Annotated in this window: 414 protein-coding genes, 4 tRNA genes, 6 pseudogenes and 2 riboswitches (1 of these 426 only partly in view); of the genes and pseudogenes, 204 read left to right on the top strand and 220 right to left on the bottom strand. The window is 71.5% G+C overall.

Annotated features, from left to right (window positions below):
- Positions 1–137, top strand: the end of a protein-coding gene (locus tag ACMCNK_RS12605) for a GNAT family N-acetyltransferase (RefSeq protein ID WP_412736587.1). The gene continues 310 nt to the left of window position 1, outside the view; the window shows 137 of its 447 coding nt (coding positions 311–447); the start codon falls outside the window, past its left edge; its stop codon occupies positions 135–137.
- A gap of 95 nt (positions 138–232) precedes the next feature.
- Here the strand turns inward: ACMCNK_RS12605 and ACMCNK_RS12600 are convergent, their stop codons facing one another.
- Complete coding sequence (locus ACMCNK_RS12600) at positions 233–718, bottom strand: glutathione peroxidase (protein WP_412736586.1); 486 nt, start codon at positions 716–718, stop codon at positions 233–235.
- A 271-nt stretch (positions 719–989) separates the two neighbouring features.
- Between ACMCNK_RS12600 and ACMCNK_RS12595 the strand changes: the two genes are divergently transcribed.
- Complete coding sequence (locus tag ACMCNK_RS12595; RefSeq protein ID WP_412736585.1) at positions 990–3,173, top strand: hypothetical protein; 2,184 nt, start codon at positions 990–992, stop codon at positions 3,171–3,173.
- A gap of 186 nt (positions 3,174–3,359) precedes the next feature.
- On the opposite strand, the gene ACMCNK_RS12590 is transcribed toward ACMCNK_RS12595, so the two are convergent.
- Both ACMCNK_RS12590 and ACMCNK_RS12585 read right to left on the bottom strand, forming a co-directional pair.
- A complete protein-coding gene (locus tag ACMCNK_RS12590) occupies positions 3,360–4,013 on the bottom strand; it encodes a nucleotidyltransferase domain-containing protein (RefSeq protein ID WP_412736584.1) in 654 nt (217 codons plus the stop codon).
- 176 nt (positions 4,014–4,189) lie between these two features.
- Complete coding sequence (locus tag ACMCNK_RS12585; RefSeq protein ID WP_412736583.1) at positions 4,190–4,372, bottom strand: hypothetical protein; 183 nt, start codon at positions 4,370–4,372, stop codon at positions 4,190–4,192.
- A 411-nt stretch (positions 4,373–4,783) separates the two neighbouring features.
- Between ACMCNK_RS12585 and ACMCNK_RS12580 the strand changes: the two genes are divergently transcribed.
- Positions 4,784–5,425: a GNAT family N-acetyltransferase gene (locus tag ACMCNK_RS12580; protein ID WP_412736582.1), complete on the top strand. Its 642-nt coding sequence runs from the start codon at positions 4,784–4,786 to the stop codon at positions 5,423–5,425.
- A 403-nt stretch (positions 5,426–5,828) separates the two neighbouring features.
- On the opposite strand, the gene ACMCNK_RS12575 is transcribed toward ACMCNK_RS12580, so the two are convergent.
- Positions 5,829–6,119 (bottom strand): DUF1330 domain-containing protein, encoded by a 291-nt coding sequence (locus tag ACMCNK_RS12575; protein ID WP_412736581.1) that lies wholly within the window; start codon positions 6,117–6,119, stop codon positions 5,829–5,831.
- A gap of 826 nt (positions 6,120–6,945) precedes the next feature.
- On the opposite strand from ACMCNK_RS12575, the gene ACMCNK_RS12570 reads away from it, so the two are divergent.
- From ACMCNK_RS12570 to ACMCNK_RS12560, 3 genes and pseudogenes are all read left to right on the top strand, one after another.
- Positions 6,946–7,368: a VanZ family protein gene (locus ACMCNK_RS12570; RefSeq protein ID WP_412736580.1), complete on the top strand. Its 423-nt coding sequence runs from the start codon at positions 6,946–6,948 to the stop codon at positions 7,366–7,368.
- A gap of 131 nt (positions 7,369–7,499) precedes the next feature.
- Positions 7,500–8,120 carry a hypothetical protein gene (locus ACMCNK_RS12565; RefSeq protein ID WP_412736579.1) on the top strand — a complete coding sequence of 207 codons (621 nt, stop codon included), beginning with the start codon at positions 7,500–7,502 and terminating at the stop codon, positions 8,118–8,120.
- 257 nt (positions 8,121–8,377) lie between these two features.
- Positions 8,378–8,652: pseudogene (locus ACMCNK_RS12560) on the top strand (tyrosine-type recombinase/integrase); the annotation flags it as partial.
- A gap of 68 nt (positions 8,653–8,720) precedes the next feature.
- Here the strand turns inward: ACMCNK_RS12560 and ACMCNK_RS12555 are convergent.
- The 7 genes from ACMCNK_RS12555 to ACMCNK_RS12525 form a co-directional block, all read right to left on the bottom strand.
- Positions 8,721–8,795: transfer RNA gene (locus ACMCNK_RS12555), tRNA-Val, on the bottom strand.
- Between the two features lie 17 nt (positions 8,796–8,812).
- A tRNA-Cys gene (locus ACMCNK_RS12550) sits at positions 8,813–8,883 on the bottom strand.
- Between the two features lie 37 nt (positions 8,884–8,920).
- Positions 8,921–8,993 (bottom strand) — tRNA-Gly (locus ACMCNK_RS12545).
- A 492-nt stretch (positions 8,994–9,485) separates the two neighbouring features.
- Positions 9,486–10,220: an FAD:protein FMN transferase gene (locus ACMCNK_RS12540; RefSeq protein WP_412740831.1), complete on the bottom strand. Its 735-nt coding sequence runs from the start codon at positions 10,218–10,220 to the stop codon at positions 9,486–9,488.
- 31 nt (positions 10,221–10,251) lie between these two features.
- Positions 10,252–10,755, bottom strand: a complete 504-nt coding sequence (locus ACMCNK_RS12535) for an FMN-binding protein (RefSeq protein ID WP_412736578.1) — start codon at positions 10,753–10,755, stop codon at positions 10,252–10,254.
- A 56-nt stretch (positions 10,756–10,811) separates the two neighbouring features.
- Positions 10,812–12,371: a ferric reductase-like transmembrane domain-containing protein gene (locus ACMCNK_RS12530; protein ID WP_412736577.1), complete on the bottom strand. Its 1,560-nt coding sequence runs from the start codon at positions 12,369–12,371 to the stop codon at positions 10,812–10,814.
- Between the two features lie 129 nt (positions 12,372–12,500).
- Positions 12,501–13,496 (bottom strand): phosphatidylinositol-specific phospholipase C, encoded by a 996-nt coding sequence (locus ACMCNK_RS12525; RefSeq protein WP_412736576.1) that lies wholly within the window; start codon positions 13,494–13,496, stop codon positions 12,501–12,503.
- 158 nt (positions 13,497–13,654) lie between these two features.
- Here ACMCNK_RS12525 and cbiE point away from each other — a divergent pair, with 158 nt between their 5' ends.
- Genes cbiE through ACMCNK_RS12510 form a run of 3 tightly spaced genes read left to right on the top strand, consistent with a single transcriptional unit; the run spans position 13,655 to position 16,442 of the window.
- A complete protein-coding gene (gene cbiE, locus ACMCNK_RS12520; RefSeq protein ID WP_412736575.1) occupies positions 13,655–14,869 on the top strand; it encodes a precorrin-6y C5,15-methyltransferase (decarboxylating) subunit CbiE in 1,215 nt (404 codons plus the stop codon).
- Positions 14,866–15,609, top strand: a complete 744-nt coding sequence (cobM, locus tag ACMCNK_RS12515) for a precorrin-4 C(11)-methyltransferase (protein WP_412740830.1) — start codon at positions 14,866–14,868, stop codon at positions 15,607–15,609. The genes cbiE and cobM overlap by 4 nt, the downstream gene beginning before the upstream one ends.
- Positions 15,597–16,442: a cobalt-precorrin-6A reductase gene (locus ACMCNK_RS12510; protein ID WP_412736574.1), complete on the top strand. Its 846-nt coding sequence runs from the start codon at positions 15,597–15,599 to the stop codon at positions 16,440–16,442. The genes cobM and ACMCNK_RS12510 overlap by 13 nt, the downstream gene beginning before the upstream one ends.
- Here ACMCNK_RS12510 and ACMCNK_RS12505 read toward each other — a convergent pair.
- From ACMCNK_RS12505 to ACMCNK_RS12495, 3 genes are read right to left on the bottom strand one after another with little or no spacing between them, the layout of a single operon-like run.
- The gene (locus tag ACMCNK_RS12505) at positions 16,420–17,961 is read right to left on the bottom strand and encodes a precorrin-2 C(20)-methyltransferase (protein ID WP_412736573.1); all 1,542 of its coding nucleotides are present in this window, start codon (positions 17,959–17,961) and stop codon (positions 16,420–16,422) included. The genes ACMCNK_RS12510 and ACMCNK_RS12505 overlap by 23 nt on opposite strands.
- Positions 17,958–18,578 (bottom strand): precorrin-8X methylmutase, encoded by a 621-nt coding sequence (locus tag ACMCNK_RS12500; RefSeq protein WP_412740829.1) that lies wholly within the window; start codon positions 18,576–18,578, stop codon positions 17,958–17,960. The genes ACMCNK_RS12505 and ACMCNK_RS12500 overlap by 4 nt, the downstream gene beginning before the upstream one ends.
- Positions 18,575–19,939, bottom strand: a complete 1,365-nt coding sequence (locus ACMCNK_RS12495) for a precorrin-3B synthase (protein ID WP_412736572.1) — start codon at positions 19,937–19,939, stop codon at positions 18,575–18,577. The genes ACMCNK_RS12500 and ACMCNK_RS12495 overlap by 4 nt, the downstream gene beginning before the upstream one ends.
- 128 nt (positions 19,940–20,067) lie before the next feature.
- A riboswitch (cobalamin riboswitch) is annotated at positions 20,068–20,139 on the top strand.
- A 49-nt stretch (positions 20,140–20,188) separates the two neighbouring features.
- On the opposite strand from ACMCNK_RS12495, the gene cobN reads away from it, so the two are divergent.
- Positions 20,189–23,812, top strand: a complete 3,624-nt coding sequence (gene cobN, locus ACMCNK_RS12490; protein WP_412736571.1) for a cobaltochelatase subunit CobN — start codon at positions 20,189–20,191, stop codon at positions 23,810–23,812.
- 18 nt (positions 23,813–23,830) lie between these two features.
- On the opposite strand, the gene ACMCNK_RS12485 is transcribed toward cobN, so the two are convergent.
- Positions 23,831–24,898, bottom strand: a complete 1,068-nt coding sequence (locus tag ACMCNK_RS12485; RefSeq protein ID WP_412736570.1) for an ArsR/SmtB family transcription factor — start codon at positions 24,896–24,898, stop codon at positions 23,831–23,833.
- A gap of 287 nt (positions 24,899–25,185) precedes the next feature.
- On the opposite strand from ACMCNK_RS12485, the gene ACMCNK_RS12480 reads away from it, so the two are divergent.
- Entirely contained in the window at positions 25,186–25,581 is a 396-nt protein-coding gene (locus tag ACMCNK_RS12480; protein ID WP_412736569.1) for an RICIN domain-containing protein, read from the top strand.
- A gap of 74 nt (positions 25,582–25,655) precedes the next feature.
- Here ACMCNK_RS12480 and cobF read toward each other — a convergent pair whose 3' ends face one another.
- Both cobF and dinB read right to left on the bottom strand, forming a co-directional pair.
- Positions 25,656–26,414, bottom strand: a complete 759-nt coding sequence (gene cobF, locus ACMCNK_RS12475; protein ID WP_412736568.1) for a precorrin-6A synthase (deacetylating) — start codon at positions 26,412–26,414, stop codon at positions 25,656–25,658.
- A 30-nt stretch (positions 26,415–26,444) separates the two neighbouring features.
- Positions 26,445–27,635: a DNA polymerase IV gene (dinB, locus tag ACMCNK_RS12470; protein WP_412736567.1), complete on the bottom strand. Its 1,191-nt coding sequence runs from the start codon at positions 27,633–27,635 to the stop codon at positions 26,445–26,447.
- Between the two features lie 163 nt (positions 27,636–27,798).
- Here dinB and ACMCNK_RS12465 point away from each other — a divergent pair, with 163 nt between their 5' ends.
- Entirely contained in the window at positions 27,799–28,989 is a 1,191-nt protein-coding gene (locus tag ACMCNK_RS12465) for a carbohydrate-binding protein (protein WP_412736566.1), read from the top strand.
- A 111-nt stretch (positions 28,990–29,100) separates the two neighbouring features.
- On the top strand, positions 29,101–29,532 hold the full coding sequence (locus ACMCNK_RS12460; protein WP_412736565.1) for an Hsp20/alpha crystallin family protein: 432 nt from the start codon (positions 29,101–29,103) through the stop codon (positions 29,530–29,532).
- 66 nt (positions 29,533–29,598) lie between these two features.
- Here ACMCNK_RS12460 and ACMCNK_RS12455 read toward each other — a convergent pair whose 3' ends face one another.
- The 6 genes from ACMCNK_RS12455 to ACMCNK_RS12430 all read right to left on the bottom strand — a co-directional run bounded on the left by ACMCNK_RS12455 (position 29,599) and on the right by ACMCNK_RS12430 (position 37,937).
- On the bottom strand, positions 29,599–30,651 hold the full coding sequence (locus ACMCNK_RS12455; protein WP_412736564.1) for an ABC transporter ATP-binding protein: 1,053 nt from the start codon (positions 30,649–30,651) through the stop codon (positions 29,599–29,601).
- A gap of 11 nt (positions 30,652–30,662) precedes the next feature.
- Positions 30,663–31,751 carry an ABC transporter ATP-binding protein gene (locus ACMCNK_RS12450; protein WP_412736563.1) on the bottom strand — a complete coding sequence of 363 codons (1,089 nt, stop codon included), beginning with the start codon at positions 31,749–31,751 and terminating at the stop codon, positions 30,663–30,665.
- A gap of 49 nt (positions 31,752–31,800) precedes the next feature.
- On the bottom strand, positions 31,801–32,778 hold the full coding sequence (locus tag ACMCNK_RS12445; protein ID WP_412736562.1) for an ABC transporter permease: 978 nt from the start codon (positions 32,776–32,778) through the stop codon (positions 31,801–31,803).
- A gap of 162 nt (positions 32,779–32,940) precedes the next feature.
- Positions 32,941–34,689, bottom strand: coding sequence for an ABC transporter substrate-binding protein (locus tag ACMCNK_RS12440; RefSeq protein WP_412736561.1), 1,749 nt, complete (start codon positions 34,687–34,689; stop codon positions 32,941–32,943).
- 31 nt (positions 34,690–34,720) lie between these two features.
- Complete coding sequence (locus ACMCNK_RS12435) at positions 34,721–35,743, bottom strand: ABC transporter permease (RefSeq protein WP_412740828.1); 1,023 nt, start codon at positions 35,741–35,743, stop codon at positions 34,721–34,723.
- A gap of 1,288 nt (positions 35,744–37,031) precedes the next feature.
- On the bottom strand, positions 37,032–37,937 hold the full coding sequence (locus ACMCNK_RS12430) for an LLM class flavin-dependent oxidoreductase (RefSeq protein WP_412736560.1): 906 nt from the start codon (positions 37,935–37,937) through the stop codon (positions 37,032–37,034).
- A gap of 27 nt (positions 37,938–37,964) precedes the next feature.
- Between ACMCNK_RS12430 and ACMCNK_RS12425 the strand changes: the two genes are divergently transcribed.
- Positions 37,965–38,687 (top strand): dienelactone hydrolase family protein, encoded by a 723-nt coding sequence (locus ACMCNK_RS12425; RefSeq protein ID WP_412736559.1) that lies wholly within the window; start codon positions 37,965–37,967, stop codon positions 38,685–38,687.
- 193 nt (positions 38,688–38,880) lie between these two features.
- On the opposite strand, the gene ACMCNK_RS12420 is transcribed toward ACMCNK_RS12425, so the two are convergent.
- The 5 genes from ACMCNK_RS12420 to ACMCNK_RS12400 form a co-directional block, all read right to left on the bottom strand.
- Positions 38,881–39,696, bottom strand: coding sequence for a hypothetical protein (locus ACMCNK_RS12420; RefSeq protein ID WP_412736558.1), 816 nt, complete (start codon positions 39,694–39,696; stop codon positions 38,881–38,883).
- Between the two features lie 105 nt (positions 39,697–39,801).
- On the bottom strand, positions 39,802–40,848 hold the full coding sequence (locus tag ACMCNK_RS12415) for a LacI family DNA-binding transcriptional regulator (protein WP_412736557.1): 1,047 nt from the start codon (positions 40,846–40,848) through the stop codon (positions 39,802–39,804).
- Positions 40,849–40,863: 15 nt separating this feature from the next.
- Positions 40,864–43,671, bottom strand: coding sequence for a putative bifunctional diguanylate cyclase/phosphodiesterase (locus ACMCNK_RS12410; protein WP_412736556.1), 2,808 nt, complete (start codon positions 43,669–43,671; stop codon positions 40,864–40,866).
- Positions 43,672–43,799: 128 nt separating this feature from the next.
- Positions 43,800–44,228: a PPOX class F420-dependent oxidoreductase gene (locus tag ACMCNK_RS12405; protein WP_412736555.1), complete on the bottom strand. Its 429-nt coding sequence runs from the start codon at positions 44,226–44,228 to the stop codon at positions 43,800–43,802.
- 64 nt (positions 44,229–44,292) lie between these two features.
- Entirely contained in the window at positions 44,293–48,558 is a 4,266-nt protein-coding gene (locus ACMCNK_RS12400) for a GH92 family glycosyl hydrolase (protein ID WP_412740827.1), read from the bottom strand.
- A gap of 336 nt (positions 48,559–48,894) precedes the next feature.
- Here ACMCNK_RS12400 and ACMCNK_RS12395 point away from each other — a divergent pair, with 336 nt between their 5' ends.
- Positions 48,895–50,475: a diguanylate cyclase gene (locus ACMCNK_RS12395; protein ID WP_412736554.1), complete on the top strand. Its 1,581-nt coding sequence runs from the start codon at positions 48,895–48,897 to the stop codon at positions 50,473–50,475.
- Here ACMCNK_RS12395 and ACMCNK_RS12390 read toward each other — a convergent pair.
- The 6 genes from ACMCNK_RS12390 to ACMCNK_RS12365 all read right to left on the bottom strand — a co-directional run bounded on the left by ACMCNK_RS12390 (position 50,472) and on the right by ACMCNK_RS12365 (position 56,132).
- On the bottom strand, positions 50,472–51,446 hold the full coding sequence (locus ACMCNK_RS12390; protein ID WP_412736553.1) for a DNA polymerase domain-containing protein: 975 nt from the start codon (positions 51,444–51,446) through the stop codon (positions 50,472–50,474). The genes ACMCNK_RS12395 and ACMCNK_RS12390 overlap by 4 nt on opposite strands.
- A 36-nt stretch (positions 51,447–51,482) precedes the next feature.
- The gene (locus ACMCNK_RS12385; protein ID WP_412736552.1) at positions 51,483–51,842 is read right to left on the bottom strand and encodes a hypothetical protein; all 360 of its coding nucleotides are present in this window, start codon (positions 51,840–51,842) and stop codon (positions 51,483–51,485) included.
- A gap of 54 nt (positions 51,843–51,896) precedes the next feature.
- Positions 51,897–52,799, bottom strand: coding sequence for a carbohydrate ABC transporter permease (locus ACMCNK_RS12380; protein WP_412736551.1), 903 nt, complete (start codon positions 52,797–52,799; stop codon positions 51,897–51,899).
- The gene (locus tag ACMCNK_RS12375; RefSeq protein WP_412740826.1) at positions 52,796–53,680 is read right to left on the bottom strand and encodes a carbohydrate ABC transporter permease; all 885 of its coding nucleotides are present in this window, start codon (positions 53,678–53,680) and stop codon (positions 52,796–52,798) included. The genes ACMCNK_RS12380 and ACMCNK_RS12375 overlap by 4 nt, the downstream gene beginning before the upstream one ends.
- A 73-nt stretch (positions 53,681–53,753) precedes the next feature.
- Positions 53,754–55,019 carry an ABC transporter substrate-binding protein gene (locus ACMCNK_RS12370; RefSeq protein WP_412736550.1) on the bottom strand — a complete coding sequence of 422 codons (1,266 nt, stop codon included), beginning with the start codon at positions 55,017–55,019 and terminating at the stop codon, positions 53,754–53,756.
- Positions 55,020–55,160: 141 nt separating this feature from the next.
- A complete protein-coding gene (locus ACMCNK_RS12365) occupies positions 55,161–56,132 on the bottom strand; it encodes a LacI family DNA-binding transcriptional regulator (protein ID WP_412736549.1) in 972 nt (323 codons plus the stop codon).
- Between the two features lie 314 nt (positions 56,133–56,446).
- Between ACMCNK_RS12365 and ACMCNK_RS12360 the strand changes: the two genes are divergently transcribed.
- The 3 genes from ACMCNK_RS12360 to ACMCNK_RS12350 all read left to right on the top strand — a co-directional run bounded on the left by ACMCNK_RS12360 (position 56,447) and on the right by ACMCNK_RS12350 (position 58,903).
- On the top strand, positions 56,447–57,547 hold the full coding sequence (locus ACMCNK_RS12360) for an acyltransferase family protein (protein WP_412736548.1): 1,101 nt from the start codon (positions 56,447–56,449) through the stop codon (positions 57,545–57,547).
- 218 nt (positions 57,548–57,765) lie between these two features.
- Positions 57,766–58,278, top strand: a complete 513-nt coding sequence (locus tag ACMCNK_RS12355) for a hypothetical protein (RefSeq protein ID WP_412736547.1) — start codon at positions 57,766–57,768, stop codon at positions 58,276–58,278.
- Between the two features lie 67 nt (positions 58,279–58,345).
- Positions 58,346–58,903 carry a dihydrofolate reductase family protein gene (locus tag ACMCNK_RS12350; protein WP_412736546.1) on the top strand — a complete coding sequence of 186 codons (558 nt, stop codon included), beginning with the start codon at positions 58,346–58,348 and terminating at the stop codon, positions 58,901–58,903.
- A gap of 61 nt (positions 58,904–58,964) precedes the next feature.
- On the opposite strand, the gene rnhA is transcribed toward ACMCNK_RS12350, so the two are convergent.
- Complete coding sequence (gene rnhA, locus ACMCNK_RS12345) at positions 58,965–59,429, bottom strand: ribonuclease HI (RefSeq protein WP_412736545.1); 465 nt, start codon at positions 59,427–59,429, stop codon at positions 58,965–58,967.
- Between the two features lie 137 nt (positions 59,430–59,566).
- Here rnhA and ACMCNK_RS12340 point away from each other — a divergent pair, with 137 nt between their 5' ends.
- The 15 genes from ACMCNK_RS12340 to ACMCNK_RS12270 all read left to right on the top strand — a co-directional run bounded on the left by ACMCNK_RS12340 (position 59,567) and on the right by ACMCNK_RS12270 (position 77,150).
- Positions 59,567–60,487, top strand: coding sequence for an ABC transporter ATP-binding protein (locus tag ACMCNK_RS12340; RefSeq protein WP_412736544.1), 921 nt, complete (start codon positions 59,567–59,569; stop codon positions 60,485–60,487).
- Positions 60,484–61,242 (top strand): ABC transporter permease, encoded by a 759-nt coding sequence (locus ACMCNK_RS12335; RefSeq protein ID WP_412736543.1) that lies wholly within the window; start codon positions 60,484–60,486, stop codon positions 61,240–61,242. Before ACMCNK_RS12340 ends, ACMCNK_RS12335 begins: the two co-directional genes overlap by 4 nt.
- Positions 61,243–61,337: 95 nt before the next feature.
- Positions 61,338–62,186 carry an ABC transporter ATP-binding protein gene (locus ACMCNK_RS12330; protein WP_412736542.1) on the top strand — a complete coding sequence of 283 codons (849 nt, stop codon included), beginning with the start codon at positions 61,338–61,340 and terminating at the stop codon, positions 62,184–62,186.
- Complete coding sequence (locus ACMCNK_RS12325; RefSeq protein WP_412736541.1) at positions 62,183–63,004, top strand: ABC transporter permease; 822 nt, start codon at positions 62,183–62,185, stop codon at positions 63,002–63,004. Before ACMCNK_RS12330 ends, ACMCNK_RS12325 begins: the two co-directional genes overlap by 4 nt.
- Complete coding sequence (locus ACMCNK_RS12320) at positions 62,962–64,149, top strand: sensor histidine kinase (protein ID WP_412736540.1); 1,188 nt, start codon at positions 62,962–62,964, stop codon at positions 64,147–64,149. The genes ACMCNK_RS12325 and ACMCNK_RS12320 overlap by 43 nt, the downstream gene beginning before the upstream one ends.
- On the top strand, positions 64,146–64,763 hold the full coding sequence (locus tag ACMCNK_RS12315) for a response regulator (protein WP_412736539.1): 618 nt from the start codon (positions 64,146–64,148) through the stop codon (positions 64,761–64,763). The genes ACMCNK_RS12320 and ACMCNK_RS12315 overlap by 4 nt, the downstream gene beginning before the upstream one ends.
- Positions 64,764–65,370: 607 nt before the next feature.
- Complete coding sequence (locus tag ACMCNK_RS12310) at positions 65,371–66,762, top strand: sugar transferase (RefSeq protein ID WP_412736538.1); 1,392 nt, start codon at positions 65,371–65,373, stop codon at positions 66,760–66,762.
- 80 nt (positions 66,763–66,842) lie between these two features.
- Entirely contained in the window at positions 66,843–67,772 is a 930-nt protein-coding gene (locus ACMCNK_RS12305) for a phosphatase PAP2 family protein (RefSeq protein WP_412736537.1), read from the top strand.
- Complete coding sequence (locus ACMCNK_RS12300; protein ID WP_412736536.1) at positions 67,769–68,737, top strand: glycosyltransferase; 969 nt, start codon at positions 67,769–67,771, stop codon at positions 68,735–68,737. The genes ACMCNK_RS12305 and ACMCNK_RS12300 overlap by 4 nt, the downstream gene beginning before the upstream one ends.
- 50 nt (positions 68,738–68,787) lie before the next feature.
- Positions 68,788–70,692, top strand: a complete 1,905-nt coding sequence (locus ACMCNK_RS12295) for a hypothetical protein (protein WP_412740825.1) — start codon at positions 68,788–68,790, stop codon at positions 70,690–70,692.
- Between the two features lie 101 nt (positions 70,693–70,793).
- Complete coding sequence (locus ACMCNK_RS12290) at positions 70,794–72,422, top strand: lipopolysaccharide biosynthesis protein (RefSeq protein WP_412736535.1); 1,629 nt, start codon at positions 70,794–70,796, stop codon at positions 72,420–72,422.
- Positions 72,415–73,338, top strand: a complete 924-nt coding sequence (locus tag ACMCNK_RS12285; protein WP_412736534.1) for a glycosyltransferase family 2 protein — start codon at positions 72,415–72,417, stop codon at positions 73,336–73,338. Before ACMCNK_RS12290 ends, ACMCNK_RS12285 begins: the two co-directional genes overlap by 8 nt.
- Complete coding sequence (locus ACMCNK_RS12280) at positions 73,331–74,701, top strand: O-antigen ligase family protein (protein ID WP_412736533.1); 1,371 nt, start codon at positions 73,331–73,333, stop codon at positions 74,699–74,701. Before ACMCNK_RS12285 ends, ACMCNK_RS12280 begins: the two co-directional genes overlap by 8 nt.
- On the top strand, positions 74,698–76,266 hold the full coding sequence (locus ACMCNK_RS12275) for a lipopolysaccharide biosynthesis protein (protein ID WP_412736532.1): 1,569 nt from the start codon (positions 74,698–74,700) through the stop codon (positions 76,264–76,266). Before ACMCNK_RS12280 ends, ACMCNK_RS12275 begins: the two co-directional genes overlap by 4 nt.
- On the top strand, positions 76,263–77,150 hold the full coding sequence (locus tag ACMCNK_RS12270; RefSeq protein ID WP_412736531.1) for a sulfotransferase: 888 nt from the start codon (positions 76,263–76,265) through the stop codon (positions 77,148–77,150). The genes ACMCNK_RS12275 and ACMCNK_RS12270 overlap by 4 nt, the downstream gene beginning before the upstream one ends.
- A gap of 23 nt (positions 77,151–77,173) precedes the next feature.
- On the opposite strand, the gene ACMCNK_RS12265 is transcribed toward ACMCNK_RS12270, so the two are convergent.
- The 9 genes from ACMCNK_RS12265 to ACMCNK_RS12225 form a co-directional block, all read right to left on the bottom strand.
- A complete protein-coding gene (locus ACMCNK_RS12265; protein ID WP_412736530.1) occupies positions 77,174–77,425 on the bottom strand; it encodes a helix-turn-helix transcriptional regulator in 252 nt (83 codons plus the stop codon).
- The gene (locus ACMCNK_RS12260; protein WP_412736529.1) at positions 77,425–77,943 is read right to left on the bottom strand and encodes a hypothetical protein; all 519 of its coding nucleotides are present in this window, start codon (positions 77,941–77,943) and stop codon (positions 77,425–77,427) included. The genes ACMCNK_RS12265 and ACMCNK_RS12260 overlap by 1 nt, the downstream gene beginning before the upstream one ends.
- 31 nt (positions 77,944–77,974) lie before the next feature.
- Positions 77,975–79,696, bottom strand: a complete 1,722-nt coding sequence (locus ACMCNK_RS12255; protein ID WP_412736528.1) for a hypothetical protein — start codon at positions 79,694–79,696, stop codon at positions 77,975–77,977.
- 203 nt (positions 79,697–79,899) lie between these two features.
- Complete coding sequence (locus ACMCNK_RS12250; RefSeq protein ID WP_412736527.1) at positions 79,900–80,304, bottom strand: nuclear transport factor 2 family protein; 405 nt, start codon at positions 80,302–80,304, stop codon at positions 79,900–79,902.
- Between the two features lie 10 nt (positions 80,305–80,314).
- On the bottom strand, positions 80,315–81,202 hold the full coding sequence (locus ACMCNK_RS12245; RefSeq protein WP_412736526.1) for a family 16 glycosylhydrolase: 888 nt from the start codon (positions 81,200–81,202) through the stop codon (positions 80,315–80,317).
- Between the two features lie 109 nt (positions 81,203–81,311).
- Positions 81,312–81,839, bottom strand: coding sequence for a hypothetical protein (locus ACMCNK_RS12240; RefSeq protein ID WP_412736525.1), 528 nt, complete (start codon positions 81,837–81,839; stop codon positions 81,312–81,314).
- A gap of 66 nt (positions 81,840–81,905) precedes the next feature.
- Positions 81,906–83,870 carry an ABC transporter ATP-binding protein gene (locus tag ACMCNK_RS12235; RefSeq protein ID WP_412736524.1) on the bottom strand — a complete coding sequence of 655 codons (1,965 nt, stop codon included), beginning with the start codon at positions 83,868–83,870 and terminating at the stop codon, positions 81,906–81,908.
- 52 nt (positions 83,871–83,922) lie between these two features.
- Positions 83,923–85,659, bottom strand: a complete 1,737-nt coding sequence (locus tag ACMCNK_RS12230; RefSeq protein ID WP_412736523.1) for an ABC transporter ATP-binding protein — start codon at positions 85,657–85,659, stop codon at positions 83,923–83,925.
- Between the two features lies 1 nt (position 85,660).
- Positions 85,661–86,317, bottom strand: coding sequence for a TetR/AcrR family transcriptional regulator (locus tag ACMCNK_RS12225; protein ID WP_412736522.1), 657 nt, complete (start codon positions 86,315–86,317; stop codon positions 85,661–85,663).
- Positions 86,318–86,573: 256 nt separating this feature from the next.
- Between ACMCNK_RS12225 and ACMCNK_RS12220 the strand changes: the two genes are divergently transcribed.
- The 3 genes from ACMCNK_RS12220 to ACMCNK_RS12210 all read left to right on the top strand — a co-directional run bounded on the left by ACMCNK_RS12220 (position 86,574) and on the right by ACMCNK_RS12210 (position 91,267).
- Entirely contained in the window at positions 86,574–88,274 is a 1,701-nt protein-coding gene (locus ACMCNK_RS12220) for a sulfatase-like hydrolase/transferase (RefSeq protein ID WP_412736521.1), read from the top strand.
- 92 nt (positions 88,275–88,366) lie between these two features.
- Positions 88,367–89,431, top strand: a complete 1,065-nt coding sequence (locus ACMCNK_RS12215; RefSeq protein ID WP_412736520.1) for a LacI family DNA-binding transcriptional regulator — start codon at positions 88,367–88,369, stop codon at positions 89,429–89,431.
- Between the two features lie 129 nt (positions 89,432–89,560).
- Entirely contained in the window at positions 89,561–91,267 is a 1,707-nt protein-coding gene (locus tag ACMCNK_RS12210; protein WP_412736519.1) for a glycoside hydrolase family 13 protein, read from the top strand.
- A gap of 181 nt (positions 91,268–91,448) precedes the next feature.
- Here ACMCNK_RS12210 and ACMCNK_RS12205 read toward each other — a convergent pair whose 3' ends face one another.
- Entirely contained in the window at positions 91,449–93,098 is a 1,650-nt protein-coding gene (locus tag ACMCNK_RS12205) for a beta-1,3-glucanase family protein (protein ID WP_412736518.1), read from the bottom strand.
- A 370-nt stretch (positions 93,099–93,468) separates the two neighbouring features.
- On the opposite strand from ACMCNK_RS12205, the gene ACMCNK_RS12200 reads away from it, so the two are divergent.
- The 3 genes from ACMCNK_RS12200 (at position 93,469) to ACMCNK_RS12190 (ending at position 97,928) form a co-directional block, all read left to right on the top strand.
- Positions 93,469–94,650, top strand: coding sequence for an NAD(+)/NADH kinase (locus ACMCNK_RS12200; protein WP_412736517.1), 1,182 nt, complete (start codon positions 93,469–93,471; stop codon positions 94,648–94,650).
- Between the two features lie 159 nt (positions 94,651–94,809).
- Positions 94,810–96,468 carry an FAD-dependent oxidoreductase gene (locus ACMCNK_RS12195; protein WP_412736516.1) on the top strand — a complete coding sequence of 553 codons (1,659 nt, stop codon included), beginning with the start codon at positions 94,810–94,812 and terminating at the stop codon, positions 96,466–96,468.
- On the top strand, positions 96,465–97,928 hold the full coding sequence (locus tag ACMCNK_RS12190) for an ATP-binding protein (protein WP_412736515.1): 1,464 nt from the start codon (positions 96,465–96,467) through the stop codon (positions 97,926–97,928). Before ACMCNK_RS12195 ends, ACMCNK_RS12190 begins: the two co-directional genes overlap by 4 nt.
- 6 nt (positions 97,929–97,934) lie before the next feature.
- Here ACMCNK_RS12190 and ACMCNK_RS12185 read toward each other — a convergent pair whose 3' ends face one another.
- The 8 genes from ACMCNK_RS12185 to ACMCNK_RS12150 form a co-directional block, all read right to left on the bottom strand.
- Positions 97,935–98,435 carry a mycothiol transferase gene (locus tag ACMCNK_RS12185; protein WP_412736514.1) on the bottom strand — a complete coding sequence of 167 codons (501 nt, stop codon included), beginning with the start codon at positions 98,433–98,435 and terminating at the stop codon, positions 97,935–97,937.
- 53 nt (positions 98,436–98,488) lie between these two features.
- Complete coding sequence (locus ACMCNK_RS12180; protein WP_412736513.1) at positions 98,489–99,820, bottom strand: MFS transporter; 1,332 nt, start codon at positions 99,818–99,820, stop codon at positions 98,489–98,491.
- A 99-nt stretch (positions 99,821–99,919) separates the two neighbouring features.
- Entirely contained in the window at positions 99,920–101,641 is a 1,722-nt protein-coding gene (locus ACMCNK_RS12175) for a methyl-accepting chemotaxis protein (RefSeq protein WP_412736512.1), read from the bottom strand.
- Positions 101,642–101,756: 115 nt separating this feature from the next.
- Positions 101,757–103,484: a methyl-accepting chemotaxis protein gene (locus ACMCNK_RS12170; RefSeq protein WP_412736511.1), complete on the bottom strand. Its 1,728-nt coding sequence runs from the start codon at positions 103,482–103,484 to the stop codon at positions 101,757–101,759.
- Between the two features lie 109 nt (positions 103,485–103,593).
- Positions 103,594–105,417, bottom strand: a complete 1,824-nt coding sequence (locus tag ACMCNK_RS12165; RefSeq protein ID WP_412736510.1) for a S9 family peptidase — start codon at positions 105,415–105,417, stop codon at positions 103,594–103,596.
- 17 nt (positions 105,418–105,434) lie between these two features.
- Positions 105,435–107,204, bottom strand: a complete 1,770-nt coding sequence (locus ACMCNK_RS12160; protein ID WP_412736509.1) for an N-acetylglutaminylglutamine amidotransferase — start codon at positions 107,202–107,204, stop codon at positions 105,435–105,437.
- A gap of 10 nt (positions 107,205–107,214) precedes the next feature.
- On the bottom strand, positions 107,215–109,800 hold the full coding sequence (locus tag ACMCNK_RS12155) for a glutamate--cysteine ligase (protein WP_412736508.1): 2,586 nt from the start codon (positions 109,798–109,800) through the stop codon (positions 107,215–107,217).
- A gap of 213 nt (positions 109,801–110,013) precedes the next feature.
- Complete coding sequence (locus tag ACMCNK_RS12150; RefSeq protein WP_412736507.1) at positions 110,014–111,120, bottom strand: LCP family protein; 1,107 nt, start codon at positions 111,118–111,120, stop codon at positions 110,014–110,016.
- A 299-nt stretch (positions 111,121–111,419) separates the two neighbouring features.
- Here ACMCNK_RS12150 and ACMCNK_RS12145 point away from each other — a divergent pair, with 299 nt between their 5' ends.
- From ACMCNK_RS12145 to ACMCNK_RS12120, 6 genes are all read left to right on the top strand, one after another.
- Positions 111,420–113,150, top strand: a complete 1,731-nt coding sequence (locus ACMCNK_RS12145) for a sugar transferase (protein ID WP_412736506.1) — start codon at positions 111,420–111,422, stop codon at positions 113,148–113,150.
- Positions 113,151–113,337: 187 nt separating this feature from the next.
- Positions 113,338–114,471, top strand: coding sequence for a glycosyltransferase (locus ACMCNK_RS12140; RefSeq protein WP_412736505.1), 1,134 nt, complete (start codon positions 113,338–113,340; stop codon positions 114,469–114,471).
- A gap of 27 nt (positions 114,472–114,498) precedes the next feature.
- A complete protein-coding gene (locus tag ACMCNK_RS12135; protein WP_412736504.1) occupies positions 114,499–115,599 on the top strand; it encodes a glycosyltransferase in 1,101 nt (366 codons plus the stop codon).
- Between the two features lies 1 nt (position 115,600).
- The gene (locus ACMCNK_RS12130; protein WP_412736503.1) at positions 115,601–116,767 is read left to right on the top strand and encodes a glycosyltransferase family 4 protein; all 1,167 of its coding nucleotides are present in this window, start codon (positions 115,601–115,603) and stop codon (positions 116,765–116,767) included.
- Positions 116,767–118,386 carry an O-antigen ligase family protein gene (locus ACMCNK_RS12125; RefSeq protein ID WP_412736502.1) on the top strand — a complete coding sequence of 540 codons (1,620 nt, stop codon included), beginning with the start codon at positions 116,767–116,769 and terminating at the stop codon, positions 118,384–118,386. The genes ACMCNK_RS12130 and ACMCNK_RS12125 overlap by 1 nt, the downstream gene beginning before the upstream one ends.
- Complete coding sequence (locus ACMCNK_RS12120) at positions 118,383–119,618, top strand: hypothetical protein (protein ID WP_412736501.1); 1,236 nt, start codon at positions 118,383–118,385, stop codon at positions 119,616–119,618. The genes ACMCNK_RS12125 and ACMCNK_RS12120 overlap by 4 nt, the downstream gene beginning before the upstream one ends.
- A 7-nt stretch (positions 119,619–119,625) precedes the next feature.
- Here the strand turns inward: ACMCNK_RS12120 and ACMCNK_RS12115 are convergent, their stop codons facing one another.
- Both ACMCNK_RS12115 and ACMCNK_RS12110 read right to left on the bottom strand, forming a co-directional pair.
- Positions 119,626–121,044 (bottom strand): glycosyl hydrolase family 28-related protein, encoded by a 1,419-nt coding sequence (locus ACMCNK_RS12115; RefSeq protein ID WP_412736500.1) that lies wholly within the window; start codon positions 121,042–121,044, stop codon positions 119,626–119,628.
- 80 nt (positions 121,045–121,124) lie between these two features.
- Entirely contained in the window at positions 121,125–122,105 is a 981-nt protein-coding gene (locus ACMCNK_RS12110) for a hypothetical protein (protein ID WP_412736499.1), read from the bottom strand.
- Positions 122,106–122,351: 246 nt separating this feature from the next.
- On the opposite strand from ACMCNK_RS12110, the gene ACMCNK_RS12105 reads away from it, so the two are divergent.
- Positions 122,352–123,575 carry a mannosyltransferase family protein gene (locus ACMCNK_RS12105; RefSeq protein WP_412736498.1) on the top strand — a complete coding sequence of 408 codons (1,224 nt, stop codon included), beginning with the start codon at positions 122,352–122,354 and terminating at the stop codon, positions 123,573–123,575.
- Here the strand turns inward: ACMCNK_RS12105 and yidC are convergent.
- The 3 genes from yidC to ACMCNK_RS12090 form a co-directional block, all read right to left on the bottom strand.
- Positions 123,541–124,371 (bottom strand): membrane protein insertase YidC, encoded by an 831-nt coding sequence (gene yidC, locus ACMCNK_RS12100; RefSeq protein WP_412736497.1) that lies wholly within the window; start codon positions 124,369–124,371, stop codon positions 123,541–123,543. The two genes, ACMCNK_RS12105 and yidC, sit on opposite strands and share 35 nt — an antisense overlap.
- A gap of 144 nt (positions 124,372–124,515) precedes the next feature.
- Positions 124,516–124,815, bottom strand: a complete 300-nt coding sequence (locus tag ACMCNK_RS12095) for a DUF6412 domain-containing protein (RefSeq protein WP_412736496.1) — start codon at positions 124,813–124,815, stop codon at positions 124,516–124,518.
- Positions 124,816–124,965: 150 nt separating this feature from the next.
- On the bottom strand, positions 124,966–125,223 hold the full coding sequence (locus ACMCNK_RS12090) for a hypothetical protein (RefSeq protein ID WP_412736495.1): 258 nt from the start codon (positions 125,221–125,223) through the stop codon (positions 124,966–124,968).
- A gap of 352 nt (positions 125,224–125,575) precedes the next feature.
- Here ACMCNK_RS12090 and ACMCNK_RS12085 point away from each other — a divergent pair, with 352 nt between their 5' ends.
- Positions 125,576–127,363, top strand: coding sequence for a prolyl oligopeptidase family serine peptidase (locus ACMCNK_RS12085; protein WP_412736494.1), 1,788 nt, complete (start codon positions 125,576–125,578; stop codon positions 127,361–127,363).
- On the opposite strand, the gene ACMCNK_RS12080 is transcribed toward ACMCNK_RS12085, so the two are convergent.
- The 3 genes from ACMCNK_RS12080 to ACMCNK_RS12070 form a co-directional block, all read right to left on the bottom strand.
- Positions 127,332–128,606: a helix-turn-helix domain-containing protein gene (locus ACMCNK_RS12080; RefSeq protein ID WP_412736493.1), complete on the bottom strand. Its 1,275-nt coding sequence runs from the start codon at positions 128,604–128,606 to the stop codon at positions 127,332–127,334. The genes ACMCNK_RS12085 and ACMCNK_RS12080 overlap by 32 nt on opposite strands.
- A 154-nt stretch (positions 128,607–128,760) precedes the next feature.
- Positions 128,761–129,735 carry an aminoglycoside phosphotransferase gene (locus tag ACMCNK_RS12075; RefSeq protein ID WP_412736492.1) on the bottom strand — a complete coding sequence of 325 codons (975 nt, stop codon included), beginning with the start codon at positions 129,733–129,735 and terminating at the stop codon, positions 128,761–128,763.
- 12 nt (positions 129,736–129,747) lie between these two features.
- Positions 129,748–130,116, bottom strand: coding sequence for a MerR family transcriptional regulator (locus tag ACMCNK_RS12070; protein WP_412736491.1), 369 nt, complete (start codon positions 130,114–130,116; stop codon positions 129,748–129,750).
- 123 nt (positions 130,117–130,239) lie between these two features.
- Between ACMCNK_RS12070 and ACMCNK_RS12065 the strand changes: the two genes are divergently transcribed.
- Positions 130,240–131,313 carry an alkene reductase gene (locus ACMCNK_RS12065; protein WP_412736490.1) on the top strand — a complete coding sequence of 358 codons (1,074 nt, stop codon included), beginning with the start codon at positions 130,240–130,242 and terminating at the stop codon, positions 131,311–131,313.
- 349 nt (positions 131,314–131,662) lie between these two features.
- On the top strand, positions 131,663–132,775 hold the full coding sequence (locus ACMCNK_RS12060; protein WP_412736489.1) for a glycoside hydrolase family 26 protein: 1,113 nt from the start codon (positions 131,663–131,665) through the stop codon (positions 132,773–132,775).
- Positions 132,776–132,813: 38 nt separating this feature from the next.
- Here the strand turns inward: ACMCNK_RS12060 and ACMCNK_RS12055 are convergent, their stop codons facing one another.
- The 6 genes from ACMCNK_RS12055 to ACMCNK_RS12030 form a co-directional block, all read right to left on the bottom strand.
- The gene (locus tag ACMCNK_RS12055) at positions 132,814–135,798 is read right to left on the bottom strand and encodes a discoidin domain-containing protein (RefSeq protein ID WP_412736488.1); all 2,985 of its coding nucleotides are present in this window, start codon (positions 135,796–135,798) and stop codon (positions 132,814–132,816) included.
- 44 nt (positions 135,799–135,842) lie between these two features.
- A complete protein-coding gene (locus ACMCNK_RS12050) occupies positions 135,843–137,435 on the bottom strand; it encodes a glycoside hydrolase family 13 protein (protein ID WP_412736487.1) in 1,593 nt (530 codons plus the stop codon).
- 33 nt (positions 137,436–137,468) lie between these two features.
- Positions 137,469–138,341 carry a carbohydrate ABC transporter permease gene (locus ACMCNK_RS12045; RefSeq protein ID WP_412736486.1) on the bottom strand — a complete coding sequence of 291 codons (873 nt, stop codon included), beginning with the start codon at positions 138,339–138,341 and terminating at the stop codon, positions 137,469–137,471.
- The gene (locus ACMCNK_RS12040; protein WP_412736485.1) at positions 138,338–139,237 is read right to left on the bottom strand and encodes a carbohydrate ABC transporter permease; all 900 of its coding nucleotides are present in this window, start codon (positions 139,235–139,237) and stop codon (positions 138,338–138,340) included. Before ACMCNK_RS12040 ends, ACMCNK_RS12045 begins: the two co-directional genes overlap by 4 nt.
- Positions 139,234–140,583: an extracellular solute-binding protein gene (locus tag ACMCNK_RS12035; RefSeq protein ID WP_412736484.1), complete on the bottom strand. Its 1,350-nt coding sequence runs from the start codon at positions 140,581–140,583 to the stop codon at positions 139,234–139,236. Before ACMCNK_RS12035 ends, ACMCNK_RS12040 begins: the two co-directional genes overlap by 4 nt.
- 213 nt (positions 140,584–140,796) lie before the next feature.
- Positions 140,797–141,813 (bottom strand): LacI family DNA-binding transcriptional regulator, encoded by a 1,017-nt coding sequence (locus ACMCNK_RS12030; protein ID WP_412736483.1) that lies wholly within the window; start codon positions 141,811–141,813, stop codon positions 140,797–140,799.
- Between the two features lie 200 nt (positions 141,814–142,013).
- Between ACMCNK_RS12030 and ACMCNK_RS12025 the strand changes: the two genes are divergently transcribed.
- The 6 genes from ACMCNK_RS12025 (at position 142,014) to ACMCNK_RS12000 (ending at position 147,058) form a co-directional block, all read left to right on the top strand.
- Positions 142,014–142,517 carry a methyl-accepting chemotaxis protein gene (locus tag ACMCNK_RS12025; RefSeq protein ID WP_412736482.1) on the top strand — a complete coding sequence of 168 codons (504 nt, stop codon included), beginning with the start codon at positions 142,014–142,016 and terminating at the stop codon, positions 142,515–142,517.
- Positions 142,518–142,653: 136 nt separating this feature from the next.
- A complete protein-coding gene (locus tag ACMCNK_RS12020) occupies positions 142,654–143,022 on the top strand; it encodes a YchJ family protein (protein WP_412740824.1) in 369 nt (122 codons plus the stop codon).
- Between the two features lie 46 nt (positions 143,023–143,068).
- Positions 143,069–143,941, top strand: coding sequence for a tryptophan 2,3-dioxygenase (locus ACMCNK_RS12015; protein ID WP_412736481.1), 873 nt, complete (start codon positions 143,069–143,071; stop codon positions 143,939–143,941).
- Entirely contained in the window at positions 143,938–145,167 is a 1,230-nt protein-coding gene (gene kynU, locus ACMCNK_RS12010; protein ID WP_412736480.1) for a kynureninase, read from the top strand. The genes ACMCNK_RS12015 and kynU overlap by 4 nt, the downstream gene beginning before the upstream one ends.
- The gene (locus ACMCNK_RS12005; RefSeq protein ID WP_412736479.1) at positions 145,164–146,216 is read left to right on the top strand and encodes an amidohydrolase; all 1,053 of its coding nucleotides are present in this window, start codon (positions 145,164–145,166) and stop codon (positions 146,214–146,216) included. The genes kynU and ACMCNK_RS12005 overlap by 4 nt, the downstream gene beginning before the upstream one ends.
- Positions 146,213–147,058, top strand: a complete 846-nt coding sequence (locus ACMCNK_RS12000) for an SDR family oxidoreductase (RefSeq protein WP_412736478.1) — start codon at positions 146,213–146,215, stop codon at positions 147,056–147,058. The genes ACMCNK_RS12005 and ACMCNK_RS12000 overlap by 4 nt, the downstream gene beginning before the upstream one ends.
- Before the next feature lie 12 nt (positions 147,059–147,070).
- Here the strand turns inward: ACMCNK_RS12000 and ACMCNK_RS11995 are convergent, their stop codons facing one another.
- The 5 genes from ACMCNK_RS11995 to ACMCNK_RS11975 form a co-directional block, all read right to left on the bottom strand.
- Positions 147,071–148,093 carry a Gfo/Idh/MocA family oxidoreductase gene (locus tag ACMCNK_RS11995; protein WP_412736477.1) on the bottom strand — a complete coding sequence of 341 codons (1,023 nt, stop codon included), beginning with the start codon at positions 148,091–148,093 and terminating at the stop codon, positions 147,071–147,073.
- Positions 148,090–149,313, bottom strand: a complete 1,224-nt coding sequence (locus ACMCNK_RS11990; protein WP_412736476.1) for a glycosyltransferase — start codon at positions 149,311–149,313, stop codon at positions 148,090–148,092. Before ACMCNK_RS11990 ends, ACMCNK_RS11995 begins: the two co-directional genes overlap by 4 nt.
- 215 nt (positions 149,314–149,528) lie before the next feature.
- The gene (locus ACMCNK_RS11985; RefSeq protein WP_412736475.1) at positions 149,529–149,900 is read right to left on the bottom strand and encodes a VOC family protein; all 372 of its coding nucleotides are present in this window, start codon (positions 149,898–149,900) and stop codon (positions 149,529–149,531) included.
- Positions 149,901–149,988: 88 nt separating this feature from the next.
- On the bottom strand, positions 149,989–152,331 hold the full coding sequence (locus ACMCNK_RS11980) for an ATP-binding protein (RefSeq protein ID WP_412736474.1): 2,343 nt from the start codon (positions 152,329–152,331) through the stop codon (positions 149,989–149,991).
- Positions 152,332–152,417: 86 nt separating this feature from the next.
- On the bottom strand, positions 152,418–152,624 hold the full coding sequence (locus ACMCNK_RS11975) for a DUF5999 family protein (RefSeq protein ID WP_412736473.1): 207 nt from the start codon (positions 152,622–152,624) through the stop codon (positions 152,418–152,420).
- A gap of 217 nt (positions 152,625–152,841) precedes the next feature.
- On the opposite strand from ACMCNK_RS11975, the gene ACMCNK_RS11970 reads away from it, so the two are divergent.
- Positions 152,842–153,141, top strand: coding sequence for a sigma factor-like helix-turn-helix DNA-binding protein (locus ACMCNK_RS11970; protein ID WP_412736472.1), 300 nt, complete (start codon positions 152,842–152,844; stop codon positions 153,139–153,141).
- A gap of 92 nt (positions 153,142–153,233) precedes the next feature.
- Here the strand turns inward: ACMCNK_RS11970 and ACMCNK_RS11965 are convergent, their stop codons facing one another.
- On the bottom strand, positions 153,234–155,372 hold the full coding sequence (locus tag ACMCNK_RS11965) for a peptidoglycan recognition protein (RefSeq protein ID WP_412736471.1): 2,139 nt from the start codon (positions 155,370–155,372) through the stop codon (positions 153,234–153,236).
- A gap of 235 nt (positions 155,373–155,607) precedes the next feature.
- Between ACMCNK_RS11965 and ACMCNK_RS11960 the strand changes: the two genes are divergently transcribed.
- The 8 genes from ACMCNK_RS11960 (at position 155,608) to ACMCNK_RS11925 (ending at position 164,263) form a co-directional block, all read left to right on the top strand.
- On the top strand, positions 155,608–157,872 hold the full coding sequence (locus ACMCNK_RS11960; RefSeq protein ID WP_412736470.1) for a putative bifunctional diguanylate cyclase/phosphodiesterase: 2,265 nt from the start codon (positions 155,608–155,610) through the stop codon (positions 157,870–157,872).
- Positions 157,873–157,952: 80 nt separating this feature from the next.
- A complete protein-coding gene (locus ACMCNK_RS11955; RefSeq protein ID WP_412736469.1) occupies positions 157,953–158,543 on the top strand; it encodes a hypothetical protein in 591 nt (196 codons plus the stop codon).
- A gap of 19 nt (positions 158,544–158,562) precedes the next feature.
- Positions 158,563–159,462, top strand: coding sequence for a GlxA family transcriptional regulator (locus ACMCNK_RS11950; protein ID WP_412736468.1), 900 nt, complete (start codon positions 158,563–158,565; stop codon positions 159,460–159,462).
- Positions 159,463–159,585: 123 nt separating this feature from the next.
- Positions 159,586–160,926 carry an FAD-dependent oxidoreductase gene (locus ACMCNK_RS11945; RefSeq protein ID WP_412736467.1) on the top strand — a complete coding sequence of 447 codons (1,341 nt, stop codon included), beginning with the start codon at positions 159,586–159,588 and terminating at the stop codon, positions 160,924–160,926.
- Between the two features lie 139 nt (positions 160,927–161,065).
- On the top strand, positions 161,066–162,016 hold the full coding sequence (locus ACMCNK_RS11940; RefSeq protein WP_412736466.1) for a hypothetical protein: 951 nt from the start codon (positions 161,066–161,068) through the stop codon (positions 162,014–162,016).
- Complete coding sequence (locus tag ACMCNK_RS11935) at positions 162,013–162,459, top strand: ABA4-like family protein (RefSeq protein WP_412736465.1); 447 nt, start codon at positions 162,013–162,015, stop codon at positions 162,457–162,459. Before ACMCNK_RS11940 ends, ACMCNK_RS11935 begins: the two co-directional genes overlap by 4 nt.
- A gap of 5 nt (positions 162,460–162,464) precedes the next feature.
- The gene (locus ACMCNK_RS11930; RefSeq protein WP_412736464.1) at positions 162,465–163,637 is read left to right on the top strand and encodes a sensor histidine kinase; all 1,173 of its coding nucleotides are present in this window, start codon (positions 162,465–162,467) and stop codon (positions 163,635–163,637) included.
- A complete protein-coding gene (locus tag ACMCNK_RS11925; RefSeq protein ID WP_412736463.1) occupies positions 163,634–164,263 on the top strand; it encodes a response regulator transcription factor in 630 nt (209 codons plus the stop codon). The genes ACMCNK_RS11930 and ACMCNK_RS11925 overlap by 4 nt, the downstream gene beginning before the upstream one ends.
- A 125-nt stretch (positions 164,264–164,388) precedes the next feature.
- On the opposite strand, the gene ACMCNK_RS11920 is transcribed toward ACMCNK_RS11925, so the two are convergent.
- Positions 164,389–165,018, bottom strand: coding sequence for a LysE family translocator (locus ACMCNK_RS11920; RefSeq protein WP_412736462.1), 630 nt, complete (start codon positions 165,016–165,018; stop codon positions 164,389–164,391).
- Between the two features lie 560 nt (positions 165,019–165,578).
- Here ACMCNK_RS11920 and ACMCNK_RS11915 point away from each other — a divergent pair.
- The 4 genes from ACMCNK_RS11915 to ACMCNK_RS11900 all read left to right on the top strand — a co-directional run bounded on the left by ACMCNK_RS11915 (position 165,579) and on the right by ACMCNK_RS11900 (position 170,204).
- On the top strand, positions 165,579–166,163 hold the full coding sequence (locus tag ACMCNK_RS11915) for a winged helix-turn-helix domain-containing protein (protein WP_412736461.1): 585 nt from the start codon (positions 165,579–165,581) through the stop codon (positions 166,161–166,163).
- Between the two features lie 82 nt (positions 166,164–166,245).
- Entirely contained in the window at positions 166,246–167,661 is a 1,416-nt protein-coding gene (locus ACMCNK_RS11910) for an FAD/NAD(P)-binding protein (protein ID WP_412736460.1), read from the top strand.
- 208 nt (positions 167,662–167,869) lie between these two features.
- Complete coding sequence (locus ACMCNK_RS11905; protein ID WP_412736459.1) at positions 167,870–168,910, top strand: S1 family peptidase; 1,041 nt, start codon at positions 167,870–167,872, stop codon at positions 168,908–168,910.
- 100 nt (positions 168,911–169,010) lie between these two features.
- Positions 169,011–170,204, top strand: coding sequence for a cytochrome P450 (locus ACMCNK_RS11900; RefSeq protein WP_412736458.1), 1,194 nt, complete (start codon positions 169,011–169,013; stop codon positions 170,202–170,204).
- Here the strand turns inward: ACMCNK_RS11900 and ACMCNK_RS11895 are convergent.
- Positions 170,190–170,537, bottom strand: a complete 348-nt coding sequence (locus ACMCNK_RS11895) for a hypothetical protein (RefSeq protein WP_412736457.1) — start codon at positions 170,535–170,537, stop codon at positions 170,190–170,192. The genes ACMCNK_RS11900 and ACMCNK_RS11895 overlap by 15 nt on opposite strands.
- A 336-nt stretch (positions 170,538–170,873) precedes the next feature.
- On the opposite strand from ACMCNK_RS11895, the gene ACMCNK_RS11890 reads away from it, so the two are divergent.
- Positions 170,874–171,581, top strand: a complete 708-nt coding sequence (locus ACMCNK_RS11890) for a serine hydrolase (protein WP_412736456.1) — start codon at positions 170,874–170,876, stop codon at positions 171,579–171,581.
- Here ACMCNK_RS11890 and ACMCNK_RS11885 read toward each other — a convergent pair.
- Both ACMCNK_RS11885 and ACMCNK_RS11880 read right to left on the bottom strand, forming a co-directional pair.
- Positions 171,571–172,170 (bottom strand): DedA family protein, encoded by a 600-nt coding sequence (locus ACMCNK_RS11885; RefSeq protein ID WP_412736455.1) that lies wholly within the window; start codon positions 172,168–172,170, stop codon positions 171,571–171,573. The genes ACMCNK_RS11890 and ACMCNK_RS11885 overlap by 11 nt on opposite strands.
- Positions 172,167–172,943, bottom strand: coding sequence for an MBL fold metallo-hydrolase (locus ACMCNK_RS11880; RefSeq protein WP_412736454.1), 777 nt, complete (start codon positions 172,941–172,943; stop codon positions 172,167–172,169). Before ACMCNK_RS11880 ends, ACMCNK_RS11885 begins: the two co-directional genes overlap by 4 nt.
- Before the next feature lie 84 nt (positions 172,944–173,027).
- Here ACMCNK_RS11880 and ACMCNK_RS11875 point away from each other — a divergent pair, with 84 nt between their 5' ends.
- From ACMCNK_RS11875 to ACMCNK_RS11865, 3 genes are read left to right on the top strand one after another with little or no spacing between them, the layout of a single operon-like run.
- Complete coding sequence (locus ACMCNK_RS11875) at positions 173,028–173,978, top strand: diacylglycerol/lipid kinase family protein (protein WP_412736453.1); 951 nt, start codon at positions 173,028–173,030, stop codon at positions 173,976–173,978.
- On the top strand, positions 173,975–174,991 hold the full coding sequence (locus tag ACMCNK_RS11870; protein ID WP_412736452.1) for a YihY/virulence factor BrkB family protein: 1,017 nt from the start codon (positions 173,975–173,977) through the stop codon (positions 174,989–174,991). The genes ACMCNK_RS11875 and ACMCNK_RS11870 overlap by 4 nt, the downstream gene beginning before the upstream one ends.
- Positions 174,992–175,030: 39 nt before the next feature.
- Positions 175,031–176,530 (top strand): phosphatase PAP2 family protein, encoded by a 1,500-nt coding sequence (locus ACMCNK_RS11865; RefSeq protein ID WP_412736451.1) that lies wholly within the window; start codon positions 175,031–175,033, stop codon positions 176,528–176,530.
- A 6-nt stretch (positions 176,531–176,536) separates the two neighbouring features.
- Here ACMCNK_RS11865 and ACMCNK_RS11860 read toward each other — a convergent pair whose 3' ends face one another.
- Both ACMCNK_RS11860 and ACMCNK_RS11855 read right to left on the bottom strand, forming a co-directional pair.
- The gene (locus tag ACMCNK_RS11860) at positions 176,537–178,129 is read right to left on the bottom strand and encodes a diguanylate cyclase (RefSeq protein ID WP_412736450.1); all 1,593 of its coding nucleotides are present in this window, start codon (positions 178,127–178,129) and stop codon (positions 176,537–176,539) included.
- 99 nt (positions 178,130–178,228) lie between these two features.
- A complete protein-coding gene (locus ACMCNK_RS11855) occupies positions 178,229–180,199 on the bottom strand; it encodes a hypothetical protein (protein ID WP_412736449.1) in 1,971 nt (656 codons plus the stop codon).
- 96 nt (positions 180,200–180,295) lie between these two features.
- On the opposite strand from ACMCNK_RS11855, the gene ACMCNK_RS11850 reads away from it, so the two are divergent.
- Complete coding sequence (locus ACMCNK_RS11850) at positions 180,296–181,282, top strand: hypothetical protein (protein ID WP_412736448.1); 987 nt, start codon at positions 180,296–180,298, stop codon at positions 181,280–181,282.
- A gap of 30 nt (positions 181,283–181,312) precedes the next feature.
- Here ACMCNK_RS11850 and ACMCNK_RS11845 read toward each other — a convergent pair whose 3' ends face one another.
- Positions 181,313–181,768 (bottom strand): RrF2 family transcriptional regulator, encoded by a 456-nt coding sequence (locus tag ACMCNK_RS11845; RefSeq protein WP_412736447.1) that lies wholly within the window; start codon positions 181,766–181,768, stop codon positions 181,313–181,315.
- Positions 181,769–182,166: 398 nt separating this feature from the next.
- Complete coding sequence (locus ACMCNK_RS11840; RefSeq protein ID WP_130508327.1) at positions 182,167–182,598, bottom strand: SsgA family sporulation/cell division regulator; 432 nt, start codon at positions 182,596–182,598, stop codon at positions 182,167–182,169.
- Positions 182,599–182,942: 344 nt separating this feature from the next.
- Between ACMCNK_RS11840 and ACMCNK_RS11835 the strand changes: the two genes are divergently transcribed.
- Together ACMCNK_RS11835 and ACMCNK_RS11830 are read left to right on the top strand one after the other, a co-directional pair.
- On the top strand, positions 182,943–183,374 hold the full coding sequence (locus ACMCNK_RS11835; RefSeq protein ID WP_412736446.1) for a TIGR02611 family protein: 432 nt from the start codon (positions 182,943–182,945) through the stop codon (positions 183,372–183,374).
- A gap of 59 nt (positions 183,375–183,433) precedes the next feature.
- Positions 183,434–183,508: transfer RNA gene (locus ACMCNK_RS11830), tRNA-Val, on the top strand.
- Between the two features lie 185 nt (positions 183,509–183,693).
- On the opposite strand, the pseudogene ACMCNK_RS11825 reads toward ACMCNK_RS11830, so the two are convergent.
- Positions 183,694–183,870: pseudogene (locus tag ACMCNK_RS11825) on the bottom strand (hypothetical protein); the annotation flags it as partial.
- Positions 183,867–185,441: a diguanylate cyclase domain-containing protein gene (locus tag ACMCNK_RS11820; RefSeq protein ID WP_412736445.1), complete on the bottom strand. Its 1,575-nt coding sequence runs from the start codon at positions 185,439–185,441 to the stop codon at positions 183,867–183,869. The pseudogene ACMCNK_RS11825 and the gene ACMCNK_RS11820, both read right to left, overlap by 4 nt.
- 140 nt (positions 185,442–185,581) lie before the next feature.
- Here ACMCNK_RS11820 and ACMCNK_RS11815 point away from each other — a divergent pair, with 140 nt between their 5' ends.
- Positions 185,582–186,340 carry a hypothetical protein gene (locus ACMCNK_RS11815; RefSeq protein ID WP_412736444.1) on the top strand — a complete coding sequence of 253 codons (759 nt, stop codon included), beginning with the start codon at positions 185,582–185,584 and terminating at the stop codon, positions 186,338–186,340.
- Positions 186,341–186,369: 29 nt separating this feature from the next.
- Here the strand turns inward: ACMCNK_RS11815 and ACMCNK_RS11810 are convergent, their stop codons facing one another.
- Entirely contained in the window at positions 186,370–188,157 is a 1,788-nt protein-coding gene (locus ACMCNK_RS11810) for a hypothetical protein (protein WP_412736443.1), read from the bottom strand.
- A gap of 146 nt (positions 188,158–188,303) precedes the next feature.
- Between ACMCNK_RS11810 and ACMCNK_RS11805 the strand changes: the two genes are divergently transcribed.
- Positions 188,304–188,795, top strand: a complete 492-nt coding sequence (locus ACMCNK_RS11805; RefSeq protein WP_412736442.1) for a hypothetical protein — start codon at positions 188,304–188,306, stop codon at positions 188,793–188,795.
- 37 nt (positions 188,796–188,832) lie between these two features.
- Here the strand turns inward: ACMCNK_RS11805 and ACMCNK_RS11800 are convergent, their stop codons facing one another.
- Positions 188,833–189,039, bottom strand: coding sequence for a hypothetical protein (locus tag ACMCNK_RS11800; protein WP_412736441.1), 207 nt, complete (start codon positions 189,037–189,039; stop codon positions 188,833–188,835).
- Positions 189,040–189,199: 160 nt separating this feature from the next.
- Here ACMCNK_RS11800 and ACMCNK_RS11795 point away from each other — a divergent pair, with 160 nt between their 5' ends.
- The 4 genes from ACMCNK_RS11795 (at position 189,200) to ACMCNK_RS11780 (ending at position 192,392) form a co-directional block, all read left to right on the top strand.
- A complete protein-coding gene (locus tag ACMCNK_RS11795) occupies positions 189,200–190,027 on the top strand; it encodes a polysaccharide deacetylase family protein (protein WP_412736440.1) in 828 nt (275 codons plus the stop codon).
- Between the two features lie 103 nt (positions 190,028–190,130).
- Entirely contained in the window at positions 190,131–190,382 is a 252-nt protein-coding gene (locus tag ACMCNK_RS11790) for a hypothetical protein (RefSeq protein WP_412736439.1), read from the top strand.
- 17 nt (positions 190,383–190,399) lie between these two features.
- A complete protein-coding gene (locus tag ACMCNK_RS11785) occupies positions 190,400–191,542 on the top strand; it encodes an SPFH domain-containing protein (RefSeq protein ID WP_412736438.1) in 1,143 nt (380 codons plus the stop codon).
- Positions 191,543–191,630: 88 nt separating this feature from the next.
- Entirely contained in the window at positions 191,631–192,392 is a 762-nt protein-coding gene (locus ACMCNK_RS11780) for a M23 family metallopeptidase (RefSeq protein WP_412736437.1), read from the top strand.
- A gap of 202 nt (positions 192,393–192,594) precedes the next feature.
- Here ACMCNK_RS11780 and ACMCNK_RS11775 read toward each other — a convergent pair whose 3' ends face one another.
- From ACMCNK_RS11775 to ACMCNK_RS11755, 5 genes are all read right to left on the bottom strand, one after another.
- Entirely contained in the window at positions 192,595–193,032 is a 438-nt protein-coding gene (locus ACMCNK_RS11775) for a nitroreductase family deazaflavin-dependent oxidoreductase (protein WP_412736436.1), read from the bottom strand.
- A 159-nt stretch (positions 193,033–193,191) separates the two neighbouring features.
- Positions 193,192–195,396, bottom strand: a complete 2,205-nt coding sequence (locus ACMCNK_RS11770; RefSeq protein ID WP_412736435.1) for an MMPL family transporter — start codon at positions 195,394–195,396, stop codon at positions 193,192–193,194.
- A gap of 72 nt (positions 195,397–195,468) precedes the next feature.
- On the bottom strand, positions 195,469–196,086 hold the full coding sequence (locus tag ACMCNK_RS11765) for a TetR/AcrR family transcriptional regulator (protein WP_412736434.1): 618 nt from the start codon (positions 196,084–196,086) through the stop codon (positions 195,469–195,471).
- A 152-nt stretch (positions 196,087–196,238) separates the two neighbouring features.
- Positions 196,239–198,020 (bottom strand): sulfite exporter TauE/SafE family protein, encoded by a 1,782-nt coding sequence (locus ACMCNK_RS11760; protein WP_412736433.1) that lies wholly within the window; start codon positions 198,018–198,020, stop codon positions 196,239–196,241.
- Positions 198,017–199,339, bottom strand: coding sequence for a tetratricopeptide repeat protein (locus ACMCNK_RS11755; protein WP_412736432.1), 1,323 nt, complete (start codon positions 199,337–199,339; stop codon positions 198,017–198,019). The genes ACMCNK_RS11760 and ACMCNK_RS11755 overlap by 4 nt, the downstream gene beginning before the upstream one ends.
- Before the next feature lie 170 nt (positions 199,340–199,509).
- Here ACMCNK_RS11755 and ACMCNK_RS11750 point away from each other — a divergent pair, with 170 nt between their 5' ends.
- Positions 199,510–200,913, top strand: a complete 1,404-nt coding sequence (locus tag ACMCNK_RS11750; RefSeq protein ID WP_412736431.1) for a DUF4331 domain-containing protein — start codon at positions 199,510–199,512, stop codon at positions 200,911–200,913.
- A 211-nt stretch (positions 200,914–201,124) separates the two neighbouring features.
- Positions 201,125–201,676, top strand: coding sequence for a hypothetical protein (locus ACMCNK_RS11745; protein ID WP_412736430.1), 552 nt, complete (start codon positions 201,125–201,127; stop codon positions 201,674–201,676).
- Positions 201,677–201,726: 50 nt separating this feature from the next.
- Here the strand turns inward: ACMCNK_RS11745 and ACMCNK_RS11740 are convergent, their stop codons facing one another.
- The 3 genes and pseudogenes from ACMCNK_RS11740 to ACMCNK_RS11730 all read right to left on the bottom strand — a co-directional run.
- Positions 201,727–202,074, bottom strand: coding sequence for a helix-turn-helix domain-containing protein (locus ACMCNK_RS11740; RefSeq protein WP_412736429.1), 348 nt, complete (start codon positions 202,072–202,074; stop codon positions 201,727–201,729).
- A 3-nt stretch (positions 202,075–202,077) separates the two neighbouring features.
- Entirely contained in the window at positions 202,078–202,602 is a 525-nt protein-coding gene (locus tag ACMCNK_RS11735; protein WP_412736428.1) for a DUF6879 family protein, read from the bottom strand.
- 1,069 nt (positions 202,603–203,671) lie between these two features.
- Positions 203,672–203,882 (bottom strand): annotated as a pseudogene (locus ACMCNK_RS11730) (YncE family protein); the annotation flags it as partial.
- 227 nt (positions 203,883–204,109) lie between these two features.
- Here ACMCNK_RS11730 and ACMCNK_RS11725 point away from each other — a divergent pair.
- From ACMCNK_RS11725 to ACMCNK_RS11715, 3 genes are all read left to right on the top strand, one after another.
- Positions 204,110–205,300: a PucR family transcriptional regulator gene (locus ACMCNK_RS11725; protein WP_412736427.1), complete on the top strand. Its 1,191-nt coding sequence runs from the start codon at positions 204,110–204,112 to the stop codon at positions 205,298–205,300.
- A gap of 122 nt (positions 205,301–205,422) precedes the next feature.
- Positions 205,423–206,073 carry a DUF6230 family protein gene (locus ACMCNK_RS11720; protein WP_412736426.1) on the top strand — a complete coding sequence of 217 codons (651 nt, stop codon included), beginning with the start codon at positions 205,423–205,425 and terminating at the stop codon, positions 206,071–206,073.
- A gap of 38 nt (positions 206,074–206,111) precedes the next feature.
- Complete coding sequence (locus ACMCNK_RS11715; RefSeq protein WP_412736425.1) at positions 206,112–206,846, top strand: hypothetical protein; 735 nt, start codon at positions 206,112–206,114, stop codon at positions 206,844–206,846.
- Between the two features lie 5 nt (positions 206,847–206,851).
- Here the strand turns inward: ACMCNK_RS11715 and ACMCNK_RS11710 are convergent, their stop codons facing one another.
- Positions 206,852–207,562, bottom strand: coding sequence for a TetR/AcrR family transcriptional regulator (locus tag ACMCNK_RS11710; RefSeq protein ID WP_412736424.1), 711 nt, complete (start codon positions 207,560–207,562; stop codon positions 206,852–206,854).
- A 33-nt stretch (positions 207,563–207,595) separates the two neighbouring features.
- Here ACMCNK_RS11710 and ACMCNK_RS11705 point away from each other — a divergent pair, with 33 nt between their 5' ends.
- Both ACMCNK_RS11705 and ACMCNK_RS11700 read left to right on the top strand, forming a co-directional pair.
- Positions 207,596–208,534 carry a ribose-phosphate diphosphokinase gene (locus ACMCNK_RS11705; RefSeq protein ID WP_412736423.1) on the top strand — a complete coding sequence of 313 codons (939 nt, stop codon included), beginning with the start codon at positions 207,596–207,598 and terminating at the stop codon, positions 208,532–208,534.
- A gap of 165 nt (positions 208,535–208,699) precedes the next feature.
- Complete coding sequence (locus ACMCNK_RS11700) at positions 208,700–210,817, top strand: protein kinase domain-containing protein (RefSeq protein WP_412736422.1); 2,118 nt, start codon at positions 208,700–208,702, stop codon at positions 210,815–210,817.
- 19 nt (positions 210,818–210,836) lie between these two features.
- On the opposite strand, the gene ACMCNK_RS11695 is transcribed toward ACMCNK_RS11700, so the two are convergent.
- Positions 210,837–211,283 (bottom strand): PLD nuclease N-terminal domain-containing protein, encoded by a 447-nt coding sequence (locus ACMCNK_RS11695; RefSeq protein WP_412736421.1) that lies wholly within the window; start codon positions 211,281–211,283, stop codon positions 210,837–210,839.
- A 120-nt stretch (positions 211,284–211,403) separates the two neighbouring features.
- Positions 211,404–212,204, bottom strand: coding sequence for an SGNH/GDSL hydrolase family protein (locus ACMCNK_RS11690; protein ID WP_412736420.1), 801 nt, complete (start codon positions 212,202–212,204; stop codon positions 211,404–211,406).
- Between the two features lie 240 nt (positions 212,205–212,444).
- On the opposite strand from ACMCNK_RS11690, the gene ACMCNK_RS11685 reads away from it, so the two are divergent.
- Entirely contained in the window at positions 212,445–212,852 is a 408-nt protein-coding gene (locus tag ACMCNK_RS11685; RefSeq protein WP_412736419.1) for a hypothetical protein, read from the top strand.
- A gap of 20 nt (positions 212,853–212,872) precedes the next feature.
- Here the strand turns inward: ACMCNK_RS11685 and ACMCNK_RS11680 are convergent, their stop codons facing one another.
- Together ACMCNK_RS11680 and ACMCNK_RS11675 are read right to left on the bottom strand one after the other, a co-directional pair.
- On the bottom strand, positions 212,873–213,586 hold the full coding sequence (locus ACMCNK_RS11680) for a hypothetical protein (protein WP_412736418.1): 714 nt from the start codon (positions 213,584–213,586) through the stop codon (positions 212,873–212,875).
- Positions 213,583–214,107, bottom strand: a complete 525-nt coding sequence (locus ACMCNK_RS11675) for a SigE family RNA polymerase sigma factor (RefSeq protein WP_412736417.1) — start codon at positions 214,105–214,107, stop codon at positions 213,583–213,585. The genes ACMCNK_RS11680 and ACMCNK_RS11675 overlap by 4 nt, the downstream gene beginning before the upstream one ends.
- A 139-nt stretch (positions 214,108–214,246) precedes the next feature.
- Between ACMCNK_RS11675 and ACMCNK_RS11670 the strand changes: the two genes are divergently transcribed.
- On the top strand, positions 214,247–214,900 hold the full coding sequence (locus ACMCNK_RS11670) for a hypothetical protein (RefSeq protein WP_412736416.1): 654 nt from the start codon (positions 214,247–214,249) through the stop codon (positions 214,898–214,900).
- Here ACMCNK_RS11670 and ACMCNK_RS11665 read toward each other — a convergent pair.
- Together ACMCNK_RS11665 and ACMCNK_RS11660 are read right to left on the bottom strand one after the other, a co-directional pair.
- Positions 214,897–215,736, bottom strand: coding sequence for a patatin-like phospholipase family protein (locus ACMCNK_RS11665; RefSeq protein ID WP_412736415.1), 840 nt, complete (start codon positions 215,734–215,736; stop codon positions 214,897–214,899). The genes ACMCNK_RS11670 and ACMCNK_RS11665 overlap by 4 nt on opposite strands.
- 98 nt (positions 215,737–215,834) lie before the next feature.
- A complete protein-coding gene (locus ACMCNK_RS11660; protein WP_412736414.1) occupies positions 215,835–216,986 on the bottom strand; it encodes a glycoside hydrolase family 26 protein in 1,152 nt (383 codons plus the stop codon).
- A gap of 333 nt (positions 216,987–217,319) precedes the next feature.
- On the opposite strand from ACMCNK_RS11660, the gene ACMCNK_RS11655 reads away from it, so the two are divergent.
- The 3 genes from ACMCNK_RS11655 to ACMCNK_RS11645 all read left to right on the top strand — a co-directional run bounded on the left by ACMCNK_RS11655 (position 217,320) and on the right by ACMCNK_RS11645 (position 220,567).
- Entirely contained in the window at positions 217,320–218,528 is a 1,209-nt protein-coding gene (locus ACMCNK_RS11655) for a beta-1,3-glucanase family protein (RefSeq protein ID WP_412736413.1), read from the top strand.
- A gap of 166 nt (positions 218,529–218,694) precedes the next feature.
- On the top strand, positions 218,695–219,138 hold the full coding sequence (locus tag ACMCNK_RS11650; RefSeq protein ID WP_412736412.1) for a DUF6220 domain-containing protein: 444 nt from the start codon (positions 218,695–218,697) through the stop codon (positions 219,136–219,138).
- Positions 219,139–219,145: 7 nt separating this feature from the next.
- The gene (locus ACMCNK_RS11645) at positions 219,146–220,567 is read left to right on the top strand and encodes a multicopper oxidase family protein (protein WP_412736411.1); all 1,422 of its coding nucleotides are present in this window, start codon (positions 219,146–219,148) and stop codon (positions 220,565–220,567) included.
- 41 nt (positions 220,568–220,608) lie between these two features.
- Here ACMCNK_RS11645 and ACMCNK_RS11640 read toward each other — a convergent pair whose 3' ends face one another.
- The 8 genes from ACMCNK_RS11640 to ACMCNK_RS11605 all read right to left on the bottom strand — a co-directional run bounded on the left by ACMCNK_RS11640 (position 220,609) and on the right by ACMCNK_RS11605 (position 230,966).
- Entirely contained in the window at positions 220,609–221,784 is a 1,176-nt protein-coding gene (locus ACMCNK_RS11640; RefSeq protein WP_412736410.1) for a DUF5925 domain-containing protein, read from the bottom strand.
- A 74-nt stretch (positions 221,785–221,858) separates the two neighbouring features.
- Positions 221,859–221,984: a hypothetical protein gene (locus ACMCNK_RS11635; RefSeq protein WP_412736409.1), complete on the bottom strand. Its 126-nt coding sequence runs from the start codon at positions 221,982–221,984 to the stop codon at positions 221,859–221,861.
- A 25-nt stretch (positions 221,985–222,009) separates the two neighbouring features.
- Positions 222,010–222,450, bottom strand: coding sequence for a nitroreductase family deazaflavin-dependent oxidoreductase (locus ACMCNK_RS11630; protein ID WP_412736408.1), 441 nt, complete (start codon positions 222,448–222,450; stop codon positions 222,010–222,012).
- Between the two features lie 119 nt (positions 222,451–222,569).
- On the bottom strand, positions 222,570–223,751 hold the full coding sequence (locus ACMCNK_RS11625) for a VWA domain-containing protein (RefSeq protein ID WP_412736407.1): 1,182 nt from the start codon (positions 223,749–223,751) through the stop codon (positions 222,570–222,572).
- Entirely contained in the window at positions 223,748–225,934 is a 2,187-nt protein-coding gene (locus ACMCNK_RS11620) for a DUF5682 family protein (protein ID WP_412736406.1), read from the bottom strand. The genes ACMCNK_RS11625 and ACMCNK_RS11620 overlap by 4 nt, the downstream gene beginning before the upstream one ends.
- On the bottom strand, positions 225,927–226,988 hold the full coding sequence (locus tag ACMCNK_RS11615) for an ATP-binding protein (protein WP_412736405.1): 1,062 nt from the start codon (positions 226,986–226,988) through the stop codon (positions 225,927–225,929). The genes ACMCNK_RS11620 and ACMCNK_RS11615 overlap by 8 nt, the downstream gene beginning before the upstream one ends.
- Entirely contained in the window at positions 226,985–230,053 is a 3,069-nt protein-coding gene (locus tag ACMCNK_RS11610; protein WP_412736404.1) for a DUF5691 domain-containing protein, read from the bottom strand. Before ACMCNK_RS11610 ends, ACMCNK_RS11615 begins: the two co-directional genes overlap by 4 nt.
- Positions 230,043–230,966: an EamA family transporter gene (locus ACMCNK_RS11605; RefSeq protein WP_412736403.1), complete on the bottom strand. Its 924-nt coding sequence runs from the start codon at positions 230,964–230,966 to the stop codon at positions 230,043–230,045. The genes ACMCNK_RS11610 and ACMCNK_RS11605 overlap by 11 nt, the downstream gene beginning before the upstream one ends.
- Before the next feature lie 94 nt (positions 230,967–231,060).
- Between ACMCNK_RS11605 and ACMCNK_RS11600 the strand changes: the two genes are divergently transcribed.
- A complete protein-coding gene (locus ACMCNK_RS11600) occupies positions 231,061–231,555 on the top strand; it encodes a MarR family winged helix-turn-helix transcriptional regulator (protein WP_412736402.1) in 495 nt (164 codons plus the stop codon).
- Here the strand turns inward: ACMCNK_RS11600 and ACMCNK_RS11595 are convergent.
- Positions 231,543–232,553 (bottom strand): glutathione S-transferase family protein, encoded by a 1,011-nt coding sequence (locus ACMCNK_RS11595; protein ID WP_412736401.1) that lies wholly within the window; start codon positions 232,551–232,553, stop codon positions 231,543–231,545. The genes ACMCNK_RS11600 and ACMCNK_RS11595 overlap by 13 nt on opposite strands.
- An 88-nt stretch (positions 232,554–232,641) precedes the next feature.
- Between ACMCNK_RS11595 and ACMCNK_RS11590 the strand changes: the two genes are divergently transcribed.
- Complete coding sequence (locus ACMCNK_RS11590; RefSeq protein WP_412736400.1) at positions 232,642–233,436, top strand: AfsR/SARP family transcriptional regulator; 795 nt, start codon at positions 232,642–232,644, stop codon at positions 233,434–233,436.
- Between the two features lie 3 nt (positions 233,437–233,439).
- On the opposite strand, the gene ACMCNK_RS11585 is transcribed toward ACMCNK_RS11590, so the two are convergent.
- The 6 genes from ACMCNK_RS11585 to ACMCNK_RS11560 form a co-directional block, all read right to left on the bottom strand.
- The gene (locus ACMCNK_RS11585) at positions 233,440–234,984 is read right to left on the bottom strand and encodes a ricin-type beta-trefoil lectin domain protein (RefSeq protein WP_412736399.1); all 1,545 of its coding nucleotides are present in this window, start codon (positions 234,982–234,984) and stop codon (positions 233,440–233,442) included.
- Positions 234,981–235,667 (bottom strand): PilW family protein, encoded by a 687-nt coding sequence (locus ACMCNK_RS11580; protein ID WP_412736398.1) that lies wholly within the window; start codon positions 235,665–235,667, stop codon positions 234,981–234,983. Before ACMCNK_RS11580 ends, ACMCNK_RS11585 begins: the two co-directional genes overlap by 4 nt.
- Positions 235,664–237,406, bottom strand: a complete 1,743-nt coding sequence (locus tag ACMCNK_RS11575) for a putative Ig domain-containing protein (protein WP_412736397.1) — start codon at positions 237,404–237,406, stop codon at positions 235,664–235,666. The genes ACMCNK_RS11580 and ACMCNK_RS11575 overlap by 4 nt, the downstream gene beginning before the upstream one ends.
- Positions 237,407–237,526: 120 nt before the next feature.
- Positions 237,527–237,901 carry a VOC family protein gene (locus tag ACMCNK_RS11570; protein WP_412736396.1) on the bottom strand — a complete coding sequence of 125 codons (375 nt, stop codon included), beginning with the start codon at positions 237,899–237,901 and terminating at the stop codon, positions 237,527–237,529.
- Positions 237,902–237,930: 29 nt separating this feature from the next.
- Positions 237,931–239,271 (bottom strand): MFS transporter, encoded by a 1,341-nt coding sequence (locus ACMCNK_RS11565; protein WP_412740823.1) that lies wholly within the window; start codon positions 239,269–239,271, stop codon positions 237,931–237,933.
- 1 nt (position 239,272) lies between these two features.
- Positions 239,273–239,878, bottom strand: a complete 606-nt coding sequence (locus ACMCNK_RS11560) for a winged helix-turn-helix domain-containing protein (RefSeq protein WP_412736395.1) — start codon at positions 239,876–239,878, stop codon at positions 239,273–239,275.
- Between the two features lie 110 nt (positions 239,879–239,988).
- Between ACMCNK_RS11560 and ACMCNK_RS11555 the strand changes: the two genes are divergently transcribed.
- The 3 genes from ACMCNK_RS11555 to ACMCNK_RS11545 are packed head-to-tail and all read left to right on the top strand — an operon-like array spanning position 239,989 to position 242,589.
- Positions 239,989–240,678 carry a response regulator transcription factor gene (locus ACMCNK_RS11555; RefSeq protein ID WP_412736394.1) on the top strand — a complete coding sequence of 230 codons (690 nt, stop codon included), beginning with the start codon at positions 239,989–239,991 and terminating at the stop codon, positions 240,676–240,678.
- Complete coding sequence (locus ACMCNK_RS11550; RefSeq protein ID WP_412736393.1) at positions 240,671–242,017, top strand: ATP-binding protein; 1,347 nt, start codon at positions 240,671–240,673, stop codon at positions 242,015–242,017. Before ACMCNK_RS11555 ends, ACMCNK_RS11550 begins: the two co-directional genes overlap by 8 nt.
- 35 nt (positions 242,018–242,052) lie before the next feature.
- Positions 242,053–242,589 carry a hypothetical protein gene (locus tag ACMCNK_RS11545; protein WP_412736392.1) on the top strand — a complete coding sequence of 179 codons (537 nt, stop codon included), beginning with the start codon at positions 242,053–242,055 and terminating at the stop codon, positions 242,587–242,589.
- Positions 242,590–242,603: 14 nt separating this feature from the next.
- Here the strand turns inward: ACMCNK_RS11545 and ACMCNK_RS11540 are convergent, their stop codons facing one another.
- Both ACMCNK_RS11540 and ACMCNK_RS11535 read right to left on the bottom strand, forming a co-directional pair.
- Positions 242,604–243,374, bottom strand: a complete 771-nt coding sequence (locus tag ACMCNK_RS11540) for a DUF5995 family protein (RefSeq protein ID WP_412736391.1) — start codon at positions 243,372–243,374, stop codon at positions 242,604–242,606.
- Between the two features lie 159 nt (positions 243,375–243,533).
- Positions 243,534–246,359, bottom strand: a complete 2,826-nt coding sequence (locus ACMCNK_RS11535) for a helix-turn-helix transcriptional regulator (RefSeq protein ID WP_412736390.1) — start codon at positions 246,357–246,359, stop codon at positions 243,534–243,536.
- A 178-nt stretch (positions 246,360–246,537) separates the two neighbouring features.
- Here ACMCNK_RS11535 and ACMCNK_RS11530 point away from each other — a divergent pair, with 178 nt between their 5' ends.
- The 3 genes from ACMCNK_RS11530 to ACMCNK_RS11520 all read left to right on the top strand — a co-directional run bounded on the left by ACMCNK_RS11530 (position 246,538) and on the right by ACMCNK_RS11520 (position 251,904).
- Entirely contained in the window at positions 246,538–247,143 is a 606-nt protein-coding gene (locus ACMCNK_RS11530) for an adenylate/guanylate cyclase domain-containing protein (RefSeq protein WP_412736389.1), read from the top strand.
- A gap of 152 nt (positions 247,144–247,295) precedes the next feature.
- Positions 247,296–249,353 carry a DNA gyrase/topoisomerase IV subunit B gene (locus ACMCNK_RS11525; RefSeq protein ID WP_412736388.1) on the top strand — a complete coding sequence of 686 codons (2,058 nt, stop codon included), beginning with the start codon at positions 247,296–247,298 and terminating at the stop codon, positions 249,351–249,353.
- 28 nt (positions 249,354–249,381) lie between these two features.
- Positions 249,382–251,904 (top strand): DNA topoisomerase (ATP-hydrolyzing) subunit A, encoded by a 2,523-nt coding sequence (locus ACMCNK_RS11520; RefSeq protein ID WP_412736387.1) that lies wholly within the window; start codon positions 249,382–249,384, stop codon positions 251,902–251,904.
- Between the two features lie 97 nt (positions 251,905–252,001).
- Here the strand turns inward: ACMCNK_RS11520 and melC2 are convergent, their stop codons facing one another.
- Both melC2 and ACMCNK_RS11510 read right to left on the bottom strand, forming a co-directional pair.
- On the bottom strand, positions 252,002–252,820 hold the full coding sequence (melC2, locus tag ACMCNK_RS11515) for a tyrosinase MelC2 (protein WP_412736386.1): 819 nt from the start codon (positions 252,818–252,820) through the stop codon (positions 252,002–252,004).
- A 42-nt stretch (positions 252,821–252,862) separates the two neighbouring features.
- Complete coding sequence (locus ACMCNK_RS11510) at positions 252,863–253,297, bottom strand: tyrosinase family oxidase copper chaperone (protein ID WP_412736385.1); 435 nt, start codon at positions 253,295–253,297, stop codon at positions 252,863–252,865.
- Positions 253,298–253,821: 524 nt separating this feature from the next.
- Here ACMCNK_RS11510 and ACMCNK_RS11505 point away from each other — a divergent pair.
- Positions 253,822–255,372: a methyl-accepting chemotaxis protein gene (locus tag ACMCNK_RS11505; protein ID WP_412736384.1), complete on the top strand. Its 1,551-nt coding sequence runs from the start codon at positions 253,822–253,824 to the stop codon at positions 255,370–255,372.
- On the opposite strand, the gene ACMCNK_RS11500 is transcribed toward ACMCNK_RS11505, so the two are convergent.
- The gene (locus tag ACMCNK_RS11500) at positions 255,366–256,196 is read right to left on the bottom strand and encodes a class I SAM-dependent methyltransferase (protein ID WP_412736383.1); all 831 of its coding nucleotides are present in this window, start codon (positions 256,194–256,196) and stop codon (positions 255,366–255,368) included. The genes ACMCNK_RS11505 and ACMCNK_RS11500 overlap by 7 nt on opposite strands.
- Before the next feature lie 126 nt (positions 256,197–256,322).
- Between ACMCNK_RS11500 and ACMCNK_RS11495 the strand changes: the two genes are divergently transcribed.
- The gene (locus ACMCNK_RS11495; protein ID WP_412736382.1) at positions 256,323–257,543 is read left to right on the top strand and encodes an ROK family protein; all 1,221 of its coding nucleotides are present in this window, start codon (positions 256,323–256,325) and stop codon (positions 257,541–257,543) included.
- Positions 257,544–257,576: 33 nt separating this feature from the next.
- Here the strand turns inward: ACMCNK_RS11495 and ACMCNK_RS11490 are convergent, their stop codons facing one another.
- The 8 genes from ACMCNK_RS11490 to ACMCNK_RS11455 all read right to left on the bottom strand — a co-directional run bounded on the left by ACMCNK_RS11490 (position 257,577) and on the right by ACMCNK_RS11455 (position 267,183).
- Positions 257,577–258,977 carry a GH1 family beta-glucosidase gene (locus ACMCNK_RS11490; protein ID WP_412736381.1) on the bottom strand — a complete coding sequence of 467 codons (1,401 nt, stop codon included), beginning with the start codon at positions 258,975–258,977 and terminating at the stop codon, positions 257,577–257,579.
- 64 nt (positions 258,978–259,041) lie between these two features.
- A complete protein-coding gene (locus tag ACMCNK_RS11485) occupies positions 259,042–260,037 on the bottom strand; it encodes an ABC transporter ATP-binding protein (RefSeq protein ID WP_412736380.1) in 996 nt (331 codons plus the stop codon).
- Positions 260,034–261,074 (bottom strand): ABC transporter permease, encoded by a 1,041-nt coding sequence (locus ACMCNK_RS11480; RefSeq protein WP_412736379.1) that lies wholly within the window; start codon positions 261,072–261,074, stop codon positions 260,034–260,036. The genes ACMCNK_RS11485 and ACMCNK_RS11480 overlap by 4 nt, the downstream gene beginning before the upstream one ends.
- Before the next feature lie 2 nt (positions 261,075–261,076).
- A complete protein-coding gene (locus ACMCNK_RS11475; protein ID WP_412736378.1) occupies positions 261,077–262,057 on the bottom strand; it encodes an ABC transporter permease in 981 nt (326 codons plus the stop codon).
- Positions 262,054–263,142, bottom strand: a complete 1,089-nt coding sequence (locus ACMCNK_RS11470; RefSeq protein ID WP_412736377.1) for an ABC transporter ATP-binding protein — start codon at positions 263,140–263,142, stop codon at positions 262,054–262,056. The genes ACMCNK_RS11475 and ACMCNK_RS11470 overlap by 4 nt, the downstream gene beginning before the upstream one ends.
- Before the next feature lie 136 nt (positions 263,143–263,278).
- Positions 263,279–264,961, bottom strand: a complete 1,683-nt coding sequence (locus ACMCNK_RS11465) for an ABC transporter substrate-binding protein (protein WP_412736376.1) — start codon at positions 264,959–264,961, stop codon at positions 263,279–263,281.
- A gap of 155 nt (positions 264,962–265,116) precedes the next feature.
- The gene (locus tag ACMCNK_RS11460) at positions 265,117–266,136 is read right to left on the bottom strand and encodes a LacI family DNA-binding transcriptional regulator (RefSeq protein WP_412736375.1); all 1,020 of its coding nucleotides are present in this window, start codon (positions 266,134–266,136) and stop codon (positions 265,117–265,119) included.
- Between the two features lie 207 nt (positions 266,137–266,343).
- A complete protein-coding gene (locus ACMCNK_RS11455) occupies positions 266,344–267,183 on the bottom strand; it encodes an NAD-dependent protein deacetylase (protein ID WP_412736374.1) in 840 nt (279 codons plus the stop codon).
- 111 nt (positions 267,184–267,294) lie between these two features.
- Here ACMCNK_RS11455 and ACMCNK_RS11450 point away from each other — a divergent pair, with 111 nt between their 5' ends.
- From ACMCNK_RS11450 to ACMCNK_RS11440, 3 genes are all read left to right on the top strand, one after another.
- The gene (locus tag ACMCNK_RS11450; protein WP_412736373.1) at positions 267,295–267,870 is read left to right on the top strand and encodes a hypothetical protein; all 576 of its coding nucleotides are present in this window, start codon (positions 267,295–267,297) and stop codon (positions 267,868–267,870) included.
- A gap of 185 nt (positions 267,871–268,055) precedes the next feature.
- Positions 268,056–268,808: a hypothetical protein gene (locus tag ACMCNK_RS11445; RefSeq protein WP_412736372.1), complete on the top strand. Its 753-nt coding sequence runs from the start codon at positions 268,056–268,058 to the stop codon at positions 268,806–268,808.
- 144 nt (positions 268,809–268,952) lie between these two features.
- The gene (locus tag ACMCNK_RS11440) at positions 268,953–269,993 is read left to right on the top strand and encodes an App1 family protein (RefSeq protein WP_412736371.1); all 1,041 of its coding nucleotides are present in this window, start codon (positions 268,953–268,955) and stop codon (positions 269,991–269,993) included.
- Between the two features lie 3 nt (positions 269,994–269,996).
- Here ACMCNK_RS11440 and ACMCNK_RS11435 read toward each other — a convergent pair whose 3' ends face one another.
- Positions 269,997–270,191 carry a hypothetical protein gene (locus ACMCNK_RS11435; protein ID WP_412736370.1) on the bottom strand — a complete coding sequence of 65 codons (195 nt, stop codon included), beginning with the start codon at positions 270,189–270,191 and terminating at the stop codon, positions 269,997–269,999.
- Between the two features lie 17 nt (positions 270,192–270,208).
- Here ACMCNK_RS11435 and ACMCNK_RS11430 point away from each other — a divergent pair, with 17 nt between their 5' ends.
- The 3 genes from ACMCNK_RS11430 to ACMCNK_RS11420 all read left to right on the top strand — a co-directional run bounded on the left by ACMCNK_RS11430 (position 270,209) and on the right by ACMCNK_RS11420 (position 274,516).
- A complete protein-coding gene (locus ACMCNK_RS11430) occupies positions 270,209–270,859 on the top strand; it encodes a hypothetical protein (protein WP_412736369.1) in 651 nt (216 codons plus the stop codon).
- Between the two features lie 223 nt (positions 270,860–271,082).
- Positions 271,083–271,931, top strand: coding sequence for a sigma-70 family RNA polymerase sigma factor (locus tag ACMCNK_RS11425; RefSeq protein WP_412736368.1), 849 nt, complete (start codon positions 271,083–271,085; stop codon positions 271,929–271,931).
- Positions 271,932–272,155: 224 nt separating this feature from the next.
- A complete protein-coding gene (locus ACMCNK_RS11420) occupies positions 272,156–274,516 on the top strand; it encodes a HelD family protein (protein ID WP_412736367.1) in 2,361 nt (786 codons plus the stop codon).
- Positions 274,517–274,581: 65 nt separating this feature from the next.
- Here ACMCNK_RS11420 and ACMCNK_RS11415 read toward each other — a convergent pair whose 3' ends face one another.
- The 3 genes from ACMCNK_RS11415 to ACMCNK_RS11405 all read right to left on the bottom strand — a co-directional run bounded on the left by ACMCNK_RS11415 (position 274,582) and on the right by ACMCNK_RS11405 (position 277,644).
- Positions 274,582–275,496 (bottom strand): sigma-70 family RNA polymerase sigma factor, encoded by a 915-nt coding sequence (locus tag ACMCNK_RS11415; RefSeq protein ID WP_412736366.1) that lies wholly within the window; start codon positions 275,494–275,496, stop codon positions 274,582–274,584.
- 430 nt (positions 275,497–275,926) lie between these two features.
- Positions 275,927–277,222 (bottom strand): D-alanyl-D-alanine carboxypeptidase family protein, encoded by a 1,296-nt coding sequence (locus ACMCNK_RS11410; protein WP_412736365.1) that lies wholly within the window; start codon positions 277,220–277,222, stop codon positions 275,927–275,929.
- The gene (locus tag ACMCNK_RS11405) at positions 277,213–277,644 is read right to left on the bottom strand and encodes a hypothetical protein (RefSeq protein ID WP_412736364.1); all 432 of its coding nucleotides are present in this window, start codon (positions 277,642–277,644) and stop codon (positions 277,213–277,215) included. The genes ACMCNK_RS11410 and ACMCNK_RS11405 overlap by 10 nt, the downstream gene beginning before the upstream one ends.
- A 231-nt stretch (positions 277,645–277,875) precedes the next feature.
- Here ACMCNK_RS11405 and ACMCNK_RS11400 point away from each other — a divergent pair, with 231 nt between their 5' ends.
- From ACMCNK_RS11400 to fgd, 3 genes are all read left to right on the top strand, one after another.
- A complete protein-coding gene (locus ACMCNK_RS11400) occupies positions 277,876–278,235 on the top strand; it encodes a histone-like nucleoid-structuring protein Lsr2 (protein WP_412736363.1) in 360 nt (119 codons plus the stop codon).
- A 277-nt stretch (positions 278,236–278,512) separates the two neighbouring features.
- Positions 278,513–280,423 (top strand): sigma-70 family RNA polymerase sigma factor, encoded by a 1,911-nt coding sequence (locus tag ACMCNK_RS11395; protein WP_412736362.1) that lies wholly within the window; start codon positions 278,513–278,515, stop codon positions 280,421–280,423.
- 9 nt (positions 280,424–280,432) lie between these two features.
- On the top strand, positions 280,433–281,437 hold the full coding sequence (gene fgd / locus ACMCNK_RS11390; RefSeq protein WP_412736361.1) for a glucose-6-phosphate dehydrogenase (coenzyme-F420): 1,005 nt from the start codon (positions 280,433–280,435) through the stop codon (positions 281,435–281,437).
- Positions 281,438–281,450: 13 nt separating this feature from the next.
- On the opposite strand, the gene ACMCNK_RS11385 is transcribed toward fgd, so the two are convergent.
- Positions 281,451–282,518, bottom strand: a complete 1,068-nt coding sequence (locus ACMCNK_RS11385; RefSeq protein WP_412736360.1) for a glycosyltransferase family 2 protein — start codon at positions 282,516–282,518, stop codon at positions 281,451–281,453.
- 212 nt (positions 282,519–282,730) lie between these two features.
- Here ACMCNK_RS11385 and ACMCNK_RS11380 point away from each other — a divergent pair, with 212 nt between their 5' ends.
- The 3 genes from ACMCNK_RS11380 to ACMCNK_RS11370 all read left to right on the top strand — a co-directional run bounded on the left by ACMCNK_RS11380 (position 282,731) and on the right by ACMCNK_RS11370 (position 284,700).
- Entirely contained in the window at positions 282,731–283,600 is an 870-nt protein-coding gene (locus tag ACMCNK_RS11380; RefSeq protein ID WP_412736359.1) for an LLM class F420-dependent oxidoreductase, read from the top strand.
- Positions 283,597–284,256 (top strand): HAD family hydrolase, encoded by a 660-nt coding sequence (locus ACMCNK_RS11375; protein ID WP_412736358.1) that lies wholly within the window; start codon positions 283,597–283,599, stop codon positions 284,254–284,256. Before ACMCNK_RS11380 ends, ACMCNK_RS11375 begins: the two co-directional genes overlap by 4 nt.
- Positions 284,257–284,442: 186 nt before the next feature.
- Complete coding sequence (locus ACMCNK_RS11370; protein WP_412736357.1) at positions 284,443–284,700, top strand: hypothetical protein; 258 nt, start codon at positions 284,443–284,445, stop codon at positions 284,698–284,700.
- 76 nt (positions 284,701–284,776) lie between these two features.
- On the opposite strand, the gene ACMCNK_RS11365 is transcribed toward ACMCNK_RS11370, so the two are convergent.
- Entirely contained in the window at positions 284,777–286,039 is a 1,263-nt protein-coding gene (locus ACMCNK_RS11365; RefSeq protein WP_412736356.1) for a PQQ-dependent sugar dehydrogenase, read from the bottom strand.
- A gap of 19 nt (positions 286,040–286,058) precedes the next feature.
- On the opposite strand from ACMCNK_RS11365, the gene ggt reads away from it, so the two are divergent.
- The gene (gene ggt / locus ACMCNK_RS11360; RefSeq protein ID WP_412736355.1) at positions 286,059–287,894 is read left to right on the top strand and encodes a gamma-glutamyltransferase; all 1,836 of its coding nucleotides are present in this window, start codon (positions 286,059–286,061) and stop codon (positions 287,892–287,894) included.
- A 40-nt stretch (positions 287,895–287,934) separates the two neighbouring features.
- Here the strand turns inward: ggt and ACMCNK_RS11355 are convergent, their stop codons facing one another.
- The 6 genes from ACMCNK_RS11355 to ACMCNK_RS11330 all read right to left on the bottom strand — a co-directional run bounded on the left by ACMCNK_RS11355 (position 287,935) and on the right by ACMCNK_RS11330 (position 294,779).
- Positions 287,935–288,591: a hypothetical protein gene (locus tag ACMCNK_RS11355; protein WP_412736354.1), complete on the bottom strand. Its 657-nt coding sequence runs from the start codon at positions 288,589–288,591 to the stop codon at positions 287,935–287,937.
- On the bottom strand, positions 288,588–289,994 hold the full coding sequence (locus ACMCNK_RS11350) for a selenium-binding protein SBP56-related protein (protein ID WP_412736353.1): 1,407 nt from the start codon (positions 289,992–289,994) through the stop codon (positions 288,588–288,590). The genes ACMCNK_RS11355 and ACMCNK_RS11350 overlap by 4 nt, the downstream gene beginning before the upstream one ends.
- A 60-nt stretch (positions 289,995–290,054) precedes the next feature.
- Positions 290,055–292,121 carry an ATP-binding protein gene (locus tag ACMCNK_RS11345; protein ID WP_412736352.1) on the bottom strand — a complete coding sequence of 689 codons (2,067 nt, stop codon included), beginning with the start codon at positions 292,119–292,121 and terminating at the stop codon, positions 290,055–290,057.
- A 93-nt stretch (positions 292,122–292,214) separates the two neighbouring features.
- Complete coding sequence (trmB, locus tag ACMCNK_RS11340) at positions 292,215–292,934, bottom strand: tRNA (guanosine(46)-N7)-methyltransferase TrmB (protein ID WP_412736351.1); 720 nt, start codon at positions 292,932–292,934, stop codon at positions 292,215–292,217.
- Between the two features lie 57 nt (positions 292,935–292,991).
- On the bottom strand, positions 292,992–293,984 hold the full coding sequence (locus tag ACMCNK_RS11335) for a hypothetical protein (RefSeq protein ID WP_412736350.1): 993 nt from the start codon (positions 293,982–293,984) through the stop codon (positions 292,992–292,994).
- A 189-nt stretch (positions 293,985–294,173) separates the two neighbouring features.
- Entirely contained in the window at positions 294,174–294,779 is a 606-nt protein-coding gene (locus tag ACMCNK_RS11330) for a hypothetical protein (protein ID WP_412740822.1), read from the bottom strand.
- 272 nt (positions 294,780–295,051) lie between these two features.
- On the opposite strand from ACMCNK_RS11330, the gene ACMCNK_RS11325 reads away from it, so the two are divergent.
- Positions 295,052–295,564 carry an NUDIX hydrolase gene (locus ACMCNK_RS11325; RefSeq protein ID WP_412736349.1) on the top strand — a complete coding sequence of 171 codons (513 nt, stop codon included), beginning with the start codon at positions 295,052–295,054 and terminating at the stop codon, positions 295,562–295,564.
- 99 nt (positions 295,565–295,663) lie between these two features.
- A complete protein-coding gene (locus ACMCNK_RS11320; RefSeq protein WP_412736348.1) occupies positions 295,664–296,575 on the top strand; it encodes a hypothetical protein in 912 nt (303 codons plus the stop codon).
- 212 nt (positions 296,576–296,787) lie between these two features.
- On the opposite strand, the gene ACMCNK_RS11315 is transcribed toward ACMCNK_RS11320, so the two are convergent.
- Positions 296,788–297,693, bottom strand: coding sequence for a methyltransferase domain-containing protein (locus tag ACMCNK_RS11315; RefSeq protein ID WP_412736347.1), 906 nt, complete (start codon positions 297,691–297,693; stop codon positions 296,788–296,790).
- A gap of 69 nt (positions 297,694–297,762) precedes the next feature.
- Here ACMCNK_RS11315 and ACMCNK_RS11310 point away from each other — a divergent pair, with 69 nt between their 5' ends.
- The 3 genes and pseudogenes from ACMCNK_RS11310 to ACMCNK_RS11300 all read left to right on the top strand — a co-directional run bounded on the left by ACMCNK_RS11310 (position 297,763) and on the right by ACMCNK_RS11300 (position 300,216).
- On the top strand, positions 297,763–299,376 hold the full coding sequence (locus tag ACMCNK_RS11310; protein WP_412736346.1) for a GGDEF domain-containing protein: 1,614 nt from the start codon (positions 297,763–297,765) through the stop codon (positions 299,374–299,376).
- Positions 299,377–299,476: 100 nt separating this feature from the next.
- Positions 299,477–299,677, top strand: a pseudogene (locus ACMCNK_RS11305) (tyrosine-protein phosphatase); the annotation flags it as partial.
- A 47-nt stretch (positions 299,678–299,724) separates the two neighbouring features.
- Positions 299,725–300,216 (top strand): tyrosine-protein phosphatase, encoded by a 492-nt coding sequence (locus tag ACMCNK_RS11300; protein ID WP_412736345.1) that lies wholly within the window; start codon positions 299,725–299,727, stop codon positions 300,214–300,216.
- Between the two features lie 14 nt (positions 300,217–300,230).
- Here ACMCNK_RS11300 and ACMCNK_RS11295 read toward each other — a convergent pair whose 3' ends face one another.
- Positions 300,231–301,064 (bottom strand): GNAT family N-acetyltransferase, encoded by an 834-nt coding sequence (locus ACMCNK_RS11295; protein WP_412736344.1) that lies wholly within the window; start codon positions 301,062–301,064, stop codon positions 300,231–300,233.
- 21 nt (positions 301,065–301,085) lie between these two features.
- Positions 301,086–302,033 (bottom strand): S66 peptidase family protein, encoded by a 948-nt coding sequence (locus ACMCNK_RS11290; protein WP_412740821.1) that lies wholly within the window; start codon positions 302,031–302,033, stop codon positions 301,086–301,088.
- 229 nt (positions 302,034–302,262) lie between these two features.
- Between ACMCNK_RS11290 and ACMCNK_RS11285 the strand changes: the two genes are divergently transcribed.
- Positions 302,263–302,580, top strand: coding sequence for a PadR family transcriptional regulator (locus tag ACMCNK_RS11285; protein WP_412736343.1), 318 nt, complete (start codon positions 302,263–302,265; stop codon positions 302,578–302,580).
- Complete coding sequence (locus tag ACMCNK_RS11280; RefSeq protein ID WP_412736342.1) at positions 302,577–303,686, top strand: hypothetical protein; 1,110 nt, start codon at positions 302,577–302,579, stop codon at positions 303,684–303,686. Before ACMCNK_RS11285 ends, ACMCNK_RS11280 begins: the two co-directional genes overlap by 4 nt.
- Here ACMCNK_RS11280 and ACMCNK_RS11275 read toward each other — a convergent pair.
- From ACMCNK_RS11275 to ACMCNK_RS11265, 3 genes are read right to left on the bottom strand one after another with little or no spacing between them, the layout of a single operon-like run.
- Entirely contained in the window at positions 303,664–304,233 is a 570-nt protein-coding gene (locus ACMCNK_RS11275) for an AAA family ATPase (protein WP_412736341.1), read from the bottom strand. The two genes, ACMCNK_RS11280 and ACMCNK_RS11275, sit on opposite strands and share 23 nt — an antisense overlap.
- Before the next feature lie 27 nt (positions 304,234–304,260).
- Positions 304,261–304,923, bottom strand: coding sequence for a response regulator (locus ACMCNK_RS11270; RefSeq protein ID WP_412736340.1), 663 nt, complete (start codon positions 304,921–304,923; stop codon positions 304,261–304,263).
- Positions 304,898–306,058: a sensor histidine kinase gene (locus ACMCNK_RS11265; RefSeq protein ID WP_412736339.1), complete on the bottom strand. Its 1,161-nt coding sequence runs from the start codon at positions 306,056–306,058 to the stop codon at positions 304,898–304,900. The genes ACMCNK_RS11270 and ACMCNK_RS11265 overlap by 26 nt, the downstream gene beginning before the upstream one ends.
- Before the next feature lie 175 nt (positions 306,059–306,233).
- Between ACMCNK_RS11265 and ACMCNK_RS11260 the strand changes: the two genes are divergently transcribed.
- The 4 genes from ACMCNK_RS11260 to ACMCNK_RS11245 all read left to right on the top strand — a co-directional run bounded on the left by ACMCNK_RS11260 (position 306,234) and on the right by ACMCNK_RS11245 (position 309,067).
- Complete coding sequence (locus tag ACMCNK_RS11260) at positions 306,234–306,872, top strand: DUF4386 domain-containing protein (protein ID WP_412736338.1); 639 nt, start codon at positions 306,234–306,236, stop codon at positions 306,870–306,872.
- Between the two features lie 102 nt (positions 306,873–306,974).
- On the top strand, positions 306,975–307,520 hold the full coding sequence (locus ACMCNK_RS11255) for a hypothetical protein (protein WP_412736337.1): 546 nt from the start codon (positions 306,975–306,977) through the stop codon (positions 307,518–307,520).
- A 96-nt stretch (positions 307,521–307,616) separates the two neighbouring features.
- Complete coding sequence (locus tag ACMCNK_RS11250; RefSeq protein ID WP_412736336.1) at positions 307,617–308,243, top strand: GrpB family protein; 627 nt, start codon at positions 307,617–307,619, stop codon at positions 308,241–308,243.
- Positions 308,244–308,296: 53 nt separating this feature from the next.
- Positions 308,297–309,067 (top strand): alpha/beta hydrolase, encoded by a 771-nt coding sequence (locus ACMCNK_RS11245; RefSeq protein ID WP_412736335.1) that lies wholly within the window; start codon positions 308,297–308,299, stop codon positions 309,065–309,067.
- Positions 309,068–309,069: 2 nt separating this feature from the next.
- Here the strand turns inward: ACMCNK_RS11245 and ACMCNK_RS11240 are convergent, their stop codons facing one another.
- The 4 genes from ACMCNK_RS11240 to ACMCNK_RS11225 all read right to left on the bottom strand — a co-directional run bounded on the left by ACMCNK_RS11240 (position 309,070) and on the right by ACMCNK_RS11225 (position 315,841).
- Entirely contained in the window at positions 309,070–310,608 is a 1,539-nt protein-coding gene (locus ACMCNK_RS11240) for a GAF domain-containing protein (RefSeq protein ID WP_412736334.1), read from the bottom strand.
- Between the two features lie 88 nt (positions 310,609–310,696).
- Positions 310,697–311,602: a proteasome assembly chaperone family protein gene (locus ACMCNK_RS11235; RefSeq protein ID WP_412736333.1), complete on the bottom strand. Its 906-nt coding sequence runs from the start codon at positions 311,600–311,602 to the stop codon at positions 310,697–310,699.
- A gap of 154 nt (positions 311,603–311,756) precedes the next feature.
- The gene (locus tag ACMCNK_RS11230; protein WP_412736332.1) at positions 311,757–313,358 is read right to left on the bottom strand and encodes a methyl-accepting chemotaxis protein; all 1,602 of its coding nucleotides are present in this window, start codon (positions 313,356–313,358) and stop codon (positions 311,757–311,759) included.
- Positions 313,359–313,483: 125 nt separating this feature from the next.
- Entirely contained in the window at positions 313,484–315,841 is a 2,358-nt protein-coding gene (locus ACMCNK_RS11225; RefSeq protein WP_412736331.1) for a putative bifunctional diguanylate cyclase/phosphodiesterase, read from the bottom strand.
- 166 nt (positions 315,842–316,007) lie between these two features.
- Between ACMCNK_RS11225 and ACMCNK_RS11220 the strand changes: the two genes are divergently transcribed.
- The 11 genes and pseudogenes from ACMCNK_RS11220 to ACMCNK_RS11170 form a co-directional block, all read left to right on the top strand.
- Positions 316,008–316,736, top strand: a complete 729-nt coding sequence (locus ACMCNK_RS11220; RefSeq protein WP_412736330.1) for an EcsC family protein — start codon at positions 316,008–316,010, stop codon at positions 316,734–316,736.
- A gap of 59 nt (positions 316,737–316,795) precedes the next feature.
- The gene (locus ACMCNK_RS11215; RefSeq protein ID WP_412736329.1) at positions 316,796–317,395 is read left to right on the top strand and encodes a hypothetical protein; all 600 of its coding nucleotides are present in this window, start codon (positions 316,796–316,798) and stop codon (positions 317,393–317,395) included.
- Between the two features lie 57 nt (positions 317,396–317,452).
- Positions 317,453–319,012 carry a Na+/H+ antiporter gene (locus tag ACMCNK_RS11210; RefSeq protein ID WP_412736328.1) on the top strand — a complete coding sequence of 520 codons (1,560 nt, stop codon included), beginning with the start codon at positions 317,453–317,455 and terminating at the stop codon, positions 319,010–319,012.
- Complete coding sequence (locus tag ACMCNK_RS11205; RefSeq protein ID WP_412736327.1) at positions 319,009–319,272, top strand: UBP-type zinc finger domain-containing protein; 264 nt, start codon at positions 319,009–319,011, stop codon at positions 319,270–319,272. The genes ACMCNK_RS11210 and ACMCNK_RS11205 overlap by 4 nt, the downstream gene beginning before the upstream one ends.
- A 70-nt stretch (positions 319,273–319,342) precedes the next feature.
- Positions 319,343–321,454 carry a glycogen debranching protein GlgX gene (glgX, locus tag ACMCNK_RS11200; RefSeq protein ID WP_412736326.1) on the top strand — a complete coding sequence of 704 codons (2,112 nt, stop codon included), beginning with the start codon at positions 319,343–319,345 and terminating at the stop codon, positions 321,452–321,454.
- 1 nt (position 321,455) lies between these two features.
- The gene (gene treY / locus ACMCNK_RS11195) at positions 321,456–323,720 is read left to right on the top strand and encodes a malto-oligosyltrehalose synthase (RefSeq protein WP_412736325.1); all 2,265 of its coding nucleotides are present in this window, start codon (positions 321,456–321,458) and stop codon (positions 323,718–323,720) included.
- Complete coding sequence (gene treZ, locus ACMCNK_RS11190) at positions 323,717–325,453, top strand: malto-oligosyltrehalose trehalohydrolase (RefSeq protein ID WP_412736324.1); 1,737 nt, start codon at positions 323,717–323,719, stop codon at positions 325,451–325,453. The genes treY and treZ overlap by 4 nt, the downstream gene beginning before the upstream one ends.
- Positions 325,454–325,571: 118 nt before the next feature.
- The gene (locus ACMCNK_RS11185) at positions 325,572–326,729 is read left to right on the top strand and encodes a transporter substrate-binding domain-containing protein (protein ID WP_412736323.1); all 1,158 of its coding nucleotides are present in this window, start codon (positions 325,572–325,574) and stop codon (positions 326,727–326,729) included.
- A gap of 2 nt (positions 326,730–326,731) precedes the next feature.
- A complete protein-coding gene (locus ACMCNK_RS11180; protein WP_412736322.1) occupies positions 326,732–327,739 on the top strand; it encodes a hypothetical protein in 1,008 nt (335 codons plus the stop codon).
- A 117-nt stretch (positions 327,740–327,856) separates the two neighbouring features.
- The gene (locus ACMCNK_RS11175; protein ID WP_412736321.1) at positions 327,857–328,579 is read left to right on the top strand and encodes a PP2C family protein-serine/threonine phosphatase; all 723 of its coding nucleotides are present in this window, start codon (positions 327,857–327,859) and stop codon (positions 328,577–328,579) included.
- Positions 328,580–328,687: 108 nt separating this feature from the next.
- Positions 328,688–329,347: pseudogene (locus tag ACMCNK_RS11170) on the top strand (SGNH/GDSL hydrolase family protein); the annotation flags it as partial.
- Between the two features lie 36 nt (positions 329,348–329,383).
- Here the strand turns inward: ACMCNK_RS11170 and hrpB are convergent.
- On the bottom strand, positions 329,384–331,900 hold the full coding sequence (gene hrpB / locus ACMCNK_RS11165) for an ATP-dependent helicase HrpB (RefSeq protein ID WP_412740820.1): 2,517 nt from the start codon (positions 331,898–331,900) through the stop codon (positions 329,384–329,386).
- Between the two features lie 161 nt (positions 331,901–332,061).
- Between hrpB and uraD the strand changes: the two genes are divergently transcribed.
- From uraD to ACMCNK_RS11125, 8 genes are all read left to right on the top strand, one after another.
- Positions 332,062–332,568 (top strand): 2-oxo-4-hydroxy-4-carboxy-5-ureidoimidazoline decarboxylase, encoded by a 507-nt coding sequence (gene uraD, locus ACMCNK_RS11160; RefSeq protein ID WP_412736320.1) that lies wholly within the window; start codon positions 332,062–332,064, stop codon positions 332,566–332,568.
- The gene (gene uraH / locus ACMCNK_RS11155; RefSeq protein ID WP_412736319.1) at positions 332,555–332,917 is read left to right on the top strand and encodes a hydroxyisourate hydrolase; all 363 of its coding nucleotides are present in this window, start codon (positions 332,555–332,557) and stop codon (positions 332,915–332,917) included. The genes uraD and uraH overlap by 14 nt, the downstream gene beginning before the upstream one ends.
- 3 nt (positions 332,918–332,920) lie before the next feature.
- On the top strand, positions 332,921–333,778 hold the full coding sequence (gene pucL, locus ACMCNK_RS11150) for a factor-independent urate hydroxylase (protein WP_412736318.1): 858 nt from the start codon (positions 332,921–332,923) through the stop codon (positions 333,776–333,778).
- A 95-nt stretch (positions 333,779–333,873) separates the two neighbouring features.
- Complete coding sequence (gene aceB / locus ACMCNK_RS11145; protein WP_412736317.1) at positions 333,874–335,421, top strand: malate synthase A; 1,548 nt, start codon at positions 333,874–333,876, stop codon at positions 335,419–335,421.
- Positions 335,421–336,566, top strand: coding sequence for a DUF6986 family protein (locus tag ACMCNK_RS11140; protein ID WP_412736316.1), 1,146 nt, complete (start codon positions 335,421–335,423; stop codon positions 336,564–336,566). The genes aceB and ACMCNK_RS11140 overlap by 1 nt, the downstream gene beginning before the upstream one ends.
- 24 nt (positions 336,567–336,590) lie before the next feature.
- A complete protein-coding gene (allB, locus tag ACMCNK_RS11135; RefSeq protein ID WP_412736315.1) occupies positions 336,591–337,904 on the top strand; it encodes an allantoinase AllB in 1,314 nt (437 codons plus the stop codon).
- Positions 337,901–338,929, top strand: a complete 1,029-nt coding sequence (gene alc / locus ACMCNK_RS11130) for an allantoicase (protein WP_412736314.1) — start codon at positions 337,901–337,903, stop codon at positions 338,927–338,929. The genes allB and alc overlap by 4 nt, the downstream gene beginning before the upstream one ends.
- 44 nt (positions 338,930–338,973) lie before the next feature.
- Entirely contained in the window at positions 338,974–340,161 is a 1,188-nt protein-coding gene (locus ACMCNK_RS11125) for a phosphotransferase family protein (protein WP_412740819.1), read from the top strand.
- Positions 340,162–340,183: 22 nt separating this feature from the next.
- Here ACMCNK_RS11125 and ACMCNK_RS11120 read toward each other — a convergent pair whose 3' ends face one another.
- From ACMCNK_RS11120 to ACMCNK_RS11110, 3 genes are read right to left on the bottom strand one after another with little or no spacing between them, the layout of a single operon-like run.
- Positions 340,184–341,137 carry an NAD-dependent epimerase/dehydratase family protein gene (locus ACMCNK_RS11120; protein WP_412736313.1) on the bottom strand — a complete coding sequence of 318 codons (954 nt, stop codon included), beginning with the start codon at positions 341,135–341,137 and terminating at the stop codon, positions 340,184–340,186.
- Positions 341,138–341,176: 39 nt separating this feature from the next.
- Positions 341,177–341,911: a PIG-L deacetylase family protein gene (locus ACMCNK_RS11115; RefSeq protein ID WP_412736312.1), complete on the bottom strand. Its 735-nt coding sequence runs from the start codon at positions 341,909–341,911 to the stop codon at positions 341,177–341,179.
- Positions 341,912–341,925: 14 nt separating this feature from the next.
- Positions 341,926–342,888, bottom strand: a complete 963-nt coding sequence (locus ACMCNK_RS11110; RefSeq protein ID WP_412736311.1) for a pirin family protein — start codon at positions 342,886–342,888, stop codon at positions 341,926–341,928.
- A 229-nt stretch (positions 342,889–343,117) separates the two neighbouring features.
- Here ACMCNK_RS11110 and ACMCNK_RS11105 point away from each other — a divergent pair, with 229 nt between their 5' ends.
- The 3 genes from ACMCNK_RS11105 (at position 343,118) to ACMCNK_RS11095 (ending at position 345,732) form a co-directional block, all read left to right on the top strand.
- Positions 343,118–343,516, top strand: a complete 399-nt coding sequence (locus ACMCNK_RS11105; protein ID WP_412736310.1) for a response regulator — start codon at positions 343,118–343,120, stop codon at positions 343,514–343,516.
- Between the two features lie 127 nt (positions 343,517–343,643).
- A complete protein-coding gene (locus ACMCNK_RS11100; RefSeq protein ID WP_412736309.1) occupies positions 343,644–344,486 on the top strand; it encodes a hypothetical protein in 843 nt (280 codons plus the stop codon).
- Positions 344,487–344,598: 112 nt separating this feature from the next.
- Positions 344,599–345,732 (top strand): IS701 family transposase, encoded by a 1,134-nt coding sequence (locus tag ACMCNK_RS11095; protein WP_412740818.1) that lies wholly within the window; start codon positions 344,599–344,601, stop codon positions 345,730–345,732.
- Positions 345,733–346,081: 349 nt separating this feature from the next.
- Here the strand turns inward: ACMCNK_RS11095 and ACMCNK_RS11090 are convergent, their stop codons facing one another.
- Entirely contained in the window at positions 346,082–346,294 is a 213-nt protein-coding gene (locus ACMCNK_RS11090; RefSeq protein ID WP_412736308.1) for a DUF397 domain-containing protein, read from the bottom strand.
- The gene (locus ACMCNK_RS11085) at positions 346,291–347,151 is read right to left on the bottom strand and encodes a helix-turn-helix domain-containing protein (RefSeq protein WP_412736307.1); all 861 of its coding nucleotides are present in this window, start codon (positions 347,149–347,151) and stop codon (positions 346,291–346,293) included. Before ACMCNK_RS11085 ends, ACMCNK_RS11090 begins: the two co-directional genes overlap by 4 nt.
- An 874-nt stretch (positions 347,152–348,025) precedes the next feature.
- On the opposite strand from ACMCNK_RS11085, the gene ACMCNK_RS11080 reads away from it, so the two are divergent.
- From ACMCNK_RS11080 to ACMCNK_RS11070, 3 genes are read left to right on the top strand one after another with little or no spacing between them, the layout of a single operon-like run.
- Positions 348,026–348,496 carry a glycine-rich domain-containing protein gene (locus tag ACMCNK_RS11080; RefSeq protein WP_412736306.1) on the top strand — a complete coding sequence of 157 codons (471 nt, stop codon included), beginning with the start codon at positions 348,026–348,028 and terminating at the stop codon, positions 348,494–348,496.
- 54 nt (positions 348,497–348,550) lie between these two features.
- Positions 348,551–349,345, top strand: coding sequence for a hypothetical protein (locus tag ACMCNK_RS11075; protein WP_412736305.1), 795 nt, complete (start codon positions 348,551–348,553; stop codon positions 349,343–349,345).
- Between the two features lie 58 nt (positions 349,346–349,403).
- The gene (locus tag ACMCNK_RS11070; RefSeq protein ID WP_412736304.1) at positions 349,404–349,934 is read left to right on the top strand and encodes a hypothetical protein; all 531 of its coding nucleotides are present in this window, start codon (positions 349,404–349,406) and stop codon (positions 349,932–349,934) included.
- 53 nt (positions 349,935–349,987) lie between these two features.
- Here ACMCNK_RS11070 and ACMCNK_RS11065 read toward each other — a convergent pair whose 3' ends face one another.
- From ACMCNK_RS11065 to ACMCNK_RS11025, 9 genes are all read right to left on the bottom strand, one after another.
- A complete protein-coding gene (locus tag ACMCNK_RS11065) occupies positions 349,988–350,719 on the bottom strand; it encodes a hypothetical protein (protein WP_412736303.1) in 732 nt (243 codons plus the stop codon).
- A gap of 49 nt (positions 350,720–350,768) precedes the next feature.
- Positions 350,769–351,239, bottom strand: coding sequence for a hypothetical protein (locus ACMCNK_RS11060; RefSeq protein WP_412736302.1), 471 nt, complete (start codon positions 351,237–351,239; stop codon positions 350,769–350,771).
- The gene (locus ACMCNK_RS11055; RefSeq protein ID WP_412736301.1) at positions 351,236–351,883 is read right to left on the bottom strand and encodes a transcription elongation protein SprT; all 648 of its coding nucleotides are present in this window, start codon (positions 351,881–351,883) and stop codon (positions 351,236–351,238) included. Before ACMCNK_RS11055 ends, ACMCNK_RS11060 begins: the two co-directional genes overlap by 4 nt.
- Before the next feature lie 382 nt (positions 351,884–352,265).
- Entirely contained in the window at positions 352,266–353,021 is a 756-nt protein-coding gene (locus tag ACMCNK_RS11050; protein ID WP_412736300.1) for a hypothetical protein, read from the bottom strand.
- Positions 353,022–353,309: 288 nt separating this feature from the next.
- Positions 353,310–353,627, bottom strand: a complete 318-nt coding sequence (locus ACMCNK_RS11045; protein ID WP_412736299.1) for a hypothetical protein — start codon at positions 353,625–353,627, stop codon at positions 353,310–353,312.
- On the bottom strand, positions 353,627–353,974 hold the full coding sequence (locus ACMCNK_RS11040) for a hypothetical protein (RefSeq protein ID WP_412736298.1): 348 nt from the start codon (positions 353,972–353,974) through the stop codon (positions 353,627–353,629). The genes ACMCNK_RS11045 and ACMCNK_RS11040 overlap by 1 nt, the downstream gene beginning before the upstream one ends.
- Positions 353,975–354,006: 32 nt before the next feature.
- Positions 354,007–355,836 carry a DNA polymerase gene (locus tag ACMCNK_RS11035; RefSeq protein ID WP_412736297.1) on the bottom strand — a complete coding sequence of 610 codons (1,830 nt, stop codon included), beginning with the start codon at positions 355,834–355,836 and terminating at the stop codon, positions 354,007–354,009.
- A gap of 71 nt (positions 355,837–355,907) precedes the next feature.
- Positions 355,908–356,171 (bottom strand): hypothetical protein, encoded by a 264-nt coding sequence (locus tag ACMCNK_RS11030; RefSeq protein ID WP_412736296.1) that lies wholly within the window; start codon positions 356,169–356,171, stop codon positions 355,908–355,910.
- A gap of 9 nt (positions 356,172–356,180) precedes the next feature.
- The gene (locus tag ACMCNK_RS11025) at positions 356,181–358,382 is read right to left on the bottom strand and encodes a phage/plasmid primase, P4 family (RefSeq protein WP_412736295.1); all 2,202 of its coding nucleotides are present in this window, start codon (positions 358,380–358,382) and stop codon (positions 356,181–356,183) included.
- An 831-nt stretch (positions 358,383–359,213) separates the two neighbouring features.
- Between ACMCNK_RS11025 and ACMCNK_RS11020 the strand changes: the two genes are divergently transcribed.
- Positions 359,214–360,050 (top strand): IS5 family transposase, encoded by an 837-nt coding sequence (locus ACMCNK_RS11020; protein WP_412736294.1) that lies wholly within the window; start codon positions 359,214–359,216, stop codon positions 360,048–360,050.
- A 71-nt stretch (positions 360,051–360,121) separates the two neighbouring features.
- Here ACMCNK_RS11020 and ACMCNK_RS11015 read toward each other — a convergent pair whose 3' ends face one another.
- From ACMCNK_RS11015 to ACMCNK_RS10900, 24 genes are all read right to left on the bottom strand, one after another.
- Positions 360,122–360,562 (bottom strand): hypothetical protein, encoded by a 441-nt coding sequence (locus tag ACMCNK_RS11015; protein WP_412736293.1) that lies wholly within the window; start codon positions 360,560–360,562, stop codon positions 360,122–360,124.
- Positions 360,563–360,661: 99 nt separating this feature from the next.
- Positions 360,662–361,336 (bottom strand): hypothetical protein, encoded by a 675-nt coding sequence (locus tag ACMCNK_RS11010; RefSeq protein WP_412736292.1) that lies wholly within the window; start codon positions 361,334–361,336, stop codon positions 360,662–360,664.
- A gap of 128 nt (positions 361,337–361,464) precedes the next feature.
- Positions 361,465–361,833: a hypothetical protein gene (locus tag ACMCNK_RS11005; protein WP_412736291.1), complete on the bottom strand. Its 369-nt coding sequence runs from the start codon at positions 361,831–361,833 to the stop codon at positions 361,465–361,467.
- Positions 361,830–362,636, bottom strand: coding sequence for a hypothetical protein (locus ACMCNK_RS11000; protein WP_412736290.1), 807 nt, complete (start codon positions 362,634–362,636; stop codon positions 361,830–361,832). The genes ACMCNK_RS11005 and ACMCNK_RS11000 overlap by 4 nt, the downstream gene beginning before the upstream one ends.
- Before the next feature lie 214 nt (positions 362,637–362,850).
- The gene (locus ACMCNK_RS10995) at positions 362,851–363,498 is read right to left on the bottom strand and encodes a hypothetical protein (protein WP_412736289.1); all 648 of its coding nucleotides are present in this window, start codon (positions 363,496–363,498) and stop codon (positions 362,851–362,853) included.
- A 150-nt stretch (positions 363,499–363,648) separates the two neighbouring features.
- A complete protein-coding gene (locus ACMCNK_RS10990) occupies positions 363,649–364,227 on the bottom strand; it encodes a hypothetical protein (protein ID WP_412736288.1) in 579 nt (192 codons plus the stop codon).
- Positions 364,228–364,357: 130 nt separating this feature from the next.
- Positions 364,358–364,687 (bottom strand): hypothetical protein, encoded by a 330-nt coding sequence (locus ACMCNK_RS10985; RefSeq protein ID WP_412736287.1) that lies wholly within the window; start codon positions 364,685–364,687, stop codon positions 364,358–364,360.
- A gap of 11 nt (positions 364,688–364,698) precedes the next feature.
- Positions 364,699–364,968: a hypothetical protein gene (locus tag ACMCNK_RS10980; RefSeq protein ID WP_412736286.1), complete on the bottom strand. Its 270-nt coding sequence runs from the start codon at positions 364,966–364,968 to the stop codon at positions 364,699–364,701.
- A gap of 7 nt (positions 364,969–364,975) precedes the next feature.
- Complete coding sequence (locus ACMCNK_RS10975; protein ID WP_412736285.1) at positions 364,976–365,812, bottom strand: peptidoglycan-binding domain-containing protein; 837 nt, start codon at positions 365,810–365,812, stop codon at positions 364,976–364,978.
- A 69-nt stretch (positions 365,813–365,881) separates the two neighbouring features.
- Positions 365,882–367,774 carry an alkaline phosphatase D family protein gene (locus ACMCNK_RS10970; RefSeq protein ID WP_412736284.1) on the bottom strand — a complete coding sequence of 631 codons (1,893 nt, stop codon included), beginning with the start codon at positions 367,772–367,774 and terminating at the stop codon, positions 365,882–365,884.
- Positions 367,774–368,463, bottom strand: coding sequence for a hypothetical protein (locus ACMCNK_RS10965; protein WP_412736283.1), 690 nt, complete (start codon positions 368,461–368,463; stop codon positions 367,774–367,776). The genes ACMCNK_RS10970 and ACMCNK_RS10965 overlap by 1 nt, the downstream gene beginning before the upstream one ends.
- 9 nt (positions 368,464–368,472) lie before the next feature.
- A complete protein-coding gene (locus tag ACMCNK_RS10960) occupies positions 368,473–369,372 on the bottom strand; it encodes a hypothetical protein (protein ID WP_412736282.1) in 900 nt (299 codons plus the stop codon).
- Positions 369,373–370,545 carry a siphovirus ReqiPepy6 Gp37-like family protein gene (locus ACMCNK_RS10955; protein WP_412736281.1) on the bottom strand — a complete coding sequence of 391 codons (1,173 nt, stop codon included), beginning with the start codon at positions 370,543–370,545 and terminating at the stop codon, positions 369,373–369,375.
- 3 nt (positions 370,546–370,548) lie between these two features.
- Positions 370,549–371,478, bottom strand: a complete 930-nt coding sequence (locus ACMCNK_RS10950) for a hypothetical protein (RefSeq protein WP_412736280.1) — start codon at positions 371,476–371,478, stop codon at positions 370,549–370,551.
- Positions 371,478–374,438, bottom strand: a complete 2,961-nt coding sequence (locus ACMCNK_RS10945) for a hypothetical protein (protein WP_412736279.1) — start codon at positions 374,436–374,438, stop codon at positions 371,478–371,480. The genes ACMCNK_RS10950 and ACMCNK_RS10945 overlap by 1 nt, the downstream gene beginning before the upstream one ends.
- The gene (locus ACMCNK_RS10940; protein WP_412736278.1) at positions 374,431–374,802 is read right to left on the bottom strand and encodes a hypothetical protein; all 372 of its coding nucleotides are present in this window, start codon (positions 374,800–374,802) and stop codon (positions 374,431–374,433) included. Before ACMCNK_RS10940 ends, ACMCNK_RS10945 begins: the two co-directional genes overlap by 8 nt.
- The gene (locus ACMCNK_RS10935) at positions 374,799–375,074 is read right to left on the bottom strand and encodes a hypothetical protein (RefSeq protein WP_412736277.1); all 276 of its coding nucleotides are present in this window, start codon (positions 375,072–375,074) and stop codon (positions 374,799–374,801) included. The genes ACMCNK_RS10940 and ACMCNK_RS10935 overlap by 4 nt, the downstream gene beginning before the upstream one ends.
- A gap of 113 nt (positions 375,075–375,187) precedes the next feature.
- Positions 375,188–375,736, bottom strand: a complete 549-nt coding sequence (locus tag ACMCNK_RS10930; protein ID WP_412736276.1) for a hypothetical protein — start codon at positions 375,734–375,736, stop codon at positions 375,188–375,190.
- A gap of 11 nt (positions 375,737–375,747) precedes the next feature.
- Positions 375,748–376,128 carry a hypothetical protein gene (locus tag ACMCNK_RS10925; RefSeq protein WP_412736275.1) on the bottom strand — a complete coding sequence of 127 codons (381 nt, stop codon included), beginning with the start codon at positions 376,126–376,128 and terminating at the stop codon, positions 375,748–375,750.
- A gap of 2 nt (positions 376,129–376,130) precedes the next feature.
- Positions 376,131–376,469, bottom strand: a complete 339-nt coding sequence (locus ACMCNK_RS10920; RefSeq protein WP_412736274.1) for a hypothetical protein — start codon at positions 376,467–376,469, stop codon at positions 376,131–376,133.
- Complete coding sequence (locus tag ACMCNK_RS10915; RefSeq protein ID WP_412736273.1) at positions 376,466–376,738, bottom strand: hypothetical protein; 273 nt, start codon at positions 376,736–376,738, stop codon at positions 376,466–376,468. Before ACMCNK_RS10915 ends, ACMCNK_RS10920 begins: the two co-directional genes overlap by 4 nt.
- Positions 376,735–377,166 (bottom strand): hypothetical protein, encoded by a 432-nt coding sequence (locus tag ACMCNK_RS10910; RefSeq protein ID WP_412736272.1) that lies wholly within the window; start codon positions 377,164–377,166, stop codon positions 376,735–376,737. The genes ACMCNK_RS10915 and ACMCNK_RS10910 overlap by 4 nt, the downstream gene beginning before the upstream one ends.
- A 13-nt stretch (positions 377,167–377,179) precedes the next feature.
- A complete protein-coding gene (locus tag ACMCNK_RS10905) occupies positions 377,180–378,100 on the bottom strand; it encodes a P22 phage major capsid protein family protein (protein WP_412736271.1) in 921 nt (306 codons plus the stop codon).
- A gap of 30 nt (positions 378,101–378,130) precedes the next feature.
- Positions 378,131–378,652 (bottom strand): hypothetical protein, encoded by a 522-nt coding sequence (locus ACMCNK_RS10900; protein WP_412736270.1) that lies wholly within the window; start codon positions 378,650–378,652, stop codon positions 378,131–378,133.
- Between the two features lie 146 nt (positions 378,653–378,798).
- Here ACMCNK_RS10900 and ACMCNK_RS10895 point away from each other — a divergent pair, with 146 nt between their 5' ends.
- The 3 genes from ACMCNK_RS10895 (at position 378,799) to ACMCNK_RS10885 (ending at position 380,505) form a co-directional block, all read left to right on the top strand.
- Entirely contained in the window at positions 378,799–379,131 is a 333-nt protein-coding gene (locus ACMCNK_RS10895) for a PadR family transcriptional regulator (RefSeq protein ID WP_412736269.1), read from the top strand.
- Complete coding sequence (locus ACMCNK_RS10890; protein WP_412736268.1) at positions 379,128–379,751, top strand: hypothetical protein; 624 nt, start codon at positions 379,128–379,130, stop codon at positions 379,749–379,751. Before ACMCNK_RS10895 ends, ACMCNK_RS10890 begins: the two co-directional genes overlap by 4 nt.
- Positions 379,752–379,866: 115 nt before the next feature.
- Positions 379,867–380,505 (top strand): hypothetical protein, encoded by a 639-nt coding sequence (locus ACMCNK_RS10885; RefSeq protein ID WP_412736267.1) that lies wholly within the window; start codon positions 379,867–379,869, stop codon positions 380,503–380,505.
- Between the two features lie 276 nt (positions 380,506–380,781).
- Here the strand turns inward: ACMCNK_RS10885 and ACMCNK_RS10880 are convergent, their stop codons facing one another.
- The 3 genes from ACMCNK_RS10880 to ACMCNK_RS10870 are packed head-to-tail and all read right to left on the bottom strand — an operon-like array spanning position 380,782 to position 385,432.
- Positions 380,782–381,117: a hypothetical protein gene (locus ACMCNK_RS10880; RefSeq protein ID WP_412736266.1), complete on the bottom strand. Its 336-nt coding sequence runs from the start codon at positions 381,115–381,117 to the stop codon at positions 380,782–380,784.
- Positions 381,118–381,155: 38 nt separating this feature from the next.
- Positions 381,156–384,035 (bottom strand): ADP-ribosyltransferase, encoded by a 2,880-nt coding sequence (locus ACMCNK_RS10875; RefSeq protein WP_412736265.1) that lies wholly within the window; start codon positions 384,033–384,035, stop codon positions 381,156–381,158.
- A 2-nt stretch (positions 384,036–384,037) separates the two neighbouring features.
- Positions 384,038–385,432 carry a phage portal protein gene (locus tag ACMCNK_RS10870; protein ID WP_412736264.1) on the bottom strand — a complete coding sequence of 465 codons (1,395 nt, stop codon included), beginning with the start codon at positions 385,430–385,432 and terminating at the stop codon, positions 384,038–384,040.
- Between the two features lie 236 nt (positions 385,433–385,668).
- Here ACMCNK_RS10870 and ACMCNK_RS10865 point away from each other — a divergent pair, with 236 nt between their 5' ends.
- Positions 385,669–386,016 (top strand): STAS domain-containing protein, encoded by a 348-nt coding sequence (locus tag ACMCNK_RS10865; RefSeq protein WP_412736263.1) that lies wholly within the window; start codon positions 385,669–385,671, stop codon positions 386,014–386,016.
- A 25-nt stretch (positions 386,017–386,041) separates the two neighbouring features.
- Here the strand turns inward: ACMCNK_RS10865 and ACMCNK_RS10860 are convergent, their stop codons facing one another.
- Both ACMCNK_RS10860 and ACMCNK_RS10855 read right to left on the bottom strand, forming a co-directional pair.
- Positions 386,042–387,754 carry a terminase gene (locus tag ACMCNK_RS10860; RefSeq protein ID WP_412736262.1) on the bottom strand — a complete coding sequence of 571 codons (1,713 nt, stop codon included), beginning with the start codon at positions 387,752–387,754 and terminating at the stop codon, positions 386,042–386,044.
- Positions 387,751–388,191: a hypothetical protein gene (locus ACMCNK_RS10855; protein ID WP_412736261.1), complete on the bottom strand. Its 441-nt coding sequence runs from the start codon at positions 388,189–388,191 to the stop codon at positions 387,751–387,753. The genes ACMCNK_RS10860 and ACMCNK_RS10855 overlap by 4 nt, the downstream gene beginning before the upstream one ends.
- Before the next feature lie 49 nt (positions 388,192–388,240).
- Here ACMCNK_RS10855 and ACMCNK_RS10850 point away from each other — a divergent pair, with 49 nt between their 5' ends.
- Together ACMCNK_RS10850 and ACMCNK_RS10845 are read left to right on the top strand one after the other, a co-directional pair.
- Positions 388,241–388,495, top strand: a complete 255-nt coding sequence (locus tag ACMCNK_RS10850) for a hypothetical protein (protein ID WP_412736260.1) — start codon at positions 388,241–388,243, stop codon at positions 388,493–388,495.
- A 98-nt stretch (positions 388,496–388,593) separates the two neighbouring features.
- On the top strand, positions 388,594–388,902 hold the full coding sequence (locus ACMCNK_RS10845; RefSeq protein WP_412736259.1) for a hypothetical protein: 309 nt from the start codon (positions 388,594–388,596) through the stop codon (positions 388,900–388,902).
- A gap of 128 nt (positions 388,903–389,030) precedes the next feature.
- On the opposite strand, the gene ACMCNK_RS10840 is transcribed toward ACMCNK_RS10845, so the two are convergent.
- The 5 genes and pseudogenes from ACMCNK_RS10840 to ACMCNK_RS10820 form a co-directional block, all read right to left on the bottom strand.
- Positions 389,031–389,327 (bottom strand): HNH endonuclease signature motif containing protein, encoded by a 297-nt coding sequence (locus ACMCNK_RS10840; protein WP_412736258.1) that lies wholly within the window; start codon positions 389,325–389,327, stop codon positions 389,031–389,033.
- A 534-nt stretch (positions 389,328–389,861) separates the two neighbouring features.
- On the bottom strand, positions 389,862–390,110 hold the full coding sequence (locus ACMCNK_RS10835; RefSeq protein ID WP_412736257.1) for a hypothetical protein: 249 nt from the start codon (positions 390,108–390,110) through the stop codon (positions 389,862–389,864).
- Positions 390,107–390,448, bottom strand: a complete 342-nt coding sequence (locus tag ACMCNK_RS10830) for a hypothetical protein (RefSeq protein ID WP_412736256.1) — start codon at positions 390,446–390,448, stop codon at positions 390,107–390,109. The genes ACMCNK_RS10835 and ACMCNK_RS10830 overlap by 4 nt, the downstream gene beginning before the upstream one ends.
- Positions 390,449–390,662: 214 nt before the next feature.
- Positions 390,663–392,396, bottom strand: a complete 1,734-nt coding sequence (locus ACMCNK_RS10825; RefSeq protein WP_412736255.1) for a recombinase family protein — start codon at positions 392,394–392,396, stop codon at positions 390,663–390,665.
- A gap of 41 nt (positions 392,397–392,437) precedes the next feature.
- Positions 392,438–392,668, bottom strand: a pseudogene (locus tag ACMCNK_RS10820) (pirin family protein); the annotation flags it as partial.
- A gap of 179 nt (positions 392,669–392,847) precedes the next feature.
- Between ACMCNK_RS10820 and ACMCNK_RS10815 the strand changes: the two are divergent.
- The 6 genes from ACMCNK_RS10815 (at position 392,848) to ACMCNK_RS10790 (ending at position 395,568) form a co-directional block, all read left to right on the top strand.
- Positions 392,848–393,087 carry a hypothetical protein gene (locus tag ACMCNK_RS10815; RefSeq protein ID WP_412736254.1) on the top strand — a complete coding sequence of 80 codons (240 nt, stop codon included), beginning with the start codon at positions 392,848–392,850 and terminating at the stop codon, positions 393,085–393,087.
- A complete protein-coding gene (locus ACMCNK_RS10810) occupies positions 393,065–393,580 on the top strand; it encodes a DUF6879 family protein (protein ID WP_412736253.1) in 516 nt (171 codons plus the stop codon). The genes ACMCNK_RS10815 and ACMCNK_RS10810 overlap by 23 nt, the downstream gene beginning before the upstream one ends.
- 7 nt (positions 393,581–393,587) lie before the next feature.
- A complete protein-coding gene (locus tag ACMCNK_RS10805; protein ID WP_412736252.1) occupies positions 393,588–394,442 on the top strand; it encodes a helix-turn-helix domain-containing protein in 855 nt (284 codons plus the stop codon).
- A 160-nt stretch (positions 394,443–394,602) separates the two neighbouring features.
- Entirely contained in the window at positions 394,603–394,779 is a 177-nt protein-coding gene (locus ACMCNK_RS10800) for a hypothetical protein (protein ID WP_412736251.1), read from the top strand.
- Positions 394,757–395,269 (top strand): DUF6879 family protein, encoded by a 513-nt coding sequence (locus ACMCNK_RS10795; RefSeq protein ID WP_412736250.1) that lies wholly within the window; start codon positions 394,757–394,759, stop codon positions 395,267–395,269. Before ACMCNK_RS10800 ends, ACMCNK_RS10795 begins: the two co-directional genes overlap by 23 nt.
- Positions 395,221–395,568: a helix-turn-helix domain-containing protein gene (locus ACMCNK_RS10790; RefSeq protein WP_412736249.1), complete on the top strand. Its 348-nt coding sequence runs from the start codon at positions 395,221–395,223 to the stop codon at positions 395,566–395,568. The genes ACMCNK_RS10795 and ACMCNK_RS10790 overlap by 49 nt, the downstream gene beginning before the upstream one ends.
- Before the next feature lie 549 nt (positions 395,569–396,117).
- Here the strand turns inward: ACMCNK_RS10790 and ACMCNK_RS10785 are convergent.
- Together ACMCNK_RS10785 and ACMCNK_RS10780 are read right to left on the bottom strand one after the other, a co-directional pair.
- Entirely contained in the window at positions 396,118–396,582 is a 465-nt protein-coding gene (locus ACMCNK_RS10785; RefSeq protein WP_412736248.1) for a MarR family winged helix-turn-helix transcriptional regulator, read from the bottom strand.
- A 39-nt stretch (positions 396,583–396,621) separates the two neighbouring features.
- Positions 396,622–397,092: a TIGR00725 family protein gene (locus ACMCNK_RS10780; RefSeq protein ID WP_412736247.1), complete on the bottom strand. Its 471-nt coding sequence runs from the start codon at positions 397,090–397,092 to the stop codon at positions 396,622–396,624.
- 165 nt (positions 397,093–397,257) lie between these two features.
- Between ACMCNK_RS10780 and ACMCNK_RS10775 the strand changes: the two genes are divergently transcribed.
- The gene (locus ACMCNK_RS10775) at positions 397,258–398,856 is read left to right on the top strand and encodes a diguanylate cyclase (protein WP_412736246.1); all 1,599 of its coding nucleotides are present in this window, start codon (positions 397,258–397,260) and stop codon (positions 398,854–398,856) included.
- A gap of 9 nt (positions 398,857–398,865) precedes the next feature.
- On the opposite strand, the gene ACMCNK_RS10770 is transcribed toward ACMCNK_RS10775, so the two are convergent.
- The 4 genes from ACMCNK_RS10770 to ACMCNK_RS10755 all read right to left on the bottom strand — a co-directional run bounded on the left by ACMCNK_RS10770 (position 398,866) and on the right by ACMCNK_RS10755 (position 402,845).
- Positions 398,866–399,480, bottom strand: a complete 615-nt coding sequence (locus tag ACMCNK_RS10770) for a Clp protease N-terminal domain-containing protein (protein WP_412736245.1) — start codon at positions 399,478–399,480, stop codon at positions 398,866–398,868.
- Positions 399,481–399,483: 3 nt separating this feature from the next.
- Positions 399,484–399,720, bottom strand: a complete 237-nt coding sequence (locus ACMCNK_RS10765; RefSeq protein ID WP_412736244.1) for a helix-turn-helix domain-containing protein — start codon at positions 399,718–399,720, stop codon at positions 399,484–399,486.
- 126 nt (positions 399,721–399,846) lie between these two features.
- Positions 399,847–400,629 (bottom strand): VOC family protein, encoded by a 783-nt coding sequence (locus ACMCNK_RS10760; protein ID WP_412736243.1) that lies wholly within the window; start codon positions 400,627–400,629, stop codon positions 399,847–399,849.
- Positions 400,630–400,877: 248 nt separating this feature from the next.
- The gene (locus tag ACMCNK_RS10755) at positions 400,878–402,845 is read right to left on the bottom strand and encodes a SpoIIE family protein phosphatase (protein ID WP_412736242.1); all 1,968 of its coding nucleotides are present in this window, start codon (positions 402,843–402,845) and stop codon (positions 400,878–400,880) included.
- A 189-nt stretch (positions 402,846–403,034) separates the two neighbouring features.
- Between ACMCNK_RS10755 and ACMCNK_RS10750 the strand changes: the two genes are divergently transcribed.
- Both ACMCNK_RS10750 and ACMCNK_RS10745 read left to right on the top strand, forming a co-directional pair.
- Entirely contained in the window at positions 403,035–404,891 is a 1,857-nt protein-coding gene (locus ACMCNK_RS10750) for a cellulose binding domain-containing protein (protein WP_412736241.1), read from the top strand.
- 109 nt (positions 404,892–405,000) lie between these two features.
- The gene (locus ACMCNK_RS10745) at positions 405,001–406,635 is read left to right on the top strand and encodes a mechanosensitive ion channel family protein (RefSeq protein WP_412736240.1); all 1,635 of its coding nucleotides are present in this window, start codon (positions 405,001–405,003) and stop codon (positions 406,633–406,635) included.
- A gap of 93 nt (positions 406,636–406,728) precedes the next feature.
- On the opposite strand, the gene ACMCNK_RS10740 is transcribed toward ACMCNK_RS10745, so the two are convergent.
- On the bottom strand, positions 406,729–407,085 hold the full coding sequence (locus tag ACMCNK_RS10740; RefSeq protein ID WP_412736239.1) for a DUF6401 family natural product biosynthesis protein: 357 nt from the start codon (positions 407,083–407,085) through the stop codon (positions 406,729–406,731).
- A 73-nt stretch (positions 407,086–407,158) separates the two neighbouring features.
- Positions 407,159–407,359, bottom strand: a complete 201-nt coding sequence (locus ACMCNK_RS10735; RefSeq protein WP_412736238.1) for a hypothetical protein — start codon at positions 407,357–407,359, stop codon at positions 407,159–407,161.
- A gap of 67 nt (positions 407,360–407,426) precedes the next feature.
- Between ACMCNK_RS10735 and ACMCNK_RS10730 the strand changes: the two genes are divergently transcribed.
- Both ACMCNK_RS10730 and ACMCNK_RS10725 read left to right on the top strand, forming a co-directional pair.
- A complete protein-coding gene (locus ACMCNK_RS10730) occupies positions 407,427–408,209 on the top strand; it encodes a hypothetical protein (protein ID WP_412736237.1) in 783 nt (260 codons plus the stop codon).
- Positions 408,210–408,311: 102 nt separating this feature from the next.
- Complete coding sequence (locus ACMCNK_RS10725; protein ID WP_412736236.1) at positions 408,312–409,496, top strand: glycosyltransferase; 1,185 nt, start codon at positions 408,312–408,314, stop codon at positions 409,494–409,496.
- 19 nt (positions 409,497–409,515) lie between these two features.
- On the opposite strand, the gene ACMCNK_RS10720 is transcribed toward ACMCNK_RS10725, so the two are convergent.
- On the bottom strand, positions 409,516–410,019 hold the full coding sequence (locus tag ACMCNK_RS10720) for a hypothetical protein (protein WP_412736235.1): 504 nt from the start codon (positions 410,017–410,019) through the stop codon (positions 409,516–409,518).
- Between the two features lie 409 nt (positions 410,020–410,428).
- Positions 410,429–410,590, top strand: a riboswitch (cyclic di-AMP (ydaO/yuaA leader).
- 9 nt (positions 410,591–410,599) lie between these two features.
- Here ACMCNK_RS10720 and ACMCNK_RS10715 point away from each other — a divergent pair.
- Positions 410,600–411,196: a C40 family peptidase gene (locus ACMCNK_RS10715; protein ID WP_412736234.1), complete on the top strand. Its 597-nt coding sequence runs from the start codon at positions 410,600–410,602 to the stop codon at positions 411,194–411,196.
- 59 nt (positions 411,197–411,255) lie between these two features.
- Here the strand turns inward: ACMCNK_RS10715 and ACMCNK_RS10710 are convergent, their stop codons facing one another.
- Positions 411,256–411,384: a hypothetical protein gene (locus ACMCNK_RS10710; protein WP_412736233.1), complete on the bottom strand. Its 129-nt coding sequence runs from the start codon at positions 411,382–411,384 to the stop codon at positions 411,256–411,258.
- A 146-nt stretch (positions 411,385–411,530) separates the two neighbouring features.
- Between ACMCNK_RS10710 and ACMCNK_RS10705 the strand changes: the two genes are divergently transcribed.
- From ACMCNK_RS10705 to ACMCNK_RS10675, 7 genes are all read left to right on the top strand, one after another.
- Positions 411,531–413,150, top strand: a complete 1,620-nt coding sequence (locus tag ACMCNK_RS10705; protein ID WP_412736232.1) for a glycoside hydrolase family 3 protein — start codon at positions 411,531–411,533, stop codon at positions 413,148–413,150.
- Positions 413,151–413,306: 156 nt separating this feature from the next.
- Positions 413,307–413,633: a hypothetical protein gene (locus ACMCNK_RS10700; protein WP_412736231.1), complete on the top strand. Its 327-nt coding sequence runs from the start codon at positions 413,307–413,309 to the stop codon at positions 413,631–413,633.
- A 147-nt stretch (positions 413,634–413,780) separates the two neighbouring features.
- On the top strand, positions 413,781–415,067 hold the full coding sequence (locus tag ACMCNK_RS10695) for a mechanosensitive ion channel family protein (protein ID WP_412736230.1): 1,287 nt from the start codon (positions 413,781–413,783) through the stop codon (positions 415,065–415,067).
- A gap of 101 nt (positions 415,068–415,168) precedes the next feature.
- The gene (locus tag ACMCNK_RS10690) at positions 415,169–415,603 is read left to right on the top strand and encodes a phage holin family protein (RefSeq protein WP_412736229.1); all 435 of its coding nucleotides are present in this window, start codon (positions 415,169–415,171) and stop codon (positions 415,601–415,603) included.
- Complete coding sequence (locus tag ACMCNK_RS10685) at positions 415,600–416,004, top strand: DUF3618 domain-containing protein (RefSeq protein WP_412736228.1); 405 nt, start codon at positions 415,600–415,602, stop codon at positions 416,002–416,004. Before ACMCNK_RS10690 ends, ACMCNK_RS10685 begins: the two co-directional genes overlap by 4 nt.
- Positions 416,001–416,273, top strand: coding sequence for a DUF4235 domain-containing protein (locus ACMCNK_RS10680; protein ID WP_412736227.1), 273 nt, complete (start codon positions 416,001–416,003; stop codon positions 416,271–416,273). The genes ACMCNK_RS10685 and ACMCNK_RS10680 overlap by 4 nt, the downstream gene beginning before the upstream one ends.
- A gap of 234 nt (positions 416,274–416,507) precedes the next feature.
- On the top strand, positions 416,508–416,711 hold the full coding sequence (locus ACMCNK_RS10675) for a cold-shock protein (RefSeq protein WP_011905669.1): 204 nt from the start codon (positions 416,508–416,510) through the stop codon (positions 416,709–416,711).
- A 146-nt stretch (positions 416,712–416,857) separates the two neighbouring features.
- Here ACMCNK_RS10675 and ACMCNK_RS10670 read toward each other — a convergent pair whose 3' ends face one another.
- Positions 416,858–417,058 (bottom strand): hypothetical protein, encoded by a 201-nt coding sequence (locus tag ACMCNK_RS10670; protein ID WP_412736226.1) that lies wholly within the window; start codon positions 417,056–417,058, stop codon positions 416,858–416,860.
- 7 nt (positions 417,059–417,065) lie between these two features.
- Complete coding sequence (locus tag ACMCNK_RS10665; protein ID WP_412736225.1) at positions 417,066–418,043, bottom strand: aldo/keto reductase; 978 nt, start codon at positions 418,041–418,043, stop codon at positions 417,066–417,068.
- Between the two features lie 70 nt (positions 418,044–418,113).
- Here ACMCNK_RS10665 and ACMCNK_RS10660 point away from each other — a divergent pair, with 70 nt between their 5' ends.
- Together ACMCNK_RS10660 and ACMCNK_RS10655 are read left to right on the top strand one after the other, a co-directional pair.
- Positions 418,114–418,902: a trans-aconitate 2-methyltransferase gene (locus ACMCNK_RS10660; protein WP_412736224.1), complete on the top strand. Its 789-nt coding sequence runs from the start codon at positions 418,114–418,116 to the stop codon at positions 418,900–418,902.
- Positions 418,899–419,918 (top strand): adenosine deaminase, encoded by a 1,020-nt coding sequence (locus tag ACMCNK_RS10655; protein WP_412736223.1) that lies wholly within the window; start codon positions 418,899–418,901, stop codon positions 419,916–419,918. Before ACMCNK_RS10660 ends, ACMCNK_RS10655 begins: the two co-directional genes overlap by 4 nt.
- 51 nt (positions 419,919–419,969) lie before the next feature.
- Here ACMCNK_RS10655 and ACMCNK_RS10650 read toward each other — a convergent pair whose 3' ends face one another.
- The 4 genes from ACMCNK_RS10650 to ACMCNK_RS10635 form a co-directional block, all read right to left on the bottom strand.
- Positions 419,970–420,173: a hypothetical protein gene (locus tag ACMCNK_RS10650; protein ID WP_412736222.1), complete on the bottom strand. Its 204-nt coding sequence runs from the start codon at positions 420,171–420,173 to the stop codon at positions 419,970–419,972.
- A gap of 26 nt (positions 420,174–420,199) precedes the next feature.
- Positions 420,200–422,392: an RICIN domain-containing protein gene (locus ACMCNK_RS10645; RefSeq protein WP_412736221.1), complete on the bottom strand. Its 2,193-nt coding sequence runs from the start codon at positions 422,390–422,392 to the stop codon at positions 420,200–420,202.
- 228 nt (positions 422,393–422,620) lie between these two features.
- Complete coding sequence (locus tag ACMCNK_RS10640; protein ID WP_412740817.1) at positions 422,621–424,030, bottom strand: ATP-binding protein; 1,410 nt, start codon at positions 424,028–424,030, stop codon at positions 422,621–422,623.
- An 8-nt stretch (positions 424,031–424,038) separates the two neighbouring features.
- Positions 424,039–424,728: a response regulator transcription factor gene (locus ACMCNK_RS10635; RefSeq protein WP_130508168.1), complete on the bottom strand. Its 690-nt coding sequence runs from the start codon at positions 424,726–424,728 to the stop codon at positions 424,039–424,041.
- Between the two features lie 264 nt (positions 424,729–424,992).
- On the opposite strand from ACMCNK_RS10635, the gene thrS reads away from it, so the two are divergent.
- Together thrS and ACMCNK_RS10625 are read left to right on the top strand one after the other, a co-directional pair.
- Complete coding sequence (gene thrS, locus ACMCNK_RS10630) at positions 424,993–426,999, top strand: threonine--tRNA ligase (RefSeq protein WP_412736220.1); 2,007 nt, start codon at positions 424,993–424,995, stop codon at positions 426,997–426,999.
- A 105-nt stretch (positions 427,000–427,104) separates the two neighbouring features.
- Positions 427,105–427,584, top strand: a complete 480-nt coding sequence (locus ACMCNK_RS10625) for an HIT family protein (protein WP_412740816.1) — start codon at positions 427,105–427,107, stop codon at positions 427,582–427,584.
- Between the two features lie 17 nt (positions 427,585–427,601).
- Here the strand turns inward: ACMCNK_RS10625 and ACMCNK_RS10620 are convergent, their stop codons facing one another.
- A complete protein-coding gene (locus tag ACMCNK_RS10620; protein ID WP_412736219.1) occupies positions 427,602–429,764 on the bottom strand; it encodes an elongation factor G-like protein EF-G2 in 2,163 nt (720 codons plus the stop codon).
- A gap of 172 nt (positions 429,765–429,936) precedes the next feature.
- Between ACMCNK_RS10620 and pgsA the strand changes: the two genes are divergently transcribed.
- The 9 genes from pgsA to ACMCNK_RS10575 all read left to right on the top strand — a co-directional run bounded on the left by pgsA (position 429,937) and on the right by ACMCNK_RS10575 (position 436,245).
- Positions 429,937–430,554 carry a phosphatidylinositol phosphate synthase gene (pgsA, locus tag ACMCNK_RS10615; protein WP_412740815.1) on the top strand — a complete coding sequence of 206 codons (618 nt, stop codon included), beginning with the start codon at positions 429,937–429,939 and terminating at the stop codon, positions 430,552–430,554.
- On the top strand, positions 430,551–431,465 hold the full coding sequence (locus ACMCNK_RS10610; protein WP_412736218.1) for a phosphatidylinositol mannoside acyltransferase: 915 nt from the start codon (positions 430,551–430,553) through the stop codon (positions 431,463–431,465). The genes pgsA and ACMCNK_RS10610 overlap by 4 nt, the downstream gene beginning before the upstream one ends.
- Before the next feature lie 10 nt (positions 431,466–431,475).
- Positions 431,476–432,630, top strand: a complete 1,155-nt coding sequence (locus tag ACMCNK_RS10605; RefSeq protein ID WP_412736217.1) for a glycosyltransferase family 4 protein — start codon at positions 431,476–431,478, stop codon at positions 432,628–432,630.
- Between the two features lie 25 nt (positions 432,631–432,655).
- Positions 432,656–433,177 carry a hypothetical protein gene (locus ACMCNK_RS10600; protein ID WP_412736216.1) on the top strand — a complete coding sequence of 174 codons (522 nt, stop codon included), beginning with the start codon at positions 432,656–432,658 and terminating at the stop codon, positions 433,175–433,177.
- Positions 433,178–433,299: 122 nt separating this feature from the next.
- The gene (gene pdxS / locus ACMCNK_RS10595; protein ID WP_412736215.1) at positions 433,300–434,205 is read left to right on the top strand and encodes a pyridoxal 5'-phosphate synthase lyase subunit PdxS; all 906 of its coding nucleotides are present in this window, start codon (positions 433,300–433,302) and stop codon (positions 434,203–434,205) included.
- 75 nt (positions 434,206–434,280) lie between these two features.
- Positions 434,281–434,886 carry a pyridoxal 5'-phosphate synthase glutaminase subunit PdxT gene (gene pdxT, locus ACMCNK_RS10590; protein ID WP_412736214.1) on the top strand — a complete coding sequence of 202 codons (606 nt, stop codon included), beginning with the start codon at positions 434,281–434,283 and terminating at the stop codon, positions 434,884–434,886.
- A 15-nt stretch (positions 434,887–434,901) separates the two neighbouring features.
- A complete protein-coding gene (locus ACMCNK_RS10585) occupies positions 434,902–435,654 on the top strand; it encodes a YebC/PmpR family DNA-binding transcriptional regulator (RefSeq protein ID WP_412736213.1) in 753 nt (250 codons plus the stop codon).
- A gap of 67 nt (positions 435,655–435,721) precedes the next feature.
- On the top strand, positions 435,722–435,988 hold the full coding sequence (locus ACMCNK_RS10580; RefSeq protein ID WP_412736212.1) for a type II toxin-antitoxin system Phd/YefM family antitoxin: 267 nt from the start codon (positions 435,722–435,724) through the stop codon (positions 435,986–435,988).
- On the top strand, positions 435,985–436,245 hold the full coding sequence (locus ACMCNK_RS10575) for a Txe/YoeB family addiction module toxin (RefSeq protein ID WP_412736211.1): 261 nt from the start codon (positions 435,985–435,987) through the stop codon (positions 436,243–436,245). Before ACMCNK_RS10580 ends, ACMCNK_RS10575 begins: the two co-directional genes overlap by 4 nt.
- An 83-nt stretch (positions 436,246–436,328) precedes the next feature.
- Here the strand turns inward: ACMCNK_RS10575 and ACMCNK_RS10570 are convergent, their stop codons facing one another.
- Positions 436,329–436,934 (bottom strand): hypothetical protein, encoded by a 606-nt coding sequence (locus tag ACMCNK_RS10570; protein ID WP_412736210.1) that lies wholly within the window; start codon positions 436,932–436,934, stop codon positions 436,329–436,331.
- Positions 436,935–437,077: 143 nt separating this feature from the next.
- Here ACMCNK_RS10570 and ruvC point away from each other — a divergent pair, with 143 nt between their 5' ends.
- From ruvC to ACMCNK_RS10530, 8 genes are all read left to right on the top strand, one after another.
- The gene (ruvC, locus tag ACMCNK_RS10565; protein ID WP_412736209.1) at positions 437,078–437,611 is read left to right on the top strand and encodes a crossover junction endodeoxyribonuclease RuvC; all 534 of its coding nucleotides are present in this window, start codon (positions 437,078–437,080) and stop codon (positions 437,609–437,611) included.
- The gene (gene ruvA, locus ACMCNK_RS10560; RefSeq protein ID WP_412736208.1) at positions 437,608–438,210 is read left to right on the top strand and encodes a Holliday junction branch migration protein RuvA; all 603 of its coding nucleotides are present in this window, start codon (positions 437,608–437,610) and stop codon (positions 438,208–438,210) included. The genes ruvC and ruvA overlap by 4 nt, the downstream gene beginning before the upstream one ends.
- Entirely contained in the window at positions 438,207–439,259 is a 1,053-nt protein-coding gene (gene ruvB, locus ACMCNK_RS10555; protein ID WP_412736207.1) for a Holliday junction branch migration DNA helicase RuvB, read from the top strand. The genes ruvA and ruvB overlap by 4 nt, the downstream gene beginning before the upstream one ends.
- A gap of 152 nt (positions 439,260–439,411) precedes the next feature.
- Positions 439,412–439,822: a preprotein translocase subunit YajC gene (gene yajC, locus ACMCNK_RS10550; RefSeq protein ID WP_412736206.1), complete on the top strand. Its 411-nt coding sequence runs from the start codon at positions 439,412–439,414 to the stop codon at positions 439,820–439,822.
- 191 nt (positions 439,823–440,013) lie between these two features.
- On the top strand, positions 440,014–441,945 hold the full coding sequence (secD, locus tag ACMCNK_RS10545; protein WP_412740814.1) for a protein translocase subunit SecD: 1,932 nt from the start codon (positions 440,014–440,016) through the stop codon (positions 441,943–441,945).
- 1 nt (position 441,946) lies between these two features.
- On the top strand, positions 441,947–443,122 hold the full coding sequence (gene secF, locus ACMCNK_RS10540) for a protein translocase subunit SecF (protein WP_412736205.1): 1,176 nt from the start codon (positions 441,947–441,949) through the stop codon (positions 443,120–443,122).
- 128 nt (positions 443,123–443,250) lie between these two features.
- The gene (locus ACMCNK_RS10535; RefSeq protein ID WP_412740813.1) at positions 443,251–443,772 is read left to right on the top strand and encodes an adenine phosphoribosyltransferase; all 522 of its coding nucleotides are present in this window, start codon (positions 443,251–443,253) and stop codon (positions 443,770–443,772) included.
- Positions 443,773–444,225: 453 nt separating this feature from the next.
- The gene (locus ACMCNK_RS10530; protein ID WP_412736204.1) at positions 444,226–446,877 is read left to right on the top strand and encodes a RelA/SpoT family protein; all 2,652 of its coding nucleotides are present in this window, start codon (positions 444,226–444,228) and stop codon (positions 446,875–446,877) included.
- A 54-nt stretch (positions 446,878–446,931) separates the two neighbouring features.
- On the opposite strand, the gene ACMCNK_RS10525 is transcribed toward ACMCNK_RS10530, so the two are convergent.
- Both ACMCNK_RS10525 and ACMCNK_RS10520 read right to left on the bottom strand, forming a co-directional pair.
- The gene (locus ACMCNK_RS10525; protein WP_412740812.1) at positions 446,932–447,705 is read right to left on the bottom strand and encodes a peptidylprolyl isomerase; all 774 of its coding nucleotides are present in this window, start codon (positions 447,703–447,705) and stop codon (positions 446,932–446,934) included.
- 94 nt (positions 447,706–447,799) lie between these two features.
- Positions 447,800–448,678 carry a peptidylprolyl isomerase gene (locus ACMCNK_RS10520; protein ID WP_412736203.1) on the bottom strand — a complete coding sequence of 293 codons (879 nt, stop codon included), beginning with the start codon at positions 448,676–448,678 and terminating at the stop codon, positions 447,800–447,802.
- A 245-nt stretch (positions 448,679–448,923) separates the two neighbouring features.
- Here ACMCNK_RS10520 and ACMCNK_RS10515 point away from each other — a divergent pair, with 245 nt between their 5' ends.
- From ACMCNK_RS10515 to ACMCNK_RS10505, 3 genes are all read left to right on the top strand, one after another.
- Positions 448,924–449,622 (top strand): MBL fold metallo-hydrolase, encoded by a 699-nt coding sequence (locus ACMCNK_RS10515; protein WP_412736202.1) that lies wholly within the window; start codon positions 448,924–448,926, stop codon positions 449,620–449,622.
- Between the two features lie 19 nt (positions 449,623–449,641).
- Complete coding sequence (gene hisS / locus ACMCNK_RS10510; protein WP_412736201.1) at positions 449,642–450,964, top strand: histidine--tRNA ligase; 1,323 nt, start codon at positions 449,642–449,644, stop codon at positions 450,962–450,964.
- 104 nt (positions 450,965–451,068) lie between these two features.
- The gene (locus ACMCNK_RS10505; RefSeq protein WP_412736200.1) at positions 451,069–452,118 is read left to right on the top strand and encodes an Acg family FMN-binding oxidoreductase; all 1,050 of its coding nucleotides are present in this window, start codon (positions 451,069–451,071) and stop codon (positions 452,116–452,118) included.
- On the opposite strand, the gene ACMCNK_RS10500 is transcribed toward ACMCNK_RS10505, so the two are convergent.
- Positions 452,119–452,661, bottom strand: a complete 543-nt coding sequence (locus ACMCNK_RS10500; protein WP_412736199.1) for a PaaI family thioesterase — start codon at positions 452,659–452,661, stop codon at positions 452,119–452,121.
- A 55-nt stretch (positions 452,662–452,716) separates the two neighbouring features.
- Between ACMCNK_RS10500 and ACMCNK_RS10495 the strand changes: the two genes are divergently transcribed.
- Together ACMCNK_RS10495 and ACMCNK_RS10490 are read left to right on the top strand one after the other, a co-directional pair.
- A complete protein-coding gene (locus tag ACMCNK_RS10495) occupies positions 452,717–453,202 on the top strand; it encodes a winged helix-turn-helix transcriptional regulator (protein WP_412736198.1) in 486 nt (161 codons plus the stop codon).
- Positions 453,203–453,408: 206 nt separating this feature from the next.
- Complete coding sequence (locus tag ACMCNK_RS10490; protein WP_412736197.1) at positions 453,409–455,871, top strand: cyanophycin synthetase family protein; 2,463 nt, start codon at positions 453,409–453,411, stop codon at positions 455,869–455,871.
- The last annotated feature ends 376 nt before the right edge of the window (positions 455,872–456,247 follow it).

Genomic DNA, 456,247 nt, shown 5'->3' with positions numbered 1-456,247 from the left:
CGGTGGAGGAGGTGTGCCGCGAGATGGGTGTTGTGTCGGTGGGTCTGAACGTATTCGGGTTCAACACGGGAGCGCGCAGCCTGTATGAGCAGATGGGCTTCGAGGTCACCTCGCTCCGGATGCGCAAGCGGCTGTAGCGGCAGCGGTCTCGTCGCCGTGCAGGATGCCCGGCATCGACGTCCGGACCGCCGCAGAGCTCACGTCGGCGACGGTACGTCGTTCGGATTGAGTGTCAGAGGGGCAGTGCCGCCTCGATCGCGGAGACCACCGACTCGTCCTCGGGCTCCGTGCGCGGGCCGAAGCGCACGACCGTGCCGTCCGGGCCGACGAGGAACTTCTCGAAGTTCCAGCGGATGTCGCCGGTGTAGCCCTCCGCGTCGGGAACGTTCACCAGCTGGGCGTAAAGCGGGTGCCGGTCCTCACCGTTCACCGCGATCTTCTCGGTCAGGGGGAAGCTGACCCCGTAGGTGGTTGAGCAGAACTCGGTGATCTCCTCGGCCGTGCCCGGTTCCTGTCCGCCGAACTGGTTGCACGGCACGCCGAGCACCGTGAACCCTCGGCCGGCGTAGCGCTGCTGCAGGCGCTCGAGGCCGTGGTACTGCGGGGTGAGACCGCATTGGGACGCCACGTTCACGACCAGGGTGGCGACGCCGGGCTGCGGCCCGAGCTTCGCGGAGGGGTCGGTGCCACCAGGGATCGTCACGTCGAAGATCGTCATGACGGCCATGATAGTCACGCTCTGCTGGACACCGATCGGTCCCTGTACGGCGTCGTCCGGCTGATCGATTGCCGGCGCCCGGCACCGCCGGGAAGAGCCGGAAACTGCCAGCTCACGTGGAATATTGCGCAGGTGGTGAGGATGGTTCCGGGACGCACTGCGGGCGCTGTTTCGATGAGGTCGTCCAGAACATCCATTTCGTTGGGTTTTCCAGGAAAGCCCGGGTCTCTACCAGAGGTCCGGGAGGCGGTGAGGGTCCGGTCCCACATCGGTGTCGGTGATTGTCTGTAACTACGCTGCCACGGTGGGATGCGTGCGGTTCCGCCACATCGTCGAGCATTTTCGCGGAGGCGCGCCGCAACGGTCCACATTGGCCTGTCGGATGGACGATGCACAGAGGTGTGAGATGCACGAATCAACAATGGGGGCGGCCGGCGACGGCGCTGCGGGGGAGGCCGGGCGCACGCGGCGTGGCAGCCTGGGGCGTGGACAGCCGTGGTTGATGGCGGCGGTGCGGCGAAACCCGTCCCGGCTGCGCCGACGCTTGGCCTCTGCCGCCGGCTCTGCCGCCGTTCTCGCTGCTCTCGGCGTCGGTATGCCCGGGGCGGCGGCAGCTGCCGGCAGCGGCGGAATACCGCCGGTGGCACCTCGGGTCGGCAGCAACTGGCAGGGTCTTGGCTACAACCAGGACCCCCTCCACGTGGGTGGCCTCACGTGGTCAGACGACAGCGACGCATTCGATCTCCTGCAGAAACGGGTCACGTATATCCGTCCCGGGATGGTGCGGATCATGGTGAACCGCTTCTGGTTCGACCCCGAGGGGACCGAGGATCACCAGCCGGTCCAGTACAACTGGGACACCAAGGAAATGACGGACGTCCACAAGATCCTCGACATGTATCGGGACCTGAAGGTGCCGGTACAGGTCGGCATCTGGGGCACCACGCAGTCGCCGGCCAAGGAGGACGGCCAGGACACGGGCCAGGTGTACACCAGCGACGCGTTCGCCGACGCCCAGGCGGCGCTGATGAAGCATCTGATCATCGGCAAGAAGTTCACGAACATCACCCGCTACAGCGGGATCAACGAGCCCAACGGATACTCGAAGACCAAGCATTACAGCTTCGACGACTGGCAGACCGCGACCCGGAATCTGCTGGATCGCCTCCCTGACGACGACGCCGACCCCTATCACCTCAAGAGCCGCGTCGTCGGTCCCGACATGGCGGGCGCCGGCATGTCGGCCTACGAGGGTGACCTGGGCCTTCAGTCGGTGACTCCCGACAACTCGCGCACCGCACAGTGGCTGACGTGGAAGTTTCCGGCAGACCTGAAATCCTTCACCGCCAGGTTCTACGTCAATCGCATCGGGGTCACTGACTGGTCCTTCTGGAGCTCCGCCGACGGCAACACCTGGAATCGGGTCGGCACCAACTCACCCCTGCCCAAGACGACGTCGATCGACAACACCCAGTACCCCGTGACCACGAAAGGCACCTTCCCTGCCGACTCCCAGCAGCGCTACATCAAGCTGGTGATGCCGGCCCGCCCCGCGGGAGACACCATCGAGCGGGCGATCGCGAGCTTCGAGGCAACCCCGGCTGCAGACGGCGCCGCCACGTTCGTGGATCCCATGAACGACCTCGCCAAGGTCTCCGGGTCCTCGACCGGCTGGACGCCTCCGCGGGGCAAGGACAACTTCTGGTTGAAGTCGATGCAGACCAACCCGATCCTGGTGTCCGGGTCCGACGTGCACTTCTACGATTACGAGGTGGGTCTCAAGGACGACCCCACCCTCGACCCCAGCTACGCGGAGCGCACTGTCAAGACCGCGGTGGACCAGGCCCACGCACTGCACCCGGGCGCTCCGGTGATCTTCAGCGAGACCGGCGATCAGAAGCCGGACGTCGGCCAGGGCCAGGACCCGTTCGTCTTCGCCACCGAATACGACCAGGGCATCCGGATGGCGGACCTTGCCGTGCAGGAGACCCGGGCCGGTCTTGACGGCGCCGCCGCGTGGTGCCTCGACGGCTACGACAACGACACCAAGTGCGGCATGTGGGACCACCGTGACAACGACAACGACTACAAACTCAGGCCGTGGTTCTACACCTGGAGCCTGCTGTGCCGCTACCTGCCGGCCCACTCGATCATGTACGCCCCCGCCCCGCAGGACAACGGCACCACGCGTGAACTCGACGCCAAACTGCCCAACGGGGGTTGGACGTTCGTGCTGGTCAACCGCGACAAGACCAACTCGGCCCAGTTCACCGTGACGGAGCCGACCGGGCACCTTCAGATGAACAAGTACGTGTACAGCCCCACCTCGCAGAAGGTGGATGCCAACGGTTTCCCGTCGACGGTTGGCAGCCCGATGGACGTGTCCGCTGACTCGGGCTTCAAGGTCACCGTTCCGGCGAACAGCGTAGTCATGTTCACGTCGATGGCGCCGTAGTAGTTCCACACCAAGAGTCACCCTCCGAGGTGGGCAGGTCGTGCGCGGTCCTGCCCACCCGGGGGCGAAGTGGCACCAGCCGGCGCAGCGATCACCGTCGTGGACGAGCGCCTGGCGGACCGTGCCGCGGATCAGGCTGACGCCCATCTGGTCGACCCGCCTCGACGCGGTCAGACAAGCCTGGACTCAGACGCGATAGCCGTCGAACAGCGGGCCGCCGACGGGGGTCAGCACCTGTCTCGCGAGAGGTTCTGGGTCGTCACGGGCGGCTAACCACCGGGTGGCGAAGTCCGGGTCGTACTCGCGCAGTTCCCGAAGCAGCCACTTGCCGCCGCTGATCCAGCGTCCGGCGAATGCCAACGCCGCCCGGGCGGTTTCGGTCCACAGCGCCGATGCAATGACGCTCCGCTCTCCCGGGTCGACGACGTGTGCGTAGTCGTCGAGTAGGTCGGTCAGGCCGTACCGGAATCGATCGCGCTCCGCGTCGGTCAGCGGTGGCCCCTGCGCCAGCACACGTGCGCACTGCGCCTGCAGATCGCCAGGGTCGCCCAGCAGCGGGACGCCCTGTGCCAGCATCCGATGCGTACTGGGCTTGCGTTCGGCCAGCTCCCTCGCCAGGAACTCGGCCAGGCGGTCCGGGGTGTGCACGAACAGCTCCACGGGCCAACCGCGAAAGCGCAGGCTCTCCCGGTAGCCGGGGCCGTCATCGTTCAGGACCACGATGTCGAGGTCCGAGCCTGCGGTGCGGTGCGGCCCGAGGACGCTGCCCGCGAGGATCGCCCAGGTGGCACTCGGGAAGCGGTCGGCGACGAGATCACCGGCGGTCGTCAGCGGATCCATAGCACCATGTTCCCGGCAACGGACCGGATTGGAAGCCCGGACAGTGAAGCCCGACATCAGACAACGCAGGTTGCCGGTCGGTTGTCGGGTCGGTCGTGTCAGAGCGCGAACGGAAACCGGTTCGCCAGCGCGGTCGCGACCATGGCAATCGGCACCGACATCGCCACTGCCCACACTCAGGTCCGCACGTGCACGGGTACGGCCACGGCGATGACGACGGCCGTGACGACCTCGACCACGGCCCGGGCGGGCCGGAGCGGGAACTGGTCCGGCAGCCGCCGGTCACCGACCACCAGAGTTGGACGGCCGCAGCACCAGTCCGGCGAAGGCGCCCAATACGACACCGGGAACGGCGCCACGGCGCGGCGAGCACCACCGGATGAGCGCCGCAGATGCTGGGGCGGCCGTTACCGAGGCGGCTGCCCACGCCACGGCGACAATGCTGGTCGGGAAGGCGAAGAACAGCGATGGCACAAGTACTGGATCCTCTCGCTGCCGTCCGCTCCGCCGACGAGCCCGGTCGCGGTGCGGATCAGGTAGACGTCACGGCGGGCCCTGCCGTGTCGGCGATTGAACCAGTGTTCTCCACGACCCACCACTCGGCGGACTGGAACATGTGTGCTATTGCTCGGGTTTCGCGGGCGGCAGGCCGTCGATTGGCCGGATGTGACGGCGACGGTTCATGGCTACTGCGAAAGTACTTCGCCAGTGGCGGTGTACTGGACCTGATAACTTCTGGTCGCCCTAGAGTCGCCTGCAGGGGGAGCGGCATGCTTGTCGATCTCTGGCCGCAGTTCGGTCTTACCGTAGTCACGCCACGCCTGGAGCTGCATCTGCCCCGTGAGGACGAGCTCGCCGTGCTTGCCGACGTTGCCGGACGGGGCGTGCATCCGCCCAGCGAGCGACCGTTTCTGACGCCGTGGACGGAGGGCAGCTCCGCCGACCGTGCCCGGTTCGTGCTGCAGGGATATTGGCACCAGCTGGCCACCTGGGACGTAACAGCTTGGGCGCTGGGCATGGGAGTCTTCCTCGCCGGCGAGCCGATAGGGATGATCAACCTTCGTGCTCGCGACTTTCCGGTGGTCCGGCAGGTCACGACGTGGTCTTGGCTCGGCATGCAGCACCAAGGTGTCGGCTACGGCACCGAAGCCAGGCTAGGACTACTTACCCTCGCTTTCGATCACCTCGGGGCCGCTGCCGCGCTCACCGAGGTCTTCCAAGACAACCACGCCTCGCAGGCCGTCTCCCGCAAACTCGGATACCAGCATGACGGCATCTCCGTCGACGCGCGCGACGGAGAAGCCGTCGTCTCCGATCGGCTGCGCCTAACGGCTCAAGGATGGCGTCAGCAGGTCCGACCCGCAGTGACGGTCAACGGCATGGACCCGTGCCGAGTCGCGTTCGGCATTTGACCAGGCGGCCACCCCATCATCGTCCCGATGGGGCCTCGGAGGGCGTGACGGGAGGAAACCATCGGATGGAGGTGGCCCGCGCGACGTCGCGCCAATACTGTCACGAGATGGATGAGCAGCCGACACGCGTCGACGGGACCTCCGGGGAGCTGTGCGTGGTCTTGTCCTCGGGTGGCGCGTTCGTGTTGTCCGTGCGGTTGCGTGACGACGGTCTAGCGGAGGACTCGGAGAGCCCGACCGGCGTTTGTGGTCCACGGGCCCGTGAGCTCCTGGACACACGTCCGGGCCGCGCAACGCCACGAACGCGCCGTATCCGCAGCGAACGACAACGACGACGCTGGGGCCAAGCATCCACCCGGGTAGCTGCCTGACCCCAACACCTCAAACGCTCTTGGTCACGTCACTAGCTTGTGCCGCGCACGGCCAGCACGACGCCGTTGGTGGCGGCGTGCCGGTCCTTCGAAATCTGCTGGTACTCCGCAGAGTTCGCCCAGGCAATGAGGGCGTCCCGGTCTGGGAACGCCACGACGACGACCTTGTCGCCGTCCCACTGCCCCTCGACGATCTCGGGCTGCTCGTCGGCGACCAGCAGCCGGCCGCCGTACTGCTGAAGCACCGGCATGAATGCCGCGACGTAACGGCCGTAGCCGTCGCGGTCGTGGATGGAGAGCTGGGCGATCGCATATACCGTCACCCGACGCATGTTACTGGCCAGTATCGATGTGGGCGGTAGTCATGTCGCGAGTCACATCGGACCTGGTGGGACCTCTGGCCGACGCAAGTTCCAGGTTCCACGCGTACGAGATCAGCCACCGCGGGCGGGACCGCGTGCCAACCAACACCCGCATCGTTCGTGGTCACAGCACGGGACGTGATCCGTCGATGTCACGGAGCCGCCGACGCCCCTTACGGCCGGAGCCGATCCAGTTGCGGATCGAAGCAGACCAACCCAGAAAGCGCCGCGGGCACCCACAGTCACCGCTCACCGCGGCCTGCCCGCCAAGCGTGGGCAGGATCGCGTCGGGGCGCTTATGGGGGCTTCCGCGCTGGCGCCACCCACGGCCGTCCGGGCGGCGCAAAGCTGGCAGAGCACCGCTTCGTCCCGTACAAATGATCATGAAGGGTTTGATGAGGCGCAGGAATGTTCCATGGGAGTCCGTGGACATCCAGTCGTAGTGCTCCTCGATTGTCACTCGGCCGGCCCAGTGGGGGTCTGCCGCCCGGACGCAAAGTCGGTGGCTTTGCGCAGTGACCAAAAGGCGTGGTGAATCTCAGGCGGCACATCGACAGGAGTGATGTAACTCCGGCCGAGGGGTCCAGCGCAGGTGGCATCAGGCTACCTAACCTGACTCATTGATCATGTCTCCTACCCTGGCCGGGCTCCTATGCAACGACGTTCGGAGGTCCGCCCAGTGTCACTTTTCCAGTCCTACCCCCTGTTCTGGCCGGGAGTTGCGTTCTCCGCGTTGCTCGGACTGCTGTGCGGCAAACCGTTGGCCACGCGACTGGGAAGTAATAGGTTGATCGCGTTCCTGCTGGTTCTCTCCATCGGCGGTATCGTCAGCCTCACGCTCCTGCCCAACCCGGCCAACGATCTGGTCGGGATTCATCCACAATGGCAATGTGTTGCGGATCGGTGGACGCCGGGATTCACCGGTGAAGCCGGGCAGAACGTACTGTTGTTTGTGCCTCTCGGTTTCACGGCCGCCCAGCTCCCGTCACGGAAAGCAATCGCCGTGGTGGCGGCACCCTTCCTCGTCGAGGGCATCCAATTCGCGCTGCCATGGCTGCTGCGTTCGTGCGACTCCGAGGATCTGGTCAACAACCTCACCGGGCTGGCTGTCGGATTCATCGTCGGCTTGGCGATCAAACTGCCCTTGTCGAGACTGATCCAGCGGTTCCGGTCACGGTTCTTGGCCTCGGATGACGCGCCCGTTCGATAGCTCCCGGACACGGTTTCCTTCGATCCCGACCGGCGAAGGCTTCCACCGCCGTCGACAGGCGTCCATCTCCGTCGCGGGTGATTGTCACCCAGTTAGTCACCCAGCAGCACCCGGCGAACCATGCTGATGTGGTGGACACTCCCGAACTGAAGCTCGTCACCGACGACGACCTGGCTGCTGCATCGTGGATCAAACCCCGCCTGATGGGCGAGTTCGGCGCCGTGACACGTGAGGTTCCGCAGGGTTACGCCGCCTACGCACGCGTATGCCATCCAGCCGACGACGAATCCGGCAGCCCGACCGCCTGGTCACAGGTCGCCGCCGTGACCGGACGGCAGGCGCACCCCACCATGCAGTGGCACGCCCTCGTCGGTTCCCCGCACCGGTATGCCGCCGCCAAATACCTGTGGCCCGGTAACGATCCCGAGTGCGGCAATCTGCCGCCTCAACTTCTCGGACCGCTCTGCAACCTGCTCACCCACCACACCACCACTCCGGACACCTGCTACTTCGGCCTGTGGGAGGGCCACGGCTGGACCCCCTCCACAGCCGTCGCGAACCTGCACCACTACGGCCGGGACTACATCCTGTTCACCGGCCCACTGCACGCCGCGCTGCAACTCGGGCACCGACCGCTACCCGACTGGTTCGTACCGCAGTCCCCGAACCTGTTGTGGCCTGCCGACCGCGCCTGGTACGTCGCCAGCGAGATCGACTTCGACTCCACCCTCGTCGGCGGACAACCGACCTGATCGAAGGAATCCTGGAACACCCCGCACTCGACGCATGGCAGGTCAATCCCAACGACTCCTTGGCCGCCGACGCTGACAAGCTGAATCCGCTCCCATAGGTACGGGCGCCGCTGAACCCTCGCTTGTAAGTTCTGAGCGGCCGTCCGTCAGAGTGCGTCTGTGGCCGTGGCCTCGGAAGGTCGTCCACTGCCGGACCTCGTTGATCGCCGCCGTTCGGGGTAGTTGCTGTCAGCGTTGCTGTCACTCGCGACAGCCTGGGCGCGGCCCTCGACGCCGCCAACGTCCGGCGCGCCTTCCGTGTCACCAAGGCGGCTGGGTTCAACCCCCCGACTGGACGCCGCGCGAGCCGCGGCACAGCTTCGTGTCGCTGCTGTCCGAGAGCGGAGTCTCGATCAACGACATCGCCGACCTGTGCGGCCACTCCGGCACCCGGGTGACCGAGGCCGTCTACCGCCACCAACTCCGCCCGGTCCTGCTGACCGGCGCCGCCGCCATGGACAAGATCTTCGCCCTCGATGCGGGTCCACGGTGATAGTCACTCAGTTAGTCACCCAGGCATGAAAAGAGGCCATGTTCATCGATTGAACATGGCCTCTGAGCTGGTGGGCGATACTGGGATCGAACCAGTGACCTCTTCCGTGTCAAGGAAGCGCGCTCCCGCTGCGCCAATCGCCCTCGGTCATACCTCGCCGAGGTGGAGACGGGATTTGAACCCGTGTACACGGCTTTGCAGGCCGTTGCCTCGCCTCTCGGCCACTCCACCGAGTGGGCCCCGCACGTTACCTGTGGAAGCCTCTCCGAGCGGACGACGGGACTCGAACCCGCGACCCTCACCTTGGCAAGGTGATGCGCTACCAACTGCGCTACGTCCGCTTGTCGCTCCGGTGGTGTTCCCCGGTGACGGATAGGAACTTTAGCCGGTTCCCCCGGGGGTTGCCAAACCGGGGTCCCCCGGCGCGTCGCACTGCCGTCTCCCGGAGCCGTGACCTGGGGCGGGGTGCGGAGGGGTGTCGGACGGCGGCATGGAGATCCGACCGCTCAGCGCCGAGCAGCGGGCAGATGAAATGGCCGAGGCAGGTGCAAGCCTGCAGTCCAGATCCGAGATCCGAGACCGGACGACAGGACCGAAACCTGTGCACCGCGCACGAACTACCCGGTCCGCGGTCGGCTTGATCGCCCACGGGGGAGGGGGAGACGCCACCGCGTTCGCCATGCGGCAGAACGTGGCCCGGCGTGGTGCACGACGTGGCTGGAGTGGCGTAAGAGCCTCGCGCACCCATCCGCACGGCGGCGCGGCCCGGTCCGCGCGCTTCTGAGGCCGTGGCGCCGATCCGAGCACGGTTCCCGCGACCTGTTCGCGGAATTCTAGGTGAGGTCGACGGCGGGAAGGCCGGCCGTGCGGAACGCCCGGCCGTCGTCGGTCACCGCGGCGGACTCGTAGCCGTCGGCCGCGAGCTTGGCGAGCCAGGCGACGCCGGGTTCACCCATGGCGAGCGCGGCGGTCGCGTACGCGTCGGCCAGCGCCAGATCAGCGCCGGTGACGGTCACCGAGCGCAGGCCCTGCGCGGCTTGCCGGGTACGCGGGTTGAAGACGTGCGCGCCCCGCTCGTACGTGCCGGAGGTGGCCACCGCGCCGTCCGTGAGCTCCAGCACCCAGCTCAGCTTGTCGGCCTGCCAGGGGTGGCGCACGCCGACCCGCCAGGGTGTGCCGTCGGTCTTGTGGCCGCGCATCCGGATGTCGCCGCCCGCGTTGAGGCAGTGGTTGGCGCTGCCGGCTGCGGCCAGCCGCCTCGAGGCCACCTCGATCGACCAGCCTTTGACGTAGCCGGACGGGTCGAGCGGCCCGGCGGCGTACGCGTCGAACCAGCCGTCGGTCTCGCGCCACAGGTCGGCGCAGGCGGACAGCACGTGCCGCAAATCGGGCGAGGCGTCATCCGCGGAGATCTCGCCGCGGCGTAGCCGCATGACCTCGCTGTCGTCGGAGTACGTGGTGAACCGGCGGTCGACCTCGTGCAGCCAGTTGCACACGTCGCCGATCAGCGTGGTGAGCCGTTCGGCGGGCAGCGGGTCGGCCAGCTCGATGCTGACCACGGTGCCCATGACGTGTTCGACGTGCCGCACCCCTGGGACCCTACGCGCCGGCCTGGTCGAGCGCGGCCTGCAGGGATTCCACGTACGACTTGCTGGTGAATGTGGCGCCGGAGACGGCGTCGATCTCGGCGCTCTGGGCCTTGAGGGTTTCCTTCTTGAGCTGCGGCACCGCGGCCGGGTTGATGGTGGCGCTCTGGCCGGTGGTGGGGAACGTGGCGCCGATCGCGGCGATCTTGCCGTCGGTGACCTTGATGCTCACCTGCACGGTCCCGTACGGGTTGCGGACCGCCTTGCCCTTGAACGTGCCGTCGGTGAGGCCGCTGCCACCGCCCGCGGTGCCCGATTGGTCATCCTTGGCGGGTTCTTTCTTCTTCTTGCCCGAGGACGCCGACGGTTCGGGGTCGCCGGTGCCCAGGTCGTTGTTGGCGACATCGACGGCGGGGGGCGCGGCGGTCACTACGGGTGCGGACACGCTGAGCCGTACGCCGATGATCAGGGCGGCGCCGGCCAGGGTGCCTACGGCTGCTGCGGTACTACGTCGCATCGTGTGTCTCCGTCGGAACTCGAAGGGGTCGAGGTCAGAACTCGAAGGGGTCGAGGTCAGAACTCGAAGGGGTCGAGGTGCATCTGGCTGTCGGGTACGTCGAGCTGGCGCAGGGTGTTGACAGCCGCGCCGACGAGGCCGGGCGGGCCGCACAGGTACACGTCCCGGCGGTTGACGTCGGGGACGAGGCCGATCATCCCTTCGGGGGTGAAGAGGCGGCGGGGGCCGGCGTCGGCGCGGGAGCCGACGATGTAGCGGACCCAGGCGTCGCGCCGCTCGGCCAGGTCCTCCAGTTCGGCCCGGAACACCAGCTCGTCGGGGCGGCTGGCGCGGTAGATGACGATCGTGTCCGGCGGCATGTCCTCCAGCAAGGCCCGGATCGGGGCGATGCCGCTGCCACCGGCGATGAGCAGGGCGCGCCGCCGGGTGCGGTGCTGGGCGGTGAACGTACCGAACGGGCCCTCGGCCCAGACCGGGGTGCCGGGCTGCAGTTCGGCGAGCTGCGCGGTGTGGCCGCCGACCGCGGTGACGGTCAGGCGCAGCCAGTCGGAGTTCGGGGCCGCCGACAGGGAGAACGGGTGCGACTGCCACCAGCCGTTGCGGGTCAGGAAGCGCCAGCGCATGAACTGCCCCGCCTGGGCGGGCAGCCGGTCGAGGTTCTTGCCGTCGATGTAGATCGAGAAGGTGTTCCGGCCCTCGGCGACCACCTCGGCCACCGCGAACCGGTGCCGCGAGTTGAGCCACACCGGCTCGACGAGGCGGCCCCAGAACAGGGCGGCGATCACCAGCGCGCCGAGGCCGGGCCAGAAGACCTGCGCGTAGCGGCCGCTGAGGTCGGCGCCGGTGGCGACCTGGTGGCCGTAGCCGAGCAGCAGGACCAGGTACGCGGCGAGGTGGGTGAGGTGCCACAGCTCGTACGGCAGCTTGGCGCGGGCGGCCCGGATCGAGATCAGGCTGATCACCACGAGGATGACCGTGGCGACCACGGCGCTGAGCATGTCGGGCAGCGTCTTGACGATGTCGAACGCCTGCTGCACCACGCCGGCCTGCGCGGTCTTGGCGTACCCGAAGACGATGAACACGATGTGTACGAGGACCGCGACCACCAGTGACGTGCCCAGCCAGCGGTGCCAGCGCAGCAGGTCCCGGGCGCCGACCCAGTCCTCCAGCCAGGACACCCGGCTCATCATGAGCAGCTGGACGAACAGCAGGTAGCCGCCGATCAGGCCGGTGACCCGGCCGACCGCGAGCATGAGGGTGGCGGTGTCGTTGACCGTGCCGGGCTGGGTGTCGAACACCCACAGCGCGATGCTGGTGCCCAGGCCGGCGAAGAACAGGATGATCGTGAGGAGCCGGTTGCCGGTGACGGCCTCGGCGGGGGGCCGGTCGTCCACCGGTACGGCCGGGCCCTCGCCGGAGCCGCGCCAGCCGCCGGGGTCGGCGGGCGCCTCGACGATGATGTCGCCGCGGGCGTGGTCGGGCCGCGGCTGGGACCGGGTCCGGGTCAGGAACCGCGCGGTCGTCACCGGCTCGGGGCGACGGCTGCGCTGGTCCTCGAAGGTCTGGAACGTCTCCGGCCCCTGTCGGCCGGCGACGTCGCCGTACGCCCGCGCCATCGCTTTCACCCGCTCGCCAGTCGTCTCCGGCGTCCACCACCCCCCGGTGGCCGACGTGACGACCGGAGGCCGTCGGGGTTTGGTACGCAGCGAGCGGCGGGAACGCTCAACGCGGGCCCGGAAAATCCCTTAGTCGAACGAGATGATCTTCTCGATGAGGCCGCCGCCCGGGAAGTCCATCAGGACCATCCCAGTGCGGTGCGTGACGTGTCCCTGGTTCAGGTAGTCGAGCAGGAACGGGTTGACCCCCTGCTGCCACAGCGCCCCGCCGGCAACCCACTGGGGCTGCACGAACGTGCTCGCGCCGCTGGCGAAATTCACGTACATCTTGCCGGGGTCCCCGGCGTCCGTGGTGTCCAGGAACCGCCGCACCTGGTCACGCTTCGTGGCGATGGCGCCGATGTTGGGGACGTTGTAGTTGTCCTGCACGTACGTCGAGGTTCCGTTCCAGTCGGCGAACTGGACGAGCCCGTAATGCTCGATCGGGCCGCCGAACGCGCCGTGCAGCACCGCGAGGACGACCTTGCCGCGGATCGCGCCCAGCACCGGGGTGGGCGCGTTGCTGCCGCGCTGGATCGACGGCTGCCAGAACAGCGCGGGCCGTTTCGCGGCGTACAGGTCGAAGATGTCCGGAAAGCTCATCTGGCCGGGAACGTCCGTGCACGAGCCCACCTCGCCGGTGCATTCCTGTTTGAGCCGCATGACCATGGTCTCGGACGGGTGCGCCGACAGGAACGCGGCGAGCTTGTCCAGCACGTCGTCGAAGTTCGCGTTCTGATACACCGCGCCGTGGTGGATCGTGAACGTGTTGCCGCCGTTCACCCGGGCCCGGATGTCGATCACCCGGATGCCGGCGGCGAGCTGCGCGGCCAGCGTGGCGCCGCTGTCGCCGAAGTCCTCCTGGGTCTGGGTCGGCCCGCCGCCGTGGATCGCCATCGTGTCGTGGGTGCCGGGGATCGACATCGCGGCCAGGCTGGTCGTGTCCGGTACGGCCCGCATCCAGTCCGGCAGGTGTGCGGTGCTCAGCGTCCGGTAGGACGCATCGGTCGCGACCGCGGCCAGTGCGGGCCGGGGCGCTGCGAGCAGCGTCGTGATCAGGGTGAGGATCGCGAAGACGCGCTTCATGCATGGAAAGATATCGATCTGACGGTACGGCGGGAAGATGCTCATCGGGGTCCAGTTTCGAACGATGTCCCCGATCGTCTCCCGGACCCGCGACCCGCGCGGGCGCTTCTCGAGCCCTGCAGACCGGTTCACGACCGGCGGGCGATAGCGTCAATCCCGTGACCACCGACCCGCACCCGCTGACCGTCGTCGGGATCGGCGCGGACGGGTGGGACGGGCTCACCGGCCCGGCCCGGGCCGCCCTGACCGCCGCGGAGGCGGTGCTGGGCAGCGACCGGCAGCTCGCGATGCTGCCCGCGACCGTGGCCGCGCGGCGGGTGCCGTGGCCCTCCCCGCTGCTGCCCGCGCTGCCCGGCCTGCTCGCCGACCACCGCGGACGGACACTGTGCGTGCTCGCCAGCGGAGACCCGATGTGGCACGGCATCGGTGCCACGCTCGTCCGGCACGCCGGCGCGGACGCCGTGCGGGTCCTGCCGCATCCGTCTTCGGCCTCGCTCGCCGCCGCCCGCCTCGGCTGGCCGCTCGCCGACACCGACGTGCTCAGCCTCGTGACCGCACCGGTCGAGGAGCTGCACCCGCTGGTGCACCCCGGGCGCCGGATCCTTGTGCTCGGCCGCGACGGCACCACCGCGGCCCAGGTGGCCGCGCTGCTCACCGCCCGCGGGTACGGCGACAGCCCGCTCACCGTGCTGTCCCAGCTCGGGGGCCCCGCCGAGCACGCCCTCACGGGCGCCGCCGGGACGTGGTCCCACCTGGACACCGACCCGCTCACCGTGATCGCGGTCGAGTGCCGCGGCGCGGGCCGTCCCGTACCGTGTGTGCCCGGCCTGCCCGACGAGGCGTACGACACCGACGGCCAGCTCACCAAGCGCGAGGTCCGCGCGGTCACCCTCGCCGTCCTCGGCCCGCAACCCGGCGAGCTGCTCTGGGACGTCGGCGCGGGCTCGGGCAGCATCGGCATCGAATGGATGCGTACGCATCGCGCCTGCCGGGCCGTCGCGGTGGAGTCGTCCGCCGAGCGCGCCGCGCGCATCCGCGCCAACGCCGCCGCCCTCGGGACCCCCGCGCTGCGCGTGGTGCACGGCCGTGCCCCGGACGCGCTGGCCGACCTGTCCGCCCCCGACGCGGTGTTCATCGGCGGCGGCCTGACCCGCGACGGGGTGCTCGACACCTGCCTGGCCGCGCTGCGCGCCGGGGGACGCCTGGTGGCCAACGCGGTCACGGTGGAATCCGAGGCAGTGCTCGCCGCCTGGTACGCCCGGCTCGGCGGCGAGCTGACCCGGGTCGCGGTCAGCCGCGGCGCACCGGTCGGCGGGTTCACGGGATGGAGGACGATGATGCCGGTGACGATCTGGTCGGTGACGAAGCCGTGACGGTGCACTTCATCGGCGCCGGACCCGGCGCCGCGGACCTCATCACCGTGCGCGGGCAACGGCTCATCGCCACCTCACCGGTCTGCCTGTACGCGGGCAGCCTCGTCCCCGCCGAGCTGCTGGACTCGTGCCCGCCCGGGGCAAGCCTGGTCGACACCGCGCGGCTGACCCTCGACGAGATCGTGGCGCTGATGGTCGACGCGCACGCCGCCGGACACGACGTGGCCCGGCTGCACTCCGGTGACCCGTCGGTGTTCAGCGCGGTCGCCGAGCAGATGCGCCGGCTCGACGCGGCCGGGGTGCCGTACGACGTGACGCCCGGGGTGCCCGCGTTCGCCGCGGCGGCCGCGTCGCTGGGACGGGAGTTCACCGTGCCCGGCGTCGCGCAGACGGTCATCCTCACCCGTACCGCCGAGCGGGCTACGGCCATGCCGCCCGGCGAGGACCTGTCCACGCTGGGCGCCAGCCGCGCCACGATGGTGCTGCACCTGGCCGTGCAGCGGATCGACGCCGTGGTCGCGGAGCTGACCGGCAGTTACGGCGCGGACTGCCCGGTGGCGGTCGTGGCCCGGGCCAGCCGTCCCGACGAGCTGATCGTGCGCGGGACGCTCGCGGACATCGCGGGGCGGGTGGCCGAGGCGGGCATCCGGCGTACCGCGGTGATCGTGGTCGGGGCAGCGCTGACCGCGTCGCAGTTCCCGGACAGCCACCTGTACTCCGCGGACCGATGCCGGGTGTGACCGGCCTGCGGGTACTGATCCTCGGCGGGACCACGGAGGGCCGGGCGCTGGCCGCCGCCTGCGCGGACCTGCCCGGACTGCACGTCACCAGTTCCCTCGCGGGGCGCACCAGCGCGCCGCTGCACGTCGCGGGGCGGGTGCGTGTCGGGGGATTCGGCGGGGTCGACGGGCTGACCGCGTACCTGCGGTCGGAGCGGGTCGGTGCGCTGGTCGACGCGACGCACCCGTTCGCCGCGACCATGTCCGCGCACGCCGCGACGGCCGCCGCCCGGGCCGGGGTGCCGCTGCTCGTGCTGCGCCGTCCGGGCTTCGCGTCCCGGCCCGGCGACGACTGGCACCGGGTGCCGACCGTGGCCGCCGCCGCGGACCTTCTGCCCACGCTGGGTGAACAGGTGTTCCTGACCACCGGGCGGCAGAGCATCGCCGCGTTCGCGGGGGTCACCGGCTGCTGGTTCCTGTCCCGGTCCGTGGAGCCGCCGGAGCCGCCCGTCCCGGCCCGCCTGCGGGTCGTGCTGGACCGGGGGCCGTTCACGGTGGCCGGTGAACGGGCGCTGCTCGCCGCGCACCGCATCGACGTCCTGGTCACCAAGGACAGCGGCGGGGCGGCGCCCAAACTGGACGCCGCCCGCCACCGCGGCATCCCCGTCGTGATGATCGACCGGCCCGGGGCGGCGACGCCGGCCGGGGCCGGAATCGGCGCGAGCACCGACCCGGCCGCGTCGCCGATCGCCGCCGGGCCGGTCCGGGATGCGTCGGTGGCCGGCTCCACCGCGGAGATCGTGGATTCGATCCCCGCGGCGCTCGGGTGGCTCAGCGCCCGCGCAGCCCGCTGACCTCCGTGGTGGGCGCGGCCTCCGGGTAGTGCCGGGGGGTGAAGACCAGCCAGCTGCCGTCGGGACGCATCGAGGCGCGGGTCTGCGACGAGCCGACGATGAGCAGGCAGCGCATGTCGATCGTGGCCGGGTCCAGTTCCGCGAGCGTGGTCACCCGTACGGTCTCGGTGGGACCGCCCACGTCGCGGCCCACCACCACGGGGGTGTCCGCGGCCCGGTGTTCCAGCAGCAGGTCGCGGGCGCGGACCAGTTGCTCGCGGCGGCTGCGCGACGCCGGGTTGTACAGCGCGATCACCAGGTCGGTGCTCGCCGCCGCGGCCAGCCGGGCAGCGATGACCTGCCACGGCTTGAGCCGGTCGGACAAGGACACGATGCAGAAGTCGTGGCCCAGCGGCGCGCCGACCCGGCTCGCCACGGCCTGCGCCGCGGTCAGGCCCGGCACGACCCGCACCGGTACGTCCTTCCACTGCGGATCCTCGCTGACCTCCAGCACCGCGGTCGCCATCGCGAACACGCCCGGGTCACCTGAGGACACCACGGCCACCCGGCGGCCCCGCTTGGCCAGGTCCAGCGCGAACGCGGCCCGTTCCGCCTCGACCCGGTTGTCGGAAGGGTGCCGGCGTTGCCGCGGGTTCGGCACCACCCGGTCCAGGTACGGGCCGTACCCGATGAGGTCGTCCGCCTCGGCGAGGGCGGCCTGGGCCTCCGGGGTGAGCCAGTCCCGGCCGCCCGGTCCGAGCCCCACCACGGTCACCGACCCCGCCGCGCCCGGGAGGTGTACGGCGTCCGGCAATGGGGCGGCCGCGCCCGGGGTGGGCAGCAACGCCAGCGAGAAGTACGGCACGGTCGCGGGGTCGATCTCGGCGAACCGCCCGGTCCGCTCCCGATCCGTGGTGGCCCGTTCCACGTACCACGCGTCGTCGAGCCGCCCCGCCTGCTGCAGCGCCGCGCGCACGCCCGGGAACGTCCGTCCCAGCTTCATCACAGCGGCCGGACCGCCCTCGGCCAGGCGGGCCGCCAGCTCGTCGGGTTCCAGGGTGCCCGGCAGGACGGTGAGGATCTCGTCGCGTTCCACGAGCGGGCGGCCCAGGGCGGCCGACGCGGCACTCACCGACGTCACACCGGGCACCACCTCGGTGTGGTACCGGTGCGCCAGCCGCTTGTGCATGTGCATGTACGAGCCGTAGAAGAACGGGTCCCCCTCGGACAGCACCACCACGTCGCGGCCCGCGTCCAGGTGGGCGGCGAGCCGCCGCGCCGCGTCCGCGTAGAACTCGTCGATCGCGCCCTGGTAACCGCCGGGATGGTCGGTGGTCTCCGTGGTGACCGGGTAGATCAGCGGCTCCTCGACCTGCTCCGGCCGCAGGTACGGCGCGGCGATGGCGCGGGCGTTGCTGCGCCCGTGCCGCGCCGCGTGGTACGCCACCACGTCGGCCGCCCCGATCAGCCGCGCCGCCTTGACCGTGACCAGTTCCGGGTCGCCGGGACCGAGGCCGACGCCGTACAGCCGCCCGCTCACTCTTCCTCCGATGCCAGGGCGTTGACCGCCGCCGCCGTGATCGCGCTGCCGCCGCGGCGCCCCCGTACGATCAGATACTCCAGGTCGGAGGCGGCCAGCGCCTCCTTCGACTCGGCGGCGCCGATGAACCCGACCGGAATGCCGAGCACCGCCGCCGGGCGCGGCGCCCCCGCCCCGACCATCTCCAGCAGCCGGAACAGCGCAGTCGGCGCGTTGCCGATCGCCACCACGGCCCCGCCCAGCCGGTCACCCCACAGGTCCAGGGCCGCCGCGCTGCGGGTGTTGCCGATCGCCGCGGCCAGGCCGGGCACGGCCGGGTCACGCAGCGTGCAGATCACCTCGTTGTCCGCGGGCAGCCGCCGCCGGGTCACCCCCGACGCCACCATCTCGGCGTCGCACAGGATCGGCGCGCCGTCCCGCAGCGCCTTGCGGGCCGCGGTGACCACGCCGGGGCTGTACCCGATGTCGTCCACCAAGTCGACCATCCCGCACGCGTGGATCATGCGGACCGCCACCCGCGCCACGTCGCCGGGCAGCCGGGCCAGGTCGGCCTCGGCACGGATCGTGGCGAACGACCGGCGGTAGATCTCCGCGCCGTCGCGTACGTACTCCATCAGCTCCTCCTCGCGGCAGCGACCAGGTCGGCCACCCCGTCCACCCCGGCCCGGCCCGATCCGGACGGGGACCGGACCGCATAGTCGCGGCCGGTCGCCTCGACCCGTACGTGCGGCCCGGCCGGGCTGCCACAGCCGCGGGCGCAGCCCACCCAGTGCACCGGCAGGCCCGCGGCCGGGGCGCTCACGGTGACCGACCGGGTCGCGTCCGCCCGCACGTCGGCCAGGGATTTCGCGCAGCCGGGCCGCCCGGCACAGGCCGTCACCCCGGCCCACCGCGCGCCCTGCTCGACCTCCAGGCCCGCCCCGGCCAGCGCTCGCCGCCACCCGGACGCCTCGGCCGCGGCCAGCCCGGGCACGACAACCCCGCGCCAGGGCGTCACGACCAGCGTCGCGGCCCGTTCCAGCACTGTCATCTGTACGGCGTCCCACCGCCCGAGCGGTACCACCGCCGCGACGCTGACCAGCCCGTCCGGGATTTCGACGGTCCCCACGGGAGGCACGATCTCGGGCCGGTCCAGTGCCACCGGCGCGTGCAACGTCACGCCTAGCGCGGCCGCGGTACGCGCGGCCAGCAGCCCGGCCCCGTCCACAAGCTCCCCAACCCGCCACGCCGGCCCGGCCCCACGCTGGGCTTCGCGTTCGGCGAGGAACGCGTGGGCGGCAGCCAGCAGAGCGGGCACGATTTCCTCGGCCGGTACTCGCAGCCCGGCGTCCACGCCCGCGAACAGGATCGCCACCGTCCCGCCCCGCGGATCTACTGTCCCGCGCCGCGGATCGACCGTCCTGCCGCGCGGATCGGCTGCCCTGCGCGGGGCGTCAACGGGCGCGTTCGGCACGTCAGTCGTCCCGCCCGAGGGGTGCGCGGGCGCGTCCGGCAGGTCGGTTGCGGCGTCCAGGGGGTACGCCGCCACGTCGGCGGCGAACGCCACGTCGCCGCGCCCGCTGTCCAGGGCGAACAGGAAGCGCCCCGGCAGCCCGGCGAGCGCCGCGTCGGCACACAGTGCCCGGTCCAGTTCGCCCACCAGTTCTGCCACGTCCAGGACCCCGCCGGGCAGCGGGGACGCGGCGATGTTGCGTACCAGTTCGTGGGTGCGTGAGGGCAGCAGGCCCGCCGCCGCGAGCCGCCCGGCCAGCCGCTCGGCCGCGACGCCGTTGAGTGCGCGAAGCTGCACGTTGGCCCGCGAGGTCAGTTCCAGATGTCCGTCGCCCCACTCGTGTGCGACCGTACGCAGCACCTGCAGCTGGGCGCCGGTGAGCCGCCCACCGGGTAGCCGCACCCGCGCCAGCGGCCCGTCGGCCGCGGCGTGCAGCCGCAACGCTCCGGGGCAGGCGTCGGCGTCGACGCGACGTGGGGAGGGCACGGCCCGGATACTACGGGCGTACCGCGACCCTGCCGCATCACCCGTCGTTGTTGTCGGACACGGCACGCCGCCTTGACGCGGTTGGTGCGGCTTGCGCAGAGTGGGGGTCCACGTGCGGCGACGCCGCGGAGGAAGCCGGTGCAAATCCGGCGCGGTCCCGCCACTGTCACCGGGCGCAGCTGCCCGGGAGCCAGAAACTCCGGTCGCCGTGAACCTTCGACCCGGGGCGCGGACCCCGAGGGGAGAGCCGTGTTTCTGCTGCTGTCGACGTCCGACACCGACCTGCTCAGCGCCCGTGCCAGCCGGGCCGCGTACCGGCTGGCCAACCCGGCCCGTACGGATGTTTCCGACCTGCCCGCGCTGCTCGACGGCGTCGACCTCGTGGTCGTCCGGATCCTGGGTGGCCGCCGGGCCTGGGAGCAGGGGCTGGACGCGCTGCTCGCCGGGCCCGTACCCGTGGTGGTGCTCGGCGGGGAGCAGGCCCCCGACGCGGAGCTGATGCAGCTCTCCACTGTGCCCGCGGGCACGGCCGCGCAGGCGCACGCCTACCTCGCGCACGGAGGACCGGCGAACCTGTCCGCCCTGCACGATTTCCTGTCCGACACGATCCTGCTCACCGGCCACGGTTTCGCCCCGGCCGAACCCGCCCCGGACTGGGGCGTCCTGGACCGTGCCCCCGGCTCCAGCTCCAGCCCGGACCCGGGCCTGGCCTCCAGCGACGGCCTGGCATCCAGCGACGGGCCGACGATTGCGGTGCTCTATTACCGGGCGCACCACATGGCCGGCAACACCGCGTTCGTCGAGGCGCTGTGCCGGGCGGTCGAGGACAAAGGCGGGCGCCCGCTGCCGATCTTCACCTCGTCGCTGCGGACCGCGCCGCCCGACCTGCTGGCCGAGCTGCGCCGGGCGGACGCGCTGGTGGTGACCGTGCTCGCCGCGGGCGGCACCCGGCCCGCAACCGCCTCGGCGGGCGGCGACGACGAGGCGTGGGACGTCGGCGTGCTCGCCGAGCTGGACGTACCGATCCTGCAGGGGTTGTGCCTGACCAGCGGGCGCGCGGCGTGGGAGGACAGCGACGACGGGCTGTCGCCGTTGGACGCGGCGACGCAGGTGGCGATCCCGGAGTTCGACGGGCGCATCATCACGGTGCCGTTCTCGTTCAAGGAGATCGACCCGGACGGGCTGTCGGTGTACGTGGCCGATCCCGAACGCGCCGCCCGTGTCGCCGGGATCGCGGTGGCGCACGCCCGGCTGCGCCACATCCCGGCCGCGCAGCGCCGCGTCGCGGTGATGCTGTCGGCGTACCCGACGAAGCACTCGCGGATCGGCAACGCGGTCGGTCTGGACACCCCCGCCTCCACGGTCCGGCTGCTCGCGGCGCTGAAGGAGCGCGGCTACCAGGTGGGTTCGTTCACCGACTACGACGGTGACGGGCTGATCCACGCGCTGATCGCCGCGGGCGGCCAGGACCCGGACTGGCTCACCGAGGAGCAGCTGCAGGGCAACCCGGTACGGATCAGCGGCGATCGGTACGCCGCCTGGTTCGCCGGCCTGCCCGAGGGCTTGCGCGACGCGGTGACCCACCAGTGGGGCCCGCCCCCCGGCGACCTGTACGTCGACGGCAACGACATCGTGCTGGCGGCGCTGCGCGATGCGAACGTGGTGGTGATGGTGCAGCCGCCGCGGGGTTTCGGCGCCAATCCGGTCGCCATCTACCACGACCCGGACCTGCCGCCGAGCCACCACTACCTGGCCGCGTACCGATGGCTGGCCGACGACTTCGGCGCGCACGCGGTGGTGCATGTCGGCAAGCACGGCAACCTGGAGTGGCTGCCCGGAAAGAACGTCGGCATGTCCGCGTCGGACGGCACCGACGCGGCGCTGGGTGACCTGCCGCTGATCTACCCGTTCCTGGTGAACGACCCGGGGGAGGGCACCCAGGCGAAGCGGCGCGCCCACGCTACCCTGATCGACCACCTGATCCCGCCGATGGCCCGCGCCGAGTCGTACGGCGACATCGCCCGCCTCGAACAGCTGCTGGACGAGCACGCCACGATCGCCACGCTGGACCCGGCGAAGCTGCCCGCGATCCGCGCGCAGATCTGGACGCTGATCCAGGCGGCCCGGATGGACCACGACCTGGGGCTGGCGCACCGGCCCGGCGACGAGGAGTTCGACGACTTCCTGCTACACGTGGACGGGTGGCTGTGCGAGGTGAAGGACGCGCAGATCCGCGACGGCCTGCACGTGCTGGGCGAGGCGCCGACCGGCGAGGCGCGGGTCAACCTGGTGCTGGCGATGCTGCGGGCCCGGCAGATGTGGGCCGGACAGGTCGCCGCGCTGCCCGGCCTGCGGGAAGCACTCGGCCTCACCGAGCCTGGAACGGCGGCCGCCGGGACTCATCGCGCCGATGTCGATGCGGTCGAGGCGACCGCGCGTGAGCTGGTCACCGCGATGGAGACGCGCGGCTGGGCGGCCGACGCCGTGGCCGAGGTCGTGCAAGCGGTCCTCGGCCGGGCGGACGACGCGGTGACCGCGGTCCTCGCGTTCGCCGCCACCGAGGTCGTGCCCCGGCTGGCTCGCACCACCGACGAACTCGACCACGTGCTGCACGCCCTGGACGGCGGCTACGTGCCGGCCGGCCCCAGCGGGTCTCCGCTGCGCGGACTGATCAACGTGCTGCCCACCGGCCGGAACTTCTACTCCGTCGACCCCAAGGCCATCCCCAGCGCCCTGGCCTGGGAGACCGGCCAGGCCATGGCGGACTCGCTGCTGGCGCGCTACCGCGCGGACACCGGCGACTGGCCGCGGTCCGTCGGCCTGTCGGTCTGGGGCACCAGCGCCATGCGTACGGCCGGGGACGACATCGCCGAAGTCCTCGCGCTGATGGGTGTGCGGCCGGTCTGGGATCAGGCCTCGCGCCGGGTCACCGGCATCGCGCCGATCGACCTGGCCGAACTGGGCCGCCCCCGCGTCGACGTGACCGTACGCATCTCCGGCTTCTTCCGCGACGCGTTCCCGCACGTGGTGGCCATGCTGGACGACGCGGTCCGGCTGGTCGCGGGCCTGGACGAGCCCGTCGACCAGAATTACGTACGCGCCCACGCGGTCACCGACGAGGCCGCGCACGGCGACTGGCGGCGGGCCACCACGCGCATCTTCGGCTCGCGTCCCGGCGCGTACGGTGCGGGTATCCTGCCGCTGATCGACAGCCGTAACTGGCGCGGCGACGCCGACCTGGCCGAGGTCTACGCGGTGTGGGGTGGTTTCGCGTACGGCCGGGACCTGGACGGGGTGCCCGCCCGCCCGGACATGGAGAACGCGTACCGGCGCATCGAGGTGGCCGCGAAGAACGTGGACACCCGCGAGCACGACATCGCCGACTCCGACGACTACTTCCAGTACCACGGCGGGATGATCGCCACGGTACGGGCGCTGACCGGCAAGGCGCCCGCCGCGTACATCGGTGACTCCACCAACCCGGACGCGGCCCGCACCCGCAGCCTCACCGAGGAGACCGCCCGGGTGTTCCGCGCCCGGGTGGTGAACCCGCGGTGGATCGCCGCGATGCGCCGGCACGGCTACAAGGGCGCTTTCGAGCTGGCGGCGACGGTCGACTACCTGTTCGGCTACGACGCCACCGCGGGCGTGGTGGCCGACTGGATGTACGAGCAGCTCGCCGCCACGTACGTGCTGGACCCGGAGAACCAGAAGTTCATGACCGAGTCCAACCCGTGGGCGCTGCACGGCATCACGGAGCGCCTGCTGGAGGCGGCCGAACGCAAGATGTGGGCGGAGCCGGAGCCGGACACCCTGGCCGCACTGCAGCAGGTGTACCTGGAATCCGAGGGCGACCTGGAAGGCGACGACTGACCGCGGAGGCGTTCGCCCTCAGGAGCATGCCAGGAGCCGGCGCCCGAGCTCGGTGGCCTCATGCACGAGGTGAACGCCATGGCGATGCGACACCACGAGTCCACTGTCACGCATGACCGCGAGGTGGTGGCTCACGGACGCGGGGGAGACGGCGGCGCTCCTGCAGAGCTGGGCGGAGGTCACGCCGCTCACCGACTTCTCCAGGATCGTCGCGCGAGTGCGCCCGAGCAGTTTGCCGAGGGTCAGTCGTCTGCTGTCGCGGCCCGGCGAATCCAGCGATGTCCGCCCGGGTAGGCGCTCGATCGGAACGACGAGGGTCGGTGGGAGTTCCGGGTCGGCCATGGTGACCGGCATGCGCCAGCAGAAGAACGACGGGACGATCTCCAGTCCGCGGCCGTCCAGGTGGAGCTCCTGGTCGACCGGATAATCGGCTTCCAGGATCGGGGGATTCCACCTGATCGAGGGCCCGAGCGTGGCGAGCGCGCGCTCGACGCCACCGAGAAGCATGGCTTTCGCGATGCCGTCCCGGTATTCCTGGAGCAGCCCGGCGACGGTGGGCCAGACCGGGCCGAGCAGCGAACTCTGGTACAGGTGGACCGCGCCGGCCACCGCGTTCTCCACGTGGCGGTCCTCGGTCGCGAACCGGCCGAGCCAGGGCGGTGTCGACTTCATCCGGTCCATTGTCGACAGTTCGGCCAGCCGCCGGGACCGGCCGGTCGACAGGATTGCATCGATCAGGGAATCGGTTGACTCGTCGGCGGTGGTGGGGGTCAGGTAGTCCGGAAAGTATTTGAAATGCGGAAAGAGGTCGGAGAGCAGGTGGATGGCCACGCGGTTGCGGCCTTCGCGCGCCCATCGCCTGGCCCGCTGCCGCCAGCCGTCGAAGACCAGAGCGCCGTCCGTGCACTGCAGCAGCTGCACACTTCCCGACAGCTCCCAGGCGATTCGTGGTTCCGGTGCGAACCTGACGCGCGTCAGGTCGTCGGGCGAGAAGTGGATCTGCAACACGTCTGCGTCATTCCCCCGCCGCTCGCACGAATCGAGGCTGCTCGATTGTAGCCCGTGGCGCGTGTCGCGCGTGGGCACCCTATCGAGGGACGTTGACGGTCGTAGCGCGGAGCAGGCTGCACGTCAAGAACTTCGACCCACGCCGAAAAGGACACGGCCGGCTCGTGCGCGCCGTAGCTTCGGTGCGAGGGTTACATCGCTTCCGGTCCATAGGGGACGGTGTGATCCACTCCATCGGGCCGATGCGAAAGCGAACCGAAATGAGCGGGAGCGTCTACGGCAACGGGCGCCTGCCTGTCCGCCGCTCCCTCGTCTCACCAGGGGGATTGATGAAGCGCAGGGCAAGGTGGTTGGCACTACTCGCGATGGCAACCGTTCTCGGTGCTCTCGGCCTGGCCGCTCCGGCCCAGGCGGCGGGCCCGTACTGGTGGCGGGATGTCTCGACGCAACGCTGCCTGGACAGCAATACGGGGGGCAACGTCTACACGCTCGGGTGCAACGGCGGCAACTTCCAGAATTGGACCTGGACCGGTAGCTCGTCGTCCGTGGAGCACAAGAATGTGGCGACGGGCCTGTGCCTGGACAGCAACACGGACGGCAAGGTCTACACGTTGCGGTGCAACGGCGGCAACTTCCAGCATTGGCGGCGCGACGGTCAGCGCTGGATTAACGTGTCCACGGGCCTGTGCCTGGACAGCAACACGGACGGCAAGGTCTACACCTTGCGGTGCAACGGCGGCAACTTCCAGAACTGGGAGTGAGTGCCGACGAGGCGAGGGCCGCACGATTCGCGTGATCGTGCGGCCCCTCCGCGTGGCGTCTGTGACGAAACCCGTCAGGTGTCGCGGCGGCGCAGCAGGTACGTGTCCATGATCCAGCCGTGTTTCTCCCGGGCCGCGGTGCGGACCCGGATGATCTCGTCGGCGACCTCGGCGAGCGGCCCGGACACGAGCAGTTCGTCCGGGGTCCCCACGTACGCTCCCCAGTAGATGTCCACCTCAGCGTCCCGGTACGCCTCGAAGGCGTGCTGGGCGTCGAGCATCACCACCAGGTCGTTCACCGCGGGCGGCCAGCCCTCGCCGAGCCGCCGCCCGGTGGTGACCTGGAACGGCTGCCCGACCCGGTTCAGCCCGACCCGGTGCTTGGCGGCCAGCGCGGAGACGCTGCTGATCCCGGGGACCACGTCGTACTCGAACGTGGTGTCGCCGCGGGCCAGGATCTCCTGCAGGATCGCGATGGTGGAGTCGTACAGCGAGGGGTCGCCCCACACCAGGAACGCTCCGGTCTCGCCGTCGCGCAGGTGGTCGGCGATCAGCGCTTCGGTGATTTCCGAGCGCCGGTGTCGCCAGTCCGCGATGGTGCCCGGGTAGTCGGCGGGGGTGCGGTCGCGGTCGGGGTCGCGCCCTTCGGCGACGCGCCGCCCCGGCCGCCCGTACGCCTGCAGCATCCGCCGGCGCAGCTCGATCATGCTGTCTTTGGCCTCGCCCTTGTCGAGCAGGAAGAACACGTCGGTCCGGCCGATCGCCTTCGCCGCTTGCAGGGTCAGATGATCCGGGTCGCCCGCGCCGATCCCGATGACGTAGATCTTCCGCACCTGCGCAAGTCTGCCGCATGCGGGGCGCGCCTAGTCCGGCAGGATCGGCACCGCGGGGCCGAGGTCGCGGCCGAGCACGGCGGCGCGGGTGACCGCGGTGCTGCCGAAGCGGTCCCGGACGGCGTCGAGCGCGGCGTCGAGACCGTGGTCGTCCGGCTGGTCGAACGGCAGCTCCAGCTGCACGGCGCCGTCGGTGTCGAGGTTGCCGACCGCGATGCCGACCAGGGTGAGGCCGCGTTCGTCGATGAGCGGGCGGGCCTGGGCCAGCAGCGCTCGCGCGGTCTGCAGCACGACCCGGGTGTGCAGCGTGGCGGTGAGCAGGCTGCGTGAGCGGGTGGCCCGGGTGTAGTCCGCGAAGCGCAGCCGCAGCGTGACCGTCCGGCCGGCCCGGTGGGCCGCCCGCATCCGCCGGGTCACACGGTCGACGAGCGCCGCGAGGGTGGCTTCCACTTCGGAGAACGGGCGGGGCCGGCTGCCCAGCGCGGATTGGGCGCCGATGGAGCCGCGGCGGTGGCCGGTGCGGACACGGCGCGGGTCGTGGTTGTGGGCGAGCGCGTGCAGGTGGCGCCCGGCGTGCGCGCCGAGCATCGTGACCAGGGCGGCCTCGCCGATGCGGGCGACGTGGCCGACCGTGTGGATGTGGCGTTCGCGCAGCTTGGCGGCGGTCACCGGGCCGACGCCCCACAGCCGTTCGACCGGCAGCGGGTGCAGGAAGGTCAGCTCCTGACCGGGCGCAACGACAAGGAGCCCGTCGGGTTTGCCGACGCCGCTGGCGACCTTGGCGAGGAACTTGGTGCGGGCCACGCCGACCGTGATGGGCAGGCCGACCCGGGCGCGGACGTCCTCGCGCAGCCGGGTGGCGATCTCGGTGGGGGTGCCGCGGATCCGCAGCAGGCCGCCGACCTCCAGGAACGCCTCGTCGATGCTGATCCCCTCGACGATCGGGGTGGTGTCCCGGAACACCGCGAAGACGTCCTTGCTGGCCTGCGAATAGGCCCGCATGCGTGGCGGCACGACGATCGCGTGGGGGCACAGTGCCCGTGCCTGCGTCAGCCCCATGGGCGTGCGCACCCCGAACGCCTTGGCCTCGTAGCTGGCAGCCAGCACGACGCCCGCGCCCACGAGGACGGGCCTTCCGCGCAGGCCGGGGTCGTCGCGTTGCTCGACCGAGGCGTAGAACGAGTCGAGGTCGGCGTGCAGGATCGTCGCCGTGTCAGACACCCCGACATCTTCGCACACCTGTTCGAATGACGGCGCCCGGTCCCGGGTTTAAGCTCATCGGCATCCGCGAATTTGTAAATGTTGTTAACAACATTGCATCCCCCGCCTCGCGGCCACGACCGTCATCCCCGCGGTCGGAGATTCCCGTCTGAGGAGCCGCATCATGCGCAATCCCAGAACAGCCGTCGCCGCCTCCCTCGCTGCCCTGTTCGCCGGTGCCGGCGCCGCGGCGTTCACGGCCGGCGGCACCGCCAAGGCCGCCACCACGTACGCCGTCGCGCCGTACGTGGACCTGTCCGCCAACAGTGCCGACATGCTGGACAAGGCGATCGCCCAGGGCGGCGTGACCAGCTACACCGCGGCGTTCGTCATCGGCGCCGGATGCACGCCCATCTGGGGTGACACGCTGGGCATCGACAACTCCACCGTGAACCCGCGGATCGCCCGCGCCGAGGCGGCCGGCGCCAGGACCATCATCTCGTTCGGCGGTGCGGGTGGCATCGAGCTCGGCCAGTCCTGCACGGACCAGACCGCGCTCACGGCGGCCTACCAGAGCGTGATCTCCAAGTACAAGGTGGACCACATCGACTTCGACATCGAGGGGGCGGCCATCGCCGACCCGGTCTCGGTGGACCGCCGATTCAAGGCGATCAAGGCGTTGGAGGCGGCCAACCCCGGGCTCAACGTCTCGGTCACCATTCCGGTCCTGGAGAGCGGGCCGGTGGACAGCGGCAAGACGTTCCTGGCCAACGCTGCCGCCAACGGCGTGCGCCTGGACATCGTCAACGCGATGGTCATGGACTACGGCCACCCGGTCGCGGACATGGCCGCCGCCGCGAAGACCGCCGCCGCGGGCACGCTCAGCGCGGCGCGCGGGGCCGGCCTGAGCGTCACGTACGCCAACATCGGGCTGACCCCGATGATCGGCAACAACGACAGCGCCGGTGAGGTCGTGACGCAGGCGAACGCGCAGGACATCGTCTCGTGGGCCCGCGCCAACGGAATCGGCCGCCTGGCGTTCTGGTCGGTCGGGCGCGACCAGCCCTGCGCCGGTGGCGGCGTGTCGCCGAACTGTTCCGGGCTCGGCGGCGCCGCGCTCGACTTCACCAAGATCTTCACGGGTGGCGCGGGTGGCGGCGGCACCACGCCGCCGACCACCGCCCCGACGACCGCGCCCACCACGGCCCCGACCACGACGCCGCCGGGCACCGGCACCACGTGGGTGGCGGGCCACTGGTATGCCGTCGGCGACACGGTGACCTACGACGGCGTGGGCTACCGGTGCCTTCAGGCGCACACGTCGCAGGTCGGCTGGGAGCCGCCGATCGTCCCGGCCTTGTGGCAGCGGATCTGAACGCAGTGGCGCAGGTCACAGCGCGGTCCGGAAGATGGTCGGGGTCAGTCCCGTTGCAAAACTTGAGCGCGTCACGCTCAACCTTGGGATTGCATAGCTGGAGGATCGACCATGTTGCTGCGCACCGACGTTTTCCGTGACTTCGACCGGCTCACCGCCCGGGTCCTCGACACCGCCCAGCGCGGCACCGGCGCCCAGCTGGACGCGTACCGCGACGGCGACGCATTCGTCATCGCGATCGACCTGCCCGGGGTCGACCCCGCGGGCATCGAGGCGACCGTCGACCGCCGGGTGCTGACCGTACGGGCCGAGCGCAAGTCCACCGCCCCCGAGGGCGCCAAGGTCATCGTGCGGGAGCGGCCGACCGGCGTGATCACCCGCCAGGTGGTCCTGGCCGATTCGCTGGACGCCGACCGGCTCGAGGCCCGCTACGCCGACGGCGTGCTGACGCTGCGGGTCCCGGTCAAGGAGCAGGCCAAGCCGCGCCGCATCGAGATCGTGGCGGGCCGCGAGAGGGCCGACGACGAGCTGACCACCGCCTGATCCGGCAACCGAAACGGGCCGCACACCCACTGGGTGTGCGGCCTGTTGCCGTGTCCGGGGATGCGGTCAGACCGCCTCGGCGATGATCGACTCGGCCGGCGGCTCCGCGAAGTGGCAGGCCACCCGCTGTGCCGGGGCCTTCTCGTCCAGCGGCGGGGTCACCTGGGCGCAGATGTCCTGCGCCTTCCAGCAGCGGGTCCGGAACCGGCAGCCCGACGGCGGGTCTACCGGGCTCGGCGGGTCGCCCGCGAGCCGGATGCGGTGCTTCGGCGGAACCCCCCGCACCACGGCGATGTCCGGCACCGCCGACAGCAGGGCCTGGGTGTACGGGTGCTGCGGCGCCCCGTACAGCGAGTCGCGCGGGCCCTCCTCGGCCACCTTGCCGAGGTACATCACCGCGATCCGGTCGCAGAAGTGCCGGACCACGCCGAGGTCGTGCGCGATGAAGACGAACGCGATGCCGAACTCCTTGCGCAGGTTCTCCAGCAGGTTCATGACCTGGGCCTGAATGGAGACGTCCAGCGCGCTGACCGGCTCGTCCGCCACGATGATCTTCGGCCGGGCGGCCAGGGCCCGGGCGATCCCGATGCGCTGGCGCTGACCACCGGAGAACTCGTGCGGGTACCGGTTGTAGTGCTCCGGGTTGAGGCCGACGACCTCCAGCAGTTCCTGGACCCGGGGCAACTCGCCCTTCTTCGACACCATGCCGTGGGTGCGCAACGCGGTGCCGACGATGGCGCCGACGGTGTGCCGCGGGTTCAGCGACGAGTACGGGTCCTGGAAGATCAGCTGGATCTCCCGCCGGTACGGCCGCAGCCTGCGCTCCGACATGTGCGCGATGTCGTGGCCCTGGTACAGGATCCGGCCACCGGTGGGCTCCAGCAGCCGGGTGATCAGGCGCGCGGTGGTGGACTTGCCGCAGCCCGACTCGCCGACGAGACCGACGGTCTCACCGGCGTTGACCGTGAGGTCCACACCGTCCACGGCCTTCACCCACTTGGTGCCGCGGGAGAGCATGCCGTCGCCCTTGGCCTTGAAGTGCATGGCGACATTGTCGAGCTGAAGCAGGGGGGCGCCGTCCACCTTGGGGACGCGCGATTCGGAGGTCGCAGCGGTCATCGTCGTGGTCCTTACGGCAGCCGGGGCAGAACTTCGTTGGCGAACACCTGGTCGGGATCGCGCAGGTGACAGCGCGCGGCGCGACCCTGGTCGGCGGTCCGCGCCACCAGGTCGGGCCGGGTGGTGAAGCACAGGTCGCCGGCCACCCGGTTGCGGTATTCGCAGCGCGGGTGGAACGCACAGCCGCTCGGCACCGCGAGCAGGCTCGGCGGGGAGCCGGGGATCGGGTGCAGCGGCGTGGGCTCGCCGGTCAGCGCGGGGATGCTCTCCAGCAGACCCCACGTGTACGGGTGCAACGGGCTGCCGAGGATCTTGTCGACCGGCCCGTGCTCGATGGCGGCACCGGCGTACATGACCATGATGTCGTCCGCGATCTCGGCGACCACGCCCAGGTCGTGGGTGATGAAGACGACCGCGGAGCCGAAGTCGCGCTGCAGGTCCGCGATGAGGTCCAGGATCTGCGCCTGCACGGTCACGTCGAGGGCCGTCGTGGGCTCGTCCGCGATCAGCAGCTTCGGGTCGTTGACCAGTGCCATCGCGATCATCGCGCGCTGGCGCATACCGCCGGAGAACTCGTGCGGGTAGTTGTCGACGCGCCGCTTCGGGTTCGGGATGCCGACGCGGCCGAGCATGTCGATCGCCCGCTGCTTGGCCTTGCCCTTGCTCACGCTGTGGTGCGCCCGGTAGGCCTCCATGATCTGGTCGCCCACGGTGAAGTACGGGTGCAGCGAGGACTGCGGGTCCTGGAAGATCATCGCGGCCTGGGCGCCGCGGTGCTGCTTGAGCTCCTTCTCGCTCATGCCGACGATCTCCTTGCCGCCGACCTTGATCGAGCCGGAGATGCGCGCGGTGCGGCGGTCGTGCAGGCCCATCACGGCCATGCTGGAGACGCTCTTGCCCGAGCCGGACTCGCCGACGATGGCGAGGGTGCGGCGCAGCGGCAGCGAGTAGCTGAGCCCCTGCACGGCCTTGACCAGCCCGTCGGCCGTGGGGAACTGCACCTGAAGGTCCTTGACCTCGAGGTACGGCTCCTCGTTCTCCGCCCGGGTGCGGGGAACCCGGGGCGACGTCTGCGGGGCCCGGATGGTCTGGTCGCTCATGCTGCCGCCTTCGTGCTGCGGGGTTCGGGGATGGACGGGAGGGCCGGGATCATCCGAGCCGCACCCGCGGGTCGAGGACCGTGTACGCGATGTCCACGACGAGGTTCATGACCACCAGTACCACGGCGCCGAACAGGATGCCGCCCATGATCACGGGGAGGTCGTACACGTTGAAGGCGCGCAGGGTGACCAGGCCGATGCCCGGCAGGCCGAAGATGCTCTCCGTGAAGATCGCGCCGGTGAGCTGGAAGGCGAGGTCGATACCGAAGATCGTGGCGACCGGGGTCAGGGCGGCGCGCAGGCCGTGCCGGTAGACGACCCGGTTGCGGCCGATGCCCTTGGACTTGGCCGTGCGGACGAAGTCCTGGTCCAGCGATTCGATCATCGACGCCCGGGAGTACCTGGTGTACGAGGCGGCGTTGGTGATGCCGACGCACAGCCATGCCGCCACCAGACCGCTCGCCCAGGTGAGCGGATTCTCCAGGAAGGGGTGATAGCCCGATTGCGGCAGGAACGTCGCATACAGGGCCACCAGCAGGGCGAAGACGAAGTACGGGAACGACGCGATGACCAATGTGGTGCCGACCGTGAACCGGTCCAACGGTGTCCCGCGGACCTGGGCGGCGATCGTGCCGCTCAGGATGCCGAAGAAGAGATAGACGACGGCGCCGCCGATGACGATGGAGACCGTGACCGGCAGGGCCTGGGCCAGCATCTTCGTGACCGGCTGGCCGAGGGTGTACGAGTAGCCGAGGCAGGGCGCGGAGCAGTGCCGCGTGACGCCGCCGGTGGTGTACTCCCGGCCGACCACCAGACCCTTCAGGTACGAGGTGATCTGCTCGACCGGCGGCTTGTCGAGGTCGAGGCTCTTCTCGATGTCCGACAGGCGCTCGGGCGTGCACTTGGGGCCGCAGATGACACCGGCGGGATCCGTCGGCGCGAAGAAGAACAGCGCGAAGCTGGCCACCACCGTCACGATCACGACGGAGATCGCGCTCAGGACGCGTCGAAGGATGTACAGCAGCACCGCTAGCTCCTCTTTGGTCACGGCGCCGGGTTCGTGTCCCGGGGAAGATCACCGCATGCGGGCCGGTCGGCCGTGGTGCGGCAGGGGGTGTGGTTCGGGTCCGGGGTGGTCCGGTCCGCCTCGCCGGCGGGCCGGACCACCCCGGGTACTGCTATCCGAGCGTCAGCTCTTCAGGAACATCGACGCGAGCAGCGGCATGCCCATGGTCGGGTCGCCGGCGGTGGTGCCGACGTTCGAGCCCTTGAGGATGGCCATCTTGTCGTAGTACCGGGGGATCGCGACGTACATCCCCATGATCTTCTTGTCCAGCTCGGTCCACTTCGGGGTGGCCTGGTCAGCCGGCAGGTTGGCGACGTCCGTGATCTCCTTGTCCAGCGCCGGGTCGTTCAGCATGCCCCAGCTCTGGCCGTCGGTGACGCTGTGCGACTGGAACAGCACCGGGAACCAGGAACCACCGGACGGCCAGTCGGAGCACCAGCCGGCCGGGCTCTGGCCCAGGTTGACCGGGGCGTTGTAGTCGCCGGTCTTGGTGCGCAGGTCGGCGGTGGCCACACCGATCGGCTTGGCCTTGAAGCCGGCCTTGGTCAGCGCGTCGGCGCGGATCTGGCTGGTCTGCTGCGAGATCGGCTTGGTGTTGTCGTAGTACCAGCTGACCTCGAAGCCCAGCTTGCCGGCGGCCTGCAGCATCGCCTTCGCGCCGGCCGGGTCGCCGGTGCCGCGACCGGTCAGGTCGGGCAGGGGCTCGTACTTCTCGTAGCCGGGAACCGACGGCGGCAGGATCGTGCTGGCCGGCTCGGCGACGTAGTCGTTGAGACCCGCGGCCTTCCAGATCTGGTCGCTCGGGTACGCCTTGGCGATCGCCTTGCGGACCTCCAGCGGGATCTTGCGGGTGTCCATCTGGACCACGATGGTGCAGGGGCTCTCACCCTGGACCAGCTGCTCCTTCTTGGCGCCGTTGAGCTGCGGGATCAACGTGGCGTCGAGGACGTCGTAGTTGATCGTGTTGGCGTCCTTGGGGTTGTTGCTGTTGAGCACCGCGGTCTGCGCCTTGACCGACTCCGCGCCCCACGCGAAGTCGTAGCCGTCCAGGTACTGGTGCCGGGCCGGGTCCGTGTTCGCGTCCCAATTCGGGTTCTTCACCAGGTTCAGCGAGGTGCCCGCGACGTAGGACTTGAACATGTACGGGCCGGTGGCCAGCGGGTGGTTCTTGTACTCCTGCTTGGTGTCCTTCGCCTTCGGGATCGGCGTGAACATCGGGAAGGTCATGAAGAACGGCAGGTCCGAGAACGGCTTCGCCAGGTGGATGATCAGGGTGTCCGTGCCCTTGGTCTCCACACCGGAGTAGTTGTCGCCGCTCTTGTACGGGCCCTTGTACTTGTCGCCGTCCTTGAAGTAGGTCAGCTGGTACGTCGGGCCGTTGGCGTAGACGTCGTGCGCGAACGAGCGCTTGACCGCGTACGCGAGGTCCTCGACCTTGATCGGGGTGCCGTCCTCGTACTTGATGCCCGGCTGCATCTTGAACGTCCACGTCAGCTTGTCCGACGAGGCCGTGCCGAGGTCCGTGAGGTCCGGCACGAGGGTCGGCTTGCCGTTGCGGATGTCGAACTGCGTCGGGGTACGGAACAGCAGCTTGCCGATCTCGTTCGAGTCGACGTAGTAGATGTCCGTCGGGTCGAAGGTGTTCGGGGTGCTCTGCGCCACGACCTGCAGGGTGCCGCCCTTGTGCGCGCCGGGGACCTCGGGAGCGGGGCCCTTGGCACTCGGGTCGAACGCGTTCTCCTGCTTCGTGATCTTGCCGGTGTCCGCGTTGTTGCCGGAGCCGTTGTTGTTCGAAGACGGGCTGCTGCAGCCGGTCAGGCCGAGGGCCACGGCAGCTGTTGCCGCGACGGCCACGTTAAGTCGCCTTGCCATTTCTCCTCTTCTCATACTGGGCGTCACCACGTCACCGTCGGGTGCGGGGATCGAATGCGTCACGGATGGAGTCACCGAGCAGGCTCAGTGCCAGGACCAGGATGGTGATGGCCAGGACCGGGATCCACAGGTACAGCGGATCGGCCCGGTAGAAGTTCTGCGCCGAGGAGATGGTCAGACCCCAGGACGGCGTGGGCTCGGTGAGACCGACGCCGAGGAAGGTCAGACCCGCCTCGGTGACGATGTAGCCCGGCAGGGCGAGCGAGACCGAGATGACGATCGGTGCCACCAGGTTCGGCAGCAGTTCCTTGAACAGCACCTTGCTGGTCGGCACGCCGAGCACCTTGGCCGCGGCGATGAACTCACGCTCCCGCAGCGATAGCACCTCGCCGCGGATCAGACGGGCCAGGCTGGCCCAGCCGAAGAAGGAGAGCACGATGATCAGCGACCAGAACCGCACGGTCGCGACGTCCTCGGCGGCCGCGTTCTCGGCGCTGCCGACGAAGATCGCCAGCAGCGCGGCGGGAACCGCGATCGCGAACAGCAGGTACGGCAGGCTCAGGACGAAGTCGATGACCCAGGAGAGGATCCGGTCGATCCAGCCGCCGAGGAAGCCGGCCATCAGGCCGATGACGACGCCGATGACCGTGGTGATGATCGTGACCGTGGTGGCGACCAGCAGCGACGGGCGGGCGCCGTACACGAACCGGGCGAACAGATCGCGGCCCACGCGCGGCTCGACGCCGAACCAGTGCTCACTGGTCGGGCCGATGGTCGGAAAGCCGTACTGATCGATCAGGTCGAAGTGGTACGTCGTCGGGTCCTGGCCTTCGATCTTGGCCAGGAGCGGGGCGAAGACCGCGATCAAGACGAAGAAGACGAAGATGCCGGCGCAGATCACGGCGACCTTGTCCTTGCGCAGACGCGCAAGGGCGATCGCGGTCGGGGACTTGCCCCGGGTCTTGACCGTCTTCTCCGTCGCGGCGGCTACCGCGGACGTGGGCCCCGAGCCGGACGGCATGCCGGTCCTCGTGAGATCGGCTTCCTCAATCATCGGTTCCACGCGTTTGTCACCTCCATGGGAACACGACACCTCCACGTGCGTCGTGCGTGAGAGGTATTCGGACGCTGCGCTTGGAAGGTAGTCGGCAACTGGGCCTTAGGAAATGAGTTGACGCATCGAATGAATAACAGCTCTGGTGCGAAGGCCCATGATCGCCGTCACAAGTCCGCCCCACCCATATCGATCAAACACCAAGGACCTGCAAGAAGGCGGACTTTTCGCCTGCCCGTTATGTCGGGTAGGCGTCCCTCATCATCACGTGGTGTAACGGCCATAGTGCCCACAGTACTTTGATCGGATTTGCCAACCCCGAGGTCAAGTGTTTCGCGCGGGTTTCGTGACAGGGTCGAGATCACCGGAAGCAAAGCGGTCATAAGCATGATCAACGGGAAGATCTCCGGCGCGTGACCTGTCGTGTCGTCGGAACCGAGTGTCCGCAGCCGGCCCTGCGGGCACCCTCCGGTGGCTCCCGGCCGGCCGTCGCCGACGCCTTCCGGCGGCCTCCGAGCCTTCACGCGAGCGCTCGGGAACGGGTGGGCGTGGTCGTGTCGATGGCGGGAATCGCGCCCTTGTGTGCACGGCCGTCAATGTAGCCATGGGGCGCATGTCGCCACCGCGATCCCGGGATGCCGCGACGGGGAAAGGGGCCCGAGGGCGGACGGGGTGCCGCGGTGCAATCGTCGGCGTCAATTCCGCCGGGAGCGCGCGTTTGCGCGCAGCGCGGGGCGGCGTCCACCGGGGTGGTGGTCCTCCCGGCCGGCGTGGCCCGGCGCGGCAGGCCTGACGGAGCGACGAGGTCGCGAACGGTACACCACGGCGGGGCGGTGCGTCCCGTCCCGGAGCGGGTCGGATGACTTCCCGGGCGGGCGGGTCCGGCTGAGCGGCCGCGGACCCAATTCGTCCCGGGCGCCCGGCGGCTTCGTCCGCGGCCCGCCCGGCGGCTTGGTCCCCGCCCGCCCGGGCGGCTTCGTCCCCGCCCGTCCGGCGGCTTGGTCCCCGGCCTGCCTGGTGGGTGAACCCGTCCGGTCGGGATCGCTGCGGCGCGGTGATGGCCGCTTTGGCGCGTCGCAGTCGCCACCCGGCGGGCTATTCGGACAATTCATCGGGAATGCGTAAGTAACGGCCTGCAGTCGCGCGGAATTGGCCGGCGCGGGCCCGGTTCGCGCTCAATCCGCGCGGATTTCTCGCGCAATTCGGTTGATCGGTGCCTCGGGCGATTTTCCGGACCTGCTTCGCGGTCCGGAAGAACCGCCTCCGGAACCGGGAATTCGGTCGCGAGTCAGCTATCCGGCGCGAGCTCGGTGATGATCTCCGTGGCACGCTCGGCGGCCATCCGGGTGTCCGCATCCGGCGAGCCGATCAACGGATCCCAGTTCAGGTCGTAGAACAGCTCGGTGACCCCGGCCTGCTCGTACCGCTGAGCGCCCGCGCGGATCTGCGCGAAGTCACCCGACAGGGGGACGTCGTCGTCGCGGCGGCCGGCGCGGACGACCCCGCGCACCACGATGCGTACGGCGCCGGGATCGCGGCCCGCCTCCTCGGCGGCGCGCCGGACCAGCCGGGCCGCGCGGGCGATGTCCGGCAGCGTGGCGCTGCTGCTGCTGACCCAGCCGTCGGCGATCCGGCCCGCCCGGCGCAGCGCCGCGTCCGCGGTGCCCCCGAGCAGGATCGGCGGCCCGCCCGGCTGCACCGGCCGGGGTTCCATCACGCTCGGTGGCACCGTGTAGCAGTCGCCGTCGAACCGGCTGACCTCGTCGTTCCACAGCGCGCGCAGGACCCGGACGTACTCCGAGGTGCGTTTGCCCCGCGGGTTCGGGTTCGAGCCGGTCGCCGTGAACTCCGGCTCGGACCAGCCGGTCCCCAGCCCCAGATCGCACCGACCGCGGGAGAGCACGTCCAGCGTCGCGGCCTGCTTCGCCAGGTACGCCGGCGAGACGTACGGCAGGTTGATCACCGCCACGCCGAGGCGGATCCGGTCCGTGCGGGCCGCCGCGTACGTGAGGGTCAGCAGCGGATCCAGCACGCTGCGGTACACCGGATCGAGATCCTGGCCCGTTCTCACCAGCAACCGCTGGAACGTCCACAGCCCGTGGTAGCCCAGCTCCTCCGCCCGCATCGCGAAACCCGCCACGGACACCGGATCGGCCCACGCCCCGGAAACCGGGCAGCCGAAGCTGATCAGCATGGGGTCACCGTACTAGGGTGATCGCCAATGAGATTCGTCGATCTGAGCGAGGCGAGCGCGGCCCACGGTGGTTCGCCGACGCTGCGCGCGTACCTGGCCACCCCTGCCGGTGACGGACCGTGGCCGGGCCTGCTGGTGGTGCACGAGTCGTTCGGGCTCACCGACGTCGTGATGCGCCACGCCGACCGGCTGGCCGCCGCCGGCTACCTCGCCCTCGCGGTCGACCTGTACAGCGCCGGGGGCATGCGGCGCTGCCTGGTCTCCACAGTGCTTGCCGCGCGGCGCGGCCAGGGCCGGGCGTTCACCGACCTGGAGACCGGCCGGGCCTGGCTCGCCGCCAGCCCGCAGTGCACCGGCCGGGTCGGCGTGATCGGCTTCTGCCTCGGCGGCGGGTTCGCGCTGCTCCTGGCCGGGACCGGCCGCTACGACGCCGCCGCGGTGAACTACGGCGAGCTGCCCCGCGACCTCGACGGCACCGTGGCCGGCGCCTGCCCGCTCGTGGGCAGCTACGCCGGTCGCGACTGGCTGCCCGGCTCCGCCCCGAAACTGTCCGCCGCGCTGACTCGCGCCGGGGTGCCGCACGACGTCAAGGAGTACCCGGCGGCCGGGCACTCGTTCCTCAACGACGCCGCGACCGGGCCGAAGATCCTGTGGCCGCTCATGCGGGTGGCCCACATCGGCCCCGAGCCCGAGGCCGCCGCCGACGCCTGGCAACGCATCGAATCGTTCTTCGGCGACCACCTGCATTGACCCAGGATCCGCCGGCCGCCCGCCCCGTCATCGGTGGCGCGGGCTCGTTCCGATTGCCGGGCGGCGCGCGGTCGTCCTGATCGCCGGGTGGCGCGCGGTCGTCCTGATCGCCGGGTGGCGCGCGGACGTCCTGATCGCCGGGTGGCGCGCGGTCTCGTCCCGATCGCCGGGCGGCCGGGCGCGGTCGCTGAGGTCAGGCCGGCGCCGGCGCATACGTACGGACCGGCAGGCGCTGGGTCGCACCCCGGCCCGTGCTGACCAGGAAACCGAGCGGCGCCGCGATCCGCCGTACGTCCGCGATGTGCAGCGAACCGTGCCGCTCGACCGTCAGCATCGGCGCCGGGCCGGTGCCGGGGTCGTGGAAGGACACGACCGTCACGGACATCGGCTGATGACGCGGGTACGCGGCAACCGCCGCCTCCTCGTCGCGGTGCGCGACCACGGTCAGGTCCGGCACGTGGCCGAGGTCCGTCTCCAACTCGGCCGCGCGCCAGTGCGCGGGCTCCTCCGCCGTGCCCGTGGCGTGGTGGGAACGGTTCGCCGAGGTGACGTACAGGTGGTCGCGGCCCAGTGCGGCGGTGGCCTGGGCGAACAGCGCATTGGACGGGCACGCGGTGCCCGGCGTGATCACCTGGGTGGTGCGCACGTCGTCGTCCATCCGGGTCAGATGTTCCGGCAGGTGCGGCGCGGCGGGCCCGCGCAAGCCGATCGGTCCCGTCCGGGCCAGCGCCACCAGCAGCGCCGCCAGGCGCGGCACGTCGAGCCGCCGGCCGACCTCGGCCCAGTCGAAGAGGCCGGGGATGCCGTCGGCGGCAGCCGTGACACTGCCGATCTGCCCGGCCGGGCGGCCCTTGGCGAGGTTGACCCGGCGGACCGCCGTCGCGGACGGTTCGGCGACGATGGCGTAGATGTTGCCGAACGCGGTGGCGACCACCCGCCCGTCGTGCAGCGCCCGCGCCGCGAGGGCGACGTCGGCGGGGCTATCGATGGTCAGGAAACCGGCGGACATGCAGCCGTTTGTACCGGCACGACGCGCCGTGACCGGTCGGCGTGTCGGATTTGCGATCGGTCCCCCGCCCGTGCGGGTGACACCGCACCCCCTCCGGGGGAAACCTCACGTGGATTCACGGACGACGAGGGTGGGCCGGAACGTCACCGAGCGGGGGAGCCGGCCCGGGGCGGTGATCTCCGCCAGCAACATCGCGGCCATCTCGGCGGCCATCTCCTCGACCGGCTGGCGGACCGTGGTCAGCAGCGGCCGGCAGTCCCGTGCCGCGCTGCTGTCGTCGAAGCCGACCACGGCGACGTCGCCGGGGACCCGGCGACCGAGGTCCTGCAGTGCGCGCAGCGCCCCCTCGCTCATCAGATCGCTGGCGACGAAGAGGCCGTCCACCGCGGGATGGCGTTGCAGCAGGTCCCGGGTGATCTCCTCCGCTCGGGCCCGGGTGAAGTCACCCTCCGCGTACGGCACGTCGGGCACACCCTGGCTCGCCAGGTACGACCGGAACCCGTCGAAGCGTTCCTTGCCGGCAGGCGAATCCAGCGGCCCGGTGATCGTGGCGAGCCGGCGGCAACCACGACCGAGCAGGTGGTCGGCGGCGAGCCGGGCGCCGAGCCGCTGGTCCACGTCGACGTAGCTGACCGCGATCTGCTGGGCGGGCGGCGCCGACAGCACGGCCGGTACGCCCAGGTCGAGCACATGCCGGGGCAGCGGGTCCCGTTCGTGGCTGGTGATCAGCAGCACCCCGTCGACGTGCCCCTGGCGCAGGTAGCGCAGGACGTGGTGATGCCCCGAGGAATCCGTCGGGACGATCACCAGGTGGATGTCGTGCGGGCGCAACGCGCCCGTGGCCCCGGCGGTGACGCGGCCGAAGTACGGGTCGGTGAAGACCCGGTTGAGAAAGGACGAGTCGTGGGGACGTTCCGGCTCGGAGATGACCAGGGCGACGGAGTTGGTCCGGCGGGTCACGAGCGTACGGGCGGCACCGTTGGGCACGTAGCCGGTCTCGGCGACGGCGCGCTGCACGATCTCGCGGATCTTCGCGTTGACCGTGGGTACCCCGTTGATGACGCGGGACACCGTTGCCCGGGACACTCCTGCGGCCTCGGCGACCTGGTCCATTGTGGGGTATTGCCCGCCGCGCGGGGGCCGCGTGCTCATGGCGTCCGTTATAGCTCAGGCAGGGGCCTGCGCTCCCGTCGCCCGCGGCGCCGCGGCGCCCTCCATCAGCAGCCGTCGCGCCTGCTCGGCCGGTACGGGGTGGGAGAAGTAGAAGCCCTGCGCTTCGGTGCAGCCCATCTCCCGCAGCGCGGCGAGCTGGCCGTACTCCTCGACGCCCTCGGCGACCGTGGACATCCCCAGGCTCTCGCCCAACTGCACGATCGTCTCGGCCAGCGCCGCATCGTCGGCCTGCTCGCCCAGACGCTCCACGAAGGACCGATCGATCTTCAGCGTGTCGACCGGGAAACGCCGCAGGTAGGCGAGCGACGAGTAGCCGGTGCCGAAGTCGTCGATCGCGAGGCGTACGCCGAGCGCCTTGAGCCGGACCAGCTGGGCCAGGTTCTCCTCGGTGTCGGTCATCAGGACGCTCTCGGTCATCTCCAGGCAGAGCCGGTCCGCGGGCAGACCGGACCGGGCGAGCTGCTCGGCGATCTCCGCGGCCAGGTCGGTGCGGTCGAACTGGCGTACCGACACGTTGATCGCCATCGTGACCGGGTCGCCGCCCTCGGCGGACCAGGCGGTGGCCTGCCGGCACGCCTCGGCCAACACCCAGCGGCCCACCTGCGCGATCAGTCCCGTGGCTTCGGCCATCGGGATGAAGTCCATCGGCTCGATCAGGCCGCGGGTGGGGTGCTGCCAGCGCAGCAGTGCCTCGAAGCCGACCACCCGGTTGTTCGCGAGGTCGATCGTGGGCTGGTAGTGCAGCAGCAGTTCGTCGCGTTCGAGTGCCAGCCGCAGGTCGGCCTCCAGCTCCAGGCGCTGGATCAGGCCGGTCAGCATCTCCGGGTGGTAGCTGGCGAGGCCGCTGCCCGAGGACTTGGCCCGGTACATCGCGAGGTCGGCGTTGCGCATGAGCTGCTCGGCCTCGGCCGCGTCGGCGGAGAGCCGCCGCTGCACCCCGGGGTCGGCCTCGCCCGCGGAAACGGCTGCGGCGAGCCCGATGCTCGCCCGTACATGCAGGTCGCGGCCGTCGAAGTGGAACGGCTCGTGCAGGCCCGCGAGGATGCGCCGGCCGACCCGCTCCGCGTCCGGGGAGCCCAGCGGGGCCTGCACCAGCACCGCGAACTCGTCCCCGCCGAAACGCGCCACCAGGTCGCCGGGGCGTACGCAGTCGCGCAGGCGGTCGGCCACCCCGACCAGCAGCCGGTCGCCCGCGAGGTGCCCCAGGCTGTCGTTGACCTCCTTGAACCCGTCCAGGTCCAGGTACAGCACGGTCACGTCGGTGCCGGGCTCCCGCTGCCGCAACGCGGTCGCGACGTGCTCGTGGAACAGCGTGCGGTTGGCCAACTGCGTCAGCGCGTCGTGGTACGCCGCGTGCACGAGCTGCTCCTGCAACTGTTTGCGCACGGTGACGTCGCGGGTGTTCAGCACGAGACCGCCGACGTTCGGGTCGTCGAGCAGGTTGGTCACGGTCATCTCGGCGTCGCGGGGACGGCCGTCGCGGTGCGGGACGGTGAGCTCGACGACGACGCTGCCGTCCGGGCTTTCCAGCGCGGTGGCCAGCGCCGCGGACAGCCGCTGCGCGGACTCCGGGTCCAGCACCGAGGTCAGGATCCGGCCGGTCAGCTGCCGGGGGCGGTAGCCGAACACCCGCTGCATCGACTCGCTCTGATACAGCACCCGGGCCTGCGGGTCGACCACGGTCACCACGTCGGAGCCGTACTGCACGAGGGCGTGGACGCGCTGCTCACTGGCGGACAACTCGGCGGTCTGCTCCGCGACGCGGGATTCCAGGTTGCGGGTGAGGTTGCGGTTCTCGGTCAGCGCGAGCAGTTGGCGGCCCACGATGAGCAGGGTCAGCGCGGACCGGGTGTACGTGATGAACCGGCTGCCGTAGCCGAAGTTGCTGGACCACCAGATGGAGGCCGCCATCCCGGCCAGCACGGCCACGTACGGCACCAGGACACCGAACGGGCGCCGGGCGTCGTCCGGCTCGGTCTGCGGGGCCTCGGCGGCGGGGGCCGGGCCGCACGCCGCGAGCAGGATCAGTGCGAAGCCGGTGAACCAGCCGATGTCGGTGATCCCGCCGGAGACGTACCCGCCGATCAGGTTGAGATACGCGTACCCGACGTCGGAGGCCGCGAACGCGCCGATGCCGGCGCCGAACAGGGCGAGCTGGGCCGACATGCCGCCGCGGCGGCGCAGCGCGAGCATGTACACGACGATGGTGATGATCACGACGTCCGCGAGCGGGTACGTCAGGCTGATGACGAGCGCCAGGCCGCCGTTCCCGCCCGAATGCAGCATCGGCTCGACCACGAGCAGCCCGGCGATGAGCGCCAGCGACGCGGCCACCATGACGCCGTCGAGCAGGCTACGGGCGCGATTCACCAGTGTCTGCGCGGAGGTGGGCAGCACCAGCAGACCCACGGGGGTGAACACCACCATGCCCAGGTAGCCGATGTCGGCCACGGACGGGAACGGCAACGCCTCGCCGCCGAACGTCGCCAGGTAGACCCAGCAAACCTGGCCGAGGCCCCAGGACAGCACCCCGAGCCCGGCCAGCGCCCAGCCGAGCCGGGTCCGGCCCGTGAACGACCAGGCCCGGACGAGCACCGCAGTGGCCGCGGCGAACGCCGCCACCGCCAGACCGACGTTCGAGATCGTCGCGGAAGCCCCCGCACCGAACAGGTCCGTCCCGAGAATGCCGGCGAACAGCGCCACCACGCCGGCCACCAGCACGCCCAGACGCGCCCAGCCGCGCCGGACGGCGCGGTGGTCGAGCGCTCCGGCGGGCGCCGACGGTTCGGTCTCGGCTGCCATCAGTTCGCTCCGGCTCCAGGGCAACGCCCTGCGGGTCGGGTGGCCATGCCGCAGTCATCGGGTCCGAGCAGCGTGACCTTGAGGTAAACCCGCAGCTCAGAAGTGTGGCGCCGGGTGCAATCGGGTTGCTAGGGGAACACCCAGCCGTACAGGCGCTCGACGTGCAGGCGCAGGACGAGCCGGCCGTCGGCCAGCATCGCCCGCCGGTAGTCGTCCCAGTCGGGGTGTTCCTTGCCCGCGATCCGCCGGTACACGTCGATCAGCTCCTCGACCGTCGCGTCGTGCGCGTCGGCCGCGGGCGGCGACATCTCGGCGGTGGCTTCGGCCACCGCGTACCCGGCACCGCCGGGCGCGGTGACCTTCAGGCTCGCGCGCGGGTCACGGCGCAGATTCTTGACCTTGGCCAGTTCGGTACGGGTGGAGATGCGCACCACCCGCGCCGCGGCGTCAACGGTGTAGTTGACATCGGAAAGCTGGGGCCGCCCGTCCCGCTTGATCGTGACGAGGGTTCCGAGGTCGGCGCCCGTGACCAGATCCCACAGTTGTTGATCGGACATGAGATCAGCTTATGCAAACGCGCCGCGGTCCGGTGGGGCCGCGGCGCGTTCCGTACCGCCGGGATCAGAACGTGGCGCACTGACCCCGGCGCGGCCCGGACACGGTGTTGCCCAGGCCGTTGTCGACCGGCGCGGGCTGGTTGCCCGTGCAGGTCAGCGCTCCGCCGATGGTGTTGCCGGAGACCAGGCTCGCCCCGCGGTTGCGCAGCAGCGACACCGGTCCCGAGACCGTGGAGTCCTCGATGGACACTGCGGCGGCACCGGTCGCGGTGACCGTGCCGGTCACCGTGGTGTGCTGCAGCGACACCGCACCGGCATCCGTGGCGGTCACCGCACCGCGCAGGTTCGTGTCCGTGGCATGCAGGGCGGCGCCGCCGCTGACGCTCACCACGCCGGTGACGGTCGCCCCGCGCAGACACGTGGTGCCCGAACGCACCGACAACGCGCCGACCACCCGGTCCGCGATCGTGGTGGAGCACACCGGCGCGGGATGCCCGAGCAACTCCACCTCGGCCAGGGTCGTGCTCGCCTGCCCGGTGTTGCCGGTCACCTCCAGCCGGTAGTAGCGGTACGTGCCGGGATTCGCGATCCGGAACGGCCGGGTCTGCAACCGCCAGTCGAAACTCTGGCCGCTGCGCTCGTCGATCGTGGTCCACCGCGTTCCGTCGTACGAGCCGCGCAGCCGCCAGCCGGTCGGGTCGCCCGCGACCGCGCCCGAGGTCAGCGTGTAGAACTCGGCCCGCTCCCCGGACCCGGTGAACTGGTACTGCCAGCTCGGGGTGGCCGAAGGGAAGACGGCACGGGTGGCGGTGGTGTCGTCGACCAGCGCCGGGTCCGATGCGGTGCCGCGGCCCGGCGCGGCCAGGTCGCGCAGCGGGTCCGGTGCCGCGGTGCCCGTGGTCAGCGACGGCGGTGCGGCGTCGGCCCCGGTGCCCCAGCCCGACGGGCTGGCACCCATGGTGAAGTCCAGCGTCGCCCCGGCGGCCAGCAGCGCGTGCGGCAGCGACGTCGACGTGTACGGCTTGCCGTTGACCTCCAGCGACTGCACGTACACGTTGCGGGCACTGTTGCCGGGCGCGTTGATCACGATCTGCTTGCCGTTCTCCAGGTGCACGGTCGCCTTGGTGAACAGCGGGGAGCCGATCGCGTACGCGGGGCTGCCCATCTGCAACGGGTAGAAGCCGAGCGCGCTGAACACGTACCACGCGCTCATCTCGCCGTTGTCCTCGTCGCCCGGGTAGCCCTGGCCGATCTCGCTGCCCAGGTACAGCCGGGACAGCGCCTCCCGGGCCAGCGCCTGCGTCTTCGCGGGCTGACCGGCGTAGTCGTACATGTAGATGATGTGGTGTGACGGCTGGTTGCTGTGGCCGTACTGGCCCAGCCGCACGTCGCGGGCCTCCAGCATTTCGTGGATCGTGCCGCCGTACGAGCCGGGGAACCCGGCGGTCTCCGGGGTCGCGAAGAACTCGTCCAGCTTCTTGGCGAGCGCGTCGCGGCCGCCGTACAGGTTGGCCAGGCCCTGGCCGTCGTGCGGCACGTGGAACGCCATGTTCCAGCCGTCGGTCTCGGTGTAGTCGTAGCCCCACACCCGCGGGTCGTACCGGTCGGGCGGCAGGCGCCACGTGCCGCCGGAATCGCGGCCCTGGAAGAACTTCACCGACGGGTCGAACATGGTGACGTAGTTCTGGGCCCGGTTGCGGAAGTACTCGGCCTGCTCGGCGTACTCGGATGCCTTGGGGCCGCCGCGCTTGGCCAGCTCGTCAGCCATCCCGGCGATGCCGAAATCGTTGATGTAGCCGTCCATGGCCCACGACATGGCCTCGCCGGTCGCGTCGCTGGGGGTGTACCCCTTGAAGATCGACGAGGCCAGGCCCTTGCGGCCGACATTGGCGTTCGGCGGGGTGACGGTCGCGTTCTTCACCGCAGCCCGGTACGCGGTCTCCGCGTCGAACCCCACGCCCTTGCGGAACGCGTCCGCGAACGCCACGTCGGAGCTGGTGCCGACCATCAGGTTGGCGTAGCCGGGCGCGGACCACCGGGAGATCCAGCCGCCGTCGCGGTACTGCTGCAGGAACCCGTCGACCAGCTCACCGGCCTCGCCCGGCGTGAGCAGCGAATACGCGGGCCACGCGGTCCGGTACGTGTCCCAGAAGCCGTTGTTCACGAACACCTTGCCGTCCTTGACCGGGGCGCCGGTCTCGGTGGGCGTGCTCGCCGGGGTGGTGGTCGACGACTGCACCGCGTGCCGGTACACCGGTGCGGCGGCGGTGCCGGTGTTCTCGTACGCCGAGTTCGGGTAGAGGAAGAGCCGGTACAGGTTCGAGTACAGCGTGACGAGCTGGTCCTCGGAGGCGCCCTCGACCTCGACCGTGTGCATCCGGGTGTCCCACTGCCGCTGCGCCGCGTCGCGCACCGACTCCAGCGTCGCGTCCGCGGCGAGCTCCAGCTCCAGGTTGTGCCGGGCCTGCGCCACGCTGATCAGCGACGTGGCGATCCGCAGCGTGACGGTCCTGTCGGACGACGTGTCGAACGCCAGATACCCGGTCGACGGGCGGTTGCCGCTCGCGAGGGAACCGCTCGCGGCCACGGGACGGTCGGCCACGGCGTACATGAACATCCGGGTCCAGCCGGCGGACAGGCCGCCGCTGTTGACGTCGGACCAGCCGGAGACGGCCCGGTTCGCGGCGTCGATGCTCAGGCCCGCGTTGCCGTTGACGTTGTCCAGGAGGAGATTGCCGCGGTTGCCCGTGAACGTGAACCGCATCAGCGCCGCGTGGTCGGCCGGGGCGATCTCGGTCTTCATGCCGTTGTCGAACGTGACGCCGTAGTAGTACGGGCGGGCGGTCTCGTTCTCGTGGCCGAACGCCAGGGCCCGGCCGGTCCGGCTCGCGTCCGGCACCCCGGCGGCGGGCGACGGCATCACCTGGAACGTCTGCCGGTCACCCATCCACGGGCTGGGCTGGTGGCTCGCGGAGAACGCCTGGATGGTCGGCCGGTTCGCGGCGTTGTTGTCGCGGTGGTACTCGTACAGCCAGCTCGTCGTGCCCGCGTCGGTGACCGGGGTCCAGAAGTTGAACCCGTGCGGCACCGCGGTCGCGGGGAAGTTGTTGCCCCGCGAGTAGTCGCCGGAGGACTGGGTGCCGCGCCGGGTGTCCGCGTAGTCGGACAGGTGTGCCCGCGGTCCGGCCGCCGGCACGTCGCGCAGCGCGATGTCGTCGAACCAGGCCCGGAAGCTGGTCGGCCCGGCCGGCTTGTCGTAGCCGACCAGGATGCGGTCGACCGTCTTGCCCGCCGCGACCGCGCCGATCCGGGAGGTGCGCTGGTTCCACTGCTGCGTGTACAGGGTCTTCGAGGCGCCCTGGGCGGCCGGGCTGAGCCCGACGCCGTGCTGGTCGGCCGCCTTCAGCTCGGACAGGTACGTGCCGTCGGTGAACGCCAGGTCCACCGCCGTGTACGTGGCCGGGTTGCTCAGGTCGTCGGAGTTGAACTCGGGAAACACGAGGTACGACAGCTCGGTGTCGGCCGTCACGGCCACGTTCACGTCGAACACCTTGTTGTACGCGTACGCGCGCCCGCCGGTCAGATGACGGCCGCCGATCTGGAACGCGTTGCGGCCCGTGAACCCCACGTTCGCCTTCGCTGTGGGGGAGGAGGCCGGACCGGAGCCGACCCGGCTCTGCATGTCGCTCGCGGGCGGCGTGCCCGTCTCGTCGGTGGCGATCTGCCAGTCGGCGAGCTGGGTGAGATTCCCGGACGGATGCCCGGTGATGCTGAGCCGGTACATCGCGAAGGAGCCGGGGCCCGACACGTCGTACATGTGGGTCTGGAACCGCTGGTCGAAGCTCTGGCCGGTGCGGGTGTCCACGGTGGTCCAGGTGGTGCCGTCGGCGGAGCCCTCCAGCGTCCAGTCGCGCGGGTCGCGCTCGGGGGCGTCGTTGGCGGAGGTCAGCGCGTACCGCACGACGCGGGCGGGGGCGTCCAGGGTGTAGCGGGCCCAGCTCGTGGGCGAGTCCACCAGCCATTTGGTCGCCGGGTCGGCGTCGTTGAGGTTGGTGCCGTTCTCGTCCGGGTTCGGCTCGGCGTTGACCGCGACCGCGGTGACGTGCTCGCGCAGGCTGCCCGGCAGACCCACCTGGACGGTGCCGTCGACGCCGCTGCTGCGCGGCCGGCCGTCCGGGCCGGTCTCGACCGTGTCGTGCCAGGCGGGCGCCGGCTCGCCGGGCTCGAACGAGGACGCGAACGCCCCCGTTCCGCCCTCGGCCGGATCGGCCGGTGCCGCGGCGGCACCGCCGCCGGTGGCCACGGCGGCCGCCGCGGCGACGAGCGACATGCCGAGCAGTGCGGCGCCCCATCGTGGCCGGTGCATGCCGCCTCCTTCGCGTGGTGGACTGCGAACCCTCCGCGAGACATGCTGACGTTCACGTCCGTCGATGCGCAAGGCTTTCCGGGTACGCGATTGACATCGATGTCAGGCGGAGGCCGGCACGTCCGCTCACGCGGCCTGGTGTCACCAGGTGGCGGGTCGTGGACCCGGCCGGCGAAGCGTAGCCCACCGCGGATCTCCAGCACCTCCGCCTGGGCGAGGGGAGGCGCCCAGGATGTGCCGTGGAATCGTTAATCGGATGGTCCGCGGAGCCGATCGGCACGGTGACGGCGGGGGGATCTGGTGGACGACGGTGTCATGAGCGCGGAGGAACTGTCGGCTGCGCTGCTGGCACTGGAGGACCAGGTCGTCACGCACATCGAGGACTGCTATGCCGCGGCGGTCGAGCTGGAACGGCTGGCCGGACCGCTGGGCGACGAGGGTCTGCTCGCCCGCGCACAGCTCTGCGCGGCCGTCATGCGGCTGCGGACCGGTGACATCGCCACCGCCACCCGGCAGATCTTCGCCATCCACGAGTGGGCCGCCGAGCACGGGGACCGCCGGCTGCAGGCCCGTACGCATGCGGCCTGCGCGCACGCCCACCGGCTGGCGGGTGATTCCGCCAAGCGGCTGGAGCTCGCCCTCGGTGCCGTGGAACTGCTGGACGAGACCGCCACCGACTTCATGCAGGTGCTGCACCGCCTGGGACTGGCCGAGGCGCTGGCCCTCAACGGCACGATGGAGGTTGCCCGGCCTCGGTTCCGCCAGGCCGAGCAGCTCGGCCGGGAACTGGATCAGTGGCGGCTGCTCACCGTCGTGCTCAACAACTGGGCGTACATCGAGTTCACCACCGGCGATCTGGAACGCGCCGAGGAGGTGGCCAACCGGCTGCTGGCCCACGCGGCCGCGCACGGACTGAACCTGGACCCGGCCGCCCTGGACACGATCGGGGCGATCCAGATCGCGAACGGCCAGTATTCCGAGGCCGAGCAGACCATGCGGCTGTGCATCGAGCGATGGGAGGCCGGGGAGAGCGACAACGCCGACGACATGGCCGAGTACCAGCTCACCCTGGCCAGGGCGCTGCGCGGGATGGGCCGGCCGGACCGCGCCCAGGCCGCCCTGGACTCCTCCCGCGCGCTGTGCGCTGAGCGGGGGCTGCCCGAGGTCATGGTCCGGGTGCACCAGGAGCAGGCCGAGCTGTACGCCGTCCGTGGTGATCACGCCGCGGCGTTCGCCGAGCACAAGGCGTCCTTCGCCGCCCACGAGAACCTGCGCATGCAGGAACGGCAGGCGCAGGCGCAGACCCGGCAGGTCCTGTTCGAGACCGCCGAGGCCCGCCAGGAGGCCGAACGGTTCCGGCAGCAGGCGCGTCACGACCCCCTGACCGGGCTGCGCAACCGCCGGTACGTCGACGAGGAACTGCCCGATCTGATCGCCGCCGACCCGGACGTGGCCGTCGCGATCGCCGATGTCGATCACTTCAAGCGGATCAACGACACGCTGTCGCACGAGACCGGCGACCGGGTGCTCGTGCGGATCGCCCGGCTGCTGGAATCCGGACTGGCCGCGATCGCCCCGCACGGGTTCGTGGCCCGCATCGGCGGCGAGGAGTTCCTGCTGGTCCTGCCCGCGACGCCGGTCCCGGCGGCGGCCGAGCAGCTCGACGTGATCCGGCACGCCGTCGGCGAGTACGACTGGCGGGACATCACCGGGGACCTGCCCGTCACGATCAGCATCGGCGTCGCCGGGGTGGGCGAAAGCGTCCCGCCCAGCCAGTCGGCGGCGTTGGCCGCGGCCGACCGCAACCTCTACGCCGCCAAGCACGCCGGGCGCAACCGCGTCGTCGCGGGAACGTCCGCGCCGTTCGCCGAAGTCCCCTAACGCGGTTCTTTCTCGTCGTCGCGCGCCTTGGCGGCGCGGGCACGGCGTTTGCCTTCGTGCATCGCGGCCACCCGGGCGATCGGGATCGTGTGTCCCTCCTCGACCAGGCCGGGATCCAGCGGCTGCGGAGCCGGCATCGCGTCCGCCCACGGGTCGCGGTCGCCGAGCAACCCGGGCACGGTGTGCACGGTGAAGTCGGCCGGGCGTACGTCGTCGAGATCGTCCCACCCGACCGGGAACGACACCGGAACCCCCGGCCGCGCCCGCGGACTGTACGCCGCGACGACCGTCGCGCCGCCCGCCCGGGTCGAGTCCAGGAACACCTTGCCGTGCCGGTCCTCGCGGATGAACGCGGTCGTGGCCAGTGCCGGGTCGAGCCGTTCCGCGCGTACCCCCACGGCGCGGGTCGCCGCCGCCACATCCTCGGGGCGCGCGTCCGGGGTCAGCGGCACGAACACGTGCACACCCTTGGCGCCGCTGGTCTTCACCGCGCTCGCCAGCCCTGCGTCGGACAGTACCTGACGGACGAGCTTCGCCGCACCCACGGCCAGGGTGAATCCGCCGTCGTCCGGCGGGTCGAGGTCCATGATGAGGTGCGTGGGATGGTGCTCGCCGGCGAGCGCGAGCGTCGGGTGGTACTCCACGGCCCGCTGGTTGCCGAACCACAGCAGCGTGCGGCGGTCGTTGCACAGCGCGTACTGGACCTCGCGGTGGGACGCCTCCGCCCACACCGGCACCCGGGCCACCCAGTCCGGGGTGTATTTGGGCAGATTCTTCTGCATGAACCGGTCCTGGCCGCGCAGCACCCGGACGACCGACAGCGGCCGGTCGCGCAGCACCGGCAGGATGCGATCCCGTACGGCGTCGAGATAGTCGACCAGGTCCCTTTTGACCGCTCCGGCGCCCGGGAAGAGTTCTTGGTCCAGGTTCGTCAGGGGTACGCCGTCGCGTTCCTCACCGCCCGTACTCATGCCGCCCATCCTGCCCGACCGCGCCCGTGCCCGCGGTCAGCTCGCGCGGGCGATGAGCAGTGCGGGCAGCACCATGGCGAGGGTCAGCACGACGTACGCGCCGCCCAGCCAGACCCGGCCGTAGCGGGTCGCGATGACCGCGGCGACGAACGGCAGCAGCACCACCAGCACGGCGGCCAGCGTGAACGCCCCGTCCGGGGAGGTGCCGGGGGCGCCGGTGAACCCCCAGCCGAGTGACAGCGACACCGAGACCAGCCACACCAGGGTCACGAGCGTCACCCGCAGCGTGACCGTGGTACGCCGCTGCGCCTCCCGTTCGTCCTGCCGGACCTCGTGCGCGGTCCGGGCCGCCACGTCGGTGCGCCGGATCAGCGGCGGCAGGGCTTCGGGGGTCATGGCAGGGACTCTAAGCGCCGGGCGGGATTTCCGCCCGGTGAGTGTGAGCGGGACTCAGCTCTTGACGGAGCCCGCCATCAGACCGCCGATGAACCAGCGGCCGAGCAGCACGTACACGACGAGGGTGGGCAGTGACGTGATCAGCGCGCCCGCCATCGACGCCGCGTAGTCCGGTGACTGGGCGCCGGCCAGTGCGTTCAGCGCGATCGTGATCGGGCCGTTGCGGGTGTTCGACAGGAAGATCGCGAAGAGGTAGTCGTTCCACGCCGACGTGAACTGCCAGATGATCGTCACCACGAAGCCGGGGATCGAGATCGGCAGGATCAGCGACCAGAACGTCCGCAGCAGCCCCGCGCCGTCCACCCGGCCCGCCTCGATCAGCTCCTCCGGCACGGTCGTCGCGTAGTAGTTCCGGAAGATCAGCGTGCAGATCGGGATGCCGTAGATGCAGTGCACGAACACCAGGGTCGGGATGCCCGGCGGGATGCCGATCGTCGTCACGATCTCCCGCAGCGGGATCATCACGGCCTGATACGGGATGAACATCCCGAACAGGATCAGCGTGAACACCACGTCCGCCCCGGGGAAGCGCCACCGGGACAGCACGAACCCGTTCGCGGCGCCGATCAGCGAGGAGATCACCGCGACCGGCACGGCCAGTTCGAACGTACGGATGAACGACGGCTGCAACGCGGTCCACGCCTTAGACCACGACGCCACGGTCCAGTGCTGGGGAAGCGTCCACTGCCCGGTGACCCCGATCTCGGAGCCCGACTTGAAGCTCGTCACGATCAGCACGTACGCGGGCATGAGCACGACGAGCAGGAAGAAGACCACGAGCAGGTACTTCACGGTGCGCCCGGCAACCATGCCGGGTGTGACCGACCGCTTCGCGACCGGCGGTGCGGCGACCGGCTCGACCGACGAACGGGCAGCCGGAACGCGGGTGGCGGTCATGAGGCTTTCTCCGTGCGGTTGGTCCAGATCAGATACGGGACGATGACCACCGCGACCAGCAGCAGCAGGATGATCGAGATGGCGGCCGCCTTGGCGTAGTCGCTGGTCAGCAGCGCCTGCCAGACGTAGACCGCGGGCACCTCGGTGAGCCACTGCGCCCCGGACACGCTCATGATCAGGTCGAACATCTTCATCGACATGTGTCCCACGATGATCAGCGCGGACAGCGCGACCGGGGTGAGCTGCGGGAAGATGACGTTGCGGTACAGCCGGTACGTGCTCGCCCCGTCCATCGCGGCTGCCTCGCGCAGCTCCTGGGGGATGCCGCGGAAGCCGGCCAGGAACAACGCCATCACATAGCCGGAGAGCTGCCAGATCGCGGGCATCGCCATGGCGGCCATGCCCCAGTCCGGGTTCGTCCACCACGTGTTCTGCAGGAACTGAAGGTGCAGGGCGCCGAAGACGGCGTTGAGGCCGCCCGCGTCGTCGCCCGTGCCGGGGTTCATCAGCCAGCGCCACACCACCCCGGAGGCGATGAACGACACCGCCATCGGGAACAGGTAGACCGTACGGAAGAAGCCCTCGCCGCGGACGCCGCGCTCCAGCAGGAACGCCCAGAGCAGGCCCATCAGCATCGTGCCGGCCATGAACACGACCGTGAAGATGAGCAGGTTCTTCAGCGAGTGCAGGAACCGGTCGTTGATGTCGTCGGTGAACAGGGTGACGTAGTTGTCGAGCCCGACGAAACCCTTGGAGCCGCGGGCGTTGTGCTCGTCGGAGACGGAGACCTTCGTGGTCCAGGCGATGAGCCCGTACACGAAGACGGCGAGCAGGATCAGTGACGGGGAGAGCAGCAGCAGGCCCGGTCCCCAGTGCCGCATTCGGCGCATCGGGCTCCTCAGGTGTGGCTCGGAATGACGACGGCGGGGCGCCCCCCGCCCCGCCGTCGCGCTTTCACTTTCCGGCGAACTGCTTCGCCGCGGTGGCGAGCGCCTTCTGCAGCGCCGCCGCATCGTGGTTGGTGGAGAACGCGCCGAGCGCCGAGTTGGCCGCCCCCTGCCAGCCCTGCGAGCAGGCCGATCCGTGGGCGCACGAGGGCACCGGGGTGGCGGCCTTCCAGTCGGCCATGGCGGCCTGCTGGTACTTCGGGTAGTCGGCCGGGTTGGCGTCCGTACGGGCCGGGATGGAGCCCTTCTTGGTGTTGAACGCCTTCTGCCCGTCGGCGCTGCCGACCGTCTTCAGCCAGCACTTGGTGCCGTCGGGGTTCTTCGCCCCCTTGGGCAGCACGAACGAGTCGGCCAGCCACTGGAAGGTGGCGCCGTTGCCGGGGAACGTGAACCAGCCGTAGTCCTTGAAGCCCTTGGCGTCGAGGTCCGCGGCCTCCCAGTCACCCATGAGCTGGTAGCCGGCCTTGCCGTCCATGACGAGCTTCTCGGCGTCGGTCCAGTCCAGGGCGTCGCGGTCGGTGTTCGAGTATGTGAGCAGGTGCTGGAAGTCGCCGATCGCTTTCGTGACGGCCGGGTCGTTCCAGTCCGTTTTGCCCTGCCACAGTCCGGTGAACTTGTCCGCGCCGAGGTCGGTGATCAGCACGGATTCGAACAGCATGAGCTGCGTCCAGTCCTTGCCGACCGCCAGTGGCGCTTTGACGCCCTTGGCCTTGAGCTTGTCGAGGTCGGCAAGGAACTCGGTCATGTCCTTGGGGTCGGCGGTGATGCCGGCTCCGGAGAGCACCTTCTTGTTGCTCCACACAACGTTGGCGCGGTGGATGTTCGCCGGCACCGAGTAGATCTTGCCGTCGACGGTGAGGTTGCCGATGAGGCCGGCCGGGAACGCCTGCTTCAGGCCCCACGCGTCGTAGTCGGCGCTGATGTCCTCGATCTGGCCCGCGTTGATGTAGTCGAGCAGTTCGGCGCCCGCGTGCGCCTGGAACGTGTCCGGCGGGTCGCCCTGCTGCAGACGGGATGCGAGCACCTGCTTGGCGTTCGCGCCGGCGCCGCCGGCGATCGCGCCGTTCTGGAAGGTCTGGCCCGCGCAGGCGGTGCCGAAGACGCCGACGAGGCCGTCCAGCCCCGCCTTCTCGCCGCCGTCCGCCCACCATGTGAACACTTCGACATTTTTGGAACCGGTGCCGCCGCTGCTGTCGCTGCCGCTGCACGCGGATGCCGTGAGCAGGGCGGCGACGCCCACAACGGCCACGGCGGCCCGTCGCGTAAAGCCCATGGTCCTCCCCAATCCTTGACATCGTTGTCACAGACAACGGCGAATACGCTGCTCCTCCGCCTGGTGGGTGTCAATCGTGGGTCGGTGCTTGTAGCCGTGTTGTAATGTGAGCGGTCTTGTTCGACTCGGGTTGCGAGTGTGTCAGCTCGGGCGGCGTTCACCCGAGCCGCGGGCGACCACGGACGTCGGGATGACGATCGTGCGCGCCGGGCCCTCGTGGCCGCTGATCCGCTCGTGCGCCAGCCGTGCCGCCGCCCGCCCCAGCGCCATGGCGTCGTGCGCCACCACGGTCGCGCCGATCACGTCGGCGAGGTCGAAGTCGTCGAAGCCGATCAGGGCCGGCGGGTCCGGACGCCCTCGCAGGGCCCGCAGCGCCCCCGTGGTCAGCCGGTTGTTCGTGGTGAACACCGCGGTCGGTGCCGGGTCCGTGGCCAGCAGCTCGCCGACCGTGCGCTCGGCGTTACGTACGTCGTGCACATCCGTACGCAGGTACGGCCGCCACTCGTCGCTGCCCGCCGCGCCCATCGCCTGCACGAAACCGTCGATGCGTTCCCGCTGCGGCGCCATCCGGGCCAGGTCGGCGACCAGCGCGATCCGCCGGTGTCCACCGGCGAGCAGGTGCTGTGCGGCCGAACGGGCACCGCCGTGGTTGTCGATGACCACGGCGTCGGCGGCCAGGCCGTCCGGGGGCCGGTCCAGGAAGACGAACGGCACGCCCCGGTTGCCTTCGATCGTCAGGTAGTCGTGGCCGGTGCCACTGGGCACGATGAGCAGCGCCCGCACCCGGCGTTCCAGGAACGCGTCGATGAGTTCCCGCTCCCGCTCGGCGTCCTCGTCGTTGTTGGCGGTCACCAGCTGGAGCCCGTGTTGCCGCAGCTCACGTTCGATTCCGCTGGCGACCGCGGAGTAGAACGGGTTGGTCAGGTCGCCGCTGATCAGGCCGACGAGCGCGGACGTGGCGCCGCGGCGCAACTCGCGGGCGATGCCATTGAGGCGGTAGCCGAGTTCGTCGGCCGCGTCACGGACCCGGCGGCCGGTGGCCTCGGCGACGTTCGGCTCAGCGTTGAGCGCCCGGGAGGCGGTCTTCAGGCTCACCCCCGCGAGGGCGGCCACCTGGGTCAGGGTCGGCCGTCGAACGGCCGGCCCGTCAGCGGGCCCGGATGCGGACATGGCGCTCCGTACTGTGCGGCGGTCGCGACTGGTGCGGCGGTCGCGGCGGTGGAGGCCGCAAGTATGGCATCGACGGTTGCCCGCGGGTCGGGGTCGGCGCATCGACCGGCGCGCCCCGGCGCCGGGGGGCCATGCCCGTGCGCCGGAACGGTGGCCGGATCTGCCCATTCGGGGAATCCGCGTGGCTTGCGTCAAACACTACGTTTTGTAATTGCCGCAGACCGCGGTCACGCACAGTATGACCTGATGGAGGCAAGGTGGCGGCACGTAAGAGGGCGAGCCGGGACAGATACTTCGACACTCTCCGTGCAGTTGCGATCATCCGGGTTGTTTTGTTCCACGCCTTCCCTTTTGCGACGCTTGAGCTGATCTTCCCGTCGATGGGCGTCATGTTCGCCCTGGGCGGTTCGCTCATGGTCAAGTCGCTGGACCGTAGCGTCTCCCGCACACTGCGTAACCGTCTGCGTCGGCTGTTGCCAGCACTCTGGGTGATGGCCCTCATCCTCGTGCCGATCATGATCCACCACGGCTGGCCGGACCGCCCGTCCTGGCCGCGCATGCTGCTGTGGGTGTTCCCCATCGCCGACCCGCCCGCCAGCGAGTACGGCTACGCCGCCGCCGGTGTGCTGTGGTACCTGGTCACCTACCTCTGGCTGGTGCTGCTCTCGCCAGTCCTGCTCAAGATGTACCGCAAGATGAAGATCCCCACCGTGCTGCTGCCGCTGCTGCTGCTGATGGCGCTCACGACGCACCCGCAGGTGTTCGGCGCCTCGGCCGGCTGGGTGCTGCAGAACATCCTCGGCTTCGCGTCCTGCTGGGTGCTCGGCATGGCGCACCGCGAAGGCGACCTGGCCAAGCTGCCCGTCCCCGCCGTGCTCGGCGTCGCGGTGGTCTGCGTCGCCGGATCTCTGGCGTGGGCGTACACCCACCCCGGCGACGAAGGCATGAACCTGGTCGGCATCCCCGTGGCGTACGCCATCTACTCCATCGGCTTCGTCCTGGCGCTGATGCGCTGGGCGCCGCGGATGGACTGGCTGGCCCGGTCCCGGCCGCTCGACGGCTTCGTGTCCATGGTGAACAACCGGGCCGTCACCATCTATCTGTGGCACAACGTCGCCATCACGATCGCGGTCGCGCTGTTCGACCCGCTCAAGCTCTGGGAGATCCCCACCCAGGGCCTGGAGTACGCGGCGGACTTCTCGATCGCCCTGGTGCTGCTCGCCGTCGCGGTCCTGTCGCTCGGCTGGGTCGAGGACCTGGCCGCCCGGCGGCGCCCGCGCATCACGCCGTTCGTCAAGCGCAAGCGCCGGCCGCAGCCGGAGACGCCCGCGGCGGCACCGGAACCGATCGCGGCCTGAGGCCTTCGCCGAAGCCCTCGTCCGGGCGGCGCCCGAGGGCGTCGGGTGCCGCTCGGGCGAGTCCGGCGCCGCTTCGACAGTGGATCCACCAGGGACCGGGTGGCGTCCGAAGTGATTCGGACGCCACCCGGTCTCGTCGCATCCACCGCGGTACGTCGATCGGGGTACGTCAAACGGGCCATAGCTTGCGGTCTATCCCATTGGCAAGAATCTGACTCATGACCGCCCCGGGAAACTCCACCCTGCTCTTGTCGCTGCTGGCCGCGTTCATCGCGTGCACCGGGTACGCGGCGGGGCGCCTGCACCAGTGGTACAGGACGGGGCTGGACCGCGACGAGGCGTTCCGCGACGGGTACGACACCGCCACCCGCAGCGTGTTCGGGCTGGCCGCACGGATCATCGCGCCGCGCCGGGGTGACCGGGCCGCGATCCGTGCGTCGGCCGCGGTGATCGTCGGTTCGAACGCCGTCGTGGAGGGCTCGGCGGAACCCCTGCCGGCCGCCGAGCCCTCGGGCCGCCATCAGGTGCCGGACGAACTCGTGCAGGGGCCGACGTACCGGCTGCCGGCCGACCGGGTCGCCCGCGCCAAGGTGAACGGCGCCGCGGGCGTCAAGGTCAACGGTGCAGTGGTGAACGGCGCGGTGGTCCACGGGGCCGGAGCCGTCGTGCAGGACGAGGTCGCGGCGCGGCCCACGACCCGGATCACCGTTCCGAAACCACGGTCGTCCTGATCCGTCCGCCCCCGTTTCGTCGGAACCGTCTGCTAGACCGGTTCTGCAGGGAGAGGGGGTGGGCCGCGTGGCCACGGTGATCGGTGGCATGACGATGTCACTCGACGGCTTCGTCGCCGACGAGCACGGCGACTCCGGCGCGCTGTATCAGGACCTGGCGGCGTTGCACGGCACGGACTACCTGGACGCGATGATCGCCGAGACGGGCGCGGTCGTCATGGGCCGCCGCTCGTTCGAGATGCCTGACGACCCGGACTCGATCGCGGACGCCTACGAGTTCCAGGTGCCGCTGTTCATCGTGACCACCCATCCGCCGGCCCGGCATCCGCGCGAGAACGACCGCCTGACGTTCACGTTCGTCACCGACGGGCCGGAGTCCGCGGTGCGCCGGGCGAAGGCCGCCGCGGGCGACCGCGCGGTGCAGATCGTGGGCGGGGCGCGACTCGGCGAGCAACTGCTGGTAGCGGGTCTGGTCGACGAGATCCGGGTGGACGTGATGCCGGTGTTCCTCGGCGCGGGCACCCGCCTGTTCGACGACCCGAGGCTGGCCGGCGTCACCCTGGAGCGCATCGAGGTGACCGAGATCGGCCCACGTACCAGCCTGCGTTTCCGGGTGCTGCGCTGACCGGATCGCTCAGATCCGGGACGGCGCAGACGCGGGACCGGCGCATGCCCCCGGCACGGCCTCAGCCCGCGGCGGCCAGCGCCTCCTGCAGGCCCCGGGCGGCCAGCCGGTCCGCGCGCTCGTTCTCCGGGTGACCGTTGTGGCCCTTCACCCAGTGCCACTGCACGTCGTGGCGCTGCACCGCCGCGTCCAGCCGCTGCCACAGGTCCACGTTCTTGACCGGCTGCCGGGCCGAGGTCAGCCAGCCGTTCGCCCGCCACCGCGGCAGCCATTTCGTGATGCCGTCGCGGACGTAGATGCTGTCGGTGTACATCCGCACGGTCAGCGGCGCCCGGGTCAGGCTCTCCAGCGCCCGGATCGGCGCCATCAGCTCCATCCGGTTGTTCGTGGTCGGTGTGGCCTCGCCGCCGCACAGATCCTTCTCGGCGGTGCCGTAGCGCAGGACGGCGCCCCACCCGCCCGGGCCCGGATTCGGGACGCATGCCCCATCGGTGTAGATCTCCACGGCGGCACTCTGGTCGGTCACCTGCGCACCCTACCGACGGGCGCCGCGCGGGCGACACCAGCGTGCGAGGGGCGTCACCGGCGTCGGCGGTGACCGGGGCCACACCGGGGCGCTCGGTATCGTTGCCCCGGCGAAACCGACGGAACTGATGGGCTGACATGGGCGACGAAGACGCCGTATCGGTGCGGGATCTGGTGATCCGCTACGGCACCCGCACCGCGGTAGACGGTGTGTCGCTGACCGTTCCGCGCGGCGCGGTCCTGGCGCTGCTCGGCAACAACGGCGCGGGCAAGACCAGCCTGCTGCAGGTGTGCGAGGGCTTCCGCAGCCCGGACGCGGGCACCGTCCGGGTGCTCGGCCTCGACCCGGTCGCCGACCACGACGCGCTCATGCCACGGATCGGCATCATGCTGCAGTCCGGCGGGATGTACCCGTGGGCCACCGCGGCGGAGATCCTCCAGCAGTTCGCGTCGTTCGCCGCGCGGCCACTGGACACCGGCATGCTGCTGGACCGGCTCGGCCTGCGCCGCTCCGCGCGCACGACGTTCCGCCGGCTGTCCGGCGGCGAACAGCAGCGCCTGGCCCTCGCGGTGGCGCTGGTGGGGCGGCCCGAGCTGGTATTCCTGGACGAGCCGACCGCGGGCATGGACACCGAGGCCCGGCACACCACCTGGGCCCTGGTCGAGCAGCTGCGCGCCGACGGCGTCACGGTCCTGCTCACCACGCACCTGCTCGACGAGGCCGAGCGGCTCGCCGACCACGTCGTGATCATGCGTTCCGGGGTGGTCGCGGCCACCGGCACCCCGGCCGAGCTCACCGCCGCCGCCGGCATCGACCTGCTGCAGATCCGCGCGGATCCCGGCCTGCCGGCCGGCGACCTGGCCGCCCGGCTCACCGGCGTCACGGTCACCGAGCAGTCACCGGGCGAGTACGCGGTTGCGGGCCCGCTGCACACCGACGCGATCGCGGACGTGCTGACCTGGTTCGCGGCGCAGGGCGCGCGGGTCACCGGCGTCGACACCCGGCGGCGCACCCTCGAAGACGTGTACCTCGATCTCACTGCCGGGGCGAGCCGATGAACGGAACCTTCACCCCCGCGCCGGGCCGCGCCCCGATGCGCGCCGTGCTGTCCCGCCAGATCCGTACGGAACTGCTGCTCACCGCGCGCCGGGGTGAGGCCGTCGTGCTGGCGATGGGTGTGCCGCTGCTGGTGCTGCTCGGTGCGACCCTGACCCGAGCCACCAATGTGCCCGGCGCCGATCGCCCCGGCTTCGTGGTGCCCGGGGTGCTGGCCCTGACGGTGCTGTCGACCGCGTTCACCGGGCAGGCCATCACCACGGGGTACGAGCGCAGCTACGGCGTACTGAAAAGGCTCGGGGCCTCGCCGCTCACCAAGCCCGGCCTGCTCGCCGCGAAGACCGCCGCGGTGTGGTGCCTGGTCGCGGTGCAGCTGCTCGTACTGGCGGTGGTGGGCGTCGCGGTCGGGTGGCGACCGCACCTCGGCCAGGTGCTGCCCGCGCTGGGGGTCACCGCCCTGGCCACCGCGGCGTACTGCGGGCTGGCGCTGCTGCTGGCGAGCCTGCTGCGGGCCGAGACCGTGACCGCCGCGGCCACGCTGATCTACGTGCTGATGCTGGCCGCGGGCGGCATCATGTTCGCCGCGCCGGACCTCGGCACGGCCGGTTACTTCCTGCTCCCGCTGGCCGCGCACGCCGCCGCGCTGCGGGCCGCCCTGACCGACGGCGCGCCGGTGGACGGCGGGATCTGGCTGAGCCTCGCGCTGTGGGCGGCGGTGTCCCTGTTCGCCGCCGCCCGCCGGTTCCGCTGGGAATGAGCCGCTGGGAGTAGCCGGGAACGGTTGTCCACCGGTCGGTGGACACCTGGTGACCGTCACGCGGTCGTCCCGCGGGCGGTCGCCGCGCCGCGACGATGGTCCCCATGACAGCCATCGAGGTGCGGGGCCTCCGCAAGTCCTACGGCGCGCACGCCGCCGTCGCCGGTATCGACCTGTCCGTCGCGACCGGCGAAGTGTTCGCGCTGCTCGGCCCGAACGGGGCCGGCAAGACCACCACCGTGGAGATCCTGGAGGGACACCGGCGCCGCAACGGCGGATCCGTCCGGGTGCTCGGCGCGGACCCGGGTGACGCGGGTCGCGCGTGGCGGGCCCGGATCGGGATCGTCGCCCAGAACGCCGCCGACTCCGGCGACCTGACCGTCGAGGAGGCCGTGCGGCATCTCGCCGGGATGTACCCGCGCCCGCGGCCCGTCGCCGAGGTCATCGACCTGGTCGGGCTGGCGGAGCACCGGCGCCAACGGGTGGGCACGCTCTCCGGCGGTCAGCGCCGTCGCGTGGACGTCGCCCTCGGCATCGTGGGCCGTCCCGAGCTGGTCTTCCTGGACGAGCCGACGACCGGGTTCGATCCGGCGGCGCGGCGCCAGTTCTGGCAGCTCATCCGTACCCTGTCCGCGGAGGGCGCCACGATCCTGCTGACCACGCACTACCTGGACGAGGCCGAGGCGCTCGCGGACCGGCTGGTCGTCGTCGCCCGCGGCACGGTCGTCGCCGAGGGCACCCCGGCCACGCTGGGCGGGCGGGCCACCGCCGAGGCCACGGTCACCTGGCGTGACGCCACGGGGACCCGTACGGAGCGGACCGCCGACCCGGACGGGCTGCTGCGCCGGCTCGCCGCCGCGGCGGACGCCGACCTGAGCACCCTGACCGTGACCCGGCCCACCCTCGAGGACACGTACCTTGCGCTGATCGGAGAGAACCGTTGACCGCCACCGCCCCTGCGCTGCCCTCGCCCCTGCGGATCGGACTGGCCCGCGGCGGCGTGGAGCTGCGCCAGTTCACCCGCGACAAGACCGCGGTGATCTTCACGTTCTCGTTCCCCGCCATGCTGCTGGTGCTGTTCGGCGTCATCTTCGGCGGCCAGTACGACCGGCCGGGCATCAGCGCCGCGCAGGTCTTCTCCGCCAGCATGATCGCGTACGGGATCGTGTCGACCGCGTTCATCACGATGGGCGTCGGCATCGCCACCGACCGTGAGGACGGCACGCTGCAGCGGTTGCGGGGCACCCCCGCTACGGCGACCTCGTACTTCGTCGGCAAGGTTCTGCTGGTCGCCGCGCTGTCGCTGGGTGAGGCGGCCGTGTTGCTCGCGGCCGGGGTGCTGGTGTTCGACCTGCCGCTGCCGCGCGACGCGGGCCACTGGTTCACGTTCGCCTGGCTGTTCGCACTCTCGGTGCTGGCGTGCGCACTGCTCGGCATCGCGGCCAGCGCGCTGGTGCGGCACGCGCGCAGCGCAGGTGCCATCCTCAACGCGCCGGTGGTGGCGTTGCAGTTCATCTCCGGCATCTTCATCCACCCCATCACCCAGCTGCCGTCGTGGATGGTGACCCTCTCCTCGGTCTTCCCGGTGAAATGGATGGGCCAGGGCTTCCGCTCGGTGTTCCTGCCGGACTCGATGCGCAGCCTGGAGGCGGCGGGGGCATGGGAACCCGGCCGGACCGCCCTGATCCTCGGCGCGTGGTGTGTGATCGGATTGCTGCTGTGCCTGGGCTCCTTCCGCTGGACGAACCGCCGCGACCGATGACCGGCGCGGGGCCCGGCGTGTGGCAGCGGCTGTTCCCGCTCTGGGACACCTGCTTCGCGGTGGTCGCCGTGGCGGTGGTCGTCGCGATCACCGCCGGCGACCTGCCCGGGCCCCGCCGGCTCACGGCGATCGCGGCGATCACGGCCGGATCGATTCTGTACGTGGCGTGGGGCCGCACGCTGATCCGGGGCGACCGCGCGGGGCGGCCCGCGCTCGTGTTCGTGCTCGCCGAGGCGGCGCTGTTCGCGGTGGCGGTGGCGGCCGACCCGACCGCGACGTACCTGCTGTTCGTGATCAACCCGCTGATCTTCCTCGCCGTGGGGGTCCGCCCGGCGGTCCCGGTCGCCGTCGCGGTCAACCTCGTTCCGTCCGTGGTGGCCCTGCTCGAACGCGGTCCGGCCGCGGCGGTCCACGAGGCGCCGTTCGGGTTGATGGCGCTGGCGTTCGCGGTGCTGGTCGGCCTGTGGGGCAGCCGGGTGATCGAGCAGAGCAAGGAACGGGCGGAACTGATCGCCGAGCTGGAGCTCAGCCGGGCCGAGGTGGCCCGGCTGTCGCACACCGCGGGCGTGGCCGCCGAACGGGCCCGGCTGGCCGGGGACATCCACGACACCCTGGCGCAGGGGTTCACCAGCATCATCACGCTGCTGCAGGCGGCCGACCCGGAGCTGGCCGACGAGCGGCTGGCCCTGGCGGTGCGGACCGCGCGGGAGAACCTTGCCGAGTCCCGGGCCATGGTGGCGGCGCTGACCCCGGCCGCGCTCGCCGAGTCGTCCCTGCCCGAGGCGGTCGGCCGGCAGGTGGCCCGGTTCACGCAGGAGTCCGGCATCCCGGCGACCTGCCGCACCTCGGGCGAACCCCGGGCGCTGCCGACCGCCGTGGAGGTCGTGCTGCTGCGCGCCGCCCAGGAGGCACTGACCAATGTGCGCCGCCACGCCGGGGCGCGGGAGGCTGCGGTGCTGCTCGCGTACTCCGAGTCGGCGGTGCGGCTGGTGGTGCGTGACGACGGCGCCGGGTTCGTGCCCGGCGGTACGGCCGGGTACGGCCTGGCCGGGATGCAGGCCCGCGCCGGGCAGGTCGACGGCACCCTGGTGGTGCACAGCAACCCGGACACGGGCACGACGATCGAGCTGGAGGTGCCGGGATGATCCGGATCGTGCTGGTGGATGATCACCCGGTCGTCCGGCACGGGCTGCGCGGCATGCTCGACGCGGAACCGGACCTGACCGTGGCCGGCGAGGCGTCGTCGGCGGACGATGCGGTGGCGCTGGCCGCTGCACAGCGGCCCGACATCGTCCTCATGGACCTGCGGATGCCCGGCGGCGACGGGGTGGAGGCCACCCAGCGGATCCTCGCCGAGCTCCCGCAGACCCGGGTGATGGTGCTGACCACATACGACTCCGACCGCGACATCCTGCGCGCCATCGAGGCCGGCGCCTGCGGGTACCTGCTCAAGGACGCCTCGCCCGCGGAGCTGGCCGACGCCGTACGGGCGGCCGCCCGCGGGGAGACCGTGCTGGCGCCGCAGGTCGCCTCCACGCTGGTGCGACAGGTACGCCGGCCCGCGCCGCCCGCCCTGTCGGCGCGCGAGACCGAGGTGCTGCGGCTCGTCGCCCGGGGGCTGACCAACGGTGACATCGGGCGTGCACTGTTCATCTCGGAGGCGACCGTGAAGACCCACCTGCTGCGGATCTTCAACAAGCTGGACGTGGCCGACCGTACCGCCGCGGTGACCACCGCGATGGGTCACGACCTGCTCTGACCTCGTTCGTGGACGTCGATGCCGGTCATCGACGATCGGCAGTGCCTGAGCCCTTGTGGTGGGTGTCTTTTGTGCTACGGTGCGGTGGCCCGATTCACATCGCCGGGCAAATCGTCACCACCAAGCAAATCGTAACCGCCAATGCATCAGTCCGGTGCGGATGGTGAGGATGCGCTTCCGCCTTCCGCGGGGGTCGATGCCCTTGCTATTTTGTCCGGCGTGGACGCGAGTCCATCTGCAATGCCACGGACACGACTCGGGGATCGGTGTCCGCGCATTGTGCCTGCCGTTTGTCGAATTCGCGATCGAGAGGTCGGGTTCCCACCTGGAAACAGTCCGGCGTCACCGCTTCTGACCTGCGCTGTTGCGGGAAAGGGTGAGGACGCCTCGGTGCCGTGCACGTAAGTGCCGAGTGGGCGTGGGGTCTCACTGGAGGCAAGGCGTCGTGACCACGACGGATACCGCGGCGGACAACGCCGCGTCAGCATCATTTACCGCTACATCGTCTTTTGCAGCACCGGCAACGTCGCCGGCTCCGGCGACACATTTCGGCACCACCGGAAGGGATCTCGGTGCTGCCGCGGGCCGTGGGCACGCCGACCGCTGGGTGTGGGAGGCGCGCTACGTCCGTTACCTGCTGGCCGTCGACGCGGCCGCGGCGCTGACGGCCACGCTGGCCGCGTTCGTGCTGCGTTTCCAGGGCGCCAAGTACGCGAACTGGTACCTCGCGCTGTCCGTGTTCATCCCGCTGGTGTGGGTCGCGATCCTCGCGCTGACCCGCGCGTACGAGCGGCGGCTGCTGTTCGTCGGCACCGAGGAGTATCAGCGGGTGCTGCGTTCCGCCGGGCGGCTCACGGCCGGGTCGGCGCTCGCCGCGTACGTGGCGCACGCGGGAGTCGCCCGCGGGTATCTGCTCATCGTGCTGGTGCTGACCACGGCCGGCTCGCTGCTCGGCCGGTTCGGCCTGCGCCGGGCACTGCACCGGGCCCGCCGCCGCGGCACGTGCCTGCACCGCGTGCTGGCGCTCGGGCACGCCGGTGCGGTGGCCCGGCTGACCGAGCAACTGCACCGCGGCCACCGCCACGGGTTGCAGGTCGTCGGCGCGTGCGTGCCCGCCGACCAGCTCGCCTCGGCGGCCGGCGCCGTGCCGGTGCCGGTCTACGGCGCGCTGGATGCCGCGGCGAACTGCGCCGCAGCGGCCGGTGCGGACACCGTGATGGTGTTGTCCTGCCCCGAACTGGACGGCGCCATGCTACGCCGCCTCGCCTGGGAGCTGGAACGCGACGACATCGACCTGATCGTCTCGTCCTCCCTGGTGGACACGTCCGGGGACCGGATCACGGTGCGCCCGGTGGACGGGCTGCCGATGATGCACATCGAGCACGCGCGGCTCGGCGGCGGGCGACGGCTGGTCAAGTCGATGTTCGACCTGACGCTGGCCGCCGTGTTGCTGCTGCTGGCCGCGCCGGTGTTCCTGGCGGTCGCGCTGGTGGTGCGGCTGGACACCGGCGGTCCGGTGCTCTTCCGGCAGACCCGGGTGGGGCGCGGCGGTGAGCCGTTCCGCATGTACAAGTTCCGGACGATGCACGTCGACGCCGAGCACGCGCTGGACGACGTGCGGGCGCACAACGAGTTCCCCGACGTGCTGTTCAAGATGCGCCGGGACCCGCGGGTGACCCGTTCCGGCCGGGTGCTGCGCCGTTGGTCGCTCGACGAGCTGCCCCAGTTGTTCAACGTCCTGCTGGGCGACATGTCGCTGGTCGGGCCGCGCCCGCCGCTGCCCGACGAGGTCGAGCGGTACCCACAGGACATGCATCGGCGGCTGATGGTCAAGCCCGGCATGACCGGGCTGTGGCAGGTGAGCGGGCGCTCGGATCTCTCGTGGGAGGACTCCATCCGGCTCGACCTGCGGTACGTGGAGAACTGGTCGCTCACGGTCGACCTGGTGATCCTGCTGCGCACCGCGATAGCGGTCCGGCGTGGCGCGGGGGCGTACTGAGGCGCCCGATCAACCCGGCGCGGGGGAAGGCGGCCGGGCGCCGCTCGGGAACGGCAGGAGTGCGGTCGGGACGCCGCAGGATGGGGACGGTTCGTTTGGGCACGATGTACTTCGCCGCCGCGCTGGCGGTGCTGGCACCCGTGGTTGCGGGACCGGCGCTGGCGTACGGGCCGGGTCGCCGCTGGCCGCACACCCGGCTCGCGTGCCGGGCACGTGCCGGGCTGGCCGCGCTGGTGACCACGATCGGGCGTCCGGCCACGGCGGCGGCGTTCCTGCTCGCCTGGGCCGCCGCGGTGGTGGCGGTCTTCTGGCCGCTGGGTGAGCTGGCGCACCGGCTGGAGTCCACCGTGGACGTGCCCTTGCACGCCTGGGTGAGCACCCGTCTCGACCCGTCCTTCGCGCGGCTGAACTGGGCGTACACGGCGTTGGGGGACCGGGCCCCGCTGAAGGTGGTGACGGTCGCCGGTGCGGTGGTCTTCGCGGTGCTGTGGGGGCGGCGGTTCTGGATTCCGCTGGTGGCGATCCTCGCCCAGTTCCCGCTGGAGCAGTACGTGCAGACCGTGCTCGCGGGGATGGTGGACCGCGGGCACCCGCCGACCGGGCTGGGCACGTACCCGTCGGGTGGGGTGGCCCGGATCATGATGACGTTCGGGGCGCTGGCGCTGTTCGCGGTACTGACGTTCCGGCTGGGCCGCCGTGCCCGGATCGGTCTGGGTACCGCCGTGCTGGTGCTCGCGGTCGTGGAGGGCTATACCCGGATCTACCTGCAGAAGCACTGGCTCACCGACGTGGTGGCCGGTGTCCTGTTCGGACCGGCGCTGTTCCTGGGCTGGGCGGTGGCGGTGCTCGTCCTCGCCGGTCTGGTTCCCGGCCCGTTGCCGCCCGGCGATCCTGGCGACGGCCTCACCGCGCGGGCCGACGGGCCTGACGCGGTCCGCCCTGCACCGGTTGACGAGCCTGTCGACGCCGGGCCGGTGGCCGCGGTGGGCGGGCGGGAGGCGGCGTCGTGACGACCCTGCTGGTCGCGTCCACCGGCGGCCACCTCGCCGAGCTGCACGACCTGAGGCCGCGCCTCGGCGTCGGCGAGCACCGGTGGGTGACCTTCGACAGCCCGCAGAGCCGGTCCCTGCTGGCCGGTGAGGACGTCGTGCACGTGCCGCCGGCCACCAGCCGGGACGTACTCGGCGCCGCCCGCAACCTGGCCGTGGCCCGGCGACTGCTGCGCACCGGGCGCTACGACCGGGTGATCAGCACCGGGGCCAGTGTGGCGGTGTCGTTCTTCGTGCCCGCCCGCGCGGCCGGGATCGAATGCACGTACATCGAGAGCGCCACCCGCACCCGCGGGCCGTCGCTGACCGGCCGGCTGGCCGCCCGGCTGCCCGGGGTGCGGTTGTACACCCAGTGCCCGGGCTGGGCCGACGGTACGTGGCGCTACGGCGGGTCCATCTTCGACGCGTTCACCTCCGAGCCGCTGCCGGCGCCGCCGCCCGTACGCAAGGTCGTGGTCACGCTGGGCACACACGCCCGCTTCACGTTCCCGCGGCTGTTGCGGCGGCTGGTCCGGATCCTGCCGCCGGAGCTGGACGTGCTGTGGCAGGTCGGCGCGACCGTGGTGGACGACATGCCCGCCGGGGCCCGCGCGCACGTACCGATCGCCGAGCTGCAGCGGGCGATGCGCGAGGCCGACGTGGTGATCGCGCATGCCGGGGTCGGCTCCGCGCTGGCCGCGATGCAGGCCGGCCGCCGCGCCGTGTACGTGCCGCGGCGCCGCGCCCACGGCGAGCACATCGACGACCATCAGGCCGACATGGCCGCGGAACTCGCCGCCCGTAACCTCGTCGTCGCCCGCGAGGCCGACGAGATCGCTCTCGACGACCTGCGGTCCGCCGCCGCCTGGTCGGTCCGCGCCGGACCGGTCCCCGTCCCGTTCCGGTTCTCCACGTACGTCCCGTCCCACCCCTCGTACTCCGAATAGGAGGGCTTGTGTCCCTGCTCCGTCGACAGATCCTGGCGGGCGTCGTGGCGATGAGTACGGTCGCGCTCAGCGCCGTCCCCGCCCACGCCGTCGTCGTGCCACCGAACGTCACCTCCACCCTCGTCACCGCGAACCCCGCGGACACCACCCCGCACGTGCAGAACGGCAGCGTGCGGGCGTTCGCCCAGATCGGCAACACCGTGTACGCGGGCGGCTCGTTCACCGGCGCGAAGAACGCCGGGGCGAGCGGCTGGTCCGCGGCCAGCTACCTCATCGCGTACGACGCCGCGACCGGCGCGCTCAAGACCGGCTTCCGGCCCACCTTCGACAACGCGGTGCAGACGCTCGCGGTCAGCCCCGACGGCAAGCTGATCGTGGGCGGCAACTTCGGCACGGTCAACGGCGCGGCCCACAAGAACCTCGTCGAACTGGACCCCGGCACCGGGGCGACCGTGAGCAAGTGGGCCGGCCGTGCCGACGGCGGCGTGGTGCGCCGCGCGGTCGTGCACGGCAACAGCCTCTACGTCGCGGGCGCGTTCCACTGGGTCAACGGCACCCAGCACTCGCTGCTCGCCCGGCTGAACGCCACCACGGGCGCGATCGACTCGTCGTTCCAGATCGACGCGAGCGTCGCCCGCGCCTCCTCCGAGCTGGTGTGGGCGCTGGCGGTGTCGCCGGACGGCAAGACCGTCGTCGCGTCCGGCAACTTCAAGAAGGTCAACACGCTGTCCCGCGAGCAGGTCGTGATGATCGACGTGTCCGGCACCCCGAAGGTGGCGGATTGGAGCACCCAGCGGTTCGCCCCGAACTGCCAGATCGACTCGTTCCCGTTCTACGCCCGGGACGTCGACTTCTCCGACGACGGCAGCTACTTCGTCATCGGCGCGGACGGCGGCCTCGGCGGGGACGCTTTCTGCGACACGATCAGCCGCTGGGAGACCTCGGCGCGCGGCAGCAACCTCGACGCCACCTGGGTCGACCGGACGGGCCACGACTCGGTCACCTCGCTGGAGGCGGCCGACAACGTGGTTTACGTCGGCGGCCACTTCCGCTGGCTGAACAACGCCAACGGTGACGACGACGCCGGGGACGGTGCCGTCGACCGGTACGGCTTCGGCGCCCTCGACCCGGGCAACGGCCTGCCGATGTCCTGGAACCCGGGCCGCTCCCCGGGCAGCCACCTGCCCAGCGGCGGCACCGCGTGGGGCCCGATCGTGTGGGAGATCTGGAAGGGTCCGTCCGGCGTGTTCATCGGGCAGGACTCCGACGGGGTGGGCAACGAGTACCACGGCCGGCAGGCGTTCTTCCCGACCGCGGGCGGGCGTACGGTTGCGCCGGTCGACGCGCCGCAGGCCGCCTCCGGGTTCCTGTACCTGGGCGCGGGCAACGGCAAGCTGACCAAGGTGCCGTACGGTCCGGGCGGGCTCGGCGCGGCCACGATGAGCAACCAGCCGAACCTCACGTCGGCCAAGGCCGCGTTCGCGGTGTCGAACAAGCTGTGGTGGGCCAAGAAGGACACCCGGGCGGACAGCGGCAGCCTGCTGGAGATCTCCATGTTCACCGGCGGGAACGCCGGTGCCCCGTGGGTCAGCAGCGGCTTCAACTCCTGGTTCGCCGCCGGTTCCATGACCGGCGCGTTCTTCCTGCGGGGCCGCATGTACTACACGAGCTCCAGCGGCAACGCGCTGTACTACCGCTACCTGGAGCCGGACGGGTCGATCGTGGGCTGCACCCAGTTCACGCTGCCCACCTCGGGCATCGACTGGCGTACCGTGCGCGGTCTCACCTGGGTCAATGGCAAGATCGTCTACGGCTCGACGGACGGCTCGCTGCGGACCGCCGCGTTCGACCCGGCCGCGGCCACCGCGGTCAACGGCGCGTCCGCGACCGTCGTGGCCCGCGCGAAGTCCGGGGCGACCTGGTCCAACCCCACCCTGTTCTTCGCCACCTCGTAGGCGCGGAACCGCACCACATCGCCCCGGCCGCACGCCGGTGCCGCACCGCCGCGGCACCGGCGTACCGGCCGGGGCCTGGCCACACGTTGCGGGGAGTTCCCATGGATGTGACTGATGCCGTCGCGGGCGGCCGGCAGCGCGTCGTCGGCTTCGCCGACGTCGTGCGGATCCCGGTACGCCGGTGGCGGACCGTGGCGGCGACCACGGCTGCCGTCGTGCTGGTCACGCTCGGCTACCTGCTGTTCTTCCCCGCCACCTACCGCGCGACCACGGTGGTCGTCCTGCGCCCCGTGGTGACCGACCCGTTCACGCTGCCCGCGGGCGGCGCCGACCGGGCCATCAACATGACCGCCGAGAACGGCATCGCGCTGGGCAACGAGGTCGTCGACGCCACCGCGCAGACGCTGGGACGGGACGCCGACGACGTCCGCGACGCGCTGTCGGTCGAGGTGCCCACCGGCGGCCAGGTGCTGCGCTTCGAGTACGCAGGCGACACCGAGCCGCAGGCGATCACCGGGGCGAACGCCGCCGCCCAGACGTACCTGAAGGTGCGCGAGGCCATCTACCAGCAGCAGCGCGCCGCCCTGCTGCTCTCCTACGACAGCACGATCAAGCAGGTCACCAGCCAGCGCAAGGCCGCGCAGAAGGAACTGCCCGACGACGGTACGACCGCGCCCGGCCCCGCGTCGCCCCGCGTGCAGGCGATGCTGGACCAGGTCAGCAAGCTCAACGACCAGCTCGCCCAGCTCGCCAACGCGCGTGCCAAGGTCTCCTCGGCGGACCTGAGCCCCGGCGCGATCACGGCCGCCGCGCGCACCCCCGTTCCGTCCAGCCACGACCACGCCCCGCTGTACCTGCTCGCGGCGCTGGTCGGCGGCGTGCTGGTCGGCGTGCTCGTCGCGCATTCCCGGGAGGCGCTGGACCGCCGGGTCCGCTCCGTGGAGCAGGCGGCCGATCTGGTCGGGGTGCCTGCGCTCGGCACGGTCCGCGGCGGCGGTGACGGGGGCGCGGCCGCCGACGCCCGGTACGTCTCCCTCGCCGTACTGAAATGGCTCGGCCGCCACCCGGACCGGCCGCTGATCGTGCTGTCCAGCCGCGACGACGAGGGCCGCACCGCGGTCACCGGCAACCTCGCGGTCGCGCTCGCCGAGGCCGGCCAGGACGTGCACCTGGCCGCGCCGGCCGAGAGTGAGACGGAACTCAAGGAGATCCTGTACGCGGCCCAGCGGCGCACCCCGCCCCGGCCGCGCCTGCTGCCCGTGGCCGACCCCCCGCGGCTCAACGGCGTGGCGCAGCCCGGCGTCGGCGCGGCGCTGCCGATGCGGCCCGGGTTCGCCCGGCCCACCGGTCCGGGCCTGCAGACCGCGGGTGACCCCGACGCCACCATGGTCATGGAGGCCGCGGTGTCGCGCCCGAGCGCCACGCCGCTGCTGGCGTCGCGTCCCGACCGGCCGGCCGACGAACGGGCGGCTCTCGCGGTGCTGATCGGCGGCGGTGTGGTGCGGCTGCGCCCCCTCGGCGACCTGCCGGAACGCGGCGTCGTCGTGGTCGACGCGCCGCCGTCGGACACCGACGAGCGCGGCGTGCGCGACGCGCAGTCCGGGGTGGCCCTGCTCGTGGTCGCCCGCGACCGCACCCGCAACGTCGAGCTGACCCGGCTCGTGGACCGGCTGCGGTCGGCCGGCGCCCAGGCGGTCGGCTTCGTCCTCACCGGGGGCCGGCGTGGGTGACAGCGCGCTCCCGTACCCGTCGGTCAGCGTCGTCGTCGCTACCCGGGACCGCCCCGGCCTGCTGGAACGGGCCGTCGCCGCGATCCTCGGCCAGGTGTATCCGGGCCCGGTCGAGTGCATCGTGGTCTACGACCACGTGCCGGTCCGCGAGCTGGACGTGGCCGTCGGCCCGTACCGGAGTCTCAAGGTCGTCTCCAACGGGCGTCGGCAGGGCCTGCCGGGTGGCCGCAACAGCGGGGTGGACGCGGCCACCGGCGAGTTGCTGGCGTTCTGCGACGACGACGACATCTGGCTGCCCGCCAAGCTGAGCCGCCAGGTGGCGCTGCTCGCCGACCCGGCCGTCGGCGCGGTGAGCTGCGGGCTGCGGCTGCGCGGCCCCGGTATCGACAAGGAACGGGTGCTGACCAGCGACCGGGTCACCCTCGACGACCTGATCGCCGACCGGGTCATGGAGGTGCACTCCAGCACGATGCTGGTGCGCCGTTCGGCGTGGGCGGCCGCGGGGGAGGTGGACGAGCAGATCCCCGGCGGCTACAGCGAGGACTACGAGTGGCTGCTGCGGCTCGCCGCGCACACCCCGATCGCGATCTGCCGCCAGCCGCTGGTGGTGGTCGACTGGCACGGTGGATCGTTCTACTTCGGACGGTGGGCCACGATCGTCGAGGCCCAGCGCTACCTGCTGCGCCAGCACCCGGAATTGTTGCGCAGCCGCACCGGGACGGCCCGCATCCGCGGTCAGATCGCGTTCGCGCTGGCCTCCGGGAACCGGCGGCTGGAAGCGATCCGGGAGCTGTGCGCGGTATTGCGGCTCAACTGGCGGGAGAAGCGGGTACTGGTCACCGTGCCCGTGATCCTCGGGCTGGTCACCGGCGAGCGGGTGCTGCGGATGGCGCAGAGGCGGGGCCGCGGTGTCTGACACCGCCGTGCGGGTCCGGCGGCTGCGATGGCCCGTACGGGCGGTCGCCGCGGTCCGGGCCCGGGCGGTCGCGCCGGTCGAGCCGGGGATCCGCGACCGCGGCGCGTGGGCGGTCCGCACCGTACGGCTGCCGGTGTGGCCGCTGACCCTGATGTTCGGCTTCATGCCGTTGTGGTGGGCGCTCGGCGCTTTCCAGCTCGCCTGGCCGTGCTTCGGGGTGCTGCTGTTCGTGCTGCTGGCCACGCGCGGGCGGATCCGCCTGCCGGCCGGCACCACGGTGTGGCTGGCGTTCCTGGGCATCGTGGCGCTCAGCGCGGTACGGCTGCACCGGCTCGGCGGGCTCGGCACGTTCGGGCTGCGCCTCGGCCTGTTCTGCACCGCGTTCCTCGTCGGCCTGTACGTGTACAACCTGGCCCGGGACCGGGTCCCGTGGGCCCGTGTCGCCGCGCCGCTGTGCGCGTACTGGGTGGGGATGGTGGCGCTGGGGTGGCTGGGGGTGCTCGTCCCGAAATTCGGCATGCCCAGCCCGGTCGAACTCGCCTTGCCGCGCGGGCTGGCCGCCCAGCGGTTCCTGCAGGACCTCACGCACCTGGACAGCACGGAGTTCAACCCGGCCAGCGCCAACCCGATCTACCGGCCGGCGGCGCCGTACCCGTACACCAACAACTGGGGGACCGGGTACGCGTTCCTCGTGCCGTTCGTGCTGGCGTACCTGACCGCGGTACGGCACGGCCCGCTGCGCGTGATCCTGCTGGTGTCGCTGCCCCTGTCGCTGGTGCCCGCGTTCCTGACCCTGAACCGGGGCATGTTCATCGGCCTCGGCGCGGGCGTGCTGTACCTGCTGGGCCGCGAGATCGCCCGCGGCCGGGTGCGGCTGCTGGTGCCGGTCGCGGTGCTCCTGCTGGTGGGGTGGCTGGTCACGCTGATCATCCCGGTGGTGGACATGATCCAGAGCCGGACCTCCACCACGGACACCAACCTGGACCGCTTCGACCTGTACGTGCAGACCTGGGCCGCGGTCCTGCACTCCCCGCTGCTCGGGTACGGCCAGCCCGCCTCGGTCGACACCACGCACGCCGCGGAGCCGCTCGGCACCCAGGGCATGATCTGGCAACTGCTGTACAGCCACGGCATCCCCGCCACGCTCTGCTTCTATCTGCTGCTGTTCGTGGTGGCGCGGCGGCTGGCCGCGGCGGTGACCGCGACCGGGCTGTGGCTCAGCGCGCTGCCCGTGATCGCGGCGGTGGTCACCCCGTTCTACGGCTACGTCGACCCGAACCTGTCTGTGCTGTGCGCCGGGATCGGGCTGGGCCTGGCCGCGGTGGACGGTGCGGTCAACCGGGAGCCGGGGGTGCCGCGGTGACCGCGGTCGCCACCCCGGCCGGTGCCTGGACCGAGTCGGAGGTGCGGCGCAGTACCCGCAACGGGGCCGTCGGGCTGCTCGGGGCGGCCGTCAACGGCGCCTGCGGCTTCGTGCTGACCGCGGTCGTCGCCCGGGTACTGGGTGCGGCCGACTCGGGGGCGCTGTTCAGCGTCATCGCTCTGGTCACCATCCTCGGGCCGCTGTGCTGCCTGGGCGCGGACACCGGTCTGATGTGGGCGCTGCCGCGGCGTACCGGGGGACCGGGTGGCGACGCCGCCCGGCTGTTGCCGCTGGCCGTGGTGCCCACGCTGGGGCTGGCCACCGTGGTCGCGGTCGCCGGATGGGTGGCTGCGCCCGCGGTCGGCGCCGCCCTGCTCGGCTCCGGCGATCCGGCGCCGGTACGGCTCGCGTTCGCCGGGGTGCCCGTGTTCGCCGCCGCGACCGTCCTGCTCGCCGCGGTCCGGGCCACCCGTCCCGTCACCGCGTACGTGGGGGTGCAGCTCGTCGGCGTGCCGATGGCCCGTCCGTTGCTGATCGGCGCGGCGGTCGCGGCCGGCGGGTCGGTGACGGCCGCGTTCGCCGGGTGGCTGCTGCCGCTGGCCGCCGCCGCGGTGGCGGCCGCGCTGCTGGTGGCGGGCCCGCTCGGGCTGACCCGGGGTGCCCGGCTGCGGCCCACCGCGGCGGACCGGCGCTGGTTCTGGTCGTTCGCGCTGCCCCGGGCCGCGTCCACCGCGATCGACGCGGGCAGCATGTGGTTCGGGGTGCTGCTCACCGCGGCGCTGGCCGGTCCCGCGCAGGCCGGCGTGTTCGGCGCGGTCGGCCGGTACGTGCTGGCCGGCCTGCTCGTCATGCAGGGCCTGCGGGTGGCGATCGCCCCGCAGCTGTCCCGGCTGCTCGGCGCGGGACAGCGGGCGCAGGCCGCCGCGGTGCACCGCCGCATCACCGGCGTCGTGGTGCTGCTGTCCTGGCCCGCGTACCTGCTGCTGGCGGTGTTCGCGCCCGCGTTCCTGGCGCTGTTCGGCGCGCCGTTCGCGGCCGGGGCCGCGCCGATGGTGGTGCTGTCGCTGGCCATGCTGGTCAACGTCGGCGTCGGCACGGTGCAGACCGTGCTGCTGATGAGCGGCAACAGCCGCGGCCACCTGACCGCGACCGCGACCGGGCTGACCCTCAACCTGCTGGGTTGCGTGCTGCTCGTCCCCCGCCACGGTGCGCTCGGCGCGGCCCTCGCGTGGTCGGCCGGGATCGTCGTGGAGAACGTCATCGCCGCCGTGCTCGCCCGGCGCGCGCTGGGCGAGCCGCTGGCCGGACGTGCCCTCGCCGGTACCGGGACGGCCGTGGTTGTGGCGTCCGGTGCCGCAGCGACCGTCGGTGTCGCGGTCGCCGGCCGCGGGCCGGGCGGGCTGGCGGTCGCGCTGGGCGTCCTCGCCGCGGGTGCGCTCGCGCTGCTCGCCAGCGTCCGCGTACGGGCGCTGCTGCGCTCCGTGGTCATCCTGCTGCGCCCCGCCCGCGGCGCGGTCCCCACCGAATCGCCGGATCGTCCGTCCACACCGGAGGTTGTCCCATGACCGTCAAGGACCGCATCAAGCAGGTCGCGCCCCGGCACGCCCGGGAGGGGGTACGCGGCCTGCTGGTCCGCTACGGCGAGCGGACCAGCGACCGGCGCCCCCTGCCGGACTTCCTCATCATCGGCACCAAACGCGGTGGCACCACGTCGCTGTGGCGTTACCTGCTGCGCCATCCGCTCGTGCCGCGGCTGTTCCCCGCCTGGAACACCAAGACCTCGCACTACTTCGAGCAGAACTGGGCCCGCGGCGAGGCGTGGTACCGCTCGCACTTCCCGACCCAGCGGCAGCGCGACGCCCTGGAGCGCCGGCACGGCGCCGCGTGCCGGGTCGGCGAGGCCGCACCGCTGTACATGTTCCACCCGCTGGCGGCCGAGCGCGTCCACACGCTGATGCCGGGGGCCCGCATCATCGTGCTGCTGCGCGACCCGGTGCAGCGGGCGTACTCCCATTGGAAGGAGCGGCGCACCGAAGGCACCGAACCGCTGGACTTCGCGGCGGCACTCGCGGCCGAGGCGCAGCGCACGGCGGGGGAGCGGGATCGGCTGATCGCGGAGCCGGATTATCACAGTACGGCGTACGACTGGTACTCGTACCGGGCGCGGGGGCGGTATCTGGAACACCTGGAGCCGTGGCTGCGCCACTTCGACCGCCGCCAACTGCTGTTCGTGCCGAGCGAGACGCTGTACTCCGAGCCCGCCGCCACGTACGGGCGGGTGCTCGACTTCCTCCGGCTGCCCCCGCACGAGCTGTCCTCGTACGACGTGTTCAACGACCGGCCCAGCCGGGGCATGGACGAGCAGGTACGGGCGGAGCTGAGCGCGTACTACCGGCCGTACAACGCGGCGCTGGCGGCCCGGCTGGGCATGTCCTTCGACTGGTCCTGACCCGCTTGGCCCCGGTGGCGATGTCACGGGGAGGCTGCCGCTCCCCACAACTCTTCGACCGTGGTCCCCAGTGCCCGCGCGACCCGGATCGCCAGGTACACCGAGGGCGCGTAGTCGCCCGTCTCCATCGCGATGATCGTCTGGCGGCTGACCTCGACCGTCGCGCAGAGATCCTGCTGGGTCAGCCCCGCAGCCCGGCGTGCGGCGCGGACCAGGGCTCCGGGCATCGGCGCGTCACCGGTCGCCCGTACCGGCCCGCCGGCGGCGGCCCGCATCAGTCGGCGTCCGGGAGCGCCATGGCCTCTCGCCGCCGGCGCCGGCGCGTCTGGATCGCCAGAACGGCAACGGCGAGCACGCCCCCGACGAGTGCGCCCACACCGGCGCCGCGGATCAGGTCGCCATCCGTGCTGTACGGCTTGAGCGCCCCGGCCATGAACACCGGGTACGGCAGGCCGTAGAGCGTGGTCACCACGATCCGCTTCAACGGCCAGCTCCGCGCCGCGGTGTCGACGCGTCGCCGGCTGACGTAGGTCAGGCACAGCAACATCGGCAGGTACAGCGCCACGAGGACGACCGTCAGCGGCACGACGGCCTGGCGCCCGCCGACCCAGACCATCACGGCGCCAGCCCACGGCACGGCCATCCATTGCAGGCCGGCCGCGGTCGCGATGCCCTCGTACCAGTGCAGGCGCTCGCGCTCGTCGCCGTACATGTCGCCGTCGAAGTCGAGGGCCCAGCGGGCGATGCGGCCGGTGATGCTTCTGCGCCCCGGGGGCGCGGTCATCGTCGTCATGGCAACATCATCAAGTAAAGTTCTATTGACGTCAAGTCGGCTTAACATCCCGGGGTTCTGCGAGGTCGAGTGGCGGGCCGCCTGCCGATCCGCGCGCTCGCCGCGCCGACGCGGGATCGGCGCCCGGGCGCGCCGCTGCACCCGGGCCGAGTCGTGCCGCCAGGACGTGCAGCAGGGCGGGATGCAGCCGCGGATTCCATCCGGCTCCGCCGCCCGACAGCTCGTACGTCCGCAGCCACAACTCGACGAGATACGCGTCCACGACCAGCCGCCGGTGTGCCGCGCCGAGTCCCAGGGCGGCCCCATGGCGGTGCAGCATCGCATCGGCCGCCGCCGCGCACTGCGCGGCCGGGAGCGCCCGAAGCGACAGCGCGGTCTGGAACGCCTGATGAGCCAGGTCGAACCCGACCGGTACGCCGGATCCGCGGTTCTCCCAGTCCCACACGTACAGCCGGTCGCGGTGCCGGGCCATGTTCCACGGCACCCAGTCGCCGTGCCAGTCCCCGAACTCGCAGGTCAGTTCGCCGTCGCGGGCCTCGATCGCGTCGATCGCATCGCCGATGGCCATTGCGGGCGGGGTTGACGGGAGGCCGGCGGCGGTCGGCGTCGCCGAGCCGGTTGCCGCTGCGTCGCCCGTTGCGGCGGCCTTGCCTGTCGCGGCTGCCTCGCCGGCTGCCGAGTCGGGCCGCCGACGGGGGCCCCTGGGCGCCGGTGACCAAGCCGCGTCGTCCGCTGCTGGGCCTTCGGGCGCTGCCGGGCCTTCGGGCGCTGCCGGGCCTTCGGGCACTGCCGAGACGCAGGCCGGGACCGCGGCCGCCCGGCGGCGCCAGTCGTCCAGCAGAGGCGAACCGCGCAGCGGCCGAGGTGCCGCCGCCGGGCCGCCGCGGCGGGCGACTGCGAGCATCGCGGCGAGCCGCGGTTCGTCCGGCCGGCGCACGCGGCGAACCCGGCGCGGCATCGGCGCCACGACCGCGACCTCCCGCTCGCGCCACCGGGTATGCAACACCAGCTCCGGCACCGCGGGCAGGTCCCCGCCGGGTCCGGGCAGGTCGGCCAGGGTCGCCGCCTCGGCGCGGACCATCGCCCGCGTGCCGTCGTTCCAGCCGAGCTTCGCGTACCCGCGCGGACGCCCGGCATCGTCGAACAATTGCAGGGTCGGCTTGTGGTGCGGGTCGGGCGGCCGAACCCCGATCGCGGCGTGCAGCCGCGGCACCCCCAGCAGGCCGGCCAGGTGCGCGCAGAGCAGCACCTCGGCCGGATCCACCCCGTCCGGCACATGTACGGACAGCGCCGGCGCTCCGGTCAGCCGCAGCGCCCCGGCCCACGCGAGCAGCCCGATCGCGGCCCGGCCCGCGCGCACCTTCGGCGGCCGCAACGCGTTGTACGCCAGCACGGACGACCCGGTCACCCGCCGCCCGGCCAGCGGCAGCAGGAACCGAGCCCGCTCCAGCGACGGCACCATCGCGTACGTGAGGGCGGCGCCAGGGGCGGCGCCAGGGTCGGCGCCGAGGCTCAGCCGCAGCCGCGGGTCGCCGAAGACCGCCCGGGTGACCCAGCCGATCCCGTCGGTGCGCCGCCGAGGGTCATCCCGGTCGCGGAACAGGCCGGACGGGGTGTCGTCCCCGCGGGCAGGCGCGATGGAACCGCCCGAGAGGTCGGCCGCTGCAGGGCCGACGAGCGGGTCCGACGGCGGGCGCTGCCCGGGAACATCGACGTGGCCGGGAACATCGACGTGGCTGGAATGCTGCCGCACGCGGACACAATAGCGGTCCTTCGATGCGCGGCTCAGCGACGCGGGCGGGGCGTCCGAGCACCCCGCCCGCAGCAGGCGGCGCCTCGCCGATGACATGAGTGGATCAGAGCCGTAGCAGGCTCAGAGCTGGCCCAGCAGGCGGCGCCTTGCCGATGACACGGATGGATCAGAGCCGTAGGGCTGAGCGCCGGCCCTGCCGGCCGTCACCCGGCGGGCGGGGCGAAGTAGTCGCGCAGCGAGGCGATCCGGCCGTCGCGCAGCCGGAAGATCTGCACGAGTGACATGGTGGTGCGCCGTCCGCCGGGCGCGATGAATCCCGTGTCGATCTCCGCGATGAAGACGTCCGGGTCCGTGGTGTCGTGCAGCACGTACCGGGAGCGTTCGATGTCGACCGTGCGTTGGTATTGCGGGTCGTCGTGATAGGCAGCGATCCCTGTGCGAATGGCCTCGCGGCCTTCGAGGCGGCCGGGCAGGCGGTGGCCGGGCGGCACCAGCGGCGCCTCGAACAGTCCGTCCTCGGTGAACATCTCCGCCACCGCGTCGGCGTTGCGGCTGATGGCGCCGGCGTACACGTACCGTTCGTAGAGCTCTCTATGTTTCAGGGTCACTCTCTCCAGCCTACCGAGGCGACGCCTGATACACGCGCACGTAGTCGACGACGAAGTCCGCGGGGAACGCGGTCTGCGCGTCCGGCTCGCCGAGCCAGCCACCGATCTGCAGGTTGAGCCGGATGTTGTAGGGCTTGTGGAACACCTCGTCGAACCACGGCGTGGTGCCCCGGTCGCGGGTCCACACCAGGGTGCCGTCGACGTACCAGCGCAGCGACGTGGCGTCCCACTCCGTCGCGTACGTGTGGAAGCCGTCGCCCGGGTGGCCGCCGCCGGGCAACGCGACGCGGCTGTCCTGTTTGACCGGCGCATAGTCGTGGAAGATCGCTGCGGTGGACCGGTCGGACCAGGCGGCCCCGCCGGGCAGTTCGGTCACGTCGATCTCGCCGTGGCCGCTGTCGTCCGGGCGTAGCCAGAACGCGGGCCACACCCCGGTGGAGGTGTGCGGCTGATTGGGCGACTTGGCGCGGATCTCGAACCGGCCGTACGTCCACGACGCCTTGCCGATCGTGTCCAGGTACGCCTGGCTGTAGCGGCGGGTCTGCCGCCCGCACGGGACGGTCTCGCGCAGCGCGCGCAGCACGAGCGTGCCGCCGGTGACGAAGGCGTTGCGCGGGTTGTCGACGTTGCAGCCCGCGTCGACGTCGCGGCCCTCGCGGGCACGTACGTGCCACCGGCGACGGTCGATGGCGGTGCCGTCGAACTCGTCGGACCAGACGAGGCGCCAGCCGGCCGGGGCGGCGGCGCTTGGCGGGGCAGCGACCGGCGGGGGTGCCGGGTCCTCGCGGATCGGCAGGATGGTGATGGCGAGCGCGGCGGCGACGGCGAGCGCCGCGGCGCCGCCGGCGATCACGGGCACCAGGCGACGGGCGGGCGGGCGCACCCTGGGCAGACGCAACGGTCCCAACCTTCGGGGGAGGTGGTCGATCGGGGCCGAGCGTAGCGAAGCGTCGACAGTCCACGTCGACCGCCGCCGATGCGGCCGTCGGCTGCCGTGCGGGTATGAGTCAGGCGGAGGCGGGCCTGTCGCGACGGGCCTGCCGGCGGGCGCCCGCGGCGGCGCTGGCCGCCTGCCGCTTACGGGCGGCCTGACCGGCCCCCGGGGACGCCCGCTTGGCCGGCGCCGCCCGCTTCGCGGCCTTGGGGCCGGTCGCCCCCCGCCGCTGGGCCACGGTCGGCGGCGCCATGTTGCGGGCCTCCCGGGCGGCGGCCAGGCGTTCACTGCGCAGCTGCTGCGCGCTGCGCCGGGCGGCGACCGCGAGCTGCCGGCTGACGCGGGACAGCGCGTCCTCGAAGACCTCCGCCTTCTCGGCGTTGCGCGTGTTCTTCGGCCGCGCCTTGCCCCGGCCCCCGTACTCCGAGACACGGGCGCTGGCCTGGCGGCGGTACAGGCCCACGTACTTGTCCCGGGCGCGGCGGATCCGCAGGTGCAGGTCCACCAGGGTGTCCTCGTCGGCCGCAACGATCTGCTCGCGCTCGGTCTCACGCACCAGCCCCAACTCGGCGTCGGTCAGGGAGTTCAGAAGCGCCTTCATATCGCAAACCCTACGACGCGACACGCCGTGTTTCGCCGGTTTGCCGATGATCAACTGGACGCCCGCTCAGTCCACCTCGACCGCCGCCTCCGCGAACTGGGCCGAGTACAGCCGGGCGTACGCCCCGTCCGCGGCGATCAGCTCGTCGTGCGTGCCGTGCTCGACGATCGCGCCGTTCTCCATGACGAGGATGACGTCCGCGTCGCGGATCGTGGAGAGCCGGTGCGCGATGACGAAGCTGGTCCGCCCGGCCCGCAGCGAGTTCATCGCCCGCTGGATCAGCACCTCCGTCCGCGTGTCGACCGAGCTGGTCGCCTCATCGAGGATGAGGATGCTCGGTTCGGCCAGGAACGCCCGGGCGATCGTGAGGAGCTGCTTCTGCCCGGCGCTGACGTTGGAGCCCTCGTCGTCGATCACGGTGTCGTAGCCGTCGGGCAGCATGCGTACGAAGCCGTCCACGTGCGCCGCCTCGGCCGCCGCGACGATCTTCTCGGTGGTCGGGTGGTCCGCGCCGTACGCGATGTTCTCCGCGATCGTGCCGCCGAACAGCCAGGTGTCCTGCAGCACCATGCCCATGTTCTCCCGTAGTTCCGGGCGAGGCACGGCGGCGATGTCCACCCCGTCCAGGGTGATCCGCCCGCCGGTCACGTCGTAGAAGCGCATGAGCAGGTTCACCAGCGTGGTCTTGCCCGCTCCGGTGGGGCCCACGATCGCCACGGTCTGCCCCGGCTCGACGGCCAGCGACAGGTGGTCGATCAGCGGCTTGTCCGGCAGGTACCGGAACGACACGTCCTCGAACGCGATCCGCCCGCGCACCGGCCGGGGCAGCGCCGAGCCGACCGGCTCGGGGCTCTGCTCCTCCGCGTCGAGCAACTGGAACACCCGCTCCGCGGAGGCCACCCCGGACTGCACCAGGTTGGCCATGCTCGCCACCTGGGTCAGCGGCTGGCTGAACTGCCGCGAGTACTGGATGAACGCCTGCACGTCGCCCAGCGACAGCGAACCCGACGCCACCCGCAGGCCGCCCACCACGGCGACCAGTACGTAGTTGAGGTTGCCGATGAACATCATGGCCGGCTGGATCAGGCCCGAGATGAACTGGGCGCGGAAGCTCGACGCGTACAGTTTCTCGTTGTGCTGCCGGAACGTGGCGGCGGCCTCGGCCTGGCGGCCGAACACCTGCACCAGCGAGTGCCCGGAGAACATCTCCTCGATGTGTCCGTTGAGCCGGCCGGTCGTGCCCCACTGCGCCACGAACTGCGGCTGCGCCCGCTTGCCGATCCTCGTGGTGATCAGAATCGACACCGGTACGGTCAGCACCGCGATGAGCGCCAGCAGCGGCGAGATCCAGAGCATCATGGCGAGCACGCCGACGATCATCAGCAGCGCCGTGATGAGCTGGGCGAACGTCTGCTGCAGGGTCTGGGCGATGTTGTCGGTGTCGTTGGTGGCCCGGCTGAGCACCTCGCCGCGCGCCTGCTTGTCGAAGTAGGACAGCGGCAGCCGCGACAGTTTGGCCTCCACCTCGGCGCGCAGCCGGAACACGGTGGCCTGGACCACCCGGGCGGTCAGCCGGCCCTGCAGCACCCCGAAGATCCAGGCGCACGCGTACACGACGAACACCCAGGCGAGCAGGTGGGCGAGCCGGTTGAAGTCGATGCCCTGGCCGGGCACGACGTCCATGGACGCGAGCATGTCCGCCTGGTTGGCATGGCCCTCGGCCCGCAGCCCGGCGACCGCCTCGGCCTTGGTCATCCCGGCGGGCAGCCGCTTGCCGACCACCCCGGAGAAGATCAGGTCCGTGCCGTGCCCGAGCAGCCGCGGCCCGAGTACGGACAGGAACACGCTGCCCGCCCCGAGCAACAGCACGAGCGCGACGAGCAGTCGGTGCGGCCGCATCAGCCCGAGTAGCCGTTTCGTGGAGCCCCGGAAGTCTTCCAGCTTTTCCGGCGGCATCTGCCCGGCCATCATCCGCGCCGCAGGCCCACCCACTGGCGGCCCAGCCTGGGCCCGCCTCACCGGCGCCGTCATGCTGCACCCCCTGGCATGCCCTCGCGGCCCTCGCTCCGCTCGGTGCACTCGGTCATGCTGCAGCCTCCTGCTCCGTGAGCTGGGAAAGAACGATCTCCCGGTACGTCGGGTTGGTGTCCATCAGTTCGGCGTGGGTGCCCGTACCCACCACGACCCCGTCGTCGAGCACGACGATCCGGTCCGCGTCGCGGATCGTGCTGACCCGCTGGGCCACGATCACCACGGTGGCGTCCGCCGTACGGTCGGCGAGCGCCGCCCGCAGCGCCGCGTCCGTGGCGTAGTCGAGCGCGGAGAACGAGTCGTCGAACAGGTAGATCTCCGGCCGGTGCACCAGCACCCGGGCGATGGCCAGGCGCTGGCGCTGGCCGCCGGAGACGTTCGTGCCGCCCTGCGCGATCTTCGCGTTGAGCCCGCCGTCCATGCGTTCCACGAACTCGCGGGCCTGCGCCACGTCCAGCGCCTCCCACAACTGTTCGTCCGTGGCGTCCGGGTTGCCGTAGCGCAGGTTGGACGCGACCGTCCCGGTGAACAGGTACGGCTTCTGCGGCACCAGGCCGACCGTGCGCGACAGCAGCGCGGTGTCGAGTTCGCGGGCGTCGACGCCGCCGACCAGCACCTCCCCGCCGGTGACGTCGAACAGCCGCGGAACGAGGTTGAGCAGGGTGGTCTTGCCGCTGCCGGTACTGCCGATGATCGCGGTGACCTCGCCGGGGCGGGCCGCCACGTCCACCCCGCACAGCACCGGCGCCTCGGCGCCCGGGTACCGGAACTCGACGTTTTTCAGCTCCAACTGGCCGTGGCTGCGCAGCGCCCGGACCGGGTTCGCGGCCGGCCGGACGCTGGACTCGGTGCTCAGCACCTCCACGATCCGGTCGGCGCACACCTCGGCCCGCGGAATCATGATGAACATGAACGTGGCCATCATGATCGCCATGAGGATCTGCATGAGGTAGCTGAGGAACGCGGTGAGCGCGCCGACCTGCATCTCGCCGGAGTCGATGCGGTGCCCGCCGAACCACAGCACGGCCACACTGGACAGGTTCACCACGAGCATGACGGTCGGGAACATCATGGCCATCAGCCGCCCGGCCCGCAGCGACACGTCCATCAGTTCCTCGCTGGCCTCGCCGTACCGATCCTGTTCGTGCTCGTCGCGGACGAAGGCCCGGATGACCCGGATGCCCGTGATCTGCTCGCGCATCACCCGGTTGACCTTGTCGATGCGCACCTGCATGGACCGGAACAGCGGCCGCATCCGGGAGATGATCAGACCGACCAGGATGACCAGGACCGGCACGATGACCAGGATCAGAGCGGACAACGGTACGTCCTGGTGCAGCGCGAGCACGATGCCGCCGACGCACATGATGGGCGCCGAGACCAGCAGCGTGAACGTCATCAGCACCAGCATCTGTACCTGCTGGACGTCGTTGGTGGTCCGGGTGATCAGCGACGGCGCGCCGAACTGGCCGACCTCGCGGGCCGAGAAGTCCTGCACCCGGCCGAAGATGGCGGCCCGGACGTCGCGGCCGACCGCCATCGCGGTCTGTGCACCGTAGTAGACCGCGACGATCTGCGCGGCGATCTGGATCAGCGTGATGCCGAGCATCGTCGCGCCGACCCGGATCACATGGTCGGTGTCTCCCGGGACGACGCCGTTGTCGATGATGTCGGCGTTGAGTGTGGGCAGGTAGAGCGTCGCCAGCGTCTGCAGGAACTGGAACAGCACGATGAGCGTGATGGCTCTGCGGTACGGGCGCAGATGCGCCCGCATGAGTTTGATCAGCACCTCACGGCACCTTCGGGGTCTCGGTCTGGGTCGGACAGGTGTGGTTCTCAGGGACGGTCAACAGCCCGTCGAGCAGCAGCGACACCGTCTCGGCGCCGTCGAAGTTCTCGGGGTCGCCGTACGGCCCGTACGTGTTGGCGCCGCAGAACAGCAGCAGCAGCCGGGCGACGTCGGCGGGGGAGCGGCGCAGCTTTGCGGCGTCCGGGGCGATGACCGCGGTGAGCGCGGTGAGCTGCCGTTCCCGGGAGTCCGCCATGGCGTGGCGGGCCTGTGCGGCGCTCGATGCGATGTCGGCGCCCGTGGTGAGTCCGCGGGCCCCGGCCATGAGGTGGGCGTTGCCCGCGAAGCGCTGATGGATCAGGTTCGCTGCCGTGGTGAGGCGTTGCCGCAGCCCGGCGTGCGGGTCGATGGCGGCCAGCGCGTCCAGGGTCGGCTGCGGGTCGAGGGCCTGCATGAGCGCGGCCACGACCAGTGACTGCTTGTCGGGGAAGACCCCGAAGATGGTGCCCTCGGCGACGCCCGCCGCCTGGGCGATCTGGCGCGTACTGATCTCCAGCCCGCACCGGTGCAGCAGCGGCACGGTCGCCGCCACCAGCGCGGCGCGCCGTTCCTCGGCCGCCAGCGCGGGAACGCGGCGGCGGCGTTGCTGGGCTGTCACCCGGCCGATCCTAATGAGCGAGCACTCACTCAGCCACTGACATTTGTCACGCCCGCCCGGCCCAGGGGTCCGATCCACCGGTGCCGGGTCACCCGATCGGACCGGGTGCCCTCCTTCCGGGGGTACCCACCGACGGCCCGTGCATGATCGAGTCAATCCGGTCCGGCATGTCACGCCGCGCCGGTGAACCGACGCGGCGGCACGGACGTGTCACTAAGTGCTGTCGCTGCTCCGCCAAGTATCGAAGGAATCCCCGGTGTCGCTTCTTACCCGCTTGCGCCCGCCATCGCCCGCGGACACCCCCGCCACCGACGCCGACAAGGCGCCACGTACCTGGCGGCTCGTGCTGGGCCGGATCGTGACGGTCCTGGCCGCCGTCCTGATCTTCGCGGCGCTGCTCCTGCCGAACCAGCCCTTTTCGATCACCCCGACGGCGTTCCTGCGGGTGCCGGTGGAGGCGCTGGTCGCAGTCGCCCTGCTGCTGGTGCTGCCGGGCCGCGCGCGCAGCATCGTGGCGCTGACACTCGGTGCCCTGCTCGGCCTGCTGACCCTCATCAAGGCGCTCGACCTGGGCTTCTGGTCGTTCCTGAACCGGCAGTTCGACCTGGTCGCCGACTGGGGTCTGCTCGACGACGGCCTCGGTGTGCTGGAGGACTCGATCGGGAAGGGCGGGGCGCGCGCCGTCGCCGCCCTCGTGCTCGTGCTCGCGGTCGCCGTCGTGTCGCTGCTGGCGCTGGCGACGCTGCGGCTGTCCCGCGTCATCGTCCGGCACCGCCGGGTCAGCACCCGTGCCGGGATCGCGGTCACGGCGGCCTGGGTGGTCTGCGCGACGCTGGGCGCCCAGGTCGTGCCCGGGCTGCCGGTGGCGTCGCGCAGCGAGGCCGAGTTCGTCCGCGACCGGGCGCTGCTGGTCCGCCAGGGTGTGGAGAACCAGCGGGCGTTCGAGCGGGCGGTCGAGGTGGACTCGTTCGCCAAGACGCCGGCCAACCAGCTGCTCACCGGCCTGGCGGGCAAGGACGTCGTGGTGTCGTTCATCGAGAGCTACGGCCGGTCCGCGATCGAGGACCCGGCGCTTTCCGCGTACGTGAACCCGGTGCTGGACGAGGGCACCAAGCAGCTGACCGCGGCCGGGTTCACCACCCGCAGCGCGTGGCTGACCTCGCCGACCTACGGCGGGTACAGCTGGCTGGCCCACTCGACGTTCCAGTCCGGGCTGTCCATCGACAACCAGATGCGGTACCTCAGCCTGGTGTCCAGCGACCGGTTCACCCTGACCGGGGCGTTCAAGCGCGCGGGCTGGGACACGGTCGGCATCGAGCCGGACAACACGTACGCGTGGCCCGAGGGCGACTTCTACGGCTACCGGCGCATCTGGGACGCCCGGAACCTGGGCTACCAGGGCCCGCACTTCAGCTGGTCGCGGATGCCGGACCAGTACACGCTCGCGGCGTTCCAGCGCAACGAGTACGGCCGCAAGGGGCGCGGCCCGATGCTGGCCGAGGTCACCCTGACCTCCAGCCACACCCCGTGGGCCCCGATCCCGCAGATGATCGACTGGGACGCGGTCGGCAACGGCTCCGTCTACACCGCGCAGGCCGCCGCCGGTAAGTCCCCCGACCAGGTGTGGAAGGACCCGGCCCAGGTGCGCACGGAGTACGCGAAGTCCGTGGCCTACTCGGTCTCGGCGCTGACCTCGTGGGCGCAGAAGTACGGCGACGACAACCTGGTGCTGGTGTTCCTCGGCGACCACCAGGCCGCCCCGATCGTCAGTGGCGAGCACGCCAGCCACGACGTACCGATCACGATCGTGGCCAAGGACCCGAAGGTGCTGGACCGGATCTCGGGCTGGGGCTGGCAGGACGGGCTGAAGCCGGGCCCGCAGGCGCCGGTGTGGCCGATGGACGCGTTCCGGGACCGTTTCCTGACCACGTTCGGCCCGCAGGGGGAGTCGCACTGATCCTGCCCGGCGTGCCGGGCTGATCCCGCACGGTGGCCGCGTCGTGACCGCGGTATCGTGATCGCCCACCTATATCAGCGGGATCGGGGCGCATGGCTTCGAAAAGGGTCGGTGCCGAGCCGGGCAGCCGCCGCAAGCCGACGTCGGGTGACGTGGCCGCGGCGGCCGGGGTCTCCCGTTCGGCGGTGTCGTTCGCGTTCAACAACCCGCAGCGCATCTCGGCCGCGACGCGGGACCGGATCATGGCGGTCGCCCAGGAGCTCGGGTACACGCCGAACACGCTGGCCCGGATGTTGCAGTCCGGGGCCACCCAGTCGCTGGGGGTGCTGCTGCCGCAGCGGCTGGCCCGGATCCTGGAGAACCCGTACTACGCCCGGTTCCTGATGGGTGCCGGGCAGGTGTGCGACCAGGAGGGCTACACGCTGCTGCTGACCCCGCCGCTGCAGGATTCGGTGCTCAAGGCGATTCCGTACGCGGCGGTCGACGGCTTCATCGTCTGCGGGCTGGAGACCGACCGGGGTGAGGTCGCCGAGTTGCAGCGGCGCAACATCCCGTTCGTGCTGATCGACAGCGACGGGCAGTCCGGCGCGCCCAGCGTGGACGTGGACGACCAGGGCGGTGCGCGGGACGTCACCCGGCACCTGCTGGAGCTGGGCCACCGCCGGATCGCGGTGGTGTCGATCGGGGCGGGCGGCCCGGAGCCGGGCGAGCACTGGGGCCCGCTGGCCCGCCGCCTGGACGGCATCGCCGAGGCGCTGGCCGAGGTCGGCATGACGTGGGCGGACGTGCCGCTGGCCGAGGTGCCGGTGACCCGTACGGACGGGTATCAGGTGACCCGCAAGCTGATGGCCGAGCACCGGCCCACCGCGATCCTGGCGCTGTCGGACGTGCTGGCGTACGGCGCGGTGGACGCGCTGCACGAGCTCGGTATCGACGTGCCGGGCGAGGTGTCCGTGACCGGTTTCGACGATCTCGCGGAGTCTGCCTGGTTCCGTCCCCGGCTGACCACGGTCCGGCAGCCGATCGTGACCAAGGGCCGTACGGCCGCCGACTTCCTGATCTCCGCGATCCGCGGGGAGGATCAGCATCCACACCAGGTGCTCGGCACGTCACTGGTGGTACGGGACTCGACCTCCCCACCGGTGGCGCGGCAGTAATTCCTCGCATGAGCATCTTCCGTCGTGGCTAACTCGTGAAGTAAAACGTGTTAGTCACGTGCTACCGTGGCCCGTCTCACGTACCTCAAACCGTCCCTTCGCCGGTGCCTGACCTCGCAGTGAGGACCCATGACCGATCAACTGACCGTCGCCACCGCGGACGAGAACACCGCCGGTGCGGCCGGCCCCGCGCCCTGGTGGCGCGACGCCGTCATCTACCAGATCTACCCGCGCAGCTTCGCCGACTCCGACGGCGACGGCATCGGCGACCTGCCGGGCATCCGCAGCCGCCTGCCGTACCTGCAGGAGCTGGGCATCGACGCGGTGTGGCTCTCCCCGTTCTACGCCTCGCCGCAGGCCGACGCGGGCTACGACGTGTCCGACTACCGGACCGTCGACCCGATGTTCGGCACGCTCGACGACGCCCGCGCCCTGATCACGGACGCGCACGCGCTCGGCTTGCGGGTGATCGTCGACCTGGTGCCGAACCACTCCTCCGACCAGCACGAGTGGTTCCGCCGCGCCATCGCCGAAGGCCCCGGCTCGCCCGCCCGCGACCGCTACCACTTCCGCCCCGGCAAGGGCGCCGACGGCGAAGAGCCGCCCAACGACTGGCAGTCGCTGTTCGGCGGTCCGGCGTGGACCCGCACCACCGACCCGGACGGCACGCCGGGGGACTGGTACCTGCACCTGTTCGCCCCCGAGCAGCCCGACTTCAACTGGGAGCACCCCGCGGTCGCGGACGAGTTCCGTACGATCCTGCGGTTCTGGCTCGACCTGGGCGCGGACGGCTTCCGCATCGACGTGGCGCACGGCCTGGTCAAGGCCGCCGGCCTGCCGGACGCGGGCGACGCCAGCGAACTGCACCTGCTCGACGTCGCCGCCAGCCCCTGCTTCGACCAGGACGGCGTGCACGAGATCTACCGCAGCTGGCGGCAGATCCTCGACGAGTATCCCGGCGAGCGCATCGCGGTGGCCGAAGCCTGGGCCCCCACGCTGGAGCGGCTGTCCAAGTACGTGCGCCCGGACGAGCTGCACCAGTCGTTCAACTTCAGCTACCTCGGTGCCGCCTGGACCGTCGAGAAGCAGCGCACCATCATCGACGAGTCCCTGGTCGCGATGCGCTCGGTCGGTGCGCCGCCGACCTGGACACTGTCCAACCACGACGTCGTCCGGCACGCCACCCGGCTGATGGGCACGATCTCCGGCGACGCCGCCGGGCGGCGACCCACCGCCGCCGACCCGGTCGCCGGGCTGCGCCGCGCTCGCGCGGCGACGCTGCTGATGCTCGCGCTGCCCGGCTCCGCGTACCTGTACCAGGGCGAGGAACTCGGCCTGCCTGAGGTCATCGACCTGCCGCCGGAGGTGCGCCAGGACCCGGCGTTCCACCGCGCCACCGGCCAGGACGGCTACCGCGACGGCTGCCGCGTGCCGCTGCCGTGGTCCGGCGACACCGCCCCGTACGGGTTCGGCCCCGACGGCGGCCCCAGCTGGCTGCCGCAGCCGGACGACTGGGCGCAGCTCAGCGTCGCCGCGCAGGACGGGGTTCCGGAGTCCACGCTGGAGATGTACCGCTCCGCGCTGCTCATGCGCCGGGCCCACCCGGCACTCGGCGCGCCGGACAACCTCACCTGGTGCGAGGGCCCCGACGGCCTGCTCGTCTTCGAGCGCACCGCGGCCGAGGGCCCCACGTTCCGGTGCACGGTCAACCTGACCGACGCGCCGATCGCCCTCGCCAAGCCGGGGCAGGCGCTGCTCGCCAGCGGCCCGGTGGACGACGAGGCGGACGAGATCCTCATCCCCGCGGACACCACGGTGTGGTGGTCCGTGGCCTGACCGCGGGGACCCGCCCGTCCACGGACGGGCCGGCTGCGCCGCGCGCCCCGCTGGGGCGCCGGCGCAGCCCCGGCGCGCCGACGCCCACGCCTCCCCGGTGGACGTCGGCGCACCCGGACCGGTTCGCTGCACGCCGCAGGCCCCCGGCATGGTTGCGCCGGGGGCCTGCGGCGTTGCCGGATCAGAACGGGGTCATGGTGATCGTCGCGGTACGCGGGTCACCGTCGTGCACCAGCGACTCCTGGTTCTGCACGTCGTCGAACGCGAACGCGTACGCCTTGCCGTCGATCATGTTCTGGTGGATCACCTTGGCGTACGTGTTGGGGTCCTCACCGCGGTAGAAGTCCTTCGCGGCGCCGCTCGGCTGGTTGTCGAGCGTGCCCAGCGTGCCCCGGGTCAGCGCGGCGCACAGCGTCCGGGCGATCGGGCCGACGACCTGGTCGTTCGGCGCCCCCAGCGCCCCGTCGCAGCCCCACACGTTCGCGGTGCTGGGCTTCGGGAACGACGCGACCACCCGGCCGGTGCCGTCGGTGAAGTTCAGGACGTTGCCCGAGGTGCGGCCGAAGAACTTCGTGTCCGGCCGGTCGCCGAACGGCGCCACGGTGAGGGTCCGGGTCGTGTACGCGTTCCACGCCTGGTCGATCGCCTGGTCCAGGTACTTCGGGTCCATCAGGCCCGCGTCGGCGGCCTTGCCGGGCGCCAGTACCCGCAGCACCGTGCCGTCGGCGCCCTTGACGACGCTCTTGGCGAAGTCCGGGTCGGACTTGACCGCGTCGATGACCTTGTCGCGGCCGTCGGCCTTCAGCTCACCGGTCTTGGTCACCGCGCCGTTGCCGCCCTGGACGCTGACGATGTGCGGCACCGCGAACATGTCGACCTGCGAGCTGTTCAGGAACAGGCCGCCGTTGTCCAGCGTGAACTCGCTCCAGTCGAACAGGATGTTGCGGTTGGGGTCGCCGCCGGCCCACGGCGCGGGCTGTACCAGGCCGCCCGAGGTGAGTTTGAAGTCCAGCTTCTTGCCGAACGAGAAGTACAACCGGCCGGACAGCCCCTTCGGCACCTTGATCGTGGTGCTGGCGCCGTCCTTCGGCCCGGGGATCGACACGTCCGGCGCGGGTTCGGGCTCCGCGCCCGCCCCGGGCCACGCCGTGAACGTGCCACCGGCGTTGACGTAGCCGAGCTTGCCGCTCTTCAGGTCGGTGCCGAGGACGTACAGGAACGTGTCGTCCCCGCGCCCGGTCTTGTTGTTGACCTTCAGCGGCAGCAGGTTTCCCGCCGGGGGAGGCGGGGTGTTGTCGCCGCTGCTCGGCGTGCTGGCCGGGGACGACGGCGGATCCCCCTGGGGCGTGGCCGTGGTGACCGTCGGCTGCACGGTCGGCTTGGTCGTCACGGGGGTGACCGGTGCGCTGGTGGCCGCGGAAGTGGCGGGCGTGCTGCCCGTGCCGCTGCACGGCAGGCCGTTGAGGCGGCAGTTCGTGGGCAGACCGCCGGAGCCGATGAAACCGAACGTGACCTTGTGGTCGACGGCGACGGTGGCGTTCCAGGGGCGGCTGGTGAACGTGCGGTGGCTGCCGCTGGCCTTCAGGCCGGCCTCCCAGAAGCTGCCGATCGTGGCGCCCTTGGGCAGGTCGAATTCGACCTTCCACGAGGTCATCTTCTTGGCGCCGGTGTTGTCGACGGTGACCTCGGCCTGCCAGCCGTTGCCCCACTCGGCGACCGTGCGCAGCGTCGCGGTGGGGGCGGCGGCGGAGGCCGGCAGCGCGATCCAGGCGGTGCCGGCCGCGGCCACGGCTGCGGCGACGGACAGAATCAGGGTTCGCTTGCGGCGCATTGCGGTGAAGCCTCCGAGGGACGGGGTAACAGGACTCGTCGATTATCGGGACTCCGGAAGCCGTCGCGGTTATTTCCGTCGATCATTAAAGTTCTTCTAACGTCGGCGGTCACCCACTGTTGCCCGCCGATCGCGAGCCGCGCGACCGGCGGTCGATAACACATTTCCCACAACGATTCGGGTACGCGTGCCGACCCGCCGGACTGCGGGGAGCGCGCTCTCCCGAATCGGGCGGCGTCAATTGCCGACCTGTCGGCAATGAGCCGACCTTTTTGCGTTTCCCGGCCACTGCGGGCCGGTCGTGCTCGCCGTTGTCTCACCGGCGTGCAAGGCTGAACGGCGGGAACGAGCCTCCGGAGAGGTGACGGCGATGGGCATGGTCGAGGTCGTCGGGCTGGTGCTGCATCCGCGGCGCGACTGCGGTGCCGCGATCGACGCGATCGTCGGGTGGGCCGCCGCCCGCAACGTAACCGTGCTGGGGCTGCACGACGAGATCACCCGGATCGACTGCTCCGCGGTCGCGGTCTCCGCGGACGAGCTCGTCGAGCGCGCCGGGCTGCTGGTCAGCCTCGGCGGCGACGGCACCATGCTGCGCACGATGCGGCTGGTCGAGGGCCGCAAGACGCCGGTGCTCGGGGTCAACGTGGGGCGCTTGGGCTTCCTCGCCGAGGTCGACCTGCCCGACCTGGCCACCGCGCTGTCCGCCATCGACGAGCAGCGGTACACGGTGGAGCCACGCGCCGCGGTGCGCACCGTGCTGCCCGACGGCACCGAGGTGTCCGCGTTCAACGACATTGCCCTGGTCCGGGTGCCCGGCGACGGCCTCGCCGCGATCGGCATCACGGTCGAGGGCAGCACATTTGTCAACTACGCGGCGGACGCGGTCATCGTCGCCACCCCCACCGGCTCCACGGCGTACAGCTTCTCGGCCGGTGGGCCGATCGTCTCACCCAACGTGACCGGGCTGCTGGTCAGTGCCGCGGCGGCGCACTCGTCGTTCAACCGCTCGCTGATGCTGGCCGAGGGCGAGCACCTGGCGCTCGACGTGCTGCCGACCAGCGGCCGCGTGGCGATCGAGGTGGACGGCATCGTGGCCGGTCACGCGACCGGCGGCGACCGGCTGACCATCGTGCAGGCGCCGGGCGCGGCCCAGGTCATCCGGTTCGGCCGCACCACCTTCTACGAGCGGGCCCGGCGCAAACTGCGCGTCGAGGGCAGCGCGCAGGTCGGGCCCGGCAACGCCACCGACGCCACGGTCGTCGACAGCTTCGAGCACTCCCGGTACGAAGTGCTGCTCGGCGGCGAGGTCGCTGGGGTGCTGCACTACCGGCGTTCCGGAGGCCGGGTCGAGCTGACGCACACCGAGGTGGACCAGGCGTTCGAGGGGCGCGGGCTGGCCGGGCGGCTCGCCGCGGCGGCGCTGGACGACGCCCGCGCCCGCGCCACCCCGGTCGTCGTCACCTGCCCGTTCATCACCGGGTACGTGCAACGCCACCCCGAGTTCCGCGACCTGCTGGCCGCGGACCCCCAGACGCGGGAGGCCACAGCATGATCGAGTGCACCGAGCGCAGCGAGGGCCGCGAGAGCATGCCGGGAGGCACAGCATGATCGAGTGCACCGAGCGCAGCGAGGGCCGCGAGAGCATGCCCGGAGGCACAGCATGACCGTCCGTGACACGCTGACAACACCGCAGGGTTAGGGCGGGCCGAGCATGGGCCAGCCCGCGATCCTCACGGTCGACGACGACCCGTCCGTCTCCCGGGCCATCGCCCGTGACCTGCGCCGCCGGTACGGCGCGGAGTACCGCATTCTGCGCGCCTCGTCAGCGGCCGACGCCCTGGACGCCCTCAAGGACCTCAAGCTGCGTGGCGGCCGGGTGGCCGTGATGCTGGCGGACTACCGGATGCCGCAGCAGAACGGCATCGAGTTCCTCGAACACGCCATGGACCTGTTCCCGCACGCGCGCCGGGCGTTGCTCACCGCGTACGCGGACACCGACGCGGCGATCCAGGCGATCAACGTGGTCGACGTCGACCACTACCTGCTCAAGCCGTGGGACCCGCCCGAGGAGAAGCTGTACCCGGTGATCGACTCCCTGCTGGAGGCGTGGCAGGTCACGGGCGACCGGGAGGTGGCCGACATCCGGGTCGTCGGGCACCGGTGGAGCGAGCCGTCGTACCAGATCCGCGACTTCCTCGCGCGCAACCTCGTGCCGTACCGATGGCTGGGGGCGGACGAGCCGGAGGCGCGCCGCCTGCTGGAGGCGGCCGGGGTGGGCCCGGAGGCCGTCCCGCTGGTGGTCACGGCCGACGGCCGGGCCCTGGTCCGGCCCGGCACGGCGGAAGTGGCCGAGGCCGCCGGGTTGTCCACCGCGCCGAACCGCGACTTCTACGACCTGATCATCGTGGGCGGCGGCCCGGCCGGGCTGGGCGCCGCGGTGTACGGGGCCTCCGAAGGCCTGCGGACTCTGCTGGTCGAGCGGCAGGCGGTCGGCGGCCAGGCCGGGCAGAGCTCCCGCATCGAGAACTACCTGGGTTTCCCGGACGGCATCTCGGGCGCCCAGCTCACCGACCGGGCCCGGCGGCAGGCGGGGAAGTTCGCGGCCGAGGTGCTCAACACGCGCGAGGTCGTGGGGCTGCGCCCCGACGGTTCCGCGCGCACGCTCACGTTCGCCGACGGCGCCGAGGTGTCCGCGCACGCGATCGTGCTGGCCACCGGCGTCGCCTACCGGCCGCTGGCGGCGGACGGGGTCGCGCAGCTCACCGGCGCGGGGGTGTACTACGGGTCGGCGTCCACCGAGGGCCCGTCCTGCTCCGGCTCCGACGTCTACATCGTGGGCGGGGCGAACTCCGCCGGGCAGGCCGCGCTGTTCTTCTCCCGGTACGCACGCACGGTCACCCTGCTGGTGCGCGGCGACTCGCTGGAGTCGTCGATGTCGTACTACCTGATCCAGCAGCTCGACCGCGTCGCCAACGTGCGGGTCCGCACCCGCTGCGAGGTGGTCTCCGCGCTGGGGGAGGGGCACCTGGAGGCGATCACCATCTGCGACGGCAAGAACGGCGAGCAGACGACCGTGGAGTGCGGGTCGCTGTTCATCTTCATCGGCGCCGAGCCGCGTACGGACTGGCTCGGCGAGGTCGTCGCCCGCGACGAGCGCGGTTTCGTCTACACCGGGCCGGATCTGCTGACGAGCGGGCATCGCCCACCGGGATGGGACCGCGACCGCGATCCGTTCTACCTGGAGTGCAGCGTGCCCGGCATCTTCGCCGCGGGCGACGTGCGGGCCAACTCGGTCAAACGGGTGGCCTCGGCGGTCGGCGAGGGCGCGATGGCGGTCACCCTGGTCCACCGGTATCTGGAGGCGCAATGACCACGTCGGAGGCGGTGCGGCTGGAGCCTTGCGAACCGGGGCTGCTGCGCCCGGACGACCTGCGGACCCTGTTCCTGTTCGAGAAGCTGTCCGCGGAGCAGCTCGCCTGGATCGCTGAGCACGGCTGCACGATGCGCGTACCGGCCGGTGGGCTCGTGGTGCGTGAGGGCGACCCGGCGGAGCAGTTCTTCGTGCTGCTCAGCGGCACGATCTCGCTCACCCGCCGGGTCGGCGACGACGACGTGGAGACCACCCGCACCGAGCAGCGCGGCGTCTACATGGGAGCCACTCAGGCGTACCTGCGGGACGACGGGGTTCCGCGCACGTACCAGGCGTCGATGCGCGCGCTCGACGACTCCGAGTTCTTCGTGATGCCCGCGGCCGACTTCGGCCGGATGATGCGCGACTGGTTCCCCATGGCGATCCACCTGCTGGAGGGCCTCGCCCTGGGCATGCGGGAACGCCAGGCCGTGGTCAGCGAGCGGCAGCGGCTCGCGGCGCTCGGCGCGCTGTCGGCCGGGCTCATGCACGAGCTCAACAACCCGGCCGCGGCGGCGTCGCGGGCCACCAGCGCGCTGCGCCAGCGGGTCGCCGGGATGCGGCACAAGCTGGGCATGCTGGCCGCGGGACAGGTCCCGCCCGCCCAGCTCGACGCGCTCGTCGAGCTGCAGGAGGACGTCATCGAGCGGGCCGCCAAGGCGCCCGACCTGACCGCGCTGCAGGCCGCGGACCGCGAGGACGAACTGGGCGACTGGATGGAGGAGCGCACCATCACCGGGGCCTGGGATCTGGCGCCGGTCTTCGCTCAGGGCGGGCTCGACATCGACTGCCTCACCGAGATCGAGCGCAAGGTCGACCCGGGCCTGCTGGATCAGGCGGTGCACTGGATCGGGTACGCGCTGGAGACCGAGCAGTTGATGAGCGACATCGAGGACGCCACCGGCCGGGTGTCGTCGCTGGTGTCCGCGGCCAAGCAGTACTCCCAGCTCGACCGGGCCGCACACCAGTGGATCGACGTGCACGCCGGGATCGACAGCACCCTGGTCATGCTGACCCACAAGATCGGCGACGGGGTCACGGTCGTCAAGCATTACGACCGCAGCCTGCCGCAGGTCCCCGCCCACCCCGCGGAGCTGAACCAGGTGTGGACCAACCTCATCGACAACGCGGTCCAGGCGATGGACGGGGCCGGCACGCTCACCATCACTACGTACGCCGATCTTGATCACGTGGTGGTCTCGGTGGGCGACACCGGCCCCGGCGTGCCGCCGGAGCTGCACAAACGCGTGTTCGAGCCGTTCTTCACCACCAAGGGCGTGGGGCAGGGCACCGGGCTCGGCCTCGACATCTCGTACCGGATCGTGGTCAACGGCCACGGCGGCGACATCCGCCTGGAGTCGCAGCCGGGCGACACCCGGTTCCTGGTCCGGCTGCCCGTGACCGAGCCCCCCTCGTCCTGACCTCGGTCAGAGCAGGCCCCGCACGTACGCGGCCTGGCCGGCGTGCTGGACGTCGTCGTCGATCACGCTGACCAGCCGCACCCCCAGCGTGACCGGCGGGTCCCAGCGCCGGTCCACGACCCGGTCCAGGTCGCCGGGTTCCAGCCCGGCGAGGTAGTCCCTGGTCCGCTCGTGGACGGCGGTGTAGTAGTCGATCAGCGCCTGCCCGTTCTCCGGCCGCACGGCCGCGACGTCGGCGGCGGTGTGCCCGTACCCGGTGTCGTCCGGGTCGGGCTTGCGCCCGAACCGGGCCGCCCAGTTCCCGGTCACGTAGACCTGCTCGGCGCCGAGCAGGTCGGCCACGTGGCCGTCCTGCACGCGGGTGAGGTGCCAGACCAGCCAGCCGACCGGGTTCGCGCCCGCGGCCGGGGCCCAGCACAGTTGGTCGGGGGTGAGGTCCTCGACCGCGGCCCGGACCAGGTCGGGCAGCCGTCCCAGGGCCTCGTTGAGTACGTCGCTGACGTTCACGGTGCACGCTCCTTCGGGTCGCCGGTTCCGGCGTCCCTTGCAGATTGTCCCCGTCAGCCCTTGCCGGTGCGCGCGAGACCGAACCAGCCACGTTCGGCCAGCACGTCGCGCATGGGGCGGACGATCACCCCCTGCTCGGCGGCGAGCCGCTGACGGGCCAGCCGCCGGGTCCGCAGAATCCCCAGCACCCCGAGCCCGCCGACCACGTACTGCACCGACATGGCCAGTTTGAAATCGTCGATGCCGTAGGTGGCCCGGCCGCCCGTACGGGCGTCCAGGAGCAGGCCGACCAACATGATGGTGATCAGCGACGCCACGAACCCGCCCACATTGACGATGCCCGTCGCGGTGCCGAGCCGGTTCGGCGGATTGAACGTACGGGCGAACTCGAAGCCGATCATCGAGCCGGGGCCGCCGAGTCCCAGCGCCAGCACCAGCACCACGAGCAGCGGCAGCGGTGCCCGGCCCGGCCATGCCAGCACGAGCGCCCAGGCGACCGCGTTGGCGCCGACCACCCCGAGCACCAGCCAGGAGCGACGCAGCGGGTACCGCTGGACCAGCACACCGATCACCGGCGCGGCGGCCATTCCGGTCAGCACGAACACCGTGAGCAGGGCACTCGCCTGCCCCCGGGACAGGCCTTCGCCGGCCACCAGGAACGGGTAGCCCCACATGAGGGCGAAGACCGTACCCGTGAACTGGGTACTGAAATGGCTCCACAGGCCGAGCCGGGTACCGGGGTGCCGCCACGCGCCCACCAGGTCCGCGCCCAGCTGCCGCGGGGTCATCGCCGCGCCCGAGCTGACCCGCCGCTGCGGAGTGTCGTGCAGTGCCGCCAGTGCGACCAGCCCCACGAACACCCCGGTGGCCGCCGCCGACCCGAACGCCGTGCCCCAGCCACGCCCCGCCAGCAGGGCCGCCAGGGGCACCGCGCTGAGCACCTGCCCGGCCTGGCCCATCAGCCCGGTGAGCTGGGTCAGGACCGGCACCCGGCGGGTCGGGAACCATTGGGCCACGAGGCGCAGCACGCTGATGAATGTCATCGCGTCGCCCGCGCCGACCAGGACCCGGGCCACCACCGCGCCGGCGATGTCGTGAGTGCCCGCCATCAGCGCCTGGCCCGCCGCCATGAGCAGCGCGCCGGTGACCACGAGCCGCAGCGACCCGAACCGGTCCAGCAGCAGCCCCACGGGCACCTGCAGGGCGGCGTACACGAGGAGCTGAAGCACGGCGAACGAGGCCAGCGCGCCCGCCCCGATGTGGAAGCGGGTCTGCGCATCGAGCCCGGCCACACCCAGCGACGTCCGGTGCAGCACCGCCACGATGTACGCGGACAGGCCGACCGCCCACACGGCCCAGGCCCGGGCCTCGGGTCGCAGAGCCACGGTCACGCCTTCCCGTCGTACGGGCAGTCTTCGCGTCAAGCCTGCTCGCTGGTCGCCGGGCTCACAACGAGTCAGCTCACAGAACCGTGGTGTGACACGTCACGCCGGGTGCTCGCCGCTGAGACTTTCGATCTGCTGGATGGCGTCGTCGACGTCGCCGCTGAGCTGTTCCACCAGTTCCCGCTGCCGTGCGGCGAGGTCGTGGACCTGGCCGGTGGTGCCGGTGATGTCGGTGACGGAGCCGGCCATGGTGCGGATGGTGGTGGACATGGCGCGCATGTCGCGTTCGAGTTCGCCGACGATGGTGGTGATTTCGTCGGTGGATTGGGCGGTGGTGGTGGCGAGGTTCTTGACTTCGCCGGCGACGACGGCGAAGCCTCGTCCGGCTTCGCCGGCGCGGGCGGCTTCGATGGTGGCGTTGAGGGCGAGCAGGTTGGTCTGTGCGGCGACTCCGGTGATCATTTCGGCGATCCCGGCGACGCGGCGCAGGCTGTCGCTCAGCGCATCGACGGCCTGTTCGGCCTGGCCTGCATGTTCGACCAGGTTCTGGCTGGCGACGTGGGCGGCGTCGATGCGGCCGTCGATGTCGCGGGTGGCGGTACGTACGTCGTCGACGTGATCGACCACTCCGGTGAGCCGGTCGACCACCGCACCCGAGGTCCGGTCGACCGTTTCCCGCGCCTGGCGGCGGGACTCCTGCTCGATGCGTTCCTGCTCGGCGTACGTTTCGCGCAGTTGCTGTTCGCGCTGGGCCTGCTCGGTGTGCAGCGCCGCATCCTGGGTGGCGAGGGTCTCCAGCATGGTGTCGATCGCCGCGGCCAGGCCACCGATGTCGCCGCCTCCGCGGTAATCGATGCGCAGGCTACGGTCGCCGGAGGCGATGACCGCTTCGGTGGTCTGGCGTAGAGGGCGTACTTGTTGGCGTACGGCGCGGCGCGACAGGATCCGTACGGCACCGAGCAGGAGCAGGGTGCCGATCGCGGTCACCACGAAGATCTGGTTGGCGGTCCGGCCGGCCACGTCGTGCAGCGGACGGTCACGCACGGACCGCAGAACCACCTGGCCGCCGTTGACCGTGGGCACCACGGCGTCCACGGCCACGTGTTCCCCGTCGAGCGTGGCGGTGCTGACCGCGATCTTGCCGAGTCGGCTGGCCAGCGAGGACCGCTCGTTCGCGCCGGTGTGCCGTTGCGCCACCCGGGCCAGCGGAAGATCCACTTCGGCGCCGAGCTTGGTCAGCGCCGCCTGGTCGAGCGCCTTGAGATAGATCAGCCCGCCCTTTGCCGGCGGGTCCCCGCTGCTCGGGTACGCGGCGAAGCCGCAGAACAGGTAGGCGTAGCCCGTACCGGCGACGACGCCGCACACCGCGTCGCCCGCCTTGGCCTGGGGGTTGAACAGCTTGCGCAGCAGGGCCGGATCGCGCAGCTCGGCGGGGGCCTCGGTGAACTTGGTTTCGTCCGCGCCGGTCGCCAGCCCGCCCACCCGGGGCTTGCCGTCGAGCCCGACGCCGAGGATCCCGTCGACCACGCCGGTGCTGCGCAGGTAGTCCGGGTCGAACGTGTCCAGGAAGCCTGCTTCGTCGTTCGTGGCGACCTGCTCGGCGGAGTCGTCCCACACCGAGTTGGTCGCGCCGAACGTGCTCAGCAGCGCCACCTGTCCGTCGAGCGCGATCCGTAGCCGCTGCGCGTCGCGGGCGAGCTGGTTCGCCTCCAGCTCCTCGAACGGGCCGGTGGCGACCGCGCGCAGAGCCAGGAAAACCGCGATCAACACCAGCAGGCCCGCCCCGGCGGGACGGGCCCAGCGCAAAATCCGTTGAGGCACGTCATGTTCTATCGGTCGCTGCGGACGCTTCGTTGAACGGCGGATCCCGCTCGGCTCCGTGACGGCTACCACCCCGTGGTGCTCGCCGGGCACCGCGCCGACGAGTGCCGGCGCGTTACGGCGTGACATCGGGGTCTGTGGTCGGGTGTTCCCCGGCGAGGCTTTCGATCTGCTGGATGGCGTTGTCGACGTCGCCGCTGAGCTGTTCCACCAGTTCCCGTTGCCGTGCGGCGAGGTCGTGGACCTGGCCGGTGGTGCCGGTGATGTCGGTGACGGAGCCGGCCATGGTGCGGATGGTGGTGGACATGGCGCGCATGTCGCGTTCGAGTTCGCCGACGATGGTGGTGATTTCGTCGGTGGATTGGGCGGTGGTGGTGGCGAGGTTCTTGACTTCGCCGGCGACGACGGCGAAGCCTCGTCCGGCTTCGCCGGCGCGGGCGGCTTCGATGGTGGCGTTGAGGGCGAGCAGGTTGGTCTGTGCGGCGACTCCGGTGATCATTTCGGCGATCCCGGCGACCCGGCGCAGGCTGTCGCTCAGCGCATCGACGGCCTGTTCGGCGTTGTCGGCGTGGGCCACCAGGTCCTGGCTGGCGGCGTGGGCGGCGTCGATGCGGGCGTCGATGTCGCGGGTGGCGGTACGCACGTCGTCGACGTGGTCCACGACCCCGGCGAGCCGGTCGACGACCGCACCGGAGGTCCGGTCGACCGTGTCGCGGGCCTGGCGGCGGGACTCCTCCTGGACGCGTTCCTGCTCGGCGTACGTCTTCCGCAGTTGCTGTTCGCGTTGGGTCTGCTCGGCGTGCAGCGCGGTGTCCTGCGCGGCGAGGGATTCGAGCATGGTGTCGATGGCGGCGGCCAGGGCGCCGATGTCGTCGCCGCCGGAGTGTCCGATCCGCAGGGTGCGGTCGCCGGAGGCGATGACCGCTTCGGTGGTCTGGCGTAGTGGGCGTACCCGTTGGCGTACGGCGCGGCGCGACAGGATCCGGACCGCGCCGAGCAGCAGCAGGGTGCCGACCGCGGTCACCACGAAGATCTGGTTGGCGGTCCGGCCGGCGATCTGGTGCAGCGGCCGGTCACGAACGGAACGCAGGACCACCTGGCCGCCGTCGGCGGTCGGTACGACGGCGTCCACGGCGACGTGTTCCCCGTCCAGCGTGGCGGTGCTGACCGCGATCTTGCCGACGCGGCTGGCGAGCACCGACCGTTCGGCCGCGCCGGTGTGCCGCTGGGGCACCCGGGCCAGCGGAAGATCCACTTCGGCGCCGAGCTTGGTCAGCGCCGCCTGGTCGAGCGCCTTGAGGTAGATCAGCCCGCCCGTGGCCGGGGGTTCCCCGCTGCTCCGGTACGCGGCGAAGCCGCAGTACAGGTAGATTTGTCCAGCTCCGAGGAGCATGCCGCAGTCGGCGGCCCCGGCCTTCGCCTTGGGGTCGAACAGCCGCCGCAGCAGCGCCGGATCGCGCAGCTCGGCGGGGGCGCCGGCGAGTCCCGTGACGGTCTTGGCGCCGACCAGCAGACCCACCCGCGGGGTGCCGTCGAGCCCGACACCGAGAACCCCGTCGACCACGCCGGTCCCGCGCAGGTACTCCGGTTCGAAGCTGTCCCGGAAGCCCTTGTCGTCGCCGGCGGCGACCTGGTCCGCGGGGTCGTCCCACACCGAGTTGGTGGCGCCGAACGTGTTCAGCAGCGCCACCTGCCCGTCGAGGGCGATCCGTAGCCGCTGCGCGTCGCGGGCGAGCTGGTTCGCCTCTAGCTCCTCGAACGGGCCGGTCGCGATCGCCCGCAGGGCGAGAAAGACGGCCAGCAACACGAGCACGCCCGCCACCACGGGCCGGGCGAAGCGCACGAGTCGAAAGGTCACACAATTTGATCGGCAGCCGCGCACGCCTTGCTGAATGGTCTGACCCTTCCGGCGCGGGGTGACGGTCGCCACCACGCCTCCGCGCTGAAGACAGTCAGACGGCCGTGGTCATCGACGGGCCGGATCCGGACAGGTGACGAGTCAGCCAGTCGACCGTGACCCGCAGGTACTCCGCGCGGGTGTGGCGGTGCAGCAGGTCGTGTCCCTCGCCGGGGAACAGCACGTACCGGTGCGGCACCCCGCGGGCGGCGAGCGCGGCGACGACCTGCTCCGACTCGATCACGGGGACGTTGCTGTCGTTCGCCCCGTGCACCACCAGCAGCGGTGCGCGTAGCCGGTCGATCCGGGTGATCGGGGACAGGTCGCGCAGCAGCTCCGCGTCGGCGATCGGGTCGCCGTACTTGGTGACCGCGGCGGCGGCGATCCACGGCTCGGTGTGCGCGTAGAACGTGGCGAAGTTGGCCATCCCGCACACGTCGACGCCGACCGCGAACAGCTCCGGGTACGTGGTCAGCGCGGCCAGCGTCAGGTAGCCGCCGTACGAGCGGCCCGCGCAGCCCACCCGCGCCGGGTCCGCGATGCCCGCCGAGGTCAGGTACGCCACGCAGGCGGCCACATCGGCGATCGCGGCGTACCGCAGCGCCCCGTTGTCGGCGTCGACGAAGCGCCGGCCGAAGCCGGAGGAGCCGCGCACGTTCGGGGCGAGGACCGCGATGCCGTGGTCCGCCAGCGACTGGAACAGCGGGTTGTGGCCGGGGCGTTCCTGAGCCTCGGGGCCGCCGTGCAGCCACACCACGGCCGGGTGGGGGCCGTCGCCCGGGGGCCGTACCAGCCACCCGGTGATCTCCAGGCCGTCGTGCGACCGGAACGCGTGCAGCACGGGCCGTGCCGCGCCGGTCGCGGCCGCCTGGACCGACACGGGCCGCAACACCCCGTCGAGCCCGGCCGCGTCCGGCGCAAGCGCATACGCCCAGACGCCGTGCGGCTGCCCCGGCCCCTCCACGGTGAACGCGAGTGTGCGGCCGTCCGCGCTCCACATCAGACCACCGGCCACGGTGCCGGGCAGGGGCTCTACGACGCGGCGTGCGCCGTGGGCGAGGTCGATCAGCGCGAGTTCCGACTCCCCGCCCCGGACGTTCCACAACACCGCACCGGTACGGCCGTCCACGGTCACCGCGAACGACTCCACCTCCCCGCGTCCGGCGCCGGCCACCACGGCGGCTTTGCCGTCCCCGCCTGCCCGGACGAGCACGGCGAACTCCCCGGCGTCGCTGACCGCGTACACGGTGTGCCCGTCGGGGCCGAAACAGCCCTGCTCGCCGTCGGTCACGTACCGTTCCAGGCCGCTGCGCAAGTCGCGCACGACGAGCCGCCGCGCCCCGCGCGGGCCGCGGCGCAGCAGCGCCCGGCCGTGGTCCGGGCTGACGTCGAGCAGCGCGATCAGCTCGCCCTCCGCCACGACCTGGCGGCGCCCGGTGCCGGCGTCGACGAGCACCGCGCGGCTCAGGTTCTCCGTGACCGCCAGCATCGGGCCGCCGGGCAGCCAGCGCAGGTTGTCCGCGGTGTCCACGCCGAAGCCTGCCACCTGGTGCAGCGCCGAGCCGTCCGGGCGCACCAGCCAGATCTCGTGCCGGGGCGCCCCGCCGGGACTGAGCCGGCAGGCGAGCCAGCCGCCGCAGGTGGACCAGTGCACCGCGGCGACCGGTTCGCCTCCCGTGTCGACCGGAAACGCCTGGTCGCCGCCGGCCGGCCGCACCCAGACCTGGGGAGCACCGCCGCGGTCCGACACGTACGCGGCGTGCCGGCCGTCCGGCGACAGTGCCGGCGACCAGGAGCCGGCCGCCTCCGTCGCCGGGGAGTCCGGCGTGGTCCACCCGGCGGGCGGGGCGGCGAGGTCGGTCCCGAGCTGACCGGTCACGTGCGTGCGTCCATCCGTCATATCCCCTTGTCCTGCAGCCACATCTCGAGCAGCCCGAGCTGCCACAACTGGTTGGCCCCGAGCGTGGTGCGCGCGGTGTTCGGGTCGGCGAGAAGCGCGTCGACGTGCCCGGCGCGGAACAGTCCCCGGGACCGGGCCTCGGGCGCGTGCAGCGCGTCGCGTACCCGTTCCAGGATCGGTCCTTGCAGGTGCCGGATGGCCGGAACCGGAAAGTAGCCCTTGGGCCGGTCGATCACCTCGTCGGGCACGAGGCCGCGGGCGGCGTCCTTGAGCACGCCCTTGCCGCCCTGGGCCAGTTTGAGCTCCGGGGGGCACGCCGCAGCCAGTTCCACCAGCTCGTGGTCCAGGAACGGCACACGCGCCTCCAGCCCCCACGCCATCGTCATGTTGTCGACCCGCTTGACCGGGTCGTCGACCAGCATCACCTGCGAGTCCAGCCGCAACGCGGCATCCACCGTGGTGACCGCACCGGGGCGGGCGAAATGGGCCGCCACGAACTCGCGGCTCACGTCGGAGCCGGCCAGCCACTCCGGGGACAGCTGTCGGGCCAGTTCCGCGTGCGGCCGGTCGAAGAACTCCCGCGCGTACGCGTCGACGGCGCAGCCGCGCGACACCGGCAGCAGCGGCGGATACCAGCTGTACCCGGCGAAGATTTCGTCCGCGCCCTGACCCGACTGCACCACCTTGACCTGCGCGGACACGTCCTCACTGAGCAGGTTGAACGCGATGCAGTCGTGGCTGACCATCGGCTCGCTCATCGCCGCGACGGTGCGCTGCACCGCGGGCAGGAAGCGCCGCCGGTCGATGCGGATCTGCATGTGCTCGGTGCCGAACTTGCGGGCGACCAGGTCGGAGTACGCGAATTCGTCCCCGCTCTCCCCGCCCACGGCCTCGAAACCGATGCTGAATGTGGCCAGCCCGTGCTGCCCCTGCTCGGCCAGGAGCGCCACGATGTAGCTGGAGTCCAGGCCGCCGGAGAGCAGCACCCCGACCGGCACATCGGCGACCATCCGCCGCTGCACCGCGGTCCGCAGCGCATCGTGCACCTGCGCGGCCCATTCCGCGCGGTCCAGCCGGATCCGCTCGAACGCGGGCTGCCAGTACACCCGCTGCTCGGTGCTGCCGTCGGCGCGGATGATCCGGATCGTGGCGGGCGGCAGCTTGCGGACGCCGGTCAGGATCGTGCGCGGTGCCGGGACGACGGAATGGAACGTCATGTAGTGATGCAGTGCCAGCTTGTCCAATGTGGTGTCCACGTCGCCGGCGGCGAGCAGTGCGGGCAGCGTGGAGGCGAAGCGCAGCCGCCCCGGCGTCTCGGCCAGGTACAACGGCTTGATGCCCAGCCGGTCGCGGGCCAGCGTCACCGTTCCGGTGTCGTGCTCGACAATCGCGAACGCGAACATGCCGAGCAGGTGCCGGACGCAGTCGGCACCCCACCGGTGGTACGCCTTGAGGATCACCTCGGTGTCCGAGGTGGAGAAGAAGTGGTAGCCGTCGCCGCGTAGCCGGCGGCGCAGCTCCCGGTAGTTGTAAATGCAGCCGTTGAAGACCAGGGTGAGGCCGAGCTGTTCGTCGGTCATCGGCTGGGCACCGGTCTCGGACAGGTCGATGATCTTCAGGCGGCGGTGGCCGAACGCGACCGGTCCCCGCTGCCACACGCCCTCGCCGTCCGGGCCCCGGGACGCCAGGGCCGGCAGCATCCGGCGGACGGTGGCATCGTCCGCCGCGTGGCCGTCGAAGCGCAGTTCGCCGCCGATTCCACACATGTGTCTCCTCCTATCGCTGCAGCAGCCAGGTGTCCTTGGAGCCACCGCCGCGCGACGAGTTGACGATCATGCTGTCGGCGGGGGCGACCCGGGTCAGGGCGGCGGGCGCCACGACGGACTCGACGCCGGTGAACACAAATGCCCGCAGGTCGACATGGCGCGGCGCGAGCCCTTGCCCGTCGAACACGGGATGCGTGGACAGTTGCACGACCTCCTGCGCCACCCAGCGGTGCGGGGCCGCCAGGATCTGCCGGCGCACCGCGACGAGGTCCTCGGGGCCGGCGTGCGGGCCGATGACGATGCGGTCGCCGCCGTACCCGTCGACCGGCTTGCACACCAGCTCGGGCAGGCGCCGCAGCACCTCGGACCGTTGTTCCTCGATACCGCACAGGTACGTCGGCACGTCCCTCAGCAGCGGCCGCTCACTCAGGTAGTACTCGATGAGTTTCGGCACGTACGCGTACACGGCCTTGTCGTCGCCGATGCCGTTTCCGAGCGCGTTGGCCAGCACGACCGTGTTTCCGTGCACGGCGGCCATCAGGCCGGGGCCCAGCGGCATGCCGTCCGCGCCGGGGGAGTGGACCAGGCTGTCCTCGCCCATCCGCAGATAGATCACGTCGACGCGGTGGCGGTGGCCGTCCGCCAGGCGATGGACGATGCCGTCGTCGACGAGCAGGTCGGTGCCGCGCACCACCGGCACGCCCATCTCCTCGGCGAGCATCCGGTGCTCGAACCATGCCGAGTCCGCCGGTCCCTGACTGAGCAGCACCACCGCCGGGTCGTCGCCCGCGGCCGGGCTCGCGGCGTCGCGGAGCGCCCGCAACAGCAGTTTCGGTACGCCGTCCGGCGCGGCCAGGCCGGTGGGGCGGGGCAGCTCCGGAAGCACGGCGTCGGTGAGCCGCCGGTTCTGCATGGCGTAGGCGATGCCGGAGGGCACCCGCAGGTTGTCCTCCAGCACGCGCCAGGTGCCGACGGCGTCGCGTACCAGGTCGACGCCGGCCACGGTGGCGCGCACGCCGGGCCGGTGGACCAGGGCGCCGCTGGGGCGCAGCTCGGGGGAGCCGGTGATCACCCACGCGGGGACGACGCCGTCGGCGACCACGGCACGGTCGCCGTACACGTCGTCGACGAACGCGTTCAGCGCCCGGACCCGTTGCACCAGCCCGGCCCGCAGCCGTGTCCAGTCGCCCGCCGCCACGACCCGGGGCACCAGGTCGAACGGGAACAGGCGGGTTGCGGCCTCACCGGCCACACTGAACGTGACGCCCCGGGCGCGCTGCTCGTCGTCCTTGGCGTCCTCGCGGCGGCGCAGCCCCACCGGTCCGAGCGCGGACAGTGTGGCGAAGATGCCCTGATATCCCGGTGCCACGTCGCCGCGCGGGAACGCCTCATCGCCGATCGCCGCGTACGGGGTGAGCCCCGCGGGCAAGCTCTGCCCGCGCGGCCCGATCCCGGTGGCGCCACCGCGGGTGTCGGCGATCAGCAGATCGACCACATCGGACAGACGGCCGCGGCGGGCCATGGCGCGCCGTTGCCGCGCCGCGGAGCTGCCGCGGCTGAGCGTGGCGGCGGACAGGTCGAGGACCTGTTCCCAGTCGCCCAGTTCTTCCAGCCACGGGCGCAGGTCGGCGACGAGCCGTTGCACGGCGACGGCCGCGGGCACCGGGGCGGGGGAGCGGGGCAGGTCGAGCAAAGTGCCCTCCAGCCCGGAGCGGGCCGCCCGCCACATCGCGGCCCGGTGCAGCGGCGCCCGGATCCGGCCCGAGGGCTCCCCGGCCCGGTACTCGTGTCGCGCCCGCAGCACCAGCGCCCGGAACAGCCCGGCGAGCAACACCACGGTGTCGACGTCCGGGCTGGAGTCGGTGACCCGCAACTCGACGGTTGGCAGGTGGGCGGACGGGCGTACATCGAAATAGACCATCTTGGGGTCGGTGATCGTCCCTGACGTGATCAGGTCGGCGACCAGCGCGTCGTGCTCCGCAGCTGATGCCACACCGCCGCTGTCGCCGGCCGTGGGCCAGCGCATCCAGATCAGCGATCGGGTGCTCGCGTATCCGGAGTCCTCCAGCATCCAGTACGGCGAGCTGGCCGACAACGCCAGCAGCACCGGCAGCGCCGGGGTGACCAGTTGCGCCACGGCGACCGCCTCGTCGCGATCGGGGACTCCGACGTGCACCTGCGCACCGCAGATGAGTTGTTCCCGGACGAGGAGCTGATAGTCGTCGAGCATCCGGCGATATCGCGAGGTCGGGGTCACCGGCGGGCTGTCGAGATCGACCAGGGGTACGGTGCCCGCCGCCACCAGTCCCAGGCCCTGGGCCGTGGCGACGCCGATGGCCCGGCGGCGCAGCGCCACGATGCCCGTGCGCAGGTCGTCGAGCGTGCGCGCGATCGGGGTGTTCGTCTCGACGACCGAGCGGTGCAGCTCGGCGGAGTAGTGGTCCTGGTCGAGCCGGGCCAGCACCTCGGGCGCGCGGGGCACCAGTTCGCGGGTGCGCAGGTCGACGACGTGCAGTTCCTCCTCGACGCCGAGGGTGAGGTCCGCACGGGCAGGGTCGGGGGCGCCGCCTGTGGTGACGCTCAGAGACTCCGTCATACGTTCCCCGCCTTCGTCGTCCGGCCCGCGCAGCCGCTCCTACCGGGAGCGTGGCTACCTCGTATGCCGAACATGTGACGTGCCCATTTCCGCCGTGCTCCAAGCTCGCCGATCGCGGCGGCAGGGGCGTTGACGGACGAATGCGCCGGCCCGGGAAAGCACAACGCCGGCCGGGGAACGAATCCCCGGCCGGCGTTGCTGCTGGCTGGTGTCCTACTTGGAGGTGCCCAGGCGGGTGATCGCCTCCGTGTCGTCCTTGCGGACCGCGGCGAACAGCTCCTTGGCCTTGGCCTTGTCCGGCAGGACGACGCTCTGGGTGCCGATCATGCCGGTGCCCTTGGTGGGGCTGGTGTAGAAGTTGAGGTTCTCACTGCGCAGGTGACGCAGCTGGGTGGCCATGTCGATCAGGTTGAGGTCCTTGTCGACGCTCACGGTGTTCGTCGTGGCCTTGAGGAAGTCGTTGAGCTTGGTCGGGCTCGACAGCATGCCGCCGGACGAGGCCTTGTTGAGGATGGCCTTGATGACCTGCTGCTGGTGGCGGATGCGGGCGAAGTCGCCGTCCTTGAACGAGTACCGCTCGCGGGCGTAGTCCAGTGCGGCGGCGCCGTCCAGCGTCTGCGGGCCCTTCTCGAAGTGCCGCTCGTGGTTGGCGTTCAGCGAGTGGGTGGAGGTGAACGTCGCTTCCACGTCGACGTTGATGCCGCCGAGGGCGTCCACGATCTCCTTGAATCCGGCGAAGTCCACGAGCGCAACGTGGTCGATCCGCACCCCGGTGTAACCCTCGACGGTCTGCACCATCAACGGAACGCCACCCCAGGCGAACGATGCGTTGATCTTCGAGTCGACGCCGCCGTGCTGGCCGTTCGCCGCCCGGGGGATGAACGTCCAGGTGTCACGCGGGATGGAGATGAGCTGCGCGGCCGACTTGTCCTTGTTCAGGTGCAGGACGATGATCGTGTCGCTGCGCGAGCCTCCGTTGTTCTCCGGGTCGCGCGAGTCGCTGCCCAGCAGCAGGAAGTTCTGCGCGCCCCCGGCCGCCGCCTCCTTCTGCGGGCGGCTGGACTCGGGCACCTGGTCGAACGCGTTGACCCGCTGGACGTTTCCTTCCACGTTGTGCAGATAGATGCCCGCCGACATCAGACCGACGCCGAGCAGAATCAGCGGCACGAGGATGAGGCTGAGGATGAGCTTCGCGCGGCGGCTCATGCGCTTCTTGGTTTTGGGCGCGACGTGCTTGCCCGGGGGGATCTCCTCGAAGTCGCCGAGTGGTCCCATCACCTGGGTGGCGTCGCGGTCATGAAGCTGCTGTCCGGTGCGCATGGCGGCGATGGTATCGATGCACGCAAGCGTGCGTCGCCCCGTCGTCTGTATTGTCTGAGTTCGAGAGATGAGGTGTGATCAATCGCACTCGGATCGATACCAGTGGCAATTGCCAGGCTGGTAGCCGGATGCCCGAATTGACCGCCTCGACAAATCTGCTGATGAGGACGAAACCCACCTGCATCCGGCATGGATCCGCAAGTCGGGTCGCCGGTCACGCTCTGGCGCGGATTGACAGCGACCTTTATCATTCGGCCTCGATTGCGGCAGAGAGTCGCGTCGTGGCACGGGGACAAGTGATGGCACAGACGGATTCCAGGCTTCCCGATCCCGCACAGGGACGGGCGTCGGTTGGTCCGCTGTCTCGCGCGTCGAACGGCGGGCCGCAGCCGCGGCCGGACGGACAGTTCGACTGGTGGGCACCGGGCGACCTCGACGAACCCATTCAGGCGCCGCGCAAAGGCCCGGAGACCCGCAAAGGCGCCGGTCACCGCAAGGGCGCCGAGCAGCGCAAGAGCGCCGACCAGCGGGGCCTGCCGCGGCAGCGCACCAGCCCGGAGGCCGGCGCGAGCGCGGAGCCGCGCGAAAGCGCGGGGCCGAGACGCGCGGAGGAGCCGCCAACCGAGCGGATCCTCATCGAGGGCAGCTCCCGCTCGACCGTGGTCCTGCCGTACATCCCGTCCGAGGCCGCGGCCCGCACCCGCCCGCTGCGGGCCTGGATGCTCGCGCTGCCGATCGACCTGGTCGCGCTGCTCGCCCCCATCACGTGGAGCCAGCAGTACTGGAAGGCGTCGACCGCGATGGCCTTCGTGGCGGTCGGCGCGTTCGCCGTCGGCGGGCTGTACCGGGCGCGCCGGCACCTCAGCGTGCTCGACGAGCTCCCCGCGGTGTATTTCCGGTTCCTGGCCGCCACCGCGGCCGTGGCGATCGCGGTGGCCAGCCGGCACGACTCGTTCAACTACATCGAGGGCTTCCTGCGGCTGGCCGCGGTCTCCGCGGCGCTGCTGCTCCCGGCCCGTGCGGTCAGCCGCATGGCCGTGGTGATCGCCCGCCGCCGGCGCTGGGTGGAGCACGGCGCCATCATCGTGGGCGGCGGCCCGGTGGCCATCGAGCTGGCCCGGCTGCTGCGCCGCTACCCCCAGTACGGCCTGCGCTTCGTCGGATTCGTCGACGTCCCGTCCACGGCGCACACCAAGCGGGAGAGTTCGCCGCTGGTCGGTCACCTGGAGGACCTGGAGGATCTGGTCCGCTACACGGACACCGAAGTGGTGATCATCGCGGACATCGACTGCTCGGAGAATCGCCTGCTGCGCGCCGTGCGGGCGCCCGGACTGGCCGAGACCGACCTGTGGATGGTGCCGCGGCTGCGGGAGTTCCCCGGCACGGTCGGCACGCCCGACCACATCGGCGCCATCCCGGTGGCCCCGCTGCGCCAGCCCACGCTCTCCGGTCCGAAGTGGGCGGTCAAGCGCAGTTCCGACGTGATCTTCGCGTCGATCGCGCTGCTGTTGCTCTCCCCGGTCCTGCTGTGCTGCGCGATCGGCACGTACTTCGAGGGCGGCAAGGGCATCATCTTCCGCCAGCAGCGGATCGGCCGCTACGGCAAGCCGTTCGACGTCATGAAGTTCCGGTCGATGCGCCCGGCCGACGACAACGAGTCGCAGACCAACTGGAACATCGGGCACGACCCCCGGGTCGGTCCCTTCGGCAAGTTCATGCGGCGCACCTCGCTGGACGAGCTGCCCCAGCTGTGGAACATCCTGCGTGGTGACATGACCGTGGTCGGCCCGCGTCCGGAACGCCCGTACTTCGTCGACCGCTTCTCGGTCGACTACCCGGAGTACGCGATGCGTCACCGGGTGCCGGTCGGCCTGACCGGGCTGGCCCAGGTCAGCGGTCTGCGGGGGGACACCCCGATCTCCGACCGTGCCCGGTTCGACAACTACTACATCGAGAACTGGTCGCTCTGGCTCGACGTCAAGGTCATCCTGCGCACGGTGGGCGAAGTGTTCCGCGGTGGCGGCCGCTGACGGTTTCCGCCGCGTACCGGCAATTGCGCTGGGTGACTGCAGAACCACCGGAATGTGACCGGGTTGACAGCATCGACGTAAACCGCCTTAATTGTCACTCCATCGAGCGAGCGGACGGCACACTCGCGCGACAGATACGGGGAAAGATGCGATCCGAACAGCCATGCCGTGAGACGAGTGGTACGGCGTGACCCAGCTCGACTCGGCGACCGCACCACTCCCACGGCTTCCGCTGCTGGCAGACCGTTCGGTGGCCCTGGTACACGAGTGGTTCGGCGCCACCGGCGGCTCCGAGGCCGTCTTCCTGGCCATCGCCGACCTGATGCCCCACGCGCAGCGTCTGGTCCTGTGGGCCGACGAAGGAGTGCCCACCGACCAGCTGCGGCTGAGCCAGTCGTGGATGTCGCGTACGCCGCTCAAGCGCAGCAAGGCCCTCGCGTTGCCCGCCATGCCCCTGGTCTGGCGCACGCTGAGCAAAGAGACATTCGACGTGGTCGTCTCGTCGAGTCACGCGTTCGCGCACACCGTGAAGCTGGGCGATCCTGACCGCACCCGGCACCTCAGCTACATCCACTCGCCCGCGCGCTACGTGTGGAGCCCCGACTTCGACGGCCGCGGCTCGCACCCCGCGCTCAAGGTGCCGCGCAAGATGCTGCAGCGGGCCGACATCAAGCTGAGCCGGCACGTGCACGCGTACGCGGCGAACTCGATCGAGGTGCAGGGCCGGATCAAGCGGTTCTGGAACCGCGACGCGGTGGTCATCAACCCGCCGGTCGACACGTACTACTTCGCGGACGCGCCGCAGGCCGACCAGTACCAGTCGCGCGACTACCTGCTCGGCATCGGGCGCTGGATCCCGTACAAGAACTTCGATCTGATGATCGAGATCGCGGACGCGGCGGGCCTGCCCCTGGTGATCGCCGGGTCCGGGCCCGAGGAGGACCGGCTGCGGCGCCTCGCCGCCGGCAAGCGGGTGCCCATCCACTTCGAGGTACGGCCGGAACGCGACCGGCTCCGCCAGCTCTACTGGGGTGCCCGCGCGCTGCTGTTCCCCGCCCACGAGGACTTCGGCATCATCCCGGTCGAGGCGCAGGCCTGCGGCACTCCCGTGATCGGCCTGCGTCGCGGCGGTCTACTGGAGACGGTCGTGGACGGCGAGACCGGCTTCCTGCTCGACACCCGCGACCCCGGCCAGTACGCGGCCGCGGTCCACCGGCTCGGGGAGCTGTCGGCGCACCACATCCGGCGGCACGCGGGCGGCTTCTCGGCCGACCGGTTCGCCGACCGGATGGCACGATGGATCGACCATGCGGCCCGCTGACCGGCCCCGCACGGGCGGAGGAGCGCGGTGAGCACCACGATCGTCGACTGCAGCGGCGTCGGCGCGGGTGGCATCACCCGCGTCCTGACCGAGCTGGTCCGGTACTGGCCGTCCGGTGCGCCGCTGCGGATCGTCGCGGCGCCCGCGGGCTGGACGGCCCCGCAGGACCGCTCCGCCGAGGTGACCGTGGTCAGCTCGCAGGACCACGGCCGCGTCGGCACGATCGCCGCGGCCACCGAGGCGCTGCGCCGGGCCACCGGCCGTGGCGCGGAGGACGCCCGGGTGCTGTCCCTGAGCCCGTCGCTGGCCATCCGCGGCAGCCGGCTGCCGGTCACCACGATGGTCCACGACCTGGCGTTCAAGCTGTGGCCGCACGACCTGTCGGCGTCGGTGAAGCAGTACCGGCGGCTCAGCTACGGCACCGCGATCGGGCGCTCCGAACGGCTCATCTGCGTGAGCGCACGCACCCGGCACGACCTGCTCGGCATCTACAACGTGCCGTACGCGCGCACGTCGGTGTGGCACCCGGGCAGCGACCTGAGCGAGGCGCCGGGCGCGCTGCCCGTGCCGCTGTCCGAGATCCGGTACGCCGGAGGCCGCTACCTGGTGGTCGCCGGGCACGCGGCACACAAGGGCGTCGAGCTCGCGATCGAGGCGGTCGCCCAGCTCGACTCGTACCACCTCGTGGTCCTGACGGGCGGGCACCCGGCCGAGGAGTTCCGGCGCGCGGCGGCGCAGTCCGCGGCGGCGCCGCGAGTGCTGTTCCTGGACCGCCTCGACGACGCCGAGTACGCGGCCACCGTCGCCGGCGCGGCCGCGTTCCTCATGCCGAGTCACTTCGAGGGGTACGGGCTGCCCGCGGCCGAGGCGCTGCGGTTGGGCACCCCCACGGTCATCTCACCGGACCCGGCGCTGCTGGAGGCCACCGGCGGGGCGGCCGTGCGGATGGACAGCTGGACCGGTGACGCGATGGTGCGTGCGCTGCGCCAGGTGGAGAGCGGGCACCTCCCGACGGCCACGGCCGAGCTGGGCGGACGCTCGTGGCGGGCGGCGACCGAGCACCTGGTCGCGCTGCTGGCCGCAGAACCGGCCGCGGCAGATGCTGCCGCGGCGCGTGGGGGAGGCTGACGTGCGGATCGCCATGGTGCATTCGTCCTTTGCCATCCGGGGCGGCGCCGAGCAGTACGTCCGTGACCTGACCCGTGCGTTGTCGGCGCGCGGGCACGACGTGCGGATCTTCAGCCGCGACTCCGAGCAGGCCGAATCCGCCGATCAGGCCGTCGGCCGGCGCATGAGTGAGCGGATCGGCGCCCGCTCCGGCGCGCTGCGCAAGGTGTTCACGCATCTCGGCGACGTGGCCGACCCGACCGGCCTGGGCCTGTCGGACATCCAGGGTTTCGCGCCCGACATGGTGCACGTGCACAACTGGCAGGGCCTGGGCGTGCTGCCGCTGGCCCGGCTGGCCCGCGCGTACCCGATCTGTCACACAGTGCACGACTACGCAATCGCGGACCCGAACAACGCGCTGGGCAACCGCGGCCGCTCGGCCGCCCTGGACACCGCGCTGCAACTGCGGTCGGCCTGGCTGGTCAGCCAGTTGCGCCGGGTCACGCTGCTGTGGCCGGCCGCGCGTACCCGGGAGATCGTGGAACGGCATGTGCCCGCCGCCGGGCGGCTGCCCGGCCGGGTGGTGCCGCTGGCGGTGCCCGAGGACGGCCCGCGGCCGGTCTGGCGCCGCGGCCACACCGACACGTTCCTGTTCCTCGGCGCGCTCAGCCCGCACAAGGGCGTCGACATGCTGCTCGACGCGTGGCGCCTGGCCGGTGTCCGCGGCCGGCTGCTGGTGGCCGGCGACGGCGCACTGCGCGACCGGCTCGCCGCCGAAGCCCGCGACGTGCCCGGGATCAAGCCACTCGGGTTCCTGGACGCCGCCGGCAAGGAGGCCGCGTTCCAGGAGGCCGGCTGGCTGGTCTTCCCGAGCCAGTGGGCGGAGAACTTCCCGATCTCCTGCGTGGAGGCGTTGCGCGCGGGCCGGCCCATCGTGGCGAGCACGGTCGCCCGGCCGCCGATGGCCTCGGACGCCGCACTGCTCACGTTCGAGGGCCGTGACCAGCTCGTCGCGGCGCTGCGCCGGGCCGCCAGCATGACCGCGCCGGAGTACGACCGGATGGCCGCCGCCGCCGCGGCCGACGGGGAGGCCCTGAACTGGGACCGGCACGTCGACGCGATCGTCGACACGTACGAGGCGGTGCGGGCGGACCGCCGTTCGGTCGCCGGGCCGCAGGCCCGGCCCTGATGGCGGACGACGGCAATCTCGGGCTGCTGCGGTCGGAACGTCTGCGACCGTGGTGGGTCAGCCGTACCCGGGGAGCGCGGATCGCGCTGCTGTGGGGCGGCGCGGCCCTGCTCGCTGGTGCCGAGGTGGTCAGCCTGGCTGCAGGGTTGCACCCGGCCCTGCCGTTTGTGGTGGCCTTCCTGCTGTTCGTGGCACTCCGGCCGTTCCCCGGCGCGGTGTTCGCGGCGACGGTGTTCTTCGCTCCGCTCGGGTTGTGGCTGCTCGGCGTGCAACGGCTGGTCGGCGACGCCTTCGGTGGCCATGACTACGTGCTCAGCCTGTCCGCGTCGGTGGTCTGCTGCACCCTGCTGCTGGTGACGCTGATCCGCCGGCGGCCCACCCAGCGGCAGCTCACGGTCGCGGTGGTCGCCGCCGCCATCTTCGCGATCTGGATACCCATCGGCGTGGCCCACCACGGCGTCTCGCAGACCCTGGTCGGGGTCCGGCTCATGGTGCTTCCGGTCGTCATGCTCGTGGTGGTACTCGGGCTCAGCGTGCGCGAGCTGCACCTCCTGATCAGCGTCACCGCCTGGCTGGTGATCGCAAACGCGGTCGCCGCGGTGGCCGAGTACATCATCGGTCCGACCCGCCTGCTCGCGTACGGCTTCGAGCCGGACCGGGCGATCCGCTACATCGGTTCCACGTTCCGGGCGCCCGGTCTCACCGAGGTCAACGCTGCACTGGGCCTGCTCTGCGGCGCGTACCTGCTCGGTTACGCCGCCCTGTGGCTGGTCCGTGACCTGCGGCCGAACCGGCTGCTGTGGCATGTCGCCGGCGGGGCCGCCGCGGTCGGGCTGGTGCTGAGCACCAGCCGTACGGGTGCGCTGCTGCTGGTCGGCGGCATGGTCGTGGCCATCGTCCTGAACCGTGGCGGCGGCCCAGCAGCACGTAAGCGGGCGCGCTGGATCGGCGTGGCCGTGGTGGCGGTGGTGCTGGGTGGCTTCGCGGCGCTGGGTGTGACCGGCTCGACCAGTACGTTCGAGCGGTTCACGATCTGGGGCCGCCTGCTGCGTTCGGGCGCACCCTGGTACGGCAACGGGATGGGCTCCGTGGGCGCCGCCACGAACTCGCGCGCCTCCAGCTCGGCGCAGGTTTTCGTGGACAACTACTTCGTGAGCGTTTCCCTGCAGCTCGGCATCCCGGTGCTGGTGACGGTGCTGGCGCTGGTGTGCTGGGGGCTCTACCGGCTGTCCCGTGGCTCGTCGCGGCACCCGGAGTACGCCGTCCACCTGGCCGTGCTTGCGGGCCTGGCCAGCGGCTGCGTGATGATCGAGGTCTGGGAGTACGCGACCGCGATGCTCTGTCTCGTCACGTTCGTCGCGTTCGCCGTGCGTGCCGGTTCGCTGTCCGGACCGCCGGAGACCGGGCCGGACGGCGACGAACCGGGCTCGGAGGTTCTGGCCGAGACCGTGCGCCTGCAACCCGGGGCGGCAGCCGAGACCGTGCGCCTGCAGCTCGACCTGTCCGGCGAGACCGTGGTGATGAACCGGCCGGGCATCGACGACACCGTCATCTTGAACAAACCCGGCCCGTTCCCGGACCGGGACACGCGGAAGCACCCGGAGCGATACCGCCGATGAACACCCTCCTCCGCGCCGCGGGCAAACTTCAAGGCTCGCAGCTGTCGGTGCAAGCGCTGAGCCGCCTGGCCAGCGTCGGCCTGTTCCTGTTGGCGTCGTGGGCGGACGGTACGCGGTTGCCGCTGGTCGCCTTGCAGGGCGCGTTGCTGGCGCTCCCGTTCGCGCTGATGGAGTCGTTGATCGGCAGGCCCATCTCGGCGGGACTGCTACCGGCGAACTGGGACATGGAGTCGTGGGCCCGCCGTACCGCGGCGGTCAGCATCCTGCCGGTGGCGGTGGTCGGCTGCGTGTCGGCGGCGGTGGCGTTGCCCGGTGCGAGCTGGCCGGACCGTCTGCTGATGCTCACTCCGGTCCTGCTGCAGCTGCCGTTGGAGGCCGCGTTCTGGGCGAAGGCGCGGACGGAGAGCACCAGCCGGGCCAACCTGATCCCCCAGGTGGTGGCGATCGGCACGCTCGTGTGTGGCGCCGCGTTCGCCGTTGCCGGGCTGCGGGTGGACGTCGCCGCGGTGCCCGGCCAAGTGGCCGTGCTGGCGTGGCTGCTGCTGCGCCGCGCGCCGTTGGCGCCGGGCACGATCCGACCCGGCTACCGGGCCGGGTTCCGGGTGGGCGCCGCGTACTTCGTCACCGCGTCGGTGGACCTCACGTACTCCGTGGCGCTGCCGTCGGTCGCCGGGGCCCTGGCCGGACCGACCGCGGTGATCGTGCTGCGCGCGATGGAGCTGGCGTTCGGGCCGTTCCACGTGACGCTGTCGGCCACCACCCGCGACGACGTCGTCATGGGCCGCAAGGCCCGCTGGATCAACCCCACACGCGTGCTCACCGTGGGCGGCTGGGCGGTGGTGTCGGTCATCGTCATGTTCAGCCCCTGGGTACGCGGGCTGCTCGCGGCGGATCTGCGGGCGCTGGGACTCGTCGCGCTGGCCGCGTTCTGTGCCTACAAGGGCCTGCTGATGTTCTCCACGTGGCTGTCCATCCGGCACATGATCTGGGCCACGCCCGGCCGGTACCTGGTGTCCGGCGTGGGTTCGCGGGTGATCGCCCTGGCCGGCCTGGCGGTCTCGGTGGCCTGGGTGGACCGGGTGCCGGAGTTGTTCGTGCAGCTGCTGATCTGTGAGGCGCTCGTGGTGGCCTGGTTCGCCTACCGGATCGCCCGCACGCCTCATACGCCCGACCCGGCGGCCGCCCCGAAGGATGTCGTGGCCGAGAGTGGCGACCTGGTGGCGCAGGGGTAAGGCGGCGTTATTCGGCCGCCAGGACCCGGACCACGCCGTTCGGGAACTGGGCGCACAGCTGCGTGTTGCCACCCACGGTACGGGCGAAGACGCGCACCGAATCCGGGCCGGGTGCCCCCGGAACGTCCTGTGAGCGAAGTTCGAAGGCGGGGCTCACCACGTAGTTCTTTCCCGCGTCCGCCACGCCCTCGACGACGTCGACCCGGCTGGTCGGGTGCGGTGAGCCGATCCAGCCCGCGCCGCTGCCGTCGACGTACCGGCCGTTGATGTGCACGCCGGGCTGGGTGAGCTGGGCGCGGATGCTGGACTGGCCCGAGTCGGCGCCGAAGTCGATGGCCGCGGTGGCACAGTTGGAGATCTTCGTGTCGATGACGCAGCCGCTCGGCTCGTTCGCGGCGGGGCCGGGCACGAACTGCACCCCGATCTCGCGCCGATGGCCGGTGTGGTTGGCGCCGAGCACGAACCCGCCGACCCAGCGGCAGCCGTGGCGGAAGATCCGTACGCCGACCCCGCCGTTGATGTCGGCGTAGCAGTTCACACAACCGATGGACAGCGCCGCCAGGTGGAACGCGACGGCCTGGCGGATGCCCCAGCCGTGGCAGTTGATCATCTGGGAGCCGTGGCTCTGCCCGGCCATCCGGAAGCCGACACCGCTGTTCTCGAACGACACGCAGTTGACGAACATCGAGTCGTGTGGGCCGTTGAAGTTGAGGCCGTCGCCCTCGTTGTCGTGCGAACGGACCGCGGTCAGCCGGGCTTCCATCTGGTGTGACGGGCTGGGCAGCGCCGCCGACGCGCTCCACTCGCTGTAGAGGCCGTCCTGCCGGCAGTTGAAGATGATGACCTCGGACAGCTCGTATCCGTAGCCGTAGACCCGGATCCCGTACCCGCCGTCGGGGTTCTCGTCCTTGTTCCCGTCGAGGGTGAGGTCGCGCACGCTGAAGTGCCCGATACCGGCGTTTTTGTCGGTGCCGGTGAGCTCGCTGAACCGGTCCGACTCCAGGATCGCCTTGTTCGCGCCCTTGTGCAGCTTGAGCGTCGTGGTGTCGCCGCCGGCGCCGCGCAGGTGCACCCTCGAATACAGCCGCAGCCCGCGGGTCAGGTAGACGCCCGGCGGCAGGTAGACGACACCGCCGGTGTCCTTGACCGCGTCGATGGCGCGCTGCAGGGCTTCGGTGTCGTCGGTCCGGCCGTCGCCGGTCGCGCCCAGCTTGCGGACGTCCGACGTCGCCTCGCCCGTGGGTGGCGAGCCGGTGCCGGCGTAGTAGCCCGTGGTGGCGCCGGTGACGCCCGCGCCGAGCAGCAGGGCGCCGCCGCCGGTGAGCATGGCGCGCCGGGACGGCGAAGCGGGAACGGCGCCGGTGGGACGGCGCCGACGATCCCACCACCGGCGTCCGGCGTCGATGGCGGTGGTCAGCAGCGTCACGCCAGGAAGGCTAGCCGAACCGGCGACTGCCGTCTGGTTGACCCGATGCCGACCGGTTTCTGGATCGTTCACCCACCCGGTCAGCTGTGCCGCTGCCAGAGGTCGCGTAGCGGCTCCCACTTGCCGCCGAAGTCCTCCTCGCAGTACGACTCGACGACCTCGATCGCCAGCGGGGCGTCGTCACGCTCCCAGGACATGCCGCACACCGAACGGCCGTCGCCGGCCCGGAATGCGTACTCGATCACCTTGCCCGGCGCGCCCGTGACGCCGCCGTTGATCCGGGCGGGGTCGTGCACGCCCGGGGCGATCGCGTCGGAGTTGATGTTCATCTGCTGGCGGTACAGGCGGGAGGCGTTCTTGGCATCGGCGTTCTTGTAGACCACGAACTGCACACCGACAGAGCCGTACTTGCAGGTGACGTGGCGGGTCTCGTCGTTGCCGAGGGGAGGGGCGCCCTTGTCCGTGTTCGCCATGCAGGCGCCGAGTGTCGAGTTCAGCCACGGCTGGGCGAGCCCGGCCAGCTCGTTGTTGAGCTTCGTCTTGTTCACCGACGCGAGCTGGGCGTCGTAGAGCCCGGTCGCGGCGGGCGGCGCCGGATCCGGGTCCTTGTCCTTCTTAACGCCGCCCCCGGTGGCGGCACCGAGGAAGTAGCCGCCTGCGCCGGCGGCCAGCACGGCGACCGTGAGGCCCGCGATCCACGGGAGCAGCGGACTGCGCTGCTTGCGCGGCGTCGGCGTGATGCGCGGCTGATTCTGCGCCATCGGCTCGCTCGGGTACGGCGATGCGGGCGCGTCCCAGCCGGCCCCCGACTGGGGCTGTGTCGACCATGCCGCGCCGGACTGCGGCTGCACGGGTGGCACGTCCCACTGCTGCGGCTGCCCGCTCGACCAACCGCCCTGAGCGGGCGGCCCGGACACGGTGGGGCTCCATTGCTGGTGCATGCCGGAGTTGGCGGCCCAACCCGTCGGTGGCGCGCTCTCCGGTGCCGGCTGGATGCCGTCGGGTGCGGGCCACGCGTCCTGACTGTGGTGCAGCGCGCTGGGGGTCGACTCTTCACTCACGACGCGCACGGTAGCAGTATGAAGCGGTGCGTATCAGCCCGGAATCGCGACAGTTAGTACCGTCTCACTGGCGCTGACCCGCCTGATCCGGACGACTCCGGGCGCGAATGCCCCGCCACGGGACCAATCGACATCCTTGGTTCCTTGGGGCGGCAAAGGCACGTTCCCGTACGGGTCGTATCAAGGTCATTCGGCCGCGTGCGGGGAGGTGATCATGGTTGCTACTTGGCGGTATAGTCCCAGCCCGTGACGCTGGTGAATACCTGTGACGATGAATTGACCGCGGTGGCGGAGCCCGAGCCGGCGCAGACCGCGGACCGCCCCTGGCGCCGCTCCGCCCGGGTTGCGTTGATCAGCTGGATCGCGGCCACCGTCACGTACGCGATCATCACCGTCTACGCCTGGCGCGCGAGCACCGCCCCCACGCCCGACCTGCACCACGTCTTCGGCATGTGGAAGTGGAACGACGTCAACTTCTACGTCGAGATCGCCGAGTACGGATACGGCCGGAACGCGGACACCCCGGCCTTCTACCCGCTGTATCCCATGCTGATCTGGACCGTCGACAAGCTCACACCCGGTGACCTTCTCGTCGCCGGTGCCGTGACCTCCTCGATCTGCGCGTACCTCTGCATGCTCCTGCTGCACCGCTTCGTGGACATGGAGTTCGGTGCCAAGGTCGCCTCCCGGACCGTGATCTACTTCGCGGCTTTCCCGATGGCGTTCTTCCTGTACAACGCGTACAACGAGTCGCTGTTCATCCTGCTCAGCATCGGCGCCCTGTACGCCTGCCGGCGCGGCCACTGGTGGCTGGCCGGTTCGCTGGCCGGGCTGGCCGGCGCGACCCGGCTGTTCGGGCTGCTGCTGGGCGTGCCGCTCGCGTACGAATACCTGCGGCAGATCGGCTGGCGGCCCCGCCGGATCAGGTGGAACGCGCTCAGCCTGCTCCTGGTCCCGGTCGGCCTGGCCGCCTATGCCGTCTACTGCCAGGTGGCGATGGGCAACTGGCGGGCATTCGTGGATGCGCAGTCGACGTGGAAGCGCGCCTACGGCTTTCCCGGGCAGTCGCTGCTCGAAGCGATCTGGCTGGTCATCCGGCAGGGCCCACGCAGCGGCGAGTTCATCCCGAACGAGTACTACCTGATCACCCTGTTCGAGGCCGCCGTCGTGCTCGGCGCCCTGATTCTGCTGGTGCTCGGCTTCGTCGGCCCGTGGAAGTTGCGGCGCGACCAGTACTTCCTGCTCGTCGCCACGGCGGTGCCGCTGCTGCTGGTCTCCATGACGATGGTGGGCGACCAGCGCTGGCTGCAATCGGCGCCGCGCTACGCCATGGAATGGGTGGTCGCGTTCATCGTCCTGGCGCGGATCGGCGGCAACGCGTTCGTCGACCGCATCTATCTGATGCTGGGGTTCTCGCTGCAGACGCTGATGCTCGTCACCCTCGTGCTGCAGGCGCACTGGGTCGCTTGACCGGCGCAGGTCCCGGCGGCGGGTACCGGCGCAGGATCCACACCTGCTGGCCATAGGCGAACAGGTTCTGCGTCAACCAGTACAGAACGACGCCGATGGGAAAGAACGCGCCGGACACGAGCAGCGACAACGGGATGGCGAACAGCGTCAGCCGCTGCATCGTCCGCGCCTGCGGGTCCGGGGACCATCCCGTCTTGCGGATCATCTGCCGGCTGGTGAGGAAACTCGTGGCCGCCATCGCCGCGATCAGGATCGCCGCCACGATCGTGACGGTGCCGCCGTGGCCGCCGAACGTCGCGGCGATCGGTGCCCCGAACAGCCGTGCGTTCGCCGCGCTGTCGAACTGCGCCAGAGTCCAGCCGTACAGTGTGCGGGCGCTCTCGCTGGTGACGGTCGGCCTGAGGTGACGCAACACGTGCAGCAACCCGAGCAGGATCGGTGCCTGCAGCAGCATCGGCAGGATACTCATCAGCGGGTTGACCTGCTCAGACCGGTAGAGCTTCTGGAGTTCCTGGTGCAGGGTCTGCCGGTCTCCCTTGTGCTTGTCCTGCAACGCCTTGACCTTGGGTTGCAGCAGTTGCACCGCGCGTTGCGTCCGGACCTGCCTGATCACGATCGGGATCAGTGCGGTGCGGACGGTCAGTACCAGGAAGACGATGCCGAGCACCCAGGACCAGCTCGTCTGCCACCCGAACGCGTCACCGAGCACCGTGTCCCAGGCGGCATGCCAGAACAGCAGGACCGCGGAGATCGCCGAATAGACCATCGCCATCAACGGGCTGAACAACGTACTCATGGCGCCACCACCCGGGCGGCAGCGGATCCGGACAGGACAATGGACACGGGCATGACGAACCCCTCGAAGGACGGCCAAGCGGCTGGATGAGGACAGGAACGGTCACCAGCGGCCGCGACGAGCGGTAGGAAAAGGAGAAGACGCTCAGGCGGCCGCGAGCGGCCCGGTGGGCCCTCTCGGCCGGGTGCGTCCTGCGGCGTCGGGATCGCGATGGCGCGGCACACCGGCACGGCCCGCCCACTCCCGCAACGCGCGGTGGAGGATCCTCGGGTCGGCCGCGGTGGCACGCCGGCTCAGCACCATATTGGCGGCGAAAACCGCGATCAGCAGCACACCGGCGACCGCGCCCGTGCCGACGAGCAGTCCGGTGCCGACGAGCAGATCGGTCGGGCCGGCGTCGGTCAGCACGCTGACCAACTGCCAGAACACCTGCCACCAGATCACGCCGTTACCGTACCCTCCGGGCGCAAAGTCCACACGGGTTCAGAAGCCCGCGAGGACGGCGGTGGCATGACTGGCTGCGCCACGCGGCCACAGCACCCGGTGCCACGACGGGATTCAACCGTTCCAGCCCGCCGCGCCGGTGTCCGACGGTCATGACCGTCGAGATCCGGCGCCGGTGCCCCTCGCCCACGACAAGAAGCGGTCGTAGAGGGCGGCAGGCTGATCGCGCCGGTGCAGGTCGGTCAGCGCGTCGTACATCTGGGCCGCAAGGTAGATCGTCAACGCCGATGGCGAGTATTTGTACTCCGTGAGCAGGTGAGTCTTGGCCGGCCGGCACGGCCATGGGTAGCCGCACTGCCGGCAGCGCCACGTCGGACGGCCGGGGGTGTGGCGCGGTGCGGCGCTCATCGCGTGCCCCGGCCGCCCTGCGCTCCATCTGAATGTATCGGGCATTCCAATGACACCCCGCATACCGGACACCACCGCTGCTTGGCCTTGAACATGAGCAGGCCGCCCAGAAACCCGATCACCATTGCGGCCAAGACTGATACGGCCAAAGTCATGATCACCTTTCCTTTCGTGCGGGATCCGCGCGATTTTGGGGGTGCGGTGCCGGATTCCATTGAGCCGGTGGGGTAGGCGCATCACCAGGTGATGGGCGCGGACACTGGCGATGTCCGCATGGGTTGAGCTGGGATAGACATGGACGGTCGGCAGGTGGTCGGGTTTCGTACGTGATCCGAAGGATGCGGGGGCACACGTGATCGACGACGGCGCAGCGGACGTCGCACCGACGGCTGCTCAGGTGGCCGGTCACCGGGTCTCGTACGACTGGCTGACCGGGCATCGCGGGGGTCTGTACTGGGTGGAAGCCTCGCCGTTGACCGGGCAGGACGCCGTGGTGCGGTGGACCCCGGAAATCTCCGAATGCCAGGTGACCGGGCCCGCGGGGGTGAGCGTGGGCAGCAGTCTGCACGCGTATGGCGGGATGCCGTACGCGGTGCTGCCGTCGGGCGACGTCGTGGTGGTGGACAACGAGTCCGGACAGCTCGCCGGTCGGGACGTCCGCACACGCGGCACCGCACATGTGTACGGGGACCTAGTCTGGTCCGACGAAGGTCTGCTGAGTATCCGCGAGGGAACACGCGGCGATGAGATCGTGGCGGTGGAGGTTTCGTCGGGCAAGGTTCGTGTCCTGCTGAGCACCGATGGCCTCCTCGCCACGCCACGTCCGGCGCCGGGTCGACTGGCGTGGGTGCGGTGGGGTCCCGGGGTGATGCCGTGGGACTCCAGCGAGGTGTGGGTGGCGGATCGCGGGCCGGCCGCCGGTTCGCTGGCGAACCCGGTCCGGGTGGCCGGTGGGCGCGATGAATCTGCCTTCCAGCCGCGATGGGGTTTCGATGGCTGGTTGTATTTCATGTCGGACCGGACGGGATGGTGGAACCTCTACCGGTGGCGTGACGGTCACACGGAGGCGGTGGCGCCGATGGCGGCCGAATGCGCGACCGCTCCGTGGGAGTCGGGATACGCCAACTACGTCCTGCTGAACGGCGGGCGGATCGTGATGACCGTCCAGCGAGGGCCGGAGCAGAGCCTGGCGGTGGTGTCGGGTACGCGGACGACGTTGCTTGCTTCGCCGTACACATCGATCAAGCCGTTTCTCGCGCGGGTTGGCAGCCGGATCGCGGTGATCGGGGCGTCGTCGACCCGCCAGCAGGAGATCGCGGTGATCTCGCCGGACGGCTCGGGCCGGGTCGATGTCATCCGGCGTGGCCGGGAGCAGCCACTCGGCCGGCTGCCGGCGCCGGAGCTGATGAGGGTGCCGTCCGGGGACGGCGAAGTGATTGCCGTGTACCACCCACCGGCGACCGGTGGCCGTCCGACGCCGATGATCGTCAGACCGCATCCGGGTCCGACCTATCACGTCGCCTTGAGGTTGGACGGGGAGGTGCAGTTCTTCACCAACCGTGGGTTCGCCGTCGTGGATGTCGACTACCGGGGTAGCACCGGCTACGGCCGGGAATTCAGGAAGTCGCTGGACGGGCAGTGGGGCCGATTCGATGTCGATGACTGCCGCAACGTCGCCCGGCACCTGATATCGGCCGGGCTTGCCGCCCCGGGTGCGGTCTTCATCTCGGGCGCCAGCGCGGGCGGTTACACGGCTTTGCGAGCGGTCGGCGAGGAAGAACCGTTCGCACTGGCGGTGGCTCGATCGGCGATCGTGGACCCGCATCGGTGGGCGACCACAGCACCCCGATTTCAGCGCCCGCACGCGGTGATCCTGGCCGGTGACGATTCCGGCGTGCGTGCGGACCGGGTACGGCGGCCGGTGCTGCTCGTGCACGGCGTCGCGGATGAGGTCGCACCGATCGACGACGTGATGGCGTTGGCGGAGGCGCTACAGAATCGGGGGATGCTTGCCGGGCTGCTGCCGCTCGACGGTGTCGGGCACTATCTGTCGCGGTCGGCGTTGGCGACGGCATTGGACGCCGAGCTTGCCGCGTATCTGAACGTGCTCAAGAGGGCGGGCTTGTCATTGCCGGGTTGACGAGCACGGGCAGCCGCGTGTGAGCGTATTCGACGACGTCTCGCACCTCGGGCTGGTCCGAATAGGGCTGCAGTTCCGCCAGCATGAGCACGATCCGGTGTGCGCTGCGGAACGAACTGATGGCGGTGGCATGGTCTATTGCCTGACGGGCCATGGCACACGCGTGATCGACCTGCCGGCTGCGGGCGAGTGACGCCGTGCTCAGCGCCGAATCGATCGCCTTGCGGCGGATGCGATGCGGCTCCAGGGCGGCGACCGCCTGCGCCGCTTCGCGCTGGGCCGGTGCATGAAGGCCGAGATCGAAGAAGCAGTGTGCCCTTTCGTCGCCAAGGTCAGCTTCGCCGAAATAGGCAATCCAGGATGGTTCCTCGGAGCGCCGACTCCGAGCGAGATCCCTCTCGGCCAGCAGCAACGCCGCCGCGCACGCGACCCTTTCGCCACGCCGCGCATGGGCGCGCGCCAGCACGGTGCGGCAGGCGGCCCGAATGGCCGGTGTGGCGGCTGTCCCGATACCGCGCAGGGATGCTCTGGCGAGGCGGGCAGCTTGCTCGGGGTCACCGCAGTGCAGTGCGAGGTGGCCGAGGCTGACCGCGATGAGGTAGCCGCCGTACAGGCGATCGCCCGCTCCGGTGGCGATCTCCAGTGCACGCAGGTAGCGCTGTTGCGCCATACCGTCGTTGCCCAGGTCGACGGCCTCGTATCCGGCAAGTTCCAGGTATCCGACCGCTACTTGCGGCGCACAGCGGGTCAACGCTTCCAGGCTCTCGGCGAGAGTCCTTGCCAGCCCTGGGTACGTGAGTCCTGCTCCGTGTCTGTGGTCCGCTTCGCGGAGTACCCTCAACTGGTCGGCAGCGGCGTGCTGATCAGCGGCGTCTGAACGCCGGACCGGTGCGGTCGACAGCAGCCAGTCCAGCACGGGCCGATCCGTCGCCTCCGATCGGAAGCCGGACGCCGCCCCGCCCACGTCACGCGCTGGCCGGAGGACACGTTCGCGCTGCAGCATCGGCAGCAGGCGGTGAAGTCGCCCGTTGGCGCCCAATGTCGCGTCGCATTGCTCGACGAGGTCGTCGGAGGGCGTACGCTCGGCGGCCTCGACCCGACGGATCAGGTCCTTGTGTACGAAGAGGGCCTTGCCGAGATCGGCCTGGGACATGCCTGCTCCGAGGCGGAGCCTACGGATTTCAGCCCCCAGGAAATGCAGCACCGAACGGGTCGGCTGGAGATCCTTCGGGGTCTGGCCCATCTGTCACCACCATTCGGGAGCGCCGTACACGACCGACAACAGTCCATTGTCGGCGCGGCGCGGGTGCGGGTCGCACGGCACCGTCGTCCAAGCATGAGGACAATCCCGATGTCCGCATGCGCGCGGCTCTACTCGGCGGCGGACAGGCGCTGCACTATTGTCTTCTGGTTCCTCCGAGGCGGGACTCGAGCCATCGCAGGGTGTAGAGGGATTGTTCCCGTTGCATCCGGCGCAGCCCCGGTAGGCCGGGGAGCTCGGGTAGGTGCCCTTCCCTCCAGGCTCGGCCGGACAGCCCAGCAAGCGCCACGTTGACGTCCTCCGCCGGTGTGTCCTGCCAAGATGACTGCTGTAGCAGGTGCTCGGGGTCGAGTCCGCACGCGGCCAGGTCGGGAGCAAGCCGGACGAGGTCCATCCAGCCCGGTGCGGTCCACAGATGTGTCCAGTCCACAATCCGGAACTCCCCGTCGGGTTGCCGGATGACGTTGTCCCGCCGCAGATCCCCATGGTGCAGGGCGGATCCGACGGCGAGGACGTCGAGCCATCGACTCTCCAGCTCGGCGAGCCGCGGGATAGCAACATCCACCGGCAACGGCCGCCCGCGCACATGCTCCACGGCTATCCGGCTGAGCTCAGAGTCTGCGCTGCGGTTCAGCGCCTGCCAGCAGCCGAGCAGAGGAAGAAACGCCTCCGCATACGGTGACGTGCCAGCGATGGGGCTTGGATCCATCAACTCACGCATGCGCTGCACCACCGCGAGGATCTTCGGTTGGTCGGCCGCTTCCCACCTCGTCACGGGGGCGCCGTCGACGACTTCGTAGGCCGCCACCCGCCATTGCTCCACGGAGGTGGAACCGACCAGCCGGGGGCCCAATTCGTCTGCCACCACGGCCAGAGCCACACCGGCTTCCACGGCCTCACCGAGACCTTGGCCCACTGGAGCGGCCTTGGCGAATAACCGGCTCCCGTCAGTGCCGATCACGACCGATGCCACTGACGGCGTGAACCCTGCTTCAGCGGGGTATTCGGCGACGACAGAACTGCCGAGCAATTCCTCCACCGCGAACCGAACGCTGTCCGGCGTGTCCGCCAGGCGCGGTCGCCGGATCCCGTACTCGTCATTCAGGGTCACTGTCGCGACGCCTCAGTCTGCGGCGAGCCGGGCGCGGTGTTGGCGGTTGATGTCGATGAGCTGGTCGAGGGCGTCGCGGGCCCGGGTGAGTTCCTCGATGTGTGCGGTGATCCGGTCCCGTTCGTCGGTCAGCCGCTCCCACGCGTCGTCGGCGTTCTGCGCGCTGGGGGAGTCGACGCAGGGCAGCAGTTCGGCGATCGTCTTGCTGGACAGCCCCGCGGAGTACAGGCGCTGCAGGAAGCGGACCCGGGCGATCTCGTTGTCGGTGTACTGGCGCTGGCCACCCGTGCTCCGGGTGCTGGTGAGCAGCCCCTGCTCCTCGTAGTAGCGCAGCGAGCGCACGCTCACCCCGGCCTGGGCGGCGAGATCGCCGATCCGCATGGTGCCTCCCGATGTGATCCGCCCCGCAAAGCTTGCATCTGACGTCAGTGTCAGGTCCTAGCGTAGCGGCACGCCCGGTCGGCGGGCGTGACCCCCCGTGAGGCTCCCGGAAGGCAGTACGCGATGACGACCCTGTTCGACCGCTTCCAGCTCGGCCAGTTGGTCCTGCCCAACCGCGTGGTGATGGCTCCGTTGACCCGGGTCCGTGCCGCGGCGGGCGGGCTGGCGACGCCGTCGATGGCGACCTACTACGCCCAGCGCGCCACCGCGGGGCTGATCGTGACCGAAGGGGTGCAGCCGAGCCTTGTCGGGCAGTCGAACCCCGGCACCCCGGGCCTGCACACCGACGAGCAGGTCAAGTCGTGGCTGCAGGTCACCGACGCGGTGCACGCCAACGGCGGGCGCATCTTCGCCCAGATCATGCACGGTGGGCGGGTGTCGCACCCGGAGACGAGCGGGATGCAGCCGGTCGGCCCGTCGGCGGTGCCGTTCGAGGGGGAGATCTTCACCCCGAACGGGCGCCGGCCGGCGCCGGTGCCGCGGGCCCTGGACACCGCGGAGGTGCCCGAGCACGCACAGTCCTACGCCGATGCCGCGGTACGCGCGATCGACGCGGGCTTCGACGGGGTGGAGTTGCATGGCGCGAACGGCTACCTGATCTCCCAGTTCCTGTCGAGCGCTGCCAACCAGCGCACCGACCGGTACGGCGGCTCGCTCACCAACCGGATCCGCTTCGCGGTCGAGGCGGTGGCTGCGACCGCCGAGGCGGTGGGTGCGCACCGTACGGGGATCCGGCTCTCGCCCGGCGCGGGCATCTGGGGCGCTGCGGAGACGGACGTGGCCGAGATGTACGCGGCCCTGCTCGCGCAGCTCGCGCCGCTGGAACTGGCGTACGTGCACCTGGAGGTGACCACGGCCGACGACGTGCTGGTCGGGCTGCGGCACGCCTGGCCCGGCACGCTCATCGTCAACCCGGCGTTCCCGATGGGCCCGAAGAAGGCGGACCGGGCGGCCGCCGACCGCTGGCTGGGCCTGGGGGCGGATCTGATCAGCTTCGGTCGCGCGTTCATCGCCAATCCAGACCTCGTCGAGCGCCTGCGGCAGGGCCTCCCGATCGCGGAGGACGACCAGGCGACCTGGTATGCGGGTGGTGACCAGGGGTACATCACCTATCCCACATACCGGTACGCCGGCTGACCCTGCCGTCAGGTCTGCCCGTCCGGCGCGATGAGGTGACGTCCGGCCGGGTGTGGGTGCCAAGCACACACCCGGCCGGGCCGATCATCCACGCGGACCCGGCCGTCTCGGCGGGGCAGCGGCGGCGGGCAGGGGAACGCGGAGCCGCCGCAGCCCGGGTCATCCGGTCAGCAGGCACGAGACACGGCAATCAGACCGAATGCCGCATTGCCGACCTAGGCACGATGACGGATTTCAGAGAAACACGAGTATTGCGCAAAATGTCGTAGGCAAATGGTCGCCCACGACATATTTATGCTTTTCAGCCGGGTAGCCTCGCCCGCGGAAACGACCGCATGCGAGGAGAACCATGACCGCCCCATCGTCCGGCAGCCCCCGGCTACCGCGCCGCGGGCTGCTCACCCTGGCCGCGCTGGCGACCCTCCCGGCGGCCTGCTCGACCGCCCGGCGCGGGGCCGAGGCCGCGCCGCCGCGCGCGACCCCGAGCACCGGCGCGACCACGAGCGGCGCCCCGAGCGCGAGCGTCGGCCCCGCCACCGCGACGGCGCGCCCGTCGGCGTCCGCGTCGGCCACCCCGGAAGGGTCCGCGTCGCCGAGCGCGGGGGCCACCACGGCACACTCGTCGCTCGGCGGCCCGGTGCCGTTCGAGGCGGGCAAGGTGAAACTGGGCGCGTACATGAGCCTCAGCGGCAAGTCGCTGTCGCAGAGCATCGCGCTGCGCCGCGGCCAGCTCGGCCGCGAGCAGCGCATCGTGCACGTCTTCTACGGCTTCGGCGAACGGCTGGAACGGCCCTCGATCGGTGACAGCACCCTGCTGGTGTCGTGGCACGGGGTGCCGTACTCGCGGATCAACGGCGGCGGGTCCGACAAGCTGATCAAATCTGCGGCGCGGGACCTGGCCCGGCACGGGCACCCGGTGATGTTGCGCTGGGGCTGGGAGATGAACGGCGACTGGTTCGAGTGGGGCGGCGCGAACAACGGGCAGGACACGGCCGGCTACATCCGGGCGTGGCGGCGGATGCACGACATCTTCCGCGCCGAGGGCGCCGACAACGTCGCCTGGGTGTGGAGCCCGAACTGGAATTCCGGCCCCAACACCTCGTGGAACAAGATGCAGCGCTATTACCCCGGCGACGCGTACGTCGACTGGGTCGGCGTTTCCGGCTACAACTTCTTCAAGGAGTCCCCGCGGACCCTGTTCAAGCCGGTGGTCAGCGCGTACGGGGGCAAGAAGCCGATCATCGTCACGGAGACCGCGGCGGTCGACTTCGGCGGGCGCAGCAAGGCCGACTGGATCGCCGACCTGTCCGCGTACGTGAAGTCGACGCCGCAGATCGGCGGCCTGGTGTGGTTCGACACCGACACCCAGGAGGACGTGCCGCACAACTTCCGGATCGACACGAGCGCCACCACGCTCGCCGCGTACAAGGCGATGGCCCGTAGCGCCCGCTTCGCCGGCTAGGGGACGGGCCCGCGCGTGCACGCGCGGGCCCGTCGTACTCAATTGCGGTGGATGGTGAACGTGGTCGTCGGGTTCTCGATGTCGCGGTAGTTGTTCGACAGGTGCAGGCCGTTGAACGTCACCTCGCCGACGGCCGGGCCCTGGCCCGCCTCGGGCATCGGATTGGCCCAGATCCCGAAGCCGGACTTGGCATCGTACGCATCACCGCTGCGCTGTGCGCCGGAGATCGTGACGTTGGTGAAGACCGTGTCCTTGATCGGGAACTGCGGCTGACCGCCGACGTAGTTGGTCTGGAACATGATGCCCGAGTACGTCGGGTCGACGATGTCCACATTGCTCACCCGGATGCCCTGGAACACCTTCGACGCGGAGAACACCCAGATTCCGGGGAAGGTCTGCGCCCCCCAGAAATGCCCACCGGCACGGACGACCGTGATGTTGTCGAAGACGGTCGGCGGGTCGGCGCCGAAACCGTTCATCGGGATCCCGAAGTCCAGCGAGCTGATCGTGATGCCGGAGTAGACCAGCGTGTCCGCGATGTAGATGTTGCGGAACGTGTTGTGGTACCCGCCGTACACCGCGACCCCGGCGGCGCGCCAGGTCAGGGTGGCGGTCAGGTTCTCGTACACGTTGCCGGTCTCGTCGGAACCGCCCGCGTCGATCGCCGAGAACAGCGCGAAACTGTCGTCGCCGGTGGCCCGGGCGTCGTCGTTGACCACGTGGTTGTCCGTGCTGCCGTTGGTCATGTTGATGCCGTCGGCGAACGTGTCCCGGATACGGGAGTTGCTGATGGTCATCCGGTCGGTGTTGGCACCCCAGTACAGGCACACCACGTGCTCGGCCCAGATGTTGTCGATCGTGATGTCCGCGATGTTGCTGAAGTCGAACACCTTCCCGGGGCCGTCCCGCCGGATCGTGTAGTTGCCGAAGAACGCGAAGTTCTTGAACGCCGAGCCGCCCGCCCCGCTCTGCGCGGAGAAACCGGCGTCGGTCTCGGTCTGGTCGGCGGGGGTGAAGAACCGGGTGTACCAGGGGCCCGCGCCGACGACCTGGATCGCCCGGCCGTACACCTGGAACTTGCCCGTGGTTTTGTAGTCGCCCGGCGGGAGGTAAACCCCGCTCTTGGCGGTGTCCATCCGGGCCGTGTCCAGAGCCGCCTGCACGGCCTGCTGGTCGAAGCCCGCGGGCACGACGTACTTCGCCGGGTCGGGGTTCGCGATCGGGGTGACCTGCTCGGTGTTGACGAAGTCGATCGCGATCGGGCCCGGGTTCGCGCCGTCCTTCTGCAGGCGGATCGTGCTGCCCGCGGCCACCGTGCCGGTCAGCATGACGTTCGCCTCGTCGTAGATGTGCCGGGCGCCGGTGCCCGAGTTCTGCGGGTTGGCCTCGTCGCCGTACAGCCACGCGTACTTGGAGGTGAGCGGCAGGGTGCGGTTCAGGGTCCCGTCGACGTACACGTCGATCGCGCTCGTTGTGCCGTCGGGGATGGAGAACCGGGCGACCAGTGTGTTCGTCTTCGCCTTGGTGGTCCACTGGACGTACGCGCCGGTCTGGTTCAGCGTGACGGCCCGCCGCCCGGATGCCTCACCGGCGAGGTCCCCGATGGTGCGGTTCGGGCCCACCACCTGCGCGCCGCCGCCAACCTGGCCGTCCTCGGCCTCGTACGAGTCGTACGGCATGTTTGCGCCGCGCCCCACGAGCAGCGGCGTCTCGGTGGTGTTGTTGGCCTTGCGGTCCGGCAGCTCGCCGGGGTCGTCCGCGATCACGGTACGCACGGTGTACCGGCCGGTGGCGGCCGTCCACGTACCCAGGGCGATCGGCGGTGCCGAGGCGCCGGGTGCGAGCGTGCCGGTGTACGAGCCGGTCAGGGTGCGTACCGTGGTCGAGCCGTTGAGGATCGTGACCGTGACGTCGTGCGCGCCGGACGTGGTGGCGATGTTCCCGGCGTTGCGCAGGGCCACCGCGAACGTGACCGGGTCGCCCGCGGCCGGGTTGGCCGGCGACCAGGTGGCGGCCCCGACCAGGTCGGAGGTCTCCGGTTCCGGTACCGGGGTGCCGATGACCTGGAACTCCGCGACCTGGCCGCTGGGCGCCCCGGTGTTGGCGGTGAAGCTGAGGCGTACGTCCGCGACGGTCGCGCTGACCGCGACGGTGACCGTGTTGCCGGAGGCCGGGTCGAACCGGTAGGTCGCGGAGTTCACCAGCGTGGTGAACGCGGAAGCGCCCTGCGCCCGCCCCAGGACCGAGAACGTCTGGGTACGCGCCGCCCAGATCGGGTCCGGGTTCAGCTTCACCACGACGGCCTTCGTGACCGCATCGGCGCCCAGCTTCACGGTCAGGTTCGCCGGGTACGCGCTGCCCTCCCAGTACGTCGCCACGTTGCCGTCGTTCGCGTTGGTGGCCGCGAACGAGTACACCGTGGACGACGCGTCGATCGGTTTGCCGGTGGCGAGGTCGGTGCCCGTGGGTGGCGGATCGGTGGGCGGCGGGGATCCCGGGCCGTACACCTCCAGCTCGGCGAGCTGGGCCGCGGGCCAGCCGGTGTTGGCGGTGAACGTCAGCCGCAGATAGCGGGTGCTGGTCGCGGGCAGGTCCACGGTCACCGCGTTGTCGGTGCCCGGGTCGAACGTGTACCCGGTGCTCGCCTTGACCGGCGTGAACGACGAGCCGTCGGTGCTGCCCTGGATGGTCAGCGTCTGGGTGCGCGTGGCCCAGGCGGCGGCGGGTGGCAGCCGCAGAACTGCCTGGTCGACCGCGACCGTGGCGCCGAGGTCGACCTGCAGCCATTGAGGGAACGCGTTGTTCGTGCTTTCCCAGTACGTGTCCGTCTTGCCGTCCCCGGCGTTGCCGGGCTGGTACACGTCGGTGCTGCTGCTTGCGGTGAATGCCTTTCCGACCGCGAGGTCGGGCCCGGCGGCCTGGGCCGGGGCGGTGTGGGCGAACGCCGTCAATGACGCCGCGGTGAGAACGCTGATGAGGGCAGCCAGCGTGCGGCGGCGGTACGGAGCGGTGCGGATGGCCATGGGGATCCCTTCGTGAGGTGGCCGAGCCGGGGGTGGTGGATGGGTCATCGGTGTTGCAGGCGCAGCCACACCGCGGTGTCCGGGGGGACGAGGTCACCGTCGAGGGGGCTGCTGGCCAGCAGGCGGGTGTCGTGGTCCGGCAACGCGACCGGCGCCGCGGACAGGTTCAGGACGCAGGCGAAGCCCGGTCCGCGGGTGAACGCGAGGACGCCGGGCGCTGCGGGCAGCCAGTCCAGCGCCGGGGTGTGCAGGCCGGGTTCGCCGCGGCGTACCCGGAGCGCCGCGCGGTACAGCTCCAGCATCGAGCTGGGGTCGCCGCGCTGGGCCGCGACCGTGAGGCCCTTCCACTCCGGCGGCTGGGGCAGCCACGGCGGCTCGGCCGCACTGTCGGGGGAGAACCCGAACGGCGGTTCGTCGCCGTGCCACGGCAGCGGCACCCGGCAGCCGTCGCGGCCGTGACCCGAACGGGCCCACATCGGGTCTTGGCGCAGGCCGGGCGGGATGCTTTCGTGCTCCCACAGGCCGAGTTCCTCGCCCTGGTAGACGTACGCCGCGCCGGGCAGCGACAGCGACAGCAGCGTGGCGGCGCGGGCGCGGCGGGTGCCCAGTTCCAGGTCGACCGGTACGCCCTCGCGTTTGGCGGCGAAGCTGAACGTGGTGTCCGCCCGGCCGTACCGGGTGGGGTGGCGGGTGACGTCGTGGTTGGACAGCACCCAGGTGGCGGGGGCGCCGACCGCGGCGTGGACGTGCAGGGTCCGGTCGATGCATTCACGCAGCAGGCCGGGGTCCCAGGCGCAGCCGAGGAAGTCGAAGTTGAACGCGGCGTGCAGCTCGTCCGGGCGCAGGTAGTTCGCGAACCGTTCCGGGTCGGGCAGCCACACCTCGCCGATCAGGGCGCGGCCGGGATACTCGTCGGCCACCCGCCGCCAGGCGCGGTATATGTCGTGCACGCCGTCCCGGTCGTGGTACGGGTGCGGGGCGCCGTCGGCCACCTCGGGCAGCGCCGGGTCCTTGAGCAGCAGCGCGGCCGAGTCGATCCGGATGCCGTCGACGCCGCGGTCGAACCAGAACCGCAGGATGCTCTCGAACTCGGCGCGTACGTCCGGGTGGTCCCAGTTGAGATCGGGCTGTTCGGGGGTGAACAGGTGCAGGTACCAGTCGCCCGGGGTGCCGTCCGGGTTGGTGGTGCGGGTCCACGCGGGGCCGCCGAACTCGCTGCGCCAACCGGTCGGGGCAGTGTCGCCGCCGGGGCGGAACCAGAAGTAGTCGCGTTCCGGGGCGTCCGGCGACGCCAGCGCCGCCGCGAACCACGGGTGTGCGCGGGACACGTGGTTCGGCACGATGTCCACGATCATCCGCAGGCCGGCCGCGTGCGCCTCGCGGATCAGCGATTCGGCGCCGGCCAGGGTGCCGAAGACCGGGTCGATGTCGCGGAAGTCCGCGACGTCGTAGCCGGCGTCGGCCATCGGGGACGGGTACCACGGACTCATCCAGATCGCGTCGACGCCGAGGTCCGCGAGGTGGCCCAGGCGGTGCCGGATGCCGTCGAGGTCGCCGATTCCGTCGCCGTCGCCGTCGGCGAAACTGCGCGGATAGATCTGGTAGATCACCGCGTCGCGCCACCATGGGGTAGCCACGTTCACCTGCTTTCTCCAGGTTGGAGGGTCGGATCAGCCCTTGAGCGAGCCCGCGGAGAGCCCGCCGACGATGCTGCGTTGAAAGATCAGGAAGACGACGATCATCGGTACGCTCGCGATCACCATTCCGGCCAGGAACTGTGTGGGCGGCACCTGGCTGGTGCCGGCGAGCCGGCTCAACGCGACGCTCAGGGTCTGCGAGCCGGGGTCCTGCAGGACGAGAAGCGGCCAGAGGAAGTCCTTCCAGATACCGATGATCGCGAAGATCGAGACCACCCCGAGGACCGGCCGCGACAGCGGCAGCACCACCGACCACAGCACGCGCAGCCGTCCGGCCCCGTCGATCGCGGCGGCGTCCAGCAGGTCGTCCGGGATCTGGTCGAAGAACCGTTTGAGCACGTAGATGTTGAACGCGTTCGCGGCGGCCGGCAGCCACAGCGCCCACGGGGTGTTGAGCAGGTTGACGTGCACCAGCGGGACGTTCGTGACGGTCAGGTACGCCGGTACGAGCAGCGCCGCGGCGGGCAGCATGAGGCTGGCCAGCATGGCGCCGAGGATCACCTTGCCGAACGCCGGGCGCAGCTTGGACAGCGCGTACGCGGCGGCCACCGCGACCGTGAGCTGCACCAGCCAGCCGCCGAGCGCGTAGCCCACTGTGTTGAGGAAGTACCGGCCGATCTGCATCGTGCTCCACGCGGTCACGTACGTGTCCGGGTGCACGGTGTGCGGCACCAGCGTGGGCGGGTGCTGGGCGAACTCCTGGGGCGACTTGAGCGCGCTGCTCGCCATCCAGAACAGCGGGAACAGGAAGACCAGGCAGAACAAGCCCAGCGTCAGGCCGAGCACGACGACGTACGCGGCGCGGTGCCGGTGCAGGTCGGCCGCCGAGATCAGGGTCCGGTTCACGCTTCGCCCCGATCCGCGGTCAGCCGCAGGTACAGTGCGGAGAACGCGCCCAGCACCACGAACAGCAGCACGCTCATCGCTGCGGCCAGACCGAAGTCGTTGTTGACCGTGAACGCGTACCGGTAGATCAGCACCATCACGGTGATGGTGTCCGGGCTGGACGTGCCGGTGAGCTGGAACGGCTCGATGAACACCTGCATCGTGGCGATGACCTGCAGCAGCAGCAGGACCAGCAGGACGAACCGCAGCTGCGGGATGGTGACGTGGCGCAGCCGCCGCCAGACGCTTGCGCCGTCCAGTTCGGCCGCCTCGTACAGTTCGCCGGGAATTCCCTGCAGGGCGGCCAGATACATGAGCGTGGCGCCGCCCATGTTCGCCCAGGTCGAGACCAGGACCAGCGAGATCATCGCGGTACGCGGGGACTGGGTCCACTGTGACCCGGGCAGGCCCACGCCGTGCAGGATCGTGTTGAACAGTCCGTCGCCGGGATCGTAGAAGTAGCGCCACAGCAGCACACTGACGATCGGCGGCAGCATCACGGGCAGGTAGACCAGCACCCGGAACAGCCCGCGCAGGTGACGGAACTCGTTGATTCCGACGGCGACCGCGAACGGCACCGCGTACCCGAGGACCAGCGCCAGGCCGGTGAACAGCGCGGTGTTGCGCCACGCCGTCCAGAACAGCGGGTCGTCGAACAGGGCCCGGTAGTTGTCCAGGCCCACCCACCACGGGTCGGTGACGAAGTTGACCTGCTGGAAGCTCAGGAGGATCCCGCGCACCAGCGGATACCAGGAGAACAGGGCGAAGCAGGCGATGCCTGCGGCGAGGAACGCGTACGCCAGCAGGTTGTCCGCGACCGTTCGGCGCAGGCGTGCCGCGCTTGTGCGCACCGTCACCGGACCCCGGCCAGGATGGAGTTGACCTGCTTCTCGGCGTCGCTGAGCAACTGGTCGACGTTCGCGTCGCGGTCGGTGAGCACCTTCTGCATGGCGACGTCGAGCACCGCGTAGATCTGCTGGGCGTTCGGCGGTTCCAGTTTGACCGGGACGCGGCCCATCGACGCGACGAATGGCGCGTAGTTGGCCTGCGGCACGTTCGCGTACTGCTTGTCTGCGGCGGCCTGGGTGGCCGCGGCGGCGCCGGTGTAGATGGCGGGTTCGGGCAGGCCGACGGGCTGGCCGGTCTCGTTCGCCCACTTGTTCTCGGCGGCGATGCGCTCGGGTGAGGTGAACCAGAACGTCAGCCACTTGAGGCCGGCACGGATCTTCTCGGGGCTCAGCCCGGCCTTGAACATGTATCCTTCGCCGCCGCCGAGCGTGCCCTGGCCGTCCGGGATCGGCCCCAGGCCGTAGCGGGCGTAGTCGCCCTTGTACTGGTTGACGATCGTGGGGATGTTGTCCGCGGTGGCCAGGTACATGCCGAGCTTGCCGGAGCCCATCATCTGCAGCAGGTCGGCCCATTCGAGCAGCTGCCGCGAGCCCATCGAGTCGTCGGTCCAGCGCATGTCCTTGAGCTGCTGCAGGACCTGCCGCCCGGCCGCGTCGTGGAACGCCGCCTTCCAGGTGCCGCCGTCGTCGACCGCGATCGCGCCGCCGAGCGAGTACAACTCCGTGGTGAAGTGCCAGCCGCCGGTGTTGCTCTTGCTGTAGTCGCCGTATCCGGTGTAGCCGGGGCCGAGCGTGGCGATCTTCTTGGCGGCGGTGCGCAGGTCGGCCCAGGTTGCGGGCGGGGTGTTCGGGTCCAGCCCGGCCTTGGTGAACAGGTCGCGGTTGTAGAGCAGGCCCATCGAGTAGTTCTTGTACGGCAGGCCGTACGTGCCGCCCTTGCCGTCCTGGAAGACCCGCAGTACCTCGGGCTTGATCTGGCCGGTGACCGCGTAGTCCTTGAGGTACTTGCTGATGTCGGAGACCTGGTGTTTGGCGATCAGCCCGGCCGGGTCGGTGAAGTAGACGTAGAAGACGTCCTCCAGCTGGCCGCCCGCGAGCTTGGCGGGGAACGTCTGCGGGTCCATCTTGCCCTCGTGGGCCTCGATCCGGATTTCCGGGTTGGCCTTCTCGAACTCCGCGACGTTGGCCAGGAACCGGTCGTGACCGGCCTTCTCGGTGGCCGGGGGAAGGCCGTTGATCACCAGCGTGACCTTGCCGTCCTTCGGCACGTCGTCGGCGCCGCAGGCTGCGGCCGAGACGGTGAGACCGGCCGCGAGCAGGAGCCCGAGCGCGGTGCGCAGCGTGAACGTGGACATATGACATCGCCCTTTCGCAGGGGGTGGGTAGTGCGCGTCGGGGGATCGGGGACGGGGGCCCGCATGTTTCGTGGCGATGACGATACAAAGTCGAACAGGTGGCCGCAAGAACTGAATCAGAAGAAGAAAAAACACGACCGATGTCAGAGGCATGAACGGTCGAAGGGCGAGCCGGATCGGCTCGCCCTTCGACCGTGCTGAATGTTGCGGCGGTCAGCCCGCCGCGCGCGCCGGGGCCGGGCCGGTGGAGCCGCGCACCACCAGTTCCGGCTCGAACAGCAGCTCGTCCGTACTGGCCGCGGCACCCTCGATCTGGTGCACGAGGACGTCCACCGCGGCCTGGCCCATCAGCTCGATCGGCTGACGCACCGTGGTCAGCGGCGGATCCGTGCAGGTCATCAGCGCGCTGTCGTCGAAACCGACGACGGACACGTCGCCCGGCACGCCCAGGCCCAGCCGCCGGGCCGCCCGGATGGAACCGAGCGCCAGCACGTCACTGGCGCAGATCATGCCGGTCACCCCGCGCTGGATCAGCCGGGTCGCCGCCAGCCGGGCACTCTCCATCGAGAACGTCGTGCGTTCCACCAGGACCTCGCGGTCCGCGTCGGACCAGCCCGCCACGGCCGCCGCCGCGGCGAGCTTGCGGCGCGACGGCACATGATCCTCCGGGCCGGTCACCAGGCCGATCCGGTCGTGGCCGAGCGAGCGCAGGTGACCGTACGCCTGCTCCACCGCGACCGCGTCGTCCGTGGAGATGTGCGGGAAGCCCAGGCCGGGGACGCCCGCGTTCACCATCACCACCGGCATCCGGCGTTCCCGCAACTGCCCGTAGTGGCCGTGCTCGGCCGTGGCCAGCGCGTACGAGCCGCCGGCGAAGACCACCCCGGACACCTGGTGGTCGAGCAGCATCTCGATGTAGTCGCGTTCCGGCACGCCGCCGATGGTGCGCGCGCACAGTGCGGGGGTGAAGCCGCGCTGGGCGAGCGAGGCGGTCACCACCTCGGCGAGCGCGGGGAAGATCGGGTTCTGCAGCTCCGGCAGGACGAGGCCGACGAGCCGGCCGCGTTCGCCACGCAGCTTCGTCGGCCGCTCGTAGCCGAGGACGTCGAGCGCGGTCAGCACGGACGTCCGGGTCGCCGCGGAGACCCCGCTGCGGCCGTTCAGGACCCGGCTGACGGTCGCCTCGCTGACGCCCGCCTTCTTCGCCACCTCGGCAAGACGCTTCGTCATACCGGCAATCGTACGTCGGATTCTTGCAAGTCTTGCAGCAAGTCCGGTCGGCTTCCTGCTCGCCGTTGCAGCCATCGCCGGCAGGACGGGACCGCTCCCGTACGAGGTGGAGGAAGGCACCACGAATCGGGCCAAAACGGTGCGGTTGCCCCGGTGAGGGTGCGATGTTGGGACGAGGGGGAAGGGATGGGCGTGAAGCGATGACCGACTGGGACACCACTGCCACCGACGAACAGCCCGACGAGGGCACCTACGACTACGGCGAACGCCGTGGCGACTCGGTGCAGCGGCTCGCCGACGTCAGCAACACCATGGCGACCGCCACGAGGCAGGCCGTCAAAGCGGCCGAGATGGCCGTAGCCGTGATTCAGCGGCTCGACGCGAGCAGCACCGAGATCGGCAAGGTCGTGCAATTGATCGCCACGATCGCCAAGCAGACCAACCTGCTCGCCCTCAACGCCACGATCGAGGCGGCGCGGGCCGGTGAAGCGGGCCGCGGCTTCGCGGTCGTCGCCAGCGAGGTCAAGGACCTGGCCAACGAGACCGCCACCGCCACCAACGAGATCGGCGGGCAGGTCGGCGGAATCCGCGCGGACACTCAGAACGCCGTCTCGGCGATCGAGGAGATGCAGCACCTCATCGCCGAACTGGACCGCTGCCAGCAGATCATCAGCGGCATCGTCGCCGAGCAACAGGCCGCCTGAGGCCCAGCGGCGCCGAGACCGGCCCGGTACCGGCCGACGGGTCCGGGCGATGCGCGAGGATGGGGGCATGGCCCGACGCACCGCGCCCCCGTCCGCCGACGCCGGTCCCTGTCCGTGCGGGCGCGGCCTCCCGTACGTGGAATGCTGCGGACCAGCCCACCGCGGGCAGCCACCGGCCAGCGCCGAGGCCCTGATGCGCGCACGGTACAGCGCCTATGCGCGCGAGGACGACGCGTACGTGCTCGCGTCGTGGCACCCCGACTCGCGGCCCTCCGAACTCGCGCCCGACGCGGGTCTGACCTGGGTGCGCCTGGACGTGCTCGGGTCGAGCGGCGGCGGTCTGTTCGACGCCGAGGGGACGGTCGAGTTCCGTGCCCACTACCTCGACCAGGGCCAGCCCGGCGAGCTGTACGAGCGCAGCCGTTTCGTGCGCCACGACGGCCGGTGGGTGTACTGGGGGCCCGTCCTGGAACACGGCGGTCTCGCGCACATCTGGCCCGTGTGATGTGCTGAGCTCTGGCGAAGATCCACAGCACGACAAGGAGCCGTCAATGTCGACGCGCCACGAGCGACCTCTCGAGGACGGGATCGTCCGCGACTTCAAGGTCAACCTCTCCTACGGCAAGTACCTGCACCTGGATCAGATCCTCTCGGCGCAGCACCCGGTCAGCACCCCCGAGCACCACGACGAGCTGCTGTTCATCCTCCAGCACCAGACCTCCGAGCTGTGGCTCAAACTGATCCTGCACGAGCTGCGCGAAGTGCAGCGCCGGCTCGCCGCCGACGAGCTGCGCCCCGCCCTCAAGGGCCTGGCCCGGGTCAAACACATCCAGCACTGCCTCACCGAACAGTGGTCCGTGCTGGCCACCCTCACCCCCAGCGAGTACGCCGAATTCCGCAGCTTCCTGGGCACCTCGTCGGGCTTCCAGTCGTACCAGTACCGGGCGATCGAGTTCACGCTCGGCAACAAGGACCGCCACATGCTGTCGGTCTTCACCGACGACCCCGGCGCCCATGCCATGCTCACCGAGGCGCTGGAACGCCCCACGGTGTACGACGAGTTCCTGCGCCTGCTCGCCCGCCGCGGCCACGACGTGCCCACCGCGATCCTGGAACGCGACGTCACCGAGGGGTACCGCTTCCACCCCGAGCTGGTGCCCGTGTTCGTGAACATCTACGAGCATTCCGGGCAGCACTGGGAGGCGTACGAGGCGTGTGAGGAGTTCGTCGACCTGGAGGAGAACTTCCAGTACTGGCGGTTCCGGCACCTCAAGACCGTCGAACGCACCATCGGCTACAAGCGCGGCACCGGCGGCTCCAGCGGGGTCACGTTCCTGCGCAAGGCGCTCGACCTGACGTTCTTCCCCGAGTTGTACGCGGTGCGTACCGAAATCGGCGCGGCCCCCGGGAACGAAGCCCGATGACCGACGACCTGCTCGCCCGCGCCGAAGCGCTCGACGCGGCGGACCCCCTGGCCCACCTGCGCGCCCGGTTCGTCACCCCCGACGGCCACGACGTCATCTCGTACCTCGACGGCAACTCGCTCGGACGCCCGCTGGAGGCGACCGCCCGCCTGATGGACTCGTTCGTCCGCGAGCAGTGGGCCGGGCGGCTCATTCGCGGCTGGACCGACGGCTGGCTGGAGTGGCCCCGGGTGCTCGGCGACCGGCTCGGCACCGTTGCCCTCGGCGCCGGCGCCGGACAGGTGGTCATCGGCGACTCCACCACGGTGCTGCTGTACAAGCTGGCCCGCGCCGCGGTCGACGCCCAGCCCGGCCGCCGCCGGGTCGTGCTGGACACGGACAACTTCCCCACCGACCGGTACGTGCTGGAAGGCATCGCCGCCGAACGGGGCCTCGAACTGGACTGGATCGAGACCGACCCGGCCACCGGCATCCAACCCGAACAGGTCGCCGCCGCGGTCGGCGACGACACCGCGCTGGTGCTGTTCAGCCACGTCGCGTACCGGTCCGGGTGGCTCGCGGACGCCGCCGAGATCAACCGGATCGCGCACGCCGCCGGAGCGCTGACCCTGTGGGACCTCAGCCACTCCGCCGGCAGCGTTGGAGTCGAACTGGACGCCTGGCACTGCGACCTCGCCGTCGGGTGCACGTACAAATATCTCAACGGCGGGCCCGGCGCGCCCGCCTTCGCCTACCTGCGCCGCGACCTGCAGGACCGGCTGCGCCAGCCGATCTGGGGCTGGATGGGCCACCGCGCCTCCTTCCACATGGGCCACGGCTTCGAGCCCGCCCTCGGCGTCCAGGCCCTGCTCAGCGGCACCCCGCCGATCCTCGCGATGGTGCCCCTGCACGCCAACCTCGACCTGCTCGCCGAGGCCGGGATCGCCGCGGTCCGCGCCAAGTCGGTGCTGCTCACCGGGTACGTGCTGGAGCTGGCCGACCGCTGGCTCGCGCCGTTGGGCGTCGAGGTGGTCAGCCCGCGCGAGGCGCACCGGCGCGGCGGGCACGTCACGTTGCGCCGCGCCGGGTTCGAGCAGTTGCTGGACGGGCTGTGGGGGCACGGGGTCATCCCGGACTACCGTCGCCCCGACGGCATCCGAATCGGGCCGGCGCCGCTGAGCACCAGCTTCACCGAGGTGCATCGCGGTCTGTCGGTGCTGCGCGTCCTGCTCGACCAGCAGCGATGAGCCCCCCGGCGGACGAGTGGCTGCTGGCCGACGAGCTGTGGTGGGACGGGCAGTTGCGCCGTGGGGAGGGACTGCGGCTGCGCGACGGGGTGCCGGTCGCGGCGGGCCGGGTCCCTGCCACCGGGGCCGCGGTCCGGCGGCTGCCCGGCACCCTGCTGCCGGGGCTGTGGGACGCACACGTCCACTCCGCCCTGGTCGATCTCGGCACCGTCCGCGCGGGCGGGATCTCGGCGGTATGGGACCTGGGCGGCGTACCGGCGTCGGTCGCCGCGCTCGCGGCCCGGGCCGCGCGGCCCGGCTCCGGCCTGCCGCGGATCCGCCACGCCGGGCCGTTCCTGACCGCGCCGGGCGGGTACCCCAGCGACCGTTCGTGGGCGCCGCCGGGCTGCTGCCGGGAAGTCCGATCGCCCGACGACGCGGCCGACGCGGTCGCCGAGGCGTACGCGGGCGGAGCCACGCTCATCAAGGTCACCGTCCACGCCGGTGGGCCGATGCTGCCCCCGGCGACCCTGGCAGCGGTCGTCGCCGCGGCCGGCGGGCTCGGCCTGCCGGTCGTCGCGCACGCGGAAGGGCCCGGCACGGTGGCCGCCGCGTACGAGGCCGGGGCGGGGTTGCTCGCCCACACGCCGTGGACGGAACCGCTCGACGCCGGGCTGGCACGCGACTGCGGACAGCGGATGACGTGGATCAGCACCCTCGACATTCACGGGTACGGCGTACCCGACCCGGCCCAGGACACCGCGATCGGTAACCTGCGCGCCTTCCTGGACCACGGCGGCACCGTCCGGTACGGCACCGACCTGGGCAACGGCCCGCTGCCGCCCGGGATCAACCGGCGCGAGATCCGGGCGCTGCAGCAGGCCGGGATGAGCCCGGACGACATCCTGAGCGCGATGACCGGCCCCGCCCCGGGCATCGCGGCCGAGCCGTGCTGGATCCCGGGCGGGCTGAGCCTCGAATCCGGGGTCTTCGCCGACGCGCTGGCCACCGCCCGGGTGGTCGGCCCCGACATCCGGCCGCGCGACGCAGGGCGGAGCATCGACTCATGACCCTCGCCGTCACCGGCGCCACCGGCCGCCTCGGCGGTCGTGTGGCGCGCCGGCTCGCCGCTGCCGCGTACCCGCTGCGGCTGCTGGTCCGTGATCCGGGCCGGGCGCCCCGGCTGCCCGGCGCCGAGGCCGCGGTGGCCGACTACGGCGACCCGGCCGCCCTGCGCGAGGCCCTGGCCGGTGCGGGCACCGTGTTCATGGTGTCCGCGGCCGAGTCTCCCGACCGGGTGGACCGGCACCGGGCGTTCATCGACGCGGCCGCCGCGGCGGGCGTGCGCCACCTCGTCTACACCTCGTTCGTGGGTGCATCGCCCGACGCCACGTTCACGCTGGCCCGCGACCACGCGGCCACCGAGGAGCACCTGCGGGCGAGCGGCCTGACGTTCACGATCCTGCGCGACAACCTGTACGCCGACTTCCTGCCGCTGATGGTCGGCGAGGACGGGGTGATCCGTGGCCCGGGCGGGGACGGGCGCGCGGCCGTCGTCGCCCAGGACGACATCGCCGACGCCTCCGTCGCCGTGCTGCGCGACCCGGCCACGCACGGCGGAGCGACGTACGACCTGACCGGTCCAGAGGCGCTGAGTTTCGCGGAGATGGCGGCGACGATGAGCGCGGAGAGCGGCAACCCGGTCCGGTACGAGTCGGAAACGCTCGCGCAGGCGTACGCGTCGCGGGCCCGCTACGGCGCTCCGGAGTGGCAGGTGCAGGCGTGGGTCAGCACGTACACCGCGGTGGCCGCGGGTGAGCTGGCGGCGGTCAGCCCGGCGGTGCCCCGGCTGACCGGGCGCCCGGCCACGCCGTTCGCGGAGGTGCTGCGCGGCGCCCGCCCGCAGCGGTGATCTTCTCGGGGTTCAGAGCGGCACGGTCCGGCCGCCGGTCGCCGCGGCCCGGGCCGCGTCCAGCACCTCCATGGCGCGCACCGCGTCCCACGGATCCACCGGCACCGGGGCGTCGCCGCGTACCGCCGCCGCGAACGCCGGGTAGAACGAGTCCCACCGGCCGCGCTCGCTGGGCACGGGCGCCCCGGTGGCGCCCCGGTACAGCCGGCCCCAGGCGGGTTCCGGCTCCACGCCCCAGCGCTCCCCGAGCCCGGCGGGGGAGCGGCCGGCCTTGAGAGCCGCCTCCTGCCCGTCGAGGTCGTCCACCACGTACGCGCCGAGGCTGCCGCTGACCCGCAGGCGTGGCCCCGGCGCGCCCTGCCGCCAGCTGCCCCACAGGTGCGACTCGACCCCGCGCGCATGGTGCAGAGCGACGAACACGTCGTCGTCGAGCCCCCCGTCGCCGCGCATCTCCGCGTGGACCCGGGTGGCCGGGCCGAACACCAGCAGCGCCTGATCGACCAGGTGGGAGCCGAAGTCCAACAGGGTGCCGCCCCCGGCCGCGGGCGGCTGCCGCTGCGGTGCCCACCGTTCGAAACGGGACTCGAACCGGCGTACCTCACCGAGGGTTCCGTCGGCGACCAGGCGTCGCAGGGTCAGCAGGTCGGAATCCCACCGCCGGTTCTGGTACACCGTCAGCGGCACACCGGTGTCGCGGGCGGCGGTCGCGATCTCGCGGGCGGTCGCGGCGTCCAGCGTGAACGGTTTGTCCACGACCACGGCCAGTCCGAGCCCGATCGCCTCCTTGGCCAGCCGCTCGTGGGTGGCCGCGGGCGTCGAGATCGACACCGCGTGGGCGCCGGCCGCGGCGAGCTCGGCGAGCGAGGCGAACGCCACTGCCCCCGGATGGTCCTCGCGCAGGCACGCCTGCCGCTGCGGCGAGGTGGTCACCGCGCCCAGGAACCGTACGCCCTCGGCGGAGGCGATCAGCGGGGCGTGGAAGGTCCGCCCGCCCAACCCGTAGCCGACCAGCCCGAGGCGCACCTCGGCCGTCACGTCGGCGCGCCGAACGGCCCGGTGACGCGGCTGCGCCCGGGCCCCAGCGGTGCCGGGCGGCGCAGCGCCCGGCCGGTCACTCCGGGTCGCCGGGCCGCCAGCGTGCGGGCGTGCTGGAGTGTGGACAGCAGCGCGAGTGCGGCCTCGGCGCCCTGATGGCGATCCGGGCCGTCCACGGTCAGCGCGTCGTAGCCGCCGCCGGTGAGCGGGTCGTACATGACCGCGCCGGCGTCGTTGTCGCCGAGGAACCACGCCACGGCCTGGAACAGCGCCGCGTCCCAGCGGTCGTCGCCGGTCACCGCGGCGGCGGTGGCGCACGCGTCTGCGGTGGCGGCCACTTCCGCCGGCCGTTGGACACCGGGGGCCGGGTGGTCCTCGGCCGTGGCCCCTCGCCCGGTGACGCCGCGACCCGCCTCGGCCGGCCCCGGGTCGTTGGGCGGGCACAGGTCGTCGGCCGGGCGCAGGCCGTTCGCCGGGACCGGGGACAGGTGACCGTCGCGGTCCTGGACCCGGCACAGCCAGGCGAGCATGCGCAGGCCCTCGGTGAGCAGGCACTCGTCGCCGAGCAGATCGCCCGCCGCGACCACCACCTCGGCCAGGGCCGGGTTGGCGTACGTCAGCTCGGGCTCCGGCCACGCCCACCCGGGGTCGCCGCCGGGCAGGCCCACCACGGTCGCCGCGTCGGCGAGCAGATCCGCCGCCGCCGCGGCCCGCGGGTCCGCGCGCAGCACCTCGGCGGCGCCCAGCCCGGCGAACGCCATAGCCCGTGGGCTCGGCGAACGCAGATGTGCCCCCAGCCGGAACGCCTCCGACGCCGCGCGGCTGATCCATGGCACCGTGCTGCGGGCCGCCGCACTGCCCAGGCCCCACATCGCGTGACCCCACGGCTCGCCGGTGGACGGCTCGTCCAGCCAGCGCCGGTCGTAGCCGAGCCGGGCGTGGAACGCGCCGTCGAGGTCCTGAGCGTGCACGAGGCAGGCCAGATACCGCTCGGCGAGCGCGACGACCTGTGTGGCCGGACGGGGCTCGCGGCTCGCCACGAGCAGGCCGCGGGCCGCGTCCTGCACCCGGTAACCGTGCTCGCGGCTGGCGATGGCGGTGCGGGCGAACCCGAGCAGGCCGGTGTCGTCGGTGAGCCGGGCGACGTGCCCCCAGGCGGGGGCGGGCGCGTCGGAGAGCCGGAGGGGCGGCGGCACGAGCCACAGGGTCTGCGCGGGCATGACCGGCCCCTCCTGCTCGGCGGCTGCCTCCCCGCAGCACGGACACGGCGCGCGGTCGAACGCGCGACAACGAACACGGCGACGGTAACAAGAAGCGCGCGCCTTCCGGCTCGTTCGCCCAAACCGGTCGCCGGCCGCCGGTGCACGCTGCGCCGACCCGGTCCGGCCGCGTCGGCCCAGTCCTGGCCGGGCCGACCCGGTCCTGCCGCGGTGGTTCAGCCCTGGGGGCGCGCGCACAGGTCGAACGGGTGGCCGCCCGGGTCGAGCAGGACCCGCCACCGCTGCGGCTCCGGCTGTGTGTCCGGCTTGCTCGCGCCCAGCGCCAGCGCCTGCTCCTGCGCCTTGTCCAGGTCGTCGACGTAGAAGTCGAGGTGGTAGCGCTTGGGGGCGGTCTCGTCCGGCCAGCCGGGCGCCGTGTAGCCGGGCACGCGGCCCCACCCGATGCTCGTCGTGCCGTCGCTGATCATCGCGTAGTCGTCCGCGCTGTGCACCACCTCCCAACCGAGAAGCTGCGCGTAGAACGAGGCCAGCGCCGCCGGGTCCGCGGCGTCGAGGTTGATCATGGCCAGGGTGGCGAATCCGGACATGCGGAGGGCCCTCTCAGAAACGGGCGACGCGGATCGTCGCCGACCCCGCCGATCCTGCCCCTCGGGTCCGACAACTTCGCGCGGATCGTCAGGACCCTGCGGGAGGCTGCTGCTGTGCCGCCAGCCACCCGGCCACCTGGGCGCGCGAGGTGAACCCGAGCTTGCTGAGGATGTTCTCCACGTGGCCCTCAGCGGTGCGCTGTGCGACCACCAGCCGCGCGGCGATCTCCCGGTTGGTCAGTCCCTCGGCGATCAGTGCGGCGACCTCGCGTTCGCGGCGGGTGAGCCCGAAGTCGGCCCCCGCCGGGGCCTCGGTACGCGGCGCCGGCACCCGGCCCGGCTGCTGCTCCATAGCCACCGAGACCGCTTCCGGCGCGCTGAGTTCGGCCCCGCGGCGAAGCGCCGCCTCGAAGGCATGCGCGCCCATGCGGGCACGTACCTCGGCGACGCACCCGTCGTGGAAGTCGCGCAAGCTGCGGAACGAGGACAGGGAGGCGTGCATCGCCCGCCACAGCCGGACGGACGCGCCGAGCAGCTGCGCAGCCCGGGGGTCCCGGCCTTCGCTGCCCGCGATCCACGCCAGTGACTCCAACGCCAGGCCGACCGTGAACTGCTCGCCCTCGACCAGCCGTTGCACCTCCAGGCTCTCCTTGGCCGCCGCGGTCGCACCGGCGGTGTCCCCGGCGCGCCACCGCAGCACACTCAGAGCCCACAGCGCGAACGAGCGCCACCACACCTCCCCGCTGGCGACCCCCATGTCGCGGCAGGCGACGAGCTCCGGGTAGCCGTCCGACGGGGTCCCGGTGAGGCCGCGGGTCAGCCCCAGTACGGCCAGTGTCCACATCTGCCCGCTGCGCGCGTCCAGCTCGCGGAACAGCCCGAGTGCCCGTTCGAACAGCGGCAGCGCACCGGCGTGGTCGCCGGAGAACAGCGCGATGTTGCCGTCCACCAGCGGCAGGTATGCCAGCTCCACCGAGCGCGGCAACTGTTTGGCCAGCTCCTGGGCCTCGGCCAGCAGCGCTCGGGCGCGCGCCCGGTCGTCCTGCACCGTGGCGATCCACGCGGCGACGCGCAGCGCCTTGACCCGGGTCCAGTGCTGCGGGGCGGGCATGGCCAGGGCGCGGTCGAGCCAGTGCCGCCCCTCGGACAGGAAACCGCGGACGAACCAGTGGTTCTCCAGATCCGCGGCCAGACGCAGCGCCCGCTCCGGCGGCCCCGCGGTCACCGCGTACTCCAGCGCCACGCGCAGGTTGGCCTTCTCCTGATGCAGGCGCAACATCAGCGCCGCCTGGTCGGGGCTCGCCCAGTGCCGGTCACTGTACGTGGCCAGTTCGGCGAACCACCGGCAGTGCCGTTCCGCCATGGCCTGCTCGCCCGACTCGGTGAGCCGCTGCGCGCCGTACTCGCGGACCACCTCGAGCATCCGGTAGCGAGCCTGCCGGCCGTCCCCGCTGCGGGTGAGCACGGACTTGTCCACGAGTGACGCGACCAGGTCCAGGATGGACTCCGGGGGCAGCGTGTCGTCCACGCAGACGTGCTCGACCGCGTCCAGCTCCAGGCCGCCGGAGAAGACCGACACCCGCGACCAGAGGGCCTGCTCGGCGGGGGTGCAGAGGTCCCAGCTCCAGTCGATGAGCGCGCGCAGGGTCTGCTGGCGTGGCGGCGCGTCCCGGGTCCCCGCGGTGAGCAGCCGAAAACGGTCCGTGAGACGGTCCAGGAGTTGGTCGAGGGAGAGGACCCGCAGCCGGGCCGCGGCCAGCTCGATGGCCAACGGTACGCCTTCCAGCGCCTGACACAGCCGGGCCACCGTGGCGCAGTTGCCGTCCGTGACCGTGAATCCCGGGTCGGCCGCGGTGGCGCGCTCGACCAGCAGGCCGGCCGACTCGTACCGGTCGAGCTCGGCCGGGTTGCAGGTGTCCCCGTCGGGTACGGACAGTGGCTGCACGGTCAGGGTGGCCTCCCCGGCCAGCCGCAGCGCGTGCCGGCTCGTCGCCAGTACGCGCAGTTCCGGGCAGCTCCGCAGCAGGGCCTCGGCCAGCTCCGCGCAGGCCGCCACGAGTTGCTCGCAGTTGTCCAGAATCAGCAGCACCCGCTGGTCGGCCAGGAACTCCGCGAGGTCCGGGGTGCCCGGGCTGACGGCCTGCTCACGGATCCCGAGCGCTTCGGCGACGGCCACCGCCAGCAGTTCGGGGTCGCGCAGCTCGGCCAGCTCCACCAGCCACACCCCGTCCGGGAAGGCCCGGCGCATCTCCGCGCCGACCCGCAGCGCCAGCCGGGTCTTGCCGACCCCGCCCGCGCCGGTGAGCGTGACCAGGCGGCTGCTCGACAGCATGCGGCGGACCTGCGTCACCTCCGCGCGGCGGCCCACGAAGCTGGTCACCTCGGCGGGCAGATTGCCCAGGGAACCGCGCGGGGTCGTGGCGGTGCTCATAGGAGCACCGTAGTGGCTGCGCCGGGTCGCGGCGGAGCGCGGATCGCCGGGCCGCCGCCGGTTGCGGCGCGACCGGCGGGAACGGCTCAGGCGAGCATCGCGGCCATCCGGCGTACGGCCGGGCGGTGCGGGGCGACGGCGGTGCCGTCCGGCAGGATCTCACCCGTGTCATCGAAGATCACCACTCCGTTACACAGCAGGCTCCACCCCTGCTCAGGGTGAGTGGCCACTGCCTTCGCGGCGTGATGGTCGGGGTCCGCCGCGCGGGGGCAGGTCGGCGCGTGCTCACACATGTCAGTCCCTCCTGCCTGCAACCATGCCGCGTCTGCGGGCGAACTGCCACGGGTGAACTACCTACCCGGTACCCAGATTCCGGTGACGTTGAGTTCCGACGATGCGAATACGGGTAGTGATCCGGGTACTTTCCCGGTGGCCTCGCAAACAGGGCGGCCGGACGATGGACCGCACCGGCCCGGTGGGCCGGAAAGGTCACGAGAGCGAGGTATGCCCATGGGCCGCCACGCCGCCGACCGGACGGCGTACGACCCGGAGCATCCCCGGTTCGCCCGGCGCGGCGCATCCGGGCCGGAGCATCCCGGTACGACCGTGCTGCGGGCGATGGACGAGCTGTCGGCCGCCCACCGCGACATGCTGGTCGAGCTGTTCTATCGCGGCGACACGTTGGAGGCGGCCGCGGCCGTGCGCGGAGTGTCGGTGGAGACGGTCAAGTCCCGGCTGTACTACGCACTGCGGGCGTTGCGCGCCGTCCTCGACCGCCACGTCGCCGCGGACCAGCCCCGTGTCTCGTGAAGCGCAGCGCCTGCGCCCGGCTCTGCACCGCCGGCGCCGCCCGAGCCCGGCCCGGCGCCGCCGCTTGAGCCCGGCCGCCTCGTGGCGCCGGCTCAGCGCAGCAGGACCAGGCCGTCCAGGGTCACGCCCGGGCGCCGGGCCGTGCCCTCGACCACGACCCGCACGGTGTGGGTCGCCGTGGCGGGCCACGAGCGGGCCCATACCGCCATCCGGTCGCGGGCCGACGGGGAGCGCAGGTCCACGATGCCGGAGTAGCGGCCGTCCACATAGATCCTGACCCGGCCCGACGTCGGGGTCCGGCTTGCCGCCAGCGACGCGGACATGCCCGTGAACGTCCAGGTCAGGCTGGACCCGGCGGCGATGCTACGCAAGGCGCTGCCGCCGAGGTAGCCGCTGCCCGTGACGGTCGTCCAGCGCCCGGCCCGTACCGCGGTGCGCTCGGTCAGCAGCAGCGGCGTACGGGTGACCGACGCCGTATTGGTGTTGCCCGCACGGTCCGCCGCCCGCACCGACCAGGTCGTCGGCCGTCCCGGCGCCGCGGCGCTCGCCCACGCGTGCGCGGTGGTGCCCAGGCTGACGACGCCGGGCCTGGTCAACGTGACCGAGCGCAGGCCACCGGCGTCGGCCGCGGTCCAGCGCAGCCAGATCGGGACCGAGCCGGCCAGCGACCCGCCGCGCAGCCACACCGCCGGGGCCGCCACGTACGACGGTGCAGTGCGGTCCACGATCAGCACCCGGGTCTGGCTCACGGCCCGGCCCGAGAGGTGGTAGGCGCGGACCGTGACGACGTGCCGGCCCGGGTTCAGGTTGAGCAGCGTGGTGCGCCACGCGCGGGGTGCGGAGGCGACCACGACGCCGTCGACGATGATGTCGAACCGGTTGATCAGGGCGGTGGGGGTCGTAGTGGTCCACAGTGGCCGGACCGGGCCCCGGGCGTAGTACGCGGTGCCGACCTGGGTGGCCCCGGTCATCCGGGCCATGGTGAAGTCGGCCGGGGCGGCGGCAGCGATGCCGCGGATCGGGGTCAGCTGCTTGTACAGGGTGTCGCCGGGGCACGCGGTCTTGGCCGTGTCCCGGTGCCCGGAGACGCGGGTCAGCGGGACGCGGGTGCCGGCCGGCCAGCGGTCGCTGCCGGAGGACACCAGCACGGTGCGTTCCGTCGCCAGGTGGCCGTACATGCCGAGCTTGTACGCCGCGACCTGGGCGATCACCCGGCTCACCGTCGTGGAGACGGCCTGGTCGGTGTAGTCGCCGATCACGGCGATGGCCGCGCTGTGCGAGTTGAACCCGAGCGTGTGCGCTCCGAGCACCGGCTTGTCCACACCGCCGGCGCGGCCCTCGAACAGCGTGCCGCACTTGTCGACGAGGAAGTTGTAGCCGATGTCGTTCCAGCCGTTGCTGCGCACGTGGTAGGCCTGGATGCCGCGGACGATCCGCGCCGAGTCGGCGCACGAGTAGTCGTTGCTGGTCGCGGTGTGGTGCACGAACACCACCTGCACGTCGGTCGTGTACTCCGGTGGGTTCACGACCATGGCCTCGTCCGCGCCCCAGCCGGCCCGGGTGATCAGGGTCGGTTCGGGCAGCGGCGGCACGGCTGCGGCGGCCGCCCGGGCGGTGCCCGCCGCGTCGGCGGTCACGGCCTCGGCAGCGGCGGCGCGGGCGGTGCCCGCGGCGGCGGAGGCAGCGCCTGCCGGCCGGTCGGCGTCGGGGTTGATCAGGTCGAGGCGCAGCCCGGCGGGCAGTGGCCGGCTCCCGCCGTCCGACACGACGCGGGCCTCGACCCCGTCGGAGTCGCCCACCCAGACCGGATCGGTGCTGCCCCGCCCTCCGGCGTCGGCACTGCCGGGTTCGGCCGGGCTGGACCCGTCCGCGTCGAGGGTGCGCCACCCGCTCCACCGGCCGTCGGCCACGGCTCGGGTACGGACCTGCACGGTGCCGGCCAGCGGCGTGTGCGGGTCCGCCCAGGTCGCCCCGAGCAGGCTGAACGGCCGGGTGCCGCGCGGCGTGACCGCGGTCGCCGCCTCGGAGCGGGCGGTGCCGGGTGCGCTGAACCCGGCCCCGGCGGGCGCCACGGGCGCCGGCAGGTCCAGGGTCTGCAGCTCAGGTGCCGCGGCGGGGGCCGCGTACGCGGGCAGGGTGAGGGTGGCGGTCGCCGCCACGGTGCTGGTGACGGCCGCCGCCACGCCGGTCACGGCGGCGACGATCCGGTTGCTGGTCCGAGCCACGTCCACGGATCTCCTGTCGGCAGGTACCGATTCAGGATGAAGTGAGAGACGGTCATGTGTGACCGGGTGCGGTGAGCTGGCCCATGATCACCGCCCGATGGGGGAGCGTTTTCCCGAATTCCCCCCGCGGCCGCAAATTGTGTAATAACGGCCGCCTGCCCGCCGATGTAGGGGCGTGCTTTCTCTGTCAGTGCGCCCTGAGCAGACCAGCAGCGTGCCCCCACCCGGCGGACCCCGACCGGTGGTGACGCGCCGTTCCGCCGTGGTGGCGTGGGCGTTCATCGCCGCGGGTGCGGGCGTGCTGGCGATGCTCGCCGTGGGGCCGCCGGCACTGCGCGCGCCGCTCACGCTGGTCGGCGTCGCGGGGGCCATCTGGGCACTGACGTACGGGCTGCGCCGCAACGCCGCCCCCGAGCAGCGCGGCCCCTGGCGCCTCCTGCTGATCTCCGCGCTGCTGACCGTGGCGGCCATGGTGCTGCGCGCCGTGGTGCCGGGCGCGGCCGCCACACCGCCGGGGCCCATGGTGCTGCTGCCGGACGCGTTCGTGCTCCCCGCGTACCTGATCATGGGGTACGGGTTCGCCGGCATGCTGCGCCGCCGCCGCGCCGCCGAGGACGACCCGGCCCGGGTCGACGCGCTGCTCGTCGGGCTGGCCAGCGCGTTCATGACCTGGACGTACGTGATCTCCCCGCAGCTCGGCGAAGCGGACGTCAACGTCCTGCGGCTGGCGAACTCGTTCTTCCCCGTCATCGATGTGGTCCTGCTCGTGCTCGTGGCCCAGCTCGCGCTGGCCGGCGGCGCCCGCCAGCCCTCCCTGTGGCTGCTGCTCGGCAGTTCGACCGCCATGTTCGTCGGGGACTTCGTCTTCACGCTGCGCGACGGCCTGCTCGTCCACGTCTCCCAGCACACCGTGGACACCCTGTTCGTCGCGGTGTTCCTGCTGGTCGGGGCGTCGGCGCTGCACCCGTCGATGCGGACGCTGACCCAGCCGCAGCAGATCATCCCCCAGGACCTGAGCAAGGTCCGTACGGTCCTGATCGCGCTCGTGGTCGTCGTGCCCACCGTGATCACCACGCTGGAGCCGTCGCGGTCCATACTCGACGGGGCTGTCCGGTCCGGGCTCTGCGCGCTGCTCATCGTCGGTGTGCTGGCCCGCGTCGTACGGGCCAACAACTCCCAGGCCCGCGCCGAGCGCTCCATCCGCCGCCGCGCCACCCACGACGCGCTGACCGACCTGCCCAACCGGGAACTGCTCGCCGAGACCATCGCCGAGTGGGGCGACCGGGCCGTCGCCGGGCAGCAGGAGATCAGCCTGCTGTTCATCGACCTGGACCGCTTCAAGATGGTCAACGACCACTGGGGACACCAGATCGGCGACGAACTGCTCTGCGCGGTCGCCGGCCGGCTGGGCACCCAGGTCCGCGAGAACGACCTGGTGTGCCGCATCGGCGGCGACGAGTTCGTCATCGCGCTGGCCACCCCTTCGCACTCCCGGTACGCGGAGTCGCTCGCCGAGCGGGTGCTCGGCGAGTTCGCGCGCCCGTTCCGGCTCAGTGTCGGCGACGTGGTCATCTCCGCGTCCATCGGCGTGGCCAAGTCGCTGGGTGGCGCGCACGCGCTGGAACTCATCCGCGACGCGGACACCGCGATGTACAAGGCCAAGGGCTCCGGGCGCAACGCGGTCGCGCTGTTCGACACGTCGCTGCGCGACGAGGTTCGCGACCGGATGAACCTGGAGCAGGCGCTGCGCGGTGCGCTGGAACGCGGCGAGCTGTCGGTGCACTTCCAGCCCATCGTGGACCTGGGCACCGGCGAACTGGAGGGATTCGAGGCGCTGATGCGGTGGCGCCACCCCGAGCTGGGCGCGGTCTCCCCGATGCACTTCATCCCGATCGCGGAGGAGACCGGCCTCATCGTCGAGAGCGGGGCCTGGCTGCTGCGCGAATCGGCCACGCAGCTCGCGCGGTGGATCGCCGAGCGCCCCGGTGAAGCACGCGCCCTGCACGTTTCCGTGAACGTCTCCGTACGCCAGTTGCGCGACGGCGCGCTCGTCGACGTCGTCCGCGATGTGCTGGCCGAGACCGGTCTGCCGGCGCAGGCGCTCTGGCTGGAGATCACCGAGTCCGGCGTCATGGAGGACCTGGACACCGCGCTGGCCACGCTGCACGCGTTGCGGGCGCTCGGCGTCGTGCTGTGCATCGACGACTTCGGCACCGGCTACTCGTCGCTGAGCTACCTCAACCGGTTGCCCGTCGGCATCGTCAAGCTGGACCGCTCGTTCGTCTCCCAGGTCGGGGAGAGCGGCGCCAATGAGCCCATCGTCCGCGCGGTGCTCGCGATGACCGACGCGATGAACCTGCGGGTGGTCGCGGAGGGTGTCGAGACCGAGGTGCAGCGGGACTGGCTGCGCGCGCAGGGCTGCGACCTGGCGCAGGGCTGGTTCTACGGTGCCGCGAAGCTGCCCACCGAACTGGACGACTGGATCCGCCCGACCGCCACGGTCTGAGGCCCGCCTGCGCTGAACTCGCGGTCACGATCTCAACGCAGGTGACGACCCGGCACCCGGGCCATCGCTACGGTTGTCGGGTGGCTGAGATCCCGTGGTGGGGGTTGCCCCTCATCGCCGCCGTGTTCGCCCTGGTCGGGGCGGGTGTGACGCTGCTCGTGACCGCCCGTGACCACCGGCTGCGCACGCGTTCGCGCAAGTCGCGCCGGTGGTATGCCGAGCGCAAGGATGCGTACGTCGCGCTGATGGCGGCGTACGAGCGGGTGGTGCACCGGCTGCGGGCCGGCTTCACCGCGGGGATCACACAGCCGGACCCGGACCGCTATTTCGACGAGGTCGGCCCGGCGCTCATGCAGGTCCGGCTGATCGCCTCGCCCTCCACGCGCGGCGCGGCCCTGGCCGTACATCTGGTGCTGGAACAGTTGCACAACCGGAGCCCGGCACCCGGCACCGAGACCGACCGGCCGTTCCTGGAACTGCTCGGACACGTCCCGCTGCTCATGCACGAGTTCGAGGTGGCGGTGCGGGAGGAGCTGGGCATCGACGCCGGCCCGCCGGTGGCCGAACCGTTCGCCGCCCCCGTCCCGGGCGGGCTGCGGGGTCTGCTGTGGCGGCCGTGGCGCCCGCCCGCCCCCGAGAAGCCCGAGACCGCGAGCCGGCCCGGCGGCTGACGCGCATGGGGACCGGAACGTGAGCCGGGTGGTGTTCGTCCTGGCGCCGCGGGTGCACCTGCTCGATCTGGCCGGTCCCGCGCAGGTGTTCGGCACGGCCGCCGACCTCGGCCACCGGTACGACCTGGCGTACGTCGCCGACACCCCGCACGTGGCCAGCGCGCAGGGGCTCACCCTGAACGCCGCACTGGACTGGCCCGCGTTGACCCGGGACGACCTGGTGGTCGTGCCGGGCTGGCGCGCGGCGACACTGGCCCGTTCCGGCCGAATGGGCAGCGCGACCCTGGCCCGGATCGCGGCGCACCACGCGGCCGGCGGCGTGGTCGCGGGCGTGTGCGTGGGCGCCGACGCGCTGGGCCGGGCCGGGCTGCTCGACGGGCGGCGCTGCACCACCCACCACGATGTGCGCGACGAACTGGCCCGGCGGTTCCCGCGCGCGCAGGTGGTGCGTGACGTCCCGTACGTCGAGGACGGCCGGGTGGTCACCTCGGCGGGCGTCACCGGCGGCATCGACCTGGCGCTGCACCTGGTCGCCGTCCGGCACGGCCCGGCCGCCGCCGCGCGGGTGGCCGGGCATCTGGTGGCGTACGCCCGGCACACCGGGCAGGCCGGCGCGACGCTGCGGCACCGGGCGCACCTCAGTGACCCGGTGCACCGGGTGCAGGATCGGATCGACGCCGAGTTCACCCGTACCCTGACGCTGGCCGAGCTGGCCGCCACGGCCGGGGTCAGCGAGCGCACCCTGACCCGGCTGTTCACCGCGGCGATCGGGCAGACCCCGCTGCGCTACCAGCAGCTTCTGCGCGTGGAACGCGCCGAGCACCTGATCTCGCAGGGGGCCACCGTGGAGTCCGCCGCCCGTACGGTCGGCTTCAGCGACGCCCGCATGCTGCGCCGCCTGCGCGGCCGCGGCCTCTGAGCGCGGCGACCGGCCCGCCGATCTCCATCAGCCGAGCGTATCGGCATGGTCACTCCCTGACGGATATCGGACTGACGTATTCGGTGCTGCGCTCATAGGCTGCCCGCAACATCAGGGGGCGACATGCACGCAGCCATCATCGGGTCGGGGCCGACCGGACTGTTCACCGCCATGGCGCTGGCCCGGCGGGGGCATCGGGCGACGATCGTGGACCGCGACGCCGGGCCCGCCGCGGACGGCTCGTGGGAGCGCCGCGGGGTCATGCAGTTCCACCATCCCCACGGGCTGCGCCAGCAGGTCGTCCAGGCGCTGGAGGCGGAGCTCCCCGAGGTCCGCGATGCGCTGCTCGCGGCGGGTGCGCGGCTGACGGTCCTGCCGCCCGAGGGCGGGCGTCCCGGGATGGTGATCGGCATGCAGTGCCGCCGGTCGACGTTCGAGCGGGTGCTGCGCGCCGCGGCGGTCGCCGAGCCGGGCGTCACGCTGGTGCCCGCCCACGCCGGCGAGGTGCTGCGCGACCGCGGACGGGCGGGCGGGGTCCGGGCGGACGGGCGCGAGCTCGCCGCCGACCTGGTCGTCAACGCCACGGGGCGCAGCGGGCGGTTCGCGGACGACCTGCGCGCGCCGGGCACGGGAGCCGACTGCGGCCTCGCGTACGTGTCCCGGCAGTACGAGCTGTTGCCCGGGGCCGAGCCCGGCCCGGTGAACGGCCCGATCGGCCTGATGATCCGGTTCCGCGGCTACCTGGCCGGGGTGTTCCTGCACGACAACCGCACGGTCTCCGTGCTGATCGCGCGGCCCAGCACGGATCGGGCGCTGGCGCGGCTGCGGGACACCGCCGCGTTCGACGTCGCGGTCCAGGTCATTCCCGGTCTGGACGCGTGGACGTCGGCCGAGCGCACCCGGCCGATCACCCCGGTGCTGCCCGGCGGGCGCCTGCACAACACGTACCGTGGTCAGCTCGACCTGGACGGGCGGGTGGGGCTGCCGGGCCTGCTGCACCTGGGCGACGCGGTCTGCACCACGAACCCGACCGCGGGGCGCGGCATGGCCACCAGCCTCATGCAGGCCCAACAGGTGGTGCAGCTGATCACCGAGCATGGCACGGACGTCGAGGCGGCGACCGTCCACTTCGACGCGTGGTGCACCGCCCGGATCCGGCCGTGGTTCCTCGACCACCTGTCGGTGGACGCGGACGAGATGCGGATGTGGGCGGGCGAGGACATCGACCTGAGCCGGCCGCTGGGTTCCGGGCACATCGTCGCGGCCGCCCAGGCGGATCCGCAGCTCATGAGCGTTGTCGGGCCGTACCTGGGTATGCAGGCGCTGCCGTCGTCGCTGGCCGAGGCGGAGCCGCGGGCCCGGGAGATCTATGCCGGCGGGTGGCGGCCGCTCGTGCCGCCGGGCCCGACGCGCGACGACCTGGTGGAGCTGATCACCCCGCTGGCCGCCACACCGGCACGCTGAGGGCCGTCCGGGCTCGACGCGCTGCGGCAGCGCCCGGTTTCGTCTCCTACCGCGGTAGGAGAGCCGGCTCCGACCAGTGGTCGCGGATACGGCTGCGGGGCGGACGAAACGGCTCGGCGCAGCCGCGAGCATCGATGGCATGACATCTCTCGCATGGCGCCGGGCCACCCGCGCGCACCGGCCCCTGGTGGTCTTCGCCGGGCTCATGGGGATCGCCGCGGTGGTCGCCGTGATCGGCATCGTGGCGGACCCGCGGGTGCTCACGGGCGTACCGATCTGGCTCAAGCCGTTCAAGTTCGCGGTGTCGTTCGGGGCGTACAGCCTCACCCTGGCGTGGATGCTGTCCCTGCTGCCGCGTCGCAGCCGCCTCGCCGAACGCGCCGCCACCGTGATCGTGGCCATGGCGGCGATCGAGATGGTCGTCATCATCGGCCAGGTCGTCCGCGGCCAGACCAGCCACTACAACCAGACGACGCCGCTCAACGCGGCGTTGTGGCAGGCCATGGGTACGGCGATCATGGTCCTGTTCGCCGCCCAGTTCGTGGTCACCGTGGTGCTGGCCCGCCGCCCGCTGGGCGACCGCGTGGCCACGTACGGGATCCGCCTCGGCCTCGGCCTGTCGTTGCTGGGCCTGGCCGCCGCGATTCCGATGGTGCTGCCGTCCGCGGCGCCGGGCACGCCCGGCATCGCCGGTGCGCACAGCGTCGGCGTGCCCGATGGCGGTCCGGGGCTGCCGCTGGTGGGCTGGAGCACGGTCGGCGGCGACCTGCGTATCGGCCACTTCGTGGGGTTGCACGCGTTGCAGGTCATGCCGCTGCTGGCGCTGCTGCTCGGCCGGTTCGCGAGCCGTCTGGATTCGGCCGTGCGAGCTCGGCTGATGCTCGTCGCCGGTGCCGCGTACGGTGCCCTGACCGTCCTGCTGACCTGGCAGGCGCTGCGCGGCCAGCCGTTGTTGCGCCCGGACGCGCTGACCGTGGCGGCGTTCGGCGTCCTGGCGGTGATGACCGTGGCCGCCGCGACGGGCGTCGTCCGGGCGGGCAGCGCGGCACGCGCTGCCGCGCCGCGTGCACACCTGGGAGGTACGGCATGACCGGTTCGCTGTTCACGCTGACGTTCGCGGTCGCGGCGCCGTTCTGGGCGCTGATGATTCTGGCGCCGCGGTGGTCGTGGACCGCGCGGGTGATCGGCTCGCCGCTGATCGTGCTGCCGGTCGTGGTCATCTACGCGGTGCTGGTACTGCCCGCGCTCGGCACCGTGCTACCCGCGGTCGCCTCGCCCACCCTGGATTCGGTACGGGATCTGCTCGGCACCGACCGCGGTGCGGCGGCGGCCTGGGCCCACATGATCGGATTCGACCTGTTCGTCGGCCGGTGGGCCTGGCTGGATGCCCGGGAACGGGGCATCCCCGCACTCGTGGTGTCGTCCGTGCTGGTGCTGACGATCCTGCTGGGCCCGCTGGGCCTGGGGACGTACCTGGTGGTGCGGGCCCGGTGGCCGCGGCCCGCGGCGACTGCTGCGCGACGCCTAGGCTGATCGCCGTGGGATGGGTGAGCCGGCTGTTCGACGAGCGCGACACGCGCGTGCGCATCCTGCTGCTCGACCTCAGCGGGCTGTTGTACCTGGTCTTCGGCCCGCACGCCGGGCCGGAGCCGACCCCGCTGCAGTGGCTGCTCGCGGTGATCGCGTTCGCCGCGGCGCTGCTGCTGCACCGCCGCCCGGTGGCGAATCTGCTGGTGCAGACCGCCCTGCTGCTGGTGGCGTCGCGGGTGATCGAGGACGTGACGATCAATCAGGTCGGCGCGAGCTGGGCGCTGCTCGAGGTCACGATGGCCGCGCGTGCCACCTGGATGATCGGGGCGGGGGCCGCGCTGCTGGTTGCCGTGTCTGCGACCGGGCTCGCCGGCGCGCCGCTGTCCGCGGTGCCGCCGTGGGCGCTGCGGCTGGTCGTCGCGGTGGGCATGCCGGTCCTGTTCGGCCTGGTGATCCGGACCAGCCGGGAGCTGGCCCGGCAGGCCGAGCAACGCGCCGCCGAGCAGCAGCGGCGTCACGAGTCCGACCAACGGGCCGCGCGTGCGGCGGAACGCGGCGCGATCGCCCGCGAGCTGCACGACGTGGTGGCCCACCACGTGGCCTCGATGGTGCTGCGGGTCGGCGTCGCCCGGCACGTGCTGCCCGACCCGGACCCGCGGGTGGCGGAGGTCTTCGACGACGTGCACCGTACGGGGACGGCGGCGCTGGCGGACCTGCGCGGACTGGTCGCGGTGCTGCGCGACCCGGACGCCGCCGGCACCGACGCGGCACTGACCGCGATCGAACCGGCGGCGTTGCCGGCAGCGCTGCAGGCGGCGGTGGACACGGCGGCCCGCGCGGGACTGACCGTGGACGCCGAGATCGACCCGGCCGTGGGCGCGGTCGACGCCGTACGCGGGCTGGCGGTGCTGCGGCTCACCCAGGAGGCACTGACCAACGTGGCCAAGCATGCGGGTGCGTCCGCCCACGCCCGGTTGCGGGTCGCGGTGCGTGACGGTGACCTGGAGTGGGAGGTGCGCGACGACGGTGGCGGCACGCCACCGGCCGCGGTGCCGTCCGGGGGGCACGGCCTGACCGGGATGCGGGAACGGGTCGAGGTGCTCGGCGGGCGGCTGAGTGCCGGGCCGGCCGAGGGTGGCTGGCGCGTGCACACCACGCTGCCGGCCGCGGGTCCGGCGTGATCCGCGTCCTGCTGGTCGACGACCAGCCGCTGATCCGGGCGGGTCTGCGGATGCTCTGCGATGCGGAGGACGACCTCGGGGTGGTCGGGGAGGCGGACAACGGCCGCGACGCGATCGCGCTCGCGAGCCGGCTCGCTCCGGACGTGGTCGTGATGGACCTGCGGATGCCCGGGGTCGACGGCATCACCGCCACCGCCCGGATCCTCGCCGAGCGGCCGGGGGCGCGGATTCTCGTGCTCACCACGTTCGGCGACGACGACCATCTCTACCCGGCCCTGACCGCCGGGGCGTGCGGGTTCCTGCTCAAGGACGCTCCGCCGGCCGAGCTGCTCGACGGGATCCGCCGGGCGGCGGCCGGGGGCAGTCCGTTCAGCCAGCCGGTGCTGCAGCGGCTGGTGCGGCGGGCCGTGGACGCCCGGGTGGAGCAGCCGCGCCCGGCGCCCGGGCTGACCGGCCGGGAACGCGAGGTGCTGGATCTGGTGGCCGAGGGCCTGTCCAACGTCGAGATCGCGGACCGTCTGCACATCGGCGTGACGACGGTGAAGACCCACATCACGAGCCTGATGACCAAGACGGAGAGCCCGAACCGGGTCCGATTGGCGCTGTTCGGCCGCGGTGTCTCGTGAGCACTGATGCACGCGGGTGTGCAGAAGGCCGGGACCCCGTGGCGGCGGGATCCCGGCCCTGCTGCGTACAAGCTATCGCGTGGGGACCAGCCGCGTGGGCGGTTTCCGGTGGATGCGCCGATGTCTCAGGGGTGCGCGGGCGCCCGCTCGGTGGCGAGGCGTACCGCGAGGCCGCCCAGCACCGTGCTCATGAACCAGCGCTGCGCCCGCAGCCAGCCCGGCCGGCGGGCGAGGAAGACCGCGATGGTCCCGGCCGCCGACACGATGAGCAGGTTCACGGTGAGGCTCACGACGATCTGTACGCCGCCGAGCAGGAACCCCTGCAGCACGACGGAACCGTGCGCCGGGTGCACGAACTGCGGGATGAGCGAGAGGTAGAGGATCGCCGCCTTGGGGTTGAGCAGGTTGGTCAGCAGCCCCATGGTGAACAGCCGCCGCGGTGAGTCGACCGGCAGCTCCCGGGTCTCGAACACCGAGGCACCACGCAGGCTCTGCACCGCCAGCCACCCGAGGTAAGCGGCCCCGGCCAGCTTGACCGCGGCGTACGCCTCCGGGACGTGCACGAAGATCACCGCGAGGCCGAGGTTCGCCGCGGTCAGGTAGACCAGGAACCCGATCGCGACGCCGCCCAGGGAGATGATTCCGGCCCGCCGTCCCTGGGTGATGCTGCGCGACACCAGGTACATCATGTTCGGTCCGGGGGTGAGCACCATTCCGAGCGCGACGGCTGCGACCCCGAGCAGCGAAGTGACCATGCGTTCCAGCGTGGCCGCTCGGGAGCTGCCGGGGGAGTGCCAATGTGGGACCGGTGGCTTGATCTCATATCCTAGTAAACCTATGGGATACAGTTGACATGGCGGCGGGGTGTCGGCGACAGTGATGGTCATGTCGTTCGTTGGCCCGGCTCCGGTCCCATCTCCGGCAGCCGTGTCAGCGTCCCGGCTTTCGCGAGGTCCTTTGTGGTCTGAGGAAATGCATTCCCAGTGCCCTGCGTCACCCATTCCGGTGACAGTGCGGGCTATTTCCGATGCCGAATTCCCGCATGCTGGATTATCTTTGACCTCCCAAGCCGCCCTGACAACGATGAACGGTATGCGGCTGCACGAGCGTCAACTCACGGCCCGCCTCGCCATCGACCTGCTGCGATGCGCAAGCGCGCGGTGTTGCTCCGGTCGCTGAACTCCCGGTGACCTCACCCCGGTCGAGCCATCCTCTCCACCGCAATGCGCCCCGTAACCCTATCCCGCACATGGGATAAGAATTTGTTGCCGTCGTCGAGATCCGGCCGGCGGCCAGAGCACCCGGAGGAAAGACCATGTCCGTTCTCGCAGTCGCCGATCTCCACGGCTCCGCCCGGCCCGTGCCCTCGCGCGGGCGACTCGGGCGGCGGCGACCAGCCCGGCTCCGGCCGTTGCCGGACAGCGCCGGGTCCGTCACGGTCACCGTCACCATCGGAGTCGGGGGCTCGCCCGAGGGGGAGCGGGTTCTGGCGGCCCTGCATGATCTCGTCGCGGCGGCCGGGCCGCGCGCCGATGTCGTCGTGGACGCCGCGGAGCCGGTTCCCGTGGCGCCGGTCGGTCTCCCGACGCGCCCACGGTCCGGCGTCCTGCGGCTCGACCCCCGACCGCGGGCGGTGAGCCGGGACGGCGCGCCGCTGGAGCTGAGCCGGCTGGAGTACGACCTGCTGCTGTTCTTCGCCCGCAACCCGCAGCAGGTGTTCAGCCGCAGCCAGTTGCTCGCGCAGGTCTGGGGGCACACGCACACCACGGCGCGCACCGTGGACGTGCACGTCAGCCGCCTGCGTACGAAGCTTGGCGACGCCGACCTGATCACCACGGTGTACGGCGTGGGGTACCGCCTGGCCGACGAGGCGCGGGTGCAGGTGATCGCGGCCGAGTGAGCCGCGCGCCTCTGGCGTCACCAACCCGCATTCCCTATCGTATTACTAGGGAATGGCGAGTTCGGTGGACATGGGAGGCGCAATGGGGCGGCGGACCGTGGTCGTGATCGGTGGCGGGTGTGCCGGCGTGCTGGCCGCACGCGAGGTGCTGCGCTCGGGTGACGACAACGTGGTGCTCAGCGAGCCGGGGGAGCTGGGCGGCGGGATCGCGTACGGCGCGGCGCAGCCGTGGCACCTGCTCAACTCGCGAGCCGGAGCGATGAGCGCCGACCCCGACGACCCGGACCACTTCGTCGGCTGGGCGCGCCGCCGCGGCCTCGACGCCGACCCCGACGCGTTCCTGGGCCGCCGCGAGTACGGCCGCTACCTGCGCGACGCGCTCGACGCGGCGGTCGCTGCCCACCCCGGCCGGCTCGCCGTGCGGCGGGCCCCCGTGCGGTCGCTGTATCCCGGCAGCACCGGCGTGGCCGTCTGCCTCGCCGACGGCGCGATCGTGTTCGCCGACCATGTCGTGCTCGCCGTCGGTGGCCCCGCCGGAACCCGCCCGCCGGGCCTGCCCGTGCGGCTCGCGGCCCATCCGGCGTACGTGTCCGATCCGTGGCGCCGCGGCGCGCTGGCGGCGATCCCCCGCGGGGCGCCGGTCCTGCTCATCGGCACCGGGCTGACCGCGGTCGACGTGGCGCTGACCCTCACCGCCGACGGCGGCGACCGGCCGCTGGTCGCCGTGAGCCGCCGCGGGCAGCTCCCGCTCAACCACACCGCGCACGCCACCCCGCCCGCCGTTCCGGCCCTTGCCGGGTGCCGCACGCTGCGCGACGTGGTACGGGCCGTGCGCGCCTGCGCCGGGCAGGCGGGGGAGTGGCGGGCCGTGGTGGACGGCGTGCGCCCACATCTGGATCGCTTGTGGTCCGCCCTCACCCCCGGCGAGCAGGACGCGTTCCTGCGCCATCTGGCCCGGCCGTGGGAATGCCACCGGCACCGGATGCCGCCGCCCGTCGCCGAACGGATCGCCGCCCTGCGCGCGGCCGGTGCCCTGGAGATCCGGGCCGGCGGCCTCGACGGCCTGGCCCCGGCCCCTGGCGGCGCCCTCGACGCGAGCCTGATTGCCACGCCCGCGGAGCTGATGCCCACGCCCGCGCGCGCGGCCCCGGCGCCTGGCGGCGGCATCATGGCCGGCGCGGATGTGCGGGTGCGCCGGTTCGCGGCCGTCGTCAACTGTGCCGGGCCCGGCCGGCTGCCCGCTGCCGCGGGCCCGCTGGTCGGGGCGCTGCTCAGGGCGGGCTTCGCCCGGGTCGGGCCGCACGGGCTGGGACTGGACGTCGACGCGGCCGGCCGGGTCGTGGCCCGCGACGGTACGGTGCATCCGCGGCTGTGGCTGCTCGGCCCGCTGCGTCGCGGCGCGCAGTGGGAGACGACCGCGGTGCCCGAGATCCGCGCCCAGGCGCGTGCGCTGGCGAGGGACCTGGCGGTCGCCGCGGCCCTGCCGGAGGCGGCCTGACCTGCGCGACGGCATCCCGAACGAGTGATAGCCCGGCGTTATGACGCGACGTCTGCGCAGGTCACGGCCGGTTTGGCGGGTGTCGAGGCAGGATTGCCGCAGGGTGCGGCGGTATTGATCTCGACATCGAGATGTCTCGATACTGCGGGCAGGGCGCCACCATCCCCGAAAACCGGCGCCACTCTCTCACCCCCCTGGGAGGAAAGCCATGCGTATCCCCACCAAGCCGGGCCGGCCGATCGTCGGCCTGGCCGTCGCCGCACTCGTGGGCGGCGCGCTGATCGCGCCGTCGCCGGCTTCGGCCGCTCCGCCCGCCACCGACCCGTCCTTCGCGGTGTCCGCGCTCGCCGGCACCCTCGACGCGCGGTTCGGCGAGCGCGCCGCCGGATCCTACGTGGACGAGGACGGTGCACTGGTCGTCGACGTCACCGACGCCGCCACGGCCGCACAGGTCCGGGCGTCCGGCGCGACCCCCCGGTACGTCCGCCACAGCGGCGCCACCCTGGCGGCGGCCGGCGCCACCCTGCGGTCGACGCTCACCACCCCCGGCACCGCGTACGCGGTCGACCCGGTCGGCAACCAGATCGTGGTCAGTGCCGACGCCACGGTCACCGGCGCCCGGCTCGCCGCGGTCCGGGCGATCGTCGCGAAGCTCGGCGACCGGGCCCGCCTGGAACGGCTGCCCGGCACGCTGAGCACCACCGTCGCGGGCGGCGACGCCATCTACACCGGCGGGGCCCGCTGCTCGCTCGGCTTCAACGTCCGCAGCGGAAGCACGTACTACTTCCTCACCGCCGGGCACTGCACCAACATCGGCGCGACCTGGACGGACGGCTCGACCACGCTGGGCACCCGGGCTGGCACCAGCTTCCCCGGCAACGACTACGGCATCGTCGCGTACACCAACGGCAACGTCGCCCACCCCGGGGCGGTCGGCTCGCAGGACATCACGTCGGCCGGCACCCCGGCGGTGGGCTCGACCGTGTACCGCCGGGGCAGCACCACCGGCATCCACTCCGGCCAGGTCACCGCGCTCAACGCCACGGTGAACTACTCGCAGGGCACCGTCACCGGTCTCATCCGTACGACGGTGTGCGCCGAGCCGGGAGACAGCGGCGGCTCCCTGTACGCCGGCACCACCGCCCTGGGCCTCACCTCGGGCGGCAGCGGCAACTGCTCCTCCGGCGGCACCACGTTCTTCCAGCCGGTCGTCGAGCCGCTGAGCGCGTACGGGGTGAGCGTCTACTGATCCGCAGAGGGGGTCCCGCCAAGCGGCGGGACCCCCTCTGCGCGTGTACCGTGCACCAGCAACCACAGTCGACGGAACCCGCCGGACAAGGAGCCGCCGCATGACCGCCGAGACCCCGGTCGAGTCGACCCGCAAGGTGGCCCGCGGCGGGCCGCCCCCCGGCTGCCCGGCGCACGCCGGCGCCGACGCGGTCTGGCAGGTGCAGGACTTCGTGACCGCGCGGGCGCTGCTGCGCAGCACCGACACCCGGCAGGCCGGGTTCAACATCGAGAACGCCCGCAAGCTGGAAGGCCGGATGCGCCTGCCGGTGCTGTACCGCGACGGCGCCGAGCACCGGGAGCACCGCCGCCAGACCGCGAAGTACTTCACCCCCAAGCGGGTGGACACCGCGTACCGGGGGCTGATGGAACGGCTGGCCGAGCAGCAGTGCGACGAGTTGCGCCGCCGCGGTGAGGTGGACCTGTCGCAGTTGTCGTTCCGCCTGGCCGTGGCAGTGGCGGCCGAGGTCATCGGGCTCACCGAGGGCGGCGCGGGGATGGCCGGGCGGCTGGAGCGGTTCTTCGCCGAGCAGGGCGGCACACCGGGCTGGCGCAATCCCGGCGCCGTGCTGCATCAGGTGCGCGGCAACGTCAACCTCGGCCTGTTCTACTGGCTCGACGTACGTCCCTCGATCGTGGCTCGGCGCGCCGCGGGCCGCGACGACCTGATCTCCCACCTGCTCGGCGAGGGGTGCTCCGCGAGCGAGATCCTCGGCGAGTGCGTCACGTTCGCCGCCGCCGGGATGGTGACGACCCGCGAGTTCATCACGCTCGCCGCGTGGCACCTGCTCACCGACGAGGACCTGCGCCGGGCGTACGCCGAGGGCGACGAGCCGCAGCGGGTGGGCATCCTGCACGAGATCCTGCGCCTGGAGCCGGTGGTCAGCGACCTGTACCGGACCACCACGGCCGAACTGGAGCTGCCCAGCGCGCACGGGCCGGTGACCATCCCGGCGGGGGTCCGGGTGGACATCGGGGTGGCCGCCGCGAACCTCGACGCCGCCGCGGTCGGCCCGCAGCCCGGCGCGATCTGCCCCGGCCGCCCGCTGCCCGACGGGGTGGGCAACGCGGGGCTGGCGTTCGGCGACGGCCCGCACCGCTGCCCCGGCGCGTACATCGCGATCCAGGAGACCGACACGTTCCTGGTCCGGCTGTTCGCCCTGCCGGGGCTGCGGATGGTACGGCCGCCCACGGTCCGTATCCGGCCCGAGATCGCGTCGTACGAGCTGGTCGGCCTGCGCCTACAGGTCGGCTGACCGGGCCGGGCGGCCGTTGCTGGCGACCAGGCGGCGCGCGTCCTCGGCGGCGGCCCGGGCGTCCGCCGCGGCGAGCGCCGCGTTCGCGATCACGGCCTTTGTCGCGCCGATCGCCTTCTCCGCGTCGGTGACCACTTCCCCCATTCGTTCGATCAGTGCCTCGCTGCGCTCCGCGAGCAGGGTGAGCCGGCTCATCAGCAGCTCACTCTGCCCGAGCAGGCCGAGCACGCGGACGGGCACGGTCGCGAGGGACGCGGCCGACTCGATCACCTGTCCGGCTGCGGCGCGGGCGAGGTCGGCAAGGACGCCGGGCGTCGGGAGGGCGAGGGCCATGGGCTCATTGTGCGCGTACCTAGAGTGATGCTGTCCGTGCCGACGGTCGAAAGTTTGGGCCGATTTTCCCGCCGCGGCCGTTAGGGCAGGCCAGGAGGGCTGTGGACACGGCAATATGCAGGGGTGCGACGTATCTGGGTTTCCGCTGTGGCGGCGGTGGTAATTCTCGGAGGTGCCGGTTTGATCGGCCTCGGCATGCGGCAGGGTGGTGTGGGAAAAGTCTTGCCGGTTGCCGGCACTTTCGGTGATACGCCGGTCACTCCAAGTTCAGAGCCCGAGGCCACTCCGGCCGGTCCGAGCCCCGAGGAGCTGGCCCGGCAGGAGCACGCGCGCCGGGTGAAGGCGCTCACCGTGGCCCTGACGAAGTACGCCGCGACCGTGCCTGAGTTCTCCGTCGCGGTGCTCGACCGCAGGACCGGCCAGCGGTACGCGTTCCGCGGCAGCGAGCGGTACGAGACCGCGAGCGTGGTGAAGGTGCAGGTTCTGGCGTGCCTGCTGCTCACCGCGCAGGACGCCGACCGTGCGCTCACCGCCAGCGAACTGTCCCTGGCCAAGCGGATGATCCGGGCCAGCGACAACGACGCCACCACCGCGCTGTTCAACCACCTGGGCCAGGCCGGCGCGATCGGCGCCTGCAACAAGCGGCTCGGGCTCACGCAGACCAGGGTGAGCGGCTCCTGGGGCCTGACCCGGACCACGGTCGACGACCAGGTCAAGCTGCTGGGCAAGCTGGTCGACAAGAAGGGCCCGCTGGACGCCCGCTCGCGCAAGCTCGCGTTCGACCTGATGAGCACGGTCCAGCCGGACCAGGACTGGGGCGTGCCGGTCGTGGCCCGGGCCGGCGAGATCCCGACCGTGAAGAACGGCTGGCTGCCCCGATCGACCGAGGGCAACCGGTGGATCATCAACACGGTCGGCCGGGTCACGGACGCCGACACCGACGTCTCCGTCGCGGTGCTGTCCCACGGGCACGGCAGCATGCCCGCGGGCATCAAGGTGGTCGAGAAGATCGCCAAACTGACCCGGCTGCACCTCAGGTACTAGGAGCGTCCGCGCTCGAGGCATCCGTGGGGTCCCGGGCGGCCCGGCGCCGGTTGACCAGGCTCACCGTCTGGGAGACCAGCAGCACCAGGAAGATCGCGGCGAGCAGTCCCTGCCACGGCTCCGGGAAGATCGAGCCGCCCGCCACGCCGATCCCCGCGTACAGCACGGCCCACAGCAGGCAGGCCGGGGCGTTCGCCACCACGAACGTGCGCCAGCTCAGCCCCAGCACGGCCGCCGCCAGCAGCACCGGCACCCGGCCGCCGGGGACCAGCCGGGACACCAGCAGGACCGGCACCTGACTGCGTTGCAGGCGGTCCTTCACCGGGGACAGCCGGTCCTGGTCGCGCAGCCAGCGCAGCCGCCGGGCCAGCTGCTCGCCGCCGGCCCGGCACATCGCATACATGACCAGGTCGCCCGCGTACGCCCCGGCCGCGCCCACCGCGACCACCAGGACGACCGTGAGCGGGTGGGTGTGCATCGCCAGCACCGCCGCTCCGCTGACCGCCGCTCCGGTGGGCACCACGGGCACGATCGCACCGAACGACACGACCAGGAACAGCCAGCTCAGGGTGGACAGGGTGCCGATCACGCGCCCGGGCCGATCGTCAGCGTCTCGCCGTGGGCCAGGACCCGGACCCGGGTGTCCGGGCATTTGTGCGCCGCGTGCCGGGCGAACGCGTCGCCAGGCTCGTGGAACATGTGCTTGCGGACCCGGCTCAGCCCGACCGGCCAGAACGTGCCGTAGTGCACCGGCACCGCCCACGCCGCCTGGACCAGCCGCAGCGCGTCCGCGCCCGTCGAGGCGTTCAGATGCTTGTGCGGGTCGAGCGTGGGGCCCCAGCCGCCGACCGGGACCAGCGCCAGATCCAGCGGCCCGAACGCGGTCATCCCGTCGAACAGCGTCGTGTCGCCCGCGTACCAGGTGCGGGCGGCGCCCTCGACGACGAAACCCAGCGCGATCGCCCGGTGCCGCGACCAGGGCGCCCGGCCGCCGTCGTGGGCGGCCCGGACCGCGCGGACGGTCACCCCGCGCACCGTGGTCTGCTCGCCGGGCAGCAGCTCGATGCAACGGTTCGCGTACCGGCTGCCCAGGCCGCGGGCGATCAGTTCGGTGGCGCCGCGCGGCAGCACCAGCAGCGGATCGCCGGGCACCGCGCGCAGCGACGGCAGATGGAAGTGATCCGCGTGCAGGTGCGACAGCAGCACCGCGTCGGGGGCGTGCGCCAGCCGCGGCGTCGGCCCGGTCAGCCGGCGCAGGTGGGCCAGCCGGTCGGTCAGCACCGGGTCGGTGAGCAGCGCGACCCCCGAGTCGGTCAGCCACATCGTGCTGTGGCCCCACCAGGTGACGCTCGTAGCACCCACGAGGACACCGTACGTGACAGGACGCCCGGACGTCCCGCACCGTCCGAGTCGCCCGGATGATCGTCCTGCTGCAGACTGACTGACATGGTGGGCCCCCGATCCGCTGTCGTCGTCAACCCGGTGAAGGTCCCGGACCTGGACCTGCTGCGCCGTACGGTCGGTGCCGTGCTGGCCCGCGCGGGCTGGCCGGAGCCGGAATGGTTCGAGACCACCCGCGACGACCCGGGCTTCGGCCCGGCCACCAAGGCGGTCGAGAACGGCGCCGACGTGGTGTTCGTGTGCGGCGGCGACGGCACGGTCACTGCGTGCGTGACCGCGCTCGCGGGCACCGACGTGGCGCTGGCCGTGCTGCCCGCCGGTACGGGCAACCTGCTCGCCGCCAACCTGGGGCTGGACTCCGACGCGGCCGCCGCCGTGGAGGTGGCGGTGCAGGGCGCCCGGCGCCGCATCGACGTCGGGGTCGTCGGCGACCGGTGCTTCGTGGTGATGGCCGGGATGGGGTTCGACGCCCAGATGCTGCAGGGCACGTCCGAGGCGGCCAAGAAGCGGGTCGGGTGGCTCGCGTACGTGGGCGGGGCGGTCAAGCACCTGCGGGACCGGCCGATGCCCCTGCTGGTCTCCCTGGACGGGGGACCGCCGATGCGGCGGCGCTCCCGTACGGTCATCGTGGGCAACGTGGGCCGCCTGCAGGGCGGGGTCAAACTGCTCAGCGCCGCGGACCCGGCCGACGGGCGCCTCGACGTGGCCATCCTCAGCCCGGACACGCTGCTGCACTGGGCCGCCCTCGCGTGGGGCGTGGTCCGCGGACAGCCGCGGGTGCCGTCGATGGAGACGTACTCGGCGCGGCGGGTCGAGATCCGCAGCGGGCGCCCGCAGCCGCGCCAGCTCGACGGGGATCTCATCGCCCCCGGAACGGGCATGTCGATCTCGGTACGGCACAAGGCCCTGCTCCTGTGCGTCCCGCAGCCCGCCGGCGACCCCGACCTCGCATACGGCGCCGACGCCGTGCGCGGGGACGGCGAGGGCGGCCGGTGAGCTCGGCGGAGCCGGTCCCCGAAACCAGGACGATGCCGGGCGACGAGCTGTCGGCCGACGACGCGTTCCTCGCCCTGCGCCGCTACGGCCGCTGGCCGCTCGTGCGCGACGCGTTCATCCGGTTCCGGTACGGCGACGGCTTCAGCCACGCCCGCGCGTTCGCATTGCAGCTCTGCCTGGCCGTCGTGCCGTTCCTCATCGCACTGTCCGGACTGGCCTCGGATCTCGGCGCCGAGGAGGGCGGGCAGGTCGTCGCGGACACCGTTCTGGCGCTCACCCCGGGCGCCAGCGAGCCGCTCGTACGCGACCTGCTCGGCGACGACGACCGCATCGCGCACGCCGGCGAGCTCGCCCTGGTGCTCGGCCTGCTCACCGGCCTGGTCGCGCTCACCACGGCGATGGCCCAGGTGGAACGCGGCGCCAACCGCATCTACGGTGTGGAACGCGACCGGCCCGTGCTCGCCAAGTACGCCCGCGCGGCGGTCCTGGCGCTGGTGGCCGGCCTGCCCGCGCTCACCGGGTTCCTGCTCCTGGTGGCCGGACGCGCCGCGGGCGACTCGTTGAGCGATCACTTCGGGTGGACCGGCGCCGCGCGGCTGGCCTGGACGATCGGGCGCTGGCCGGTCAGTCTCGGGCTCATCGTGCTCGCCGTCGGCCTGCTGTTCCGCCACACGCCGCGCCGCAGCCAGCCGGCGCTGTCCTGGCTGCTGTTCGGCGCGACCGTCACCACGGTCCTGTGGTGGGTGGCCAGCCTGCTGCTTGCCGGCTACGTCCGGGTCAGCGGCGGCTTCGGCGCCACGTACGGCCCGCTCACCGCGATCATGGGGCTGCTGCTGTGGGCCAACCTCACCGGTGTGACGTTCTTCCTGGGGCTCGCGTTCGCGGCCCAGCTGGAGGCGCGCCGGGTCGGGGTGCGCCGCCCGGCGCAGGACGACAAGTGGGAGCCGGCCGACGAGACGCCGCGGGTGCCGGCTCCCCGCGACGGCGGTGTACGCGACGACGCGACCGGGTAGAACCGGGCTCACCACCGAACCGGAAAGCGAGCCCCGACCGTGACCCAGCACGACACCCGCCAGCCCCGGCCCGCCGACGGGCAGGACCGCGTCCGCGGGCGGGCGGGGTGGGCGCCACTGGGACTGTTCGCCGAGCGCAGCGTGCTGGGCCTGCTCGCGGTGGTCGCGATAGGGCTGGGGTTCGGCACGGTGCTGCTGCTCGTACGCTTCCACTGGGCACCGCTGCAACGCCTCGACCACGGGGTCGCCGAAGGACTCAACCATCTCGTCGCCCCACACTCCGACCTGGTGTCCGCGCTGACACAGGTGTCCGGCTTCGGTGGCCGCCCGTTCATGCTGTGGCTGGTCGTGCTGGCGGTGCTCGTGCTGCTCATCCGCCGCCGGCCCCGGCTCGCGATCTACCTCGTGGTGGCGAGCACCGGCGCGTTGCTGCTCGACCCGTCACTCAAGACACTCGTCGGCCGGGTGCGCCCCATCGTGGACGTACCGGTCGCCGCCGCGCCGGGCAACAGTTTCCCGAGCGGGCACGCGCTCGGCTCCATGGTGGTGTACGGCGCCCTGCTGCTCGTCTTCCTGCCCGCGGTGCGCCGCGGTGGGCGCCCGTTCCTGGCCGCCGGGGCCGCGCTGATCGTGGTCTCGATCGGGGTCAGCCGGGCGGCGCTGGGCGTGCACTACCTGTCCGACGTGGTGGCGGGTTGGCTGCTCGGCGCGGCGTGGCTGGGCGTCACCGCGTACGCGTTCCGGGTGTGGCGGCGCGAGACGGGACGCGCGGTGGAGCCGCTGGAGGAGGGTCTGGAACCGGAAGCCGCCCCGCAGTTGCGCCCGGCGCCCGCGGAACGGCAGGTGCTCCCGCATCCCTGGGCCGGGGCCGCGGAGATCGTCGTCGGCTGGGTGCTGACGTTCGGGCTGGCGTACGCGCTCGGGTACGCCGTCACCCACCTGACCGCCGGTACTCCGGTGGCGTCGTTCGACGACGGCGTGCCCCGATGGTTGCAGTCCTTCCGTACGCCGGGCCTCGACCACCTCAGCCACCTGTGGAGCAAGGCCGGTGACACGCATGCCATCCTCGCGATCAGCCTGGTGTTCTGCGCGCTCGCGATGGCGTTGTGGCGGCAGTGGCGGCTGGTGCTGTTCCTCGCGCTCACCATGGCCGGTGAACTGACCCTTTTCCTGGGCACCGCGGCGGCCGTGGACCGCCCCCGGCCGCCGGTCGCCCAGCTCGACGGCCCCATGCCCACCTCGTCGTTCCCGTCCGGGCACATCGCCGCGACGCTGTGCCTGTGGACGGCGATCGCCCTGGTCGCGGTGCCCCGGATCCGGCAGTGGTGGCGCTGGGTCATCGTGGTCCTGGCCGTGATCATGCCGGCGGGGGTGGCGCTGTCCCGGATGTACCGCGGCGAGCATCACCCCACCGACGTGGTCGGGGCGATCATGCTCACGGCGGGCTGGCTCGGCGTCCTGATGTGGGCGGTCCGGCCGAACGCCGACCTGCGCACCGCCACCCAGGCCGCACGCGACGCGGAGCAGCGCCGCGGGTGAACCACGTCAGTCCGCGACCGCCACCACCCGGTCGCGGCCGCCCCGCTTGGCCGCGTACAGCCGGCGGTCCGCCTGGGACAGCAGGCCCGAGGGGGTGCCGACGCCGTCGAGCGTGGTGACCACCCCGATGCTCGTGGTCACCGGGACCGTACCGGTGATCGGTTCCCAGGCGTGCGCCCGGATGCGCAGCCGCAGCCGCTCGCACCGCTCGGCCGCCTCGGTCTCGCCCACCCCCGGGAAGACGAGCAGGAACTCCTCGCCGCCCATCCGGGCGGCCATGGCCGGGCCGTCCGCGGCCTCCTGCAGCAGCTTCGCCACGTGCTGCAGCACGGTGTCACCGGTGTTGTGGGACAGCGTGTCGTTGATCCGCTTGAAATGGTCCAGGTCCACCAGCGCCAGCGACACCGGGGTACGCCGGCTCGCCGCCTCCCGCAGCAGCTCGGGCAGGCGCTCGTTGACGTACCGTCGGTTGTGCAGGCCGGTGAGCGGGTCGCGGTGCGCCATCTCCCGGAAATGCTCCGTGGCCCGGCGCGCCTCGGCCGCCTCGAACACCGCCTGCAGCGCCCGGGCCCGCGCCTCCCGCTGGGCGGAGTGCAGGGCGGTCGCCTCCGCATGGAACGCGCGGTGCTCCTCGTACGCCTCCGCGTGGCGGCCGGTCGCCGCGTACAGCGCCGCCTGCTCCTCGCGGACCTGCGCGCGCACCGCGGCCAGTTCCCGCTCGTCGCACATCCGCAGCGCGGCGTCCAGCGCCTCCTGCGCCGCGCCGTACCGGCCGGCCCGGCGGCGAGCCTCGGCGAGCGTCAGGCGGCACATGGCGATCGCGTCGCCCTCGTTGCCCAGCACCGTGGACTGCTCGGTGTCGAGCACGGCGTGCAGCGTCGACTCGACCGCCGCGTACCGGCCGCCCATGATCTCCACCCGGGCGATCGTATCCAGCTCGTTCGCGCTGAACTGCCGCGAGCCCCGGGACTGCACCTCACGCATGTGGTCGATCAGGTCCCGGGCGGCCGGTTCGTCCTCGTTCTCGTACGCGGTGTACGCCATGTTGTTGAGGATGAACAGCGTCAGCTCGTCGTCGCGGATCGCGGTGGAGATGTCCAGCGCCTCGCGGAAGCGGCGGTCGGCCTCGGCGCTGGATCCGCTCTCGTCCAGCGCGACCGCCAGCGACTGCAGGTGCCGGGCGCGGATGGCCGGGGGCACCTGTTCGTCGAGGTGCGCGACGCACTGCACGGCGTGGGTCAGCGCACCCGACACGTCGCCGACCTGCCGGTAGAAGATGGCCAGCTCGCGGTGCGCCCGGGCGAGCAGGTACTCGCTGCGGTTCTCCCGTGCCCAGGCGAGGATCTGGTGCACCGCCCGGCCGCCCTCGGCGGAGCGGCCCTCCCGCAACATCACCGAGATGCGCAGCAGCCGGGCCCGCTGGACCAGCTCCTGCGCGCCGAGCGCCTCGGCCCGCCGTTCCACCTCGGCGGCCGGGCCGGGCAGCGCCCGGAACTGCGACCCCGGCAGGCTCTCCAACTCGGCCACGAGCGCGGCGAGCGTGGCACGCTCGTCGTCGGCCAGCACTGGGCTGGCCGGCACCGCCGCTTCCGTGGTCACCGTGAGCGCCTCCGTCGTGGGTTGGTCAGGTTCACGATCGGTGCGAGGCGGTGGTTGTTGAGGTCCCGGTCGGGTGCAGTTCAGTTGCACAGGTCCGGCTCAGCGGCGCTGTGTGCAGACCTGTGGCGAGGCGGCGACGTGGTCGACCGTGTAGACCACTGCCACGGTGAAGCAGTAGTTCTCGCGCTCGTTCAGGCCGTACACGACGTAGTTGGTGGTGCCGGCCGGAAGCTGCTGGAACGCGCGCTGCTCCTGGCCGGTGCGCCCGCCCGAGATCAGCACCGGGCCCTCGGCGCCGGCCGGATACCCCCACTGCAGGGACACGCTGTCCCGATTGTCCCGTAGCCGGACGTTCTCCGGTGCGCCACCGGGCGCGGACGGCGCCGCCGGGGACGCGGTGGCGGCCGGGGTCGCCGCGGCCGGGCCGGCGGCGCTGCCTGCGGGGGCGTCGCGGGCAGCGCGCGGCAGCGCGGCGGCCACCACGACGCCGGCGACGGCGATCCCGGCCACCAGCACGGCGGCCAGCGCCATCCACCGCCGGGAGCGGGCCGGTCCGGGCCGCGCGATGGGTACGGGCAGCCGCCGGTCCGCGACCAGGCTGGTGCCGGGCCCGGTGACCGTGGTGGCCCCGGCCGTGGCGTGGGGTGGTGGCGGGATGCGCACCGGCTCCGGATGAGGCGGCGGGTACACCACGGCCGGTCGCCAGCCCGCCGGCGCGGGCCGTCCACCCGGCCCTGCGCCGGGGTCCGGGAAGGCTTCTGTGGCGGGTGGGGTGCTGGGGTCCGCAAAGGGGCCCGCGGTGGGCGAGGCGCCGGGGCCCGGGAAGGGGCCCGCGGCGGGTGAGGCGCCGGGGCCCGGGAAGGGGCCCGCTCCCGGCGCGGCAGCGGGCGCCGGGGAGGCAGGTGGCAGCGGGACGAATCGGGGCGGGTCGGCGGGTGGCGGGGCGACGGTGGGCGGTCGCGGGGCGAATGCGGTCGGCGGCTGGTCAGGCACGGGCGGCACGAAGCGGGGCGGGTCAGCCGGGGGCGAGGCGACCGTGGGCCGACGGAACCGTGGCGGATCGAACGAGGTTAGCTCAGACAATGCGGGTGGGGTCGTCGCGGCGGCCTCCGGGGGGCCGGGCGGGCGGTCGCTGCTCCGGCCCGGCCAGGACGGCGCCGGCAGGTCAGTGAGGGTGTGGCGCCCGGCGGGACCGTCCGGCGGCGACAGTGCGGTCACTGCGGGGACGGTGCCGGGCACGGTCGCCACGCCGGGGGATGGGCCACCGGGAACGACCCCCGGCCCGTCCAGGAGCGGTCCACCCGGGCGCTGCGGGAACCGCGCCGGGTCGGGTGGCCCGGCCAGCAGGGGGCCGCTGGGGCCGACGGACTGGGCGACCCGGCCGCACTGGTGGCCGCCCGGCCTGTGGGTGAGCGCGCCGACCTGCCGGGCCAGCGGGTGATCGGCGGGCAGGTGGCGGGCGCACAGCTCGCGGGCCAGGCCGAGATGGTCCTGGGCCGCCGCCGCCAGGCCGCAGTCGCGTTCCATCGCGGAGAGGCGGGCGAGCATCTTGATGCCGGCCGGGGCGGTGTCGCCGTGCTCGGCCCGATGCCGGGTCCACGCGTCCGCCAGCCGCGACCGGGCGGCGGTGCACTGCCCGGCGGAGTGCTCGGCGGTCGCGAGGTCGGCCTGGGCGGCCAGCACCCGCGACGAGTCGGGCCCGTCCAGTGTGATCAGTGCACCCACGAGGTCGTGGTAGAGCTGGACCGCCCGGCCGTGGTTGCCGGTCCGCTGCAGCACCGCGGCGTGGGTGGCCGCGGCGGCGATCGTCCGCTCGTCGTGCGGGCCGTGCAGGCGTTCCTCGGCGGCGTGCGCGAAGCCGGCCCAGACCCGGGCGGTGTGCGGGTCGCCGAGGGCGATGAGGATGCGTGCGAGCAGCGCGGCGGCGATCGCGAGGTCGGCGGTGGCGCGCCGCGGGTCGGCGTCGGTCGGGTCGAGCACGTCCGCGAGCACGGCCCGCGCGCCGACAAGATCCCCAGCGGACGTCAGGGACTGCGCGTGCGCGGTGAGTTCGGCCAGCGGTGGGGGCACGTGCCTCATAGTGTCTGCTCGGCGACCCACGGTACAAGACCCGTGGCGCGCCGACCCGAGCCGTCATGCGCAACCTGTGCGGGGTAGAACTCGGATATGACCACCGACGACCGTGCCGCTGAGGTCAAGCGTGAGGTGCTCGTACGCCACCTCGAGGCGTGGGCCCCGGCCGCACTGCACCGGGCCCGCCGAGCCATGTACGTACACGGCTACGCGGATGCCGACGACGGCCTGTCGGCCGTAGCGGCGCTGCGCGTCTTCGCCGAGCTGTCCGATCTGGTACGCGGCCGGGAGCTGACCATGCTGGCGGTCGGCGACGACACCGCCGCCACGGCCCGGCGCCTCGCCACGGTCCAGCAGGAGGCCGGCGGCGCGGCCGGGCTGGCCGTGCACACCGTGGACGGTGGTACGGACGAGCGGCTCGGTGTCGCGCTCGCGGCGGCCGGGGCGGCCCGCGTACCCCTGCTGGGTTTTCTTGATGCGACCGCCGCGACGGCCCCTCCGGCGCTGGCCACCGTGGCCGCCCTGGCCACGGCCAAGCCGGCGGAGGTGCTGCTCGCGCCCGGCGCGCTTGCCGGGCTGGACGCGGACGCGGCCGTCCGTGTGTTCGGTGCCGCGCCGGGCGGCGGGTCGGTGGTGGACGCCTACCGTGAGGCGCTGCGGGGTGCGGGGTTTCCGCTGGTCACCGCGGTGGAGCTGGTCCCGAACGGCGACGAGGGGGAGTTGCTGATCTTCGCGACGGCTGCGGGCAAGAGCCTGGAGGCTTTCAAGGAGACGCTGTGGGCGGTCGACGAGTACGCGGGGGTGCGCTACCGCGACCCCGGCGACCCGGAGCGGCATCTCATCGACATTTCGCTCACGCCGCACCCGGGGCCGCTGCGGCGGGAGCTGCTGCGCCACCTGAGTGAGGCCGGTCCGGCGACCGTGACCGAGCTGCGGACGTTCGCGCTGACCGAGACGGTGTACCGGGCCGCCGACGCGACCCGTGTGCTGCACACGATGCTGGCGGCCGAGGAGGTGACCCGCCGGCCCGAGCACGGCCGGCTCGGCGGGGACGTGGTGATCACCGCGGTCGGCGGGTAGCCCGCGGCAGCGACCACACCCGACGGTGGGTCAGCGTGGCTGCCAGGCGTCCGGGCGGGTGGTCAGCTTTCGCACGTGGGCGGGCATCCGTCCGCTGATCAGCTCGGCGAGGCTGACCTCGTCGACCACCTCGCGGACCGCCGAACGGACCGCGATCCAGAGGCTGGGCAGGTTCTCGGCGGCCCCCGAGTAGGTGGTCTCCTCTGGACGAAGGCCGCGGACACCGGCGAGCGGCCCGTCGACGGCGCGCAGGACCTGCCCGATGGTCACGTCACGCGGGGCCTGCGACAGCGTGTACCCGCCCTCGGCGCCGCGCTGGGCCCGGACCACCCCGGCGCGGCGCAGGTCGGCCAGCACCGCCTCCAGGAACTTGCGGGGCATGTCCTGGTCCTGCGCGATGGCCTGCGCGGACATCAGGTTGGGGTAGGACTGTGCCAGGCTGAGCGCGGCTCGGACCGCGTAGTCGCCACGAGCGGAGATCTGCACGCCCCCATCATGCCGGGTCGGTTCGGGCGGCTTGCACATACCCCATGAATCTGTGGGAATTACGGTGGGCCGGCCTCCGCTCGCGACCGGGCACGGCCACCGCGACGATGGGCCGGTTGTTGGCGGAGCCATCTTCGTGGCGTTCCCGGGTCGTTCGAATTGCACCGGGGGCGTCGGCGCAATCGGGTCGACTGACGATTGGGCTAAAAGCGACATTATGGGCATTGAGGGCGCCTCGTCCGCGGCGGGAAAGAACGGGACGTGGAAGTGTCGTATGTATTATTTGTCCGGTTTCGTGTTCCCTGGCGGAGATTGGGCGATGCCAAATCCTCCCGTATGAAAAAGCGACCCGTGCGGACCGGCAGAGTCCGCACGGGTCGCCCCGGAAATGCGTGTCGCTATCGGCCGGCCAGCAGCCGGTTGACCGCCGTGTCCACGTCCAGGTGTTCGGACTCGCGACCCCGCGGCACGACCACGTAGGTGCGCCGAAGGAAGCGGACGAGGACGCTGCGGGGTACCTCGAACAACGCGTTGCCGTCAGGTGACGACAGCGCGAGGGCGACGAAGTCGCCGCGCGGCGTGGCCCACGGCCACACCCGGACGTCGCCGATCCCGGCGGGCTCGTCGAGCCCGGTGACGAGCAGTTCGCGCGCAAAGGACCAGCTCACGGCTTCCCCACCGGCTGATTCTGCGTGGAACAACACGTGCACGGCGTACGGGTCGGCTGGGTCGTACCGCAGACTGGCGCGCACGGGCAGTGCCGTGGCATCTGGCGCTACGAGCCGTAGCGATGTTTCGACCTCGACGGTCGTTGGACGAATGGTACTCATGGACGAACTCCCCCCGGCACCGCTGCGGGGTCGGTGAACCCCGCTTTCCCATACTCAGGTGATCCCTGTCGTTACGCTCCGCCATACGCTGATCTCACCCAGTAGTGGGAAGACGGTTCCGAAAACCCCTTCGGGCAGGACGTAAAGCGATATCTTGTCCTGTTCTGCCCAAGTACCCGGCTCCGCCCGGCGTCGGGTGGGTCCAGCAGTTGACTTACTCCGGTAACGTCCATTCCTCCCGGGTAGTGACGGGGCACCGGAACACTGGGGGATGAATTGACCAGCAAACCCGGCAGCACGCCGCCGACGGGTCCCGCCGCCGAGCCCGCCCGAAAGTGATCACGATGCCCGGAACCGACCGCGTGAGCGAGGCCCCGCGTACGGACGAGGGTCACGGCCCCGCCGGTCTTCTGCACCGCATCCGGGCCAATCCCAGCGGGCGCGTGGCACTCAAGGTCGGCATCGGAACGGCCGGCGGGCTGGTGTTGGCGATCGGGGTCGCGATGATCCCGCTCCCCGGCCCCGGGTGGGCGATCGTGATCCTCGGCCTGGCGATCCTGGCGCTGGAGTTCGCCTGGGCCAGGCACGCGCTCGAGTTCACGAAGCGGCACGTGCAGTCCTGGACGCACTGGGTCGGCCGCCAGTCGTTGCCGCTGCGCCTGCTCATCGGCCTCGTGGGCCTGCTGTTCGTCGCGGCGGTCGTCTGGGAGTCCGTACGGCTCAGTTTCGGCGTCGACCTGGCCGCCCTGGCGTGGGGCTGGCTCGGCGGTTCGTGACGCGCCGACCCCTGGTTCGCGCCCATGGGCGGGGGTCCGGTACAGTCTGATCGCGTTGCGGGCGATTAGCTCAGCGGGAGAGCGCTCCGTTCACACCGGAGAGGTCACTGGTTCGATCCCAGTATCGCCCACCACCACGTAACAGCAGTTCACAGCAGCGACGGCACCCTTGATCAAGGGTGCCGTCAGCATTTCCGGCGACGACGGATCCTCGGAAGTCAGCGAGCGCGTCCCGCACCGTTTCGTGCGGCCCCGCCGATCCGTGGATGTAGAGGTTCAGCGCCGTGGACGCCTGCTCGTGACCCATGACCTCCCTGACGTCGTTGAGGGGCACGTTGCGCGACACGAGCCAGGTCGCGTACGAGTGGCGGAGATCGTGAAACCGCAGCCCGTTGCTCGCCACCCCGGCGACGTGGGCGATGGCGACTCTCGGTAGTGGACGGTGGCGGGTCGGGGTGGTGCCGACACTCCAGCACGAGATGCGCCTCTGCGTCATCCGTGGGGCGAACCCGCACGCGGGGCCGGCTCATATGACTGTCGGGCAGCTGCCGGCCACGCCGGTTCCGGGCGTGGCGCGGCTTCGGCTTCGCCGTACCGGCGTGCGACGCCCTTGCCCGCGGCCTTGGCGGCGTACAAGGCGTGGTCGGCCTCCCGCAGCAGCCGGTCGACGTCGTGGCCGGGCCCACGCGCGGTGGTGATCCCGATGCTGACACCCACCTGCACCTGGGCGCCCGCGATCGGCACCGGCGCGACGATGCGGGCGAGCAGCCGGGCGGCGATCGCCTCGGCTTCGGCCGGATCGTCCAGGCCGGGCAGCACGACGGCGAACTCGTCGCCGCCGAGGCGGGCGGAGGTGTCGTGGCCGCGCAGTCCGCCGCGCAGGCGCTGGCCCACCGCGACCAGAACGGCGTCGCCCGCGGCGTGCCCGAAGCCGTCGTTGATCGGCTTGAACCCGTCCAGATCGAGCAGCAGCACCCCGGTGTGCACATCCGGGCCCGCCGCGGCGAGCGCCTCGACGGCGCCCGTGTGAAACGCGGTCCGGTTCGGCAGCAGGGTCAGCGGGTCGTGGTGCGCGGCATGGCGCAGCCGCTCCTGCTGCTCGTCGAGGTTGCGCAGCAGCCGCTTGATCGTGAGCAGGCCGAGGAATTGGCGCACCAGGGCCAGCACGGTACCGCTGACCAGCGCCCAGAACAGCACCGGGCTGAGCGCGCCGGTGCGCAGGTACATTCCGCTGACGGCGCAGATGGCGAGCGCCACGGGCACGTACGGCAGGACGAGCCAGAAACCGGCCAGCGCCCGCCGCCCGGAGACGTCCGCCGCGCCTACGCTGCTGCGGCTGGACAGGAAGATGAGCAACCCGGCGATGAGGTACAGCGCGCCGTCACCCGTGGCGTACCAGGGCTTTCCCGCGGTCGCGTTGTGGGTGCTGAGCACCGCCGCCAAGGCGAAGAGAGCCATCGCGGCAGCGAGCAGATGCAGCGCGCGCCCTTGCTGACTGGCGCGGGTACCCGACATCAGGGTAAGGGCCAACGCGGCCGAGATGATCTCGGGCAGCATGATCACGACGAAGGTCGTCTGGGTCCCCGGGGGCAGCGTGGCCGTGGCGGGCGCGATGACGAACTGCCAGGCCAGGGCGAACAGGGAACTGGTGACGATGGCGACGTCGATCGCGTGGGTGATTCCCGCCCTCGCGCTGTGCGTCCGCGGGGCGATCAGGGCGATGCCGACCAGGGTCACCACGCCGCCGATCACCGAGAGCAGGTCGGCAGGACTGGGCTTGCCTGGCTCGAGGCCGAGCACGGCGTACCCGGTGTACAGGATGTACGAGGTTCCGACCAGGCAGGACGCGGCGATGCCCAGCGCCCATCCGGCTCGTTCCCGTCCGATGTGGGCGCGGGCCTGCCGGAGGAAGCCGGCCGGTGCGCAGAGCACGCCAACCGTGATCGGCACGTCCGCGATCACGAGGCCCAGGCGGGTGGAGAGCAGCGGCAGAATCAACTGGAGCGCGACCCCCGCCAGCAGTACGGCGCGGACCGGGGTCATGATCCGACTCCGCAGCTCGTGCACGTCTCCTCCTGGCGCCCTTCTTCCTGTCCATCGACGCCGGACCGCGGGAGCTGAGCGGACTCGGTGTGATCCTTCCTGACGATCAGCCGCGGCGGGGGCGACCCAGCGGCCGCCGAGCTGTCTGCGACATAATCCGGCCCATGCGGGGAAGAACGAAGTTGATCGGGCTCGGCGCGGTCGTGGCGGTGGGCCTCGCGGCCGTGGGCGCGTGGCGGTACGAGGAGCACGTCCAGCGCCAGCCGGACTGGCAGATCCACCACACGGCGGTGCCCGATGCGGCGAAGAAGGTCGACGACGTGCTTGCCCAGTTCGAGCGCGACCACCTCTTCAAGGCCGGCGACTACCTGCACTCGGCCGGCCAGCACCCCGACGTCCAGGTCCTCTCGGTCACCGGGCAGACCCACTGGCAGACCGGCGTGACCCTGGTACTGAAGGTGACGGGTCACGGTGCGGTGCGCGGCTTCGACGACGTGGTGCTCCGGCAGAATGACGTGCCGATCTGCTTTCGCCTGCAGATGGGCCCGGAGAACGACAGCCGCGACGACGACATCGACTGCCCGGCGGGGGCGCCGCTGCCGGTTCCCCCGGACCCGTCGCTGCAGGGCGTGGACGAGCGCCTCCAGCGCGCGCTGAAACCCGTCGGCCCGAACGAGGCCGCCGTCCGCGCCGCGGTGGCCCGACTGAACCTCGACCCGGCCATCCATCAGGATTTCGCCGTTCAGGACGGCATCGTCGGGGTGGCGCTACGCGCCAGTCAGTACGACTGCGTCGTCGCTCGCGTCGCTGCCCGGGGCGACGTGACGCTCTGGCGGCCGTCGCACACCCAGCTGGCCCCGGGCGAGCTGGACTGCTCGGCCGGCCTGGCATTGAGCAGCGAGTTCAACACCTCCCCCCACTGAGACTCTGCCGGTCTCACGACGGGACGCTGTCACGGCTCGAGGTGGAACACCATCACGCCGGGCCGTTCCTCGCGGGTGACGCCGAGGCCGGCCAGGGGTTTGCTGAAGGCGTCCGTGGCGACCTGCTGGTCGCCGTGACCCCGGCGCAGCGCCACGACCGTACGGATCCCCCGCGCACGCAGATACGTCACGCTGGCGGCGTCCGGGAAGGATGCGGCCTTGGCGCGAAGCTCGTCGAGGCTCGGCGGGATCATGCCGCTGGAGCCGTTCGCAATGGTGGGGAAACCGTCGGTGGACCACAGCATGGCCAGCTCGTCGTCGAGCTTGTTCGCGGGCAGCACCAGCAGCGGCTGCGGCAGCGCGCGCATCGCCACCGGCGGCTGCGGCACCTTGACGAAGTTGGCGTTCTGTACGCCTTCGAGCAGCACCAGAGCCGTGGGGACGAGCAGGGCCACGCACAGTACGGGCCGCAGGGCGCGCCCGGATCCGCCGGCCAGCTTCGCCTGCGCCCGCTCGGCCAGCGCGGTGACCATGCCGGCGGCCAGCAACGCCAGCAGCAGCGTGACCCAGAGGACGAGCCGCCCCGGGGTCCGGATCGCGTTCCAGCCGGGCAGGAAATGGTGCAGCACCTGGTACGGGTAGTTCGCGGGCGCCCGCATGCCCATGCCCAGCCAGGCGAACCCGGCGACGGCCACCACGATCAGCACCCGGTGGCGCCGGGACCAGACCGACCACAGCAGGCCCGCCAGGGCCAGCCCGGCCAGGAAGAAACCGGGCAGATTCCAGGACTCGTTGCCGCCCTGGGTCGCCATCGCATCGCGCAGCGCCCCGTTGCCGCGGCCCCACAGCCACTCGAACGACGGCGCCGTGAGGAACTGCCGGTAGTCCCCGGAGTACGAGGTGACCTCGGCGAGGGTCCGCGCGCTGTCCGGGTAGGCCCGGTTGACCGCAAGGTAGGGGAGGGCCATGAGCACGGTCACGGCCAGGAAGATCACCACGCCGGCCAGATCAGACCAGAACAGCCTCCGGCCGAACGGCGGCCGCCGCCACAGCCAGAACGCCAGCGCCGCGGCGGTGAGCGTGCCCAGCACGTACCCGAATGGCAGGCCGAGGCCGAAGCCGAGGGTGACCTGCCATGCGGCGACCAGCCAGCCGGCCAGTGCCCAGCCGGGCCGGGCCAGTTCGGGGCGGTAGCCGTGCCGCAGTGCGTAGCCGTGTCCGCGCGCCAGCATGGCGAGCGCCAGGGCGATACCACCGATGGACAGGATGTTGAGGTGCGACAGGTGCCCGTAGCGCCACGGCGCGTACGCGAAACCCGCGCCGGCCGTCAGGGCGCCGAGCCGGTTCGCGCCGAGCTGGCGGGCCAGCACGTACGCCCCGAACGAGGCGAACGCGAACACCAGCACGAACAGGATGTTGTAGCGCAGCACCGCAGCCCCGAAACCGGAGCCGATCAACCCGGCCGGCAGATAGCCCAGCAGCGAGTCCGACCACGCCAGCGGCAGCGTCTCACCGAAGTGGGCGTTCGTCTGCCACAGACTGCCAGGGTCGTGCTGGACCGCCCACCCGTTCCACGCGACCTGCCACGCCTGCAGACTGGGATCCCAGTAGTCGGAGGCGAATGTCCCCGACAGGTCGGTCACCAGCGGCCACGTCATGCCCACCGCGAGGGCCAGCGAACCCACCGCCGCGAGCAGCCACTCGTGCCGCAGCCAGCGGGCCGGGCCCCGGTGCCGCGGTGCGGAGATCGCGGGCGCCTCAGCGTCCTGCGCCGCCGCGCGATACCGCGTGTCCTGGACGTCCGCCCGGTTTCCCAATTTCCTGATCTCCCCGTTTCGTACGGTCCCGGATGACGCGGTCGCCGGCCGGGACGGCCACGAGATCATAAGGGGATGCGTCGATGGGAGGACAGCTCCGGCCGTCCAGGCCGGCCCTGTCTCCCGAGCGGGTCGCGCTGGCCGGCTTGTCGTACCGGCGGTCGCCAGCGATCATCGATCGTCACTATGCTGTCGCGATGCTCGATGCCTCGCCCGCCTCCGCCACGACCCCGGCGACCCGGCGCACCGTGTCCGTGTCTGCGCCGCTGCTCCTGACCGTCGTATTGGTGGCCGCCCTGGCCGGCGCAGCGGCGGCCTACCTTGTCATGAGTGCGCGAGGTGTGCCCGACATCGTGCACGGGACGATCAGCGGGGTTGCGGAAGACCCGCACGGGAACATCACCGCGATCGCGTTCCGCTTTGACGATCATGACTATGTCCTGCCGGGCGAGGGCGAAAGCCTGCCCGTGATGGCGAACGTCAGCTGGACCGACGCGTCCGGCCAGAACCACGCGGGTGATCGCCCGGCCTGCCTCACCGGTGCCTCGAACGGTCGCCGGATGGAACTCGGTGTCGTGGACCTCCACGGAAAGGGGGTCTGGCCCACGCAGGTCGTGGTGTGGGTCCACTGCCTTTGACGAGCTCGGCAGTGTCCGATTGAAGCGCTTCCGAGCGCTATTGCGGTCCCCACGGTAGGTGGCTGTTCGGCGGGGGTGGGATGGGCGGCGGCGTGATCCTTGGATCCGAGGAATGCGGCGGCTGCTCCCGGCGGCTCACGGCCACCCGGCGCAGGAACACTCTCCCCACCACCACGACGACGGTGACCACGATCAGAAAACAGAGCCCTCGGCCCAGCAGGGCGCCGAGCGTCAGATGCTTCATCCTGGGACCACCACCCCGTAGATCGAGAACGAGGTGATGGAGCGTACCCGATCCCGTCCGGCCTGTCTGGCCTGCAACGTTGCGAGCGTGGTGACAGCCCGCGTCTAGCTTGTTACTGCGCAAATGCGACGACTTGCGACCGGTCGCTAGCGTGTGCACGGTGTCCTTCGCCAGCCGTCGATATCGTCGACTCACGGCCCTCGTCGTAGCGATCGCCATGGCGGCGACCGCGGGATGCAGCTCGCCGGGCCCCCCGGCCGCGCCGCCCAAGGCCGGCCGCGGCGCCCATGAGGCGCCGGTCACGCCCGGTCCATCGCAGGGCGCCGGACACGTCGCGGCAGCCCCGTTCGCGGGCAAACTGCCGGCGTTCGGGCCGCCGCCGCAGGCCCACCCGATCACGGTTCCGGCCGGGCCCGTCGCGCCGATCTACAAGAGACTGCCGGTCGACCAGCCGGTGGTGTTCCTGACCATGGACGACGGCCAGACCCAGCTGCCGCAGGCTCGCGAGCTCATGCAGGCGGCGCACATACCGTTCACGATGTTCCTCATCGCCCCGATCGCGGCCGGAAATCCGCAGTTCTTCAAGGATCTGCAGGCGACCGGAGGGGTGATCGAGGATCACACGCTGACCCACCCCAGCCTGCGCGGCAAGTCGTACGAGTTCCAGCGCCGCGAGATCTGCGGGGCGAAGACGAGCCTGCAGCACACGTTCGGCACGACGATGAGATTCTTCCGGCCGCCGTTCGGCAACTACGACCACAACACGCTGCGGGCCGTCCACGACTGTGGCCTGCAGGCGGCGTTCTACTGGTCGGAAACGGTCAACAACGGCAAGGTCTACTACCAAACCCCGGTGCACAAGATCCAGGCCGGCGACATCATCCTGATGCACTTCCGGCCCGCATTCGTCCAGGATGTCACCGCCGCATTGCGGGCCATCCATGACGCAGGCCTCACGCCGGCCCTGCTGGAGAACTATCTGACATAGCGACGCCGGCGCGACAGGGGCAAGCCGTGCGACGGGAGCCGCGTCCCGGACAGTGGAGCAGGGCCGGGCGGTGCGGGTCGCCGGGCAGGTGCACAATCCAGGCGTGACGAGTGAATCGCTGGTGGGCAGGACCGGCTCCGTGGTCACCGCGATCCGCGGCGGCGTCCGGCCCGGCGAGGTGCGCATCGTAGTGGCGGGCATCGCTCACTATTACCTCGCGTACGCCGCGACGGCCCTGCCCGCCGGCACCGACGTACTCGTCATCAACAACCGTGGCGCGCGCCAGGTCGACGTCGAGCCATGGCCCACTGTGCCGCTGGGCGATTGCCCGGGCGGCGTCGTAGAAGGGCAGTAACAGTGTTCGGTTATCGGGTGCCCGCCCCCAACGAGGCGCTTCTGATCAGCGGTCGGAAGCAGCGGGGTGCGGACGCGTTGCCGTTCAAGATCGTCACCGGGCACGGCGTCTTCGTCGTGCCGATCTTCTCCCGGGCCAGCCGGCTCACCCTCGCCATGCAGGAGGCGGAGGTGATGGAGGACTGCTACACCAAGCAGGGGATCACCCTCTCGGTGCACGCCGTGATCGCGTTCAAGGTCGGGGACGACCACGAGTCGATCGCGGCGGCGGCTCGCCGGTTCCAGGGCGACCAGACCCAGATGCCGACGCTGGTGGGCCGCATCTTCAGCGGCCATCTGCGCAGCATCATCGGCAGCATGACGGTCGAGGCCATCATCCGCGAGCAGCAGACCCTGGCCGACGCGATCGTCGACGCCAGCAAGACCGAGATGGCCCGGATCGGCCTCGGCGTCGACTCGCTGCAGATCAGCAGCATCGACGACAAGGGGGTCGGCTACATCCGGGCGCTCGCCGCGCCGCATCAGGCCCGGGTCGACCAGGAGGCCAAGGTCGCGCAGGCCGACGCCGACCGGCAGAGCGCGATGGCCCAGCAGGAGAGCGTGCGCCATCAGGCCGAGTACGCCCGGCAGACGGCGATCGCCAAGGCCGAGTACCAGGCGCAGATCGACGAGGCCCAGCAGACCGCCGCCCAGGCCGGCCCGCTGGCCGCGGCCCGCGCCCAGCAGGACGTCATCGCCGAGCGGGCCGTCGTCGCGCAGAAGAACGCCGAGCTGCGCCAGGCCGAGCTGATCGCCGAGGTGGTACGTCCCGCCGAGGCCGAGGCCGAGCGGATCCGTGCCCTGGCCCGCGCGGAGGCCGACGCCACCAAGCTGTCCGCAGAGGCGGCCGCCGCCCAGGACCGGATCGCCCTGGACCAGGCGATCATCCAGCAGCTTCCGGAGATGCTGCGGGCCGCGGCGCAGGGTCTGCAGGGTGCGAACGTCACCGTGCTCGACGGTGCGGAGGGCCTCAACTCCGTGGTGGCCTCGCTGGCCGCGCAGGGGGCGGCGGTGCTGGAGACGATCCGTACGGGTATGCGGGCGTCTGTGGCCGAGCCGGCGGGCGCCGAGATCACCCCACTGCACGGCAAGGCCGCTGCGCCGGTCGCCCCGACCGCCTGACCGCGGTGTCCCCGGCCTGGCAGGGGGCCGGGGACACCATCCCCGTGCGGGTGCGCGCTATCTTGGTCGCCACCAGCGGGGAGGATTCGTGTTGCGGTCGAAGATCGGACGTTTCGTACTCATCGGCATGAGCGTCGTCGCGCTCGGCGCGTGTGGTGAACCGGCGGCGCGCAGCGCCGACGCCCCCACGTTCGTGACGCCCAGCGCCACGCCCACGATCTCGACCGAGGGTGCCGCGCCGTCCTCGCCGGCACCGGCGCCGCCGTCCGCCTCGGGCGCCCCGGCGGGCAGCGCGACCCCGACGACCTCGGCGACCCCGGAGGCGAAGGCGGCCACGCACGCGTTCCCCGTGGTCGGCAAGGCCTCGTACGCGCACGTGCACCACGACTACCCGGCGACCGACATCATCACCGCGTGCGGCAACAAGGTGGTCGCGGCGTCCAGCGGCACCATCGCGTACGTCGTACGCAAGGACACCTGGAATGCGAAGGTGAACGCGGGCGCCACCCGCGGCGGTCTGTCCGTGGGCATCGTCGGCGACGACGGGGTGCGCTACTACGGCTCACACTTCTCCGCGATCGACCCGGCGATTCAGGTCGGGGCGCACGTCAGCACCGGTCAGACGCTGGGCCGCATCGGCGAGACCGGCGACGCGAGCGCCTGCCACCTGCATTTCGGCATCTCCCCGCCGTGTGCCCGGGGCAGCGACTGGTGGACCCAGCGGGGAACGATCTGGCCCTGGCCCTACCTCGACTCGTGGCGCAAGGGCGGCAACAAGTCGCCGGTTGCCGAGATCTCGGCGTGGAAGGCGAAGAACGGCTGCCCGACCAAGCCCCGCGTCGACCCGTAGGCGGTACGGCGGTCGCCGTGCGGACCCTCGCGAGGTCTGCACGGCGACCGGTCACTCAGGACGCGGGCGGCTCACCGGAGCAGGCGGTGTTCCTCCTCCCGCCGGACGTGCATGCTGATCTGCCGCGCCGTTCGATGCGCGGGCGGGGCCGACGCGTGCGGTGTGCGTGCGGGACTGCGGGAGCCGGTCCGGGCTTCGGCGTTCAGCGGGACGCGATGCGGAAGACCGGGAAACCGGGGGCCGCGGCGGCGATGTCGGCGTCCGGGGAGTCCGCCTTCAGCCCGTCGAAGAAGGTGCCTGCCTCCCACGCCCATTTCCGCAGGTAGACGCGGATCAGAGGTGCCTTCTCCGCGTCGGCGATCTCCACCGGGGTGAACGGCTGGACGCGGCGCCCGAGGCGGAGCTCGCCCTCACCGGCGGCGCGCAGGTTGCGTACCCATTGGGTGTGGCCTCGGGGCGCGAGCAGGTACTGATCGCCCTCGTGCGTGAAGAGGTTGACCACCGTGGTCCGGGTTTCGCCGCTCTTGCGGCCGCGGACCGCCAGGACGCGGCTGCCGAGCAGGCTGATCCCGTGGGCGGCGAGCCACTTGACGGCCTCGTTGAAGGCGTTGGCGCTGCGTTCGGGTGCCAGGTACCGCATGTCTCCTCCTCCATGTGAAGAGCAGTGCTCTCGTCTGGAATCAGTGAACACGGGAGCGCCGTTCTCTGTCAAGAGCAGTGCTCTCTAAATGCTTGTCGCCTGCTCCGGAAACGCGTCCGGGGGTCGCCGCAGTCGCGGCGACCCCCGGAGTGAGCCGTGTCAGCGCAGCGCGGGCTCACCGGCCTCGACGGGCTGCGCGGCGGCTGCGTCGTCGAGCTGCTGCAGCAGCTTCTCGCCCTCGACGTCGACGTTGGGCAGGGCCCGGTCCAGCCATCCGGGCAGCCACCAGGCCGCGCGGCCGAGCAGCGCCATGACCGCCGGGACGAGGATCATGCGGACCACGATGGCGTCGAACAGTACGGCGATGCCGAGCCCGAAGCCGATCGACTTGATGATCGCCTCGTCGCCGAGCATGAAGCCGAAGAACACGCTCATCATGATCAGGGCGGCGGCCGTGACGACCCGTGCCCCGTGGCCGAAGCCGTTGATCACGGCGGCCTTCGGTGCGGTCCCGTGGACGTGCTCCTCCCGCATCCGGGTCACCAGGAAGACCTGGTAGTCCATGGCGAGGCCGAACACGATCCCGATCAGGAAGATCGGCAGGAAGCTGATGATCGGCCCGGTGTGGTCCACGCCGAGCAGGTCCGACAGCCAGCCCCACTGGAACACCGCGACCACCGCGCCGAATGTGGCGGCGACGCTGAGCAGGAACCCGAGCGTGGCCTTCAGTGGCACCAGCAGCGACCGGAACACCAGCGTGAGCAGGACGAACGCCAGGCCGATCACGAGCGCGAGATACGGCGGCAACGCATCCGCGAGCTTGGTGGAGATGTCCAGGTTGATCGCGGTGGTGCCGGTGACACCGAGGTACGCCCCGGCCACCGTCCCGTCGAGGCGCCGGATCGCGTGCACCAGGTCCTCGGTGGACGCGGCGTCGGGCCCGGCGGTGGGGATGACGGTGAGAATCGCGGTGTTCCCGGCCGGGTTGGGCACCGGCGGGGTCACCACGGCCACGTCGTGCAGGCCGCGGATCCGCCCAGCGACCTGATCGGCGGCGTCCTTGACGGACCCGGCCGGGGTCTCCACCACGACCATCAGGGGAGCGTTGAAGCCGGGGCCGAACCCGCCCGCGAGCAGGTCGTACGCCTTGCGCTGGGTACTGTCCGGCGCGGCCGTGCCGTCACTGGGCATGCCCAGCCGCAGCTGCATGGCGGGGATCGCGACGACGCCCAGGCCGATCACGGCGGCGAGCAGCGCGACCACCGGCCGCCGGACGATCGCCGTCACCCAGCGCACGCCGAGGGTCGGCTTGACGCTGTCGCCCTCCGGGTCGTGCTCCTTGAGGCCGGGGATGTGCCCGGCGGTGATCCGCCGCCCCGCGAACGCCAGCAGCGCGGGCAGCAGCGTCAGCGCGATGAGTACCGAGACGGCGACCGTGCCCGCCGCCGCGAGCCCCATCTGAGTGAGGAACGGGATGCCGACCACGGACAGCCCGGCCAGGGCGATCACGACCGTCAGACCGGCGAAGACGACCGCGGACCCGGCCGTGCCGACCGCCCGGGCGACGGCCTCCTGCGGGTCGCGCCCGACCGCGAGTTCGTGGCGGTAGCGGGACACGATGAACAGGGCGTAGTCGATCGCGACTGCCAGGCCGAGCATCATCGCCAGCGTCGAGGTGTTGCCGGACAGGTCGAAGAAGTGGGTGGACACCGAGATGGCGCCGACCCCGATGCCGATCCCGATGATGCCGGTGAGCAGCGGCAGACCGGCCGCCACCAGCGAACCGAACGTGACCACCAGGACGATCGCGGCGACCACGAGACCGATAACCTCGGAGGCGCTGCCGCCCGGCTGGTTCTGCACCGCGTCACCGCCGGTCTCGACGGTCAGCCCCGCGGAGCGGGCGCTCTCGACCGTGGCCTTGAGGGCGTCGCGGGCCGCGGTGGTCAGCTCCGGTGCCTGCACGGTGTACGTGGCCTGGGCGTACCCGACGGTCCCCGTCGGGCTGACCGCCCGGCTCTGGAACGGATCGGTCACCGAGGCCACCTGCGGCGCGGTACGCAACGCGGAGACCGCACGCTCCACGGCGGCCTTGGGCCCGGGTTCGGCGAGCGTGTGACCGGCCGGGGCGGCGAATACGATCCGTGCGGTTGCGCCGCCCGCCCCGGCCTGCGGGAACCGGTCGTGCAGCACGTCGATGGCCTTCTGGGCCGGGGTGCCGGGGATGCTGAACGCGTCCGACGTCGGCTTCGCCAGGGTGGCCGCGCCGATGAGTGTCGCGGCGAGCACCGCCAGCCACGCCACCGAGACCAGCCAGCGCTGTCGGTACGAGAACCGGCCCAGCCGGTACAGCAGGGAAGCCATCAGGATCTCCTGTTCACGAGCACGGGTAACCGTCCGTGCACCCGGCGGGCGAACGGCGTATCGGGGTGGGGGTCAGGCGCGCGGCGTGGCGGCACCCACGGGCAGCCCGGCGCGCAGGTGCGCCAGGCAATCACGGATCAGGTCGGGCAGCGGCCGGTCGGTCGTACCGCCGACCCACAGGTCGATGGACGTGCTGATCGCGGCGCACACGGCGCCGGCCAGCAGCCGAGGGACGGGATCGGTGTCGAGGTCGGTGCCGGTCCGTTCGGCGAAGACCGCGGCCATCCGGATCGCGGCGTCCTGGAACACGACGAGGTTCTGCGCCAGCATCGCGGGGTTGCGGCGGATCTCCTCGGCCAGCACGGCGAAGCTGTCGCGGTCGCCGACGATCTCGGTGACCCCCTGCGGCAGCACCTGGCTGAGGCCGTCCCACACCGGCTCGTCCGCGGGGCGTTCACGCAGCTTGTCGAGCAGTGCGAGGTGGCGCAGCACCAGCTCGCCGAGGATCGCCTCCTCGCGGCTGCCGAAGTAGTTGCGGAACGTACGGGGAGACACGTCGGCCGCCGCGGCGATCGCCTCCGGCGTGACGGCGCCCAGCCCGTGCGTGAGCATCAGGGACCACGCCGCGTGGCTCAGCGCTGCGCGCGTCGCCGCCTTCTTGCGTTCGCGCAACCCGGCCGGTGAAGTCATGTCCCCACCATCGGCGAATCTTGCCGCGCTGGCAAGTTTTCCGCCCCGGCAAGAGAGTGGCGTTGTTCATACCGGCGTGCCGGAGTGCTCAGCCCCATGAATTTCAGACCGGCGGGTGGAGTTCTCGCCTGCTCCGAATCCCGACAACCAGCTCAGCCCGTGAAGAGGCCGATCGCGGCGACGGCGGCCATCCCGATGCCGACCGCGAGGATGATCGTGGCGGTGGCGGCGGGCATCCGGCGCAGCAGCCGTCCGTTCCACCCGAAGGCGCGGGCCCGGTGCAGGCGCTCGCCCCACCTGGCCAGCGCGAACCCGATGCCGGTCAGGGTCGCGGCCAGGCCGACGCCGTATGCCAGCACGACCAGCACCCCATACCAGGCGCGGCCGAGGGCGGCGGCGCCGAGCAGCACCACCACCGCCGACGGGCTGGGCGAAAGGCCGCCGGCAAAACCCATCACGAGCAGCGTACGTACGTGCAACGGCTCATCAGGCGCAGGCACGTGATGGGTGTGGGTCCGGCCCCCGTGGGAGTGCACGAGTGCGCTGACCGCGCCGTGGCTGTGCGGACGTTCGTGCCCCACCGCGGAATGTTCGCGCACATGCCCCGCGGCCACGAGCTCCCTGTCCTGCTCGTGACCGTGGCCGTGTACCGGCTCGTGCTCGTGGTCGTGGCTGTGTACCGGCTCGTCGTGGTCGTGGTCCGATCCGTGGTCGTGGCTGTAAACCGACTCGTGATCGTGGCTGTGGCTGTGGCCCGACTCGTGGCTGCGACCGTGGCTGTGGTTGTGGGCCGGGTCGTGGCTGTGGCCGTGGCTGTGGCCGTGGCTGTGGAGCGGGGCATGGTTGTGGCCGTCGGCCTGGGTGGGCACGGAGACCGCGATAGACCCTGTGGCGGCGTTCCGGCGGCGGGCGCGGTGCAGCATCTGGGCGCCGACCACGGCGACCACGGCCCCGCTGACCAGGCGCAGCCAGGCGTACATGGTGTCGGGGGCGAACTGCAGCGACGTCGCCAGCACGATGCCGAGCGTGAGCACCCCGACGGTGTGGGTGGCGGCCACGGAGAGCGCGACCGTCACCGCGTGCATCAGCCGCCCCCGCGCGCCGACGAGGTACGCCGCCATGATCGTCTTGCCGTGCCCGGGGGCGACCGCGTGGGCACCACCGAGGACGATCGCGATGATGAAGCCGAGGATCCCCACTCCGACCGTGAGCTGCGGCCGCCCGATCAGATCGGTGAACCACGAGGTGAACCGGTCGATGCCCCGGGCCTGCGCACCCGGGTCCCCGGTCGCCGTGAACGGTGCGGGCGGCGCCGCCGGTCCACCGGGCCGTACGGTCAGCGTCGCGGCCCGGACGTCGGCGGTGGGCGCCCCCGGCGGGTACGCGGTGAGCCGGGCGCTGACGCTGTCCGCCGGAACGTCCGAACCGGCCAGCGTGACCCGGTCGCCGACCGCGGTGACTTCGCGCCAGCCGATCCGGTCGGCGAACAGGGCTGCCCGGTACGCGATCGCCGTCTCCCCGGTGATCCGCGCGTCGGCGTGCAGCACGCACTGCAGACGCAGGGTGGTCAGGCCGCCGGCGCCGGGCGGGAAGCTGAGTCCGGCGGGTTCGGCCCGCATCGCCCGGGGCCGCCCGTCGATCGTGAGCGTCGACGCCGCGGCGGCCGCGGCACAGGTGCGGGCGGCGTACCCGTCGCGTTCGGCGGGGGAGTCGGTGCCGTCTCCGTCGGTGTCGATGTCCTCGTGCTGCGCCTGATACGTGGGCAGCTCGGCGAGGTCGAGCACGTAGTCCACGTCGACCCCGGCCACGCTCACCCGCAGGCCCGCGTACTGATTGGTGGTGAAGTTGCCCAGCGGATGCGCCTGCGCCGGGGCCGGGCACAGCAGCGCTCCGGCGAGGCCGAACGCGGCGAGGCAGAGCAGGCGGCGGATCATGCGCGACCTCCGAGGGTGGCAAGGGCGTGCCGCGCCGCCGGGCCGTACCGCGGCGAGAAGTACGGGTTGATCGCCAGCGCTTGCCGCAGATCGGCGCGGGCACCGGCCCGGTCCTTCAGGGCCAGCCGGATCATCCCCCGGTAGTAGTGGGCCTTCGCGTCGCGCGTGCCGAGCCGCAGCCCCCGGTTCGCGTGGGTGAGCGCCTCGCGGTCGTGCCCGGCGGCGTGCAGCGCCCATGCGTACGCGGTTTCGACGCTGACGCTGGGCCGGGCCGCGAGCAGCGCCCGCCCCTTGTCGACCGCGGTGGCCGCCGGGCCGCGATCGGCGTAGAAGAGGACGAGGTCGATGTCCGTGGCCGCCGGGGTCACACCGGGCAGCCGGGCGCCGATCCGTACGAGGCCGTCCGTGCGGGCGGCCGCCGTCGGGTCCCCGGCGGCGGTGAGCACATCGCACAGCGTGACGAGATGGTCCACGGTGGGCAGGACGGCGGTCGCGGCCCGCAGGTCGGTCACGGCACCGGCCAGGTCCCCGCGGGCGGCGGCGACCTTGGCCCGGTCGGCGAGCAGCGCCGGCTGTCCCGGTGAACGGGCCAGCCCCTCGGCGAAGCGTGCGGCGGCGGTGTTGAGGTCGCCCGCGTTGAACGCGAGCTCGCCGAGGTGCAGCAACGCGAACGTGGTGTCCCCGGGGCTGCCGGCGACGTCCAGGGCCTGCTGCATGAGCCGGGTCGCGCCGACGGTGTCGCCGCGCAGCTCGAACAGGTACGACGCCCGCGCGTACGAGCCGGTGTCGGGGCGCAGGTCCAGCATCCGCTGCACCGCGGCGGTGGCCTCGGGGTACCGGCCGAGTTCGACGTACGCGTCGGTGAGCACGCCGTACGCGTCGGCGGAGTACGGGTCGGCTGCCGTGGCGCCGAGGGCGTAGCGCAGCGCGCCGCGGAAGTCGTGCTCGGCCGCGGCCAGCGCGCCGAGGCCGGTCAGCGCGGCGGCATTGCCGGTGGGACGTACGCGCAGCGACCGGCGCAGGGCGGCCGCGGCGGCGGGATAGTGCGCGGGGTCGTACGAGATCCGGGCGAGCTGCACGTGGGCCATGCCCAGTTGCGCCCAGGCCTGCCAGTCGCCGGGCACCTGATCGAGGTGGGCGGTGGTCCGCGCGACGTACGCGTCGAGTTCGCGGGTAGCGGACCCGGGTGCGGCGGCCGCGTCGGCGGCCCGGCTCGGTGGGCGCCGGACCGCCGGATCGAACGCCACGCCCGCGGTGATCAACGTCGCCACGGCCGCGGCGCCGACCAGCGCCAAACGCACGATCCATCGTCCACGCATGGCGCAGGGTCCTCTCCGCCGGGCCGTCTACCCGAACACACGCGACGTTTCATGCCTATTCGACTCAAATACGCATAAATTCGCCCAAACAGGTTTATACAGTAACTATCAACTCACTGCGGCGGCGGAGTACGCGCCGTCGGTCCTAAACACAAAAACCCAGGAGAACGATGAAACTCGTCGTGCCCAACGGCCGTCGCAGCCTCATGGCCGCGGCTGCCATCGGCCTGTCGGCGGTGTGCGTGGCAGCGCTCGCACCCGCCCAGAGCGTTGCGTCCTCGCACCGTGAGGCGCCACTGATCGCGGGGATGCCCGCCCTCGACAACACCGACCTGTACGCGTTCGTCAGCCCGGACGCGCCCAACACGGTCACGATGGTGGCGAACTGGCAGCCGTTCGAGGAGCCCAACGGCGGCCCGAACTTCTATCCGTTCGCGGAATACACCGCGCATGACATCAACATCGACAACAACGGCGACGCCAAGCCGGACATCATCTACCGCTGGACGTTCACCACCACGTACCAGAACACCAACACGTTCCTCTACAACACGGGCCCGGTCCACTCGCTGACCGACCCCAACCTGAACCTGCGGCAGTACTACAAGCTGCAGCGCATCACGAAGTCCGGCACCACGACGCTGCTGTCCAAGGCGCCGGTCGCCCCGTCGTTCGTGGGTGCCGCGTCCATGCCCGACTACGCCGCACTGTCCAACGCGGCCATCACCCCGTACGCCGGTGGTGGGAAGTCCTTCGCCGGCCAGGCGGACGACCCGTTCTTCCTCGACCTGCGGGTCTTCGACCTGCTCTACGGCGGCAACCTGTCCGAGGTGGGCCAGGACACGCTCAAGGGCTACAACGTCAACACGATCGCGCTGCAGGTGCCCAAGTCTGACCTGGCACTCAAGGGCAACCCGACGCGCAACCCGGTCGTCGGCATCTGGACCACCACGTCGCGCGCCGGCATCAGCATGAAGACCGGAAAGCCCTACGGCAAGTACCAGCAGGTGTCGCGGCTGGGCATGCCGTTGGTCAACGAGGTCGTCATCCCGGTCGGCCACAAGAACGAGTTCAACGCCACGACGCCGGACAAGGACGCCAAGTTCCTCAAGTACGTCCAGCAGCCCGAGGTGCCCAAGCTGATCCAGGCGATCTACGGCATCCAGGCCCCCGCCGAGCCGCGCAAGGACCTTGTCGAAGTCTTCCTGACCGGCGTGTGCAAGGCCTGCGGCCCGGTCGCCGCGGACCTCAACTCGCAACTGCTCAACAAGGACGTCGTCGCGAAGAAGTTCGCCGGCAGTGAGCAACTGCGACTCAACATGGCTGTTCCGCCCGCGGCCAGCCCCAACCGCCTCGGCGTGATCGGCGGCGACCTCGCCGGCTTCCCGAACGGGCGCCGGCTCGCCGACGACGTCGTCGACGTCACCGTACGGGCCGCCGAAGGTGTGCTGCTGCCGAACCACGCGCCCGCGGTGGACACGCTGGGCGACGCGGTGGACGCGAACGACCACCCGTTCCGCACGGTGTTCCCGTACGTGGCACTGCCGAACACGGTCGCGGTCAACCAGTCCTGACCGCCTGAAGGGCAAGGCTGCCCCCGTCGGTGGATCGCGCCGACGGGAGCAGCGCCGCTCTTACGCTCCCGACCGGCCCGTCCCGTACGGGACCTTCGGCCTGCCCGGTGGTGCCCTTGTGCATCTCCGCGCCCCCGTGCGCCCGCCGAACGTGCTGGGTGAAAGGCCGACACGAAGGCGAGTGAGCAGGACCAAAAGAGGGAGCAGGAAAATGATCAAGTCGCGGAAGATCGCGAGCATGCTGATGGCTCTTGTCGGAGCCGGAATGGTCGCGGCGGGCCCGGTGATGATCTACGAAGGCACGCACGGCCAGAGCATGATCAAGAGTGAGCTGAAGGCTCAGGAGATCGCGTTCCCGACCGACAAGGCCCAGCTCCCTGACGCCCTCAAGAAGTACGCCGGCCAGCACGTCACCACCGGCGGGCAGGCGAAGGCGTACGCCGACCTGATCGCCACGCACGTGGCCAAGGCCACCGGTGGCAAGACATACTCCGAGGTCTCCGAGGAATGGATCGCCGGCGGCCGCAAGGACGAGCAGCTCGGCCAGTTGCGTCAGACCGCGTTCATGGGCGAGACGCTGCGCGGCTCCCTGATGAGCGCCTACCAGGCGCAGCAGGTCACCGTGCTGGTCATCGGGCTGGGCTCGCTGTTCATCGCGCTCGGCGCCGTGCTCGGCGTGACCGCGTTCAGCATGCGCACCCGCAAGATCGTGGTGCCGGCCTCGCCCGAGGCACTGGCCCGCGAACCCGAGCGCGTCGGCTGACCCGACACACCTCCGCGAGGGCCGTCCCGACAGGGGCGGCCCTCGTCGCGTCACGGCGCGGAATGGTGCGGGCCCAGGGCATCGAGTTCGGTCATGATGAGGTCGCGCGCCGCGGAACCGTATACCGCCGAGCCCGCAAGCGCGGCGAACGCGCGTAGGTAAAGGTCGATCTCGCGCGGTTGGGTGACCGTGATTTCGGCGGACACCGCTTCGACATGTACCAACCGCTCGTCGAATTCGGAAGGCGACTGCTTGCCATACTCGATCTTTGACACTTTCGAACTCTGCCAACCGGCCAGGGCAGCGAGGCGCCGGCCGGTCAGCCCGGCATCGTGCCGGATGTCGCGAAGGCGCTTTCCGAGCGCTTCACGTGCGTGGTGAACGGTGGTGGTCGGCAACGGCTATCGGTCGCCGAGTGCATAGTCAGCGTGTGGAATGGCCCGGGCCCACAGGTCATTCCGTACGCGAACACAACTTTCGAGAATCATCGGGTCTTGCGTCTCCGCACCGCCAGAGAACGCACCGTCAGGGGTGAACAGGGTGAAGACCACCCGATCGCGATCGAACAGCCAGAAGTCGTCCGCCGGGATGGCCGCGCCGTTCAGAAGCGGGCGCGGCAGCCAACGAATATCCTCGCCGGCCTCGATATTTAGTGCGGCAACGGTCAAGCCCCATCGCGTGTAGTTCACGTGTGGCACGGAAACGATGCGGACCCGTTCGATTGTTCTGCCGGACTTGGTCGCTTCGCTGACCAGTTCCAGCCAAGGTAGATGCCAGGCATAGTCGTCCGGCTCGCCGGACAGGAACCGCCGGAACGGCTCCGACTCCTCGGGTGTGTCATACGAGTCGTTGACCTCCAGATGGAATGCGGAGCGTTCGAAGTTGCGGAAAAGCTGCTCGAACTCATGGCCTTGCAGCAGGCGCACCCTGGTGGTCCTTTCGTCGCTGTCCGACTTCGATGCACCCCTCATGGGCAGGAACGGCCAACTGTTCGCTGATTCCCAGGTCAGTCACCTCAGCTCCCGTCAGCGTGTACGTGGCGCACTCGCCGTTATCGCCCCGCCAGCGGCGACCGGTGGCCTGCAACGGTGCCGCAAGTTCAGTGCCAGGCAGCAGGTGGCGAAGGAGCGTCTCCGGTATCTCCACGACGGTTGCCGGTTGGTCGGGGACCTTCCATCCCTGAACCAGGTAGGTGCTGCGATCGGTGGCGTAGAGGGTGGGGGAGTCACCGCCTTGAGTCTCCTTGCCGAGAAACCTCACTCCCATCTGTGCTCCTCTCGGGAGGAAGGTTGCCGTGATTTGCTCGGTGCGGTATCAGCATCGGATGCTAATCCTTGGTACGTCAAGCTCACGGCACCGAGCAAATAGGAGCAAACATCTGGCCCTGAATCGCGGCCCGCCCTTACGGTCGGCCTGACCACTTTGCAATGTTCATGGGAGCGGTATGACTTTGGTGATCGCTGTCGCAGCCGCGCTCGTTGTCGGGCTCGCGTCCGGCCTGTTCGCCTTCAAGATCAAACAACGATGGTGCGACATCTGCGGCGAGACGTTGCAGTGTCCGAGCCATGGGTGCGGTGTTGAACCACCTCGGGCGAGCCGTTGACCGTCCAGTCGCAGCACGTTCCGTCCCGACCTTCCTGGTGCTGCCGCCTGTGCGCCCTCCCGTGGCCATGTCCAGAAGCCAGGGCGAACCTGTCGGCGGAGTTCTGCGCGTCTCCGAGTTTGCTCCGGATCTACCTGGCAGCGAACTACTGCGTCGCCTCGGAGGATCTTCAGTCTGCGGGATCCGCGCCGTCGGCAGCTCTCTATCAACGGTTCTGGGCTGGCCGTGATCACATCTCGCGTCGCGCGGTTCCGGGGATCTCGAGCGTCTTCCAGCCTGCCCCCGCCTCGGCGGGCGGGATCGCCCTTCCCGCCCGCCGAGGCTTTCCCATCGCTGGCGCTCGCGTCGGCATCGCGGCGCCGGGTCCGTGGCCCGATCCCGGACGGCTTCGGTCAGGCGGCGGGCGAGGTCCAGTCCAGGGCAACATGACCGATCCGCACGCGTTGCGGATGGTCGCCGACCGCGACACTGGCCACCCGCTCGCCGGTCGCGAAGCTAATCGCGCTGGCCCGGTCCGCGCCGGATTCGGAGATCACGCAGTCCCGCCCGCTCCCCGCTGACCGTGGCCCAATAGGGCTTGCCCGCGCTCACCACCGGCCCGGGCCGCCATCGCGGCGGTGAGCCGTCGGCGCCTGCGGTGAACATTCGTGGCAGCTCCTGAATGGACACGGTTTCGACGTTCCCCTGAACGGCACTCGGTGTTACCTTCCGGTAACGAGAAGGAAACAACGGATCGGTGCCCGTCCATAGGCTCCGGGCGCCAATGCCCGGACCTGCCGTTGTGCGCGGGCCACAACGGCGCCCCTGCGGAAAGCGGGATCGCGATGGCCATGAGAGAGCGGGACGCGTCGATCCGTACGCTGCTGGACGACCTCGTCGCGGACGGCCGCATCCTGGACGAGATGGTCGAGGTGGCCCGGTCCCGTTCCCCGGAGGTGGCCCGGCTGCCGCACCTGGAAAGCCGCCGGCACATCCAGACCCTGCTGTCCACCGCGGTCGGTGCGCTGGACCGGCTGGGTGAGCTGGGCGACCGTGACTTCACCCAGGCCGCCCGGCTCGGGGCCGAGCGCGCGGCGCAGGGCGTGCCGATCGGCGCCCTGCTGTACGGCGTGCAGGCCTGCCGGTCCCGTGCCCTGGAGATCGTGGTGAGCCACGGCCGCGCGGCGGGCATCCCCGACGAGGCGCTGCTGGAGGCCGTCCTCGACGTGGACCGGTACGCGGCCACGCTGGAACGGCACGTCATCGAGGGGTACCGGGCGGCCGAACGGCGACTGGGCCGGGGGCACCGGGAGGCGCGTTCGCGGATGCTGCGCCGGCTGCTGCTCGGCGAGCACGGCGGGGTGCCACCGCACGAACTCGCCCGCTTCGGGCTGCGCGCGGACGGCCGGTACCACTGTGTCCTCGCCGAACTCGGCGATGTGACCCGGGTCAGCCCGGTCGAGCAGTCGCTGTCCGCCCTTGGCGCGGTCGTCGGCACGGTGGACGGCCGCCTGGCCGCGCTGGCCCCACGCCTGCCCCCGGCCGAGGCGCTCGGCCGTACGGTGCCGGCGGTGGCCGCGCCCGCCCGCCGTCTCACGGAGATCCGCGCGGTGTACGGCCTGTGCCTGACCGCCCTGCGCACGGCGATCCGGTCCGGCCTGGCCGGGCTGCACGACGTGGTGGACCTGGCCGCGCAGACCGCCCTGACGGCGCAGCCGTTACTGGCCGAGCTGCTTCGCGATTCTCTGCTGGGCGCGCTGCGGCCGGGCGACGACTTCCACCGCGAACTGGTCACGACCGCGCTCGGCTATCTGGACCACGGCCTGCGGCTGGATCAGACCGCGGCGGCGCTGCACGTGCACCCGAACACGGTGCGCTACCGGCTGCGGCGGCTGCATGAGATCACCGGCATCCCGGCGCTGGGCGGGGAGCCGGGGGAGCGGCCGGACGTGCTGGAAACCACCCGTCTGTGGTGGGCGCTGCGGACCTGGCTGACATCGACGAGCGCACCGAGCCCGGCGCGGTTGGGGCTGTCGCGGTGACCCGACCCTACTGCCGAGTAAATAGATGCTTGACGATGACTCTCGGGGCGGTCTAGCGTGCCGCGCTATGAGACGTAAATCATTTTCCCGATCCATTCACGAGTGACGGAGGTCGATTCCGTATGACGCCAATGGATCAGGCGCCGGGCGAGGGGTACACCCGCTGGCGCCGCTTCGCCGCGCTTCTCGGCCTCAGCACCGCCGCTTCGGCGATCCTCCTGACCGTGGTCGCCAACGGGGCGGTCGCGGCGGGCTTCACCGTCTCCGGTCAGCAGTTCAAGGTGAGCGCCGACGAACTCCAGGCCACCGGCTTCATTCAGTACGGCACGGTCGACGCGCGTGTCGAGCCGGGCGGCGACAACCAGGTCCCGGAACCCGTGGCCGTGTCCGCCATGAAAACCGCCACGCTGAAGAACCTCTGCCAGTCCGTGATCACCGACCTCGGTGACTTCGGTTCCGTCTCGCTGAAGATTCGCGCGGGCACGGGCGGGGATCCGGTCACCGCCCGGGACATGGTCGTGGACATGAGCCAGCTGGACGGCGACGCGAGCTTCACCAACATCGAGATCGGCCGTGACGCGTCCACTCTGGACAAAGGGCCGACCAACGACCCGGCCGAGCAGGCCCAGCGGCGTCAGGGCATGTTCAGCCAGCAGGCCGACAACGTCACCATCACCAACCTCAAGCAGGTCGCGTGGGCCACGTCCGCGGGCCAGTTCAACCTGCGTCACCTCTCGCTGCGCCTGCACTGGGGCAAAGACGAGTGCTTCTGAACCCGGATACTTCCTTTCCCCGAACGAAGGAGTTCGAGATGGGCCGTCCCCCCACGTCCACTCTGCGCCGTGGCGCGGTGATCGCCGCGGCGACGCTACTGGCCGGCGCCGGCCTGACGGCGGTGACCGCGGGGCCGGCCTGGGCCGCCGCCGGCACCACGGTCACGCCGGCCGGTCATGCCTTCACCGCCGCGCTCGCGACCGGGACCACGGTCACGTTCACGGTCGGCACGACGACCTCCACCTGCAACCAGTCCGGCAGTTCCGGGACGGTGCCCGCCGAACCGGCCAACAGCAACGCGGCCGGGCCGGTCGTGAACACGCTGGCCCCGGCGTCCTTCTCGAACAACGGCGGCGCGTGCCCCACCAACGTCCCGTTCACCACCGCCCGGACGACCTCCAACTCGACCAACGGCGACTGGACGATCTCGCTGCAGTACGACCCGGCCGGTTCGGTGGGGACCATGACGATCCCGCAGGCCGGCTCCATCACCCAGATCTCCGGGCTCGCCTCCTGCACCGCCACGGTCGCGCCGGACGGGCCGGTCTCGATCAGCGGTGCCTGGATCCCGGGCACCGACACCAGCCCGCCGGTCCTGGACCTGTCGGCCGGTGTCACGCTGCCGGTCAAGGTGACCGGTGGCCTGGCGTGCCCGACGGGCGCGCTCAGCGCGACGCTGAAGGCCCGCTACGCGGTGACCGACACCACGGACCCGGCCCAGCAGATCACCGTCTCGGCCGGGCCTGCTGAACCGCCTCCGGCCGCGCGCTGACCGGGTCAGACCCGATCGGCGACGGGCTCGGCGGCCACCCGCGCGGCGGCCGCCGGGCCCAGGAACGGCACCAGCACCAGGTACGTCAGGTCGGGCAACTGGTCCGGCAGCTCGTCGGCGCGGCCGGTGGCGACACAGTCGTAGATGATGCCGTAGACGCCCGCGATCGCCGCCTCGATCACGCCGCTGGGCACCTGCGGACTGCCGGCCCGCCGCGGCGCATCGGCGAAGTAGGTCACGTACGAGGACAGCAGCACCCGGCGGCGCGCACGGGCCTGAGCGCCCGCGGCGAGCACCTCGACGACCGCCAGCGCGGCGAACGCCGGCTCGGCCGCCAGGAGGCGCAGCACGGTGTCCAGCCCGCGGTGGATGCGGCGAGGCCATGCGGCGGGCTGCGCGTACGCCGAGGCGGCCGCGTCCTGCAGCAGCTCGACGCCCAGCTCGAACGTGGCCAGGAAGCACGCCTCCTTGTCCACGAAATGCTCGTAGAACGCCCGGGTCGACACGCCCGCGGCAGCGCACACGTCGCTGAGCGGCGCGGCGGCGTAGCCGCGTTCGGCCACGGTGCGTGCCATCGCGTCGATCAGCCGGTCGCGCTGCGTACGGGCGACGAACTCACGGGGCAGATCGTGCCGTCCGCGGGGCAGCCGCCGCTCCGGCGCGGTCGCCGAGCGGGAGCCGGGGATGCGCGGGCGCTCCCGCGTCACGTCGGACACGAGGCCAGCCTAATGGTGATCTAGGGTGGCTGCGTGCGTGACATCGCGGTGTTCTCCGGCAGTGCCCATCCTGAGCTGGCGGCTCAGATCTGCGAGCAGTTGGGGGTGCCGCTGCTCCCGACCGTGACCTCCCGGTTCGCCAACGACTGCATAGAGGTGCAGTTGCAGGGCAACTGCCGGGAGCGCGACGTCTTCCTCATCCAGCCGCTGGTGCCGCCGGTGCAGGAGAATCTGGTCGAGCTGCTGTTCATGCTGGACGCGGCGCGAGGAGCTTCGGCCGGGCGGATCACGGTCGTGCTGCCGCACTATGCGTACGCGCGCAGTGACAAGAAGGACGCCCCGCGCATCTCGATCGGCGGGCGCCTGGTCGCCGACCTGCTGCAGACCGCGGGCGCGCACCGCATCCTCGCCATGACGTTGCACTCGCCACAGGTGCACGGCTTCTTCAGCATCCCGGTGGACCACCTGCACGCGCTGCGCGAGCTGGCCCACCACTTCCGCGGGTATGACCTGAGCGACACCGTCGTGGTCTCGCCCGACCTGGGCAACGCGAAGGAGGCGGCGGCGTTCGCCCGGATGCTCGGCATCGAGGTGGCCGCCGGCGCCAAGCAGCGCTACGCCGACGACCGGGTCGTGATCAGCTCCGTCATCGGCGAGGTCGCCGACCGTGACGTCATCGTGCTCGACGACGAGATCGCCAAGGGCAGCACGGTGTTCGAGCTGCTCAACCGGCTGCGTGAGCGCAATGTACGCAGCGTCCGGGTGGCGTGCACGCACGGGCTGTTCACCGGCGACGCGATCGCCCGGTTGTCCGCCGAGAAGGAGATCAAGGAGATCGTCTGCACGAACACCGTGCCGATCGAGCCCGGCAAGGCCACGGACAAGCTGACCGTGCTGTCGGTCGCTCCGGCGCTGGCCGAGGCGATGCGCCGGATCCACAACGGCGAGTCGGTGAGCGCCCTGTTCGGGTGACGGCCGGTTGGCGTCACCCGCACGAACGAGGTGGACGGCGTGCGGTGACGGCTTTGTCGGGACTCCTACCCAACGTGCGAACTCTCGCCGTCAGACTTGCGTACCAATAGGGACAAAAGCAATATTCCGGTCGGTTAGGAAACGATCGGAAGGACGCGACCACAGGTGACCCAGGATCCCACGAGTAGCGGCGCGGGGGCGGATACCGGCGGTCCGTCGACCCTGGATCTGAGCAACCGGTGCGTCGGCGGCTCGTACATGCTTGTCGAACCGATCGGTCAGGGGGCGACCGGCCGTGTCTGGCTCGGCGTCGACCGGGCCTCCGGCGAGCAGGTCGCGGTCAAGGTCCTGTACGAGGGGCTGCTGCACCAGCCGAAGCTGGTCTCCCGCTTCGTGCAGGAACGCACCATCCTGCTGATGCTGCGACATCGCCACGTCGTTCGGGTGCGTGACCTGTTCAGCGTGGGGGAGACGCTCGCGCTGGTCATGGACCTGGTGCCGGGCGGCAGCCTGCGTGACCACCTGCGCGAGCACCGTACGGTGCCCCCGGCCGAGGCCGCCCGGCTCGCCGCGCAGGTCGCCGGAGCGCTCGCGGAGGCGCACGAACTGGGCGTCGTGCACCGCGACCTCAAACCCGACAACGTCCTGCTGGAGAACGTGGACGGCCGGCTCGACACCCGGCTCACCGATTTCGGCATCGCCCGCATGCTCACCACGCCCCGCCTCACGCTGCCGCACGCGGTCGTCGGCACCCCGCACTACATGGCGCCGGAGTCGTTCCAGGGCGTGCCCGCCGGCCCGGCCGCCGACGTGTACGCGCTCGGCGTGCTCATCTACGAGATGCTCGCCGGCCACCCGCCGTACGAGGGCGACTCGGTGCCGGAGCTGATGCAGCAACACCTGGAGGGGCGTCCGGAGCGCCTACCCGGCATGCCGGACCCGTTGTGGGACGTCATCCGTTCCTGCCTGCGGCCGAATCCGCGCCGACGACCCGCAGCCGCAGCCCTGGCCGCCCGGCTGGGCGCACTCGGCACGGCCGCCCCCGCGCCGTCGCGCGCCCTGCCGGCCGCGGCAACGCCCGCCTCCGGCGCGGCTGCGTCCCTGCCGGCCCCCGGCGCGCTCACGCCAAGGCCCGCGGCGGCGGCCACGTCCGCCACTGGCGCGGTCGGGCACATGTCCGCCTCTGGCTCGGTTGCGCCGACGCCCGCGGTTGCGGCCACGCTCACGGGCCCGGCGTACGCGATCGGTGCCGCGACCGCCGTGTCAGCAGGTCCGGCATCCGCAAACGGCGGGGTCCCCGCGCCTCCGGCCGCGCCCGCACCCGCCGGCGCTCAGGGCGTCTCCGGTGATCCCGCGATGTCGGCCGGGCTCGCGGGCCCCGGGCCGTCGCCGGCCGATCCGGTCAGCCCTGGGTTGTCGCCGTCGGCTGTTCCGGTCGGCCCCTTGCCGTCGGCCGTTCCGGTCGGTTCTGGGCCGTTGCCGTCGGCCGTTCCGGTCGGCTTTGCGCAGGTGCTGGCCCCCGCGGTGCCTGCCCCGCGGGGGCGGCGCCGGGCGGTCGTGTCCACGAACCGGCGTTGGGCCCGGCCGGTGGTCGTGGTCGTGCTGGTGGTGGGCGGCGCCCTGGTCGCCGCCGGGCTCGGCGCGACCGCGTCACGCCTGGGCCACACCGACGGACCGGTGGGGGACACCGCGATCGCCGTGCTGCCCGCCCGCCCCAGTGTCCCGGCGTTCTCCGGGAGGCCGGTGCCCGCCCGTACCTCCGTCCCGGCGCTGCCCGCGACGGGCACCGTCCGTGCGGTCACCCGTCCGGTCGAGGCGGCGGTCACCCGCAGCGTACGGGCGCCCGCGTCCACCTCCGGCACCGTGGCACCGACGTCCGCCGCCGCGTCGTCCAGCGCTCCCGCCCGGCCGGTCGAGGCGAAACCGTACGGCCCGCCACGGTGTCGCGAGGAGGTCCGGTCCGCGTTCCCGAGCCCGGTCACCGCGCAGGCGTGCTTTGCCCTGGGGGCAGGTGTCCAGGTGCAGGGCGCCCTGGCCGGGCCGATGGGCGGCCGGGCGAGCCTGTGGGTGTCGCTGGTCGACGCCGATTCGGCCCGTACGGTCGGGAGCCCGCTGGACTGCCGCCGGGTGCGCGCGGCCGACCGGGGGGTACGGCGGTCGTGCGGGCCCGCCACGCTGAATCCGCCGCACGGGCATCGCTACGTGGTGGTGGTGAGCTGGGAGTACCGCCGTCACACCGGCGTGGTGAGCGGCCGGTGCGCCAGCGACGTCTTCGCCTGGTGAAGGCCCGGGCGTCGCGTGGTCACTGCTCCTCGGACCTGCGGCGCAGTTCCTCCTCGCGGCGGCGCAGGTCGTCCTCCCACCGGCCCAGCCGATCCTCGCCCGGCGAGCGCGGGTCGTTGTCCGCACCCCTGGAACGCCGGTCGGCGTCCTCGCCGCGGGAGCGGGTGAGTCCCCGCAGGAAGTCCGGGTCGTCGTCCGGCGCCACCGGCCGCCGGGGCCGTTCGCTCTCCGGGAAGCCGCTGCCGGGCCGCCACACCTGGCCGTTGCTGAGCCGTACGGGCCGGGCCGGGCGGCCGGCGACGAACCAGACGATCGCGCCGATCGGCGAGAACAGCAGGATGAGGAACACCCACACCACCCGTGGCAGCGCGCGGATTGCGAACTCATCGGCGGAGAGGCAGTCGATCAGGGCCGCGACCAGCAAGGCCAGGTCGAGCAGCACAAACAGCGAGTACAGCCGGAACATAGCGACGATGATGGCAGAGTCGCGCCGATCGCGGGACCCCGGTGAGCGCCGGGGTCCCGCGCCATTCAGAGGGACGGCCCGGCGGCGTGGTGGCCGCCGCCGGACCGCGCTTGCGATGGATCAGAGAGCGTCGACCAGGGCGGGCAGGTAGCCGTCGGTGTAGCCCGTCTGGGTGGGATGGAAGGAATCAGTCGGCGGGAGCACCGTGAGCCCGTTGATCCACGCGCCGTTCGCGCAGATGCCACGGCCGCCGAAATTGTCACGAACCTCGGCGTACGTGAACCCCGCCGCGCGGGCGCGGTCGCGGATGATGTCGTTGAGGTCGTTGTCGCCCACGTTGATCATCTTCCGCTTGGCGATGTCCATGCCGGCGAATCCACAGTTCTCGGACGTGGTGTCGAACAGCACGGGGTAGCCCAGCACCACGACGTCCGCGTTCGGTGCGTGCGCGCGGATGTCCCGGTACGCCGCGTCGAGCTTGCCGGGCAGCACATCGGTCACATAGTCGTGCGCAACATCCACAATGGACTCACAGCCACTGTCGGACACCAGGGTGCACGAGATGACGACCGGTCCGAAACCCGCGTCGTTGCCGCCGATCGTGACCGTGACCAGGTCGGTCTTGTCGCTCAGGGCGATCATCTGGGTCAGTCGCATGCTGTCGATGGTCGCGCCGTAGCAGGCGATGTTCGTGTACGAGTGGGGATGGTTCTTGTTGACCCACTGGGCGGGGTACGCGAAAACGCTGCGCAGGCACAGTCCACTCTGGTCCGGCGCGCCGGCGCCGGCCGAGTAGGAGTCGCCGAGGGCGACGTAGTCGGTGTTCTCGTAGGTGGCCGCTGCCTGGGCGGGGGCGGCGGTCAGGGCGGTCATCAGGGTCGTCGTGACGAGACAGGCCAGGACGGATAGGCGTCTGCTCATCGGTGGGCCTCCGGATCCGCGATGGGATGGGGGCCGAAGCGCTCCGGTTACCGCAGAGTAAGTCAACCGGCGAGGTAAAGAAACACAGTGACATTCGTGTTACCTCGTAGTAACATCCGTCGATGTGACCTGCATCTATGACATGCGGTCATGTTACGTGCGCCCATCGCGAGATTCCTGTCACCGGCCTTACAGCCGGCCTTCAGCGTGCCCACATGTTTGCCCGTTAACGTCCATGACATGGACGCAGAACGGACCACCCGGATCGTCGAGACGCTGCGAACCCGCAATGTTTTCGCCCATGTGAAATTGCCGCACGCCGGCATCACCCGGCACGGCATCCGCGTCGTCCTGCCCGACGGGCGGGAGGCGATCTGGGACAACGACGGCACGGCCGGACTTGAGGCCCAGGTCATGCGTAACGGGATCCTGGTCGGCTTCGTGCCGTCCATCCCCGGGTCGGAGAACTTCGGCGACGCCCAGATCGTGGACGCCATCGCCTCCGCGGACTACGACCGGGCGGGCGCGCGTACGCATGTCGCGTCGCGGGCCGACCGGCGCCCGGCCGGGGCGGCCGCGGGCCGGGCCCCGGCGGCGCCCAGCCCGCTCAGCCTCGCCGAACGGCTGCGCCGGACGTTCCGCGACTGATCCGGCCGCGAGCGTGGGTGTCAGCCGACGCCCACGCTCGCGTTGCCCTTCGGCAGGATCTCGCCCCGGGCGTCTTTGGCGGTCAGATCGTCCAGCTTCGCGCGCGGGGCGACGTCGTGCGGCGTGAACCAGAACACGGTGACCGACGGGTCCTCACTCCACACCGCGCGGTGGGCCGTCACCGTGCGGCCGCCGGCGCGGCCGGTGATCGTGGCCGGCGAACCGACGTAGTAGCCGAAAGCCAGCGTCGTCCGGCCGTCGGCCTCCATCGCGCCCTGCACGGCGTGGAAGCCGGGGGTCCGGTCGGAGCCTTCGACGTCGTTGGTCATGACGCCGGTGGTCAGGTTCCCGTCCGGGGTGCGGCGCCCGAGCTGGAACCCGAAGTGAATGCCGGGTTGGCCCTGGATCTCGACCGGTTGCGCGTAGATGACCCATTCGGCGTTGCCGGTCTTCACCCCGGTGGGCACGACGTCACCGCGCACGCGGCCGTCCGGGGCGCCGACGATCTGGGTCGGGTTGGCCGGCACCCGCGGCGCGTCGCCCGCCAGGCGGGCCACCTGGCTGCCGCCGACCAGCAACGCCCCGACCGCCAGTGCCGAGGCGGCGCCCACGGCGAGGCGGCGCCGGCGGCGCAGCCGCCCCCCGGACGCCATGACCTGGTCGAGGTCGAGGACCCGGGGCGTGAAGCCCGGCGGCGACGCAAGCGCGTCGCGCAGGTCGTCGAGGTCGGTCATCGGCGTACTCCGCTCTCCTGATCCCTGCGCTGGCCCGGCACCGGGGCGTTCACCGCGATGCGGAGCTTGGCCAGCCCCCGCGAGTTGAGGCTCTTGACCGTGCCGAGGGAGAGACTCAGCTCCTGCGCCACCTCGGCCTCCGGCAGGTCCAGGTAATGGCGCAGCACGATCACGGCCCGCTCGCGCGGCGACAGCACGTCCAGCGCGCTGATCAGCCAGCGCCGGCGGGTCACGTCGTCGGCCAGGTCGCGCGGGGCCGGGCCTTCGGGCAACTGCTCCGTGGCGTACTCGCGCAGCGGACGCCGCCAGCGGTCGGTCACGAGGTTGGCCAGGACAGTCCGGGCATATGCGTACGCGTCGCGGCGGCGGACCCGCTGCCACGCCGCGTACGTGCGGACCAGCGCGGCCTGTGCGGCGTCCTCGGCCTCGTGCCGGTCGCCGGTCAGCAGGAACGCCACGTGCTGCAACCGCGCCGAGCTCGCGGTCGCGAACTCGACGAACTCGTCGTCACCGCGCGCCATGCGCTGCCATGTCTGCCACGGCCGCTACTACGAGCGGGCACCCCGAAAGGTTGCCGTCATCCGCGGCAACTTTCCGGCCGAACCACCCGTCTCGATCTGCGCAATGCACCACCCGATCGTCGAGGAGGGGATCCACCCCATGAGAAGCACGAGGACCCGCTGGCTGTACGCGGGCGGTTCGGCCGTGGCCTGCACCGCCGTCATCGCCGCCGGAACGATGGCCGCCAACGCGGCGATGGCCGACCGGCCGGGCGCCCCGGCGATCGGCGCCGGCTCGGCCGCTCCCGTCCCCTCCGCCAGCGGGGCACCGCAGCGGCCCGACCCGAACCCGCCCAAGCCCACGCCGCTCGGCGCGATCATCGACGGAGGCATCGCCGCCCGCGAGGGCACCTGGGTGTTCTACGGCGTCCCGGTCGCCGAGAAGGCCCTGCCGAAGGTGCACTTCGGCGTGATGGCCGGGCGGCGGCTGCCCAGCGGCGCGGTCACGGCCGACGTCATGACCAACGAGGTCACCGGGTCCGACCGGGCGCCCGGCTTCCACGCCGTGGAGGGCACGATGGCCACCGAGGCGGGCGCGACCCCGGCGTTCGGCTACTACGTCGGCCCGGCGGACCGGATCACGGCCCGCGCGAACGGTCGCACGGTGACCGCGCACCAGGCCCGCTGGAGTGAGGACGCCTCCGTGGTGGTCTTCTGGTTCGACCCGGCGACCAAGGGGGTCGGCGGACTCGCCGCGTACGACCGGGGTGGCCGCAAGCTGCCCACGGGCAACGCCGGGGTCGGGGTCGGCTAGGCCCAGACCTCGCGGATGCGTTCCACGGCCCCGGCCGCCTGCGCCCGTCCCGCCTCGGCGGCGGACGCACGGCGGGCGGGGTCGAGCGCGTTGGGCCCGATCGCGGCCGCGGCCTGGGAGTCGGGGCTCACCACCACGGAACGCACACCCGCGCCCAGTGCCGCCGCCTGGGCGTCCGGGCGGTCGGCGCGGCGGGCCGCCCGGGTCATCGGCGCGATCACCACCACCCGGTCGTAACCCTCGGCGAGGTCGACGTTGGCCACCGAGCGCACCCCGCCGTCGACGTAGCGGGTGCCGTTCACCGTCATGGGCGGCCAGACCAGCGGCACCGCGCAGCTCGCCGCGACCGCGTCGATCAGCGACACCCCGCTGCCCTTGTCGAACACCGCCACCTCGCCGGTCTCGGCGACGACAGCGGGGATGAGCAACGGCGTGGCCGGCCACACGTCGGTGCCGACCCGCCGCGCGATGACCGCACGGCGCTCGGCCTCCGGCACGGTACGGGTACGCAGCGCGGCCCGGCCGATCCGGGCGCGGCCGATACGGCGGTCGCCGGGCCACAGCCCCGCGACTGCGAAGTGCAGCAGGACCGTGGGGCCGATCCGCGCCGCGATCTCGCCGGTGGCCTCGGCGCGCTGGGTCGCGTACATCTGGTCGAGGGGGACGCCGGTGGTCACCTCGGCGGCCACCACCGAACCGGCCGAGGTGCCGACGAACAGGTCGGCGCCGGTCAGGTCCACGCCGAGCTCGGCCAGGCCGTACAGCAGGCCGATCTCCCAGGCGACGCCGGTGACGCCGCCTCCGCCCAGAACCAGCGCCCTGCGGTCACCCGTCATGGGGCCATCCAAGCATGACGATCCGACGTTCACCAGCCGAGGCGTCGTGGTGACGGTCGGTATGTGCTTGGTCTCACCGAGTTCGTGGGAGGCACGTTTCAGGCGCCGAACAGTCCCCGGTAGACCCCGGCCGACCCCGGATTGCGCACACACTGTGCGTCCACCCGGAACAGGCTGGACTGGACACCTCCGCTGTCACAGTTGGTGAAATACGCCTCGTACGCCAGATGTGGCGCCCGCGCAGCGAACCATTCGTGCATCCAGCGCACGAATTCCGGGTTGTCCTTGCCCGCGTCGGCGGTCGGCACGACACCCCACTCGCCCACGGAGAACGGCTTGTCGTGCCGCCGGGCGAACTCGTACAGCCAGGTGAGGCCCTCGGGCTGGGCGGCGGTGCGGTCGAAGTCGTCCTTGGTGGGCGACCACGGATAGTGGTCGTAGTTGTCGATGCCGATGATGTCCACGTAGGCGTCACCGGGGTAACAGTTCGTGCTCAGGCCGCCGCACAGGTGGTGAGGGGTGCTGTGCGCGTTGATGGTCCAGTCGAAGAGCACGGACGGATTCGTGGCGCGGATGCCGTCGACGGCGTGCCGGTAACAGGCGATCCAGGTTTGCGGGTCGCGCGCCCCCCACGGGCTGGTGCGCTCGTTGAACTCCCACCCCAGCCGCACGATCGAGTCACCGCGGCCGTACTGCACCATGAGCTTGCCGAAGTTTCTCCAGGACTGGTCGAACTCGCCTCGCGCGCACGCGGGCAGGTCGGCCTCGCCGCCGATCGGGACCAGGCCCTGGGAGATGACCAGCAGTCCGTCGAATCCGGCGAAGTAGTCGAAGGTCCAGCCGGTGCCGCTGGTCATCGTCTCGTACGAGGTGCGGTCCGTGTAGGTCTGGGCCACCCGGCAGGGCCGGCCGCGGGCGGCGCAGAACTGGGCCACGTGTGCGGCGTCCAGCACGGGGTCGCCGTTGACGCCGGACAGTCCGTTCGGGCCGGGCCACGTGCCCACGGTCCGTGGCAGCGCCAGCAGTGTGTGCGCGGAGCGTTCGGGCAGGGTCCGGCGGGCCACGCCGTCCGGTGCCGCGGCGTCCCGCGGGGACCGGGGCCGGTCGAGCGGCGCGCCCGCCGGAGCGGTCCGGCTGGTCTCGGCCTGCGTCTGCACTGCGGTCGCCGCACCCACTCCCAGCAGGGCGACGACCACGGTGCCGGCGGCGATCCAGAGGGAACGCCGGCTGGGCGCGGGCTGCGGGGACATGTGGACGGAACCTCCGGCTCGGGTACACGGGCGCCGCCCCCGCGGGCCGGCCGGCGACGCGGTGCCCGGCGCGTCCCGTCGGGGAGTGGTCGCCACCGAGAGTAGCGGCCGAGGGCATGTCGATTCGGCCGCCCCGGCGTGTCGGGGGGTCGGCTCGACCCGAACGTGTGCGCCGTCCGGCCGAAAATCGGCAATCTGGCGTTAACGCGTCATTGACAAACGTGACTCGAGCCACGGATTCTGAGAGCGCTCTCACGGCCGTGAAGCACCGTCCCGCTCCCGCCGGCGCGCCCGTCCCCGCGCCGGCGGCCCCGACGTTGCCAGGGAGTGCCCGTGTTCGAGCAACCTCGCCGCCCCCGCCGACGCGTCCTGACGGCCGTCGCCGCGCTTGCGACCAGCCTCAGCGCCGCCGTGATCGCACCGACCGCCGCCGAGGCCACGGTCGCGGCCGACACGATCCCGCTCACCATCACCAACCGTTCCGGCCGCAGCGACCAGGTGTACGTGTACAACATCGGCACCCTGCTCACCACCGGGCAGCAGGGCTGGGCCGATGCCAGCGGCACGTTCCACCCGTGGCCGCAGGGCGGCTCACCGCCGGTCGACGCACCCGACGCCGCCGTTCCCGGGCCCGCCGACGGCACCAGCCTCACACTCCAGCTCCCGAAATTCTCCGGCCGGGTCTACTTCTCGTACGGCCGCAAACTCGTCTTCCGGCTCGCCACCGGCGGCCTCGTCCAGCCCGCGGTGCAGAGCCCGGCCGACCCGAACGCGGACACGCTGTTCAACTGGACCGAGTACACGCTCAACAACGACGGGCTGTGGATCAACAGCACCCAAGTCGACATGTTCTCCACCCCGTACGCGGTCGGGCTCCAGCGGACAGACGGCACCACCGTCACCACCGGCCATCTCAAGCCCGGCGGCTACCAGGGGTTCTTCGCCGCGCTGCGGGCACTGCCCGGCGGGTGGCCCGGCCTCGTACGCACGCGGGCCGACGGCACGGTGCTGCGCGCGCTCGCGCCCGGACACGCCATCGAGGCGGGCGCGCTGCCCCCGGGCGTACTGGACGACTACGTCGACCGGGTCTGGGACCGCTACCGCACCCAGACCCTGACCGTCGCCCCGTTCGCCGAGCAGCCCGACGTCGAGTACTACGGCCGGGTCGCCGGCGACACCATGACGTTCACCGACGCGGCCGGGCAGGTCGTCACGTCGTTCAGCAAACCGGACTCCGACAGCATCCTCGGTTGCTACAAGCAGCTCGACGCCCCCAACGACCTGGTCCGGGGGCCGATCTCGCGGACCCTGTGCGCCGGGTACAACCGGGCCACGCTGCTGGCCAGTGCGGACCAGCCGTACAACGAGGCGGACACGTTCTACGCCGACACCGTCACCAACGAGTACGCCCGCCTCGTGCACGCGCAGATGGCCGACGGCAAGGCGTACGCGTTCGCCTTCGACGACGTCGGCGCCCACGAGTCGCTGGTGCACGACGGCGCCCCGCAGCACGCGTACCTCACGCTCGACCCGCTCGACTGAACCGCCGCACGACGGGCGGGCCGGCGCATCGCCGCCGGCCCGCCCGTCGGTGACCTCCCGGCCGCGCGCGGCCGCCCGCACCCGAACGGATAACCTGCACCAACGTCCGCCGCGGTGCCGCCCGCGCGGATGCAGAATGCACATGCCGGTGCAGGAGGGAGCCACCATGCGTGCCGTCTACCGAGTCCTCGCCATGCTGATCGCGATCGGCGTGGTCGTGCAGGCCGCAACCGTGGCGTGGGGCTGGTTCGCCGTGCTGCACGACACCGATTCGGGCGCGGTCTACGACAAGAACAGCGGCGACAACGCCGGGCAGGCCATGCACAGCGTCGTCGGCATGATGGTGCTGCCGACGATCGCGGTGCTGCTGCTGATCGTCGCGTTCTTCGCCCGCATCCCCGGCGGGGTCAAATGGGCCGCCATCACGCTCGGTGTCACCGTGCTGCAGGTGCTGCTCGCCGAGCTGGCAACCGGCGCGCCGGTCGTCGGGGCGCTGCACGGCATCAACGCGTTCGTGATCGCGTTCGCCGCCTCCCTGGCGATGCGCCAGGCCCGGCTCGCCGGCAAGGACACCCCGGCCGAGCCGGCCGCACCCGCCGCCGCGGGCTGACGTCCGCGTGCGTACCCGCCTACGGGCCGCCGTCGCCGTGACGGCGGCCCTCGCCGTGATCGGACCACTCGGCTGGTTCTGGCAGCGCAGCCTCGTCCCGGACACGTACGACATGGCGGCCATGGGATACCCCGACGGCGGTGGTGGGCCCGCCGCGCACGCGCACGCGCACGGCGCCACGCTCAGCGTCGCCGACCTGACCGGCCCGTCCGGCGTCCCCGACGTCACGGTCACGCTCACCGCCCGCCGGGAAGGGTCCGGCTACACCCTCAACCACACGTCGCCCGGACCCGAGATCCGGGCCCGGCAGGGCCAACTGGTGCAGGTGACGCTGGTCAACGAGTCCGTTGCGGACGGGGTCACCTTGCACTGGCACGGCGTCGACGTGCCCAACGCCGAGGACGGCGTCGCCGGAGTCACCCAGGACGCGGTCGGCCGCGGGCAGTCTCACGTGTACCGGTTCGTCGCCCGGGACGCGGGAACGTACTGGTACCACTCCCACCAGGTCAGCCACGAACAGGTGCGGCTCGGCCTGTTCGGAGCGCTCGTCGTCACGCCCGCCGCCACGTCGCCCGCGCCGGACCCGGTCGTCGCGGTGCACACGTACGCCGGGCGGCGTACCGTCAACGGCCGGCCCGGGGTGAGCGCCCTCGCCGCCAAGCCCGGCACGGTCGTCCGCGCGCGGATCATCAACACCGACGCCGGGCCGATCCGCGCCTGGGTGAGCGGAGCCGCCTACCGGGTGGTCGCCGTGGACGGCCGTGACGTGCACGAGCCGACCCCGGTCACCGACACCGCGGTCCTGGTGACCGCGGGCGGCAGGATCGACGTGGAGTTCACCGTCCCGCAAGCGGGTGCCCGGGTCGACGTCGGCGCGAGCACCGGGCTGGTCGTGGGCCCCGGCCCGGACGCCCCGGCGACGGCGCAGCCGCGCCGCACGCTCGACCTGCTCGGGTACGGCACGCCCGCCCCGCTGGGCTTCGACCCCGCCAAGGCCACCCGGGTGTTCCAGTACCGGGTGGGGCGTCGCCCCGGCTTCCTCGACGGCCGCCCCGGTCTGTGGTGGACCGTCAACGGGCACATGTTCCCGGACCTGCCGATGTTCATGGTCACCACCGGCGATATCGTCCGGATGACGATCTCGAACAGCAGCGGCGAGGTGCACCCCATGCACCTGCACGGCCACCACGCCGTCGTGCTCAGCCGCAACGGGGTCGCCGCCACCGGTAGCCCGTGGTGGATCGACTCCCTCGACGTCGGCGACGGCGACACGTACGAGATCGCGTTCGTCGCCGACAACCCGGGCATCTGGGTGGACCACTGCCACAACCTGGAACACGCGGCGGAAGGCCTGCTCGCCCACCTCGCCTACCAGGGAGTGAGCACGCCCTACCGGGTCGGCGGCGCGGCGGGCAACCGGCCCGAGTAGGACGTGACCCGGCGTCGGTGTTCATCCGGCGCCGGGTGGCGTCACAGGTAGAGGCCGGTCGCGGGTGGCGGGGCGGTCACCGCGAGCGGGCGGGCGTCGGCGCGCAGCGCGTACAGTTCGGCCAGCGTGGCGCCGTCCGGGCCGATGCCCGCCGGACGGCCGAGCCAGTCGACGGCCTCGCCGTACGGCAGCCGCCCGACCTCGATGCTCGCCAGACAGCGGCCCGGCCGCACGACCGCCGGATGCAACGACGCCAGGTCCTCGTTGGTCGTGATCGCGATGAGCGCGTGGCGGCCCTGGCCGAGCAGCCCGTCGGTCAGGTTGAGCAGCCGCGACAACGACTGCCCCGCGCTCGCCTTGGCCTCGCCGCTGATCAGCTCGTCGCAGTCCTCCAGCATCAGCAGCCGCCAGTGCGGCTCGTCGTCGTCACCGCCGCCCAGCGCGACATTCATCAGGTACGCCGGGTCGTTGAACAACCGCTCCGGGTCCAGTACGCAGTCCACCTGGCACCACGAACGCCACTGCTGGGCCAGCGCCCGCAGCGCCGTGGTCTTGCCCGTTCCCGGCTCCCCGTGCAGCAGCAGGAGGCGGCCGTTCACCGACGTGCCGTCCAACGCCATGAGCTGTTCGAGGGCATTCGCCACCGGGCTCGCGTAGTTGCGGCGGATCTGCGGCCACCCGGTGGCCTCGATGTCGCGCTGCACCCGGCGGGGGCCGTGCTGGCCGAGGTGCCAGAAGCCGATCGGTACGGTGTCGGCGGTCGGTGCGGGCGGCTCGACCGCGCCGTCGGTGGCGGTGGTCAGTACGCGCTCGGCCAGTTCCGCAGTGACCGCAGTGACCGTCAGCCGGGCGCGCCGGCTCTGCGGCCACCGGGTCACGTGCAGCGTCCAGCCGTCACCCACGGCGAGGCGGCCGTGGGTGTCCTCCTCGACTGCTTCGCGCACGGTGCGGGCGTCGTCCGTGCTCAGCCGCGCGTCCGAGCGGATGTTCTCCAGGTAACTGGTGCGACCGTACGGCTCACGACCGGTCGCGAACGCGTCGAGGGCGAGCAGGTCGACCACGTCGATCAGACGGTCCGCGTCGTCGATGGCGCCGGACAGCGGCACCCCACCGGCCGGACGCGGCTGGGCGGTGGCGCCGGTGGCTGCGGACCGGTCGGCCGCCTGCTCCATGGCACGGCCGCCGAGCCGCTCGGCAGTCTGGTGGGGGGTACGCATGCGCCCCATGATCGTCTACGGGTGCCGGCGTGGCATCCCGTTTTCGGCAGCCGGGGCCCGGTCTCCGGGCCGATTCAGCCCAGGTGCACGGCCCGGATCGCGTCGAGTTCGGCCTGGGCGGGGTCGGTCCATGCGCGGGCTCGGTCCATGCGCGGGCTCGGTCCATGCGCGGGCTCGGTCCATGCGCGGGCTCGGTCCATGCGCAGGCTCGGTCCGCTCGCTGGTTCAGTCCGCCTGCGGGGTGAGGACGAAGACCGGGATGACGCGCTCGGTGTTCCGCTGGTAATCCGCGTACTGCGGGTAGGCCGTGACCGCACGCTCCCACCACACGGCCCGCTCGTCGCCGTCGGTCTCATGCGCGGTGAAGTCGCGCCGCTCCGGGCCGTCCTGCAGCTCGACGTGCGGATGCTTGCGCACGTTGTACACCCACACCGGGTTCTGCGGGGCGCCGCCGAGCGAGCCGACCACCGCGTACCGGCCGTCGTGCTCGACACGCATCAGTGCGGTCTTGCGCAGCTTTCCGGTCTTCGCTCCCACGGAGGTCAGCACCACGACCGGCAGGCCGACGATCGTGTCCGCTTCGGTGCCGCCGCTCGCCTCGTACGTTTCGGCCTGCTTGCGGGCCCAGTCGACGGGGCTGGGCTCGTACTCTCCGGACAGCGGCATGCGTGTTCCTTCCTCGGTACGATCGGGCGACTCGATCGGTGACGCCTCCACAGTAGGCGCGCGCCCCGGGGGTCGGGTGCGGTCCACGCCGCCGCAGCGGGCACGGTCGTGGGTGAAGATCACCCGGCGGTGTGGCGCTGAGCGAACGCCATGAGGTCGCGCCGCTCGATCGCCGCCGCCATCAGATCCGGGAACGCGTCCGGAGTGCAGGCGAACGCGGGCACCCCGAGCGCCGCCAGCGCCGCCGCGTTCTCGTGGTCGTACGCCGGTGCCCCCTCGTCGGAGAGCGCCAGCAGCGCCACCACCTGCACCCCGGCCGCGGTCAGCTCCGCCACCCGGCGCAGCATCTGCTCCCGCACGCCGCCCTCGTACAGGTCGCTGACGAGCACGACGATGGTCTCCCGCGGGCGGGTGACGAGCTGCTGCGCGTACGCCAAGGCCCGGTTGATGTCCGTGCCGCCGCCGAGCTGTGTCCCGAACAGCACCTCCACCGGGTCGCTGAGCTGTTCCGTCAGGTCGACCACGGCGGTGTCGAAAACCACCAGCGACGTGCGCAGCGACCGCACCGACGCCAGCACGGCCGCGAACACCCCGGCGAACACCACCGAGGCGGCCATCGAGCCGGACTGGTCGACGCAGAGCACCACGTCGCGGTGCACCGCCGAGGCGCGCCGGTCGTACCCGATCAGCCGCTGCGGGATCACCGTCCGATGTGTCGGCTGGTAGTGCCGCAGGTTGGCGCGGATCGTACGGTTCCAGTCGATGTCGGCGTGCCGCGGCCGGTGGATCCGGGCCGCCCGGTTCAGGGCGCCCATGATCGCGGCGCGGGTCCGCTGCTCCAGGCGGCGCTCCAGGTCGTCGACGACCGTGCGGACCACCCGCCGGGCGGCCTGCTTGGCCTCGGCGGGCATGACCCCGTTGAGCGACAGCAGGGTGCCCACGAGGTGGACGTCAGGCTCGACCGCCGCCAGCATCTCCGGCTCCAGCAGCAGCCGGGACAGGTCCAGCCGCTCGATCGCGTCGGCCTGCATGACCTGCACCACCGTGCTGGGGAAGTACTCCCGGATGTCGCCGAGCCAGCGCGCGACCCGCGGCGCGGAGCCGCCGAGCCCACCGGAGCGGCCGGGCCGCCGGTCGGCGCCGGGCTCCTGCTCGGCGGCGTCGTACAGTGCGGCCAGGGCGGCGTCCATGGCTCCGTCGCGGCCCGTGGCGGCGCCGAGGGATTCCTGCGCGGGGCCGCCCAGCACGAGCCGCCACCGGCGCAGCCGTTCCCGGCGGGCCGGGTCGTCCGGATCGGTCATCGCTGCGCCTCCCATGCGTGGATGTCGTGACCCAGCAAGGCGCTCAGGGTCGGCAGCACGGCCGCGGCGCGGTCGTGGTCCAGCGCGGCGGCCGGGCCACCGGTGCGCCGGCCCGACGAGGCGTCGGCCACGCGCTCGCCGATGGCCCGGCGCTCGCCGGCCGCGAACCCGCCGAACGTACGGCGCAGCAGCGGCAGCACGTCGTCGAACGCCTCGGCGGGAATGTCGGCGAGCCACGCGTCGAGCAGGCTCAGCAGCGCATCATCGTGCACCAGGAGCAACCCGCCGCCGGACAGGAACCCCTCGACCCAGGCGGCGCCGTGCGCGGGCGGGGTGCCGACCGTCAACGGCAGCCGCAAACGGCGGCGCACCTCGGTGTCGTCGAGGCGCCCGGCATCGTGCAACAGCCGGGTGACCCGGCCCGCCAGCAGCCCGTGCAGGTCGGCGCGGGCCGCCACCGCGGACAGCGTGGCCAACCAGCGGTCCCGCAACGCCGCGTCGTCGAGCAGCGCCACCGCGGAATGCACGCCGTCGACCTGTTTGCGCAGCTCCTTGGCGGCGGAGTCGGCGACCGCCCCGGCCGCCGCGGGCAGTCCCGCGCAGACCCGGTCGAACAGGCTCGTCGTCACCGCCGCCAGCCCCGCCACGTCGGTCCGGCGGACGTCGCCGTAGCGCAGCGTGCGGGCGAGCGCCGGAATCGCGGCCATCAGGTGCCCGACGTCGGCGTCGGCGGCGGCGCGGGCGTCCAGCGCCACCAGCACCGGCGGGTACGCGTCGGTCAGATCGGCCAGCAGGCACGCCTCCACCAGTGCGGTGACCTCGGCGAGCGAGGTGGCCGCCCCGGCCGCCTCGGTGACCCGGGCGGTGGCCGCGGCGCTCACCGTGGTGCCGTACATGCTCTGTTCCACGAGCTGCACCGCGAACTCCGGCTGCCAGCGCAGCCGCCACGCCTCCCGGAACGTGCCCATGCCCCGCCGCGCCGCGTCGGGCTCACCCCACGGCACACCGATGCGGCGCAGCCGGTGCAGCAGCCGGCTGCGCCGCAGGTCGATGTCGCGCCGCAGGTCCAGCTCCAGCACCCGGTCGAGCGCTTCCGGCTTCAGCCGTACGGAGCGCTGCTGCGCGGCCAGGTCCCGGGCGAGCGGCACCGCGGGCATCGCCTCCGGTACCCCGCCGAGCCGTTCGCCGACGATCAGGCGGCGGCCGATCAGTTCCGTACGCAGCGGCTCGCCGTCGCACATCACGGCCTCCGCGGCCTCGGTCACCTCGGCCAGCCCCGCGAGCGGGCGCCCGCGCAGGGTCGCCAGCGCCTCGGCGAGCCGGGCCGCCTCGATGACGTGTGCGGACGAGGTGGGCACCCCCTCGGCCCGCAGCACCCCGGCGGCGTCCACCAGCCAGCGCGGCACCACCTCGTCGACGGTGCTGAACAGGTGGTGGTACCAGCCGGGGGAGCGTACCCCGGCCCCGTAGCCGGACGCGGTGGCCAGCCGCCCGTACGTCCACGGGACCCAGGTGAACGCGACCTTCGCCCTGCGGTGGCCCTTGAGCAGCGCCGCGTCGTCCTTGACCGGCACCGCGCGGGCCAGCGCGGGAACGTGCCAGGCCCCGCACACCACGGCCACCTCCTGCCCGGTACGCCGCACCTCGCGCAGCACGGTCCGCATGTACGCCTCGCGCACCAGATCCTCGGGATCGTCGGGAGTGGACTCCCGCAGCGCGGTCATCGCCTCGGCGATCGCGGCGAACGCGGGCATCCCCCGGTGCTCGACGACGTCCTCCCACCAGCGTTCCGGGTCGTCGTACCCGGCCGCGGCCGCGAGCGCCCCGATCGGGTCGGCCGGTCGTGCCGTGCCCGCTCGCGGCGTGCCCGCGGTGCGGTACGCGTACGGAAGGTCGAAGAAGCGCACCGGCACGCCGTGGGTGACCGCCCACCGCAGCGCCTGCCACTCGGGGGAGAACACCGCGAACGGCCAGAACGCGGCGTGGCGCGGGTCGTCGACCGCGTAACCGAGCAGCGCCACGGGCGGGGTCAGCTGCTCGTCGGCAGCCCACTGCACCAGCTCGTCCGCCTCGGGTGGCCCCTCGATCAGCAGGATCTCGGGGCGCTGCCGGTCCAGCTCCTGCAGCAGCGCGCGGGCCGAGCCGGGCCCGTGGTGGCGGATGCCGTACAGCTGCTCAGGCATCGCGGGCGGCGCGGTAGAAGTCGCTCCAGTCGGGCCGCTCCCGCACGACCGTCTCCAGGTACTCGCGCCAGACCACGCGGTCGGAGACCGGGTCCTTGACGACCGCGCCGACGATGCCGGCGGCGACGTCCGCGGCGCGCAGGCGACCGTCGCCGAAATGCGCGGCCAGCGCCATGCCATTGGTGACCACGGAGATCGCCTCGGCTGGGGACAGGGTGGCGGTGGGGGACTTGAGCTTCGTCCGGCCGTCCTCGGTGAGCCCGCCGCGCAGCTCGCGGAACACCGTGACCACCCGCCGGATCTCGTCGAGCGCGGCCGGCACCTCGGGCAACTCCAGCGCCCGGCCGAGCTGGGCGACCCGGCGGGCCACGATCTCCACCTCCTCGTCGGCGGATGCCGGGACGGGCAGGACCACGGTGTTGAACCGGCGGCGCAGCGCGCTGGACAGCTCGTTGACCCCGCGGTCGCGGTCGTTGGCGGTCGCGATGAGGTTGAACCCGCGCTGCGCCGGCACCTCCGTGTTCAGCTCGGGCACGGGCAGCGTCTTCTCCGACAGGGTCGTGATCAGGGCGTCCTGGACGTCGGAGGGGACCCGGGTCAGCTCCTCCACCCGCACGATCGAGCCGCGCTGCATCGCCCGCATCACCGGGCTGGGCACCAGCGCGGCCTCCGTGGGGCCCTCGGCGAGCAGGCGGGCGTAGTTCCAGCCGTACCGGATCGCCTCCTCGGCGGTGCCGGCCGTACCCTGCACCAGCAGCGTGGAGTCACCGGAGATCGCGGCGGCCAGGTGCTCGGACACCCACGTCTTCGCGGTGCCGGGCACGCCGAGCAGCAGCAGAGCCCGGTCGGTGGCCAGTGTGGACACCGCCACCTCGATGAGCCGGCGCGGGCCCACGTACTTGGGGGTCACCTTCGTGCCGTCGCCGAGCAGGTACGTGACCACCGCCTGCGGGGACAGCCGCCAGCCGGGCGGGCGGGGGCGGTCGTCGGCGGCGGCCAGCAGGGCCAGCTCCTCGGCGTACTGGTCCTCGGCGTGGGGACGCACAGCGGTCACTGCAACTCCTGAAGCATCTCGTGGCGGAAGATGAGGGTCCGGGCGAGCTCCGCGACCGGGCGCACCCGGGACGGGTCGGCGGGTTCGGCGTCCAGCTCGGCCGCGAGCCGCGCGACGGCCGCGGCGTACGTGGTGGGCATGGCCATGGCGGCCGCGCGGCACAGCTCGCCGAGCTGCCAGCTGTGCCGGTCGTGGCGTGCGCGGTGGGCGATCGTCTCGATCACGGCGACCGCCAGCTCGTCGGGCCACCGGCCCGGGTGGACGGCGAGCAGCCGGTGTGCGACGTGGTCCTCGCGGCGCAGCGCGTCCGCGGCGAGGCGGCCGAGCTCGGCGGCCGGCAGGACGAGGTGCAGATCCCAGCGCACCGCCTCGCGCAGGCCCGCGCCGCCGCGGCGGGCGTCCGCCGCGAGCAGGGCCGCCGCCCACTCCGGTGCCTGCTGGGCGATCGCCGCCTTGGCCCAGCCGTGCAGCAGCGGGGTTGCCCAGTCGTCGGCGCGGCCGAGCTCCACCACCGCCGCCGGGTCCCGGTCGAACGCGGTCGTCCAGGAATCGAGCGGGCTCCCGGCGATCACCTCCTCGAGCAGCCACGCCCCGATACCCATGCCGCGGGCCGGGGTGGCGCCCACACCGTCGCGGCGCAGCCCCGGGTCCAGCGTCTGCGGCGGGTCCACCGCGAGCCGGTCCGCACCGGCTCGGCCGCGGTCCACCCGGACGGCGGCGTGGGCCCGCCGCGCCATGCGCCGGGTCAGACTCGAGCCGGGAAGCCGTCGCAGCAGGTCCGCCGCGACGTCGCGGACCTCCCGGCGCGGATCGTCGAGCGCCCGTTCGAGGAACGGGTCGTCGGTGAGCGACAGGCCGGGGCCGAGCGCCGCCACGAACCGGGCGCGTTCCTCGGCCGGCTCGGTGTCCCAGCTCGCGGTCAGCAGGTCCCGCGCGGCGGCCGGATCGGCGGCCCGGATCCGGGACAGGTATGCCATCCGCTCGCCGGTCGACCCGGTGCGCCACACCTCGGGTCCGTCGTCGGCGGCACCGGGTGCCTCGTCGAGCAGCCATCGCCAGTCGGCCCGCTGGGCGGCGAGCCACGGGCCGCGCCGCCCGGCGACCATGCCCAGGGCAGGCCGCAGGGTGGCGTTGCGCCGCCCGGCGTCCAGCAGCGCGGGCAGTGCCTGCGCGGGGACGTGCCCGCCGCGCCGCGCCGCGGCCACCAGCCACTGGGCCAGCAGCTCCTGGGCCGTCTGGGCGCCGCCGGGCGCATCGCCGTCGAGGATCCGCAGCAGCCGGTCGGCTGCCGTGGCGGGCAGCGGTGCCTCCCGCTCCGGTGGCGCGGCCGGCACGGGCTGCTGCCCGGTGACCGGGGTGGTCCCGGCACGGCGATAGATCAGCGCGGCAGCGGCCGCTTCCAGCAGGGCCGCGGGCCCGGACGCTGACGGCTCGGACGCCGCGGGCCCTGGCTGCGCAGGCTCGGACGCCGCGGGCCCTGGCTGCGCAGGCTCGGACGCGGCGGGCCCAGGCTGCGCAGGCCCGGACGCCGCCTGCGTGGGCTGTGCCGACCGGGTGAGAGTGCGCCCGCCGACGGGTACGCCCGGCCGGTCCCACGGGCGGCGAGCCGTGCCCAGCAGCGCCGCGGCCAGCAGGTCGGCGGGCAGTTCCGGCGGCCGTTCGGGGCCGCCCGGCTCGAACGTGGGCGGGGCGGCCGGGACGTACCTCCCGTTGATCCACGCGGCGAGCGGACGCAGCCCGGCGGGCCCCCACTCGGCGGCCACCGTGGCGGGGGCGCCGCCCGCGGCCGCGAGCAACCACCACGGCTCGTGGTGGTCCGATGCCAACGGCAGGGCTTCCCCGGTCGTGTCGACAAGGTGGCCCGTCCGGGCCGGTGTCACGCCCGCGAGCAGCACCGGCGCGTCGTGGCGCCAGGGGTCGGCGGCCAGTGCCCGGGCCCATCCGGCCAGCGCGGCCCGGGCCGGGAGCGCCCCGGCCGGCTCGGCGCAGACGCCCGCGGCACTGTGCCGCTCGGCGACCAGGGCCCGCAGTGGTGCCGTGCCCGGGTAGAAACACACATCGGCCCGCAGCTCGGTGCCGGGGGTGAGATCGGCCGGCAGGGTCTGGCCCGCCGCCGCGAACGCCAGAACGAGAGCAAAGCGTCCACTGTCGACGCCGCGCAGCCAGGTGCGCCTCGTCGTGAGCGTACCGTCGTCGGTTTCGACCTGACCGAGCACCTGCCACCGGTCGGTGACGCGGGGCCCGGCGAGGACGTCGTCGGTGGCGACGGGAAAGCCGATGCGGGACCGGACCGTGGCCGCGAGGCCGGGCGGCAGCCCGTCGAGGCGCTCGTGGCCGGAGACCAGCAGGCGCAGCAGCCCCAGCTCGCCGAGGAGTCTGTCCGCCCACAGTGGACCGACGCCGACCAGGCCGCCCAGGCGCCGCACGGTCGCGGCGGCGGCGGGCGCCTGAGCGTCGACCAGCCGGGCGGCCATCGTCTCGAACGGCCGGTGACCCGCCTGCTCTGCCGCCGCCAGGCCCTGCTGCACCTGGTCGTCGAGCCAGCGGCGCAGCTCCGCCAGGCCGCCGGCGATCCGCTCCGCGCGCTGCTGGGCGCGCTGCCGTGCGCCGGCCGGATCGGCCGGGCCGGAGCCGCGCGGCGCCGCCGCCCGGGCGGCGCGGGCGGCCCGCGCCGCCCGCCACTCGGCCACGAACTGCGGGACCGGCCCGGTCGCCGGTTCCAGGCCGTCGGCCCAGCGCAGCAGCAGCCCGAGCGCGTGCTTGCACGGGATCTTGCGGCTGGGGCAGGAGCACTTGTACGCCGGGCCGGAAAGATCCACGCACACCTGATACGGCGTGGCGCCGCTGCCGCGGCACAGTCCCCACAGGACATCGTCGAGCAGACCCGCGCTGGACCAGTGGCCGGTGCCGCTCACCGCGCGGGCGGCGCGCAGCGAGGCTGGATCGGGCGCCAGCGCGGCGACCTGCTGTGCGCTCCAGCGCTCGATCGGGCTCAGCTCGTGATCGGCGCGCTGATCGTTGTCAGGAGGCAGTGCGGGCGGTGCGGGCAGTCGTTCAACGGGCACACGCCGCACTGTATGCGCGCGGTACGACGTTTCCGACCGGCTCCACGGCGTCGGGTTCCGCCTTGGGGACGATCCGCGCCGACCGCGCCCCGACGAGCACGGCGCCGAACGCGACGGCCATGCCCACGAGCTGCGCCGGGGTGAGTTCCTGCGCGAGTGCCGCCCAGCCCACCACGGTCGCCACGACGGGGGAGAGCAGCGCGAGCAGCGACACCTTGGTGGCGGGCAGGCGTTCCAGGCCCCGGAACCACATCGTGTACGCCAGCGCCGTGCCGATCAGCGACAGGTAGGCGTACCCGGCGAGGTTGCCGGCCGTGAGCGAACCGGGCAGCCCCTCGACGGCCAGGGTGACCGGCACGAGCATCAGCCCACCGGCGGTGAGCTGCCAGCCCGTCACGGTGAGCAGGGACGCGTTCGGGCGGCCCCAGCGCTTGGCCAGTACCAGCCCCAGCCCCATCGACACGGCGCCGCCGAGCCCGGCGAGCACGCCGATCGTGTCCAGCCGGGCCGAGGCGCTCAGCACGGCCATGGCGACCCCGGCCACGCCCGCGAGACCCGCCAGCACCGTACGCAGGGAGACCCGCTCGCTGAGCAGCAGCGCGGACAGCCCCGCCACGACCAGCGGCTGGGCGGCCCCGAGGACCGCGGCCATGCCGCCGGGCAGCCGGTACGCGCTGCAGAACAGCAGCGCGAAGAAGACCGCGATGTTGAGTGCGCCGAGCACCGCGGACCGCCACCACCAGTCGCCGCGGGGCAGCCGCCGGGTGAGGGCGAGCAGGAGCAGGCCGGCGGGCAGGGCGCGCAGGGTCGCGGCGAGCAGCGGCCGGTCCGGGGGGAGGAATTCGGTGGTCACCGCGTACGTGGTGCCCCAGGCGACCGGCGTGAGTGCCGTGACCAGCAGGACACGTGACATGAACCGACTCCCTCGACGCAAAGTATCTCGACATAAAGAGACTCGCTCGGAGTTCTCTCCTTGTCAAGAAGCTCGACATCGAGATAATCGACACATGGACCGTCCCCGCGGCGTGGACCGCATCATCGCGCAGTGGTCGCACGAGCGCCCCGAGCTCGACACCACCGCCATGTCGATCTTCGGCCGCATCTACCGGCTCGCCCGGCTGTCCGGCGACGAGGTCGAGCGGGCGTACGGCCGGCACGGCATCGGGCGGCCCGAGTTCGACGTCGTGGCCACGCTGCGGCGGGCCGGGGAGCCGTTCCAGCTGTCCCCCGGGGCGCTGGCCGCCTCGATGATGCTCAGCAGCGGCGGCACCACGGCCCGGCTGGACCGGCTCGAGAAGGCCGGCCTGGTGAGCCGCTCACCGGACCCGCACGACCGGCGCGGCGTCCTGGTCAGCCTGACCACGGAAGGGCGGCGGGTCGCCGACGCCGCGGTCGGCGCGGGGCTGGCCGAGCAGCAGCGCCTGCTGTCCCACCTGACCCCCGCGCAGCAGCGCGACCTGGATGCCCTGCTGCGCGCCGCGCTGGACCCCTACGAGGCCTGATCCGCGCCGTGGCCCGCGGGTACGGCCTCGTCGGCCCGCAGCGGCGGCGGGGTGCCCTCGCCGTACGGCCGCCCGCCCAGGGCCGCCCGCCCGTGCTCGGTCAGCCAGCCGGACAGATCCGGGCCGGCCGGCACGATCCGCGTCGGATTGATGTCGGAGTGCACCACGTAGTAGTGCTGCTTGATGTGCACGAAGTCGATCGTGTCGCCGAAGCCGGGAGTCTGGAACAGGTCCCGCGCGTACGCCCACAGCACCGGCATCTCGGTCAGCTTCTGCCGGTTGCACTTGAAGTGGCCGTGGTACACGGCGTCGAAGCGGGCCAGCGTGGTGAACAGCCGCACGTCCGCCTCGGTGATGGTGTCCCCGACCAGGTAGCGGCGGTCCGCCAGTCGCTGCGACAGCCAGTCCAGGCGGTCGAACAGCCTCCGGTACGCCTTCTCGTACGCCTCCTGGGTGCCCGCGAAACCCGCCCGGTAGACGCCGTTGTTGACGTCGGCGAACACGTACCGGTTGACCTCGTCGATCTCGTCGCGCAGATGCTCCGGGTAGAGCTGCGGTGCGCCCTCGCGGTGGTGCTTCCTCCACTCCAGACTCAGGTCGATCGTGATCTGCGCGAAGTCGTTCGTGACCACCTGCCCGGTCGGTACGTCCACGATCGCGGGCACGGTGATGCCCTTGTCGTACTCCGGGAACCGGGCGAAGAACGCCTCCTGCAGCCGCTCGATGCCGAGCACCGGGTCGCGGCCGCCCGGGTCCAGGTCGAACGTCCAGCTCCGCGCGTCGTGCGTGGGCCCGGCGATGGCCATGGACAGGACGTCCTCCAGGCCGAGCAGGCGGCGCACGATGATCGCGCGGTTGGCCCACGGGCAGGCTCGGCTGACCACGAGCCGGTACCGGCCGGGCTCGACGGGGTAGCCGTCGCGGCCGTCGGCGGTGATCCGGGTGCTGATGTAGCGCTGGTCGCGGGTGAATTCACCGGACGGATTGACGTACGCCATGGCTCCCATCCTGCCGCGCCATGGGTCCCGCCGCCCGTCCAACCGGGCGGGCCCCGATCCGGGTAGCGTCTGGGTGCGGAGGGTGCCGGTGGCAGAGGAGCTGACGTTTCACCTGTTCGGGCCGCTGCGGGTGAGCGGCGCGCCGGGGCGGGCGTACCCGCTCGGCGCACGTACCCCGCGGGCCCTGCTCGCCCTGCTGTTGCTGCGGCCCGGCACGCTCGTCGGCCTGACGGAGATCATCGCCCAGCTCTGGCCGGGCGCGCCCCCGCCGGACGCCGCCGCGGACGTCGGCAACCACGTCGCCGCCCTGCGCGCCGCGCTCGGCACCGCCGGGCCGGTCCTGGTCGCCCGCGAGACCGGCTACCTCGTGGACGTCGAGCCCGACGCCGTCGACGTGTGCCGGTTCGCGGCCGGTGCGGCGGCGGGACGGGCGGCGGTGACCGCCGGGCAGCCGGCGCAGGCGGTCCGGACACTGGACGCGGCGCTCGCCGAGTGGCGCGGCGCCCCGCTCGCCGAGTTCTCGGGCGAGCCGTTCGCCGGGCCGACGATCGCCCACCTGGAGAATCTGCGCGCCCAGGCGGTGCAGGACCGCGCGGAGGCCCGGCTGCAGCTCGGCGACGCCGGGTGGTGCGTCACCGAGCTGGGCGAGCTGGTGCGGGAGATGCCGTACCGGGAACGGCTGTGGGAGCTGTACGCGGCGGCGTTGTACCGGGACGGGCGCCAGGCCGACGCGCTGGCGGCGATCACGCGGGTGCGGGATCTGCTGTTCGAGGAACTCGGCATCGGGGACGGCCCGGGGCTGCGCGCACTCGAACGGGCCATCCGGAACGACGACGCGGCGGTCGTGCCCGGCGCGGCCACGACCGACCGCCCGCGCGGTTGACGCTCAGCCCGCGGTGCGCTCGCGGAAGTCCGTCAGCGGGGACGGGCGCGACAGGCCCGCCGGGGCGTTCCACTTCTGCGCGGTCTTGCCGTCACACGTACGCAGCACGATGCGGCTGATCGGCGGCCCGGTGTACCTGGGCGAGTCGTACACCTCGGGTGCCGTGGCCTTGAGATCGGAGACGGCCAGGCACAGCCCGGCGGTGGTCGGGTGGGCGCCGTCGGCGATCTGGTAGCTGGTGGCGTAGTTGCCGGTGTAGCCGTACACCGTCCAGGTCAGCTCCGCCGGCAGCGTGCCGGACGGGCAGGCCACCACGGTCGGGTACGCCGCGGTCGTGCCGGGACTCTTCAGGCAGTAGTCCGTGCCGCCGTCGGTGACGTAGATACGCCCGGTGCCGGTGTTGTTCGGCCCGCTCGTCGCCGGCATCTTCCACCGCTGGTTCCACAGCACGTTGTTGGGGTTGGGCGCCTGCTTGCACGGCCAGGCGATCAGGTACGACGCGCTCTTGTTCGCCTCGGTGATGTCCAGGCAGCGTCCGAACTGCTGGTAGTTCACGAGCTGACCGGTGGCCGGGCCGGCGGCTCCGGCCCCGACGGTCGCATCCGGCTGGAACGTCTGCTTGTTGTCGTAGTTGCCCCCGCAGTTGCCGCCCTTGCCGAGCACGACCGGGCTGCCCGCGGTGTCCGGCTGCTGGACGTTGAAGCAGAAACCGTCCAGCGTCGCGCCGTCGCTGGTGCCCATGAGGTTCGCGACGTCGTTGGCGCTCCACTGCTGACGCGCCGCGGCTGGGCTGGTCCCGGTGCACTTCTGCAGCACGACCGGGGCGCCCACGGTGTGCGGGGTGCCGGCGTCCAGGCACATGCCGGCCGAGTTCGCCGACGTCCGCGACGATACGAGCGTGATGGTCAGGTCCCGGTTGTACGAGAACAGCTGCGACGGTGGCTGCGGGGCGTCCCCGCACGGCTGCATCGTCACCGGGGTGCCCGCGGCCGGATCCGCCGAGCCGGCGTCGATGCACAGATCCACCCGGGAACTGCGGACGTGGATCTGGCCGCCCGGGATGTTCTCGTTGGACGTACGGAACGCGTAGGTCGCCTGCAGCGTGCGGGCGCCGGCGGTGTGCGCGTCGAAGGTCCCGGTCGCACCCGCCACGCCGGTCGACACGAGCACCGCGGTGCCGGGCTGCTCGGCGAGCGCGGGGCCGAGCGCGTTGCCGTCCAGGTCCCGGTACTCGATCGTGACGCGGTAGCGTTCGCCGCCGTCCGGCGCGGCGTTGCCGCTGAGCGCCGCGGTCGGCAGGCGGGCCGCGTCGCCCGCGCCGGTGCCGTCGACCGACGCGCGGATCTGGCCCATCGCGGCGTCGAGGCCTGCCTCGGCGGCGTGCAGCGCACGGGTGCGGTCCGAGCTGTCGCGGGTGCCGTGCACCTGTTCGAGGACCGCGGGGACCAGCAGCGCGCTCATGGTCAGGCCGACCAGAGTGAGCAGCATCGCGATGGGCAGCGACCCCCGGTCGGTGCCGTCGGATGTCGTGCGGCGGCGCAGTCTCATGCCGGCCTCCCCTCGCCGCAGACGTTGTCCGACGGGGTGTCGCGGGACGTGTTGAGTGCCGTGAACGTGAACCTCGCCGTGCTGGTCGCCCGTCCGGCGCTGGACGTGAGCTGCAACCGCAGCAGCATGTAGTCCGGGACGAAGTCGCCGCCGACCGGGGCGCCGGGCTGGGGCTTGTTGTCGGCCAGGGTCCGTTGGAACGGGGCCGGAACGCCGCCGCCGGGCAGCACGATCTGCGAGGCGATGGTCTGTCCGGCCGTACCCGGTGCCGGTGGGTGCCCGGGGGCCCAGCGCAGCAGCTGCAGCACCCCGACCGCCCCGGTGGACCCGGCGCCGGGGGCGGGGGCCAGCCGCAGCTGGTGGCATTCGAGCTGGGTCGTGGCCGGGTTCGGGGTGAGGTACTCGACGTACCAGGCGCCGCCGACCGGCGTCGCGTTGGGTGCGGTGATCCCGGAGGAGTAGCGGACGTCCTGGTCCAGTCGTTCGACCGCGAGGTGCAACTGGCTCTGCACCGTGGCGCCGTTCGTGCCCTTGTCGACCGCGTGGTAGACGTCCAGCACGGCGTTGGTGAAGATCGTCATGAGCACCCCGAGGATGCTCATCGCGATCATCACTTCGAGCAGGGTCACGCCCTCGTCGCCGCGGCGGGGCCGGCGCCGCCACGTACGCATCACGGCCCTCACGGCAGCACCGTCCAGTCGAACATCACCACGGCGTACTTGTTGGTGGAGTCCACGGCCTTGAGCGTCACGCGGAACGTCCCGGGGAGGGTCGGGGTGCCGGTGATCACGCCGGTCCGGCCGGGACCGGCCTTGACCGACAGTCCCGGTGGCAGGCCCGTCGCCGACCAGGTGACCGTGCTGGCGCTGCCGCCGGTCACGTCCGTGGTCAGTGTCACGGCCTTGCCGACCGTGCCGGTCTGCTCGGGCGCGGCCGGGTCGGGCGCACTGATGATCATGTCGTTGGGCTGGCTCGGCAGCACGTTCCACAGGAACGTCGTCTCGACCCGGTCGCCGTTCGCGTCCGTGACGTAGACCGTGGTGAAGAACCGGCTCGCGTAGGTGATCTTGCCGGTGATCTTCCCGGTGGCCGGGTCGATCGAGATGTCGGACGGGTCCCCGGGCACGTTCATGATCGAGTACGTGTACGGCGCGGCCCCGCCCGACGGTGCGGGCACGGAGAAGCTCACGGTGTCGCGGACGTGGTCCGTGCGGGTCGTCATCCCGGGCACGGCCAGGGTCACCACGGTCCAGGTGAAGCTCACCTGGGTGCTGCGGCCCGGCTTGTCCGTGGCGGTGACCGTGACCCGGGAGACCGTACGGCTGGTCGCGGTCGGGGTGCCGGAGACGACCCCGGTGTTCGGGTCGATGACCAGGCCGTCGGGCAGGCCGGTGGCGTTCCAGGCGACCGGGTCGACGCCGTGGGTCAGGCCCATCGCCAGCCAGGCCGGTGAGCCGGCGCGGGTGCTCTGGTCGCCGGGGCTCACCAGCACCGGAGCGGCCCAGATCGTCCACGGGAAGTTGGCGCTGGCGGTGCGCCCGCGCCGGTCCTTCACCGTGGCCGTCACGGTGTAGACCACGTCCGTGCCGGGATCGTCCGGGGTGCCGGTGACCTGGCCCCCGGGCGTCGCGGTCAGGCCCGGCGGCAGGCCGGTGAAGCTCCAGGTCAGCGGCAGGGTGCCGCCGGTGGAGGTGAGTTGCAGCCCGGGCGTGGCGATCTTGGCGTAGCCGGTCTGTGCGCCCGGGTCGTCGACCTTCGGGGCGGGCCGGTCGAGGTTGAAGACCGGGTCGGGCGCGGAGCTGATCAGGGTGGTCGTCACGTACGCGCAGGAGCCGGCCGGGCAGGCCCGGTCCGGCCAGGTGACGGCGGCCACGACGCGCAGGAACGGCACGTCCGCCTTCGCCGGGTCGGGGTCGGACGCCGCGGGGTCGTCGCACGAGCCCGCGGAACCGAACTGCTGCCGGCAGATGCCCAGATACCAGTTCTGGGAGTACGAGACGCCGTTGACCGGCGTCACGACCGCGCTGGTGGGCAGCCCCGCCGCGGCACCCGCGCCGGAGCCCGCCTTCAGCAGCGTGTCCCACGCCGGGGACATACTCTGCAGGTACGGCCGGACCGGGCTCGGGGCGGCGGTCCACTGCGCGTTGGTGGCCATCTCGCTGCGCCCGGCCAGGGCGGTGGTGCCGGTCAGCGCGCGGGCGCGTTCGACGGCGTCACCGGCGAGCTGGATGGCGACCTGCCGGGCCCGCTGATCCGACACCACCGCCAGGGACCGGATCAGGAACGGGGCGAGCGCGGTCATCACCGTGCCGATCACGGCGAGCGAGACCAGCACCTCGACCAGCGTGAACCCGCGGTCGTCGGCCCGGTCGGGGGCGCGCTGCAGCGAGCACGCGGCTCGGCATGCTGCAGCGGTGCGCATCGGCTCTCCCCTGCCGCCGGGCGGCGCGTACGGTGCACTGGACTTTCACACCGATCGGCGGGCGGGCGGCCCCGGGTTAGGAAACCGGCCGGCGCGGCGCCGGGAGAGGTGAGCCGTGGGTCAGGCGTTCTGCCAGAGGCCGATGAGGTTGCCCTCGGTGTCCTGCACGTACGCGCTGAAGCCCATGGTGCCCACGGGCTGGCGGCCGATGGCGATCGTGCCGCCCAGCTTCTCGATGCGGGTGAGGGCGTCGTCGAGGTCCTCGACCCCGACCGTGATCACCGGCGAGGTGATCTGCGCCTGCCGTTTCAGCATCCCGCCGTTGATGCCGCCGGTCTCGCTGGGCCGCCCGCGGTCGTCGGTCGGGGTCGTGGTCACCATCGTGTACGCGAAGTCCGGCATCGCGTCGAGCTTCCAGCCGAACGCCTCGCGGTAGAACGTGTGCGCCCGCTCAGCGTCGTCGAACGGGACCTCGAAATGGACGACTCTGTCCATGACCTGCCTCCTCGCAAACAACCGTCAGCCTATGCCCGGGAGCCCTCCGCAGCGGGCTCCATCGTCGGCCCGGGCGCAGCAGTCAGCGGGTCCGCGGGGAGCGGTTCATGGTCCGCAGTCACCGGGTCGCCGGGAAGCCGGCGCATGGTGCGCAGCGGGGAGAACAGCACCCAGAGCACACCGAGCAGGGCGCCGACGGTGGCGATCCAGAGGGTGGGGCGGATGCCGATCGTGGCGCCCAGCGCGCCGCCGAGCACGGCACCGAGCGGCCGGACGCCGTAGTTGACGGTGCGTTTGAAACCGGCGACCACGGCGAGCATCGTCTGCGGCGTGGCCGCGGTCTGCACCGACCCGGACGTGATGTCGAGGAGCATGACGCCCAGAGCGGAGACGAACTCGGCCACGACGAGCAGCGCGAGCACCGGTACGTGGGCCGAGCCGGCCAGTGGCACGAGGATCAGGGGAGCCGGGAACGCGACGAGGCCGAGGATCAGTGCGGGCCCGATGCCGATCCGGCGGCTGACCGGGCCGGTGATCGCGGCGCCGACCAGTCCGCCGACGGAGCCGGCCCCGATGACCAGGCCGAGTGTGCCGGGGGAGACGTGCAGCTCGGTCGTGACGTACAGGACGAACAGGGCCGCGAAGAGGTAGTTGAACAGGTTGAGCGTGGTGGCGGCGAGCAGCAGGGGCCGCAGCGTGGCGGAGCGGGCCACGTACCGGACGCCGGCGGCCATGCCCAGGCCGGAGGCGCGCTCCACGGGCGGGTCGGTGACGTCGAGGCGGCTCAGGAGCGCGGCCGAGGCCAGGTACGTGACCACGTCGGCGACCAGGGCCAGGGGTGCGGCGAGGACCTGGACGAGCATGCCGCCCAGGCTCGGCCCGGCCACGTACGCCATGGCCCGGCTGCCGTTGATCAGGCTGTTGGCCTGCATGTAGTCGTCGCGTGGCACCAGCGCGGCGAACATGCTGCTGTGCGCCACCTCGAACAGGACCGACAGTGTGCCGGCCAGGAACGCGACCGCGTAGACCAGTGGCAGGCTCAGCGCGCCCGCCCACCACAGCAGCGGTACGGCCACCAGCAGTACCGCCCGGCCCAGGTCGGCGATGATCATGAGGTGCCGTTTGCGGGGATACCGGTCCGCCCAGGCGCCCGCGGGCAGCGAGAAGAACAGGTTCGGCAGCAGCGCCGCCGCGGTCAGGTAACCCATCTCGGCCGGTCCGGCGCCGATCGTGAGCGCGGCCAGCAGCGGCATGGCGAGCACGGTGACCTGATCGCCGAACAGCGAGACGGTCTGCGCGGCCCAGTACCGCCGGAACGTCGCCCGGTGCAGCAGCGGGGGCAGGCCGCGGGCGCGGGGCGGCGCGATCAGGTCAGCCACGGCCGGTCTCCTCGCCGGGCACCGGGCCTCGCGGCACCGCCAACTGGATGAGCTGCACCGGGCGCGACCCGGGCGGACGTTTCGCGGGGTCGGTGAGCCGTTCGTCGTACCGGGCGAGCAGCGCCTCGATCTGGTCGGTCAGTGCGCGCAGCTCCGCCGCGGTGACGTGCAGCAGAGCGTCGTCGAAGCCGGCGGCGGCCCGCCACGGCGCGGGCTCGTCCCCGCGGACCGCCAGGTACGCCTGCGCGCGCTGCATGAAGCTGCCCAGCAGCACGCCGTTGAGCTCGTCCGTCGCCGCCCGCATGGCCGGGTCGTCGGAGTCGTCGTCCCAGGACGTGGTCTGCGCGGTGGCCTGCCACGGTCGCTCCCGGCCGTCGGCGGCCGGGGCGCGTTCGGCGAGCCCGTACTTGGCGAGCTGCCGCAGGTGGAACGAGCAGTTCGGCACGTTGTCGTCGAGCCGGGCGGCGGCCTGGGTGGCGGTCATCGGGCCCTCGGTGCGCAGCAGGCCGATCAGGCTCATCCGCAGCGGATGCGCGTACGCCCGCAGCGTGCGCGGGTCGGCGAGCTTGACCGTGCGGTCGGGTGTCCCGTCAGGCATACCCTAGAGAATGCTTTAGAAAGAAGTCTTTAGCAACCCATCGAAGGCCGTCCGGCTGCGCTTACGTTGCCCGAACACCGGCCCGTGCACCCGCCCGGCATGATGGGTCCGTGACTGAATCGCAGGCCGGCAAGGGACTCGTGCTCGTCGTCGAGGACGAGCGCCCGATCGCCGACCTCGTCCGGATGTACCTGACCCGCGACGGATTCGGCGTGCACGTGGAGCACGACGGCGCCGCCGGGCTGGCCGCGGCGCGCCGGCTGCGCCCGGTCGTCTGCGTGCTGGACATCGCGCTGCCCGGCATGGAGGGCACCGAGATCTGCCGCAAGCTGCGTGCCGACGGCGACTGGACACCGGTCATCTTCCTCACCGCCCGCGACGACGAGGTGGACCGCATCCTCGGCCTCGAACTGGGCGGCGACGACTACGTGACCAAGCCGTTCAGCCCGCGGGAACTGGTCGCCCGGGTCAAAGGGCTGCTGCGCCGCGCCGCCGGCCCGCCCGACTCCCCGGTGCGCACCCTCGGGCCGGTCGTGCTGGACCCGGGCCGCCGCCAGGTCACGGTCGACGGCAGCCTGCTCGCGCTCACCCCGACCGAGTTCGACCTGCTCGGCCACCTGCTGGGCCGCCCCGGCCGCGTCTTCACCCGCGAGGAACTACTGGCCAGCGTGTGGGGGTACGCCTCGCACGCGGGCACCCGTACGGTCGACGTGCACGTGGCGCAGGTCCGCGCGAAGCTCGGCGACGCCGCCCACCTGATCCGGACCGTGCGCGGCGTCGGCTACACCGCCGATGCGTAACTTCTTCCGTACGCTCACCGGCCGCGTCGTCCTGGTCACCGTGGCCACGGCGTTCGTCGCGGTGATCGTCACCTCGCTGGTGGCACTGCCGGTCGCGGTCCGCCGCGCCAACAACCAGGCCCGTGCCGACCTGCAGGAGAAGAGCGCCATCGCGGTCGAGCTGCTGCACACCCCTGCGGCCCGGGAGAAGATCGTCAGCCAGCTCCGCGACGACGGCGTCAACGTGTACCTGATCCGCCGCGGGGTCGCGGACTCGCCCGGGCTGCCCGCGCGGGTCGTGCAGCAGGTGGCGGCCGGCGCGCAGGTCGACACCAGGGGCATGGTCGGTGGCAAATCCATGATGATCGCGGGCCGCCCGCTGAAGGGCAACGACGCGGGCGTGGTGCTGACCCGCCCCCCGACCGGCGCGGCCGTCCAGGCACTGCAAGGGGTGTGGCTGGGGATGCTCGCCGGGCTGGTCGGCGGCGTGCTGGCGGGGGCGTTGCAGGCCCGGTTCATCGCGCGGCCCATCCGCCAAGCCGCCCAGGCGGCCACCCGCCTGGCCGCGGGGGAGCGCACGGTGCGCCTCGCGGTGCGCCCGCCCGTCGAGGCCACCGAGCTGGCCGGGGCGTTCAACCAGCTCGCCGCCGCGCTGGAGACCAGCGAGGGCCGGGAACGCGACTTCCTGCTGTCGGTGTCGCACGAGCTGCGCACCCCGCTGGCCACCATCCGCGGGTACGCCGAAGCGCTCGCCGACGGGGTGGTGGGCGCCGACGGGGCCCCCAAGGCCGGGGCGACCATGCTCGCCGAGGCGGAACGGCTGGACCGGCTGATCGCGGACCTGCTCGTCCTGTCCCGGCTGGAGGCGGCCGACCTGCCGATCGACGTCGTCGAGGTGGACCTGGCGGAACTGGTGCGTTCGGCCGTCGAGGCGTGGGCGCCGCGCTGCGTCCCGGACGGCCCGCTGCTGCTCGTCGAGGCGCCGTCCGCGCCGATCGTCGTGCACACCGACCCCGGCCGGATCCGGCAGGTCCTCGACGGGCTGTGCGAGAACGCGCTGCGCATCGTGCCGCCCGGCGCCCCGCTGGTGCTCGCCGCCCGCGCGGAAGCCGGCGCCGGGGTGGTCGAGGTCCGCGACGGCGGCCCCGGCTTCACCGACGACGACCTCGCCGTGGCGTTCCAGCGCGGCGCCCTGAACCAGCGCTACCGCGGCATCCGCAAGGTCGGCAGCGGTCTCGGCCTGGCCCTGGCGGCGCGGCTCGTGGACCGGCTCGGCGGGACCATCGAGGCAGGTCACGCCGCCGAGGGCGGGGCCCGCTTCACGGTCGCACTTCCTTACCCGGCCCGAACACAGCGCTGACGCAGCCCGAGCCCGGCGCGGCAATCATGATCACCATGACACGTACCCGCATCGCGCTGACCCTGACCACGCTGTCCCTGACGGGCCTGCTGGGCCTGACGGCCTGCACCGCCGCGTCGAACGCCCCCGCAACGGCGGCCGCCGCGGACGTCACCGACGAGGCGCAGGCGCTGGCCCAGGTCGGGTTCGAGACCGGGCTGACCGACGACCCGGCGCCGGCCGCGACCACCTCCACCGGCCCGAAGGACAAGCAGGGCAAGGGCAAGGGCATCGGCGCCGCCCGCCGGTTCCTGCGTAAGAACACGCTGCACGGCGAGGTGACCGTGCAGTCCAAGAACGGCATGAAGACGGTTGTCGTGCAGCGCGGCACGGTCACCTCCGCCAACGCGGACGGCGTGACCGTGAAGTCGACGGACGGCTTCTCGCAGACCTGGAGCTTCGGCGCCAAGTTGCGACTCGTGCAGGACCGCAAGGCCGTCCCGACCTCCGCGATCAAGAACGGCGTCGAGGTCGGCATCGCGGGCCTCAAGGACGGCGACACCGCGACGGCCCGGCTCATCGCGATCAAGTGAGCCGGGACCCTGGGTCACTGCAGGAACGCCCCCAGCGGCGACAACAGCAGCCGGCCCAGGGTCGCCGCGTTCTGGTCGAGCCGGTCGCGCTCGTCGGCCAGGGCGATCAGATCGTGGCGTACGGCCCACAGCTTCTGCGCATTGCGCCACGCCACGTCGCGGGTGTAGTCGACCAGCTCACCCTGCCACCAGTCGTCCAGATCCCCGTTGAGGGTGTCGATGAGCAACTGCCAGTGCTCCAGGTAGCCGCGGCGCAGGCTCGGGATGTTCTCCGCGAAGATCTCGTTGATCTGCAGGTAGTCGTGATGCTGGTCGCTGTCGTCGATCGGGTCGCAACCCAGGTGGTCGAACGTGGTGACCAGCGCGAACGGCAGGTCGAAGTTGATGTGCGCGTTGACCCCCGCGGCGGCCGAGGGCAGCGGGCGGCAGTCCGGCCCGGCGACCCGTTTCAGCAGCACCCCCCACGCCCGCGGACAGCACGTACTGCCGTCGGTCCACTGACGCAGCGCGTCGAAGTAGCGGGCCGCGAACTCCACGTCCAGCCGGGCCAGGAACGCCGGGTCGGCGAACCGGCCCGCATACAGCCGCTCCAGCACGCACGTGGTGATCTTCAGATAGAGCTTGTTGAAGTCGGCGAGCGGGTTGCTGTCCAGCAACGGCGGGACCCGTTCCAGGACGTCCTGCAGCTTGGTGAGCTGGTCCACGACCGCGGGCACGTCGTCCGGATGGCCACTGAGCAGGGCGGCCATGTCGTCGTGCACGGGCCCCCAGACCGACTCCGTCATCGGATCCTCCACGCGCGGTGAGTCAAGTCAAGGGGCCCCTAAGCACCGCCCGGCGACCTCGCCGCCGGGCGGTGCTCCCCCGTGCCAACAGCCTGTCATCCGGTGCCGGCAGGGGGATCCGTAGAACGACGTATTCGCCGTACGTAGGTCACGAAAAGGTCACGCCGCGCGGAGGTAGACCCGGCTGGCCTGCACCCGCGTACGGACCTGAAGCTTGTCGAAGATGTGCCCCACGTGCACGCCGACCGTCCGCTCGCTGATGAACAGCCGGTGCCCGATCTCCTTGTTCGTCAGGCCCTCGGCCACCGCGCTCAGCACCTCCCGCTCGCGCTCGGTCAGCACACCCAGCTCGTCCACCGGTGCAGCCGGGCCAACCTCGACCGAGTCGTCGCTGGTCAACGGCACCCGGGCCCGCGCGGCCACGGCGCTGATCTCGGCCGCGAACGGACGCGCCCCCATCGCCTGCGCGGTCTCGAACGCCTGCCGCAACGCGGCCACCGCCACCGACCGGCGCGACTTGCGGGCCAGCGCCGCCTCCGCCTGCCGCAGCCGCGCATAAGCCGCCGGGTACGGCTGCTTACGCCGGTCCCACGTGGACGCCGCACGGGCCCACGGCTCCGGGTCCGGCCGGTCCTCCAGCCGGCTCAGCTCCGCCGCACACAACTCCAGATAGCCGTCGATCACCGCCCGCACCGGGGCGGCGGCGTCCCCGGCACCCTGGCTCATCCGGTCCACCACCACCTTCAGGCGGCGCACCACGCCCGGATCGACCGGCACGTCACCCGCGGCGTGCGCCTCCGCCTCCGCCCGCAGCCCGTGCCATGCCAGCACCCCCAGCAGCACCAGGTCGTCGGAACGGGTCTCGGTGAGCCCGCGCTGCACCGCGGCCCGCGCCTCCGCATGCCGGCCCCGCCACATCGCCAGCCCGGCCCGCAACGTCAGCATCGGCAGCACGTGCCGCGCCCCGCCACCGGCCAGCATCGTGGCGATCGCGTCCAGATCCCGGTCGGCGGCCTCCTCGTCACCGAATCCCACCCACAGCCGGCACCGCGCCAGCAGCAACTCCACCGCGTCCGCGCCCGACGGGCGGTGCCGCATCGCGTCGGCCAGCACCCGGTCCGCCTCCGCCCACTGACCCACCCGGAACAGCCCGTTCGCGGCGATCGCCAGCAGCCGGGTCTGATACGTACGTCCCACCCCGAGCGCGGCCAGCTTCTCCGCCCCTCGGCGGGCCACCAGCACGCCCTCCTCCAGGTTGTTCAACGGCCCGGTGAGCAACTCGGCCAGATGCAGATACGCGACCCCCACGTCGTCCGGATGCCCGGAACGCTCCGCGATCTGGACCGCGTGCCGGATCACCGCCAGCCCCGCATCCGGGTCCTCCCGGAACGCCGAACTGAAACCCAGCGCCGCACTGGCCCGCACCAGATCGGCCGTGGCGCCGTCCAGCTCGGCCAGCTCCAGCGCCTCGCGCGCACGGGCGTTCGCGTCCGCGTACCGGCCCAGGTGCAGCAGCAACTCGGCCAGATGGGCCGCCGCACTGGCCTTCTCCCGCGGCGTGCAGTCGGCCAGAGCCAGCGCCCGCTCGTACTCGGTCTCCGCGGTCGCTGTACGGCCCGCCGCCGCCAGATAGCGCGCCCGGCGCAGGTGCAGGGCGCACGTACTCGGGGCGTCCGGGCGCCCGGCCAGCTCCTCCAGACGGGCCAGCGCCAGCGCGTGCTCCCCGCACTGGTGCGCCGACTCGGCGGCATGCGACAGCAACTCCGTCCGGCCGATCTCCGCGGTGCCCTCGCCCGCCAGGTCCAGCGCCACCGACCAGTACCGGTGCGCCTCGACGAAGCCGTACAGACGCTCCGCGGCCCGGGCCGCCGCCACCACCGACGGCAACGCCCGCAACGGATCACCGGCATGCTGCCAGTGGTGCGCCAGCGCGGCGTGGTCCGCCGTCGCCGGATCGGCCTCCAGCGCCTCCGCGTACCGGCGGTGCAGCGCGGCCCGCTCGGCGGGCAGCACCTCCTGCTCCAGCACCTCCGCGACCAGCCGGTGCCGCAGCCGGTAGCCGTCCGCCTCACCGATCACGAACCGGTGCGCGACCGCCGCCCGGACCGCGTCCAGCAGCTCGTCGCCGCCCAGCTGCACCACCCGCGCCAGCACCGCATGCTCGACCGGCTCCACCCCGGCGGCGATCGCGTGCACCACGGCATGCGCATGCTTGGGCAGCTCGTCCACCCGCGCCAGGAAGATCTCCCGCAAGGTGTCGGACAGCTCGGCCCGCCCGTCGCGCAGGTCGCGCGCCAGCTCCTCGGCCACGAACGGGTTGCCCCCGCTGCGCTTGAAGACCTGCTCGACGTCCTCGACCGCCACCCGCTCGCCCGCGATGGCACGGACCAGCTCCCGGGTCGCGTCGTGGTCCAGCGGGGCCAGGTCCAGCACCCGTACCGAACGCAGACGCCGCAGCTCCGCGAGCACCCGGCGCAGCGGGTGGCTGCCCTGCAGCGACTCGGCCCGCACCGCGGCCAGCACGGACAGTTTCACCTCGCCCAGCCCGGCGAGCAGGTAGAGCAGCAACTGCCGGGTGCTGCGGTCGGCCCACTGCAGGTCGTCGAGAACCAGCAGCAGAGGACGATCCCCGGCGACCGCCCGCAGCCGCTGCGACACCCACTCCAGCAGCGCGCCCGCGTCGTCCGGCGGCCCGCCCGCGGGCGCCGCCTCCGGCGCCGCCTCACCGCGGCGCAGCGCCTGCAGCACCGGGTGCAGCGGCGACGCGTCACCGATGTCGAGGCAGGTGCCCGACAGTACGGCGGCCCCCGCCGCACGCAGCGCATCGGCGGTCTCGTGCAGCAGCCGGGTCTTGCCCACGCCGCTCTCACCGGTCACGAACACCGCGGCGGTGCCGGCCGGCCCGACGTCCAGCAGGTCGGAACGCAGCTCACCGAGCGTGGCGGCGCGCCCGACAAGTGGCGCCTCGTCCCCCTCGCTGGCCATGCCCGGCAGCCTAAACCGTGAGGGGGTAGCACGTTCTCGTCGGTTCGGTCTGTTCTGCGTCACAAAACTGACCATCGATGCCTCTGTCACAGATACGTCGTTCTGCGGATCCGTCCGCAATGCCCCGGCTGGCAGCGTGAACACACCAACGCGACCGACCGGAGGAACGAAAGTGGCCATGAGCGTCGTGACGACTCCCGACAGGTGCCGTCGGCAGCACGTCACGGTCCTGTTCATCGACATCGTCGGATTCACCACCCTGGTCGAGGAGCTCGACTGCGCCGAGGTGCGGGAGCTCCAGATGGAGTACTTCGCCCAGGTTTCGGCCGTGGTGCGCCGCTTCGGCGGGGTGGTCGAGAAGTTCGTCGGAGACGCGGTCATGGCGGTCTTCGGCGTCACCGGAGACCCGGCGGCCGCCGCGCACGCCGCGGTCCGGGCCGGGCTCGCCGTCCAGCAGGCGCTGCGGGGGCGCCTGCTGGCCGGGCGGCACACCGTGCGTACCCGGGTCGGGGTCGCCACCGGCGAGGTCATCGTCGACCTGGACGCCACCCGCGACGGCGGGCAGGGCATGGTCAGCGGGCGGGTCGTCACCACGGCGTCGCGGCTGCAGACGTACGCCCCGCACGACACCGTCGTGGTGTGCGCCCAGACCCGGCAGATCACCGGCGCCCTGATCGCGTACCAGGAACTGCCCCCGATGACCATGGCCGGCAAGCCGCAGCCGGTCGAGCTGTGGCGCGCCCTGACCCTGGAAGCCGCCCCCTGCATCCTGGCCGCCGCCTGAGCACCCGAGCGTGTCCTGGCTCACCTGCGAGCCGCTTTGTCCGGCTTGTGGCCGGGCGCGACCGGGCCGACCCCGCTCATCTCCCGAATCTCGTCGGGGGTGACCGGTAGGCTCGCCGGGTCGATCGCCACCACGCTCGGGAGTACCACCTCGTGACTGCGCAACCGGAGACCTTGTACGGGGCCGACGACCTCACGCACCTTGAGGGCCTCGACGCGGTGCGCAAGCGCCCGGGCATGTACATCGGCTCGACCGGCAGCCGGGGCATCAACCACCTCGCCAACGAGATCATCGACAACTCCACCGACGAGGGCGTCGCCGGCCACGCCACCACCGTCGAGGTCATCCTGCACGCCGACGGCTCCGTGCAGGTCGACGACGACGGCCGCGGCATCCCCACCGACGTCAACGCGAAGTCCGGCCTCACCGGCGTCGAGCTGGTCCTGACCCGGCTGCACGCCGGCGGCAAGTTCGGCGGCTCGGGCTACAAGACCTCCGGCGGCCTGCACGGCGTCGGCGCCTCCGCGGTCAACGCGCTGTCCCTGCGCCTGGACGTCACGGTGAAACGCGGCGGCAAGGTCCACGAGGTGTCGTTCCACCGCGGCGTGCCCGGCGTCTTCGACGGCCCCGGCCCCGATGCGAAGTTCCACCGCGAGTCCGGCCTGCGCATGGTGCGCCGGATGAAACGCGGCGAGGCCACCGGCACCTCCGTGCGGTACTGGTACGACACCCGCTACTTCGAGAGCGGCGCCCGCCTCGACGCCGAGTCCGTGCGGGCCAAACTGCGCAACACCGCGTTCCTCGTCCCCGGCGTCACGTACACGCTGCGCGACGAGACCCGCCCCGAGCCCACCACGGAGACGTTCCACTACCCGAACGGGCTCACCGACATGGTGGATTTCCTGGCCCCGCCCGGCGACAAGCCGGTCTCCGGCATCCTGCTGGTCACCGGCGAGGGGACGTACAAGGAGAACGCCGCGGACGCCAACGGCGTCATGCAGTCCAACGTGGAGCGCCGCGCCGAGGTGGAGATCGCGTTCCGCTGGGGCACCGGCTACGAGCGTACGGTGGAATGCTTCACCAACACGATCCGCAACATGCACGGCGGCACCCACCGCAAGGGGTTCGACCGGGCCCTGGTCCGGGCGCTGACCGACGCGATCCGTAACGCCCGTGGCCTGCTCAAGCCCAAGGAAGACCCGCCGGTCCTGGACGACCTGCTGGAGGGTATGACCGCGGTCATCCACGTGCGGATCCCGGAGCCGCAGTTCACCTCGCAGACCAAGGACGAGCTGTCCACCGCGGGCATCACCCGGGTGCTGCAGGGCCTGGTCGAGTCGCATCTGAAGGAGTGGCTGGAGGGGCGGCGCACCAAGGCCGAGGCCCGTACGGTGCTGCAGAAGATCGTCGACGCGGCCCGGGTGCGGCTGACCCAGAAGCAGCAGAAGGACGCGGCGCGGCGCAAGACCGCGCTCGAAGGCGCCTCGATGCCCCCGAAACTGGTCGACTGCCGATCTACCGGAATCGCCCGTAGTGAGGTATATATCGTCGAAGGGGACTCCGCATTAGGAACAGCGCGTATGGCGCGTTCCAGCGAATATCAGGCATTGTTGCCCATCCGCGGCAAGATCCTCAACGTCCAGAAGGCCAGCCTGCAGCAGGTGCTCGACAACGCGGAGTGTTCCGCGATCGTGCAGGTGCTCGGTGCGGGTTCCGGGCGCACGTTCGATCTGTCGGCCATGCGGTACGGCCGGGTAATGATCATGGCGGACGCCGACGTCGACGGCTCGCACATCCGGACCCTGCTCATCACGCTGTTCGCCCGGTACATGCGCCCGGTCATCGAGGCGGGCCGGTTGTTCGCCGCGATGCCGCCGCTGCACAAAGTGGTCACCAAGGGGCGCAACTCCGAGACGATCTACACCTACACCCAGCAGGAGATGGAGACGACCGTCTCCCGGCTGGAGAAGCGTGGCAGGCAGGTGCAGAAGCCGGTCCCGCGGTTCAAGGGCCTCGGCGAGATGAACGCCGACGAGCTGTGGGACACCACGATGAACCCGGCGACCCGGGCCGTGCGGCGGATCACCCTGGACGACGTGGAGCGCGCCGAGGAAACGCTCGAACTGCTCATGGGCGAGCGCGTCGAGCCGCGCCGCAACTGGCTGATCGAGTCGTCCGGCCGCATCGACGAGGAAACCATCGACGCCTGAGCGGCGTACCGGGAGGAGACAGCAGCACATGGCACGCCGCAAGGCCGAGCAGTCGCGCGTGGACCCGTCCGCGTTCGATCAGGCGGGCGCCCGCGTCATCGACAATCCGCTGACGACCGAGGTCGAGGACTCCTACCTGGAGTACGCGTACTCGGTGATCCACTCGCGGGCCCTGCCGGACGCGCGCGACGGCCTCAAGCCGGTGCACCGCCGCATCCTGTTCTCGATGTACGACCAGGGCCACCGGCCCGACCGGCCGTACGTGAAGTCGGCGCGAATCACCGGTGACGTGATGGGCCGTTTCCACCCGCACGGCAACCTGGCGATCTACGACGCCCTGGTCCGGCTGGCGCAGGACTTCTCGCTGAACAACCCGCTGATCGACGGGCACGGCAATTTCGGCTCGCCGGACGACGGGCCGGCCGCGGAGCGGTACACCGAGTCGCGTCTGTCGCCCGAGGCGATGCTGCTGGTCGGCGAGCTGGGCGAGGGCACGGTCGACTTCAAGTCCAACTACGACGGCTCCGAGCAGGAGCCGCGGGTGCTGCCCGCGGCGTTCCCGAACCTGCTGGTCAACGGCACTTCGGGCATCGCGGTCGGCATGGCGACCAACATGATTCCGCACAACCTCGGCGAGGTGGTGGCCGCCGCGCAGCACCTGATCACGGACCCGGATGCGGACCTCGACGCGCTGATGCGTTTCGTGCCGGGTCCAGATCTGCCCACGGGCGGCCAGTTGCTGGGGCTGGACGAGGTGCGCCGGGCGTACGAGACGGGTCGCGGCGTGGTGCGGATGCGGGCGCGGGCCCAGTCCGGGCCGCTGGAGGGCGGCCGGGGACGCCAGGCCATCACGGTCACGGAGCTGCCGTACGGGGTGGGCGCCGAGAAGATCATCGAGGCGATCACGGACGAGGTGAAGGGCAAACTGATCGTCTCGGGTCCGCGTAAGGGGCAGCGGCAGGCGCCGCGGCTGCAGGGCATCGCGGACGTGAAGGACCTGACGGACCGCGAGCACGGCACCCGGCTGGTCATCGAGTGCAAGGTGGGGGTCAATCCGCAGGCGCTGCTGGCGGACCTGTACCGGCTGACGCCGCTGGAGTCGTCGTTCGGCATCAACAATCTGGTGCTGGTCGACGGTCAGCCGCGCACGCTGGGCCTCAAGGAGCTGCTGGAGGTGTTCCTGGCGCACCGCTACGAGGTGGTGACCCGGCGCACGACGCACCGGCGTACGAAACGGCAGGACCGTCTGCACCTCGTGGACGGCCTGCTGATCGCGCTGATCGACATCGACCGGGTGGTGGCCCTGATCCGGGGCAGTGACGACGCGGCGGCGGCGAAGGCGGGGCTGATCAGCGAGTTCGGTCTCAGCGACATTCAGGCGACGTACATTCTGGACACGCCGTTGCGCCGGTTGACCCGGTTCGACCGGATCGAGCTGGAGAGCGAGCAGGAGCGGCTGCGCGCCGAGATCGCGGAACTGTCGCGGATCCTGGACGACGAGGCGGTGCTGCGGCAGGTGGTCTCGGACGAGCTGTCCGCGGTGGCGGCGGAGTTCGCCGGTGCCCGGCGCACGACGCTGATCGGCGGGGACCTCAAGGAGGTGCTGGCCGCGTCCGTGCCGGCCGGGCCGCTGGAGGTGGCCGACGACCCGTGTCAGGTCATCCTGTCGGCCACCGGGCTGATCGCGCGGACGGCGGCCGAGAGCGAGGAGTCCGTGGAGGGGCGCCGCCGCAGCGGCCGGGTCAAGCACGACGCGGTGCATTCGGTGGTGCATTCCACCGCCCGTGGCCGGGTGCTGCTGGTGACGAGCAAGGGCCGGGCGTTCAAGACCGATGTGCTGCCCTTGCCGGTGTTGCCGGAGCAGTCCGGCACGGTGTCGTTGCGTGGCGGCATGTCAGCCTCCGAGCTGGTGCCGCTCGAGCCGGGGGAGCGGGTGATCGGGCTGGCGCCGTTGGCGGGGGAGGGTTCGCCGGGCATCGCGCTGGGCACCCGCCACGGCGTGGTGAAGGTGTGTGCCCCGGAGTGGCCGGTGCGCTCGGACGAGTTCGAGGTGGTCACGCTCAAGGAGGGCGACGAGGTGCTCGGCGCCGCGTGGCTCACCGACGGGTCCGAGTCGCTGGTGTTCGTCACGTCGGATGCGTCGCTGCTGCGGTTCGGGGCGAAGCTGGTGCGCCCGCAGGGCCTCAAGGGCGGCGGCATGGCCGGGGTGAGCCTGGCGGCCGGGGCCGAGGTGATCGCGTTCCACGCGGTGCACACCGACGATCCGGAGCACGGTGAGCCGATGGTGGTGACGTCCACCGGTCATCAGGTGAAGCTGACGCCGTTCGCGAAGTACCCGGCGAAGGGGCGGGCGACCGGTGGGGTGCGCGTGCAGCGTTTCCTGAAGGGGGAGTCGCGGCTCGCGGTGGCCTGGGTGGGTCCGCGCCCGGTCGGTTCCAGTGCCACGGGCGACCCGGTGGAGCTGCCGGATCCGGACGAGCGCCGGGACGGCTCGGGTGAGGCGGTCATGATGGGCCCGCAGATCGTCGGGCACCTGATCGAGCGCGACTGATCGAGCGGGCCTGGCCGAGAGGGCGGGCCTGGCCGAGAGGGACTGAACGACAAACGCGCGCCGCGGCGGCCCGGAGGCCACCGCGGCGCGCCCCCGATCAGGCGTACGTGTACCAGGGGGTGTGGTCGAGCATGTCCGACGGGCGCACGGTGTTCCACGGCGCCATCGTGTCGTTGAGGTCGACCACGTTGGTGGTGCCCCCGGTGGGCAGGTAGCCGGAGCTGGGGTGGGCCTTCTGCCAGTCGGACCACAGCTTGTCGATGTGGCAGTGGTGCAGCCAGAAGACGGGGTCGTTGGGCGACGTGCCGGAGGTCATGTCGCCGCCGACCCAGACGTGCACGCGGTTGTGGATGTTCGGCCCGCGCCATCCTTCGATCAGGTTGCGGAAGCCGGTGGTGGAGCTGCTGTTCCACGGCGCCACGTCGTACCGGGTCTGGGCGAGCACGGTCCGCACGTCGCTGGCGGTGGGCAGCGGCTGGCCGCTGGCGCCGAGCTCGCGGCGCAGGAAGTTGCGCCGGTCGGTGCGGACGTTGATCGTCCAGTTGCCACCGCTGAACGCGAACGGCCCGGTCATGACCTGGTTGTCGGAGTCGCGCCCGTTGCCGCCGAGGAAGTCGTCGCCCCACAGCGTCGAGCTGGCGCCGTCGGTGCTCCAGTTCCAGTACGGCAGGTTCACGCTGGAGTCGATGGACTGCAGGGCCCGCTCGAAGTCGAGCAGGAACTGCCGGTGCCACGGCAGGAACGACGGCGAGCGGTGTCCGACGCGGTTGCCGGTGTCGCTGTCGTTGAGGATGAACGTGTTGTGGGTGCGGACGAACTCGTCGTACCGGCCGCGCTTCTTGAGCTCGAGCACGGCGTTGACGAAGGCGCGCTTCTCGTCGGCGCTCAGGTCACGCTGGTTCTTGCGTACGCCCATGGTGGTGGGTCGGCCTTTCGGTGCGTGGGTGGTCGGCAGCGGTCAGCCGTGGTGGACGTGTTCGAGCGCGGCGCCGTCGAGTTCGTCGACCGCGGCGCGGGAGACCTCACGCAGCGAGCGGAAGGTCTGGTAGTGGTTGACGACGCTGGTGTACGTGCCGTCCGCGTTGACCATGACGTGCAGGGGCACGCCGTCGATGAGCACGTTCGGTGCGGCGGCCTCGGTGGGTGCCGGCGCGGCGGCGAGGCTGCGGGCGGCGCGAGGTGCCGCGCCGGCGGCCGCGGTGGCCTCGATGCGGCGGCCCTTGTAGACCTCGGCGAAGCGCTCGCCGGAGGTGGCAGCGGTCTCGGCGTCGCGTGCGGGGGCGGCCTGGGAGCCGCCCGCGGTGAGCACCTGGAGCCCCATGGCGCCGGTACCAACGGCCACCGTGCCGGCGCCGGCGAGCTTGAGCAGCTCGCGACGATTGATCGTGGTCACGTGTCTTCCTCCCCCATAAGTTCACCTGGCGGCAAAGATCTTCGGAAGAATGGCAAGACGAGCATCGAATCATCAGCTGATTCGACGTTCTTCCGAGGAATCTTCGGCGCGCGTTGAGCGGGTAGGAAGCTAGCAATGACGATCTTGAGTGGGCAACCCGGCCTGCCAGTGGCCCGCGGGACGGCCGTGTGCGGCAGGTTGCCTGCCACGTCACGCATCGGCGCGTTCGGCGACTGCGGGGCCGGTCGCGGCGGCAAACACAACGACACATGACGATGCCTGGATGTCACTGAGCGTCGCTGTCTCGATGGGCGCCTAAGTGGCTGGTGAGCAAGCTCTCATGGCGACGGTTGATCCGTCAGACCGTTCACGCACGTACGTGTCTGCCGTCTCTTCCTGTGGGATTGCGCCGTGGAGGGCTAAGCCCGTGATCGGCGGTGGGCGATAGCCCTCGTAAGGGGGATCTCTCCTATCCACGGGGGTCGAGAATGAGCACATTTGCCAGATGGGTCGCTGACCGGTCGGTGCGGACCAAACTCGCCGCGCTGGTGGCCGTCGGCCTCATCGCGCTGGTGGGCGTCGCCGCCACCGGCCTGATCGCCCTGGAGAAGGCGGGCGACAAGGCCCGGGAGCTCAACCGGGTGGCCCGCATGTCGCGGGTGTCGCTGGAATCCGACATGGCCCACGACGCGGTCCGCGGCGACGTACAGCGGGCGCTGCTCAGCACCGACAGCGGGGACGACGACGAGATCCGCGGCAACCTGACGGAGCACTCCGCCATCCTGCGCGACGGCGTGCGCGGCTTCGCGGCGCCGTCGATGTTCCCCGAGGTCCGCGCGGCCGCCACCAAGGTCGTGCCCGAGGTGGACACGTACCTCGACCTCGGCCGCAAGACCGTCGACGCGGCGCTGGCGGGCAACCGTACGCCGCAGACGCTGGCCGCCTTCCAGGACGCGTTCGCGGCGATCGAGCACGACCTGCCCGCGGTGGCCGACGCGCTGCAGGCCCGCTCGTCCGCCGCCTCCGACGCGGTCGGCGCGCAGCGCCACGACGCGGTCTGGACGCTGGGCGCGGTCGCCGGCGTCGGTGTGGCCCTGCTGGCCCTGATCGGTGTGCTCGTGGCCCGCAGCATTCTGCGCCCGCTCGGCGCGGTCAGCCGGGTGCTCGGTGCCATGGCCGACGGCGACCTGTCGCGGGAGGCCGAGGTGTCCGCACGCGACGAACTCGGCCGCATGGCCGGGCTCCTCAACACCGCGATCCGCAGCGTACGGGAGACCGTCCGCACCCTGGCCGGCTCGGCCGACACGGTCGCCTCCTCGGCGGCCAGCATGTCCACGGTCGCCCGCCGCATCGCCACCTCGGCCGACGAGGCGCACGCCCAGGCCACGCTGGTTTCCGGGTCGGCCGCCCAGGTCTCCGACAGCGTCAGCCAGGTCGCCACCGGCACGGACGAGATGGGTGCCTCCATCGGTGAGATCGCCCAGAACACCAGCGAGGCCGCGCTGGTCGCCGCCGACGCCGTGACCAGCGCGCAGGCGACCGGACAGATCATGGCCCGGCTCGGGGAGTCCTCCATCGAGATCGGCAACGTCGTGAACGCGATCACCGAGATCGCCGAGCAGACCAACCTGCTGGCCCTCAACGCCACCATCGAGGCGGCCCGGGCCGGCGAGGCCGGCAAGGGCTTCGCCGTGGTCGCGAGCGAGGTCAAGGACCTGGCCCAGGACACCGCGCGCGCCACCGAGGACATCGTGCGGCGGGTCGAGGCGATCCAGGCCGACTCGGCCTCCGCGGTCGAGGCCATCGAAACGATCAGCGACGTCATCGGCCGGGTCAACGAGTACCAGTCGATGATCGCGGCCGCGGTGGAGCAGCAGCGCGCCACGTCCGCCGAGATCAGCCGCAGCGTGACCCAGGCCGCCGATGCCAGCGGCGAGATCGCCGGCAACATCGCCGGGGTCGCGGACGTCACGACCACCACGAGCCGCGACGCCGCCGCCTCCCAGCAGACCGCGCAGGAACTCGCGGAGATGGCCGACGGGCTGCGCGGCCTGGTCGCCCGCTTCCGTTACTGACCGGCCCGGACCGCCTGCAGCGTGTACGTGTGCGGCAGGCGGTCCGGGCGGTCGGTGAGCTGCCACTCCCCGGCGTCGTCGCGGTGCATCCGCCCCGGCAGCGCCTCCCACGGCACGCTGCGGTGCTCGACCAGGCCGGTCACGGTCAGCCCCGCCGCCAGCACGGCGGTGACGATCTCGCCCAGACCGTGGTTCCACTCGTGGGTCACGGTGTGGGTGAACTCGACATCGGTGTCGACGTACGTGCCGGGCTCGTCGTACACCTGCGGTTGTGCGGTTTCGAAGTACGGCTCGGACAGCACCAGCAGGTCGTCGTCGCGTTCGTAGTCCAGCGCCCACAGCACGGGATGGCCCTCGCGCAGGAACAGCCGCCCGCCGGGGCGTAGCAGCGACGCCACGGTCTGCGCCCAGCGGTGCACGTCCGGCAGCCAGCACAGCGCGCCGACGCCGGTGTACACCAGGTCGAAGCCGCCGCGGCCGAGCACGTCGGGGGCGGCGTACACGTCCGACTCCACGAACTCCACCGGCGGGCCGGCGCGCTGCGCCAGCCGCCGCGCCTGCGCCAGCGAGCGCGGCGAAAAGTCCACCCCGGTCATGGTGGCGCCCAGGCGGGCCAGCGACAACGTGTCCGTGCCGATGTGGCACTGCAGGTGCACCCCGCGCAGCCCGGCGATGTCGCCGAGCAGCGGCACGTCGAATCGGACGACCTTGCTGAGGTGCGCCGGATCGGTCTCGAACGCGGCCACGCCGTAATCCGCCGACGCGGCGTGCGCGTCGGCCCGCTCGTCCCAGTTGGCCCGGTTCACGTCGCGGTAGTCGGTCATGGGGCCTGACCGTACTGCAGGTCAGGGGTGCCGGGCCGGGGGTTTCGCACCCGAGTCCCCGGCATCGTGGCGGGCGATACCGTGGGGTGTCGGTTCGGCGGACGTGAATGCGGGGGTGGTGCGCGCGTGGAATCCAGGCGTACGACGGTGCGGGATGTGCGCCGGGCCAACCGGGCCAGTCTGCTCACGGACCTGTTCCACGGCGGACGGCAGAGCCGCCAGCAGCTCGGCGACACCACCGCGCTGAGCCAGGCCAGCATCAGCAACCTCGTCGGCGAGATGATCGAGGAGGGCCTGGTCGAGGAGGCGGGTCTGGTCGGCTCGGACGGCGGCCGGCCGCGGGCGCTACTGCGGGTCGCCCCCGGCTTCGGGTACGTCGTGGGCGCCGACGTCGGCGACACCCGCGTGCTCGTGGAGCTGTACGACCTGGCCATGTCCCGACTCGGCGTGGCCTCGTACGACCTGGGCGAGCGCGGCCGCGACCCCGGCCTGGCCGTCGCCAAGCTGATCGAAGGCCTGGGCGTGGTCGTCGCGCAGGCGGAGGTCGACCCGGACGCCGTCCTCGGGTACGGCATCGGCGTCGCCGGCGTCGTGGACTCCGGCGCCGACGCGGTCGTGTACGCGCAGACCACCGGCTGGGACGGTGTCCCGCTCGGGGCGATGCTGCGGGCCGCCACGGATGTCCCGGTGTTCGTGGAGAACGGCGCGAAGACCGTCGGGCAGGCCGAGATGTGGTTCGGCGCCGGCCGGGGCGCGCGGCACGCCGTGATCCTGCTGGTCGGCACCGGCGTGGGGGCGGCGGTGGTGATGGACGGGCGCAACTACCGCGGCGCGAGCAGCAGCGCAGGGGAGTGGGGACACACCACGCTCGTGTACGACGGCGACCGGTGCCGGTGCGGGGCACGCGGCTGCCTGGAGGCGTACATCGGGGCGGACCGGGTGATCCGGCGGCTCGCGGAGGCGGCCGGGGAGCCCGCCGACCCGATGCTGCTCACCCGCCTGCTGGCCGGGGACCACCCGCTGCCGCCGCCGGTGGCCGAGGTCGTGGCGGAGACGGTCGGCTATCTGGGCGCCGGCATCGCGGGCCTGGTCAACCTGTTCAGCCCGGAGCGGATCGTGCTGGGCGGCCGGACCGGCTTGGCGCTGGGAGAGCGGTTCCTGCCGGACATCCGGGCCGCCACGGCACGAAACGCGCTGCGGCAGCCGTACTCGAAGACCCGGATCGAGGTCTGTCAGCTCGGCCCGGACGCGGTGGCGATGGGCGCGGCCACCCTGCCGATCGCACGCCTGCTGGCCGACGGTGGCCTGCCCGCCGCTGCGGCCCGCGGGCGGCACCCGGCGCGCTGATTCCTCCGGTGCCGCCCGCGGGCGGGCGTGCGTTCAGTTGTTGCGCAGGCGGGTGATGGTGTCGCGGTACCACAGGGCGCTCTGCTTCGGGGTGCGCTTCTGGGTGGCGTAGTCGACGTGCACGATGCCGAAACGCTGCGCGTACCCGTACGCCCATTCGAAGTTGTCCATCAGCGACCAGGCGAAGTAGCCGCGCACGTCCGCGCCCTGCGCCCGGGCCTGCGCCACCGCCGTGATGTGCTCGGCCAGGTACGCGGTCCGCCCGTCGTCGCGCACGAACCCGTCCGCGTCCGCCTCGTCGTGGAACGCGGCCCCGTTCTCGGTGACGACCATCGCCAGGGCGGGGTAGTCCTCGTGCAACCGGACCAGGAGCCGGGTGAAGCGTTCCGGCGTGATCGGCCAGTCCATCCCGGTGCGGGACCCGTCCGGCAGTACGGGCCGGACGATCGGCGACCCGTCGGCGTCGCGGGTGTTGCCCTGCTCGTCCGTGCCGCTGAAGTCCTGCCCGAAGTAGAAGTTCACCCCGAGCACCTCGAACGGCGTCGAAATGATCTCCAGGTCGCCGTCCTGAACCGGCAGCGTGATGCCGTCTTCCGCCAGGTCGGCCACGATGTCGGCGGGGTACTCGCCCTTGCGCAGCGGGTCCAGGTAGATCCGCGTGCCCATCCCGTCCGCGCGGCGAGCCGCGTCCCGGTCGGCGGGGCTGTCCGTGGCCGGGTCGGCCGTACCCATGTTGAGCGTGATGCCCAGCGTCATCGGCCGGGTCGCCGCCGCGCGCATCCGTTGGGTCGCCAGGCCGTGGCCGAGCAGCAGGTGGTGGGTCGCGGCCATGGCTGCGGCGGGCTCGCGCCGTCCGGGGGCGTGCACCCCGGTGTGGTAGCCGAGCCACGCCGAGCACCACGGCTCGTTGAGCGTGGTGAACGTGTCGACCCGGTCGCTGAGCCGGTCGAACACCAGCATCGCGTAGTCGGCGAACCGGTACGCGGTGTCCCGGTTCGGCCAGCCGCCCGAATCCTCCAGCTCCTGCGGCAGGTCCCAGTGGTACAGCGTGACCCACGGGTCGACGCCCGCGCCGAGCAGTTCGTCCACCAGCCGGTCGTAGAAACCGAGGCCAGCCGCGTTGACCGGGCCGCGCCCGTGCGGCTGCACCCGGGGCCAGGCCACCGAGAACCGGTACGTGTCGACGCCGAGGCTCCTGATCAGCGCCACGTCCTCGGGCATCCGGTGGTAGTGGTCGCACGCGACGTCGCCGTGGTCGCCGCCGGTCACCGCGCCGGGAACGCGGCTGAACGTGTCCCAGATGGACGGTGTGCGGCCGTCCTCGGCGACGGCGCCCTCGATCTGGTACGACGACGTGGCCACGCCCCACTTGAACGACGGGGGGAACGCGACGGTGGACGGCAGCGGGGCAGGGGTGGTGGCGGTGGGGTTCATGGTTCTCCTGAGCGTGGGGGAGGACAGCATCGGACCGCGCAGCGGTGCGGTCACCGGTCAGTCCTCAGCCGACGGGGTGCAGCCAGCACGCAACCGAGCGGGTCGGGCCGTCCGGGGTGTCCGGGCGGCCCAGCACCGGGATGCGCTGGGCGCAGGGGTCGAACGCTTTCGGGCAGCGCGGGTGGAACGAGCAGCCACTCGGCATGCCCTTGAGATCCGGCGGTGAACCGGGGATGCCGGACAGTTCCCGGCGCGGCCCGCGCAGCGCCGGGAACGAGCCGAGCAGCCCGGCGCTGTACGGGTGCAGCGAGTCGCGGTACAAACTGGATGCCGGCGCCTCCTCCACGATCCGGCCGCCGTACATGATGGCGATCCGGTTGGAGAACTCGACCAGCAGCGACAGGTCGTGGGTGATGAAGATGACCGAGAAGCCGAGCCGTTCGCGCAGCTCGATGATCTGGCCGAGGATCTGCCGCTGCATCACCACGTCCAGCGCGGTGGTGGGCTCGTCCATGATGACGACCTGCGGCTGCAGGATCAGCGCCATGCCGATCATGACGCGCTGCCGCATGCCGCCGGAGAGCTGGTGGGGGTAGGCGTCCATCCGGTCCGCGGCGATGCCGACCAGTTTGAGCATCTCGCGGGCGCGGGCGGCCCGGCTGTGCGCGCTCATCCCGGGCTCGTGTGCGCGCAGCACGTCGTCCATCTGGGTCGAGATCTTGTGTACGGGGTTGAGCGAGTTCATCGCCCCCTGGAACACGATCGCGGTCTCGGCCCACCGGAACGCCCGCAGTTCGCGGTCGGACAGCCGCAGCACGTCGTACGGTTCGCCGCCCTCCGGGTGGTAGATCACCTGGCCGCCGCTGATCACCCCCGGCGGGGGCAGCAGCCGGGTCAGGCCGTACGCGAGCGTGGATTTGCCGCTGCCGCTCTCCCCGGCCAGGCCGAGCACCTCGCCGCGGTGCAGCGTGAGGCTGACGTCGCGGACGGCCTGCACCGCCGCGTCGCCGAGGCCGTAGTCCACGTCGAGGTTGCGGATCTCGAGGACGGGCTCGCTCATCGTGCGGCCTCCTTTCGCTGCGCCGGGATCTTCGGGGAGCCGGTCCCCAGCACCGGGGTGAAACCGACCCGCATCCGTACGGTGTGGCCGGACGCGGTCTTGACTTTGGTCTTGCCCGCGCTGCGCAGCCGGGGGCTGACGAATTCGTCGATCCCGAAGTTGATCAGTGACAGTGCGGTGCCGAGGAACGCGATGGCCAGACCGGCGGGCACGAACCACCACCAGGCGCCCTGCGCGAGGGCCTGCTGGCTCTGCGCCCAGAACAGGATCTCGCCCCAGTTCCAGTTGGAGATGCTGCCGACGCCGATGAACGCCAGGGTGATCTCGGAGGTGACCGCGAAGATGACCGTGCCGACGAAGCTGGAGGCGATGATCGCGGTGAGGTTGGGCAGGATCTCGAACAGGATGATCCGCCAGGTCTTCTCGCCGGTGGCGCGGGCCGCCTCCACGTAGTCGCGGCGGCGCAACGACAGGGTCTGGGCGCGCAGCACGCGTGCCCCCCACGCCCACGACGTGAAACCGATGACGAGCGCGACGATCGTCGAGCCGGCGTTGTTGAGCGTCGAGGCCACGATGATGATCAGCGGCAGCGCCGGGATCACCAGGAACACGTTGGACAGCGCGGACAGCGTCTCGTCCCACGCGCCGCCGAGGTAGCCGGCGGTCACGCCGACCAGCACGGACAGGACCGTCGCGACGACCCCGGCGGTGAGGCCGACCACCATCACGCCGCGGGTGCCCACCAGGATCTGGCTGAGTACGTCCTGGCCCAGGTGGGTGGTGCCGAACCAGTGCTCGGCGGACGGCGGCTGCACGATGGCGTTGCTGCGCGCGTCCGGATCGTACGGCGCGACCCACGACCCGATGATCGCGAACAGGATGTAGATCCCGAGCACGATCAGGCCGGTCATCGCCTTGGCGTTGGCCACGAACCGGAACCGCTGTCGTTTCGCCTTGGTCGGCTGGGGCTCCGCGGGCTGGGCGACCACGCCCTGGCCGGGAATCTCCTGCTCGATGCTGGAGGCGGGGAGCGTCATGGTCAGCCCTCCTTACGGGTACGCGGGTCGAGCAGCAGGTACGCGACGTCGGCCAGCAGGTTGGCCAGCAGCACCGAGATCGTGATCACCAGGAAGATGCCCTGCATCAGCGGGTAGTCCTTGGCGCCCACCGCCCGGAACAGCAGGAAGCCCAGCCCCGGATAGGAGAAGACGATCTCCACCAGCAGGGTGCCGCCGACGATGAAGCCCAGTGCGAGCGCGAAGCCGGAGACGTTGGGCAGCAGAGCGTTGCGCGCGGCGTAGCTCAACGCGACCCGTCGTTCCCGCAGGCCCTTGGCGTGCGCCACGGTGATGTAGTCCTCGGCGGACACGGTCACCATCATGTTGCGCATGCTGAGGATCCAGCCGCTGACCGAGGAGATCAGGATGGTCAGCGCGGGCAGCAGGCTGTGCCGGATGGCGCTCGGGATGAAGTACTGGTCCCACGCAGGCACCAGGCCCGGGTCGTAGCCGCCGGAGGCCGGGAAGAAGCTGTCCGGCCCGGCGAGCAGGTAGATCGCCAGCAGGCCCAGCCAGAAGTACGGGATCGAGGAGAGGAACGTCGTCGCCGGCAGCAGACCGTCCACCCAGGAGCCGCGCCGCCACCCGGCCACCACGCCCAGCCCGGTGCCGAGGAAGAAGCTGACGACCGTGGTGATGCCCACCAGCGCGACCGTCCAGGGCAGCGCCTGCGCGATGACCTCGGAGACCGGCGAGGGGAAGGCACTGAATGACAGGCCCAGGTCGCCGTGGAACAGTTGCCGCCAGTAGTCGACGTACTGGCTCCACAGGCTGGCGTTCTTGTCGATGCCGAACAGCACGTACAGCGATTGGATCGCGTCGGAGTTCATCTCGCCCTGGAATCGGGCCATCAGCGACTTGACCGGGTCACCGGGGATCATCCGGGGGATGAAGAAGTTGATCGTGATGGCGGCCCACGCGGTGAACGCGTAGAACGCGAGGCGTTGCAGGAAATACTTCACGACAGCTCCTCCCGCCCGGTCGACGCGGCGGTGGTGGCGAGGCTCGCCTCGTCGTACAACCAGCAGGCAGCCCAGTGGCCGGGCCGGTCGCCGATCGGCAGCGGGACCGGCATCTCGGCCGAGCAGCGCGGCATGGCGTGCGGGCAGCGCGGGTGGAAACGGCAGCCCGACGGCGGCCGGATCAGGCTCGGCGGCTCCCCGTTGCCGCGGTCCGCGGCGTCCGCGTCGACCAGGCCGGTCAGCCGGTCCGGGTCGGGCGCCGAGTCGATCAGCAGCCGGGTGTACGGGTGCGCGGGCGACTGCGTGACGGTTTCGCTGTCGCCGCCCTCCACCATCCGGCCCGCGTACATGACCATGGTCTCGTCCGCGAAGTAGCGGGCCGAGGCGATGTCATGCGTGATGTACAGGATCGCGAGGTTGAACCGTTCCTTGAGGTCGCGCAGCAGGTTCAGCACCCCGAGGCGGATCGAGACGTCCAGCATGGACACCGGCTCGTCGGCCAGCAGCGCCTCCGGGTTCGCGCCCAGCGCCCGGGCGATCGCGACCCGCTGGCGCTGCCCGCCGGACAGCTCGTGCGGGAACTTGTCCAGATACCGTTCGGGCGGGGTCATTGACACCCGGGTGAGCAGGTCCGCGAGCGCGACCTCGAGGTCCTGCGGGGTGCGGCCCGCGTTGCCGTGGATTCGCAGCGACCGGGTCAGGTGATACCGGATCGTGTGCACCGGGTTCAGCGACGCGAACGGATCCTGGAAGATCATCTGAACGCGGCGGGCGTACTCGCGGAATCGTCGGCCACCCTTGACCGTGGTGGTCACGCCGTGCAGTTGGATGTCGCCGCCGGTGCGCGGGTAGAGCTGGGCCAGCAGGCGGGCCACGGTGGACTTGCCGGAGCCGGACTCGCCGACCAGGGCGGTGACCCGGCCCCGGCGCAGTGTCAGGTGTACGTCGTCGACGGCGTGCACCGCGTCGCGCTTTCTGCTGAAGAGAGTGCGCAGCGGTGCCCGGACGGGGAAGTGCTTGGTCAGGCCGACGGCCTCCAGCACCACCTCGCCGGCCGGGGCCTGCGCGTCATGGCTCAACGTCATGCCGGGGTTCCTGTCTGAGGGAAGCTCTGCTCGATGGGCATGCCCTCGTGGCCCTCGCTTCGCTCGGTGCGCTCGGTCATGCCGGGGTCCGCCTCCCCGGGCGGCGGTGTGGCCGCCCGGGGAAGCGGGATGCGGATCAGGAGTTGGCGGGCTTGAGGTGCAGGACGACGTCCAGCGCGTTGGCCTGGGTGGGCTGCCCGGCACCGTACGCGTCGGTGTCGTCGGGCCAGCCGACCCAGTTCTTCGTGCTGTACGCGGCACCCACGTTGTCCGCGCCGGCCGGGATCATCGGCGTCTGCTCCACGAACACCTTCTGCAGCGTGTTGAGCGCGGTGGTGCGGCTCGCCTCGTCAGCGGCGGTGGCGTACGCCTTCAGTGCGGCGGTGGCCTCGGGGCTGTTGAAGCGGCCGAAGTTGCCCGCGGGCGAGGCGGTACCGACCGGCTTGAGCAGCGACCCGTCCATCACGGTCTGGTACAGGTCGTACGGCGTCGAACCGCCGTTGGTCCAGCGGAACGTGGCGTCGAAGTTGCCCTCCTCCACGTTCTTGAACCACGCGTCCTGGTTGGCCTTCTCGACCGTGGCCGCGATGCCGATCTGCGCCAGGTTGGACTTCACGATCTCCAGCGAGGTCTGGTAGTCGGACCAGCCCGCCGGGTCGGTCAGGGTGATCGCGACGGGCTTGCCGCTCGGGTCGGTCAGCGTGGTGCCGTTGAGCTTGAAGCCGGCCTGGCTGAGGACCTGCTTGGCGCCTTCGACATCGACGGTGGCGTTCTTGCCCTTGTAGTCCGGCGCGACGAACGCGTCACCGGCCGGCGACGGCAGACCGGTCACGCTGTCGACCACGGGGTGGAAGTAGCCCGCCTCGGCCTGGTTGAAGATGTCCTCGCGGTTGACGACCATGTTCATCGCCTTGCGCAGCGCCGGGTTGTCGAACGGCTTCTTCGCGGTGTTGATGTACAGGCCGTGGATGCCCAGCACGGCCGGGGCCCACACCTTGTAGTGCGCCGGGTCCTTGTCGATGAACACGGTCTTGTAGTTCGGGATGAACACGAAGCTCCACTCGCAGGCTGCCGAGCTCAGCGCGGTGGTCTGCGCGTTGTTGTCCGTGTACGACGTGTACCGCAGCTCCTTGACCTTCGGCAGGTCCTGCCAGTAACCGCTCTCTCGAACCGAAAGCGTCGTCGTCTGCGGCGTGAACGACTTCACCGTGTACGGGCCACTGCCGATCGGGTTCTTGTTCACGTCGGTGTCCGGCTTGGCGACGCCCGACCAGATGTGCTTGGGCACGATCGGGGTCTGCCCGAGCCACTTGTCCTTGTAGACGAACATCGAGCTGGTGAACGTCACGGTCACCACGTTGTCCTTGACCGTGATGCTGCCGTACGGGGTGTTGTTCGTGTTCAGCGCCTTGTTGCTCTTGATCAGGTTGAACGTGAACGCCACGTCGTCCGCGGTGAGCTTCTGCCCGTCCGACCAGGTGGCGTTGTCCCGGACCGTGATGTCGACCTTCTTGAACGCGGGATCCCACGTCGCGCTGGTGGCCAGCCACGGCTTCGACGGGTCGGCCGGCTTCACCGGGTTCCACATCATCAGCGGCTCGTAGATCATCCACTTGAAACCGAGCGACGCAGCGGCTGATGTGGACAGGAACGGGTTGAAGTTCTCGGTCTGCGGGCCGTTCGGCATGCCCACGCTCAAGAACGTGGCGCCCTGCCCGTTCGCCTTGTTGGCGTTCGGCGAATCGTTGCTGCAGGCGGCCATGCCGCCGGTGGCGAGCACGCCCGCCAGGGCAGCCGCGAACAGTGTCCTGCGCTGCATCAAATGCTCCTCAGGGGTAAGAAAAGGCGGTTTGGAGGGGTCGCCCGAGGAAGGGCTGCGCCGACGCGAGCACGACCGGGGTCGGGATGCGCGATGACGCCGGGTGGTGGTGTGGTGGTGAGGCGCCGGACGTCAGCGTCCGGCCGGTCTTGCCGTTATGGAGCGGCGGTCGGTGCGACCACGGTGGAGGCGCGGACCTTGAAGGTGGCGGGAATCACGGTGGGACGGTTGGGCAGGGGTGAGCCCTCGAAGTGGGCGAGCAGCGTACGGGCCGCCGCCTCGCCCATCTCGCGCAACGGTTGGTGCACGGTGGTGAGTGGCGGCTGGGTGTGCGCCGCCATGGGGATGTCGTCGAAGCCGACCACGGCGACGTCCTGCGGGACGCGGCGGCCGGAGTCCAGTACGGCCTGCATCGCGCCGGTCGCGCTGAGGTCGTTGTGGGCGAAGATCGCGTCGAAGTCGATGCCGTCCTCGATCGCCCGGCGTACGCCGTCCAGCCCGCACGCGATCGTGAAGTCGCCGGGCAGCACGCGTTCGGCCGGGATCGGGTGGCCGGCCTCGGCGTACACCGCGGCGAAGCCCTCCAGGCGCTGCTGGGTGCAGCCGAAGCGTTCCGGGCCGGCGACGATCAGCGGGGCATGCCGGCCGATCTCCAGCAGGTGCCGGGCCGCGGCCCCGGCGCCGGTGTGGTTGGTGGTGCCCACGCTGGGGATCTGCCCGGGCTGGTGGTCGCGGTCGTCGATGAGCACGACCGGCAGGCCGCGGGCGTGCAGCGTGGCGATGTAGTCGAGCGTGCCCTCGGGCTCGATCACCAGCAGCCCGTCGAAGCTCTTCGCGGAGACCTGGGCGCTGAACTGGCGCATGGACTCCTCGCCGCGGTTGCAGGTGAACAGCAGCAGGCCGTAGCGCTCGGTCTCCAGCACGTCGACCGCGCCCTGCAGCACCTGGCCGATCCACGGCCAGGTCAGGGACGGGACGAGCATGCCGACGACCCGGGTCCGGCCGCGGGCCAGGCCGACGGCGCGTGAACTGGGCACGTACCCGAGCTCCTCGATCACCTTGCGCACCCGGGCCGCGGTCGACTCGTCCAGCTCACCCTTGCCGTTGAGCACCCGGGAGACCGTGGTCTTGCTGACCTTGGCCCGGGCCGCCACGTCGGCGATGGTGATCGGCACTGGTCCTCCGCGGGTGTGTGTGTCCGGCCGGTTGCCCGGTGATTCGGAACCGGTTTCGGGAGCGGTTCCGGGCAGTTAACCGCAGTGAGCCGTGTCACGTCAACGCATGGATGACTTTCTTCAGATTTCGAGACGGTAACTGCGCAGGTAAACCCAGGTGAGAGCGCTCTCGGGGAGGAATAAAGTTCCGCCGCGAAAAGGGACCAATCAGGCGGCCGTGGGGCCCTCGACCCGGCGGACGAGCTCCGGCAGCACCGCACCCAGCGGCGCGTCCACCACCAGCCCTGCGTACGGCTGCCCGCGGGTCACGCCCTGGTTGACGATCGCCACCCGGATGCCCTCCTTCGCGGCGCGCAACACGAACCGCCGCCCCGACATCACGGTCAGCGAGGAACCCAGGACGAGCAGCGTCCGCGCCGCAGTCACCAGGTCGAACGCCCGGCGTACCCGGTCGGCCGGCACGGTCTCGCCGAAGTACACGACATCCGGCTTGAGCAGCCCGCCGCACAGGTCGCAGTCCACCACCACGAACCCGGCCAGCGCCTCGTCGTCCAGCGCCACGTCGCCGTCCGGGTTGACCGTCCGCACCGCCGGGTCGAACCCCGGGTTCGCCGCGGTCAGCCGGTGCTCCAGCTCGTGTCGCGAGGTGCGCGCCTCGCAGCGCAGGCACGTCACGTACGCCAGATTGCCGTGCAACTCCACCACGTCCCGGGCGCCACCGGCCTGATGCAGGCCGTCGACGTTCTGTGTGACGATCCCGCCGACCGCGGCCAGCTCCTGCAACCGGGCGACCGCCCGGTGACCCGCGTTCGGGCCCGCGTCGCCGACCGTGCGCCAGCCGAGATGGCTGCGCGCCCAGTACCGGCGGCGGGCCACCGGGTCGCCGGTGAACTCCTGGTATGTCATCGGAGTCGCCCGCCGCGCCACCCCCGACGGCCCGCGGTAGTCCGGGATCCCCGAGTCGGTCGAGAGCCCGGCCCCGCTGAGCACCACCACACCGCCGTCACCGACCCACCCGGCCAGCCGCGCCACATCCGCATCCGTCACCAGTTCATGGTCCCTCGCACGAGACCACCGTCGCCCGGCCCGGCTACCGGACGAAAGGCCCCGGTGGATGCGAGGGATGCACGAACCGGGCGGCCCCGGTACGTTGATCCCATGGCCGTCGTCGCGCGCCTGCTGCCCCGTCACTGGGACGGGCGGCGGCTGCTGCGGTTCGTGACCGGCCTCGCGCTGCTCGCCCTCGCGTTCGCCGGGCGCATCGACGCGGCTGCCGCACCCGGGCCCGCCGCCGAAGCATCCGCCGCGCTGCACGTCCGGGCCGGATCCGCCGGTCGCGCCGCCCCCGACAAGGCTGCCCCCGGGACCGCCCTGGCCGGTGACGCGCTCGGCGGGGCGACCTCCGGGACTGCCCCGGCCGGTGACGCGGCGACCTCTGGGACCGCCCTGGTCGGTGACGCCCCCCGTAGGGTGACCTCCGGGACTGCCCCATCCGGCGACGCCTCCGACAAGGCGACCCCCCGGCCGGCCGCGGCCGGCGACGCCGCGGACCGGGCGGCGTCGGGGACCGCCCGAGCGGCGCACGATGCCACAGGCCATCCGCAGGCCGCCGGTGTTCCGGCCGGTGCCGTCCTGCGGCTTGCCGCCGCGGCAAAGCCGATCGTCACGGCCGGCGCGGCGCCACCCGCCGCCGCGCCCCGGCGGACGGCCGGTTCCCGCGCCCCGCCCGCCTGAATCCCACCCCGCGCCGGTGACGACCCGGGCGGCTGGAACCGAGGTCCCGGCCGTCTCCCGCTCACCCCGTGGCGACAGGCGTGGCGCCGGTGCCCGTACCTGAGCCCGCTCTGCACCACCGCGCGCCGTGCGCGGCGCGCCCAGAGATCGCTCGATGCACCGCAAATCCCCCCGAGGTGTTCATCATGGAAACTGCCCTGCACAGCATCCTGATCTCCGTCCCGGAGGCCGCCGTCATCTGGCTGACCATGCTGCTCGCCGCGGCCACCGCCGTGGTGGCCTTCGCGCTACCCGGCCGCCTGTCCGTTCGGCTGGCCCTGGCGGGTCACCCGCCGGTCGAGGACCCGGGCGAGCGGGACGCCGACGCCGCCCAGCGGTACGCCGACGAGATCGCGGTGGCGGCCGAGCGTGCCGCGGCCACCGCCCGCCGCTGCCGCGACGAGTGGGAGAAGGCCCGGCACGACCTCGACACCGCCTGGACGGCGTACGACGACGCGGACGCGGCCGCGCGGAAGGTCGTCGCCGCGGCCGCCTACCCCCTGCTGGTGCGCCGCCGCAGGCCCACCGAACGCGCCGACCGGGAGCGGTGGCTGCACCAGAGCGCCACGGCCGCCTGCCGCAACCGCGATCTGTCCATCGCCCAGCTCAACGACGTGCTCGCCCACCGCGGCTGGAACCCGCGCCTGCACCCGGTCCAGCAGGAAGTGGTGTTGCGTCAGGCCGTGCGTGAGCACCGGCTGACCGCATACCAGGCTGCGGTCGAGCGGGAGCAGCAGGCCTGGCAGGAGGCGGAACGCGCGGCGGCCGCGCTGTCCAGCCTGCGGGCCGAGGCGTGTGCGGCGAGCGTACGGGCCGGGGAGGGCCCGCACTCCGCCGGCGCCGAGTGGTGGGCCGAACAGTGGGCCACCACCGAACCGCTCCCGATGGTGGCCGTCTGAGCCTGCTCCACAGTGGAGTGCGCGGTCGCTCGATCGCGTCCGGCCCGACCCGTTCCGGCACGGCTGTCGAACGGGCCGGGTACCGTCACCGGGGGACATCGACAGCAGCGGGGCCGCGACCCGCGCGAGCGGAAGGGGGCGGGGGTGGCGGTGACGCCGTCGGGCGGCGCGCCCGTGCAGCGGCTGCACCGGGCCGCACGCGTCGAGGACGCGCTCAACAAGATGGTCGAGCGGCGGCTGCGCCAGCGCGGCTGGCAGCCGGTCATCACGGCGTACACCGGGTACGGCGCCCCCGGCTGGGCCCGGGTCATGGCGCGGATCGTGCTGACCCGCGGCGCAGAGGCCCGCAAGCAGCGGGACAAGGTGCGCGGGTGGCGCAGTTTCACGACCTCGCCGGTGCACGACGCGCCCGTACTGATCCGGGTGGGCGACGAGGTGCACGAGACCCGGACGGACCGCAGCGGGTACGTCGACTGCCGCCTCGCCGGTGACTTGGAGCCCGGTTGGGCCTCGGTGCGGATCAGCACCGAGGGCGCGGCCACGGTGGAGGCTCCGATCCGGGTGGTCGACCCGCAGGTGCGCTTCGGTGTCGTGTCGGACATCGACGACACTGTCATGGTGACCGCGCTGCCCCGGCCGCTGCTCGCGGCGTGGAACACGTTCGTCCTCGACGAGCACGCCCGGATGGCGGTGCCTGGCATGGCCGTGCTCTACGAGCGGTTGTCGCGGACCCATCCGGGTGCCCCGTTCGTCTACCTGTCCACCGGCGCGTGGAACGTGGCGCCCGCGCTGACCCGTTTCCTGTCGCGCCACCTGTACCCGGCAGGGCCGCTGCTGCTCACCGACTGGGGCCCCACCCCGGACCGCTGGTTCCGCAGCGGCCGGGACCACAAGCGCAGCACGCTGCGCCGGCTGGCCACCGAGTTCCCGCACATCAAATGGCTGCTCATCGGCGACGACGGCCAGCACGACCAGGAGTTGTACTCCGAGTTCGCGCACGCGTTCCCGGACAATGTGGTCGCCGTGGCGATCCGCCGGCTGTCGCCGACCCAGGCGGTGCTGGCCGGTGCCATCCCCGGGCCGGCCGGCGACCCCGAGGTGGTCGGGTCCGGCGGCAAGTCCTGGTTCACCGCGCCGGACGGCGCGGGCCTCTGGTCGCTGCTGCGGGACACCGACATTGTCTGACGATCAGTGGTCGTCCGCCGCCGGCTCGTCGTCGTGGCCGGCCCCGGGCTCGCCCGCTTCCGCCAGGCGGGTGTGCAGCCGTTCCCGGATCTCGTCCGGGGTGTACGCCCGGCGCCGCCGTTCCGCCCGGGCCAGCACGATCCCTGTGGCTGCCACGCCCGCCAGCCCGGCCAGACCCGCTACCTTCCACCAACGCATCTGCTGAGGATAGACACGTGGTTGCCGCCATCAGCCTCGACGAGGCCATCGATCTGACGCGTACGGGTGACATCTGGATCTTCCGGGGCAGCAGCGTTCCCGACCGGGCCATTCAGGCGTTGACCAACAGCCCGGTCAACCATGTCGGCATGTCGCTGGTCATCGAGGACATGCCGGCGCTGATGTGGCACGCCGAACTCGGCAAGTCGCTGCCGGACCTGTGGTCGGGCACGTTCCAGCGCGGGGTGCAACTGCACGACCTGCGTGACGCGGTCGTCGTCTGGGCCAACCGGTACGGCCAGCGCGCGTGGCTGCGCCAGCTCGACCCGACGGTCACCACCGTGATGGAGGACCGGGCGCTGCAGGCCGTCGCCCGGCTCGACGGTACGCCGTTCCCGTCCACCACCCAGCTGGCCTGGCGCTGGGCCCGGGGCCGGGTGCCGAAGATGCGCGGGCCGTGGCGCCGGCCGTCCGAGGCCGACTCGGCGCTGGAGACGGCGTACTGCGCCGAGGTCGTCGCGGTGACCTACGAGCAGATGGGCCTGTTGCCGCGCGGCCGGCAGCCGAACTGGTACGACCCGGGCCGTTTCTGGAGCGGCGACGAACTGGACCTGTGCGCGGGTTACCGGCTGGGCGACGAGGTCGCGGTGACCATTCCCCCGAGCTGACCGCCCGGCCTCAACAGATCGTCAATTTTGGGTAAAGCCCCTCGCTTTCGGCTGCGCCTGCCGATGGCACTTCTCGCGTGCACCGGGAACGGGTGGCTGAGGCTCCGCTCGCTGCAACCCCGCCGCACCCCGCGGCGAACCGTCCTGCACCCGCCGACCCGCAACGTTCTCCTCGATGCCGGGCACATCCCCCGCCCCCGGCCCGTACATGAGGAGATCCCCCATGAGCGGTGCACCTGTTGTCGATCGCCGCCGCGAGGACGTTGTCCGCGCGCACATGCCGCTCGTCGGTCACCTGGTCCGCGAGATGCTGGCCCGGGTCCCGGCCCACGTCAATCGCGACGACCTGCTCTCCGCCGGGTACGCGGCCCTGGTCGCGGCGGCCCGTGGGTTCGACGAGAGCCGCGGTGTTCCGTTCGCCCGGTTCGCCGCAGCCCGCGTACGCGGCGCGCTGCTGGATGAGCTGCGCGGCCTGGACTGGGCCAGCCGCTCGGTACGCCAGCGGGCCCGCCGTACGGACGCCGCCCGTCAGGAGCTGACCGCCGAGCTGGGCCGTACGCCCACCGCGCCGGAGGTCGCCGAGCGGCTCGGCTGTTCCGTGGAGGACATCGAGGCCGCGGACGACGACGTGCAGCGCGCGGTCGTGTTCAGCCTGCAGGGTTTCGCGACTGCGGGCGCCGAGGACATGGTCACCGAGCCCAGCGCCGGCCCGGAGGAGATGCTGCTGCGCCGCGAGCGCCTGGGCTACCTGAAGCACGCGATCGACGCGCTGCCGGACCGGCTGCGTGCGGTCATCAGCGGCTACTTCTTCGACGAGCGCCCGATGGCGCAGATCGCCGCGGAGCTGGGCGTCACCGAGTCCCGGGTGTCGCAGTTGCGCGCGGAGGCCCTGGTGCTGCTGCGCGACGGCCTGAACACCCACCTGGATCCGGCGCTGGCCGCCCAGGCGTCCAAGAAGGACGGTTGCGTCGCCCGGCGCCGGGCGGCGTACTACGACCAGATCGAGACGCTGGGCACGTTGCACAGCCGGCTCGCGGTCACCGGCGTGGACGGCCTCCCGAGCGCCGCCTGAGGCGCTCCGAACGCAACGCCCCGACCGGTCCGACCGGTCGGGGCGTGCGTGTTGGTGCTGGTGTGATCACCGTACGCGGATGAGACGACCATTACCCGCCCGAGGGTGGTGCCGCGTCGTGGCGGATCGGCTAGTCTGAGCATTTCCATGCCAATAGAAAAGCGACCGTCTTCTCTGAAAGATCGGATTTCCCAGGGGATCGGATCATCCGAAGATCAGAAAGAATGGTCGCTGGCTTCGGAATGTTACCACGACGAGGAGTGGATTTGTCAAGCTCCGCCGGTAGCCGCGACGACGCGCGAAACGATGACGTCGCGCGGGAGCAGGCGTACCTCGATGGGCTCTATCACCGCCTCGACCAGCTGCGTGAGCAGGCCGATCGCCGGTTGCGGGCGATCCTGCAGGAAAGCGGCGGCACCCCGCAGGGCCGTTCCCAGCGCGATGCCACCCGCATGCATTACACCGAGCAACTCGCACAAATGAATTCGGTGGAGAACGGGCTCTGCTTCGGGCGCCTGGACTTCACCGCCGACAATCCGCGCTACGTCGGCCGGATCGGATTGTTCGACGAGGACCGCGAGCGGGATCCGCTGCTCGTCGACTGGCGGGCACCGGCCGCCCGCCCGTTCTACCTGGCCACCGCGGTGTCGCCGGACGGCGTGACCCGGCGGCGACACCTGCGGACCCGGGGCCGTGAGCTGCTGGGCATCGACGACGAGGTGCTCGACCCGGCGCTGGGCGGGGTCGGCGGACGCGAGGACGTGACCGGCGAGGCGGCGCTGCTGTCCGCGCTCACCGCGAACCGTACCGGCCGGATGCGCGACATCGTCGAGACGATCCAGGCCGAGCAGGACGAGGTGATCCGCTCCCCGCTGCCCGGGGTGCTGGTCGTGCAGGGCGGCCCCGGTACGGGCAAGACCGCGGTGGCGCTGCACCGGGCGGCGTACCTGCTGTACACGTACCGGGCGCAGCTCACCCGGACGGCCGTGCTGATCCTCGGGCCCAACGCCACGTTCCTGCGCTACATCTCCCAGGTGCTGCCGTCGCTCGCCGAGACCGGGGTGCTGCTGGCCACGCTGGGGGACATGTTTCCCGGGGTGCGGGCCCGGGCCGCCGAGGACCCGGCTGCGGCGGCGCTCAAGGGCCGGCTCGGGATGCTCGACGTGCTGGCCGCGGCGGTGGCCGACCGTCAGACCGTCCCGCACGACCACGCCGAGGTCGACCACGAGGGCTTCCCGCTGCGTGTGGAGCGCGCGGTCTGCGAGGACGCCCGCGCGGTCGCCCGCGCTTCGGGCCGCCCGCACAACCTCGCCCGGTCGATCTTCGTGACCGAGGTGATCCACGCGCTGTCCCTGCAGGTCGCGGAGCGCATCGGCGCGGACCCGCTGGGCGGGGAGAACCTGCTGGACGAGGCGGACCTCGCGGAGACCCGCCGCGAACTGCGCGAGGACACCGAGCTGCAGGCCGTGCTGGCCGAGTACTGGCCGGTGCTGACCCCGCGGCGGGTGCTGCGTGACCTGCTCGGCTCGGCCGACCGGCTCGCCTGCGCCGCCCCGCAGCTCACCGACGAGGAACGGTCGCTGCTGTGGCGCGAACGCGGCGGCGACTGGACCCCGGCCGACGTCCCGCTGCTCGACGAGCTGGCCGAACTGCTCGGCGAGGACGACAGCGCGAAGCTGCGGGCCGCGGCCCGGCAGCGCCGGGAAGCGATCGAGTACGCCGAGGGCGTGCTGGAGATCGTTGAGGGGTCCCGTTCGCTGGACTTCGAGGACGAGGAGGAGGAGATCCTGTCCGCGGTCGACGTGGTCGACGCGAGCGGCTTCGCGGAGCGCTATGCCGAGGTGGACACGCGTACCGCTGCGGAGCGGGCCGCGGCCGACCGGGACTGGGTGTTCGGGCACGTGATCGTCGACGAGGCGCAGGAGCTGTCGCCGATGGCGTGGCGCCTGCTGATGCGCCGCTGCCCCAGCCGTTCGATGACCGTGGTGGGTGACGTCGCGCAGACCGGGGATCTGGCCGGCACGACGACGTGGGACCAGGTGTTCGAACCGTACGTCGCGCAACGCTGGCGGCTCACCGAGCTGACGGTCAACTACCGCACCCCGGCCGAGGTGATGGCCGTGGCCGCCGACGTGCTGTCGGCGATCGACCCTTCGCTGCAGCCGCCGCGGTCGGTGCGCGAGGCCGGGATCGTGCCGTGGGCGAGCCGGGTACTGCCCGGCACGCTCACCGACGAGCTCGTCGCAGCGGTGCGCCGCGAGGCGGCCGACGCCGGTGACGGCCGGCTCGGGGTACTGGTGCCCGCGGCGCTGGAGGCGGAGCTGGGCCGCGCACTGCTCGGGGCGCTGCCCGAGGCCGCGGTGGGGGAGCAGCCGGACCTGCGCAACCACATCGTGCTGATGACCGTACGGGAGGCGAAGGGCCTGGAATTCGACAGCGTCCTCGTGGTGGAACCGGACGACATCGTGGCGGAGTCCCCGCGCGGGCTCAGCGACCTCTACGTGGCGGTGACCCGGGCGACCCGGCGCCTGGCCGTACTGCACACCAGGGACCTGCCCAAGGTTCTCGCCTCGCTGGAACCCTGAGACGAGACGACGATGGGGTTGGCGCCGTAGCGCCAACCCCATCGAACATTCGCGGTGGACCCGCGTCAGGCTGCGGGCGCGCCGACGCCGAACGTGGTGTGGCCGTTGGCGTTGGTCAGCGCCAGCCGGCTGTGCACCGACGTGTTGCCGGCGATCGCCGCGTAGTACCCGGCACGGCGGCGGGCCGTGATGCTGCCCGGGTTCTCCGGCACGGGCGCCAGGTGCGGGTCGAGGTGTGTGTTGAGGCCGTCCTTCAACAGCGACAGCGCCTCCGCGCGCAGCTGGCTGATCCGGCTCTCGGTGACACCCAGGTCTGCCGCGATCTCGGCCATCGGCCGCTCGTTCAGGAAATACTCCGTGATCACGGTCTGCAGCCGGTCGGGCAGCGAGGCGATCGCGTGGTGCAGATAGCCGATCTGCTCGCGGCGCAGCAGCATGTCCTCCGGTCCCGGAGCGGGCTCGGTGACCAGGTCGTCCGCGCTGGAACTGGTGAAGTTCTGCAGCGACAGCACGGTCGCGCGCTGCACGTCCGTGTCGGTCTGGTGCAGCTCACTCGTGGTGGTGCCGAGCGCCTGGGCCAGTTCCTCGTTGGTCGGCGTACGGCCCAGTGCGGTCGTCAGCCGCTGCCGGGTCGTGTCCGTGGCGCGCGCCTTCGTCCGTACGGACCGGGTGGCCCAGTCCAGCGAGCGCAGCTCGTCGAGGATCGCGCCGCGGATACGCGTGGTCGCGAAGCGGTGGAACGGGATGCCGCGGTCCGGGTCCCAACTCCGCGTCGCCTTCACGAGGGCGTGCAGCCCCGCACTCGTGAGGTCGTCGCGGTGCACGTGATTAGGGATGCGGCTGAGCATGTCGCGGACGAGGTGGCCGACGAGCGGCATGTGCTGGCGGACGAGGTCTTCCTGTTCGCGGGCGGACAGGACGGTCACACCACCGGCGGTGTCGTCGTCGAGGTCGGCAGCAGTCGGGTCGGTGCTGGTCATGTCGTTTCCCCCGTGTGTGGTCGGCGGCCCGGGCGATGGGCATGCCGGCTGACAGGGGAAACTGTCTGTGATTCCGGGTACGCGTTCCGGTTGCGGAGAGTTGCCGCCGGGTTGTTTCCGCCGGGACTACTCGGATCCGCCTGCACGCCTCCGGGCACCGGCTCGGGGACGGCCGATCGCGGCAGCACGTCGCGCCCGGCGAAGCCGGGGGACAGGGGCGCGAAAGGGCGCGCGAGGAGTTACGTACCGTGATGATCCGCGGTCCTTGGGTTACCCGCGGTGGGGGCGCGACGGGGATTGGCGCGCCTGGTCCTGGGGGCGCCGCCGTGGGGGTTCGGCGGCGCCGATGATTGAATCGGCGCTGAGCGAACCCGGTTGAGGTTTGCCGGCCGCTGTGGCGGGTGTCGCTATGCCTAGGCGCGCGGCCCGGTCAGCTCGCGGGGTAGATGCGGGTCCGCCGGGCCCGCCGACGGCGCAACCGGCGGCGACGCTGGGTGAGCAGGAGCAGCAGCGGGGTGGCGGCGAGAACCACCGCGACCGCCGCGGCGGCACCCAGCGACAGGCCTCCCGGCGCAGCGGGGCGGGCCGACGCCTGCCGCTGTTTCGCCGCCGGGGCGGAGGTGTCCCCGGCCGCCTCGGTGTGCTCGTCCTGGGGGCCGACCAGCTTGCCGACCGACGTGCCGCGCGGCACCGAGAAGCCCCAGTCGAGCAGCGCCGCACCCTGCTGCCATCCGCGCAGCGGCGCGGCCTCGGCGCCGAGCAGCGTGGCGACCAGGCGGCGCCCGCCGCGCTCGGCGGCGCCGACGTAGCTGTGCCGGGCGAGCTGGGTGAAGCCGGTCTTCCCGCCGAGCGCGCCCGGGTAGTTGAAGATCAGGCGGTTCTCGTTCTGGATCTGGAACCCGCCCTTCTTCAGGGCCTTCTGGGCGGGCATCTGAGCGCTGCGGGTGAGCGTGTACCGGCGGAAGTCCGGCAGGCCGAAGCACACCCGGGCGATCAGCGCCAGGTCGTACGCGCTGGTGAACTGGCCCGGGCCGTCGAGGCCGGACGGGGTGACCGCGTGTGTCTGGTTTGCACCCAGGTGCTTGGCCTCCGCGTTCATCGCGGCCACGGTCGCGGCGACCCCGCCGTCCCCGCCGCCCGTACGGGCCAGTGCGTTCGCCGCGTCGTTGCCGGAGTTGAGCAGCAATCCGAGCCACAGCGTGGACACCGGGTACTTGCCGTCGCGCACGAGACCGACCGCGGAGCTGCCCGGCTCGATCGCCACGTCCTCGTCGGTGACCGTCACGGTCCGCTTCGGATCCAGTTTCGGGAGCACGGTCGCGGCCAGCAGCAGCTTCTGCACGCTGGCCGGGGTGCCGTACACGTGCGGGCCGCAGGCGCCCAGCACCTCGCCGGTGTCCAGGTCGGCGACCAGCCAGCTCGTCGCGGTCAGGGCGGGCGGCCGCGGTGAGCCGTCCGGCACGACCAGGCCGTCGGTGTCCAGCGCGGCGCCGCCGACCGCACGCATCGCGGGGTCGTTCGGGGGCGGCACCGGGCGGGCCGGGCGCCCGGGCGGCGGCTTGACCGGGGGCTTGGGGCACGGCACGGCCGCCGGGGCCGCGGCGGCCCGCGCCTGATGCGGCGGGGCGGCGATGGCGGCAGGCCCGATCGGCGCCGCGAGCACGGCGACAGCCGCGACCGCCACCGCGCTTCGCCACCGGGGTCGAAGGGCGCGCGTCACGGCCATACGACCCCCGCGTCGAGGCGGCGTTCCAGGAGTCGGGCCAGCGGCATGGTCTCCCCGTCGCCACCGCCCGCGCCGACCACCAGGCGGGGCGGGCTGGACACGGGCTCGGCGCCGGTGAACCGGGCGCGCAGCGACGAGGCGACGGTGAGCACGTAGTACTGCCCGTCCTCGCCGACGGCGATCGACCGGTTCGCCTTCAGATACCAGCCGCGCAGCCGCGTCCGGTACGTCGCGCGGCCGTCGAACGATCGGGCGGCCAACGTGGCGGGCGGAAGGCCCCGCTCGGCGGCCCGCCGCACGAAGTCGGTGAGCAGGGACGTCGCCTGGGCCACCTCGGTGGCCCGGTCCGCCTCGAGTGCGGCGGCTTGCCCCGCTACGGCCCGCCGGCGCTGCTCCCGCCAGGCGGCCCGCTCGTCGTTCATGGCGACGACCCTAACCTCTGCGTGGTGCCCTCAGCCACCCGGGTTTGCGAAGACGGTCGATCCCGCGCGGCCGCCGATTGGTGTGAATGGCAGTGCACCATTTCGCAAAACCATGGCTCGGAAATGGGCCGGGAGAATCGTTCCGTGTCGAATTTCCACGGAACCGTTGCGCCGGAACGCGGACACGGGTGACACTGATCGCGGTTCTTACGGAGAACAACGGGAGTCGTCATGGCGCGGCGGGTCATCACCACTTTGATCGACGATCTGGATGGCAAGAAGGCGGATCGCACCGTCGAGTTCAGTCTCGACGGCATGCACTACACGATCGACCTTTCCGAGACCAATGCGGGAAAGCTGCGTAAGGCGCTGGATCCGTACATCGCCGCAGGTACGCGGGTTGGGCGAGGCGGATCCGGGCGGGCGGTCGGGCGTTCGGGACGCACCCTCGCCGGCGGTCGTACGGCCAGCAGCCGCGACGAGAACCGATTGATTCGTGACTGGGCGCAGCGCCACGGTCACCAGATCTCCGAGCGGGGCCGCATTCCGTCAAGCGTCACCACGGCGTACCACCAGGCGCACGCCGGCTGACCGGAAAAGCTCAGGAAACACGTACGAAACCGTTGCTGCATTGTGGCGGCGACCGGGTGCTGCCGTACCCGTGTCCGGGGCCGGTCGCGCGGCCGGTGACGGCACCGGCGAAAACTGACATCCCGAGCCGGCCGGGTACGCCGGTCAATTTGCACGGCGGGCCGGAGAATGAACGAATCCGTATCGCTTCGTCACGTACGGTGACCATGGGTGGTGGTGTGGCGGGCCTCGGATGCGGCAGGCGATGATCTGATGCCGCACCGAAGGGCAGGAAGTCATGCCGGATCAACCCGACACCGCGACCGTCGCGGCGGCCCGCGCCGGTGATCCGGCCGCGGTGGACCGGCTCGTCGCCGGCTCCCTGCCGCTGGTCTACTCGATCGCCGGGCGCGCGCTCGACGGCCACGCGGACGCCGACGACGTCGTGCAGGACACGATGCTGCGGATCCTGCGCAACCTCGGCGACCTGCCGGATCCGGCGGCGTTCCGGTCCTGGCTGGTGACGATCACGGTGCGGCAGGTACGCGACCGGATGCGGGCGCGGCACGGCGCCGCCGACGCGCTCGATGCCGACGTCCGCGACCCGGGCGCCGACTTCACCGACCTGACGATCACCCGCCTGGAACTGTCCGGGCAGCGCCGGGAGACCGCCGAGGCGACCCGCTGGCTCGACGCCGACCACCGCGAACTGCTGTCCCTGTGGTGGCTGGAGGCGTCGGGGACACTGACCCGCGACGACCTCGTCGCAGGGCTGGGCGTCGCCCGCCAGCACGCCGCGGTCCGGATCCAGCGGATGAAGGAACAGCTGGAGACCGGCCGGGCAGTCGTCCGGGCACTCGCCGCGACGCCGGCGTGCCCCGAGTTGCGCCGCGTCACGTACGACTGGGACGGCCGCCCTGGCCCGCTGTGGCGCAAGCGGATCGCCCGGCACACCCGCGACTGCCCGCGCTGCGCGCCCGCCTGGTCCGGCCTGGTGGCCGCCGATCGGTTGCTGGCCGGCCTGGCGCTGGTCCCGGTGCCGCCCGGTCTGACCGTCGCCGGCGGTTCGGCGGTGCACGGCGCCGGGCAGGTCGCCGCGGCGGGCAAGGCAGGGGCTGGGGCGGCGAAGGCGGGGAGTACCGCAGCGAAGGCGGGGGCTGGGGCGGCGAAGGTGGGCGCTACGGCCGGCCGGCCCGCGGCGGGCGCGGGCAAATCGGCGACCGTGGGGAAGGCGTACCTCACGGTCGGGGTTGCCCGGCGCGTGCTCACCGCGGTGCTCGCGGCCGGGGTCGTGGCCGGGGGCGGCGCCGCCATGGTGGCATACCGGCATTCCGGCGCCCGGCCCGCCGGTCAGGCCGCGGCCGCGATCCCCCCGGTGACGCCGCAGGCCGCCGTGGCGTCGTCCAGCCCGGCCGTACCTGCGGCGTCGACCCGGGCCGCACCATCGGTTCCCGCGCGGGCCGAGCCCGCGGTCGCGCCCGTGAAGAAGGGGGCGAGCGTCTGGAGGTTCCCCGGCCTGTCCGGCGCCCTGCGAGACGTCGGAGCCGGTTGGTACTACAACTGGGCCGCGGACAACGCCGACGTGCCCGGCCCGGCCGGCGTCGAGTTCGTGCCCATGATCTGGGGCCGCGACAGCGTCACCGACGCCACCCTCGCCCGGGCCCGGCGCAGCGGCCGGGTGCTGCTCGGCTTCAACGAGCCGGACCTGCCCGGGCAGGCCGACCTGACCGTCGAGCAGGCACTCGACCTGTGGCCACGGCTGGAACGGACCGGCCTGCGCCTGGGCAGTCCCGCGGTCGCGTACGGCGGTGACGTTCCCGGCGGCTGGCTCGACCGGTTCATCTCCGGGGCGAAAGCCCACGGCAGGCGCGTCGACTTCATCACGCTGCATTGGTACGGCTCGGATTTCGGTCCCGCGGCGGTCGGCCAGTTCCTGCGGTACGTCGACGCGGTACACCGCCGGTACGGGTTGCCGGTCTGGGTCACCGAATTCGGCCTGGCGAACTTCGCCGGCGCTCCCAAGTATCCGAGCGGCGCCCAGGAGGCCGCGTTCATCAGTGGCAGCACGGCCGGGTTGCAGTCGCGCCGGTACGTCGAGCGGTACGCCTGGTTCGCGCTGCCCGCGGTCGGTGACAGCGCCGCGTTCGGGCTCTACCGGGACGGCGAAACCCCGACCGAGGCGGGGAAGGCGTACCGGGCCGCGGGATAGGGTCGGGTCATGATTCGCTTCGGCTACAAGGCGTCGGCGGAGCAGTTCCCGCCGACCGAGCTGCTCACGTACAGCGTCGAGGCGGAGCGGCTGGGCTTCGACTCGGTGTTCGTCAGCGACCATTTCCAGCCGTGGCGCCACGACGGCGGGCACGCCCCGGCGGCGCTGCCCTGGCTGGGCGCCCTGGCCGCGCGTACCGACCGGGTCCTGATCGGCACCAGCGTGCTGACCCCCACGTTCCGCTACCACCCGGCGGTCGTCGCGCAGGCGTTCGCCACGCTCGGCTGCCTCGCTCCGGGCCGCATCATCCTCGGCGTGGGCTCCGGGGAATCGCTCAACGAGGTGCCGCTCGGGGCACAGTGGCCGGAGGGCAAGGAGCGGTTCGCCCGTCTCAAGGAGGCGGTCACGCTGATCCGGCAGTTGTGGACCGAGGACCGGGTGACGTTCGAGGGCACGTACTACCGGACCGAGCTGGCGACGATCTACGACAAGCCCGAGCAGCCCGTGCCCATCTACATCGGTGCGTCCGGGCCCGCGGCGACGCGGCTGGCCGGGCGGGTCGCCGACGGCTTCATCACCACCAGCGGCAAGGGCCACGCGCTGTACACGGACACGCTGCTGCCGGCCGTACGGGAAGGGGCCGGCAAGGCGGGCCGGTCGGTCGACGACCTCGACCTCATGATCGAGGTGAAGGTGTCGTTCGACCCGGACTTCGAACGGGCCCGCAACGACACCCACTACTGGGGTGCGCTGGCCCTCTCGCCCGAGGAGAAGACCGGCGTCGAGGACCCCATCGAGATGCAGCGCCGGGCCGACGCGCTGCCGGTGGAACGCACCGCGACCCGGTGGATCGTCTCGTCCGACCCCGACGAGCATGCGGCGAAGGTCGCCGAATACCTCGACATGGGTTTCAAACACCTGGTCTTCCACGCCCCAGGCCCGGACCAGGACCGCTTCCTGCGGGTGTACGGCGAGCAGATCCTGCCCCGGCTGCGCAAGCACACCGGCGGCTGATCAACCCGGGTCGCTACCCCGGATTGCGCGCGCCTGGTGTGGCCCGCTGATGGCGCGAGCCGTCCCGGCGGGTCCGCCAGTCGCGCGCGCCCGGGACCTGGCCGGGCTCGGCGTGGCCGTCGCTGCGCAAGCGCCGCGCCGTGGACCGCTGCGCCACGGGCTCGGCGGCGTGCCGGGCTCCGGAACGGCGGTCCTGCCGCGTGGGCCCGCCGCCCGGTCCACCGGGCACCGCCTCGCGACCATCAGCCCACCCGTCTGCCGCACCCCGGCCCGCCTGCCCCGCGCGACCATCGGGCCACCGGTCGGCCGCGGCCGGGCCGACGCGCCGCCGGTGCCGGAGTTCGAGGCAGGCCGCGCGCAGCGCCCGGCTGAGCCCGCGCAGTGCCCGCCGCTGCCATGCCCCGTGGATGCGCGGGTAGCCGATGCTGGCCACCTCGACGACGCGCAGCCCCGCCGTCCCGGTACGCAGGGTGAGCAGCGGCGCGATCTCCGGCCCGTCGCCCCAGGGCTGGTCGCCGCGGCGCAACCCGGGCACGGTCGGCTCCGGCAGTCCGAACGCCGGCAGCACCGCACGCCAGTACGCGTTGTAGCCGTACCCGAGGTCGGTGAACCGGGTGCCGAACACCGGGTTGACCAGCCCGCACAACAGCCGGTCGGCGAGCCGTTCGAGACGCGACCCGCCGAGCTGTCCGCCGCCGTGGCGATACCGGGAGCCGTGCGCCACCTGCGCGCCGGACAGCAACGCGTCCACGAAGCGCGGCAGCTCGCCCGGGTCGGCCGAACCGTCGCCGTTGAGCGTGACCACGATGTCGCCGGTGGCCGCTGCGAACCCGCACGCGAGCGCGTTGCCCTTGCCGGCGCGGGTCTGCCGGACGAGCACCGCGTCGGGCCGGACCTCGCGGGCCAGGGCGACCGTGTCGTCCGTGGAACCGCCGTCGACCACGATCACCTGGTCGACCGGGGGCAGGCCCTCCAGGACGAGGGGCAGGTTCTCCTCCTCGTTGAGCACCGGGATCACCACACTGACGGTGGGTGACGACACGGGGTCGCGCGGCATCAACGGGGGCCGCGAGGAAGGCATGGCGGTGACTCCTCGAACGGTTTCGGGCGCGGGGGCGGCGCCGTCGCGGTTCAACCTAGCAAGCTCGTACGGTGCGTCAACCATGCGCGGCGTGGCAACCGGAAGCGGCGCGGGAATCGGGGTCATGCGGGACGGCGGCGGGAGCTAGGGTGCAGGGGGGCCGCCCGTGGGGCATCCCCGGCGATCCGCCCACCCGCTGAAAGGACGCCGCCGTGAAACTCGGCCTGCACATCTCCAACTTCACCTGGCCCGACGGGGCGCCCCGGCTGGGCGCGGTCCTGGGCGACGTGGCCGAAGCCGCCGACGACGCCGGATTCGAGCGGATCAGCGTGATGGACCACCTGTGGCAGATCGGGGTCATCGGGCCTCCGGAGCACGAGATGCTGGAGGCGTACACCGCGCTCGGCTTCCTGGCCGGGCACACCCGCCGGGCCAAGCTGCTGACGCTGGTGACCGGCGTGGTCTATCGCGAGCCGGGCCTGCTGGCCAAGGCGGTCACGACGGTCGACGTGCTCTCCGGCGGCCGGGCGATGCTGGGCATCGGCGCGGCCTGGAACGAGGAGGAGTCGCTGGGCCTCGGCCTGCCGTTCCCGCCGACCGCGGAGCGTTTCGAGCGGCTGGAGGAGGCGCTGCAGATCTGCCGCCGGATGTTCGACGGCGACGAGACCGCGTACGAGGGCAGGCACTACCGGCTCGGCCGCCTGCTCAACTCGCCCGCGCCGCTGAGCCCGCGCGTGCCGATCCTCATCGGCGGCGGGGGCGAGAAGAAGACGTTGCTGTTCGTCGCGAAGTACGCCGACGCGTGCAACCTGTTCGGCGGCCCGGACGTGCAGCACAAGCTCGACGTGCTGCGGGGGCACTGCGACGCCGTGGGCCGCGACTACGCGGAGATCGAGAAGACCGTGCTGTACAACTTCGACCTGGGCGAGAAGGGCGAGCGGGTCGACGAGATCGTCGCGGACCTGCGGCGGCTTGCCGGGCTCGGGTTCACCGTCGCGCACGGCAGCCTGCGTAACGCGTGGGACGTCAGCCAGTTCGAGATCTTCAAGAACGAGCTGATCCCCGCGGCCGAAGCGCTGTGAGCGGTATCGCGGCGGTCGTCTTCGACCTCGACGGCGTCATCATCGACACCGAAGGGGTGTGGGAGGAGGTCCGTCGGGGCTACGTCGCCGAGCACGGGCGCGCGTTCCTGCCGGACACCCAGCAGCGGATGATGGGCATGAGTACGGGCGAGTGGTCCCGCCATCTGAGCGTGGACGTCGGCGTCGGGCGTACCCCGCAGCAGGTCGCCGACGACGTGCTCGGCCGCATGGCGCAGCGGTACGCCGAGGCGCTGCCGCTGATCCCGGGTTCGGTGGCGGCGGTGCGGCGGCTGGGCCAGCGGTTCCCGCTGGCCCTGGCCAGCTCCTCCGCTCGCATTCTCATCGACCAGGTGCTGGCGACCGCCGGGCTGGCCGACGCGTTCCAGGTCACCCTGTCCACCGAGGAGGTGGCGCGCGGAAAGCCCGCCCCGGACGTGTACCTGGCCGCGGTGCAGCGGCTCGGGTTCGCGCCGAAGGAGTGCGTCGCAGTCGAGGACTCCAGCAACGGGCTAAGGGCCGCCGCTGCGGCCGGGCTGGCCGTGGTGGCGGTGCCGCACGGCGAGTACCCGCCCGCGCCGGACGCGCTCGAGCTGGCCGACCTGGTCGTCGAGGACCTGGGCGAGCTCACCGCGGACGTGGTCGCCAAGCTGCGCTGACGACCGCGCGGCGACCCCGTCCCCTACTCGCCGGTAACCTACCTACCGGCAGGTAACCGGCCGTCGCTGACCCGGCGACGCGCCTCAGACGTTTGATGGAGTCCGCGGTGTGGCCCGGGTGCAGTTCGGTTGCACGCAATCCGGCGGTCTTTCCGTGTGCTGCGGCCGCTCCCGATACTCGATCACATGGAAGCCGTCGCCCCCGTAACCCTCACCACCACAGGAGGGAGCCGCACCGCCGGTTGGCAGGTGCAGCTCCGTGTCGACTATGTCGTCAACAAGGTCATGCAGACGCACCGAGGCCAGTCCGAGGATGCCGTCGCGCAGGCGATCCAGGATCAGCTCCGCTACTTCGGAGTCGTGCCCAACGACCGCGACGTCGCGCGCTACGCGACCGTGATCTCGTCTCTGCCGCTGCTGCCCCCGGCAGAGGCCAAGGCCTGACGCAAGCGCCCCGGCCGAGCGGGGATGCTCATCGGGCCCGGCAACCTTGCCGGGCCCGATGCGTTCGGCCGGTTGTTCACCGGGCCGGGAAGCGCAGGATGCGGTCGTCGCCCGCGACGGGGTCGCCACGTCCGTCCCGGTTCGACGTGGTGAGCCACAGCGCGCCGTCCGGAGCGACCGCCACGGTGCGCAGCCGCCCGTACGTGCCGGTCAGCTCGGCCTTCGGGGCGCCGCCGTGCAGCGGAACGGTCCACAGGCGCCGCCCGCGCAGGGCCGCCACGTACAGGGTGTCGCCCGCGATCGCCGCCCCGGACGGGGACGCCTCGGTCGTGGACCACGTCACCAGCGGGTTGACGTACCGGGTGTCGTCCGACGTGCCCTCCACCTCGGGCCAGCCGTAGTTGTTGCCCGGCCGGATGATGTTGACCTCGTCGAAGCGGTTCTGGCCGAACTCCGTGGCGTACATCGTGCCGTCGGCCGACCACGCAAGACCCTGCACGTTGCGATGGCCCAGGCTCCACACCGGCGTGCCGCGCGGGTTGCCGGGCGCCGGGGCGCCGTCCGGGGTCAGCCGCAGGATCTTGCCGTTGGGATCCGCGGGATCCTGCGCGGAGGGGCGGTCACCGGCGTCGCCGGTCCCGGCGTACAGCATGCCGTCGGGGCCGAACGCGATCCGGCCCCCGTCGTGGAAGTTCGCCTTGTCGATGCCCTTGAAGATCACCTCCGGGGTGCTGCTGCTGCCCGGCCGGAACCGGACGATCCGGTTGTCGTGCTCCGCGGTGAAGTACGCGTACACCCAGCCGGTGCGGTCGTGGTCCGGCGCGACCGCGAGCCCCAGCAGCCCGCTCTCGCCCGCGTGCACCACCCCGGGCATGCGGTAGACCTCGCGGGGCGCCGCGCCGCCCGGCCGCACCTGAAGGATCCGCCCCGAGTTGCGCTCGGCGACCAGCGCGCTGCCGTCGGAGAGGAACGCCAGCCCCCACGGCACGTCCAGCCCCGTGGCGACCGTCTCGGGTGCGGACAGGTCCGGCGTCCTGGCCGGGGCGGACGCCGCCGGTGAGCGTGGGGCGGACGTCGCGGACGCCGGGGGCGGCGGGGGAGTGGGCGGGCCGCCGCCGCCGGAGCAGGCCGCCACGAACGCCACGCCGACGCTCGCCAGCGCCAGCGCCCCGCGCGGGCGTGTCCTCGTTGCTGCGCTCACATCCGCCCCCTCCGCCGCTGCTGGTGTCCCCTCCACGGTGACATCCTGCCGCTGCCCGGCGAACCGCCGGGGCCGCTCATCGGCGCGCCCCGGTTGTGCGGGTGCCGGTTCCCCGGTAGGCAGAGGTGGACCGGCCACTTTGTCTTCCGGAGGAACGATGCGGTTCCGAGCATTCGCCGCGCTGACCGCCGCGGCCACCCTGGTCCTCACCGGCCAGCCGGGTCCGGCGCACGCCGCCCCCACGCCGAACGTCGCGACCGGCCAGCCCGGCCCGGCGCTCGCGGCCCCGCCGAAGGTGCCCACCGCGTACGGCTACGGCGGCGCCGTGGCCACGGTGGACCCGACGGCCACCGCCGTCGGCCTGGACGTGCTGCGCCGCGGCGGCAACGCGGTCGACGCCGCCGTGGCCGCCGCGGCCACCCTCGGCGTGACCGAGCCGTTCTCCGCCGGGATCGGCGGTGGCGGTTTCCTCGTCTTCTACGACGCCGCACACCGCACGGTGCACACCATCGACGGCCGCGAGGCCGGCCCGGCCACGATGACGCCGACCATCTTCGTCGACCCGGCCGACGGGCAGGCGTACGACTTCCAGGAGGCCCGGATCAGTGGCATGTCCGTCGGGGTGCCCGGCACGCTCGCCACCTGGGCCGCGGCGAACCGGCGCTGGGGCACCCGGTCACTGGGCAGCCTGCTGCGCCCGGCCACCCGGGTCGCCGACCAGGGCTTCGCGGTGGACGCCACGTTCCAGCAGCAGATCGCGGACAACGCCGCCGCGTTCGGCCAGTTCGACGCGACCCGCGCGCTGTACCTGCCCGGCGGTGCGCCGCCCGCGGTCGGATCGATCCAGCGCAACCCCGATCTCGCGGCCACCTACCGGCTGATCGCCCGGCACGGGACGGACGTGTTCTACCGCGGCCCGGTGGGCGCCGATGTGGTCCGTACGGTGCAGCACCCGCCCGTCTCGTCGCATCCGGCCGGGACGTGGGCGTACCCGATCCGCCCGGGTGATCTGCGGATGTCGGACCTGGCCGGCTACCGGGTGCGCCACCCCGCGCCGACCCGGTCGCAGTATCACGGGCTCACCGTGTACGGGATGGCCACGCCGTCCAGCGGCGGCACGGCCGTGGGGGAGGCCCTCAACATCCTGGAGCCCTCCGACCTGGGGCATCTGCCGCTGATCCAGGCGGAGCACCGCTACCTGGAGGCGAGCGCGCTCGCGTTCGCCGACCGGAACCGGTACGTCGGCGACGGCACCCCCCGCTCCACCCTGAACACGCTGCTCAGCGACGGCTTCGCGCAGGCCCGGGCATGCCTGATCGACCCTGCGCACGCGCTGGCCAAGCCGGTGGCGCCCGCGCCGCTGACCGCCTCCGGCTGCCCCGGCGGCGTGCCGGGCAGCCCCGTCGAGGAGGGTCAGAGCACCACCAATCTGACCGTCGCCGACCGGTGGGGCAACGTCGTCGAGTACACGCTGACGATCGAGCAGACCGGCGGCAATGCGATGGTCGTGCCCGGCCGCGGATTCCTGCTCAACAACGAGCTGACCGACTTCAACTTCACCCCCACGCAGGGCAGCGCGCCCGACCCGAACCTGCCCGGCCCCGGCAAGCGGCCGCGCAGCTCGATGTCCCCGACGATCGTGTTCGACTACGGGCGCCCGCGGCTGGCTCTCGGCTCGCCCGGCGGCGCCTCGATCATCACGACTGTGCTGCAGGTACTGGTGAACCGTCTCGACCTGGGCATGTCCCTGCCCGAGGCGGTCGCGGCGCCGCGTGGCTCGCAACGCAACAGTCCGGGCATCCAGGCTGAGCCCGCCTACCGCGCCCAGTTCGGCACGCAGCTGACCGGGCTCGGGCACACGTTCGGGCCGGACATGCCGGAGCTCGGTGCGCTCACCGCGATCGAGTTCGGGCCGCACGGCCTGCTCACCGCAGCCGCCGAGCCGGTACGCCGCGGCGGCGGCGCCGCCGCGGTCGTGGTACCCCGCGGCTGATCCGAGACCCGGGGTGGTGGCCGCACGCCACCGCCCCGGGCTACGCGGCGAGCGCGATCGTCACGGCACCCGCGGCCACCAGCACCGCCGCCCACAGCCGGTCCACGTTGAACCAGGCCCGGCGCAGCACCGACAGCCCCACGTACTCGTAGATCAGCAATGCGCACGCGGCCATCGCCGCCAGCATTCCGGCGGTGTGCATCCCGGCCGCGGCCAGCCCCTGCAGCGCCGCCCCGGGGGTGCCGGCCGCCCCGGTGGGCGCCGCCGCCGGCGGATGCCCACCGTGCCCGGCGGGCAGCGGCGCCCGCACCAATACCGGCAGCAGCATCAGCCCGGCCCCGTGCGCGGACGACATGAGAAACGACCAACCGGCGAGCTGGTACGCCGACAGCCGCATCCCCGCCCACCGGAAGTGCCGCTGCGCCAGCAGCCGCCACAGCCCGAAGCCGACCAGCAGCGTCCCGCCCGCGACGCCGACGATCCGCGCCGCGCCCAGCGACGCCGTGGCCGAGACGACCGCCGCGACGATCGCGACCGACGCGAGATGCCCGGCCGCGATCGGCGGCAGCGACCCGAGCAGTACCCGCCGGCTGCGCTCCTGCATGCCCCGGGCCACCGCGAACAACCAGCCCATCGCCGGATTCAGGCCGTGGAACGCGCCGAGCGCGGCGAGCGCCGCCAGTTGGCCACCGGTCACGGGAAGCAGTACGAGTCGGACGACGCGTCCCCGCCCTGCAGCCGGGTCTGGTGCACGCGCAGCCCGCGGAACTCGTCGCCGTGCGGGAAGAACCTGGTATCCAGCGTCATGCCGCCCGCGTCCGGGTCCACGTCGATCTTCGCCATCCACGCGCCGACGCCGTCCGGGTAGAACTGGTCGTCCCACGAGCCGTACAGCGAGTTGGTGACGTAGACGCGGCGCCCGTCGCGGGACACCTCGACCATCTGCGGGCCGCCCGCCAGCGGCTCGTCCGGGTACGCGGGATGCGCCACCCGGCCCACCACCCCGCCGAGCCGGATCGAGCCGGTCTGCACCGGGTGCCTCGGGTCGCTCACGTCGTACTGTTTCAGTTCGCCGGTGCCCCAGCACGACACGTACAGGTAGCGGTCGTCGACGGACAGGTCGATGTCGGTGACCAGCGGGGGGACCGCCCCGAACGGCTGCAGGGCCGGTGGTAGCGCGGCGGGGTCGGCCGGTTCGGCGGCGATGTCGATCACCTTGGTGACGGCGAACTCGCCGCCGTCGCGGTGCCACAGCCAGATCGAGGCGGACAGGTCGGTGACATTGGTGACGACGCCGACGAAGCCGTACTCCTTGGTGGGGTCGTGGGCGGGGCGCAGCTCCAGCGTCATCTGGTGCTCGTCGCCGAGGTCGATGCTCTGCACCAGGGCGCGTTTGGCCAGGTCCCAGAAGTGGATCCGGTGGCCGTACCTGCGGGCGAGCAGCAGCTCCGGGTTCACGCCGTCCTCGATCATGGACGGGGTGCCCCACTCGGAGGTGACCAGCACGTCCCGGGTGAGATGCCACCAGAAGTCGTACGCCAGGTACTGGTCGCCGCGGTCGTGCTCCCACGCCCCGCGTACGTCGAAGGTGGTGTGGTCGAGCACCGCGATGCCGCCGGGGCCTTCGTCGCCGGTGCCCGCGCCGAGAGCGGAGACGTAGATCCCGTCCGGTCCGCAGTGGATGGTGTGCGGCCGGGAGTAGCCCGCCTTCGTCGCCAGTTCCGTTGCGCTGATCTCCTTGACCAGCCGCGGGTTGCGCGGGTCGTCCTTGGTGTCCAGTACGTAGATCCGCGACGAGCGCAGGCCGGGAACGATCAGGTAGCGGCGTTCCACGTGCGGGTGCGGCGCGGTCGGGCACAGCGCGCTGGAGCATGCGTTCCAGCCGAAGTGGTGGAGTTCGTCGCCGACGTGCGGCAGGTCGGTCCAGCCCACCACGCGGCCGTAGTCGGCGGAGCCGGGGTCGGTGTCGAGCACCGCGATCGCGTCGGGCCGCGTCGCCGAGCGGTCGAACGCGGCGACGTACGCGAGCCGTTCGGCCGGGGCGCCGGCCGCGTCGCGGGGCGATGGGTAGAACGTGGGATCCGGAGTCCAGCGGGTCATGCCAGCAGTCTGGCGTGCCCGGCGCGCCGGAGGCCAGAACCGATCCCCGGACGGGGGAACTCAGCGCGCCGCGAGCGGCAGCCGGACCACCACCGTCGTACCCGGACCCTCGTGGTCGGCCAGCTCGATCGTGCCGTGGTGACGCTGCACGATCGCCCGGGTGACCGACAACCCGAGCCCCGTGCCGGGGATGGCCCTGTTGCGGGCCCGGTTGCTGCGGTACATCCGGTCGAACAACCGCTCCCGCTCGTCCTCGGTGACCCCGATGCCGGTGTCTGAGACGGTCAGCTCCGCGGCCCCGCCGGTGACGCTGAGCTGCACGGACACCTGGCCGCCGTCGGGGCTGTACTTCACCGCGTTGCCGAGCAGGTGGTCGACCACCTGCCGCAGCCGGACGGGGTCACCCGGCAGCACCAGCGCCTCGGGCAGGTCGGCGCTGACCGTGACGTCGGTGCCGGCGGTCTCCTCGCGGATCTGCGCCACCGCCTCGGCCGTGACCGCCGCGATGTCCACCGGGCCGGTGCTCATCTCGATGTGGCCGGTGTCCAATGCGGACAGTTCGAGCAGCTCGTCGATGATGCGCCGCAACTGGGCAGTGTTGCGTTCGATCACTTCCAGCATCGCCGGGGCGTCCGCGGCCAGCGCCTGCGCGTCCGCCCCGCGCAGCAGCTCCGTGTACGTGCTGATCGCGGTCAGCGGCGTGCGCAGTTCGTGGCTGATGAGCGCCAGGTATTCGTCCTTGCTGCGGTTGAGTTGCCGCTGCAGGTCCTCCACGAGGCGGCGGGCCAGGAACTGGCCGATGTGCGCGGCGATGCCCGCCAGCAGTGCGACCAGTTCGTCCTCGGGGTCCTCGACGGTGTCGGCGAAGACGGTGAGCACGCCGAGGATGTCGCGGCCGTCCTGCACGGGCACCGCGAGCGCGGCGTGCAGCTGGGACCAGCCTCCGGTCCGGAGCGGGATCAGGCTTTGCGGCTGGCCGATGTCGCGCAGCCACAGCGGTTTGGCGACCTGCCAGGCCCGGCCGGCCAGCCCCTCGCCGAACGCCAGCTCCGGGGGGACCTCGATGTCGCCGCCCTGCCAGTACGGTGCGGTCCAGTGCGCGGCCGGCCGGGTCAGCCCGGCGGGAACGTCCACCAGCCACAGTTCGGCGTGTATCCAGCCCAGGGTGGAGACGACCGCGTCCAGCACGCGCCGCCCCGCCGCCTCGACGGTGTTCTCCTCGCCCAGCGCGGTCGCCACGGCCAGCTCGCACGAGCGGAACCGTTCGGCGCGCCGCTGCCGGGTGACGTCCTGCAGCGCCGCCACCGCACCCTGCGTACGCCCGTCCGGGCCGATGATCGGCTGGGCGTCGACCAGGTAGTGCCGCATCCGCCGGTGCCGCCCCTGGACGACCAGCCGTTCGTTGCGCAGGTGCTCGCCCTGCAGGGCCCGCCGCAGGACGTTGTCACCGTGGGTCAGCGGCCGGCCGAGTTCGTCGAGCAGGCCGTCGACCGAGGCCGGGTCGTCCAGGTTGGCCGGGACGGGCGCGTCGCCCCACAGCCGGAACATCTGGGTGTTGATCAGTACGAAGTGGCCCTCCGGGTCGCACGCGACGACCCCGTCGTGCAGGCTGTCGAGCACCGCGTCGAGGAAGCGCCGCTGCCGGTCGATGAGGTGCCGGGCGACCTGCTCGGTGACCAGCTGGGTGGCCACCCGGGAGGCCATCGCGCCGCCCGCGACCTCGTCGGCGGTCCACGGCCGGGGCGCCGGGTCGTAGGCGCTGCACACCCCGACGACCGCGCCGTCCTGGTCGTGCACGGGCTGGCCCAGGTAGGCCCCGGCGGGGCCGCCGTCGGACGACAAGTCGGCGATGATCACCGCGTCGGCGGCGGTGACGACGCGGGTGGCCAGGTCGTCCGGCACGGGCACGGCGTCCGTGCCGTGTTTCCCGCAGGTCTGCAGGGAGCCTTCCAGTAACAGCGAGATCGTGGCCGCGGGGGCGCGTGCCGCGCGTGCCAGCAGCCCGGCGAGCTGGTCGGCGGAGGCGCCCGTGAACAGCTCGCGCGGCAGATCGGCCAGGCCGGGGGTGCGGCGCGGCGGCGCGTCGCGCGCCCGCCCGGCGCCGGTGCCGGCGTCCGTCCGACCCATGGCCCGACCTCCCGTTGAAGCCTAACAAGACCAAAACGGCAAAACCGGCTATTCAGGTACGGGTGACTGCCGGGTCGGTCGGCGTGCGCCGCCTCACGGCCGAGGGACGGGATCCGGCCCGGTGATCGCGACGCGATGGAAGACCAGGTCGACGATCGGCCGTCCGGCCAACTCCCCGCGCCGCTCGAACTTGGTCACCGGTCGGTGCCGCGGGCGCGGCGCAGCCCCCTCGTGCACGTTACGCAGCGCCGGGTCGGCGGCCAGCGTGGCAGCCATCGCCTCGGCGTACTCCGGCCAGTCCGTGGCGCAGTGCAGGACGCCGCCGGGGCGCAGCCGGTCGCGGAGCAGGGCGACGTTGTCCGGCCGGATCAGCCGGCGCTTGTGGTGACGCGCCTTGGGCCACGGGTCCGGGAAGAACGCGTGCACCGCGTCCAGGCTCGCGGGCGCGAGCCGGTGCACCAGCTCCATCGCGTCGCCGCACGCCACCCGTACGTTGCGCAGGCCCCGCTCGCCGACCAGGGCCAGCAGATTGCCGATGCCCGGCGTGTGCACCTCGACCGCGAGGTAGTCGCGGCCGGGGTCGGAAGCCGCCATCGCCGCGGTCGACTCGCCCATCCCGAACCCGATCTCCAGCACCCGCGGGGCGTCGCGGCCGAACATCTCACCCAGGTCGAGCGGCGTACGGTCGCCATCGACGACCGTGAGCCCGAGCGTGGGCCACAGGGCGGCCATGGCATCGGCGTGGCGGGTGCTCACCCGGCCCCGGCGCGGGTGGAACGTGCGGATGGGGCGGGCAGCCGTGGTCTCAGACATCAGGCGACCACGATAGCCGCCGGCGGACTGACGGCCGCGCCCCACCGCAGCGGATCACTACGCGACAGGCTGCACACTCGGCTGGGACCCGGCGTGGAACGGGGTGCGCGCGCCGGTGCGCATGTCGAGCACCAGAACCCACGAGCCGCCCCGGTACTGCCCGGTCACCACGGCCTTGCCCGCGTCGACGTACGCCAGCTCCCGGTCCTGCGCCGCGCCCACGGTCCGCTTCGCCCCGGTCGCCGGGTCGAACTCGACCAGGTGCACCGGCTGGTTGTCGGCCGCGGTCTCACCCTGCTGGTAGGCGGTCCAGGCCAGCCGCGTGCCGTCCGGGCGCCAGCTCGGCATGACCGCGAAACCGGAATTCTGCAGGCCGCCGCCGCCGTACGCGGCCACGGTGCGCTCGTCGCCGGTGGACACCGTGCCGACCGTGAGGCAGTCGTCGTAGACCGACTCGCAGACCCCGCCCCGGAACGCGATCGAGGTGCCGTCCGGCGACCAGGCCACCGCGTTGTCGAAGCGCAGCCGCTCGGCCAGCGTGCCGGTCGCCGCGGGCGTGGCAGCAGGCTGGTCGGGCAGGGCCTCGCCCCGGCACTCGGCCGGGAACAGCACCTGCGGGCCGGCGCCCGGGACGGTCGCCGAGATCCGGTAGACCCCCGGCCCGCCGGTGCAGGACAGCGACGCGAACGCGATCCACTGGCCGTCGGGTGACCAGGAGGCGCCCGCCGCCGGGCGGGTGCTCAGCCGCCGCTTGGCGCTGCCGTCCGCCTTCATGACCCACAGCTGGCCGCTCTTGAGAACGGCCAGCTGGCGGCCGTCGCGCGACCAGCGGGGCCGGGAATATCCCCCGCCGGTGGTCAGGCGGGTCTCGGCGGCGCCCTTGCTGACGTACACGTTGCCGCTGCGCACGTAGGCCACCTGGGTGCGCATCACCGGCGCGGCGCCGCCCGCCGCCGGTGTCGCGCTGGCCGGTGCTGCCTGCCACACCGCTCCCGCGGCGGCTCCCAGCACCGCCAGAACCATGCCACCCGTGCGTCCCACTGCTCCCATGACGAACGCCCCCCGACGTCTCGTTTCCCCCCGGGCACAACTCCCCTTGCCATCGAGAGCATCGTCGCAACCGAGCTGCACCTGAGCGATTCCCAATCCGAAACCGAAAAAATCACACCGCCGGCCCCTCCGCCGGTCCCTTCGGGTGGGGGCGAAGGCCCCGGGCCGCCGCCCCCACCCGGCAGTGGATCAGGCCGCGGTCGCCGTCCACATGGCGGAGAACGCCGCGGCCTCCCCGGCGAGCCAGCGCTCCACGTCGCCGGTGCGGGCGGCGGGGTCGAGGCGATGGGTGACACCTCGGCGCAGGTCCACCAGCACGGGCTCGGCTCCGGGCAGGATCTGGTCCATGTGCCGGGACATGAGGTGCAGCGTTGCCGTGATCACCTCGGCGGTGGGCGGATCCTCGTCGAAGTGCAGGCGCACCGCCTCGCGGCGGCCGTCGGCGAAGCGCAGCCCGAAATGCGGGTTGATCTTCACGGCGAGCGGGCCGACCGCGGCGAGCGCGTCGTGGGTCCGGGCCAGGCCGACGGTCTCGGGGTCGCCGAGGGAATGCAGGTAGGTCGCCGCGCCGGCACTGACCGCCTCGTACAGCGGGCGCCACCGCGGCTTGACCAGGTCGGTCACCCCGCCCAGGTAGCTGCCGCCGGTGCGGAACGCGAGATCGGCCTTGAGCGCCTTCACGAGCTGGCCGTGCGGATTGAAGCCGGACCGGCGCTCACGCTGGCGGCGCAGGCCGCCGACGAACTGGGCCTTGGCGGGACCGGTGCGAGCGACATACCGGGTGAAGCCGAGCATGGTCGCGTAGGGCGGGATCGTGGGGGTGGAGGTGAGCGGACGGGACGCCGCGGATGGCGGCACAACGGGCGTGGTCACGTGATCTCCCCGCAGGTCAGAAGCCGTTTTCGTACATACATTCTAATCGACGGGTACGACATTCCCAACGCTCCGACGGCGGGCCCGGCTGTCCGGTCCAGTCGAAGTTGGCCAGTCCGCGTGGAGTTGGCCAACGGCGTGGCGACGTCCGGCCGAAGGTGGCCGGCTGGCGGGCCGTCCATAGGGTGACCCCCATGCCCATACCCGAGTTCGTCGTCGCCTTGCGCTCCAAGATCGGGCACGCCCCGCTACCCCTGACCGGCGTGATCGCCGTCGTGCTCGACGAACGGAACCGGGTACTCCTGGTCCGCCGGTCGGACAACCACGAGTGGGCCCTCACGACCGGGTGCCTGGAGCCCGGCGAGCAGCCGGCCGACGGTGCGTTGCGCGAGGTGTTCGAGGAAACCGGTGTCCAGGTGACGGTGGAGCGGCTGCTCTCCGCCGAGGCGCTGGACCTGTCCGTCGCACCCAACGGCGACCAGGTCCACTGGCTGGCCATCGGACTGCGCTGCCGGCTGGTCGACGGTGACGCGAGGGTCAACGACGACGAGTCCGTTGAGGTCGGCTGGTTCGACCCGCACGCGATGCCGCCGCTGCCTCCCCATCAGGAACGGTGCCTGACGCTCGCGTTGACCGACGATGCTGACCCCTGGATCGCTGCCCCGACCGCCGGCCATCCCAATCGGCCCACCGAAAGTGCCAGGTAGATCCGGACTGTTCGCGGCCGTACCGGTGTGGGGCACACCGGCGGTCCTGGGGGAGATCACCTGATGTGGCTGCCGAGCCTGGCACCTACCGTGTCCGATGTGACCCGTCGCGTTCTGTTGGCCGTCATCGGCTGTTCCACGGTCGCCTTGCTGCCGTGGACTTGGTATCTGGCAGTGAGCCTGCCGAGTCAGCACCACGCCGACCAGTGGCGGGTGGCCTGGGTCGGGTTCGACCTGGGCTTGGTCGGGTGTTTCGCCGCGGCGAGCTGGCTGGGCTGGCGACGGCACCGCACCGCGGTACCGGTTCTGGCCGCGACAGCCGCCCTGCTGTGCTGTGACGCCTGGTTCGACATCCTGCTCGACTGGACGGCGCCCGATCGTTGGCTCAGCATCCTCACGGCCATCCTGGCCGAACTGCCGCTTGCCGTCGTCCTGCTGATCCGGGCGCGGGATCTGCTGGTCGGTGGGATGCCGAGCCGGCCGTTGACGGCCGACGACATTGCGATCCACCAGGACGGCCGACATCAGGCTCTGCTGGGCCACCTCTCGGAGCACGGACCGGCCGGCGTGCACGCCCTGGCGGTCGCGCTCGACCGCCGGCCCGACGACGTGGCGGGCGCGCTGTCTCTCCTGGCGCACGCTGGATTCGTGGGCTGCGACCGGCGCGGCCGCTGGTCGGCGAAGCCGTTGTCACTGCGCACGCCGAAGGCCGACGAGTCGTGGGTACGCCCGTACCTGGACCAGAAGTACGAGAACGAGGTGCGGGTGCTGGCGAACGCGGCCCGCAACCACGCCAAGATGGGGCGATGGGGCAAAAGGGAGGCGGCAGCGATCCAGCTGACCTCTGCGGAACTGACCCGTTTCAACGCCGAGTACCTCGAGCTGTTGAACCGGTACTGCCTGCTGCGTGACCGCCCGGTCGAGGGCACCCGGACCGTCCTTGTGCGGTTCTACGCCTTTCCGCGAGAGTTCGCCGAACCGGTAGCCGCAGGGGCGATGCCCAGCGACTGACCATCAGCCTGCCGCTCAACGGCATGGCCAGTGGCCACCGTCGAGCGGGCCGGACACCCCGGTGTCCGGCCCGCCGCAGGTTGGCGCCGTCCGGACGCTCAGGCGTGTTCCCAGGTGAACGTGTCGTTGACGTTGTAGCAGGTCGCCAGCCTTCATCAAATGCGTTGAAGTGCAAGATCATAAATGCTTGGGCTCGACGTGATGCGTGGGGTTCAGAGGTCGCCCGACCGCTGACCGGCTGCCGGGGGGTGCCCGGCCGGACGGCGTCCCCAGGCCGAGATCAGCGGCGCGAGAGTCAGGTCGAGTTCGCCGGCGAGGATGGCGGCCAGATGCGCATCGATCTCGGTCTCGTCGGCCAACCCGGCAGCGAGCAGCTCGCCGCGCACGTGCCGGATGGTCGCCGCCTCCAACCGGTCGCAGGCCGGCCCGCCCACCGGGAAAGTGCCCACCGCGGCGACATCGACCAGGCCCGCCTCACGCAGCGCCCGCGGCAGCGTCCGGCCGTAGCGCAGGTCCGCGCCGCGGCGCGTCAGCAGTTCCCGGACCGCGTTGCGCAGCCGGTTGGCGCGCCGCTGCGCCGCGCCGTTGTCGTCCAGGCAGGCCAGAGGCTGCAGAGCGGTGTCGGCGTCCTCGACCAGCAGCCAGCCGCCGGGCCGCAGCGCCGCCACCATGGTGGCCAACGCCCGGACACGGTCGGGCAGATGGACCAGCACGAGCCGGGCGTGCACCAGATCGAACGTCCCCCGCTCCGGGGGCGGATCAGCGGCGACGTCGTGCCGGCGCACCTCGTACCCGTCGTCTGCGCTCAGCCACGACGGGTCGATGTCCGTGGCCAGCACGTACCCGCTCGGACCGACGGCCGCCGCAAGCGCCTCCGGGATACCCGGACCACCGGCCCCCACCTCCCAGCAGCGCGAGCCCACGCCGACCCCCAGCCGATCGACGTGCCCCCGCGTCACACCGTCGAACAGCTCGGCCAGCCAGGCGAATCGCTCGCCCGCCTCGGCGCGCGCGTTGTCCAGCAGGTACCCGCGAGCGGACTCTCCCGCGGGCGTGGTGGTACCGCCGGTCGGCTCCGGTCGGTTGTCGTCGTCGGGCGGGCGCGGCGAAGAGGTCATCACCCATGGTCACCTCCGCAGACCTCAGTTCTGCACCGTGACGCGCCCGCAGTGATGGACGATGGTGTGATGGGCGCCGAGGATCTGTCGGCCGCCATCCTCGCGCTGGAGGACCAGGTCTCCACGGACGCCGAGGCCGGCTACGCCACCGCATCCCACCTCGAACAGCAGGCCATTGCGCTGGGCGACGAGAGCCTGCTCATGCGCGCCCGGCTGTGCCGGACCACTTTCGCCCTGGTAGCCGGCAGACTCGCCGGAATCGGCTGGCAGCTTCACGACATCCTGGCATGGGCTCAACAGCACGGCGACCGCCTGCTGCAGGCCCGTACGCATCTCGTCAGCTCGGCCATCGAGCGGATGGCCGGTGACGCAGCCAAGTCCCTGGAGCACGCGCTGAGCGCGGTGGAACTGCTCGATGCGACGGCCTCCGCTTTCACGCAGATCAAGCACCGTACGAAGCTGGCCGACGCGCTGGCGCTGACCGGCGCGATGGACGCGGCGCGGCTGCGCTACCGGCAGGCCGAGGAGCTGGCGCGGGCAGCGCACCAGTGGGAGCGGCTGATCATCCTGCTCAACAACTGGGCCTTCCTCGAACACGAGGCCGGGGACGGCGACCGCGCCCAGCAGGTCGCCGGCCGGATGGTGGAGTGCGCCGAGGCTCACGGCATGGAGCTCTACCCATCGTCGTTGCACACACTCGCCGACATCCAGGTCACGAACGGCGAGCATCGCCTGGCCGAGCAGACGATGCGGACGTGCATCGCCCGGCAGGAAGCCGGGCATGTCGATCAGGCGGACGATCTCAACTACTTCCTGCTCACCCTCGCACGCGCCCAACGCGGACTCGGCGAGATGACCGCGGCCCAGCAGAGCCTGGACGCCTGCCGCGCGCGATGCGACTCGAGCGGGGTGCACGGGCTGCTGGTCCAGGTGCACAAGGAGCAGGCCGAGCTGCACGCGGCGCGCGGCGACTACGCGGCGGCGTTCGCCGAGCAGAAGGAATACGTCGCCGCCCAGGAACGGCTGCGCTCGCTGGAGCGGGACGCCCAGGCGCAGACCCGCCACGCGATCTTCGAGACCGCCGAGGCACGCGACGAGGCTGAGCGCTTCCGCGAACAGGCCCGCCGCGACCCCCTGACCGGCCTGCGCAACCGCCGCTACGTCGACGAGGAACTCTCCGCCCGGATCGCCGCGGACCCCCGGCTGAGCGTGGCACTGGTCGACATCGACCACTTCAAGCGGATCAACGACGAGCTCTCCCACGACACTGGCGACCAGGTACTCGTTCAGGTCGCGGCGCTGCTCGAAGCGAAGCTGGCCACCGTCACCCCCGACGGTTTCGTCGCCCGCCTCGGCGGCGAGGAGTTCCTGGCCGTGCTGCCGGCCACTCCCGACGCCGAGGCGGTCGCCACGCTCGACGCCATCCGGCAGGCCATCGCCGGCCACGACTGGGACGGACTCCCCGACGGCCGGTCGGTCACCGTCAGCATCGGTGTCGCGGCCGCCGACGAGACCGCGCCGCCGGCCCAGTCCAGCGCCCTGGCCGACGCCGACCGCAACCTGTACGCCGCCAAACACCAAGGCCGTAACCGGGTGGTCTCCGGAACTCCGCGGGAGCGCCGCCCCCGCGCCTACCGCGACCGCGAGGCCGCCCGACCGGCCACTGAACATTTGCCGCCATGACACGTGCGCTGCGGCCGCCGCGTCGTCGGTGAGGGTTTGTTGCCATGCGTCAGGCATCATCGGGAGCGGTGTGGGAGTGGATCGAGCGGAGGCGGTGGGCATGTTGCGCTGGCCGGGTGGCCGGAACGTACGGGACGTCGGCGGCCGGGCACTGCGCGCCGGAGGTCACACGCGGTTCGGCCGGGTCTTCCGCTCGGCGGCACCGGAGCACCTGACCGACGACGGGTGGACCGCCGCGAAGGCCGCGGGCGTGCGCACGGTGGTGGATCTGCGCAACGCCCCGGCAGAGACGCAGCGCACCGCCGATCACCCGACCGTCCGGCCCGAGTCACTCACGGGCTGGTCTTCGTGCCGGCGCCCACCGAGGATCCGGAGGATGCCGAGTTCCTCCGGGTGTGCGGGCCCTACCTGGACCATCCGCGCTCCTGGACGGACAACGCGCGGCTGGCCCCGGCCCGCATCGGGGCCGCATTGCGGGCGATCGCCCGGGCGGACGAAGCGGTCCTCGTGCACTGCGCGGGAGGCCGGGACCGTACCGGCATGATCTCCGCGATGGTGTTGCACATCGCCGGCGCGACCGACGAGGCCATCATCGAGGACTACGCGACCGGGTGGCGAGGTGCGGGGACGTATTCCGGGCACGGCTGGGTCTACGACCCGGACGGGGAGACCTGGCGCCGGAATCGGCACGAGCCCACGGAGGCCGACGTGTTGGATCGCCAGGTCGCGGATCGGGTCCCCGCACTGCGGGAGTGGATCGCCACGTTCGACGGTGCGGCCTTCCTGGAGGCCGCCGACATACTCGCGATCAGATCGCGGCTCACCCCCGGTGGTGCATGAACGACCCGGCGCCCTCAGCGGCCGGACAGCTCGTAGTAGTCCTCGGTCATCACCAGCTGGAAGCCGAGCGATGTATAGAGGTTCAGCGCCCGGTCGTTGTCGGTGGCCACCTCCAGGTGCACGGCGGTGGCGCCGTCCGCGAGAGCCTTGCGGCACAGGCGGTGCAGCACATCACGCCCGATGCCACGGCCCTGGTGGTCGGGGTGGATGACGAAGCCGTACACGCCGGCCCGGCCCTCCTCGTGGATCAGCCGGACCGTTCCGATCGGCTCGCCGCCTTGTTCGACGACTAGGGTGTTCGGGTCCTGGCCCGCGGTCTCGGGCGGCTCCCAGCCGAATCCCACGCGCAGCAGCTCCCGCACCGCGGGCTGATCCACCGCGGTGGCGGCGCGGATCGTCACACGGGGATCGGCGGGCACCTCAGCGGGTTCGCCGGGCATCTCAAGGGCGTGCTCGGAGTGGTCGAGTGTGCCGCCCCGGCCCTGCGCGAGAGTCCGTCCCGCGACTGAGGTCCGCGGTACGACCAGCAGGATCGACGAGTGCTCGCGGTCCTGGCATACGCGCAGCGCCGCATCCAGCAATGCGGTGCCGATCCCGCGCCGCCGCGCGGCAGGATCGACCATGCCGGCCAGTTCTAGGGTGGGCGCACCGTGGGTGTAGATACCCAGGAAGCCGAGCAGCCGCTCGCCGTCCCACCACAGGACGTCCTCGACATCCTTCCCGGAGCGGTGGCGCAGCGAGTTCCATTCCAGTTTCAGCCGTCCCCCGTCCGCCGCGACCACGCGGCGCTCCAGGTCGGCGATGGCGTTCAGGGTGGCCGGGGGCAGCCCGGCGGAGAGGTTGATCACCCTGCCACCCCATCATGCCCCTCAACGGATTTTCGGCGGAACCGCCGCACCAGCGCCTATCCCCGCTGACCCGGTGGTGAGGGTGCCCGCGTCGGCGTCGAGGACGGCGGGGACGCCGAGGGGGACGACGGCCTGTTTCTCGCCGTGGCCGATCGGAAGGCCGCCGAGCACCGGAACGCCGAGCTCGCCGAACTGCTCGGCGAGGACCTGCTGGACGGTCGGCGACGGCAGGCCTTCCTCGCACTCGGTGAACTGGCCGACCGCGACCCCCGCCACACCGTCGAGCCAGCCGGACCGCTTCAACTGCACGATCGAGCGGTCGACCCGGTACGGCTCCTCGCTCACCGCCTCGATCAACAGGATCGATCCGGTGAGGTCGAGACGATGGCGGGTGCCCGCCGTTGCGGCCAGCATGGTCAGGTTGCCGCCGAGCAGGGTCCCTTCCGTACGGCCGGGCACGCGAACGCCGAACGTGTCCTCCTTCTCGTCGGCGGCCACGACGACGGGATCCGTGGTCATCAACGCGCGGCGGGCGCCGTCATGCAGATTTGACAGCCTCGGGCCGTGCACCGTGGACAGCCCGGCTTCGCACCACAGGGCGGCGTGCAACGCGGTGATGTCGGAGAAACCCATGAAGAGTTTGGGATCGGCGCGCACCGCGTCGAAGTCGAGCCCGTCGACGATGCGCTGCGCGCCGTAGCCGCCGCGCAGGCAGATGACGCCGCGTACGTCTGGATCGCGGAAGGCCGCATTGAGGTCGGCGAGGCGTTCCTCGTCGGTGCCGGCCAGGTGGAAGTGGGTTTTCAGGGCGTTCTCGCCCAGCCGGGGCCGCAGGCCCCAGGCGGCCAGCGTCGACATCGCCGCGGCGGCCCGATCCGCCTGCACCCACCCGGAGGGACCGACCAGATGTACGACGTCGCCGGGCTGCAGCGTCGGGGGCCGCAGGGTCGCGTGGCGGACCCGGGCCATGGTGGCGCGGTGCGGCGGTGCGGCAGCTTCCGGAGTCGGGCCGTCGGACGGGAATGACATCGTGACAGGTTAATACCACCGATTCCGCGCTGCCGTCTTGTCGTCGGCGGTCGGCCTCGGCAGGCGACGAGGCACCACGGCCACGTTCGGGCGCACCGCCGCGACCTGGACCCGCGCTGTGAGCCCGACCGTACTTGACCCTTATCGCTACTTGAGTAGAGTTAACGCCGTGCGGCGTAACCGACCCTTGTCCGCGCAGGCGATCAGCGTCCTGCGGGCGTTGGCGGCTGAGCCGTCGCGGTGGCGCTACGGCTACGACCTGGCCACCGAGGTCCACCTCAAGTCCGGCTCGCTGTACCCGATCCTCGTCCGCCTGGCCGACCGAGGGCTGCTGGAGGCGACCTGGGAGCCCGGCCCGGACGGCCGGCCACCCCGCCACCTGTACCGGCTCACCGGGGCCGGGCGGGAGCACGTGGCGGCCCTGCCGGCCACCCGGGCGGCGCGGAGCGCGCCGCGTCGCCAGCTGCGACTGAGTGAGGGTTCATGATGCCGGTGCTGTTCGTTTTCGTGGTGGGCATCGCGGTGGCCCTGATCCGCCGCCATTTCCTGGTCGCCCCTGAGGAGCGGCCGAGCGGGGACGCGCCGGCCCGGCTGCTGGGCTGGGCGGTCGGCCTGCTGGCCGAGCAGCGGCAGCAGTGGGGCCAGGCGATGATCGGCGAGCTGGACAGTCTGGACGGGCGGGCCCGACGGTGGCGCTTCGCCCTCGGCTGCGTCGCTGCCGCGGCGGTCATGCCGCCCTGGGGGCGCGCCGCCGCCGCCCTCGGGGCGCTGATGGCGATCGCGGCCAGCGGTGGCGGGCTGGTCGCGTACACGCACATGCACTACCGGCTGCACACCGACGGTTGGACCTGGGTCGGGGCCGTGATCCTGGTGCTGCTGCTGGTCGGCTACATCCTCGGCGGCAGCGTACTGCTGCGCCGCCCCGGAGTGACCGGCCCCGGGCTGGTCGGCGGCCTGGTGGTCGCGGCCGCCTGGCTGGCGGCCGGCGGGTTCACCTTCAACCGTTGGCTCAACTCGAACGGGCTCGGGCCCAGCCAGTGGTTGCTGCTGCTGGCGCCCATCGTGGTCGGCGCGGGTGGCACGTTGTGGGGCGGCAGCGCCGCCGTCGGACGGCGCGCCGTGCGACTGGCCACCGTGAGCGCCGCCCTGGGCATTTACCTGTACGGGATCCTCGCGGTCGCGGTCGTCGGCGCCACCGGGCACGATCCCAGCGACGGCTGGACGACCGCCCAGATCGTCGACGACAACCTCGGCAACCAGGCCGTGTTCTACCTGATCGCGCTGCCGCTGATGACCGCAACCATCGGGTGGGCGGCCGCGGCGGCCACCGCCCGCCTGCGTCACCGGCCGGCTGCCACCGCACCGGCCGCGCTGCCGGCCCCGCCGGGCGCCGACCCGGCGCTGACCGCGGCGCTGCTGCCCGTCGTGACCGCATCCCGGCCGGCGCCGGACGACCTACGGTCGCCCGCCGGCCCGAATCCCGCTGGCGTGACGGCGGCCCGCCAGCGTCGCATCTGGTACGTCCTGGTGCTGTGCGCCGCGCTGGCAGCGGTGACGTTCCTCGTCCTCATCACGTTCCTGCACCCTCGTTGATCACGAGGCACCCCAGGAGATCTTCCACGGCGGCGACGCGTTCCACCGTCGGGCCGGGCGGCACGTCGACGAGCGTGAAGCCGTGCTCCCGGTAGACGCTCTCATGCACGAGCTCGAACTCGAGCGAATCCTCGTAGCTGATGCGCCGGGCGGCCGTGGGTGCGACGAAGCCGAGCGGCCGCACCAGGAACACCTCGCGTTCGTACACCCGCTCCGTGAGCACCCGATCGACCTCGGCGGCCAGTGACGAGCTCACCGGCTGCCGCAGATACCGGGCCAGCGCCAGTGTGCACAGGGGAGACCGGTCGAACACCTGCACGTCCACGGCCGCCCGCACCGGTGCGACCTGCCGTTCCCGCTGCAACGCCACGATCAGGTCGACGAAGCCCGGAAGCCGCCACGGCTCAGCGATCCCACCGTCCTGCTGAACGGCGATGACGTCGGTCGCCGCCTCCTCCACGACGGCATGACCGCGCTGCCGCAACGCCTGCAGCAGCGTGGTCTTGCCGCTGCCGGGGGCACCCGTCAGCACGACACGACGCAGCATCCGAACTCCTTCCAGGGGTTACCGGACTCAGATCGACGGGATGATCCGGCGGGTCTCGTACGCCCACATCGCGATCTCCACCCGGTTTCGGGCGCCGAGCTTGGCCATCAGGCTCGCCAGGTGCGTCTTGACCGTGCTCAGGCTGATGTGCAGGGTATCGGCGATCTCGACGTTGGTCAGCCCGCGCGCGACGGCGAGCAGCACCTGCTCCTCCCGGGCGGTGATCGCAGAGATCGGCTGAGCGGCGGGCCGCCCCGCCGGTACATCCGCGAACGCCCGCAGCAACCGTACGGTGACATTGGGCGCGATGAGCGCCTCGCCGTCGGCGGCCGCCCGGACGGCCTGCGCGAGCAGTTCCGGCCCGGCGTCCTTGAGGAGGAAGCCGCGGGCTCCCACCCGCAAAGCGCGGTAGACGTACTCATCGAGATCGAACGTGGTGATCACGACCACGGCCATCGGGTCGGCGACGCCCGGACCCGCGATCAGCCGGGTGGCCTCCAGGCCGTCGAGCACCGGCATCCGGATGTCGAACAGGCACACGTCGGGTCGCAGCTCGCGGGCCCGGCGCACGGCCTGCTGCCCGTCGGCCGCCTCGCCGACCACCTCGATGTCGGGCTGGGCGTCCAGCATGATCCGCAGCCCGGTACGGATGATCGCCTGATCGTCAGCGACGAGCGCGCGGATGGACACCGGTCCTCCCCCGTGGCAGCTCGGCCTCGACCCGCCAGCCCCGATCCGGTCCGGGACCGGCCCGCAACTGCCCGCCGAGCAGGTCGGCGCGCTCCTGCAACCCGGCCAGACCGTACCCGTCGCGACGACGTCCGGGCCGCCCGCCGTCGTCCTGCACCGTGATCCGTATCCGCTGCGCGTCCCCGGCGACCCGGACCACGACCTCGGTCGCGTCGACCGCGTGCCGCCGGGCGTTGGTCAGCGACTCCTGCACGATCCGGAACACCGCCGCGTCTACCGCCGGGGGCAGCGTGTCCAACTCCCCGTCCATTGTCAGCACGACCCGCGGACCGCCGCCCGGCGTGCGTACCAGGCGTTCCAGGTCGGCAACGCCGGCCGCCGGTGCCCACTCGGCACCCACCCCGCCGTCGCGCAGCGCGGTGACGATGGCTCGCATCTCCTCCAGCGTGCGTGCCCCGTCCTCCTCGACTCCGTCGAGCGCCTCCACGGCGGCGGCCGGGTCCGTTCCGGCGAGCACCCGGCCGGCCTGGGCGCGGATCACCATCGCCGAGACGTGGTGGGCCACCGTGTCGTGCAACTCCCGGGCGAGTCGTTCGCGCTCGTCGGAGCGCACCCGCTCCATCCGCCGCTGCCGCACCGTCGCCCACAACCGGGCGGCCGCCCCCAGCACCGCGGGAAGCAGCAGGAACGCCAGGCCCACCACCTGGTCGGCGGCCGGGGCGGGGTCGATGACGGCCGACAGCACGAAGAACGCGAGGATCGCGGCCCCGCCCAGAATGACCTCGCGACCCGAGCCCCACCGGGGCAGCGCGTACACGAGCACGAGCAGCCCCAGGCCGGTGACGTACAGGCCGACCGGCTGCCCGGGAAGAGCCGCAACGGTGACCACCAGGGCCGCACCGAACCCCAGCAGAACCATCGCCAGGGGACGGGCCCGGCGCCACATCGGCAGGACGGCCACGCCCACGGCGAACACCACGGCCACCGGCCGCCACCGTACGTCTTCCCGCAGTATCCCTTCCGCGAGCGCGCCGAGCACGCCCACGGTGAGCAGCGCCCAGTCCCGCCACACCCGGGCCGGGCCGGGCGGCGGCCGTGGCTCGGTCCACAGGGTTCGCAGCTCGTCGCGCAGCACGACTCCCAGCCTAGGGGGCCTGCCGCGCCGCACATCGGCCGAAAGAACGGGCCGGGCGTAGTCCCGCGGAACGGCGGATCCCCGGCTCCCGCGCCGATGTCCCGCCCTGCCGCCGCGACCAGGCTTGCCGTCGACGGCCGTACCCGGGCGGCCGACCGACGCAAGGAGAACCACGGTGAATCGGCAAACGGCCGCACGGGTTGCGGGAGCACTGTTCGTCATCGCGGACGTCGCCGGGATTGGCGGAAAAGTCCTCCTCGATCGCGAGAACGACGCGAATGCGGTCATCACCGGCGCGGTGCTGGTCTTCGTCATGGCGCTCGCGGTGGCCATGATCCCGGTGGCGCTCTTCCCGGTGCTCAAGAAGCAGAACGAAGCGCTCGCGCTGGGCTACGCCGTGCTGCGCGTGATCGAGGCGCTGCTGCTGACCGCGTCCGCGGTGGCACCACTGCTGGTACTGACGGTGGGCCGGCAGCCGGCCACCACGCAGCCCGGCCTGCAACCGGTCGCCGGCGCGTTGTCCATGGACGAGTACTGGGCGGGCCCGTTCGGCCAGATCGCGTGGAGCCTGAGCGTCATGGTCCTGCTGTACCTGCTGCACCGATCCCGCGCGGTGCCGCGGTACATCTCGGTGTGGGGCCTGGCCGGGGCGCCGCTGTACCTGGCGAGTCAACTGCTGATCCTGTACGGCGTCGCGGGGCCGCTCGCCACGATCGTCACCGCCCAGTTCGGCATCAACGAGCTCGTGCTGGTGATCTGGCTGCTCGTCCGGGGACTCCGCCCGGCCCCGGCCGCGACGGTTGCCGTGGCATGACGGGCCCGACACGGCGGGCCCTCATCCCGAGTTGCTTGCGTACGGAGAGTGCCGAGGTGAATGCGGGCGACAACTCCCGGCGTGGTTGGTCAGACTGTCCGCGTGCTGGAGCCGGAGCTGAACGAACACGATTACCTGCAGCAGATCGAGCTGCTTGCCCGCGACGTGGTCCGCGCCGCCAAGGACGAGGGCTGGGTGTCGTACGACGCCGATCCGGCGGAGGCCTCCGCGTTGCAGCGGGCGGTCAACGAGGTGGCCCGCCGGCTGCGGCACTGGCATTTCAACGGTGACGGATGCCTAGAGGACGATCGTCCGCTGCTGCACCTCGGCGGTGCCGGTGTCATCACGCCCGGCGACAACCCCGAGCGGCAGGAGAACTACCGGACCGGCTGCGCCCGCCTCGGCGTCGACGTCCGCGACGAGGGCTGGGCGCTCTGGTACAGCTGGGATGACAAGGCCCGCGCCCACACGATCGTCACCACCGCCCTGGACACCACCCACGCGCTGCTCGACAACTGGTCGCACGGCCGCGACATCCATCCCGCCCAGCCGGATCGCGCCCAGATCGCCGCGGTCGTCCGTGGCTGGGTCGGACCGATCACCCTGTCACCCAGTCACGCCACGACGATCGGCCTCGGCGGCCGCTGAACCACCTCCACGACGAAGGGAACCACCGCGATCCGGCTCGGACATCGAGCGGCAGCGCGGACCGGCGGCGTTGCCAAGATCGGCTACGCTGCGCCGATGCTTTTCGAGGCCGGCAAGGACAGGACCCCCGGCATGCGGATGCCGCCACTGCCCGTACCGGCCGGGCCGCTGACCCTGGCGCAGATGGCCCAGCGGGCGGTCGGTGACCGGCCCGCGGAGGTGACCAAGCCGATCGTCCTGAGCCCGTACGATGCGTCGTGGCCGGCCCGGTACGCCGCGCAGGAGAGCCGGATCCGGGCCGCGCTGGGCGCGCGGGCGCTCGCCGTCGAGCACATCGGATCCACCGCAGTACCCGGGCTCGCCGCCAAGGATCGCATCGACATCGACCTGATCGTGGCGGACCCGGCCGACGAGGACGACTACGTCCCGGCCCTGACCGGGGCCGGCTACACGCTGCGGACCCGTGAGCCGCACTGGTACGAACACCGCTGCCTGTGGACCGACAGTCACGACGTCAACCTGCATGTCTTCGGGCCGGACTGCGACGAGTTCCTGCGCCACATGATCCTGCGGGACTGGCTGCGTACCCATCCCGACGACCGGGAGCGGTACGCCGCAGGCAAGCACCGCGCCGCCGCGGACCATGCGTGGTCGATGGCCGGGTACGTCGCGGCCAAGGCCGACGTCATCGTCGAGATCCTCCATCGCGCCGGCCTTCGATAGCCGAGTGCCGACCCGCGCGTGGCCGGCGGCCGGGTATGGCCGAGACTGGCGCAATGGCCGTGATGCGCTGTGACTTCTTCTCCGACGTGCTGGAGCTCGGCACCTCGATGACCGTGCTGCTGCCGCAGACCGCCAGCACCCAGATCGGCCTCGCGGGCCGCGCCGGCGACGAGGCGCCGCCCGTGCTGTATCTGCTGCACGGGCTCAGCGACGACGACACCGCCTGGACCCGGTACACCTCGATCGAACGGTACGCGGCCGCCCGCGGCCTCGCGGTCGTCATGCCGCAGGTGCACCGCAGTTTCTACACCGACGAGGCGTACGGCCTGAAGTTCTGGACGTTCCTGTCGGAGGAGCTGCCCGCGGTCGTGTCGGGGTTCTTCCGGGTGTCCACGCGCCGCGAGGACACGTTCGTCGCGGGGCTGTCGATGGGCGGGTACGGGGCACTGAAGTGGGCGTTGCGCCGGCCGGACCGGTTCGCCGCCGCGGCCAGCCTCTCCGGTGCCCTCGACCTGGCGCACATGTACCAGTGGGATCAGCGGCCGCACATGCGCGAGCTGGTGACCCGGGTCTTCGCCGACCGGCCGGTCGCGGGCACGGACGACGATCTGCTGCACCTGGTGGCCACCGCGGATCCGTCCCGGCTGCCGCGGCTGATGCTGCGGTGCGGTGCCGAGGACCATCTGGTGGCGCAGAACGAGCGGTTCGTGGCCGCCTGCGCCGAGCACGGCGTGCCGCTGGACGCGGAGTTCGGGCCGGGCGCGCACGAGTGGCCGTACTGGGACGCGCAGATTCAGGCCGTCCTGGACTGGCTGCCGCGCTGAGGCTACTGCAGGCGGTTCGCCATCAGTGCCTGTTCCTCCAGCACCTCGTTGATCCGGACCTGCACCGCGTCCATCTGCCCGATCGTCTCGCTCGTGGTCAGGATGCCCGAGGAGACCGTCTTCGCGCTGTGCTGGATGCCGGTGACCTGCTCGGCGACCCGCTGGGTCGCCTCGGCGGTCTCCCGGGCCAGGTCCTTGACCTCGCCCGCGACCACCGCGAACCCGCGGCCCACCTCGCCGGCGCGGGCTGCCTCGATCGTGGCGTTGAGGGCGAGCAGGTTCGTCTGATCCGCGATCGAGGAAATGATCTTGATGACGTCACCGATCGCCGCGGACGCGTGTCCCAGCGCCTCGACCTCCTGCGTCATCGCGGACGCGCGGGCCACCGCCTCCTCCGCCACCCGGGTCGCGTCGTCGCTGGCGGCGCGCAGCCGCGACACCGTGTCGAGCAGCGCCCCGGCGTTGTCCGCCGCATGCTCGGTGCCGCGCACGATGTCGAGCCGCTGGGAGACCAACTGCTCCACGTTGCGCAGTGCCGACGCGCGTGACTCGGTGAGCTCAATGGACTCGGTGGTGAAGAAGTCCATCGTGCCGATGATCCGGCCGTGGCGGTGGATCGGCAGGCAGACCCCGGAGCGGACCCCGGCCCGCTGGGCGGCCGGTGCCCGTACGCAGTCCGTCAGGTCGGCCAGGTCACGGACGAACACCAGGTCGTCGGTACGCCACGCCCGGCCGGACAGGCCGACCCCCTCGGCGAACGTGGCCGCGAGCGTGACCTTGCGGAACTCCTCGCCGGCCGAGCCGGACTCGAACCGGAACCGCAGCACGTTGTCGGTCTCGTCGATCTCCCAGTACGAGCCGTACGCCCAGCCGAACGCGGTGCGTACGCCCTCGAGCGCGGTACGCAATGCCGTGGTCGAGTCGTGCACGTCGCCCATGGCGCTGACCACGCCGGTCACCGCGAGCCGGTCGCTGACCACCTGACGCAGCTCCGCTTGGGCCAGCGCGGCGCGGCGGGACTGCTCGGCGATGCGCGCGATGGCCGACCACTTCTCCGTACGTGGGCCGTCGACGTGGAGCAGTTCGGGGGAGTAGTACTCCAGTACCGCGATGGCCTCGTTGTTGTGCAGCACCGGGGTGACCACCGCGGACTTCATGCCCACGCGCGCGGCGGCCTGGCAGCGCAGGCAGTCGACGTACCGTTCGAGGTCGTCGACGTAGTGCGGCTGACGCGTCTTGTGTGCCCGCCCGACCAGCCCGGCGTCCGCCGGCATGGCGTGGGCGGCGATCGCGGCCTGCAGGTCGGCGGCGATGGCACCCTTCTCGTACTCCAGGGTGACCGTGCCGCGGCCGTCGGACAGCCAGACGGCGCCGTACCCGAAGTCCTGGGCCTCGACCGTGCTGTCGACCGTGATCCGCCACGTCGACGCCTCGTCCGTGGCCTGTTCGAGATCGATGATGAGCTTTTCGAGGTTTTCGACGTCGCGAGGGATGCGCAGCGGCTGCCCCTGCCCGGCCGTTGAGGACCGAAATACGCTCACGGCCACTCCTGTGGGGTGGTTGTCCGGTGATGGTCCCCATCATCCGGCAGCGCCCGCCCTGTTGGTGCGGCTTTGCGGCAGCCCGGTGCTATTCGCCGTCGCGGGACTGCTCGGCGAGGAAGCGCTCCAGCTCGGCGCCCAGCTCCTCGGCGGTGGGCAGCGGCTGGCCCGAGTCGGCCAGCAGGTTACCGGCGCGACCCCGCAGGAACGCGTCGTACTGCTGTTCCAACGCGGCGACCAGGCGGCCGGCCTGCTCGTCCTCGCCGACCTGCTTGTCGATCTCCTCACGGACCAGCGCGGACGCCTCCCGGAGCTGCCCGGTCGGCAGCGCCAGCCCGGTGCTGGCCGACACGGAGTCGAGCAGCAGCTCCGCGGCCGCGGGGTAGGTGGTCTGCGCCAGGTAGTGCGGGACGTGCGCGGCATACCCCATGGCGTCGTGCCCGGCCTCACCGAGGCGGAACTCCAGCAGGTTGCCGACGCTGGCCGGGACCTGCACCCGCTGCAGCCACGACTCGTGGTCGCCGAGCAGGCGCTGATCCGTGGCATGCGCGGTGATCCCGACCGGCCGGGTGTGCGGCACGGCCATCGGGATGGCGTTGAGCCCCACCGTGACCCGGACCCCGAGACGCTCGACGAGCTGGGTCACCGCGGCGATGAAGCGTTCCCACTGCAGGTCCGGCTCCGGGCCGGCGAGCAGCAGGAACGGGGTGCCCAGCCGGTCGTGCAGCAGGTGCAGGGCCAGGCTGGGCTGCTCGTAGCTCTCCCAGTGATCCTCTACGAAGATCATCGTGGGGCGCCGCGAGCGGTAGTCGAGCAGCTGGTCCAGGTCGAACGTGGCGACCACGCGGCCGTCGAGCTGCTCCAGCAGGTGTTCGCGGGTGAGCTGGATCGCACTGCCCGCGTCGACGAACCCGGTCAGCGCCTGGACCAGCACGGGACCGTCCAGGGCGGGCAGGTCATCGACCAACTCGTAGAGACCCTGTGGGTCGAGCACGCTGCAGACCTCCTCATGACCCGCCGCGCGGCGGACATGGGCAGGAACGTTGCCGCCCCCGCGTTCATTCCTGCCGCCCCGGCGGTGACAGGATCGCGTTCCGATCCTGCCGTACGGGCGCCCGCCCCGCCCGGGCGGGCACCCGCGGCGTGGGTCACACCTTGAACTGCTCCACGAGAACGTGCAGGTCACCGGCGAGCCGGGACAGCTCCGTGGCCGTACGGTTGGCCTCGCCGGCCCCGGTCGTGGTGCTCTGCGCGTCCCCGGCTACCCCGGTGATCGTCTCGGTGATGTGCGCCGCACCGGTCGCGGCCCCGGCCACGTTGCGCCCGATCTCGCTGGTCGTGGCGGTCTGCTCCTCCACCGCCGACGCGATCGTGTTCGAGTACGCGTTGATCCGCTCGATCACCTCGGCGATCTCCTCGATGGCGGTGACCGCGGCCCCCGTATCGGTCTGGATCGCCTGGATCCGGCTGGAGATCTCCTCGGTCGCCTTGGCGGTCTCCTGTGCCAGGTCCTTGACCTCGGACGCCACCACCGCGAACCCCTTGCCGGCCTCGCCTGCGCGGGCCGCCTCGATCGTCGCGTTCAGCGCCAGCAGGTTCGTCTGCTCCGCGATCGACGTGATCACCTTGACGATGTCGCCCACCTCGGCGGAGGACACCCCCAGCTTGGCCATCGTGGTGTTGGCCGCCTTCGCCACCTCGACCGCGTCGCGGGCGATGCCCGCCGCGTCGGTGGCGCTGCCCGCGATCTCCCGGATCGAGGCGGTCATCTCCTCGGCGGCCACGGCGACCGTGTCCACGTTGGTGGAGACCTCCACGGCCGCGGATGACACCTGCTCGGCGCGGGAGCTGGTCAGCTCGGCGTTGGCCGCCATCTGCGCGCTGACCGCCGCCATCTGCTGCGCCGAACTGGCCAGCGTCTGACTGCTCTCACCGATCTGACCGATCGTCGAGCGCAGCGTCTGGGTGGCCTTGTCGAGTTCGAGACCCATCCGGCCCACCTCGTCGAGGCTGTCCACATCGGCGGTCCGGGTCAGGTCGCCGTTCGCGAGCGCGCGGATCACCTCCGACAGGAGGCGCACGCGGGTGGCGAGGCCGCGCGCCACCAGCAGCCCGAAGAACGCGGCCAGCGTCAGGCCGACCACCAGCACCACGACCGTCACGGTCCGCGCGGAGGCGTACCGGGACCGGGCGTTGGCGGCGTCCACGCTCGCCTGGGCGCTCTCCGCGGCGATGAGGTCGGTCAGGTAGGCGCTCGCGGTGGCCGCGGCCGGGGCGAGGACGTTGTCACCGATCTGCTCCACGTCGGGCGCCGCGAGACGCCGGCTCGCGGGCACGAACTGCTTGTCCCGTACGGTGCGGTACTCCTGCCAGGCGGCCACGAGCCGGTCGAGGTAGCGGGGATTCACCGCGACTTCCCGGTACGCGGCGACATCCTTCTCGAACGCCGCGTCGTCCTTCTTGATCTCCTGCTCGTACCGGGTCTTGGCCGAGGGAGAGGAGGTGAGCCCGTGGTTGAACACCGCGGTCCGAGTGGCACTGATGTCCACCGCGATCTGCTCGAGCTGCTGGGTCGGCACGACACTGCCGGTGTACAGGCCGTTGGCCGTCCGGCTCAGCCCGGCCATCTGCAGGATGGCGAACGCGCCGACCCCCGCACCGACGATCGACAGCACGACGACGATCAGCAGGATCTTGGTGTACATGGGCAGGTTGCGGATCCAGCGGGCCGCGGCGCCATAAACGTTCACGGATTTCAGTGCAGGGGTGTTCAAGCGTCGACCCTTCAGGAAACAACAGACAATTCCGTCGTTTCTGATCGGTCGCCGGAGTCGTCGGCTGAGGCTTCAGCCGGCGATCCGCATCACGCGGATGATCAGCCGGTCAGCGCCTGGGCGTTACGCCCGGCCACCAGGCGCTCACCGAGCTGCTGGGCCGACAACGGCCGGGAGAAGTGGTAACCCTGGGCGAAGCGGTACCCAAGCCGGTGCAGGGTGTCCGCCTGCTCGGCGGTCTCCACGCCCTCGGCGATCGCCTGCAGGTGCAGGCCGTTCGTGATCTGGATCATCGCGGTGGCGATGACCGCCTCCTCGGAGCGCCCGCCGATGCCGTCCACGAACGACTTGTCCACCTTGAGCGTGTCGGCCGGGCACGTACGCAGCAGGCCGAGCGAGGAGTGGCCCGTACCGAAGTCGTCGAGCGCGACCTTCACGCCGAGCGTCACGAGCATCTGCAACGCGTCGAGCGCCACACCGCCGTCGAAGACCGCGGTCTCGGTGACCTCGACGACCAGCCGCTCCGGGTCGAAGCCGGTCTCGGCCAGCGCGTCGCGGACCGTCTCGGCGTAGCCGGGCTCGCGCAGCTGCCGCGCGGACACGTTGACGCCGATCTCGTGCGGCGCGTCGTCGCCGAACTGCTCGATCCAGGCCATCGCCTGGCGCAGCGCGGTACGCAGGATCCAGTCGCCCAACGGCACGATCAGGCCGGTGCGCTCCGCGATCGGGATGAACTTGTCCGGGCCGACGAACCCGCGGTCGGGATGCGTCCAGCGCACCAGCGTCTCCACGCCGGTCCACTTGCCGTCAGGCAGCCGCACGATCGGCTGGTACACCAGGGAGAACTCGCCGCGGTCCAGGGCCTGCCGCAGCTCGGCACCGAGCTGCGCGTCGGCGGCCTGGTGCTGCTCCAGCTCGGCGTCGTAGACGGCGTGGCGGCCCTTGCCGCGCTCCTTGGCGGCGTACATGGCCAGGTCGGCGCGGCGCAGCAACTCCTGCGGGCTGGCGTCGGGCCACGCCTCGGCCAGGCCGACACTGGCGCGGACCAGCAGGTCGTAACCGAGCGCGTGCACCGGGCGGCTCAAGGCCTCGGTGATGCGTGCCAGCACCTCGGTGGCCTCGTCGCCGCGCAACCCGTGCAGCAGCAGGCCGAACTCGTCGCCACCGAGGCGGGCGACCACGTCGTCCACCCGTACGCAATCGCGCAGGCGCTGGGCCACCACCACGAGCATCGCGTCGCCGACCGCGTGCCCCAGCCGGTCGTTGATCGCCTTGAAGTCGTCCAGGTCGATGAGCGCCAGGCTCAGCGTGGTCTCCGCGGCGCCCGCGGTGGCCACCGCGGTCAGCGCGTCCCGGGTGTGCTGTTCGAACAGTGCGCGGTTGGCCAGGTCGGTGAGACCGTCGTGGGTGGCCCGGTGGGTGAGCTGACTCTGGAACTGGTTGAGCTGCACCAGGTTGGCGTCGAGCCGGCGCACCAGGCGGCCGTTCTCGCGCAGCGCGTTGACCTGACGAAGCACCACCAGGGCGGTGAGGCAGACCGCGGCCAGCGCGACCACGAGCGCGCCGTCACCGGCCTTGTTGCTGATCACCAGCAGCAGGCCGTCGGTGGCGGCGACCGCCAGGTACGGCAGTGCGCTGAACCGGCGCCGGGGCCGCTCGACCGGCGGCATCCCCGCGGCACGGCGCTGCCGGTCGGCGGCGAACGCCAGGAACAGCAGCGTGGCGGGGGTGAACATCTGCGAGCCGCGCAGGCCCGCAGGCAGGTCGATGAACAACGGGAACAGACCCGCGCCGAACGCGCCCACCGCGGTCGCGACGGCCAGCAGGCGGACCGTGACCCGGTCGAGGCCGCCCAGGTCGCTCATGGCCAGCTTGCCGACCGCGGCGACGCCGACGAGGCCTAGCGTGGCCAGCACGATGACCGGCAGGGCGTCCTGGCCGGCCAGAGAGGCGCTGACCGCGTGCCGGGTGAGGTACCAGGCGAACAGGCCCACCGTGACCGTGACGGTGAGGGCGTCCACCGAGAACCGCAGCAGCCGCTCCTTGCGCTCGTGCCGGACCACCGGCAGGCCCAGCATCGACCAGAGCAGGACGCCCATCGCCAGGCAGTACAGGAGGGCGGTGGGCAGGTCGTGCTGAGCGCCGGATCCGTGCGGGTGGGCCGCGGTGTGCCGGATGTCGCCCAGGGCGCCGAGGCCGATCAGCGTGGCCACGAGCATCTGCAGGCGCCAGAAACGGCGGCAGACAGTGTCCAGTTTCGGCTCGGTGGCGGTGCGCCAGCAGGCCACGGCGGCAGCCGCCGCGGCGGCCGCGGACGGCACCCAGTTCCAGAACAGGGGAGTCCACGACCCGGCGAGGTTGCCCAGGAACAGCACGACGCCGACCACGACCACGGCGACGGCCGTGACCAGCGCGGGGGTCGGCCGCAGCCGCTCCACCTGCCGTCCACCGACCGTCATACCTGTCACCTTCCGGATCGTGCTCGCGGGCACCGCGGTGCCCCTCCGGCGTGGCTTATCGGTCGCCGGACCAATGGTCTGAGCAGAACGGCCCTGGGGGAGCCGTCGGCACTGGTCAACGCGATGATCGGAGGGCGGTACGGTGCACGTGCATCTGCACGGCACAATGGTCGGGAGATCCCGTTCCAAATCCCCTGGGAGCGATCCGGTGAGCGACCGCACGCAGGCACTGCCCGAATCGAGCACCCCACCGGCCGACGGGCCGCCCGGCACGCTGTGGGCCAGGATGAAAACCGACCCGGAGTACGCCCCCGAGCACCTCGCGCTGGAGGCCGTCCGCCGGCTCGGCCCGCAGGCCCGCGCGTGGGCGGCGCAGACCCGGGCGGAACGGCCGGACCTCGACCCGGACGCGCTCGCCCACCTCGCCACCCGCCGGTTCACCTACCAGGCCCGGCTCTCCGGCGCGATCTCCGGCGCGGTCGGGCTGCCCGGGACGGTCGTCGACGTCGGCGTACTGGCCTGGACGCAGGCCCGGATGGTGCTGCACCTCGCCGCGGCGTACGGCCTCGACCCGACCCATCCCGCCCGGGCCACCGAGCTGCTCGTGCTGCAGCGGGTGCACCGGGTCGCCGAGTCGGCCCGCCTGGCGCTCGGCGTGGCGGCGGGCCGCGAACGGGCCAGCCGGATCTTCGAGGGCATGGCGGGGCGGCCACTGGCCGGCGTGATGCTGCGGCTGGGCGCAAAACTGGCCCAGATGGCCGGGGTCAAGGCCACCAAGCGGTTCTTCGTCAAGCTGGTCCCCGGGGCCGGCCTGATCCTGGGCACGTGGGCGAACGCGGCCGCCACCAAGCACCTCGCGCAACGCGCCCGCGACATGTACCGGCCAGGGCACTAATGTCACCGGCGCCGCATCCGATCTGAACCGGGTAACACTCCGATTCGGCGGGAGGCGCCGTGCGACCCAGGTACTGGGCGGTGCTGCCGGTGGCGCTTGCGCTGCTCACCGGCTGCAACAGCGTGTCCAGCCTGCTGTCGCCGACCGCGGGCACGCCGTCCACCAGTCCTCCGTCCGGTGGCCCCGGTTGGATCCGGGTCGCCCAGGGCAGCCCCACGCCGATGCCGGCACCGAGCTACCGCGCCCCGTCGCCCAGTCCCGCGCCGACCGGATTCCTGCCGCGGCCCAGCACGACCCCCGGGCCGACCGTGGGCCCGACCTGCGAGCCGAAGACCTACAACTTCTCCCGCATCGACGCGCTCGACGTCACCACCGGGACCACCAGTGCCGTGGCGACCTGGTACAACATCGGCGGATACAACCTGGTCGAGTTCCGGCTCACCGCGATCAGCCAGGATCTGGTCGTCGGCTCGCAGCACAACTACGGCTTCGTCACGATCAAACCGGCCGCGCCGTGCGGCATGATGACCGGCCGGATCACCGGCCTGAAACCCAAGACCGGGTACGTGTTCTCGGTCGACGCGGTGGTCCTGCGGCGCAGCGGCGACGGCACCCACGCGGCTACGGTCTACCGCTCGCACGTCTTCCGCACCAAGTAGCACCCGCCCGCCGAGCGCTGCGCGGTCCCGGTCGACCGGGTCTCTAAGCTTCCCGGCATGGAGACGATCGTCGACACGGTCGTACTGGTGACGATCAGCGTGCTCGGCGCGGCGCTGGCCCGGCGGTTCGGGCTGATCGCGCCGCTGGTACTGCTGGTGGCCGGGCTGTGCCTGTCGTTCCTGCCCGGCATTCCCGCGGTGCACCTGGAACCCGAACTGGTGCTGCTCGGCATCCTGCCGCCCCTGCTGTACGTGGCGGCGTTGCGTACCTCGGTGCCCGCGTTCACCGATGCGCTGCGGCCGATCCTGCTGCTGGCCGTCGGCCTGGTCGTGGTGAGTGCGTTCGCGGTCGGTGGCGTGCTGCACCTGCTGCTGCCCGAGGTGCCGTTCGCGGCGTGCCTGGCGCTGGGCGCGGTGGTCGCCCCGCCGGACGCGGTCTCGGCCACCGCGGTCGCCCGCCGGGTCGGCCTGCCCCGGCGGGTGGTCACCATCCTGGACGGCGAAAGCCTGCTCAACGACGCCACCGCGCTGGTGTTGCTGCGGATCTCGGTGGGTGCGCTGCTCGGCACCGCCGCCGGATTCTGGGAGATCGCCGGCCAGGTTGTCCTCAAGGCGGGCGGGGGCCTGCTGCTCGGCCTGGGCGCCGCGGTGGCGGCGGCGTGGCTGCACCGCCGCATCGAGGACCCGCTGCTGGACGACGCGTTGTCCGTGCTGACCCCGTTCGTGGTGGTGATCGTGGCCGAGACGCTGCGTACCTCCAGCGTGGTCGCGGTGGTGGTGGCCGGGCTCTACCTGGGACACCGGATCCCGTACCTGCTGTCGGCGACCTCCCGGCTGCAGATGGAGGCGGTGTGGCGGCTGCTGACGTTCCTGCTCGAAGGCGTCGTGTTCCTGCTGGTCGGGCTGCAACTGCGGGGCCTGGTCGCCCGCCTGGAAACACCCCCGGCCACCACGGCCGCGGTGACCGGCGCGGTGTTCGCGACGGTCGTGCTCGTCCGGTACGCGTGGATGTACCCGGCCACGTACCTGGCGCGGCTGGTCCCGCGGGTGCGGTCGCGCCGGGAGCTGCCGCCGCCCGCGGTCCCGGCGGTGATCGCCTGGGCCGGGATGCGCGGGGTCGTCACGCTGGCGGCGGCGCTGACCCTGACCGAGTACGAGAACCTGCCCGGCGACCTGTTCGTCTTCGTGGCGTTCGCGGTGATCGTGCTGACCCTGCTCGTCCAGGGCACCACGCTGCCGTGGCTGTCGCGGCGCCTCGGGGTGGTGGAGGACACCAGCGCGCAGGACGCCCTGGCCGAGGCGGGGGTGCAGCACGCGGCCAGCCGGGCGGCGCTGGCCGCGCTGGAGGAACACGCGGACGGCGCCCCGCCCGCGGTGGTGCAGCGGCTGCGGGCATTGACCGACAGCCGGGCCAACGTGGCGTGGGAGCGGCTGGGCAACCAGGCCCAGGAGACACCGTCGGCAGCGTACGGTCGGTTACGGCGCGAGATGATCGCGGCGGAGCGGCACGTCTTCAAGGTGGCCCGCAACGAGGGCCGCATCCCCGAGGAGGTGCTGACCCGTGCGCAGCGTGAGCTCGACCTGGAGGAGTCCCAGTTGACCCGGAGTGACGATTGACCTGCCAGCATCTCGCGGAGGCCGGGGAGCCCGCCCCGCGCACGCAGTACGACGACGGCTGCCCGCAGTGCGTCGCGGACGGCTTCACCGACTGGGTTCACCTGCGGGAATGCCTGAGCTGCGGGGTGGTGGCATGCTGCGACTCCTCCCCGCGGAGGCACATGTCCGCCCACCACGAGCAGACCGGCCACCCGGTGATGCGCTCGTACGAACCGGGTGAGACGTGGCGGTGGTGCTTCGAGGACGAGCTGCTCGGGTGACGCTGCGCGCTGCCGTGGCGGCCCGGACGCCCCTGTGCCAATGTGGAGCCGCCAGACGTTGGGAGACAACATGCAGGTGTGGCCGGGCCACCGGTATCCGCTGGGCGCGACCTACGACGGGACGGGCACGAACTTCGCGATCTTCTCCGAGGTCGCCGAGGCCGTGGAGCTGTGCCTGTTCGACCCGTCCGGCAACGAGCGCAAGGTGCAGCTGCACGAGCAGGACGCGTTCGTCTGGCACGCCTACCTGCCGGGCATCGAGCCGGGCCAGCGCTACGGCTACCGGGTGTACGGCCCGTACGACCCGGCGCGCGGGCTGCGGTGCAACCCGCACAAGCTGCTGCTGGACCCGTACGCGCGGGCGGTCGACTCGGACATCGACTGGCACCCGTCGCTGTACGCGTACGACTTCGACAGCCCGGACCAGATGTCGGATCTCGACTCGGCGCCGCACATGGCCAAAGGTGTCGTGGTCAACCCGTACTTCGACTGGGGCAACGACCGGCGGCCGAACATCCCGTACCACCACTCGGTGATCTACGAGACCCACGTCAAGGGGCTCACCCAGCGCCACCCGGAGGTGCCGCGGGACCTGCGCGGCACGTACGCGGCGCTGGGCCACCCGGCGATCATCGAGCACCTCAAGGGGCTCGGCGTCACCGCGGTGGAACTGATGCCGGTGCACCAGTTCGTGCACGACAACCGGCTGGTCGACCTGGGCCTGCGCAACTACTGGGGCTACAACACGCTCGGTTTCTTCGCGCCGTACCACGGGTACTCGGCGATGGGGGCGCTGGGCCAGCAGACCCAGGAGTTCCGGGGCATGGTGAAGGCGCTGCACGCCGCCGGGATGGAGGTGATCCTCGACGTGGTGTACAACCACACCGCCGAGGGCAACCATCTCGGGCCGACGATGAGCCTCAAGGGCATCGACAATCGCACGTACTACCGGCTGGTCGACGACCAGCCGGTTTTCTACATGGACTACACCGGCACGGGCAACAGCCTCAACGTGCGCAGCCCGCAGAGCCTGCAGCTCATCATGGACTCGCTGCGGTACTGGGTGACCGAGATGCACGTCGATGGGTTCCGCTTCGACCTCGCCTCCACGCTGGCCCGCGAGTTCTACGACGTCGACCGGCTGTCCACGTTCTTCGAGGTGGTGCAGCAGGACCCGGTGGTCGGCCAGGTGAAGCTCATCGCCGAGCCGTGGGACGTCGGCCCGGGCGGCTACCAGGTCGGCAACTTCCCGCCGAACTGGACGGAGTGGAACGGCAAGTACCGCGACACGGTCCGTGACTTCTGGCGCGGCGAGCCGGCCACGCTGGCCGAATTCGCCAGCCGGATCACCGGCTCGGCCGACCTGTACCAGGACGACGGGCGCAAACCGTTCCACTCGATCAACTTCGTCACCGCGCACGACGGCTTCACGCTCACCGACCTGGTGTCGTACAACGACAAGCACAACGACGCCAACGGGGAGGAGAACCGCGACGGGGAGAGCCACAACCGGTCCTGGAACTGCGGGGTGGAAGGCCCCACCGACGACCGGTCGGTGCTGGAGCTGCGGGCCCGTCAGCGGCGCAACTTCCTGGCGACGCTGATGCTCAGCCAGGGCGTACCGATGATCGCGCACGGCGACGAGCTGGGCCGTACCCAGCAGGGCAACAACAACGCGTACTGCCAGGACAACAAACTGGCCTGGGTCGACTGGGACGACGCCGACGAGCAACTGCTGGAGTTCACCCGCAAGCTGACCGCGTTCCGCCACCGGCACCAGGTGTTCCGGCGCCGGCGCTTCTTCACCGGCTTGCCGGTCACCGCCCGCGGCGGCGGCGACCCGCTGCAGGACCTCGCCTGGTTCACCCCGGACGGCCGCGAGATGACCGGCGACGACTGGGGCAACGACTTCGGCCGGGCGGTGGCCCTGTTCGTCAACGGCGAGGGCATCCGCGAGCGCGGCCAGTACGGCCAGCGCCATGTGGACTCGTCGTTCCTGCTGTTCTTCAACGCGCACGACGCACCGATCGAGTTCTCCACACCGCCCATCGACTACGGCGAAAAGTGGGAGGTCGTCATCGACACCGCCGCACCGTCCCCGCACCGGCCCCCGATCGTCGAAGCCGGCACCAAGATCCTCGTACCGGACCGGTCTCTGATGGTGCTGGACCGGACGGTGTGAGATGCCGCCGACCAGTACGTACCGGGTCCAGGTCCGCCCCGAGTTCGACCTGAAGGCCACCGCCGAACTGGCCGACTACCTCGCCGAGCTGGGCGTCAGCCACCTCTACACCGCCCCGCTGCTCACCGCCGCCCCGGGCTCCGAGCACGGGTACGACGTGGTCGACCACGCCCGGGTCAACCCGCAGCTCGGTGGCGAGCCGGGCCGCGCCGCGCTGGTGGCGGCGCTGCACGCCGCCGGGCTCGGCCTGGTCGTCGACATCGTGCCCAATCACGCCGGGGTCACCGCGGCCGCGGCCAACCCGAGCTGGTGGGACGTACTCAAACACGGCCCGGATTCGCCCTACGCCGGTTGGTACGACATCGACTGGTCCCGCGGCCGGCTGCTGCTGCCCGTGCTGGCCGACGAGCCGGACGCGCTGGACCGGCTCACCGTGGCCGGTGACGAGCTGCATTACCACGACCACCGGTTCCCGATCGCGGACGGCACCGGCGGCGGCAGCGCCCGCGACATCCACGACCGCCAGCACTACGAGCTGGTGGCGTGGACCCGCGGCGACGCCGAGCTCAACTACCGCCGGTTCTTCGCGATCGCCGGCCTGGCCGGGCTGCGCGTCGAGGACCCGGAGGTCTTCGCCGCCACCCACGCGGAGCTGCTGCGCTGGTACGCCGAAGGAGCGGTGCAGGGCATCCGGGTCGACCACCCGGACGGGCTGCGCGACCCGGGCGGCTACCTGCAGCGGCTGCACGAGGCCGCGCCGGACGCCTGGATCGTGGTGGAGAAGATCCTCGCGACGGCGGAGCGGCTGCCGCCGTGGCCGATCGCGGGCACCACCGGCTACGACGCCATGGCCGAGGTCAGCGGAGTTTTCGTGGACACCACCACGGAGGCGTTCTTCGACACCCTGGACCACCACCTCACCGGCGGCGAGACCTCCTGGCACAACCTCGCGCACGACAGCCGTTACCACGTCGCGACGACGCTGCTCGCCGCGGAACTGGCCCGCATGGGGCGGCTCGTACCCGAGCTCGACGCCGGGCCCGGCCTGGCCGAGCTGGCCGCGTGCTTCCCGGTCTACCGCACCTACCTGCCGTTCGGTGCCCGGCACCTGGCCCGCGCCCGTGCCGAGGCGGGCCGGCGCCGCCCCCAGCTCATCGGGGTCCTCGACCAGCTCACCGCTCGGCTGCGCGACCCCGCCGACGAGCTGGCTCAGCGGTTCCAGCAGTTCACCGGCGCGGTCACCGCCAAGGGGGTGGAGGACTGCGCGTTCTACCGGTGGACCCGGTTCACCGCCCGCAACGAGGTCGGCGCCGACCCCACGAAGTTCGGGCTCACGCTCGACGAGTTCCACGACGCCGCGCAGGAACGGCAGCAGAGCTGGCCGGACGGGATGACCGCACTGTCCACGCACGACACCAAGCGCGGCGAGGACGTGCGGGCCCGGCTCGCGGTCCTCGCCGAGCTGCCCGGCGACTGGACCGAGGTGGTGCGCCGCTGGGTGCGGATCGCCCCGCTGCCCGACCCGTCGCTCGCCCACCTGATCTGGCAGGCCGCGGTCGGGGCGTGGCCGATCGACCGGGACCGGCTGCACGCGTACGCGGTGAAGGCCGCCCGGGAAGCCGGCACCCTCACCACCTGGCGGCGGCCCGACCAGCGGTTCGAGAACGCCCTGCACGCGATGGTCGACAAGATCTACGACGACCCGGCGCTGCAGCGGGAGGTCGCCGATTTCGCGGCCGCGATCACCCCGCCCGGCTGGTCCAACTCGCTCGGCCAGAAACTGGTGCAGCTCACCATGCCGGGCGTGCCGGACACGTACCAGGGCACGGAGTTGTGGGAGCACTCCCTGGTGGACCCGGACAACCGGCGGCCGGTCGACTTCGGTGCCCGGCGCGCGCTGCTGGCCCGGCTCGACGACGGCTGGCAGCCGCCGATCGACGCGACCGGCGCCGCCAAGCTGCTGGTCACCAGCCGGGCGCTGCGCCTGCGGCGCCGCCACCCCGAGCTGTTCGGCGCCTACCGGCCGGTGTTCGCGCAGGGGCGGGCCGGCGAGCACGCGCTGGTGTTCGACCGCGGCGGGGTCGTCGTGGTGGCGACCCGGCTGCCGGTCGGCCTGTCCCGCCACGGCGGCTGGGACGACGCCGCACTGAGCCTGGACGGGTTCCGCTTCACCGACGTCGTCACCGGCAACGAGGTCGTGGGCCGCCGCATCGCGGTGGCCGACGTTCTGGCCACGTACCCGGTGGCGCTGCTGGTGAAGCAGTGAGGTTCGAGGTGTGGGCACCGGAGCAGGCGGTGCGGCTGCGGATCGGGGGCACCGACCGCGACATGCGGGGCGGGGACGACGGCTGGTGGCGCCTGGACGTGCCGGAGGCCGGGCCGGGCACGGACTACGCGTACGTGCTGCCGGGCCACGACGCCGCCCGGCCCGATCCGCGCTCGCCGTGGCAGCCCGCCGGGGTGCACGGCCCCAGCCGGGTGTACGACCACGCCGCGTTCGACTGGACCGACTCCGGCTGGACCGGCCGTCAGCTGCCCGGCAGTGTCCTGTACGAGCTGCACGTCGGCACGTTCACCCCGCAGGGCACGTTCGACGCGGCCGTCGCCCGGCTGGACCACCTCGTCGACCTCGGCGTCGACCTGGTGCAACTGCTGCCGGTCAACGCGTTCAACGGCGCGCACGGCTGGGGCTACGACGGCGCCTGCTGGTTCGCCCCGCACGAGGCGTACGGCGGGCCGGACGGGCTGAAACGGTTCGTCGACGCGTGCCACGCCCGCGGCCTGGGCGTGGTGCTCGACGTGGTTTACAACCACTTCGGCCCCAGCGGGGCGTACGCGCCCGCGTTCGCGCCGTACCTGGCCGCGTCCGGCAGCAACCCGTGGGGCGCCGCGGTGAATCTCGACGGGGCCCGCTCGGACGAGGTGCGCCGGTTCATCATCGACAGCGCGCTGGCGTGGCTGCGCGACTACCACGCCGACGGGCTGCGGCTCGACGCCGTGCACGCCCTGGTAGACCGCGGCGCGGTGCACCTGCTGGAGGAGCTGGCCGCCGAGGTGGAGAGCCTGTCCGCACACCTGCGCCGCCCGCTGACCCTGATCGCCGAGTCCGACCTCAACGACCCGCGGCTGATCACCGCCCGCCAGGCCGGCGGGTACGGCCTGCACGCGCAGTGGGACGACGACGTGCACCACGCGCTGCACGCACTGCTGACCGGCGAGCGGCAGGGCTACTACGCGGACTTCGGCTCCCTGGACTGCCTGCAAACCGTGCTGGAGCAGGCGTTCTTCCACGCCGGGACGTGGTCGAGCTTCCGTGGGCGCCGTCACGGCCGCCCGGTCGACCGGCGCACGATGCCGGGTCACCGGTTCGTGGCGTACCTGCAGAACCACGACCAGGTCGGCAACCGGGCCACCGGTGACCGGCTGGCCGCGATCCTGTCCCCGGGCCTGCTCAAGGTCGGCGCGACCCTGCTGCTGACCGGGCCGTTCACCCCGATGCTGTTCATGGGGGAGGAGTGGGCGGCCGGCACCCCGTGGCAGTTCTTCACCAGCCACCCGGAGCCCGACCTGGCCGACGCTGTCCGGCGTGGGCGGCGCCGGGAATTCGCCGCGCACGGCTGGGCCGAGGCCGATGTGCCCGACCCGCAGGACCCGGGCACGTTCGCCCGTTCCACCCTGGACTGGTCGGAGCCGGACAAGCCCGTCCACGCCGAACTGCTCGACCTGTACCGACGGCTGATCGCGTTGCGCCGGGCCCGCGCCGAGCTGACCGACCCGGACCTGAGCAAGGTACGGGTGTGGCACGGCCCGCACACAGTGGTGATGCGGCGGGGCGGGTGCGTGGTCGCCGCAAACCTGGCCGACGCGCCGCAGACGGTGGATCTGCGGGCGGCCGCAGGCACGGTGCTGCTGGCCACCTCACCGGGCGTGCACGTCCGCGACCATCTCGTCGAGCTTCCCGCTGAATCCGCGGCGGTGCTCGAGTACCGCCCGGTGTGATTCCGCCGACCCTGACCGGACTCGTGGTCGCCTGAACGGGGTCGTGGAACCCGTTCTGTGACCTTCCTGCGGCAGCATGAGCGCGCCGCGGTTCGAGACGGGGGAGTGTGGAGCGACGATGCCGGAAGCACGCAGCGGGGAATCCACGCCCGCGGATGCCCCGACGCCCGCGGGTGGCGGCCCCGGGCAGGATTCGGCGATCGAACCGGCCCCGGCGGGCCCGGCCACCGCGGAGGATCCGGCCACCGCGGAGCCGGCCACCGCGGAGGATCCGGCCACCGCGGAACCCGCCACCGCGGAGGATCCGGCCACCGAGGAACCGGCCGGCGACCGGATCCTGCCTCGCCGCAGCGCCATGGCGGTACGGCTGGTGGCCCTGGCCGTCGCGCTGGTCCTGGCGATCGTGCTGGCGTTCGTCGTGGTGGTGTTCACCGGCCCGCCGTCCGTCGCCGAGCTGCGGGTGCGGGCCGGGCTCGACGGCAAACGGGAACTACTGATCGGCGTGAAGGACGACCAGCCCGGCGTGGCGGAGTTCGCGAACGGGCAGTGGAGCGGCTTCGACATCGACATCGCGTACCTGATCGCCGAGGATCTGGGCTTCCGGCGCAGCGAGATCCGCTTCCTGTCCATCGAGAGCGAGGACCGGGCGCGCATGCAGGCCACCGACCGTAACGGCGAACGCGTCGGCGTCGACATGGTCATCGCCAGCTACAGCATCACCCCGGAACGGGAGCAGATGGCCGGGGTGACGTTCTCCGCGCCGTACCTGTACACGGAGCAGGGCGTGATCACCCGGCACGGGCACGCCCCGGTGTCCTCGCTGGAGGACCTGAAAGGCCGGCGGGTGTGCAGCCTGGCGGCCTCCACGAGCGAGACCGCAGCGGGCCGGGCCGGCGTGCTGCTGAGCAGCCGCAAGAAGATCAGCGAATGCTTCCAGGCGATGGACCGCGGAGACTTCGACGCCATCACCACGGACGCCGCGATCCTGGCCGGGTACAAGAGCAGGTTCCCGGCGAAGTACGACCACTGGGACATCGGCCTCGACGTCACGGAGGCGTGGGGAGTCAACGTCGGCGAGAACCCGGCCCTGCGCGACCTGGTGAACCTCGCGTTGTACCGGTCCCGCAACGACCCCAAGGACAACCGGTGGGAGGAGGCGTTCGACCGCAACTTCCGGGCCGAGGAGGCGGTCAACGAGCCCGCCCCGATCGCGGTCGACCAGCAGCCCGCCGTCGACGAACCCAACGTACGGCAGTGGCCGTGGGAACGGGTCTGAGGGTGACCGAGCCCGTCCCGACGCCGCCGCGGCGCTCACAGCAGAACTGGCTGTTCGCCGTGCTGCCCGCGTTCCCGCTGCTCCTGCTCGTACTGCGGTTGTGGTATCTGAGCCGCCAGGACCTGCCGACCATGCTGCTGCTCGTGCAGTACGTCAGCCCGCTCGGCATGATCAGCGCCCTGTTCATCACGCTGCTGTGGGCCGTACCCGCGGTGGTGCTGGTGTTGCGGGCACTCGGCGGGCTGCTGCTGGTCAGCGCCCGCGACCAGGTCCGGGCGACCCGCTCCCTGCTGGCGGTCACCGCGCAGCGGATGCCGGACTGGGTGGTGGTGATCGCGGCCGCACTGGCCGCGTTCACCTGGCAGTTGCGGTTCCTGCCGGCGCTGGTGATGCTGCTGGTCGTCATCATGGGCTTGACCGCGTGGCAGCGGCACCCGGACGACCGGCTCGTGCTGCGCGTGGTCGCGGTCGGGGTGCCGGTCGCCGCCGCGGCCGTGGTGCTCGTGTGGGTGCTGCCCGGCATCGTCGACGCGGTGCACCGCGGGGAGGCGGTCACGGCCGTCCTGCTGCTCGCCCCGCCGCTGCTGGGTACGCTGCTGGCCGGTCCGGTGCCGGTCCGGTTCGCCCGGCTTGCCACGCACTGGCCGGCGGTGATCGCCGCCCTGGTCGCCCCGTTCGTGGTGGGGGTGGTGTTCCTGCGGGCCCCGATCCTGCCGACCTCCGCGGTCGAGGTGACGACCGGCGGCGGCGTCGAGGTGCTGCGCGGGCAGGTGATCACGGTCGACGACGTGGCCACCACGATCATCGACCGGGAGGGCGAGGTCCACTTCGTGCGCAACGCGGACCTGCGTACGCGGACGATCTGTCCCGAAACCGCGCAGGTCCCCGCGAGCGCCGTGGAGGTCCGTGGGTGGCCCGTCGAGGCATCCGTCCTCGAATGGGTCGCCCCCGCCCGGCGTGTCGCAAACCTGGATCCGCGATGCCTGGGACGGCCCCTCGCCCCGCGCTGAGCAGCCCCGGGTGAGCGTGCCGGGCGGGCGTGCGGGGACCCGATACACGACCGTCGTGGGCCGAAAGGCGGTGACCGCGTGCAGACAGGCTCGACCCGACCTGGCAGGCTGCACGCCATGACCTTGCACCTTCGGTGGGCCGCCGTCACCGACCAGGGCCGAGTCCGCAGCACCAACCAGGACTGTTATTACGCCGGCGACCGGCTGCTGGTCGTCGCCGACGGAATGGGCGGCATGGCCGCGGGCGACGTTGCGAGCCGCCTCGCCATCGAGGCGATGACCTCGCTCGATGTCCCGATCGACAACGAGCACCAGATGGACGCCCTGCACAAGGCGCTGGAGGTGGCCAACGGCAGGATCGCCGAGACGGTCGCCGCCGACGGCGCGCTGCTCGGCATGGGTACCACGCTGACCGCGGTCATCTTCTCCGGTGACCGGGCGGCGCTCGCGCACGTCGGTGACTCCCGCGCCTACCTGCTGCGCGACGGGCGGCTCAACCAGCTCACCAAGGACGACACGTACGTGCAGATGCTGGTCGACCAGGGGCTGATCCGCCCCGAGGAGGCCGGCACCCACCCGCGCCGGGCAGTGGTCACCCAGGCGTTGCAGGGCGAGCCGGTCAGCCCCGCGTACGTGATCGTGGAGCCGGTGTCCGGCGACCGCTGGCTGCTGTGCAGCGACGGGCTCACCGCGGTCGTCACCCCGGAGCAGATCGAGGCCGAGATGCTCGCGTACGCCGAGGCGCAGTCGTGTGCCGAGCGCCTGGTGCAGCTCGCCCTGGACGGCGGTGGCCCCGACAACATCACGGTCATCGTGGCGGACCTGATCCTCGCTCCCTGACCCGCCGCCGCGCCGGCAGTAGGAGAATCGTTCGCGACCCCGCCCATCGGTCGAGGGGTGTGCCGCGTGCTTTCCCCGCCCCAACGAGTGATCCTCGTGCCAAGGTTGATGGTCGCCGCGCTCGTCGCGGCGGTCATGGCCTGGCCCGCCATCTGTGCCGTGCCGGCGCGGGCGGGCCCGGTTCCGCACCCGGCGCCGTCCGGCGCGGCGGGCAACGGGTGCCGTGCCGTACTGCGGATCATGCCGCTGGGTGACAGCATCACCTACGGTGTCGGCAGCCCGTCCGGTGACGGGTACCGCTATCACCTCCAGCGGTACCTGCGGGCCGCGGGCGTCCGGTTCGACGTCGTCGGCTCCCAGCGGCACGGGACGGACGGCGACCCCGACAACGAGGGCCACGGTGGCTGGTCGACCCGGCAGCTTGCCGCGCGGCTCGACGGCCGGCTCGCCGCGTACGCGCCCGACGTGGTGCTGCTGCACACCGGCACGAACGACGTCAGCCGCGGGCACCCACCCGTGACCATCGCGGCCGGGCTGTCCGCCATGATCGACCAGATCCGCACCGAGGTCCCCGCCGCGCAGATCTTCGTCGCCCAGATCGTCGGCACCGGGGTGCCGCGCCAGGTGGCGGCCAACCGCGCCTACGACGCGCTGATCCCGGGCGTCGTCGCGACGAAAGGCCCCCTCGTCCACGTCGTGGACCTGTCCTCGGTCCGGGGGCCGTACCTGTACGACGTGCACCACCCCAACGACCTGGGCTACCGGCGGATGGCCGCGCTCTGGTACCGGGCGATGAGCGACGCCCTACCCGCGGGGGTTGGTGCGCCGGGTCGGTGCCGCGGTGGCGGGATCCTCGGGCCACGGGTGCCGTGGGTAGCGGCCGCGCAGCTCGGCGCGAACCTGCGGATATCCGGTGGCCCAGAACGACGCCAGGTCCCGGGTCACGGCGACCGGGCGGCCCGCGGGCGACAACAGGTGCAGTAGCACCGGCACCCGCCCGGCGGCCAGCCGCGGAGCCTCCCGCCACCCGAACGTCTCCTGCACTTTCACCGCCAGCACCGGCGCCGCCGGGTCCGCGTAGTCCACCCGTACCCGCGAACCGCTGGGCACGGGCAGCCGCTCCGGCGCGACCTCGTCCAGCTGCGCCACCACCTGCCAGGGCAGCAGCCGGCGCAGCGCCGCCGCCACGTCGATGCGGGCCAGGTCCGCGCGGCGCCGCACGCCGGTCAGATCCAGCCAGTCCGCGGCCGCGTCCAGCAGCGCAGCGTCGTCGACCGGCGGCCACGGCGTACCGAGCGCCGCGTGTGCGAACGCCAGCCGTTGCCGTAGCTGGGTCGCCGTGGCCGTCCACGTCAGCAGTCCGAGCCCGTCGCGCCGCAGTCCGTCCAGCATCGCGGCGCGCAGCAGCTCCGGATCGGGCGCGTCCAGCCGCCGTTCGGCAAGTGTGATCGCGCCCAGGCGGTGCACCGTGCGGGCCACCACGTCGCCGTCCGACCAGCCGATCTCCGTGGCGTCGGTGAGCAGGGCCGCGGCGGCCTCCCGCGCGGTGGCCTCGTCCAGCGGGGCGGCGGCTCGGATCCGTGCGGTCCGCGCCCCGGGCGCACGGTCGGCGTCCGCGACGGCCAGCCAGGGCGTTCCGGCCAGGCCGCTGCCGCCCGCCAGCTCCGCGGCGGTCCCCCCGGCCATCAGGTACGCCCGGCCGCCCGGTTCCCGTACCCTGGCCACCCGCTCCGGGTACGCCAGCGCGACCACCAGCCCGGCGGCCAGGTCGTCGGGCAGTTCCGTGGCGGCGCCGGACGTGCCGTGCCGGGTCAACACCGACGTGAGCCGCTGCACCTCGGCCCGCCACGCCGCGCCGCCGTCACGCCGCGCCCGCCGCCACCCGGCCACCAGGTCGTCCCCGGCCGCCCGGTCGTCGTCGAGCAGCGCGACCACTTCGGCGGCCCGGCGGGTGCCGACCGCGGCCGCGCCGTCGATCAGTGCGCGGGCCAGGCGCGGATGCAGGCCCGCCTCGGCCAGGGCCCGCCCCCGCGGGCTGACCCGACCGTCGGAGTCCAGGGCGCCGAGGTCGTGCAGGGTGGCGACCGCGGTCCGCAACGCGCCGGGCGGGGGCGGGTCGGGCAGGCTCAGGCCGGTGCCGTCCGGGTGCCCCCACAACGCCAGATCCAGCGCGAAACCGGTCAGGTCCGCCGCGGCGATCTCGGGCTCCGGCTGGGCGGGCAGCCGGTCGTGCTGCGCCTGTGACCAGCACCGATACACCCGACCGGGCGCCTCGCGGCCCGCCCGCCCGGCCCGCTGGCGGGCGGCGGCCCGGGAGACGGGCACGGTGACCAGCGCCCCGAGCCCGCGGGCGTGGTCCATCCGCGGCACCCGGCTCAGCCCGGCGTCGACCACCGCGCGCACCCCGGGCACGGTCAGGCTGCTCTCCGCGACCGCGGTGGCCAGGACGACCCGCCGCTCCGGGTTCGCGGAGTCGTGGACGGCCGCGTTCGCCGCGCGGCCGGGACCGGCGGGACTGAGCGCGGCGTCCTGCGCGGCAGCGGGCAGGCGCCCGTGCAGGGTCAGGACCCGCGCGGTGACGCCGCCCAGCCGCTGCGCCACCGCGTCGATCTCGCGGGCACCCGGCAGGAAAGCCAGCACGTCGCCGTCGCCCTCGGCGAGCGCCCGGCGGACGGTCGCGGCGACGTGATCGAGCAGCTTCTCATCGACGCGCAGCCCGTGCGCCGGGGCGACCGGCTGCGGCGGCGGGCACCAGTGCACCTGCACCGGGAACTGCCGGGCCGCTGCGGTGACCACCGGGGCGTCGCCGAGCACCTGCGCCAGCCGGTGCGACTCGGCGGTCGCCGAGGTGGCCAGCAACCCCAGGTCGGGGCGCAGCGCGCCGCGCACCTCGATGAGGAATGCGAGCGCCAGGTCGGCGTCCAGGTGCCGTTCGTGACACTCGTCGAGGACGACCAGCGCCGTGCCGGGCAGTTCGGGGTCGCGCTGCAACCGGCGTACCAGCACGCCGGTGGTGATCACTTCGACCACGGTGTCGCGGCCGACGCGCCGGTCGCCGCGGACGGTGTACCCGACCCGGCCGCCGACCTGTTCGCCGAGCAGCGCCGCCATCCGCCGGGCCGCGGCCCGCGCCGCGACCCGCCTCGGCTCGGCCACCACCACCCGGCCCCGGGCCGCGTCCGCCAGGGCGAGCGGGACCAGCGTGGTCTTGCCGGTGCCCGGCGGCGCCACGAGTACGGCCGCCCCGGCCCGCGCCAGTGCGGCGGCCAGCTCCGGCAGCACGGCACGGATGGGCAGCTCCGGCAGGGCTTCGGGGGCGATCAGCACCGGCCCATCCTCGCGTATCTTTCCGCGGGCTCGGCGTCAGGCCCGTGCACCCGCCAGGCGGGCGTTCTTGATCGACCAGCGTAATTTCCTGCCCAAACCGGTGCGCGATTCCCGGCGGCCTGCTTGACTGTCCGTCAGCGCACGAGGGGGTGAGCGTGACCGGCGTCGAGGCGTTCAACTCCCTGCCCGTGCGCGAGTTGCAGGATCGGCTGATCGCATGCTGTGCCGCTCCCGAGTGGGGTGCCGCGCTCGTGGCGGGCCGGCCGTACCCGGACCGGGTTGCGCTCTCGGCCGCGGCCGACGCGGCCGCGCAGAGCCTGAGCTGGGCGGAGGTCCTCAAGGGTCTGTCCGCGCATCCGCGGATCGGTGAGCGTGCCGCCGGCGACTCGCGGGAGGCGCAGTGGTCGCGGCGGGAGCAGGCCGCGGCGGCGCCCGGGGACGAGTCGACCCGCGCGGCGCTGGTGGAGGCGAACCGGGCCTACGAGGACCGGTTCGGTCACGTGTTCCTCATCTTCGCCAGCGGGCGGTCCCCGGAGCAGATCCTGGCCGCGGCGCGGCAGCGGCTGGGCAACGACGAGACGACGGAGCGCGCGATCGTGGCGGACGAACTGCGCAAGATTGCCGGGTTGCGGCTGGAGAGGCTGCTGGATGAGCTCGGCTGACGGTACGGAGCCGGAGTCACACGCCCGGATCTCCACGCACATCCTGGACACGGTGACCGGCGATCCCGCCCGCGACGTGTACGTGCGGCTGGAGCGCCACGACACCGACGGCTGGCGCATGGTCGCGCAGGGCCGCACCGACGACGACGGCCGCCTGCGCTACGAGGTGGGCCTGCACGAGTGGCAGGCGGGCGGGTACCGCCTGCTGTTCTATGTGGAGCCGTACCTGGGGGGTCAGGCGTTCTTCCCGGAGATCACGGTGGCGTTCCACGTGCACGACCCGAACCGTCACTACCACGTGCCGCTGCTGCTGAGCCGGTACGGCTACACCACCTACCGGGGGAGCTGAGCGATGGCGATCGTGCTGGGGCCGAACCGGTACGGCAAGGCGGAGACGCGGCTGGTCCGCGTGGCCCGCGACGGTGACACGCACACGCTGACGGACCTCAACGTCAGCGTGGCGCTCGCCGGTGACCTGACGGCCACGCACCTGACCGGCGACAACAGCGCGGTGCTGCCGACGGACACGATGAAGAACACGGTGTACGCGTTCGCGCGCGACGGGGTCGGCGAGCCGGAGGCGTTCGGGTTGCGGCTGGCCCGGCACTTCGTGCAGACGCTGGGCCACATCGACACCGCGACCGTGACCATCGAGTCGTACGGCTGGCAGCGGCTGGGCCCGCACTCGTTCCAACGGTCCGGGGATCTGACCCGTACGGCGACGGTCACGGTGAACCCGGCGGGTACCCAGGTGGTGTCCGGGCTGTCGGATCTGGTGCTGCTGAACTCGACCGCCTCGGAGTTCCACGGTTTCGTCAAGGACCGGTACACCACGCTGTCGGAGACCTCGGACCGGATCCTAGCGACCGCGGTGAATGCGCGCTGGCGCCACACGGGCGCGGACACCGACTGGGCGGGCTCGTTCGACGGGGTGCGGGACGCGCTGGTGTCCGCGTTCGTCAACACGTACAGCCACTCGCTGCAGCAGACGTTGCTGTCGATGGGCTCGGTCGTGCTGCACCGGTGCTCGGAGGTGGCCGAGGTGCGGCTGGCGCTGCCGAACAAGCACCACTACCTGGTCGACCTGGCGCCGTTCGGGCTGGACAACCCGGGCGAGGTGTTCATGGCGGGCGACCGGCCGTACGGGCTGATCGAGGGCACGGTGACCCGGGACGACGCGCCCGCGGCCACCGCGGACTGGTACATGTGATCATCATCGGCGGCTTGAAGGACGCCCGCTGAGCCGCATACCCTACCGGCCAGTAACCTACGAGCATCCGCAGTGCTGCGAAGGGAGCCCCGCACGTGACCGAGATCCTCTCCGCCGAGGCCGTGGCGTTCGTCGAAGACCTGAACCGCCGGTTCCGGCCGCGCCGTAACGAGCTGCTGGCCCGCCGCGCGCAGCGGCGCGCCGAGATCGCCGCGGGCGGCACGCTGGGCTTCCTGCCCGAGACCGCCGACATCCGCGAGGGCGACTGGACCGTGCCGCCCGCCCCGGCCGACCTCACCGACCGCCGCGTCGAGATCACTGGCCCGACCGAGCGGAAGATGACCATCAACGCGCTCAATTCGGGCGCCAAGGTGTGGCTGGCCGACCTGGAGGACGCCAACACCCCGCACTGGGCCAACGTTGTCGACGGCCAGCAGAACCTGCACGACGCGATCCGCCGCACGATCCGCCTGGAAACCCCCGCCAAGACGTACGAGCTGGGCGCCGGGCCGTACCCCACGATCGTCATGCGCCCGCGCGGCTGGCACCTCGACGAGCGTCACCTGCTGGTCGACGGCGAGCCCGCGGTCGGCGCCCTGGTCGACTTCGGCCTGTACTTCTTCCACAACGCCAAGGAGCTGCTGGCGCGCGGCAGCGGCCCGTACTTCTACCTGCCGAAGATGGAGTCGCACCTGGAGGCGGCGCTCTGGAACGACGTCTTCGACCACGCCCAGGACACGCTCGGCATCCCGCGCGGCACGATCCGCGCCACGGTGCTCATCGAGACGATCCCGGCCGCGTTCGAGATGGACGAGATCATCCACGCGCTGCGCCCGCATCTGGCCGGGCTCAACGCGGGCCGGTGGGACTACCTGTTCAGCATCATCAAGTACTTCCGCGACAACCCGGGCATGATCCTGCCGGACCGGGCGGCCGTGACGATGACCGCGCCGTTCATGCGGGCGTACACGGAGCTGCTGGTGTCGACGTGCCACAAGCGCGGCGCGTTCGCGATGGGCGGCATGGCCGCGTTCATCCCCAGCCGCCGCGACCCCGCGGTCAACGAGGTGGCCCTGGCGAAGGTCCGCGAGGACAAGGAGCGCGAGGCCGGTGACGGCTTCGACGGCTCGTGGGTGGCCCACCCCGACCTGGTGCCGGTCTGCCAGGAGGTCTTCGACCGGGTGCTGGGCGACAAGCCGAACCAGCTCGGCCGGCTGCGCGACGACGTCTCGGTCGAGGCCGCCCAGCTGCTCGACGTCGCCGCCACCCCGGGCGGAGTCACCGAGGCGGGCCTGCGCAACAACGTGAACGTGGCACTGCAGTACCTGGAGGCGTGGCTGCGCGGAAACGGCGCGGTCGCCATCCACAACCTGATGGAGGACGCGGCCACCGCCGAGATCTCCCGCTCCCAGGTGTGGCAGTGGATCCACAACGGGGTCCGCCTGGAGGACGGCACTGCGATCACCGCCGACCTGGTCGGCCGGATCGAGGACGAGGAACTCGCGAAGATCCGCGAGTCGCTGGGCGACGAGGCGTGGACCTCCGGCCGATTCGACGACGCCCGCAAGCTGTTCGAGCGGGTCGCCCTCGCGGACGACTTCGCGGACTTCCTCACGACCGTGGCGTACGAAGCCATCGACTGATGCGCCTCGGCGACTCCGACCGCGCCGCGCTCGACGCCCGGCTCGCCGCCCACGACGCGTTCCTCGCGGAACGGTACGTGGGCGAGCGGGCCGGGCGTCAGCCCGTGCACACCGTGTATGTGCCCGCCGACCGGCTCGCGGGCTTCCGGGACTGGGGTGCGCAGGCGGTCACGGCCATGGACCGGTACGGGTTCCCGTTCCCCGGCGCCGACGCGGTCCGTGCGAAGCTCGCCGCCGAGCCGATCGAGGACCTGCGCGTCGACTTCGAGGACGGCTACGGGGTGCGCGGCGACGACGAGGAGGACGCCGCGGTCCGCGACGCGGTGCAGGTGCTGCGGGCGGGCCCGGTGCCGCCGTTCGTCGGTATCCGGATCAAGTCACTGGAGGCCGCCACCCGGCGCCGGGCGCTGCGCACGCTGGAGATGTTCCTGGAGTCCTATCCGGACCCGTTCGTGATCACCCTGCCGAAGGTCAGCGGCGTCGACCAGGTCACCGCGATGGTGTGGCTGTGCGAGCGGCTGGAGTCGGCGTACGGCCTGGCCGCGGGCGGCCTGCGGTTCGAGATCCAGATCGAGTTGCCCGCGGCCGTGCTGGGCGCGGACGGCACGGCCACGGTCGCCCGGCTCATCACGGCCGCGGCCGGGCGCTGCACCGGGCTGCACTACGGCACGTACGACTACAGCGCCGCGGCCGGGGTGGCCGCGGCGTACCAGTCGATGGAGCACCCCGCCGCGGACCACGCCAAGGCGGTGATGCAGGCCGCCGCCGCCCAGACCGGCGTACGGCTGTCCGACGGCTCCACGAACGTGCTGCCCGTGGGCACCCCGGCCGAGGTCCACGCCGCGTGGGAGCTGCACCACCGGCTCGTGCGGCGTTCCCTGGAACGCGGCTTCTACCAGGGCTGGGACCTGCACCCCGCCCAGCTCGCCACCCGGTACGCGGCCACCTACGCGTTCTTCGCCGACGGCCGCGACGCCGCGGTCGAACGCCTGCGGCGCTACCTCGAACGGCAGGACAGCGGCATCGCCGACGAGCCCGCCACCGCGCGCGCCCTGGCCGGGTACCTGCTGCGCGGCCTGGACTGCGGCGCCCTGACCGACGCCGGGTTCACCCGCACCGACCTGACCACCTTCATCTCACGGTGACCTCCGGGCCGCTACGCTCGGCCCATGGCCGATCTCGTCGTGCGGTCCCGGCGCGCCGTGACGCCCGCCGGGGAGCGACCGGCCGCGGTCGAGATCACCGCCGGTCGGATCGTGGCGGTGCACGAGCACGCCGCCCGGGTCGACGCGGCCGGCGACGTCGACCTCGGCGAGCTCGCGCTGCTGCCCGGCCTCGTCGACACGCACGTGCACGTCAACGAGCCCGGCCGTACGGAATGGGAAGGGTTCGCCCCCGCCACCCGGGCCGCGGCGGCCGGCGGCGTCACCGCCATCATCGACATGCCGCTCAACAGCATCCCGCCCACGGTGACGCTCGACGCCCTGCGGATCAAACGCGCGGCCGCCGAGCGGCAGTGCCACGTCGACGTCGGTTTCTGGGGCGGCGCCGTCCCCGGCAACGTTGCCGACCTGCCCGGCCTGCACGACGCCGGAGTGTTCGGATTCAAGGCGTTCCTCGCCGACTCCGGGGTGCCCGAGTTCCCGCCACTGGACCCGGACGGGCTCGCCGCGGCGCTCGCCGGGGTCGACGCCCGGTTCGTGCTGCACGCCGAGGACCCGCACCACCTGCACGCGGCCGCGTCGTCGGCGGCGTACGCGGACTTCCTCGCCTCCCGCCCGCCCGACGCCGAGCACGCCGCGGTCGCCACCGCGATCGCGGCCGCCCGCGCCGCCCGCGCGCGCGTACACATCCTGCACCTGTCCGCCGCGGACGCGCTGCCGCTGATTGCGGCCGCCCGCGCGGACGGGGTGCGGGTCACCGCGGAAACCTGCCCGCACTATCTGACGCTGGACGCGGCGGACATCCCGGCCGGTGCCACCGAGTTCAAGTGCTGCCCGCCGATCCGCGACGCGGGCAACGCCGACCGCCTGTGGGCCGCGCTCGCCAACGGTCTCATCTCCTGCGTCGTCAGCGACCACTCGCCGTGCACCCCGGAGTTGAAGCACCGCGACACGGGCGACTTCGCCGCGGCGTGGGGCGGCATCGCCTCCGTCCAGTTGGGCCTGCCGGTGGTGTGGACCGCGGCCCGGGCCCGGGGGCACAGCCTCGCCGAGGTCGTCGACTGGATGGCACGGCGCCCCGCCGACCTGGTCGGGCTCACCCGCAAGGGACGCCTGGCGGTCGGCGCCGACGCCGACCTGGTCGCCTTCGACCCCGACGCCACGTTCACCGTGGACCCGTTGCGGCTGCACCACCGCAACCCGGTCACCCCGTACGCGGGCCGGACCCTGTCGGGTGTGGTGCACACGACCTGGCTGCGCGGTCAGAGCGTGACCGGGGACGAACCCCGCGGCCGTCTGCTGCAAAGGGAGGATCCGTGAGCGACGATTTCACCGCGCTGCCCGATCTGGCATCGCGCACGCTGGGCGCCAGCATCGTGTACGCCAACGACGAGTTCTTCGCCGCCGCGGACCACCTGCTGGACCCGGCGCCCCCCGCGTTCGAGCCGCGCACGTTCGACCTGCGCGGCCAGGTGTACGACGGGTGGGAGACCCGTCGGCGCCGCACGGACGGCACCGACCACGTCATCGTCCGGCTCGGCGCCCCCGGCGTGGTGTACGGCGTGGACGTCGACACGACGTTCTTCGTCGGCAACTACCCGCCGCACGCCTCGATCGACGCGTGCGCGCTCGACGGCTACCCGGACGCGGACGAGCTCGCGGCGGCCGACTGGGTGTCGCTGGTGCCGATGTCGCCGTTGAAGGGCGACGGGCGCAACCTGTTCGTGGTGGACATGCCGTACCGGTTCACCCACGTGCGGCTGACCATCCACCCGGACGGCGGCGTCGCCCGGTTGCGCGTGCACGGCGAGGTGGTGGCCGACCCGCGGCTGCTGCCCGGTGTCTTCGACGTGGCCGCCGCCCTGCACGGCGGGCGCATCGCCGGGTGCAGCGACCGGTTCTTCGGGCACCCGGAGAGCATGCTCGCCCCCGGGCTGGCCGCGAGCATGGGCGACGGCTGGGAGACCGCGCGCCGCCGCGACGACGGCAACGACTGGGCGCTCGTCGAGCTCGCCGTGCCCGCGGTGATCGAGCTGGCCGAGCTCGACACGACCTGGTTCAAGGGCAACGCGCCCGGCCGGGCCGGCCTGCACGCGGTGGATGTGCGTTCCGGCTCGCTGGACGACGCGGCGGACTGGTTCGAGCTGCTGCCGCCGGTGCGGCTGATGCCGGACACCCCGCACCGGTTCCCGGTGACGGTCGTGCCCGCGGCCACCCACGTCCGGCTGGACATCTTCCCCGACGGCGGGATGGCCCGGCTGCGCCTTTTCGGCCGCCCCGACCCGGCGGGCGCCGACGCCCTGCAGGCCCGCTTCGACGAGACCACCCTGCCGCCACGCGAGTGACCGCGCGCCTATGGCGGGCAGACGCTACGGTCTGGCGCGTGGACATGATCGTCGGGCGGACCGTGACCCTCGTGCTGGTCGACCGGGCCGGCCATCCGCTGGGTGCGTTGCCGCCGCTCACGGTCCCCCTGCCGTATTGGCAGGAGGTGTCGGACGTGGTGGCCGGGGTCCGGGCCCGCGACGGCGTCGAGGTGCAGGTGCTGCGGCTGCTGCACGGCACCGGCGACGGCCCGGTCGGCGGCGAGGTCACGTACCTGGCGCAGCTGTGCGGGAACCCGCCCATCGCGCTCGGCCCGGCCGAGGCCGACCTCGCCCCGCACCCGCTGCGCACCGCGTACGCGCATCCCGGCGGGCCCGCCGACTCGACCCGCTGGGCGGTGTCGGCGCTCGCCGCGCTCGGCACCCCCGGCGCCGCGGCGTACCAGCAGCGCACCTGGAATCTGTCCGCGATCTGGCGGCTGGACGCCGGCGGCGCCCCGGTGGCCTGGCTCAAACAGGTACCCGGGTTCTTCGCGCACGAGCCGGCCGTGTTGCGCCTCGTCGGCGGCATCGCGCCCGGCCTCGTGCCGCCGCTGCTGGCGGCGGGCGCCCACGGGCGGATGCTGCTGGCCCACGTGCCCGGCGCCGACGGGTACGGGGCGGATGCCGACGTCTGCAACCAGATCGCGCAGGCGTTCCACCCGGTGCAGGCGCATTTCGCGGGACGGGTCGACGACCTGCTCGCCGCAGGACTGCCCGACCGGCGCCCGGCGGCCGAGCCGTTCGCCCGGGTCGCCGCGCCGTACCTGGACCGGATCGCCGGCCTGCGGGAGCTGATCGACGACCTGCCGCGGAGGCTGGACGCGGTGGCCCGGTGCGGGCTGCCGCCCACGCTGGTGCACGGCGACCTGCATCCCGGCAACGCCCGGATCGGCAGCGGGCGGCCGGTGCTCATGGACTGGGGCGACGCGACGGTCGGCCACCCGGCGTACGACATCCTGCGGCTCGCCGGCGGCCTGCCCGCGGGCGACGCCGAGCCGCTGCTGGGCGCGTGGGCGCTGCGCTGGCGGCGCGACGTGCCCGGGAGCGACCCGGCGCGGGCGGCGTCACTGATGCGGCCGGTCGCAGCGCTTCGCGCGGCCCAGGTGTACGCGGACTTCCTCGCCGCCATCGAGCCCGCCGAACGGCCGTACCACGACGCCGACGTCCCCGAACGGCTCACCGCGGCAGTCGCAGCCGTCGACGCGCACTGAGACCCGAGCAGCTCGGCAGTGGTCAGGATGCTGTGGCGAGGGCCTGCCGCTCCTGGTCGTCGGTGAAGCCGCGGCGCAGCGGGGGCGTGCCGCGCGCCCGGTCCCATGCGAGGGTGTCGGCCACGGTCTCGGCCAGCGGGGTCACCGGCATCCCGGCGGCCCGGGCCCGGCTCGCGCCGCGGTGCTGGCTGTGCCACATCGCTTCCGCCTTCACCAGCGGGAACGGCTTCGGGGCCGGCTCCGGCGCCACCGGTACGACCTCGACGCGTGTGCCGGCCGCCGCGGCGCACACGCCGATCAGGTCGCCGATGGTGGTGACCGGTCCGGCCGCGTTGTACGCCCCGGCCCGCCCGTCGGCGAGCAGCCGCACGACAAGGGTGCCCAGGTCGCGTACGTCCACGAGCTGGACGGGCTGCTCCGGCCGGGTGGGCAGGGCGACCCGGCCACCCCGGGCCGCGCGGCGCACCCAGTACGTGAGCCCGTCCTGGTTGTCGTGCGGGCCCGCCACCTTCACGGGCCGCACGATGGTCGCGCGGTCGCCGTACCGGGCGAGCACGTCGTCCTCGCACGCGACCTTGGCCGGCCCGTACGTGTCTTCGGTGAGCACGTCCGCGTCGCGCACCGGGGGGCGTCGCGGGGTGTTCTCGTCCGCGCCGGGCCCGACGCCGTCGCGGACGTAGACCGCGTGGCTGGAGACGAACAGGTACCGCCCGATCCGCCCGTCGAGCGCGTCCATCGCCGGGCCGACGTGCCGCGGCAGGTAACCGCTGACGTCCGCGACCGCGTCCCACTCACCGTCGCGCAATGCCGTGTAGTCGCCGGTGTCGCGGTCGCCCACGCGGCGCGGCACCGTCGGGAACAGGTCCGTCCCCGTACGGCCACGGGTGAACAGAGTGACGTCGGCGCCGGAGTCCAGCGCGGCGGCGACGATGCCCCGCCCCACGAACGAGGTCCCACCGAGAACGAGAATCCGCATCCGGCAAGTCTGCGGCACCCCACGCCGAGGCGGCCACGGTCAGCCGAACGGGAACACCTCGAACGACACCGCGTACCGGCAGCCGAGCCGGGAACCCACCGAACCGGCCATCTTCTCGAGGAACCCCGCCCACTCGTCCGCCGGCCAGTCCAGGCTGCGCAGATACTCCTCGTGGGCGTGCAACGACCGCACACCGGTCTCGAAGGTCGCCGTGACATCCACGGCGTGGGTCGACTGCGGCGAGTTCGCGGCCCAGACCTGCCGTACGCCCTTCCACGGCTCGTCACCGAGGTCGGGGAAGACCCACCGGTTGCCGGCGTCGCGGACCGCGTCCAGCACCGCGCGCCCGGTGGCGATGTGATCTGCCTGGTTGAGGATCACCCCGTTCCAGGTGTCGCGCAGGTTGTTGGTGATGACGATCTCGGGCCGGTGGCGGCGCACCGCGGCGGTCAGCACCCGGCGCAGCGCGACGCTGTACTCCAGTACGCCGTCGGGCTGGCCGAGGAATTCGACCGTGTCCACGCCCACGATGGCCGCCGAGGCGCGTTCCTCGGCCTCCCGTACCGTGCGGGACTTGTCCGGCTCCAGGCTGTCGATGCCGGCCTCGCCGCTGGTCACCAGGCTGTACGCGACGTGCTTGCCCTGCCCGGTCCAGCGCGCGATCGCGGCGGCGGCACCGAATTCGAGATCGTCCGGGTGCGCCACGATCGCCAGCGCGCGCTGCCAGTCCTCGGTGATCGGCTCCAGGCCGCCGGATTCCGGGGCTTGCGACATGCTGCCCTCCAGGTTCAGTCGGTGTGTGGCAGCCGATCCGCCGGAATGACGCCGAGGCGTCCCTGCTGGTAGTCCTCGAACGCCTGGATCAGCTCCGCGCGGGTGTTCATGACGAAAGGTCCATAGTGCACCACCGGCTCGCGGATCGGCCGCCCTCCCATGATGAACAGTTCCAGCGCGCCGGCGTCCGGGGCAGGGTCGGCGGTCACCCGGACGGCGTCGCCGGCCCCGTGCACCGCGAGCTGGCCGAGCTGCACCGGCTGCCGGTCGGGTCCGATCGTGCCGCGCCCCGCGAGGACGTACACAAGTGCGTTGTACTCCTGCTGCCAGGGCAGGTCGAGCTGCGCGCCCGGCTGCAGCGTGACGTGGGCGAGGTTGATCGGCGTGTGGGTGGAACCGGGCCCGGCATGTCCGGCGATCTCGCCCGCGATGATGCGGATCAGTGCGCCGCCGTCGGGCGTCGTGATCAACGCGGCCGCCTGCCCGCGGATGTCCTGGTAGCGGGGCGGGATCAGCTTGGCGGCGCGCGGCAGGTTCACCCACAGCTGCAGGCCGTGGAACAGGCCACCGCTGGTGACGAGATGCTCGGGCGGTGCCTCGATGTGGAGGATGCCCTGGCCGGCCGTCATCCACTGGGTGTCGCCGTTGGTGATCGTGCCGCCGCCGCCGTTCGAGTCCTGGTGGTCCATGATCCCGTCGATCATGTACGTGACTGTCTCGAAGCCCCGGTGCGGATGCCACGGGGTGCCCTTAGGTTCCCCCGCTTGGTACAACACTTCGCCCATCTGGTCCAGGTGGATGAACGGGTCCAACTCCGTCATCGGCACTCCGGCGAACGCACGCCGCACGGGGAAGCCCTCGCCCTCGAAGCCGCTGGGCGCGGTGGTGAGCCGGTGGACCGGTCGGAAGGTGGTGGCGGCGTCCAGGCTGGGCAGGCGGGGCAGGACCAGAACGTCGTCGACGGTGATGGCAGGCATCTCGAAGCCTCCTGACGTGGTCGGTTGAGTCTGCGTCCTTCAAACCTGAAATACCGGGGTCTTGTTCCGGCGGGACCTCCCGAGCGTCGTCGAGGGAGGCAGAAACACTCCCTCGAACGGAGGAGAGGATCTCGGCCGAGACGGGACTAAACAGGCAAACGAGTGGGTATCTGGAGCTATCAACAACGGCCCCGTAGGGACCTTCGGCACCTCAAGCCGAGGAGATCACATGACGCTCATCGTGGTTGCTGAGGACGAGGACGACATCCGAGCCCTAGTCGTTCGTATCCTACGTCGGGCAGGCCATGAGGTGATCGAGGCTGCTGACGGGGCGGCAGCATTACAGGACGTACGGGAACGCCACCCCGACGTACTAGTGAGCGACATCGACCTGCCGAGCATGTCCGGCCTTGAACTCTGCGACGCGATCCGCGCCGATGCGGCTACAGCCGACCTGCCCGTGATCTTCGTCAGCGGGAGCCTGGTGCCGGGTGACCACCGCGCAGCCGATGTACGAGCTACCTGGCTCTTGCCCAAGCCGTTCCTCCTGGGAGACCTTGTTGCCTGCCTGGACAGGGCGCTAACCGTCGGACACCACGATGGGCAGCCGCCAATGGCGTGCCCATAGGACCGGGGTTGTAACCTCTGGCGCCGTGGAGGGAGCAGTTTCCTACCATCTCTGGAGTGACGCGTGGCCGGTGGGCTCAGCGAATTGGACTTGCTGGGACTGGGGAGCCACCAAGTACGCTGCCAGGGTGACCGGAAATCGACCATTTCGATCACTGGATGATCGCATTGGCAACAAGGTCGTCGACACGGCTTTGCACGATGGTATGACCCCGTGGCTCGACGGCCCCCTGCGTAGCTGGCTGAATCACGCCTTCTTTCTCGATGGCAAGGTCGCAGAGACGGTTGCTCTGTGTCTTCGCTTTCCAGCCACGCGGACTCCAGACGTTTCGCTCTGGAATTGTGCGGCGGATGATCTGCTCAAGGTAGTTGATGCGACGGTGCAGCTTCACAGTGGCTCGCCTAGTGACGCTATTTTCACGACCTGCCTTGATCGACTTGAAGAGATTCTCGAACGCGGCAATTCCGTTTGGCGGGTTGACAGAGAGCCCCGATGCCTCGTGCGTCGGGTGGACGAGCCAGTTCAGGCGGCAATCGATCAATCGGTCTCGGCAGCGCCAGAGACGGCGGCCGATCACCTGGGGGTGGCGTGGGCTGCTGCATACGGAGTGAGCCCGGATCCGGACAAGGCCTTCAACGAGGCGATCAGGGCTGTCGAGGAGGTCGCCTGTCCTCTCATTGAGGAGCGCAAGGCTGACCGCGGTGGTGCTACATTAGGCACGGTAATGGGGGAACTGCGGAACAACTCGGCGCATAAATGGGAGTTGGCGCTGCCGAATAAGAACGCGGCGCCGCGTGATGTAGGGATAGTTGTTGAAATGATGGCCACACTTTGGGATGCTCAACGATCGCGCCATGGGGGCGGTTCAAACTCGCGCCGGCAAACGCTTGAAGAGGCTAAGGCTGCCGCACACCTTGCGGCATTGTTGGTTCATTGGCTCTCGACAGGCGTGCTCCGCCGAACACCATAACGCGAGCAGCTTGGCACTCACGGCTCTGCGTGCTTGGGTTGCGGCCTAATACTGCAACGGCACTCAGCGGGCGGAACGCATTGATGATCGGCTCGTTGAGCTGGTCGTGACGGTGGTTGATGTTGATCGATGGTCTGGCGAGCTGGACCGGTTGCATGCTCGGATCGGTGGGCGGTTCACGCGCTCAGAGCCGCGACGGCGGGCGCGGCAGTATCTGGCCGGGCTGGTGGCCGGGTTGTCCCGCACGAACGGTTGGACTCTGGCCGAGCAGGCCGGTGACGTCTCGCCGGACGGGATGCAGCGGTTGCTGCGGTGGGCCGACTGGGACATCGACGCGGTGCGTGACGATCTGCGGGACTACGTGATCGAGCACCTTGGCGCCCCGGACGGTGTGCTGATCATCGACGACACGGGCTTCTTGAAGAAGGGCGTGAAGTCGGCGGGCGTGGCCCGGCAGTACTCGGGAACTGCCGGCCGGATCGAGAACTGCCAGGTCGGGGTGTTTATGGCCTACCGATCAGCGAAAGGTCACGCGCTGATCGACCGGCAGTTGTATCTACCCACGGCGTGGACCGATGACCGCGACCGTTGCCGGGCGGCCGGTGTCCCGGATGAGGTGGGCTTCGCCACGAAGGTCGAGATGGCCCGCAGCATGCTGGCCCGGGCGTTCACCGCCGGTCTTCCGGCCGGCTGGGTGACGATGGACGAGGCTTACGGGCAGTCGAAATCGTTGCGGGTCTTCATGGAAGAGCACGACCAGGCGCATGTCGTCGCGACCCGCCGCAACGACGACGTGATCACGACCGGTATGGGCTCTGCCCGCGTCGACAAGCTGATCGCCGCGTTGCCGGGCCGGGCGTGGTCTCGGGTGTCTTGCGGACCGGGCGCTCACGGGCCACGCGAGTACTGGTGGGCGCGGATCCCGATCCGGGTGTTCTGGCGTCCGGGCAGAGGGCATTGGCTGCTCGCCCGGCGCAACATCAGCACGGGCGAGCTGGCCTACTACGTCTGCTACGGGCCAAGTAAGACCCGGCTGATGGACCTGGCCCGCATCGCCGGGACCCGTTGGGCGGTCGAGGAATGCTTTCAACAGGCCAAGAACGAGGCCGGCCTGGACGAGTACCAGGTCCGCGACTGGCGAGCCTGGTACGCCCACATCACCCTGTCCATGGCCGCACATGCCTGGCTCGTCGTCGCCAGAACCCTATCGTCAAAAGGGGAACCACCACCGGCCACGACGCGATGATCGGCTACACCGTACCCGAGATCAGACGCCTCATCGCCGCACTGATCGTCCGCTTCCACCAGCCCGAACACCACATCTGGCAGTGGTCACACTGGCGCCGCCGACGCCAATACCAAGCCCGCCTCAGCCACTACAAACGCCGCGGCTATCCACTCTGCTAAGTGCCGTTGCAGTACTAACCCCAGTTGGACGGGCCGCCCCGGACCCCAAGCACACACCTCATGGGCCGGGGCTCCTTGGCATTGGAGGCAGGCGATCAGCCGGGTCACCCGAGGCCGTCCGCGCTGTGTCCTGATGCGACGAGGCCCCACCCGGCATCGTGCCGAGCGGGGCCTCGTTCTGAGTTGGGCTAGTCGAGCAAGCCTTCCTTCACGCCCTGCACGAACGACGCGCGCTCGCTGGGGGTGAAGAACAGGATCGGGCCGTCGGGGTCCTTTGAGTCGCGTACGGCGAACCCGCCGTCTGCCAGGTCGGTGACTTCAACGCAGTTGCCCCCGCTGCCGTTGGAGCGCTTGCGCCACTCCACTGTGTTGCGGTCAAAGGTTTTGTGGTAGGTCTTCATCGCTTCATCTCCTCGGCCGCCCTTTCGATGAGTTGCTGGGATTGGAGTGGGCTGGCGGCCGTTGCAAGCACTGACTCCCAGGCTTCCCTGTATTCCTCTACCTCGGCGCGGTCGTCGATGTAGAGGCTCCTTGTGCGTAGGTCGACGCTCACCACGTCGCTGTCCTCGTCCTCGGCGAAACGCAGGATGATGAACCCGCCTTCCATGGCCCGGTGTGCGCCGGCCTCGTACGGGATGACCTGCACGATGACGTTGGCGCGCCGCGTTGCGTCTAGCAGGTGCACAAGTTGGCCGCGCATGACGTCCCGTCCGCCGACCTCGCGATGCATGATCCCCTCATCCAAGATTGCATGTAGGCGGGGTGCATCGTCACCTTGCAATATCTGCTGACGGTATGTGCGGGCCTCGACTCTTCGCCCCGCCTCTTCTTCATTCTGAGCATCGCCGACGGCGTCGACCAGTGCCCGCGCATATTCAGGGGTCTGCAGGAGGCCAGGCACGACCATGCCCTCGTACGTCTGCACCACGGAGGCCACCGCCTCGAAGCCGAGGTAGGTGGAGAACTGCCGGGACACGACGTCGTCGTACCGGTGCCACCAGTCCCGGCCACGTGACCCGCTGGCCAGCGCGAACAGGGCGTCGATGATCGCCTGTTCCTTGACGTCGTAGAACTGCATGAGCGTGCGCAGATCGGCCGGGTTGATCGGCACCAATCCGCGCTCCTGGCGGCTGCCCTTGCTCGTCGACCAGCCGGTGTGCGCCTTGAGATCTTCCAGCGTGAGGCCCTTGGCCTCCCGTAGCTGGCGCAGCTCGATGCCGAGCCGTCGCCGGTCGATCGATCCTCGTGCCCCAGGCATTGCATCCCGTCCCTTGCGTCTCGGCACAGTCTTGCAAACCCCCTCTGATCAGCGCGCACATGGTCTTGCATGAGTCATTGTCTCGTCTGGAGACATTGCACGACGGTGTTGCACAGCGTACGTTGTTGCTCAGAGGTTTGGCGCGGTTACCCCGCTCCTGCGTGCAGGTCCCCCTCGTGTCCTGTCTTCGACCGATCGAGGTGATTGCGATGCAGCACTACCCCCGTGCGCAGGCATGGTGGGAGCGCCTTGCATGGTGGCGTGCACGGCGGTGCGCCGTTTGCGGAATGCCATGGGCCTGCGACGAGGCCACAAAGGCCCGTATGCGCAAGCGTTCGCAGGTCGTGCGCAACGACCGCACTGGCGCCTGGGCGTCAGTGCAGACCCAGGCGTTCCCACAAGTTGGACGGGCTGGATGGCTCACTCCAGCGCAGCACCACCGCGCGGGAGGACCGCCGTGTTGATGTCGCGCACAGAGCATCAGGCGGCGCGGCCGTCGTGGGATTGCCGCGCTTGTGGACAGGCATGGCCATGTGCCAAAGCGAAGATCGAGCTGGCTGAGCAGTACCAACGCTTCCCGACGGGCCTCGCCATATACCTCGGCTCTTGCCTGATCGAGGCGATCGATGACTGGGCCGCAGGTGCGCACGGAGCCGCTCCGGATCTGTATGACCGCTTCTTGGGCTGGGCGAAGCGGACTACAGCGGAGCGAAGAGCAAGTTGCCTGACGCCATTGGTGACTGATTCATCTGGCTGAGATTGCCTCGCACAGACGAAGCCGAGGTTCTCAGCGATCCAGGTCCCACCGCGACGGTGCCGCCTCAACGGCGCGGCGGTTGCCGTCGCTCACGTCCAATAGCTGTAGGAGGAACCCATGTCCGTATCCACAGCAAGGGGCACCACCGACGGGCGTTCGTTGGTGTCGGAGGAGCTGTTCTCACGGCTGACTGCCCGTGTTGCATCCGATCACCGTGAGTTGGCGGCCGACATGCCCATCCGCATCGTCGATCAGGCCCTGGCCTTCCTGGGCGCGTGCGCTGTCAGCACCGAGCCGATCGGCCCGTCCGATCTGGTGGACATCGGCTGGCACACGTTCATCCTCTATACGCGCGAGTACGCGGAGTTCTGCGACCGGGTGGCGGGTCGCTTCATCCATCACCAGCCCGACGACGCGCCCGGCGACGGATGGCCAAACACGCCCGAGTCGGACGGGGTGCCGATCTCGTCCGCAGTGAAGGCGATCCGCGCGGCCGGATTCCGGCTCGACGCTGACCTGTGGAACGTCAGTGCTACCAGCGATTGCACCCAGTGCCACGCTGGTTGCCACGACAGCCCCGGACGGTGACGTTGAACCCGGCAGGTGGAGTACGGTCCCCTCGATAACACCGGAGGGATCTTGATGAACCGCTGCCGCTGGCTTGACCTTTCACTAGACATTCAGGACGCGGTGCGCGAGCACACGGGCGACCTGGAACGGGTTGAGCCGGTGGCGGCGGGTTCATTCGCCGATATGGCCGTCATCCTTCACACCGCCGGGCGGGCAGTGTTCTGCAAGGCGACTCGGGCCGACAACCCCCGCGCTTGGGTGCTCCGCAACGAAGCGCGTGTAAACGGGTTCTTGCCTCGCGCTGTGGTTCCGCGGCTGAGGTGGGAGGTCGAGACGGGTGACTGGCACCTACTTGGGTTCGACTTTGCCGACGGCCAACACGCTGACCTCACCCCGGGCTCCTCCGATCTGGCGAGGGTCGCGACGACACTTGAACACCTGTCAGCGCTGCTCACGCCATCACCCACCGATCGTGTCCAACCGGCAACGGTCCGATGGGCGGGGCGCGTGGCGCCCGAGCTGGTCGACGGGGGCACCCTTCTCCATACCGACGTGACCGCGCGGAACTTCATCGTTGGACAGCGGGTTTCAGTGGTGGACTGGTCGGCCCCGTGCCGGGGCGCGGCGTGGATCGACACAGCGCTGATGGTCGTCCGGTTGATCAGGGCTGGACATACGCCTGAGCAGGCCGAGAGGTGGGCAGCCTCGGTGCCGATGTGGCAGGCAGCCGACCCGGCCGCGTTGGACGCGTTCTCTGCAGCTATGGCGGAGCTCTACACCCAGAGATGTCAGGAGTCCCCATTGCCGCACCGTCGTGAGCTGAGCGCGGCGGCCCGCTGGTGGGCGGCCCATCGATCGCCAGCCTGACCAAGATCCGCCTGTGGCTAGACTCCCCACGCCCTGAACAGACATCGATCGGAGCAGAATGCGGCTCACCGAGGTACTCGACGTCATCGAAGGCGTGCTCAACGCGAGCGAGCACCCGGACATCGTGCAGGTTGACCGCTACGGCGACGCCACGGAGCCCTGGGGACCGAATGTGCAGACATCCACGAGCCGTTCTATCAGCGGCGTCAGGGTCCGCTATCAGTCTTCCGCCTCGGCGATGATTTTCGGTGCAGTGTGGCCCAGTGAGACGCCAATCCCGGTGCCCGACGAGATGCCGCCGCCTGTCCGTCGTGCTCCGCGTCTGGCTATTTTCGTTGTCCAGCTCCTAGACGTCGCCCGCCCGGCGGAGTTCCGATCCTGGCAGCTCGTTGCGCTGTCAGACCTCGGCCCGACCGACGCGCGGGGCAGTTCCCCGAGTGGCGTGAGCCTGGTCTGTGCAGACGGCACGAAGATGCTTCTTCGGGTCTCCGGCGCCAGCGTCTCGACGGGGGCCGATCCGGAGACCGAGCCGTTCCCGGACTACGTCATCCCAGACGCGGTCAAGTCATGGCAGCGGGGTCGCGTCTAGAAGCCGGCAATGATGGCAGCCCCCGTCTGATGCAGACAGGGGCTTCAGTGCGGTCATGTTGTCGCGGAGAGTGCGTCACGGAGGGTGCGTCGGGAGATCCCGAGCTGGGCGGCGGCTTGGACCTGCGTGATCTTCGGATCGTCCGCTTTGAGCGACTCGAAAAGCTTGCGGGTGTCGGCGGCGGGGCGCCCACGGCGGCGGGGTGGTGTGCCTGATGCGGTCTCCACGTCGTTTGTCGTCGCACCGGAGCTATCAAGCAGCGCAGCGGCCGATGGGCCTGTGGCGGCCACAAGCGGCAGGAGGCGCGCACCAGCGGGTACGGAGGGCAGTCTGTGTGCGACGGCGCGGGGTTGGACCGGTCGCGGCGATTGCTGTCCGGTGACGATGACGGCTGTGGTGGCGATCAGCATTAGGCCATCTACGGCGAGCGGGCCGAAGGTCTGGGTCACGACGTCCTCGCCGTAGTAGCCGAGCAGACCGGAGAGGTGCCGGTAGGACACGACGGCTGCGACGACGGCGACGGGCAGGAGCCCGAGTGCCCGAACGAAAACATAGCGCCAGCCGTGGGGCCAGGTGACGCGGGCGGCGATTTCGATGACGACGGCAAGGGCGACAGGCCAGAAGATCGAGAAGGCGACTGCGCCGGCCTTCGGCGACCAGCCGGCCGGGGCGCCGGTCGGGGGGATGTAGGAGTGCGCAACGTTTGCCGCGACAGATACGAGTGCGCCGAGCAGGGCGCCGAGCTGGGCGGAGTTGCGGCCGTCGCGGGGGAGTCTGGGTTTCACGGGGCACCTTTTACGTCAGTTCGTGCAACTGGGCGTGGGCGGTCGTGAGCTACTTCGGGCGGATCGCGGCGGCGATGCGAAAGGCGTCGAGCTTGCGCCAGGGTGACGCTGCGGCGTAGTCCAGGTCGGCGAGCGCTTCGGTCAGACGACGGGATGCGTGTGCGGAGCCGTCACGCGAACGGGTCGGCACGGTGACCTCTCGATCGCCAACTCTCAACCGACTCTCGGTGGTCAGGCTGCCAACGACGTTGACGGTGACCGTGGCGACTGGTGCTGAAGGCGCGGTGCTCTTGGCGGCCTGTTCGGGTGACGCAAGCAGGACCCGCGTTGTGGGCGCGGCGTGTACCTCGCCGAGGTCGGTTGGGATGCGCAGTCTGCGCCCGGCCTTGATGGGCTCGGCGGTCACGGTCGCCGGGTTGGACGCCTGGGTCTTCCGGGCGAACGTTGACGTTCCGTCGTCGGTGGAGACCAGGACGAGGGCGCCCTTGGTCAGGGCGCCTGCCGTCGTCGAGTCGGTCATGCGATCTCCATTTCTTCTCGGTTGCAGGGGCAGAGTGGGGCGCCGACCTCGTCGAGCCATTTGCGGGTGGTGCGGGCGCTGTATCCGCAGGCTGTACACAGGACTTTGATCATTCGCGTGGTCTGTGTCTTCTCGCCCTTGGCGGTGTTGGTGGGGTGCGCGAGCCGGGCATGTGGATAGGCGCCGAGCTGGGCAGCGATCTGCGCGAGGCGCGGCTTGAGGGCTTCGCCTGCGACGGTGGCGGTCATCTTCCCGGCGAGGCCGACGCCCTTGGCGATGCGGGCGAAGTTGCCCTTGTGGCCGCTCTTGCAGTCGTCGACGGCGTGTACGACCTCGTGGGTCAGGGTGGCGAGGACGGCTTCCGCGTCGTCGAGGACGGGCGAGATGAAGAGCTGGGCGACCTTGTCGGCGGAGGCGTGGGAGGCCCAGCACTGGCCGATGACGGTGTTCTTCTTGCCGCGGCCGCCGGGCCAGCCGACCGAGACCTTGACGGTAGGGACCGTGGCGCCGACCTCGTCGAATAGGGGAGTGAGCTTCTCGACGGCGGACAGGAGCCACGCCTCGCGGGTCTCATGTGTCTCGGGTGCGCTCCCGCCGGCTGCGGCTAGGTCGGCGTCAGTTGTGGTGGCAGCGTCGGCGGTCATGGCGTCCTCCGGGGATGTGGGGTGCGTGGACATGAGCATAGTTGCGCTAAATGTTTAGCGCAACTACTCTGACGCCCCAATGCTGGCGTGGGGACAATCAAGCGGGCGTCGGTTCGGGCGGGCGCCGCAGGGCGGCGCGGTGGCATGTGTCCGACGCGTGCCGGGGCGAGGTGGCAATCCGAAGAGGACGGCGCGTAGCAGCTCGTCGTGCTGCTCGTCCCGTTCGTCGCGCTCGTCGAAGTCGACGTGGTCGTAGTTCCGGCGGGTGATGAGGTCGCGTGTTCGGTGCGGCATGGCGCGGTTCCTTTCGCGAGGAGATGGCGGGCAAGTCGGCCAGCCGGGGTGGGGCTGCTCACCCCGACCCCGGCAGATGCGTCAGCCTTCACGCGCAAAGCATTTGACGCATCTTGCCCAGCGCGCGACTACGCGTGCGCTGCACCTTCAAACGTGAGTAACCGATCCGGTGTCCGATCTCGGCGTCGGGGACCGGGTTGTAGTCGGCGAAGCCGTAGGCGAGGCGGCAGATCATCCGCTCCTGGTCGTCAACGGCCCGGAAGGCGGCCTCGACGAGGATGCGGTCCTCTACATCGGTGATCTCGCGCGGCGTCACGATCTCCTGGAGCGCGGCGTCGGCGCCGCGGAGTTCCATCTCCAGGTCGAGGGATTCGTCGGCCTTGACCGCCGCGAGGACGTCGTAGAACGTCTCGGTCGTCATCTGGTGGGCGGGCGCTAGCCTGGCCGCTTCGGCAGCGTCTCCGTCGGCGGCCCTGAGAATGCCGAAGAACCGCCGCAGTGTGCGGGCTGGGACGGTGAAGCCCCCGCCTGCGGCCGAGATCGCCTCGCTGAGGGCGTCGTGTACGCGCATACGAACCAGGCCGGCGAGCCGTTCGGAGCGTGCCGTCTCGTGTTCTCGGATGGCCATCAGGAAGCCCAGGGTTGCTGCCTGACGGGCGTCGTCGAGTGGCATGGCGGGGACGTAGTGCGCGAGCGCGGAGCGCAGGGCGGGAACGTACGCGACGAAGAGGCGGATGGTCGCCTCCTCGTCGTCAGTCTGGGCGGCCTTGATGGTGGCGGCCTCCTCGGTGGCGTCCGCGATGGGTTCGGCGGCTGCATTCCAAAGGTGGGCGAAGCTGGACATACGGTGTGCTCCAAGGGGTGCAAGGGGTCCGGCCGGTGTCACCGACCCATGCGGACGTGTGTTGGATTTCCCTGCTCAGGAGGTCTGAGGGGGACCAACCAGTGCGTCAGTCATTTAGCGCAACGACTCGAAGAGGTGCTGATCATCCGGCCGGGGGCCCATATCAGCCGAACAGCCATTCGGAGGGGGCTGTTCGTATGATCACAAGCGTCTGATGTGGACAGATGGCATTAAGGCAGACGGCCCCCAGGTGGTCATCCCGGGGGCCGTCGGCGGGTAGGGGTGCCGTTAGGCAGCGACCATCTCGGCGAGATCGGCGATGGTAAGGAACGGCTTGTCCCATGCCTCCGCCCAGATCAACTCTGGACGGTCCTCCGCGCCTGGAAGTACGACGACGTAGTCTGCGGCTCGCAGAGCGGCGAGGTCACCGCCCACGGCGTCGATCAGGGTGTCGAGCGAGGTGGGCGAGTGGATGGCAGTGTCCGAGAAGGTGGCAAGGAATCCCAGGTCACGTAAGGCGTCGCGAACGTGGGCGTGACGATCCTGCCCTGTGGTGACGGTGTCGTCGTCAGGGACGGCGACGAAGACGCGCCGTGCACCTACCATCAAAGAGCCTCCCCCGTCCATGGTTCGACAGCACGCGCCAGCTCGCGACGGACGCCCCGCATCGCGACGGTCGCAGCGCGAAGAACCGATCGTGATCTTACTACCGCGCGCCGACATTCGAGGCGTCCAGAATCGAGTGCGATGTCGGAGGTCGGGTCCGACTTCTGATGCTTCATCCGCACGGTCACGTCCTCCCTCGGCCGGGCAGCGGGGGCCGCTGTCCATTGTGCATCGACCGCCAACGGAATAAGCGTCTCCAGCGCGGTGACCTCGGCGCGCAGCTCGCCGAGCAGGCTGGTGATTTCAGATTCATCACGGTCGCGCTTACGTTCTAGAACGAAAGACATTCGGGCGGGGCTCCTTTTCGTCGGACGAAATGTCAAGCGGGCGCGCCGTAGCCGTGGCCCCAGCTCAGCCCGTAGACCTCGGGGTCGCTCTCGATCCGGACGCCGTAGAAGGTGGACTCCATGACCTTGCCGATCTCCCGGACCACCTCGGCGGCGTCCGGGGCCGGCGCCTGGGCGATCACCTCGTCGTGCACGGGTAACAGCAGGTGATCGCCAAGCCCTGCCTCGAAGAGGTCGACGAGCGCTTGGGCCAACAGATCGCGGCTCGTTGACTGCACGACGTAGTTGGTCGCGGCGTAGAGACGGTCACGGTCGAGGGGCAGATGCCGCCCGCTCGGGGTGACCACCTCGCGCCGTCCCCACTCGGCGCGGTTCATCAGTCGTCGCGCATACCGCCGGATTTCGGGGAACGTCGCGTCGTACGCCGCGAGTGCGGACTTGACGGCGCTCATGTCAGCGCCAGTCTGCCGCGCGATAGTCGCTGCACCGCCGCCGTAGACCTTGCCGAACCCGACCGCCTTCGCGATTTTTCGATGCAGTTTTGTGAAGCCGGAACCGAAGACCTTCTCGGCGGTGAAACTGTGCAGGTCGACGCCGTCGGCGATTGCCCGGATCATTGTCTCGTCGCCGGAGAGGGCGGCGAGTACCCGCATTTCGACCGCCTGGTAGTCGGCGGCGATGATGAGTTGTCCTGGGTCGGCAATGAATGACCGGCGAATTGTCCAGTCGGAGGACGGAAGTTGCTGAAGCGGCGGGCGGCTGACGGACATGCGGGCGGTGCGGGCCTGAAGCCCGCCGATGAACGGGTGGAGCCGGTCTGCGGAGTCCTTCAGGTCGAGGAAGGCTTGCGCGTACGACTCGGCCCATTTGCCCGCTCGCTTGGATCGCACGACCGCGTCAGCGAGGGGATTCGGTCGGCGGGCCTCGATGCGCTGCCACTGGAGATCCAGGTCGGCGAGAGGAAGCAGTACGTTCTTGTCCACCTTGGGTGCGCCGGAGCTGGTGCGCTCGGTCAGCGCTTCACCCATGGCGAGCAGTGCTTGCGCCACCTGCGTCGGTGAGTTGACGTTGGCGACTCCGTACCGAGCCGCAACGGCCTGACACCGCTGTGCTTCGATCAGGAGATCGGCCTTGAGCTGCTCGACGTAGGGCAAGTCGATACGCATTCCGCGTCGCTGGAGGATCGCCAGGATGACTTGGAGGTGGTGCTCGAACTTGCTCAGGCGGTCGAGTCCGATGTCGCGCACCATCGGGGCGATCTCGTCGAACAGCCGCCGCGCGAGCAGCACGTCGAGTCCGGCATACCGGAGGTACAGCTCGTTGTCGATCGGGATGCGTGCCCAGCCCGTCGCCTTGGTGGCGCCGAGTCGCCGGAACTCCGCGGTGAGACCGCCCTGGGTGTCCGGGGCGGTGGGGTCGACGTACACAGTCGAAAGCGGCTTCAGGCCGAGGCCGATGCCGCCTTCGGCTTCCGCGCGGGGGTCGAGCAGGTGGGCCAGGACGCGTGTGTCAAAGACCCGCCCGCCCAGCTCTTCGACGCTCACGCCAAGATGGCGGTCGATGACCAGCAGGTCATAGGCGGCGTTGTGAACGACGAACGTCCGACGCTGGCGTAGGGCGCGGGCGATGGCCTGCGCAAAGCAGTCTGCGCGCAGGACCCATGCCTCACTGCGGTTGCCGAACTGCACGAGCCGCAGCGCGTGGCCGGGCGTGTAAACGTCGAGGCCGGTCGTTTCGGTATCGAGGGCGAGAAGGCGGTCGCCTTGGGCGAGCCACGCCTCGAACGCGGCGAGGTCGGTGGGCCGCTCCGGAACGTTGATCCGGCATTCTTCGCCCGCCACCCAGTGATGCAGGGTGATCACGGAGTCTCCTTGGAATATGCGAAGGGCCGCCCTCACGTGGAGAGCGGCCCTTCGGCCGGGGCGGGCGTTGACTAGGCGGAGCAGGCGCCTCCGCAGCAGCCGAGATCCGACGGTGGTGGCTCGGCCGGGTCGACGTCGGGCAGGTCGGGCACCTGGCACGTTCGGCAGGAGGGGCGGCCGCAGTCCAGGCCGTCGAGGTGCGCCTCGAAGACGGCATCGGGCTCGGGCCCGGGATCGCCGCAGACGTTCGCGGCGAACAGCGGACATGCCTGGCAGCCGCCGGAGACTCCGCAGTCGCCGCCGGAACCTCGATCGGGTTGGAAGGTCAATGGCACGAGCAGCTCCTAGACGAAGTCGTTGAGCGACGGGGACGTAGCGAGGCTTGTGCCAGGCGAGTCGGCCAGCGGTGAGGGAGCTGTTCGCGGTTCGGCCAAGATTTCTTCCGCGGGTGCGTTGTCGGTGGCGCGGGCGCGGCGGATGCCGGTGAAGTAGACCCCGCTGTTCGCCTTCTTCTTCGAGGCCCCGCGTTCCTCCAGCGCGGCGAAGAAGGTGCGGCGGGTCCACCGTTCCTTCGGCGGAAGGTTCTCCTCGTCGGCCCAGGCGAGGTATGCGTCGTAGGCGAGCTTGCCGGTGATGCGGCCGTCGTCGTCGATGACGAGCACGCCGGGGAGCAGGCCCGCCAGGGCGTCGGAGGTCTGCCGGTATTCCTTGGTCGCATCGACGATCGGCGTCGGATCGTCCAGCCCGTTGCGGTACCACTCGACAGCGCCGCGTACGGCCCAGGCCAGGATGCCGCGTGCCTCGGCGAGCAGCTTCTCGCCGAGTTTGTGGTCACGCTCAGACGGCGCGAAGTACCGCTCGAAGGGGATCAGCTTCACGCGCCGCCATAGGCCCTCGTCCTGGCCGCGAAACTGCGGACGGAAGTTGGTGGCCAGCAGAAGCAGGAAGGTCGGCCGGAACTCGAAGAACTCCTTACGCATGAAGCGCGCGGAGATCGCGTCGCGGCCGGTAACCCGCTTCAGGATCGCCTCGGCCATGGGGCGGCCCTGCTCGCCCTCGGCGGCCATGACCAGCCGGGCGCCCTTCAGCGCGGCGAGGTCGTTCGGGATTCCACCTGACGTGCGTTCCTCGAAGGTGGAGAACGGCGTCGTCACGGTGTGCTCCCGGAAGACCTCGGTCAGCGTGTCGGTGAGGACGCTCTTGCCGTTGGCGCCCGTGCCCCACAGCACCGCGAAGCATTGCTCAGCGGTTGATCCGGTGATGCCGTACCCGACGAGCCTCCGCATGTAGTCAGGAAGGCCGGCGTGCCTCGTCTGACTGGGGAAGATCTCGCGGAGGAACTCCTCCCACCGCGGCGCGGTCGCCTCGGGATCGAAGTCGAGGTCGACGCGGCGGGTCAGCAGGTTGGCCGGATCGTGCGGGAGCAGGGCGCCGGTTCGGAGGTCGATCACACCGTTTCGTACTGCAATCAGGTGATGGTGCCGATCGAAGCTCTCCAGATCGGCCGCCACGCCCCGCAACGCCTTCAACTCACGAACCATCGCGTCGATGCCTCGGGAGCTGTTCGCGTTGCGCGCGAACGCCTTCAGCTTCCCGACGCGGGCCGCGAGCATCTTCACCTCGCCTGCTGGGTCGCCCGCCTGCTTGATCGCCTCCACCTCACGGGCGAGATCGGCCGCCTCTGCCCACAGCGCCATGGCAACGTCCTGCGCAGCCGTGCGAACTTCGTCGAGCCGGTCAGGCCGCCAGACCCCGCCGCGGAGGACGAAGAAGCCCGCCTCGGGCGAGTAGCGCACCCCGGAGCCTGCGGCCTCGAAGTGGTCCCGCAAACGCCGGGCCGAGGCGACCTCGGTCAGGTCAGCATCGGTCCAGGCATCAACCCGCACGGCGACCCCACCGAGGGTGGGAGCCGCCGCCACGGAACGCGTCAGGTCGGTGGCGAAGGCATCAGGGTTGCGGGCGCGCCAGTCGGTCAGATCGTCGCCGTCGCGGGGCGGCCGAACCTTCCGGACGTGCTCGCCGCGCTTCGCCAGCTCGGCGGCCAGCGTGCGGGCGAAGCCGTCACCTGCGGCGTCCGCGTCGCCGCAGATCACGATCGGTCGGCCACCCGCCATGCGGACGATGTCGTCCGCGACGCTGGCAGCAAGGCCCGCACCCCGCACGAGAACGACGTCATACCCGACCGCGCAGGCGGTCAGCCCGTCGCCGGGGCCTTCGGTTACGAGCACCTCGGCCCAGCCTGCCTCGCCGGGCAGCCAGCCGACCTTGGCCCAACTCGCGCCCTCGGGCGATTTCGCACCGAGCCAGCGCACGCGGGCGGCCGGCTCAAGCGCGCGGGCCTGGTAGCCGCGGGGCACGCCCAGCTCGTCACGGAAGGGCACCACGAGTCGTGGGCCGCCTCCGAGCCCGACGGCGTAACCCAGGCCCAGCCGTCCACAGGCGGCGGTGTCCAGGCCGAAGCGGTCGAGAGCGTAGGTATAGGCGGCGGCCCCATGCTCGGCGAGATCGGCGGTCCAGCGATCGAGGTCGGCGGCGAGCGCCGCCACGGCGGCCGAGCCAGCGGGAGTCGATGTGGAGACGGCTCGGGTTCTGACCTCACCGGGCTTGACGGTCTCCAGGTCGGCCCAGGACATGCCGAGGGCTTCCAGCACCCCGGGCGGGTCTGCGGGATCGCGGCGGCTGGTGGGACAGCCAGCGCGGCACTTGAGCAAGATGCGGCCGGAGTCCGACACAGCGATGCGCAGTGAGGGCCGGGTATCGGTGTGCGCGGGACATGGGACGACCCAGCCGTCCCGCTCGTCAATCACCTGAGCAAACTTGCCGAGCAGGTCATCTAGGGTCACAGGCTTCCCCTCGTCATCGGAAGTGGACGAGAGGCGAGTCGGTCAGGGGCGGCCGAGGTGTTCACGGCGTGCCGGATCCGCGACGCTGGCTTAGCGCTGAGGATTGCAGAGTCGGCGGCGGAGCGCGTAGCCTCCCTCCGTACCCCTGAGACACGCACAGCGGCCGGGGGGAACCCTCTCAGTTCCCACCCGCCCGAAGGGGTCTACCAATGGATTGCGATCATCCCCGCAGCGACCGGCCACACACCCATGAACCGCACGTACCAATCAACTGGCCTCAAGGACATGTGTCGGCCCACCTGACCGGCGACGAGTTGTCTGAGTGCGTTCGGCTTACGGTGCACGGTGTGGATCACTACTTGCACTCAACGACCGCCCGAGAGTTGGCCAACGCCATCGAGGTGGTCCTAGAGGACTACAACAAGAAGGCGATCGCGGAGGGTGTCGATCCTGTCTAGCCTCTGAGTGCGTGTTTGAGAGTGGTGTCGCACGGCGTGTCCCTGCCGATGGCCCGGACGCCGTGAAGCTGGCGGGGTGGAGCGTGAGCGGCGGTATCCGTCGGACCTGACCGATGCGCAGTGGGAGATCGTGGAGCCGATGCTTCCGCTGATCAAGTCGCCGGGTCGAATCCCGAAGCATCCGCGCCGGGCGATCGTGGACGCGATCCTGTACGTCGTGCGGACCGGCTGCTCGTGGCGGCAGATGCCGGTCGACTTCCCGCCCTGGCAGACGGTGTACTGGCAGTTCCAGCAGTGGGAGCAACGCCAGGTCACCGAACGGATCCTGGAAGAGCTCCGCGAACAGGTCCGGCTCGCGGAAGGCCGGGATCCCGAACCGTCGGCGGGGATCATCGATTCGCAGTCGGTCAAGGGTGCCGACACCGTCGGCAGGGACTCCCGCGGCTACGACGCTGGTAAGAAGATCAACGGCCGGAAGCGGTTCATCGTCACCGACACCCTGGGCCTGCTGGTCGTGGTCTGCGTGATGGCCGCGTCCTGGCAGGACCGTGACGGTGCGAAGACGACGCTGCTCAGCACCTACCTGGCCACGCCGATCCGGCACGTGTTCGCCGATCAAGGCTTCGCGGGCCGGTTGGTCGGCTGGGCCGCCACCACGCTCAAGATGACGGTGGAGATCGTCCGGAAACCGGCGGAACAGCGCGGGTTCGTGGTGCACCCGAAGCGGTGGGTTGTGGAGCGCAGCCTGGCCTGGTTGACCGCGCACCGCCGGCTGGCCCGCGACTACGAACGTGACCCGGCCGTCTCCGAGGCGTTCATCCGGTGGGCCGCGATCAACACCATGGTCCGCCGCCTCGACCGTGGCCGACCCGCCACACGCCAAGCCCGACGCGTCTTCAACACACCCGAATAGCGCCTCTCTCAAACACTCACTGAAGGGCTGGCGCGTCCTGCGCTGCTGACAGCGCGGTGGTGCCAGTGCATTTAGGTGGTCCTGCCGTCGAAGATGTCGCCGCATTCGGTGGATACGCTGCGAAAGTGCTCCTCGACCTCGTGCTGCGCCGCGTAGGTTGCTAGCAGCTTCTCGGCCCGGCGAAGCCGCACGAGCACGTGAGCAAAAGTAGCGACCGTCGTCACGGCGTAGCCTTGCCTCACGTCTCGTCGGATGCGCTTGATGAAGGCGACGCCATAGGGCTGGCCTGCGTTGTGCTTCTGCTTCTCGGCGCCGTCCAGACCCTCGCGGATCGCGTCCTGCCACGACTTGTAGTCCTTGGCCTGGCCGACGAATGGCGTCAATCCATGCAGGTCACCGACGTCGCGGAGCCCCGCTTGCGCCGGACGGTAGGCGTCGATGCCGACAGTCCGAAGGAAATGGACGAGGGCAGTCTCCCAGCGTGTGCCCTTTGCCTTGTTTGCGTTGCTCACGGGTCTCCTCAGTGAAAAGGCCCCGAGACCGGCGGGCTCTTGTCCTCGCCGGCCCCAGGGCCAAGTCATGCGCGAATCATTTGACGCATCTGGCGGCGTCTACTTGACCGGACCGATCACATCGATGACCGGCTTGGTGAACTTGCGGAGCTGGCCAGCGCTGGTGTACTCGACGATTTCCAGGCGGAGCCATGCCTCGGCCGGGCCGTCGATGCTCGCGAGTGCGGCCTCGGTGGCGACGATGTCTTTCACCAGCGACCAGGAGCCGGAGGTGAACTTGAAGCGGCCGAGGTCGGGATTGTCGGCGAGCCGGAAGAAGGTGGTGATGTTCGGCTGGCAGCCGGTGCCGCGCTTGCCGGCCTCCTTGCGCTCGGCGAAGCTGGCCGGGCATTCGCACGGCCTGCCCTTCGCGTCGTCGCCGGTCTGTTCGACTCCGTCGCAGCGCCGGATGGCTCCTGCGCGGCCCCAGAGAACCATTTCCTGACGGATAGCGGAGGGTCCGTCGAGGATGACCTTCACCTTGGCGGCCTTGGTGAAGACCTCGATGTTGTCCTCGCCCTTGGTCTCCCAAGTCTGGGGCCTATCACCGCCGTACAGCTCGTTGATCGCGGCGGCGACGTCCGGGTCGCCGGAGGTGACGCGCCATTCGGTGAGAGCGGCGGGCCGGTTGTTGATGCTGTATCCCGAGCGGAAGCGGCCGACGAGGTCGTCAGCGAAACGCTGACGCTGCTTCGGCGCGGCCTCGGGGTCGGTCTCGAAGATGCGCAGGCCCAAAGGGGTGCCTCCTGTGTATTGGCGCGGGCGCCCTGCTAAGCCGGGTCGATTGAGTCGGGCGGCGGTCAAAGCGCCGACCCCGCGCTGTGCTGGTCACATGGCGAGTCGGCCAGCAGCGGGCGGGCTGTTCAGGTGAAGCTCGGCAGACCGGGTGGCCGGGTGATTGACACGGTGGCCTTCGAGGTGGTCGGGGCGTGCCCGAGGATCGCGGCGATGCGCGCGGAGCGGCGGGCGCCCATGTGGGGCAGGATCGCGCGCATGATCGCCTCGGCCTTCGGCCCGGAGACTTCGGCGTGCCACATCGCCGAATGCGGGGCGGGGCGCATCGAGAGCCGGACGCTAACGCCGAAGAGCGTCGCGGCCCGTCCGATGACGTCGCGGTCCGTCATCGCGACACGGACGCGCGGATAGCGGCTCCGGTGCAGGTCAAAGGCCCCTTCGCCTTCGAGCAGGCCCGCCAGCCAGACAACGTCGGTGTCGGTCGCGTACTCGATCATGCGGACCGCCTCGCTCGGCGGCCTTGGGCAGCCAGGCTCGATCGGTTGAGCGGGTCGCCGATGACAGTCTCCTTGATCTCCTTCTCCCACCGGAAGACGTGCCGCAGGTGGAGGAAGAAGTCGAAGACTTCAGGGCCGGTCTGGACCGGCACGAAGGACCAGCCCTCCGGGCGCACGTGCAGGACGGCGCCGCCGTCGCCCGCGGGTAGCGGTACCCGGGAGCCGTCGGGGCGGATGATGTAGTCGGCGTTGCGGTATGCCGCGAGTTGGAGTGCGACCTCCGGGTGAATGCCGCTTCGGGTTGTCTTCCAGTCCAGCCAGACGGCCTCACCGCCGATGGTGGCGAAGGCGTCGAAGCTGCCCGCGTAGTCGTACTGCTCGCTCCACACCGTTTCCTCCATGAAGATGAAGTCCGGTGTGAACTCTTGGAGGAAGGCGTCGAAGTGCTCGACGTATGGCCGTAGCTCGGGGTGCAGGCGACCGACGGAGTCGCCCTTCGCCAGAGTCTCGAAGTAGTCGTGTACCTCGGTGCCGATGTCGGCGGCCTTCTGCGTCTCGCGGTCTGGTGCCCGCTTCAGAAGGTCGATGGCGCCCTGGGCGTCGGATCGCAGGGCGATGTTCACGATCTCGCCGAGGTTTGCGAGCGCGTACTCGGCGACGACCTTGGAGGCCCAGGGGCGGAGGAACGACTTCGGGAGCATCCCGATGATGGACGTGACGCCGGGCGTCTTCGCGCCGGTCTCGGGGTTGACGTAGAAGCGGGAGTCGCCCCGCTTGATCGTGTTGATCTTCGGAGTGGTCACGCGATGTGTGGCCCTTCGTGCGGGTACTGGGACACTCCGCAAGTCGGCCAGCCGTCGCGCGGCTGTTCAGAACATGACAAAGCCCTGGCCGGAACATGCCGGCCGGGGCTCGGTGTGACGAAGTGACGGAACGAGCGTCACTTCCTATTGGTGTTATAGGAGGAGAAGAAGAACTAGAAGAAGAATAGAGAGTGACGGTAGTTCCGTCACTTCGTCACCCGGCGGTCGCTGCGCCCCGCGCGATGGCTGCCAGTGCCGCGGCACGCTCCGCCAGCTCGTCCAGCAGCGGGGCGACCTGCTCGCGGCTGGTCCCGTCCAGCGCCTCGATTGCCTCGGGTGGCGTCTCCCTGAGCGTGACCAGCGCAGCAACGAGTCCCCGAAGGACGTTGTTGCTGTCCCCGAGGTTCAGCGCGCGAGCTGCGCTCAAGAGCTGGCTCCTTCGTTGGTATGCCTCCCTCGAACGGTCGGCCTGGGGCGATTCCTTCAGGTCCAGGCTGGCCAGCTCATCGGGGCTCAGCCGCTCGCGGATGTAGCGAGAGACGTGGTAACGGACGCTCGTCTGTACTTTCCGCGCCTCGTCCTGTTTAAACCCTGCTTCGGAATAGCAGTCCCGCATGAAGTCGCGGTACTTCCATGTGCGACCGGCCCAGTCAGGGTTTCCGTCATCGGTGATGAAGTATTCGCGTAGGTCCACGGTCAACTCACCAATGATGCGCTTGAGGCTCGTACGCTGGTCCTCATCTTGGGCGCGGTGCAACGTACGAAGGTTCTTTATCAGCTCTTGCTCAAGCTCGGCCTTCGGGCGCGAGGGTGCCATCGTCGCTGTCATCTCTCCTTGATGCCCTTCGTCCAGGGCGGTCACGTTGTCGCCAGTGTAGGTGCGTCAGGGTCTTTGCGCATCTACCCATCCGGCCCGCGGTGTTGCGGATCGCATCGCGCCGCGTCGTTACACAAAAAAAGCCCTGCAAGGCCCATGTAAGGACCGTGCAGGGCTGTGGGTGAACCTTAAGGGTCAGCTAAGGCAGCGACCGGGGGTTCGATGTCGACCCAGGACCCAGGCGTCCACCCTGTCGAACATGTGTTCGATATCGTTGGTGTTTCGGAGGATCTCAGCGATCGGGTAGTCGGCCATCGCCGTTTCACTTTCGTGCTGGTCAGACTCGTCCAACCCTGGCCGCGTGATTCGGAGCAGGGTCGCTCCTCTGGCGAGAAGGGCGTCGGCTTCGTTGGGGAAGCGCACGTCGGTGACGACGGCCGGCGTCGCGCAGCCGTCGAGCGCCGATAGCACGGGACATATCCAGAAAGCGGGATCGACTTCCCGGATTGCGGTGCCGTAGTTCTGCAAGAGCCGCCGCACCTCGGGGATCTCCTTTGCCGACTCCCAGCCTTCCTGGGCGACCACCTCGGACAGACGATAGGAGGCCCATGTCGAGTCCATCGGCAGCACGATCGGGTCCAGACGCAGTACCGCCTCACGCAGAAGATCAGCGAAGGCGAAGCGTGTAAACGCGTGTGTGTGGACGAGGCGCTGTGCCACGGTGTCCTTTCCGACCCGCTTGCGGCCAACCAGTCCAATAAGTGGCGATGCCATCAGTCCTCCTGATTTGGAAGTTGTCCGGCGAGTCGGTCAGGGCCGCGCAACTGTTCAGGAAATGCGCACCTGTTTAGGTAAGAAGGAAGGCCCCGCCCCGAAGATCCGGGGCGGGGCGACGGGTGGGCGGTCAGGCGGGCGGGTCCAGCTCGTCGTCCGCCTCGGTGGCGACGGGTGCGTCATCGGAAGTGGCGTCGGCAACGGCGGTGGCCGGGGCGGGAACGAGTGTGGGCGGGGCGGGAACGAGGGGCGTACCGTCCGCCGCCCGCGGGCTGGCGGTCGGGGTGACGTGGCGTCGCGTCCAGAACGCGGCGACCAGTGGGCCACCGACGGCGATCACTTCCACGACCGCCTCGCGGATGTCCGCCGGAATGGCGATACCGGCGTGGGCGAGGGCGACGACGACCAGGCCGACGACCGCGACGGCGGCGGCGCGGCTGGTCAAGGGCTGGCGGGACACGGGCGGCTCCATCAGGAGTAGAGGCGGGCAAGCAGTGGCGTGAGGGCGGACACGATGGCGGCGATGGTGGCGACGGCGGACCACATCGCCCGGGGTGTGACGGTCGGCGTGGCCTCCAGGTGGCGGAGGCGGACTTCCTGATCGTCGAGGCGGCGGGTGTGCTCGTCGCCCTTCGTGCTTTGGATGGCGAGGGCGGCGTCGACCTTGCCCTCCAGCCGGGCGAAGGCGATGAGGACCGAGGCGGAGCCGCCCTCGTCGGGCGGCGGAGCGGGCTGGGTCACGGGCGGCTCACTTTCGGAGGGCGGCGATCGTCTTCGGCCCGGCGATCCCATCGACGGCGAGCTTGCGTGCCCGCTGAAAGCTGCGTACCGCGGCGCCGGTCTTGGGTCCGAAATCGCCGTCGATCGTCAGCTTGGCGCCGTGGAGGTTGAGCCTCCACTGAAGCTCCCAGACGTCCGCGCCGACGTGCCCGGCCTTCATCTGGCGCGAGCCGTACGCGCGCTTCGCCAGTCGTGCGGGTGGCTTCGGCATGGTCGGGGTGCGCGGCGGGGCGGGCTTGGTGACGACCGGGCGGGGACCGGCGATAAGGCTGATCTCGATGAGGTACCGCTTGAACAGCGGGGTCAGGTCGCGGCCTGCCTTGGTCGCGTCGCGGAAGAACGACACATGGGTGTGGAAGGTGTGCGAGCGGTCACCGGTCGAGCGCTTCTTCAGCCGGTCCCAGCGCTTCACCGTCTTGCCGTCGAGGCTGTAGATGACCTCGCGGATGTCCCGGGTGTCGCTGGTGCCGGCCTGGCACTGGGCCACGAGCCAGGCCGAGAAGGTGCGCAGGGTGTGCGTCTTTCCCTTGACGGTGATAGAGAAGTAGCCAACGTCGAGCGCCGATGCGAAGGCCGACAGCCCTGCCTTGTCGCGGGCCGATTCGGTCGCGGCATAGCCGGTGTGGGACTGCTCGGGGAGGCCCAGGTGGTATGAGTTGCCCTGACGGACGTGGGCGGTGTCGCCGACGATGCCGACCTCCATCGGGTCCAGGTCGGCTGGGTAGGCGGTGCTGTGCTCGTGGATGTCGAGGTGGTCGAGCAGCAGGGCTCGGACCGCCTTTAGGTTTGCGGGTGCGGTGGTCACAGGGATTCCTTCCAGGCACGCGGAAAGGGCGCCCGCTGGTGTGGGCGCCCTTCGCGTGAGTCGATGGAGTTAGAGCGGCAGGCCCCAGACGGCGGCGAGTGGCGTCGCGGCGTCGAAGGTGGTGGTCATCTGCACGCGGGTGACACCGTCGAGAGTGGTGACGCCCTGGTAGGCGATCTCGATCGTGGCGCCGGTGTCGGTAATGTCGAGCCAGCCGAACGCCTGCAAGGTGCTCGGTGCGGTGTGGTAGTAGCCTGCTGACCAGGGTTCGCCTGGCGCGACCGAACCTTGCTGGATCGGTGCCCCTCCGGCCTGTGGGATGCCGTAGGCGCCAGCGGCGGAACCGTCGTCAGCGCAGATGGCGTGCCGGTCGCCGAAGATGACGTAGACGCGCACACCGTTGGCCTTGATGAAGGCGTTCAGGTCGGCGAACTCCGCGCTGTAACTTCCCCAGCGACCGGAAGTGACGGAGTCCTGCCGCCAGTAGTAGTTACCGCATATGACTTTCACGGGCTGGGGGTCGAGAAGCCGGGCCTTGAGCCATGCCTTCTGCTCGGCGCCGAGCATCGTCTTGTCTGGCCCGTCGGGGTCGGTCTGCGGGTCGCGGTAGGAGCGGACGTCGAGCTGGATGAAGCGGACCCGGCCGATGACCCACGAGTGGTAACCGCCGCGATGGTCGGAGGCCGGTAGCGGGTAGGTCGGGAAGACCCGCCGGTACTGGGCGGCCACGATCGGCCCGGCAGCGGCATTCTTGTCGCTGGTGTCGCCGCCCCAGTCGTGGTTGTCCCACAGATAGTTGAACGGGATCTTGGCCAGGTGCGGCGCCATACTCTGCGACCCGAGCGACGTCAGGTGCTGGGCTACCACGTCCGCTGCGGTGGTTGTCGGCCCCCAGTCGCGATAGTTCAGGTCGCCCATGTGGATGCCCATGAGCGCCCGCCCGTAGGGGCCGAAGCGTTCCAGGATCGCCGCGTAGGTCGAGTCGGTGGGCACGGTCCACTGGCAGGAGCCGAACCACACGGAGAATGAGGCGGCGGTACCGACGCGGGGGAAGGTCCGGACCTGTCCACGTCCGGCGTTCAGGACAACGCCGTCGGCCTCGATGCCGTAGAACCAGAGCGTGTCGGGTGCCAAGCCTGTGATGGGCAGTTTCACGAACCCGTCAGCGTCCGGTGCGACGGCCGCGCTGAAGGTCGGCGCCGCCAGGTCCAGCGTGGTCGAGGCGACCAGCCGGACCGTGCTGCCGCCGCTGAGCCGGTAGACGGCGGTGAACCCGGTCGAGGTGACCGCGCCGGACCAGGGGCCATTGAGGATGCTCGGTGCCGTCGGCGAGGTGGGCCATCCGGTTTTCGCCCAGTCGACGTCGTCGACCACGACGGTAAAACCGGCGACGGCCGAGCGGACCGCGCCCACCAGGCAGGCGATGGTGCCTGCCGCGCCGAGGGTGTCGAGCGTGGCGGGAGAGGTGATGGTCTCGGCAACCTGCCCGGAGCCATTGAAGATGACGGCCTGGAGCTGACCTCGGGTGGTGGAGAATGCGAGGACGGCGAGGCCGACATCGATCCACTGGTTCGCGGCGTATGTCGTCGCTGCGGTGCCCAGAACGACGGCGTTCTTGTCGCGGAGCTGAATCCGGCCGGTGTTGATGATACGCAGGTCGCCGAGGAAGGCGCCGGAGCCGTCCGCGATCACGAGCAGCCGTACCCCGGTCGCGTCCGGGGGCATAGTGGGCAGCCGGAACCGGGCGCGGCCGTAGACCTGACCGGCCGTGTCGACCGAGACGGACGCCGCGCGCTGGAGGTAGCAGGGCGATGCGGTGGTGACGAGCTGGGCGGCCCGTGTGCCGCGGTATGGGTTGGCGTCAATGACGGTCGCGCCGCTGGCGCCTGCGAGGAAGTCGAAGCCCGCCGCTGTCGCGCTGAACGGGCCGAGCGGCAGTCCCTCGAACGTGGAGACCGTCACTATCGTGCCCTTTCGGCGAGTACCTGGATGACGAGGTTGCCGCCGGAGGACCCCGAGGCGATGTCGGCGCTGAGGTAGTCCTCTGGTGCGAGCGTGATCAGCTCGGTGGGGGCGATGCGTCCAGTTGTGTAGAGGCCGGAGGCGATTTTCGGCCGGGCGGCGGGGGTGCTGAAGACGCTGGCGCCGTTGCGGCGGACATCGACGACGAGGTCGCCGGTCGGGGCCGTGCCGACCGACGCGCGGATTGCCGCGATGTTCAGGGTCATGCCGGTGTCGTTATAGAGCCGCGAGAGCCCGATCTGCGGGCCGGTGACCGCGCCTGCGACGGTCAGCGGCGGGAGGATGACCGGAATCTCGGGCGTCGCGGGTGTCTGGAGGTCTTCGATGAGGTCGGGCAGGTCGGTGGTGAGGATCAGGACGCGCGGCCCGGAGCCCGCCTGCGCCCACATCGTCAGGACGGAGGCGCGGAAGCGGGGGAGGGCGCCGACGCCGTAGGCGCCGGAGCCGTCTGCGGCGATCACCTGAGTGATCGGTGTGCCGTCCGCCGTCACGAGATCGGTGATCTGTGCGCCGCCGGTTTGCGCGGTCCAGAACGTCACGACGGCGCCGGGAGCCAGGGTGACCACGTTGCCGGCCCCTGCAGTGATGACGTAGGCGGCCAGGTCACCGCCAAACCAGTAGTACGTCACGAGGCCCCTTTAGTTGAGCGCGACCGGCCACACACAGGTGGCGAGGTCGATGAACTGGTTGGCGGTGATGTTGGCGCCGTAGACATCGACGGTGATGGCGCCCGTGGGGGCGAAGCGGAGCACCGCCTGGGCGCCGGTCATGCTCACGTTGGAGGCGTGTCCGAAGGTCACGCGGGGCCGGTAGCCGTTCGGCAGGGTGAGCAGTGGCGCTGCTGCTGCCGAGGGGGTGAGAGTGCCGCCGGTGCGCCGGATGCCTCCGGCCATGTACGCGATGCCGTTGAGCCGGAACAGGTACAGCCCGGACGCGGCCCATCCGGCAGCGAGTGAAGGGGTGGTCGTGCCCGCGTCGTCGAGCACTGGTACCCAGCGCACGCCCGTGGAGATGTAGGCGCGGCCGGTGTCCTGTTCGTAGATGTAGCGGCCGGGCAGGTGCGGGGGTCGGCTGTCGACCGTGCAGATGATCTGCCCGTCCTCGCCGAGGTACCAGGCGCGGGTGCGTTGTACGGAGAGCGCGCCTCCGGACATGCGGACTTCGGCGAGCGGAATCTCGTACCAGTCGGTCGGGCCGGTGCCGTTGAACGGCGTTGGCGCGGTGTCGCCCGAGCCGGTCCGGATGGCGGTGCCGACGCGGAAGTTGTCGTCGCGGTTCAGGCGCAGCACGACGAGGTCGACGCGGGGAGCACCGGTCAGGCTGGGCGTGTAAACGGTCGGTGACGTGCTGGCCCACGGGAAGCCGCGAAGGACTCCCTTCAGGCCCTCGCGGACGATGACCTGACCACCGCTGACGCTGACCGGCGGCGGATCGCCGGGGTTGCCGTTCAGCCCGTCCGGGGCCTGCGGCGCGGCGAGAGCTTCGTACTGGTATTCGGTGAGAGAGCCGGTCGCGCTGAGCGGGGACTCTTCAGCCATTCAGATTGCCTCCAGACGCGCCAGGCGGCGCCCGAAGGCGCGCATCATCGCGACCCAGGACGGGTCGGTGCTGGCGGATTGGGTGCCGACGACGGCGGATACCTGCTCGCCTTCGTCGGGAGTGACGGTGATGGTGACGGCGCGCACGATGTCGGCGACTTCGATGCCACTGGTCAGCTCGACGGACACGAGGTCGCCCAGGTCGTAGTGCACGCCGTAGCGCTGTGTCGGTACGTCGATGGTCACGGATTCGAGCTGCGCGGACGCGCCGGCCTCGGCCAGGGCCTCGGTACCGGCGGCGGCCAGTTCGGCGGTGATCAGGGTGTCCCGGCGGTCCACGACGGTCACGTAGCGACCCCACTGCGGCAGGTCCATCGAGGAGACCTCGACGAATGTGCGGGTGGTGCCCTCGCCGGAGCCGTCGCCGACGATGGCGACGGTCGCGGTCGGCGCGGCCGGGGTGTACTTGTACGAACGCAGGTTGCCCAGGCCCCGGGAGAACCGGACCTCTCCGCGCAGGTCACGCGGCTGGTAGACCTGAAACTCGATGCGGTCGCCGACCTGCGGCGCGCGGAAGCCGAGTCCGCCACCCGCCAGCGCAGCGGACCTCAACGCGTCGCCGAGCGGGTCCAGGCGGAACCCCATCGTCACTGCGGCGCCGACTCCGGCTGTGGGGCCGAGGGCGAGTTTCGGTATCCGACGGGCGGGCAGCGCTGTCGCGCCCACGTTCTCGACGACCAGCGACCGCATAACGGTCTCGGCGCTGACGGCCGTGTAAACGCGTCGGGATGCGGCCTGCGCGGTGATCGCGTGCGCCGGGTCGGGGTAGGCGACTTCCGCGACGATCGCGGCCTCGTCGCTGGCGAACCCGATCGTTGTTGTGCCTGCGCCGGAAGTGGTGCCGTCGATGCTCCACTCTTCGGCACCGGGTTGCTCGATCGGCCCGGCCATGACGATCCCGCCGGGATAGCCGGTGAGCGGGTCGGGGTTGCGGATGACGACGAGGCGGTTGCCGGGAGCGAGTTGGTCGGCGGATACCCCGTCGGCCGCTGCGGTGATGGTGCCGCTGCCGGGCTCGTTGAACCGCAGGGTCATGTCGACCTGGGTCCAGCGGGTGATCGGATCGCCGATGATGCGCAGGTTGCGGTCGGTGATGAGGATCGTCAGTGCCATGGCTCAGGCCGTCTCGAATCGGGGGAAGAACGACAACGCGATCGCGGTCGCTGCGGTGGCGCCCGCGACCGAGAAGGTGACCTCGTTCAGCCCCGAGTCGAGGCCCCACAGCACCGCGCCGGGCCAGTTCAGGGCGGCCGTGAGTACCTCGCCGGACGGGCCGCGGACGGTCGGCGTGTCGGTGGTGATGGTGATCGCCTGCCCGGCGTCGAGCCGATGGGTCAGCACGAACGACTGCCCGAGGGTGCGGTTGATCGCGGTGAGGGAGGTCGACGGGCCGGTCAGCGTCCACAGCGGCCAGGCGTTGCCCTCGCCGGGGTTGACGATGTCGGTGTCGCCGAGGACGCGACCGGAGGACAGCGCGGGGAAACCGGTCAGGAACCGTCGCGGGGCGGGTGTGGTGAACAGCAGGCTCAGCGGTTCGGTGTCGCGGAAGTAGGGGTCCTCGCAGTACAACGCGAGAACGGTGGTGTCGTGGGTGATGCCCTGGCCCGGCTCGCCCTGGAAACCCTCTTGCAGCGTGCAGGCGATCTCCCGGTCGGAGCCGTCCGGGCGGGTGATCCGGAGCTGGCCGGGGCCGAGACGGCGGGTGAGCTTGAACGCCCGCGTCAGGGTCCGCCAGCGCGTGAGGAACTGCTGGTGCGAGTCGGCCCAGACCAGCAGCGGCCAGTTGATGATCCGGGGCTGGTCTTGGATGTGGCGGATGCGGGCGCCGCCGCGCGGGTGCGGGTCGGTGGCGATCTCGACGGGTACGGCGCCCAGGCCCCCGACCTCGTCAAGGGTGACCCAGCCGAGGTCGGGTGTGGTGAGCGGCCATTGCTGGCCGGTTGGGTCGATGTATGTCGCGGTCGGGGTCCGAAGATCGGACTCGGTGAACGTCCTACTAGGGGCGGGAGGGTCGATGACCTGCCCGCCCCTGGTCAGCAGAGGCATTAGCGCGCCCTTCCGGCGCGGGCCTTGATCGCCTGTCGCTCCTGAAGCGCCTGGAGCTGGGCGAGCGTTGCCCGCGAGTCGTGCAGGTGGTAGTGCGTCTCGCCTGCGGCAGCGGGTGCGCGGGCGGCCAGCGCGTCGGCGAGGCTGACCGTCCGGGCCGTGGGCAGCGCTGTCAGCGCGTCGAGCGACTTCGTGACGGTGCCGGACGAGCGGTCCACGCCGAGCGCGAAGCCCTCGCCGACGAACCCGCCGAGGCGGGCGAAGACCCGCGACGGCGACTTGATGCCGAGCTGCTTGCGGATGGTCCTGACCATGGACCTCGCAATGCGAGTCATCGCCTTCTCGATGGCGCCCATCTGCGACTCCAGGCCCCGGACCAGGCCCCGGGCGGCGTCCACGCCGCCTTGGTAGAGGGTGCTAGCCGCGTGCGAGCCGACCGTCGAGGCGGTTTCGGCAAGCGCATTCTGGATGGCGTTGACCTGGCTGATCGCGGCGCTGCCACCGTTGAGTAGTGCCTGCGCGGTGCTCAGGCTGTCCGGCCCGTTCTCGACGAGCTGGCGGAACGTCGTCGCGTTGAGTCCGGCCGCGCGCAGCTTGTCCAGCACCGCACCGAACTGCTGAGCCTGGGCGAGCTGGCCCTGCATCGCCTCGATGATGCTGTCGGCGTTATCGGTGCGGATGTTGGCGATCGAGCCGGTGCCGATGATCGCGTCACGGATGCTGCCGGAGAACTCGTCGCGGGCCTTGATGGCGTTGGCGAGCGACTCCTTCGCAGTCTTGAGCCGGCCGTTGAGGACGTCCCACCGCTTCGCGAGCGCGTTGATCTGTGCCTGGCGTGGGGCGAGCGCCGCAGTCAGCGCGGCGACGCGCGATGCGGCAGCCTTGGCGCTGAAGCCCTGGCTGCGTAGCGCGGTGAGTGCTTGGTCGCCGAGCTTGCGGGCGGTGGTCGTGACCTCGTCCATGCTGCCGGCCATTCCGGCGACGAAGCCCTTGGTCGCCCACTGGCCCAGCTCGCGCATCTTCCGTGACGGTGAGCGGATGGCCAGGGCGCTGCGCACCGTGCCGAGCACGATCGATCCCAGAGAGCGGGCCGTGGCCTGAAGTGCGCCGATGCGGGTCTTGAGGCCCTGGATGAAGCCAGCGATGGCCTGGGCGCCCATGGCGAACAGCGCCGAACCGAGGCCCGCGAGCGCACCGACGAACCGGGAAGGCAAGGACGCGACCAACGCCGCCGCTGCGTTCACGTTCTGGGCGACCGCCGCCCGGAACCGGGCGAACCCTTGCGCGGCGGCGATCAGCGGCCCTGCGATCAGCCGGATGGCCGCCACGATCGCGCCCGAGGCAACGACGACCGCCGTATGGACGCGGCCCATGGCGTCGGATACGCGAGCGACCCACGATCCGACGAGCCCGCCGAGGGCCTGAAGCCGGGCCGTCCACTGGGTGAGCGTGGCCAGCAGGCTTTGGAGCTGCGGGATCCACTCGTTGACCGCCTTGCTCGGCAGCTCGGCCAGCTTGTCGATGAAGTCCTGGATCTTCTTCTGGTTTTCGGGCTTACCGAGCCAGTCCTGAATCCGTTGGAGAACGACGACCACGCCCGCGAGCAGGCCGTCGCTGGCCTTCTTCGAGCTGGGGAAAAGGATGGCGATGAGGCGGCCGACGATGCCGACAGCTAGTTCGCCGATGCGCCATACCTCGCCGAGCGTGCGGGCGGCCTGCTGCATGAAGGTCGTCAGCGCGCCGGTCTGCGCGGCCTGCGAGATCCACGCCGAGAACCGCTCCACGATGCGGGCCAGACCGTTGCCAAGCCCGTCGAGGAACGGGACCGAGGCGGCGGCCAGCTCACCGAAGGCACGGATCAGCGGACCGATCGCCTGGCCGATCCGGTCGATGAACGCACCGAAGCCGCCTATCGCGGTCTGAATGTTGGCGACGAAACTCTTGTCGCTCAGGGCAGCAGCGGCCTGCCTGACGAAGGCGTTGATGCGGGTAGCAAGGTCGCCGAGCGAGGTGTGCAGCGGAACCAGCCACGACCGCGCCAGCCGCCGGACCGTAGCGGCCAGGCCGTCGAAGACCTTGCCCTGCACGAACCGCTGGAGCTGGCCGAACGGCTTGCGAAGCCGGGCGATCTCCTGCACGAACGTGCGAGCCGAGGGCGCGAGCTTGTCCAGCGTCGCGCGGGACACCGTGCCGGTCTGCGACAGCTCGGAGAAGGCGTCGCTCAGACCCCGCGAGGCGAGAGCCAGCACCCCGATTGTTGCGGCCCCGCCAGCAGCTACGGTGAACAGCGCCCCGGCCGTGCCACCGACGAGGGAGACGACCGGGGCCAAGGCCAGGAAGCCCGCAATGACTGCGGGTATCGCCGCCGCCACCGCGAGCAGGGCGCCGACGAGCAGGTTCAGCCCGCCGGTCGCCGCCGTGCCCGATGCGGTCGCGATAAGGCCGGTGATCGCGGACAGCGCGGCAGTTCCAGCCCCGCGAAGGGTCTCGTTGACGTCTGCCGCGAACGAGGTCACCGCCTGCTTCGCCGCCGCGAAGCCCTCCTCGGCGCCTTGGATCAGGCCACCCGCGACACCGAACGCCAACGACGTGCGAAGGGTCTTGTCCTGGCGTTGCGCCAGGCCGAAGAGCCCACGGAAGCCGCGTGTGAAACCGTCGGTGAACGCTCGCCGGACGCTGTTGCGCAAATGCGCCTCGACGCCGTCGGCGCCCTTGCCGGCCCCGTCCCGGATGCCCCGGGCGGTGGACGCCGAGGTCTGCTCGTGGATCGCCCGGCCCAGCGCACGGCTGTCGACATCGGCCAAGCCGTCGCCGAGACCCTTCGCGGCCTGCTCGCTGATCGCGTCGCCGATCTCCTTGGTGAACGCGGCGAGCGGCGCCTTCGTGTCCGTGCGGAGCCTGCGCAGGAAGCCCTTGGCGCTGGGGATGATCGACAGGGTGGCGTACCCGACGTTAGACACGGGCCTCCTTCCGTGAGGCTTGGGCGACGCGAAGGCGCTGGGCGCGCAGGCGGGCGGCGAGGGTTTCGTGCCGAGTCGCGGCGGAACGCGCTGCGGCCGGTGTCGGCTTCAGCGGGTGCGTCTGGCCTGTGAGGGCCTCGAAGATGTCGGCGAGTACGAGGTCACCGGGAACGGCGCCGAGCGGGAGGCCGTGCTCGGCTGCCCAGGTCGCCGATCCGGGGGGCAGGTTCGCGATCAGGACGCTCAGGCGTCGCAGCGAAAGCCCGCCGGTCCAGAGCTGCGCGAGGTCGACGCCGTAGAAGTGGGCGAGGTCGGCCTCGACGGCGTCGCCGTGATGGCGCAGCAGACCGGCGAGCGCGGTCAATTTCCCTCGATACCCGCCGCCTTCTGTGCCTCGGTGAAGAAGTCGTTGAGGTCGCCGACGGTCCGGCGGGTCGAGCGGAACACGCTCCACTGCTCGTCGCCGACGATGAGGCGTACCGCCGTGGTGATGCGGCCCTCGTCGATGGCCTCCAAGACGTCGAGGTCCCAGTCCTTCGACGGCGGGATTTCGTACAGCTCGCCGTCGTACGCGAACTTGATGGGGGCGCCGATCGCCTCAGCGCGAGCGGCAGCGGTCTTACGCGGGGCAGCCATACAGGCTTCTCCTCCAGAGAGCAGGGCGCAGAGTGCGCAGAAAGAAGGCTCCGAGGTCGCCTCTGCGCGGGACGACCTCGGAGCCGGTAGGTGGCGCGGTTGACGCAGCCAGGTCAGGCGTGAACGGCGCCGGAGATCTCGGTGTAGAGGGTGCCGTCCGCCTCGGGGTACAGGATCACGGTGATGGTGTAGACCGTCAGCTCGGACTCGGACTCCTTGACCTCGTCCACCTCGGATACCTCGGCACGCTTGACGGCGCGGCGCACGATCTTGTCGTCGTCGCGCAGCTCGGCGCCGAAGGCGAACTCACGGCCCGCCGGGACCTTGATCTTCGAGGTGGTCACGCCGGCCGTGGTGGAACGGGTCGAGCCGGGGTTGACCAGGGCGAAGACGACGTCGTTGTCCTCCAGCGCGACGAACTTGACGGTCCGCTTGTGCTTGGACTTCGTCCGCTTCACCAGGATGTTGCCCCAGGCGTAGAACTCGTTGGTGTCCTCGTCGCGAGCCCAGCTCATGCCTTCCTCGCCGTCGAGAAGGCCGGCAACGCCCCAGCCGGCGCCCCATGGGCTTGTCAGGTCGGCAGGGCCAGCGGTTCCGGGGGTGTCGTGGATGTAGATGTCGGCGCCCTCCCAGAGGGCCGCCTTCGTCGGGTCGCCCGCCATGGGCTACTCCTTCAGGGGTGCGGGCGCAGACGCGCCGTAACGGTGAAAGCCGCGAGTGGGCGGCCGGTGTCCGGGTCGTCGGCCGGTGTTGGGCCGATCGGGTTGCCGAAGCCGCGCATGTCGGGGCCGCCCTCGTAATCCAGAAGCAGACCGAGCAGGCGCCACGCGAGAGCAGTGGACGCGGCCTCACTACGTGCCCAGACGACGACGCGGATCGGCGCCGAGGCGAGCACCGGCCAGCGCACGGCGGCGGTCCCCGCGCGGACCTGCACATACGGCAAGGTCGGTACGTCGCCCTCGGGAAAGTCGTCGTGGGTCTTGCTGCCGTATGCCGGGCCTGGCGCGAGCGCACGCAGCAGGGTCAGCGTGGTGAGCTGGGGATCGGCGAACACGGTCAGTTGTCGTCCTCTCGTGGTCGCTCACGTCTGCGCCTTCGGTGACGTCGGGGCTGGTCGGCGTTGACGTCGAGGCCGACGGTGCGCGCCGCTTCGGACAGGACCCCGTACTTCGCTTCGACGCCGAGCCCGCCGGGGTGGGCGATGGTGACGGCGTCGGCGGCGCGGTCGGTTTCGTAGCTGTGCCGCTCGACGGGCATCCGGTGCCGGGCGACGGAGTGATGTGTCTCTACGGCGTCCTGGACCTCGGCGGCCTTCGCGGTGACCGCGAAGGTCACCTCGGCCGAGCGCAGCACCTCGGCGATTCCGGCATGGTCGAGGCGAAGCCGGGCAGTCACGGCAGCCGCCTTGCGACCTTGACGAGCAGCATCACGGGCCGCGACGGCGAGCGGACAAGGTCGGGCTCGCCGATGACGTCGTAGTCGCGACCCGTGACGCGCAGCCGGTCGCCGCGCTGCACGTCAGCGCTGGGCGGCATGTAGACGGTGTCCCCGGTGAGGAAGCCGACGCCGTTAAGCTGCGCGGGGCTTGTCCAGCCCGAGCCGGGGTTGCCGTACTCGTCGGCTCCGGCCGGGCGCAGCACGGTCACTACGTCGGGGAACTTCACGGCAGCTCCGGATCGGTTGGCGGACGCACGCATTCGTACGGCGACGGCGTGCGAACCGTGTAAACGCTCGGGCGGCCCGTTGATCCGGTCGCGGCGAGCCGGATCACCCGGGCCTCGGCCGGGGTGAGGTAGGACGACGTCGCTCCCTGCGCGTACTGATATGAGTAGGGGCCGATGGTCTCGCCCGAGAAGCCGTCCGGGTTGCGGTAACCACGCAGGGCTGCCGCGATGACGACAGCGACTACCGCCGCAGGGGCGGTGATCGTGACACCGTCGGCGGCGACCCAGGTGACGCCCGCTTCCAGCCGGACGAGCGCGGACACGTCGTCGAGCGTCGCCGTGGCGCGGGCGAGGTCCGCGCCCGTCAGGGGCGGGCCGCCGAGACGGACTTGCATCGCCTCCACGGTCGCCAGCGGGGGCAGGCTCACGCAGCGCCTCCGATCAGGCCGGGACGGTGGAGGTCTTCACCCGGATCGCGGACTGCACGGACTCGACCGCCTTGCTGGTCGGGTTCATCCGCGGCCAGTCGATGCGCTGGCAGCCCAGGAACGTCGAGAAGATCGACCGGTCCTGAAGGTGCGTGGAGTCGTAGTCCTTGATCCAGCGCATCGCGAAGCCGTTGTTGGACTGCGTCGAGCCGAAGCTGACGCCGTCTGGCACGCGGGGTGCGCGGATGGCGAGGGTGAAGCTGTCCCGGTTGTAGGCGACGATCTCGTCGTCGGCGAGCCGGTTGCACTCGACGACGTTGAAGCCGCGCAGGTTGCCGACCTGAGCGCTGCGCAGCGCGGCGGTCGACCCAGACTCGGAGGCGTCCGTGATCGCCTTGGCGTCGAGCAGCTCGGCGTAAACGCCGGTACCGACGGCGGTCCACATGCCGGAGGCCGGCACGCCGTTGTCGCGCAGCATCTTGCGGATAGCGGTGAACGTCGGGACCGGGTTGGCCTTGTCGTAGCCGATGGTCAGCGTCTCCGGCACGGCCTGAAGCTCCGCAACGGCGGTGTCCTCGATGTCCTCGACCAAGGCGGTGATCTGAGGAAGCGTGACCTGCCGGGTGAAGTCCTCGATCGAGAAGGTCAGCTCCTCGTCGGTGACGTCGACTGCGGAGTAGACCATGTGGGTCATCGCGACTGGCACGGTCGACTCGCTCAGGCTGTCGGTGGTGATCGCGGTCCCAGCTTGGGCCAGGGTCCGGCGCCGGGCCTTCAGCGTCGCAGGAATGCGGACGTTGACGACGGTGCCTCGACCACCGCCGAAGTTCGCCTCGTAGTCACGGTTCATAGTCGCGGCGATCATCAGGTCGTCGCGGAGCAGGGTGAGCGCGGTGCTGAGCACCTGCTCAGGAATGACGAAATTGTGCGCCATCAGGCGGGGGTGTCCCTTCAGAGGATCGGATTAGTAGCCGCGGGCCGCCTTGGCGACGGCGACCGGGTCGAACCCCGACGCGTCGTCCCCTGTGCCGTGGCCCGGCTTGAGCCGGGGCTTCGGACGGCCGGGAAGCGAGTCGGTGTCGGGCTTGACGGCACCCAGCTCGTCGGCGAGAGCCTTCGCACTGGCGGTGATCTCGTCCGGCGAATCGCCGATAATGAACTTCGCGAGCGATGCGGGGATGCCGTAATCGCGGGCCGCGTCCTTACGGCGCAGCTCGTTCAGCTCGTGGGCCAACGATTCGCCGCGCTCGGTGGCCTTCTGGAGGTCGTTCTTCTCGGCGTCCTCGCGGGTCTTGAGCTTCGACTTCACGCCCGCCAGTTCCTCGCGCAGATTCGCAACGAGCCGTGCGGCCTTGTCGGGGTCGAAGTCGCCCTCCCACTTCGGCGCCTTGTCCGTCGTGGTCGAGGGGGCGGTCGTGTTGCTTCCGGCCGTGCCGCCGGTGTCGGCGGAGTCGTTCACGGGCTCGGTGGTCGGGTCGTCCGACAAGGTGTCCTCCTGGGACGTGGACGTGCGGCACTGCCGCACGAAGATGTGCTCGATTGCAAAGGTGCGTCAATTTGCTGACGCATGGTGCAGAACCGGCGGCGACTGGATGGTTGTTCTCTACCTAGGGGGCTTGGTAGAGTACGAGCATGTCCAGTGAGATTCGGATGACACAGGCGCTGCGGCTCGTGTTGCAGGTCTTGCTAGTGCGTCCCACCCATGAGATGTACGGGTTGCAGATCTGTGAAGCTGCTGGTCTGCCAAGCGGCACGATCCATCCGATCTTGGCGCGGCTGGAGAAACTCGAATGGCTGGAATCACGATGGGAGGACGTCGATCCGAGCCTGTCCGGGCGGCCACGGCGGCGGTACTACAAACTCAGCCCTGACGGTGCCGAAAAGGCGACCGCCGCGTTGGCGGCGGCGCAAAATCGACGTGCTGGCTGGATGTCCCGTCCTGTCGCGGGGGAGGTCACTGCGTGATCTCCACCAAGCGGATGGCGCGTCACATGGACTGCGTCAACGCTCTCGGCCCCATCCTCATGTGCGTGCGCGATCACACCAGAGACCTCCTCGCGCACCTCGTGCGAGGCTCAGTGGCCGCCAATGCCGAGACGGTCGATTTGGCGATGACGCTGGCCAAAGAAGTCGACCTCTTGGAGGCCCACACCGGCCTGAGCCAGCGGAACCCTTTCAGTAACCTTTGCCGTGACCTGAATTCAACCCTTGATCACGCCCTGTACCTTGCTCGCCATCTCGACAACCACCGGCTCGATCCCGCATTCCAGGACGTCGAACGGCTCGTGATTGCCCTCAACGATGCCCGTCGATTCATCGACTCGATGGTGGAGCAGCAGGCGCCGGCGCGGCATGGCGCATCTCCGGTACTCGTTGCTCGGCGACTCCTCAATGGGGCTGTGAAGGCCCTTCCTGCGTGCCATCGTTCCCGCTACAGCGAGGAATTTCGGAGCGAACTACACGATCTCGCGACGGCAAGGGCCACCCACTTTGAACAGGTGTGGTACGCACTACGACAAATCAATCTTGCGTTCGAGCTTCGGGCCGAGCTGCGTCGTCCCGCTCGCCGAGGTGCCCGCCCATGAGGACGCAGCGTTGGCTGGTGCCGTTAGCGGCATCGTCTCGGCGGATCGCCGTTGCCATGGTGCAGAACCGGCGTCCAGGCTGCGAGCCCCGTTCTGTTGTAGGGGAGGCAGCCGAATGACTCCCAAGGAACGTACCCGCATCATCGCTGGCGCTCTCGCCCGTGCGCGTAGCATCGCTGACAATCTCGAACGGGAGGTCGCAATCGTTCGCCGTCGCTACGGTAGCGAGGAACTGGCGAATACCGCGAAGGGGCGCGCCACTGAAGCTCAACTCGCGAACCTCAAAGCCACCAACCAGCATATCCTGCAAATCAGTGAATGTGTCTCCAATCTCGCCCGCGCTCTCGACGCTGCCCGCACCATCGACCTCCTTCGCGCAGTGGGTGTTGCGCGCGATCTCCACGACCTTCTTGCTCTCACCACCCTCAGCGCTGTTACCGAAGAACTCGTGGATGTTCTGGGTCGTGCGTGGAGCCTCGGCGACACGGGGGTAACGACGCAAGGGGCCCCGGCATTGCTCACGGCGCAAGCGCCGACCCAGACTGCACTGAGGGCACTCAGGGCGGCGATTAGGATCGTTCCGTCCTGCTACCGATCGCGCTTCGACGAGGAGTTTCGGAGCGAGCTGTTTGATCTTGCAACCGCCGGCGCTACTCGGATAGCGCAGGTGCGGTACGCCTTGCGCCAGGTCAATCGTGCCTTCGAGCTGCGCGCCGAGCTGCGCCGTCCCAATCGGCAAGGCGCCCGCACATGAAGACCACCGGGCTCGCCACTGCCATCAGTGGCGTTACTGCGGCTGCCGCCGCCGCCGGGCCCACGGTGTTGGTAGCGCTCGGTGGGCTGCTTGTGCTCATCACCATCGTGTACTGCTGGATCATTGCCAGCAGGACCCGCACCGGAAACACTGTCCGAATCATTGATGCGTTCCGCCGCCAGGCCAACGAGCTACCTGCAGGGCAATCCCCTCGCAGCCGGGGACAACTGAGCCGATCGAGGCGACGATAGACGCAGCACCGCCGAACCGCTCCAACTAGTCCTCACGAAGACCATCGAGCGGCGCCGTTACGGGTCCATCGTGCTGGGTGACATCCAGGATACGGGCGAACGCGTCAACCATCGGCCGTCCATCAGCGGCGTACTGACGCAGCAGGTCATACACGATGAGCCGTACTGTGTCGGCGTCCTCGGACAGGCCACGACGGGGGAGGAAGCCAACGTGCTCGTAGTCCCCGACCTTGTGCGACAGGAACCCGACGACCTCGTCGCCGAGGCGGATCGTGTAGATCTCGCCCTGGCCGGTGTAGTCGTGCGACGGGTAGGCCGGCGGTGCGTACGTCAGTGACATGGGCAGCGGGCGGTGCGGCATCGCGGGCTCCTTTCGGCGACCTTCCATGATATCGGGCATCAGTACGACGGGGTGATCTTCTGGTCTGCCGGGGTCGGATGCGGCTCCAGGCCCTCGAACAGTGCCGGGTCGGTGTCCATCGGCAGCACCTCGGCCTCGACGAACCACTTGCCGCTCGCGGCGTTCTGGTAGACGTCGTGAATGAAGACTGACGTTTGGCGCTGGACGAGCATCTCGTACTCGCCCTTGAACTGCGAGTACGGGTTGACGTAGGCACCTCCGTGGCCCGCTGGCAGTCGGATGATCATCTGCACGGGCTTGCTGAAGAAGGCGGAGCGGTGACCGACGCTGGTCGACATGTATCCGGCCTGTGTCTGTACGGTGCCGATCAGCTCGCGCGGGTCAGGCGGTGGAAGGTACGCCGTCCGTCCGTGGTTGGGGAACGCGAACTCGTCGAAGCCCGTGCCGCGGTGCACGATGACGTCGGCGGGCATCGGGGAGAAGCCCGCGTCGGCTTCCTGCGTGGGCTGCTCCCACGTGCCGCTCGGCGACGTAATGCTGTTGTTCTTGCGCAGGGCGGCGTTCCACGGGGTGTAGTCGCTGCCGGAGTAGCGCCTCAGCGCGGCCTTGGCAGTTCCGGTCGGAACGGATACGTTCGCCTGCGCCCACGCATCGCCCTCGGCGAAGCTGGTGTGCCGCAGGACGTTGTTGGTCATGCCGCGCAGCGCGGCGCTGTGGCCGTTGATCTGCTGCCACTCGGCGAGGTACCGCCGGTATCGGGTGCGCCGGTTCTTGTAGGAGCGCAGCGCCTTCAGGTAGTCGGCGTCGCTGGTGGCGTTGGCCTTCGCCGCCTTGATGGCCTCGAACAGGTCGAGGGCCTCGGCGTGCAGGGCTTCGTCGATGTACTTCCGGCTTAGGAGCGCGTCCAGCTCGTCGCGGTCGAGGCTGTCGATGACCGCACGGACCCGCTTGTAGTTGTGGGAGTCGGCGAGGCGCTTGCCACCGCTGTGCGCGGTGTACCGGGCCTTGACCTTGAAGAGCCAGCCCGCGAAGTGCTCGTCGTGGCTGACCTTCGGCGGTTGAGGTTCGGTCGGGGCGGCCGGCTTCGGCTTGCCCTTCCACTTCTTCTCCAACGCGGCGAGCTTGGCGGCCTCCTTCGCAGCCTCCTCGACCTTGACCCGCTCGGTCTGGGCGCGGTGGAAGAGCGCGGCAAAGTCGGCGTCGAGCCGGTTCTTGCGGGCGACCAGGGCGTCAAGGAACACCTCGACGTCGTTGGCCTTGAGCTTCTGCGGCTCCAGCGCGCCGGGTTTCCAGTGCGAGCCCGCCAGGAGCCAACCGCGTCGGGCGGCGTCCTCCGCGTACGGCCGGAAAATCGCCTTCAGGTCGTCGTCGGGCAGGTCCATGACCGCCCGGATGAAGATCGACAGCTCGCCCTCGGTCGGGTCGTTGAGCGCGACGTTCATGCCCTCGGCGAAGGCCCTGTAGATCGTGTTGTAGATCGGCTCGTGCTCGTTCGGGTGAAACGTCCAGTCAAGCCGGTCGCGGCCGAAGAACTTGAGCGCCTGGCCCTTGTCAATCCCCGCGAGCTGACCGTCCGCGTCCCGGACGAAGTTCGACTTGTGGGCGTCGTGGTTGGCGAACAGCCAGTCGAGGACCTGCTCCTTCTGGAGGGCCAGCAGGTCAGCGGTCGCCAGCTTCTCCGGATCGATCTTCTGCGAGTCGGAGCCGGGGAAGGCATCACCGCCGGGAAGCATGAGCTGAATGGAGCCGCTCTTGCCGTCAATCTCGAAGGGGTAGGTGTCCGCAGCCGGGCGGCCGACGCGCTTGGCGAGCTTCGCCGTCGCGGCATCGACATCGACCATGACATCGACCTGCGACTTGAAGACCCACTTGCGACCGGTCTGGGTGTCCTCGTAGATGACGGCGCCGTGCGAGCCGGCTGCCGAGCCGACCTTCGTTAGGTTGTCGGGCTGAGGGCGGGGAATGTCCATCCCTGCCGCCGCTGTCGCGGCACGCTCGGCCGCTGCGGCGGCCTCGGCGGCGGCCTTGGCTGCCTGCTCGGCCTCACGGACAGCGTCCTCGGCGAGTTTCTGGTCGAGGTTGGCCTTGTTGGTCGCGGCTTCCGATTTCGCGGCGGCGAGCTGGGCGTCAGCGATGGCCGCAGAGGGGTTGGTGCCGGGCGGGTACTTGGTGTCGTACGCCTGGCGGAACGCATTAACCGCGGCCTGGCCGCCCTTGCCCTTCGTCGAGACCTGCCAGAGCTGGGCCAGCTCCGGTCCGAGCCCGGGAAGCGGGTCGAACGGGCTGTAGACCGGGACGACGAAGCATCCACAGTGGTCGTGGTACTTGTCGCCCTCTTCGGTGAGGCCGGCAGTTGTCGAGGACTCGTAGACCGCGCCTCGGGAGCACAGCATCGCGCAGAAAGCGCAGGGGCGGCCGTCGGAGACGCGAGCCCAACCGAGCGCCTGCTCGTCGCGCAGGATGGTGCCCTTGATCGTGGCCCGGCCGCCGTTGGCGGTGTGCCGGTACGCGGCACCTGCCGTCTTGACCTCGGCCGACTTGAGGGCTTGGTCGATCGTGGCGCCCATCGAGATTGCCCGCTTCACCGCGACTGGGCCGGTCACGAGCAGCGAGGTATGCAGGATCGCCGGATCGAGCTGTGGCGCCCATGCGATTTGCGGCATGGCCGCTCGCACGTTCGCGGCGCCACGGTGGGCGAGGTAGAAGGCCGCGCCAGCGGCGGCAGCGCTGGCCCGCGCCGCGTTGATGATCTTCCCGGCGACGGTGGCGTAGTGCGCGAAACCCTGGTCGAGGTCGGCTTTCGACAGCATCGTCTTGTGCGCCAGCGCGACCGCGGCTGCGGCATGAGAGGCGATCTCTGCCTGCTTCAGTCGGTATGCCTCGGTCAGCGCGTGCGTCGGCAGGACCGGCGCGGTCACGGCTACGCCGCCTGTGGCGTGGCGTTGGCCGGGGTGGCGGACTGCCGATTGATGGCCTCGGCGAGCTGCGCGAAGCCGTCGTTGGCGCCGAACATCTCGCGCCAGCGCTCGATGTCCTGATCGGTCACGCCGGGGATGCGCTCCCAGGCGCCCTCGGGCGGGACGCCGAGCATCTGCACCATCTTGCCCAGGGCGTCGACTGCGGCGGCCAGGCTGCGGGCCTCGGTGTCGCGCCACCGGACCTGAGCGGTGGTGTCGCGGGCGCTGGTCGAATCGTTGGCGGCCAGCGCGGCGAGTCGCAGTGTCTGCTCGTGGGACTCGCCGAAGGTCGTTTCGTAGCCGCCGATGAGTCGCTGGGTGGTCGCCTCGGCGGCGGCCAGGGCGTCGGCGGAGAGGTTGACGAGGTCGCCGAGCAGTACGTGCGGGGAGAGCTGCGCGATGGCGGCGAGGCTCTTGACGCCGGATTCGTAGGTCGTCAGGTGCCCGCCGACCTCGGTCTGAGCGAAGTCACCGAAGCGGGCGTCCGGGTTGTCGGTGACCCACAGCCGGTCGATCGCGGCCTGGAAGGGCTCGATTGGCTGCCCGAAGTTGGGGTTGGGCACCGTGCCCGCGTCGTCGAGGAAGGCCCGGTCGTCCACGGGGATCGCGAGGCCAGTCGCCCAGCGCTGCCGGAAGGAGGCGTACTGAAGGGCGATCAGCAGAGAGAAGACGGCCTCGTTGATCCGGTCTTGAATGACGATCAGCGGGTAGATGACGCCCTTGGAGCCCTCCAGGCGTTCGCGGTAACGCACGAGCGGGCAGTAGCCGAGGTTGTGGTCGTCAGTCGTGACGAGCACGGGGCGCGAGGCATCACGGCGGATCGCGATCGTGTAAACGCTCGTGTCGTCGAGCAGCTCGTACAACTCGGCGCCGTCGGTCGCCCGGCCGCGGTAGCGCAGCGCGTGCGCGGGCCACTCGTCGTCATCGTCCTCATAGAACGCGACCGCGCGTTGGGCGTGGACGGGCCGGATCGACGGGCCGTCGCTGCCCGGCAGCACGAGCGTGTAGCCGACGCCGAACTCCAGCGCTGAGCGGTGCACGATCGTCTGCCGGGCATCCATCCGGTTCGCTTGCCAATAGGTCCACGCCTGGGCGTTGGTCGTCTTCCTCGCGGCGCGATAGCCATCGACGTACAGGCCCTTGACGAAGGTCGCGCTGATCAGAGGCAGCCAGTTGGTGATCGCCTTCTCGGCGAGACGCTTGTACTCCTGGCGCGCACCGCGCGGGGTGTAGGGCTTGTCGTGGTCGCCGTCGAGGTAGCGGCGGATCTTGCTGAAGTCGGAGTCCGGGGAGTTGACCTTCTTGTGTTCGTTGATCAGCTCCTCGGCGAGGCCGACGATCGAGCCATCCGTGGGCACGGAGGCGGCCTCCTTCCTAGGCAAAGATGGCGATATTGCCCGCTATCAGCGGTTCTGGGTGCACTGGCGTGAGGCGGATTCCGTGCGCCGAGGACGAATGGGTGTAGCGTCGGCTTGTACGCACGTCGTCGGGTTTTTCGGCATCTCACAAGGGCCGTCCGCTCGGCACCGCTCCTGTCTGTGTAGGGGTGGTCGGCACGCAGGGACGGACCTGAGATCGACGAGAAGGAACCGATGTGGACATTGCTGATGCACCTGATGTGCGCTCGTTGCTCCGGGTAGACGTTCAGCGGCACCCAGACGCCACTACGGTTGTGCTCGCCGGTGAGATCGACATGGTTACTTGCGCGCAGGTGTCGCAAGTTGTTACCGAACTACTGCATGACGACCAGCGAGTCCCTGTTGTTCTGGACATGGCCGACGTGACGTTCCTGGACTCGTCTGGCATTCGCGCCCTGCTCATCTGCCACAAGGACGCAAAGCGGTTTGGACGTCAAATAGATATCCGCCCAGTTCACGACCGCGTTCGTCAGGTGCTTCAAGTCTGTGGGCTTGAGGAGCTGCTTCTCCAGCCAGCGTCATGATCTCCACCGTGCGGCCCCTTGGCACTTAGAAGCCGACGAGGCGGCCGACCGGGCGGCGGCGCTTCGCGAGGACGCCGTCGGCCAGCACGCGGGTCCGTGCCATACGCGCGAGTAGGAGCGCGGCCAGGGCGTCGACCTTCTTCGGGGACTCGCGGGTCTCCTTGCCGAAGCTCACGCCCCAGCGGTTCGGCCGGCGCCGGGCGTTGAGCACGTGGCGGCGAAGGCGGGGATCGCCGTCGTGGGGGACTTCGCCGTCGATGAAGGCCCGGCGCAGGCTCTCGACGGCGCGGACGGTTTCGCCCTGGTGGGCGCGCATGTCCCAGCCGACGGTGTGGCGGGTGGTCGCCTTGACGAGTAGCCGTTCCTGGTAGTCGTCGCGCCAGTGGTCGACGTCGGTTTCCCAGTAGGCGACGTCGCTGAAGAAGCCGACGATGTCGAGCGTCGCGAAGGCGTGGTGCACCGTCTCGCGGACCTGTTCGTGGTCGACCTCCCAGCCCACGCCTTGCGGGCCGGAGGGCTTCTCCCAAAGGCCAAGGAGGAACGCCGCGCCGTCGGAGCAGCGCACAGCGACCAGGGCCGAGCTGTCGTCGGTCCGGCCGCCGTCGAAGCCGAGGGTCACCGTGTCGCCCTTGAGCCAGCGGCCAGGCTCGGCGCGCTTGAGCGGCGCCAGGTCGGAGCGTTCGTTCGCGTCGTACTCGTGCGGGACGAGCCAGGAGTCGGCAGCGGCGACGATCTGGTTGAGGTAGAACCGGCGGGCCTCTTCGGGCGGCGTGTTGGGGTCGTAGACCTCCTCGGCGATGCGCTCCAGGTCAACCCAGTGCGAATCGCCGTACGTGGCACGCAGGCCCGCCATGAGCGCGGCCTGGTCGGCAAGGTCGATGCCGCCGGGTGCCTCACGGGAGTCGTACAGGATGCCCTTCGACTTCGCGCGGCCTTCGAGACCTGCCAGGTAGGCGAGGTAACTCAGCTCGGCAACGGTGTCCTCGCCGGGCGCATGCGCATTGGTCGTCTCGATCGCGCGGGCGGCGCCGTCGCGGGACTTGGCGAGGTTGCGCCGGATCACGCGAGCGAGGGCGTGACCGCCGTTACTCTCGGTCCAGTGGTGGGTCTCGTCCAGCACGGCGAAGCTGGGTCGGGCGCCCTCTTGGCTCGACGAGCTGGCCGTGATCGGCATCAGCTTGCCGCCAGAGGGCGTGAAGATCCGGGTCTTGCCGATGTCGAGACCTAGCTCGGCGACGAGGTCGGAGTCCTCGACCATCGAGCGGATCGCGGCCATCGTGTTCTCGGTCTGCGTCTCGGAGACGCCCGCGATAACGACCCACGGAGCGGGGTGTGGCTTGCCGACGGCCTCGCCGTCGTCATCCCAATGGGCGAACCGCACAGGCCCGGCCAGCTCGGCGAGGCACAACGCGCCGAGGAACGGCGACTTGCCCCAGCCCTTCGCCCGGCGCAGGACGGCGCGGCGGTAGACGAACCGTCCGCGCTCGTCGACTGCGTAAAACCAGAGGACGAAGTTCAGTTGCTCGCGGGTCAGGCGGTAGGGCGTGCCCGCGTCATCGCCGTCCGGCTGGAGAAGCCAGTCCTCGATCCACTCCGCGACCCCCCAGCCGAGCGTCTTCACGCTGCCGTCGGTAGGGAACGTCTCGACGGTTGCCAGGGCATACGCCATCGCTGCTTGCGCGGCGGCGGTCTTGCTGTCGGAGAGGAGCGCAGAGTCGCGGGCGTCAGCCGCGGTCACTCGTCCCCGGCCAGCCGGTCGCGCAGGCCCTTGCGCGCGTCGGCCAGCCGAAGGACAGGGGCGGGAGTCTCGTCGGAGTCCTCGATCCGCATCCGAGCCCGCATCCGATCCACGACCGTCGCGCCGAGGCGCTCCTCGTTCATGCGGATCTCAGACAGGGCAGCAGCCGAAGGCCGGCGCAGGTAGGACTCAACGATCGGGGCGAGTAGCGCCAGGCGCCGCCAGTCAGTCAGCTCGAAGACGGCAGCCTGCGGGGAGCGGCGCCAGTCGTCGAACCAGGCCAGCGTGTCATCGCCGAACGGGCGCGAGGTCAACTCGGTCAGCTCGGGGCCGCGAAGCTGCCCATCGCGCAGGAGGACCATCTCGGCGTGGGTCGGCGCGTTACGCCGACGGCGCTGGTCGTCGGCCTTGGGGGAATGCAGCGTGCCGCGAGCCATCGGTCCTCCTTTCGGGGGAGCATTTGTGCAAAGAGTGCATAGTGGTTGAATGAGTGACGGAAATCGTTCTGGCGGGTTCCACATCGCTGGCAGCCCTGGCGCCAACATCAATATGGAGAGCATCGGCGTCGTTGCTCCGCTCGCAGCGGCGGCCGCAGCCGTGGCCAAAGAGGCATACCGCCAACGCGGTGAGACGCGTCGCGAGGAGCTTCGTCAACAGGGCAAGACCGCCCGGACCGCCCTCACGGGCAGACTGCCGGATGAGGACATGGCTGAAGCCAGCGAAGTTGAGCTGCCTGACTAACCCGTGCTCGGTGACTTCCAACCCGCGCTCACAGCGGCGGTCGTACAATTTTCCAGGTCAGGGGCACTAATCGAACACGTGTACGATACGCTCTGATCATGACCGAGCGGGAGTCTGGGCTTCTCCGCGAGTCGGCGATCCTCGTCTGCGAGGTCGACGGAACGCGACGGCAGACTTTGCAGGTGATGCTCTCCGAGCTGGTCGAAGAACGCTGGCAGGTGCACGTGATGCAACTACCGCGTTCTCGCGGCGGGCAGGCGACGGAGGTCTTCACGAGTGTCGATGAGGCGTGGTCCGCGCTCGACGGCGTCTACGCCCACTGGTCGAGCGTCGGTGTGTGGCACGTAAGCCGATTCGGCCGAAACCTCTACGACAGACCCGCTACAGACGGTAAGCCCCGTTGGTAGCCGCGGCCTATGTCGGCGACCTCTATGCCCGTACAGACCCCGAGACGCTATGCCGCTTCGGTGTGGGAGGGCGGCCGGCGGGGGTCACCCCCCAGGGTCCTCACCCTCGGTAACCAGGAGGCCGAGCGTCACGCGAGCCCGGGATGGCGCTCCGGTTCGCGGCGCTGCGTCGGACGCGGCTTGCGTGCTGCGGCTGCCTCGGCCGCGGTCTTGCGGGCGTGGTGCCAGCGGCAGATCGCCTGAAGGTTCTCGTAGCTGTGGTCGTCGCCGCGCTCGATGTGGTCGACCTCCGCCGCGGGTTCGCCGCAGGGAATGCCGTGGGCCTTGATCTGGCAGCGGTAGGAGGCCGCGCGCAGCACCCGCTGACGCCGAACTGGCCAGTCGCGGGGCAGGCGGGCGCGCCGGTCGCTGGTCTCCCAACTCATTGACAAACTCCTAGACACGGCGACGCCCTGGCGGCGCTCTTGCCTCGGGCCAGCCGAGGTCAGACCCAGCGCCAGGGGCACGGGGGAGCGCACGCGCAGGGCGTCGTCTTCGGTCCCCCGAGGGCGTGCCGATGAAAGCGGCAGAGGCGGAACGGGGGCTTACGGTGGAAGCACAGCGACCCCACGCACACGCCCGCCCCTAGGGGCTCGCGGGTCGGTGTGATGGGGTCGAGGCGGGATGGGTGGCGAGTACCTCGCCCCTCAGATGGCTAGTCGGCCAGGACTACGTGACGCGCCGAGAGCGCTGCCGGTCGGCATCGCACTCCCGACACCGAGACTGGAAGCCGTCGCCTGACCGGCGGTCCTCGGCGAACGCCAGCATGGGCCGATCGCGGCCGCAACTGACGCACTTCTTGGTCGACTGGAGTCCGCGCTGACGCCACTGCTCCAGACGGTCCCGGACGCGGACATAGAGCGCGGCTGGGTCCAGGCCGTGTCGTAGGGCGTGCTGCCTGGTGATCTCTTCGAGGACGCTCATGCCCACCCTCCCATGAGGAAGTGCACGGACAGCCAGACCATGAACGCCAGCAGCAGGACGCGCCGAAGCTGGGTCCAGCCGGACCGGAGCCGAGGAGACTCGCCGGGTGCGGCGCGCTGCGTTCCGAACCATGCCCAAACATGCTCGGACAGAGTGTCGCCGGGCCGTGAGTTGAACAACGCCATGCCCTCAACGATCAGGAAGTAGGCGAACCAGAGCAGCCAGGCAGCCGTGTAAACGCTCATGCCTGACTCCTGGGCAGCAAGAACCCAGCGAGGCGCAAGATCGCGTCGGTTCGCTGAGCGAGAGGCATAGCGACGTCGGCGTAGCCCCTCGCGTTGGTCGCCGGAGACAGCCGGGACACTGCGTCCTCGGCTGCCTTGAGCGCCTCGGTGCGTGACAACCCGGGGGAGACGTCCGTCGTGGACGCCGGGGAGTCGCCAAGTACGGCCGTAAGGTGGTCGCGCAGTCGCCGCGCGTTCGTGGTGTCGATCCACGCGGCCACGCCTCCGATCGTGAAGCGCAGCTCGTTGTCCTCGTCGAACGTGTCGTCGACAACCAGGCCGGAATGGTTGAAGGTCATGCTGTGGGCCTCCAGGGCTCGTCGGATGGGACGAACCGCAAGTCGGCCTCGGCGCGGCGCGGTGTTCAGGACCACGGGACGAGTGTCGGAGTGACGGAACTACCGTCACTCTCCTTTCTCTCTCTTAGAGGAAGACGACGACTAGAAGAGAGATAGAGAGTGACGTTCGTTCCGTCACTTCGTCACGGGGCTCAGCGCGCACCTTGCCTGGCGCTCAGTCCTCCACGGCGGGTCGCACCCACTCGATTGCCACCCGCGTATCCACGCTTGGCCGGGTATGCCCAGCCGGGGACTTTGAGACGGTCACGCGCCGAACGAACAACGAAATCATCGCTCGTTGCTCGGCCGTGGAGACGCTGCTCCACCACGAACCAGGGCCGATTGGATCGGTGCCTGGTTCTCCGAGCCATTGCTCAACGGGGAGGGTTGGCGTCTCGTTTGCCTCCACAGCCGCGAGCTGCCCGGTAATCGCATCGATCCGCTTGCCAAGGGTTGCCTCCTGCTCCAGGAAGCGGCGCTGGCCGATTGAGGTTGAGTAGCCGCCGCTTTGGCGGTCGTCATATAGGGCAGTGAGCGCGGCCTCGGCATCCCTCAAATCACCTTGGAGTGACAATCGAAGGCCCGCCGACTCCGGACTCAATGAAGCGAGGCCAAACAGGCGTGTCGCCTCCGCCAGGACGTCGAGCGTGTCCGTGTCATCGCCTGCGGATGCAGACGCGATGAGGCTGAAGAGACGTCGGGCCACGTGGTCATCGAGTGCGGCCTTCGAGATCGTGCAGTCAGAACCGTGCTGTCCAGGAAGCCTGCGCCCGGCGGGTCGTGAACAGCGATAGCTAGATCGTGCTGCGACGGCCGAGTTGCTATTGCTCTTCATCGGCGATTCGCATTCGCAGAACAGAACTCCCATTGAGGCGAGGAGGGAGGGCGTGGGCACGGCGCGCACAAATGTTGGTCTGCCATCAAGTACCTGCTGAAGTGTCCAGAAGGTCTCTGGGTCGAGAATGGCGGTGTGCGCCATGATCGGTTGGCCGGTCCCTGGGTCACGCACAAGACGGTAGCCCTGCACCGACTTTGATTTTCGGTTGTCGGGGCGCTGCTTGTAGACCACCTCGGTCGCGTATCCCGCGATGCGCGGGTCACGGAGGATGCGCTCCAAGGTTCGCGGCGACCATGAACTGCCTGCGGTCTTCTTTCCGACGGTGGCACCGCGCGTCGGAACGCCCTCGGTGTTCAGGTGACGGCAGAAGTAGCCCAACGTTCCGGGACGCTCGCGATGACCGGCCCGACTGACTGGACGCGCTGCCGGCGGGGGATTTAGGAGGTGGGACGCCGCATCACGGATGACTTTGGCCTCGGTCGGGTCTGGGTCGAGCAGGTTAATCGCAATGGGGCGGCCGTCGGCGCCACTGCGAGTCGAGCTGATCATGCTGAAGCCGTACGGCGGCTTGCCGCCGACGTAGCCGCCGAGGGCGCGGGCGGCGTCCTTGGCTCCTCGAATAGCGCTGCTCTTGTTCTTGGACTCGTTGTGTGCCGCGTCGAGCCTCATGATCAGGTGAATCAGATCCATGAGGTTGCCTTTGCGGAACTCGCCTTCGGTCACCGAGACGAGAACGACCCCCAGGTTGAGCAGCTCAGTCACGATGGGGATCGCATCCAGTGGATCCATTCGCGATAGTCGCGAGACATAGTAGACAATGATCATGTTGACGCGCCCGGCGCGACAGTCGTTGATCAACCGCTCAAACTCAGGGCGCTCGGCACCGCTGAAGGCGCTGATACCGATGTCCTCGTAGCTACCAACCCACTCCGCGCTGCACTGGGCCGCCTTCTCTCGGTTCTTCGTTCGCTGTGTGGCGGGGGACGCTTCGGACCTGTTCTCTCGGGCGGATGACTGACGAACGTAACCAGCAGCTCGGACCTGGGCGGAGGCATCGGGAAGGGTCTGCATGGATCTCAGTCTATCGAACTACTGCACTACAGGCGAGAATCTTTGGGCTCGCCCGGCGCGTAGTCCACCTCGCCCATCTGGTCCAGGTGGATGAACGGGTCCAGTTCCGTCAGCGGTACCCCGGCGAACGCCCGGCGGACCGGGAATCCTTCGCCCTCGAAGCCGCTGGGCGCGGTGGTGAGCCGGCGGACCGGCCGGACAGTGGTGGTGGCGGCGTCAAGGTGCGGGAGGCGGGGCAGGACCAGGACGTCGTCAACGGTGATCGCGGGCATCTCGAACCCTCCTGACGTGTCGGTTCATTCTACGTCCTTCAAACCTGAAATAACTGGCGGTTGTTCCCGCATCGGCTCGCAAAGTGCCGCGCACACTTCCGCACACACTCTTGAGGCCCCGCGCACCGGCGCGCAGACTCGCTTACCACCGGCCTACGAGGACCCATTTGGAGATCAACATGTCGCTAAGGTTCATCGGCAAGGACCCGGAAAGCCCGAACAACGGCTCACCTACGGTGTGGGTCGACGAGGAGGACGACAGCATCGTGATTCAGGGCTGGAAGATCGGGGACGAGACGACGCTGGCGGCAATCGAGGAGGCCGGCCCGATCCCGGGCCACGAAACCGTCCTGCGACTGCCTCGCCGGATGGCGCCGTTCCTGCGGGAGGTGTGCGGTGACGGAGTCGGCGACCGCTAGGCTCCTGGCCTCCGCCGTGCGCTCAGCGATTCACCTGGAGCTGCGCGATGCGTACACGCCGGACGACCCCGACTGGCTCGACTGGCAGGCAGGCGACCATTTCAACCCGGCCGAGCGATGGCACGAGTGGCACAACCTGATCAAGGCGACTACGGCGCGCGGCGTGGTCGTTCGGCGAGCGCGAATCGTTTCCGAGCCGGTCACCAATTATGTGATCTTCGAGTACGACGTGACAGAGGCGCACAACATCGCGTCTGGCGAGTCCGTTCGTTGGCTCGGGCGCGCGCAAGCCTCCGACATCCTCGTCCCACCTACAGATTTCTGGGTCATCGACGACCACGCCATCGTGTTCAACCACTTCGACGGCGTCGGCAACTGGGCGGGCGAAGAGCACCGCGACGACCCGCTCCTGGCTCGCCAGCTGATCGAGGCGTTCGAGGCGGTCTGGGACCGCGCCACGCCGCACGACGCCTACAGGCCGGCGACGAGCTAGGCCACCGTTGTTGGTCTCTTCGTCGTCCAGCGCTCAGCAAGCCCGCGACGCCCTCGGGCTGAGGCTCCGTGAGATCCGCTTGGAGGCTGGCCTCACGGCGTCGGCACTCGCGGCACTCATGGGCCGGCACCATGCGAAGGTGTCGCGGATCGAACATGGCTCCGCGGCACCCTCCGAGGCCGACATCCGCGAGTGGTGCAGGCACTGCCGCATACCCGAGCAGATCCCAGACCTCCTCGCCTCGCTCCGCGCCGTTGAAGGCATGTGGATTGAGTGGCGTCGCATGGAGGTGGCCGGACTGCGGCACGCGCAGGAGGCGGTCTGGCCGCTCTACGAGCGGACCCGACAGTTTCGCGTTTACACGCCGAACCTGCTCCCGGGGGTTCTCCAGACCAGGGGTTACACGACCGCGGTCCTCGAAGCCATCCGGCGGCGCCGGTCCGTACCTGACGACGTCGAGGATGCGGTAGCTGTTCGGATGGAGCGGAAGCGCATACTCCGGGACACCCGGCACCGCTTCGCCATCCTGATCGAGGAGGCAGCGCTGGCCGCCGGTGTTGGCGGTGCTGAGGTCATGATTGGTCAACTCGGCCACCTGATCGAGGTCTCGGCTGCGCCGACGGTCAGCCTCGGAATCCTCCCGGCACGCCCCGACCGCGACGACGCCTGGCCCGTGGAAGGCTTCTGGATCTTCGACGATGAACAGGTTCAGGTCGAGCTGGTCTCCGGGCATCTCACGGTGACGCAGCCCCGCGAGATTGCGATGTACGCCCAGGTCTTCGCCGAGCTGTCCGCCGCCGCCCTGTACGGATTCGCCGCGCGCTCGCGCATTACCGCCGCGATCGACGCGATCGGCGCCTGACCAATCGCCGCGCACACCTCCGCACACCCTCTAGAGTCGCCGGGTACCGGCGCGCAGATCCGCTCACAACATGCCTACGAGAACCCGTTTGGGAGACCACGATGTCGCTACGGTTCATCGGCAAGGACCGGTAGCCCTGATGGTGGCTCACCGACGGTGGGTGGACGACGAGGACGGAAGCATCGTGGTTCAAGGTTGGAAGATCGACGACGCGGCGACGCTTGCCGCCGTCCAGGCGACCGGCCCGATTCCCGATCGTGAGACCGTGCTCAGGCTGCCGAGCCGTGCGGTTCCGTTTCTGCAGGAGGTGTGCGGTGCCGGGAGCGAGGATCGCTGACCTTCTCACGGCGTCCACCCGGTCAGCGATTCACCTTGAGTTGCGGGACTGGTACACGCTCGATGACCCGGACTGGCGAACCTGGCGGGCGGGGCAAATACCGGACGTCGCTGTGACGCGGGCCGCATGGTCCGACATGGTCCGCGAGGTCACCGGGAGGGGCGTCGCCGTTCGACGACTTCGCGTCGTCTCTGAGCCTGTCCCCGACTACGTCCACTATGAGTACGACATCACGGCGGGCCACAACCTCGCGGCGGGCGAAAAGGTCCACTGGCTCTCGCGTCGCGTCGCGCCGGACCTGTTCCTTCCAGCGGCTGACTTCTGGGTCATCGATGATGTCGTGGTGTTCAACCACTTCAACGGCGACGGTGACTGGATCGACGAGGAGCTACGCGAGGACGCTGCGCTGGCAGCGCGGCTCACCGAGGCGTTCGATGCCGCTTGGGCGCACAGTACGCCACACGCGGACTACCGACTTCCCACAAGCTAGGCCCGTTGCATGCGTCCTCCTCGTCCAGCGCCCAGCAAGCCCGCGAGGCCCTTGGGCTGAGGCTCCGTGAGATCCGGGTAGAGGCTGGGCTCACCGCGCTGGCACTCGCGGGGCGGATGGGCCGGCACCACGCGAAGGTGTCGCGGATCGAGCACGGGTCCGCGGCACCCTCCGAGGCTGACGTGCACGCATGGTGCGAACACTGCGGCGTGCCCGACCAGATCCCGGACCTGATCGCCAATCGCCACGCACACGTCCGCACTGGCATTGAGCTGCGAATCCCCGCGAGCCTAGCGTGACTGCCGGGCGGGTCGGGCTGCTGCTGCCACGGCCAGGGCGGCTCGCCGGCTCCAGGACAGAACCACCGCACCGGAGGAACGCCGCCATGTTGATGCCGCGCACAGACCACCAGGCGGAACGGCCGTCATGGGACTGCCGCACCTGCGGTCGAGCCTGGCCGTGCGCTGCGGCGAAGGTCGAGCTTGCTGAGCAGTATCAAGGCTTCCCGACCGGACTCACCGTATATCTCGCCTCGTGCCTGGTCGAGGCGATCGACGACAGGGCTGCGGGCACGGATAGAGCCGCAGCCGATCTGTACGACCGTTTCTTGGGCTGGGCGAAGCGGACCACAGCGGAGCGGAGTGCAGGTTGCGTGACGCCGTGAGATTGCCCGGCACAGACCGCGAACTGCTACAACAGCCCGGGAAGAACCGTGACTCGGCCGCGGCGCAGCATGGATCGACACAGCGCTGATGGTCGTCCGGCTGATCCGGGCAGGGCACGCGCCCGAGCAGGCCGAGCGGTGGCCAACCTCGGTGCCGATGTGGCAGGCAGCGGAACCGGCCGCGCTACGCGCTGTGCGACGTGGCCCGCAGGCGCGGGCCGAGGCGTCCGAAAACGCCCGTGAGTGCCGCGATCTCGGCGTCGTCGAGGTCGTCGATGAAGGTGTCGCGCACCGTGGCCAGGTGCAGCGGCGCGGCGGCGGTGAGCGCCGCCAGCCCCGCGTCGGTAAGCACCGCTTCCTGGCCGCGGCCGTCCTGCGGGCAGCTCTGCTTGCGGACCAGGCCGCGCTTGGCCATCGAGGCGATCTGGTACGTGAGCCGGCTCGGCGAGAACACCAGGCGCCCGGCCAGCTGCCCCATGCGCAGCCGGTGGTCGGGTGCCTCCGAGAGCGCGACCAGTACGTGGTAGTCGGCCATGCTCAGGCCGGTCGCCGCGCGCAGTTCCTCCTCCAGACGGGTGTGCAGTGCCCAGCTGCTCTCGATGTAGGCACGCCAGCACACCTGCTGGGCGTCGGTCAGCGGCTCCGGCACGCCACCACCGTACTCCTCAAGTTTTGAACAACAGCGGCGTCAGCTGTTGAGCGCGGCTGTCACGGCTTCCTGCGGCGTAGTGACTACGTGCAGGCCGGGCACCGGTGCACCGTCCTTGTCGGTCAGACTCCATCCGCCGAGGCAGACCACGGGGATACCGCCACGCCGCATGGCCAGGGCGATCTCACTCAACGTGCCCCAGGAGCCGCCGACGGAGATGACCGCGTCGGCGCTCCACACGATGACGGCGTTTCTGGCCTCGCCCATGTTCGTCACGATGGTGGCCGTGAGATCCGGCGAGGCCCCCTCCCGGGAGTCGCCGGGCCGTATCCCGATGACGATCCCTCCCTTGGATCTGACGCCACCGGCCACTGCCTGCATCACGCCGGTTCCGCCGCCACAGATCACGACGGCGCCGGCCTCGGCCAGCAACTCGCCGACCGCGTACGCGTGAGCCCTGTCCTCATCGGTGCATTGGCGAGGCCCGCACACCGCAACCTGGAATGTCATCAGGACCTAGCCTCGCTGCTCCGGAATTCCTCGTCGACCGGGTGGCCGATGGTCAGACAATTCCTTCCATGGGGGACCGAACGTGTGCCCCGGCACATGGCCCGCAATTGGTTCAAGCGGAGCTCAAGGGAGCCGATCGGCACCGTGACGGCTGGGGGTGGACTGGTGGACGGCAGCGTGGCGAGCGCCGAGCAACTGTCGGCTGCCCTTCTGGCACTCGAAGACCAGGTCGTGTCCGACGTCGAAGGCTGCCACGCCGCCGCGGTCGAGATCGAACGGCTGGCCGAACCGCTGAACGACGAGGCTCTGCTCGCGCGCGCCCGACTGTGCGCGGCCAGCCTGCGGCTGCGCGCCGGTGATGTCGCCGCCACCCGGGCGATCCACACACTGCTCGAGTGGGCTCTTCAGCACGGCGACAAACTGCTGCAGGCTCGCGCTCACAATGCCTGCTCGAATGTGGCGCGGCTGGCCGGTGATTCGGCGAAGCGGCTGGAACACGCGCTGAGCGCGGTCGAGCTGCTGGACGGGACCGCCACCGACTACATGCAGGTGTCGCACCGCCTCCGGCTGGCCGAGGCGCTGGCGCTCAACGGCACCATGGACGCGGCCCGGCCCCGGTTCCGGCAGGCCGAGCAGCTGGCCCGGGAACTGGGGCAGTGGGAGCTGCTCACGGTCGTACTGAACAACTGGGCGTACAACGAGTTCACCGCGGGGGAGTTCGCGCGCTCGGAGCAGGTGGCCAGGCGGCTGCTGGCGCATGCGGCCGAACGCGGCGTCGAGCTCGACCCGGCGTACCTGGACACGATCGGCGGGATCCAGGTCGAGAACGGGCAGTATGCCGAGGCTGAGCGGACGATGCGGCTGTGCATCGAACGATGCGAGGCCGGGTTCACGGACAATGCCGACGACATGGCCGAGTATCAGCTGACCATGGCGCGGGTCCAGCGCGGCCTGGGCGAACCGGATCGCGCCCAGGAAAGCCTCGCCCTCTCCCGCGCGCTGTGCGCGGAACGGGACCTGCCCGAGGTGATGGTCCGGGTGCACCTGGAGCAGGCCGAGCTGTACGCCGCCCGCGGTGATCATGCCGCGGCGTTCGCGGAGCACAAGCTGTCCTTCGCCGCCCGTGAAGCCCTGTACATGAAGGAACGGCAGGCGCGGGCGCAGACCCGGCAGGTGATGTTCGAGACCGCGGAGGCCCGTGAGGAGGCGGAGCGGTTCCGGGAGCAGGCCCGGCGTGACCCGCTGACCGGCCTGCGCAACCGCCGCTACGCCGACGAGGAACTGCCGGCCCTGATCACGAACGATCCGGATCTGGTCGTCGCGATCGCCGACGTCGACCACTTCAAGCGGATCAACGACACGTTGTCGCACGACACCGGCGACCAGGTGCTGGTGCAGGTCGCGAAGCTGCTGGAGACCGGGCTCGCCGCGACCGCCCCGGAGGGGTTCGTGGCCCGGCTGGGCGGCGAGGAGTTCGTCCTCGTGCTCCCCGCCACCCAGGTGTCCGCCGCGATCTCGGCGCTCGACGAAATCCGGCGGACCGTCGAGGAATTCGGCTGGCACGACATCACCGGGGACCTGCCGGTGACGATCAGCGCCGGGGTGGCCGGGGTGAAGGAGAGCGGGCCCCGCAGCCAGTCCGCGGCGCTGTCCGCCGCGGACCGCAACCTGTACGCCGCGAAGCGTGCCGGCCGTAACCGGGTCGTCGCGGGCACCCCGCCCGAGCGCCGTCCCCGCGCGTACCGCGACCGCGACGAACCCTGACAGCGGGCGTCACGCGGCGCGGTGGGTGAGCGATTCGGTCAGGTCGCTGCGCAGCCTGGCCAGGTCGACGTGCGCGTCCGTGAGGATCTGTACGGCCGGGCCGCGGCCGTCGCGCAGCAGCCCGAGCATGAGGTGCTCGCGGGCGATGAAGTTGTGCTTGAGCCGTAGCGCCTCGCGCAGGGAGAGCTCCAGCACCTTCTTGGCCCGATCGGAGAACGGGGTGTGTCCGCTGCCGTAGAAGCGGCTCATGAAGCCCCGCCGTTTCGGCTCGGTGTCCCTGGGCAGCCGCAACGCGCCCGGCCCGAACGTCTGCTCGATCGCGCGGCGCACGGCGTCGAGGTCGATGCCGATGGCCTTGAGGGCGGCGGCGTCCTCGGCTTCCGGGTCGGCCGCGGGTGCGCCGCCCGGCTCGGTGCCCTGCCCGGCGCGCCGCAGGATCTCGGCCCGCACGTACGCCGCGTCGACGCCCCCGGCCTTGAGGGCTGCGGCGGGGGCCCAGTCCGGGTCGGCGAGCAGGGCCAGCAGGACGTGTTCCGTGCCGACGGGGGACTGGTGCAGTTGTTTCGCCTCGGTCGTGGCCCGCACGACGGTTTCCCGGGCGGAGTGCGTGAAGCGTTCGAACATCGGTCAGTCCTCCCGTGGGTCGTGCATCGGCATCCGGGACGCGTGCTTCTTGTGTACCCCTTGGCGGGTCACCTCGAGTGCGTCGGCGATTTCCTGCCAGGACCAGCCCTGGCGGCGGGCGTTGGCCACCTGCAGGTGCTCCAGCCCTTCGAGCAGGCGGCGCAGCGCCACGACCGCTCGCAGGCCCACCCGGGGTTCCGCGCTTCCGGCGGCGGCGGCCAGGTCGGTTGCTTCCGTCATGCGTGTCAACGTACGTTGACAGCCATCCGCTTGTCAACCGACGTTGACACGAATCGAGGCCGATCCCCCCGTGGGATCGGCCCCGATTCGTTCCCCGCCCTCCGGCGGAAGTCAGTGGTGCAAGTGTCAGCCCGGGAACGTCAGCTCCACTCCGGTCGGCGACCCGAACGACACACCCAGCTCCATGGGCAGGCCCACCGGCGCGGCCACCGCGAACCGGGTGCCCCACGGGTCGACCAGCTCCGCGTACCGGCCGACGCCCATCTGGATCGGGCCGGTGACGACGCCGCCGCCCAGCGTCCGGCACAGCTCCACGGCCCGGGCGCAGTCGGCCACCTGGAACGCGGTTCGCCAGCGGGTCCAGCCGTCGCCCGGGGCCAGCCCGGCGATGGCGTCATGCCCCCGGGTCAGCCACTCGCCGCGGGTCCGCGCGCTGCCCGGCTCGTCGCGCAACAGCCAGCCGAACGCGCGACCGTAGAAGTTGAGGGCGGTCCGCGCGTCGTGCGTCAGCAGTTCGGGCCAGGTCATCGCGCCCGGCTCGCCGCCGAGCTCGATGCCCGCGAAGTCGTCCGCCTGCCACAGCCCCAGCGTCGCCCCCTCCGCGTCGGCGACGATGGCGGCCCGGCCGCCCTGTGCGTCCGCCGGGACGCTGACGCAGCGTCCGCCGGCCTCCAGCACCCGCTCGATGGCGCCGCTCAGGTCCGGTTCGGTCAGATATGTCAGCCAGCCGGCCGGGCGATCCGCGTCGGCGCGGGTCAGTCCGGCCACGACGTGACCGTCGAGCCGGAATCGGTGCCCGGCGGCTTCCCAGCCGAACAGACTCGCGTAGAAGTCCGCCGCCCCGGCAGGGTCGGTACTGGCCAGCTCGACCCAGCACGGGGTCGCCGGCGCGAAGCCTCGGATGCGCATCTGGCCGCACCTTTCTCTCCGGTCGTTCCATCGTGGATGCCCGACTGTAAGGAGGGGGTGTCGAACACCTTACGACAATGAATACGCTCCGCCATCACACAGAGGTTCAATGTCCGAAAGAACTACGTTTCACGGTGCATCCGTCACTCAGCGTTGCGCAACTTGCAAGCACGGAACGTGAAGATGCGACGCGTTAGGGCGCGGCGAACACGCAGCGGGACCGGTCCACCTCGGACCGTACGCAAATCTCAGCGCGCCGGGATGAGCATCTCGAACCAGACCGTCGCGCCGCGCACGCTGGGATCGGTGCCCCAGGCGTCGCTGAGCTCCTCGATGAGCCCGAGGCCGCGGCCCCGGCTGCTCATCGTGTCGGTCTGGGCACGCGCCACGCTGCCCCGGGTACCCGTGTCCGCGACCGACACGAGCAGCCGTTCCGCGCTGAGGTCGATGTGCACCTGCGCGGGAGTGCCCGCATGCAGCAGGGCGTTGGTGGTCAGTTCGCTGGTGCACAGGATCGCGGCGCTGATCACGCCCTCCGGCACGGACCACTCCCGCAGCCGGGTGGTCATCCACTGACGCACCCGGCTCGGCCCCGTGGGCTCCGCCGGGACCAGCATGGTCGCCGAACGGCTCAACGCGACCGCATGCTCGACCGCCAGGACCGCCACGTCGTCGTCGGTACGCCCGGGGACGGCGGCGGTGGCCAGCGCGCACAGGTTGCGCGGGTCGCCGCTCGGCGCGGCAGCCACCACGTCCACCAGCGCGTCCAGTCCCACGCTCAGGGTCTGCTCGCGGCGCTCCACCACGCCGTCACTGAACATCAGGATCGTGTCGCCGGGCTCCAGGCGTACCTTGCCGATGCCCCACCGGCCGCCCAGGCCCAGGGGCGCGCCCGGCGGGACCACGACGAGCTCGGCCGTCGCCGGGCCCTCGGCGCTGCCGCGGCGCAGCACCGGCGGTGGATGGCCCGCGCTGGCCAGCGTGATCGTGCCGTCGACCGGGTCCAGAACGCCGTAGACCACGGTCACGAAGATCTCCTCGTTGCGCTGCTCCGCGCCCAGCGAGCCGATCAGCCTGTCCAGCCCCGCCAGGACGGTCTGCGGCGCCGGATCCGTCAGCGCCAGCGCCCGCAGCGCGGCCCGGACCTGGCCCATCACCGCCGCGGCCCGCACGTCGTGCCCGGCCACGTCGCCGAGCACCATGGCCAGGCGGCCGCCGGCCAGCTCGAACGCGTCGTAGAAGTCGCCGCCCGCGGCGTTGCCGTCCACCCCCACGTCGTAGCGGGCCGCGATGCGGAAACGGTCCAACTCGGGCAGGTGCTCCGGCAGCATGCTGCGCTGCAGCAACTGGGCAGTGCCGTGCTGAGCCTCGAACCGGCGGGCCCGCTCGGCGGCCTGCACCACCAGCTCGGCCGCGGCCGTGAGAAGGGCCCGCTCCGCAGCCGGCCACGCGTGCCCGCTGCGGTAACCCAGTGACAGCGCGCCGCGCACGGACGGTGCCCGCAACGGCAGCACCGCCAGCGACCGGATCCGGCGCTCGTGCCGGTCCGCGGCGACGTCGTGCAGCGGGGCGCCCTCGGCGGTGAACGTGCTGTGGCCACCCTTCGCGGCGGCGACCAGCGGGGACATGCTCTCCGGCCCGATCCGTTTCCACAGGGGCGGGAGCCGCTCGTCCGCCTCGTCGAGCATCTCGCCGCGGATCCGGCGCACGTAACGCCACGCGGGGCCGTCGTCGATCGCGAACGCGCAGTGATCGGCGTCGAACGAGGCCGTCGCGAACGCGAGGACGACCCGGGCCACGTCGTCGACCGTCATCGCACCGGCCAGCCGGGCGGTCAACTCGCCGAGGCTCTGCAGGCGTCGGGTCACCTGGTTGGTCTCGGCCGCCGCCTCCTGCCACAACTCGCCGTACACCTCGGTGGCCGGGCGCCCGAATGCCTCCGGATGCCGGTCGCCGAGCAGCACGGCATGGGCGTCGTTGTAGATCAGCCGCAGCTCGTCACCCACCACCACCGCCAGCGGCCCGGCGAATGCGAGCACATCCTCCACGGTCGTGCGGATCGGCGGGTCCCAGCCGGCCGGCGGCCCCAGGGAGGTCGTCGCCCAGTCGAACACGCGCAGCAGCTCGGCACAGGCCTGGGCACCGGTGGTCACCGCGCCTGCCTGGCTCGGCAGTGCGGTGATGGTGGAAGGGTCCCCGCCTCCCGAGCCCGTCATGAAGAAAGCCTATCCCCACTCATCCTTTTGGACGATACGGGCACCATCCGACCGTCCGAAACTTGCCGGGACGCCACGGAGTGTCCTGCGTCACATGTGACGGTATCGCCCGCGACCTGACGCTGGGTAGTCTTGCCGTACCCCAATTGACCTTGGTGCTTTCGATTTCCCAAGTCCTATAGTCCCGGCGTGACTTTTCCCAGCCAGCCCCGGCCGAGCCGCGGTGTGATGGGGTACGTCGCCGAGCTGCAGCAGTTCGACACACAGCCCGCGGCCGAGCCCGACCCCGAGCCGACCGACCCGTACGCGGCCCTCGCCGACCTCGCCCCGCGCGACGTGGAGCCGCCGGGCCGGAGCGCCGACGCGCCCCCGGCCGGGCACCTGCCGGCCCCGCGCGAACCGGCGGCGGGCGGACAGGGACGGCCGGGTTCCGGCACCGCGGCCCGTATCCGTAACGCCTGGGCGCTGCCCGAACCCGGTGCCGAGCCGGAAGCTCCGCACGGCCGCTCTGCCGTTCCCGAGCCCCGGCACGCGGAAGGCCCCCGCCAGGCCGGGGGAACGCTGCTGAGCGGCGGAACCGGAAGATTCGCCCGGATTTCCGGGGCCCCTCCGGCGCCGGGCGCGCACGACACGGCCTGGCCGGGCACCACCGGGCCCGACTGGCGCCAGACGGACCAGTACGTGCCGAGCCAGCATCAGGCGGACCAGTACGAGCCGGCCCGGTATCAGGCGGAGCAGTACGAGCCGGCCCGGTACCAGGCAGACCAGTACGAGCCAGCTCGGTACCAGGCGGAGCAGTACGAGCCGGCCCGGTACCAGGCGGAGCAGTACGAGCCGGCCCGGTACCAGGCGGAGCAGTACGAGCCGAGCCGGCATCAGGCGGAACAGTACGAGCCGGGCTGGGGTCCGGCGGAGCAGAACGGCCCGGGCTGGGGCCGAGCGGCCGGTGCGAACGAGCCCGGGTGGCCGTCGCCGCCGGCCGCCACAGGACCGGCCTGGTTCCCGGAGTCCAGCTCAGCTGCGGCCGGCTGGGCGCCCGCGACGGAACCCGGCGTCAGCTGGGCCCCGGCGGTCGAACCGGCCGGGGCGGGCAACGGCCCCGCCGCGTGGCACCACGCGGATGCGGCGCCTGCCACCGGAGGGAACGCCGGCACCGACGGCGACTGGACACGGCCCGTCGCCACCCCGGCCGCCCACGACCGGGAAGTCACGGTCACCGCCGACCACCGGCACAGCGCCGCGCCCGCGGACCGGCGCGGCGGGACGGCCGGGCACCGCGTACCCGAATCGGCGGCAGCCCCGCGGCCGCAACGGCGGCGCATGCTCGTGCTCGGCGCCGCCGCCACCGCGGTCCTGCTCGGCACCGGCATCTGCTACGCGGCGCTGCGCGGCTCCGCCCCGACGGCGCGCACCGCCGCGCCCGCGGCGACCGCCACCGGCCTGCCCTCGGACGACGTGCAGCTGGACCCGGCGGCCGCAACCCCGGCCGGGATCCCCGCGCAGCCCGCCGAGTCCCCGAAGCCCTCCACCTCGAGCCCCGCGGGGGCCACACCGACCGCGTCCCGCCGCTCCGGGCACACCGGGGGCAGCTCGCCCACCGGCACCACCGCCCCGACCGGACCGGGAACGGCCCTGCCCGGCGCCGCCACGCCGGGCAGCGGCACCCCCAAGCCGAGCGCCACCGCATCGCCCTCGACCAGCGCGTCGCCGTCGCCGTCGGCGCCGCCGCTGACCGCGGCGTTCAGCCATACCGCGGACTCCGGTCCGGACGGACTCACGAACTATGCGGGCACCGTGCGGGTCACGAACCCGCGCGACCGCGCCGCGAGCCAGTGGAAGGTGACGCTGAAGATCCCCGGCGGCAACCAGGTCTCCGGCGATTCCGCGGTCTCGGTCACCCAGGACGGTGAGAAAGTCACGTTCACCCCGGTGGGTGATGCGGCGACGATCCCTGCCGGGGGATCGGTCACGTTCACCTTCACGGTGCAGGGAGTGCTCACCGCCGACCCGGGTAGTTGCATGATCAACGGACAGTCCTGCGGCTGACCGGACGGGCGAACTCGTCACTCTGCGTCCGGCGGTCCCTTCCGCCCGACCTAATGTCGTGGGTGAGCCGGCACGTCGCCGGACCGGTTACGGCAGCTAGGGGGCGCGGATGAGCGGGGACGACCTGAGCCGGGGGTTGAGCGACATGTGGCGCTCGGTGCTGTTGTTCGTACCGACGGCGCTGGCGTTCATCGCGATCCTGGCCATCGGGTACGTCGTCGCCCGGCTGGCCCGCACGCTGGTGGCCAAGACCCTGCAGCGGATGGGTTTCGACCGGGCCGTCGAGCGCGGCGCGGTACGCCGGGCGTTGCGCGGCAGCAACATCGACGCGAGCGACCTGTGCGCCAAGATCGCCTTTTATGCGGTGCTGCTGTTCGCGCTGCAACTCGCGTTCGGACTGTGGGGCCCGAACCCGGTGAGCGAGCTGCTCACCGTGCTCATCGCGTGGCTGCCGCGGGCGTTCGTGGCGATCGTGATCGTCGTGGTGGCGTCCGCGATCGCCGGTGCGGCGCACGACCTGATCGCGAGCGCGCTCGGCGGCCTGAGTTACGGCCGGCTGCTGGCCCGCATCGCGTCCGTCCTGATCATCACGCTGGGGGTCATCGCCGCGCTGGATCAGGTCCACATCGCCACGTCCGTGACCCAGCCGCTGCTCATCGCGGTCCTGGCCACGGTCGCGGGCATCCTCGTGGTGGGCGTCGGTGGCGGCCTGGTGCGTCCGATGCAGCGGCGCTGGGACGAGTGGCTCGAACGGGCGGGCGCGGAGTCCGCGGCGATCCGGGAGCACGCCCGCACGTACGCCGACGAGCGCGCCCGGGAGGCGGCCGAACAGGCCCGCCTGGCGGAGGAGGCCCGGCAGGCCGAGGAGGCCCGCAAGGCCGAGGAAGCCCGCCTGGCGGAAGAAGCGCGCCTGGCGGAGGAGGCGCGGCTGGCGGAGGAGGCCCGCAAGGCCGAGGAGGCACGCCAGGCGGAAGAGGCCCGCAAGGCCGAGGAAGCCCGCCAGGCGGACGAGGCACGCAAGGCGGAAGAGGCGCGTAAGGCCGAGGAGGCGCGGCGGGCGGAGGAAGCCCGGAAAGCCGAGGAAGCGCGCCGCGTGGAGGCCGCCCGGCAGGCCGCCGAGGAGGCCCGGCAGTCCGCGGAGGCAGCGCGGCGGGCGGAGGAAGCACGGCGTGCCGAGCAGGCGCGCGCGGCGGAGCGAGCTCAGCAGACCGTACGGGAGCGCGACGACGAGGCACGCCGGGCGCAGGAGGCCCGGCAGGCGGCGGCGGCCGCGTTCGAGGCGGAGGCCGAGGCGGCCCGGCAGCGCGACCAGCAGGCGGCGCCCCGGCCGAGCCGTACCGGCTCCGGGCGCCGGTCCGGTGGCCGCGCGGTCCGCAGCGCCGACCCGGACCCCGACGATCGACCGGACTTCGTTCCGGGCTTCGGGCCCGACGACGAGACCACCACGGACATCGGCGGAGTCCGGGACGCCGGGCCGGAGGAACCCGCGACCGCGGCGGCGGCGCGGGACAGCGAACCGACCCTGCGGCTACCGATTCCCGCGGCGGCGCCGGAACCGCCCGGCGATCAGGAGACGCAGCCCATCCCGGTCGGGGACGTGACGGCCGGACCGGAGCCGGCCGAGGACGACGACACAACGGCCGAAACCCAGCTCATCCCGCCGGCGGACGAGACCGCCGAGCCGCCCGCCGAACCCGGGCAGCAGCAGCCGCCCCGCCGGAACCGTCCCCGCAAGCGTCACTGACCAGGCCGCTGCAGGGACGGGAAACGGACGAGGGCCGGTACCGCAGACATGCGGCACCGGCCCTGGCAGATTTTCGTCGGCCCTGCGGCGTGGTCAGCGGCGCGGCGGCAGCGTACGGGCCAGCGTGCACACCGCGAGCAGGCGTACCAGCACCCAGTCCTGCACGGTCCAGTCGATTCCGTCGGCCGGTGCCTGCCAGCCGTGCTTGTACGCGGCCTCGCGAACCCCTTCCGCATACGCGGCGAGGATCACCGGCGTAAGCGGGCGGCTGTCCGCGGACAGGCTCTGCCGGATACCGGCGGAGTGCTGGTCGACCGCGGCGAGCAGGCCGGGCGATTCCGCGGCCGCGGCGTGACCGGAGACGCCGACCGTGGCAGCCAGAGCGTCGAGGCAGGCATGGGCGGAGCGCGTTGCAGCGCGGGCGGCAGCGCCGCCGAACAGGCCAGTCATGAAAAAAGACGGTAGGAAGCCACGGGTATCCAACGGTTCTCCCGACCGGTGCAGGTCGGTTGAACCGCCGGAACTACTCGGCTGGCGCGGGGCGGCGTCGCTGCGCGTCGTCGGCGATGATCACGGTGGCCACCACGAGCGCCACGACCACCGCGAACAGCCAGGACGCGTCGTCGATCAGCTTCGCGGCGAGCGGGGCCTGAACCGCCGCCAGCAGGAAGCCGAGCCACGCGAACCGCCGTTGCCGGCCGGACAGGAAACCCGCGGACTGCATCCGGAAAGTGTGGCCTGATCCGGGCGAAACGCCGTCACCCGTTCGGCCGAATCTCCGTTGTCCGAACGTGTTCCACGAGCTGAGTCACCGCCGCGCCGTGCGGCCGGGCACGACGCTGTTCGCCCTGATCACCCTGCTTGCGGCGGCCGGATGCTCCGGGCTGACCCGGTCCGTGTGGCCCGCCGCCGCACCGGCACCGCAGTGGAGATCAGCGCCCAGCGGGCCGCCGTCGGCGCCCCGGCCCGGGCAGGTGCTGGCGACTCCGCTGCGCGGGCGGACCGGGGCCTCGCTCACCGTCCGGGACGCCGCGTCGCGGGTCGACGTGCGGCTCGTCGACCTGCCCGGTCTGCTCTACCGGATCAGCACCCCGGCCGAGTCCGGCCTGGCCCCGCAGGTCACGGGGGAGCCCGGCCGGGTGTGTCTCGGCCTGCGGCCGACCGGCGGGGACGGCCCGGACACGGTCCGGATCGCGCTGAACCGTACGGTCGACTGGGACGTCCGGCTGCCCGCGGGCGCGGGGGAGCAGCATCTCGACCTGACCGGCGGGCGTGTCCGCCGGGTGCTGGCGGGGCCCGCCGGGCTGCTCGACCTGCGGCTGCCCCGGCCCCGCGGCACGGTGCCGGTCACCCTCACCGGCGGCGTCGCCACGATCACGGTACGGGCTGCCGCCGCCGTCCCGGTCCGGGTGCGCCTGCGCGGCGGCGCCGGGAGGGTCACGACGCCACACGGGGTGCACCACGACTCCCCGGCCGGATCGGTGCTGACCCCGGCCGGGTGGGCGAGCGCCGCCGACCGGTACGCCGTGGACCTGCGCGCACCGGCGGGCACGCTCACGCTCGTCTCCGGGTGATCACGGGCGGGTTTACGCTTCGGACGTTGCGGGCAACTCGGACCGGGTGTCACTGCCCCCGCTCCGGTCCTCGGCCCGGAGGCTGCGTAGCTGGAGGGATCCATGCGCGTTGCGATGATCTCCGAACCCGCCGGTCCGCACGCCACCGAAGGCCGGTACGGCCAGGTGGTCGAGCTCGCGGCGGCGCTCGTGGAGCTCGGGCACGACGTCCGCGTCTACACGCGACGCAACCGCGCCGGCCCACCCGACCTGATCCGGGCGCCCGGCGGCGTCCCGGTGCAGCACGTCCCGGCCGGACCGGCGAAGGAGCTGCCCCCGGCGGCGCGGCTGCCGTACCTCGGTGAATTCGCGCAGTGGCTCGGCCGGTGCTGGCGCGACGGCGACTGGGCGCCCGCGGTGGTTCATGCGCACTTCTGGACCAGCGGCCTCGCCGCGATCACCGCGGCCCGGCGGATCGGCGTACCCGTGGTGCAGTCGTTCCAGGATCTCGGCACCGCCGAACCGGCACCCGACGGACCGTCGCGGGCGGGCTACGAGCGTGTGCTGGGCTGCGCCGTCGACCGGGTGGTGGCGCAGAGCCAGCAGGAGGTCCGCGAGCTGGTCCGCCTGGGGGTGCCGCGGGCCCGGCTCGCGTTCGTCCCGGCCGGCGTGGACAGCGGGCGGTTCACCCCGACCGGGCCTGCGGCCGAGCGTGATCCACACCGGGCGCGCATCATCGCGGTGGGTGCGCTGGGGGAGCAGGCGGGCTTCGGCGACGTCATCGCGGCCATGCGGGGCGTGCCCGGGGCGGAATGTCTGCTGGTGGGTGGTCCACCGGCCGCCGAGCTGCCCGCGGACCCGCAGGCCACGAGACTGCGCGACATCGCGGCGCGATGCCTGGTCGCCGACCGTGTCCGTCTCGTCGGTGCCGTGCCCCGGGCGGACATGCCGCGCTGGTACCGCTCCGCGGACCTGTTCGCCGCCGTGCCCCGGCAGGACGGGTTCGAGGCGGCCCCGCTGGAGGCCATGGCGTGCGGCCTGCCCGTGGTGGGTGCCGCGGGCGGCGGTCTCGCCGACACGGTCGTGGACGGCCTGACCGGCGTGCTCGTGCCGCCGGGCGATCCCGTGGCGCTCGGGAGCGCGCTGCGGCGGCTCATCCTGGACCGGGTGCGGCGTTTCACGTACGCGACGGCCGCCGTGGACCGGGCCCGCCAGGCGTACTCGTGGAAACGGGCGGCGGCCCAGGTGGGCTCGGTCTATGCGGTGGTCACGGGCCGTGGCCAGATGGGGGAGGAAGCGATCGCCTGACCGGCCCCGGCCCGCGGACTCAGTTCCCCAGGGCCGTCGCCAGATCGGTGCGGAACCGGCGCTCGCTCTCGGTCACGGTCTCGCCGCCGATGCCCAGCACGCCGCCCGTGGTGGCCGCGCCGACCACCGAGTCGGCGATCTCCACCAGCCAGTGCCGGTACGTCTGCGCGTCCGCGGCGGGGGCCTTCGCGGCCAGCAGCGCGGCGGCCTGCGTCGCGCGCTGCAGCACGTCCGCGGCGTACGCGGCAGGGTCGTCCGGGGCGATGACGGGCGGTTCCTCGCCGCGCTCGGGGTCGCCCGCGAGGTCGACCACGGCCGCGGCGATCGTGGCGACCAGCGGGCTGGCGCTGGCGCGGGCGTCCGCGATCTCGTCGAGCCCGGCGGCGCTCTCGGCGCGGGTCTTGCGGGCGCCGTCGGGGGTGGCGGCGCTGGCGGCGGTCAGCACCGACTGCGGCAGGCCGGTCAGCAGACCCCACTCCGCGTCGGTGTATCCCAGCGTGGCGTACATCGGTTCGTCCGTCACTCGGGTGTCCTTTCCACGGTTGTCGGCGACCGGGAGAACATTCTCCTGGACTGCCGGAACGGACGGGATCTGTACCCGCCGTGTGCTGGGCGGAATCCTCATCCGGTCCCGCCGCGTATGTCGCCGACCGTACGGGCAGGCACCCTCTGCCGCCGGGGTCCCGGTTCACTGCGCCGCCGAGCCGCGCACCCGGGTGTGACGTACGCCACGGTTTGGCGTCCGGGTCGTCCACTTCCGGGGTTGTTGGGCGCGCCATGTCCCGCGAGGTACGGGCCCGCGCGTCGGGTTCGGTAGTCGCGAGGTCCCTGCAACGGCAGTGGCGCTGAGCCGGTCCGGCGGCATGCCGACGGTAAGGCGCACCCCGATTTCGGGGCGCCGCTTCCGGCCGCGGAGTCCTGCCCGCTGGAAGTGCGAACGAAGACTGACTCCTATCAGTGACTTCGATGGGCAGGAACGGGGGACCCAGTGCGCCGGTGCCGGACACCGGCTTGGGGTGTGGTCGCGCAGCGCGCGACGGGCCACTTCAAGGCCTAACCCGACAGCTAACCTCGCACGCGGGTTGAAGGATCAGGATGCCTGAATGTTCCACCGTCACCAGCCGGTTCTGCGTCGCCTCGCCCTGTTCGGGATCGCCGCAGCGCTGGTAACCACCGTCAACCTGAGTACAGCGGCGCCGTCCTCGGCGGCGTCGGGCGACTCGGCGGCCGTTGCCGTCGGGTCGGGTGCGCGGTTGACCGCGGCGCAACGCGCCGCCAAGGCCCGCGCCACCGCGGCGCGGGCGGCCCGGTTGCGGGCAGCCCGGGCGGTCGCGGCGGCCCGGGTAAGGGGCTTGCAGATCGTCGCGTACGCCAAGGCGCAGAAGGGCAAGCCGTACCGCTTCGGGGCGCACGGCCCCACGGCGTTCGACTGTTCAGGTCTGGCGGGGTATGTGTACCGCCAGGCGAAGCTGAAGCTGGGCGGCACCGCGAATGCCCAGTACAGGCAGACCCACCGGATCGCAAAATCCCAGCGGCGCCCCGGTGACCTGGTGTTCTGGCTTCGCGGCGGGCACGCCTACCACGTCGCGGTCTATGCCGGTCACGGCAAGGTGTGGCACGCCCCCAAGCCCGGCAGCCGGGTGAAACTGGCTGCGATCTTCGAGCCCGGTCGCGTCAAGTACGGACGCGTCGGCGTCTGAACAGGTAGGTGTGAAGGCCGCCCCGGATCCGGGGCGGCCTTCGCCGTTTGCGTCGGAGTTCACTTGCCGCCGAACATGCGGCGGATCGCCCAGAACAGGATGAGCGCGGCGAGGGCGACACCGAGCAGCCGCACGGCATGTACCTGGGACCAGTCCACGCCGGACGTCGCCAGAACGGAGCTCTTCACGGCGTGCACTCTAGCGGCGCCGTAATAGAAAGGTTTGTTGACTGAAGGCGGGCGGGATGTGACCATTGGTCCGTCCGCCGCGTCCACGACGGTTGCCGGGTGTTCAGCAGGCGCGTGGTCGATCGTCACCGGAGGTGCGGGGGCTCATGCCGCGACAAGGGGACCTGCCGGAGCTCGCCGCCGCCGTGCTGCAGCCCGGCTTCGTAGGCACCACCGCACCGGACTGGGTGCGCCGCCGCCTCGCCGAGGGCCTGGGCGGCGTGGCGCTGTTCGCCCGCAACGTCGAGTCGGCCGCCCAGGTGGCGGCGCTGACCGCGCAACTGCGGGCGGAGCGGCCGGACGTCATCGTGGCGATCGACGAGGAGGCCGGCGACGTCACCCGGCTGGAGTCCCGCCACGGCAGCTCGCGCCCCGGCAACCTGGCGCTCGGCGCGGTCGACGACATCGCGGTCACCGAGGCCGTGGCCCACGACCTCGGGCTGGATCTCGCGTCCGCGGGCGTCACCCTGAACTACGCGCCGGACACCGACGTCAACTCCAATCCGGACAATCCGGTGATCGGTGTGCGCGCGTTCGGCGCGGACGCCCAGTTGGTCGCCCGGCACGGCGCCGCGTTCGTTGCCGGTCTGCAACGCGCCGGTGTGGCCGCGTGCGCGAAACACTTCCCGGGCCACGGCGACACCAGTGTGGACTCCCACCACGCCGTGCCCGTGATCGACCGCAGCCGCGCCGAGCTGGACGCGTGCGAGCTGCTGCCGTTCCGGGCCGCGATCGCCGCCGAGGTGCAGGCCGTCATGACCGGCCACCTGCTGGTGCCCGCGTGGGATCCGGAGCTGCCCGCGACGCTGAGCCGGCGCATCCTCACCGGACTGCTGCGCGAGGAACTGGGCTTCACCGGCCTCATCGTCACCGACGGCATCGAGATGCGCGGCGTACGCCGACGGTACGGGCTGGCCGGCGCCGCCGTGCTGGCGCTCGCCGCGGGTGCCGACGCGATCTGCGTGGGCGGGGACCACGCCGACGAGGAGACCGCGGTGCGGCTGCGCGACGCCATCGTGGCCGCGGTCCGGGCCGGTGACCTCAGTGAGGAACGCCTGCACGACGCTGCCTCGCGGGTCCGCCGCCTCGCCGCGTGGACCACGGCCGCCCGTCCCGGGAACCCGTCCGGCACGAATCCGACCGGCATTCCCGGGCCCGGCCATGACAGGCCCGGCGCCGGCGGCGCTCCCGCCCGCGGCGGTCGCACGGACGGGGCGGGGGCCGTCACGGGGTCGGCGGTCGGCTTCGCGGCCGCCCGCCGTGCGGTCAAGGTCACGGTCCGGGCGCAGGCGCCCGTGCTCCCGCTGACCGAGGCGCCGCACGTGGTCGAGTTCGCCCCGCCGCGCAACATCGCCGTCGGCCTGGAGACCCCGTGGGGCGTGGGCGGGCCCCTCGCCGAGCTGCTGCCCGGCACGACCGCGGTCCGGCTCGACGCCGACGACCTGGCCGGGGTGCCCGATCCGGCCGCCGTGGTGCTCGCGGATGCGGGCGCGCGCCCGCTCGTGCTCGTGGTCCGAGACGCCCATCGCCACCCGTGGGTCGCCGAGGCGCTCGCGCACACGCTCACCGTCCGCCCGGACGCGATCGTCGTGGAGATGGGCGTCCCGGTCGCGATCAGCGGCGGGGTGCACGTCGCGACGTACGGCGCGACCCGGGCGTGCGGGCTGGCCGCCGCGCAGGTCATCGCCGGAACGTCGGTGTCCGCGCCGGAACCCGTGGCGGCATGACCTGACGCCGGGCCCGCGGGCGGCAGCAGTCCGGGGCTCGCAGGCGGCAGCACTCCGGGCTCGCGGGCGGCAGCACTCCGGGCCGAGCGACGGTGCTCACGACGGCCGTTGCGGTGCCCATGACGGCCGTGGCGGGGTCGACGTACCCTGGTCGGGGTGTGGAACCGCCCCTCGCGCCGTAGCGCCGCCCTGCTGACCTCTGCCGCCCTCGCGATCACCCTGCTCGCCGGCTGCGGCGGCGACAATGTGGACTGCAGCGTCAACTCCTGCACGGTCACCCTGGAGCGCAGCACCGAGGCGAGCGCCAGCGTCCTCGGGGTCGAAGCGCATTTCGTCCGGGCCGACGGCGGCACGGTGACGCTGGAGGTTGCGGGCGAGCAGATCCAGCTCACCACGGGCCAGCCGGCCGTGCAGGTCGCCGGCCTGCAGGTGTCGCTGGACAGCGTCACCAAGGACGCCGTGCGGGTGCAGATCTCCCGTTAGGGACCGGCCGGCGGGCCTGCGCGTTCGGTGACCGACCGCGCGGGGGCGAATCCGTCGGCCTCGTCGTCGTGGGCATCGCCCAGGCCCCCTTCGTGTACGGTGTGAAAGGGAGTTTTCGGGCGTCCGCGACCTCGCGGAGGAGAGACCGTGTCCGACTTCCTGACCGCACTGCTCGCGGTGGTGCTCGCAGCGGGCGCCGCGATCGTGCTCGTCGAGGCCGTGCACTGGCTGCTGACCCGGTACGCGCGCCGCTGGCCGCTGCTGAGCACGCTCGAACGCACCGCGCACAAGCCGTTCCTCACCACGCTCACGCTGTTCGCGGTGCAGCAGGCGCTGCGCAGCGCAACGGGCGACTTCCCGGGCCGCCACGAGCTGCTGCACATCCTGGTCATCCTGGTCATCGTGTCCGGCGCATGGCTGGTGGGCGCCCTGCTGCTCGTGCTGGAGGACGTGGCGCTGGCACGCTGGCGTACCGATGTGCCCGACAACCGCAAGGCGCGCAAGGTCCGTACCCAGGTGGTGATGCTGCGCCGGGTGACGGTCGCCGCGATCGTCGTGGTGGCGTTCGGCGTGGCGTTGATGACCTTCCCCGCGGTGCGCGCGCTGGGGGCCAGCCTGCTCGCCTCCGCGGGCATCATCAGCGTGGTCGCGGCGGTGGCCGCGCAGAGCACGCTGGGCAACGTCTTCGCCGGGATCCAGCTCGCGTTCAGCGACGCGATCCGGATCGACGACGTCGTGGTCGTCGAGCAGGAGTGGGGACGCATCGAGGAGATCACCCTCACGTACGTGGCACTGCAGATCTGGGACGACCGGCGGCTGATCCTGCCGACCTCGTACTTCACCACGAAGCCGTTCCAGAACTGGACTCGTACCGGCTCCGCGGTGCTCGGTACCGCCGAGATCGACGTGGATTTCGCGACCGCGGTGGAGCCGTTGCGCGCGGAGCTGCGCGCCGTGTGTGAGAGCAGCGACCTGTGGGACGGGCGGGTGTGTGTGTTGCAGGTGACCGACGCGGTGCGCGGCATGGTCCGGTTGCGCGCGCTGGTGAGCGCGCACGATGCCCCGGCGCTGTGGGACCTGCGGTGCCTGGTACGCGAACGCCTGGTCGCCTGGGTCTGGGAGCACCAGCCGGAGTCGGTGCCCCGGTACCGCGCCGAGATGCGGGCTCCGGCAGCCGGCGCGGCCCGCCCGGCGTCCCCGCCGGCTGCCGCCCCGAAGGCCCCGGGTGCGGCGTTGGTGCTCGGTGGTGGACATGAGGCGGACGAGGGTGCCCGCGTCTTCGGCGGAGGTTCGGACGGCGAGTCCCGCGCCGCGTCGTTCGGCGGCCCCGCGACGCCCGCCCGGGAGGAATTGGCCCGGGAGGACCTGGCCCGGGAGGACCTTGCCCGGGAGGACCTAGCACGGAGGGAACTGGCCCGGGAAGAGGTCACCTGAGCGGGCGGGGTGGATGTCACCGATGTGGGGGGAATTCGCCCGGTGAGGATTGACCGTCCCCTGGTCAGGGCATAAAGCCTTGAGCAGGAAGGGAGGACGCGATGGCCGACGTCCTGAGCGGCGACCGGGCCGGAACGACCGCGGACCGGTCCACCGCAGAACTGATCCAGCAGGCAAGTGACCAGATCACCGCCCTCGTGCGCGGCGAGATCGAACTGGCGAAGGCGGAACTGGCGGAGAAGGGCAAGCGCGCCGGTGTCGGTGTGGGCCTGTTCAGCGGCGGCGGACTGCTGGCCGCGTACGGGCTGGGCGCCATGATCGCCACGCTCATCGTGGTGCTGGACCTGTTTCTCCCGCTCTGGCTCGCCGCATTGATCATGACGGTGGTGCTGTTCGCCGGAGCCGGAATCATGGCGTTGTACGGCCGCAGGCAGCTGCGCCGGGCCACCCCCCTCGAACCCGTGGCCGCCATGCGGAGCGCCCGGGCCGATGTCGATGAGGTCAAGCACGCGATCAAGGAGCGCAGCCAGGCATGAGTGACAAGAACGGTTCCCCACAGGCCAAGCCGGACGTTGCCGCGCTCCGGGAGGAGATCGCCGAGACGCGGGCCGATCTCGGCGACACCGTCCGGGCGCTGGCCGCCAAGACGGACGTCAAGGCGCGGGCCAAGGAGCAGGTGCAACAGACCGGCCGGAAGGTCAAGTCGCAGGTTGCCGAAACCACCGGCAAGGTGCGGGACAACGCCCAGTCGGCCACGGACGCGGTGCGGGAGGCGGCGCAGTCCGCCACGGGCAAGGTCCGCGATTCCGGCGCCATGGACGTGGCGCACGAGGCGGGGGATCAGGTGCGACGCCACCCGTTCCCGGTCGGTGCGGTGATCGCCGGTGCGGTGGCGCTGGCCGGGATCATCCTGATCATCCGGCGGCGGCGCCGGTGAGCGGCCGGCTCCAGAAGTTCGCGTACAAGCCGGTGGGGCTGCTGCTGGGCGTGGCCGCCGGTGCGATAGCGGGTTTCGTGACCAAAAAGGTCTGGCAGCTCGCAGCGGGCGAGGACGAGACTCCGGACGCGACGGACGAGGACCGTGGCTGGGGCGAGATCATCGCGGCCGCGGCGTTGCAGGGCGCGATCTTTGCGGTGGTGAAGGCGCTGGTGGATCGCGGTGGCGCCACCGGCGTACGCAAGCTCACGGGAGAGTGGCCCGACTGACCGTTTGATCATCGACGAACCCTGATCCAGGTCCCCGGCTGCGCAGTCGTGCCGCCGGGGGCTTTTCCTTGTCTGTCAAGGGTCGTTCGATTCGACCGAGGGGCAGCTTTGCGCGCGGTTCTTCGGTACAGTGTGCCCAGTTTTTGTGTACGTGGTCGCCTCAAGCGCCGCTGCTCGAAAACGGCCATCGGTCCCGCATCACGGGGGCCGGCATTGTCAGAAGGAGAGTTCAGCATGGCGCAGGGAACCGTGAAGTGGTTCAACGCAGACAAGGGCTTCGGCTTTATCACCGTCGACGGCGGGGGTGCTGACGTGTTCGTCCACTTCTCGGCCATCCAGACCAGCGGCTACCGCACTCTGGAAGAGAACCAGCGGGTCGAGTTCGAGATCGCCCAGGGCCAGAAGGGCCCGCAGGCGGAGCAGGTCCGCCCGCTCTGAGACCAAACCGCCGGCGGTGACGTCGGTTGCCGGCCGCCTGGCGGAGGTCGGTGCAAGTCGGCCCCGCATCCTCACCGGGATGCGGGGCCTTCGCGTTGCTGCGCCCCGCTTTCCGCGGCCCGCAGTCGTGTGTGGATCGCGGCGGGTCAGGCTTTGCTGCGGCTGCGCTGCCGCAGACCGATCACGATGAGCACGAGGCCGCCGATCGCCACGACCGGGCCGATGACCGCCCAGACGGTCACCCCGCTCATCGCGCTGCCCGCCAGCACGTCCAGGCCCTGCAATGTCCACACCGAACCGAGTACGACCGCGAGCAGTCCCACGGTCATCGCCAGCCATCCGCGCATGCTGTGCTCACCACCGATCGTGGACCTGGGGCCGGACGAGCTCGTCGTAGACGGCTCGCACGGCGTCGTGGGTGCTGCCGGGCAGCGGTGCCAGGGTGGCGGCGGCCGCGTTGGCGCGTGCCTGCCCCGGATCGCGGGCGCCCGGGATGACGCCCGTGACCCCGGGCTGGTCGATGATCCAGCGCAGTGCGAACTGGGCCATGGTGGCACCCTCGGGCACCAGCGGGCGCAGCCGGCGTACCGCCTCCAGGCCGGTGGCGAAGTCCACTCCGGAGAATGTCTCGCCAACGTCGAACGCCTCGCCGTGCCGGTTGAAGTTGCGGTGGTCGTCCGGCGCGAACGTGGTGTGCTCGTCGTAGCGGCCGGAGAGCAGCCCGCTGGCCAGCGGCACCCGGGCGATGATGCCCACCCCGGCCGCGGAGGCGGCGGGCAGCACCCGCTCCAGGGGTTTGAGCCGGAACGCGTTGAGGATGATCTGGACGCTGGCGACGCCGGGCCGCGCGATGGCGGTGAGGGCCTCGTCGACGCGTTCGACGCTGACGCCGTACGCCGAGATGCGCTTCTCCTGCACCAGCATGTCCAGCGCGTCGAAGACCGCGTCCGTGGCGAACACCGCGGTCGGCGGGCAGTGCAGTTGCACCAGGTCCAGGGTGTCCACGCCGAGGTTGGTGCGGGACCGGTCCGTCCAGGCCCGGAAGTTGTCCATGGTGTACGCGGCGGGCTCCTGCGGCACCCGGCGGCCCATCTTGGTGGCCACGGTGATGCCGGGGTGGCCCTTGATGAAGCTGCCGATGATCTGCTCGCTGCGGCCGTCGCCGTACACGTCGGCGGTGTCGAAGAACGTCACGCCCGCGTCCGCGGCCGCCTGCAGCGTGGCATGGGCGTCAGCTTCGCTCACGCTGCCCCAGTCGGCGCCGAGCTGCCACGCCCCGAGCCCGACCACGCCGACATCTCGCCCCATCCGGGCAAAGGTCCGGGTTTCCACGCCGTGAGCCTAACGTGCGGGGTGCTATCGTTTTACAAAACGTACGTACGGTTTGGTTTGGAGGCGTGTCATGTGGGATCCCACCGTCTACCGCCGCTTCGGGGCCGAGCGCTCCCGCCCGTTCGCCGACCTGCTCGCCCGGGTCGGCGCCGAAACGCCCCGCGCGGTCGTCGACCTCGGCTGCGGCCCGGGCGAGCTGACCGCCGACCTCGCCCGGCGCTGGCCCGGCGCGCGGGTCACCGGCCTCGACTCCTCACCCGAGATGATCACCAAGGCGGCGGCCCTGGGGGCGCGGGCCGACTTCCGGGTCGCCGACGTACGGGCCTGGCGGCCCGGCCCCGACGACGACGTGGTGATCAGCAACGCCGTGCTGCAATGGGTCCCCGGCCACCAGGACCTGCTGCGCCGGTGGGTCCGTGAGCTGCCCGCCGGTGCGTGGCTGGCCATTCAGGTCCCGGGCAACTTCGACGCGCCCTCGCACCGGGCGCTGCGGGAGCTCGCCGCCACCGGGCCGTGGGCCGGGCGGATCGGCGACCTGCTGCGCGAGGCCCCGGTCGACGACGCACCCGGCTACGCGCAGGTGCTGACCGCCGCGGGCGCCACGGTCGACGCCTGGGAGACTACGTACGTGCACCTGCTGCCCGCCGAGCCCGCCGCAGAGCACCCCGTGCTGCGCTGGATGGAGGGCACCGCGCTGCGGCCGGTCCGGGCAGCCCTCGACGACCCGGCCTGGCAGGAGTTCCGCGCGGCACTCGGCGACCGGCTGGCCGCGGCGTACCCCGCCCGCGACGGCCTCGTGACGTTCCCGTTCCGGCGGATCTTCGTCGTGGCGACCACACCCAAGGAGACTGCACCGTGACCGAGCTGGCCTCATTCATCGCCGGCCTGCCCAAGGCCGAGCTGCACGTGCACCACGTGGGCTCGGCCTCCCCGCGCGCCGTGGCGGAACTGGCCGCCCGGCACGAGGGGGCCACGCCGGTGCCCGCCGACCCCGCCGCGCTCGCCGACTACTTCGCGTTCCGCGACTTCGCGCACTTCATCGAGGTGTACCTGAGCGTCGTCGACCTGATCCGCGACGCCGAGGACGTCCGCACCCTCACCTACGAGGTGGCCCGCGAGATGGGCCGCCAGCAGGTCCGGTACGCGGAGCTCACGGTCACCCCGTACTCGCATGTCAGCCGTGGCATCCCGGCGCCGGAGTTCTGCGCGGCCATCGAGGACGCCCGCCGCACCGCGCGTACCGACTTCGGGGTGGAGCTGCAGTGGTGCTTCGACATCCCCGGCGAGGCCGGTCTGCCCGCCGCGGAGGAGACGCTGCGCATCGCGCTGGAGGAGCGTCCGGACGGGCTGGTCAGCTTCGGCCTCGGCGGGCCGGAGGTGGGGGTGCCCCGGCCGCAGTTCAAGACGTACTTCGACAAGGCGCGGGCGGCCGGGCTGCACAGCGTCCCGCACGCGGGGGAGACCACCGGGCCGCAGACCGTCTGGGACGCACTGCGCGACCTCGGCGCCGAGCGCATCGGGCACGGCATCGCCAGCGCCCAGGACCCCGCGCTGATGGCCCACCTCGCGGAACACCGCATCACGCTGGAGGTGTGCCCCACCTCGAACGTGCGGACCAGAGCGGTGCCCGACCTCGACCACCACCCGCTGCCGGAGCTGGTCGCGGCCGGCGTCCCGGTCACGATCAACTCCGACGATCCGCCGATGTTCGGCACCACTCTGGAGCAGGAGTACGCGGTCGCGGGTCGCCTGCTCGACCTCGACGCGGCCGGGGTCGCCGACCTGGCCCGCGCGGCGGTCGACGCCGCGTTCCTGCCCGCCGCACGCAAGGCGGAGCTGCGCGCCGAGATCGACGCGTACGCGGCCGGGCACTGAGCTCGGCGTCGCCGTCCGGCGCCCGGTCCGGCGTTGCCGCCCCGGCGCCGGTCAGACGCGGCCCGCGTACAGCGGGTCCTGCCAGATCGCCAGCACCACCAGGATGCCGATGGTCAGGATCGCCACCCAGCGCACCACGCGGCGGCGATTGAACCGGGCCAGGTCCTCGTCGGGCTCCAGCCCCGGCTCGACGGTCACGTCCGTGTCCAGCATGGTCGTTCCCCCTTCGTCGGCGGGCGAGCCCGGCTTCGTCACCCGCTGTCCGTTCTGCGTCCGCCTGCTCAGCCCGGCACGGCCGTCCAACTCTGGTGCCGGGACCCGTTGCCCTGCTGCAGTACCAGCAGCCGGTGCGCCCCGAACCGCTGGTTGCCCACGCCCACCGTCAGATCCCCGACCGTCGTACGCAGCGTGAAGCCGTGATCGGAGGCCTGCAACGACCAGCGCCCGGTGTCCGACGCGCAGTCGCCCTGTACCAGCGGCGCGCCCGCCACCGGACTGTCGTCGAGCGGTACGACACACTTGCCCGTCGCCCGCGACTGCAGCGCGAACGTGCCGCCCCCGGCCGGGACGAACTTCCACTGCTGCTGCGCGTCGCCGTCCGTCCCGCCGAGCGTGATCGGGGTGCCGCTGGCGGTACGGGCCGCGTACAGGTCGGCGGCGCCACCGGTCAGCGAGTTCGTCAGCACGAACCAGGTGTTCTGCGCCGGGCGGGCCGCGGGCGCGGTGCGCGCCGCGCTCTTGGCGAGATACCCGTGCTTCTGGCTGCGAACGGTCACCTGATACGACGTGTCCGGCTTGAGCCCGATGAGCTGGGCCCGGGTGGCCGACGTGGTGGCCACCGGCACGCCGTCCACGGCCACCTCGTAGCTCGCGTCCGGGGCGGCGGCACTCCACATCAGCCGCACCGCGGTGCTGGTCGGGTCACGTACCTCGACGGCGGCCTGCTGCGCGGCCACCGGGTCGGCGGGCACCGGCCCGCTGCCGGACGGCGCCGGCCCGGCCGTGGGCGCGGACGTGGACGGTACGGGCTCACCGGACGGCGGCGTGGTGGCCGGGGCGCTGTGCTTGTCCTTGTCCTTGTCCGCACCGGGCTCCGTGACGACGCCGCCCGACTCCGGGTCCGGCGGCGGCGCGGTCGTGGGAGCCGATGCGGTGGGCGCTGCGGTCGCCGGGGCGGTCGTCGGCCCCGGCGCCGGGGCGGCACCCTCGGGCAGGTCGTCGCCGCCGTCGCCGCGCAGCAGGAACTCGCTCTGCGCGACATTCCAGGCACGGGTCAGGTAGCTGCCCGGCTTCGGGTTGGTGCTGAAGTAGTCGTCGTGGCCGCAGTCGAGCCGGTTCTCGTGCTTCTTCGGGCACACCGCGCGGACCGGCTTGTTCGAGCGGTCCCGGCCGCACAGCAGGTCGTAGTCGTCCGTGCACCCGCCCGCGCCGCTGGAGTTGGGGGAGTCCTGCAGCGAGGCGCCGAGCGTGTACGTCAGCTCCCGCGCCGCCATCGCCGCACTCCAGCACCCGGAGTCGACCCGCCCGTACGAGGGGCCGCCGTTGTTGCGGTTGCCCAGCCCCGGCCGCAGGTCCGCGATGTACGTGCCGATCCCGCAGTACACGTTCGCGTCCGCGAAGATCAGGTATTTGCGGTCGGTCCGGTTGTAGCCCAGCGTCTGCAACGCGTCGATGTTCGTGGTGAACGACGCCAGCGCGCCCTCGGGCACCTGCACCTCGGCGACATCCACCCGGCACTGCGCGGTGGTGACGAAACGGACGTGCCGGGAGCCCCCGGTCTCCGCGGCGCTGGCGTCGAAGATGTCGTCCACGCCGGCCGACCAGACTCGGATCGAGCCGAGGAAGTCGGTGTAACGGCTCGGCGTGCCGAACTCGTGCAGGTAGAGCACCTGCACCCGCTTGCCGGTGCGGCCGTCGCCCGCGCACGCCACGTCGTGACCGCCCATGATGAAGTCCGCGTCGCCGGGCGCGGCGTCCGGGATCAGCGCGGGCGCGCCGGGGGTCAGCGCGGTGCCGCCCTCGTCGCGGACGATCTCGGCGTCGGCGGGCACCCGGGCCGCCTCGCGCTGCGGTCCCACCGGTTCGGGTGTCTTCTGGGCCACCGGTGCCACAGTGCGCAGCACCCGCAGTCCGGCCGGCGCGGGGTCGGGCCCGTGGGTGCAGGTCAGGTCGTCGATCTGGTACGAGCCCGCGCACAGCGAGTTCGGGGCGGCCTGCCGCAATCCGTCGTAGACGAGTCCCTGGTCCGGGACGTCGCGCTGGGCGGCGTACCGGATCCGCTCGCGGTCCTTTCCGTCCCCGGTGCCCCAGCCGCTTCCGACCACGCCCGGGCCCGCGATCGCCCCGATGCCGAGCAGGCCGAGGCACAGCGCGACAGGCAGCAGCCGGTGCGAGCGCGAGTCCACGCGCCGGTGTACCGACGCCATGCGGCGTCGCGCCGCCTCGCGCAGCGCGGGCCGTCGGTGCGCGGACAAGGACCCTCCTCGTACGGCCGGGGCGCGGTGGGAGGGGGTTATGGGGTGACCACCTCCCACCGCGCGGGGGCTCGACCGGTCCGCGCTGCGGGGACGACCTGCGCCCTTCGAACCGGCAAGCCGGATGGGATCGCTTGGGATCGTGCCAGCCCTGCGGCGCGAGGGGAACGCCCTTAATACAGATCTAAGCAAGAGTTGGTCCGTCCGGATCGGGTCGCGGGCAAGGCGTCAGGGTTGCTCGGTGCGTTTCTGCGGCCACTTGCGGCGTACCGGATCTCGCTCCCGGGCCAGCCGCCCCACCAGGCCGAACCGGCTCGCCTGTTTCGGTGCGGCCTCCGCGTCGGCCAGCAGCATCACCACGCTGGCCCCGCCCAGCACGGCCCGGTCGATGCTCACGGACCCGCCGGTGGTCTGCGCGGCGCGCCGGGCGATGTCCAGGCCGAGCCCGGTCGAGCCCTGGTCGCTCACGCCGCGGCGCAGCGCGTTCTCCGGGTCCGGAATGCCCGGTCCGGCGTCGTCCACACGCAGCGCCACCCACCCGTCACGGCGCGAGATGCCCACCTCGAACGCGGTGCCCTGCGGGGTGTACCGGAACACATTGCCCAGTACGGCGTCGAGCGCCGCGGCCAGCTCCGCGCGCACCACCGGCACGGGGATGCGGGTGCTGGCCCCCAGCACCCGGTACTCCCGGTCCTGGTCGCCGGCCAGCGCGGACCAGAACACCATCCGGTCGCGGACCACCTCGCTCGCGTCGCAGAACCCTTCCTCCGGCCCGGCGACCTGCGCGGCCACGGCCTTGCGGGTGGTGTTGATGAGCTGGTCGACCTCGCCCTCCAGCGTGGCGATGGCCTGCCGGATGCGCCGGATGCCGCGGCGGCGGTCCAGCTCGGCGGCGGAGAACTCGCCGATGTGCGTGTCGTCGGGGTCGAGCGCTTCCGCGTCGAGCCGCAGCACGGTCAGCGGCGTACGCAGCCGGTGCGACAGGTCGGCCACCAGTTCCCGCTCGTTGGTGCGGGAGGTGACCAGCCGGTCGGCCATCCGGTTGAACGCGTACCCGGCCTCGGCCAGCTCCCGCGGTCCGCTGGGCTGGATGCGCACCCCCAGGTCGCCGCCCCCGACCGCCATGGCCGCCTGCACGAGGTTGCGGACCGAGGCCACCGTGCCGCGGGCCAGCCGGTCCACCACGATCACCGAGCCGACCACCAGGCCGAGCGCGATGGCGAACAAAATCCACCAGTCGCGGGCGGTGTTCTGGCCCAGTTCGTCGCCGGGCACGAACACCTCGACCACGGACGTCTGGTCACCGACCGTGACCGGCTGGAGGCGTACGACGCCGCCGTCGACGTCCTTGGTGAGGCTGCGCCGGCCGGTCTCGGCGGCGCGGATGTCATTCGCGGACGCGCGGCCGCCGCCGGTGCTGCCCGGCCCGTGCACCACCGGGGTGCCGCCGGCCGCGTCGATGGCGGACTGCAGCTCGCGGTGGCTCGCCCCGGCCGCCAGCGCCCCGGCCACGGTCGCGCCGCGCAGTTCGGCGGCATGCAGGGCCTGGGTACGGTGATCGTCGCGTAGTTCCCAGCCGAGCGGGACGAGGAACGCGAGTGCGGCGACGGCGGTGGTGGCGGCGCTGACCCAGGCCAGCCGGGCCCTCAGTCCGGGGCCACCAACCGGAATCCGACCCCCCGCACGGTGCGCAGGTAGCGAGGCTTCGCCGCGGATTCGCCCAGCTTCCGGCGGAGCCAGTACAGATGCACGTCGATCGTCTGGTCCTCGCCGACGGATGGCTGTCGCCATACCTCCTCCAACAGCTCACGACGCGAGACCACCCGGCCCGGGCGGGCGGCGAGGTACGCCAGCAGGTCGAACTCCTTGCGGGTCAATGCGAGCGGCGTGTCGCCCAGGGTGGCGCTGCGCTCACCGACGTCGACGCGAAGCTCGCCCACCTCGTGCACGGCGGGCTGAGCGGTGCGGCTGGCGCGGCCCACCCGGCGCAGCACCGTGGTGATGCGCGCGTCGAGGTGGGCGCCGGTGAACGGCTTGACCATGTAGTCGTCCGCACCGGCGCGCAGCAGCCGCACCACGGTCTGCTCGTCGTCGCGGGCGGTGGCGATGATGATGGGTACGTCGGTGATGCCGCGCAGCATGCGCAGCGCGTCCGAGCCGTCCAGATCCGGTAACCCCAGGTCGAGGACGACCAGGTCGGGGGTCTCGGCGGCGACGCGGCGCAGGGCGTCCAGCGCCGTGCCCACGGCGTGCACGGCGTGCCCGCGGTCGGCCAGTGACCGCAGCATCGCACCGCGCACGACGTGATCGTCTTCGACGAGCAACACCGTGGCCATGCCGAGCACCGTACTGCCCTCGGCACGTAACTCCTAAATGGTGATGCAGGGGAATGTCTTGGCAACGCAGAGTCACGAAATCCGGGGGCAGGAACCCGGCGGTGATGCCGTCGGCGCGCTTTTCCGGCACCCCGGGCAGCCCGCGTGGGTGGCCCGGAAAACCGGTGGCCGCGTCGGTTCAGGGGTGCGCAAATGGAACCACTAGCATCGGGAACGGCCCGCAATCGGCGGGCCGGTACACCACCGGCGAAAAGGAGAAAGACCGTGTCTGCACCCCGTACCCATGCCGTGGCCGACCCCGTCGTCGTCCCGGCCGGGACGACGGCGGGCGACGCGGTCGCGGCCGCGGGCCTGCCCACCTCCGGACCCAAGGCGATCGTGGTGGTCCGCGACATCGACGGCCGGCTGCGTGACCTCGACTGGGCGCCGGACGCCGACACCCGGGTCGAGCCGGTCGGAATGGACTCACCCGACGGGCTGAACGTGCTGCGCCATTCCGCCGCGCACGTGCTCGCCCAGGCGGTGCAGGACATCTTCCCGGAGGCCAAGCTCGGCATCGGCCCGCCCATCCACGACGGCTTCTACTACGACTTCGACGTGGCCAAGCCGTTCCACCCCGACGACCTGGCGAAGCTCGAGAAGCGGATGCTGGAGATCGTCAAGGCCGGCCAGTTGTTCCGCCGCCGCCGCTTCGACTCGCTGGAGGCGGCCAAGGCGGAACTGGCGAACGAGCCGTTCAAGCTGGAACTGGTCGACATCAAGGGCGACGTGGACTCCGACGAGGTGATGGAGGTCGGCGGCGGTGAACTCACCGTCTACGACAACATCGACGCGAAGTCCGGCGAGCGGGTCTGGGGCGACCTGTGCCGCGGCCCGCACCTGCCCTCGACCCGGCTGATCCCGGCGGTCAAGCTGATGCGCTCGGCCGCCGCGTACTGGCGCGGCAGCGAGAAGAACCCGCAGCTGCAGCGCGTGTACGGCACCGCCTGGCCCAGCCGCGACGAGCTGAAGGCGTACCAGAACCGGCTGGCCGAGGCGGAGCGCCGCGACCACCGGCGCCTCGGCGCCGAGCTGGACCTGTTCTCGTTCCCGGACGAGATCGGTTCCGGCCTGGCGGTCTTCCACCCCAAGGGCGGGGTGATCAAGCGGGAGATGGAGGACTACGTCCGGGCCCGCCACATCCAGGAGGGCTTCCAGTACGTCGGCACCCCGCACATCAGCAAGGAGGGGCTGTTCCACACCTCCGGGCACCTGCCGTACTACGCGGACACGATGTTCCCGCCGATCCCGTTCGAGGGCGCGGACTACTACCTCAAGGCCATGAACTGCCCGATGCACAACCTGATCTTCCGGTCGCGCGGCCGGTCGTACCGGGAGCTGCCGCTGCGGATGTTCGAGTTCGGGTCGGTGTACCGGTACGAGAAGTCCGGCGTGGTGCACGGTCTGACCCGGGTGCGCGGCCTGACCCAGGACGACTCCCACTCGTACTGCACCCCGGAGCAGGCGCCCGGGGAGATCAAGCACCTGCTGAACTTCGTGCTGGGCCTGCTGAAGGACTTCGGGATCAGCGACTTCTACCTGGAGTTGTCGACCCGCGACGACAGCAAGCCGGACAAGTTCGTCGGCTCGGACGAAGACTGGGCGTCCGCGACCGCGGTGCTGGAGCAGTGCGCCAAGGAGACCGGCCTGGACCTGGTCGCCGACCCGGGCGGCGCGGCGTTCTACGGCCCGAAGATCTCGGTGCAGGCCAAGGACGCGATCGGGCGTACCTGGCAGCTGTCGACGATCCAGTACGACTTCAACCAGCCGCGCGGCTTCGGCCTGGAGTACCAGGCGGGTGACGGCACCCGGCAGCAGCCGGTCATGATCCACTGTGCCAAGTTCGGGTCGATCGAGCGCTTCATCGGGGTGCTCGTGGAGCACTACGCCGGGGCGTTCCCGGCCTGGCTGGCGCCGGTGCAGGTGGTCGGCATCCCGATCCGCGACGACCACGCGGAGTACCTGGAGAAGTTCGTGGCCAGACTGCGCGCCGAGGGGATCCGCGCCGAGGTGGACCACTCCACCGACCGCATGCAGAAGAAGATCCGCACCGCGCAGCAGCAGAAGATCCCGTTCATGGCGATCGCGGGCGACGACGACGTCAGCGGCGGCACGGTGTCGTTCCGCTACCGCGACGGTTCGCAGCGCAACGGGGTCGGCCTGGACGAGGCGGTCGCCCACGTCGTCGAGGTGGTGCGTTCGCGGGTCAACACCGGGCCGTCCGCGGCCTGAGGCGCCCCGCGCCTGCTCGTCCGCTGCGCCTAGGATCGTGGCGTGGTGGACGAGCAGCGCGGGCAGGATCCGGACGGGTTGGAGCGGCTCTGGACGCCGCACCGGATGACGTACATCTCGGGGGAGGACCGGCCCGAGGGCGGGTACGAGCAGCCGTCCGGCTGCCCGTTCTGCATCGCGCCGGGGCGCGCCGAGCCGGACTCGCTGGTGGTGGCGCGCGGCGAGCGGGTGTTCGCGGTGCTGAACCTGTACCCGTACAACCCGGGGCACCTGATGGTGTGCCCGTACCGGCACGTCGCCGACTACACCGAGCTGGACGCGGCCGAGACCGTGGAGCTGGCCGAGTTCACCCAGCGCGCGATGCGGGTGATCCGCAGCGCCAGCCGCCCGCACGGCTTCAACCTGGGGATGAACCAGGGCGCGGTGGCGGGCGCCGGGATCGCGGCGCACCTGCACCAGCACGTGGTGCCGCGGTGGGGCGGGGACGCCAACTTCATGCCCGTGATCGGCCGCACCAAGGTGCTGCCTCAGATGCTGGCCGACACGCGGGAGATGCTCGCGAAGGCGTGGCCGGACGTCGCCTGACGTCCCCGCCGCCGGAGCTACCGGGTCGCCACGTGCTCCTTGCGGACCGTGTCGGCCAGGTGCCCCGGCATCGGCTCGTGCCGCACATACGTACGGCTGAACGTGCCCGCCCCGGAGGTCAGCGCACGCAGCTCCACGGCGTACCGGATCAGCTCGGTGGCGGGCACCTCGGCCCGGACCAGGCTGTAGCCGGTCTCGTCCTCGTTCTCGGTGCCCATCGGGCGCCCGCGGCGGCCGGACAGGTCGCTCATCACCGCGCCGACGTACGCCTCCGGAACCCGCACCACGATCTCGTCCACCGGTTCGAGCAGGGTCATCTGACCCTCCTCCGCGGCCTCCTTCAGCGCCATTGAGCCCGCGGTCTGGAACGCCGCGTCGGACGAGTCGACGCTGTGCGCCTTGCCGTCGACCAGCGTGACCTTCAGGTCCACCACCGGGTAGCCGGCGACGAGCCCGCGTTCGAGCTGGGCCCGCACCCCCTTCTCCACGGACGGGATGTAGTTGTGCGGCACCGCGCCGCCCACCACCTTGTCGACGAATTGGAAACCCTCGCCGCGCGGCAGCGGCTCCACCTCGATGTCGCACACCGCGTACTGGCCGTGCCCGCCGGACTGCTTGACGTGGCGTCCGTGGCCCTTGGCGGCCGCGCCGAACGTCTCCCGCAGCGACACCTTGACCGGCTCGGTGTCCAGCTCGACGCCGCCCGCGCGCAGCCGTTCCAGCACCACGTCGGCGTGCGACTCGCCCATGCACCACAGCACGAGCTGGTGGGTGTCGGCGTTGCGTTCCAGGCGCAGCGTCGGGTCGCCCGCGACCAGCCGGGCCAGGTTCTTGGCCAGCGCGTCCTCGTCCGAACGGGACTTGGCGACCACCGCGATCGGCAGCAGCGGCTCCGGCATCCGCCACGGGGCCATCAGCAGCGGCTCGTCCCTGCCGGACAGCGTGTCGCCGGTCTCCGCGCTGCCCGACTTGGTGATCGCGCACAGGTCACCGGCCACGCACGAGGAGACCTCGCGGAGTTGGGCACCCAGCGGGGAGTAGATGTGCGCGATGCGCTCGTCGGCGTCGTGGTCCGGGTGGCCGCGCTCGGACATGCCGTGCCCGGAGACGTGCACGGTCTGCTCCGGTCGCAGCGTGCCGGAGAACACCCGGACCAGCGAGACCCGCCCGACGTGCCGGTCGATGGTGGTCTTGACCACCTCGGCGACCAGCGGGCCGTCCGGGTCGCAGGTCAGCGGCGTACGCGGGGAACCGTCCACCCCGGTCACCGCGGGCAGGTCGTGCTCCAGGGGTGTCGGGGCGCTGGACACCAGCGTGTCGAGCAGCGCGTCGAGCCCGACGCCGGTCTGCGCGCACACCGGGATGACCGGGTAGAAGTGGCCGCGGGCCACCGCCTTCTCCAGGTCGGGGATCAGCACGTCCTGGCCGACCTGCTCCCCGCCGAGGTAGCGGTCCATCAGGGTCTCGTCCTCGCTCTCGGCGATGATCCCCTCGATGAGCGTGTTGCGTTCCTCCTCGACCGGGGCGAGGTGCTCCGGTTCGGCGTCGCGTTGCTGCGGCGGGTGGCCGTTCGAGTAGTCCAGCACCCGCAGCGTCACCAGGCCGAGCAGGCCCGCGACGGACTGCCCGTCGTCGCCCAGCATCGGCTGGTACAGCGGCATGACGTTGTCGCCGAACGCCTCCTGGCAGCGTTCCAGGGTGCCGTCGTAGTCGGCGCGCGGATGGTCCAGCCGGGTGATCGCCACCGCCCGCGGCATGCCGACCGCGGCGCACTCCTCCCACAGGGCGGTGGTGGCGTCGTCCACGCCGTCCACCGCGGAGACGACGAAGAGCGCGGCGTCCGCGGCCCGCAGGCCGGCGCGCAGCTCCCCGACGAAGTCGGCGAACCCGGGGGTGTCCAACAGATTGATCTTGACGTCGCCGTGCACCAGGGGCGCACACGCCAGGGAGACCGACCGCTGCTGCCGGACGGCCGCCGGATCGTGGTCGCACACCGTGGTGCCGTCGGCGACCGTACCCGGCCGGGGAATCGTGCCGGTCGCGGCGAGCAGCGCCTCGGCCAGCGTCGTCTTCCCGGAACCGGAGTGGCCCACCAGCACCACGTTGCGCACTCTGCCGGGCTCGGTGACGACCGGCGCGGTGGCGCCGGCGAGCCCCCTTTCCGAAGTCTTCTGCGCCATGACAGCGCACCTCCGTTTCAGAAGAGTTACGACGCTGTTCCTGGATCCCACACCCAGCGCAGTCGTGACCGCAACCCCCAGTAGTCACACGCGGCGCCACCATGACGATACGGCCAACGCGTGACGTGGGCCGTACCGTCCGGTGATGGCGCGCCGTTATGGTGAGACGGCCATGGCAAAGATCTTCACCGGAACCGCTCGTGCGGTCGTGTCGCACGGCGTCGACCCGACCGCCAGGTTCCTGCTGCGCCTCGGCGTCACCCCGAACGCGGTCACCGTGGCCGGGACGGTCGGGGTGCTCGCCGGCTCGACCGTCGCCGCTGTCGGCCACATCTTCTGGGGCGTCTGGATCGTCACCGCCTGCGCGCTCACCGACGTGCTCGACGGCACGATGGCCCGGATGCGCGGCGGCTCCAGCAAGTTCGGGGCGCTGCTCGACTCGTCCATGGACCGCATCGCCGACGCGGCGGTGTTCGGCGCGGTCGCCTTCTACCTCGCCGAGCGCGGCAACCCGTACGGGGGGATGGTGGCCGCACTGGTCTGCCTCGCCACCGGCCAGGTGGTCTCGTACGTGAAGGCGCGCGCCCAGAGCCTGGGCCTGGACGCCGACGTCGGCATCGCCGAACGGCTGGAGCGCCTGCTCATCGTGGGCGTCGGCGGTCTGCTCACCAGCGCGGGCCTGGTCTGGGGGCTGCCCGCCGCGCTGTGGCTGCTCGCGGTGCTCTCGATCATCACGGTGTTCCAGCGGCTGCTGCACGCCGCCCGCTCGGCGCGGGTCCCCACCCCGTGAGCCCGGCGAAGGACCGGTTCGCCGAACTGGGGTACGCGGCGGGCTGGCGGCTGGTACGCGCCCTGCCCCAGCGGGCCGCCGCGGCGCTGTTCCGCGCCGGAGCGGACCGGGCGTACCGGGGCAACGGGCCCGGCACCCAGCGGCTGCGCCGCAACCTGCGCCAGGTGCTCGGGCCGGACGCGCCGGACACCACGCTGGAGGAGACCGTCCAGGCCGGGCTGCGCTCGTACGCCCGGTACTGGATGGAGGCGTTCCGGCTGCCGTCACGCACCGCGGCCCAGCATCTCGACGGCTTCCGGCTGGCCCAGGCCGACGAGCTGGCCGAGCTGTTGAACCAGGGCCGCGGGGCGGTCCTCGCGCTGCCGCACGTCGCCAACTGGGACGCCGCAGCGGCCTGGGTCTCCGCGAACGGCTGGCGGCTGGTCACGGTCGCGGAACGGCTCAAGCCCGAAGGGGTGTTCCAGCGCTTCGTCGAGTACCGCGAGAAGCTCGGCATGGAAGTGCTGGCCCTGACCGGCGGGCAGCGCCCCCCGCTGGACGTGCTCGCCGAGCGGGCCACCCAGGGGTACGCGGTGGCCCTGCTCGCCGACCGGGACCTGTCCGCGCGCGGCGTGGAGGTGGACTTCTTCGGCGGCCGCACCCGGATGCCCGCCGGACCGGCCCTGGTGGCGCTGCGGACCGGCGCGCCACTGTACGCCGTGGACATGTGGTTCACCCCGGAACGCACCGAGGCCAGCATGCGCCGCATCCCGCTGCCGGGCCCCGACGAAGGCCCCCTGGACGTGCGGGTACGGGTGGCCACCCAGCGGCTGGCCGACGCGTTCGCCGGGGGGATCGCCGCGCACCCGCAGGACTGGCACATGCTGCAGAAACTGTGGCTGGACACGCCCGCGCGCACGGGCCGGGGCTGAGGCGGGCGCGGTGCGGATCGGGATCGTCTCCCCGTACTCGTTCGACGTGCCCGGCGGGGTGCAGAACCACATCATCGACCTCGCCGAGGCGCTGATCGCGCTGGGTCACTCCGTCAGCGTGCTGGCCCCCGCGGACGAGGACGCCGAGCTGCCGCCGTACGTGGTGCCCGCGGGCCGGGCCGTGCCGCTGCCGTACAACGGGTCGGTGGCGCGGATCGCGTTCGGGCCGGTGTCGACCGCCCGGGTGCGCCGGTGGCTGGCGCGCGGCGAGTTCGACGTGCTGCACGTGCACGAGCCGATGGCGCTGAGCCTGTCCATGCTGGCCGTGCTGTCGGCGCGCGGCCCGGTGGTCGCCACGTTCCACACCGCGATGACCCGCTCCCGCGTGCTGTCGGTCGCCCAGGGGCTGCTGCAGCTCGTGGTGGAGAAGATCACCGCCCGGATCGCGGTGAGCGAACTTGCCCGCAAGGTGCAGGTCGAACACCTGGGCGGCGGCGCCGTGGAGATCCCCAACGGGGTCGCGGTCGCGAAGTTCGCCGACGCGCAGCCGCTGCCGGGCTGGCCCGGCGACGGCGGCACGCTGGGCTTCCTGGGCCGGTTCACCGAGCCGCGCAAGGGCTTCACGATCCTGCGTACGGCGTTCGTCACGCTGGCCCGCCAGCGGCCCGGCCTGCGGCTGCTCGTGGCCGGCCCGGGCGACCGCGACGAGATGTACGACGAGCTCCCCGCGGACCTGCACGACCGGGTCACGTTCCTCGGGCTGGTCTCCGAGCCCGACAAGGCGCGGATGCTGCGCAGCGTCGACGTGTACGTCGCACCGAACACCGGCGGCGAGTCGTTCGGCATGATCCTCACCGAGGCGATGGCCGCCGGTGCGACCGTCGTGGCCAGCGACCTGGACGCGTTCCGGCGGGTGCTCGACGGCGGGCGGGCCGGGGAGCTGTTCGCGACCGGCGACCCGGACGCCCTCGCCGGCACGCTGGCGGCCCTGCTCGACGACCCGGCGCGCCGCGCCGAGCTGGCCGCCGGCGCCCGCGAGACCGTGCAGGCGTACGACTGGAGCACGGTCGCGCAGCGGGTGCTGGAGGTGTACGCCACCGCCATCGAGGCGACCGACGGGCGGGTTTTCGACGCCGAGTGGGCGGAACCACCCCCGGCACGCTGACGGGCCGACATCGGGCAGCACTACGATGCCCGGCATGTGGTGGGTCATGGGCATCGTCGTGCTGGCGGCCCTGCTCTCGGGTTACCTGACCTGGACGGCGCACCGCGTCGAGCGCGTACACGTGCGTGCCCGCTCCGCCCAGCGTGCGCTCGACGCCCACCTGCTGCGGCGCGCCGCCGCCGCCGCGGTCGTCGCCGAGACCCTCGAGAGCGTCGAGCTGTACGCGGCCGCCCGCCTGGCGTTGGACGCCGCGCCCGGTGAGCGGGAGGCGGCCGAGAACGACCTGACCCGCCAGCTGGAGGCGGTCGACCTGACCGGCACCGAGCCGGCCACGCACGCCCTGGTCGTCCACAGCAGGCGCGTCGTGCTGGCCCGCCAGGTGCACACCGACCTGGTGCGCGACGCCCTGACCGCCCGGCGGCGCCCGCTCGTACGGGTGCTACGGATGGCCCGCCGCTACCCCCGCCCCGCGTATTTCGACATCCTCGACCCGTACACGACGATGTCGCGTCTCGCCCCGCCGGCCGTCCCGGTCGAGGCCGGCTGAGCGGGCCGGCGCAAGGTGGCTCTGCGGAGCAGGCCACCGGGGGGTCGATTGGCCATCGGTGGCCTCAGGCGGCGGCTCTAGACTCGGACCCCGACAAACCCCGCCGTAAGGAGCGATCTCCCGTGTCCGACAGCCAGCAGCCGACGCCCGTCACCGGTACCGCCCGCGTCAAGCGCGGCATGGCCGAGATGCTCAAGGGTGGCGTGATCATGGACGTGGTCACCCCCGAGCAGGCCAAGATCGCCGAGGACGCCGGAGCCGTCGCCGTGATGGCGCTCGAACGGGTCCCCGCCGACATCCGCGCCCAGGGCGGCGTGTCCCGGATGAGCGACCCCGACATGATCGACGGCATCATCAGCGCGGTCTCGATCCCCGTCATGGCCAAGGCCCGCATCGGGCACTTCGCCGAGGCCCAGGTCCTGCAGTCGCTCGGCGTCGACTACATCGACGAGTCCGAGGTGCTGACCCCGGCCGACTACGCCAACCACATCGACAAGTGGGCGTTCACCGTGCCGTTCGTCTGCGGCGCCACCAACCTCGGCGAGGCGCTGCGCCGGATCACCGAGGGCGCCGCCATGATCCGCTCGAAGGGCGAGGCCGGCACCGGCGACGTCTCCAACGCGGTCACCCACATGCGGACCATCCGCGCCGAGCTGCGCCGCCTGCAGTCGCTGCCCGCCGACGAGCTGTACGTCGCGGCCAAGGAGCTGCAGGCCCCGTACGAGCTGGTCAAGGAGGTCGCCGAGGCGGGCAAGCTGCCGGTGGTGCTGTTCACCGCGGGCGGCATCGCCACCCCGGCCGACGCGGCCATGATGATGCAGCTCGGCGCCGAGGGCGTGTTCGTCGGCTCCGGCATCTTCAAGTCCGGCAACCCCGCCCAGCGCGCCGCCGCGATCGTCAAGGCCACCACGTTCCACGACGACCCCGACGTGGTCGCCAAGGTGTCGCGCGGCCTGGGCGAGGCCATGGTCGGCATCAACGTCGACGACATCCCGGTCCCGCACCGCCTCGCCGAGCGCGGCTGGTAACACCCTGAACGCACGCGGTCTCCGGGCTCCTCGAGGGCCCGGGGACCGCTGCCCGTTGACGACCTGGAGGACGACGTGACCATCGGGGTGCTGGCCCTGCAGGGCGACGTACGCGAGCACCTGCGCGCCCTGACCGAGAGCGGCACGCAGGCGCGGCCGGTACGCCGTACCGAGGAGCTGGACGCGGTCGCCGCGCTGGTCATCCCCGGCGGCGAGTCCACCACGATGAGCAACCTGGCCGTGTCGTTCGGCCTGCTCGACCCGATCCGCAAGCGGATCGCCGACGGCATGCCGGTGTACGGCTCCTGCGCCGGCATGATCATGCTGGCCACCACGGTGCTGGACGGCCGGCCCGACCAGGAGTCCTTCGCCGGCATCGACATGACCGTGCGGCGCAACGCGTTCGGCCGCCAGGTCGACTCGTTCGAGGCGCCGGTCGCCATCGACGGCATCGCGGGCGGCGACTTCCACGCCGTGTTCATCCGCGCCCCGTGGGTCGAGAACATCGGCCCGGACGTGCGTGCGCTGGGCCGCGTCACGGCCGGACCGGCCGCCGGTAGGATTGTCGCGGTTCAGCAGGGAAACCTGCTCGCCACGGCCTTCCATCCCGAGCTGACCGGCGACCTGCGTGTCCACCGGTACTTCGTGCAGATGGTGTCCAGCGCCGCAGACGACCGGTGAAGACGGAGGTTCCCCATGTCCGGCCACTCCAAGTGGGCGACGACCAAGCACAAGAAGGCCGTCATCGACGCCAAGCGCGGCAAGATGTTCGCCAAGCTGATCAAGAACATCGAGGTCGCGGCGCGCACCGGGGGCGGCGACCCGGCCGGTAACCCCACCCTCTACGACGCCATCCAGAAGGCGAAGAAGAGCTCCGTACCGAACGACAACATCGACCGCGCGGTCAAGCGCGGCTCCGGCCTGGAGGCCGGCGGCGCCGACTGGCAGACGATCATGTACGAGGGGTACGGCCCCAACGGCGTCGCGATCCTCATCGAGTGCCTGACGGACAACCGCAACCGCGCCGCCACCGAGGTGCGCACCGCGCTCACCCGCAACGGCGGCACGTTCGCCGACGCCGGCAGCGTGTCGTACCTGTTCAACCGCAAGGGCGTGGTCATCGTCCCGAAGGGCGGCCTCAGCGAGGACGACCTCATGCTCGCGGTGCTCGACGCCGGGGCCGAGGAGATCAACGACCTGGGCGACTCGTTCGAGGTGATCAGTGAGGCCGGTGAGCTGGTCGCGGTCCGCACCGCGCTGCAGGGCGCCGGCATCGAGTACGACTCGGCCGAGTCCTCGCTGGTGCCCACGATGACCGTGGAGGTCGACGAGGAGGCGGCCCGCAAGGTGTTCAAGCTCATCGACGTCCTGGAGGACTGCGACGACGTGCAGAACATCTTCGCCAACTTCGACGTCCCCGACGAGGTCATGGCCAAGATCGACGCCTGAACGGCATACCCGCGGCAGTCACCGGGTTGTACGATATGACGTACAACCCGGGAGGTGTGCGATGCGAGTGATTTCCGCGTCCGATCTGCGGTCGAACCTTGCGGCCGCACTCGACACCATTGAGAGCGACGCTGAGGATCTCGTCGTCACCCGGAGCGGTCACGAGGATGTTGTGATCATGCTCAAGCGCGACTACGACGCCTGGCGCGAAACCGACTACCTGTCCCGTGGTGCCAGCGGCCAGGAACTGCGCCGCCGCATCGCGGACATGGATTCCGGCCGTGGTGTGGTGCATGACCTCGACGAGGACGAGGCCGAGCCGGGCATTGCGTGAAGATCATCTGGCATCCCTCGGCCTGGGATGAGTACGTCATCTGGCAGACCGAGGATCGACGGATGCTGCGCCGGGTCAACGAACTGATCCGGGACATCCGGCGGGGAGGCGACGGAGGCATCGGCAAGCCCGAGCTGCTCAAGGGCGACCTGAGCGGCTGGTCGTCGCGCCGTATCAACCAGGAGCACCGCCTCGTCTGCCGGACCACCGCGGGCGGCGATCTGGAGATCCTCATGTGTCGCTATCACTACGGCTGACCTACGAGCATCGGCGGCGACCGATGGCCGCGGTGGCGTCCGAGCCCGGCCGTCAGCCGGGCGGTCGGCCGTCAACCAGGCGGTCAGGGCGCCGTGGCTGACACGTGCGACATGATCTGGGCGATGGCGCCCACGATCAGCACCACCGCCGCGGCCAGCCGCCCCACCCGGCGCCAGCAGTAGCGCTCATACGCGTGGACCCACGCAATACCTGCCTCCGCGACCGTCCGGGAGTCCGAGCGGGCCGTTGATCCCAGCAATGGCGCCAGCCGCATCGCCACGCTCACCTGCGGGCCCGGCGATCCGGGGGCCGTCGGTCCCGGCGATCCGGGGGCCGTCGGTTCCAGCGAGTCAGTGACCGTCGCGATGGGTGGCATCACCGCGCCCGGCGGCGCGGGCCGCACGTCGACCGGATACGGCCGATCCTCGCGCCACTGCTTCGCCCGGGACGCGAGCCGGCGCGACAGAAAATCCGCTGCCGCGTCGCCGTGGCGCAGCCGGGACCACCACCGCAGCCGCCGCCAGTGTCCGGCCAGGTCGGCAAGCACCTCACCGGACATCTGGTCCACAGACGGGTCGCCGTCCATCAGGCGGGCCGCCTCGCGACGCAGCGCGGCAAGATGACCGGCCACGAAGTCCACGTAGTCGGCGGGCGGCTCCTCCGCCATCGGCGGGATCAGGTACGCCATGACGCCTCCGACCCCATCCTCCCCGCAGGAGTGCAGGAGCGCACCCCCCTCACGGCGCGGGGCGTGCGTGTCGCTTCCCGGCGCGGGATGCGGCCGTACTAGGGTGTCGAACACACGTACGCCGGACATGGGGAGGTCGCGTAGTGCGCGTGCTCGGCATCGACCCGGGCCTAACCCGGTGCGGGGTCGGCGTCGTCGAGGGCGTGCCGGGCCGGCCGTGCAAACTGGTCGCCTACTACGTGGTCACCTCCGAGCCCGGCGAGGACATCGCGCTGCGCCTGCGGCACCTCGACGAGTCGCTGGCCGCGCTGGTCGCCGAGCACCAGCCCCAGAGCGTCGCGGTCGAGCGCGTCTTCAGCCAGCACAACGTGCGTACGGTCATGGGCACCGCGCAGGCCAGCGCGGTCGCGATCCTCGCGGGCGCGCGCGCCCGCCTGCCGGTCGAGACCTACACCCCGAGCGAGGTCAAGGCGGCCATCACCGGCTCCGGAACGGCCGGAAAAGCCCAGGTCACGACGATGGTCACCCGGCTGCTCGGGCTGGACCAGCCGCCCCGCCCGGCCGACGCCGCGGACGCGCTCGCGCTGGCCATCTGCCACATCTGGCGCGGCGGCACCCGCGCCCGTATCGCCAAGGCGGCGCAGGCCGCCGCCCGCCGGACAGGAGCCCCACGATGATCGCCAGCGTCCGCGGCGTGGTCGCCACGATCGCCCCCGACAGCGCCGTCATCGAGGTCGGCGGCGTCGGCCTCGCGGTCCAGTGCGCCCCCGGGACCCTGGCCGGTCTCAAGGCCGGGTCGGAGGCCCGGCTGGCCACCAGCCTCGTCGTGCGGGAGGACTCGCTCACCCTGTACGGCTTCGCCGACGACGACGAGAAGCGCCTGTTCGAGCTGTTGCAGACCGCCAGCGGGGTGGGTCCCCGGCTGGCCCAGGCGGTCCTTGCCGTACACGCGCCCGACGCGGTGCGCCGGGCGGTGTCGGGGGGTGACATCGCCGCCCTGACCAGGGTGCCCGGCATCGGGAAGAAGGGCGCCGAACGCCTCGTCCTGGAATTGCGCGACCGTATCGGTGTGGTGGCCGGCCCCGAGAGTGCGACCGGCGGGGTGCTGCGCGGCGACTGGCAGGAGCAGGTCCGTCAGGGCGTCGTCGCCCTCGGCTGGTCCGCGGCCCAGGCCGATCAGGCGGTCACCGCGGTCGGGGAGAGCCTCGACGGCGAGGTGCCGCCGGTGCCCGTTCTGCTGCGCCAGGCGATCCGGCTGCTCGGGCGGGCCCGATGACCGGCGACGCCGTGGTGTCGCCGTACGCGGGCGACGAGGAAATGGACGCCGAGGCCAGCGTCCGCCCTCGCCGGCTGGCCGACTTCATCGCCCAGCACCGCGTCCGCGACCAGCTGGAGCTGCTGCTCAAAGGTGCGATGGGCCGCGGCACCCCACCGGACCACATCCTGCTGTCCGGACCACCCGGGCTGGGGAAGACCACCTTGGCCAACATCGTGGCGGCCGAGCTGGGTACGGGCATCCGCACCACCAGCGGTCCGGTGATCGAGCGCTCCGGGGACCTCGCCGCGATCCTGACCAGCCTCGGCCCGGGCGATGTGCTGTTCATCGACGAGATCCACCGGATCGCCAAGCCCGCCGAGGAGCTGCTGTACAGCGCGATGGAGGACTTCCGCGTCGACGTGGTGGTCGGCAAGGGGCCCGGCGCGACCGCGATCCCGCTGGACGTCGAACCGTTCACCCTGGTCGGGGCGACCACCCGCGCCGGGTTGCTGTCCGGCCCGATGCGGGACCGCTTCGGCTTCGTCGCCCACCTCGACTTCTACTCGCCGGCCGACCTGGACGCGTTGCTGCACCGCTCCGCGCGGATCCTGGGGGTGCCGATCACCGCGGAGGGGGCCGCGGAGATCGCGGGGCGCTCCCGGGGCACCCCACGGATCGCGAACCGGCTGCTGCGCCGGGTGCGTGACTTCGCGGAGGTCCGCGCGGACGGCGTGGTCAACGAGGAGACCGCCCGCGCCGCGCTGGCCGTGTACGACGTCGACGAGCTGGGCCTGGACCGGCTGGACCGGGCCGTGCTGCGGGCGCTGATCGAGTCGTTCCGGGGTGGGCCGGTGGGGCTGTCGACACTGGCGGTGGCGGTGGGGGAGCAGCCGGACACCGTGGAGGAGGTGTGCGAGCCGTTCCTGGTCCGGGCCGGGCTGCTGGCACGTACCCCGCGCGGGCGGGTGGCCACGGACGCCGGTTGGCATCACCTGGGCAAGGCTCCGCCGGTGGACGGGCGCGGGCCGGTGCCGGGCCAGGCGGAGTTGTTCGCCCGGGATGCCTGAGCGCGGCGCCCCTCGTAATGTGAACGTGACGTGTGCCGTGCGCAGAGTTCCCAGGATGAGGGACTAAACTCGCCGCGGTTCTTACGGGATGTCTGTCTCGCCCCGTCGCGCACCATGTGCCGCGGCGGAGGCTCCATGGAAGGCTCTTTTTCGTGACTTTTGCAGCTCCGTCCCAGGGCGGCGGCAGCTTCATGCCGCTGCTGCTGATCGCCCTGCTTTTCGGCGTCATGTACTTCATGATGATCCGCCCGCAACAGAAGCGTCGCCGCGAGGCTCAGGAGATGCAGTCCGCGCTCGGCCCGGGCGACCAGGTCGTGACGATCGGCGGGCTGCACGGCACGGTGACTGCGGCGGACGACGAGATCGTGACGGTCGAGGCGTCGCCCGGGGTGGAGCTGCGGTTCGCTCGCCCGGCGATCGCGCGGGTGGTCAAGCCCGAGGCCGCCGCGATGACCGAGTCGGACGAGGCCGGTTCCGCGGCCGCCGAGCCCGCTGACGACGCGCCGGTCGCCGACGAGCCGATTCAGAGCCCGGTCGTCGAGACCCGCAAGAACAAGGACTGATCGCTCGACTTCGATGGCGGGATGTCCGGGTCGGGGTAACCGGGCAGCCCGCCGTTGTGAATAATCGTCGCCGGGCGCTTCGTCCGGTCTGACGCGGCTGCCCCAGCACCTTCACCCGTGTCGTCGCGACCGTGCGGCGGCCGTACCGTACGAGGAGACCGAACGCCGTGGCCCGACCACCACAGGGACAGATGCATCCCGGGCGGCAACTCGCCGTGCTCGGCCTGGTCTTCGTCGTCCTGTACCTGCTCGTCTTCTTCGCGGCGGGTGCGGAAGGCAGCGCCCGCGACCGGCTGCACCCGAAGCTGGGGCTCGACCTCATCGGCGGCACCCAGGTGACGTACCAGGCCTCACTGCTGACCAACGGCCAGGTGCCGCCGCGGCAGAACATGGAGCAGGCCAGGGACATCATGGAGAGCCGGGTCAACGCGCTCGGCGTCTCCGAGGCCGAGGTCGTCATCGAGGGCGACCGCAACATCGTGGTCTCCGTCGCGGGCAAAGAGGCCGACGAGCTGAAGAACATCGGCCAGGCCGCGCAGATGCGCTTCCGCAAGGTCCTCAAGGCCACGGTCGACGTCGCCGCGGCGGCGGCCAACCCGCCCGCCGCGAGCGCCGCCCCGAGCGGCAGCGCCAAGCCGTCGGCCGGCACCACCAAGGCGCCGAACATCAGCGGCACCAGCAAGCCCAGCACCGCCCCCAGCACCGCCGCGAGCGGCGGCCAGGGCGGCGGCGAGCAGGCGCCGAACCCGAGCGCGAGCGCTCCGGCCCCGACGGCGACCGCCGCGGCCCCCTCCGCCTCGGCCCTCCCCACGCCGTCGGCGTCTGCCGCGCCCGTCCCGGGCACCGCGATCCCGACGCGCGCGGACGTGGAGAAGAAGGTCGGCCCGGAGGCATGGGCGGCCGCCAGCAAGCTGACCGACGTACCGGACCTGTCGCAGAACCCGCAGGCCGCCGTGCCGCTCGCGAAGTTCGGGACGCTCACCGGCCTCGAGGTCAACGCACTGACGCCCGAGATGCAGTACAACGTTCCGACGATCAGCTGCAAGCAGCTCCAGGACCGGCCGAACGGCGCGATCGACGACGAGCATGCCAAGGCCACCGCCTGCGACAAGAGCGGCCGCAAGATGTACATGGACGTCGCCAAGGTGATCGGCACCGACATCGCCTCCGCGAGCCCCCAGTACGACCAGCAGCAGGGCCAGTGGGTCGTCTCGCTGGACTTCAAGACCGACGGTCAGAAGAAGTGGGCCGACCTCACGCGCGAGGCGTACAACAAGACCGCCAACGACGGGTGCGAGAACGCGGCGGGGGCGCTGGGCGGCGACGGCCAGCACTGCCATGTCGCGGTCGTGCTGGACAAGACCGTCATCTCGGCGCCGGAGATCCAGGGCGTGCTCACCGGCCAGTCGCAGATCACGGGCAACTTCGACGCGAAGTCGGCCCGGCAGTTGGCCGACCAGATCCAGTACGGCGCACTGCCGGTCACGTTCACCGCGGGCCAGGCGATGACGGTCTCCCCGACCCTGGGAACCGCCCAGCTCAAGGCCGGTCTGCTGGCGGCGGCGATCGGCATGGCGCTGGTCGCGATCTACGCGTTCTTCTACTACCGCCTGCTCGGCACGGTGATCTTCCTCAGCCTGATCCTGTCCGGCGTGCTGACCTACGGGGCCCTGGTGTTCCTGGGCCGGGCGACCGGGTTCACGCTGACGCTCGCGGGAATCGCGGGCTTCATCGTGTCGCTCGGTGTGGCGGCGGACTCGTTCGTCATCTACTTCGAGCGACTCAAGGACGAGATCCACGAGGGTCGTAGTCCGCGCAGCGCGGTCCCACGGGCGTGGGTGCGGGCGCGGCGTACCATCATCAGCGCCAACACGATCACGATCATGGCGGCCGTGGTGCTGTACATCGTGTCGATCGGCGCAGTGAAGGGCTTCGCGGCGGCGCTCGGCCTCGCCACGATCATCGACCTGATGGTGGTGTTCCTGTTCCGCCACCCGATCATGACGATGTTCGCGAACACCAAGGCGTTCCTGTCGCCTCGCGTCAGCGGCCTCGGCAAGGTCCTGCCGGCTCGTACGAAGTCCGACGAGGCGCCCCGCACGTCGCGCGCGAAGGAGGCATGAGATGGCCAAGACCGGCGGTTTCGCGTATCGCCTGTACCGCGGCGAGGCGAATCTCAACATCATCGGGCGCCGCAAGACGTGGTTCCTCACCGCGGCCGTGCTCGTGCTCATCGCGATCGGCAGCTTCGTCTTCCGCGGCTTCGAGCTGGGCATCGAGTTCGCCGGCGGTACGTCGTTCACCGTCCCTGCCGTCACCACGTCGGGTCACGAGCTGACCCAGACCGACGTCCAGGACGCGGTGAAGAAGGCCGTCACGGCGGCCGACCCGGAAGCCACCGTGGGTGCGGCGCAGAAGGTCGGCCGGTCCGGCCAGCAGCAGAGCTACACCATCCGCGCGTCCGCCATGAAGCCGGAGCAGGCCGAGGCCGCCAAGGCGTCCTTGGCCAAGGACCTCAACGTCGACGCCGGCCAGGTCAGCGACAGCCAGGTCTCGGCGGCCTGGGGTGGCGCGGTCACCCGGCAGGCGCTGCTCGGCCTGGGCATCTTCATCGTCCTGGTGATGGGCTATCTGGTGATCCGCTTCGAGTGGCGGATGGCCGTGGCCGCGGTCTCCTCGCTGCTGCTCGACCTGATCCTCACCGCGGGCGTGTACTCGCTGGTCGGCTTCGAGGTCACCCCGTCCACGGTGATCGGCTTCCTGACGATCCTCGGCTTCTCCCTGTACGACGTCGTCGTGGTGTTCGACAAGGTGCAGGAGAACACGCGGGGCATCACCGCGGGCAGCACGCAGACGTACAGCGAGGCGACGAACCTGGCGGTCAACCAGACCCTGATGCGTTCGATCAACACCGGTCTGGTGGCGCTGCTGCCGGTCGGCGGCCTGCTGTTCATCGGTGCCGGGCTGCTGGGCGCGGGCACGCTCAAGGACCTCGGTCTGGTGCTGTTCGTCGGCATGGGCATCGGTGTGGCCGCCTCGATCCTGTTCGCGGCGCCGCTGCTGTCCTGGCTGAAGGACCAGGAGCCGCGGATCAAGGCGCACAACGTGCGGGTGCTCAGCCGGCGGGCCTCGGCCCGCCCGGGCGGCGAGCGCAAGCCGGCCGACGGCACCTCCGCCGCGGAGGCGGCCCCGGCGCTGGCCGGCTCGACCCCGCGGCCCGGCGCGCGCCCGGCGACCAAGCGCACCGGCCGCCCCGGCGGGTCCGGCAACCGGCCCAGCGGCGGCGGCAAGCGCCGCTGACCGCACAGTTCACTCCGGTCGCCCGTCGACCGCGCGAAGGCCCGCCACCGCCCGGTGGCGGGCCTTCGGCCCATCGATAGGCTGGGCCGGTGACAGAGACCGCAGAGGTACGCGGCGACAGCGGGCAGATGGCCGCGGAGCTCGTCGCCAGCCGGGTGCTGGACGTGCCCGACTTCCCGAAGCCCGGCATCATGTTCAAGGACCTCATGCCGCTGTTCGCGGACGGCCCGGTGTTCCGGCAGGTCGTCGACCAGATCGTGGCGCACCACGGGGCTGAGTCGTTCGACGTGGTCGCAGGTGTGGAGGCGCGCGGGTTCGTGGTGGCCGCGGCGATCGCATACGCGACAGGCACCGGGGTGGTGCCCGTGCGCAAAGCGGGCAAGCTACCCCGCCGGGCGCTGTCCGCGTCGTACGCGCTGGAATACGGCGAGGCCACGCTTGAGGTCCACGAGGACGCATTCATGACCGGCCAGCGGGTACTCGTGGTCGATGACGTGCTGGCCACGGGCGGCACCGCCGGGGCGGCGCTTGACCTGGTGGAACAGGCGGGCGGCCGGGTCGCGGGCTTCACGGTGCTGCTCGAGCTCGGGTTCCTGGACGGTCGGCAACGGCTGGCTCCGCGTACGGTCCATGCGGTCCTGACCGTTTGATCCTTTTGGCCCCGGCCCGTCGGTCTCTTTCGAGGTTCAGGCCCGGCCACCGGGGATGAAGAGCCGGGTAGGATGACGTTTCCATCCAGGTGAGCAACGGCGTTCCTGGCGGTGAAGGAGCCCTCCGGCCGACGCCGGCCGACGGGCTCCCTGGCGATGGTGTGAGGAGGCCGGTGTCCAGCGACGTCGCTCCTCCGACGGAGGGCACGGTGCAGCCGCCCGACAGCTCGCAGCCCGGCGTCGACGCGCAGTCGGCGGCCGTGGCAGGCTCCGTGCGTCCCGGCACGCCTCAGGCTGCCGGGGAGGCTGTGGTTCCTGAGGCCCCGGCCCCCGACGCCGTTGCCGACACGACGCCCCCCCACTGCGCAGGCACCGGACCGGGCGGTCACGGATCGCCCGGCCAAGAAGGCGGCCGCGGGAGCGACCAAGCGTCCCGCCAAGCCGGGGCCGGCCGTGGCCGAGCCGCCGGCGAAGCCCCGGCCGCCCGCGACCGAGCGTCCGGCCAAGCCGGGCCCGCAGGCGGGGGACCGTCCGGCCAAGGGTGCGGCGGACGGGCGTCCGGCCAAGGCCGAACAGCGTCCGGCCAAGTCCCCGGCAGGGGAGCGTCCCGCAAAGGCAGGGGAGCATCCGGCCAAAACGGGGGAGAACTCCGTCAAAGCGGGCGAGCGCCCGGCCAAGCCTGCCGCGGCGGGCGGGGACGCCCGGCGGGCCCGTACCGAGGCCGCCGCGGTGCGCCCGGGGGCTCCCAACCGGCTGGGCGCCACCGCCGGGAGCCGGGCCAACGACCCCGAGGCGACCCAGCCGCTGGCGCCCGCGGACGATCCGGCCGCCCCGCTCGGTGCACTGGCCAGCGCCCCCACCGGCCGCCGGGTCCGGGCCCGGCTCGCCCGGTTCAACGCCCCGTGGCAGAGCACCCAGGTCAGCGAGGTCCTCGAACCGCTGATCGCGACGCACCGCGCCAGCCACCCGAAGGCGGACATCCGGTCGTTGCAGCGCGCGTTCGACGTGGCGGCACGCTGGCACTCGGGGCAGTACCGCAAGTCGGGCGACCCGTACATCACGCATCCGCTCGCGGTGGCGACGATCCTGGCGAACCTCGGCATGGACACCACCACGCTGGTGGCCGCGCTGCTGCACGACACGATCGAGGACACCGCGTACTCGCTGGAGCAGATGAAGACCGACTTCGGCGCCGAGGTGGGTCTGCTGGTCGACGGCGTGACCAAGCTCGACCGGGTCAAGCTGGGCGATGCGGCGAAGGCCGAGACGATCCGCAAGATGGTCGTGGCGATGGCCAAGGACCCGCGGGTGCTGGTGATCAAACTGGCCGACCGGCTGCACAACATGCGTACGCTGACCTTCCTGCCCCGCGCCAAGCAGGAGCAGAAGGCCAAGGAGACGCTGGAGATCCTCGCCCCGCTGGCCCACCGCCTCGGTATGAACACGATCAAGTGGGAGCTGGAGGACCTGGCGTTCGGGACGCTGTTCCCGAAGCGGTTCGAGGAGATCAACCGCCTGATCGGGGAGCACCAGCCGCAGCGCGAGGCGCTGCTGCGCCAGGTCACTCAGCGGGTCCAGCTCGACCTGAAGTCCGCGAAGATCAAAGCGGAGGTCACCGGCCGCCCGAAGCACCTGTACTCGATCTACCAGAAGATGATCGTGCGGGGCCGCGACTTCAACGACATCTACGACCTGGTCGGCGTGCGCATCCTGGTGGACACGGTCCGCGACTGCTATGCGGCCCTCGGCGTCATCCACGCGAACTGGCAGCCCGTGCCGGGCCGGTTCAAGGACTACATCGCGATGCCGAAGTTCAACATGTACCAGTCGTTGCACACGACGGTCATCGGCCCGACCGGCAAGCCGGTCGAGATGCAGATCCGTACGTTCGCGATGCACCGCACCGCCGAGTTCGGCATCGCCGCGCACTGGAAGTACAAGGAGCAGAAGGGCGCCACGATCGTGGGCCCGCCCGCGCACATCGACGAGATGACGTGGCTCCGCCAGTTACTTGACTGGCAGCGGGAGGCCAGCGACCCGAGCGAGTTCCTCGACGCGTTGCGCTTCGACCTGTCCAGCCAGGAGGTGTACGTCTTCACCCCGAAGGGCGACGTCATCCCGCTGCCCACGGGCTCGACCCCGGTCGACTTCGCGTATGCGGTGCACACCGAGGTGGGCCACAAGTGCATCGGCGCCCGGGTCAACGGCAAGCTGGTGCCGCTGGAGTCGACGCTGTCCAACGGCGACGTCATCGAGATCTTCACGTCGAAGTCGGCCACGGCCGGGCCGACGCAGGACTGGCTCGGCTTCGTCAAGAGTCCCCGCGCGCGCACGAAGATCCGGCAGTACTTCAACAAGGAGCGCCGGGAAGAAGCGATCGAGGTCGGCAAGGAAGCCATCGTCAAGGCGATGCGCAAACAGGGCCTGCCCTTGCAGCGCATGCTGACCAGCGAGAACCTGACCACGATCGCCCGTGACCTGCACCTGGCCGACGTGGCGTCGCTGTACGCGGCGGTCGGCGAGAACACGGTGTCCGCGCAGTCGGTGGTGCAGAAGCTCGTCGCCGGGTTCGGTGGCGAGGAGGGCGCGGTCGAGGACATCGCCGAGACCGCGGTGGCGACGCGTCCGCCGCGTACCCGGACCAGCGCGCAGGACCCGGGTGTCGTGGTCAAGGGCGTCAGCGACGTCTGGGTGAAGCTGGCCCGCTGCTGCACTCCGGTGCCCGGGGACGCGGTGTTCGGCTTCGTCACCCGTTCCGGCGGGGTCAGCGTGCACCGGGAGGACTGCGCCAACGCGGAGGACCTGCGGGCGCAGAGCGAACGCCGGGTCGAGGTGAGCTGGAAGCCGACCAGCGCGTCGACGTTCCTGGTGGCCATTCAGGTGGAGGCGCTGGACCGGCACAAGCTGCTGGCGGACGTGACCCGGGTGCTGTCGGAGGAGCGGGTGAACATCCTGTCCGCGACGGTCACCACGACGCGCGACCGGGTGGCGGTCAGCCGGTTCACGTTCGAGATGGCCGACCCGAAGCACCTGGGCCATCTGGTCGCGGCGGTGCGCAAGGTGGACGGTGTGTTCGACGCGTACCGGGTGACCTCGGGAGCCTGAACGACAACACAAGAAAGGGGGGCGCGGACCGCGCCCCCCTTTCTTGTGCGTTGGTCAGCTCTGCGCGACCGTCAGCGTCTTGATCACCGTCTCCAACTTCGGGTGACCGCCACCGGCCTGCGCCTTGAACGCGCCGTCGTCACCGGCCGCGACGATCTTCTTGACGATGTCCAGACCGGACGTGAGGCCGCCCACCAGGGTGTAGTTCGGCGGCAGCTTGGTGTCCTCCGCGCACAGGAAGAACTGGCTGCCCGTGCTGTTGGGCTGCCCGGTGTTGGCCATCGCGATCGAACCCGCGGGGTACGGGTTGTTCTGGTCCGTGGGCAGGTTCTCCTCGGCCATCGTGTAGCTCGGGCCGCCGGTGCCGTCGGTCTCCCGGTACCCCTTGCCCTTGGCGAACGGGTCACCACACTGCAGCACCTTGAAGCTCGGCTCGTTGACGACCCGGTGGCACTTGGTGTCGTTGAAGAAGCTCTTGCTGCCGAGGTGCATGAAGCTGGCCCCGGTGCACGGCACCTTGCTCAGGTCGAGCTTCGCGGTCATGGTGCCCAGGTTGGTGGCGATCGTCATGACGCTGGTGCCGGTGTTGGGCACGTTCGGCGGGGGAGTGCCGACGTCCTTGACCTTGCCCCCGCCCGGCTGCACCGGCGTCCACGTGCAGGCGACCGTGCCGGCCGGGGCGGCCGTGGACGTCGACTTCTTGTGGTCGTCGCGCATGGCGGTCACGATCCACACGGCGGCACCGGCGATGATGACGACCGCGGCGGCCGAGCCGATGATGGCCTGCCTCTGGCGCCGCTTCTTGGCGGCCGTCGCGCGCTCGGCCATCTCCTTCTCGAGCCGGGCCCGCGCCGCCGCGCGTTGCCGGTCCTTGATCGACGACACGGTCTTCCTCCTGTATGCCTCGGGTGCTTGAGGGTGGTCAGGACTGGCTGCTGGTCGCTGGCGCCGGGGTGGCGCCGCCGGTCGCGGCGGAGACGGTGAGGCTCTGCACGACGATCTTGTCCTTCGGCTTGACCTTGGAGCCGGAGCCATTGTCCACGGTGGGGATGGCCCCGATCGCCGCCACGGTGTCCATGCCGTCGGTGACCCTGCCCACGATCGAGTACTTCGGGTCGGCCGGGCTGAAGTCCTTGAAGAAGATCAGGAACTGGCTGCCGTTGGTGCCCGGCGGGTTGCCGATCAGCGCGACCGTGCCCTTCGGGTACACCGGGGCGATCTTCGGCGGGACCTTCGCGGACGGGCTCGGCGCCGGGGTGGGCGGCGCGGAGGGCAGGTTCTCGTCGTAGAAGCTGTACGTCGGCCCGCCCTGGCCCGTACCGGTCGGGTCGCCGCAGTGCACCGCGCCCTCGGTGGTGAGCTCGTGGCACTCGGTGTTGTCGAAGAACTTCTTGCCCGACAGGTAGCTGAAGCTCGCCGCGCTGCACGGAACGGAAGTCAGGTCCATGCTGACGACGATCGGCTTGCCGTGGTTGGTGGTGATCGTCATGGTCTGGGTGCCGGAGGTCGGAATGCCCTTGGTCGGCGGCGTGCCGACCTCCTTGAGGCTGGTGTTGCTCGCCACGCTCTGTGGGACCCACGCGCACACGTCGGAGTCGGAGGCATTGTTGGTCTGCGTGTCGTCCTTGTCGAAGGCACCCGACAGCCAGGCGACACCGCCGACGATGAGCAGCAGCCCGAGCCCGGCGCCCACGCCGGCCTGGATGCGACGGCGGCGCTGCGTCTTCTCGGCCCGGCGCGCCATCTGCCGGTCGAGCTTGGCCCGCGCCAGTTTCCGCTGCCGGTCCTTGCTGGATGCCACCGAGTGTTCCTTCCTCATCCCGTCGCGGCGCGCGCCAGCCCCGGACCCCGGCCGGTTGCGGCGAGTGCGCGACGCCACACGCCCGCAAGAGTGTACGGGTAACTCCTGAGAATGTGGTGTGCGAGGTTCCGTCACGGTGTGTACGGTGTCGCGACCCGTCCCGCCGGGACGCGGTGCAGCGCAGGCCCGCCCGTGCCGCACGGTAGGCTCGCGGGGCGACACCGACCGTGCGAGAGGGGTGCCCTGTGCTCGTCACCGGCTTCGAGGCCGAGGCGTTCGGCACCAACTGCTACGTGCTGGCCGCCGGTCCGGGGGAGCAGTGCCTGATCGTCGACCCGGGCATCGGCGTGCTGGACCGGCTCGACGAGGTCGTTGCGCAGCACCGGCTGCACCCGGCCGCGGTCCTGCTGACCCACGGCCACCTGGATCACACGTTCTCCGTGGCCCCGGTATGCGGTGCCCGCGGCATCACCGCGTACCTGCACCCGGCTGACCGGGAGATGCTGGCCGATCCCGCCAAGGGGATCAGCATCGACCTGGCCGCCCTGTTCGGTGGCCGGCTGCCGTACTCGGAGCCCGAGGATGTGGCGGAGCTGACCGACGGCAGCACGATGACCATCGCGGGCATCGAGATCACGGTCGACCACGCGCCCGGCCATACCGGCGGGTCGGTGCTGTTCCGGGTGCCGGGCGCCGGCACGTCGTGGGACGCAGACCAGGTCTGCCTCTCCGGTGACGTGCTGTTCGCCGGCTCCATCGGACGCACCGACCTGCCGGGCGGCGACACCGCGACGATGATGGCCAGCCTGCGGGACAAGATCCTGCCGCTGGCCGACGACACCGTCGTGCTGCCCGGCCACGGACCGGCAACGACCATCGGCCGCGAGCGCGCCTCGAACCCGTACCTGCGGGAACTGACCGGCGCACCCCGCCGCGGCCTCTGACCCCGCAGACGGAGAGACAGTGCCCATTTCCGGCTTCCCCGAGTGGCTGCCGCCCCAGCGCATGATCGAGCAGTACGTGCTGGACAAGATCCGTGCCACGTTCGAGCTGTACGGCTTCGCCCCGCTGGAGACCCGCGCGGTCGAGCCGCTGGACCAGCTGCTGCGCAAGGGCGAGACCTCCAAGGAGGTGTACGTCCTGCGCCGCCTGCAGGCGGACCCGGCCGCGCCCGGCGGCGATGACGCGCTCGGCCTGCACTTCGACCTGACCGTGCCGTTCGCGCGCTTCGTGCTGGAGAACGCGGGCAAGCTGCAGTTCCCGTTCCGCCGCTACCAGATCCAGAAGGCGTGGCGCGGCGAGCGCCCGCAGGAGGGCCGGTACCGGGAGTTCCTGCAGGCCGACATCGACGTGGTGGACCGCGACACGCTGCCGTTCCACTACGACACCGAGATGCCGCTGGTGATCGGCGACGTGTTCGCCGCGCTGCCCATCCCGCCCGCCCGGATCCTGGTGAACAACCGCAAGGTCTGCGAGGGCTTCTACCGCGGCCTCGGCCTGGCCGACACCGAGCAGGTGCTGCGTACGGTCGACAAGCTCGACAAGATCGGCCCGGAGAAGGTGGCGGCACTGCTGGTCGAGACCGCCGGGGCGACCGACGCGCAGGCCGCCGCGTGCCTGAAGCTGGCGGAGATCAGTGCCCAGGACGCGTCGTTCGTCGACGCGGTGCGCGCGCTCGGCGTCGACGACCCGCTGCTCGACGAGGGCCTGGCCGAGCTGGTCCGGGTGGTGGAGACCGCCGCGGAGCACGCCCCGGGCCTGGTCGTGGCGGATCTGAAGATCGCCCGCGGCCTCGACTACTACACCGGCACGGTGTACGAGACCCAGCTGCAGGGCTACGAGCAGTTCGGGTCGATCTGTTCCGGCGGCCGGTACGACAACCTCGCCACGTCCGGGACGGAACGCTTCCCGGGAGTGGGGATCTCCATCGGCGTGTCCCGGATGCTCGGCCTGCTGTTCGGCCGTGACGCGCTGGCGGTGTCCCGGCCCGTGCCCACCTGCGTGGTGGTGGCGCTGCCCAACGAGGAGATGCGGCCGGCCTGCGACCGGATCGCGACCGCGTTGCGCCGCCGCGGCATCGCCACGGAGGTCGCGCCGACGGCGGCGAAGTTCGGCAAGCAGATCCGTTTCGCGGAGCGCCGCGGGGTGCCGTACGTGTGGTTCCCGGGGGTGGACGGGGCCGCCGACTCGATCAAGGACATCCGCTCGGGCGCCCAGGCCGACGCGGACGCGGCGACCTGGGAGCCACCCGCCGCCGACCGGCGCGTGCTGGTCACCGGCGGGTAATCCCGCGCGTCAATTGCCATGGCCCGGGGCGCGGGCCGTAGGTCCCGCCGGCCCGGGGCGCCGTCCTCTGTGACCGTCGCCCGAGGCGCGGCACCGTGGACGGTATGAGCACGCAGGGCATTTCCCCGCAGTCCGGCAAGCCCGAATGTGTGTCGCCCGAGGGCATCTCCTGCGGGTCCGGCCCGGCCGCGGCGTCCGGGGGCGGTCTGTCCGATGCGGCGCTGGCGGCGGCCGTCGAGGCGGCCACCGCGGCGCCGTCGCTGCACAACAGCCAGCCGTGGCGGTTCCGCGTACGTGACGGCGGTGTCGACGTCTTCGCCGACCGCACCCGGCAGCTCCACGTGCTCGACCCCGCCGGGCGCGAGCTGCTGATCAGTTGCGGCGCGGCCCTGTTCAACCTTCGCCTGGCGATACGGGCGCAGGGGGTGGTACCGCGGACCCTGCTGCCCGCCGGTGACGACGCGCTCGTCGCCCGGGTGGAGCCGGGCCGCGCGGCGGTGACCGGCCCGGAGATCGCCGCGCTCGCCGCGGCCGTGCCGAACCGGCACACCAACCGATGGCCGTTCGCCACGACGGTCGTACCGTCCGGCGTGATCGAGCAGCTCGTCCGGGCGGCGACGTACGAGGGGGCACGGCTGACGGTCGCCGGAGTTCCGGCCCGCGCCGCGATCCTGGGTCTGACCTGGTCGGCGGAGCGGCGACTGCGCCGGGAACGCGGCTACCGGGCCGAGCTGGGCCGGTGGACGCGGCCGGGGCCGCGGCGTGCCGACGGGATACCACCGTCGGCGATCGGCCCGTGGGACCTCATGGAGACCATGCCGATCCGCGAGTTCGGCCTTGTCCACCCGCCGTTGCTGCGGCACGCGGAGCGCTTCGAGCCGTACCCGACGATCCTTGTCCTCGCCACCCGCGGCGACGGGTGCCGGGACTGGGTCGCCGCGGGGCAGGCCCTGCAACGGGTGTTGCTGACCGCGACCGTGCACGGCCTGGCGACGACGCCGATCAGCCAGCCGGTGGAGCTGCCCGCGATCCGTGAGGTGCTGACGGACACCGCCGGCGGCACGTGGGCCCAGATGGTGATCCGGATCGGGTACGGGCTGCCCGCCCCGGCCACGCCGCGACGCCCGCTGACCCAGGTTCTGACCGGCGTCTGATCAGGCGGGCGGTGTCGTCTCGAAGATCAGGCAGCTGGACGTGGCGTGGGCGACCAGGCGGCCCTCGGCGTCGGTCAGCCGCGCTTCCGCGTACGCGGTGCGGCGGCCGCGTTGGATGAGCGTCCCCTCGCAGCGCAGCCGTCCGGAGGCGACCGTGACCGGCCGCAGGAACTTCACGTGGAGGTCCTGGGTCGTGTAGCCGAGCCCGGCGGGCAGGGTGCTGTGCACCGCGCAGGCGGCGGCGCTGTCGAGCAGGGTGGACAGCACGCCGCCGTGGACCGTGCCCAGCGGGTTGTAGTGGAACTCCTGGGGCTGCAGGTAGAACGTGACCCGCCCCGGCTCGGCCTCGATCCCGGACATGTCCAGCAGATCCATCACCGGGGGCGGCGGCAACTCGCCCGCGGCCATGCGCTGCAGCAGCTCCAGGCCGGGGGTGCGGCCCAGCAGGTGGGCGTGCCGGGCCGGGTCGGTCCAGGTGAACGTGCGGGCGCGGGCGTCCGCATCGAGATCCGCGGCGACGGGCACCGTCTGGGTCTGAGTCATGGACGCAGCCTGGCATCGCTTGCTGGATCTGTCAATCAGACCTAGCCTGGCGGTCATGACACCCGACACCGTGCCCGCCGCGGCCCTCGCCTACTCTGCCGACGTCTGCACGATCGGGCGGGCCATGGCGATCCTCGGCGAGAAATCGACCGTCGTGGTGCTGCGCGAGGTCTTCATCGGCAACCGGCGGTTCGACGACATGCGCCTGCGCACCGGGATCCCGCGCCAGGTCCTGGCCAGCCGGCTGGCCATGCTGGTCGACAACGGGCTGTTGCACCGCGAGCCGTACCAGGAGCCCGGGGCCCGGGTGCGTCACGAGTACCGGCTCACGGACAAGGGCTTCGATCTGTACCCGGTGCTGGTGGCGGTCCGCGAATGGGGCGACCGGTACCTCGCCGAGCCGGAAGGTCCGCCGCTGGAGATGGTGCATCTTGATTGCGGGGCCGCGGTCCACGGCGAGCTGCGGTGCGCCGACGGCCACCGGGTCACCGCGTACCGCGAGATCGTGCCGCGTCCCGGGCCCGGAGCCCGCCGGCGCTGACCTCGCCGCCCGCCAGTTGGGACGGGTGCGTGGCCCAACCGCCAGATTAGGCGGATGTTTCGGAATTGTTCCGATTAATCTCAGGGGTGGGTTCCCTTCTGGTCCCGGCTCGGCTGAGGAGGTTTCGGCATGGCACCCTCTGCTGCCCGCCGCCACCCCGCTGGCAGGCCCCCGCTGTCCCACCATGTGGAACGGGGGAGCGCTGTATGAAGGTCCTCGGCATCCGGCACGTGCGGGGACCCAACGTGTACCTTCCCCGGCCCGCGATCGTGGCGCGCCTGCGCCTGGACGGGCTGGCCGGTCAGGAGACCACCGACGTCGCCGGCTTCCCGGAACGGCTGCTGCGGGCCCTGCCCGGCCTGGCCGACCACCACTGCAGCGCCGGTGTGCCCGGCGGATTCGTCAGCCGGATGCGCGTCGGCACGTACTTCGGGCACGTCACCGAGCACGTCTGCGTCGAACTGTCGCGGCGCATCGGCCGTGACATCAGCTTCGGCCGTACGGTCCCCACCGGCGAACCCGGCCACTATGACCTGATCATCGAGTGCCCGGTCGACGAGTCGCCCGACTCCTCGATGGCGGCCGACCTGCTGGACGCCGCCGTGGAGGTGGTCACCTCGGTCGCCGCGGCCCTGCCCGGCCTGGACCTCGGGCAGCGACTCGCACAACTGACCGAGCTCGCCGAGCGTCAAGTGCCCGGACCGGACATCCGGTCCATCGTGGCCGCGGCCCGGCGGCGCGGCATCCCGGTGGAACGTTTCGGCGACCTCGGCCTGCTGCGGCTCGGCTGGGGCAACCGGCGCCGGCTCGCCTGGGCTGCCATGACCGACCGCACCAGCGGCGTGGGCATCGACATCGCCGGGGACCGGCAGGTCACCCGGCGGTTGCTCGCCGAGGCCGGAGTCCCGGTCGTGCCGGGCGGCGCAGCGAGCACCGCGGAACAGGCGGTGCGCCTGTTCAACCAGCTCGGGGCGCCGGTCGTGGTCAAGCCGCGGCGTGCGGGCCAGGGCGACGGGGTCGTTCTCCACCTCGGCACGCCGGACGAGGTCGAACGGGCGTTCGCGGCCGCGGGCGGCGACGTCGTGGTCGAACGCCGGCCGCCCGGCCGGGACTATCGCGTCCTGGTCGTGGCGAACGAGGTGATGGCCGCCGCGGAGCGCATCGACGGCGCCCCGGCCGGTACGAGCCGGGACGTCACCGCCCGGATGCACGCCGATGTCGTCCGGCTCTGCCGCCGCGTGGCCGCGCTGGTCGGGCTGGACATCGTCGGTGTCGACCTGCGGCTGGCCGACATCGGCGCTCCGGTGCCGCCCGCGGGCCAGGCCGGGGAGGCGACCGGCGGGGTGGTGGAGGTCAACGCCGTACCGGGGCTGGGGATGCACCTGGGGCCCGCGCAGGGCCGGCCGCGCGACATCGGCGACGCCATCGTGTCGGCCATGTTCCCCGGCGGCTCCGACGGGCGCATCCCGACCATGGCGGTGGCCGGCACGAACGGCAAGACCAGCGTGGCCCGGCTGGCCGCCCATCTGGTCGAGGGCACGGGTCAGCGGGTGGGGCTCGCGACCACGGACGGGGTCAGCGTCGACGGCCGCCTGATCCAGCGCGCCGACGCCACCGGGCCGCGTTCGGCGCAGATGGTGCTGGGCGACCCGGAGGTGCAGGTCGCAGTGCTGGAGACGGCGCGCGGCGGCACCGTACGGGGTGGGCTCGGCTACGACTGGACCGACGTCGGCATCATCACCAACATCACGGTCGATCATCTCGGGCAGGACGGCGTCGACTCCCTCGAGGACCTGATGGACATCAAGGCGCTGATCGCCGAGCGGGTCCGCGACGGCGGAACGCTGGTGCTCAACGTGGACGACAGTTGCGTCCGCAGCCTGGTGAGCCGGCCACGGGTACGCGCGGACCGCAAGCGCATCGTCTGGTTCGGCACGGATCCGCGCAACCCGGAACTGGTGGCGCACCTGGCCCGGGGCGGCACCGCGTACGTGCTGGAGGACGGGTGGCTGACGCAGGCCACCGGGGCGCGGCGCACGCCGCTGGTGCGCGGCGCCGAGGTGCCGGGCGGCTTCGGCGGAGCGGCCGGGTACGCGCTGGCCAACGCGCTCGCGGCTCTCGCCGGCGCCCGGGCGCTCGGTACCCCGCACCGGACCGCGCTGGCCCGGCTGGCGGAGTTCGATCCGGCCCGGCACAACCCGGGCCGGGGCACGCTGCTGCGGATGGGCGAGGTGTTCCTGCTGGTGGACGGTGCGCACAATCCGGCGGCGCTGGCCGGGGTGCTGCGGACCCTGCATCGGGTGTGGGGCGCGGAGCGCTGCCTCGCGGCGGTCACGTTGCCCTCCGACCGGCGCGACGACCTGCTCGCCGCGTGCGCCCAGGTGCTGGCGGACGGGCTCACCCGCGCGGTGCTCTACGACTGCGATCCCCGCGGTCGCCCGCCGGGGGAGGTGCCGGCGCTGGTCGAGCGGGAGATGCGCGCGCGGCGCCCGAACCTGACCGCGGTACGGGCGGACGGCTGTGCCGCGGCGGTCGACGCCGCCCTGCGGCTTGCGGCCCCCGGCGACGTGGTGTTGCTGTTGCATGAGGACGCCGGCACGGTGCTCGGGTTGTTGCACGAACGGGGTGCGCGGCCGGCGGAGGCGGGGCTGGTGAGCGCCACCCGTTGATCGGCTTTCTCCACGCACGACCGACTTCGCCTGGTATGTCCGTACGAATGTCGATGGCGGCGAATAAGGAATGATCGTTCGCCCCGATCGGCCAATCAGGCGGGGTTGTCCTGGTCAATGCCACGGGCCCGTGGCCCGAGTACCGAAAGCGCCCGAGAATGAGTACCGAAAGAATGGCAACTCACTGTAATCGCCGGGCGGTTCCATCGCGGATTCCGGACCGGATCGTTGTTTGTATCGCGACGAGAATTCCGCTGCGTAGTGCGGTCGCCACGGGAAGTTCGAGGGGCTGGTCGGAGGCCCACACTAATGGGTGACCATCGCAAGAGTACGCGAATCCGGCATACCGTCTAGATCAGACATGCGTTGTGCAGAT

It is taken from the genome of Krasilnikovia sp. MM14-A1259, assembly GCF_047159535.1.
Taxonomy (GTDB): Bacteria; Actinomycetota; Actinomycetes; order Mycobacteriales; family Micromonosporaceae; genus Actinoplanes.
Note: the sequence above shows the minus strand (reverse complement) of the source record. Positions and strands in the feature narration are given on the sequence as shown.

Excerpts from the sequence above, each read along its gene's own strand:
- ACMCNK_RS12600 (WP_412736586.1), bottom strand. The coding sequence starts at position 718 with ATGACGATCTTCGACGTGACGATCCCTGGTGGCACCGACCCCTCCGCG.
- ACMCNK_RS12590 (WP_412736584.1), bottom strand. The coding sequence starts at position 4,013 with ATGGATCCGCTGACGACCGCCGGTGATCTCGTCGCCGACCGCTTCCCG.
- ACMCNK_RS12580 (WP_412736582.1), top strand. The coding sequence starts at position 4,784 with ATGCTTGTCGATCTCTGGCCGCAGTTCGGTCTTACCGTAGTCACGCCA.
- ACMCNK_RS12540 (WP_412740831.1), bottom strand. The coding sequence starts at position 10,220 with ATGGGCACCGTGGTCAGCATCGAGCTGGCCGACCCGCTGCCCGCCGAA.
- ACMCNK_RS12535 (WP_412736578.1), bottom strand. The coding sequence starts at position 10,755 with ATGCGACGTAGTACCGCAGCAGCCGTAGGCACCCTGGCCGGCGCCGCC.
- ACMCNK_RS12530 (WP_412736577.1), bottom strand. The coding sequence starts at position 12,371 with ATGGCGCGGGCGTACGGCGACGTCGCCGGCCGACAGGGGCCGGAGACG.
- ACMCNK_RS12525 (WP_412736576.1), bottom strand. The coding sequence starts at position 13,496 with ATGAAGCGCGTCTTCGCGATCCTCACCCTGATCACGACGCTGCTCGCA.
- ACMCNK_RS12510 (WP_412736574.1), top strand. The coding sequence starts at position 15,597 with ATGCCGGGTGTGACCGGCCTGCGGGTACTGATCCTCGGCGGGACCACG.
- ACMCNK_RS12480 (WP_412736569.1), top strand. The coding sequence starts at position 25,186 with ATGGCAACCGTTCTCGGTGCTCTCGGCCTGGCCGCTCCGGCCCAGGCG.
- ACMCNK_RS12465 (WP_412736566.1), top strand. The coding sequence starts at position 27,799 with ATGCGCAATCCCAGAACAGCCGTCGCCGCCTCCCTCGCTGCCCTGTTC.
- ACMCNK_RS12460 (WP_412736565.1), top strand. The coding sequence starts at position 29,101 with ATGTTGCTGCGCACCGACGTTTTCCGTGACTTCGACCGGCTCACCGCC.
- ACMCNK_RS12455 (WP_412736564.1), bottom strand. The coding sequence starts at position 30,651 with ATGACCGCTGCGACCTCCGAATCGCGCGTCCCCAAGGTGGACGGCGCC.
- ACMCNK_RS12450 (WP_412736563.1), bottom strand. The coding sequence starts at position 31,751 with ATGAGCGACCAGACCATCCGGGCCCCGCAGACGTCGCCCCGGGTTCCC.
- ACMCNK_RS12440 (WP_412736561.1), bottom strand. The coding sequence starts at position 34,689 with ATGGCAAGGCGACTTAACGTGGCCGTCGCGGCAACAGCTGCCGTGGCC.
- ACMCNK_RS12435 (WP_412740828.1), bottom strand. The coding sequence starts at position 35,743 with ATGATTGAGGAAGCCGATCTCACGAGGACCGGCATGCCGTCCGGCTCG.
- ACMCNK_RS12430 (WP_412736560.1), bottom strand. The coding sequence starts at position 37,937 with ATGCTGATCAGCTTCGGCTGCCCGGTTTCCGGGGCGTGGGCCGATCCG.
- ACMCNK_RS12425 (WP_412736559.1), top strand. The coding sequence starts at position 37,965 with ATGAGATTCGTCGATCTGAGCGAGGCGAGCGCGGCCCACGGTGGTTCG.
- ACMCNK_RS12420 (WP_412736558.1), bottom strand. The coding sequence starts at position 39,696 with ATGTCCGCCGGTTTCCTGACCATCGATAGCCCCGCCGACGTCGCCCTC.
- ACMCNK_RS12415 (WP_412736557.1), bottom strand. The coding sequence starts at position 40,848 with ATGAGCACGCGGCCCCCGCGCGGCGGGCAATACCCCACAATGGACCAG.
- ACMCNK_RS12410 (WP_412736556.1), bottom strand. The coding sequence starts at position 43,671 with ATGGCAGCCGAGACCGAACCGTCGGCGCCCGCCGGAGCGCTCGACCAC.
- ACMCNK_RS12405 (WP_412736555.1), bottom strand. The coding sequence starts at position 44,228 with ATGTCCGATCAACAACTGTGGGATCTGGTCACGGGCGCCGACCTCGGA.
- ACMCNK_RS12400 (WP_412740827.1), bottom strand. The coding sequence starts at position 48,558 with ATGTCGCTCGTCGCCGCGGCGGCCGCCGTGGCCACCGGCGGCGGTGCC.
- ACMCNK_RS12390 (WP_412736553.1), bottom strand. The coding sequence starts at position 51,446 with ATGAGTACGGGCGGTGAGGAACGCGACGGCGTACCCCTGACGAACCTG.
- ACMCNK_RS12385 (WP_412736552.1), bottom strand. The coding sequence starts at position 51,842 with ATGACCCCCGAAGCCCTGCCGCCGCTGATCCGGCGCACCGACGTGGCG.
- ACMCNK_RS12380 (WP_412736551.1), bottom strand. The coding sequence starts at position 52,799 with ATGACCGCCACCCGCGTTCCGGCTGCCCGTTCGTCGGTCGAGCCGGTC.
- ACMCNK_RS12375 (WP_412740826.1), bottom strand. The coding sequence starts at position 53,680 with ATGCGGCACTGGGGACCGGGCCTGCTGCTGCTCTCCCCGTCACTGATC.
- ACMCNK_RS12370 (WP_412736550.1), bottom strand. The coding sequence starts at position 55,019 with ATGGGCTTTACGCGACGGGCCGCCGTGGCCGTTGTGGGCGTCGCCGCC.
- ACMCNK_RS12355 (WP_412736547.1), top strand. The coding sequence starts at position 57,766 with ATGACCGCCCCGGGAAACTCCACCCTGCTCTTGTCGCTGCTGGCCGCG.
- ACMCNK_RS12340 (WP_412736544.1), top strand. The coding sequence starts at position 59,567 with ATGGGCGACGAAGACGCCGTATCGGTGCGGGATCTGGTGATCCGCTAC.
- ACMCNK_RS12335 (WP_412736543.1), top strand. The coding sequence starts at position 60,484 with ATGAACGGAACCTTCACCCCCGCGCCGGGCCGCGCCCCGATGCGCGCC.
- ACMCNK_RS12330 (WP_412736542.1), top strand. The coding sequence starts at position 61,338 with ATGGTCCCCATGACAGCCATCGAGGTGCGGGGCCTCCGCAAGTCCTAC.
- ACMCNK_RS12315 (WP_412736539.1), top strand. The coding sequence starts at position 64,146 with ATGATCCGGATCGTGCTGGTGGATGATCACCCGGTCGTCCGGCACGGG.
- ACMCNK_RS12305 (WP_412736537.1), top strand. The coding sequence starts at position 66,843 with ATGGGGACGGTTCGTTTGGGCACGATGTACTTCGCCGCCGCGCTGGCG.
- ACMCNK_RS12295 (WP_412740825.1), top strand. The coding sequence starts at position 68,788 with ATGAGTACGGTCGCGCTCAGCGCCGTCCCCGCCCACGCCGTCGTCGTG.
- ACMCNK_RS12290 (WP_412736535.1), top strand. The coding sequence starts at position 70,794 with ATGGATGTGACTGATGCCGTCGCGGGCGGCCGGCAGCGCGTCGTCGGC.
- ACMCNK_RS12270 (WP_412736531.1), top strand. The coding sequence starts at position 76,263 with ATGACCGTCAAGGACCGCATCAAGCAGGTCGCGCCCCGGCACGCCCGG.
- ACMCNK_RS12265 (WP_412736530.1), bottom strand. The coding sequence starts at position 77,425 with ATGCGGGCCGCCGCCGGCGGGCCGGTACGGGCGACCGGTGACGCGCCG.
- ACMCNK_RS12260 (WP_412736529.1), bottom strand. The coding sequence starts at position 77,943 with ATGACGACGATGACCGCGCCCCCGGGGCGCAGAAGCATCACCGGCCGC.
- ACMCNK_RS12240 (WP_412736525.1), bottom strand. The coding sequence starts at position 81,839 with ATGAAGGCGCTTCTGAACTCCCTGACCGACGCCGAGTTGGGGCTGGTG.
- ACMCNK_RS12235 (WP_412736524.1), bottom strand. The coding sequence starts at position 83,870 with ATGACGGCGCCGGTGAGGCGGGCCCAGGCTGGGCCGCCAGTGGGTGGG.
- ACMCNK_RS12215 (WP_412736520.1), top strand. The coding sequence starts at position 88,367 with ATGGCTTCGAAAAGGGTCGGTGCCGAGCCGGGCAGCCGCCGCAAGCCG.
- ACMCNK_RS12210 (WP_412736519.1), top strand. The coding sequence starts at position 89,561 with ATGACCGATCAACTGACCGTCGCCACCGCGGACGAGAACACCGCCGGT.
- ACMCNK_RS12205 (WP_412736518.1), bottom strand. The coding sequence starts at position 93,098 with ATGCGCCGCAAGCGAACCCTGATTCTGTCCGTCGCCGCAGCCGTGGCC.
- ACMCNK_RS12200 (WP_412736517.1), top strand. The coding sequence starts at position 93,469 with ATGGGCATGGTCGAGGTCGTCGGGCTGGTGCTGCATCCGCGGCGCGAC.
- ACMCNK_RS12195 (WP_412736516.1), top strand. The coding sequence starts at position 94,810 with ATGGGCCAGCCCGCGATCCTCACGGTCGACGACGACCCGTCCGTCTCC.
- ACMCNK_RS12190 (WP_412736515.1), top strand. The coding sequence starts at position 96,465 with ATGACCACGTCGGAGGCGGTGCGGCTGGAGCCTTGCGAACCGGGGCTG.
- ACMCNK_RS12160 (WP_412736509.1), bottom strand. The coding sequence starts at position 107,204 with ATGTGTGGAATCGGCGGCGAACTGCGCTTCGACGGCCACGCGGCGGAC.
- ACMCNK_RS12155 (WP_412736508.1), bottom strand. The coding sequence starts at position 109,800 with ATGACGGAGTCTCTGAGCGTCACCACAGGCGGCGCCCCCGACCCTGCC.
- ACMCNK_RS12150 (WP_412736507.1), bottom strand. The coding sequence starts at position 111,120 with ATGCGCACCGGACAGCAGCTTCATGACCGCGACGCCACCCAGGTGATG.
- ACMCNK_RS12145 (WP_412736506.1), top strand. The coding sequence starts at position 111,420 with ATGGCACAGACGGATTCCAGGCTTCCCGATCCCGCACAGGGACGGGCG.
- ACMCNK_RS12125 (WP_412736502.1), top strand. The coding sequence starts at position 116,767 with ATGGCGGACGACGGCAATCTCGGGCTGCTGCGGTCGGAACGTCTGCGA.
- ACMCNK_RS12120 (WP_412736501.1), top strand. The coding sequence starts at position 118,383 with ATGAACACCCTCCTCCGCGCCGCGGGCAAACTTCAAGGCTCGCAGCTG.
- yidC (WP_412736497.1), bottom strand. The coding sequence starts at position 124,371 with ATGAGTACGTTGTTCAGCCCGTTGATGGCGATGGTCTATTCGGCGATC.
- ACMCNK_RS12090 (WP_412736495.1), bottom strand. The coding sequence starts at position 125,223 with ATGAGCGCCGCACCGCGCCACACCCCCGGCCGTCCGACGTGGCGCTGC.
- ACMCNK_RS12080 (WP_412736493.1), bottom strand. The coding sequence starts at position 128,606 with ATGGGCCAGACCCCGAAGGATCTCCAGCCGACCCGTTCGGTGCTGCAT.
- ACMCNK_RS12070 (WP_412736491.1), bottom strand. The coding sequence starts at position 130,116 with ATGCGGATCGGCGATCTCGCCGCCCAGGCCGGGGTGAGCGTGCGCTCG.
- ACMCNK_RS12065 (WP_412736490.1), top strand. The coding sequence starts at position 130,240 with ATGACGACCCTGTTCGACCGCTTCCAGCTCGGCCAGTTGGTCCTGCCC.
- ACMCNK_RS12060 (WP_412736489.1), top strand. The coding sequence starts at position 131,663 with ATGACCGCCCCATCGTCCGGCAGCCCCCGGCTACCGCGCCGCGGGCTG.
- ACMCNK_RS12055 (WP_412736488.1), bottom strand. The coding sequence starts at position 135,798 with ATGGCCATCCGCACCGCTCCGTACCGCCGCCGCACGCTGGCTGCCCTC.
- ACMCNK_RS12035 (WP_412736484.1), bottom strand. The coding sequence starts at position 140,583 with ATGTCCACGTTCACGCTGCGCACCGCGCTCGGGCTCCTGCTCGCGGCC.
- ACMCNK_RS12030 (WP_412736483.1), bottom strand. The coding sequence starts at position 141,813 with ATGACGAAGCGTCTTGCCGAGGTGGCGAAGAAGGCGGGCGTCAGCGAG.
- ACMCNK_RS12025 (WP_412736482.1), top strand. The coding sequence starts at position 142,014 with ATGACCGACTGGGACACCACTGCCACCGACGAACAGCCCGACGAGGGC.
- ACMCNK_RS12015 (WP_412736481.1), top strand. The coding sequence starts at position 143,069 with ATGTCGACGCGCCACGAGCGACCTCTCGAGGACGGGATCGTCCGCGAC.
- kynU (WP_412736480.1), top strand. The coding sequence starts at position 143,938 with ATGACCGACGACCTGCTCGCCCGCGCCGAAGCGCTCGACGCGGCGGAC.
- ACMCNK_RS12005 (WP_412736479.1), top strand. The coding sequence starts at position 145,164 with ATGAGCCCCCCGGCGGACGAGTGGCTGCTGGCCGACGAGCTGTGGTGG.
- ACMCNK_RS12000 (WP_412736478.1), top strand. The coding sequence starts at position 146,213 with ATGACCCTCGCCGTCACCGGCGCCACCGGCCGCCTCGGCGGTCGTGTG.
- ACMCNK_RS11990 (WP_412736476.1), bottom strand. The coding sequence starts at position 149,313 with ATGCCCGCGCAGACCCTGTGGCTCGTGCCGCCGCCCCTCCGGCTCTCC.
- ACMCNK_RS11985 (WP_412736475.1), bottom strand. The coding sequence starts at position 149,900 with ATGTCCGGATTCGCCACCCTGGCCATGATCAACCTCGACGCCGCGGAC.
- ACMCNK_RS11980 (WP_412736474.1), bottom strand. The coding sequence starts at position 152,331 with ATGAGCACCGCCACGACCCCGCGCGGTTCCCTGGGCAATCTGCCCGCC.
- ACMCNK_RS11975 (WP_412736473.1), bottom strand. The coding sequence starts at position 152,624 with ATGTGTGAGCACGCGCCGACCTGCCCCCGCGCGGCGGACCCCGACCAT.
- ACMCNK_RS11970 (WP_412736472.1), top strand. The coding sequence starts at position 152,842 with ATGGGCCGCCACGCCGCCGACCGGACGGCGTACGACCCGGAGCATCCC.
- ACMCNK_RS11945 (WP_412736467.1), top strand. The coding sequence starts at position 159,586 with ATGCACGCAGCCATCATCGGGTCGGGGCCGACCGGACTGTTCACCGCC.
- ACMCNK_RS11940 (WP_412736466.1), top strand. The coding sequence starts at position 161,066 with ATGACATCTCTCGCATGGCGCCGGGCCACCCGCGCGCACCGGCCCCTG.
- ACMCNK_RS11935 (WP_412736465.1), top strand. The coding sequence starts at position 162,013 with ATGACCGGTTCGCTGTTCACGCTGACGTTCGCGGTCGCGGCGCCGTTC.
- ACMCNK_RS11920 (WP_412736462.1), bottom strand. The coding sequence starts at position 165,018 with ATGGTCACTTCGCTGCTCGGGGTCGCAGCCGTCGCGCTCGGAATGGTG.
- ACMCNK_RS11915 (WP_412736461.1), top strand. The coding sequence starts at position 165,579 with ATGTCCGTTCTCGCAGTCGCCGATCTCCACGGCTCCGCCCGGCCCGTG.
- ACMCNK_RS11910 (WP_412736460.1), top strand. The coding sequence starts at position 166,246 with ATGGGGCGGCGGACCGTGGTCGTGATCGGTGGCGGGTGTGCCGGCGTG.
- ACMCNK_RS11905 (WP_412736459.1), top strand. The coding sequence starts at position 167,870 with ATGCGTATCCCCACCAAGCCGGGCCGGCCGATCGTCGGCCTGGCCGTC.
- ACMCNK_RS11900 (WP_412736458.1), top strand. The coding sequence starts at position 169,011 with ATGACCGCCGAGACCCCGGTCGAGTCGACCCGCAAGGTGGCCCGCGGC.
- ACMCNK_RS11895 (WP_412736457.1), bottom strand. The coding sequence starts at position 170,537 with ATGGCCCTCGCCCTCCCGACGCCCGGCGTCCTTGCCGACCTCGCCCGC.
- ACMCNK_RS11875 (WP_412736453.1), top strand. The coding sequence starts at position 173,028 with ATGGTGGGCCCCCGATCCGCTGTCGTCGTCAACCCGGTGAAGGTCCCG.
- ACMCNK_RS11850 (WP_412736448.1), top strand. The coding sequence starts at position 180,296 with ATGACCACCGACGACCGTGCCGCTGAGGTCAAGCGTGAGGTGCTCGTA.
- ACMCNK_RS11840 (WP_130508327.1), bottom strand. The coding sequence starts at position 182,598 with ATGAGTACCATTCGTCCAACGACCGTCGAGGTCGAAACATCGCTACGG.
- ACMCNK_RS11835 (WP_412736446.1), top strand. The coding sequence starts at position 182,943 with ATGCCCGGAACCGACCGCGTGAGCGAGGCCCCGCGTACGGACGAGGGT.
- ACMCNK_RS11815 (WP_412736444.1), top strand. The coding sequence starts at position 185,582 with ATGCGGGGAAGAACGAAGTTGATCGGGCTCGGCGCGGTCGTGGCGGTG.
- ACMCNK_RS11800 (WP_412736441.1), bottom strand. The coding sequence starts at position 189,039 with ATGAAGCATCTGACGCTCGGCGCCCTGCTGGGCCGAGGGCTCTGTTTT.
- ACMCNK_RS11775 (WP_412736436.1), bottom strand. The coding sequence starts at position 193,032 with ATGCGGTACCTGGCACCCGAACGCAGCGCCAACGCCTTCAACGAGGCC.
- ACMCNK_RS11770 (WP_412736435.1), bottom strand. The coding sequence starts at position 195,396 with ATGGCTTCCCTGCTGTACCGGCTGGGCCGGTTCTCGTACCGACAGCGC.
- ACMCNK_RS11765 (WP_412736434.1), bottom strand. The coding sequence starts at position 196,086 with ATGACTTCACCGGCCGGGTTGCGCGAACGCAAGAAGGCGGCGACGCGC.
- ACMCNK_RS11760 (WP_412736433.1), bottom strand. The coding sequence starts at position 198,020 with ATGATCCGCCGCCTGCTCTGCCTCGCCGCGTTCGGCCTCGCCGGAGCG.
- ACMCNK_RS11755 (WP_412736432.1), bottom strand. The coding sequence starts at position 199,339 with ATGCGTGGACGATGGATCGTGCGTTTGGCGCTGGTCGGCGCCGCGGCC.
- ACMCNK_RS11750 (WP_412736431.1), top strand. The coding sequence starts at position 199,510 with ATGAAACTCGTCGTGCCCAACGGCCGTCGCAGCCTCATGGCCGCGGCT.
- ACMCNK_RS11745 (WP_412736430.1), top strand. The coding sequence starts at position 201,125 with ATGATCAAGTCGCGGAAGATCGCGAGCATGCTGATGGCTCTTGTCGGA.
- ACMCNK_RS11725 (WP_412736427.1), top strand. The coding sequence starts at position 204,110 with ATGAGAGAGCGGGACGCGTCGATCCGTACGCTGCTGGACGACCTCGTC.
- ACMCNK_RS11720 (WP_412736426.1), top strand. The coding sequence starts at position 205,423 with ATGACGCCAATGGATCAGGCGCCGGGCGAGGGGTACACCCGCTGGCGC.
- ACMCNK_RS11715 (WP_412736425.1), top strand. The coding sequence starts at position 206,112 with ATGGGCCGTCCCCCCACGTCCACTCTGCGCCGTGGCGCGGTGATCGCC.
- ACMCNK_RS11695 (WP_412736421.1), bottom strand. The coding sequence starts at position 211,283 with ATGTTCCGGCTGTACTCGCTGTTTGTGCTGCTCGACCTGGCCTTGCTG.
- ACMCNK_RS11690 (WP_412736420.1), bottom strand. The coding sequence starts at position 212,204 with ATGAGCAGACGCCTATCCGTCCTGGCCTGTCTCGTCACGACGACCCTG.
- ACMCNK_RS11685 (WP_412736419.1), top strand. The coding sequence starts at position 212,445 with ATGGACGCAGAACGGACCACCCGGATCGTCGAGACGCTGCGAACCCGC.
- ACMCNK_RS11680 (WP_412736418.1), bottom strand. The coding sequence starts at position 213,586 with ATGACCGACCTCGACGACCTGCGCGACGCGCTTGCGTCGCCGCCGGGC.
- ACMCNK_RS11675 (WP_412736417.1), bottom strand. The coding sequence starts at position 214,107 with ATGGCGCGCGGTGACGACGAGTTCGTCGAGTTCGCGACCGCGAGCTCG.
- ACMCNK_RS11670 (WP_412736416.1), top strand. The coding sequence starts at position 214,247 with ATGAGAAGCACGAGGACCCGCTGGCTGTACGCGGGCGGTTCGGCCGTG.
- ACMCNK_RS11665 (WP_412736415.1), bottom strand. The coding sequence starts at position 215,736 with ATGACGGGTGACCGCAGGGCGCTGGTTCTGGGCGGAGGCGGCGTCACC.
- ACMCNK_RS11660 (WP_412736414.1), bottom strand. The coding sequence starts at position 216,986 with ATGTCCCCGCAGCCCGCGCCCAGCCGGCGTTCCCTCTGGATCGCCGCC.
- ACMCNK_RS11650 (WP_412736412.1), top strand. The coding sequence starts at position 218,695 with ATGCGTGCCGTCTACCGAGTCCTCGCCATGCTGATCGCGATCGGCGTG.
- ACMCNK_RS11640 (WP_412736410.1), bottom strand. The coding sequence starts at position 221,784 with ATGCGTACCCCCCACCAGACTGCCGAGCGGCTCGGCGGCCGTGCCATG.
- ACMCNK_RS11635 (WP_412736409.1), bottom strand. The coding sequence starts at position 221,984 with ATGGACCGAGCCCGCGCATGGACCGAGCCCGCGCATGGACCGAGCCCG.
- ACMCNK_RS11630 (WP_412736408.1), bottom strand. The coding sequence starts at position 222,450 with ATGCCGCTGTCCGGAGAGTACGAGCCCAGCCCCGTCGACTGGGCCCGC.
- ACMCNK_RS11625 (WP_412736407.1), bottom strand. The coding sequence starts at position 223,751 with ATGACCGATCCGGACGACCCGGCCCGCCGGGAACGGCTGCGCCGGTGG.
- ACMCNK_RS11620 (WP_412736406.1), bottom strand. The coding sequence starts at position 225,934 with ATGCCTGAGCAGCTGTACGGCATCCGCCACCACGGGCCCGGCTCGGCC.
- ACMCNK_RS11605 (WP_412736403.1), bottom strand. The coding sequence starts at position 230,966 with ATGTCACGTGTCCTGCTGGTCACGGCACTCACGCCGGTCGCCTGGGGC.
- ACMCNK_RS11600 (WP_412736402.1), top strand. The coding sequence starts at position 231,061 with ATGGACCGTCCCCGCGGCGTGGACCGCATCATCGCGCAGTGGTCGCAC.
- ACMCNK_RS11595 (WP_412736401.1), bottom strand. The coding sequence starts at position 232,553 with ATGGCGTACGTCAATCCGTCCGGTGAATTCACCCGCGACCAGCGCTAC.
- ACMCNK_RS11585 (WP_412736399.1), bottom strand. The coding sequence starts at position 234,984 with ATGAGACTGCGCCGCCGCACGACATCCGACGGCACCGACCGGGGGTCG.
- ACMCNK_RS11575 (WP_412736397.1), bottom strand. The coding sequence starts at position 237,406 with ATGCGCACCGCTGCAGCATGCCGAGCCGCGTGCTCGCTGCAGCGCGCC.
- ACMCNK_RS11570 (WP_412736396.1), bottom strand. The coding sequence starts at position 237,901 with ATGGACAGAGTCGTCCATTTCGAGGTCCCGTTCGACGACGCTGAGCGG.
- ACMCNK_RS11560 (WP_412736395.1), bottom strand. The coding sequence starts at position 239,878 with ATGCCTGACGGGACACCCGACCGCACGGTCAAGCTCGCCGACCCGCGC.
- ACMCNK_RS11550 (WP_412736393.1), top strand. The coding sequence starts at position 240,671 with ATGCGTAACTTCTTCCGTACGCTCACCGGCCGCGTCGTCCTGGTCACC.
- ACMCNK_RS11545 (WP_412736392.1), top strand. The coding sequence starts at position 242,053 with ATGACACGTACCCGCATCGCGCTGACCCTGACCACGCTGTCCCTGACG.
- ACMCNK_RS11540 (WP_412736391.1), bottom strand. The coding sequence starts at position 243,374 with ATGACGGAGTCGGTCTGGGGGCCCGTGCACGACGACATGGCCGCCCTG.
- ACMCNK_RS11535 (WP_412736390.1), bottom strand. The coding sequence starts at position 246,359 with ATGGCCAGCGAGGGGGACGAGGCGCCACTTGTCGGGCGCGCCGCCACG.
- ACMCNK_RS11530 (WP_412736389.1), top strand. The coding sequence starts at position 246,538 with ATGAGCGTCGTGACGACTCCCGACAGGTGCCGTCGGCAGCACGTCACG.
- ACMCNK_RS11520 (WP_412736387.1), top strand. The coding sequence starts at position 249,382 with ATGGCACGCCGCAAGGCCGAGCAGTCGCGCGTGGACCCGTCCGCGTTC.
- melC2 (WP_412736386.1), bottom strand. The coding sequence starts at position 252,820 with ATGGGCGTACGCAAGAACCAGCGTGACCTGAGCGCCGACGAGAAGCGC.
- ACMCNK_RS11500 (WP_412736383.1), bottom strand. The coding sequence starts at position 256,196 with ATGACCGACTACCGCGACGTGAACCGGGCCAACTGGGACGAGCGGGCC.
- ACMCNK_RS11490 (WP_412736381.1), bottom strand. The coding sequence starts at position 258,977 with ATGAACCCCACCGCCACCACCCCTGCCCCGCTGCCGTCCACCGTCGCG.
- ACMCNK_RS11485 (WP_412736380.1), bottom strand. The coding sequence starts at position 260,037 with ATGAGCGAGCCCGTCCTCGAGATCCGCAACCTCGACGTGGACTACGGC.
- ACMCNK_RS11480 (WP_412736379.1), bottom strand. The coding sequence starts at position 261,074 with ATGACGCTCCCCGCCTCCAGCATCGAGCAGGAGATTCCCGGCCAGGGC.
- ACMCNK_RS11470 (WP_412736377.1), bottom strand. The coding sequence starts at position 263,142 with ATGACGTTGAGCCATGACGCGCAGGCCCCGGCCGGCGAGGTGGTGCTG.
- ACMCNK_RS11465 (WP_412736376.1), bottom strand. The coding sequence starts at position 264,961 with ATGCAGCGCAGGACACTGTTCGCGGCTGCCCTGGCGGGCGTGCTCGCC.
- ACMCNK_RS11450 (WP_412736373.1), top strand. The coding sequence starts at position 267,295 with ATGGCCGTCGTCGCGCGCCTGCTGCCCCGTCACTGGGACGGGCGGCGG.
- ACMCNK_RS11445 (WP_412736372.1), top strand. The coding sequence starts at position 268,056 with ATGGAAACTGCCCTGCACAGCATCCTGATCTCCGTCCCGGAGGCCGCC.
- ACMCNK_RS11435 (WP_412736370.1), bottom strand. The coding sequence starts at position 270,191 with ATGCGTTGGTGGAAGGTAGCGGGTCTGGCCGGGCTGGCGGGCGTGGCA.
- ACMCNK_RS11425 (WP_412736368.1), top strand. The coding sequence starts at position 271,083 with ATGAGCGGTGCACCTGTTGTCGATCGCCGCCGCGAGGACGTTGTCCGC.
- ACMCNK_RS11420 (WP_412736367.1), top strand. The coding sequence starts at position 272,156 with ATGGTCGCTGGCTTCGGAATGTTACCACGACGAGGAGTGGATTTGTCA.
- ACMCNK_RS11415 (WP_412736366.1), bottom strand. The coding sequence starts at position 275,496 with ATGACCAGCACCGACCCGACTGCTGCCGACCTCGACGACGACACCGCC.
- ACMCNK_RS11410 (WP_412736365.1), bottom strand. The coding sequence starts at position 277,222 with ATGGCCGTGACGCGCGCCCTTCGACCCCGGTGGCGAAGCGCGGTGGCG.
- ACMCNK_RS11405 (WP_412736364.1), bottom strand. The coding sequence starts at position 277,644 with ATGAACGACGAGCGGGCCGCCTGGCGGGAGCAGCGCCGGCGGGCCGTA.
- ACMCNK_RS11400 (WP_412736363.1), top strand. The coding sequence starts at position 277,876 with ATGGCGCGGCGGGTCATCACCACTTTGATCGACGATCTGGATGGCAAG.
- ACMCNK_RS11395 (WP_412736362.1), top strand. The coding sequence starts at position 278,513 with ATGCCGGATCAACCCGACACCGCGACCGTCGCGGCGGCCCGCGCCGGT.
- fgd (WP_412736361.1), top strand. The coding sequence starts at position 280,433 with ATGATTCGCTTCGGCTACAAGGCGTCGGCGGAGCAGTTCCCGCCGACC.
- ACMCNK_RS11385 (WP_412736360.1), bottom strand. The coding sequence starts at position 282,518 with ATGCCTTCCTCGCGGCCCCCGTTGATGCCGCGCGACCCCGTGTCGTCA.
- ACMCNK_RS11370 (WP_412736357.1), top strand. The coding sequence starts at position 284,443 with ATGGAAGCCGTCGCCCCCGTAACCCTCACCACCACAGGAGGGAGCCGC.
- ggt (WP_412736355.1), top strand. The coding sequence starts at position 286,059 with ATGCGGTTCCGAGCATTCGCCGCGCTGACCGCCGCGGCCACCCTGGTC.
- ACMCNK_RS11350 (WP_412736353.1), bottom strand. The coding sequence starts at position 289,994 with ATGACCCGCTGGACTCCGGATCCCACGTTCTACCCATCGCCCCGCGAC.
- ACMCNK_RS11345 (WP_412736352.1), bottom strand. The coding sequence starts at position 292,121 with ATGGGTCGGACGGACGCCGGCACCGGCGCCGGGCGGGCGCGCGACGCG.
- trmB (WP_412736351.1), bottom strand. The coding sequence starts at position 292,934 with ATGTCTGAGACCACGGCTGCCCGCCCCATCCGCACGTTCCACCCGCGC.
- ACMCNK_RS11335 (WP_412736350.1), bottom strand. The coding sequence starts at position 293,984 with ATGGGAGCAGTGGGACGCACGGGTGGCATGGTTCTGGCGGTGCTGGGA.
- ACMCNK_RS11330 (WP_412740822.1), bottom strand. The coding sequence starts at position 294,779 with ATGCTCGGCTTCACCCGGTATGTCGCTCGCACCGGTCCCGCCAAGGCC.
- ACMCNK_RS11325 (WP_412736349.1), top strand. The coding sequence starts at position 295,052 with ATGCCCATACCCGAGTTCGTCGTCGCCTTGCGCTCCAAGATCGGGCAC.
- ACMCNK_RS11315 (WP_412736347.1), bottom strand. The coding sequence starts at position 297,693 with ATGACCTCTTCGCCGCGCCCGCCCGACGACGACAACCGACCGGAGCCG.
- ACMCNK_RS11310 (WP_412736346.1), top strand. The coding sequence starts at position 297,763 with ATGGGCGCCGAGGATCTGTCGGCCGCCATCCTCGCGCTGGAGGACCAG.
- ACMCNK_RS11290 (WP_412740821.1), bottom strand. The coding sequence starts at position 302,033 with ATGGCCCGGGTCCGCCACGCGACCCTGCGGCCCCCGACGCTGCAGCCC.
- ACMCNK_RS11280 (WP_412736342.1), top strand. The coding sequence starts at position 302,577 with ATGATGCCGGTGCTGTTCGTTTTCGTGGTGGGCATCGCGGTGGCCCTG.
- ACMCNK_RS11275 (WP_412736341.1), bottom strand. The coding sequence starts at position 304,233 with ATGCTGCGTCGTGTCGTGCTGACGGGTGCCCCCGGCAGCGGCAAGACC.
- ACMCNK_RS11250 (WP_412736336.1), top strand. The coding sequence starts at position 307,617 with ATGCTTTTCGAGGCCGGCAAGGACAGGACCCCCGGCATGCGGATGCCG.
- ACMCNK_RS11245 (WP_412736335.1), top strand. The coding sequence starts at position 308,297 with ATGGCCGTGATGCGCTGTGACTTCTTCTCCGACGTGCTGGAGCTCGGC.
- ACMCNK_RS11225 (WP_412736331.1), bottom strand. The coding sequence starts at position 315,841 with ATGACGGTCGGTGGACGGCAGGTGGAGCGGCTGCGGCCGACCCCCGCG.
- ACMCNK_RS11220 (WP_412736330.1), top strand. The coding sequence starts at position 316,008 with ATGGTCGGGAGATCCCGTTCCAAATCCCCTGGGAGCGATCCGGTGAGC.
- ACMCNK_RS11210 (WP_412736328.1), top strand. The coding sequence starts at position 317,453 with ATGGAGACGATCGTCGACACGGTCGTACTGGTGACGATCAGCGTGCTC.
- glgX (WP_412736326.1), top strand. The coding sequence starts at position 319,343 with ATGCAGGTGTGGCCGGGCCACCGGTATCCGCTGGGCGCGACCTACGAC.
- treY (WP_412736325.1), top strand. The coding sequence starts at position 321,456 with ATGCCGCCGACCAGTACGTACCGGGTCCAGGTCCGCCCCGAGTTCGAC.
- ACMCNK_RS11185 (WP_412736323.1), top strand. The coding sequence starts at position 325,572 with ATGCCGGAAGCACGCAGCGGGGAATCCACGCCCGCGGATGCCCCGACG.
- ACMCNK_RS11175 (WP_412736321.1), top strand. The coding sequence starts at position 327,857 with ATGACCTTGCACCTTCGGTGGGCCGCCGTCACCGACCAGGGCCGAGTC.
- uraH (WP_412736319.1), top strand. The coding sequence starts at position 332,555 with ATGAGCTCGGCTGACGGTACGGAGCCGGAGTCACACGCCCGGATCTCC.
- pucL (WP_412736318.1), top strand. The coding sequence starts at position 332,921 with ATGGCGATCGTGCTGGGGCCGAACCGGTACGGCAAGGCGGAGACGCGG.
- ACMCNK_RS11140 (WP_412736316.1), top strand. The coding sequence starts at position 335,421 with ATGCGCCTCGGCGACTCCGACCGCGCCGCGCTCGACGCCCGGCTCGCC.
- allB (WP_412736315.1), top strand. The coding sequence starts at position 336,591 with ATGGCCGATCTCGTCGTGCGGTCCCGGCGCGCCGTGACGCCCGCCGGG.
- ACMCNK_RS11125 (WP_412740819.1), top strand. The coding sequence starts at position 338,974 with ATGATCGTCGGGCGGACCGTGACCCTCGTGCTGGTCGACCGGGCCGGC.
- ACMCNK_RS11120 (WP_412736313.1), bottom strand. The coding sequence starts at position 341,137 with ATGCGGATTCTCGTTCTCGGTGGGACCTCGTTCGTGGGGCGGGGCATC.
- ACMCNK_RS11115 (WP_412736312.1), bottom strand. The coding sequence starts at position 341,911 with ATGTCGCAAGCCCCGGAATCCGGCGGCCTGGAGCCGATCACCGAGGAC.
- ACMCNK_RS11110 (WP_412736311.1), bottom strand. The coding sequence starts at position 342,888 with ATGCCTGCCATCACCGTCGACGACGTTCTGGTCCTGCCCCGCCTGCCC.
- ACMCNK_RS11105 (WP_412736310.1), top strand. The coding sequence starts at position 343,118 with ATGACGCTCATCGTGGTTGCTGAGGACGAGGACGACATCCGAGCCCTA.
- ACMCNK_RS11090 (WP_412736308.1), bottom strand. The coding sequence starts at position 346,294 with ATGAAGACCTACCACAAAACCTTTGACCGCAACACAGTGGAGTGGCGC.
- ACMCNK_RS11085 (WP_412736307.1), bottom strand. The coding sequence starts at position 347,151 with ATGCCTGGGGCACGAGGATCGATCGACCGGCGACGGCTCGGCATCGAG.
- ACMCNK_RS11080 (WP_412736306.1), top strand. The coding sequence starts at position 348,026 with ATGTCCGTATCCACAGCAAGGGGCACCACCGACGGGCGTTCGTTGGTG.
- ACMCNK_RS11075 (WP_412736305.1), top strand. The coding sequence starts at position 348,551 with ATGAACCGCTGCCGCTGGCTTGACCTTTCACTAGACATTCAGGACGCG.
- ACMCNK_RS11070 (WP_412736304.1), top strand. The coding sequence starts at position 349,404 with ATGCGGCTCACCGAGGTACTCGACGTCATCGAAGGCGTGCTCAACGCG.
- ACMCNK_RS11060 (WP_412736302.1), bottom strand. The coding sequence starts at position 351,239 with ATGACCGACTCGACGACGGCAGGCGCCCTGACCAAGGGCGCCCTCGTC.
- ACMCNK_RS11055 (WP_412736301.1), bottom strand. The coding sequence starts at position 351,883 with ATGACCGCCGACGCTGCCACCACAACTGACGCCGACCTAGCCGCAGCC.
- ACMCNK_RS11050 (WP_412736300.1), bottom strand. The coding sequence starts at position 353,021 with ATGTCCAGCTTCGCCCACCTTTGGAATGCAGCCGCCGAACCCATCGCG.
- ACMCNK_RS11045 (WP_412736299.1), bottom strand. The coding sequence starts at position 353,627 with ATGGTAGGTGCACGGCGCGTCTTCGTCGCCGTCCCTGACGACGACACC.
- ACMCNK_RS11040 (WP_412736298.1), bottom strand. The coding sequence starts at position 353,974 with ATGTCTTTCGTTCTAGAACGTAAGCGCGACCGTGATGAATCTGAAATC.
- ACMCNK_RS11005 (WP_412736291.1), bottom strand. The coding sequence starts at position 361,833 with ATGATCGAGTACGCGACCGACACCGACGTTGTCTGGCTGGCGGGCCTG.
- ACMCNK_RS10990 (WP_412736288.1), bottom strand. The coding sequence starts at position 364,227 with ATGGCATCGCCACTTATTGGACTGGTTGGCCGCAAGCGGGTCGGAAAG.
- ACMCNK_RS10960 (WP_412736282.1), bottom strand. The coding sequence starts at position 369,372 with ATGGCTGAAGAGTCCCCGCTCAGCGCGACCGGCTCTCTCACCGAATAC.
- ACMCNK_RS10955 (WP_412736281.1), bottom strand. The coding sequence starts at position 370,545 with ATGGCACTGACGATCCTCATCACCGACCGCAACCTGCGCATCATCGGC.
- ACMCNK_RS10950 (WP_412736280.1), bottom strand. The coding sequence starts at position 371,478 with ATGCCTCTGCTGACCAGGGGCGGGCAGGTCATCGACCCTCCCGCCCCT.
- ACMCNK_RS10935 (WP_412736277.1), bottom strand. The coding sequence starts at position 375,074 with ATGGCTGCCCCGCGTAAGACCGCTGCCGCTCGCGCTGAGGCGATCGGC.
- ACMCNK_RS10930 (WP_412736276.1), bottom strand. The coding sequence starts at position 375,736 with ATGGCGGGCGACCCGACGAAGGCGGCCCTCTGGGAGGGCGCCGACATC.
- ACMCNK_RS10905 (WP_412736271.1), bottom strand. The coding sequence starts at position 378,100 with ATGGCGCACAATTTCGTCATTCCTGAGCAGGTGCTCAGCACCGCGCTC.
- ACMCNK_RS10895 (WP_412736269.1), top strand. The coding sequence starts at position 378,799 with ATGTCCAGTGAGATTCGGATGACACAGGCGCTGCGGCTCGTGTTGCAG.
- ACMCNK_RS10885 (WP_412736267.1), top strand. The coding sequence starts at position 379,867 with ATGACTCCCAAGGAACGTACCCGCATCATCGCTGGCGCTCTCGCCCGT.
- ACMCNK_RS10880 (WP_412736266.1), bottom strand. The coding sequence starts at position 381,117 with ATGCCGCACCGCCCGCTGCCCATGTCACTGACGTACGCACCGCCGGCC.
- ACMCNK_RS10855 (WP_412736261.1), bottom strand. The coding sequence starts at position 388,191 with ATGGCTCGCGGCACGCTGCATTCCCCCAAGGCCGACGACCAGCGCCGT.
- ACMCNK_RS10850 (WP_412736260.1), top strand. The coding sequence starts at position 388,241 with ATGAGTGACGGAAATCGTTCTGGCGGGTTCCACATCGCTGGCAGCCCT.
- ACMCNK_RS10845 (WP_412736259.1), top strand. The coding sequence starts at position 388,594 with ATGACCGAGCGGGAGTCTGGGCTTCTCCGCGAGTCGGCGATCCTCGTC.
- ACMCNK_RS10840 (WP_412736258.1), bottom strand. The coding sequence starts at position 389,327 with ATGAGTTGGGAGACCAGCGACCGGCGCGCCCGCCTGCCCCGCGACTGG.
- ACMCNK_RS10835 (WP_412736257.1), bottom strand. The coding sequence starts at position 390,110 with ATGAGCGTTTACACGGCTGCCTGGCTGCTCTGGTTCGCCTACTTCCTG.
- ACMCNK_RS10830 (WP_412736256.1), bottom strand. The coding sequence starts at position 390,448 with ATGACCTTCAACCATTCCGGCCTGGTTGTCGACGACACGTTCGACGAG.
- ACMCNK_RS10825 (WP_412736255.1), bottom strand. The coding sequence starts at position 392,396 with ATGCAGACCCTTCCCGATGCCTCCGCCCAGGTCCGAGCTGCTGGTTAC.
- ACMCNK_RS10815 (WP_412736254.1), top strand. The coding sequence starts at position 392,848 with ATGTCGCTAAGGTTCATCGGCAAGGACCCGGAAAGCCCGAACAACGGC.
- ACMCNK_RS10780 (WP_412736247.1), bottom strand. The coding sequence starts at position 397,092 with ATGACATTCCAGGTTGCGGTGTGCGGGCCTCGCCAATGCACCGATGAG.
- ACMCNK_RS10770 (WP_412736245.1), bottom strand. The coding sequence starts at position 399,480 with ATGTTCGAACGCTTCACGCACTCCGCCCGGGAAACCGTCGTGCGGGCC.
- ACMCNK_RS10765 (WP_412736244.1), bottom strand. The coding sequence starts at position 399,720 with ATGACGGAAGCAACCGACCTGGCCGCCGCCGCCGGAAGCGCGGAACCC.
- ACMCNK_RS10760 (WP_412736243.1), bottom strand. The coding sequence starts at position 400,629 with ATGCGCATCCGAGGCTTCGCGCCGGCGACCCCGTGCTGGGTCGAGCTG.
- ACMCNK_RS10755 (WP_412736242.1), bottom strand. The coding sequence starts at position 402,845 with ATGACGGGCTCGGGAGGCGGGGACCCTTCCACCATCACCGCACTGCCG.
- ACMCNK_RS10745 (WP_412736240.1), top strand. The coding sequence starts at position 405,001 with ATGAGCGGGGACGACCTGAGCCGGGGGTTGAGCGACATGTGGCGCTCG.
- ACMCNK_RS10740 (WP_412736239.1), bottom strand. The coding sequence starts at position 407,085 with ATGACTGGCCTGTTCGGCGGCGCTGCCGCCCGCGCTGCAACGCGCTCC.
- ACMCNK_RS10735 (WP_412736238.1), bottom strand. The coding sequence starts at position 407,359 with ATGCAGTCCGCGGGTTTCCTGTCCGGCCGGCAACGGCGGTTCGCGTGG.
- ACMCNK_RS10725 (WP_412736236.1), top strand. The coding sequence starts at position 408,312 with ATGCGCGTTGCGATGATCTCCGAACCCGCCGGTCCGCACGCCACCGAA.
- ACMCNK_RS10715 (WP_412736234.1), top strand. The coding sequence starts at position 410,600 with ATGTTCCACCGTCACCAGCCGGTTCTGCGTCGCCTCGCCCTGTTCGGG.
- ACMCNK_RS10705 (WP_412736232.1), top strand. The coding sequence starts at position 411,531 with ATGCCGCGACAAGGGGACCTGCCGGAGCTCGCCGCCGCCGTGCTGCAG.
- ACMCNK_RS10690 (WP_412736229.1), top strand. The coding sequence starts at position 415,169 with ATGGCCGACGTCCTGAGCGGCGACCGGGCCGGAACGACCGCGGACCGG.
- ACMCNK_RS10685 (WP_412736228.1), top strand. The coding sequence starts at position 415,600 with ATGAGTGACAAGAACGGTTCCCCACAGGCCAAGCCGGACGTTGCCGCG.
- ACMCNK_RS10675 (WP_011905669.1), top strand. The coding sequence starts at position 416,508 with ATGGCGCAGGGAACCGTGAAGTGGTTCAACGCAGACAAGGGCTTCGGC.
- ACMCNK_RS10670 (WP_412736226.1), bottom strand. The coding sequence starts at position 417,058 with ATGCGCGGATGGCTGGCGATGACCGTGGGACTGCTCGCGGTCGTACTC.
- ACMCNK_RS10660 (WP_412736224.1), top strand. The coding sequence starts at position 418,114 with ATGTGGGATCCCACCGTCTACCGCCGCTTCGGGGCCGAGCGCTCCCGC.
- ACMCNK_RS10635 (WP_130508168.1), bottom strand. The coding sequence starts at position 424,728 with ATGGCCACGGTGTTGCTCGTCGAAGACGATCACGTCGTGCGCGGTGCG.
- ACMCNK_RS10625 (WP_412740816.1), top strand. The coding sequence starts at position 427,105 with ATGACGTACATCTCGGGGGAGGACCGGCCCGAGGGCGGGTACGAGCAG.
- ACMCNK_RS10620 (WP_412736219.1), bottom strand. The coding sequence starts at position 429,764 with ATGGCGCAGAAGACTTCGGAAAGGGGGCTCGCCGGCGCCACCGCGCCG.
- pgsA (WP_412740815.1), top strand. The coding sequence starts at position 429,937 with ATGGCAAAGATCTTCACCGGAACCGCTCGTGCGGTCGTGTCGCACGGC.
- ACMCNK_RS10600 (WP_412736216.1), top strand. The coding sequence starts at position 432,656 with ATGCCCGGCATGTGGTGGGTCATGGGCATCGTCGTGCTGGCGGCCCTG.
- ACMCNK_RS10585 (WP_412736213.1), top strand. The coding sequence starts at position 434,902 with ATGTCCGGCCACTCCAAGTGGGCGACGACCAAGCACAAGAAGGCCGTC.
- ACMCNK_RS10570 (WP_412736210.1), bottom strand. The coding sequence starts at position 436,934 with ATGGCGTACCTGATCCCGCCGATGGCGGAGGAGCCGCCCGCCGACTAC.
- ruvA (WP_412736208.1), top strand. The coding sequence starts at position 437,608 with ATGATCGCCAGCGTCCGCGGCGTGGTCGCCACGATCGCCCCCGACAGC.
- ruvB (WP_412736207.1), top strand. The coding sequence starts at position 438,207 with ATGACCGGCGACGCCGTGGTGTCGCCGTACGCGGGCGACGAGGAAATG.
- secD (WP_412740814.1), top strand. The coding sequence starts at position 440,014 with ATGCATCCCGGGCGGCAACTCGCCGTGCTCGGCCTGGTCTTCGTCGTC.
- secF (WP_412736205.1), top strand. The coding sequence starts at position 441,947 with ATGGCCAAGACCGGCGGTTTCGCGTATCGCCTGTACCGCGGCGAGGCG.
- ACMCNK_RS10535 (WP_412740813.1), top strand. The coding sequence starts at position 443,251 with ATGGCCGCGGAGCTCGTCGCCAGCCGGGTGCTGGACGTGCCCGACTTC.
- ACMCNK_RS10525 (WP_412740812.1), bottom strand. The coding sequence starts at position 447,705 with ATGGCCGAGCGCGCGACGGCCGCCAAGAAGCGGCGCCAGAGGCAGGCC.
- ACMCNK_RS10505 (WP_412736200.1), top strand. The coding sequence starts at position 451,069 with ATGAGCACGCAGGGCATTTCCCCGCAGTCCGGCAAGCCCGAATGTGTG.
- ACMCNK_RS10500 (WP_412736199.1), bottom strand. The coding sequence starts at position 452,661 with ATGACTCAGACCCAGACGGTGCCCGTCGCCGCGGATCTCGATGCGGAC.
- ACMCNK_RS10495 (WP_412736198.1), top strand. The coding sequence starts at position 452,717 with ATGACACCCGACACCGTGCCCGCCGCGGCCCTCGCCTACTCTGCCGAC.
- ACMCNK_RS10490 (WP_412736197.1), top strand. The coding sequence starts at position 453,409 with ATGAAGGTCCTCGGCATCCGGCACGTGCGGGGACCCAACGTGTACCTT.